This is a genomic window from Plantibacter sp. Leaf314, from assembly GCF_001423185.1.
GTDB lineage: Bacteria > Actinomycetota > Actinomycetes > Actinomycetales > Microbacteriaceae > Plantibacter.
The window spans coordinates 1,195,045-1,649,189 of sequence record NZ_LMOB01000001.1; the positions used below are offsets into that span (position 1 = coordinate 1,195,045).

General features: G+C 69.9%; 420 protein-coding genes, 4 tRNA genes and 1 pseudogene (1 of these 425 running past the window's edge). 146 read left to right on the forward strand and 279 right to left on the reverse strand.

The features are described 5' to 3' along the window. On the forward strand, nt 1-759 hold the 3' portion of the coding sequence (locus ASF68_RS05615) for an FAD-binding oxidoreductase (RefSeq protein WP_056007914.1). The gene continues 603 nt to the left of window position 1, outside the view; only the last 759 of its 1,362 coding nucleotides appear in the window; its start codon lies beyond the left edge, outside the window; its stop codon occupies nt 757-759. A 110-nt stretch (nt 760-869) separates the two neighbouring features. On the opposite strand, the gene ASF68_RS05620 is transcribed toward ASF68_RS05615, so the two are convergent. The 6 genes from ASF68_RS05620 to ASF68_RS05645 form a co-directional block, all read right to left on the reverse strand. Further along, nucleotides 870-2,024, reverse strand: coding sequence for a mannitol-1-phosphate 5-dehydrogenase (locus ASF68_RS05620; RefSeq protein ID WP_056007917.1), 1,155 nt, complete (start codon nt 2,022-2,024; stop codon nt 870-872). Then, nucleotides 2,024-2,458 carry a PTS sugar transporter subunit IIA gene (locus ASF68_RS19165; protein ID WP_056007920.1) on the reverse strand — a complete coding sequence of 145 codons (435 nt, stop codon included), beginning with the start codon at nt 2,456-2,458 and terminating at the stop codon, nt 2,024-2,026. The genes ASF68_RS05620 and ASF68_RS19165 overlap by 1 nt, the downstream gene beginning before the upstream one ends. A gap of 117 nt (nt 2,459-2,575) precedes the next feature. Next, nucleotides 2,576-4,162, reverse strand: coding sequence for a PTS mannitol transporter subunit IICB (locus tag ASF68_RS05630; RefSeq protein ID WP_056007923.1), 1,587 nt, complete (start codon nt 4,160-4,162; stop codon nt 2,576-2,578). Continuing rightward, on the reverse strand, nt 4,159-5,856 hold the full coding sequence (gene ptsP, locus ASF68_RS05635; RefSeq protein WP_082498500.1) for a phosphoenolpyruvate--protein phosphotransferase: 1,698 nt from the start codon (nt 5,854-5,856) through the stop codon (nt 4,159-4,161). The genes ASF68_RS05630 and ptsP overlap by 4 nt, the downstream gene beginning before the upstream one ends. Continuing rightward, nucleotides 5,843-6,118, reverse strand: coding sequence for an HPr family phosphocarrier protein (locus ASF68_RS05640; RefSeq protein ID WP_056007926.1), 276 nt, complete (start codon nt 6,116-6,118; stop codon nt 5,843-5,845). The genes ptsP and ASF68_RS05640 overlap by 14 nt, the downstream gene beginning before the upstream one ends. Before the next feature lie 4 nt (nt 6,119-6,122). Continuing rightward, the gene (locus ASF68_RS05645) at nt 6,123-6,446 is read right to left on the reverse strand and encodes a PTS sugar transporter subunit IIB (protein WP_056007929.1); all 324 of its coding nucleotides are present in this window, start codon (nt 6,444-6,446) and stop codon (nt 6,123-6,125) included. A gap of 188 nt (nt 6,447-6,634) precedes the next feature. On the opposite strand from ASF68_RS05645, the gene ASF68_RS05650 reads away from it, so the two are divergent. Further along, entirely contained in the window at nt 6,635-8,557 is a 1,923-nt protein-coding gene (locus tag ASF68_RS05650) for a transcription antiterminator (RefSeq protein ID WP_369796419.1), read from the forward strand. A 76-nt stretch (nt 8,558-8,633) separates the two neighbouring features. Here ASF68_RS05650 and ASF68_RS05655 read toward each other — a convergent pair whose 3' ends face one another. Beyond that, entirely contained in the window at nt 8,634-9,206 is a 573-nt protein-coding gene (locus tag ASF68_RS05655) for a helix-turn-helix domain-containing protein (protein WP_056007933.1), read from the reverse strand. Between the two features lie 66 nt (nt 9,207-9,272). On the opposite strand from ASF68_RS05655, the gene ASF68_RS18660 reads away from it, so the two are divergent. Together ASF68_RS18660 and ASF68_RS18665 are read left to right on the forward strand one after the other, a co-directional pair. Then, nucleotides 9,273-9,962: an AzlC family ABC transporter permease gene (locus tag ASF68_RS18660; RefSeq protein ID WP_056011440.1), complete on the forward strand. Its 690-nt coding sequence runs from the start codon at nt 9,273-9,275 to the stop codon at nt 9,960-9,962. Continuing rightward, the gene (locus ASF68_RS18665; RefSeq protein WP_056007936.1) at nt 9,959-10,282 is read left to right on the forward strand and encodes an AzlD domain-containing protein; all 324 of its coding nucleotides are present in this window, start codon (nt 9,959-9,961) and stop codon (nt 10,280-10,282) included. Before ASF68_RS18660 ends, ASF68_RS18665 begins: the two co-directional genes overlap by 4 nt. 102 nt (nt 10,283-10,384) lie before the next feature. On the opposite strand, the gene ASF68_RS05670 is transcribed toward ASF68_RS18665, so the two are convergent. Together ASF68_RS05670 and ASF68_RS05675 are read right to left on the reverse strand one after the other, a co-directional pair. Further along, nucleotides 10,385-11,164, reverse strand: a complete 780-nt coding sequence (locus ASF68_RS05670) for a glucosamine-6-phosphate deaminase (protein ID WP_056007939.1) — start codon at nt 11,162-11,164, stop codon at nt 10,385-10,387. Beyond that, a complete protein-coding gene (locus ASF68_RS05675) occupies nt 11,157-12,068 on the reverse strand; it encodes an ROK family protein (RefSeq protein WP_056007942.1) in 912 nt (303 codons plus the stop codon). Before ASF68_RS05675 ends, ASF68_RS05670 begins: the two co-directional genes overlap by 8 nt. Before the next feature lie 254 nt (nt 12,069-12,322). Here ASF68_RS05675 and ASF68_RS05680 point away from each other — a divergent pair, with 254 nt between their 5' ends. Further along, nucleotides 12,323-12,736 carry a hypothetical protein gene (locus ASF68_RS05680; RefSeq protein ID WP_056007945.1) on the forward strand — a complete coding sequence of 138 codons (414 nt, stop codon included), beginning with the start codon at nt 12,323-12,325 and terminating at the stop codon, nt 12,734-12,736. Between the two features lie 56 nt (nt 12,737-12,792). On the opposite strand, the gene ASF68_RS05685 is transcribed toward ASF68_RS05680, so the two are convergent. From ASF68_RS05685 to ASF68_RS05705, 5 genes are all read right to left on the reverse strand, one after another. Further along, a complete protein-coding gene (locus tag ASF68_RS05685; RefSeq protein WP_056007948.1) occupies nt 12,793-15,819 on the reverse strand; it encodes a glycoside hydrolase family 38 C-terminal domain-containing protein in 3,027 nt (1,008 codons plus the stop codon). Between the two features lie 48 nt (nt 15,820-15,867). Then, nucleotides 15,868-16,785 (reverse strand): carbohydrate ABC transporter permease, encoded by a 918-nt coding sequence (locus ASF68_RS05690; protein ID WP_082498501.1) that lies wholly within the window; start codon nt 16,783-16,785, stop codon nt 15,868-15,870. After that, nucleotides 16,782-17,735, reverse strand: coding sequence for a carbohydrate ABC transporter permease (locus ASF68_RS05695; protein ID WP_056007952.1), 954 nt, complete (start codon nt 17,733-17,735; stop codon nt 16,782-16,784). The genes ASF68_RS05690 and ASF68_RS05695 overlap by 4 nt, the downstream gene beginning before the upstream one ends. Next, nucleotides 17,732-19,069, reverse strand: coding sequence for an extracellular solute-binding protein (locus ASF68_RS05700; protein WP_056007955.1), 1,338 nt, complete (start codon nt 19,067-19,069; stop codon nt 17,732-17,734). Before ASF68_RS05700 ends, ASF68_RS05695 begins: the two co-directional genes overlap by 4 nt. Nucleotides 19,070-19,218: 149 nt before the next feature. After that, nucleotides 19,219-20,433, reverse strand: a complete 1,215-nt coding sequence (locus tag ASF68_RS05705) for an NADP-dependent isocitrate dehydrogenase (protein WP_056007958.1) — start codon at nt 20,431-20,433, stop codon at nt 19,219-19,221. Between the two features lie 286 nt (nt 20,434-20,719). Here ASF68_RS05705 and ASF68_RS05710 point away from each other — a divergent pair, with 286 nt between their 5' ends. Together ASF68_RS05710 and ASF68_RS05715 are read left to right on the forward strand one after the other, a co-directional pair. Next, complete coding sequence (locus ASF68_RS05710) at nt 20,720-21,172, forward strand: GNAT family N-acetyltransferase (protein WP_056007961.1); 453 nt, start codon at nt 20,720-20,722, stop codon at nt 21,170-21,172. 3 nt (nt 21,173-21,175) lie between these two features. Then, a complete protein-coding gene (locus ASF68_RS05715; protein ID WP_056007964.1) occupies nt 21,176-21,496 on the forward strand; it encodes an MGMT family protein in 321 nt (106 codons plus the stop codon). Nucleotides 21,497-21,514: 18 nt separating this feature from the next. Here the strand turns inward: ASF68_RS05715 and ASF68_RS05720 are convergent, their stop codons facing one another. From ASF68_RS05720 to sucC, 12 genes are all read right to left on the reverse strand, one after another. Further along, a complete protein-coding gene (locus tag ASF68_RS05720; RefSeq protein WP_056007967.1) occupies nt 21,515-23,290 on the reverse strand; it encodes a histidine kinase in 1,776 nt (591 codons plus the stop codon). Further along, on the reverse strand, nt 23,283-23,960 hold the full coding sequence (locus ASF68_RS05725) for a response regulator transcription factor (RefSeq protein WP_056007970.1): 678 nt from the start codon (nt 23,958-23,960) through the stop codon (nt 23,283-23,285). The genes ASF68_RS05720 and ASF68_RS05725 overlap by 8 nt, the downstream gene beginning before the upstream one ends. A 92-nt stretch (nt 23,961-24,052) precedes the next feature. Further along, nucleotides 24,053-25,873, reverse strand: coding sequence for an ABC transporter ATP-binding protein (locus tag ASF68_RS05730; protein ID WP_056007973.1), 1,821 nt, complete (start codon nt 25,871-25,873; stop codon nt 24,053-24,055). Continuing rightward, nucleotides 25,870-27,702: an ABC transporter ATP-binding protein gene (locus ASF68_RS05735; RefSeq protein WP_056007976.1), complete on the reverse strand. Its 1,833-nt coding sequence runs from the start codon at nt 27,700-27,702 to the stop codon at nt 25,870-25,872. The genes ASF68_RS05730 and ASF68_RS05735 overlap by 4 nt, the downstream gene beginning before the upstream one ends. A 153-nt stretch (nt 27,703-27,855) precedes the next feature. After that, nucleotides 27,856-27,984, reverse strand: coding sequence for a hypothetical protein (locus tag ASF68_RS19320; protein ID WP_255357319.1), 129 nt, complete (start codon nt 27,982-27,984; stop codon nt 27,856-27,858). Nucleotides 27,985-28,163: 179 nt separating this feature from the next. Continuing rightward, the gene (locus ASF68_RS05740; protein WP_056007979.1) at nt 28,164-28,478 is read right to left on the reverse strand and encodes a hypothetical protein; all 315 of its coding nucleotides are present in this window, start codon (nt 28,476-28,478) and stop codon (nt 28,164-28,166) included. A gap of 88 nt (nt 28,479-28,566) precedes the next feature. Continuing rightward, the gene (ddaH, locus tag ASF68_RS05745; protein ID WP_056007982.1) at nt 28,567-29,778 is read right to left on the reverse strand and encodes a dimethylargininase; all 1,212 of its coding nucleotides are present in this window, start codon (nt 29,776-29,778) and stop codon (nt 28,567-28,569) included. Between the two features lie 107 nt (nt 29,779-29,885). Beyond that, the gene (gene purH, locus ASF68_RS05750) at nt 29,886-31,493 is read right to left on the reverse strand and encodes a bifunctional phosphoribosylaminoimidazolecarboxamide formyltransferase/IMP cyclohydrolase (protein ID WP_056007985.1); all 1,608 of its coding nucleotides are present in this window, start codon (nt 31,491-31,493) and stop codon (nt 29,886-29,888) included. After that, nucleotides 31,490-32,116 carry a phosphoribosylglycinamide formyltransferase gene (purN, locus tag ASF68_RS05755; protein WP_056007988.1) on the reverse strand — a complete coding sequence of 209 codons (627 nt, stop codon included), beginning with the start codon at nt 32,114-32,116 and terminating at the stop codon, nt 31,490-31,492. Before purN ends, purH begins: the two co-directional genes overlap by 4 nt. A 9-nt stretch (nt 32,117-32,125) precedes the next feature. Beyond that, on the reverse strand, nt 32,126-33,403 hold the full coding sequence (locus tag ASF68_RS05760; RefSeq protein ID WP_056007991.1) for a DUF6350 family protein: 1,278 nt from the start codon (nt 33,401-33,403) through the stop codon (nt 32,126-32,128). Nucleotides 33,404-33,529: 126 nt separating this feature from the next. After that, the gene (sucD, locus tag ASF68_RS05765; RefSeq protein WP_056007994.1) at nt 33,530-34,420 is read right to left on the reverse strand and encodes a succinate--CoA ligase subunit alpha; all 891 of its coding nucleotides are present in this window, start codon (nt 34,418-34,420) and stop codon (nt 33,530-33,532) included. Between the two features lie 14 nt (nt 34,421-34,434). Beyond that, nucleotides 34,435-35,598 (reverse strand): ADP-forming succinate--CoA ligase subunit beta, encoded by a 1,164-nt coding sequence (gene sucC / locus ASF68_RS05770; RefSeq protein ID WP_056007997.1) that lies wholly within the window; start codon nt 35,596-35,598, stop codon nt 34,435-34,437. 160 nt (nt 35,599-35,758) lie between these two features. Between sucC and ASF68_RS05775 the strand changes: the two genes are divergently transcribed. After that, nucleotides 35,759-36,559: an oxygenase MpaB family protein gene (locus ASF68_RS05775; protein WP_056008000.1), complete on the forward strand. Its 801-nt coding sequence runs from the start codon at nt 35,759-35,761 to the stop codon at nt 36,557-36,559. Between the two features lie 95 nt (nt 36,560-36,654). Further along, nucleotides 36,655-38,232 carry a hypothetical protein gene (locus ASF68_RS05780; protein ID WP_157580217.1) on the forward strand — a complete coding sequence of 526 codons (1,578 nt, stop codon included), beginning with the start codon at nt 36,655-36,657 and terminating at the stop codon, nt 38,230-38,232. On the opposite strand, the gene ASF68_RS05785 is transcribed toward ASF68_RS05780, so the two are convergent. The 3 genes from ASF68_RS05785 to ASF68_RS05795 all read right to left on the reverse strand — a co-directional run bounded on the left by ASF68_RS05785 (nt 38,159) and on the right by ASF68_RS05795 (nt 42,800). After that, nucleotides 38,159-39,163: an SseB family protein gene (locus ASF68_RS05785; RefSeq protein WP_056008006.1), complete on the reverse strand. Its 1,005-nt coding sequence runs from the start codon at nt 39,161-39,163 to the stop codon at nt 38,159-38,161. The two genes, ASF68_RS05780 and ASF68_RS05785, sit on opposite strands and share 74 nt — an antisense overlap. Before the next feature lie 73 nt (nt 39,164-39,236). Beyond that, nucleotides 39,237-41,705 carry an ATP-dependent helicase gene (locus ASF68_RS05790; protein ID WP_056008009.1) on the reverse strand — a complete coding sequence of 823 codons (2,469 nt, stop codon included), beginning with the start codon at nt 41,703-41,705 and terminating at the stop codon, nt 39,237-39,239. A 57-nt stretch (nt 41,706-41,762) separates the two neighbouring features. Continuing rightward, on the reverse strand, nt 41,763-42,800 hold the full coding sequence (locus tag ASF68_RS05795; RefSeq protein ID WP_157580406.1) for a glycerophosphodiester phosphodiesterase family protein: 1,038 nt from the start codon (nt 42,798-42,800) through the stop codon (nt 41,763-41,765). Nucleotides 42,801-42,994: 194 nt separating this feature from the next. On the opposite strand from ASF68_RS05795, the gene ASF68_RS05800 reads away from it, so the two are divergent. Continuing rightward, complete coding sequence (locus ASF68_RS05800; RefSeq protein ID WP_056008012.1) at nt 42,995-43,852, forward strand: Bax inhibitor-1/YccA family protein; 858 nt, start codon at nt 42,995-42,997, stop codon at nt 43,850-43,852. Between the two features lie 121 nt (nt 43,853-43,973). Here ASF68_RS05800 and guaA read toward each other — a convergent pair whose 3' ends face one another. From guaA to guaB, 8 genes are all read right to left on the reverse strand, one after another. Further along, nucleotides 43,974-45,575, reverse strand: coding sequence for a glutamine-hydrolyzing GMP synthase (gene guaA, locus ASF68_RS05805; RefSeq protein WP_056008015.1), 1,602 nt, complete (start codon nt 45,573-45,575; stop codon nt 43,974-43,976). Continuing rightward, nucleotides 45,572-46,015 (reverse strand): DUF3817 domain-containing protein, encoded by a 444-nt coding sequence (locus ASF68_RS05810; protein WP_056008018.1) that lies wholly within the window; start codon nt 46,013-46,015, stop codon nt 45,572-45,574. The genes guaA and ASF68_RS05810 overlap by 4 nt, the downstream gene beginning before the upstream one ends. 38 nt (nt 46,016-46,053) lie before the next feature. Further along, nucleotides 46,054-46,830 carry an SURF1 family protein gene (locus tag ASF68_RS05815; RefSeq protein WP_082498502.1) on the reverse strand — a complete coding sequence of 259 codons (777 nt, stop codon included), beginning with the start codon at nt 46,828-46,830 and terminating at the stop codon, nt 46,054-46,056. 64 nt (nt 46,831-46,894) lie between these two features. Continuing rightward, on the reverse strand, nt 46,895-48,280 hold the full coding sequence (locus tag ASF68_RS05820; RefSeq protein ID WP_056008024.1) for a cation:proton antiporter: 1,386 nt from the start codon (nt 48,278-48,280) through the stop codon (nt 46,895-46,897). Between the two features lie 2 nt (nt 48,281-48,282). Continuing rightward, nucleotides 48,283-48,810, reverse strand: a complete 528-nt coding sequence (locus ASF68_RS05825) for a cation:proton antiporter regulatory subunit (protein ID WP_056008027.1) — start codon at nt 48,808-48,810, stop codon at nt 48,283-48,285. 109 nt (nt 48,811-48,919) lie between these two features. Next, the gene (locus ASF68_RS05830) at nt 48,920-50,653 is read right to left on the reverse strand and encodes a glycerol-3-phosphate dehydrogenase/oxidase (protein WP_056011449.1); all 1,734 of its coding nucleotides are present in this window, start codon (nt 50,651-50,653) and stop codon (nt 48,920-48,922) included. A 139-nt stretch (nt 50,654-50,792) separates the two neighbouring features. Then, complete coding sequence (locus ASF68_RS05835) at nt 50,793-51,911, reverse strand: GuaB3 family IMP dehydrogenase-related protein (RefSeq protein WP_056008030.1); 1,119 nt, start codon at nt 51,909-51,911, stop codon at nt 50,793-50,795. Nucleotides 51,912-51,996: 85 nt separating this feature from the next. After that, complete coding sequence (guaB, locus tag ASF68_RS05840; RefSeq protein WP_056008033.1) at nt 51,997-53,499, reverse strand: IMP dehydrogenase; 1,503 nt, start codon at nt 53,497-53,499, stop codon at nt 51,997-51,999. 315 nt (nt 53,500-53,814) lie between these two features. Between guaB and ASF68_RS05845 the strand changes: the two genes are divergently transcribed. From ASF68_RS05845 to ASF68_RS05860, 4 genes are read left to right on the forward strand one after another with little or no spacing between them, the layout of a single operon-like run. Further along, entirely contained in the window at nt 53,815-55,032 is a 1,218-nt protein-coding gene (locus ASF68_RS05845; protein ID WP_056011452.1) for a branched-chain amino acid ABC transporter permease, read from the forward strand. 10 nt (nt 55,033-55,042) lie between these two features. Further along, nucleotides 55,043-56,023 (forward strand): branched-chain amino acid ABC transporter permease, encoded by a 981-nt coding sequence (locus ASF68_RS05850; RefSeq protein ID WP_056008035.1) that lies wholly within the window; start codon nt 55,043-55,045, stop codon nt 56,021-56,023. Continuing rightward, nucleotides 56,013-56,984, forward strand: coding sequence for an ABC transporter ATP-binding protein (locus ASF68_RS05855; RefSeq protein ID WP_056008038.1), 972 nt, complete (start codon nt 56,013-56,015; stop codon nt 56,982-56,984). The genes ASF68_RS05850 and ASF68_RS05855 overlap by 11 nt, the downstream gene beginning before the upstream one ends. Beyond that, entirely contained in the window at nt 56,981-57,757 is a 777-nt protein-coding gene (locus ASF68_RS05860) for an ABC transporter ATP-binding protein (protein WP_056008041.1), read from the forward strand. Before ASF68_RS05855 ends, ASF68_RS05860 begins: the two co-directional genes overlap by 4 nt. Nucleotides 57,758-58,988: 1,231 nt before the next feature. Here the strand turns inward: ASF68_RS05860 and ASF68_RS05865 are convergent. From ASF68_RS05865 to groES, 3 genes are all read right to left on the reverse strand, one after another. Beyond that, nucleotides 58,989-60,269, reverse strand: a complete 1,281-nt coding sequence (locus ASF68_RS05865) for an ABC transporter substrate-binding protein (protein ID WP_056008044.1) — start codon at nt 60,267-60,269, stop codon at nt 58,989-58,991. 187 nt (nt 60,270-60,456) lie between these two features. Then, nucleotides 60,457-61,362, reverse strand: a complete 906-nt coding sequence (gene rarD / locus ASF68_RS05870) for an EamA family transporter RarD (protein WP_056011455.1) — start codon at nt 61,360-61,362, stop codon at nt 60,457-60,459. A 227-nt stretch (nt 61,363-61,589) separates the two neighbouring features. Then, nucleotides 61,590-61,886: a co-chaperone GroES gene (gene groES, locus ASF68_RS05875; protein WP_056008047.1), complete on the reverse strand. Its 297-nt coding sequence runs from the start codon at nt 61,884-61,886 to the stop codon at nt 61,590-61,592. A gap of 158 nt (nt 61,887-62,044) precedes the next feature. Here groES and ASF68_RS05880 point away from each other — a divergent pair, with 158 nt between their 5' ends. Beyond that, nucleotides 62,045-63,238 (forward strand): class I SAM-dependent methyltransferase, encoded by a 1,194-nt coding sequence (locus ASF68_RS05880; protein WP_056008049.1) that lies wholly within the window; start codon nt 62,045-62,047, stop codon nt 63,236-63,238. A 63-nt stretch (nt 63,239-63,301) separates the two neighbouring features. Here ASF68_RS05880 and ASF68_RS05885 read toward each other — a convergent pair whose 3' ends face one another. From ASF68_RS05885 to ASF68_RS06230, 71 genes are all read right to left on the reverse strand, one after another. Then, the gene (locus ASF68_RS05885; RefSeq protein WP_056008052.1) at nt 63,302-64,003 is read right to left on the reverse strand and encodes a DUF4190 domain-containing protein; all 702 of its coding nucleotides are present in this window, start codon (nt 64,001-64,003) and stop codon (nt 63,302-63,304) included. A gap of 113 nt (nt 64,004-64,116) precedes the next feature. Continuing rightward, nucleotides 64,117-65,175 (reverse strand): tRNA (adenosine(37)-N6)-threonylcarbamoyltransferase complex transferase subunit TsaD, encoded by a 1,059-nt coding sequence (gene tsaD / locus ASF68_RS05890; RefSeq protein WP_056008056.1) that lies wholly within the window; start codon nt 65,173-65,175, stop codon nt 64,117-64,119. Continuing rightward, nucleotides 65,172-65,708: a ribosomal protein S18-alanine N-acetyltransferase gene (rimI, locus tag ASF68_RS05895; protein ID WP_082498504.1), complete on the reverse strand. Its 537-nt coding sequence runs from the start codon at nt 65,706-65,708 to the stop codon at nt 65,172-65,174. The genes tsaD and rimI overlap by 4 nt, the downstream gene beginning before the upstream one ends. Next, entirely contained in the window at nt 65,705-66,334 is a 630-nt protein-coding gene (tsaB, locus tag ASF68_RS05900; RefSeq protein ID WP_056008058.1) for a tRNA (adenosine(37)-N6)-threonylcarbamoyltransferase complex dimerization subunit type 1 TsaB, read from the reverse strand. Before tsaB ends, rimI begins: the two co-directional genes overlap by 4 nt. Before the next feature lie 10 nt (nt 66,335-66,344). Next, nucleotides 66,345-66,845, reverse strand: a complete 501-nt coding sequence (gene tsaE / locus ASF68_RS05905; protein ID WP_056008061.1) for a tRNA (adenosine(37)-N6)-threonylcarbamoyltransferase complex ATPase subunit type 1 TsaE — start codon at nt 66,843-66,845, stop codon at nt 66,345-66,347. Then, on the reverse strand, nt 66,842-67,996 hold the full coding sequence (gene alr / locus ASF68_RS05910) for an alanine racemase (RefSeq protein WP_056008064.1): 1,155 nt from the start codon (nt 67,994-67,996) through the stop codon (nt 66,842-66,844). The genes tsaE and alr overlap by 4 nt, the downstream gene beginning before the upstream one ends. Beyond that, entirely contained in the window at nt 67,996-68,352 is a 357-nt protein-coding gene (locus ASF68_RS05915) for a holo-ACP synthase (RefSeq protein ID WP_056008067.1), read from the reverse strand. Before ASF68_RS05915 ends, alr begins: the two co-directional genes overlap by 1 nt. 75 nt (nt 68,353-68,427) lie before the next feature. After that, entirely contained in the window at nt 68,428-70,275 is a 1,848-nt protein-coding gene (glmS, locus tag ASF68_RS05920; RefSeq protein ID WP_056011458.1) for a glutamine--fructose-6-phosphate transaminase (isomerizing), read from the reverse strand. Between the two features lie 81 nt (nt 70,276-70,356). Next, nucleotides 70,357-71,307, reverse strand: coding sequence for a type I pantothenate kinase (coaA, locus tag ASF68_RS05925; protein ID WP_056008070.1), 951 nt, complete (start codon nt 71,305-71,307; stop codon nt 70,357-70,359). Nucleotides 71,308-71,354: 47 nt separating this feature from the next. Next, nucleotides 71,355-72,716, reverse strand: a complete 1,362-nt coding sequence (glmM, locus tag ASF68_RS05930; RefSeq protein WP_056008073.1) for a phosphoglucosamine mutase — start codon at nt 72,714-72,716, stop codon at nt 71,355-71,357. Nucleotides 72,717-72,741: 25 nt separating this feature from the next. Further along, entirely contained in the window at nt 72,742-73,227 is a 486-nt protein-coding gene (gene rpsI / locus ASF68_RS05935) for a 30S ribosomal protein S9 (RefSeq protein WP_056008076.1), read from the reverse strand. Between the two features lie 28 nt (nt 73,228-73,255). Beyond that, on the reverse strand, nt 73,256-73,702 hold the full coding sequence (gene rplM, locus ASF68_RS05940) for a 50S ribosomal protein L13 (protein ID WP_056008079.1): 447 nt from the start codon (nt 73,700-73,702) through the stop codon (nt 73,256-73,258). Nucleotides 73,703-73,876: 174 nt separating this feature from the next. After that, nucleotides 73,877-74,821 (reverse strand): tRNA pseudouridine(38-40) synthase TruA, encoded by a 945-nt coding sequence (gene truA, locus ASF68_RS05945; protein ID WP_056008082.1) that lies wholly within the window; start codon nt 74,819-74,821, stop codon nt 73,877-73,879. Beyond that, a complete protein-coding gene (locus tag ASF68_RS05950) occupies nt 74,811-75,824 on the reverse strand; it encodes a GNAT family N-acetyltransferase (RefSeq protein ID WP_056008085.1) in 1,014 nt (337 codons plus the stop codon). The genes truA and ASF68_RS05950 overlap by 11 nt, the downstream gene beginning before the upstream one ends. Before the next feature lie 94 nt (nt 75,825-75,918). After that, nucleotides 75,919-76,470, reverse strand: coding sequence for a 50S ribosomal protein L17 (gene rplQ, locus ASF68_RS05955; RefSeq protein ID WP_056008088.1), 552 nt, complete (start codon nt 76,468-76,470; stop codon nt 75,919-75,921). A 44-nt stretch (nt 76,471-76,514) separates the two neighbouring features. After that, a complete protein-coding gene (locus ASF68_RS05960) occupies nt 76,515-77,507 on the reverse strand; it encodes a DNA-directed RNA polymerase subunit alpha (protein ID WP_056008091.1) in 993 nt (330 codons plus the stop codon). A gap of 157 nt (nt 77,508-77,664) precedes the next feature. Beyond that, nucleotides 77,665-78,063, reverse strand: coding sequence for a 30S ribosomal protein S11 (gene rpsK, locus ASF68_RS05965; protein ID WP_056008094.1), 399 nt, complete (start codon nt 78,061-78,063; stop codon nt 77,665-77,667). Nucleotides 78,064-78,104: 41 nt separating this feature from the next. Further along, complete coding sequence (gene rpsM, locus ASF68_RS05970) at nt 78,105-78,479, reverse strand: 30S ribosomal protein S13 (protein ID WP_056008097.1); 375 nt, start codon at nt 78,477-78,479, stop codon at nt 78,105-78,107. Nucleotides 78,480-78,640: 161 nt separating this feature from the next. Beyond that, nucleotides 78,641-78,754 (reverse strand): 50S ribosomal protein L36, encoded by a 114-nt coding sequence (gene rpmJ / locus ASF68_RS05975; RefSeq protein WP_021759549.1) that lies wholly within the window; start codon nt 78,752-78,754, stop codon nt 78,641-78,643. A gap of 80 nt (nt 78,755-78,834) precedes the next feature. Beyond that, nucleotides 78,835-79,056, reverse strand: a complete 222-nt coding sequence (gene infA / locus ASF68_RS05980; RefSeq protein ID WP_017885304.1) for a translation initiation factor IF-1 — start codon at nt 79,054-79,056, stop codon at nt 78,835-78,837. A 152-nt stretch (nt 79,057-79,208) separates the two neighbouring features. Then, nucleotides 79,209-80,093, reverse strand: coding sequence for an aminodeoxychorismate lyase (locus tag ASF68_RS05985; protein ID WP_056008099.1), 885 nt, complete (start codon nt 80,091-80,093; stop codon nt 79,209-79,211). A 47-nt stretch (nt 80,094-80,140) separates the two neighbouring features. Beyond that, entirely contained in the window at nt 80,141-80,980 is an 840-nt protein-coding gene (gene map, locus ASF68_RS05990) for a type I methionyl aminopeptidase (RefSeq protein ID WP_255353621.1), read from the reverse strand. A 20-nt stretch (nt 80,981-81,000) separates the two neighbouring features. Then, nucleotides 81,001-81,606, reverse strand: coding sequence for an adenylate kinase (locus ASF68_RS05995; RefSeq protein WP_056008102.1), 606 nt, complete (start codon nt 81,604-81,606; stop codon nt 81,001-81,003). Further along, a complete protein-coding gene (gene secY / locus ASF68_RS06000; RefSeq protein ID WP_056008105.1) occupies nt 81,603-82,931 on the reverse strand; it encodes a preprotein translocase subunit SecY in 1,329 nt (442 codons plus the stop codon). Before secY ends, ASF68_RS05995 begins: the two co-directional genes overlap by 4 nt. Before the next feature lie 93 nt (nt 82,932-83,024). Further along, a complete protein-coding gene (gene rplO / locus ASF68_RS06005; RefSeq protein ID WP_082455896.1) occupies nt 83,025-83,621 on the reverse strand; it encodes a 50S ribosomal protein L15 in 597 nt (198 codons plus the stop codon). Continuing rightward, nucleotides 83,621-83,803, reverse strand: coding sequence for a 50S ribosomal protein L30 (gene rpmD, locus ASF68_RS06010; protein ID WP_079001710.1), 183 nt, complete (start codon nt 83,801-83,803; stop codon nt 83,621-83,623). Before rpmD ends, rplO begins: the two co-directional genes overlap by 1 nt. Continuing rightward, entirely contained in the window at nt 83,803-84,513 is a 711-nt protein-coding gene (rpsE, locus tag ASF68_RS06015; RefSeq protein WP_056008107.1) for a 30S ribosomal protein S5, read from the reverse strand. The genes rpmD and rpsE overlap by 1 nt, the downstream gene beginning before the upstream one ends. After that, nucleotides 84,510-84,869 (reverse strand): 50S ribosomal protein L18, encoded by a 360-nt coding sequence (gene rplR / locus ASF68_RS06020; RefSeq protein WP_056008110.1) that lies wholly within the window; start codon nt 84,867-84,869, stop codon nt 84,510-84,512. Before rplR ends, rpsE begins: the two co-directional genes overlap by 4 nt. A gap of 2 nt (nt 84,870-84,871) precedes the next feature. Next, the gene (gene rplF / locus ASF68_RS06025) at nt 84,872-85,408 is read right to left on the reverse strand and encodes a 50S ribosomal protein L6 (protein WP_056008113.1); all 537 of its coding nucleotides are present in this window, start codon (nt 85,406-85,408) and stop codon (nt 84,872-84,874) included. Between the two features lie 6 nt (nt 85,409-85,414). Continuing rightward, nucleotides 85,415-85,813, reverse strand: a complete 399-nt coding sequence (rpsH, locus tag ASF68_RS06030; RefSeq protein ID WP_056008118.1) for a 30S ribosomal protein S8 — start codon at nt 85,811-85,813, stop codon at nt 85,415-85,417. A 145-nt stretch (nt 85,814-85,958) separates the two neighbouring features. Next, complete coding sequence (rplE, locus tag ASF68_RS06035; RefSeq protein ID WP_056008119.1) at nt 85,959-86,543, reverse strand: 50S ribosomal protein L5; 585 nt, start codon at nt 86,541-86,543, stop codon at nt 85,959-85,961. After that, a complete protein-coding gene (rplX, locus tag ASF68_RS06040; RefSeq protein WP_056008121.1) occupies nt 86,543-86,902 on the reverse strand; it encodes a 50S ribosomal protein L24 in 360 nt (119 codons plus the stop codon). The genes rplE and rplX overlap by 1 nt, the downstream gene beginning before the upstream one ends. Nucleotides 86,903-86,905: 3 nt before the next feature. Beyond that, complete coding sequence (rplN, locus tag ASF68_RS06045; protein ID WP_056008123.1) at nt 86,906-87,274, reverse strand: 50S ribosomal protein L14; 369 nt, start codon at nt 87,272-87,274, stop codon at nt 86,906-86,908. A gap of 31 nt (nt 87,275-87,305) precedes the next feature. Then, on the reverse strand, nt 87,306-87,626 hold the full coding sequence (gene rpsQ, locus ASF68_RS06050) for a 30S ribosomal protein S17 (RefSeq protein ID WP_056008125.1): 321 nt from the start codon (nt 87,624-87,626) through the stop codon (nt 87,306-87,308). Between the two features lie 2 nt (nt 87,627-87,628). Next, entirely contained in the window at nt 87,629-87,964 is a 336-nt protein-coding gene (gene rpmC, locus ASF68_RS06055) for a 50S ribosomal protein L29 (RefSeq protein WP_056008128.1), read from the reverse strand. Continuing rightward, nucleotides 87,964-88,383 carry a 50S ribosomal protein L16 gene (rplP, locus tag ASF68_RS06060; protein ID WP_056008131.1) on the reverse strand — a complete coding sequence of 140 codons (420 nt, stop codon included), beginning with the start codon at nt 88,381-88,383 and terminating at the stop codon, nt 87,964-87,966. Before rplP ends, rpmC begins: the two co-directional genes overlap by 1 nt. 2 nt (nt 88,384-88,385) lie before the next feature. Beyond that, entirely contained in the window at nt 88,386-89,174 is a 789-nt protein-coding gene (rpsC, locus tag ASF68_RS06065) for a 30S ribosomal protein S3 (RefSeq protein WP_056008134.1), read from the reverse strand. After that, complete coding sequence (rplV, locus tag ASF68_RS06070; protein ID WP_056008137.1) at nt 89,174-89,566, reverse strand: 50S ribosomal protein L22; 393 nt, start codon at nt 89,564-89,566, stop codon at nt 89,174-89,176. The genes rpsC and rplV overlap by 1 nt, the downstream gene beginning before the upstream one ends. A gap of 26 nt (nt 89,567-89,592) precedes the next feature. Then, nucleotides 89,593-89,874, reverse strand: a complete 282-nt coding sequence (gene rpsS / locus ASF68_RS06075; protein WP_056008140.1) for a 30S ribosomal protein S19 — start codon at nt 89,872-89,874, stop codon at nt 89,593-89,595. Between the two features lie 12 nt (nt 89,875-89,886). Further along, nucleotides 89,887-90,726, reverse strand: coding sequence for a 50S ribosomal protein L2 (rplB, locus tag ASF68_RS06080; protein ID WP_056008143.1), 840 nt, complete (start codon nt 90,724-90,726; stop codon nt 89,887-89,889). Nucleotides 90,727-90,754: 28 nt separating this feature from the next. Then, nucleotides 90,755-91,054: a 50S ribosomal protein L23 gene (gene rplW / locus ASF68_RS06085; RefSeq protein ID WP_056008147.1), complete on the reverse strand. Its 300-nt coding sequence runs from the start codon at nt 91,052-91,054 to the stop codon at nt 90,755-90,757. Then, entirely contained in the window at nt 91,051-91,716 is a 666-nt protein-coding gene (gene rplD, locus ASF68_RS06090) for a 50S ribosomal protein L4 (RefSeq protein WP_056008151.1), read from the reverse strand. Before rplD ends, rplW begins: the two co-directional genes overlap by 4 nt. Before the next feature lie 4 nt (nt 91,717-91,720). Then, nucleotides 91,721-92,374 carry a 50S ribosomal protein L3 gene (rplC, locus tag ASF68_RS06095; protein ID WP_056008154.1) on the reverse strand — a complete coding sequence of 218 codons (654 nt, stop codon included), beginning with the start codon at nt 92,372-92,374 and terminating at the stop codon, nt 91,721-91,723. 24 nt (nt 92,375-92,398) lie between these two features. Further along, nucleotides 92,399-92,707 carry a 30S ribosomal protein S10 gene (gene rpsJ / locus ASF68_RS06100; protein ID WP_005050520.1) on the reverse strand — a complete coding sequence of 103 codons (309 nt, stop codon included), beginning with the start codon at nt 92,705-92,707 and terminating at the stop codon, nt 92,399-92,401. A 469-nt stretch (nt 92,708-93,176) separates the two neighbouring features. Next, nucleotides 93,177-94,946: a DUF4012 domain-containing protein gene (locus ASF68_RS06105; RefSeq protein WP_056008157.1), complete on the reverse strand. Its 1,770-nt coding sequence runs from the start codon at nt 94,944-94,946 to the stop codon at nt 93,177-93,179. 224 nt (nt 94,947-95,170) lie between these two features. Beyond that, nucleotides 95,171-96,361, reverse strand: a complete 1,191-nt coding sequence (gene tuf, locus ASF68_RS06110) for an elongation factor Tu (RefSeq protein ID WP_056008160.1) — start codon at nt 96,359-96,361, stop codon at nt 95,171-95,173. Nucleotides 96,362-96,502: 141 nt separating this feature from the next. After that, complete coding sequence (gene fusA, locus ASF68_RS06115) at nt 96,503-98,617, reverse strand: elongation factor G (protein WP_056008163.1); 2,115 nt, start codon at nt 98,615-98,617, stop codon at nt 96,503-96,505. Nucleotides 98,618-98,704: 87 nt separating this feature from the next. Beyond that, nucleotides 98,705-99,175, reverse strand: coding sequence for a 30S ribosomal protein S7 (gene rpsG, locus ASF68_RS06120; protein WP_056008166.1), 471 nt, complete (start codon nt 99,173-99,175; stop codon nt 98,705-98,707). Beyond that, nucleotides 99,175-99,549: a 30S ribosomal protein S12 gene (gene rpsL / locus ASF68_RS06125; protein ID WP_056008169.1), complete on the reverse strand. Its 375-nt coding sequence runs from the start codon at nt 99,547-99,549 to the stop codon at nt 99,175-99,177. Before rpsL ends, rpsG begins: the two co-directional genes overlap by 1 nt. 346 nt (nt 99,550-99,895) lie before the next feature. Then, entirely contained in the window at nt 99,896-101,359 is a 1,464-nt protein-coding gene (locus ASF68_RS06130; RefSeq protein ID WP_056008171.1) for a DUF4878 domain-containing protein, read from the reverse strand. A 137-nt stretch (nt 101,360-101,496) separates the two neighbouring features. Continuing rightward, nucleotides 101,497-102,138: a hypothetical protein gene (locus ASF68_RS06135; RefSeq protein ID WP_056008174.1), complete on the reverse strand. Its 642-nt coding sequence runs from the start codon at nt 102,136-102,138 to the stop codon at nt 101,497-101,499. Nucleotides 102,139-102,175: 37 nt separating this feature from the next. After that, entirely contained in the window at nt 102,176-104,617 is a 2,442-nt protein-coding gene (locus ASF68_RS06140; RefSeq protein ID WP_056008177.1) for a transglutaminase-like domain-containing protein, read from the reverse strand. After that, nucleotides 104,614-105,987 (reverse strand): DUF58 domain-containing protein, encoded by a 1,374-nt coding sequence (locus ASF68_RS06145; protein WP_056008180.1) that lies wholly within the window; start codon nt 105,985-105,987, stop codon nt 104,614-104,616. The genes ASF68_RS06140 and ASF68_RS06145 overlap by 4 nt, the downstream gene beginning before the upstream one ends. Beyond that, nucleotides 105,984-106,952 (reverse strand): MoxR family ATPase, encoded by a 969-nt coding sequence (locus ASF68_RS06150; RefSeq protein ID WP_056008184.1) that lies wholly within the window; start codon nt 106,950-106,952, stop codon nt 105,984-105,986. The genes ASF68_RS06145 and ASF68_RS06150 overlap by 4 nt, the downstream gene beginning before the upstream one ends. A gap of 46 nt (nt 106,953-106,998) precedes the next feature. Beyond that, nucleotides 106,999-112,269, reverse strand: coding sequence for an Ig-like domain-containing protein (locus ASF68_RS06155; protein ID WP_157580219.1), 5,271 nt, complete (start codon nt 112,267-112,269; stop codon nt 106,999-107,001). Nucleotides 112,270-112,346: 77 nt separating this feature from the next. Beyond that, nucleotides 112,347-113,096 (reverse strand): hypothetical protein, encoded by a 750-nt coding sequence (locus tag ASF68_RS06160; protein WP_056008192.1) that lies wholly within the window; start codon nt 113,094-113,096, stop codon nt 112,347-112,349. Between the two features lie 70 nt (nt 113,097-113,166). Beyond that, nucleotides 113,167-114,801 (reverse strand): serine/threonine-protein kinase, encoded by a 1,635-nt coding sequence (locus ASF68_RS06165; protein WP_056008195.1) that lies wholly within the window; start codon nt 114,799-114,801, stop codon nt 113,167-113,169. Nucleotide 114,802: 1 nt separating this feature from the next. Beyond that, the gene (locus ASF68_RS06170; RefSeq protein WP_157580221.1) at nt 114,803-116,158 is read right to left on the reverse strand and encodes an FHA domain-containing protein; all 1,356 of its coding nucleotides are present in this window, start codon (nt 116,156-116,158) and stop codon (nt 114,803-114,805) included. A gap of 10 nt (nt 116,159-116,168) precedes the next feature. Continuing rightward, nucleotides 116,169-116,990 carry a PP2C family serine/threonine-protein phosphatase gene (locus tag ASF68_RS06175; RefSeq protein WP_056008201.1) on the reverse strand — a complete coding sequence of 274 codons (822 nt, stop codon included), beginning with the start codon at nt 116,988-116,990 and terminating at the stop codon, nt 116,169-116,171. Continuing rightward, nucleotides 116,987-117,499 (reverse strand): hypothetical protein, encoded by a 513-nt coding sequence (locus tag ASF68_RS06180; protein WP_056008204.1) that lies wholly within the window; start codon nt 117,497-117,499, stop codon nt 116,987-116,989. Before ASF68_RS06180 ends, ASF68_RS06175 begins: the two co-directional genes overlap by 4 nt. 60 nt (nt 117,500-117,559) lie before the next feature. After that, entirely contained in the window at nt 117,560-119,209 is a 1,650-nt protein-coding gene (locus ASF68_RS06185) for a hypothetical protein (RefSeq protein ID WP_056008207.1), read from the reverse strand. After that, complete coding sequence (locus ASF68_RS06190; protein ID WP_056008210.1) at nt 119,206-120,150, reverse strand: hypothetical protein; 945 nt, start codon at nt 120,148-120,150, stop codon at nt 119,206-119,208. Before ASF68_RS06190 ends, ASF68_RS06185 begins: the two co-directional genes overlap by 4 nt. After that, nucleotides 120,150-120,701 (reverse strand): putative T7SS-secreted protein, encoded by a 552-nt coding sequence (locus ASF68_RS06195; protein ID WP_327078809.1) that lies wholly within the window; start codon nt 120,699-120,701, stop codon nt 120,150-120,152. Before ASF68_RS06195 ends, ASF68_RS06190 begins: the two co-directional genes overlap by 1 nt. Nucleotides 120,702-120,747: 46 nt before the next feature. Then, nucleotides 120,748-121,044 carry a WXG100 family type VII secretion target gene (locus ASF68_RS06200; protein ID WP_056008215.1) on the reverse strand — a complete coding sequence of 99 codons (297 nt, stop codon included), beginning with the start codon at nt 121,042-121,044 and terminating at the stop codon, nt 120,748-120,750. 121 nt (nt 121,045-121,165) lie between these two features. Then, entirely contained in the window at nt 121,166-125,686 is a 4,521-nt protein-coding gene (locus tag ASF68_RS06205) for an FtsK/SpoIIIE domain-containing protein (protein ID WP_056008217.1), read from the reverse strand. 65 nt (nt 125,687-125,751) lie between these two features. Next, complete coding sequence (locus tag ASF68_RS18670; RefSeq protein ID WP_235526815.1) at nt 125,752-126,381, reverse strand: hypothetical protein; 630 nt, start codon at nt 126,379-126,381, stop codon at nt 125,752-125,754. Further along, nucleotides 126,368-128,815 carry a hypothetical protein gene (locus ASF68_RS06210; protein WP_056008220.1) on the reverse strand — a complete coding sequence of 816 codons (2,448 nt, stop codon included), beginning with the start codon at nt 128,813-128,815 and terminating at the stop codon, nt 126,368-126,370. Before ASF68_RS06210 ends, ASF68_RS18670 begins: the two co-directional genes overlap by 14 nt. Continuing rightward, nucleotides 128,815-129,087 carry a hypothetical protein gene (locus tag ASF68_RS06215; RefSeq protein WP_157580223.1) on the reverse strand — a complete coding sequence of 91 codons (273 nt, stop codon included), beginning with the start codon at nt 129,085-129,087 and terminating at the stop codon, nt 128,815-128,817. The genes ASF68_RS06210 and ASF68_RS06215 overlap by 1 nt, the downstream gene beginning before the upstream one ends. Nucleotides 129,088-129,220: 133 nt before the next feature. After that, the gene (locus ASF68_RS06220; RefSeq protein WP_056008225.1) at nt 129,221-130,534 is read right to left on the reverse strand and encodes an FHA domain-containing protein; all 1,314 of its coding nucleotides are present in this window, start codon (nt 130,532-130,534) and stop codon (nt 129,221-129,223) included. Nucleotides 130,535-130,623: 89 nt separating this feature from the next. After that, nucleotides 130,624-131,124 carry a DUF6121 family protein gene (locus ASF68_RS06225; RefSeq protein ID WP_056008228.1) on the reverse strand — a complete coding sequence of 167 codons (501 nt, stop codon included), beginning with the start codon at nt 131,122-131,124 and terminating at the stop codon, nt 130,624-130,626. Between the two features lie 2 nt (nt 131,125-131,126). Next, nucleotides 131,127-132,137 (reverse strand): hypothetical protein, encoded by a 1,011-nt coding sequence (locus ASF68_RS06230; RefSeq protein ID WP_056008231.1) that lies wholly within the window; start codon nt 132,135-132,137, stop codon nt 131,127-131,129. Between the two features lie 262 nt (nt 132,138-132,399). Between ASF68_RS06230 and ASF68_RS06235 the strand changes: the two genes are divergently transcribed. Next, nucleotides 132,400-133,401, forward strand: coding sequence for an amidase domain-containing protein (locus ASF68_RS06235; RefSeq protein ID WP_056008234.1), 1,002 nt, complete (start codon nt 132,400-132,402; stop codon nt 133,399-133,401). Between the two features lie 27 nt (nt 133,402-133,428). On the opposite strand, the gene ASF68_RS06240 is transcribed toward ASF68_RS06235, so the two are convergent. From ASF68_RS06240 to ASF68_RS06265, 6 genes are all read right to left on the reverse strand, one after another. Continuing rightward, complete coding sequence (locus ASF68_RS06240) at nt 133,429-134,193, reverse strand: hypothetical protein (RefSeq protein ID WP_056008238.1); 765 nt, start codon at nt 134,191-134,193, stop codon at nt 133,429-133,431. A gap of 112 nt (nt 134,194-134,305) precedes the next feature. Next, complete coding sequence (locus ASF68_RS06245; protein WP_056008241.1) at nt 134,306-138,187, reverse strand: DNA-directed RNA polymerase subunit beta'; 3,882 nt, start codon at nt 138,185-138,187, stop codon at nt 134,306-134,308. A gap of 45 nt (nt 138,188-138,232) precedes the next feature. Further along, entirely contained in the window at nt 138,233-141,724 is a 3,492-nt protein-coding gene (gene rpoB / locus ASF68_RS06250) for a DNA-directed RNA polymerase subunit beta (RefSeq protein ID WP_056008244.1), read from the reverse strand. Nucleotides 141,725-141,960: 236 nt separating this feature from the next. Continuing rightward, complete coding sequence (locus ASF68_RS19170; protein ID WP_369796421.1) at nt 141,961-142,830, reverse strand: biotin-dependent carboxyltransferase family protein; 870 nt, start codon at nt 142,828-142,830, stop codon at nt 141,961-141,963. Further along, nucleotides 142,827-143,507 (reverse strand): allophanate hydrolase subunit 1, encoded by a 681-nt coding sequence (locus tag ASF68_RS19175; RefSeq protein WP_235526760.1) that lies wholly within the window; start codon nt 143,505-143,507, stop codon nt 142,827-142,829. Before ASF68_RS19175 ends, ASF68_RS19170 begins: the two co-directional genes overlap by 4 nt. Then, a complete protein-coding gene (locus tag ASF68_RS06265; protein ID WP_056008250.1) occupies nt 143,501-144,289 on the reverse strand; it encodes a 5-oxoprolinase subunit PxpA in 789 nt (262 codons plus the stop codon). The genes ASF68_RS19175 and ASF68_RS06265 overlap by 7 nt, the downstream gene beginning before the upstream one ends. A 55-nt stretch (nt 144,290-144,344) precedes the next feature. Between ASF68_RS06265 and ASF68_RS06270 the strand changes: the two genes are divergently transcribed. The 5 genes from ASF68_RS06270 (at nt 144,345) to ASF68_RS06290 (ending at nt 148,494) form a co-directional block, all read left to right on the forward strand. Continuing rightward, nucleotides 144,345-145,199 (forward strand): spermidine synthase, encoded by an 855-nt coding sequence (locus ASF68_RS06270; protein WP_056008252.1) that lies wholly within the window; start codon nt 144,345-144,347, stop codon nt 145,197-145,199. A gap of 2 nt (nt 145,200-145,201) precedes the next feature. Beyond that, on the forward strand, nt 145,202-146,425 hold the full coding sequence (locus ASF68_RS06275) for a sorbosone dehydrogenase family protein (RefSeq protein WP_056008255.1): 1,224 nt from the start codon (nt 145,202-145,204) through the stop codon (nt 146,423-146,425). A 73-nt stretch (nt 146,426-146,498) separates the two neighbouring features. Then, on the forward strand, nt 146,499-147,023 hold the full coding sequence (locus ASF68_RS06280) for a SprT-like domain-containing protein (RefSeq protein WP_056008258.1): 525 nt from the start codon (nt 146,499-146,501) through the stop codon (nt 147,021-147,023). Next, a complete protein-coding gene (locus ASF68_RS06285) occupies nt 147,020-147,586 on the forward strand; it encodes a DUF1697 domain-containing protein (protein ID WP_056008261.1) in 567 nt (188 codons plus the stop codon). Before ASF68_RS06280 ends, ASF68_RS06285 begins: the two co-directional genes overlap by 4 nt. Nucleotides 147,587-147,672: 86 nt before the next feature. Then, on the forward strand, nt 147,673-148,494 hold the full coding sequence (locus tag ASF68_RS06290) for a TspO/MBR family protein (protein ID WP_056008263.1): 822 nt from the start codon (nt 147,673-147,675) through the stop codon (nt 148,492-148,494). A 28-nt stretch (nt 148,495-148,522) separates the two neighbouring features. Here the strand turns inward: ASF68_RS06290 and ASF68_RS06295 are convergent, their stop codons facing one another. The 4 genes from ASF68_RS06295 to ASF68_RS06310 all read right to left on the reverse strand — a co-directional run bounded on the left by ASF68_RS06295 (nt 148,523) and on the right by ASF68_RS06310 (nt 150,657). Next, complete coding sequence (locus ASF68_RS06295; RefSeq protein ID WP_056008266.1) at nt 148,523-149,026, reverse strand: DinB family protein; 504 nt, start codon at nt 149,024-149,026, stop codon at nt 148,523-148,525. Further along, nucleotides 149,026-149,328 carry a DUF427 domain-containing protein gene (locus ASF68_RS06300; protein WP_056008269.1) on the reverse strand — a complete coding sequence of 101 codons (303 nt, stop codon included), beginning with the start codon at nt 149,326-149,328 and terminating at the stop codon, nt 149,026-149,028. The genes ASF68_RS06295 and ASF68_RS06300 overlap by 1 nt, the downstream gene beginning before the upstream one ends. A gap of 9 nt (nt 149,329-149,337) precedes the next feature. Continuing rightward, the gene (locus ASF68_RS06305) at nt 149,338-149,988 is read right to left on the reverse strand and encodes a 2-phosphosulfolactate phosphatase (protein ID WP_235526761.1); all 651 of its coding nucleotides are present in this window, start codon (nt 149,986-149,988) and stop codon (nt 149,338-149,340) included. Between the two features lie 195 nt (nt 149,989-150,183). Next, the gene (locus ASF68_RS06310) at nt 150,184-150,657 is read right to left on the reverse strand and encodes an EVE domain-containing protein (protein ID WP_056008271.1); all 474 of its coding nucleotides are present in this window, start codon (nt 150,655-150,657) and stop codon (nt 150,184-150,186) included. A gap of 65 nt (nt 150,658-150,722) precedes the next feature. Between ASF68_RS06310 and ASF68_RS06315 the strand changes: the two genes are divergently transcribed. Further along, the gene (locus tag ASF68_RS06315; protein WP_056008274.1) at nt 150,723-151,259 is read left to right on the forward strand and encodes a hypothetical protein; all 537 of its coding nucleotides are present in this window, start codon (nt 150,723-150,725) and stop codon (nt 151,257-151,259) included. A 67-nt stretch (nt 151,260-151,326) separates the two neighbouring features. On the opposite strand, the gene ASF68_RS06320 is transcribed toward ASF68_RS06315, so the two are convergent. From ASF68_RS06320 to ASF68_RS06390, 15 genes are all read right to left on the reverse strand, one after another. Further along, nucleotides 151,327-152,859 (reverse strand): aldehyde dehydrogenase (NADP(+)), encoded by a 1,533-nt coding sequence (locus ASF68_RS06320; protein WP_056008277.1) that lies wholly within the window; start codon nt 152,857-152,859, stop codon nt 151,327-151,329. A gap of 26 nt (nt 152,860-152,885) precedes the next feature. Then, nucleotides 152,886-153,887, reverse strand: a complete 1,002-nt coding sequence (locus ASF68_RS06325) for a proline racemase family protein (protein WP_056008279.1) — start codon at nt 153,885-153,887, stop codon at nt 152,886-152,888. Nucleotides 153,888-153,938: 51 nt separating this feature from the next. Continuing rightward, the gene (locus ASF68_RS06330; protein WP_056008281.1) at nt 153,939-154,853 is read right to left on the reverse strand and encodes a dihydrodipicolinate synthase family protein; all 915 of its coding nucleotides are present in this window, start codon (nt 154,851-154,853) and stop codon (nt 153,939-153,941) included. 41 nt (nt 154,854-154,894) lie between these two features. After that, entirely contained in the window at nt 154,895-156,400 is a 1,506-nt protein-coding gene (locus ASF68_RS06335) for an NAD(P)/FAD-dependent oxidoreductase (RefSeq protein WP_056008284.1), read from the reverse strand. Then, nucleotides 156,397-156,759 carry a (2Fe-2S)-binding protein gene (locus ASF68_RS06340; protein WP_056008287.1) on the reverse strand — a complete coding sequence of 121 codons (363 nt, stop codon included), beginning with the start codon at nt 156,757-156,759 and terminating at the stop codon, nt 156,397-156,399. The genes ASF68_RS06335 and ASF68_RS06340 overlap by 4 nt, the downstream gene beginning before the upstream one ends. Continuing rightward, nucleotides 156,759-157,955 (reverse strand): FAD-binding oxidoreductase, encoded by a 1,197-nt coding sequence (locus ASF68_RS06345; protein ID WP_056008290.1) that lies wholly within the window; start codon nt 157,953-157,955, stop codon nt 156,759-156,761. The genes ASF68_RS06340 and ASF68_RS06345 overlap by 1 nt, the downstream gene beginning before the upstream one ends. Nucleotides 157,956-158,070: 115 nt before the next feature. Further along, nucleotides 158,071-158,748, reverse strand: a complete 678-nt coding sequence (locus tag ASF68_RS06350; protein WP_056008294.1) for a GntR family transcriptional regulator — start codon at nt 158,746-158,748, stop codon at nt 158,071-158,073. A 41-nt stretch (nt 158,749-158,789) separates the two neighbouring features. After that, the gene (locus ASF68_RS06355) at nt 158,790-160,277 is read right to left on the reverse strand and encodes an aminopeptidase P family protein (protein ID WP_369796423.1); all 1,488 of its coding nucleotides are present in this window, start codon (nt 160,275-160,277) and stop codon (nt 158,790-158,792) included. Further along, nucleotides 160,274-161,587: an alpha/beta fold hydrolase gene (locus ASF68_RS06360; RefSeq protein WP_056008297.1), complete on the reverse strand. Its 1,314-nt coding sequence runs from the start codon at nt 161,585-161,587 to the stop codon at nt 160,274-160,276. Before ASF68_RS06360 ends, ASF68_RS06355 begins: the two co-directional genes overlap by 4 nt. Continuing rightward, complete coding sequence (locus tag ASF68_RS06365) at nt 161,584-162,462, reverse strand: ABC transporter ATP-binding protein (protein ID WP_056008300.1); 879 nt, start codon at nt 162,460-162,462, stop codon at nt 161,584-161,586. Before ASF68_RS06365 ends, ASF68_RS06360 begins: the two co-directional genes overlap by 4 nt. Continuing rightward, complete coding sequence (locus ASF68_RS06370; protein WP_056008302.1) at nt 162,459-163,340, reverse strand: ABC transporter ATP-binding protein; 882 nt, start codon at nt 163,338-163,340, stop codon at nt 162,459-162,461. The genes ASF68_RS06365 and ASF68_RS06370 overlap by 4 nt, the downstream gene beginning before the upstream one ends. Further along, complete coding sequence (locus ASF68_RS06375; protein ID WP_056008304.1) at nt 163,337-164,332, reverse strand: ABC transporter permease; 996 nt, start codon at nt 164,330-164,332, stop codon at nt 163,337-163,339. Before ASF68_RS06375 ends, ASF68_RS06370 begins: the two co-directional genes overlap by 4 nt. Then, on the reverse strand, nt 164,329-165,288 hold the full coding sequence (locus ASF68_RS06380) for an ABC transporter permease (protein WP_082455902.1): 960 nt from the start codon (nt 165,286-165,288) through the stop codon (nt 164,329-164,331). The genes ASF68_RS06375 and ASF68_RS06380 overlap by 4 nt, the downstream gene beginning before the upstream one ends. 21 nt (nt 165,289-165,309) lie before the next feature. Continuing rightward, complete coding sequence (locus tag ASF68_RS06385; RefSeq protein ID WP_056008308.1) at nt 165,310-167,004, reverse strand: ABC transporter substrate-binding protein; 1,695 nt, start codon at nt 167,002-167,004, stop codon at nt 165,310-165,312. Nucleotides 167,005-167,086: 82 nt separating this feature from the next. Then, on the reverse strand, nt 167,087-169,093 hold the full coding sequence (locus ASF68_RS06390; RefSeq protein ID WP_056008311.1) for a glycoside hydrolase family 127 protein: 2,007 nt from the start codon (nt 169,091-169,093) through the stop codon (nt 167,087-167,089). Nucleotides 169,094-169,591: 498 nt separating this feature from the next. Between ASF68_RS06390 and ASF68_RS06395 the strand changes: the two genes are divergently transcribed. Beyond that, the gene (locus tag ASF68_RS06395) at nt 169,592-171,184 is read left to right on the forward strand and encodes a DEAD/DEAH box helicase (RefSeq protein ID WP_056008314.1); all 1,593 of its coding nucleotides are present in this window, start codon (nt 169,592-169,594) and stop codon (nt 171,182-171,184) included. A gap of 107 nt (nt 171,185-171,291) precedes the next feature. Further along, nucleotides 171,292-171,786: a GNAT family N-acetyltransferase gene (locus ASF68_RS06400; protein WP_056011481.1), complete on the forward strand. Its 495-nt coding sequence runs from the start codon at nt 171,292-171,294 to the stop codon at nt 171,784-171,786. A gap of 75 nt (nt 171,787-171,861) precedes the next feature. Here ASF68_RS06400 and ASF68_RS06405 read toward each other — a convergent pair whose 3' ends face one another. Continuing rightward, on the reverse strand, nt 171,862-172,431 hold the full coding sequence (locus ASF68_RS06405; protein WP_056008317.1) for an NUDIX hydrolase family protein: 570 nt from the start codon (nt 172,429-172,431) through the stop codon (nt 171,862-171,864). Between the two features lie 149 nt (nt 172,432-172,580). Between ASF68_RS06405 and ASF68_RS06410 the strand changes: the two genes are divergently transcribed. Together ASF68_RS06410 and ASF68_RS06415 are read left to right on the forward strand one after the other, a co-directional pair. Then, entirely contained in the window at nt 172,581-177,419 is a 4,839-nt protein-coding gene (locus ASF68_RS06410) for an ATP-dependent helicase (RefSeq protein ID WP_056008320.1), read from the forward strand. Between the two features lie 80 nt (nt 177,420-177,499). Then, on the forward strand, nt 177,500-178,273 hold the full coding sequence (locus ASF68_RS06415) for a DNA-formamidopyrimidine glycosylase family protein (RefSeq protein WP_056008323.1): 774 nt from the start codon (nt 177,500-177,502) through the stop codon (nt 178,271-178,273). Nucleotides 178,274-178,294: 21 nt separating this feature from the next. Here ASF68_RS06415 and ASF68_RS06420 read toward each other — a convergent pair whose 3' ends face one another. Together ASF68_RS06420 and ASF68_RS06425 are read right to left on the reverse strand one after the other, a co-directional pair. Then, nucleotides 178,295-178,948: a TMEM175 family protein gene (locus tag ASF68_RS06420; protein ID WP_056008326.1), complete on the reverse strand. Its 654-nt coding sequence runs from the start codon at nt 178,946-178,948 to the stop codon at nt 178,295-178,297. 2 nt (nt 178,949-178,950) lie between these two features. After that, nucleotides 178,951-179,853 (reverse strand): hypothetical protein, encoded by a 903-nt coding sequence (locus tag ASF68_RS06425; RefSeq protein ID WP_200936393.1) that lies wholly within the window; start codon nt 179,851-179,853, stop codon nt 178,951-178,953. Between the two features lie 73 nt (nt 179,854-179,926). On the opposite strand from ASF68_RS06425, the gene ASF68_RS06430 reads away from it, so the two are divergent. Next, nucleotides 179,927-181,549 (forward strand): AMP-binding protein, encoded by a 1,623-nt coding sequence (locus ASF68_RS06430; RefSeq protein ID WP_200936394.1) that lies wholly within the window; start codon nt 179,927-179,929, stop codon nt 181,547-181,549. On the opposite strand, the gene ASF68_RS06435 is transcribed toward ASF68_RS06430, so the two are convergent. Further along, entirely contained in the window at nt 181,543-182,532 is a 990-nt protein-coding gene (locus ASF68_RS06435) for an SDR family oxidoreductase (RefSeq protein WP_056008335.1), read from the reverse strand. The genes ASF68_RS06430 and ASF68_RS06435 overlap by 7 nt on opposite strands. A gap of 199 nt (nt 182,533-182,731) precedes the next feature. Continuing rightward, entirely contained in the window at nt 182,732-182,905 is a 174-nt protein-coding gene (locus ASF68_RS18675; RefSeq protein ID WP_157580225.1) for a hypothetical protein, read from the reverse strand. A 271-nt stretch (nt 182,906-183,176) separates the two neighbouring features. On the opposite strand from ASF68_RS18675, the gene ASF68_RS06440 reads away from it, so the two are divergent. Continuing rightward, nucleotides 183,177-184,931 carry an ATP-binding protein gene (locus tag ASF68_RS06440; RefSeq protein ID WP_162239342.1) on the forward strand — a complete coding sequence of 585 codons (1,755 nt, stop codon included), beginning with the start codon at nt 183,177-183,179 and terminating at the stop codon, nt 184,929-184,931. A gap of 293 nt (nt 184,932-185,224) precedes the next feature. Here the strand turns inward: ASF68_RS06440 and ASF68_RS06445 are convergent, their stop codons facing one another. After that, the gene (locus ASF68_RS06445) at nt 185,225-186,058 is read right to left on the reverse strand and encodes an SDR family NAD(P)-dependent oxidoreductase (RefSeq protein ID WP_056008340.1); all 834 of its coding nucleotides are present in this window, start codon (nt 186,056-186,058) and stop codon (nt 185,225-185,227) included. After that, the gene (locus ASF68_RS06450) at nt 186,055-186,414 is read right to left on the reverse strand and encodes a hypothetical protein (RefSeq protein WP_056008343.1); all 360 of its coding nucleotides are present in this window, start codon (nt 186,412-186,414) and stop codon (nt 186,055-186,057) included. Before ASF68_RS06450 ends, ASF68_RS06445 begins: the two co-directional genes overlap by 4 nt. Before the next feature lie 295 nt (nt 186,415-186,709). Between ASF68_RS06450 and ASF68_RS19390 the strand changes: the two genes are divergently transcribed. The 9 genes from ASF68_RS19390 to ASF68_RS06495 all read left to right on the forward strand — a co-directional run bounded on the left by ASF68_RS19390 (nt 186,710) and on the right by ASF68_RS06495 (nt 195,990). Beyond that, the gene (locus tag ASF68_RS19390; protein ID WP_082498505.1) at nt 186,710-187,375 is read left to right on the forward strand and encodes a GtrA family protein; all 666 of its coding nucleotides are present in this window, start codon (nt 186,710-186,712) and stop codon (nt 187,373-187,375) included. After that, nucleotides 187,375-188,895, forward strand: coding sequence for a glycosyltransferase family 2 protein (locus ASF68_RS06460; protein ID WP_082498506.1), 1,521 nt, complete (start codon nt 187,375-187,377; stop codon nt 188,893-188,895). Before ASF68_RS19390 ends, ASF68_RS06460 begins: the two co-directional genes overlap by 1 nt. After that, nucleotides 188,892-190,922, forward strand: coding sequence for a glycosyltransferase family 39 protein (locus tag ASF68_RS06465; RefSeq protein ID WP_056008346.1), 2,031 nt, complete (start codon nt 188,892-188,894; stop codon nt 190,920-190,922). Before ASF68_RS06460 ends, ASF68_RS06465 begins: the two co-directional genes overlap by 4 nt. An 80-nt stretch (nt 190,923-191,002) precedes the next feature. Beyond that, on the forward strand, nt 191,003-191,851 hold the full coding sequence (locus tag ASF68_RS06470; RefSeq protein ID WP_056008349.1) for a DUF4397 domain-containing protein: 849 nt from the start codon (nt 191,003-191,005) through the stop codon (nt 191,849-191,851). Between the two features lie 2 nt (nt 191,852-191,853). Continuing rightward, complete coding sequence (locus ASF68_RS06475; RefSeq protein ID WP_056008352.1) at nt 191,854-193,029, forward strand: glycosyl hydrolase family 8; 1,176 nt, start codon at nt 191,854-191,856, stop codon at nt 193,027-193,029. Continuing rightward, complete coding sequence (locus tag ASF68_RS06480) at nt 193,026-193,697, forward strand: class F sortase (RefSeq protein WP_056008355.1); 672 nt, start codon at nt 193,026-193,028, stop codon at nt 193,695-193,697. Before ASF68_RS06475 ends, ASF68_RS06480 begins: the two co-directional genes overlap by 4 nt. A 113-nt stretch (nt 193,698-193,810) precedes the next feature. Beyond that, nucleotides 193,811-194,578 carry a polyprenol monophosphomannose synthase gene (locus tag ASF68_RS06485; RefSeq protein ID WP_056008358.1) on the forward strand — a complete coding sequence of 256 codons (768 nt, stop codon included), beginning with the start codon at nt 193,811-193,813 and terminating at the stop codon, nt 194,576-194,578. A 74-nt stretch (nt 194,579-194,652) separates the two neighbouring features. Next, a complete protein-coding gene (locus tag ASF68_RS06490; RefSeq protein ID WP_056008361.1) occupies nt 194,653-195,636 on the forward strand; it encodes an SDR family NAD(P)-dependent oxidoreductase in 984 nt (327 codons plus the stop codon). A 114-nt stretch (nt 195,637-195,750) separates the two neighbouring features. After that, on the forward strand, nt 195,751-195,990 hold the full coding sequence (locus tag ASF68_RS06495; protein ID WP_056008364.1) for a hypothetical protein: 240 nt from the start codon (nt 195,751-195,753) through the stop codon (nt 195,988-195,990). A gap of 90 nt (nt 195,991-196,080) precedes the next feature. Here the strand turns inward: ASF68_RS06495 and ASF68_RS06500 are convergent, their stop codons facing one another. Together ASF68_RS06500 and ASF68_RS06505 are read right to left on the reverse strand one after the other, a co-directional pair. Then, a complete protein-coding gene (locus tag ASF68_RS06500; RefSeq protein WP_056008368.1) occupies nt 196,081-197,817 on the reverse strand; it encodes a sodium:proton antiporter in 1,737 nt (578 codons plus the stop codon). Nucleotides 197,818-197,882: 65 nt separating this feature from the next. Then, a complete protein-coding gene (locus ASF68_RS06505) occupies nt 197,883-201,518 on the reverse strand; it encodes a DEAD/DEAH box helicase (RefSeq protein ID WP_056008371.1) in 3,636 nt (1,211 codons plus the stop codon). A gap of 109 nt (nt 201,519-201,627) precedes the next feature. Between ASF68_RS06505 and ASF68_RS06510 the strand changes: the two genes are divergently transcribed. The 4 genes from ASF68_RS06510 to ASF68_RS06525 all read left to right on the forward strand — a co-directional run bounded on the left by ASF68_RS06510 (nt 201,628) and on the right by ASF68_RS06525 (nt 204,460). Then, a complete protein-coding gene (locus ASF68_RS06510) occupies nt 201,628-203,121 on the forward strand; it encodes an SDR family NAD(P)-dependent oxidoreductase (protein WP_056008374.1) in 1,494 nt (497 codons plus the stop codon). Between the two features lie 33 nt (nt 203,122-203,154). Continuing rightward, on the forward strand, nt 203,155-203,406 hold the full coding sequence (locus tag ASF68_RS06515) for a hypothetical protein (protein ID WP_056008377.1): 252 nt from the start codon (nt 203,155-203,157) through the stop codon (nt 203,404-203,406). Nucleotides 203,407-203,415: 9 nt separating this feature from the next. After that, on the forward strand, nt 203,416-203,721 hold the full coding sequence (locus tag ASF68_RS06520; RefSeq protein WP_056008380.1) for a hypothetical protein: 306 nt from the start codon (nt 203,416-203,418) through the stop codon (nt 203,719-203,721). A gap of 76 nt (nt 203,722-203,797) precedes the next feature. Next, nucleotides 203,798-204,460: a pentapeptide repeat-containing protein gene (locus ASF68_RS06525; RefSeq protein WP_056008383.1), complete on the forward strand. Its 663-nt coding sequence runs from the start codon at nt 203,798-203,800 to the stop codon at nt 204,458-204,460. A gap of 200 nt (nt 204,461-204,660) precedes the next feature. Here the strand turns inward: ASF68_RS06525 and ASF68_RS06530 are convergent, their stop codons facing one another. The 7 genes from ASF68_RS06530 to ASF68_RS06560 form a co-directional block, all read right to left on the reverse strand. Continuing rightward, nucleotides 204,661-205,944, reverse strand: coding sequence for an FAD-binding protein (locus tag ASF68_RS06530; protein WP_056008386.1), 1,284 nt, complete (start codon nt 205,942-205,944; stop codon nt 204,661-204,663). 56 nt (nt 205,945-206,000) lie between these two features. Beyond that, nucleotides 206,001-206,354 carry a DUF6804 family protein gene (locus ASF68_RS06535; RefSeq protein WP_056008389.1) on the reverse strand — a complete coding sequence of 118 codons (354 nt, stop codon included), beginning with the start codon at nt 206,352-206,354 and terminating at the stop codon, nt 206,001-206,003. A 50-nt stretch (nt 206,355-206,404) separates the two neighbouring features. Then, complete coding sequence (locus ASF68_RS06540) at nt 206,405-206,896, reverse strand: SRPBCC family protein (protein ID WP_056008392.1); 492 nt, start codon at nt 206,894-206,896, stop codon at nt 206,405-206,407. 17 nt (nt 206,897-206,913) lie between these two features. Next, complete coding sequence (locus ASF68_RS06545; protein WP_056008396.1) at nt 206,914-207,168, reverse strand: DUF1653 domain-containing protein; 255 nt, start codon at nt 207,166-207,168, stop codon at nt 206,914-206,916. Between the two features lie 65 nt (nt 207,169-207,233). Then, nucleotides 207,234-208,199, reverse strand: coding sequence for a nuclear transport factor 2 family protein (locus tag ASF68_RS06550; RefSeq protein ID WP_056008400.1), 966 nt, complete (start codon nt 208,197-208,199; stop codon nt 207,234-207,236). A gap of 91 nt (nt 208,200-208,290) precedes the next feature. Beyond that, nucleotides 208,291-209,280: a tyrosine-protein phosphatase gene (locus tag ASF68_RS06555; RefSeq protein ID WP_235526762.1), complete on the reverse strand. Its 990-nt coding sequence runs from the start codon at nt 209,278-209,280 to the stop codon at nt 208,291-208,293. Nucleotides 209,281-209,539: 259 nt separating this feature from the next. Continuing rightward, nucleotides 209,540-209,629 (reverse strand) — tRNA-Ser (locus tag ASF68_RS06560). Nucleotides 209,630-209,738: 109 nt separating this feature from the next. Between ASF68_RS06560 and radA the strand changes: the two genes are divergently transcribed. Continuing rightward, the gene (radA, locus tag ASF68_RS06565; protein ID WP_056008403.1) at nt 209,739-211,115 is read left to right on the forward strand and encodes a DNA repair protein RadA; all 1,377 of its coding nucleotides are present in this window, start codon (nt 209,739-209,741) and stop codon (nt 211,113-211,115) included. Nucleotides 211,116-211,159: 44 nt separating this feature from the next. Here the strand turns inward: radA and ASF68_RS06570 are convergent, their stop codons facing one another. The 5 genes from ASF68_RS06570 to ASF68_RS06590 form a co-directional block, all read right to left on the reverse strand. After that, complete coding sequence (locus tag ASF68_RS06570) at nt 211,160-211,564, reverse strand: SseB family protein (RefSeq protein ID WP_056008405.1); 405 nt, start codon at nt 211,562-211,564, stop codon at nt 211,160-211,162. A gap of 57 nt (nt 211,565-211,621) precedes the next feature. Beyond that, nucleotides 211,622-212,293 carry a hypothetical protein gene (locus ASF68_RS06575; RefSeq protein ID WP_056008407.1) on the reverse strand — a complete coding sequence of 224 codons (672 nt, stop codon included), beginning with the start codon at nt 212,291-212,293 and terminating at the stop codon, nt 211,622-211,624. Nucleotides 212,294-212,402: 109 nt separating this feature from the next. Further along, the gene (locus ASF68_RS06580; protein ID WP_082498507.1) at nt 212,403-217,328 is read right to left on the reverse strand and encodes an ExeM/NucH family extracellular endonuclease; all 4,926 of its coding nucleotides are present in this window, start codon (nt 217,326-217,328) and stop codon (nt 212,403-212,405) included. Nucleotides 217,329-217,588: 260 nt separating this feature from the next. After that, the gene (locus ASF68_RS06585; RefSeq protein WP_056008410.1) at nt 217,589-218,107 is read right to left on the reverse strand and encodes an amino-acid N-acetyltransferase; all 519 of its coding nucleotides are present in this window, start codon (nt 218,105-218,107) and stop codon (nt 217,589-217,591) included. A 79-nt stretch (nt 218,108-218,186) separates the two neighbouring features. After that, nucleotides 218,187-219,563, reverse strand: coding sequence for a glucose-6-phosphate dehydrogenase (locus ASF68_RS06590; protein ID WP_056008415.1), 1,377 nt, complete (start codon nt 219,561-219,563; stop codon nt 218,187-218,189). 82 nt (nt 219,564-219,645) lie between these two features. On the opposite strand from ASF68_RS06590, the gene ASF68_RS06595 reads away from it, so the two are divergent. Next, nucleotides 219,646-220,572, forward strand: a complete 927-nt coding sequence (locus tag ASF68_RS06595) for a Ppx/GppA phosphatase family protein (protein ID WP_056011487.1) — start codon at nt 219,646-219,648, stop codon at nt 220,570-220,572. Nucleotides 220,573-220,656: 84 nt separating this feature from the next. Here ASF68_RS06595 and ASF68_RS06600 read toward each other — a convergent pair whose 3' ends face one another. From ASF68_RS06600 to lysS, 6 genes are all read right to left on the reverse strand, one after another. Next, nucleotides 220,657-223,185 carry an ATP-dependent Clp protease ATP-binding subunit gene (locus tag ASF68_RS06600; RefSeq protein WP_056011489.1) on the reverse strand — a complete coding sequence of 843 codons (2,529 nt, stop codon included), beginning with the start codon at nt 223,183-223,185 and terminating at the stop codon, nt 220,657-220,659. A gap of 173 nt (nt 223,186-223,358) precedes the next feature. Beyond that, complete coding sequence (locus ASF68_RS06605; RefSeq protein ID WP_056008417.1) at nt 223,359-224,492, reverse strand: hypothetical protein; 1,134 nt, start codon at nt 224,490-224,492, stop codon at nt 223,359-223,361. Between the two features lie 187 nt (nt 224,493-224,679). Beyond that, nucleotides 224,680-226,140 (reverse strand): cardiolipin synthase, encoded by a 1,461-nt coding sequence (gene cls / locus ASF68_RS06610; protein ID WP_056011491.1) that lies wholly within the window; start codon nt 226,138-226,140, stop codon nt 224,680-224,682. An 86-nt stretch (nt 226,141-226,226) separates the two neighbouring features. Beyond that, nucleotides 226,227-226,424, reverse strand: coding sequence for a hypothetical protein (locus tag ASF68_RS06615; protein WP_327078811.1), 198 nt, complete (start codon nt 226,422-226,424; stop codon nt 226,227-226,229). Nucleotides 226,425-226,499: 75 nt separating this feature from the next. After that, nucleotides 226,500-226,646, reverse strand: coding sequence for a hypothetical protein (locus ASF68_RS18680; RefSeq protein WP_157579829.1), 147 nt, complete (start codon nt 226,644-226,646; stop codon nt 226,500-226,502). A 42-nt stretch (nt 226,647-226,688) separates the two neighbouring features. Next, a complete protein-coding gene (gene lysS / locus ASF68_RS06620) occupies nt 226,689-228,209 on the reverse strand; it encodes a lysine--tRNA ligase (protein WP_056008419.1) in 1,521 nt (506 codons plus the stop codon). A 218-nt stretch (nt 228,210-228,427) separates the two neighbouring features. Between lysS and ASF68_RS06625 the strand changes: the two genes are divergently transcribed. Continuing rightward, a complete protein-coding gene (locus tag ASF68_RS06625; protein WP_082498508.1) occupies nt 228,428-228,919 on the forward strand; it encodes a DoxX family protein in 492 nt (163 codons plus the stop codon). Between the two features lie 84 nt (nt 228,920-229,003). Here the strand turns inward: ASF68_RS06625 and ASF68_RS06630 are convergent, their stop codons facing one another. The 11 genes from ASF68_RS06630 to tilS form a co-directional block, all read right to left on the reverse strand. Next, nucleotides 229,004-229,717: a Rossmann-like and DUF2520 domain-containing protein gene (locus ASF68_RS06630; protein WP_056008421.1), complete on the reverse strand. Its 714-nt coding sequence runs from the start codon at nt 229,715-229,717 to the stop codon at nt 229,004-229,006. After that, nucleotides 229,714-231,510, reverse strand: coding sequence for a PH domain-containing protein (locus ASF68_RS06635; protein WP_056008423.1), 1,797 nt, complete (start codon nt 231,508-231,510; stop codon nt 229,714-229,716). The genes ASF68_RS06630 and ASF68_RS06635 overlap by 4 nt, the downstream gene beginning before the upstream one ends. After that, nucleotides 231,507-232,118 carry a PH domain-containing protein gene (locus ASF68_RS06640; RefSeq protein ID WP_082455909.1) on the reverse strand — a complete coding sequence of 204 codons (612 nt, stop codon included), beginning with the start codon at nt 232,116-232,118 and terminating at the stop codon, nt 231,507-231,509. Before ASF68_RS06640 ends, ASF68_RS06635 begins: the two co-directional genes overlap by 4 nt. Then, on the reverse strand, nt 232,078-232,557 hold the full coding sequence (locus ASF68_RS06645; protein ID WP_056008427.1) for a DUF3180 domain-containing protein: 480 nt from the start codon (nt 232,555-232,557) through the stop codon (nt 232,078-232,080). The genes ASF68_RS06640 and ASF68_RS06645 overlap by 41 nt, the downstream gene beginning before the upstream one ends. Continuing rightward, nucleotides 232,554-233,051 carry a 2-amino-4-hydroxy-6-hydroxymethyldihydropteridine diphosphokinase gene (folK, locus tag ASF68_RS06650; RefSeq protein WP_235522570.1) on the reverse strand — a complete coding sequence of 166 codons (498 nt, stop codon included), beginning with the start codon at nt 233,049-233,051 and terminating at the stop codon, nt 232,554-232,556. The genes ASF68_RS06645 and folK overlap by 4 nt, the downstream gene beginning before the upstream one ends. Before the next feature lie 62 nt (nt 233,052-233,113). Continuing rightward, nucleotides 233,114-233,503 carry a dihydroneopterin aldolase gene (gene folB, locus ASF68_RS06655; protein WP_082455910.1) on the reverse strand — a complete coding sequence of 130 codons (390 nt, stop codon included), beginning with the start codon at nt 233,501-233,503 and terminating at the stop codon, nt 233,114-233,116. Further along, nucleotides 233,496-234,287: a dihydropteroate synthase gene (gene folP, locus ASF68_RS06660; protein WP_056011497.1), complete on the reverse strand. Its 792-nt coding sequence runs from the start codon at nt 234,285-234,287 to the stop codon at nt 233,496-233,498. The genes folB and folP overlap by 8 nt, the downstream gene beginning before the upstream one ends. Nucleotides 234,288-234,369: 82 nt before the next feature. Continuing rightward, on the reverse strand, nt 234,370-235,032 hold the full coding sequence (gene folE / locus ASF68_RS06665; protein WP_082498509.1) for a GTP cyclohydrolase I FolE: 663 nt from the start codon (nt 235,030-235,032) through the stop codon (nt 234,370-234,372). 5 nt (nt 235,033-235,037) lie between these two features. Continuing rightward, entirely contained in the window at nt 235,038-237,056 is a 2,019-nt protein-coding gene (gene ftsH, locus ASF68_RS06670; RefSeq protein WP_056008435.1) for an ATP-dependent zinc metalloprotease FtsH, read from the reverse strand. 152 nt (nt 237,057-237,208) lie between these two features. Continuing rightward, nucleotides 237,209-237,760: a hypoxanthine phosphoribosyltransferase gene (gene hpt, locus ASF68_RS06675; protein ID WP_056008438.1), complete on the reverse strand. Its 552-nt coding sequence runs from the start codon at nt 237,758-237,760 to the stop codon at nt 237,209-237,211. A gap of 63 nt (nt 237,761-237,823) precedes the next feature. Continuing rightward, a complete protein-coding gene (gene tilS, locus ASF68_RS06680; protein ID WP_056011503.1) occupies nt 237,824-238,831 on the reverse strand; it encodes a tRNA lysidine(34) synthetase TilS in 1,008 nt (335 codons plus the stop codon). A 130-nt stretch (nt 238,832-238,961) separates the two neighbouring features. Between tilS and ASF68_RS06685 the strand changes: the two genes are divergently transcribed. After that, complete coding sequence (locus ASF68_RS06685) at nt 238,962-239,453, forward strand: inorganic diphosphatase (RefSeq protein ID WP_056008441.1); 492 nt, start codon at nt 238,962-238,964, stop codon at nt 239,451-239,453. An 84-nt stretch (nt 239,454-239,537) separates the two neighbouring features. Here the strand turns inward: ASF68_RS06685 and ASF68_RS06690 are convergent, their stop codons facing one another. Then, complete coding sequence (locus tag ASF68_RS06690) at nt 239,538-240,833, reverse strand: M23 family metallopeptidase (RefSeq protein ID WP_082498510.1); 1,296 nt, start codon at nt 240,831-240,833, stop codon at nt 239,538-239,540. Between the two features lie 291 nt (nt 240,834-241,124). Between ASF68_RS06690 and ASF68_RS06695 the strand changes: the two genes are divergently transcribed. From ASF68_RS06695 to ASF68_RS18685, 9 genes and pseudogenes are all read left to right on the forward strand, one after another. After that, nucleotides 241,125-241,200, forward strand: a tRNA-Glu gene (locus ASF68_RS06695). Nucleotides 241,201-241,317: 117 nt separating this feature from the next. After that, nucleotides 241,318-241,391 (forward strand) — tRNA-Asp (locus tag ASF68_RS06700). A gap of 78 nt (nt 241,392-241,469) precedes the next feature. Next, nucleotides 241,470-241,542: transfer RNA gene (locus tag ASF68_RS06705), tRNA-Phe, on the forward strand. A 186-nt stretch (nt 241,543-241,728) separates the two neighbouring features. Further along, on the forward strand, nt 241,729-242,181 hold the full coding sequence (locus ASF68_RS06710) for a hypothetical protein (protein ID WP_056008444.1): 453 nt from the start codon (nt 241,729-241,731) through the stop codon (nt 242,179-242,181). 183 nt (nt 242,182-242,364) lie between these two features. Continuing rightward, the gene (locus ASF68_RS06715) at nt 242,365-243,636 is read left to right on the forward strand and encodes an HNH endonuclease signature motif containing protein (RefSeq protein ID WP_056008447.1); all 1,272 of its coding nucleotides are present in this window, start codon (nt 242,365-242,367) and stop codon (nt 243,634-243,636) included. 319 nt (nt 243,637-243,955) lie between these two features. Continuing rightward, complete coding sequence (locus ASF68_RS06720; RefSeq protein ID WP_056008450.1) at nt 243,956-244,414, forward strand: hypothetical protein; 459 nt, start codon at nt 243,956-243,958, stop codon at nt 244,412-244,414. Nucleotides 244,415-244,478: 64 nt separating this feature from the next. Then, nucleotides 244,479-245,078 carry a TetR-like C-terminal domain-containing protein gene (locus tag ASF68_RS06725; protein WP_056008453.1) on the forward strand — a complete coding sequence of 200 codons (600 nt, stop codon included), beginning with the start codon at nt 244,479-244,481 and terminating at the stop codon, nt 245,076-245,078. After that, nucleotides 245,075-245,488 (forward strand): annotated as a pseudogene (locus ASF68_RS06730) (arsenate reductase ArsC); the annotation flags it as partial. The gene ASF68_RS06725 and the pseudogene ASF68_RS06730, both read left to right, overlap by 4 nt. 274 nt (nt 245,489-245,762) lie before the next feature. Further along, nucleotides 245,763-245,903, forward strand: a complete 141-nt coding sequence (locus tag ASF68_RS18685; RefSeq protein ID WP_157580227.1) for a hypothetical protein — start codon at nt 245,763-245,765, stop codon at nt 245,901-245,903. A gap of 41 nt (nt 245,904-245,944) precedes the next feature. Here the strand turns inward: ASF68_RS18685 and ASF68_RS06735 are convergent, their stop codons facing one another. The 5 genes from ASF68_RS06735 to ASF68_RS06755 are packed head-to-tail and all read right to left on the reverse strand — an operon-like array spanning nt 245,945 to nt 249,909. Further along, on the reverse strand, nt 245,945-246,706 hold the full coding sequence (locus ASF68_RS06735) for a GH25 family lysozyme (RefSeq protein WP_056008455.1): 762 nt from the start codon (nt 246,704-246,706) through the stop codon (nt 245,945-245,947). Nucleotides 246,707-246,766: 60 nt separating this feature from the next. Then, complete coding sequence (locus ASF68_RS06740; RefSeq protein WP_056008458.1) at nt 246,767-247,849, reverse strand: sulfate/molybdate ABC transporter ATP-binding protein; 1,083 nt, start codon at nt 247,847-247,849, stop codon at nt 246,767-246,769. Next, nucleotides 247,846-248,688 (reverse strand): ABC transporter permease, encoded by an 843-nt coding sequence (locus ASF68_RS06745; protein ID WP_056011508.1) that lies wholly within the window; start codon nt 248,686-248,688, stop codon nt 247,846-247,848. The genes ASF68_RS06740 and ASF68_RS06745 overlap by 4 nt, the downstream gene beginning before the upstream one ends. A 4-nt stretch (nt 248,689-248,692) precedes the next feature. Further along, on the reverse strand, nt 248,693-249,508 hold the full coding sequence (modA, locus tag ASF68_RS06750) for a molybdate ABC transporter substrate-binding protein (protein ID WP_056008461.1): 816 nt from the start codon (nt 249,506-249,508) through the stop codon (nt 248,693-248,695). Next, a complete protein-coding gene (locus ASF68_RS06755) occupies nt 249,505-249,909 on the reverse strand; it encodes a molybdopterin-binding protein (RefSeq protein WP_056008464.1) in 405 nt (134 codons plus the stop codon). The genes modA and ASF68_RS06755 overlap by 4 nt, the downstream gene beginning before the upstream one ends. A 125-nt stretch (nt 249,910-250,034) precedes the next feature. On the opposite strand from ASF68_RS06755, the gene ASF68_RS06760 reads away from it, so the two are divergent. Further along, complete coding sequence (locus ASF68_RS06760) at nt 250,035-250,682, forward strand: SGNH/GDSL hydrolase family protein (RefSeq protein ID WP_056008467.1); 648 nt, start codon at nt 250,035-250,037, stop codon at nt 250,680-250,682. A gap of 27 nt (nt 250,683-250,709) precedes the next feature. Here the strand turns inward: ASF68_RS06760 and ASF68_RS06765 are convergent, their stop codons facing one another. Further along, the gene (locus ASF68_RS06765; RefSeq protein WP_056008469.1) at nt 250,710-252,017 is read right to left on the reverse strand and encodes a M23 family metallopeptidase; all 1,308 of its coding nucleotides are present in this window, start codon (nt 252,015-252,017) and stop codon (nt 250,710-250,712) included. Nucleotides 252,018-252,082: 65 nt separating this feature from the next. After that, nucleotides 252,083-253,336, reverse strand: coding sequence for a bifunctional phosphopantothenoylcysteine decarboxylase/phosphopantothenate--cysteine ligase CoaBC (coaBC, locus tag ASF68_RS06770; protein WP_056008472.1), 1,254 nt, complete (start codon nt 253,334-253,336; stop codon nt 252,083-252,085). A gap of 79 nt (nt 253,337-253,415) precedes the next feature. Here coaBC and ASF68_RS06775 point away from each other — a divergent pair, with 79 nt between their 5' ends. From ASF68_RS06775 to ASF68_RS06785, 3 genes are all read left to right on the forward strand, one after another. After that, nucleotides 253,416-254,165 (forward strand): NRDE family protein, encoded by a 750-nt coding sequence (locus ASF68_RS06775; protein ID WP_056008475.1) that lies wholly within the window; start codon nt 253,416-253,418, stop codon nt 254,163-254,165. A gap of 86 nt (nt 254,166-254,251) precedes the next feature. Then, on the forward strand, nt 254,252-255,157 hold the full coding sequence (locus ASF68_RS06780) for a LysR family transcriptional regulator (protein ID WP_056008478.1): 906 nt from the start codon (nt 254,252-254,254) through the stop codon (nt 255,155-255,157). A 204-nt stretch (nt 255,158-255,361) separates the two neighbouring features. After that, nucleotides 255,362-256,351 carry an MBL fold metallo-hydrolase gene (locus ASF68_RS06785; protein WP_056008481.1) on the forward strand — a complete coding sequence of 330 codons (990 nt, stop codon included), beginning with the start codon at nt 255,362-255,364 and terminating at the stop codon, nt 256,349-256,351. Between the two features lie 9 nt (nt 256,352-256,360). Here the strand turns inward: ASF68_RS06785 and ASF68_RS06790 are convergent, their stop codons facing one another. The 4 genes from ASF68_RS06790 to ASF68_RS06805 all read right to left on the reverse strand — a co-directional run bounded on the left by ASF68_RS06790 (nt 256,361) and on the right by ASF68_RS06805 (nt 258,652). Beyond that, on the reverse strand, nt 256,361-256,843 hold the full coding sequence (locus ASF68_RS06790) for a hypothetical protein (RefSeq protein ID WP_157579832.1): 483 nt from the start codon (nt 256,841-256,843) through the stop codon (nt 256,361-256,363). Between the two features lie 139 nt (nt 256,844-256,982). After that, nucleotides 256,983-257,498, reverse strand: a complete 516-nt coding sequence (locus ASF68_RS06795) for a DUF427 domain-containing protein (protein ID WP_056008488.1) — start codon at nt 257,496-257,498, stop codon at nt 256,983-256,985. Nucleotides 257,499-257,552: 54 nt separating this feature from the next. Continuing rightward, nucleotides 257,553-257,951 carry a hypothetical protein gene (locus tag ASF68_RS06800; protein WP_056008491.1) on the reverse strand — a complete coding sequence of 133 codons (399 nt, stop codon included), beginning with the start codon at nt 257,949-257,951 and terminating at the stop codon, nt 257,553-257,555. A gap of 92 nt (nt 257,952-258,043) precedes the next feature. Further along, nucleotides 258,044-258,652, reverse strand: a complete 609-nt coding sequence (locus ASF68_RS06805; RefSeq protein ID WP_056008494.1) for a helix-turn-helix transcriptional regulator — start codon at nt 258,650-258,652, stop codon at nt 258,044-258,046. 107 nt (nt 258,653-258,759) lie between these two features. On the opposite strand from ASF68_RS06805, the gene ASF68_RS06810 reads away from it, so the two are divergent. Next, the gene (locus ASF68_RS06810) at nt 258,760-259,746 is read left to right on the forward strand and encodes an NAD(P)/FAD-dependent oxidoreductase (protein WP_056008497.1); all 987 of its coding nucleotides are present in this window, start codon (nt 258,760-258,762) and stop codon (nt 259,744-259,746) included. Between the two features lie 90 nt (nt 259,747-259,836). Next, nucleotides 259,837-260,211: an iron chaperone gene (locus tag ASF68_RS06815; protein WP_056008500.1), complete on the forward strand. Its 375-nt coding sequence runs from the start codon at nt 259,837-259,839 to the stop codon at nt 260,209-260,211. A gap of 24 nt (nt 260,212-260,235) precedes the next feature. Here the strand turns inward: ASF68_RS06815 and ASF68_RS06820 are convergent, their stop codons facing one another. From ASF68_RS06820 to ASF68_RS06835, 4 genes are all read right to left on the reverse strand, one after another. Continuing rightward, on the reverse strand, nt 260,236-261,420 hold the full coding sequence (locus ASF68_RS06820) for an SLC13 family permease (protein WP_056008504.1): 1,185 nt from the start codon (nt 261,418-261,420) through the stop codon (nt 260,236-260,238). Between the two features lie 138 nt (nt 261,421-261,558). Further along, nucleotides 261,559-261,936, reverse strand: coding sequence for a DUF1801 domain-containing protein (locus ASF68_RS06825; protein WP_056008506.1), 378 nt, complete (start codon nt 261,934-261,936; stop codon nt 261,559-261,561). A 4-nt stretch (nt 261,937-261,940) separates the two neighbouring features. Next, nucleotides 261,941-263,245 carry a C40 family peptidase gene (locus ASF68_RS06830; protein WP_082498656.1) on the reverse strand — a complete coding sequence of 435 codons (1,305 nt, stop codon included), beginning with the start codon at nt 263,243-263,245 and terminating at the stop codon, nt 261,941-261,943. A gap of 293 nt (nt 263,246-263,538) precedes the next feature. Continuing rightward, entirely contained in the window at nt 263,539-264,024 is a 486-nt protein-coding gene (locus tag ASF68_RS06835; protein WP_235522573.1) for a MarR family winged helix-turn-helix transcriptional regulator, read from the reverse strand. 486 nt (nt 264,025-264,510) lie between these two features. Here ASF68_RS06835 and ASF68_RS06840 point away from each other — a divergent pair, with 486 nt between their 5' ends. The 5 genes from ASF68_RS06840 to ASF68_RS06860 all read left to right on the forward strand — a co-directional run bounded on the left by ASF68_RS06840 (nt 264,511) and on the right by ASF68_RS06860 (nt 269,992). Continuing rightward, nucleotides 264,511-266,055 carry a sugar transferase gene (locus tag ASF68_RS06840; RefSeq protein WP_082498513.1) on the forward strand — a complete coding sequence of 515 codons (1,545 nt, stop codon included), beginning with the start codon at nt 264,511-264,513 and terminating at the stop codon, nt 266,053-266,055. Between the two features lie 484 nt (nt 266,056-266,539). After that, the gene (locus ASF68_RS06845) at nt 266,540-267,808 is read left to right on the forward strand and encodes a glycosyltransferase (RefSeq protein WP_056008511.1); all 1,269 of its coding nucleotides are present in this window, start codon (nt 266,540-266,542) and stop codon (nt 267,806-267,808) included. Continuing rightward, on the forward strand, nt 267,805-268,575 hold the full coding sequence (locus tag ASF68_RS06850) for a CDP-alcohol phosphatidyltransferase family protein (protein ID WP_056008513.1): 771 nt from the start codon (nt 267,805-267,807) through the stop codon (nt 268,573-268,575). Before ASF68_RS06845 ends, ASF68_RS06850 begins: the two co-directional genes overlap by 4 nt. A gap of 123 nt (nt 268,576-268,698) precedes the next feature. After that, entirely contained in the window at nt 268,699-269,166 is a 468-nt protein-coding gene (locus ASF68_RS06855) for an adenylyltransferase/cytidyltransferase family protein (RefSeq protein WP_056008516.1), read from the forward strand. Nucleotides 269,167-269,269: 103 nt separating this feature from the next. Further along, the gene (locus ASF68_RS06860; protein ID WP_056008519.1) at nt 269,270-269,992 is read left to right on the forward strand and encodes a polysaccharide deacetylase family protein; all 723 of its coding nucleotides are present in this window, start codon (nt 269,270-269,272) and stop codon (nt 269,990-269,992) included. A 63-nt stretch (nt 269,993-270,055) separates the two neighbouring features. Here the strand turns inward: ASF68_RS06860 and pip are convergent, their stop codons facing one another. From pip to ASF68_RS19025, 5 genes are all read right to left on the reverse strand, one after another. Then, complete coding sequence (gene pip, locus ASF68_RS06865; protein WP_056008522.1) at nt 270,056-271,015, reverse strand: prolyl aminopeptidase; 960 nt, start codon at nt 271,013-271,015, stop codon at nt 270,056-270,058. Nucleotides 271,016-271,119: 104 nt separating this feature from the next. Next, the gene (locus ASF68_RS06870; protein ID WP_056008525.1) at nt 271,120-272,007 is read right to left on the reverse strand and encodes a neutral zinc metallopeptidase; all 888 of its coding nucleotides are present in this window, start codon (nt 272,005-272,007) and stop codon (nt 271,120-271,122) included. A 294-nt stretch (nt 272,008-272,301) separates the two neighbouring features. Beyond that, a complete protein-coding gene (locus tag ASF68_RS06875) occupies nt 272,302-272,751 on the reverse strand; it encodes a hypothetical protein (protein WP_157580229.1) in 450 nt (149 codons plus the stop codon). Nucleotides 272,752-273,182: 431 nt separating this feature from the next. Next, on the reverse strand, nt 273,183-273,728 hold the full coding sequence (locus tag ASF68_RS06880) for a hypothetical protein (protein ID WP_157580231.1): 546 nt from the start codon (nt 273,726-273,728) through the stop codon (nt 273,183-273,185). Between the two features lie 524 nt (nt 273,729-274,252). Beyond that, complete coding sequence (locus tag ASF68_RS19025; RefSeq protein ID WP_056008535.1) at nt 274,253-274,942, reverse strand: DUF3800 domain-containing protein; 690 nt, start codon at nt 274,940-274,942, stop codon at nt 274,253-274,255. 229 nt (nt 274,943-275,171) lie between these two features. Between ASF68_RS19025 and ASF68_RS06890 the strand changes: the two genes are divergently transcribed. Beyond that, complete coding sequence (locus ASF68_RS06890; RefSeq protein ID WP_056008538.1) at nt 275,172-276,245, forward strand: beta family protein; 1,074 nt, start codon at nt 275,172-275,174, stop codon at nt 276,243-276,245. On the opposite strand, the gene ASF68_RS19395 is transcribed toward ASF68_RS06890, so the two are convergent. Beyond that, nucleotides 276,157-276,915, reverse strand: coding sequence for a sce7726 family protein (locus ASF68_RS19395; protein ID WP_369796427.1), 759 nt, complete (start codon nt 276,913-276,915; stop codon nt 276,157-276,159). The two genes, ASF68_RS06890 and ASF68_RS19395, sit on opposite strands and share 89 nt — an antisense overlap. 78 nt (nt 276,916-276,993) lie before the next feature. Here ASF68_RS19395 and ASF68_RS06895 point away from each other — a divergent pair, with 78 nt between their 5' ends. Further along, nucleotides 276,994-277,719 (forward strand): hypothetical protein, encoded by a 726-nt coding sequence (locus ASF68_RS06895; RefSeq protein ID WP_157580235.1) that lies wholly within the window; start codon nt 276,994-276,996, stop codon nt 277,717-277,719. A gap of 16 nt (nt 277,720-277,735) precedes the next feature. Here ASF68_RS06895 and ASF68_RS06900 read toward each other — a convergent pair whose 3' ends face one another. Beyond that, on the reverse strand, nt 277,736-278,491 hold the full coding sequence (locus ASF68_RS06900) for a hypothetical protein (protein WP_157580237.1): 756 nt from the start codon (nt 278,489-278,491) through the stop codon (nt 277,736-277,738). A gap of 341 nt (nt 278,492-278,832) precedes the next feature. On the opposite strand from ASF68_RS06900, the gene ASF68_RS06905 reads away from it, so the two are divergent. Further along, complete coding sequence (locus ASF68_RS06905; protein WP_056008547.1) at nt 278,833-279,807, forward strand: DUF6492 family protein; 975 nt, start codon at nt 278,833-278,835, stop codon at nt 279,805-279,807. Between the two features lie 5 nt (nt 279,808-279,812). Here the strand turns inward: ASF68_RS06905 and ASF68_RS06910 are convergent, their stop codons facing one another. Continuing rightward, nucleotides 279,813-280,451, reverse strand: a complete 639-nt coding sequence (locus ASF68_RS06910; RefSeq protein ID WP_162239343.1) for a hypothetical protein — start codon at nt 280,449-280,451, stop codon at nt 279,813-279,815. Between the two features lie 91 nt (nt 280,452-280,542). On the opposite strand from ASF68_RS06910, the gene ASF68_RS06915 reads away from it, so the two are divergent. Genes ASF68_RS06915 through ASF68_RS06925 form a run of 3 tightly spaced genes read left to right on the forward strand, consistent with a single transcriptional unit; the run spans nt 280,543 to nt 284,573 of the window. Beyond that, nucleotides 280,543-281,934 (forward strand): polysaccharide biosynthesis tyrosine autokinase, encoded by a 1,392-nt coding sequence (locus ASF68_RS06915; RefSeq protein ID WP_056008554.1) that lies wholly within the window; start codon nt 280,543-280,545, stop codon nt 281,932-281,934. Nucleotides 281,935-281,937: 3 nt separating this feature from the next. Then, a complete protein-coding gene (locus ASF68_RS06920) occupies nt 281,938-283,269 on the forward strand; it encodes a hypothetical protein (protein ID WP_056008557.1) in 1,332 nt (443 codons plus the stop codon). After that, nucleotides 283,266-284,573 (forward strand): lipopolysaccharide biosynthesis protein, encoded by a 1,308-nt coding sequence (locus ASF68_RS06925; protein ID WP_056008560.1) that lies wholly within the window; start codon nt 283,266-283,268, stop codon nt 284,571-284,573. The genes ASF68_RS06920 and ASF68_RS06925 overlap by 4 nt, the downstream gene beginning before the upstream one ends. Here ASF68_RS06925 and ASF68_RS06930 read toward each other — a convergent pair. The 4 genes from ASF68_RS06930 to ASF68_RS06945 all read right to left on the reverse strand — a co-directional run bounded on the left by ASF68_RS06930 (nt 284,527) and on the right by ASF68_RS06945 (nt 293,160). After that, nucleotides 284,527-285,609, reverse strand: coding sequence for a glycosyltransferase (locus ASF68_RS06930; protein WP_056008563.1), 1,083 nt, complete (start codon nt 285,607-285,609; stop codon nt 284,527-284,529). The two genes, ASF68_RS06925 and ASF68_RS06930, sit on opposite strands and share 47 nt — an antisense overlap. A 5-nt stretch (nt 285,610-285,614) precedes the next feature. After that, a complete protein-coding gene (locus tag ASF68_RS06935) occupies nt 285,615-291,362 on the reverse strand; it encodes a LamG domain-containing protein (RefSeq protein WP_082498515.1) in 5,748 nt (1,915 codons plus the stop codon). A 212-nt stretch (nt 291,363-291,574) separates the two neighbouring features. Continuing rightward, a complete protein-coding gene (locus ASF68_RS06940; protein ID WP_056008566.1) occupies nt 291,575-292,183 on the reverse strand; it encodes a hypothetical protein in 609 nt (202 codons plus the stop codon). Next, nucleotides 292,180-293,160 carry a glycosyltransferase gene (locus ASF68_RS06945; RefSeq protein WP_056008569.1) on the reverse strand — a complete coding sequence of 327 codons (981 nt, stop codon included), beginning with the start codon at nt 293,158-293,160 and terminating at the stop codon, nt 292,180-292,182. The genes ASF68_RS06940 and ASF68_RS06945 overlap by 4 nt, the downstream gene beginning before the upstream one ends. Nucleotides 293,161-293,246: 86 nt before the next feature. Here ASF68_RS06945 and ASF68_RS06950 point away from each other — a divergent pair, with 86 nt between their 5' ends. The 3 genes from ASF68_RS06950 to ASF68_RS06960 all read left to right on the forward strand — a co-directional run bounded on the left by ASF68_RS06950 (nt 293,247) and on the right by ASF68_RS06960 (nt 296,437). Beyond that, nucleotides 293,247-294,347 carry a glycosyltransferase gene (locus ASF68_RS06950; protein ID WP_056008572.1) on the forward strand — a complete coding sequence of 367 codons (1,101 nt, stop codon included), beginning with the start codon at nt 293,247-293,249 and terminating at the stop codon, nt 294,345-294,347. 76 nt (nt 294,348-294,423) lie between these two features. Then, a complete protein-coding gene (locus ASF68_RS06955) occupies nt 294,424-295,470 on the forward strand; it encodes a glycosyl transferase (protein ID WP_056008575.1) in 1,047 nt (348 codons plus the stop codon). A 19-nt stretch (nt 295,471-295,489) separates the two neighbouring features. Next, complete coding sequence (locus ASF68_RS06960) at nt 295,490-296,437, forward strand: glycosyltransferase family 2 protein (protein WP_162239344.1); 948 nt, start codon at nt 295,490-295,492, stop codon at nt 296,435-296,437. Nucleotides 296,438-296,491: 54 nt separating this feature from the next. On the opposite strand, the gene glf is transcribed toward ASF68_RS06960, so the two are convergent. From glf to recQ, 3 genes are all read right to left on the reverse strand, one after another. After that, nucleotides 296,492-297,658, reverse strand: a complete 1,167-nt coding sequence (glf, locus tag ASF68_RS06965) for a UDP-galactopyranose mutase (RefSeq protein WP_056008581.1) — start codon at nt 297,656-297,658, stop codon at nt 296,492-296,494. 93 nt (nt 297,659-297,751) lie between these two features. Next, entirely contained in the window at nt 297,752-299,833 is a 2,082-nt protein-coding gene (locus ASF68_RS06970) for an acyl-CoA dehydrogenase (protein WP_056008584.1), read from the reverse strand. 161 nt (nt 299,834-299,994) lie between these two features. Further along, nucleotides 299,995-301,998, reverse strand: a complete 2,004-nt coding sequence (gene recQ, locus ASF68_RS06975; protein WP_056008587.1) for a DNA helicase RecQ — start codon at nt 301,996-301,998, stop codon at nt 299,995-299,997. A gap of 210 nt (nt 301,999-302,208) precedes the next feature. Between recQ and ASF68_RS06980 the strand changes: the two genes are divergently transcribed. The 3 genes from ASF68_RS06980 to ASF68_RS06990 all read left to right on the forward strand — a co-directional run bounded on the left by ASF68_RS06980 (nt 302,209) and on the right by ASF68_RS06990 (nt 305,907). Continuing rightward, complete coding sequence (locus ASF68_RS06980; RefSeq protein ID WP_056008590.1) at nt 302,209-302,865, forward strand: fasciclin domain-containing protein; 657 nt, start codon at nt 302,209-302,211, stop codon at nt 302,863-302,865. Between the two features lie 139 nt (nt 302,866-303,004). Further along, nucleotides 303,005-303,616 (forward strand): hypothetical protein, encoded by a 612-nt coding sequence (locus ASF68_RS06985; RefSeq protein ID WP_056008593.1) that lies wholly within the window; start codon nt 303,005-303,007, stop codon nt 303,614-303,616. A 212-nt stretch (nt 303,617-303,828) separates the two neighbouring features. Continuing rightward, nucleotides 303,829-305,907, forward strand: coding sequence for a cytochrome c oxidase assembly protein (locus ASF68_RS06990; RefSeq protein ID WP_056008596.1), 2,079 nt, complete (start codon nt 303,829-303,831; stop codon nt 305,905-305,907). 63 nt (nt 305,908-305,970) lie between these two features. Here the strand turns inward: ASF68_RS06990 and ASF68_RS06995 are convergent, their stop codons facing one another. The 5 genes from ASF68_RS06995 to ASF68_RS07015 all read right to left on the reverse strand — a co-directional run bounded on the left by ASF68_RS06995 (nt 305,971) and on the right by ASF68_RS07015 (nt 309,858). Continuing rightward, a complete protein-coding gene (locus tag ASF68_RS06995; RefSeq protein WP_056008599.1) occupies nt 305,971-306,657 on the reverse strand; it encodes a copper resistance protein CopC in 687 nt (228 codons plus the stop codon). After that, nucleotides 306,657-307,424: a YcnI family protein gene (locus tag ASF68_RS07000; protein WP_056008602.1), complete on the reverse strand. Its 768-nt coding sequence runs from the start codon at nt 307,422-307,424 to the stop codon at nt 306,657-306,659. The genes ASF68_RS06995 and ASF68_RS07000 overlap by 1 nt, the downstream gene beginning before the upstream one ends. 144 nt (nt 307,425-307,568) lie before the next feature. Further along, a complete protein-coding gene (locus ASF68_RS07005; RefSeq protein ID WP_056008605.1) occupies nt 307,569-308,183 on the reverse strand; it encodes a hypothetical protein in 615 nt (204 codons plus the stop codon). 74 nt (nt 308,184-308,257) lie between these two features. Next, nucleotides 308,258-308,692, reverse strand: a complete 435-nt coding sequence (locus ASF68_RS07010; RefSeq protein ID WP_157580241.1) for a hypothetical protein — start codon at nt 308,690-308,692, stop codon at nt 308,258-308,260. 47 nt (nt 308,693-308,739) lie between these two features. Then, a complete protein-coding gene (locus ASF68_RS07015) occupies nt 308,740-309,858 on the reverse strand; it encodes an AI-2E family transporter (protein ID WP_056008611.1) in 1,119 nt (372 codons plus the stop codon). A gap of 117 nt (nt 309,859-309,975) precedes the next feature. Here ASF68_RS07015 and ASF68_RS07020 point away from each other — a divergent pair, with 117 nt between their 5' ends. From ASF68_RS07020 to ASF68_RS07035, 4 genes are all read left to right on the forward strand, one after another. Beyond that, a complete protein-coding gene (locus tag ASF68_RS07020; protein WP_056008614.1) occupies nt 309,976-310,926 on the forward strand; it encodes a pirin family protein in 951 nt (316 codons plus the stop codon). Nucleotides 310,927-311,039: 113 nt separating this feature from the next. Then, nucleotides 311,040-311,621: an ECF transporter S component gene (locus ASF68_RS07025; RefSeq protein ID WP_056008617.1), complete on the forward strand. Its 582-nt coding sequence runs from the start codon at nt 311,040-311,042 to the stop codon at nt 311,619-311,621. A 45-nt stretch (nt 311,622-311,666) separates the two neighbouring features. Next, nucleotides 311,667-313,370: an ABC transporter ATP-binding protein gene (locus ASF68_RS07030; RefSeq protein WP_369796428.1), complete on the forward strand. Its 1,704-nt coding sequence runs from the start codon at nt 311,667-311,669 to the stop codon at nt 313,368-313,370. Next, nucleotides 313,367-314,200 carry an energy-coupling factor transporter transmembrane component T gene (locus ASF68_RS07035; protein ID WP_082498517.1) on the forward strand — a complete coding sequence of 278 codons (834 nt, stop codon included), beginning with the start codon at nt 313,367-313,369 and terminating at the stop codon, nt 314,198-314,200. The genes ASF68_RS07030 and ASF68_RS07035 overlap by 4 nt, the downstream gene beginning before the upstream one ends. 45 nt (nt 314,201-314,245) lie before the next feature. Here the strand turns inward: ASF68_RS07035 and ASF68_RS07040 are convergent, their stop codons facing one another. After that, nucleotides 314,246-314,725 carry a GNAT family N-acetyltransferase gene (locus tag ASF68_RS07040; protein WP_056008623.1) on the reverse strand — a complete coding sequence of 160 codons (480 nt, stop codon included), beginning with the start codon at nt 314,723-314,725 and terminating at the stop codon, nt 314,246-314,248. Nucleotides 314,726-314,788: 63 nt separating this feature from the next. Here ASF68_RS07040 and ASF68_RS07045 point away from each other — a divergent pair, with 63 nt between their 5' ends. Next, the gene (locus ASF68_RS07045; RefSeq protein WP_056008626.1) at nt 314,789-315,880 is read left to right on the forward strand and encodes an Rv2578c family radical SAM protein; all 1,092 of its coding nucleotides are present in this window, start codon (nt 314,789-314,791) and stop codon (nt 315,878-315,880) included. Between the two features lie 68 nt (nt 315,881-315,948). Here ASF68_RS07045 and ASF68_RS07050 read toward each other — a convergent pair whose 3' ends face one another. Continuing rightward, on the reverse strand, nt 315,949-316,368 hold the full coding sequence (locus tag ASF68_RS07050) for a GNAT family acetyltransferase (RefSeq protein WP_056008629.1): 420 nt from the start codon (nt 316,366-316,368) through the stop codon (nt 315,949-315,951). Between the two features lie 98 nt (nt 316,369-316,466). On the opposite strand from ASF68_RS07050, the gene ASF68_RS07055 reads away from it, so the two are divergent. Then, a complete protein-coding gene (locus ASF68_RS07055; RefSeq protein WP_082498518.1) occupies nt 316,467-317,984 on the forward strand; it encodes a carboxylesterase/lipase family protein in 1,518 nt (505 codons plus the stop codon). A 94-nt stretch (nt 317,985-318,078) separates the two neighbouring features. On the opposite strand, the gene ASF68_RS07060 is transcribed toward ASF68_RS07055, so the two are convergent. Continuing rightward, nucleotides 318,079-320,475 (reverse strand): DEAD/DEAH box helicase, encoded by a 2,397-nt coding sequence (locus tag ASF68_RS07060; RefSeq protein WP_056008632.1) that lies wholly within the window; start codon nt 320,473-320,475, stop codon nt 318,079-318,081. 284 nt (nt 320,476-320,759) lie between these two features. On the opposite strand from ASF68_RS07060, the gene ASF68_RS07065 reads away from it, so the two are divergent. Beyond that, nucleotides 320,760-322,550, forward strand: a complete 1,791-nt coding sequence (locus tag ASF68_RS07065) for a glycoside hydrolase family 15 protein (RefSeq protein WP_255357330.1) — start codon at nt 320,760-320,762, stop codon at nt 322,548-322,550. 15 nt (nt 322,551-322,565) lie between these two features. On the opposite strand, the gene ASF68_RS07070 is transcribed toward ASF68_RS07065, so the two are convergent. Then, on the reverse strand, nt 322,566-323,051 hold the full coding sequence (locus tag ASF68_RS07070) for an NUDIX domain-containing protein (RefSeq protein ID WP_056008642.1): 486 nt from the start codon (nt 323,049-323,051) through the stop codon (nt 322,566-322,568). A 64-nt stretch (nt 323,052-323,115) separates the two neighbouring features. On the opposite strand from ASF68_RS07070, the gene ASF68_RS07075 reads away from it, so the two are divergent. Then, entirely contained in the window at nt 323,116-323,730 is a 615-nt protein-coding gene (locus ASF68_RS07075; protein ID WP_056008645.1) for a hypothetical protein, read from the forward strand. A 30-nt stretch (nt 323,731-323,760) separates the two neighbouring features. Here the strand turns inward: ASF68_RS07075 and ASF68_RS07080 are convergent, their stop codons facing one another. Then, nucleotides 323,761-324,723, reverse strand: coding sequence for an AraC family transcriptional regulator (locus ASF68_RS07080; RefSeq protein WP_162239345.1), 963 nt, complete (start codon nt 324,721-324,723; stop codon nt 323,761-323,763). 99 nt (nt 324,724-324,822) lie between these two features. Between ASF68_RS07080 and ASF68_RS07085 the strand changes: the two genes are divergently transcribed. Next, the gene (locus ASF68_RS07085; RefSeq protein WP_056008651.1) at nt 324,823-325,305 is read left to right on the forward strand and encodes a hypothetical protein; all 483 of its coding nucleotides are present in this window, start codon (nt 324,823-324,825) and stop codon (nt 325,303-325,305) included. A gap of 42 nt (nt 325,306-325,347) precedes the next feature. Here the strand turns inward: ASF68_RS07085 and ASF68_RS07090 are convergent, their stop codons facing one another. Next, nucleotides 325,348-326,100 (reverse strand): IclR family transcriptional regulator, encoded by a 753-nt coding sequence (locus ASF68_RS07090; protein ID WP_056008654.1) that lies wholly within the window; start codon nt 326,098-326,100, stop codon nt 325,348-325,350. A 133-nt stretch (nt 326,101-326,233) separates the two neighbouring features. Between ASF68_RS07090 and hutH the strand changes: the two genes are divergently transcribed. Next, entirely contained in the window at nt 326,234-327,847 is a 1,614-nt protein-coding gene (gene hutH / locus ASF68_RS07095; RefSeq protein ID WP_235526764.1) for a histidine ammonia-lyase, read from the forward strand. A gap of 40 nt (nt 327,848-327,887) precedes the next feature. Here the strand turns inward: hutH and ASF68_RS07100 are convergent, their stop codons facing one another. Both ASF68_RS07100 and ASF68_RS07105 read right to left on the reverse strand, forming a co-directional pair. Then, entirely contained in the window at nt 327,888-331,949 is a 4,062-nt protein-coding gene (locus ASF68_RS07100) for an efflux RND transporter permease subunit (protein ID WP_157580243.1), read from the reverse strand. A 141-nt stretch (nt 331,950-332,090) separates the two neighbouring features. Beyond that, nucleotides 332,091-333,533 carry a PLP-dependent aminotransferase family protein gene (locus ASF68_RS07105; protein WP_056008657.1) on the reverse strand — a complete coding sequence of 481 codons (1,443 nt, stop codon included), beginning with the start codon at nt 333,531-333,533 and terminating at the stop codon, nt 332,091-332,093. A gap of 63 nt (nt 333,534-333,596) precedes the next feature. Here ASF68_RS07105 and ASF68_RS07110 point away from each other — a divergent pair, with 63 nt between their 5' ends. Then, complete coding sequence (locus ASF68_RS07110) at nt 333,597-334,256, forward strand: YitT family protein (RefSeq protein WP_056008660.1); 660 nt, start codon at nt 333,597-333,599, stop codon at nt 334,254-334,256. Between the two features lie 112 nt (nt 334,257-334,368). Here the strand turns inward: ASF68_RS07110 and ASF68_RS07115 are convergent, their stop codons facing one another. Then, the gene (locus ASF68_RS07115; protein ID WP_056008663.1) at nt 334,369-335,691 is read right to left on the reverse strand and encodes a cation:dicarboxylate symporter family transporter; all 1,323 of its coding nucleotides are present in this window, start codon (nt 335,689-335,691) and stop codon (nt 334,369-334,371) included. A 217-nt stretch (nt 335,692-335,908) separates the two neighbouring features. Here ASF68_RS07115 and ASF68_RS07120 point away from each other — a divergent pair, with 217 nt between their 5' ends. From ASF68_RS07120 to ASF68_RS07135, 4 genes are all read left to right on the forward strand, one after another. Beyond that, nucleotides 335,909-337,552 carry a sensor histidine kinase gene (locus tag ASF68_RS07120; RefSeq protein ID WP_235526765.1) on the forward strand — a complete coding sequence of 548 codons (1,644 nt, stop codon included), beginning with the start codon at nt 335,909-335,911 and terminating at the stop codon, nt 337,550-337,552. Continuing rightward, a complete protein-coding gene (locus ASF68_RS07125; RefSeq protein WP_056008665.1) occupies nt 337,549-338,256 on the forward strand; it encodes a response regulator in 708 nt (235 codons plus the stop codon). Before ASF68_RS07120 ends, ASF68_RS07125 begins: the two co-directional genes overlap by 4 nt. A 103-nt stretch (nt 338,257-338,359) precedes the next feature. After that, nucleotides 338,360-338,596, forward strand: a complete 237-nt coding sequence (locus ASF68_RS07130; RefSeq protein ID WP_056008668.1) for a hypothetical protein — start codon at nt 338,360-338,362, stop codon at nt 338,594-338,596. A gap of 70 nt (nt 338,597-338,666) precedes the next feature. Then, a complete protein-coding gene (locus ASF68_RS07135; RefSeq protein ID WP_056008671.1) occupies nt 338,667-339,308 on the forward strand; it encodes a hypothetical protein in 642 nt (213 codons plus the stop codon). Between the two features lie 51 nt (nt 339,309-339,359). Here ASF68_RS07135 and ASF68_RS07140 read toward each other — a convergent pair whose 3' ends face one another. Further along, nucleotides 339,360-339,569, reverse strand: coding sequence for a helix-turn-helix transcriptional regulator (locus tag ASF68_RS07140; RefSeq protein WP_056008674.1), 210 nt, complete (start codon nt 339,567-339,569; stop codon nt 339,360-339,362). Continuing rightward, on the reverse strand, nt 339,566-339,970 hold the full coding sequence (locus tag ASF68_RS07145) for a hypothetical protein (protein ID WP_056008676.1): 405 nt from the start codon (nt 339,968-339,970) through the stop codon (nt 339,566-339,568). The genes ASF68_RS07140 and ASF68_RS07145 overlap by 4 nt, the downstream gene beginning before the upstream one ends. A 229-nt stretch (nt 339,971-340,199) precedes the next feature. Here ASF68_RS07145 and ASF68_RS07150 point away from each other — a divergent pair, with 229 nt between their 5' ends. Then, nucleotides 340,200-341,051, forward strand: a complete 852-nt coding sequence (locus ASF68_RS07150; protein ID WP_056008678.1) for a DUF4097 family beta strand repeat-containing protein — start codon at nt 340,200-340,202, stop codon at nt 341,049-341,051. Next, on the forward strand, nt 341,048-341,680 hold the full coding sequence (locus ASF68_RS07155; RefSeq protein ID WP_056008680.1) for a PadR family transcriptional regulator: 633 nt from the start codon (nt 341,048-341,050) through the stop codon (nt 341,678-341,680). The genes ASF68_RS07150 and ASF68_RS07155 overlap by 4 nt, the downstream gene beginning before the upstream one ends. A gap of 63 nt (nt 341,681-341,743) precedes the next feature. Here the strand turns inward: ASF68_RS07155 and ASF68_RS07160 are convergent, their stop codons facing one another. Next, a complete protein-coding gene (locus ASF68_RS07160; RefSeq protein ID WP_056008683.1) occupies nt 341,744-342,250 on the reverse strand; it encodes a septum formation family protein in 507 nt (168 codons plus the stop codon). 261 nt (nt 342,251-342,511) lie between these two features. Here ASF68_RS07160 and ASF68_RS07165 point away from each other — a divergent pair, with 261 nt between their 5' ends. Beyond that, on the forward strand, nt 342,512-344,515 hold the full coding sequence (locus tag ASF68_RS07165) for an APC family permease (RefSeq protein ID WP_369796429.1): 2,004 nt from the start codon (nt 342,512-342,514) through the stop codon (nt 344,513-344,515). Between the two features lie 37 nt (nt 344,516-344,552). Here ASF68_RS07165 and ASF68_RS07170 read toward each other — a convergent pair whose 3' ends face one another. Then, nucleotides 344,553-345,374, reverse strand: coding sequence for an AraC family transcriptional regulator (locus ASF68_RS07170; RefSeq protein ID WP_056008689.1), 822 nt, complete (start codon nt 345,372-345,374; stop codon nt 344,553-344,555). A gap of 60 nt (nt 345,375-345,434) precedes the next feature. Between ASF68_RS07170 and ASF68_RS07175 the strand changes: the two genes are divergently transcribed. Both ASF68_RS07175 and ASF68_RS07180 read left to right on the forward strand, forming a co-directional pair. After that, on the forward strand, nt 345,435-345,953 hold the full coding sequence (locus ASF68_RS07175) for a glyoxalase/bleomycin resistance/extradiol dioxygenase family protein (protein ID WP_056008691.1): 519 nt from the start codon (nt 345,435-345,437) through the stop codon (nt 345,951-345,953). Between the two features lie 12 nt (nt 345,954-345,965). Then, the gene (locus tag ASF68_RS07180; RefSeq protein ID WP_056008693.1) at nt 345,966-346,256 is read left to right on the forward strand and encodes a hypothetical protein; all 291 of its coding nucleotides are present in this window, start codon (nt 345,966-345,968) and stop codon (nt 346,254-346,256) included. 69 nt (nt 346,257-346,325) lie between these two features. On the opposite strand, the gene crcB is transcribed toward ASF68_RS07180, so the two are convergent. From crcB to ASF68_RS07200, 4 genes are read right to left on the reverse strand one after another with little or no spacing between them, the layout of a single operon-like run. Beyond that, entirely contained in the window at nt 346,326-346,706 is a 381-nt protein-coding gene (gene crcB / locus ASF68_RS07185) for a fluoride efflux transporter CrcB (protein ID WP_056008696.1), read from the reverse strand. Further along, entirely contained in the window at nt 346,703-347,137 is a 435-nt protein-coding gene (locus ASF68_RS07190) for a CrcB family protein (protein WP_350223932.1), read from the reverse strand. The genes crcB and ASF68_RS07190 overlap by 4 nt, the downstream gene beginning before the upstream one ends. Beyond that, a complete protein-coding gene (locus tag ASF68_RS07195; RefSeq protein ID WP_056008700.1) occupies nt 347,134-347,658 on the reverse strand; it encodes a universal stress protein in 525 nt (174 codons plus the stop codon). The genes ASF68_RS07190 and ASF68_RS07195 overlap by 4 nt, the downstream gene beginning before the upstream one ends. A gap of 4 nt (nt 347,659-347,662) precedes the next feature. Continuing rightward, the gene (locus ASF68_RS07200) at nt 347,663-348,247 is read right to left on the reverse strand and encodes an HhH-GPD-type base excision DNA repair protein (protein ID WP_056011531.1); all 585 of its coding nucleotides are present in this window, start codon (nt 348,245-348,247) and stop codon (nt 347,663-347,665) included. Nucleotides 348,248-348,454: 207 nt separating this feature from the next. Between ASF68_RS07200 and ASF68_RS07205 the strand changes: the two genes are divergently transcribed. Together ASF68_RS07205 and ASF68_RS07210 are read left to right on the forward strand one after the other, a co-directional pair. Next, nucleotides 348,455-348,670, forward strand: coding sequence for a DUF3073 domain-containing protein (locus ASF68_RS07205; RefSeq protein ID WP_056008702.1), 216 nt, complete (start codon nt 348,455-348,457; stop codon nt 348,668-348,670). Between the two features lie 120 nt (nt 348,671-348,790). Further along, the gene (locus tag ASF68_RS07210) at nt 348,791-349,987 is read left to right on the forward strand and encodes a 2TM domain-containing protein (RefSeq protein ID WP_056008705.1); all 1,197 of its coding nucleotides are present in this window, start codon (nt 348,791-348,793) and stop codon (nt 349,985-349,987) included. A gap of 78 nt (nt 349,988-350,065) precedes the next feature. On the opposite strand, the gene purF is transcribed toward ASF68_RS07210, so the two are convergent. The 3 genes from purF to ASF68_RS19030 all read right to left on the reverse strand — a co-directional run bounded on the left by purF (nt 350,066) and on the right by ASF68_RS19030 (nt 353,169). Further along, nucleotides 350,066-351,523, reverse strand: a complete 1,458-nt coding sequence (gene purF, locus ASF68_RS07215) for an amidophosphoribosyltransferase (protein WP_056008709.1) — start codon at nt 351,521-351,523, stop codon at nt 350,066-350,068. 72 nt (nt 351,524-351,595) lie between these two features. After that, on the reverse strand, nt 351,596-352,714 hold the full coding sequence (gene purM / locus ASF68_RS07220; RefSeq protein WP_056008712.1) for a phosphoribosylformylglycinamidine cyclo-ligase: 1,119 nt from the start codon (nt 352,712-352,714) through the stop codon (nt 351,596-351,598). After that, nucleotides 352,711-353,169 (reverse strand): hypothetical protein, encoded by a 459-nt coding sequence (locus tag ASF68_RS19030; protein ID WP_200936395.1) that lies wholly within the window; start codon nt 353,167-353,169, stop codon nt 352,711-352,713. The genes purM and ASF68_RS19030 overlap by 4 nt, the downstream gene beginning before the upstream one ends. Before the next feature lie 83 nt (nt 353,170-353,252). On the opposite strand from ASF68_RS19030, the gene zapE reads away from it, so the two are divergent. Continuing rightward, nucleotides 353,253-354,398 (forward strand): cell division protein ZapE, encoded by a 1,146-nt coding sequence (zapE, locus tag ASF68_RS07230; RefSeq protein ID WP_056008716.1) that lies wholly within the window; start codon nt 353,253-353,255, stop codon nt 354,396-354,398. A gap of 32 nt (nt 354,399-354,430) precedes the next feature. On the opposite strand, the gene ASF68_RS07235 is transcribed toward zapE, so the two are convergent. Then, on the reverse strand, nt 354,431-355,489 hold the full coding sequence (locus ASF68_RS07235; protein ID WP_235526766.1) for a glycosyltransferase family 2 protein: 1,059 nt from the start codon (nt 355,487-355,489) through the stop codon (nt 354,431-354,433). 74 nt (nt 355,490-355,563) lie between these two features. Continuing rightward, a complete protein-coding gene (locus ASF68_RS07240; protein WP_056008719.1) occupies nt 355,564-355,929 on the reverse strand; it encodes a sterol carrier family protein in 366 nt (121 codons plus the stop codon). 38 nt (nt 355,930-355,967) lie between these two features. On the opposite strand from ASF68_RS07240, the gene purD reads away from it, so the two are divergent. The 3 genes from purD to ASF68_RS07255 all read left to right on the forward strand — a co-directional run bounded on the left by purD (nt 355,968) and on the right by ASF68_RS07255 (nt 358,755). Further along, entirely contained in the window at nt 355,968-357,233 is a 1,266-nt protein-coding gene (gene purD, locus ASF68_RS07245) for a phosphoribosylamine--glycine ligase (protein WP_056008722.1), read from the forward strand. 19 nt (nt 357,234-357,252) lie between these two features. Further along, the gene (locus tag ASF68_RS07250; RefSeq protein WP_056008724.1) at nt 357,253-358,104 is read left to right on the forward strand and encodes an alpha/beta fold hydrolase; all 852 of its coding nucleotides are present in this window, start codon (nt 357,253-357,255) and stop codon (nt 358,102-358,104) included. 150 nt (nt 358,105-358,254) lie between these two features. Beyond that, a complete protein-coding gene (locus ASF68_RS07255) occupies nt 358,255-358,755 on the forward strand; it encodes a 2'-5' RNA ligase family protein (RefSeq protein WP_056008727.1) in 501 nt (166 codons plus the stop codon). Nucleotides 358,756-358,782: 27 nt separating this feature from the next. On the opposite strand, the gene ASF68_RS07260 is transcribed toward ASF68_RS07255, so the two are convergent. After that, complete coding sequence (locus ASF68_RS07260) at nt 358,783-360,354, reverse strand: DHA2 family efflux MFS transporter permease subunit (RefSeq protein ID WP_056008729.1); 1,572 nt, start codon at nt 360,352-360,354, stop codon at nt 358,783-358,785. A gap of 149 nt (nt 360,355-360,503) precedes the next feature. Between ASF68_RS07260 and ASF68_RS07265 the strand changes: the two genes are divergently transcribed. Continuing rightward, the gene (locus ASF68_RS07265) at nt 360,504-361,448 is read left to right on the forward strand and encodes a phosphoribosylaminoimidazolesuccinocarboxamide synthase (RefSeq protein WP_056011536.1); all 945 of its coding nucleotides are present in this window, start codon (nt 360,504-360,506) and stop codon (nt 361,446-361,448) included. Nucleotides 361,449-361,495: 47 nt separating this feature from the next. On the opposite strand, the gene ASF68_RS07270 is transcribed toward ASF68_RS07265, so the two are convergent. Next, the gene (locus tag ASF68_RS07270; protein WP_056008731.1) at nt 361,496-362,200 is read right to left on the reverse strand and encodes a hypothetical protein; all 705 of its coding nucleotides are present in this window, start codon (nt 362,198-362,200) and stop codon (nt 361,496-361,498) included. A gap of 181 nt (nt 362,201-362,381) precedes the next feature. Further along, nucleotides 362,382-363,509 (reverse strand): alcohol dehydrogenase catalytic domain-containing protein, encoded by a 1,128-nt coding sequence (locus ASF68_RS07275; RefSeq protein WP_056008733.1) that lies wholly within the window; start codon nt 363,507-363,509, stop codon nt 362,382-362,384. A gap of 188 nt (nt 363,510-363,697) precedes the next feature. On the opposite strand from ASF68_RS07275, the gene ASF68_RS07280 reads away from it, so the two are divergent. Then, entirely contained in the window at nt 363,698-364,834 is a 1,137-nt protein-coding gene (locus tag ASF68_RS07280) for an alpha/beta hydrolase (protein ID WP_056008734.1), read from the forward strand. A gap of 19 nt (nt 364,835-364,853) precedes the next feature. Here ASF68_RS07280 and ASF68_RS07285 read toward each other — a convergent pair whose 3' ends face one another. Beyond that, a complete protein-coding gene (locus ASF68_RS07285) occupies nt 364,854-366,443 on the reverse strand; it encodes a PucR family transcriptional regulator (RefSeq protein ID WP_056008736.1) in 1,590 nt (529 codons plus the stop codon). Nucleotides 366,444-366,601: 158 nt separating this feature from the next. Here ASF68_RS07285 and gabT point away from each other — a divergent pair, with 158 nt between their 5' ends. From gabT to ASF68_RS07340, 11 genes are all read left to right on the forward strand, one after another. Beyond that, nucleotides 366,602-367,966, forward strand: coding sequence for a 4-aminobutyrate--2-oxoglutarate transaminase (gene gabT, locus ASF68_RS07290; RefSeq protein WP_056011539.1), 1,365 nt, complete (start codon nt 366,602-366,604; stop codon nt 367,964-367,966). A gap of 177 nt (nt 367,967-368,143) precedes the next feature. Continuing rightward, nucleotides 368,144-369,610, forward strand: coding sequence for an NAD-dependent succinate-semialdehyde dehydrogenase (locus ASF68_RS07295; protein ID WP_056008740.1), 1,467 nt, complete (start codon nt 368,144-368,146; stop codon nt 369,608-369,610). A 255-nt stretch (nt 369,611-369,865) separates the two neighbouring features. Further along, nucleotides 369,866-371,224: an NAD(P)/FAD-dependent oxidoreductase gene (locus ASF68_RS07300; protein ID WP_056008743.1), complete on the forward strand. Its 1,359-nt coding sequence runs from the start codon at nt 369,866-369,868 to the stop codon at nt 371,222-371,224. 119 nt (nt 371,225-371,343) lie between these two features. Then, complete coding sequence (locus ASF68_RS07305; RefSeq protein WP_056008746.1) at nt 371,344-372,240, forward strand: universal stress protein; 897 nt, start codon at nt 371,344-371,346, stop codon at nt 372,238-372,240. After that, nucleotides 372,237-373,814 carry an APC family permease gene (locus tag ASF68_RS07310; RefSeq protein WP_056008748.1) on the forward strand — a complete coding sequence of 526 codons (1,578 nt, stop codon included), beginning with the start codon at nt 372,237-372,239 and terminating at the stop codon, nt 373,812-373,814. Before ASF68_RS07305 ends, ASF68_RS07310 begins: the two co-directional genes overlap by 4 nt. Nucleotides 373,815-373,918: 104 nt before the next feature. Next, a complete protein-coding gene (purS, locus tag ASF68_RS07315; RefSeq protein ID WP_056008751.1) occupies nt 373,919-374,179 on the forward strand; it encodes a phosphoribosylformylglycinamidine synthase subunit PurS in 261 nt (86 codons plus the stop codon). Then, nucleotides 374,176-374,877, forward strand: a complete 702-nt coding sequence (purQ, locus tag ASF68_RS07320; protein ID WP_056008754.1) for a phosphoribosylformylglycinamidine synthase subunit PurQ — start codon at nt 374,176-374,178, stop codon at nt 374,875-374,877. The genes purS and purQ overlap by 4 nt, the downstream gene beginning before the upstream one ends. A 177-nt stretch (nt 374,878-375,054) precedes the next feature. Continuing rightward, entirely contained in the window at nt 375,055-375,762 is a 708-nt protein-coding gene (locus ASF68_RS07325; protein WP_056008757.1) for a FadR/GntR family transcriptional regulator, read from the forward strand. Between the two features lie 326 nt (nt 375,763-376,088). Continuing rightward, nucleotides 376,089-377,360, forward strand: a complete 1,272-nt coding sequence (locus ASF68_RS07330; protein ID WP_082498522.1) for an HNH endonuclease signature motif containing protein — start codon at nt 376,089-376,091, stop codon at nt 377,358-377,360. A 96-nt stretch (nt 377,361-377,456) separates the two neighbouring features. After that, nucleotides 377,457-378,344: an NAD(P)-dependent oxidoreductase gene (locus tag ASF68_RS07335; protein ID WP_056008763.1), complete on the forward strand. Its 888-nt coding sequence runs from the start codon at nt 377,457-377,459 to the stop codon at nt 378,342-378,344. Nucleotides 378,345-378,393: 49 nt separating this feature from the next. Then, entirely contained in the window at nt 378,394-379,647 is a 1,254-nt protein-coding gene (locus ASF68_RS07340; protein WP_056008766.1) for a four-carbon acid sugar kinase family protein, read from the forward strand. Here ASF68_RS07340 and ASF68_RS07345 read toward each other — a convergent pair. Next, nucleotides 379,644-380,015 carry a helix-turn-helix domain-containing protein gene (locus tag ASF68_RS07345; protein WP_056008769.1) on the reverse strand — a complete coding sequence of 124 codons (372 nt, stop codon included), beginning with the start codon at nt 380,013-380,015 and terminating at the stop codon, nt 379,644-379,646. The two genes, ASF68_RS07340 and ASF68_RS07345, sit on opposite strands and share 4 nt — an antisense overlap. A gap of 114 nt (nt 380,016-380,129) precedes the next feature. Here ASF68_RS07345 and ASF68_RS07350 point away from each other — a divergent pair, with 114 nt between their 5' ends. Next, on the forward strand, nt 380,130-380,987 hold the full coding sequence (locus ASF68_RS07350) for an SDR family oxidoreductase (protein ID WP_056008772.1): 858 nt from the start codon (nt 380,130-380,132) through the stop codon (nt 380,985-380,987). A 145-nt stretch (nt 380,988-381,132) separates the two neighbouring features. Here ASF68_RS07350 and ASF68_RS07355 read toward each other — a convergent pair whose 3' ends face one another. The 6 genes from ASF68_RS07355 to ASF68_RS07380 all read right to left on the reverse strand — a co-directional run bounded on the left by ASF68_RS07355 (nt 381,133) and on the right by ASF68_RS07380 (nt 383,785). Further along, nucleotides 381,133-381,351 (reverse strand): hypothetical protein, encoded by a 219-nt coding sequence (locus ASF68_RS07355; RefSeq protein ID WP_056008777.1) that lies wholly within the window; start codon nt 381,349-381,351, stop codon nt 381,133-381,135. A 152-nt stretch (nt 381,352-381,503) separates the two neighbouring features. Next, a complete protein-coding gene (locus tag ASF68_RS07360; RefSeq protein ID WP_056008780.1) occupies nt 381,504-382,127 on the reverse strand; it encodes a hypothetical protein in 624 nt (207 codons plus the stop codon). Then, nucleotides 382,124-382,732, reverse strand: a complete 609-nt coding sequence (locus ASF68_RS07365) for a DUF6286 domain-containing protein (RefSeq protein ID WP_056008783.1) — start codon at nt 382,730-382,732, stop codon at nt 382,124-382,126. Before ASF68_RS07365 ends, ASF68_RS07360 begins: the two co-directional genes overlap by 4 nt. Then, entirely contained in the window at nt 382,729-383,142 is a 414-nt protein-coding gene (locus ASF68_RS07370; RefSeq protein WP_056008787.1) for a hypothetical protein, read from the reverse strand. The genes ASF68_RS07365 and ASF68_RS07370 overlap by 4 nt, the downstream gene beginning before the upstream one ends. Next, nucleotides 383,139-383,330 (reverse strand): DUF2273 domain-containing protein, encoded by a 192-nt coding sequence (locus ASF68_RS07375; protein WP_056008790.1) that lies wholly within the window; start codon nt 383,328-383,330, stop codon nt 383,139-383,141. Before ASF68_RS07375 ends, ASF68_RS07370 begins: the two co-directional genes overlap by 4 nt. Then, nucleotides 383,327-383,785 carry an Asp23/Gls24 family envelope stress response protein gene (locus ASF68_RS07380; protein ID WP_056008793.1) on the reverse strand — a complete coding sequence of 153 codons (459 nt, stop codon included), beginning with the start codon at nt 383,783-383,785 and terminating at the stop codon, nt 383,327-383,329. Before ASF68_RS07380 ends, ASF68_RS07375 begins: the two co-directional genes overlap by 4 nt. A 241-nt stretch (nt 383,786-384,026) precedes the next feature. Between ASF68_RS07380 and purL the strand changes: the two genes are divergently transcribed. After that, on the forward strand, nt 384,027-386,360 hold the full coding sequence (gene purL, locus ASF68_RS07385; protein ID WP_056008796.1) for a phosphoribosylformylglycinamidine synthase subunit PurL: 2,334 nt from the start codon (nt 384,027-384,029) through the stop codon (nt 386,358-386,360). Nucleotides 386,361-386,591: 231 nt separating this feature from the next. On the opposite strand, the gene ASF68_RS07390 is transcribed toward purL, so the two are convergent. Then, the gene (locus tag ASF68_RS07390; RefSeq protein ID WP_157580245.1) at nt 386,592-387,035 is read right to left on the reverse strand and encodes a hypothetical protein; all 444 of its coding nucleotides are present in this window, start codon (nt 387,033-387,035) and stop codon (nt 386,592-386,594) included. A gap of 65 nt (nt 387,036-387,100) precedes the next feature. Beyond that, nucleotides 387,101-387,556: a hypothetical protein gene (locus tag ASF68_RS07395; RefSeq protein ID WP_056008801.1), complete on the reverse strand. Its 456-nt coding sequence runs from the start codon at nt 387,554-387,556 to the stop codon at nt 387,101-387,103. A 255-nt stretch (nt 387,557-387,811) separates the two neighbouring features. Here ASF68_RS07395 and ASF68_RS18950 point away from each other — a divergent pair, with 255 nt between their 5' ends. Together ASF68_RS18950 and pnuC are read left to right on the forward strand one after the other, a co-directional pair. Beyond that, the gene (locus ASF68_RS18950) at nt 387,812-388,498 is read left to right on the forward strand and encodes a GntR family transcriptional regulator (RefSeq protein WP_056008804.1); all 687 of its coding nucleotides are present in this window, start codon (nt 387,812-387,814) and stop codon (nt 388,496-388,498) included. Nucleotides 388,499-388,605: 107 nt separating this feature from the next. Next, the gene (gene pnuC / locus ASF68_RS07405; RefSeq protein ID WP_056008806.1) at nt 388,606-389,271 is read left to right on the forward strand and encodes a nicotinamide riboside transporter PnuC; all 666 of its coding nucleotides are present in this window, start codon (nt 388,606-388,608) and stop codon (nt 389,269-389,271) included. Here pnuC and ASF68_RS07410 read toward each other — a convergent pair. After that, on the reverse strand, nt 389,202-390,536 hold the full coding sequence (locus ASF68_RS07410; protein ID WP_056008808.1) for a cell wall metabolism sensor histidine kinase WalK: 1,335 nt from the start codon (nt 390,534-390,536) through the stop codon (nt 389,202-389,204). The two genes, pnuC and ASF68_RS07410, sit on opposite strands and share 70 nt — an antisense overlap. Continuing rightward, on the reverse strand, nt 390,536-391,198 hold the full coding sequence (locus ASF68_RS07415) for a response regulator transcription factor (protein WP_056008811.1): 663 nt from the start codon (nt 391,196-391,198) through the stop codon (nt 390,536-390,538). The genes ASF68_RS07410 and ASF68_RS07415 overlap by 1 nt, the downstream gene beginning before the upstream one ends. 194 nt (nt 391,199-391,392) lie before the next feature. On the opposite strand from ASF68_RS07415, the gene ASF68_RS07420 reads away from it, so the two are divergent. The 4 genes from ASF68_RS07420 to ASF68_RS07435 are packed head-to-tail and all read left to right on the forward strand — an operon-like array spanning nt 391,393 to nt 394,920. After that, entirely contained in the window at nt 391,393-391,926 is a 534-nt protein-coding gene (locus ASF68_RS07420) for a hypothetical protein (RefSeq protein ID WP_056008814.1), read from the forward strand. Continuing rightward, nucleotides 391,923-392,987, forward strand: a complete 1,065-nt coding sequence (locus ASF68_RS07425; protein WP_056008818.1) for a peptidoglycan-binding protein — start codon at nt 391,923-391,925, stop codon at nt 392,985-392,987. Before ASF68_RS07420 ends, ASF68_RS07425 begins: the two co-directional genes overlap by 4 nt. After that, nucleotides 392,984-393,715 carry an ABC transporter ATP-binding protein gene (locus tag ASF68_RS07430; RefSeq protein WP_056008821.1) on the forward strand — a complete coding sequence of 244 codons (732 nt, stop codon included), beginning with the start codon at nt 392,984-392,986 and terminating at the stop codon, nt 393,713-393,715. Before ASF68_RS07425 ends, ASF68_RS07430 begins: the two co-directional genes overlap by 4 nt. An 8-nt stretch (nt 393,716-393,723) precedes the next feature. Further along, on the forward strand, nt 393,724-394,920 hold the full coding sequence (locus ASF68_RS07435) for an ABC transporter permease (RefSeq protein WP_056008824.1): 1,197 nt from the start codon (nt 393,724-393,726) through the stop codon (nt 394,918-394,920). 79 nt (nt 394,921-394,999) lie between these two features. Here the strand turns inward: ASF68_RS07435 and ASF68_RS07440 are convergent, their stop codons facing one another. Then, a complete protein-coding gene (locus ASF68_RS07440; RefSeq protein ID WP_162235745.1) occupies nt 395,000-395,680 on the reverse strand; it encodes a TetR/AcrR family transcriptional regulator in 681 nt (226 codons plus the stop codon). A 159-nt stretch (nt 395,681-395,839) separates the two neighbouring features. Here ASF68_RS07440 and ASF68_RS07445 point away from each other — a divergent pair, with 159 nt between their 5' ends. The 3 genes from ASF68_RS07445 to ASF68_RS19035 are packed head-to-tail and all read left to right on the forward strand — an operon-like array spanning nt 395,840 to nt 400,947. Further along, nucleotides 395,840-398,659, forward strand: coding sequence for an MMPL family transporter (locus tag ASF68_RS07445; RefSeq protein ID WP_056008830.1), 2,820 nt, complete (start codon nt 395,840-395,842; stop codon nt 398,657-398,659). Further along, nucleotides 398,656-400,770: a YhgE/Pip domain-containing protein gene (locus ASF68_RS07450; RefSeq protein ID WP_056008832.1), complete on the forward strand. Its 2,115-nt coding sequence runs from the start codon at nt 398,656-398,658 to the stop codon at nt 400,768-400,770. The genes ASF68_RS07445 and ASF68_RS07450 overlap by 4 nt, the downstream gene beginning before the upstream one ends. 36 nt (nt 400,771-400,806) lie before the next feature. Beyond that, entirely contained in the window at nt 400,807-400,947 is a 141-nt protein-coding gene (locus ASF68_RS19035; protein ID WP_164488332.1) for a hypothetical protein, read from the forward strand. 16 nt (nt 400,948-400,963) lie between these two features. Here ASF68_RS19035 and ASF68_RS07455 read toward each other — a convergent pair whose 3' ends face one another. The 5 genes from ASF68_RS07455 to ASF68_RS07475 all read right to left on the reverse strand — a co-directional run bounded on the left by ASF68_RS07455 (nt 400,964) and on the right by ASF68_RS07475 (nt 406,493). Beyond that, entirely contained in the window at nt 400,964-401,956 is a 993-nt protein-coding gene (locus tag ASF68_RS07455; protein ID WP_056008835.1) for an NADP-dependent oxidoreductase, read from the reverse strand. A 73-nt stretch (nt 401,957-402,029) separates the two neighbouring features. Further along, nucleotides 402,030-402,866 (reverse strand): carbohydrate ABC transporter permease, encoded by an 837-nt coding sequence (locus ASF68_RS07460; protein ID WP_056008838.1) that lies wholly within the window; start codon nt 402,864-402,866, stop codon nt 402,030-402,032. Then, nucleotides 402,863-403,843 carry a carbohydrate ABC transporter permease gene (locus ASF68_RS07465; protein ID WP_056008841.1) on the reverse strand — a complete coding sequence of 327 codons (981 nt, stop codon included), beginning with the start codon at nt 403,841-403,843 and terminating at the stop codon, nt 402,863-402,865. Before ASF68_RS07465 ends, ASF68_RS07460 begins: the two co-directional genes overlap by 4 nt. Before the next feature lie 6 nt (nt 403,844-403,849). Further along, nucleotides 403,850-405,148, reverse strand: coding sequence for a sugar ABC transporter substrate-binding protein (locus ASF68_RS07470; protein ID WP_056008845.1), 1,299 nt, complete (start codon nt 405,146-405,148; stop codon nt 403,850-403,852). Between the two features lie 112 nt (nt 405,149-405,260). Continuing rightward, nucleotides 405,261-406,493, reverse strand: coding sequence for an aminotransferase class V-fold PLP-dependent enzyme (locus ASF68_RS07475; protein WP_235526768.1), 1,233 nt, complete (start codon nt 406,491-406,493; stop codon nt 405,261-405,263). A 236-nt stretch (nt 406,494-406,729) separates the two neighbouring features. Here ASF68_RS07475 and ASF68_RS07480 point away from each other — a divergent pair, with 236 nt between their 5' ends. After that, nucleotides 406,730-407,422, forward strand: coding sequence for a FadR/GntR family transcriptional regulator (locus tag ASF68_RS07480; protein ID WP_056008848.1), 693 nt, complete (start codon nt 406,730-406,732; stop codon nt 407,420-407,422). Nucleotides 407,423-407,443: 21 nt separating this feature from the next. On the opposite strand, the gene ASF68_RS07485 is transcribed toward ASF68_RS07480, so the two are convergent. The 3 genes from ASF68_RS07485 to aztA all read right to left on the reverse strand — a co-directional run bounded on the left by ASF68_RS07485 (nt 407,444) and on the right by aztA (nt 409,508). Further along, on the reverse strand, nt 407,444-408,385 hold the full coding sequence (locus ASF68_RS07485) for an SDR family NAD(P)-dependent oxidoreductase (RefSeq protein WP_056008851.1): 942 nt from the start codon (nt 408,383-408,385) through the stop codon (nt 407,444-407,446). Between the two features lie 81 nt (nt 408,386-408,466). Then, nucleotides 408,467-408,808 (reverse strand): chorismate mutase, encoded by a 342-nt coding sequence (locus tag ASF68_RS07490; protein ID WP_056008853.1) that lies wholly within the window; start codon nt 408,806-408,808, stop codon nt 408,467-408,469. Nucleotides 408,809-408,869: 61 nt separating this feature from the next. Continuing rightward, on the reverse strand, nt 408,870-409,508 hold the full coding sequence (gene aztA / locus ASF68_RS07495; protein ID WP_162239346.1) for a zinc ABC transporter ATP-binding protein AztA: 639 nt from the start codon (nt 409,506-409,508) through the stop codon (nt 408,870-408,872). A gap of 104 nt (nt 409,509-409,612) precedes the next feature. On the opposite strand from aztA, the gene aztB reads away from it, so the two are divergent. From aztB to aztD, 4 genes are read left to right on the forward strand one after another with little or no spacing between them, the layout of a single operon-like run. Beyond that, nucleotides 409,613-410,596, forward strand: coding sequence for a zinc ABC transporter permease AztB (gene aztB, locus ASF68_RS07500; RefSeq protein WP_082498523.1), 984 nt, complete (start codon nt 409,613-409,615; stop codon nt 410,594-410,596). Beyond that, nucleotides 410,491-411,813 (forward strand): hypothetical protein, encoded by a 1,323-nt coding sequence (locus tag ASF68_RS07505; RefSeq protein ID WP_056008858.1) that lies wholly within the window; start codon nt 410,491-410,493, stop codon nt 411,811-411,813. Before aztB ends, ASF68_RS07505 begins: the two co-directional genes overlap by 106 nt. 2 nt (nt 411,814-411,815) lie before the next feature. Continuing rightward, a complete protein-coding gene (gene aztC / locus ASF68_RS07510) occupies nt 411,816-412,748 on the forward strand; it encodes a zinc ABC transporter substrate-binding protein AztC (protein ID WP_056008861.1) in 933 nt (310 codons plus the stop codon). Nucleotides 412,749-412,777: 29 nt separating this feature from the next. Next, complete coding sequence (gene aztD, locus ASF68_RS07515; protein ID WP_056008864.1) at nt 412,778-414,025, forward strand: zinc metallochaperone AztD; 1,248 nt, start codon at nt 412,778-412,780, stop codon at nt 414,023-414,025. A gap of 86 nt (nt 414,026-414,111) precedes the next feature. On the opposite strand, the gene ASF68_RS07520 is transcribed toward aztD, so the two are convergent. The 11 genes from ASF68_RS07520 to ASF68_RS07570 form a co-directional block, all read right to left on the reverse strand. Next, complete coding sequence (locus tag ASF68_RS07520) at nt 414,112-415,506, reverse strand: FtsX-like permease family protein (protein ID WP_235526769.1); 1,395 nt, start codon at nt 415,504-415,506, stop codon at nt 414,112-414,114. After that, a complete protein-coding gene (locus ASF68_RS07525) occupies nt 415,503-416,339 on the reverse strand; it encodes an ABC transporter ATP-binding protein (protein ID WP_082498524.1) in 837 nt (278 codons plus the stop codon). The genes ASF68_RS07520 and ASF68_RS07525 overlap by 4 nt, the downstream gene beginning before the upstream one ends. Nucleotides 416,340-416,441: 102 nt before the next feature. Continuing rightward, nucleotides 416,442-416,744, reverse strand: coding sequence for a hypothetical protein (locus ASF68_RS07530; RefSeq protein WP_056008867.1), 303 nt, complete (start codon nt 416,742-416,744; stop codon nt 416,442-416,444). 129 nt (nt 416,745-416,873) lie between these two features. After that, nucleotides 416,874-417,974 carry an ABC transporter ATP-binding protein gene (locus ASF68_RS07535; RefSeq protein WP_056008870.1) on the reverse strand — a complete coding sequence of 367 codons (1,101 nt, stop codon included), beginning with the start codon at nt 417,972-417,974 and terminating at the stop codon, nt 416,874-416,876. Continuing rightward, the gene (locus ASF68_RS07540) at nt 417,971-418,783 is read right to left on the reverse strand and encodes an ABC transporter permease (RefSeq protein WP_056011547.1); all 813 of its coding nucleotides are present in this window, start codon (nt 418,781-418,783) and stop codon (nt 417,971-417,973) included. Before ASF68_RS07540 ends, ASF68_RS07535 begins: the two co-directional genes overlap by 4 nt. Next, nucleotides 418,780-419,748, reverse strand: a complete 969-nt coding sequence (locus ASF68_RS07545) for an ABC transporter permease subunit (protein ID WP_157579840.1) — start codon at nt 419,746-419,748, stop codon at nt 418,780-418,782. The genes ASF68_RS07540 and ASF68_RS07545 overlap by 4 nt, the downstream gene beginning before the upstream one ends. Next, nucleotides 419,748-420,857, reverse strand: coding sequence for an ABC transporter substrate-binding protein (locus tag ASF68_RS07550; protein ID WP_056008873.1), 1,110 nt, complete (start codon nt 420,855-420,857; stop codon nt 419,748-419,750). Before ASF68_RS07550 ends, ASF68_RS07545 begins: the two co-directional genes overlap by 1 nt. A gap of 201 nt (nt 420,858-421,058) precedes the next feature. Further along, the gene (locus ASF68_RS07555; protein ID WP_056008876.1) at nt 421,059-421,697 is read right to left on the reverse strand and encodes a GNAT family N-acetyltransferase; all 639 of its coding nucleotides are present in this window, start codon (nt 421,695-421,697) and stop codon (nt 421,059-421,061) included. A 49-nt stretch (nt 421,698-421,746) separates the two neighbouring features. Further along, nucleotides 421,747-422,862, reverse strand: a complete 1,116-nt coding sequence (locus tag ASF68_RS07560) for a beta-propeller fold lactonase family protein (RefSeq protein WP_056008878.1) — start codon at nt 422,860-422,862, stop codon at nt 421,747-421,749. A gap of 42 nt (nt 422,863-422,904) precedes the next feature. Further along, a complete protein-coding gene (locus ASF68_RS07565; protein ID WP_056008881.1) occupies nt 422,905-423,198 on the reverse strand; it encodes a winged helix-turn-helix transcriptional regulator in 294 nt (97 codons plus the stop codon). Between the two features lie 25 nt (nt 423,199-423,223). After that, on the reverse strand, nt 423,224-424,510 hold the full coding sequence (locus ASF68_RS07570; RefSeq protein WP_056008884.1) for an adenylosuccinate synthase: 1,287 nt from the start codon (nt 424,508-424,510) through the stop codon (nt 423,224-423,226). 252 nt (nt 424,511-424,762) lie between these two features. On the opposite strand from ASF68_RS07570, the gene ASF68_RS07575 reads away from it, so the two are divergent. Continuing rightward, nucleotides 424,763-425,515 carry an HAD-IIB family hydrolase gene (locus tag ASF68_RS07575; RefSeq protein WP_056008887.1) on the forward strand — a complete coding sequence of 251 codons (753 nt, stop codon included), beginning with the start codon at nt 424,763-424,765 and terminating at the stop codon, nt 425,513-425,515. 85 nt (nt 425,516-425,600) lie between these two features. Here the strand turns inward: ASF68_RS07575 and ASF68_RS07580 are convergent, their stop codons facing one another. Then, nucleotides 425,601-426,077: a DUF3151 domain-containing protein gene (locus ASF68_RS07580; RefSeq protein ID WP_056008893.1), complete on the reverse strand. Its 477-nt coding sequence runs from the start codon at nt 426,075-426,077 to the stop codon at nt 425,601-425,603. 125 nt (nt 426,078-426,202) lie between these two features. On the opposite strand from ASF68_RS07580, the gene ASF68_RS07585 reads away from it, so the two are divergent. The 3 genes from ASF68_RS07585 to ASF68_RS07595 all read left to right on the forward strand — a co-directional run bounded on the left by ASF68_RS07585 (nt 426,203) and on the right by ASF68_RS07595 (nt 429,456). Next, complete coding sequence (locus ASF68_RS07585; protein ID WP_056008896.1) at nt 426,203-426,862, forward strand: TetR/AcrR family transcriptional regulator; 660 nt, start codon at nt 426,203-426,205, stop codon at nt 426,860-426,862. After that, nucleotides 426,852-427,508 carry a hypothetical protein gene (locus tag ASF68_RS07590; protein ID WP_082455927.1) on the forward strand — a complete coding sequence of 219 codons (657 nt, stop codon included), beginning with the start codon at nt 426,852-426,854 and terminating at the stop codon, nt 427,506-427,508. Before ASF68_RS07585 ends, ASF68_RS07590 begins: the two co-directional genes overlap by 11 nt. A 70-nt stretch (nt 427,509-427,578) precedes the next feature. Further along, complete coding sequence (locus ASF68_RS07595; RefSeq protein WP_056011552.1) at nt 427,579-429,456, forward strand: YhgE/Pip domain-containing protein; 1,878 nt, start codon at nt 427,579-427,581, stop codon at nt 429,454-429,456. A 409-nt stretch (nt 429,457-429,865) separates the two neighbouring features. Here ASF68_RS07595 and ASF68_RS07600 read toward each other — a convergent pair whose 3' ends face one another. Together ASF68_RS07600 and ASF68_RS07605 are read right to left on the reverse strand one after the other, a co-directional pair. Beyond that, entirely contained in the window at nt 429,866-430,186 is a 321-nt protein-coding gene (locus ASF68_RS07600) for a hypothetical protein (protein ID WP_157579841.1), read from the reverse strand. Between the two features lie 254 nt (nt 430,187-430,440). Beyond that, the gene (locus tag ASF68_RS07605) at nt 430,441-431,109 is read right to left on the reverse strand and encodes a TrmH family RNA methyltransferase (protein WP_056008900.1); all 669 of its coding nucleotides are present in this window, start codon (nt 431,107-431,109) and stop codon (nt 430,441-430,443) included. Between the two features lie 108 nt (nt 431,110-431,217). Between ASF68_RS07605 and ASF68_RS07610 the strand changes: the two genes are divergently transcribed. Beyond that, nucleotides 431,218-432,012 carry an HAD-IIA family hydrolase gene (locus tag ASF68_RS07610; protein ID WP_056008903.1) on the forward strand — a complete coding sequence of 265 codons (795 nt, stop codon included), beginning with the start codon at nt 431,218-431,220 and terminating at the stop codon, nt 432,010-432,012. Between the two features lie 54 nt (nt 432,013-432,066). Further along, nucleotides 432,067-433,107 carry a zinc-dependent alcohol dehydrogenase family protein gene (locus tag ASF68_RS07615; protein ID WP_056008906.1) on the forward strand — a complete coding sequence of 347 codons (1,041 nt, stop codon included), beginning with the start codon at nt 432,067-432,069 and terminating at the stop codon, nt 433,105-433,107. 69 nt (nt 433,108-433,176) lie between these two features. On the opposite strand, the gene ASF68_RS19355 is transcribed toward ASF68_RS07615, so the two are convergent. From ASF68_RS19355 to ASF68_RS07630, 3 genes are all read right to left on the reverse strand, one after another. Next, entirely contained in the window at nt 433,177-436,548 is a 3,372-nt protein-coding gene (locus ASF68_RS19355; RefSeq protein WP_056008909.1) for a hypothetical protein, read from the reverse strand. Continuing rightward, nucleotides 436,548-437,096: an orotate phosphoribosyltransferase gene (gene pyrE / locus ASF68_RS07625; RefSeq protein WP_056008912.1), complete on the reverse strand. Its 549-nt coding sequence runs from the start codon at nt 437,094-437,096 to the stop codon at nt 436,548-436,550. Before pyrE ends, ASF68_RS19355 begins: the two co-directional genes overlap by 1 nt. Before the next feature lie 161 nt (nt 437,097-437,257). Continuing rightward, nucleotides 437,258-438,814 carry an amino acid permease gene (locus ASF68_RS07630; RefSeq protein WP_056008915.1) on the reverse strand — a complete coding sequence of 519 codons (1,557 nt, stop codon included), beginning with the start codon at nt 438,812-438,814 and terminating at the stop codon, nt 437,258-437,260. A 238-nt stretch (nt 438,815-439,052) separates the two neighbouring features. Between ASF68_RS07630 and ASF68_RS07635 the strand changes: the two genes are divergently transcribed. The 5 genes from ASF68_RS07635 (at nt 439,053) to ASF68_RS07655 (ending at nt 444,301) form a co-directional block, all read left to right on the forward strand. Continuing rightward, on the forward strand, nt 439,053-440,420 hold the full coding sequence (locus tag ASF68_RS07635) for a glutamine synthetase family protein (protein ID WP_056008918.1): 1,368 nt from the start codon (nt 439,053-439,055) through the stop codon (nt 440,418-440,420). Continuing rightward, nucleotides 440,407-441,246 carry a gamma-glutamyl-gamma-aminobutyrate hydrolase family protein gene (locus ASF68_RS07640; RefSeq protein WP_082498525.1) on the forward strand — a complete coding sequence of 280 codons (840 nt, stop codon included), beginning with the start codon at nt 440,407-440,409 and terminating at the stop codon, nt 441,244-441,246. The genes ASF68_RS07635 and ASF68_RS07640 overlap by 14 nt, the downstream gene beginning before the upstream one ends. After that, nucleotides 441,243-442,598 carry an aldehyde dehydrogenase gene (locus ASF68_RS07645; RefSeq protein ID WP_056008924.1) on the forward strand — a complete coding sequence of 452 codons (1,356 nt, stop codon included), beginning with the start codon at nt 441,243-441,245 and terminating at the stop codon, nt 442,596-442,598. The genes ASF68_RS07640 and ASF68_RS07645 overlap by 4 nt, the downstream gene beginning before the upstream one ends. Before the next feature lie 97 nt (nt 442,599-442,695). Beyond that, a complete protein-coding gene (locus ASF68_RS07650; RefSeq protein ID WP_200921041.1) occupies nt 442,696-443,484 on the forward strand; it encodes a 3-oxoacyl-ACP reductase in 789 nt (262 codons plus the stop codon). A 52-nt stretch (nt 443,485-443,536) separates the two neighbouring features. After that, on the forward strand, nt 443,537-444,301 hold the full coding sequence (locus ASF68_RS07655) for a FadR/GntR family transcriptional regulator (RefSeq protein WP_056008928.1): 765 nt from the start codon (nt 443,537-443,539) through the stop codon (nt 444,299-444,301). A gap of 105 nt (nt 444,302-444,406) precedes the next feature. On the opposite strand, the gene ASF68_RS19330 is transcribed toward ASF68_RS07655, so the two are convergent. Further along, nucleotides 444,407-444,529: a hypothetical protein gene (locus ASF68_RS19330; RefSeq protein WP_255353622.1), complete on the reverse strand. Its 123-nt coding sequence runs from the start codon at nt 444,527-444,529 to the stop codon at nt 444,407-444,409. Between the two features lie 71 nt (nt 444,530-444,600). Between ASF68_RS19330 and ASF68_RS07660 the strand changes: the two genes are divergently transcribed. After that, entirely contained in the window at nt 444,601-445,551 is a 951-nt protein-coding gene (locus ASF68_RS07660) for a LysR family transcriptional regulator (protein WP_056008931.1), read from the forward strand. A 15-nt stretch (nt 445,552-445,566) separates the two neighbouring features. On the opposite strand, the gene ASF68_RS07665 is transcribed toward ASF68_RS07660, so the two are convergent. Then, the gene (locus ASF68_RS07665; RefSeq protein ID WP_082498526.1) at nt 445,567-446,265 is read right to left on the reverse strand and encodes a DedA family protein; all 699 of its coding nucleotides are present in this window, start codon (nt 446,263-446,265) and stop codon (nt 445,567-445,569) included. Nucleotides 446,266-446,436: 171 nt separating this feature from the next. Here ASF68_RS07665 and ASF68_RS07670 point away from each other — a divergent pair, with 171 nt between their 5' ends. Continuing rightward, complete coding sequence (locus ASF68_RS07670; RefSeq protein WP_056008934.1) at nt 446,437-447,312, forward strand: exodeoxyribonuclease III; 876 nt, start codon at nt 446,437-446,439, stop codon at nt 447,310-447,312. 34 nt (nt 447,313-447,346) lie between these two features. Here the strand turns inward: ASF68_RS07670 and ASF68_RS07675 are convergent, their stop codons facing one another. The 3 genes from ASF68_RS07675 to ASF68_RS07685 form a co-directional block, all read right to left on the reverse strand. Further along, nucleotides 447,347-448,930 (reverse strand): DUF4832 domain-containing protein, encoded by a 1,584-nt coding sequence (locus ASF68_RS07675; protein ID WP_157580247.1) that lies wholly within the window; start codon nt 448,928-448,930, stop codon nt 447,347-447,349. Between the two features lie 160 nt (nt 448,931-449,090). Next, nucleotides 449,091-450,683 carry an amino acid permease gene (locus ASF68_RS07680; protein WP_056008937.1) on the reverse strand — a complete coding sequence of 531 codons (1,593 nt, stop codon included), beginning with the start codon at nt 450,681-450,683 and terminating at the stop codon, nt 449,091-449,093. A gap of 162 nt (nt 450,684-450,845) precedes the next feature. Beyond that, nucleotides 450,846-451,766, reverse strand: coding sequence for an AEC family transporter (locus ASF68_RS07685; protein ID WP_056008939.1), 921 nt, complete (start codon nt 451,764-451,766; stop codon nt 450,846-450,848). 162 nt (nt 451,767-451,928) lie between these two features. Between ASF68_RS07685 and ASF68_RS07690 the strand changes: the two genes are divergently transcribed. Beyond that, nucleotides 451,929-453,026, forward strand: coding sequence for a Glu/Leu/Phe/Val dehydrogenase family protein (locus tag ASF68_RS07690; RefSeq protein WP_235526770.1), 1,098 nt, complete (start codon nt 451,929-451,931; stop codon nt 453,024-453,026). 81 nt (nt 453,027-453,107) lie between these two features. On the opposite strand, the gene ASF68_RS07695 is transcribed toward ASF68_RS07690, so the two are convergent. Further along, nucleotides 453,108-454,121 carry an NADP-dependent oxidoreductase gene (locus ASF68_RS07695; protein ID WP_056008942.1) on the reverse strand — a complete coding sequence of 338 codons (1,014 nt, stop codon included), beginning with the start codon at nt 454,119-454,121 and terminating at the stop codon, nt 453,108-453,110. Nucleotides 454,122-454,145 lie beyond the last annotated feature (24 nt).

The window sequence follows — 454,145 nt, forward strand, 5'->3', positions numbered from 1 at the left end:
GTCCTCGGCGTCATCGTCGAGGCGACCGTCCGCATCAGGCGGATCACCCCCGGTACCGTCGCGACGATCGCCGCGTACTTCCCGGACGTCGTCACCGCTGCCGGTGCCACGGCGGCCGTCACCGCGGCGGGCATCCAGCCGTCCATCATGGAACTGCTCGACCCCGTCGCACTCGTCGCCGTCCACCGGTACCTGCAGCTCCCGACACCGAGCAGCGGCGAAGCGCACGTGGTCATCCAGACCGACGGACCGAGCGCCGAGCTCGAAGCAGCGGCCGTCCTCGAGGTGTTGCGTGCCGCCGGTGGCCGCGCCGAGATGTCGACCGACCACGCGACCGGTGAGCACCTGCTCGCGGTCCGCCGCGCCCTGCACCCCTCGCTCGAATGGTTCGGCACCCCGCTCATCGAAGACGTCTCCGTGCCCCGTAGCCAGCTGGCGGCGATGTTCGCCGAGATCGGCGACATCGAGCGGCGCTACGGGATCACCATCCCGACGGTCGCGCACGCCGGCGACGGCAACCTCCACCCGAACTTCGTCTTCGAGGGCACCGAGGTACCGGACCACATCTGGCAGGCGGCCGAGGAGCTGTTCACCGCCGCGCTCCGTCTCGGCGGGACGCTGACGGGTGAGCACGGGATCGGACTGCTCAAGAAACGCTGGCTGGGCGACGAACTCGGTGCCGACCAGCTCGGACTCCAGCACGGGATCAAGCGGCTCTTCGATCCGCAGAACCTGTTGAACCCCGGCAAGGTGTTCTGAGCGTCAGCCCTTCGACAGGCCCAGGGACCACCCTTCGACAGGCTCAGGGACCACGACAGGCCCAGGGTCCGGAGATGTCCGTTCCCTGAGCCTGTCGACGGGTTGCCCGGCTAGGAGAGCGTCGCCTGCCGAGCGGTGACCTGCGCGAGCACCGCCGGAGCCAGCGGGTGCTCGGGCGCGAGCCCCGTGACCTCCTCGACGAACGCCTCGGCAGCCAGGTCGTGCAGCTTGGCCTGCAGCTCGACGCTCTGCTCGTCGTCACTCACGTCGAACTCCAGTGCAGCTCCGATGGCGGCGACGAGGGCGTCGTGACCCATCCCGCGCTCGGCGAGCTCGGCGGCGGGTCCGATGAACCGTTCGGTCCGGCTCAGCTTGCGCAGCGGCTGGCGACCGACGCGCTCGACGGTGTCGGGCAGGTGCACGTTGGCGAACCGACGCAGGATCGTCTCGCGGTACTCGCGCTGCGCGTCGACGTCGAGGCCGTGCTTCGCCACGAGCAGGGCGGAGGTCTCCTCGAGCACCGCACCGACGGCCGCCGCGATGGACGGTTCGGCGAGCGCCTCGGCGATCGTCCCGATACCGGCGCGAGCACCGAAGTAGGCGACGGAGGCGTGACCGGTGTTCACCGTGAACAACTTGCGCTCGATGTACGGGGCGAGCTCCTCGACGAAGTGTGCGCCGGGGATCGATGGGAGGGAACCGTTGAAGGCCGGGGTCTCGATGGCCCACTCGAAGAAGGTCTCGACGGTCACGTCGATCCCCTGCCCGGCGGGCTGGCCCGGGACGATGCGGTCGACGGCCGTGTTCGCGAAGACGGCGCGGCCCGCAAGCGACTCCCAGGCGGTGTCGCCGACGGCCTGCCGCACCTCGGCGGCGAGCAGGTCGGTCGCGTTGATCGCGTTCTCGCAGGCCATGACGGCCAGCGGTGCCGCGTCGGCCGGACGGGCGGCGATGCCGCGGGCGATGACCGGCGCGACGAACCGCAGGATGGTGGGCCCGACGGCGGTGGTCACCACGTCGGCGGCGGCGATCTCGGCGACGAGCGCCTCCTCGTCGGTCGCGCTGTTGATGGCGCGGAACCCGGTGACGACCGTGTCCTTCGCGCCGTCGCCCACCTCGTGGACCGTGTAGCTGTCGGCCGCGGCGATGGCTCCGATGAGCTCCGCGTTGACGTCCGCGAAGACCACCTCGTAGCCGCCCTCGTGGAGGAGGAGGCCGACGAACCCGCGTCCGATGTTCCCGGCGCCGAAGTGGACGGCCCGCATCACTCGTTGACCTCGCTCAGGAGTGCGTAGAGCTCCTCCGCGGTCTCAGCGGCGAGCAGCTTGGCGACCTCGTCGTCCTCGGAGAAGATGATGGCGATCTTGGAGAGGATCTCCATGTGGCCGCCGTCCTTGCCGGCGATGCCGACGACGAAGCGCACCTCCTCGCCGTCCCAGTCGATGGGGGTCTCGTACCGGGTGAAGGACAGGGCGGAATCGCGGACCGCCTCCTTCGCGTCGTTGGTGCCGTGCGGGATCGCGAGGAGGTTGCCCATGTAGGTCGACACCGACTGCTCACGCGCGAGCATGGCCTCGAAGTACTCGTCGGTGACCGCTCCCGCCGCCTCGAGGGCGTCGGCCGCGCGTCGGATGGCCTCCTCCTGCGTCACCGTCCCGGTGACGATGGTGATGCGGTCCTGGGTCAGTACCTGCGACATGGCTTCCTCTGCATTCCTCGTGGAGGGCTCCGCCGATGCGGCCGGGAGCCCGGTGAAGGGTGGTGGGTGTGGCCCGGGGTGCACGCCCTTCGCGCGCACCCCGGGATCGTTCCGTTGCTAGTGTGCTCCCTCTCCGCGGAGCAACTCCACCACCTCGTCGTACTTCGGGGAGTTCATGAAGTTGTCCACCGACATGTGGACGGCGCTCGGCGTCTTCTCCTTCGCGCGGTCCGTGAGCTCCCGCTGGGTGATCACGAGGTCGACGTCGTCGGCGAGGTTCGCGATCGCCTTGTTCGTGACGGTGATCTCGTCGATGCCGGCCTTCTTGATCTTGTTGCGGAGCACCGAGGCGCCCATGGCGCTGGACCCCATACCGGCGTCGCACGCGAAGACGATGTTGCGGATCGGACCACGCTCGAGGGTGGTGACGACGCCCTCGTCGACGACGTCGGCACCGGCGGCGGCGCTCCCGGCCGAGAGGTTGCCGAGCACGCTGGACTTCTTGCCCTTCGCGGCCTCGGTGGCTGCGACGGCGGCCGAGAGGTCACCGGCGTTCTCGTTCTCCAGGTCGCGCTTGCGGCTCGCCCGGAGGATGATCGCGGAGATCGCGAACGACACGGCTGCCGCGACGATGACCGAGAGGATCACGCCGATGTAGCTGTCTGGAGCCGTCTGGATGAGCACGGCGATGATGCTGCCCGGCGAGGCCGGGGCACGCAGACCCGTGTTGAACGCGACGTTCGTCGCCACACCGGCCATGCCGCCACCGATGGCCGCGAAGACGAGCATCGGCTTCATGAGCACGTACGGGAAGTAGATCTCGTGGATGCCGCCGAAGAACTGGATGATGACCGCACCGGGGGCAGAGGCCTTCGCGAGACCGATGCCGAAGAAGCAGAACGCGAGCAGGATGCCGAGGCCGGGGCCGGGGTTCGCCTCGAGGAGGAACAGGACCGACTTGCCGGTCTCCTCGGACTGCTGGACGCCGAGCGGGGTCAGCACACCGTGGTTGATGGCGTTGTTCAGGAAGAGGATCTTGCCGGGCTCGATGAAGATGCTCGCGATCGGCAGGAGCGAGTTGGCGACGAGCCAGTCGACGACGCCCTCGAGGAAGCTGCTGAGCGCGGTGACGATCGGCGCGATGCCGTAGAACCCGCCGATGGCGAGGAGCGCGCCGAGGATACCGGCGGAGAAGTTGTTTACGAGCATCTCGAAGCCGGCCTTGATCTTGCCGTCCCAGAGGCGGTCCGCCTGCTTCATGAGCCATGCGGCGAGCGGGCCCATGATCATCGCACCGATGAACATCGGGATCGCGCTGCCGACGATGACGCCCATGGTCGCGATGGAGGCGACGACGCCACCACGCTCACCGTAGATCATCCGGCCACCGGTGTTCGCGATGAGCAGCGGGAGCAGGTAGGTGATCATCGGGCTGACGAGACCGACGTACTGCGGGAAGGTCGTGCCGTCGTCGGCCTGTGCGAGTGCCGTCGCGGCACCCTGCCACCCGATGACGTCGGCGTTGCCGAAGCCGCCGAGCACGCCGTTCGGGAGCCAGCCGGTGGCGATGAAGAACGCCGTGATGAGGCCCCAGGCGATGAAGGCCGCGATGTTCGGCATGACCATGCCGGAGAGGAAGGTGCCGAATCGCTGAACGCCGACTCGTGCACCTCCCGGCTTCTTGGGAGTAGACGTCGTTGTCATGATGATGTTGCCTCTTTCATTTCGGGAGTGGTCGCGGCGGTGGCCGCTGCCCTGGCCTCGGCGGCGCCGTCGGTGGCCAGTGCTGCTGCTGCGATGCGTCGGGCGTCGTCGAGCGTGTACTGCTGGAGGGAGTGCCGGACGTCGGCGAGCGCCGACGGCGACATGGACAGGGTGGTGGCGCCGAGTCCGACGAGGACGACGGCGAGGAGCGGGTCGGCGGCTGCTTCGCCACAGATGCCGACGGGCTTGCCGTGATGCCGGCCGGCTTCGCCGACGAGCTGCACGAGACGGAGGACCGCCGGGTGCCACGGGTCTTGAAACGCACCGACGGAGCCGAGCAGGCGGTCCGCGGCGAGGGTGTACTGCGTGAGGTCGTTCGTCCCGATCGACGCGAACCCGGCATGGGCGAGGACGCGGTCGGCGAGGAGTGCACTCGACGGCACCTCCACCATGACGCCCGGCGTCTTGAGGCCGTACTCGGCGGCGATCGCCATGAAGTACTTCGTCTCCTCGACGGTCGACACCATCGGCGCCATGACCCAGAGGTCCGCGTCGGTCGCCGCGTCGGCCTGGGCGAGTGCGGTGAGCTGCTCGCGCAGGATGTCCTCGCTCGCCCGGAGCGCGCGGAGTCCGCGGAGCCCGAGCGCCGGGTTGTCCTCGTGCGCGTCGTTCAGGAATGCCAGCGGCTTGTCGGCACCGGCGTCGAGCACCCGGACGACGACCTTCTTGCTGGGGAAGGCGCGCAGCAGCTTCTCGTAGTGCGCACGCTGCTGTTCGACGGTCGGCGCGAGCGCCTGGTCGAGGAAGAGGAACTCGGTCCGGAAGAGGCCGACGCCCTCGGCGCCGAGCTCCGCTGCGGCGTCGGCGTGTTCGGCAGACCCGAGGTTCGCGAGGAGCGGCACGGCAGTGCCGTCGGCGAGCGCGCCGGGGATGGCCGGGGCGTTGACCAGGGCGAGCCGGTCGGCGATGCGCTGCTCGGTCTCCGCCACCAACTCGGGCGTGGGGTCGACGGTGACCGCGCCGGTCGCCGCGTCGACGACGAGCGTCGTGCCGTCGGTGAGGTCTGCGGCACCGACGACGCCCACGATGGCGACGATCGACTTCTCGCGGGCGAGGATCGCCGTGTGGGAGGTCGGGCCTCCGTCGCTCGTGACGAGTCCGAGCACCAGGTCGAGGTCGAGCAGGGCGGTGTCGGCCGGCGCGAGGTCGCGGGCGACGAGGATAAACGGGTGACCGGGCGAGGGGACGCCGGGTGCCGGGACCCCCATGAGGTCCGCGATGACCCGCTGCGACACGTCGTCGAGGTCGGCGGCACGTTCGCCGAGGTACCCGCCCATCGCCGCGAGCTGGTCGCGGAACGACGCGAACGCGGCGTAGACGGCCCATTCCGCGGTCTTGCCGTTGGCCAGGCGGGTGGCGATCTCCTCAGCCAGCGTCGGGTCCTCGGCCATCATGGCCTGCGCTTCGAGCACGTCGCGTGCGGCGCCACCGGCGGCTGCACCGCGGGCTTCGAGCTCGCGGGCGACGGCGGCGAGGGAGGTGTTCGCGCGCTCGGTCTCGGTCGCGAGGTCGAGAGTGCTGGCGACGTCCGCCGGCGCCGGGAGCGGATCGGCCATCCGGGCGATCGGGCCGACGGCGACCCCCTGGCCGATGCCGATGCCCTGGAGCGCGCCCACCGGACTACTGCTCGTCATGGTCGGTCACCAGGAGCTCGGAGAGGGTGTCGAGGGTGCCCTCGGCTGCTGCGCCTTCGCCCTCGACGGACAGGGTCACGTAGTCGCCGTGTTCGACGGCGAGGGCGATGACGCCGAGGATGCTCGCCGCGTTGACGGCCTTGCCACTGCCCTTGGCGATGGTCACCGGGACCCCGGCGTCCTTCGCAGCCTGCGTGAACAGCTTCGCGGGCCTGGCGTGCAGGCCGTGCGACGAGCCGATGCGGACGGTTCGAGTTGCCATGGGGTTACCTCCTGGTTGGTGACTGGATCGAGAGGACGAGTTCGAGGGCTCTGGCGCCGCCTTCGACGCCGAAGACGTCGCCGGGGAGGACGGCCACGGCGGTGCCGAGTGGCTCGGCCACGGCGCGGAGCGCGGGCTCATGATCGGCGAGGTGGGCTCCAACGAGCAGCACGTCGACACCGTCGAGGGTGAGCGTGCCGGTGAGCACCTGGGATTCGGCGCCGGCTTCGACCGAGACGTCGAGGGACTGGTCGGCTGCGGCACGTCGGAGGCGTTGCGCCATGAACGTGCTCGACGCACCCGCGCCACAAATCACCAGGATCTTCATCGAACCTTCTCCAGAACCGCCGATTGCCTACCGAACCATCATTCCCTCGGGCGGGTCGCCGCTCCACCAGAAGCTCTTCCGGCGGGGCGGAAAGGTCCTCGAACGCGCGGAAGCGCGTCGGATGATGGTTGACTCGGTGAAGCGGTTCGCCCGGACCGCGCGAGGACCGTCCGCCGGAGAGGGGCATCGTGGCACGCGAGAAACACGACCGCATGCTCGGCTACCTCGCAGGCCGCGACGGCTGGACGACGGCGACCGAGGTCGCCGAGGTCCTCGGTGTCACCCCACGCAGCGTGCGCAGCTACGTGACGGCGGTCAACACCCGCACCGCACCGCACGACGTCGTCGAGTCGGGTCCGAACGGCTACCGGCTGAACGCGGACGGGTACGCCGTGTACCGCCGGCGAGCAGCGTCGGCCTTCGAGTCCGAGACGCCTCGGGACCGACTGTACGGTCTCGTCCGCCTCCTCATCAGCGCGCCGACCGGCATCGACGTGCACGAGACGGCGCAGCGCCTGCACGTCAGCGAGTCGACCGTCGAGGGTGATCTCGGCCGCGTCCGCGCCATGTTGGCCGACACCGCACTCACGCTCGACCGGTCGGGGTCGACCGTCACCATGGCGGGCGGCGAGACGGAACGTCGCCGACTACTCAGCCGCATGTTCCGCGACGAGACCGACCGGGGCATCGTCGAGCTCGAAGCGCTCCAGCGGGCCTTCGCGCCGAACGAGTTCAGCCCGTTCAAGGGCGAGCTCCTCGACGCCTTGACCGCCCGCGGTTACTACGTCAACGAGTACGGGATCGCGAACGTCCTCCTGCACATCGCGATCGCGATCGACCGCGTCACCAAGGACCGCCCCGCGGAGCCGACGGACCACGCGCCACGGACGCCGGAGGTCGAGGCGGTCGCGGAGGACCTGCAGCGGCTGGTCGACGCCCACTTCCACGTCGCCCTCGGGGAAGCCGACCTCGTCTACCTGAGCTACCTGCTGGTCACGCGCGTGGTCACCCCGGGGAGCGGCGCGTCCGCCGAGGTGCTCGTCGACGACTACGTCGACCAGGCCGACCTCGCGGCGGTCCGTCAGGCCGTCGACCGCGCGGGCCGCGAATACCTCGTCGACCTCTCCGACGAGGACTTCATCGTGCGGCTCACCCTGCACGTGCAGAACCTCATCCGCCGGGCGCAGGACCAGTCCTACTCGCGGAACCCGCTCACCCGGTCGATCAAGACCTCGTACCCGATGATCTACGAGCTCGCGGTCTTCATCGCGAGCCAGCTGCAGCGCCACGGCTCCATCGTCATCAACGACGACGAGATCGCGTACATCGCCATGCACGTCGGTGCCCAGCTCGAACAGACGGCTCGCAAGGAGGCCCTGCTCGGCTGCACAATCGTCTCGGCCGGCTACTACGACATGCACGAGGTGCTCCGCCGACGCGTCGAGTCGCAGCTCGGCGACGTCCTCGACGTCCGATCCGTGATCACCCGCACCGACGTCGACTGGTCGGCCATCGACAGCGACCTCGTGCTCACGACCATCGAGCCTCCTACCCCGGCCGACGGCATCGTCGTCATCCAGCCCTTCCTCACTGCGGCCGACGTGGAGCGCGTCCGCGGCGCGGTCAGCCGGGTGCGCCGCTCCTCCCGTCTCTCGGAGATCAGCGACGAACTGCTGCAGTACTTCCACCCGGACCTCTTCCTCCGCAACGCGCACGCGGCCGACGAGGAGGCGATGATCCGGCTGCTCGGCGAACGCATGATCGATCGCGGGATCATCGACGAGAGCTACCTCACGGCGGCGATCGAGCGGGAGCGCATGTCGTCGACCGCGTTCACCGACACCCTGGCGGTGCCGCACGCGATGACGATGACGGCCCACTCGACGGCCATCGCGATCGCCGTGAACGAGACACCGATGGAGTGGGGTGGAGCGCGCGTGAGCGTCGTCGCGCTCGTCGCGTTCAGCGAATCGGGTCGCGCCGCCTTCCAGACCGTCTTCGACCAGTTCGTCGAGGTGTTCTCGGAGCGGTCGAGCGTCGCCCGCATCATCCGGCGCTCCGACGACTTCGCGGGCTTCATCGACGAGCTCGTGCACGTCATCGACGCCTGAGCGCCCACGGAGCCGTCCCGGTCACCGAGCCGCCGCGGTCTCCGAGCCGCCGCGGTCACCGAGCTTGTCGAGGTGCTCAGACGTGTTCGGTCACCACGACGGCCGTCGTACCCGGCTCGAGTGCTTCGAAGCGGTGCGGCACGTCGCCGGCGTGGGAGAGGTAGTCCCCTGGCCCGAGTTCGACCTCCTCGCCGACGGGGCCGATCGACGCCCGGCCGGTGCTGATCACCCAGTGCTCGATGACCCCGGGCGAGTGCGGTTCGGACAGCCGCGGCGCCCCCGGCTCGACGACGATGCGGTAGATGTCCCGCCGGGCGTTCGGCGGGCAGGCCGACAGCACCGTCGCGACGTAGTTCGCTCCGGACGCGGCGAGCGTCGGCCCCTCCCCTGCCCGGATCACCTGGACGGGCCGTCGCACCGGCTCGACGAGGCGAGCGAACGGGACGTCGAGGGTGACGCTCAGCGACCAGAGGGTCTCGAGGCTGGGATTGCCGAGTCCCGCCTCCAGCTGGGACAGGGTCGACTTCGCGATCCCCGCGCGACGGGCGACCTCGGCGAGGGAGAGACCGGCACGCTGCCGCTCGCGGGTCAGTGCCGCTGCGACCGCGGCGTGCGGCGCTCCGTCGTCCGGTTGCTCCACCTGGGACATGCGTTCACTCCAATGGGCCGTGCGTTCGATTTGACGAACGATGGGCGGTCGTTCAACATAGTGTACGTGCGTTCGATATGGATTCTGCTCGGTCGGAGGACCACCCGCGCCATCGCGCTCGTGTGCGTCGCCGACGGACTCGTCGGCATCTCCTACGGCGCGGTCGCCGTCCACTCCGGCCTGCAGCCCTGGGTGGTGTTGGCACTCGCCCTGCTCGTGCTCGCCGGCGCCTCGGAGATCCTGTTCGTCGGCATCGTCGCGGCCGGAGGCAGCCCGCTGACGGCCGCACTGGCCGGCCTGCTCGTCAACGCGCGACACCTCCCCTTCGGCCTCGCGATCCACGAGGTCGTCGGCACGGGCTGGCGCCGGATCCTCGGGACGCACCTGCTCAACGACGAGTCCGTCGTCTTCGCCCTCGACCAGGACACGCTCGACCGCAAGCGCGCCGCCTTCTGGGCGTGCGGGCTCGGCATCCTGCTCTGCTGGCCCGCCGGGGCGGCGCTCGGGGCGTTCGCCGGTTCGGTCATCGAGGATACGGACGCGTTCGGGCTCGACGCGATGTTCCCGGCGGTCCTCCTGGCGCTCATCTTCCCCGCACTCCGCGAGCGCCGCACGAGGCGAGCCGCACTCGTCGGAGCCGTCGTCGCCGTCGCTGCGACCCCGTTCCTGCCGGCGGGCGTGCCCGTGCTCCTGTCCCTCGTCGGCTTGCTTCTCGGGTTCGGCCGCCGACGGCCGACGAAGCAGGTCGCCTCGTGAACCAGTCCCTCATCGTCCTGGCCGGGATCGTCATCCTCGCGGCGGGGACCTACGCGTTCCGTCTGGCCGGACCACTCCTCCGCACCCGCGCCGAGGTCTCGGAACGCGTCGAGACCCTCCTCGCCGATGCCGCGATCGTCCTCCTCGCCGCCGTACTGGCGACCACCGCACTCACGCAGGACCAGCAGTTCGCCGGTGTCGCGAGGCTCTCGGGCGTGCTCGTCGCCGGCGTCCTCGCGTGGCGGGAGGCGCCGTTCGTCGTGATCGTGCTGGCCGCGGCCGTCAGTACCGCGCTCCTGCGCCTGGCCGGCGTCGCCTGATCCGTCCCTGACCCACCGACCGGTCCCCGACCCACCGACCGGTCCCCGACCCACCGACCGGTCCCTGAGCCTGTCGAAGGGCGACCGCCTCGGGTATCGCGGTCAGATCCCCTGCCAGGCCGGCTTGTTCGCGTAGGCGTAGCGGTAGTAGTCCGCGTGCTGGAGCTCGGACGCCGCCGCCTCGTCGATGACGACGGTGGCGCGCGGGTGCAACTGCACGGCGGAACCGGGCAGGCTCGCCGACAGCGGCCCCTCGAGTGCGGCGGCGATGGCCGCCGCCTTCCCGGCGCCGAACGCCAGGAGCACGAGATGCCGCGCCCGCAGGATGGTGCCGAGCCCCTGGGTGATGCAGTGCATCGGGACGTCGTCGATCGAGTCGAAGAACCGCGCGTTGTCGCGACGGGTCTGCTCGGTGAGCGTCTTCACCCGGGTCAGGGAGGCGAACGACGAGCCGGGCTCGTTGAACCCGATGTGGCCGTCGGTGCCGATGCCGAGGATCTGCAGGTCGACGCCACCGGCGGCTTCGAGCGCCGCCTCGTAGTCCGCACCCGCATGCTGGATGGTCTCCGTCGCGCCGTTCGGCACGTGGATGCGCTCCGGCACGAGTCCGAGCGGTTCGACGACCTCGCGGGTGATGACGGACCGGTACGACTCGGGGTGCCCGGCCGGCAAGCCGACGTACTCGTCGAGGGCGAAGCCGCGCACCTGCGACAGGTCGAGTCCGCGCGCCCGCTCGGCGAGCGCCGCGTAGACGGGTACCGGCGTGGATCCCGTCGCCAGCCCGAGGACGGCGTCGGGCCGCCCCGAGATCAGCGCGACGACCGCCTCGGCGACGAGCTCGCCTGCGGCAGCTGCATCCTTCACGATCACGACTTCAGCCATGTGATGACGCTCCTCTTCCTACGAGTGCCGCGCCGACCGCCGCGACGGGTGACCCCGTCGGCACGAAGCGCACCCGCTGTTCCAGGTGGAGTGATTCGACGAACCGGGACCCGGCGGCGGATTCGGCCAGGGCCTCTCGGATGACGGCGAGCAGGCGCCCGCCGAGCGCGGTGAGTCCCCCACCGAGGACGATGTCGTCGGCGTCGACGGTGAGGGTCAGGATGCGGACGGCCGCCGCGGCGCCGTGGCCGAGACGCGCTCGGAGGGCGATGGCGCGCGGGTCTCCGGCGTCGGCGTGGTCGAACATCTCGAGCACGGGGAACGCTGCGCTCCCACCCCAGGCGGTGGCGACGGCGCCGCCGGCGGCCATCGTCTCGATGCAGCCGCGCTGGCCGCATCCGCAGCGATCGCCGAGGGGGTCGACCGACAGGTGCCCCACTTCGCCGGCGACGCCACTCGACCCCTGCCACAGGCGACCGTCGGTGATGATCCCGGCGGCGACGCCCGTGCCGAGGTTCAGGTAGGCCATGGTGCCCGAGCCGTCGAGCAGCTGCCAGGCTCCGAGCGCGGCCGCCTTGACGTCGTTCTCCACCGCGACCGGCACGGCGAGGTGCCGGTGGAGGATCGCGCCGAGCTCGAGCTCCTCGACGTCGAGGTTGACGGCATGGGCGACGACACCGGTGCCCGGCACCACCAGGCCGGGGATGCCGACACCGATCGAGGTGAAGCTGTCGATCGGACGGTCGACCGCGAGGGCGAGTGCATGGACGGCCTCGAGCGCCGTCTCCACCACGGCCTGAGCGCCCCGCCCGGTCGGGCGTCGGAGACGGTGCAGCAGGGCTCCGTCGTCGGTGACGACGACGGCGTCGGTCTTCGTGCCGCCGATGTCGAGTCCCACCCTCACGCGGGTCGTCCGCGGAGATCGTCGTGGCTCGTGTGCATGGCGTGATTCCTTCAGTCCCGGGTGCGAGCTGCCCCCACCGGTTTGTTTGCCAAGCTTACAAATATTCGTGGCGCAAGTCCATGCCGCAGCCCGCCGTCCGACGCGATGACGCCCGATCCCCGCCAGGTGTCGGCCTCCAGCGGTACCCTGGAGACCGGCCCGCAGCGCGCGGGCGGCCCGTTGACGGGCACCGAACACGGGGGACCCACACCACCATGAAGAAGAACGCAGCAGCATTCCTCGGCGCGATCGCCGTCGCGGGCCTGCTCCTCACCGGCTGTGCCGGTGGCGCCCAGAGCAAGGCCGACGCCTGCAAGGTGATCGAATCCGAGGTGACCGACTCCGCAGCCAAGCTCCAGTCCGGCCTCAGCTCGCTCTCCTCCGACCCCGAGGGCGCCGTGACGCAGCTCGACGACTTCGCGGACACCTTCGAAGCAGCCGCCGGCAAGGTCACGAACAAGGAGGTCAAGGACTCGGCCGACGCCTCCGTCGACGCCCTCCAGGCCTTCATCGAACAGGCGAGGACCGCCGTCAGCGACCCGGCGACCGCCGACCAGACCGCCCTGACGGACTCCCTCTCGAAGCTCCAGTCCGAGTTCACGGACCTCGGTACGACCTGCAGCCTCTGAGTCCTCACCGTCACGGAACGGGCCCCGGATCACCTGATCCGGGGCCCGTTCCGGGTTCAGTGCACGCGGGCGACCCGCATCGTGAGGATCTCGAACGGGCGCAGGCGCAGCTCCACGGACCCGTCGGGGGCGAGTCGAGGCTGTTCGCCGTGCTCACGCTCGAGGAGGTCCGTCCGTCGGACCGACCGGACCGGGAACCCGAAGGACACCCGACCGGCCGACCGACCGCCGGTGGCCTCGTAGAGTCGGACGACCAGATCGCCTGAGCGGTCCTCCGCGAGCTTGACGGCCTCGACGACGATGCCGGGGCGGTCGACGACGACGATCGGGTCCACCGCCGCACCCTGGACCGGCCGAAGCGGCAGGTTGATCCGATACCCCTCCGCCGCGGCGTCGAGGATCCCGGCGCCGACCGTGAGGGTCGACCGGAGGACGTGCTCCCCCTGGTCCGCCGTCGGGTCCGGGAACCGGGGCGCCCGCAGCAGCGACTGCCGGACGAGCGTCGTCGTGCCGCCGTCCTCGCGCGTGGTGCGGGTGACGTCGTGTCCGTAGGTGGAGTCGTTGGCCACCGCCAGGCCGTACCCGGGCTCCCCGACGTGCACCCACCGGTGCGCCGCCGTCTCGAAGCGGGCGGCATCCCAGGAGGTGTTCACGGCCGTCGGACGGTCGACGTGGCCGAACTGGATCTCGGAGCTCGCGACGTCGGCCCGGACGTCCAGCGGGAAGGCGAGTTTCAGCAGCTTCTGGCGCTCGTGCCAGTCGACGGCCGTCAGGATGTCGACGGTCGGACGCCCTGCGTCGAGCGCGATCGTCTGGGTGACCGAGGAGGACCCGAAGCTCCGACGGACGAGGACCGCGACGCGCCCAGGCGTCTCGAGCGCGACCTCGACGACGTCGGCCCGGTCCAGCACGGTCCAGTGCGTCCGATCAGCCAGGTCCACGTCCCAGGCGTCCCACTGGTTCGGAGTGTCGCGGAAGAGCTGCAGCTCCGCAGCAGCGGCACCGGGCGCGACGACCTCCCGGTCCGCCGCGAGGTCGAGGACGGAGGTGACGCGCCCGTCCGGGTCGACCGTGACGCGGACGAGGCCGTTGTCGAGGACGAAGCAACCGTCGGCCCGCCCGGACAGGACGGCTCGGCCGGCCGTGGTCGTGGCCGCGACACCGAGGGCCGGTACGCCGTCGACGACGAACGGTGACGCGTTCGCGAACCCGGCCGGTCCGCCGTCCCCCGGCGCGGCGAGCGCACGGAGTGACTCGTCGACGAGCGCGGTCAGACGTTCGGCCACGGCTTGGTAGTTCGCCTCCGCGACCTGGTGGACCCAGGCGATCGACGAACCCGGCAGGATGTCGTGGAACTGCTGGAGGAGGACGGTGTGCCACGCCTCGTCGAGGGCGTCGTAGGGGTACTCGGCACCGGTCCTGATCGCCGCCGTCGCCGCCCAGAGCTCCGCCTCGCGGAGCAGATGCTCGCTCCGGCGGTTGCCCCGTTTCGTCCTGGCCTGCGAGGTGTAGGTCCCCCGGTGGAACTCCAGGTAGAGCTCCCCCGACCACACCGGCGGCGAGGGATAGTCGGCCCGGGCTGCTGCGAAGAACGCACTCGGCGTGCCGATCTCGACCGTGGGCGAGCCCTCGAGCGACCTCGTCCTGACGGCGGCAGCGAGCATCTCGCGCGTCGGTCCACCGCCACCGTCGCCGTGACCGAACGGGAGCAGCGAGACGTTCGACTCACCCTTCTCCTGGAACTGCCGCTGCGCACGGTGGAGGTCGGTCGCCGCGAGCGCCGAGTTGTAGGTGTCCGCCGGCGGGAAGTGGGTGAAGACCCGGGTGCCGTCGATCCCCTCCCACAGGAAGGTGTGATGCGGGAAGCGGTTCGTCTCGTTCCAGGAGACCTTCTGCGTCAGGAAGTCCGTGGCGCCGGCTGCGGCGACGATCTGCGGCATCGCCGCGGAGTACCCGAAGGAGTCCGGCAGCCACACCTCCGTCAGGTCCAGCCCGAACTCCTCCAGGAAGAACCGTTTCCCGGCGACGAACTGGCGAGCCATGGCCTCCCCTCCCGGGAGGTTGGTGTCCGACTCCACCCACATGCCGCCCACGGGGACGAAGCGTCCCTCCGCGACCCGCGACCGGATGCGCTCGAAGAGCTCCGGGTAGTGGTCGCGCATCCAGGCGAACTGCTGGGCGGAGGAGCAGGCGAACACGAAGTCGGGGTCGTGGTCCATGAGGTCCAGGACGTTCGAGAAGGTGCGCGCACACTTGCGGATGGTCTCCCGCACGGGCCACAACCAGGCCGAGTCGATGTGGGCGTGACCGACGGCGACGATGCGGTGCGCGCTCGCGGAGGCGGGAGCGGCGAGCAGCGGCGCGAGCACGTCGCGGCCGAGCTGCGCGGTCCCGGCGACGTCGTCGGGATCGACCTCCTGCACGGCCCCGCCGAGACCACGCAGGAGCTCGGCCCGCCGAGGCTGCTCCGGACCGAGTTCACATCGGAGGCCGTCGAGCGTCCAGCAGTCCTGCAGCAGCTCCCAGACCGTGACGTCGAGCTGGACGACGTCGACGCGATTGAGGCGGTAGATCGGATCCGTGCCGGCGGTCGCGGGATCGCCGAGCGGGGTGGGCGCGAAGTCCCACACTCCGGCGACGTCCGGGTTCGAGGCCGCCTCCACCCAGACGTCGACGACGCCGCCCGCGCCGACCTGCACCGGGACGTGCATGTTCAGGGGTTCGAGCGCCTTCACGATCCGGCCGCTCGGGTCGTACACGAGACCCTCCGCCTGGAATCCGGGTTGAGCGATGGAGAACCCGAGGTCGATCAGGAGCTCGATGCGCGTCCCCGGCTCGTCCCACCCGGCGGGCACGGTCCCCGTGACGTGGAACCAGGTGGTCCCCCACGGTCTCCCCCAGGCGTCGCCGACGGCGAACGGCCGGTGATCCGCGGCGACGGCGGTCTCGAACGGCACGGGCTCACCCGGGACCTCCCAAGCCGTCACGTCGAGTGGCGCCGACCTCCGGAGGAGCGCCGGGGTGAGCCGCTCCCGCATGAAGCGGACGATCCGGGCTTCGGTGAGCGCGTCGTCATGGTGCATGGTGGAGCCCTTCGTTCGAGACGGTGGTACCGGGTCGGACGCGGCCGACTACTTCACGGAGCCCTCCGTGAGCCCGCCCCGCCAGAACCGCTGGAGCACGATCATCGCGATCGCGAGCGGGATGATCGACAGCAGTGCACCACCGGTGGTGAGCTCGTAGAACCCCGGGAGGCGGTCGACCTGGCTCCGCCAGTTGTTGAGTCCCAGCGTGATCGGATACAGGGAGCTGTCCGACAGCATGACGAGCGGGAGGAAGTAGTTGTTCCAGATGCCGACCAGTTGGAACAGGAAGACGGTCACGAGCGCCGGCGTCAGGATCGTCAAGCCGACCGTGTGGAAGATGCGCAACTCGCTCGCGCCGTCGATCCGAGCCGCCTCGATGAGCGAGTCGTCGATCGTCGCGTCGGCGTAGATCCGACAGAGGAACAGGCCGAACGGCGAGACGAGCGACGGGAGCAGCACCGCCCAGTACGTGTTCGCGAGCCCCAGCTGGCTGAAGAGCAGGAAGAGCGGCAGCGCCGTCGCGGTACCGGGGACGAGCACCCCGCCGAGGATGGTGCCGAACACGAGGTTCCGACCCCGGAACCGGTACTTCGCGAGGGCATAGCCACCGGCTGCTGCGAGGTAGGTCGCGACGAGCGCGCCGACACCCGCGTAGAGCACCGAGTTGCCGAACCACCGGACGAAGATGCCGCCGTCGTAGGTGAGCACCTCGTGCAGGTTCGACCAGAGGGAGAACTCCGAACCGAGGAGGAACCCGTTGCTCCCGAAGAGGTCCTCGGTGCTCTTCGTGGCCGCGACGACGACCCAGTACACCGGCACGAGGAAGTACACGGCGACCACGACGAGGACGCCCGTCACGATGACGCGCGAGGCCCGGGAGCCGCCTGGGCGTCCGTGCCGGTCCGTCAGCCGCTGCGACCGCTTCGACGCGGTCGCGGTCGTGATGCTCCTGGTCGTGCTCATGACGCCCTCCTCGAGGTCAGTCGGAGGAAGGCGAACGAGAGCGCGAACGCGACCACGGCGATCAGCACGGCCTGCGCGGCCGCCACGTTGTAGTCGTTGTAGGCGAAGGCGGTCGTATATGCGCTGAGGTTCGGCGTGTACTCGTTGTCGATCGCCGGCGAGACGGTCTGCAACACCTGCGGCTCGGCGAAGAGCTGCAGGGTGCCGATGATCGAGAACACCGTCGTGAGGATGAGCGCCGGTCGGATGAGCGGCAGCTGGATGCTCATCGCGACCCGGAACGGTCCGGCACCGTCGACCTTCGCCGCTTCGTACACCTCACCGGGGATGGCCTTCAGCTGGGCGACGATGATCATCATGTTGTAGCCGGTGTAGGTCCACGTCACGATGTTGGCGATGGACCAGAGCACGGTGCCTGCGCCGAGGAAGTCGAGTTCGATCCCCATCGCACCGGCGATGTCGATGATCGGGCTGAGCCCTGGGACGTAGAGGAACGACCACAGGATCGTCGCGATCACGCCGGGGATGCCGTATGGCAGGAAGTACACGGCCCGGAAGAACCCGGGCCACTTCGCGGAGGCGGACTCGAGCAGGAGCGCCAGCAGGGTGCACAGGGCGATCATGACCGTGACCTGCACCACGCCGAAGAGGAGCATCCGGCCGATCGAGGCGATGAAGTTGCCGTTCTCCAAGGCTTGGACGTAGTTGGAGAACCAGGCGAACTCGGTGGTGACCCCCTCCTCACCGAAGACGCCCTTCCGCGAGACGCGGAGGAAGCTGCTGCCGATCGCGACGATGATCGGCAGGATGAAGGTGAGGATGAAGAGCGCCAGGAACGGTCCGAGGAGCACCCACGGGGCCGCGACCGAGGTCCGGCGTCGGCGCTGCGCTCCCGGGCGCGACGGGTCGCCAGACGCACCACGGTCCGGGCGTTCCGTGACGGCGGTCACGACGCCGCCTCGATCCGAAGCCCCTTGTTGCGGAACGCGGTGATGACGTCGCGCTGACCCTGGACCACCGCGTCCACGAGGGTGCCGCCCGAGGCCTTGGCCCGGAACCCGTCGGCGAGGATGTTGAAGGTCTGCTGCGTCAGCGGCCACCACTGCCATTCGTCGTTCTGTTCCGTGGCCGCCGGCACGAAGACCTCCTCGTTGTAGTTCTGGCCGCCGAAGAACTCGCTCGGCTGCTGTCGGCCGGCACCGATGTAGGCGTCGTTCGGTGACCAGCCGATGCCGGAGTGCTCGATCATGGCGTCGATACCGGCTTCGCTCGTCGTCATCCACACGGCGAACTCGAGCGCCTCCCGCGGGTGGGCGCTGTTCGCCAGGACGGCGGCCGTGGACCCACCCTGGAAGGTCGAACCGTACCCACCGCTCGCCCACCGTGGCAACGGCGCGACCCGCCACTTGCCCTCGGCCCCGGAGACACCCTGCAGGAGGGCGTCTCCCCAGCTGGCGCCGGCGACCGACGCGATCGAGTCCTTCGCCGCAGCGGCGAACCAGGCCGGTGAGAACTGGCTGTAGGAGGTGGTCATGACGCCCTCGTCGATGGCCCGGTCGAAGAATCGCGCCGTCTCGAGGGTCGCGTCGTCCGTCATGTCGACGATCCATCGGTCGCCGTCGACGCGGAACCAGGACGCGCCGGCCTGGGTCGCCATGGCCGCGAACCACGAGGCGTCGTCGAGGGCGAAGCAGTCCAGGTACATGCCTGCCTCGCGCACCGCCCCCGCCACCTGGAACCAGTCGTCCCAGGTGGTCGGCGGCTTCGCGCCCACCCGGTCGAGCAGATCCGGCCGGTAGTACAGCGCCATGGGACCGGAGTCCTGGGGGATCCCGTACACCCCGTCGACGTAGGAGACCTGGTTCCAGAGGGTCTCGTTGTACCGCGACGCGACCTCGTCGGCGCCGTAGCGCCGGAGGTCGATCAGCCCGTTCACGAGCAGGAACTCGGGGAGGGTCCGCATCTCGACCTGTGCGAGATCCGGGCCACCGCCAGCTGCGAGCGCCGAGTAGAGCTTCTGATACCCGCCGTCGTTGCCGCCGGGGATCCACACGGCCTCGACCTGGACGTTCGGGTGGTCGGCGTTCCAGACGTCCGCGACCTTCTGGAGGTCCTTCAACCAGGCCCAGTACGTGAGGGTGATCCGTTCGCCCGAGCCGATCGGGGCGATCGTCCGACCCGTGTTCGGCGACACCGTGCCCGGAGTGGAACAGCCCGCCAGGAGCGCCGTCGCCCCACCCGCCGCAGCCCAGGCGAGCAGCTGTCTTCTCGTCATCGGTGACATCGATGGTCCTCACTTCGTCGTCGAGGTGGTCCATCGACGCTAACACGACCGTCCGGAACCGCGTCGAGACCCGAACGGCGGACGGGGCCCGGGAGCGTGTGCTCCCGGACCCCGTCCGTGTGGTGCTGGTGTCGGTCAGGCCGACGTCATCAGGCCAGGCGCGCCTTGAGGTTCGCCGAGATCGTCTCGAGGAACTCCTCGGTCGTCTGGTAGGCCTGCTCGGGCCCGACGAGGAGCGCGAGGTCCTTCGTCATGGCGCCGGACTCGACCGTCTTGATGACGACGTCCTCGAGGGTCGCTGCGAACTCGATGAGCTCCTGGTTGTCGTCCAGCACGCCGCGGTGCTGCAGGCCACGGGTCCACGCGAAGATCGACGCGATCGGGTTCGTGGACGTGGGCTTGCCCTGCTGGTGCTGACGGTAGTGACGCGTGACGGTGCCGTGCGCCGCCTCAGCCTCGACGATCTTGCCGTCCGGGGTGGCGAGCACGCTCGTCATGAGGCCGAGAGAACCGAAGCCCTGGGCGACGGTGTCGGACTGGACGTCGCCGTCGTAGTTCTTGCACGCCCAGACGTAGCCGCCCTCCCACTTCATGGCCGAAGCGACCATGTCGTCGATGAGGCGGTGCTCGTAGGTGATGCCCGCGGCCTCGAACTGCTCCTTGAACTCGGCGTCGAAGATCTCCTGGAAGATGTCCTTGAAGCGGCCGTCGTAGGCCTTCAGGATCGTGTTCTTCGTGGAGAGGTACACCGGGTAGTTGCGGTTGAGGCCGTAGTTGAGGCTCGCCCGTGCGAAGTCGCGGATGGAGGCGTCGAGGTTGTACTGCACCTGGGCGATGCCGTCGCCCGGCGACTGGAAGACCTCGAACTTCTGCGGCTCCGAGCCGTCGTCGGGCGTGAACTCGACCGTGAGCTTGCCCTCGCCCTTGAAGAGGAAGTCGGTCGCGCGGTACTGGTCGCCGAACGCGTGACGGCCGATGATGATCGGCTTGTTCCAGCCCGGGACGAGCCGCGGGATGTTCGAGATGATGATCGGCTCGCGGAAGATGACGCCGCCGAGGATGTTGCGGATGGTCCCGTTCGGGCTCCGCCACATCTTCTTCAGGCCGAACTCCTCGACCCGCGCCTCGTCGGGGGTGATCGTGGCGCACTTGACGCCGACGCCGTGCTTCTGGATGGCGTGCGCGGCGTCGATCGTGATCTGGTCGTCCGTCTCGTCACGCTTCTCGATGCCGAGGTCGTAGTACTCGAGGTTCACATCGAGGTAGGGGTGGATGAGCGAGTCCTTGATGAACTGCCAGATGATGCGAGTCATCTCATCGCCGTCGAGTTCGACGACGGTGCCTTCGACCTTGATCTTCGACACTGGTTGTCCTTTCTGATGCCGCCCTGAGCCGAGCGGCCTACGGAGGTGCGCACGCGGTGGAGTGCTCCGCATGGCATGGAGGAGACCGCATCCGAAAGGTGGGACGGCACGGCCAGCACCTAGCTTACAAGACGCGCCAGGTCTCTTGACATCGAGACAGTTCCGGATCGCCGACCGGCGGAGCCCTCGCCGTCGACTGAGGATCCGCCGTGGGTGTGCGCGCCCGGGGGCGTGTCGGCACCCGGGCGGACTATCCGCGGTGGGCCGGACAGGTTAGCCTGAAGTCATGGCTGAGCTGCGTCTGGAAGAACTGTCCGCATCGACGATCGTGGCGGTCAACGCGCTCACCATGAAACCCGGGCAGGAGCAGTTCGTCGCTCCCGTGTCCTACGCGGTCGCGGCCGCCGTCGTGAACCCCGCGACCTCGTGGCAGCGCGTCATCCTCGACGGCGACGAGGTCGTCGGCTTCATCTCCGCGAACTTCGACCACGAGTCCATGCAGGAGGAGTTCCGCTCCGCCCTCTGGCGCATCAACGTCGACGCCGACGACCAGGGACGCGGCGTCGGCCGGTTCGCGGTCGCCTCGCTCATCGAGGAGGCCAAGAAGCGCGACTTCGACCACGTGAACGTCATCTACGAGCCCGGCGACCTCGGCCCTGAGGCGTTCTTCCTCCGGGTGGGCTTCTCCCCCGTCGGTGAGACACAGTACGGCGAGACCATCGGCAGCATCAGCCTCTGACCCGTGGGCGGGCAGCCGGCGATCGACACCGCTGAGGCCTTCGCCGAGGCCGTGTTGGCGGTGGTCGCCGACATCCCGGAGGGCTGTGCCCTCAGCTACGGGCAGGTCGCCGCGATCATCGGATCGAGGTCGGCTCGCGGGGTCGGGCGGGTGATGGCCCAGTACGGGCACGCCGTGCCCTGGTGGCGCGTCGTCCGCTCCGGAGGCCTGCCGCCGACCGGCCACGAGGAACGCGCGCTCGAGCACTACGAGGCCGAAGGCACACCGATCGTCCGGATGAGCGGCGGGCGGTACCGGCTCGGCCGGGAGGCCCTCCTCCACTGACGCGCCTGCGGCTCGGGTTCAGACGGGCAGCTCGATCGTGACGGCCGTCCCGCCGCCGCGAGGGCTCTCGATCCGCATGGTCCCGCCGACGGCGTCGACCCGGTCGGCGAGGCCGCGCAGTCCGCTCCCGCTCGCCGGGTCCGCGCCGCCCACCCCGTCGTCCGCAACGACCACCCGCAGGCGGCCGTCCGCGTCGCCGACGGTCACCTCGCAGCCCGTGGCCTCCGAGTACTTCGTGACGTTGGCCAGACACTCCGAGACGACGTAGTACACGGTGGACTCGATGAGCTGCGTCGGGCGCTCGCGGAGCTCGACGCTCACACGGGTGACGACCGTGCAACGCCGACCGAGTTCGGCGATCGCCGGCCCGAGACCACCATCGGCGAGGAGCGCCGGATGGAGCCCGCGCGCGAGCTCGCGGAGCTCCTTGATCGCGCTCGCGAGCTGCTCGATGGTCGTCTCGAGTCCTTCGGCGAGCGCGAGCTGCCCGTCGGCTCGCGCCGCATCGCTCGCCATCCGGAGCCGGAGGGCGACCGAGAAGAGCTGCTGCTGCGAACCGTCGTGCAGGTCGCGCTCGGCACGACGGCGCGCCTCGTCCGCCGCCTGGACGATGCGCAGCCGCGAACGGTTCACCTCGCGCAGGGAGTGCCGGAGTTCTCCGGTGAGCCGCTCGTTGTCGATCATGATGCGCAACGACGCCGACACCGAGCGCAGCAGTTGCGGGTTGTCGAGGAGCGCGGCGTCGTGCTCGATGTAGACGAGCGGGGCGTCCGCGTCGCCGACGCTCGACATCGCCCGTCCCCGAGCGTCGCGACCCGTCGTCCGCTGCGACCCCGGCCACACGAGACGGGCCGAGCGGTCGCCGAGGACGGTCTTCACGGAGCTGTCCCAGCGGTCGTGGCCGGTCTCGCTCAGCCCGCCGGTCTGCACGAGGTCGACGGCCCTGGCGCGGATCGCCCGCATCCGGACGAGCCCCGTCGCATAGGCCGCCGGCACGAGCACCACCGAGAAGGCGTTGAGGTCCTCGACGGCGAGTCTGAGGTCCTGCGGCCAACCGCCCAGGCGCGCGAGGGACCATCCGACGCCGATGACGAGCCACAGGACGAAGGCCACCGGCATGATGAACGCCACCTGCCGGGCCGCGCCGCTGCTGCGCGCCCACCGCAGGAGCACCACGCCGGCGACGACCACGGCGAAGAGCCCCATGACGGCGGCATGCACCTGGCCGAGCACGGCGGCGAGCCCGCCGTTCGCCAGCACCGCGTAGGAACTGGGCTCGTGCTGCGCGTCGAGCGGGTATCGACGGGTCAGCACGAGGGTCGCGATCGCGTACGTGACGAGGTAGACCGACGCCGTGATGACGAGCCGGCGGTCGAAGCCACGCCGCAGGCGGCCGGCGGGGAAGGCCAGGGCCAGCCAGACCAGGGCGACCCCGGGGAGGACGGAGATCGACATGAGGAGCGGCCAGAGCCAGCCCGCCTCGACGCCGTACGCCCACATGTAGGCCGTCTCGGCAACGGTGTACCCGACGATCACCCACCCGGGGACCGAGGTCGGAGCCAGCCACCAGATGAGGCCGGCGGCGGTCAGCGCGGCGAGGTGACCGACGAGCCAGGGCAGCCCGTTGCTGTCCGCGATGCCCGGCTGGCCCGCACCGAACACCACCGAGCAGACGCAGAGGAGCGCCGCCACGACCAGGATGACGAGGCGGAGCGGCCATGGCAGTCGGCCACGACCGACGGGTGCCGGGATCGGCAGCGAGGTCGCCCGTCCGCGTGGGCGACCGTCAGCCATCCGTGTGTTCCAGCCAACGCACGACCGCGAGCACGCGGCGGTGGTCCGCCGGCGAGTCCTCGAGTCCGAGCTTGGCCAGAATGCGGCTGATGTGCGCCTCGACGGTTTTCAGGCTGACGACGAGCGCCTTCGCGATACCGGAGTTCGACCGCCCCTCGGCCATCAGGGTGAGGACCTCCCGCTCACGCTCGGTGAGGTGGTCGAGCCCGTCGGAACGGGTGCGTTCGGCGACGAGGAGGGAGACGACCTCCGGATCGACGACGGACTCACCGGCCGCGACCCGTTCGACGGCGTCGACGAGCGTCCCCGAGTCGGCGACGCGGTCCTTGAGGAGGTAGCCCGTGCCGCCGCCCGAACCGAGCGCGCGGACCGCGTAGGCGGGCACGGCGTAGGTGCTGAGGAGGAGGACCCCGGCACGGAACCCCGTGGCCCGGAGCTGCTCAAGGGCCACGATCCCCTCGTCGGTGTGGGTGGGCGGCATGCGGATGTCGAGGACGACGGCGTCCAGCTGCAGTCCGTCGTCGATGCGCTCGACCAGCTCGATCGCGGAACCGAAGGACCCCACGACGTCGTGACCGCCGGCCCGGAGGATCTGGACGACGCCCTCGCGGAGCAGCACGGCGTCGTCGGCGACGGCGACGCGCAGCGAACGCGGTTCATCACTGGTCATCCGCTCATTGTGGCAGGTCGGGCGGTCGAGGTGTAGTGCCCGGCGTCCGTCCGTCACCGGAGGACACCGGGCACCACACCCCCGCGCACCCGTCAGCCGAGGGAGGAGCGCCAGGCGGCGTGCATCGCGGCGAAGCGGCCGGTCCCGCCGATGAGGTCGGCCGGCGCACCGTCCTCGACGATCCGCCCGTACTCCATCACGAGCACCCGGTCGGCGATCGCGACGGTCGAGAGGCGGTGCGCGATGATGATCGCCGTCCGGTCGGCGAGCAGCGTCTGCAGCGCCTCCTGCACGAGTCGCTCGCTCGGGATGTCGAGCGACGCCGTCGCCTCGTCGAGGATGAGCACGGCCGGATCCGCGAGGAACGCCCGCGCGAAGGACAACAACTGCCGCTGCCCGGCCGACACGCGTCCGCCACGCTTGTTCACGTCGGTGTCGTAACCGTCCGGCAGGGCCTCGATGAAGGTGTCCGCGCCGACGGCCCTGGCCGCTGCCCGGATCTCCTCGAAGCTCGCGTCGGGCTTGCCGAGGGCGATGTTCTCCGCCACGGAGCCGGAGAACAGGTACGCCTCCTGCGTGACCATGACGATGGCACGGCGGAGGTCCTTCGGGTGCAGCTCGCGCAGGTCCACGCCGTCGAGGCGGACGGCACCCTCGGACGGGTCGTAGAACCGGCTCACGAGTTTCGCGAGCGTCGACTTGCCGGCACCCGTGGTCCCGACGAGGGCGATGGTCTGCCCTGCGGGGATCTCGAGGTCGAAGCTCGGCAGGATGACGCGGTCCGCCGCGTATGCGAACGTCACGTCGTCGAAGGTGATCCGGCCCTTCGAGGCCCAGAGGTCGACGGGCGCCACCGGGTCGGGCACGCTCGGACGTTCCTCGAGGACGCCGGAGATCTTCTCGAGCGCCGCCGCGGCCGACTGGTAGGAGTTGTAGAACATCGCCATCTCCTCCATCGGGTCGAAGAACCGACGGGTGTACAGCAGCGCCGCGAGCAAGGCACCGATCGCCAACTGGCCGTCGGCGACACGGAACCCGCCCACGAGCAGGACGACCGCAACGGAGAGGTTGCCGATGAACACCAGTCCGGGGTCGAACACCCCGAACAGCTGGATGACCCGGGCGTTGACCGTGCGGTAATGCTCCACGGTCGCACCGAAGGTCTGCTCGTTGCGCCGCTCCTTGCGGAACGCCTTCACCGCACGGATGCCCGTCATCGCCTCCACGAAGAAGACGATGAGCTTCGCAGACGCCACACGCGACTCACGGAACAGCTTCTGCGATCGGATCTGGAACCAGCGGGTGAGCACGGTCAACGGGATGAGCGCGCCGAGGAGCACCAATCCGCTGACCCAGTCGACGAGCACGAGTGCCACGGCCGTGAAGCCCATGTAGAGCACGCCGGACACCAGCTGGTTGATGCCCGAGTCGAGGAGCTCACGAATGGAGTCGAGGTCGCTCGTCTGCCGCGAGATGATCCGTCCGGAGGTGTAGTTCTCGTGGAAGTCGAGGCTCAACCGCTGCGTCTGCAGGAACACCCGCTTGCGGAGGTCGATGAGGATCGCCTGACTGATCCGTGCCGCGAGCACGGTGTACCAGGAGATGAGCGTCGCCCCGACGGCCCCCGTCAGCAGGTACGCCCCGACGACGAGGAACGCCGGCATCCAGTCGGCGCGCTCGAGGATCGCAGGCAGCGCCCGGTCGATGCCGAGCGCGATCAGCGCCGGACCCGCCACCTGCGCCGCCGTCGAGACGATGACGATCGTCATGGCTGCGACCACGCGCCAGCGCAGCGGCGCCATGAGGGAACCGAGCAGTCGCAGCGAACGTCGTCTGATCTGTGCGGACTCGGCACGGGTCAGGTCGTCGCGCTCCTCGCCCCGAACCCCGTGGACCGTCTGTTCCTGGCTCACAGGTTCACCTCCTGTCGGATCGTCTCGCGTTCGTCTGCTTCGAGACTCGAGATCACATAGCGGTAATGGTCGTTCTCCCGGAGGAGGTCGCTGTGGCGGCCCACGGCGGTGATGCGTCCGTCCTGGAGGAGCGCGACGCGGTCGGCGAGCATGACGGTGCTCGGGCGATGGGCGACGATGAGCGCCGTCGTCGACGCGAGGACCCGTCGCAGGGCCGCCTCCACGAGCGCCTCCGTGTCGACGTCGAGCGCCGACAGCGGGTCGTCGAGGACGAGGACCGCCGGGCGGGCGGCGACCGCGCGCGCCAGCGCCAGCCGCTGTCGCTGGCCACCGGAGAGGCTGAGCCCCTCCTCCCCCACGGTCGTCTCGACGCCGTCCGGCAGTTCGTCCACGAACCCCGCCTGCGCGATGTCGAGTGCCTCGCGGAGGACCCGCTCGGCTTCGGGCGAGTCGAGGTCCAGGTCGTCACGTCCGAGCAGCACGTTCTCCTTGACGCTCGCCGAGAAGAGCGTCGCGTCCTCGAACGCCATCGCGATGTGGCGACGCAGTTCCTCGCGGGTGAGCGCTCGGATGTCGATGCCGTCGAGCAGGATGCGCCCTCCGGTCACGTCGTACAGTCGCGTGGTCAAGGCGGTGATGGTCGACTTGCCGGAGCCGGTCAGCCCGACGAGGGCCATGGTCTCCCCCGGTTCCAGGCGCAACCGGACGCCGTCGACGACGTCACGCTCACGCGCTGGTGCGTCCTCGTACCGGAAGTGCACGTCCTCGAACACGAGCTCGCCCACGGGGTCGGCGAGGTGCTCGGGATGTTCCGGGTCGGTGATCGTGTTGACCGAGTCCAGCACGTCGAAGTACCGGTCCGTCGCCGATCGCGTGTCGAAGGTCATGGCCAGCAGGAAGCCGACCGACTCGATCGGGAACCGCAGGATCGTCGCCGTCGCGAAGAAGGCGAACAGCTGACCGACGGTGAGTTCGCCGATGGACGCCAGCCAGACCCCCGCCAACAGGCAGAGCGCGAACGCGATGTCCGGCAGCAGCACGAGCCAGAACCAGATGCCGGCGATCGCCTTCGCCTTCTCGATCTCCGTCCCACGCAGGTCCTCCGCACGGGAGGTGAAGCGCTGCAGCGCGTGCTTGCCGCGCCCGAACGCCTTCAGCACGCGGATGCCGTGCACGGACTCCTCGACCGCGGTCGCGAGGTCGCCCGCCTGGTCCTGGCTGCGCCTCGCGATCACCGAGTAGCGCCCCTCGAAGGTGAATCCGAAGATCCACACGGGGATCGCGAGAGCGATGAAGATGAGGCCGAGGAGCCAGTTCCACGTGAACAGGATGACCGCTCCGACGATGATGGTCACGCCGTTCACGATGAGCAGGACGAAGCCGAAGGAGATCCACCGGCGGATGAGACCGAGGTCGCTGACCGCACGCGAGAGCAACTGCCCGCTCTGCCAACGGTCGTGGAAGGTCACCGGCAGGTCCTGCAGCTTCGCGAAGAGCGCGTTCCGCATGCGGGCCTCGACGTGCGTGCCGGGGGTCAGGACGAACCAGCGGCGGAGGGCGATCATGACCGCTTCGAGGACACCGAGCGCGAGCACCACGATGACCGCCGGCCAGATCTGCGAGGAGTCACCGCTCGAGAGCGGACCGTCGACGAGCGCCTGCAGCACGAGCGGGATGGCGAGCGCGACGAGGCCGGCCACGAGCGCGGCGACCATGCCGAGCACGATCCGCGGCATGGCCGTCTTCGCGTAGGGGTAGATCCGCATGAGGGCACGGAAGGTGCTCTGACGCGGTTGGACAGGACGGCGGTCGTCGCCGAGCGGAGTCATTGCGGGGAATCCTTGCGAGAGAGTCGGCGACGTCGAACGCCGACGGAACAGTGGTCGTGGAACAGCCGGACGGCGAGGTCGCTCTGCGGGATCGCAGCATCCGGTGACGGGTCCGGGCGATGCCGGACGGATGATGTGGCGGACTGCCGGGTACTAGTGCGGTGCGACGGCGTCCGTCACGGCTGGCCCGGAGGCTGCTCGGGCGGCGGCGGCTCGGCGGCTCGAGGCGGAACGGGCACGGTCGACCGTCAGCGCTGGAGCGTCCTGGTTCGAGAGCGTCATGGCATCCTCCTCATCCTGTGGGGCGAGAGCCGCGGGGCGGGTGCACAGGTCGCACTCGAACGCGGGCGGCACCGATCACGAGGAACGAGGGTCGGCGCAGCAGACCAGACTATGGGAGGACGACGCCGGACTGCAAGGGATCCATGCGCTTGCACGCATGGGGTCGGTCGGTCCCGCCGTCAGGACGCCGGCTCGTCGACGATGCCGACGAAGGCCCCGATGCCGTCGATCTCGCGCCGACGCGATCCCTCTGGGACCGGCGGCAACTCGTCGGCCCCGTGCCAGGAACAGCTCACCATCGAGAACTCCGGCCACCACTTCTTCGGGCGGAGCGTCTCGCTCGTCCCGCAGATCGTGCAGCGAAGTTCCACCCACACCGGCCGCTTGCCCGTCCGGTTGGCGCGGGACTGCACGTACCACGCGGGAGGATCGGCTTCGAACGCGGCAAGCTGCTCCGCAGACCAGAACGGCGGGATCCCATGGTGCCTGGCCATCTCCAGCGGGATGTCCAGACGCTGCGCGACGGCCCTCCGGTTCAGGTCCCGTCCACCCCGCGCTCCAGCCTGCTGTTCCACGATCGGCTCAGCTGACCCGCACGGACAGGCAGGTGACGCAACCCTCGAGCTTCTCGAACTCGCTGATGTCGACCTGCACCACGGTGTAGCCGCGGTCCTCGAGCAACGCGGCCGTCTTCGGCGCGGCTGCCGAGATCAGCACCGTGTCGTCGGCGAGCTCGACGACCGCGACGCCCTCGCGCTCGGGGACGACCAGGTGTCGGCCGAAGAAGGACGGGTCGTCGACGAGGTCGGGGTGGACGAGGACGGTGCCGTCGGGCAGCGCGGTGACCGTCGACTTCAGGTGCAGTGCCTTCGTGACGGGGACGGCGACGACGTCGAAGCCGCGCGGAGCGAGGATGTTCCGGAGCTGGCGCACACCCTCGGCGTTCGTGCGGCCGCTGCGGCCGACGTACACGGTGGTGCCCACCTGCAGGACGTCGCCGCCCTCCAGGGTGCCGTCACCCTCGATGCGGTGGATGCGGAGGCCGAGTTCACGCGCGGTGGTCTCGGCGGCGACGATCTCCGGACGACGGCTCTCGGCGCCGGGACGGGTCACGATGGCGAGGTCGCCGACGACGACCACGGTGTCCTCGATGAAGACGGAATCGGCGAGCTGGTCGGCCCAGGACACCTCGGTGGTGTCCCAACCCGCGGCGTCGAGCGCGGCGACGTAGGCGTCCCACTGCTGGTCCGCGAGCTCGGTGTCGATCGTGGCGCGTTCCTGGTGCGTGACGAGCCCCTCGGCGAGGTTGGAGGCGGGCATGCGGACGAGCGCGATGCGTCGGCCTTCGTCGAGCACGGCGTCCTGCGCCCGGATGACCATCCGGTAGACGGGGTATCCGATGAATGCCGCGGACAGGGCGATGACGACGACGAAGACGAGGTTGAGGCTGATCAGCGTGGCGACGATGCTGCCGAGCACGGTGCTGTTGACGGGCTGACCCGTCGTCGCGACCTGCACGATGAGGCCGAGGAGCGCGCCGATGACGGCGAGCGCCGCTCCGCCGAGGAGGGCCAGGAGCCGGAACCGGTACAGGCCGACGACGCCGACGATGAGGAGCAGCACGAAGGTGATGATCGTGCTCTCGAAGAAGTACGGACTCGCCTGGGCGAAGATCGTCCCGGCGAACTGGTAGCCGACGAAGGTGACGAACATGACCCCCAGGAAACCGACGACGATGGTTGCGACGGCGGCGGCGGCGGATGCGATGAGTTTGCGGCTCCAGGTGGCAGTCATCCGACAACCGTAGCGGAACGACACAGCGGCGCCGGGCCACGAAGGCCCGACGCCGCTGGGAGATGACCAGGAGCTCGCTCGGATTCCGCCGAGGAGCAGCCGCCGGTCTAGTGGAAGAAGTGACGTTCCCCCGTGAAGTACATGGTCACGCCGGCTGCCTGCGCCGCGGCGATGACCTCCTCGTCACGGACGGAACCGCCCGGCTGCACGACCGCCCGCACACCGGCGTCGAGCAGGACCTGCAGACCGTCGGCGAAGGGGAAGAAGGCGTCCGACGCGGCGACGGAACCCGCTGCGCGGTCACCCGCCCGGCTCACGGCGAGGTGGCAGGAGTCGACGCGGTTGACCTGGCCCATACCCACGCCGACACTCGCGCTGCCCTTGGCGAGCAGGATGCCGTTCGACTTCACCGAACGGCACGCCTTCCAGGCGAAGATGAGGTCGAGCAGGGTGTCGTCGTCCGCCGGTTCACCCGTGACGAGCGTCCAGCCCTTGGCGGTGTCCTGGGGGTCGTCGGCGAAGCGATCGGCGTCCTGGTACAGCAGGCCGCCGGAGATCTGACGGACCTCGTGCGCTTCACGCGTGAACCCGTCGGGCAGCTGCAGCAGACGCAGGTTCTTCTTCGTCTTCAACACCTCGAGCGCGGCGTCCTCGAAACCGGGGGCGACGAGTACCTCGGTGAAGATCTCCTTCACCGTCTCGGCCATGCCGAGCGTGACGACACGGTTGGCGGCGATGACCCCGCCGAACGCCGACACCGGGTCGCACTCGTGTGCGCGACGATGGGCGGACGCGATCGGGTCGGGCGCCTTCGGGTTCGCGAACGCGATCCCGCAGGGGTTGGCGTGCTTGATGATGGCGACGGCCGGGTTGGCGAAGTCGTACGCGGCGCGGACCGCAGCGTCGGCGTCGACGTAGTTGTTGTACGACATCTCCTTGCCGTGCAGCTGCGTGGCCTGGGCGATGCCCGCGCCGCCGGGACGGACGTAGAGGGCCGCGGCCTGGTGCGAGTTCTCGCCGTAGCGCAGCACCGTCTCGCGACGACCGGTGACGGTCAGGGTGCTCGGGAAGGCCTCGCCCTCGGTCGTCCCCGTGCTCGCGAACCAGGCCGAGACCGCTGCGTCGTAGGAGGCAGTGTGCTCGAAGGCCTCAGCGGCGAGGGAGCGTCGCTGCGCCAGCGTCGTCCCGCCGGCTCCGACCGCGTCGACGATCAGTCCGTACCGTTCGGGCGAGACCACGATGGCGACGTTCGCGTGGTTCTTCGCCGACGCGCGCACCATCGCCGGTCCGCCGATGTCGATCTGCTCGACGACGTCGTCGCCGACCGCGCCGCTCGCGACGGTCTCGACGAAGGGGTACAGGTTCACGACGACGAGCTGGAACGCCTCGATGCCGAGTTCCGCCAGCTGGGCCTCGTGGGACTCGAGCCGCAGGTCGGCGAGCAGGCCGGCGTGCACCGAGGGGTGGAGCGTCTTGACGCGGCCGTCGAGCGACTCGGGGAACCCGGTCACGTCCGAGACGTCGGTCACCTCGTGCCCGGCACTCCGGATGGTGGCAGCCGTCGACCCGGTCGAGACGATCTCCACCCCGGCGGCGGCGAGCGCACCCGCGAGCTCGAGCAGACCGGTCTTGTCGCTGACGGAGACGAGCGCACGACGCACGGGGACGACGTCGCGTTCGCGGTAGAGGCTGTGGTCGTGACTGGGACCGCTCATGACTGGGGTGCTCCTTCTGCTGGCGGGCGGGACGCCGTGGAGAGCGCCTCGAGGTCGATGGTTCCGGTGGCGAGGTCGCGGACGGCCTGGACGAGCAGTCGCCGCTCGACGGGCTTGATGCGCTCGTGCAGACGGTGCTCGGTGTCGTCCGGCATGATCGGCACGCGCTCCTGCGAGATGATGGGCCCCGCGTCGACACCGTTGTCGACGACGATGATCGACGCACCCGTCTGCGTGGCGCCGGCGGCGAGCGCGTCGCGGACGCCGTGGGCGCCCGGGAACTCCGGCAGGTACGCGGGGTGGGTGTTGATGATGCGAGGTGAGAGGGCGTCGACGACGACCGGCGGGAGCAGGCGCATGAGCCCGCTGAGCACGAGGACGTCAGGACTCCAGACGCGGATCTGCTCGAGGAGCGCCGCTCCCCACTCCGCTCGGGAGTCGAACGAGGAGTACGGGACGGTGAACGAGGGGATACCGAACTCCTCGGCGTGGGCAAGGCCGTCCGCCTCGCGATCGGCACCGACGGCGACGACCCGGGCGGGGAAGTCCGCGTCGCGTGAAGCTTCGAGGAGGGCGCGGAGATTGGATCCGCCACCGGAGATCAGCACGACGAGTGACAGCACCAGAGCATCCTATCGGTCGCGGGCGTTCCGGACGCTCGGGCGGACCTGCAGCTCCGGGAGGCGGTCCTCCTCGGCCAGATGCGTCGGACCGGCGGCCATGCCGATCACCGCGGCGATCCCGACGGTCAGCGTGGTCCACAGGCCTGTGGCCCACCCGTTCGGACCGACCTCCACGAGGCGGCCCGGGCCGGCGGCGCCCGCCGAGATCGCAGCGAGGACGCCGACGACGACTCCCGCCGTGACGCCGATGCCGAGGCCGACGACGGCCAGTCGTGCGAGGCCGTCCCTCCCGTCGAGGTCGACGAGCAGGCGCCGTCGCAGCACGACCGCCGCGGCGAAGCCGATGACGACCGGGACGACGAGCACCGCGAACCCGAACGGGCTCTCCCCCGTCGGGATGGCGCCGAGCACCGGGACGGCCGGCATGCTGCCCACGAGCGTGCCGATCGGGGACACGGCCGTCCCGCTGCCGATGGCGAACCCGCCGCCGGTGATCCAGCTCATCGCCCAGATGACGAGGTTCGGGAGGTACAACAGCTCGGCGCCGGTCACGATCGCGCCACCCAGGACGCCGTACTGCGCGCTCTCGTGCAGGGAGATGATGGCGCCGTAGCCCGCGGCGATGAGGACGGCCGTCAGGACGGCGGACACCGCGAGCAGCGCGGACGCGGCGAGCGCCCCGCCTCGGAGCGAGGTGACGATCATCGGCCACGCGCCGGCCGGCAGCCGGTCGAGGGTGGCGCGGAGGCCGTCGAGGATCGGGTCGGCCGCATCCTGCTCGCGGAACCGCACCCACAGGGCGGCGACGACGACGCCGAGCGCGAACCGGACGGTCGGGGCGAGTGTGCCCTGGACGATCGACGGCCGGACGGCCGGGTGGAGGGCGGTGAGGGTCACGAGGAACGCCAGGACCGCGAACACGAGCACGGACACGACGACGGCGCCCTGCCACCAGGTGCTGCGGGCGGCGCGCGTCCCCGTGCGCACCCCGAACAGGACCGTGCCGATCGTGAAGGCGAGCGGTGCGAGCGAGACGAGGAAGGGTTCCATCCCGAGCGGTAACCCGAGCTGGGTGACGAGTTCGGTGTCGAGGGTGATGCGCATGCTCGAGCCGTTGCCGAGCGTCCAGATGTCGACCGCCCCGCGCCACAGCGCGGCCGGATCGACCTCGAGCTGGAAGTACAGCGCCCACAGGGCGAGCAGGGGGACGAGTGCGACACCGATGCCGATGGCCACGGCGAGCGTGGCATCGAGGGCGGCGAGGAGGGCGACGGTCAGACGTTTCATGCGCCTCCGACCCTACCCGGCGCGGTGCACCCCGAACGTCAGGCACACGGCGGGTGAGGCCTGGAACGCCGCGACGCGACGCCCGGATCGGGCGCCGCGTCGTGGGTGCTGGTGGTGCGTGCGTCGCTACAGCGAGGCGATGATCTCGCGCATGAGGTCGGCGGTCTCGCTCGGCGTCTTGCCGACCTTGACGCCGGCGGCCTCGAGGGCTTCCTTCTTCGCCTGCGCGGTGCCTGCGGAGCCCGAGACGATGGCGCCGGCGTGGCCCATGGTCTTGCCCTCCGGGGCGGTGAAGCCCGCGACGTAACCGACGACCGGCTTGGTGACGTTCGCCTTGATGAAGTCGGCCGCGCGCTCCTCGGCGTCGCCGCCGATCTCGCCGATCATGACGATCGCCTTGGTCTCGGGGTCGGCCTCGAACGCGGCGAGCGCGTCGATGTGCGTCGTCCCGATGATCGGGTCGCCGCCGATGCCGATCGCGGTCGAGAAGCCGATCTCGCGCAGCTCGTACATCATCTGGTACGTCAGGGTGCCCGACTTCGACACGAGGCCGATGGGTCCCTTGCCCGCGATGTTCGCCGGCGTGATGCCGACGAGCGACTCGCCCGGCGTGATGATGCCGGGGCAGTTCGGGCCGATGATGCGGGTCTTCGAGCCCTTGGACTGGGCGTAGGCCCAGAACTCGGCGGAGTCGCCGACCGGCACGCCCTCGGTGATGATGACGAGCAGCGGGATCTCGGCGTCGATGGCCTCGATGACCGCGTCCTTGGTGAACGCCGGCGGCACGAAGGCGATCGACACGTCCGCGCCGGTCTCGGCGATGGCCTCGGCGACCGTGCCGAACACGGGCAGCTCGACGCCGCCGTCGTGGGTCACGGTGGTGCCGGCCTTGCGGGCGTTGACGCCACCGACGACCTGGGTGCCGGCCTTCAGCATGAGCGCCGTGTGCTTGGTGCCCTCACCGCCAGTGATGCCCTGGACGATGACCTTGGAGTCCTTGTTGAGGAAGATTGACATGCGTGTGCGATCCCTTACTTCGAAGCCAGCTCGGCGGCCTTGTCGGCGCCTTCGTCCATGGTTGCGGCGAGCGTGATGAGCGGGTGGGCGGCTGCGCGGAGGATCTCGCGGCCTTCCTCGACCTTGTTGCCGTCGAGGCGGACCACGAGCGGCTTGGTCGCGGTGTCGCCGAGGATCTCGAGCGCCTTCACGATGCCGTTCGCGACCGCGTCGCACGCGGTGATGCCACCGAACACGTTCACGAACACGCTCCTGACCTGCGCGTCACCGAGGATGACGTCGAGGCCGGCGGCCATGACCTCGGCCGATGCTCCACCGCCGATGTCGAGGAAGTTGGCCGGCTTCACGCCGCCGTGCTGCTCGCCCGCGTAGGCGACGACGTCGAGCGTGGACATGACGAGGCCCGCACCGTTGCCGATGATGCCGACCTCACCGTCGAGCTTGACGTAGTTGAGGTCGTTCTCCTTGGCCTTGAGTTCCAGGGGGTCCTCGGCGGCGGTGTCCTCGAGGGCGGCGTGGTTCGGGTGACGGAACGCGGCGTTCTCGTCGAGCGACACCTTGCCGTCGAGGGCGACGATGCGGCCCTCTTCCGTGAGGACGAGCGGGTTGACCTCGACGAGCGTCGCGTCCTCACCCTTGTAGACGTCGTAGAGCTTCACGAAGACGTCGGAGACCTGGTCGACGAGCTCCTCGGGGAAGTTCGCGGCCTTCGCGATCGCGACCGCCGCAGCCTTGTCGACGCCCGTCAGCGGGTCGACCTCGATGCGCGCGAGCGCCTCGGGCTTCTCGACCGCGAGCTGCTCGATCTCCATGCCACCCTCGACGCTGGTGAGCGACAGGTAGGACCGGTTGGCGCGGTCGAGCAGCACGGAGAAGTAGAACTCCTGCGCGATCCGCGCACCGGCTGCGACCATGACGCGCTTGACGACGTGGCCCTTGATGTCGAGACCGAGGATGGCCTTGGCCGCCTCGTACGCCTCGTCGGGGGTCTTGGCGACCTTGACGCCGCCGGCCTTGCCGCGGCCTCCGACCTTCACCTGAGCCTTGACGACGACGACGCCGCCGAGACGCTCGGCCGCTGCCCGCACCTCGTCCGGGGTGTCGGCGATGATGCCGGCGAGGACCGGAACCTCGTACTGTTCGAACAGGTCTCGTGCCTGATACTCGTAAAGATCCACGTGTCATTCCCATCCGCGCTTCGCGCGTTCTGCTGTGATTGTCGTGGCGATTTTCGGCCGCGCGTTATCTCGGCGGCGAGAGAAAAAGGGCCAGTGACGACTCTACCCCCAGCGCTCGTCCGCAGCCGGACGTTCACCGTGAACGACTAGGGTCGGTTCCATGACCGGGATGGCGGACCTGGCCCGCGAGGGCATCCTCGTCGCCGGTGCGGGCCGCGCCATCCTGTTGCAGATCGCCGATCCGGCGGTCGGCGCCGGGGTGGCGCGTCACAGCGACTTCGACGCGCGTCCCCTCGACCGGCTGCACGCGACACTCACCTTCGTCTACGCGCTCGCGCTCGGGACCCCCGAGGAACAGCGCCTCGTCGCACGTCGCGTGAACCGGGCACATGCGCCGGTCCGGTCGTCGGAGGACGACCCGGCACCCGCCTACTCGGCCTTCGACGCCGACGCACAACTCTGGGTGGCGGCCACGCTGTACGACACCGCGGTCCAGGTGTACGAGCTCGTCTTCGGCCCGCTCGACGACGGATCACGCGAGCGGTTGCACCGTGAGTACGCGATCGTCGGGACGAGCCTGCAGCTCCCCGCCGAGCGGTGGCCGGCCACCCGCGCGGCCTTCGACGAGTACTTCCAGGCACGGCTCGCGGACCTCCACGTGACCCCCGAGGCCCGCGCCGTGTCCGTCCAGCTCTTGACCGCTCGGGCGGCACCTCCCCTGGTGCGCGCACTGCTCCCGCTCGTCCGCCTCGTCACGGCCGGGCTCCTGCCGCCCATGCTCCGAACCGCCTACGGCTTCCGCTGGACCCCGGTCCAGCAGCGCCGGTTCGACCGGAGGTTGCGGGTCGCCAGGCTCGTCTGGCCCCGCTTGCCGAGGTGGGCCAGGGCGGCTCCCTCGACCTGGTACCTCCGGACGATGCGAGCGCGTGAACAGGCCGAGCTGGCCGTCGCCTCCCGCTGACGCAGACTGCTCCACAGGACGCACCCGAACGCGTCGCCTCCACATCCGGCGCCCGGTCGACAACACCGGGTACGGCCGTTTCCCACCATGGGCACATGACAACTCCTGCCCTCCCCCTCCGAACCCGTCTGCCCCGCAGACCCCGCTCCCGATTCCTGCTGGCCGTCCCGATCCTCCTCACGATGCTGCTGACGATCGTGTTCGGCGGCGCGACCGCTGCCTCGGCTCTCGCCGCGACCGGCGCCGCCTACGGCCACCGAGCGGCCTCGGACGGCCGTTGGCTCGGATCCTGGGCGTTCGACGACGGCACGGTCGGGTTCTGCATCAACCTCGACCTCCCGATCCCCCCTGGCCACAGCTACGAATACGTCGACGGGGACTCGCTCGGCTGGTTCACGCCCGAGGACGCCGCTCGCCTCGCCTACCTGTCCCGACACTGGGGAGCGAGCCAGAACGCCGACGAGGCGGCTGCCGGCCAACTCGCCACCTGGATGATCACCGGTATGAACGGCTACACGCCGGCGCAGATCGCCTCTCGGGCCGGCGCGAGCGCCGAGTACGTGCTGGCGCTCGCGCACCGGATGCTGGCCGAGGCGGACGGCCCGGGCGGCGCGAGTCGCGGTGCGAGCGCCGAGCTGTACCTCGACCGAGGCGAGGACGGCTTCGACGTGGTGCGTTCCGAGCTGGCCGTCGATTTCGTCTCGTCCGGGACGACCACCCTGCCGCCGGGGACCCACACCGGGACGATCACGCTCGACGGCGCCACCTTCGAGGACGGCACCTCGGTCAAGACCGTCGGGAACGGTGAAGGCCACCGGATCGTGCCGAGCACCGACTCGGCCGTCGTCTCCTTCTCGGCGACCGTCGGCTACGGCGAACTGCCCTACGGCAACGGCATGACCATCGCCCGCAGCGCCGACCACGTGCAGAGCGTCCTCGTCGCTCGTCCGATCACCGTCACCGCCGAGGCGAGCGCGGACCGCGAGCGGACCACGCCCCTGCCGTTCCAGCCGGTCGTCGTCACGACCACCTCGCACGCCACCGCCGCACCCGGAACCGAGATCGTCGACCACCTGTCGGTCGGGATCGCGACGGACGCAGGGCTCTCCTCGGAGTGGGGCGTCTTCGGTCCGGAGGGTGGGCCCTACGCGCCCATCCCGGTGACCGTCCGGAGCCAGCTGCTCGGGCCGTTCGGCGAGCAGCCGGTCGAAGCACCCGAGGCGCCGCTCGGCGCTCCCCTCGTCTGCGAGGTGGAGACCGTCGTCGACGCGGGCCCCGGCGACTACACCACGCCGTCCTGCATCGTCCCCGAGGACGGCTACTACGTCTGGGTCGAACGGATCGAACCGACCGACACGGCTCCGGAGCAGGGTGGCGCCATGATCCGCCCCTGGCGGTCGGCGTTCGGTGTCGCCGCCGAGACCACGCGGGTCGTCTCACCGCCCGTCTCGGAGATCACCGAGCACCGTCTCGCCGAGACCGGCACCGACCACCGGTCGCTCATCCTCGCCGCGACGGTGGCCACGCTCGCCCTCGGCCTCGGCGGCGCGCTCGTCGCACTCCGGCGCCGTTCGACGCCGGCCCGGACCGCCGGTGACGTCAGCGGACGTCGAGGAGCGGCGCGAGCTGAGCGCGGTCGACGTCCAGCCACGGTGCAGCCGGGTTCACGATGATCCCGGTGATGCCTTCGTCGCTGCGGAGCGCTGCTGCGAGTTCCGCGGCCGTGACGGGGTACGCGTCGTCGCCTCGTCCGAGCGCCGCGATCTCGATCGGCGCGGTGAAGACCTCGAGGAGCCGGCGGTCGCCGAGCCGGGTCTCGGCGATGCCGATCGTCTTGCGGTTGCCGTCCTCGTCGACCTCCGCTCGTCCGGCGACGAAGCCGCCGTGCGCGGCGAGCGCCGCGACCAGTCGCTGGAGGGCGTCGGCGTCGCGAGGCTGGGCGAGTGCCTGCTTCGCCGGGTCGTTGTTGCGGCCGTCCCCGAACAGGCGCACGATGAGCGTCTTCGGGACGACGGCGCTCGCCTTGCCGTCGGCCGGGTTCAGGACGATCCCGGCGTACCCTTCGCCGGACGCCTGACGCAGCGCCCACACCGCGTCCACCGCGACCCCGGTCACGGGCCCGTCTGCCGTCCGCGTCTTCTCGAGCTCACGAGCAGAGGTGAAGGCGAGGAGGTACACGGCGCCCTCGGCGTCGCGGTGGACACCGAGGGGGACACGGCCCGCGGCCTTGTCCTCCTCCGAGACACCGTCGAGGCTCGTGGAGAGCAGCAGCTTGCCCTGGATGCTCTGCCGCAGCACGTGCATCATGGCGCGCTCGTCGCCACCCTCCGCCAAGGCGGTGAGCGCCTGGGCCAGGTCCACGTTCGTGTCCGGTTCGCCGGCGGGAGCCGTCGGAGCGGGGGCCGCGGCCGGAGTGGACGGCACCGACACGGGGGCCTCCGGGGTCCGAGCGGCGGAGTTGACCGTCGTCACCGAGATGGAGACGTGCGGAACAGCTTCCGGGGCCGCGGCTTCGGGAGCCGCCTCGGCCTCAGGAGCCGAGGTCTCGGCTTCCGCAGCTGCGGATCGGGCATCGGACGCGTTGCGCTTGGAGAACAGACCCATGGTGCATCAGCCTAGAGGCTCCATCCCGCCCGGGGAACCCGAACGGGAGGGAGGACGGAGGGCACCGCCGTGCTCACTCCACCTTCTCGATGGGGGCGATCTTGATCAGCAGCTTCTTCGCCCCGGCCGACTCGAACTGTACGTGGGCGATGCGCTTCGCGCCCTCCCCCGTGACCGCGTTCACGCGCCCCACGCCGAAGTCCGCGTGGGAGATCCGGTCGCCGGGGGCGAGTTCGAGGTCGCCGTTGTCGCGGACCTTCGCCGTGATGCGGTTCGCCCAGGCCGTCTCCGGCTTGCTCGACCCGCCGGAGAACCGGGTGTCGCCGGCGGACGCCCCCTCGGGCAGGGACCGGACCGACCAGCGGTCGCTCGACGGGGCGCGGCGCGCATTGAGCGCGCGCGACTGCGTTCCACCGCGGCCGTTGACGTTGCCTGGCGACTGCCGCCACTCGATGAGGTCGGCCGGGATCTCCTGGAGGTAGCGACTGGGCATCGCGACGGCGGTCTCGCCGTATTGGGCCCTGGTCATCGCGAGCGACAGGTAGAGACGCTTCCTGGCGCGGGTGATGCCGACGTAGAACAGACGACGCTCCTCCGCCGGGCCGCCGGGTTCACTCGCCGACATCCGGTGCGGGAGCAGGTCCTCCTCGATGCCGGTCAGGAAGACCGCGTCGTACTCCAACCCCTTCGCCGTGTGGAGCGTCATGAGGGAGACGCTTCCGGTCGCGTCGTCGAGGTCGTCGGCGGCGGCGACGAGCGAGACCTCGGTGAGGAAGTCCACGATGCCGCCGTCCGGGTTGTTCTTCGCGAACTCCTTGGTGACGGCGACGAGCTCGTCGACGTTCTCGGCACGTGCCTCGTCCTGCGGATCGCGGCTGTTGCGCAGGGAGTCGAGGTAGCCGCTCTTCGTCATGAGGAGGGCCAGGACGTCACCGACGGCGGTCGCCGACGCGGTGGGGCGGTCGGCCGCCGCGGCGTCGTCGAGCGCGGCCTGCGCCTCGTCGAGCAGCGCGGACAGCTGCAGGATCGCGCTCGTGACCTTCGGGCCGAGCCCGAGCGCGTCGGCGCGCCGCATCGCCTCGCGGAAGGTGACGCCGTTGTTCTCGGCGAAGCTCGCGAGCGCAGTCTCCGTCGCCGGACCGATGCCGCGCTTCGGGGTGTTGAGGATGCGCCGCAGCGCCATGATGTCGGCGGGGTTCGCGACGGAGACGAGGTACGCCAGTGCGTCCTTGATCTCCGCTCGTTCGTAGAACTTGGTGCCACCCATGATCCGGTAGGGCAGCGCCGCCCGGATGAAGATCTCCTCGAGCGCACGGGTCTGGGCGTTGGTGCGGTAGAAGACCGCGATGTCGCTGTAGGCCGTGCCGCCGTTCCGGAGCCTCTCGATCTCGTCGGCGATGAACTGCGCCTCGTCGTGCCCGGAGTAGCCGGTGAACCCGACGATCTTCTCGCCGTCGCCCACGGCCGTCCACAGCTTCTTGTCCTTGCGGTCGAAGTTGTTGGAGATGACCGCGTTCGCCGCCGAGAGGATGTTCTGGGTGGAGCGGTAGTTCTGCTCGAGGAGGACGACCTTCGCTCCCGGGAAGTCCCGCTCGAACTCGGTGATGTTCCGGATGTCCGCGCCACGGAACGCGTAGATGGACTGGTCCGAGTCGCCGACGACCGTGAGCGAGGCGCCGTCCGCCTGCGCGATGGCCAGGTGGTCCGAGCCGGCGGCGGGTGCACGGGTGAGTTCGCGGATGAGCGAGTACTGGGCGTGGTTCGTGTCCTGGTACTCGTCGACGAGGATGTGCCGGAACCGCTGCTGGTACTGCGCGGCGACGTGCGGGAACGCTCGGAACAGGAAGACGGTCTGGCTGATGAGGTCGTCGAAGTCGAAGGCGTTCGCGTCGGCGAGCGCCCGGGTGTACTTGCGGAAGATCTGCAGGAACACGAGTTCCTGCGGATCGTTCGTGTTGATCGTGCGCGAGTACGACTCGACGTCGGAGAGCTCGTTCTTCAGCTTCGAGATCTTGGCCGAGGTGTTCGACGGTGTGAACCCGTAGGCGTCGGCCTCGAGCTCCTTGATGATGCGCTTCAGCAGAGCGCGCTGGTCGCCGCTGTCGTAGATCGTGAAGTTCTTCGTGAACCCGAAGTGTTCCGCCTCCCGACGGAGGATGCGGACGCAGGCGGAGTGGAAGGTCGAGATCCACATCCCCTGGGCGGCCTGGCCGACGAGCGCCTCGACGCGCTCACGCATCTCGGCTGCGGCCTTGTTCGTGAAGGTGATGGCGAGGATCTGGCTGGGCCAGGCCTCGCGCTGCTCCAGCAGCAGGGCGATCCGTCGCGTGAGCACGCTCGTCTTGCCAGAGCCGGCGCCCGCGACGATGAGCAGCGCCTGCCCCCGGTACTCGACGGCGATCCGCTGCTGCGGATTGAGTCCGTCGAGGAGACGACTCCCGGCGGCATGCTCGTCTGAGGGCGTCCCGGGGATGGACGCTGTGGGCCAGTCGACGATCACCGGTTGGACGGCGTCGGCGTTCGAAGAAGGAGTGCTCGCCATATCGCCTGCAAGTCTAGGCGCTGCCTCCGACATCGGCCCGCCCCGGACGCCGGGGCGTCAGTGCTCCCGCCGAGCAGGGAGGGCCGAGCGGGCGGCCGCACCGAGGTCGGCGTGGTCGACGAAGACCCCGTCGACGCCCGTCGAGAGCACCAGGGCGAACTCCGCCCGCCAGTCGCCGAAGGCGGCCGGGTCCTCCCCCGAGCGGAACGGCGGCGCGAGGAAGCGGTTCTCCGGTCGGAGCGTCCAGGTGTAGACCCGGAGGCCGGCCGCGTGTGCGCGCTGCACGAGATCGGTCGGGCAGGGGCCGCCGGCCGCGTCCAGATCGATCAGCAGTGCCTTGTCGACGCTGATGGCGTCGACCTCGCCCGCGAGCGTCGCGAGCCCGGCGTCGGTCATGGCGTCGGCGTACGTGGGAGCGGCCTCCCCCAGTCGCGCCACCAGATCGCTCGGCCTGCCGGACCGTTCGAGGAGGTAGACGAACTCCGCTCGCACGTCACGCCGCTGCACGGCCGTGAGCACGGACTGCTCGAACGATTCGACGATGAGCGGTTCGGCGGCGGCGTCCGCGCCGAAGCCGGTCATGGCGAGGGCGTCGGCGAGCAACCGGTCGAGTGGCAGCCCGACGGACGCGAAATGGGTCGCGTGCTTCACCTCAGCAACGATCCCGAGCGGGCGCCCGTGCTCTCGGGCGGCGTCGCGGACGATGGCGACGAGATCGGTGAACCGGAGGATGGGCGACGTCCCGTCGTGGTCGGCACTGCCAGGACGCAGCGCGGGGATGCGCTCCCGGGCGGTCAGCGTCGACAGTTCGGCCCAGGTGAAGTCCTCCGTGAACCACCCGGTCAGCTGATCGCCGTCGATGGTCTTCGTGGTCCGCCGATCGGCGAAGTCCGGCCTCGAAGCGACGTCCGTCGTCCCCGAGATCTCGTTCTCGTGGCGCACCACGAGCACGCCGTCCTTCGACGCGACGAGGTCGGGTTCGACGGCGTCGGCGCCCAGGGCGAAGGCGAGTCGGTAGGACGCCTCGGTGTGCTCCGGGCGATACCCCGGCGCTCCACGGTGTCCGATCACGAGCGGGCTGGGCAAGGAGTCGATGCGCACGCGATCAGCCTAGGGCGAGGATCAGGCGGCCTGGCCGGGTGCCGGCTGTCAGCTGGCGGCGAACATCCGTCGGCGTCCAGACCTTTCCAGGCCCGATCCGGCTGTTTCAAAGGGAACTCGGATACTCTGGGTGCCAGCAGCGCCGCTTGGCGCGACACAGCCTCCACGACTGAGAGTAGGAATCAGCCATGGCCCTCGACAATCCCGCGTTCTCGAAGAACCCGGCATTCGCGAAGCAGGGAGGCGGGACGCTGCAGGCAGCTCAAGCAGCGAACCCCTCGCTGACCGCCGAACAGCTCCAGAAGATGTACGAACAGCCCACCGCACCGGCGGGCGTCGGCACCGCCGACCGCATGACGATCGAGAACACGCTCGTCAAGACCCTCGGCTCGTTCGCCGTCCTCGTCGTGTTCGCCGTCATCTCCTGGATGTGGACGACCTCGCTCCTTCAGGCAGGCAGCGGCTACGCCCTCCCCATGATCATCGGCATGATCGGCGGCCTCGGCCTCGGTCTCGTCAACTCCTTCAAGAAGGAGCCGGTCCCCGCGCTCATCCTCGGGTACGCGGTCTTCCAGGGACTCTTCGTCGGTGGCATCTCGCGCGTCTTCGAGGCGAACCCGGCCTGGTCCGGCGTCGTCGTCCAGGCGGTCCTCGCGACCCTCGCCGTCGTCGGCGTGACCCTCGCCCTCTTCGCGAGCGGCAAGGTCCGCGCCTCGAAGAAGCTCACGAAGGTGTTCCTCGTCGCCATCATCGGCTACGGCGTCTTCCAGCTCCTCAACCTGGTACTGATGTTCACCGGTGTCCTCAACAACCCCTTCGGGCTGTACGGCGCGACGATCTTCGGTATCCCGCTCGGGATCGTCATCGGCATCTTCGCGGTGCTGATGGGTGCGTACTCGCTCGTGCTCGACTTCGACTTCATCCAGCGCGGCGTGCAGAACCGCGCACCCGCCAAGTACGGCTGGACCGGCGCCTTCGGCATCATGGTCACGGTCATCTGGATCTACGTCGAGATCCTGCGCCTGCTCGCCATCTCGCGCAACTAGCAGCCCGGTTCCACCGAAGGCCCGTCCCATCCGTGGGGCGGGCCTTCGTCGTGCCACCGGGCCGCCAGACGACGGAAGGCCGCCCCGAGACGGGACGGCCTTCCGGAGGATCAGGGAGTGATCACTCCCACTCGATGGTCCCCGGCGGCTTCGACGTGACGTCGAGCACGACGCGGTTCACGTCCTTCACCTCGTTGGTGATGCGGTTGCTGATGCGCGCGAGGACGTCGTATGGCAGGCGCGTCCAGTCGGCGGTCATCGCGTCTTCCGAGGACACCGGGCGGAGGACGATGGGGTGGCCATAGGTGCGACCGTCGCCCTGGACGCCCACGGACCGGACGTCTGCGAGGAGGACGACGGGGCACTGCCAGATCTCCTGGTCGAGGCCGGCCGCGGTGAGTTCCTCGCGGGCGATCGCGTCGGCGTCGCGGAGGAGGTCGAGGCGCTCGGCCGTGACCTCACCGACGATGCGGATGCCGAGCCCCGGGCCGGGGAACGGCTGACGACCGACGATCGCCTCGGGCAGTCCCAGCTCGCGGCCGATCGCGCGCACCTCGTCCTTGAACAGGGTGCGGAGGGGCTCGACGAGCTCGAACTGCAGGTCTTCCGGCAAGCCGCCGACGTTGTGGTGGCTCTTGATGTTGGCCGTTCCCGACCCGCCACCGGACTCGACCACGTCCGGGTACAGCGTGCCCTGCACGAGGAAGCGGATGGGCTCCCCTTCGTCCTGGGCCTCCTTGACGAGGTCGATCTCGGCCTGTTCGAAGGAACGGATGAACTCGCGACCGATGATCTTGCGCTTCTGCTCCGGGTCGCTCACCCCGGCGAGTGCCGACAGGAACTGCTCGCGGGCGTCGACCGTGACCAGTCGGACGCCGGTCGAGGCGACGAAGTCCTCCTCGACCTGGCGACGCTCGTCCTTGCGGAGGAGTCCGTGGTCGACGAAGATGCAGACGAGCTGGTCGCCGACGGCCTCGTGCACGAGCGCAGCGGCGACCGCGGAGTCGACACCGCCGGACAGCCCGCAGATGACCTTGGCGTCGCCGACCTGCGCACGGATGCGCTCGACCTGCTCGGCGATCACGTTGCCGCTGTTCCAGTCGGCGGGGATGCCCGCCGCCCGGTGCAGGAAGTTCTCGAGCACCTGCTGCCCGTAGGCGGAGTGCTTGACCTCCGGGTGCCACTGGACCCCGTAGAGCCCGCGCTCGGCGTTGGCGAACGCCGCGACCGGGGTCGAGGCGGTCGAGGCGAGGACCTCGAAGCCCTCCGGCGCCTTCGAGACGGAGTCGCCGTGGCTCATCCACACGTTCTGCTCGGTCGGGACGCCGTGCAGCAGCGTGCCCGGGACGTCCACGACGCTCGTCGCGTCGGTGGCGCCGTACTCGCGGAGACCGGTGTGCGCGACCTCGCCACCGAGCTGCTTGGCCATGACCTGGAAGCCGTAGCAGATGCCGAAGGTGGGGACACCGAGCTCGAGGATGCCTTCGTCGAGCGACGGAGCACCCGGCTCGTAGACGCTCGACGGGCCACCGGACAGCACGATGCCGACAGGGTTCTTGGCGGCAACCTCGGCAGCGCTCACGGTGTGCGGCACGATCTCGGAGTACACGCCGGCCTCGCGGACGCGTCGGGCGATCAGCTGGGCGTACTGTGCGCCGAAGTCGACGACCAGGACTGGTCGGGCGGCGGTCTGCTCCGCGACGGCGGGGGTCGGTTCACTCACTGCATGGACTCCACGGGTTCGGCGGCCGCCGCTGTTTCGCGACCGGAGAGGTAGCCCTTCACTTCACGCGGGATGCGGCTCTCGAAGAAGAAGGACAGGAACGGGATGATGCCGCCGAGCGCGAGCCAGAGCAGACGCAGGACGTTCCACCGCATGAGGCTCCAGAGCCGGAACGCGGCGAACAGGTACACGACGTAGAACCAGCCGTGGATGATGAGGATGCCCGTGCTCAGGTTGACCGCGGTGGCGGTCCCGGACGGGACGAAGGCGAGGAAGCCGTAGGCGCCACCGAGCTCGAGCTCGAGGCCGAACGCGTACTTCATGAGCATCTCGGCGCAGAGCGACAGCAGCAGCACGCCGGTGATCGGCGCGGCCACCTGGTAGAACTTCAGCGCGCCTCGGATCGCGGGAAACGTCGACGGTTTCGGCTGGAGGGGCATGCCCTCCATCTTAGCCGCGGCCATCGGGGCTCCGGACATCACGCGGTGGGCTGCGACGCCTGTTCCTCGGCGTCCTCGAGCTCCTCGATCTCGCGCTCCCAGGCGTCCTTGGCGAGGCGGTACCAGAGGAAGACGGCGAAGCAGGCGAACACGACCCACTCGGCCGCGTAGAAGATGTTCAGCCAGTTGAGCTGGATCTCCTGGCTGGGCGCCGGCGACGAGATGGTCTCGAGGCCCGCTGCGGCGTCGTCGTCCACCAGGAACGCGGTGAACACCCGCAGGCCGTCCGCATCGGACCACCGGTTCAGCAGGGCCGCGACCGACATGTTGTCGAGGTCGGTCGGCGCCGCGTCGGACGCGGGCTCCTCCGGTCCCTCCGGCGGGTTCAACCGCCCCTCGAGTTCGACGACACCGCTCGGAGCGTCGGCATTGAGTGCGTCCGCGACCCGGTCGGCGACCTGTCGGTCCTTCGTCCAGCCGACCGCCACCGCGAGGCCCGCCGCATCCGGCCCATCGGTCGCGAGGTGCCCGGTGACCCAGTAGCCGAGCACGCCGTCGTTCACCCGGTCGCCGACGACGAGGTAGTCCCCCGGCACCCAGGTGCCCGTCACGCTGATCCGCTGTCCGGCGTCGACCTCTCGGATCCCGACCCCGGGCTCGAGGACGTCCGCGAGCGGCCGAACCGATTCGGTCTCGCTCGGGACGACCTGTCCGGATTCGATGGCACGGGCCAGCTGCCACTGGCCAAGGGCCGCGAACGCGCCGGCGACGGCCAGGCAGAGGACGAGCACGCCGATCCACCGAGGACGCAGCATGACGGAGCGGAGCGTCGGACGGGCCTGACCGTGGTCGGTCGGGACTGGTGCCGACGGGGCGGGGCTAGTAATCGGGCTCTCGCTTTCGTGCTGGTGGTTCCTGGTCGTTCATCGCCTGTTCGACGAGTCGGTCGATGGCCGCCTGATCGGTGTCGGGCGCGCTGTCGTCCGGGTCGTCGGCCGTCCCCACGACGAGGGCGATCGCCTCGTCCTCCGTGCGGTCGGGGCCGTCGGGGTGGTCGACGCGCTTCGGCTTGCGGCGACGCGGCCTGAGGATGAACGCGCCGATCTGCTCGGAGCGGCCGGCCACGATGGGACCCATCACCGCCATGATCAGCACGTAGAGCCCGGCGAAGGGCTGGATGAGGGGGTTCAACCCGGCACTCAGGGACAGGGTCGCGAGGATGAGCGCGAACTCCCCTCGGTTCTGGAGGATCACCGCCGCGTTGATGCCCGCCTGTGGTCCGAGACCGTTCAGCCAGGCGACGAACTGCCCGGCGATCACGTTGAGCACCACCGTCATCAGGACGGCGAGCAGCACCGGGACGAGGACGCTGCCGAACTTCGTCGCGTCGAGCGCGAGACCGAAGTTCAGGAAGAAGAAGGCGCCGAAGACGTCGCGGAGCGGGATCGCGATCTGCTCGATCTTGTTGCGGAATCGGGTCGCACCGAGCACCAGACCGATGAGGAAGGCGCCGATCGCGTCGGTGACCCCGAGGATCTCGCCGATGCCGCCGAAGGCCACCGCGAGGCCGAAGAACAGGATGGTGAAGAGCTCGTCGTCCTTCGTGCGGAACAACCGCGAGACGAAGCGACCGCCGAACCTGGCGATCGTGAACATCACGAGGATGAACGTGAACGCGATCGCGAGCTTGCCGATGACCGGCCACACCTCCGTCTCGCCGCTCAGGACCACGCCGACGATCGCGAGGTAGATGGCGATGAAGATGTCCTCGACGACGGTGACGCCGAGGATCATCGGTGTCTCGTCGTTCGTCAGTCGCTTGAGCTCGATGAGCAGCTTCGTGACGATGGCACTGGAGCTGGTGGCGGTGATCCCGGCGATGATGAGCGCTTCACGGGTCCCCCACCCGACGAGGAACCCGAAGACGAGGCCGGCGGCCATGTTGACGAGGATGTACGACCCGCCGGACACGATCAGCTTCCCGGCGTTGCCGAAGAACTCGTCCTGGTCGAACTCCAGACCGAGGTTGAACAGCAGCAGGACCAGGCCGAACACCGCGATCAGTTCGATCTGCGCGCTCGCGAAGTCCAAGGGGAACCAGCCCGTGTACGGACTCGCGAGGAGACCGACGAGCATGTAGACGGGGATCGACGGGAGCCCGATGAGCTTGCCGAGACGGCCGAGGATGTAGGCGATGACGAACAGGACGCCGAGGATGAGGAGATCCTGGCCGAGGTGGGGGTTGTCGGTCGCGGCGTGCAGCATCCCTACCCTCCGGGCGGGGCGTCGACGGCGACCTTCTTGACGGCGCCGGAACGGAAGTAGGCGAAGGCCTTGGCGACCTTCTCCGGGCTACCGGCCACGACGAGGGTGTCGCCCGGGAACACCCGGAAGTCGGCCGCGGGGGCCGGGTTCGCGGAATCGCCTCGGACGACGGCCACGACCGTGAGGCCGACCATGCCCTTCTCGGCGGGGTTGCCGAGCGGCTGTCCGGCGATGTGGTCCTCGTAGTCGACCGTGAACCAGTCGATGCTGAGCCCAGGGATCTGGTCGAGTGCGCTCAGCGATTCGGTGATCTGCGTGCCACCGAGCAGCTCCGCCAGAGTGTGCGCCTCGTCTTCGTTGAGCCGGAGCGACACCTTGCCGGCGTCTGCGCCGTCCTCGTGGTCGGCGAAGGTGATGAGGTCGCTGTGGCCGGAACGGTGGGCGATGACCCCGACCTTGCCGCCGTCGTCCGTGACGAAGGTGTGCAGCACACCCACTCCGGGAAGTTTGACCCGCCGAACATCCACCATGGCTGTACTCCTCAGGCTTGTTGTGGCAGTCCTCCTAGTCTATCCGCCGCGCCTGCGTCGCTCGCCCGAGGGGCCCGCAGCGGTTGCGCTGCGGGCGATCACCGGAGGGTCAGGCCCCCGGGACGATGTCCGGGGCCTCGAGCCGCACGCGGTCGGCGGCCTCGTCGTTCGGCTGTTCCTGGGACGCCCGCTCGGCGGTGACGCGCTCGAGGTAGTACGAGACCTCCTTGGCGATCCGTTCCTCGTCCCACCCGAGGACGCCTCCCATGAGCTTGGCCGCGACCGGAGCCGCCGACACACCGCGGTCCCAGGCCTCGATGGAGATCCGTGTCCGGCGAGCGAGGACGTCGTCGAGGTGGAGGGCACCCTCGTGGGACGCCGCGTAGACGACCTCGGCGCCGATGTAGTCGTCGGCTCCGGGGAGCGGCTCGGCGAGCGTCGGGTCCTCTTTGAGGAGGTCGAGCAGCTCGTCGGTGAGCACGCCGTAGCGGTTCAACAGGTGCTCGATCCGTGCGGTGTGGACGCCGAACGCGCGAGCGATCTTGCCGCGCTTGTTCCACGCGGCCTGGTAACCCTCGGCACCGAGCAGCGCGATGTTCTCCGTCGCGCTGGCCGGGATCTTCCCGTCCAGGGCGTCGACGGCGGCGTCGATCGCGTCCTTCGCCATCACCCGGTACGTGGTCCACTTGCCACCGGCGATCACGACGAGACCCGGCACCGAGTGGGCGACGAGGTGCTCGCGCGACAGCTTCGAAGTCTGCTCCGACTCCCCCGCGAGCAGGGGACGGAGCCCGGCGAAGACCCCCTCGACGTCCTCGCGGGTGAGTGGGACGGCGAGGACGGTGTTCACGCGCTCCAGCAGGTAGTCGATGTCCGCGGCCGTCGCCGCGGGGTGGGCCTTGTCGAGATGCCAGTCGGTGTCGGTCGTGCCGATGAGCCAGTGGCGGCCCCAGGGGATGACGAAGAGGACGCTCTTCTCCGTGCGCAGCAGGAGACCCATGCTCGACTGGAACCGGTCGCGGGGCACGACGAGGTGGATGCCCTTCGAAGCGCGCACCTTGAACTGGCCGCGCTCCCCCACCATCGACTGGGTGTCGTCGGTCCACACACCCGTCGCGTTCACGACCTGCTTGGCCCGGATCTCGAACCGTTCGTCGGTCTGGAGGTCGTGCGCCTTCACGCCGACGACCCGCTGGCCGACCTTGATGAACCCCTCGACACGCACCCGGCTGGCCACGTGCGCGCCGTAGGCGGAGGCCGTCCGAGCGAGGGAGGCGACGTAGCGCGCGTCGTCGACCTGGGCGTCGTAGTAGGTCAGGCCACCGACGAAGGCGTCAGACTTCAGGCTCGGGATGGAGCTCAGCACCTGGCGCTTCGACAGGTGTCGGTGGTGCGGGACGCCCGGCGGACGGCCACCCGTCCAGCTGAAGAGGTCGTACAGGAGCATGCCGGCGCCGATGTACAACCGCTCGAACACCGGCTTGTTGAGCGGGTACAGGAAGCGGACGGGCTTCACGAGGTGCGGAGCGATGCGCTGCAACAGCAGCCCACGTTCGATGAGGGCCTCGCGGACGAGCCGGAAGTCGAGCTGCTCGAGGTAGCGGATACCGCCGTGCACGAGCTTGGAGGAACGGCTGGAGGTGCCGCTCGCCCAGTCGCGGGCCTCGAGCAGGCCGGTGCTCAGACCGCGGGTGACCGCGTCGAGCGCCGCTCCCGTGCCGACGATGCCGCCGCCGACGACGAGGATGTCCAGCTCTTTGCTCTTCAGCGCTTCGATCGCGGCGTCGCGTTCCTCCATCCCCAGCTTGGTGGATCGGGACACGTTGTTGGGCGTGGTGGCCATCGTCGAACTCCGCTCGCTGGAACCGCCCTCGCGACGGTCCTGCACTGCAGGAGCTCGTCCGCGAGGCTCTGCTTCCGAGGCTAGCGCCGAGCTTCCGAGCCGACAACCGCTTGCGGGAACCCGTGGGCTCCCGCAAGCGTCAGTTGCCCTGGTACGGCGCGACGACGACCTCGACGCGCTGGAACTCCTTGAGGTCCGAGTAGCCGGTGGTGGCCATCGAGCGACGGAGCGCACCGATGAGGTTGGCGGTGCCGTCCGACTTCGGCGACGGCCCGTACAGGATCTCCTCGAGCGTGGCGACGGTTCCGACCTCGACGCGACGACCGCGCGGCAGCTGCAGGTGGTGCGCCTCGGCGCCCCAGTGCCAGCCGCCACCCGGGGCGTCGGTCGCGCGGGCGAGTGCGGTGCCGAGCATGACGGCGTCGGCACCCATAGCGACGGCCTTGACGATGTCGCCGGAGGTACCGAGACCGCCGTCGGCGATGACGTGGACGTACCGGCCACCCGACTCGTCGAGGTAGTCACGGCGAGCGCCCGCCACGTCGGCCACCGCGGTCGCCATGGGTGCGTGGATCCCGAGCGAGGCTCGCGTGGTGGAGGCCGCGCCGCCGCCGAAGCCGACGAGTACGCCGGCCGCACCGGTCCGCATGAGGTGCAGCGCCGCCGTGTAGGTGGCCGCACCGCCGACGATGACCGGGACGTCGAGTTCGTAGATGAACTTCTTGAGGTTGAGCGGCTCCTGGTTCTTGGAGACGTGCTCGGCGGACACGGTCGTGCCGCGGATCACGAAGAGGTCGACGCCCGCGGCGACGACGGTCTCGTAGAGCTCCTGCGTGCGCTGCGGCGACAAGGCCGCTGCGACGGTCACGCCGGCGGCGCGGATCTCGGCCAGGCGAGCGGTCACGAGTTCGGGCTTGATGGGCTCGGCGTAGATCTCCTGCATGCGAGCGGTCGCGCGACCGACGGGCAGCGAGCGGATCTCGGCGAGGAGCGGCTCCGGGTCCTCGTACCGGGTCCAGAGGCCCTCGAGGTCGAGGACGCCGACTCCGCCCAACTGGCCCATCATGATCGCGGTCTTCGGTGAGACGACGGAGTCCATGGGTGCCGCGAGCACGGGGATCTCGAACTGGTAGGCGTCGATGGACCACGACACCGAGACGTCCTGCGGGTCGCGGGTCCGCCGCGACGGGACGACGGCGATGTCGTCGAAGGCGAACGCGCGCCGGGCGCGCTTTGACCGGCCGATCTCAATATCCATGCTCACCAGACCAGCCTATCGGTCGCCTACGACGACGACGGTCCGGCAGGCGGGCGCCTGCCGGACCGTCGAGGTCACGCTGGGGTCACTTGCGGTAGTTCGGCGCCTCGACGACGATCTGCACGTCGTGCGGGTGCGACTCCTTGAGACCGGCGGAGGTGATGCGGACGAACTTGCCCTTCGCCTTGAGCTCACCGATGTTGCGTGCACCGACGTAGAACATCGACTGACGCAGCCCGCCGATGAGCTGGTACGCGACGGCCGAGACCGGTCCGCGGTAGGGCACCTGGCCCTCGATGCCCTCGGGGATCAGCTTGTCGTCGCTCGGGACGTCGGCCTGGAAGTAGCGGTCCTTGGAGTAGGACGTCTTCTCGCCACGCGTCTGCATGGCACCGAGCGAACCCATGCCCCGGTAGTTCTTGAACTGCTTGCCGCCCACGAACACGAGGTCGCCGGGGCTCTCGTCGGTGCCCGCGAGGAGCGAACCGAGCATGACCGTGTCGGCACCGGCGACGAGGGCCTTGGCGATGTCGCCGGAGTACTGCAGGCCGCCGTCGGCGATGACCGGGACGTTCACCTCGCGGGCTGCGAGCGACGCCTCGTAGACCGCGGTCACCTGGGGCACGCCAACACCGGCGACGACACGGGTGGTGCAGATGGAGCCCGGACCGACGCCCACCTTGATGGCGTCGGCACCCGCCTCGATGAGGGCCTGGGCGCCTGACCGCGTCGCGACGTTGCCGCCGATGACGTCGACACCGGCGAACGCCGGGTCGGCCTTGAGCTTGCGGATGATGTCGAGCACGCCGGCACTCTCTCCGTTGGCGGTGTCGACCACGATGACGTCGACGCCGGCGTCGAGCAGCTGACCGGCACGGGACCAGGCGTCACCGAAGAAGCCGATGGCCGCGCCGACGCGGAGCCGACCGGAGTCGTCCTTCGTGGCGAGCGGGTACTTCTCGCTCTTGTCGAAGTCCTTGACGGTGATGAGGCCCTTGAGCTTGCCCGCCTCGTCGATGAGCGGCAGCTTCTCGATCCGGTGCTGGGCGAGGAGCGCCATGACCGCGTTGCGGTCGGTGCCGACGGGAGCCGTGACGAGGCCCGTGCTCGTCATGACCTCGCTGACCCGCGTGGTCGCCTTCTCGAACGGCGACACGAACCGCATGTCGCGGTTGGTGATGATGCCGACGAGCACGCCCTCACCGTTGACGACGGGGAGCCCTGAGATGCGGAACTGGCCGCACAGTTCGTCGACCTCGGCGACGGTGGCGTCGGCGGTCGTCGTGATCGGGTTCGTGATCATGCCCGACTCGCTCCGCTTGACGCGGTCGACCTGCTCGGCCTGGTCGGTGATCGAGAGGTTCCGATGCAGGATCCCGATGCCGCCCTCGCGAGCCATCGCGATCGCCATGCGTGCCTCGGTGACGGTGTCCATCGCACTCGACAGCAGCGGCGTGTTCACCGTGATCCGCTTCGTCAATCGGGACGAGGTCTCCGCCTCGCTCGGGATGACGTCGGTGTGCCCGGGGAGCAGCAGCACATCGTCATACGTGAGTCCTACGAATCCGAACGGATCAGGCTGGTCCATTTATCCCTCTCATAGCCACGAACACACCGGAGCAACGCAGACCTGCCGGTATCACCATCGTAACCGAGCAGGGCGTACCCCTATTCCACGATCCCGACAAAACCATGCGCAGAAATACGCACGGGCGAAACATGTAGGCAATAATCAGGTTCTATCGTCGAACAGCGTTGTCCGACGCAGGAGAACGGTCCACGAATGTGGGCTGGCACTGGAGGTGCAGTGAAGTTCGCTGGAACAACCCGAAACCCGAGACTGGCACGGAGATTCGTGCTCCTCATCGCCTTGCTGTTCGGGGCGATCACCCTCACGTCCGTCATGAGCGCCGTCCCGGCTCATGCCGACGAAGTGGGTGAGGAGTACGACTTCTACTTCGCTGGGAACGTCAAGTACGACGACAAACCACTCGACGGCGTGAACATCACGGTCGACGGCAACGGCTACAAGGCCGACGTCGACACCGATGCCGACGGCAAGTGGAAGATCGGCGTCCCCGAGAAAGGTACGTACAAGGTCACCCTCGACGAGGAGACCCTCCCGAAGGGCGTCATCGTCGCCGAAGGCGGCGCGACCATCGAGGCCGAGTTCGGCCTCACCCAATCGAAGTCCGTGAACTTCTTCCTCGGTGAGGGCGAACGCGTCACCGTCAGCTTCTGGGATCAGCTCGCCGAACGGCTCGTCAACGGGCTGAACTTCGGACTCATGCTCGCCCTGGCGGCCATCGGAGCGTCGCTCGTGTTCGGCACCACCGGCCTCAGCAACTTCGCCCACGCGGAGATGGTGACGTTCGGCGCGATCATGGCGCTCGTCTTCGGGGTGTTCCTGCAGTGGCCCATCTGGCTGGCCATCATCATCGCCCTCGCGTTGAGCGCCGCCTTCGGCTTCGCGCTCGATGCCGGCATCTGGAGACCCTTGAGACGCAAGGGCGTCGGCATCGTGCAGGTGATGATCGTCTCGATCGGCCTGTCGCTGGCGCTCCGCTACGTCTTCCTCTACTTCGTCGGCGGCGGCACCTTCCAGCTGCCCGGCTCCGGAGAGGAGAACATCAAGCTGTTCGGCACGGTGTCGCTCAGCGTGACCGACATGATCAGCATGGCCGTGAGCGTCGTGGTCCTCCTCGGCGTGGCCTGGTGGCTCATCAAGACGAAGACCGGCAAGGCGACGCGAGCGATCTCGGACAACCCGAGCCTCGCAGCGGCGAGCGGTATCGACGTCGACCGCGTGGTCCGTATCGTCTGGATCCTCGCAGCCACCCTCGCCGGCCTCTCCGGCATCCTGTGGGCGTACTTCCGACCCGGCATCAAGTGGGACATGGGAGCGCAGCTCCTCCTCCTCATCTTCGCGGCCATCACCCTCGGCGGGCTCGGAACCGCCTTCGGCGCCATGGTCGGCGCCCTCATCATCGGCATCCTCGTCGAAGTCTCGACGCTCTGGATCCCGTCTGACATCAAGTACGTCGGCGCCCTCGTGGTGCTCATCGCGGTGCTCCTCGTGAGACCGCAGGGCATCCTCGGACGTCGCGAGAGAATCGGTTAGGGGCACGCGCATGGACTGGGGAAGCATTCTCTCGAACACGCTCGCTTGGGTCATCAGCCCGGAGACGATCGCCTACGCGCTCGCAGCACTCGGATTGGCCGTGCACTTCGGCTATGGCGGGTTGTTGAACTTCGGTATGGCCGGATTCATGGCGCTCGGCGCCTACGGCTACGCCATCTCGATCCTGAGCTTCGACCTCCCGTGGTGGGCCGGCATCATCGTCGGTTGCCTGGCATCGGTGGTCTTCGCCTTCATCCTCGGCATTCCGACGTTGCGATTGCGGGCCGATTATCTGGCCATCGTGACGATCGCCGCGGCGGAGATCGTCCGTCTGCTCTTCACCACGCAGGTCTTCGACGAGTACACCAACTCCGCTGACGGCCTCGGCAACTACCACGCCGGCTTCCGGGCCGCGAACCCGATCCCGGAGGGCATCTACGGCTTCGGCCCGTGGGAGCTCAACGCGAACCAGTGGTGGGTCCGGATCTTCGGCATCCTGCTGCTGGCCGTCGCCGCCCTCCTCGTGTTCCTCCTCATGCGCAGCCCCTGGGGCCGTGTCCTGAAGGGCATCCGCGAGGACGAGGACGCCGTGCGCGCCCTCGGCAAGAACGTGTTCGCGTACAAGATGCAGGCGCTCGTCGTCGGTGGCGTCTTCGGCGCACTCGGCGGGGTGGTGCTGGCACTGCCCTCCGCGGTCGTGCCCAGCGTGTACGTCACGAGCCTCACGTTCTTCATCTGGACGATCCTCCTGCTCGGCGGGGCCGCGACGGTCTTCGGACCGCTGCTCGGCTCGGTGATCTTCTGGGTGATCATGGCGTTCCTCTCGAACGTCCTCCCGGCGCTCGTGAAGGCCGACGTCCTGCCGTTCATGAGCTCGACGCAGGCGTCGACGCTCCGCTACGTGCTGGTGGGTGTCGCGCTCATGCTGATCGTCATCTTCAGGCCGCAAGGCATCCTCGGAAACAAGAAGGAGCTGACCTTTGTCAAGTAACAGCTCACCCACCTCGCGGCCGGTCAAGACCACCGGTCTCCACGTCGGCGAGATCGTCCCGGGCGTCAAGAAGGTCGACCCGATCCTCATCGCGGACCAGGTCACCCGGACCTTCGGCGGCCTGCAGGCGGTGAACGTGGAGCACCTGGAGGTGCCCCGCAACGCGATCACCGCCCTCATCGGTCCGAACGGTGCCGGCAAGACCACCCTGTTCAACCTGCTGACCGGCTTCGACAAACCGAACACCGGAACGTGGAACTTCGACGGCAAGAGCCTCGGCGGCGTCCCCGCGTTCAAGGTCGCCCGCATGGGGCAGGTCCGCACCTTCCAGCTGACGAAGGCGCTCGGCCTCCTCACCGTGCTCGAGAACATGAAGCTCGGAGCGACCGGTCAGACGGGTGAGGGCATCTTCTCGAGCCTCGTGAAGCCGCTCTGGCGGAAGCAGGAGGCGGACCTCGAGGTCAAGGCCATGGACTTGCTGCGACGGTTCAAGCTCGACACCAAGCGCGACGACTACGCCGCCAGCCTGTCCGGCGGCCAGCGCAAGCTCCTCGAGATGGCGCGGGCGCTCATGAGCGACCCGAAGCTCGTCATGCTCGACGAGCCGATGGCCGGCGTCAACCCGGCACTCACCCAGTCGCTGCTCGACCACATCCTGGCGCTGAAGGACGAGGGCATGACCGTGCTGTTCGTCGAGCACGACATGCAGATGGTGCGCCACATCGCCGACTGGGTGGTCGTCATGGCCGAGGGTCGCGTCGTCGCCGAAGGGCCGCCGGACACCGTCATGGAGAACCCGGCCGTCATCGACGCCTACCTCGGCAGCCACCAGGACGTCGACCTCGGTGTCGTGACCGGCCGGATCGCCGGCGAGGACAGCGCCGCAGCCGAAGAGCTGCTGGCCGAGATCGAAGATGAACGGCTCGCGGCTGGTGCCGAGCCCGAGGAGGAGCGGAAATGAGCGACGTGAAGGGCGCCCCCGTGGGCGGCACCGCGGTCAACACCGCCGAGATGGTCGTCGAGGTCAGCGATCTGACGGCCGGTTACCTGCCCGGCGTGAACATCCTCAACAGCGCAAACCTCACGGCGCGCAAGGGTGAACTCATCGGCATCATCGGGCCGAACGGCGCCGGCAAGTCGACGCTGCTCAAGGCGATCTTCGGGCAGGTGAAGGTGCGGAGCGGTCAGGTCCTCCTGAACGGTGAGGACATCACCGGGCTCCGGGCGAACAAGCTCGTCGCGCGTGGTGTGGGATTCGTCCCGCAGACGAACAACGTCTTCCCGAGCCTCACCATCGAGGACAACCTGAAGATGGGGCTGTTCCAGAAGCCGAAGCAGTACACCGAACGTCTGGAGTTCGTCACCGGGATCTTCAGTGAACTCGGCAAGCGGCTCAAGCAGCGCGCCGGTTCGCTGTCCGGCGGTGAGCGGCAGATGGTCGCGATGTCGCGGGCGCTCATGATGGACCCGCACGTGCTGCTGCTCGACGAGCCGTCCGCTGGACTGTCGCCCGTCCGCCAGGACGACGCGTTCATCCGGGTCTCCGACATCAACAAGGCCGGTGTCACGACCATCATGGTCGAGCAGAACGCGCGTCGCTGTCTCCAGATCTGCGACCGTGGCTATGTGCTCGATCAGGGCCGCGACGCGTACACCGGCACCGGCCGTGAACTGCTGTCGGACGACAAGGTCATCGGACTCTACCTGGGCACGCTCGGCCAGGACGAGGACTGATCAGGGGTTCCCCACTCGCGGCTCGACGGGGACTTCGGTACCCTCGAACGTGCTCGTCCCGGCCATCGGCTGTGTGACGACCTGAAGCCACCGGAACCCGACCGGTGATCGAACCACAACTCCTCCCTCCCCCGAGGGGCACCGTCGCACCAAGACGGCCTCCTGAGACGGGGACGGAGGAGTTGTGCATTTCGGCCTCCCCTCCCCTCCTTGTGCCAGCGCGGTGCGCTGACGCGAGCGCGGTCCTGGCGCGTGAGCGCGGGTCTCCGGAGCCCCGCGCTCGAGTCACCTCCACCGCGGCACAGCGACCCGCGCTGACGCCCGTGACCAGCAGTGACGCCAGCGCACCGCGCTGGGCACCATCCCCGGCTCGCTCCACCACGAGCTGGGCGAGTGGCCGTTTCCACACCTACCCTCTCCTCCGTGTTGAAGCGCCACGGAACGGGCACGGTGAATCGATGGAATCCTTCGATCTGAACCTGCTCATCCGCCCGAACGGCCTCCTCCTCGTCCGAGACGCACGTCGGGTCGGTGCCGAGCGTCTGGTGAGTGCTGCTCATCGCGACGGAGACCTGGTGCGTCTGCGAAAAGGCATCTACGTCCCTGAACCGACCTGGCGATCCCTGTCCCCCGATGACCGCTACCGCCTCCGGATCGACGCGGCGGCCGTCGCCCTCCGGAAGGACGCCCTGTTCAGCCACTACTCGGCTGCGCGGCTCTGGGGACTCCCGATCGTCGGCCCATGGCCTGTCGAGGTGCACACGTTGACGAGCGGCGACCGCGGAGGACGCTCAGCGCCGGGAAGACCGGCTGCGCGCGCTCGGCTACACCGTCGTCCGCGCCACTTGGGAGGACCTCGTCCATCCGAGCCGGCTCGCTGCGAAGCTCGAGCGCGCCGGGCTGCAGCGCGCGTTCCGCTGACCCGTGCCCCTGCGTTCACTGCCAGCGCGGTGCGCTGACGTGAGCGCGCAGTACCATCCGTCAGCGCGGTGCGCTGACGTGAGCGCGCCCCACTGTGCAACACCTCTGGCGAACGGGCGTGAGCGCGCCCGAGGCGCGTGAGCGCGGGTCTCCGGAGACCCGCGCTCACGCGCTGGACCCGCGCTCGCGTCAGCGCACCGCGCTGGCACCACCACCACCACCACCAGCTCGAGGTCTGGCGGGAGCTGCCGGGGGCCGGACACGACGAAGGCCCCGGATCGCTCCGGGGCCTCGTCAGTCGCTCAGGCGACTAGTTGGTGCGGGTGTACTTGTTGTCGTCACCGTACTGGTAGATACCGATGGTCGCCTCGGTCGGGTCACCGTTCTCGTCGAAGGTGATCGGACCGGAGTTTCCGTCGTAGTTGATCTTCTTGCCTTCAGCGATGGCCTTCGCACCCTCTTCGAAGGTGGACACCTTCTCGCCGTCGTCCTTACCACCGGACACGGACTGGAGCTCGCCGGCCATGTCGGCACCCTCGGTCGAGCCCGCCTGCAGCGCCGCGAGGGCGAGCAGGATGACCGCGTCGTAGGATTCGGCCGCGTAGCTGTAGTCCTTCAGCGGCTCGCCACCCTCGTCCTTCACGAACGCCTGGAGGCGGTCGGTGAAGTCACCGAGCTTGGCGGTGTCGAGACCGGGCAGCGTTCCCTTGGCGCCCGTGAGGGTGCCGGGAGCGAAGTCCGCGCTGTAGTCGGCGAGGTTGCCGTCGACGAAGTAGAGCTTGTCAGACGGGAACCCGGCGAGACCGGGGACGATCGTCTTGGTCTCCTCGAACGCGATGATCGCGATCGCGTCGGGGTTCTCCGCCTTGACCGCGCTGATCTGCGCGTCGAAGGAGGTGTCGCCCGTGTTGTACGACTGCTCGGCGACCACTTCACCGCCGGCGCTCTCGAACGCCTCCTTGGTGAACTTCGCCAGGCCGGTGCCGTACGAGTCGTTCAGGTAGATGATGCCGAGGGTGGCGTTGCCGTCCTCCGCGATCAGGTTCCCGAGGACCTCGCCCTGCAGCACGTCGGACGGCGCCGTCCGCCAGTAGAGACCGTTGTCGTCCCACGTCGTGAAGTCGGCGGAGGTGTTCGCCGGGGAGAACTGGATGACGCCTGCGCCGGTGACTTCGTCGATGAAGAGCTTCGACACACCCGACGACGCTGCACCGATGATGGCGGTGACGCCCTCGGAGAGCAGACGGGGGACCTCGGTCGCGTACGCCTTGTTGTCGGAGTCACCCGAGTCGCCGAGCGTCAGGTCGATCTTGATGCCCAGGTTGGCGTCGTTGACCTCCTTGACCGCGAGACCGACACCGGCTTCCTCGGGCGGGCCGAGGAACGCCAGGTTGCCCGTCTGGGGCAACGCGGTGCCGAGCTTCAGGGTGAGGTCGCCAGCAGGCTTGCTGCTGCCGCTGCCACTGTCGTCACTGCCACCTGAGGCGCATCCGCTCAGGACCAGCGCGCTGGCTCCGATCAGTGCGATGCCACCGAGAACGATGGCACGAGGGCGGGAGCGAGCGGCCGTGGCCTTCGAAAAGACGCTCATGGTACTCCTTGCTTGTCAGAAGAGTGGCAGCTCCAGGGGCTGCCGTTGTGTCAAGTTATCCGCTGAGAGTGCGCTGGACAATGTCGTTGACGTTACAAGCGTGTAACACGACCAAATCGTTACCTCAGAGGTACCGGTTTCGCGTCTTTCCTGCAGTGGTCGCGCGATCAGCGCCGGAATCCGCTGTTCAGACCCTCGCGGCGCGGCGTCGATCGGCGGCCGCGGACCGTCGGCTGCGCGCGGACGCCACGAGCATGTCGACCGTGAGGATGGCGAGTGCCAACCAGACGAGTCCGAAGCCCAGCCACCGCTCCGGCGGCATCGCCTCGTGGAGGACCGCCACGCCGACGACGAACTGGATGATCGGCGCGAAGTACTGGATGAACCCCATCCAGGTGAGCGGCAACCGCCGAGCCGCCGCGGCGAACAGCAGGAGCGGGACGGCGGTGATGACACCGGCACCGACCAGCAGGAGCGTGTGCCCCACTCCGGCGGTGCCGATCGTGAGCCCGCCGGAGACACCGACGGCGATGAGCTGCGCGATCGCGACAGGCGTCAGCCAAGCCGTCTCGAGCGTCAGACCCGACACCGCGTCGACCACACCACCGACCTGCTTCTTGATGTAGCCGTACAGGCCGAAGGAGAAGGCGAGGATGAGGGCGATCCACGGGACGCTGCCGTGCCCGATCGCGAGGACGAGCACCGCGATCACGCTGACGACCACTGCGGCCCACTGCGCGGGACGAAGCCGCTCGCGGAGGAAGAAGACGCCGAGGAAGACGGTGACGATCGGGTTGATGAAGTACCCGAGCGAGGCCTCGACCACCTGCCCGTTGAGGGCTCCGTAGACGTAGGTCTGCCAGTTGACGTAGATGAGCGCGCCGGCCAACCCCATCGTGAGCACGATGCGCCGCTGCCGCAGGATCCCGAGCAGGCGACGCCAGGAGCGCGTCACGAGGATGAGCACGGCGCAGAACACGAGGGAGAACACGATCCGCCAGGCGACCACCTCGAAGGCTCCGGCCGGCGCGAGCGCGATGAAGTAGAGCGGCAGTGCTCCCCAGAGGCAGTACGCGGCGACGGCCGAGATCAGGCCCGACCGGCTCCCCTGCTGTGGGACCTCGACCCCTGAACGCCCGCGCGCCGCTCCGGCGGCGAGCTCGACATCGACTTCGACTTCCGCTGGATCGCTCGGGTTCTGCACTGGTCCAGGCTAGACCCGCGGCGGGCTGGCCGACCTCGTGAAACGGACACAGCCCGAACGGCTGATGCCATTCGGGCTGTGGAGCGGCCTGAGCCGCTCGGTTCGTTCGTCGGTGTCTAGCGGACGACGACGGCGAGGACGTCGCGCGCGGACAGGACCAGGTAGTCCTCACCGGCGTACTTGACCTCGGTGCCGCCGTACTTGGAGTAGATCACCTTGTCGCCGACGGCGACGTCGAGGGGGACGCGGTTGCCGTTGTCGTCGATGCGACCGGGTCCGACCGCCACGACCTCGCCCTCCTGGGGCTTCTCCTTGGCGGTGTCGGGGATGACCAGACCGGAAGCGGTGGTCTGCTCTGCCTCGACCTGCTTGATGACGATGCGATCCTCGAGCGGCTTGATGGAGACCGACACGGTTGACCTCTTTCTTGAAACGAAGACGTTGTTAGCACTCACACTGCGAGAGTGCTGATTCCAGTCTAGGCATCTTCTGGCACTCACGCAATGCGAGTGCCAATCACCGGCTGCTAGCGTTGCCGGATGCACCCAGCTCCGCGAGAAGTCCGCTGACCATGGAACGATCGGAACTCGTGGAGCTCCTGACGGCCGAGGGGCTCAGACTCCTCGACTCGCTCCCGCCCTACCCGTCCAAGGACGAGGCCGTCCGACTCGTCGGTCGGCTCCGGAACGAGGGGCACTCCCCCGCACTCGTCGCGGCCGTGCTCACGCAGTCGCGCCTCCGGCAGAAGGCGGTCGGCAAGTTCGGCCCCTTCGCCGACCGCATGCTGTTCACGGAGGCAGGCCTCGAACAGGCCACCCGCCTGCCCGTCGCCGCTCTGCACGCCGGGCGCTTCGCCCGGGCCGGCCTGACGCGCATCGCCGATCTCGGGAGCGGCATCGGCGCCGATTCGATGGCGATGGCCTCCCTCGACCTGGAGGTGACGGCGGTCGACATCGACGAGGTCACCGCCGCCATCGCGAGCTACAACCTGGCACCGTTCCCCTCGGCGACCGTCCGGAACGAAGCGGCCGAGGACGTCGCCCTCGAGGGGTTCGACGCCGTCTGGTTCGACCCGGCCCGACGGACGGCAGGACACGCCGACACGGCGCGGCTCGCCAGCGCCGCCGACTACACCCCCTCCCTCGACACCGTCTTCGCCACGGCGGGCAGCCTCCCGGTCGGCGTCAAACTCGGGCCCGGCTTCGACCGCTCCCTCATCCCGGACGAAGCCGAGGCGCAGTGGGTATCGGTCGACGGCCAACTCGTCGAGATGACCCTCTGGTTCGGCCCGCTCGCCCGACCGGGTGTCCGGCGTGCCGCGCTCCTGCTCGCTGACGGCGTCCACCACGAGCTCACGGCGGACGGCGACGCGGACGACGCCCCGGTCCGCGACCTCGGTGAGTACGTGCACGAACCCGACGGCTCCGTCATCCGCGCCCGTCTCATCGGCGACCTCGCCGTCCGCTTGGAGGCGGGCATGCTCGGTCAGGGCATCGCGTACCTCACCTCCGACAGCGCGACGACCTCGCCGTTCGCGTCGACGTTCCGTGTGCTCGAACGGCTCCCCATGGATGAGAAGACCCTCAAGCGGACGATGCGCGAGCGCGGGATCGGCGTCCTCGAGATCAAGAAGCGCGGCGTGGACATCGACCCGGCGACGTTCCGCAAACGGCTCGCGTTGCGCGGCGACCACTCGGCCACGATCATCCTCACGAGGATCGCGGGGAAGCACAGCGCCCTGCTGGTGGAGCGCGTCGCTCACTGACGTGCCGCCCCGTGCCTCGTGGGAGCGCTCGGTCACCGAGGCGACGCGCGTCCGCCGCGCCGACTAGGTCGAGACGTATCCGATGATGACGACGACGCTGTAGGCCAGCCAGCCGATCGAACAGGCGAGGCCGACGAAGCCGGTCACGAGCCCGGTCAGCGCGCGACCGCGAGCCCCCGGTTCGCGGCGGCGTGCTCCGAACCCGAGGACGATCGCGACGATCGACAGCGGGAAGCCCCAACCGACGAAGACCGACACGACGAGCCCGACGATCCCGCTGATGAGCGACCAGGTGCTGCGGGTCGTGGACGTGGTGGCGTCCGATGCGCCCGCCGATGCGGGCGGCTGCTGGTACGCGGCATATCCACCCTGGCTCGGAGCCTGGTACACGGCCGTCGGCACGGTCTGGAGGTACGTCGACTGCTCGCCCTGCCAAGCGGACGGAGCCGACTGCTGAGCCGGTCGGCCCGATGGAGCGGCGGGTGCGCCGGCGCGCCAGTCGGTGGCCGGCGGCGCGCCGTACCCCTGCTGGTCGGTCTGAGGCCACTGCTGCTGCGGTGAGGCCTGGTGGTAGGGCGGCTGCGGCTGCGAGGGCTGTTGTGCGGGCTGCTGGTAGGGCTGCTGCTGCTGAGCCGGCGGGTACTGATACCCCTGCGCCGGCTGACCGCCGTGCTCCGGCAGACCGGACTGCTGCTGCGGCTGCTGCGGTCCCGGCCCGCCGTCCTGGTGCGCGGGCCGTCCCTCGGGGTGCTGTTGCTCGTCCATCGCCACTCCTTCGCTCCGTGACCGGGTACCGGCCCCATCCTATGCGTCGCGAGGTGGGCGGGCTCGTCGAGGACGGCCGCGGCGACAGGGCCCCGCTCAAGCCTCGAGGCCGTCTAGTGGACCTGGATCTCCGTGACCGGCAGGGTCGAGTCGGCGCCGAAGTCGAGCGAGGAGGGCTCGCGTCCGGCGGAGATGAGCTGCGACGCGAGCGCCGCGATCATCGCCCCGTTGTCGGTGCACAACTGGAGCGGCGGGATGCGGAGTTCGATGCCCGCTGCCGCCGTGCGTTCGGCGGCGACCTCGCGGAGGCGGGCGTTCGCGATCACGCCACCGCCGAGCAGGAGGCGTGGCACACCGAGCTCGGTGCACGCCTTGACCGCCTTCGAGACGAGCACGTCGACGACGGCCTCGCGGAAGCTCGCCGCGACGTCGGCGACCGGCACCGGCTCTCCGGCGTCCTGCTTGGCCTCGACCCATCTGGCGACCGCGGTCTTCAGCCCGGAGAAGGAGAAGTCGTAGCGGTGACGCTCCATGTCCTTCGGCAGGCTGAGCCCTCGGGGGAAGCGGATCGCCTTCGGGTCGCCGCCGACCGCCGCCCGGTCGATCTGGGGGCCGCCCGGGTAGGGCAGACCGAGGATGCGCGCGACCTTGTCGAACGCTTCGCCCGCCGCGTCGTCGATGGTCTCGCCGAGGAGTTCGACGTCCGAGACGAGGTCCTGGACGAGGAGGAGCGAGGTGTGTCCACCCGACACGAGCAGCGCGATGGTCGGGTATTCGATCAGGCCGTCCTCGGAATCGAGCACGTCGGCGCCGACATGTCCGACGAGATGGTTGACCGCATACAGCGGCCTGCCGAGGGAGACGGCGAGCGCCTTCGCCGCTCCGACACCGACCATCAGTGCGCCGGACAGCCCCGGACCGCTCGTCACGGCGACGGCGTCGAGATCCGCCAGCGTGACGCCGGCTTCGGCGAGCGCCGTCATGAGGGTGGGCTGGAGCGCCTCGAGGTGTGCTCGCGCAGCCACCTCGGGGACGACTCCGCCGTATCTGGCGTGCTCGTCCATGCTGGACGCGATGGTGTTGGCGAGGAGTCGGTGTCCGCGGACGATACCGATGCCGGTCTCGTCGCAACTCGTCTCGATGCCGAGGACGAGCGGTTCGTCGCGGTTCATGCGATGCTCCCGGGGTGGTGGTCGGCCTGCTCGAGCGGAGGCTGCCCGTGCGTGGGCATCGGTGGCCGCGCCTGGACGGTGAGGCGCATGACGATGGCGTCGACGTCGTCCGGTTGGTAGTAGCCGGGTCGCACCCCGAGCTCCTCGAAGCCGAGGCTCCGGTACAGCGCGATCGCGATGGGGTTGTCGGCCCTGACCTCCAGGAACACCTGCGACACGTACTGCTGTCTCGCCTGCTCGATGAGCGCCTGCATGAGCAGACGCCCGAGCCCACCGCCTCTGGCGTGGCCGGCGACGGCGATGGTCTGGATGTCGGCGTCGTCGGAGCGCGAGGGTGCGAAGAGCCCGGCGTAGCCGGCCAGTGGGGCGTCCTCGGCGTCGACCTCGGTCGCGACGAGGTAGTGGCCGTGCAGCGAGGCGAGTTCGGCGCGCATCATCTCCGTCGACCACGCGTCGTTGAGGAACACGGTGCGCTCGAGCTCCATGATCGCGTCGAGGTCCGCGACGCCGGCCCGGCGCAGGAACCAGGTCATGCCGTCACCCGCTTGGCACCGGTGGACATCGTGACGTCGGGCGAGCGCAGGTAGAGGGGCTCCTCCCCCGCGAACGCTCCGTCGGAGGCGAGGAGCAGTGCCGCAATCCGGCCCAGGGCACCGGCAGGGACGACGACCGCGTCGAAACGGACGGCCTCCGTGCTCGGCAGATCCTCCGGTTTCGCCAGGGCGGGACCCTGGGCTCGGACGGGGAGACCGTTCGCGTCGAGCCCCGCGTAGGCCGACCAGTAGCGCTCGCGCCGCCGGGCGTCGGTGACGACCAGGAGCCCGGCGTCCGGCGCGGCCCGGCCGGTGCCGTACGCGTCGAGCGCGATGCCGTCGTGGCTCACGACGGGGTGGACCGGGAGGCCGGCCCCGACACCGAAGCTGCGTGCGGCCGCGATCCCGATCCGGAGTCCGGTGAAGGGCCCGGGGCCCATGCCGGCGACGACCCCGGTGAGGTCGGCGACGGCGACCCCCGCCTCGTCGAGCGAGCCGGCGATGAGCGTGCCGATCACCTCGGCGTGGCGCATCGGGTCGTCGGACGACCGTTCGGCGAGGATCACGCCGTCCAGGGAGACGACGGCGACGCTCGAGCCCGCGGATGTATCGATCGCCAACAGCACGTCGTCCAGCCTACCCGGGGTCGGTGGCGGGGTGCCGCGAGAGGGTGAGCGTCCGCCGCTCGATCGGTTCCTCACCGGCGTCGCTCGTGGTCGGCGCATCGCCGGCACCCGTCGGCCGCTCGATCACGAGCTCGAACCATTCGGGCACGACGCCGTCGAGGAGTCCGGCGCCCCACTCGACCACGACGACGGATCGGGCGAAGTCGATGTCGAGGTCGTCGAGCTCGAGCGCCGAGCCGAGCCGGTACGCGTCCACGTGCACGAGGGGCGGACCGCCGATGAGACTCGGGTGGGTGCGCGCCAGGACGAAGGTCGGGCTGGTGACCGGACCACGCACCCCGAGCCCCTCCCCGATCCCGCGTGTGAGGGTCGTCTTGCCAGCCCCGAGCGGCCCCGTCAGCACGAGCAGCTGGCCGGCGCGCAGTCCGGCGCCGAGCCGGACGCCGTACGCGTGCATCTCCTCCGGCGTCGCCACGTCGACCGTGCCCGGGGTGAGGACCTGATCCGTCATGCCCGCTCCCTCGGCGTCCGCACCACTCGTGGCCCGATCCTGGTGACGAGTTCATAGTTGATCGTCCCGGCGGCCTCAGCCCACTCCTCGACGCGGGGCGCGCCGGTCGCCGGGTCGCCGAAGAGGACGGCGTCGTCACCCACCGCGACCGGATCGTCTCCCACGTCGACGACGAACTGGTCCATGGCGATCCGGCCGGAGACCCGGTAGCGGCGGCCGTTGATCACGACGGGGCCGGCGTTCGAGGCGCTGCGGGGCACCCCGTCGGCGTAGCCCAGCGGGACGAGGGCGAGCGTCGTCGAGGACTCCGCCCGGTAGCTGTAGTCGTAGGACACGCCGGTACCGGGCTCGACCCGGCGCACGGCGGCGACGGACGCCCGGAGCGTCATGACGGGGCGGAGACCGAAGGCGCCCGCCGAGCGCGCGGTGTCCTCGGTGGGTTCGAAGGGCGACAGCCCGTAGGCGGCGATCCCGAGACGCACGGCGTCGTACCGGAGTGACGGTTCGCCGAGGGCGGCCGCGGAGGCGGCCAGGTGGAGACTCCGTGGCGTGAGCCCGGCGGCGGTGGCGAGGGCGACACCGCGCTCGAACCGCACGGCGGCGGCGGCGTCGTCCGCACTCGAGGTGTTCGACACATGCGAGAACAGACCGTCGATCCGGACGACACCGGAGCGCTCGGCTGCCGCGGCGGCCTGGAACAGCTCCGGCCAGTCGGCCTCGGCCGCCCCGTTCCGGCTGAGGCCGGTCTCGAGCTTGAACTGGACGACGGGCACCCCGGATCCGTGTTCCTTGGCCGCGTCGATCACGCGGTCGAGCTGCGCCACCGACGACAGACCGAGCTCGATCCCGGCGTCGAGCGCTGCACCGAAATCGGCGTCCGGTCCGTGCAACCAGGCCAGGACGGGTGCGGTGACCCCTGCCGCGCGGAGCGCGACCCCCTCGCGGATGTCGGCGACGCCGAGCCGGTCGGCACCGGCCTCGACGGCCGCCCGGGCGATCGCCGCGGCTCCGTGCCCGTAGGCGTCCGCCTTGACGACGACGATGAGTTCGGAGACGCCGGTGATCTCGCGCAGACGACGGACGTTGTGCTGGAGCGCCTCGAGGTCGATGATCGCCTCGCGCGTCGGACGCGTGTCGGAACCGCTCGGCATCAGCCCTCCCGCTCGGCGACGACGAAGGCGACGGCCACCCCGGCGTCGTGGGTCATGCTGAGGTGCAGGTTGGTGATGCCGCGCTCGGCGACGACCCCTGCCGTGACCCCGGACAGCTCGAAGTCGGGCTTCCCCTCCGGACCGTTCACGATCGCCATCTCCTGCCAACGGATCCCATCGGAGGAGCCCAGCGCCTTGATGAGCGCCTCCTTCGCGGCGAAGCGGCCCGCGAGCGATCGCAACGGCAACTCCCGCTCGGCGGGCACGAAGAGTCGGGCGAGGAGGTTCGGGGTCCGGGTCACGGCCCGCTCGAACCTCGCGAGGTCCACGAGGTCCACCCCGATACCGATGATCATCCTTCTACTCTACGGCTGACGCATCATGCGGAGCGGACCGGCCGACGGGCCACCTCGGACCCCGCGGACCGACGTCTACTCGACGGTGACGGACTTCGCCAGGTTGCGGGGCTGGTCGACGTCCAGACCCTTCGCCGTCGCGAGCTCCATCGCGAAGATGTGGAGCGGGATGACCGCGAGGAGCGGCTCGAAGAGCGGACCGGCGAGCGGGATCGGGATGACCTCGTCCGCCGAGGGCAGGACCGCTGCGTCACCCTGTTCGGCGATCGCGATCACTCGGGCACCGCGCGCGCGGATCTCCTCGATGGTCGAGACGACCTTCGGGTGCAGGATCGCGGAACCCCGCGGGCTCGGCACGACCACGAAGACGGGCTGGCCCGGCTCGATGAGGGCGATCGGTCCGTGCTTGAGCTCGCCACCGGCGAACCCTTCGGCATGGATGTAGGCGAGTTCCTTGAGCTTCAACGCACCCTCGAGGGCGATCGGGTATCCGACGTGCCGGCCGAGGAAGAGCACCGCTCGGGAATCGGCCATCCAGTGCGCGAGCTGAGCGATCTTCTCGGATGCGCCGAGGATGCTGGCGATCTTGTCCGGGACGGCCTGCAGCTCCTCGACCTGCGCCGCCAGGAACTCCGGCGTCTGCGTGCCGCGGACGCGGGACAGGTGCAGGCCGAACAGGTAGAGCGCCGTGATCTGCGCGGTGAACGCCTTCGTCGACGCGACCGCGACCTCCGGCCCGGCGTGCGTGTACACGACGGCGTCGGACTCGCGGGCGATCGTCGCGCCCTGGGTGTTGCAGATCGACAGGGTCTTCGCGCCGGACTCGCTCGCGAAACGGACCGCCATGAGCGTGTCCATCGTCTCGCCCGACTGGCTCACCGAGATGACGAGGGTGCGGGCGTCGATCACCGGGTCGCGGTAGCGGAACTCGTGGCTGAGCTCCACCGTGACCGGGATGCCCGCCCACCGCTCGATCGCGTAGCTGCCGACGGTTCCGGCGTACGCGGCCGTGCCACAGGCGATGATCACGATGCGGTTGATGTCGAGGAAGAGCTCGTCGAGGCCGGCGAGTTCCGGGATGACGACCTGTCCGCCCTCGACCCGTCCGCGGATCGTGTTGGCGACGGCGTCGGGCTCCTCGCTGATCTCCTTCGCCATGAAGCTCGACCAGCCCCCCTTGTCGGCCGCGGACGCGTCCCACTGGATCTCGAACGGCTCGGTCACGACGTGGTTGCCGGAGAAGTCGGTGACCGTGACGTCGTCCGGGGTGATGACGACCATCTGGTCCTGGCCGATCGCGACCGCGCGCTGCGTGTACTGCACGAAGGCGGCCACGTCGGATCCGAGGAAGTTCTCGCCGTCGCCGAGGCCGATGACGAGCGGCGAGTTCCGGCGCGCTCCGATCACGACGCCGGGCAGCTCCTGGTGCATCGCGAGCAGGGTGAAGGCCCCGTCGAGCCGGGCGACGACGCGGCGGAAGGCCTCGGTGAGGTCGCCCGTCGACCGGTACTCACGGCCGATGAGGACCGCGGCGATCTCCGTGTCGGTGTCGCTCTCGAAGGTGAACCCGTCGGCGAGGAGTTCGGCACGCAACTCGGCGAAGTTCTCGATGATGCCGTTGTGGATGAGCGCGAGGCGCCCCTCGTCGCCGAGGTGCGGGTGCGCGTTGCGGTCGGTCGGTCCGCCGTGCGTGGCCCAGCGGGTGTGGCCGATGCCGGTCGTCCCGGGGGCGATCGGGTTCGCGGCGAGGTCCTCGGTGAGGACGGCGAGCTTCCCGGCACGCTTGCGCGTGTTCATCGAACCCGTCGCGTCGAGGACGGCGATCCCGGCGGAGTCGTACCCCCGGTACTCGAGCCGCTTCAATCCGCCCATCAGGACGTCGACCGTCTTGTCGTTCCCGACGTACCCCACGATTCCACACATGTAGAGCAGCATAATCGCGCGATTTTGCGAGGATGCTGCACCAACTCGCGCAGCTCGACGGTCAGGTGCCGGACGGGGCGCTCAGAGCTTGCGGAGCAGCACCGAGGACACGGTGTGGTCCGAGTCCTTCCGCAGGACGAGCTTCGCCCGGGAGCGGGTCGGGCGGATGTTGTCGACGAGGTTCGGCTCGTTGATCGACCGCCAGAATCCGCGCGCCTGATCGGCGGCCTCCTCATCGGAGAGCTCGGCGAAGACGTTGAAGAAGGAGTTCGGGTTGGAGAACGCGCCGCGCTTCAACGCCATGAACCGGTCGACGTACCAGGACTCGATGTCGCGTGTCCTGGCGTCGACGTAGATGCTGAAGTCGAAGAGGTCGCTGATCGCGAGGCCGCTCGCGGTCGCGGCCGGTTGCAGGACGTTCAGCCCCTCGACGATCAGGACGTCGGGACGCCGCACGACCACCTGCGCCGTCGGGATGATGTCGTAACGGAGATGCGAGTAGAACGGCGCGCGCACCTCGGCGGCCCCACTCTTCACCGCCGTGATGAACCGCAGGAGGGCCCGGCGGTCGTAGGACTCCGGGAAGCCCTTGCGATCCATGATGCCGCGTCGCTGCAGCTCCTCGTTCGGGTACAGGAACCCGTCAGTCGTCACGAGTTCGACGTGCGGGGTGTCCGGCCAGCGCGAGAGCAGCTCCCGCAGCAGTCGGGCGATCGTCGACTTGCCGACGGCCACCGAGCCCGCGACCCCGATGACGAACGGGGTGCGGAGGGCCTGATCACCGAGGAACCGACTCGTCGCCCGTCCGAGGTCCTGCGTCCCCTTCGCGTACAGGCTGAGCAGCCGGCTGAGCGGTACGTAGACCTCCTCGACCTCCCGCATGTCGAGGCGGTCGCCGAGGCCGCGGATCTGCACGACCTCGGTCTCGCTGAGCGGCGTGGACGTCTCCGGAGCGAGTCGCGCCCACTCGGCGCGGTCGATCTCCACGTAGGGCGTCGGCTGCCCGGAGGCCCCACTCGTCGTCGAAGTCATGCGATCACTCTTCCACAGCTGGACCCACCGGCCCGCCGCCGGACGACTCAGATGGCGAGTCGTTCGCGGACGACGTCGGCGAGACGATGGGCCAAGCGGTCCGCCGTCGGCTGGTCGGCCGCCTCGACCATGACCCGGACGAGCGGTTCCGTGCCCGACGGACGCAGGAGCACACGGCCCTCGTCGCCGAGCTCGGCCTCCGCGTCGCGGACCGCGGCGTCGACGACCTCGTCGCCGACGAGTCGGTTGCGGTCGACGCCCGTGACGTTGACGAGGATCTGCGGGTACACCTGCATGACCTCGGCGAGCTGGGCGAGGGTCTTGCCGGTGCGCGCCATCTCGGCCACGATGTGCAGGCCCGTGAGGATGCCGTCGCCGGTGGTCGCGTAGTCGGCCATAATGACGTGGCCCGACTGCTCACCGCCCAGCGAGTAGGCGTGCTCGTTCATCGCCTCGAGGACGTAGCGGTCGCCCACACCGGTCTGCACGACCGTGATGCCGTGCTCCCGCATGGCCACGTGCAATCCGAGGTTGCTCATGACGGTCGCGACGAGCGTGTCGTCCTTGAGCTTGCCGCGCTCCTGCATCGAGACCGCGAGGATCGCCATGATCTGGTCGCCGTCGACGATCTTGCCGTCGGCGTCGACCGCCAGGCACCGGTCCGCGTCGCCGTCGTGCGCGATGCCCAGATCGGCGCCGTGCTCGAGGACCGCCCGTGACAGGAGGTCGAGGTGCGTCGAGCCGACCCCGTCGTTGATGTTCATGCCATCAGGGTCGTTGCCGATGATCGTGACCCGCGCGCCGGCATCACGGAAGGTCTCCGGTGACACGCCGGCGGCAGCGCCGTGCGCGCAGTCCAGGACGACGTGGATGCCGTCCAGGCGGTTGGGGAGGCTGCCGAGCAGGTGGACGACGTAGCGGTCCTCGGCGTCGGCGAACCGGACGATGCGACCGACGTCGGCACCGGTCGGGCTGAGCTTGGGGCGGTCGAGGTACTCCTCGATCCGGCGCTCCACGGCGTCGGGGAGCTTGGTGCCACCACGGGCGAAGATCTTGATGCCGTTGTCGGGCGCGGGGTTGTGCGAGGCGGAGATCATCACGCCGAAGTCGGCGTCGATGTCGGCGATGAGGAACGCCGTCGCGGGCGTCGGCAGGACGCCTGCCTCGAGCACGTCGACGCCCGAGGACGCCAGGCCCGCCGCGACGGCGGCGGACAGGAACTCGCCGGAGATGCGGGGGTCGCGTGCGAGCACGGCGACCGGGCGCTTCCCGGCGGCACGGCGGGCCTCAGCACTACGGCCTTGCCCAAGCACCACTGCGGTGGCTTGGGCAAGGCCGAGAGCGAGGTCTGCCGTCAGGTCGGCGTTCGCGAGACCGCGAACACCGTCGGTACCAAACAGCTGAGGCATTGAGCTTCGCTTGTCCTGAGCGCGATTAGCGCTTCGAGAACTGCGGAGCCTTACGGGCCTTCTTGAGTCCGGCCTTCTTACGCTCCTTGACGCGAGCGTCGCGGGAGAGGAAGCCGGCCTTCTTCAGCGTGGCGCGGTTGTTCTCCTCGTCGATCTGGTTGAGCGAGCGCGCGATGCCGAGACGCAGCGCACCGGCCTGGCCCGAGGGGCCACCACCGGAGATGCGTGCGATGACGTCGTAGCCGCCGACCAGGTCGAGGACGGTGAACGGGTCGTTGATGAGCTGCTGGTGCAGCTTGTTCGGGAAGTAGTCCTCGAGCGTCCGGCCGTTGACCGTGATGGTGCCGCTGCCGGGGACGAGGCGCACGCGGGCGATGGCCTGCTTGCGACGACCGACGGCTGCGCCGGGGACGCTCAGCACGGCGCGAGGCGCGGTGACAGCTGCTTCAGGAGCCGACTCGGTGGAGTAGCTCTGCGGGGTCTCTTCGATGGAATCTGCGATGTTCGCCACTGTAAAATCCTTTTTTCTTGTCCGGTGCTTACTGGGCGACCTGGTCGAGCGTGAACGGCTTGGGCTGCTGAGCGGCGTGAGGGTGCTCGCTGCCGGTGTAGACCTTGAGCTTCTTCAGCTGGTCGCGGCCGAGGGAGTTCTTCGGCAGCATGCCGCGGATCGCCTTCTCGACGGCGCGGATCGGGTTCTTCTCGAGGAGCTCGGCGTAGGTGACGGCCGAGAGCCCGCCCGGGTAACCGGAGTGGCGGTAGGCCTTCTTCTGCAGGAGCTTGGCGCCGGTGAGGGCCACCTTGTCCGCGTTGACGATGATGACGAAGTCGCCACCGTCCATGTGCGGGGAGAAGGTCGCCTTGTGCTTGCCGCGCAGGAGCGCTGCGGCGTGGCTGGCCAGGCGGCCGAGGACCACGTCGGTGGCGTCGATGACGACCCAGTCGTGCGTGATCTCACTGGCCTTCGGGGAATACGTGCGCGTCACAATAGTGCTGCTTTCTGGTCGGAGTTGGTCGTTCGTGAATCCCGCTCCTGTTGGGAGTTCCGATCGGAACGCCCGAGGTGGAGGGCTCAACTTCGGGTACCGCACCGCAGAAGGCGCAGGCACCAACGGGAGAGTCTACGTGATCACCCCTCGTCGGTCAATTCACACCCGCGATCAATCGGCGCCGGCCGCCACGTGCTCATGACTCCGCCGCTGCCGCGTCGTCGCTGCGCGCGACTGCAGGAGCCCGGGCTCCGGATACCCGACCTCGACGAGGGTGAGTCCCCGCGCCGGCATGACCCGGAAGTCGATCTCCCGGTGGCCGCCGTCCCGGAGCCGGACGACCTCCTCCAGCGAGAGGCGCCCCTCCCCCACGGCGACGCAGGCACCGACGAGCGAGCGGACCATGCTGTGGCAGAACGCGTCCGCGGTGAGCCGGGCGACGAGCACTCCCGCGTCGTCGCGTTCCCAGCTGAAGGCCTGCAGGGTCCGGATGGTCGTGGCCCGAGGTCGCGGTTTGCAGTACGCCTGGAAGTCGTGGAGTCCGACGAGGGACGCCGCCGCCTGCTGGAGCAGCTCGAGGTCGAGTGAGGAGGTCGTCCAGCTCGTGGTGCGGCGGACGATCGGGTCCTTGCGCACGCCGGCGTCGGCGAGCCGGTACCGGTAGTGACGCCAGACGGCGGAGAACCGCGCGTCGAAGCCCTCCGGAGCCGGCTCGGCCACGTGGATGACCACGTCGCGATCCATCCCGAGGACGCCGTTCAGTCGCCGGGCCAGCAGGGTGCTCGCGCTCTCGAAGCGCGGTGAGCCGTCAGGGAACTCCGCGTGGCGGCCCTGCAGGCGGGTGATCTTGGCCAACTGGCGCTCGGTCAGGTCGAGGTGCGCCACCTGACCCGACGCGTGGACGCCGGCGTCGGTGCGGCCGGCGACCACGAACCGCGGCACTGGTGGAACGGTCTTCCCGAGCACCCGGTAGAGCGCCTCCTCGAGGACTCCTTCGACCGTCCGGAGGCCGGGTTGCTTCGCCCACCCGGCGAAGTCCGTCCCGTCGTAGGCGATCGCGAGTTTGAACCGCTGCGCCGGAAGGACACCCTCCGCCTCGGATGCGTCACCGCTCACGGACGTACGCCAGATCACGCGTCGTCGCGACGAACCCCTGCCGTTCGTAGAGCCCGAGCGCTCCCGTCGGGCTGGCCGTGTCGACCTCGAGCGTCGCCCGCTCCAGACCGGCGGCCTGGATCCGTCGGAGTGCCGCGGCGAGGAGGGCCGGAGCCAGGCGCCGCCCGCGCCAGTCGCGGACGGTACCCACCAGGGCGATGTAGGCGCTCGTGAAGCCCTGAGCAGACCAGCTGTCCTCGTCGACCTCCGCCAGGGTGAACCCGACGACCCGTCCGTCGTCGGCTACCGCCACCACCGAGAGGTCGTCTCGGAAGTGTGCGCCGCCCACGAACTGCGCCCACATCGCCGGAACTGTCTCGAGGCTCCCCCAGTGGTCGCGGAAGGAGTCGTTCCGTGCGTCGCGCGTGCGATCGGCGAACTCGGGCCGGTACTCCTCGAGCGTCACGCCGGCTGGGACGTCGATCTCGTCGACCGACCGGGAGAGGTCGCGCTCCATGATGGTGAAGTAGCGTGCCACGCCGAACCCGAACCGCTCCAACAATCGCGCCGCCGCGGTGTTGCGTTCGTCGACGTAGGCCCGCGAGGAGGCCGGAGCGCCCGTCTCCACCGAGGCCAGCTGCTGCTCGGACCGCTCGAGGGACCAGGCGAGCAGGACACGACCGATCCCACGCTCGCGCCACGCGGGGTGCACGCCGCCGAACACGTAGGAGTACACGGAGACGTCCCTCGACGGCGACAGGATCACCATCGCGTAGGCGACGAGCGTCCCGTCCTCGGCGAACGCGAGCAGACTGTCGGTCGCCATGTCGATCCACTCGTGATCGAACTCGTCGGCGATCTCGTCACGGCTCGTCACCCGGTGGGGGTTGTCGAAGGGGTCCATGGCGCGGCACAGCGCGACGATGTCGTCGATGTCCGCGCGCTCCGCCGGACGCCACTGCGTGATCTCGGGGTGCTGTGGACGTGCCGGGCGGCCGTCCGGAACGGCAGGAGTGGTACTCATGCCTCCAGCCTAGGACACCGTCGAAACGTGCCCGGGAACGACGGAACCCCGCCCTCCGTGCGGAGAGCGGGGTTCCGTTCGTGTGGTGCCGAACCTACTTGGCGTCCTTCGCGGGAGCCTCGTCGGTGGTCTCGCCGGCGTGGACCGACTCGCCGTCGGTCTCCGTTGCCTCGACTGCCTCAGCAGCCTCGACCTCGGCGGCAGCGGGCGTCTCCTCGGCAGGAGCCTCGTCGACCGGCGCTGCGGCGTGCTTCGCCGACTGCTTGGCCGGCTTCGCCTTCGGCGTGACGGGCTCGAGGACGAGCTCGATCACGGCCATCGGAGCGTTGTCGCCCTTGCGGTAGCCGGTCTTGATGATGCGCGTGTAGCCGCCCTGACGGTCGGCGACGAGCGGAGCGATCTCCGTGAAGAGCTCGTGGACGACGCTCTTGTCGGTGATGGTCGCGAGCACCCGACGGCGGGCGTGCAGGTCGCCACGCTTCGCGAAGGTGATCAGGCGCTCAGCGAGGGGACGAAGACGCTTCGCCTTGGTCTCGGTGGTCTGGATGCGCTTGTGGGTGAACAGCGCAGCAGCGAGGTTGGCGAGCAGCAGACGCTCGTGAGCGGGGCCGCCTCCGAGGCGGGGTCCCTTGGTGGGAGTAGGCATTCTTGTCTCTCTTCAGGTTGGAAAGTCGTCAGGTGGATCGCGAGCTAGGAGACGGTCTCGTCGTCGTAGCCGCTGTAGAAGTGGGCGCCGTCGAACCCGGGGACCGAGTCCTTCAGCGAGAGGCCCATTTCGGTGAGCTTGTCGCGAACCTCATCCACCGACTTCTGACCGAAGTTGCGGATGTTCATGAGCTGCGTCTCCGACAGCGCAACGAGCTCGCTGACGTTGTTGATGCCCTCACGCTTGAGGCAGTTGTACGAGCGCACGGAGAGGTCGAGGTCCTCGATCGGGATCGAGAGCTCGCCGGGCAGCACGGCGTCGACCGGCGCGGGGCCGATCTCGATGCCCTCTGCGGCGGTGTTGAGCTCGCGGGCCAGACCGAACAGCTCGGTCAGCGTGCGACCGGCCGACGCGATGGCGTCGCGCGGCGTGATCGCCGGCTTCGACTCGACGTCGACGACCAGGCGGTCGAAGTCGGTGCGCTCACCGGCACGAGTCGCCTCGACGCGGTAGGTCACCTTGAGGACGGGCGAGTAGATCGAGTCGACGGGGATCTGACCGGCTTCGCTGAACTCGTTGCGGTTCTGCGTCGCCGAGACGTAGCCACGGCCACGCTCGATCGTGAGCTCGAGCTCGAACTTCGCCTTGTCGTTGAGCGTCGCGATGACCAGGTCCGGGTTGTGGACCTCGACACCGGCCGGAGCCGAGATGTCGGCCGCGGTGACCTGGCCTGCGCCGGTCTTGCGGAGGTACGCCGTGATCGGCTCGTCGTGCTCGCTGGAGACGACGAGACCCTTGATGTTCAGGATGATCTCGGTGACGTCTTCCTTGACACCGGGGATGGTGCTGAACTCGTGCAGCACACCGTCGATGCGGATGCTCGTGACTGCGGCGCCCGGGATGGACGACAGCAGGGTGCGACGGAGCGAGTTCCCGAGGGTGTACCCGAAGCCTGGCTCGAGCGGCTCGATGATGAACCGGCTGCGGAACTCCGAGATGGATTCTTCGGTGAGCGTAGGGCGCTGTGCGATGAGCACTATGGATTCCTTTCGGCTAAGTGTCCGCTATATGACACTTGCGTTGGCGAGGTATTGAATTGTGTTCGCTGGCCCTGGTCACCAGGACCATGCCGTGATCCGTCCGCGGCGATCAGATGATCGCCACGGACGGATCACGGCCGGTGAACCGAAGGAATTAGACGCGGCGACGCTTCGGGGGGCGGCAACCGTTGTGTGCCTGAGGCGTGACGTCGTTGATCGAACCGACCTCGAGGCCTGCGGCCTGGAGCGAACGGATCGCGGTCTCGCGGCCGGAGCCCGGTCCCTTGACGAAGACGTCGACCTTCTTCATGCCGTGCTCCTGCGCCTGACGCGCAGCCGACTCGGCGGCGAGCTGTGCGGCGAACGGGGTCGACTTGCGCGAACCCTTGAAGCCGACGCCACCGGACGAAGCCCAGCTGATGACCGCGCCCGAGGGGTCGGTGATCGAGACGATCGTGTTGTTGAACGTCGACTTGATGTGGGCCTGGCCCACGGCGATGTTCTTCTTTTCCTTCTTACGCGGCTTCCGAACGGCCGACTTTGGTGCTGCCATGAATATCTCCTGAGTCCTATGACGAGGCGACTAGGCGGGGCCTAGCGGGCCTTCTTCTTGCCGGCGACGGTGCGCTTCGGGCCCTTGCGGGTGCGCGCATTGGTCTTGGTGCGCTGGCCGTGGACCGGAAGGCCACGACGGTGACGGATGCCCTGGTAGGACCCGATCTCCACCTTGCGGCGGATGTCGGCGGCGACCTCACGGCGGAGGTCACCCTCGACCTTGAAGGTGCCCTCGATGTAATCGCGCAGGGCGATCAGCTGGTCATCGGTGAGATCCTTCACGCGGATGTCTCCGCTGATGCCGGTGTCGGCGAGGGTCTTGAGTGACCGCGTGCGGCCAACACCGTAGATGTACGTCAGTGCAACTTCCACGCGCTTGTCGCGTGGGATGTCTACGCCGGCGAGACGTGCCATGGTGGCTTCTCCTAGGAGTTGTGGAGGTGTGGAGCAATTCCGGTGCTCGGGCCTCCGACCCGAGGTGTCCCCCGCCGCGCTTGCGCGTTGCAGGATATGGAACTGCCGTTAGAGGGGTGCTGCTGTGGTGCTCAGGGCTGCGTACTGCAGGTCCTCTGAGATCAACCCTGGCGCTGCTTGTGGCGCGGGTTCTCGCAGATGACCATGACGCGGCCGTTGCGACGGATGACCTTGCACTTGTCGCAGATCTTCTTGACGCTGGGCTTGACCTTCATAGTTCTCTCTTTTCGCTGTCGTCGTGCCGGGCCCGACACCGGTTGGTGGCGGCGCGTCCGGCCGTTACTTACAGCGCGACCTACTTGTAGCGGTAGACGATCCGACCACGGGTCAGGTCGTAGGGGGTCAGTTCCACGATCACGCGGTCCTCTGGGAGGATGCGGATGTAGTGCTGACGCATTTTGCCCGAAATGTGGGCAAGTACCTTGTGTCCGTTGGTCAGCTCAACGCGGAACATCGCGTTGGGCAGAGCCTCGACCACTTGGCCCTCGATCTCGATGACGCCGTCTTTTTTGGCCATAGCCTCACTGTCGCTCAGGTTGAGTCGCACTGGTCGTGCGGATGGATTGCGGTGCGGATGTCGGCTCGCCGAAGGCATGCAGAAAGCACCAAAGATCGATTCTATGCTATGTTTCGGCGTTTCACCAACTCAACGTCGAGAGGCGCCCGTCGTCACTCGGTCCGCGCGAGGAGGGCGGCGTTCAGCTCCGCCGTGAGTCCTCGGTCGATGCCGACCGGCCGGCCGTCGACGGCTGCGACGGGGGCGGCCAGCCGCACGCTCGACAGCAACCACACCGCATCGGCCTGCATCACATCGTCCGGGGTCAGCATGCGGTGTTCACACGGGTGTCCCTCGGCTTCGAGGTGCTCCCAGAGCGCCAGTTGCGTGGTGCCGGGAAGGATCCCGCTCGACGCGGGCGGCGTGACGAAGGTGCCCCCGATCCGGGCGACCACGGTCGAGGTCGGCCCCTCGAGCACGAACCCGTCGCTGCTCACGAAGAGCACGTCGTCCGCGCCACGACGGTGCGCCTCCCGGAGGGCGGCCATGTTGACCGCGTACGAGAGCGTCTTCGCGCCCGCGAGCAGCCAGGGCGACCGCTCCTGGACGTCACTCGACAGGCCACGATCCAGGAGCACGACCTCGATCCCGTCCGCTCGTTCCGGGAATCCGCTCGCCGGTGTCGCCGAGACCCAGGCCGTCGGACGCTCACCGCTCCCCCGGGTGAGGACGAGACGCACCGCGCTCTGCTCGGCGTCCGGGAGCGCTGCGACCGCGCGATCGACGGCCGTCCGCCACTGCGCGTGGTTCGGCGCAGGCAGGTCGAGGATGGCCGCCGATTCGGTCAGGCGGGCGAGGTGCGCGTCGACCGACTGCGCGTGGCGCCCGACCACACCGATCGTCTCGAAGATCCCGTCGCCGCGTGCCGGCCCCAGGTCGAAGACGCTCAGGACACCGGAGCCGTCACCGCCGGAGGTGATCGACGCTTCGAGCGTCGCCTCGTCGGCCATGGCGTCTGCTGGCAGGACGTCGAGCAGGAACACGATCGGAGCACTCATGACGAGCAACTCTACCGGTGGCGCAGCCGACGCCGGCAGCGCGGTGATCAGGCGGGGCGGACCGGTGTGACACCGAACGCGGCCAGGGCCGCAGCGCCGCCATCTGACGCCGTCAGCACCCAGATGCCGTCGCGGTGCACGGCCACGCTGTGCTCCCAGTGCGCTGCAGCCGCACCGTCGAGCGTGGCGACCGTCCATTCGTCGTCGCGGACGAAGGTGTCGGGGCTCCCCGCCACCACCATCGGCTCGATGGCCACCACGAGCCCGGGCTTCACCTCGGGGCCGCGCTGGCGGACGCGGTAGTTGAAGACCGGCGGCGCCTCGTGCATCGTGCGACCGATGCCGTGACCGACGTAGTCGGTGAGGATGCCGTACGGACGGCCCTCAGGGGAATGGTCCTCGACGTACTCCTCGATCGCCGCACCGACCTGATTGAGGTGACGCGCCGTCGCGAGTTCGGCGATGCCGGCCCACAGCGACCCTTCGGTCACGGCCGACAACCGCTCGCGCTCGGCGACGAGTTCCGGACGGCTCGGGTCCGGCAGGACGATGGTCATCGCCGAATCGCCGTTCCAGCCGTCGATCTCCGCCCCGCTGTCGACCGAGACGATGTCACCGGGAGCGAGGACCCGGCCGCCGGGGATCCCGTGCACGACGTCATCGTTCACCGAGGTGCAGACCGTGTGCCGATATCCCGGGACGAGCTTGAAGTTGGAGTGGCCACCGGCAGCGATGATCGCCGCCTCCGCCACCGCGTCGAGCTGCAGGGTCGTGACTCCGGGAGCGATCCGTTCGCGGACGGCGTCGAGCGACGCCGCCGTGGCGAGCCCGGGCGCGATCATCGCGCGCATCTGCTCGGGGGTCTTGTAGATCGACTTCCGGAACACCGTACTGGAGGCGTTCTGCGTCAGACGGCGGGCACGATGATGCCGCGAGCTGCCAACGCGGCATCGATGCGGGCGGTCACCTCGGACACCTCACCGAGTCCGTCCACGGCGACGACGAGTCCGCGCGCGGTGAAGACCTCGATCAGCGGAGCGGTCTCCTTCGCGTACAGCTCGAGCCGGTGACGGATGACGTCTTCGGTGTCGTCGGGGCGACCTTCCGCTTCAGCACGCTTCAGCAACCGGACGACGACCTCCTCCGTCTCGGCCTGCAACTGCACGACCGCGTCGAGACTCGTGCCGTTCTCCGCGAGGAGCGCGTCGAGCGCGACGACCTGGTCGGTCGTGCGCGGGTACCCGTCGAGCAGGAACCCGTCGAGGGCGTCCGGCTGGTGCAGGCGGTCGCGCACGATCTCGTTGGTCAACGAGTCCGGGACGTAGCCGCCCCCGCGGACGAGCTCCTGGACCTGCTTGCCGAGCGGCGTGCCGCCCTTGATGTTCGCGCGGAAGATGTCTCCGGTCGAGATCGCCGGGATGCCGAAGCGCTCCGACAGGAAGGCTGCCTGCGTGCCCTTGCCGGACCCGGGAGGACCGACGATGAGCAGACGGGGCTTTCCGGACGCGCTCAACGCAGGAGTCCTTCGTAGTGGCGCTGCTGGAGCTGCGAGTCGATCTGCTTCACCGTCTCGAGGCCGACGCCGACGATGATGAGGATCGATGCGCCGCCGAAGGGGAAGTTCGCATTCGCGCCGACGAGCGCCAGAGCGATGAGTGGCAGGAGCGCGATCAACCCCAGATAGATCGAGCCGGGAAGCGTGACCCGTGTCAGCACGTAGTCGAGGTACTCGGCCGTCGGGCGACCCGCGCGGATGCCCGGGATGAAGCCGCCGTACTTCTTCATGTTGTCGGCGACCTCTTCGGGGTTGAAGGTGATCGCGACGTAGAAGTAGGTGAACCCGACGATGAGCAGGAAGTACATGAGCATGTACAGCGGGTGGTCACCCTTGGTGAGGTACTGCTGGATCCAGAGGACCCACGGCGCCGGCGTACCGGTCGTCGGCTGGTTGAACTGCGCGATGAGGGCCGGCAGGTACAGGATCGACGACGCGAAGATAACGGGCACCACACCGGCCATGTTGACCTTGATGGGGATGTAGGTGTTGTTGCCGCCGTAGGTGCGGCGTCCGACCATGCGCTTGGCGTACTGCACCGGGATGCGGCGCTGCGACTGTTCGACGAACACGACGAGCCCGACGATGACCAGCCCGACGGCGAGGACGAGGAGGAAGACCTCCGGTCCCTTCGCGGTCCAGATGGCGGCGAGCGAACCGGGGAAGGTCGCGGCGATGGACGTGAAGATGAGGAGGGACATGCCGTTGCCGACACCACGCTCGGTGACGAGCTCGGCCATCCACATGACGAGGCCGGTGCCCGCGGTCATGGTGACGACCATGAGGAGCATGCCGTACCAGGTGCCGCCCTGGGCGGTGATGAGGTCGGCGCAGACGCCGCCCTGGTTCCCAAAGAGCGCACCGCTCTTCGCGACCGTGATCAGCGTCGTCGACTGGAGGATGCCGAGGAAGATCGTCAGGTAGCGGGTGTACTGCGTCAGCTTGCCCTGGCCGGACTGGCCTTCCTTGTGCAGCGTCTCGAAGTGCGGGATGACCACGCGGAGCAGCTGGACGATGATCGACGCGGTGATGTAGGGCATGATGCCCAGCGCGAAGATGGAGAGTTGGAGGAGAGCGCCACCGCTGAAGAGGTTGACGAGCTCGTAGAGGCCCGAAGCTCCTGCTGCCTGCTGGTTCGCGAGGCACTGCTGCACGTTCGGGAAGTTCACGAACGGAGCTGGGATGAAGGACCCGAGCCGGTAGATGGCGATGATTCCGAGTGTGAACCCGATCTTCCGACGAAGATCCGGGGTCCGGAAGATCCGGCCGATGGCGGTGAACAAAAGGGGCCTCCTGTGGGATGGTGCGGGGTCGGCCCGGGTGACCGGCATGATGCCGGCCACCCGAGTGAGCTCCTGTGCGGAGCCGGCCGAGGGCTACTTGACGCTGCCCCCGGCTGCCACGATCTTCTGCTCAGCTGAGCCGGAGACCTTGTCGACCGCGACATTCAGCTTAACCGAGATGTCACCGTTTCCGAGAACCTTGACCTTCTCGTTCTTCCGGACGGCACCCTTGGCGACGAGGTCGACCGTGGTGACGTCGCCACCCTTGGGGTACAGCTCGGCGAGCTTCTCCAGGTTCACGACCTGGTACTCGACACGGAAGGGGTTCTTGAAGCCACGGAGCTTCGGGGTGCGCATGTGCAGCGGCATCTGCCCACCCTCGAAGCCGACCTTGACGTTGTAGCGGGCCTTCGTACCCTTGGTACCGCGACCAGCGGTCTTACCCTTGGACGCCTCACCGCGACCGACGCGCATCCGGGCCTTCTTGGCACCGGCGGCGGGACGGAGGTGGTGGACCTTCAGGACCTGCTCGCGCTTCTCGGCGGGCTCGTCCGTCGCGGGCTTCTTGGCAGCAGCAGCCTTGGGGGCCGCCTTCGCCTTCGGCTCGGACTTCGCAGCGGCCGTCTTCGGAGCTGCCTTCGCAGCGGCCTTGGGGGCCTTCTCCTCAGTGGTTTCGTTCTTCTCAGCCATTAGTCGATCTCCTCAACCTGTACGAGGTGAGCAACAGTGTTCACGTAGCCGCGGTTCTGTGCGTTGTCCGGACGGACGACGACAGCACCGATGCGACGGAGACCCAGGCTGCGAAGCGTGTCGCGCTGGTTCTGCTTCTCACTAATTCTGCCCTTGATCTGGGTGATCCTCAGCTGGGCCATCAGGCACCTACCTTCGCAGCAGCGGCCGCCTGAACGGCCTCTGCCTCTGCGCGGAGCAGACGGGCCGGAGCGACCTGGTCGAACTCGAGACCACGACGAGCTGCAACGGCACGAGGTTCCTCGAGCTGCTTCAGCGCCGTGACGGTCGCGTGGACGATGTTGATCGTGTTGGACGAACCGAGCGACTTGCTCAGGACGTCGTGGATACCGGCGCACTCGAGGACGGCGCGGACCGGACCACCGGCGATGACACCGGTACCGGCGGCGGCGGGGCGCAGGAGCACCACACCGGCTGCCGCCTCACCCTGGGTGGGGTGCGGGATGGTCGAACCGACGCGCGGGACGCGGAAGAAGTTCTTCTTCGCCTCCTCGACGCCCTTCGCGATCGCGAGGGGCACTTCGCGGGCCTTACCGTAGCCGACGCCGACCATGCCGTTGCCGTCACCGACGACCACGAGGGCGGTGAAGCTGAAGCGGCGACCACCCTTCACGACCTTCGAGACACGGTTGATGGTCACGACGCGCTCCAGGAACTGGCTCTTGTCGCTGTCGCGGCTTCCGCGGTCGCGGTTCGGGTTGCGCTCACGGCCTCCGCGACGCGCCTCGCGGGGCTCGCGGTCACCGGTCGGTGCCGTCGACGCCGCGGTCTCGACCGGGGCCTCGGCCACGGTTGCGACAGGCTCTTGCAGCTGCTTGTTGTCTTCGCTCACAGGTTCAATCCGCCCTCTCGAGCACCATCGGCAATTGCTGCCACGCGACCTGCGTAGCGGTTGCCTCCACGGTCAAATACGACATCTTCGATGCCGGCTGCCTTCGCACGCTCGGCGATGAGTTCGCCGACCTTGCGCGACTTGGCGGTCTTGTCGCCGTCGAACGTCCGGAGGGTGTCCTCCATGGTCGAGGCGGAGACGAGGGTGTGACCCTTCGTGTCATCGACAACCTGCACGAACACGTGACGGGCTGAACGGTTGACGACGAGGCGCGGACGGACCGCGGTGCCCTCGACCTTCTTGCGCAGACGCGCGTGGCGACGGCCACGTGCGGCAGTCTTCGTTGGACGAGCCATGGTTACTTACCAGCCTTTCCGGCCTTGCGACGCACGATCTCGCCGGCGTAGCGCACGCCCTTGCCCTTGTACGGCTCGGGCTTGCGGATCTTACGGATGTTGGCGGCGACCTCGCCGACGGCCTGCTTGTCGATACCGGCGACCGTGAGCTTGTTGTTGCCCTCGACGGTCAGCGTGATGCCGACCGGCGGCTCGACGGTGACGGGGTGCGAGAAGCCGAGCGCGAACTCGACGGCGCTGCCCTTCTGTGCGACGCGGTAACCGGTACCGACGACCTCGAGGCCCTTGGAGTAGCCCTGGGTGACGCCGATGATCTGGTTCGCGATGAGCGTGCGGGTCAGGCCGTGGAGCGAACGCGAGTTGCGCTCGTCGTCAGGACGCGTGACCAGCAGCTGTGCGTCTTCGAGCTTGACCTCGATGGGGCTGGCGACGACGAGCGAGAGCTCACCCTTCGGGCCCTTGACGGTGACGTTCTGGCCGGCGACGTCGATGGTGACGCCTGCCGGGATGTCGATGGGGAGTCTTCCAATACGAGACATGACTGGCTACCACACGTAGGCGAGGATTTCCCCACCCACGCCCTTCTTCTCGGCCTGGCGGTCCGTGAGGAGTCCGCTGGAGGTGGACAGGATGACGACGCCGAGGCCGCCGAGGACCTTGGGGATCTCGTTCGACTTCGCGTAGACGCGGAGGCCGGGCTTCGAGACGCGCTTGATGCCGGCGATGGAGCGCTCGCGGTTCGGGCCGAACTTGAGGCTCAGCGAGAGCGTCTGTCCGACGGCCGCGTCAGCGACCTCCCAGCCGGAGATGTAGCCCTCGGACTTGAGGATCTCGGCGATGTTCACCTTGAGCTTGGAGTGCGGCATCGACACGGTGTCGTGGTGCGCCGAGTTCGCATTGCGCAGTCTGGTCAGCATGTCTGCGACCGGATCTGTCATGGTCATATCGAGTGTTTCCTTTGTTCACCAGGTTTCGACATCCTGTGCAAGGGTGCCGACCTGTGGTGGTTGAACCGTTCTGGGCAGGAGTGCCCCGAACGGGCGGAAGCCCGGTCCTCGACATACACCGAGGACCGGGCAGAAGCTCAGCCTACTTGGACTCAGCTGCCTTGAACGGGAAGCCGAGCGCCTTGAGCAGCGCGCGACCCTCGTCGTCGTTCTTGGCCGTGGTCACGACGGTGATGTCGAAGCCGCGGACGCGATCGATCTTGTCCTGGTCGATCTCGTGGAACATGGACTGCTCCTGGAGACCGAAGGTGTAGTTGCCGTTGCCGTCGAACTGCTTGTCCGAGAGGCCGCGGAAGTCGCGGATACGCGGAAGAGCGAGGCTCAGCAGGCGGTCCAGGAACTCCCAGGCGCGGTCGCCACGAAGCGTGACGTGAGCGCCGATGGGCTGACCCTCGCGCAGCTTGAACTGCGCGATGGACTTGCGAGCCTTGGTGACCTGCGGCTTCTGGCCGGTGATCTTGGTGAGGTCCGAAACAGCGCCGTCGATGACCTTGCTGTCGCGGGCTGCCTCGCCCACACCGGTGTTGACGACGACCTTCACGAGACCGGGCACCTGGTGCACGTTCGTGAAGCCGAAGTCCTTCTGCAGCTGCGGAAGGATCTCAGCGCGGTACTTCTGCTTGAGACGGGGCTGGATTTTGCCAGTCGCCACTTCTGTGTCGGTCATTAGAGGTCCTTACCTGACTTCTTGGCGTAACGAACGCGGACCGTCTTGGTGACGCCGTCCTTCGTGACTTCCTCGTTGCGGTGGCCGACCTTGGTCGGGCCCTTGGTCTCCGGGTCGACGAGCGCGACGTTGGAGATGTGGATCGAAGCCTCGACGGTCTCGATGCCGCCGGTCTTCGTCCCACGCTGGGTCTGGCCGACACGGGAGTGCTTCGTGACGTAGTTGACGCCCTCCACGATCACCCGGTTCTTGTCCGCCAGGACCTCGATGACGCGACCCTGCTTGCCGCGGTAACCACCGCGGTCCTGCTTCGGGCCGGAGACGACCTGAACCAGGTCGCCCTTCTTGATCTTTGCCATGACTTAGATAACCTCCGGCGCCAACGAGACGATCTTCATGAACTTCTTGTCACGAAGCTCGCGACCGACCGGTCCGAAGATGCGGGTACCACGGGGGTCCCCGTCAGCCTTCAGGATGACAGCGGCGTTCTCGTCGAACTTGATGTAGGAACCGTCGGGACGACGGGTCTGCTTGCGGGTGCGGACGATGACCGCCTTGACGACGTCGCCCTTCTTGACGTTGCCACCGGGGATCGCGTCCTTGACGGTCGCGACGATGGTGTCACCGAGACCCGCGTAGCGGCGGCCGGAGCCACCGAGCACACGAATGGTCAGGAGCTCCTTGGCACCGGTGTTGTCGGCGACCTTGACTCGTGATTCTTGCTGAAGCATTGTTCGCTTTCCTCTCAGTAAGCCGCGAGGCCTACTTGGCCTTCTCGAGAATCTCGACCAGGCGCCAGCGCTTGGTGGCGCTGGTCGGGCGGGTCTCGCTGATCAGGACGAGGTCGCCGATGCCGGCGGAGTTCGCCTCGTCGTGAGCCTTGACCTTGGAGGTGCGGCGGATGACCTTGCCGTAGAGCGGGTGCTTCACGCGGTCCTCGACCTCGACGACGATGGTCTTCTCCATCTTGTCGCTGGTCACCAGACCACGACGGGTCTTGCGGTAGCCACGAGCAGCGGCGTCCTTGACGTCGTGCTCGGCCGACTCGTGACCCTCGGGGGCCTTGTCAGTAGCGGTAGCCATGTCTAGGCCTCCTTCGTGGTCTCGGCGTCGGCTGCAGCGGTGTCCTCGGACTTCGGTGCGGCCTTGGCCTTCTTGGTCTTCTTCTCGGCCTTGGCCTCGACGACCTCGACGGTCGGCGTGGCCCGGATGCCGAGCTCGCGCTCACGGATGACCGTGTAGATGCGAGCGATGTCGCGCTTCACGGCGCGCAGGCGGCCGTGGTTCTCGAGCTGCCCCGTGGCCGACTGGAAGCGCAGGTTGAACAGCTCTTCCTTGGCCTTGCGGAGCTCCTCGACGAGGCGCTGGTCTTCAAAGGTGTCGAGCTCGACGGGGGTGAGCTCCTTGGATCCGATCGCCATTATGCGTCGCCCTCCTCGCGCTTGATGATGCGTGCCTTGAGGGGCAGCTTGTGGATTGCACGGGTGAGCGCCTCGCGGGCCAGGGTCTCATCGACTCCGGCGACCTCGAACAGCACACGACCCGGCTTGACGTTCGCGACCCACCACTCGGGCGAACCCTTACCGGAACCCATGCGGGTTTCGGCGGGCTTCTTGGTCAGCGGACGGTCGGGGTAGATGTTGATCCACACCTTGCCGCCGCGCTTGATGTGACGCGTCATGGCGATACGAGCGGACTCGATCTGACGGTTGGTCACGTAAGCGGGCGTCAGGGCCTGGATGCCGTACTCACCGAACGACACCTTGGTGCCACCGGTGGCCTGGCCGGAACGGCCGGGGTGGTGCTGCTTCCGGTGCTTGACTTTGCGTGGGATCAACATGGTTATGCCTCAACTCCTGCGGCGGCGGGCGCCTCGACAGCTGCCTTGGGGGCGCTGCTCGGACCGGCGTTGCGACGGGGGCGGTCGCCACCGTCACGGCGCTCGGGACGCGTCGACTTCTGGTTGGCCTGCTCGCGAGCAAGCTCCTTGTTGGTGATGTCGCCCTTGTAGATCCAGACCTTCACGCCGATGCGGCCGAACGTGGTCTTCGCCTCGTAGAAGCCGTAGTCGATGTTCGCGCGGAGCGTGTGCAGCGGCACACGGCCTTCGCGGTAGAACTCGGAACGGCTCATCTCAGCGCCGCCGAGACGGCCGGACACCTGGATACGGACACCCTTGACGGTGGACGTGCGCTGGGCGCCCTGCAGGCCCTTACGCATCGCGCGGCGGAAGGCCACACGTGCGGAGAGCTGCTCGGCGATGCCCTGTGCGACGAGCTGAGCGTCGGCCTCGGGGTTCTTGACCTCGAGGATGTTCAGCTGGATCTGCTTCTTCGTGAGCTTCTCGAGGTCGGCACGGATGCGCTCGGCCTCGGCGCCACGACGACCGATCACGATGCCCGGACGGGCGGTGTGAATGTCGACGCGGACGCGGTCACGGGTTCGCTCGATCTCGATGCGGCTGACTCCAGCGCGGTCGAGCGAGGTCGCCAGCAGACGGCGGATCTTGACGTCTTCCGCGACGAAGTCGCTGTAACGCTGACCCTTCTTCGTGCTGTCGGAGAACCAACGCGACACGTGGTCGGTCGTGATTCCCAGACGGAAGCCGTATGGATTGACTTTCTGACCCATTACTTGCTCACCTTCTTGGCCTTGGCAGCGCCGGCAGTCTCATCAGGCGTCGAGAGCTCGACGGTGATGTGGCTGGTGCGCTTGAGGATGCGGAACGCGCGGCCCTGTGCGCGGGGACGGAAACGCTTGAGGGTTGCGCCCTCATCGACGTACGCCTTCGCGATGTACAGGTCCTGCTCGTCCAGGAACACGTTGTCCTTGTCGGCCGTGACGCGAGCGTTCGCGATGGCCGAGGCAACGAGCTTGTAGATGGGCTCGCTGGCACTCTGCGGTGCGAACTTCAGGATGGCCAAGGCCTCCTGAGCCTGCTTGCCACGGATGAGCGCGACGACACGACGGGCCTTCTGGGGGGTGACGCGGATGTGTCGCACGCGGGCGATCGACTCCACCATTTCTCTTCCTCCTTCACGTCACCGCGTTAGCGGCGACGGCCCTTCTTGTCGTCCTTCACGTGTCCACGGAAGGTGCGGGTGGGCGCGAACTCGCCGAGCTTGTGCCCGACCATCGTCTCGGTGACGAACACCGGGATGTGCTTGCGACCGTCGTGGACGGCGATGGTGTGACCCAGCATGGCCGGGATGATCATCGATCGACGCGACCAGGTCTTGATCACGTTCTTGTTGCTGGCCTCGTTCGCCGTGACGACCTTGCGGAGCAGGTGGTCGTCGACGAAGGGGCCCTTCTTGAGACTGCGTGGCATCTTCTCTTACTCCTACTTACGCTTCTTGCCGGCGGTACGACGACGAACGATGAGCTTGTCGCTTTCCTTGTTGGGGTGGCGCGTGCGGCCTTCTTTCTGGCCCCACGGGCTGACCGGGTGACGTCCACCGGAGGTCTTGCCCTCACCACCACCGTGCGGGTGGTCGATCGGGTTCATCGCGACACCACGGACGGTCGGGCGGACGCCCAGCCAGCGCTTACGGCCGGCCTTACCCCAGTTGATGTTCGACTGCTCGGCGTTGCCGACCTCACCGATGGTGGCGCGGCAGCGCAGGTCGACGTTGCGGATCTCGCCGGACGGCAGACGGAGCTGCGCGTACGGGCCGTCCTTCGCGACGAGACGCACCGATGCACCCGCGGAGCGGGCCATCTTCGCGCCGCCACCGGGACGGAGCTCGATCGCGTGGATGACGGTACCGGTCGGGATGTTCTTCAAGGGCAGGTTGTTACCCGGCTTGATGTCCGCGCCGGCGCCCGACTCGACGATGTCGCCCTGGCTCAGCTTGTTCGGAGCGAGGATGTAGCGCTTGGTGCCGTCCACGAAGTGGAGCAGCGCGATACGAGCCGTGCGGTTGGGGTCGTACTCGATGTGAGCGACCTTGGCGTTGACGCCGTCCTTGTCGTTGCGACGGAAGTCGATCAGACGGTACTGGCGCTTGTGGCCACCACCGATGTGACGCGTCGTGATGCGACCCTGGTTGTTGCGACCACCGGTCTTCGACAACGGACGAAGCAGCGACTTCTCCGGCGTCGTACGGGTGATCTCCGCGAAGTCCGCGACAGACGAACCGCGACGACCAGGAGTCGTGGGCTTGTACTTACGAATAGCCATTTCTTATTCCTCTTCGTTCCCGGCCGTCTTAGCCAACAGCCGTGAAGATGTCGATGGAACCCGACTTGAGCGACACGATGGCGCGCTTGGTGTCCTTGCGCTTTCCGGTGCCGAACTTGGTGCGACGGGTCTTGCCCTGACGGGTGAGGGTGTTGATCGAAGCGACCTCGACACCGAAGATCTTCTCGATGGCGAGCTTGATCTCGGTCTTGTTCGAGCGCGGGTCGACGAGGAAGGTGTACTTGCCCTCGTCGATCAGGCTGTAGCTCTTCTCGGAGACGACCGGCGCGAAGATGACGTCGCGGGGGTCCTTGTTGATCGCGGTCATGCCGAGACCTCCTCGGTTGCGGCCTTGGCGCCGGTCTTGCTGGCGACGAATGCCTCGAAGGCGGCCTTGGTGAAGACGATGTCGTCGGAGACGAGCACGTCGTATGCGTTCAGCTGGTCGTACGACAGCACGTGCACGTTCTGCAGGTTGCGGACGCTGCGGTGGCTGAGCTCGTCGTTGCGCTGGAGGACGATCAGGACGTGCTTCGAGGAAGCGACGTTCGTCAGGTACTCGGAGACGACCTTCGTCGACGGCTTCTCGCCGAACGAGAGCGAGTCGACGACGTGGAGGCGGCTGCCACGAGCGCGGTCGGAGATGGCACCGAGCAGAGCTGCGGCGATCATCTTCTTGGGGGTGCGCTGCGAGTAGCTGCGGGGCACTGGACCGTGGACGATGCCACCGCCGGTCATCTGAGGTGCGCGGATGGAGCCCTGACGAGCGTTACCCGTGCCCTTCTGCTTGAACGGCTTGCGGCCTGCACCGGACACTTCGCCGCGGCGCTTGGTCTTGTGCGTGCCCTGGCGTGCGGCAGCGAGCTGCGCGACGACCACCTGGTGGATGAGCGGGATGTTGGTCTGAACGTCGAACACCTCGGCAGGAAGGTCGACGGTGCCGGCCTTCTTGAGCTTGGTGTCGAGCACGTCGAGAGTAGCGATAGCCATGGAACTACGCTCCCTTCACTGCGGTGCGGACGAATACGATGCGGCCACGAGCGCCGGGAACGGCACCCTTGACGAGCAGCAGGCCCTTCTCGGCGTCGATCGCGTGAACCCGGAGGTTCAGCACGGTGACGCGCTCGCCACCCATACGACCGGCCATGCGCATGCCCTTGAAGACACGGCTGGGGGTCGAGGAGGCGCCGATGGAACCCGGCTTGCGGTGGTTGCGGTGAGCACCGTGAGATGCGCCCGTTCCCTTGAAGTTGTGACGCTTCATGACACCGGCGAAACCCTTACCCTTCGAAGTGCCGACGACGTCGACCTTCTGGCCGGCCTCGAAGACACCGTCGACGGTGAGCTCCTGGCCGAGCGAGTACTCGGATGCGTCAGCGGTGCGGACCTCGGTGAGGTGACGACGCGGCGTCACGCCGGCCTTGTCGAAGTGACCCGCGTCAGGCTTGCTGACCTTGCGGGGATCGATCTGGCCGTACGCGATCTGCACGGCGTCGTAGCCGTCGACCTCGGGGGTGCGGACCTGGGTGACCACGTTGGGCGTGATCTCGATGACGGTGACGGGAACGAGCTTGTTGTTCTCGTCCCATACCTGGGTCATGCCGAGCTTGGTGCCGAGCAGACCCTTGCTGGTCTTGGTGTTAGACATGTCTTCCTTCCGTCTCTACCGAGCTCAGAGCTTGATCTCGATGTTGACGTCCGCCGGCAGGTCGAGACGCATGAGCGAGTCGACGGCCTTCGGGGTCGGGTCGATGATGTCGATCAGACGCTTGTGGGTGCGCATTTCGAAGTGCTCCCGGCTGTCCTTGTACTTGTGCGGCGAACGGATCACGCAGACCACGTTCTTCTCCGTCGGAAGCGGCACGGGGCCGACGACGGTTGCGCCTGCACGGGTGACCGTGTCGACGATCTTGCGCGCCGAAGTATCGATGACCTCATGGTCATACGACTTCAGTCGGATGCGGATCTTCTGTCCCGCCATGTGTGACTCACTCTCTGTCTCGCGTCGTGCGGATCTCTCCGTATTGGACGCATATCGTGCGCTTTGCAACGTTCGGTTGCTCCGCGCCATTGGCACTACTGGTGTCGCACCACTGTTCTGCTGTCAACGACCACTCGCGTCTTGCGACCCTCGTGGTCATCCACCGGCTTCCACTCCGACTCGTGGTCGGGGCTGGGCGCAGCGCTGCTACGACCTGGATTGCGATGAAGTGATTGGTGTTCTGCTACCCGCGGCCTAGGCTCGATCCCTGTCGCGTTGCCGCGTCTGGGAGCTCCTATGCACTACCTGGCAGTGATCCGCCGGAGCGCGCACAGGCACGCTCGTCCGAAATACTGAACTGGACTAGTTTGCCACGGATCCACCATGCGTGCAACCCGGGCGTGTCGCGATCTCAGGATGGTCAGGATCCGCCCAGTCTCGGGGGTTCCAGCAGTCTCCGGGCCGCTCCTCAGCAGGGGTCCACGGCCTTCTCGACCTCGACCGGATGCACCCCCGGGGTGCCGTCGAAGACCACCTCGTCCACGGCTGAACCCTCGATCGACGCCTCCACCTCGACCGTGACCGTCGCGCCGGGCGGGATGCTCACGATCGCGTACGCGACCGGCCGTCCGTCGTCGCTCCCCGACACGTACGGGACGTCCACACCACCGACTCGGACCGCGCGGATCGCGGAGTCGTCGGGGGCGTAGGCCATGATGCGGAGGCGGATCGTGCCTCGCTCGAGCCCCTCCCGTTCGTAGAAGCCCGCGATGTAGTCGAACTCCTCCGACCCGAGTGACGCCTCGGTGTCGATCGTGTTGGTGAACGCGGACGAGACCGTCACCGGACGCGTGCCATCGGCAGCACAGGAGCCTGCGGCGACCCGCACCCGCTGCTGCAGGTAGTACTCGAGCTTGGAACCGACGGCGTCGGCGAGGTAGAGACCGAAGGAGGCAGCTCGATCCGAGCGCTCCGGGCCCGCTCCCCCGACCCCCGCGAGCACCAGCGCCCGCTCCTCGACCCGGTCAGGGCTCCAAGCGAGCAGACGATGTTCGTCCACCGCCTGCGCCCAGGCCTCGACCGCCTGCGGGACGTCGACCGCACCACCCTGCAGCTGGGCGACGAGCGCCTGCACGGTGGAGGTGAAGGTCGCGTCCTGGGCGCGGTTCGCCTCATCCGTCAGGCCGGGGTGCTCCCGGTAGACGCCGTTCAGGAGCCGCGCGACCAGGGTGTCGCTCGTGATCGCCGAGCCGTCGTCGAGGGCGACCGGGCCGGTCGCCCTGAGGAGGTAGGAGAGGGCAGCGGGGTCGACCGCGAGGATGAGGTCGGGTTCGACCCCCTGGCTCTCCTGCCACAGCTGGGACGCGACCTGCGCGCCATAGGGGAAGTCCGGGCGAGCGGTCACCTCGTGGATGGAGGTGCCGGCGAGCGCATAGCCGTCGCTTCGGTAGAGCTCGTCGGTGTCTGCCGGGAGCGGCAGGACCGGATCGGCATGGGCCACGAAGTCCGCGGCCGAGAGCGTCCGGGTCACGTCGAGCACCCCGTCCTCGATGTGGACGAGGACCGAAGCGCCGGCGATCCCGCCGAGTGCACGGCTCTCCGCCGAGTTCTGGAAGAGCACCGCCACATCACGCGGACCGTCCTCCCCCAGCAGCCCGGGCAGCGCGCGGAGCACCGGCGCCAGGCTGGCGCTGAGCGACGAGGCATCCTGCAGTGGTCCGTCGACGCCGCCGAGCGCCGCGGACACCTGTGGGAGCAGCGCCGAGCGGTCGAGGCGGTCGAGCCGCGCTACCTGCTCCTCCAGTCGCTCGAGCGCCCGGGCGGAGGTCCGGGCGATCTCACCCAGCCGCACGGTGTCGAGCCGACCGTCGACCGCGAGGCCGTCGAGCGGCAGGGCGAGGACCGGTTCCAGCACGTCGTCGACGACCACGTGCGCCGCCTCGACGGCTGTTCGGACGGCTTCGAAGTTGGCCCCGGCGACGGGGACCCGCTCGGCGATCCACCAGTCGACGCCCCGGGTGACTTCGAGGGCACGTTCCACCGCGCGCCCCGCGCGATCCAAGGCCTCAGTGTCGACACCCTCCGCACCGCCTCCGCCGACGCCGGCCCGCACCGCTTCGAGTTCCGGCAGCGCGGCGACGAGTTCGTCACGGACGCCCAGGGCGTGCGTCGCTGCGGAGACCGTCGCGACTCCAGCGCCCAGGAGGACCGACACCCCGAGCAGACAGGGGATCAGCACGCGGGGTCGGAAGCGGCGGCGTGGAGTGGAGGACGAGCGGGACACGTGGACCTCGGGTGGGTGATGTTGCCCGGGTTGGCAGACGTCTCATATATTACACGCCACCGCTGAACATCTGCTGCGAGCATCAGGGAACGACGAAGGGCCCGGAGCATACGCTCCGGGCCCTTCGTGGAACCGACTCGACCGCGGACGGCCGATCAGGTACTTGCGTCAGCTGATGCTTACGCGAGGACCTTCGTGACGGTGCCGGCGCCGACCGTGCGGCCACCCTCGCGGATGGCGTAGCCGAGGCCGACCTCCATGGCGATGGGCTGGATCAGCTCAACGGTCATGTCGGTGGTGTCGCCAGGCATGACCATCTCGGTGCCCTCGGGCAGCGTGATGACGCCGGTGACGTCGGTGGTGCGGAAGTAGAACTGCGGACGGTAGTTCGCGTAGAACGGGTTGTGACGCCCACCCTCATCCTTGGACAGGATGTACGCGGTGCCCTCGAAGTTCGTGTGCGGCGTGACCGAACCCGGCTTGACGACGACCTGGCCGCGCTCGACGTCTTCACGCTTCGTGCCACGGAGCAGGAGACCACAGTTCTCGCCGGCCCATGCCTCGTCGAGCTGCTTGTGGAACATCTCGATACCCGTGACGATCGTCTTCTGCGTCGGGCGGATGCCGACGATCTCGACCTCGGAGTTGATCGCGAGCGTGCCACGCTCGGCGCGGCCCGTGACGACGGTTCCACGACCGGTGATCGTGAAGACGTCCTCGATCGGCATGAGGAAGGGCTTGTCCTTGTCGCGCACGGGGTCCGGGACGTTCTCGTCCACGGCGTCCATGAGGTCGAGGATGCTCTGGACCCACTTCTCGTCGCCCTCGAGCGCCTTGAGGCCCGAAACGCGGACGACCGGAGCGTCCTCAGCGAAGCCCTGCGAGGCGAGGAGCTCGGAGACCTCGAGCTCGACGAGCTCCAGGATCTCCTCGTCGTCGACCATGTCGGACTTGTTCAGCGCGACGAGCAGGTAGGGGACGCCGACCTGCTTGGCGAGCAGCACGTGCTCACGCGTCTGTGCCATCGGGCCGTCAGTGGCGGCGACGACCAGGATCGCGCCGTCCATCTGCGCAGCACCGGTGATCATGTTCTTGATGTAGTCGGCGTGACCCGGGGCGTCGACGTGCGCGTAGTGGCGCTTCGGCGTCTCGTACTCGACGTGCGAGATGTTGATCGTGATACCACGCTGACGCTCTTCCGGCGCGGAGTCGATCGACGCGAAGTCGCGCTGCACGTTGGTCGCGGACGGGAACTTGTCCGCCAGGACCTTCGAGATCGCCGCGGTGAGCGTGGTCTTGCCGTGGTCGACGTGACCGATCGTTCCGATGTTGACGTGCGGCTTGGTCCGCTCGAACTTGGCCTTTGCCACTGTGAGTCCTCCTCAGGACGTTGTGCGGGGCGGCGGGCACCATTCGATGCCCGACGCACTGCAGGGATGTGTATTCATGTTACGCGATCCGGCTGGGTGTTCGCACACCCGGCCGGACCGCGGTGAAGAGAGAGTGAGTGACTACTCGCCCTTGTTCTTCTGGATGATCTCGTCGGCGACAGCCTTCGGGACCTCCGCGTAGCTCTCGAAGGTCATCGAGTACACGGCACGACCAGAGGTCTTCGACCGGAGGTCGCCGATGTAGCCGAACATCTCGGAGAGCGGGACGTTGGCACGGATCACCTTGACGCCGGTGGCGTCGTCCATGGACTGGATCTGTCCACGACGGGAGTTCAGGTCACCGATGACGTCGCCCATGTACTCCTCAGGAGTACGGACCTCGACCGCCATGAGCGGTTCGAGGAGGACGGGGTTGGCACGCGAGTAGGCCTCCTTGAGACCCATCGAGCCGGCGATCTTGAACGCCATCTCCGAGGAGTCGACGTCGTGCGCCGCACCATCGGTGACGATCGCCTTGACACCCACGACCGGGTAGCCGGCGAGGCCACCGACCTGCAGGGCGTCCTGGAAGCCGGCGTCGATCGACGGGATGTACTCGCGCGGGATGCGACCACCGGTCACGGCGTTCACGAACTCGTAGGTCGTCTCCGGAGTGACGTCCATCGGCTCCAGATCGAACTGGATCTTCGCGAACTGACCCGAACCACCGGTCTGCTTCTTGTGCGTGTAGCCGTACTTCTCGACCTTGCGCTTGATGGTCTCGCGGTACGCGACCTGGGGCTTGCCCACGTTGGCCTCGACGTTGAACTCGCGCTTCATGCGGTCGACCAGGATGTCGAGGTGGAGCTCGCCCATGCCCTTGATGACGGTCTGGCCGGTCTCGGTGTTCTGCTCGGTGCGGAACGTCGGGTCCTCTTCGGCCAGCTTTTGGATCGCGGTGCCCAGCTTCTCCTGGTCGGCCTTGGTCTTCGGCTCGATCGCGACCTCGATGACGGGCTCCGGGAAGCTCATCGACTCGAGGACGACCTGGTTCTGCGGGTCGGACAGGGTGTCACCGGTGGTGGTGTCCTTCAGGCCGATGACCGCGTAGATGTGACCGGCGGTGACGAAGTCGACCGGGTTCTCTTTGTTGGCGTGCATCTGGAAGATCTTCCCGATGCGCTCCTTCTTGCCCTTGGTGGAGTTGATGATCTGCGCACCCGAGTCGAGACGACCCGAGTAGACGCGGACGTACGTCAGGCGACCGAAGAACGGGTGCACGGCCACCTTGAACGCGAGCGCGGTGAAGGGCTCGGTCGAGTCGGGGTGACGCTCCACGACCTTCTCCTCGTCGCGAGCGTCGTGCGCCTCGATGGCGGGGACGTCGAGCGGGGAGGGCAGGTAGTCGATGACCGCGTCGAGCATCGGCTGGACGCCGCGGTTCTTGAACGCCGAGCCACAGAGGACCGGGTACATGGTGCTGGTGATGGTGAGGTGACGGATCGCGGCCTTGATCTCCGCGACGGTCAGCTCTTCGCCACCGAAGTACTTCTCCATGAGTGCGTCGTCGGTCTCGGCGACGGCCTCGAGGAGCGCGGTGCGGTACTCGGCCGCCTTCTCCTTGAGGTCTTCCGGGATCTCCTCGATGGCGTACTTGGCGCCCATCTCGACGTCACCCTTGGCGTCTCCACGCCAGGTGAGTGCGCGCATCTCGACCAGGTCGACGACGCCCTCGAAGTTGGACTCTGCACCGATCGGCAGCTGGATGACCAGCGGCTTGGCGCCGAGGCGGCTGATGATGGTGTCTACCGTGAAGTAGAAGTCGGCGCCCAGCTTGTCCATCTTGTTGACGAAGCAGATGCGCGGGACGTCGTACTTGTCGGCCTGACGCCAGACGGTCTCGGACTGGGGCTCGACGCCCTCCTTGCCGTCGAACACGGCGACGGCGCCGTCGAGGACGCGGAGCGAACGCTCGACCTCGACCGTGAAGTCGACGTGGCCGGGGGTGTCGATGATGTTGATCTGGTTCTTGTTCCAGAAGCACGTCGTCGCGGCGGACGTGATCGTGATGCCGCGCTCCTGCTCCTGCGCCATCCAGTCCATCGTCGACGCACCGTCGTGGGTCTCGCCGATCTTGTGGTTGACGCCCGTGTAGAACAGGATGCGCTCGGTGGTGGTGGTCTTGCCGGCATCGATGTGGGCCATGATGCCGATGTTGCGGACCTTGTTCAGGTCGGTGAGCACGTCTTGTGCCACGGGGTCCTCCGGGGATAGGTAGGGGTGAGCTGATTCACTCGGTGATGCGAGGGCGGACGGATCGTCCGCCCTCGCATCGGGCGGCGACTACCAGCGGTAGTGCGCGAACGCCTTGTTCGACTCGGCCATCTTGTGCGTGTCTTCACGACGCTTGACGGCTGCACCGAGACCGTTCGATGCGTCGAGGATCTCGTTCTGGAGACGCTCGGTCATCGTCTTCTCGCGGCGGCCCTTCGCGTAGCTCACGAGCCAGCGGAGAGCGAGGGTGTTGGCGCGGTGAGGCTTGACCTCGACCGGCACCTGGTAGGTGGAACCACCGACGCGGCGCGAACGCACCTCGAGGGTCGGACGGACGTTGTCGAGCGCCTTCTTGAGCGTGACGACGGCATCCTGCTGGTTCTTGGCGGTGACGCCTTCGAGTGCGTCGTAGACGATGCGCTCAGCGAGGCCCTTCTTGCCGTCCAGCAGGATCTTGTTGACGAGCTGGCTGACGATGGGGGCGCCGTAAACGGGATCGGCGACGACGGGGCGCTTCGGAGCTGGACCCTTGCGAGGCATTACTTCTTCTCCATCTTCGCGCCGTAGCGGCTGCGAGCCTGCTTGCGGTTCTTGACGGCCTGCGTGTCCAGGGCGCCACGGACGATCTTGTAACGGACACCCGGGAGGTCCTTCACACGACCGCCACGGACCAGGACCAGCGAGTGCTCCTGGAGGTTGTGGCCCTCACCGGGGATGTACGCGGTGACCTCGGTACCGTTGCGCAGCTTCACGCGGGCGACCTTGCGCATCGCCGAGTTCGGCTTCTTCGGGGTGGTGGTGTACACGCGGGTGCACACACCCGCCTGCTGCGGGTTGCTCTTCAGGGCGGGCGCCTTGGTCTTGACGACCTTGGGGCTGCGGCCCTTCCGAACCAACTGCTGAATGGTTGGCACTACTAGCTCCTTGATGATGACTGCACGGTGACAGTGGTACTGCAGCATTCGTGGGCCGGTCTCCCGGATCACGAGGTCGTATGGACCCACCGGCGCCGCGCGAATGCGCGTCGCTTGGATGGTGGGTATGCCGTGGGGGCGATCGACTGCCGGGACCAGCCCGGCCGGGATCCACCCGATGGTGCGAGACGGGCGTCCGCTCCGCGAGTCACCCTCCGAGGAAGGCGGACAGCACGAGAGCGCACGACAGTGCGCACACCCAACCAAGACTAGCCCGAGCCGGAGCTGCGGTCAAACGACGACGACCCCTGGAAGCCGTGCTCCCAGGGGTCGTCCAGCTGTCGGTCTACGGCAGGGGGACGAACGTCGCGCCCTCGTCCGTGAACCCCTCGACCGTGCCGCCGACGTTGAAGTCGACGGGGCCGCCGCCGCCGGGGCCGGTCTGGCCGGTGGCCGGGTCGGTGAGGGTGCACGTCATCGACATGCGCCCGACGGTCTCCGATTCGACGCTCCACCCGGTGCCGTTGAACTCGCCGACCGTGAAGGTCGGGCGGGTGTCGAACGTCCAGGTCACGCCGGAGGGGGTGTAGCCGGTGGCGTTGCGGATCTCGTAGGGGCAACCGGTCGGCGCGATCTCGGTCGACGCTCCGCAGCCGTCGATGTAGGTGTTGACGGCTTCCTCGATCGCCGTCGTCCCGGCGTCGGTGAGCGCGACCGAGAGGGTGGCCGGCTCAGCCGTCTGTCCGTAGCCGAGCGCCGTCGCGGTCGTGGCCTCAGCCGAGTACCAGTCGCTCTCACTGAGGGCGACGTCGTAGGTGCCCGGGAGCGCCCGCAGCTGGTAGGAGCCTTCGGCGATCGGCTCGACGTCCGTCAGGTCCACCCCGCCGACGGTCGCGACGGCGTCATCCGGTGCGACCACGTCGACCTGGACGGTACTGAGCTCGGGCGCCTCGAGCTTCCACTTGTCGAAGAGCACGGCGTCCTTCCCGACCTTCGTGAGCGTGAACTCCTGGTCGACGCTCTCGCCGCCCTGGGTGAGTCGTGCCTGCACCGTCGCGGTGTCGCCGCTCGTGGTCGTCTTGCCGATCGTGTACCCCGAGACCTTCCCCGAGGCCTCCTTGTACGCCTCGTCGGTCAGGAGCACGTCGGCGTCGGACACCTCGGTGCCGGAGAGCTTCAGCGCCTCCTCGGCGTCGCCCGCCTTCAGCGCGTCGAGGTAAGCCTTGACCGTGACCTCGGGCGCATGGAGCGAGTTGCCGATGCTCACGCCGACGATGCCGCCGACGATGATGAGCAGGAGCGCGCTGCCACCGGCGATGATGCCGGTCAGGCCCTTCTTCGACAGTTTCTTCTTGGGCGGCTGACCGGCACCGCCGTCGTACGAACCGCCGCCCTGGCCGTACGGTGCCTGGCCGTACCCGCCCGGTGCCTGTGCGTACTGTTCAGTGGGCTGCTGGCCGTACTGGCCCGTGTCCTGCTGGCCGTACTGACCCGTCTGCCCATACTGGCCCGTCTGGCCGTACTGACCGGACTGCTGGCTGTACTGACCCGACTGCTGTCCGTACTGACCGGTCTGCTGGCCGTACTGGCCCTGCTGCTGACCGTACTGGCCGGACTGCTGGTCGCCGGACCCCGACGGCTGCGTCGGCGACTGCCCGTAGGGCGACTGCTGGCCGGACTGCCCCGTCGGGTGCTGGCCCGAGGCGGAGGACTGCGGGCCGTTGCCCTGCCAGCCCTGCTGCGGGTCGGGCTGAGCGGGCGGCTGCTGCCACTGGGGCTGCTGCGGGTTCTGATCTCCTGGACCGGTCATGGTGTTGCGCCCCCAATGAGCATGGATCGTGCTGCTGACAAGTGCTCGAAAGTATAGTGACGCCTGTTGGACAGCACGATGGGGAGATCTCCCCTCCTGGGTCCGGGAAGACCCCGACGCCTCCCAGGCGGAGGCGACTACCAGGGGGACGTCGGCGAATCGAGTTCGAGCGCGAGATCGTCGAGGAGCGCCGCCACCTGCGGTTCCACGTACCGTTCGATCGCGTCGTGGATGGCCCGGCGGTGTCCGATGAGGAGTTCGCACACCCGGCGACCGGTCTCGTTCGCGCACTGGTCGGCCAGGGCGATCTCGGTGCGCAACGCCTCCTTCGCGTCGTCCGACAGCGGCGGCGGGGGCGGCACGGCTCGCGCCTGGGACGCACCGAGCTCGGTCAGGGTGAAGAGGTACGGCTGGCCGGGATCCGGATCGGGGTCGAGCTGGAGTCCGTCGAACTCGGGGTCGAGCCCCTCCCCCGGCCGGTAGGCCCGCTGCGCCTCACGGAGGTCGGCCGCCCGCAGTTCAGCGCGCAGGATCGGCAGGTTCCGGTCCGTGTACTCCGCGACCGCGTGGTCGACGATCGTCTTCATGCGGGTCGCCAGGCCGTGTTGCACCTGATGCGGGACGTCGTCCACGAGGCCCGCGGCGCGGAGCACCGGTGAACCGATGCACCGTCGGCAGATCCTGGTGCGCCCGCGGTGCGCGGCGGGATGCCAGCGCGGCAACCACCGCAGCCAGGCGTCGACGGCCTGGCTCACCGTGGTCTCGAGCGAGCGCTCCATACTCACCGAGGGTAGCGCCTCGACGGCGGATCGGACCTCAGCGACGACCGTCGGCGCGCTGCCCGCCCGCGGACCGTCCCCGGAGGGACGACGGCGGCTGCAGACGACTCACGATGCTGCGCTTCGCGCGGTACCGGAACCGACTCCGCTGGCGGGCGAACCAGCCGAGCGCCCCTTGGGCACGCGACGACTCCGCCTCGGACCGACGCCACAGTTCCTCGGCGGTCGCGTCGTCGACGTCCCGGCCGGAGAACACCGCGTCGTCGGTCGTCCCGGCGAGGGACGTCAGCGTCGTGGCTCCGTCCGGTTCCTGCGTGCCGAGGGCGGTCGCCGTGCTCGACCGGGTGGCCGCCGCCGGCACGCTGTACCCGAGTTCGGCGTAGCGGTCGACGAGTTCGTCCCACGCGCCGGCTGCCCGGCGGTCGCCGCTCCCGGCGCGCCGTCGCTTCGTGCGGCGACGCTTCGCGCCGGCGATGGCCAGGAGCGGGATGACGTACAGCGACACCGGCACACCCACGACGAGGGCGACCCACCACACCCATTCCGGAATGACGAATCCGTCGTCCTTGTCGTCGTCGTCGCCGTCGTCGATCGACGCCTCGGTCAGGAGGCTGTCGTCGAGGTTGTCGCTGCGCGGCGGCTGGCGCACCTGCGGCTGCGGCTCGGTCTTGGGCTTCGGGTCCTGGTCCTGCGGGATCTCCGTCTCGTCCGGCGTCGGCGAGAAGGCGACCCAGCCGTAACCCTCGAACGGCACCTCGACCCACGCGGTGACGTCGTCACCCACGACCTGCACCGAACCCTGACCCTCGGTCACCTCGGGCGCGAAGCCCATGACGACCCGTGCGGGGTACCCGAGCGAGCGGGCCATGAGCGCGAACGCCGAGGCGTACTGCTCCTCGTCGCCCACCATCGGCGTGCGGGTGAAGAGCTCGGACATGCGGTCGGCGCCGTGGCCGGCCCGCGACGGCGAGCTGTCGGAGGCGAGGCCATGGCTGAGGAACCCCGTGGTGCGGAGCGTCTGCTCGATCCTCCGCAACTGTCCCATGGGCGTCGTCTCGGTCCCGACGAACTCGGAGGCCTTCGCGACGACGATGTCGGGGATGTTGGTGACCGGGGGCAGGTCCACCGGGGCGGTCGGCGTCGTCGCGAGGAACGTGTCGCTCGGCACCGCCTGCGTCGTGGTCCGCTCCTCGTAGTCGTCGCCCTCCCCGAGGCCCGAGGTGATGACGGCGGCCCCGCTTTCGGCGTTGTAGCGGACGTCCTCGGATCGCTCCGACGCTTTGCCGTCGAGGGTGAACGCACTGGGGTAGCCGACGCTCGGCACCCAGATGTCGTCGTACCCGGTGACGTCGATGGACACGCGTCGGTCGCCGCCCTTCGTGATGAGCTGCGGCCCGGGGAGCTGATCACCGACGAGCTCGAAGGCACCGGACCCGTCGGTGGCCGTCGAGGGCCCGGACACGGTCCAGAGGCGCCCGTCATAGCTGTCCATTGCCGCGAGCCGGATGCGGTCCCCCGGCTCGAGCCCGGTGGCTGTGAACAACTTCGTCTCGGCGAGGTCCTTCGTGTATTCGCGGAAGCCGGCGAGCGGACTCGGGTACTCCAGGGGGTCGAACGGCGGCGTGACGACCTCGCGCAGGACGAAGCGCGAGTCCGCGGGCGGCGAGGCCACGACGGCCGCACCCCCGCCGACGACCACGGCGACGGCCGCGAGGACCACGGTGCCGACGATCTTCTTGCGACGGAGGACCGCGGTGGTCGACGCGGCGGCGTTCTCCCCACGTCCGGCTCCCGGTCGCCAGCCCAGCCAGAGGAGGGCGATCAGCGCGAAGGCGATCCCCCGGACGGCGGCGAGGAACGGCGTCTGGGTCCCGAGGAGCACGCCGACCGCGTACAGGACGGTCGGGCCGACCAGGACGACGGCGCAGCGGACCGCGATCTGCGGGCGACGCGGCAGCCAGCGCACGGCGAGCACGGCGGACACGACGCCGACGAGGAGCCCCGCCACGTACGGCAGGGTCATGATGTAGGCGGGCGCGCTCAGTGGTGTCTGGAGGGTGACGAAGTCCTTCCACCCGAAGACCGCACCGATGCTGATCCCACCGAGCGTCCGCAGGTTCGGCAGGACCGCGAACGTCGCCGCCGACGGCATCGCGAGGGCGCTGCCGAAGAGGTAGAAGAGGAGGACGGTCGAGAGCCCCGTCAGGATGGCGTTCAACCGCAGCGCGTGTGACGCGACCCCCACCGCGAGTCCGAGCACCAGCCCGCCGAGGCCGGCGAGGAGGAACCCGGTGCCGCTGAGTGCGGCACCGAAGCCGAGCAGACCGATGGCCGCGAGGACGAACACCACCACGAGGTCGATCCAGGATCGACCGGGCAGCGGCCAGGGCGCGACGAACGTCGGGACGATGCCCTGCACGTCGACATCGGCGGCCGCGGACGGTGGACGCACGGTCGTGCGCTCGTCGACGCCGCTCACAGGGCCCTCGACATGACCTTGGCGAGATCGCCGAGGGCGCCCACCGTCATCACGTTCATGCCGGCCACGTCCTTGATGCTCGCTCGCGCGCCCCGTTCGACACGGATGCCGAAGACGTTGACGTCGGGGCCGAACAGTCGCTGGATACCCCGGTACTCCTGGGCCTCGAGCCGCGAACCGGCCACGATGATGACGACGCTCGGAGCGGGCAGCCGTTTCGTGGTCTCCCGGGCGAAGGTCCGCGGCGTCTCGAACGTCCCCTCGGCCAGTTGCAGGCGGCAGCTGTCGTCGAGGAAAGAGGTCACCGTGTGGGTCCGCAGGGCGAGCCGGTCGGTCACGACGCTGATCGGCACCTGGTCGAGGATCACCTGGGTCGCGATGGACGCGGTGAGGGACACCGCCAACTCGAACTCGTCCTCGTCGTCGGCGTAGTAGCGGGAGTCGGTCGTCATCACGATGGTGAGCTGCGACCGTCTCGTCTCCTCGAACTGCCGCACCATGAGCTGGCCCGTCTTCGCGGAGGACTTCCAGTGGATGTAGCGCCGGTCGTCGCCGGCGACGTAGCCGCGGAGCGCGTGGAAGGAAATGTCGTTGTTCGTGATCGTCTTGGTGACGAGGCCCTCGAGGTCACGGATGAGTCCGGCGGCGGTCGGGTGCAGCCGCGTGGTCTCCGGGTGCACGAAGAGCTCGACCGGTTCCGTCCAGCGGACCTCTCGGCGGAGGAGCCCGAGCTGGTCACCGCGGACGGAGACGGCGGGGCCGGCCGGGATCACGGCACGCCGGTTCGTGGGGACGGCGAAGAGCTCCTCGTGCTCGCCGTCCTTCGGGATCGCCGGGATCGCGAACTCGGCGAGCCCGTAGCCGACTGGGACCTCGAGGCGGGTCGGTGTCGTCGCGCGGCCGCCGGGGTTGGCGATGAGGACCTGCCCGATGGCGCGTTCGCCGACGGTGACCCGGCTGGGGTTCAGGTGGATGGAGATGCGGAACGTCGACCGGCCGAACAGGTAGGCGACGGAGGCGAGGATCGCGGCGAGGGGCACGAACCCGAGGAACACGAGCTCCGCCCACCCGAGGATGAAGCCGGCGACGGTCGCGACGACCCCGATGCCGAGGACCACCCAGCCGAGACCGCTGACGACGTCGAGCACGGGTTTCGCGGCGTCCCAGGCGACCTTCGCCCACGGGCCGACGACGGCGCCCACCCCGTCGACGATGCGACGGATCGGGTTCGGCCCGGCCGCGGGCGCGGCGTCCCCCGACTGCCCGGCACCGTCCAGTGAGCCCTCGACCGGCGCGCCGACCGCCGCCGCCCGGACCGCGTCGGGTCCGTCCGGCGCGGGGGTGGCGCGCTGCTCGAGGGTCTCGCTCATGCTGCGCGGTAGGCCGGCGGAGCGATGCTGACGAGGACCCGGGAGACGATGTCCTGGGCCGTCACGCCGGCGAAGTCGGACTCGGGGTCGACGATGATGCGGTGTGCGAGGACGGCCTGGGCGAGGTCGTTGACGTCGTCCGGGGTCACGTAGGTGCGGCCCTGGGAGATCGCCCAGGTCTTCACCGCACGCACGAGCGCCAACGCGCCGCGCATGCTGACGCCGAGCGCGACGTCCTGGTCGTCACGCGTGGCGGCGACGACGTCGGCGACGTACTCGAGGATGCTGCCGTCGACGTGCACCTCCGTCGCGAGCTGCGCCATGGTGATGACCGCGCTGGAGGCGATGATCGGCTGGACCTTCGTCGCCCGGGCCCGGTTGGACGCGTCGAGGAGGAGGTTCACCGAGGTCTGGCGGTCGGGGTAGCCGAGCGTCGTCTTGATGAGGAAGCGGTCGAGCTGCGCCTCGGGGAGCTTGTAGGTACCGGCCTGCTCGATCGGGTTCTGCGTCGCGATCACCATGAAGGGCTTGCCGGCGTCATAGCTCGTCCCGTCGATCGTGACGATGCCCTCCTCCATGACCTCGAGGAGCGCCGACTGCGTCTTCGGCGAGGCGCGGTTGATCTCGTCGGCGAGCACGATCGAGGCGAAGATCGGTCCCTTGTGGAACTCGAAGATCCCCTTGCCCTGGTCGTAGATCGTCACCCCGGTGACGTCGGAGGGCAGGAGGTCCGGCGTGAACTGGATGCGGGAGCTCGTGCCGTCGAGGGTGTTCGCGAGCGCCTTCGCGAGCACCGTCTTGCCCGTGCCCGGGTAGTCCTCGAGGAGCACGTGGCCCTCGGAGAGCATCGCCGTGACGACCAGCTTGATGACGTGCTCCTTGCCGAGGATGGCCTGCTCGACGTTGCCGACGAGCTTGCCGAACGCGTCGGCGAACCAGGTGGCTTGTTCCTGCGTGACAGTCATAGGGGTGGGCTGCTTTCGGGTGTCAGGGGTGGTGGCGACGAGTCGGTCACCAGTCGGTGCCGTTGGTCTTTGCCAGGTCGTAGTACTTGCCGTCCGAGAGGCGGGTGAACCGGACGAACAGCGAGAAGTCCGTCTTGCCGTAGTGACGGGTGAACTGGGCGCTCCCGCTTGCTCCGGCGTCGACACTGGCGAGGGTGCTCACCACAGAGCCGTTCTCGTAGAGATCGAGTCGATAGGAGCCCGCCGGGAGGTCACTCCAATTGATGACCACGGGGTAACAGCCCACGCGTCCGTCGCTGACGCAGCGGATGGGACCTGGACCCTTGCTGATGTTGCCCTGAGGGTCTGGCGGTGGCGGGTCCTTGACCGTGACCTCAGCCGGGCCGCCCTCGGGACCGGTCCCACCAGGACCGGTTGCGGAGACGTAGAGCTGATACGTGCCCGCGGCAACGCCGTCCTGCGATGCACTCGTGCCCCCGGTAGACCCCTGGTACACGACGCTGGACCCCTTGACGAGACGCCAGGCGTAGGAGTCGATCTTGCCACCGGTGTCGGCCGGTGCGGACCAGCGCATGGACAGCTTGGCGGGAGCGTCGCCGGACGAGCTGAGCGACACGTTCTGCGGCGCGCTCGGGACGCCGTAAGCGGTTGCGGAGATCTCATTCGAGCCCGCGCTCGGACCGACGGCGTTCTCCGCGTAGGCGGTGAACGTGTAGTTCTGGCCGTTCGTCACGTCGAAGGTGCAATCGTTGCCGGGGGCGCACTGCTTCTCGCCGCCGCCGCTCCATTTGACCGCGTGGTACTCGATCGGTGAACCGTTGCTCGCCGGCGAACCGCCGACGACGACCGTGATCTTGCCGCTCTTCGCACTCTTCAGACTGAGCGAAGGAGGATCGGGCACGTCCTTCACGACCACGGTGATGCGTCCCTGGACCCGTCGGTTCGGGTCGTTCGTCGCATCCTGGATCGTGTAGATCACGCTCACCGTGCCGCTCTTGGACGAACCGGGGGTGACCGTCACCGTGCCGCCGGATATGGTGGCCGTCGCCCCGCCGGCCGGGGCGCTCTCCACGGTGGCGTCGAGCACCTTGAGCGGGGTGTCGGGGAACGGGTTGTAGTCGTTCGCGATCACGTTGACCGGCTCGGCCTTGTTCTTGCGGCCCTCCTCGACGCGGTCGTCGATGGCCCGCGGCAGCGGTCGCGTCGACGACACGACCTGCACCTGCACCGAACCGGGGATCGAGTACTCCTTGTACGTCACCGTGAAGTTCAGCGTCGCGGAGGTCCCCGGTTGCGTGCCCTGCGGCGCCGAGACGGACAGTTGCGAGCCGGACAGGGTGGCCTGGATGCCCGCCGACGTCCCGGTGAGGCCCTGATAGGACAGCGCAGCGAGGATCTTGGGGTTGGGGTGGTCGCTCGAGGCACGCAGGTCGACGACGATCGCCGGCTCGCCGGCCTCGACGGGGATCGTCACCGGGGTGAACGTCGGGGGCACGTCCTCGAGGTCGGGATCGCCGACGGTGATCGGCAGGGTGAGCAGCTTGCTCTCGCGGCCGTCGGTCGCCTCGAAGCTCACCGACGCCGGACCGCGGTAGTCCTTGGCCGGGGTGAACGTGATCGTCGCGTCGTCGACGTAGCTCGAGGTGCCGTTGCCGCGGAAGTTCACGACGCTGCCTTCGGAGGCGATCGTCACCGGTTTGCCGGACGGCGCCTCGGCGATGTCCGACAGCTTCCAGGTGCGCGTCTCGTTGACCTTCACGATCTGCTCCGGCAGCGGGCTCTTCATCCGCGGTGGCTCACCGTCGGTGGCCGCCGGCACGATGATGAACGCGGCACCGCTCAGCTGGGTCACCGGATCCGTCAGCCGGTAGGCGATCGCCTGCCGACGGTCGGTGAGCGTGACGCGGATCGTGTCGCCGTCGCGGACCTCGCCGGAGGCGGCGTTCGCGCCCTCGAGGCTCGGCTGCAGGTCGCCGACGACACCGCCGGGGTTCTGCGCACCGTCGAGCACGTCGACGTCGATCGTCGACTTGCCCACGATGTCGGAATCTTCGAGCACGTGGTCGTCGGCCTCGGGGTACTGCGGCTTCGCGTCCTTCGTCACCTTGACCTGGATGTAGGCGCTGTCGATCCCGCCCTTGCCGTTGGTGATCTGGTAGCGGACGGTGAAGAACGCCTCCTCCTCCGGCACCTCGATGACGACGCGGCTCTTGCTGACCTCGGCGGTCAGGCCGTCGTCGACCGACAGCAGCTTCGGCTCGAGTTTGAGCTTGTACCCGTTCGGGTCGGAGTCGTTCCCGAGCACCGGGACCGAGGCGACCTTGCCCGGCAACACCTCGACGTAGTCGTCGACGGCGTTCGGCTGCCCGTCGACCTCCGGCCGGCCGATCACGCCGATCTTGATCGTGCCGACGGCGACCGCACCGTAGGTGTCCTTCACGCGGTACTGGAAGGTGTCCGTGCCGGAGGAGTCGGGTGCCGCCTCGTAGACGAACCAGGTGCTCCCCTGCTCGATGACCCGGCCGAGGAGCGGCGCGGACGCGATGTCGTCGACGACGACGGAGTCGCCGTTCGGGTCGAGGCCGTCGAGCGGGACGTCGACACGGACCGTCGCGCCGGCGAACACGCGCGAGGTGAGCAACTGCGGGACGGGCGGCTGGTTGTTCTTCTTGTCCTCACCGACCACGTTGAACGTGACCGTGGCGGTGTCGGCCTCGCCGAACGTGTCGTAGACGCGGTAGGTGGTCGTGTAGGTGCCGGGCTCGCTCGGGGCCTGGAAGCGGACCTCGTCGTCGTCGACGAACGCGAGTCCTGCGGTCGGCGGGTCGACGAGGGTGCGGTCGACGAGCATGACGGCGGCGTCCGGGTGGTAGTCGTTCTCGAGGACCGCGACATTGGCGATGTCGCCGGCGCGGACGACGATCGCGTCGTCGGTGGCGACCGGCGCCTGATGTTTCGGCAACGGCGGCACGGGCACGACGGTCACGGCCGCCGTCGCCGTGGACGTACCGTCGGAGACCACGTAGGTGAATTGGAGCTGCCGCTCGATCGGCGCCGAGGACGAGACCCGGATGACCGCGCTGTCGAGGACTTCGACGGACAGCGAACCCGACTCGTCAGGCACGGAGACGGACTGCACGGCGAGGACCTGCCCACCCGGTGACTCGTCATTGGCGAGGACCGGGATCGTGATCGTCTCGTTCGGGCGGAGGTAGCCCTCGTCCTTCACCGCGACGGGTGGCCGCACATCGGTCGGCTTCTCAAGGACGTCCACGCGGATGAGCCCGATGCTCGACGCGATACCCGCGCCGAGCGTGTACTTGAGGTAGTAGGTGCCCGGCTCGTTCGAGGAGACGGTGACCGACTGCTTCTCGAGGCTCGGCGATGAGACGAGCCCGCCCTGCAGGGCGTCGACACCGATGAGGCCGAGCGGTGCGCCGCTCGGCGACTGGTCGTTCGCGAGCGGCAGGACCTGGGCGGACTCACCGACGAACGTCGACACGAAGTCCGGGGTACCGATCGGGCTCAAGGCACCGGCCGGCTGCACGTCGACCTTGAGCGTGCCCTCCGCCGAGGTCACGCCGTCGGACACCACGAACTTGACGTCGCGCGGGCCCATCTCGGGCGAGGCATGGGTGAACGTGACGAAGCCGTCCGGCGTGAACCGCACGAGGTCGCTGGATGCGGGCGACGCCGACTGGAGGAAGATGTCGTCGCCGTCGGGGTCGCGCCAGTCGGCGAGCACGTTGTAGGTGACCGTCTGCCCGGCCTCGACCGAGACCGCCGCCTCTCGATGGGACGTCGGCGGCTCGTTGACCTCCGGCGGCTTGATGGCGAGGCTCACGACGGCATCCGCCACACCACCAGGACGGCCGTCGTTCACGGAGTAGCGGAACGACGTCGTTCCGGCCACGAAGCCCTCGGCCGGGGTGAACTGGAGCGCCCGGCCGCCGTCGATGAATTCGAGCTTGCCCGTCTCCGCGGAGACGTCGCTCGTGTTCTGGATCGTGAGGACGTCGCCGTCCGCGTCGGAGTCGTTGTCGAGGAGCGGCAGGACCGTCGCGCGGCCCGGACGGACCCCGAACGCGTCGTCGCGGGCGATGGGCGGGCGGTTCTCCTCGGTGCGCTCGGCGAGGGTGTCCTCGAAGGACTGCTCGGACGCCTTCTCGTCGCCGTCCTCGCCGTCCTCCTCCTGCGGAGGCGTCACCTCGTCCCAGTTGTCGACGAGCCGCATGTTCGCCTGCACGAGCCAGGAGTTGCCGGTCTGGACGTTGTTGAGCGCGATCACCGAGCGGTTGACGCGGAAGACGAGCTGCTGCCCGATGGTCTCCGGGTTGATGTCCTCGATGACCGGCTTCTTGTCGGCACACTCGGCGGCGTAGCGGCTGGACGAGGCCCAAGCGCCGTGCATGCAGCCGTCGAGGTTGACCGGCGCCGTGACCTCGTCCGCACTCGTCGCCGCGGTGAGGACGTCCGCGTCGAGCACCTCCGGGTCGCCGCCACCGAGCGGGATGCGGACCAGGGAGTCACCGGTCGCGACGACGGCGCTGTCGTCCGTCGCCGAGGGCTCCTGGATCTTGAGCGGATCACCCGGAAGCTCGACGACCGAGCCGTCCTGCTTCACGAGGTCGCCGGATTTCAGGTCGAGGATGACCGCCTGCTCACCGGCGGCGCTCAGCTGGTAGTCCTTGAGCTTCGGGAGCTTCGACTCGGTCTTCGTGCCGTCCGGCAGGATCCGGTAGAGGCGTCCCTTGGCGGGCGCCACCGCGAGGATGGTGCCCGTCGAGGTGACGACCGCCTGTCCCGCCTTGCCGATGGAGACGATCGGCTTCGTCTCGGTGGGGTCGAAGCGGAGCTCGCCGGCGGCGTCGACCGACCAGAGCTTGCCCGTCTCCCCCGCGACGACCGACAGGCGGTCGCCGCCGTAGTGCACCGTCGCGCCGGTGGGCAGCGAGACCCGCTGGATGAGGCTCGTGAACGCCGGATCGATGCGCTCGAGCGAGGAGAGCGCCTTGTCCTGGAGGAAGACATCGTCGCCGTTCTGCAGGATGTCGGCGTTGTTCGACGCCGTCGAGACCGCGCCGTCGAGTTCGGAGATCTGGTCGTTGAGACGGCCGGCCAGGAGCGATTCGCCGTTCGTGACCCAGACGTCGCGGGACTCGAGGTCCACCTCCGTCACCGGGAAGCCCTGGTGGATGAGGGCCGCGGTCACGGGGACGGCGACGAGGACCGACAGGGCCGTGATCGAGGCCGCGGTCTTGCGCTTGCGCAGCCAGCCGCTCCAGTTGCTCACGATCCCCCAGATGTGTTCGGTCAACGCGCGGTCGAGCGACCGCACTGCAAACGCGGAGTCACTCTAACAAACAAGTGAGGCGTGGAAAACGGTTGCGAGGGTCAACCCCGGGCCGGTTGTCCCTCGTCGACCGCCGCCTGCTCGGCGTGGTCGAGGAGCGGCAGGTCGCTGGCGTCCACGAGGCGGGTCGACACGGCGTACTCGACGAGCCGAGCGCGGCGTCCGGTCGCGAGTTTGCCGGGCCCGCCGCGCAGCCCCTGGACGCCGAACTTGTCCAGTTTGTCGCAGACGTTGTCGAGCTTGCGGTTGAACGTCGTCTGGCTCCAGCCGAGCCGGGCCGCCGCCGCCGCCGAGGCCGGGATCTCCCCACGCCCAGGTGACGCCTGCCGGAGGACGTCCTCGGCGAGCGCCACGATCAGCAGGCGCTGGCTGCTCGTGAGATGGATCGGTCCGACCGTCGTCGTGCCCGCCGTGGTCGTCGAGAGCTGCGACGGGCTGAAGTACTCGAGGTCCGAGGTGATCGTGAAGTCGTAGGTCGTCGTCCCGGCACTGAACAGCACCTGGAGTTCGGGGAAGACGATCGGGAGACGCGCACCGGGGGCGAGCCAGGCCTGCACGTTCCCGGTGGTGTCGGTCACCGTCGCGGAGAGGGTGTTGCCGATGTTCGTGAGCCACCAGAGCCCGGCGTCGAAGGTGATGCTGAGGAAGGTGCGGTGCAGGAACGGGTTCTCGTCGACGACGAGGTCGCCCTCCCGTCCGATGAGGAACGGCTGCCGTGCGTCGACCTCGTACTGCTCGCCGCAGAACTCGACGCGTACCGCGGTCTTCCTCGTCGCCTCGTCCGTGGTCATCGTCTGCTCCCCTTGCTGTCCATGGTCGTCGTGTCCGTTCCCGCCGCGCTCGTCCGGCACCGTGTCGAGGTCACTGCTGTGAGCACATCTCGAGTGGGTCCGGTGAGGTGACGCCCGCTCGGACGATCACCACCTCGATGCAGAGCTGCGCGCCAGGGGCGCTCGGCTTGAGATCGACCGCGTAGGTCGAGGTCGGGACCTTCGGCGAGTCCTTGCCGCCGCTCGTCACCTGGTAGATGTACGTGTCGCCGTCCTTCGGGTCCGGATTGTCCCAGATGAACGTGACGACGCTGCCGTCCTCGCTGATGTTCACCCCAAACGCCTTCGGCGAGGGGACGTCGCTCAGCTGGATCGGCGCGCCGGTCGCCGCCGCCGTCGGTTTCGGGTCGGTGACGGCGCCCTGCCAGACGATGCCGGCGGCGATTCCACCGACGGCGAGCACCGCGACGCCACCGACCACGAGCCACCGCGTCAGGCGGCGGCGCTTGGCGAGCCGTACGGCGTCGTCCGTCGGGTCCGTCGTCGGTTCGGTCGTGGCCGGCTCGAGGCGGTCGCGACGGATCGTCTCGGACGGTGCCGAGGCGGATGCGCCGATGACGATGGGTGCCGAGGGCTGGATCGGTTGGACGAGCGGACCGGCCGACCGCACCACCGTCTCGTCGCCGAGCGCGGGCTGCACACCCGGCCGGGGCTGAGCCTCCACCGACGGCACCTGTCGGACCCGGGTCTCGTCGGAGGCGCTGCCGCTCGGGTCCTGCCGCGGGGCCTGCGACGGCGGTTGCACGAGGTTCGGGATGTCGATGGGCGTCGGCGCGTAGGCGAGTTCCATCTCGACCCGCTGCAACGCGCGGGCGAAGTCGACGGCGCTGTCGAAGCGGTTGGCGCGGTCCTTCGCGAGGCCCTTCTGCAGCGTCGCGACGAGTGAGGCGGGTGCGTCGTCACGCCCGAGCGGGGTGACGGTCCCTCGCTCGATGCGGCTGATAAGGTCGGCCGCGCCGTTCGACTGGCCCGGGATCTCGAAGGGCGTCCGTCCGGCAAGCAGGGTGTAGACCGTGGCGGCCAGGGAGAAGACGTCCGACCGGACGTCGGGTCGTGGCTCGTCCTCGAACATCTCGGGTGGCGACCACGGGATCGACAGACCGACCGTCTGCGTTCCGGAGGCCCCCGTCGAACCCACGTCCCCCGGGCGGCCCTCCACGGCCGACGGCACTTCGAGCTCGACGGCCTGGGAGATGCCGAAGTCGGTGAGTGCCGGCCAGCCGTAGGCGTTCGTGAGCACGTTGGCCGGCTTGATGTCGCGGTGCAGGATGCCGGCCGCGTGCGCGGTGGCGACCGCACTGGCGAGGCGGACACCCGTGCGCAGCGCGTCGGCGACGGGGAACCGGCGCAGCTTCGCCTGTTCGGCGAGGCTCGGCCCGGCGCAGTACTCCATGGCGAGGTACGGCCGACCGTCGGGTGCGACGTCCGCCGTGTAGATCGTGACGATGTACGGATGCGCCGACAGCTGCGCCATGAGGTTCGCCTCGGCGACGAACGCCTCACGCGTCTGCTCACTGAGGTGCTCGGCGAGGAGGACCTTGACGGCCACCTGACGCCTCGGCAGCTGCTGCTCGTACAGGAAGACGTCGGAGAACCCGCCCGCTCCGAGCTGTCGTTCGAACCGCAGTCCGGGGATGGCCGGCGGTTGTGAGGGGGAACGACGCACGTCAGCCCTCTCGGACGCGGAGTGCGACGCCGCCGCCGAGGTCGATGACGGTTCCGACGATCACAGGGGTCGACTCCCCCGGACGGAGGGACTGCGGCGCCTGGCCGGGGAGGACGACCTGGGTGCCGTTCCGCGAGTGCAGATCCGTGACGACGACCGTGCCGCCTTCGACCGCCACGCGGACGTGGCTCCGCGAGATGTCGTCGCCGGCGAGGGTGACGAGCGTGGGGACGACCGATGCGGGGACCTGGGAGACGCTCGGTGCCCGACCGAGGACGACCGGTGACGCGAGCGACTGCCGGGTGCCGCCGGGGAGCTCGAGGTAGGTGAGCGGTGTGGCCGCGGGGGTGGTGGACCGCGCGGGCGGGGTCTCCGCCGCGCGACGCGCACGGAGGGCCGCGAGGTCCTCCGCGAGGATGGTGTGGCCGTCGTGGTCGCCGAGCTCCGTCGCCTCCGCGACCGGGGCCTCGGGCGCAGCCGTCGCCGCAGCCTGCTGCTCGGCGGCCAGCTGGGTCGCCGCGCGTTCGGCGTCGCCGGCCTCGTCGACGGCTGCCGCGCCGACCGGACGGAGCACGGTCTGGCCGAACAGGAAGTCGTAGCCCTCATCGACGGGTTCCTCCGGGGGTGCCTGGGGCGCGTCCGGGTCGTCCTCGTCGTGGAAGAACTGGGTGTCGGAGACGGACGGGACGACGTGGAGCGGCTGTGCCGGCTCGACGGGCGATTCAGGGGCAGACTCGTCGTCGCCCGCCTCATCCTCAGGGGCGGCCGACGGCGACGCCACCGACGCGGCGGGCTCCGCCGGGGATGGGACGTGCGGGGCGGCGAGCTGCTCCGCCGCGGTCGGCGCGCTGGTCGACGACTCGGTCGACCGGGGCTCGTCTGCAGCCGGAGCGGGGACGGCGGCGGTCGCATCCTCGTCGAGCGTCGCCGTGATGGAGGTGGTCCAGACGGCGCCGGACCCGAGCGGCAGCCGTACACCGGAAGGGTTCGGCTGGTCGCTGCGGAGCGTCACGCTGACCGCGTCGGCGTGGTGCTCCTCGACCCAGGTGGTCGCCCGGGCGCCCAGGACCGTCTCGGTCCCGGCATCGCTCGTCACGACGGCTGCGGCGAGCCCGCGCACGATGACCGTCGCGCCCGACTCGTCCCACACGGCCGCCGCGAACGCGGGCGTGTTCGAGAGACCGCCGGCGGCGAGGCGGTCGACGATCAACGCGAGCGAGGCGTCGCCGGGGAGGTCTGCGGCGAAGGCCGCAGCCGCGGCGTCGTCGCCCTGGGCGTCGACCAGCACGAGCCTGCCGGGCGCCGCCACAGCGAGCCAACGGCGGACCTCGGCCGGTTCCATTTCGTACGAGTACACGGCCACTCCTCTAGCCTCGCGGCATCGTCTCTTCAAGATACCCGAGACCACCCGCGTCATCGTAGCCGGGCCCGCTGGACATGAGCGAGGTCGACACGACATCGACGACCAGCGCGGTCACGTTGTCGCGTCCGCCGGCAGCGAGCGCGAGCTCCACGAGGCGGTCTGCGGCACCCTCGAAGCCCTGCGAGAGGACCTCGGCGATGCCCTCGTCGGTGAGCTCGCCGGTGAGCCCGTCGGAGCAGAGCAGGAACCGTTGCCGTCCGGCGACCGGGAGCAACCAGACGTCCGGGTCGATGCCGGCCTCGACGCCGATCGCCTTCGTCACGATGTTGCGGTCGGGATGTTCACGCGCCTCCGCCTCGGTCAGGGAACCGGCGTCGATGAGCTCCTGGACGGCGGAGTGGTCGACGGTGATCCGCCGGAGCACGCCGTCCGTCCACGTGTAGACCCGGGAGTCCCCCACGTTGAAGACCATCCAGTGCAGATCGGTCTGCGGGGACAGCGCGACGAGGGCGAGACCCGCGACCGTCGTGCCGATGACCCCGTTCGGTGTCGGGATGCTCCGGATGACGGCGTTGGCCGCGACGATCGTCGTCACCACCGCCTCGGTCGTCGTGGGGGTGCCGACCGGGATGCCCCGTTCGAGCGCGGCGGCCACCTCCCGGCTGGCGACCTCGCCGCGTTCGTGCCCGCCCATGCCGTCGGCGACGACGAAGGCCGGAGCGCCCGCGTAGAAGGCGTCCTCGTTGAGCCGTCGGACGAGGCCGGTGTCGGTGCGGCCCTCGCTCCGCAGGACGTGGGTGGATCGGGGCGTCTCGATCGTCGTCATCCCGTGCCTCCCAACGCAGCGGGGAGGGTCGGCACCTCGCCTGGCCAGGATCCGTACCGGGCGTCGAGGTCGGAGCTGGACAGCTCCACGGAATCACCGCCGGCGTACTGCTCGGACGCGATGTCCAGCGTCGCGAGGATCGCGATCGTCGACTCGACGGTCTGCCCGGGGGCGTCAAACGCGAACCGCACGAACCGACCGCGGTCGAGCTCGTCCTGCGAGGCGAGCTGCGCGAGGGAGTAGTCCACCAGGGCGCCGGGGTCGCCGGTGAACGCGTCGGTGGCCGAGAGCGTCGCGGTGACGTAGGCCGTCGTGCCGTCCCAGGCGCGGGCGGCACGGAAGTCGGCGCCGGGGACCTCCGCGACCGCTTCCTCGACGGCCGCCAGGGGCCGCTCAGGGCTGCGGGTCGGGTTCCGCTGCGCCGTCGGTGCTCCGGTCCCGCAAGCGGTGAGGAGCCCCAACAGCACGACCGACACGGCCCCGGATCGGACGATGGTACTGATGCGCATGGAGGGCCTCACGGTCGGAACGGGCTGCGGAGGGGCGACCCGGTGGCAGGCCGCATTCGATCATCTCCGCGTAGGACTGTAGTCGGTCACCTGTTGATCACCGCTGAAGAAGCCACTCGCCGAGTCCAGGTACGACTCGACGCTCGGGTCTCCCGACGACGTCGTCTGATCCGCCATGATCTCGTACCGCTGTGCATTGTGGGCACCCGCGATCCCTGGATCCTGCTGTTCCGGATTCACGCCGCCGAGTCTCGGTGCATCACCCTGCACGGTCGTCCAGTTCGCCGAATCCGGGTTCCCCTGCCCGTCGAGACGCGCGACGGGGTCCTCGTTGAACTCCATCGAGAGGACCTGCACGTCGTCGGGGATGTCGAACCGGGCGATCGGTGAACCCGCGGTGACGACGTGGGTGACGTTGTACCCGAGATCAGGATCCGAGGCCAACAGCCCGGCCGTGATCCCGCCGAGACTGAAGCCCTCGAGCATCACCGGGTCCGTCGGCGAGATGCCGGCCGCAGCCATCGCGTCCTTCACCGCCTGACTGAGCGCGGTCTGTCCGCCCTGCATGGCCGCGATGTCCGAGGTGAGGTCGTTCGAGATCGCTCCGCCGTGCGGGTCCCAGACCTGCGTGCTCGGGATCTGCACGATCCAGCTCGGCGGCGGTCCGGCCGACTGGATCACGCGGATGTTGCTGAGCTCTTCCTCACCCTGGTCGATGTCGGCCGAGCCCTGCATGAGGTCACCGAGGTCGGTGACCGTCCGGTCCCGAGGCACGGCAAGCGGCTGCGTCGGGTTGTCCGGGTCCATGGCGAGGCCGCCCTGGCCGTCCTCGAAGAGTCCGAACCGGCCGCCACCACCGGCGATGGCCGCGATCGCCTGTTCATACGTGAGCGGCGGCCAGCCCTGGCCGGTGAGGACCGACATGAGCCCGTTGAAGCCGGGGACCAGGCCGGGGAGGAACGTGAGGCCGGCCAGGAGACCCGGGGCACCGTCGGTGAGGATGTCCGCGATCCAGGCGTTCTCGCCCAACCACTCGTTGGCGGCCTGAGCCGCGACCGGGGCGAGGTCCTGCAGCCTCGACAGCGCGTCGGCGTAGGTCGCCGCCGTCCGGTCGACGACCTCCTGCGGCGAGTAGGCGGAGACCGAGTTGGTCGCGAACGCTGCGGCGACTCCGGCGGGCGACAGCAACAACCAGGGGTTGTCGCCGATCTGATCCAGCGTCTGCTGGGCGCCCTCCACCAGCGAGTCGACCCCCTCGACGACGACGTTCACACCGGCGACGGTGAGCATCCACGCCCCACCGACCACCACCACGCCCGCCGCGATGACGAGGCCCACCGGCACCGCCAGGACGCCGATCACGAAGGCGACACCGTTGTGCAGCGCGACCGTCGCCGCGGCGATCATCTGGTCGGCCGTCTCGTACGCGACCACGGCGCCCTCGAGGAAGACGGCAGAGACGCCGGTCTCGGTCGCGACGAGCAGCAGGGAACCGGAGGCCAGCACGATGGCGCCCTCCGCCGCCGCCCCGGTCATCGGGGACAGCAGCATCGACTCGAGCAGATCGCCGTCGACGGCCTTCGCGGCGGCCGTCCCGGAGCGGCCGATGAGCTCGTTCGAGAGCGTGGCGAGTTGCTGGGCCTGCAGACGCATGTCGTCGAGCTTCGCGCCGACGCCGCCTGTGCCTCCGGAGACCGTGATGTCGCTCATGCCCGTGCTCCCTGGATCTGGGCCGCGATGGTGAGCACCTCGGCGACGATGTCCGCGCGCCGAACCGCCCGGAGCGAGACCCGGCTCGCCTCGGCGACGGCGGTCGGATCCGTGCGCGACGGATCGATGTCCGGGGTGTCGACCGTCACGGCCACCCACCCGTCGGAGCTCCGGAGCCAGGTGTCCGTCCACCGGCGTGCTGGACTTCCGAGCCGGGACAGCGCGTCGAGCCGGAACCCACCGTCGATGCGCTTGGCGAGTCCACCGAGGAGGGACGCGGCCTGCGGACTGTGGAGCTGCTCGACGACCGCGCCGACGACATCGGGTCGGTCCTGGCGGAGGGCGAGCACGAGCGCCTCGGCATCGGCGAGCGGGAGGACGACGACGTCCGTCGAGCGGCCTCGGGAGTCGGGGACGTCGTGCAGCGCGGAGAGTGGTCGGAGGAGTTGCTGTGCCAACCCGGCCGTGTCGAAGGCGCGGATCTCGATCGCGTCCTCATCGCGTGCGGCCGTGCCGTGCTCCGCGAGCGAGGCATCCGAGTGATCGACCCGCTGCGTCCGCAACAACGCCAGGGCATGCGCGCCGATCACGGAGACGGACTGGATCGCCGTCCGGTCCAAGGTCCAGCACGACGAGTCGACGGCCGCCGTCGCGAACTGGGGCATCGACAGGAAGGCGGCGAAATCGGGATCGACGTCGGCCGTGAGGTCGTCTGGAACGCCGCCGTCGCCGTGGGCGAGGAGTCGTCGCTCTCGGAGTCGGGCGACGGCTCGCAGCTCGCGCTCGCGGATCTCGTCTGGTGACACCTCGGAGCCCCACTCGGTGTGGAAGGCGTGGGGCAGCACGAGGTGCGGGGTCCGGTGCTCGAGCACGTGCAGCTCGTCGGCGGACAGGAGGAACGCGGCGGCGGCGGGAGCCGGCCGGGTGCGCGTGGTGGTCATCAGGGGGTCCATCCTCGGCTGCGGTAGAGGTCGGCGAGATCGAGCCAGCCGCGATCGCCGGGGCTGGGGAGCGACGGGGTGGAGGCGACGATGTCCTTCGCCTGGTGGACGAGGAAGTCCGGGACCTCCTGGCCGAAGAACTCGAACACCTTCGCGGCCCCGTCCTTCACGGTCTCGACGGCGCCGGAGACGAGGTTCACCGCGTCGTTCCAGCGGTCGCCCACCCAGCGGGCGGCGTCCTCGATCATCTGCTTCACGTGGTCGACCGCGGTCGCGTGCTCGTCGAGCTTCGTCGCGGCGTCGTCGAGTTGCGTCGCGGAGGTCTCGAGCGACACCGCCCGGGTGCCGAGCTGCTCGACGAAGGTGTCCGCGGCTGTCGAGGTCCACGAGAGCTCGGCTGCGGATCGCAGCTCGCCCGCCCTGCCTCGGACCTCGGTCGCGAGGGCCCGGAGCTCGGTCGCCCGGAGTCTGATCTGCTGGGTGTCGCCGTACACGGCTCGCTCCTCGTCGGTTCGTCGGTTCAAGGCTCGACAACGACCGCGCGCCCTCACCGACGAGGTGTCGGGAGGGCGCGCAGAGCGAAGCCGACGGTGGTGACTACTGGCCGGCGCCGGCGGCGAGCGCCGCGTCGGTCTGCTCGAGCGTGGTCACAGCGTTGTTGAGGTAGCCCGACAGCTTGTCGAGGTGCTGGATGGTGACCGTCGCGCTCTGCGTGAAGGCCGTGTAGGTCTCGTTGAAGGTGCCGGACGCGGTGTCGGTCTGGAACCCGGAGGACACGAGGTTGTTGATGAGGGTCTGCAGGCGGTTGAGCGTCGTCTCGACCTCGCCCTTGCCCGTCGTCAGGTTGACGGCGGCCTGCTTGATCTCGCTGTAGTTGACGTTGATGTTGGCCATGTCTCTTGCTCCTTCGTTGTGGTCACCGGCACCGTCGGTGCCTTCATCATGTAACCACAACGCCTGTCGGGAACACATGGGGAGCACTCCCCATGCCCTCCCCGCCGGTGTCTGTCGGCCCTCAAACGAGCGGGAACTCGGGGGCGATCGGCACCTGCACGCGTGACAGCGCACCACGGTTCGCGTACATCCCGCGCCCGGGCGGGAAGTCCTTGCGGGCGAGCCGCGGGAACGTGGTCCGGAGGACGAGGTCGCCCTCCATCTGCTCCGGTTGCAGGAGGATGCCGCGCCTGGCGCTCTTGATCTCGCCCATGAGTGGCCAGGACGACGACCAGCCGGACACCTCGTTCTCGGCGATCACCAGGTGGTCGCTGCGCTTGATGGCCTTGATCAGCTCGACGAGCGGCGGGTCGGCGATGCCGTTGAGGTAGTCGGAGATCGTCTCGATGACGACGACGGTGCGCGTGGTGACCGTCTCCGCCGCGATCGCCGCCGACAACGCCTTCGCCTGTTCGACGATCGTCTCCGGGGTGACGGCCGACTCGTCGAACCGCAGTTCGCGGAGCAGGTCCGAGCGCTTGGAACCGAAGTAGACGAATCGGGTCGCCGGGTCGAAGCGGCGCATGGCACCGACGAGCGCCGCGACGGCGTTCGTGCGGCCACTCCCGGGCGGGCCACCGACGAGGAAGGCACCGGAGGGGTCGAAGCCGAGCGGCGCGAGGTCGGCGTCGCCGATGCCGAGCGTCGGGCGGTCGCCGACGCGGTCGGGGAGCTCGCGTGCTTCGATCTCCTTCGGGAGCGCGCCGATCGGTGGCGCCGTGACCGTGGCGCCGGCCCTCGACATCGCCTCGGCGAGCTTGACGGTCGCGAGCGACTGCTCCGACAGCACCGGCGAGCCGCCCAGGATGGCCACCTGGACCTCGAGACCGTCGACGATCGCGCGTCCGGCGGGCGACTCCGGCCCGAGGACGTCCTTCGGCACGCCGAGGAGCTGGTACCCCGTCTCGTCCGCCAGCCGCAGCACCACGCGGCGTTGCACACCCGCGCTGATGTTCGTCGGCACGGACCCCGGCCGGTCGGCGGAGAACGCGATGTTCACGCCGAGCTGGCGACCGTCGGTGATGAGCTGCTGGAACAGCGTGTACCAGGAGGACAGCCCGAGAGTCGTCTCGTACTCCTGCCGGAAGGACTGGAACCCGTCGACGAGCAGCAGGATCCGGCGCTCGTCGTTCCGGCCGGAGACCCGGCGGTAGTCGGTGATGGAGGACGCGTTCGCCTCCGCGTACCGGACGCTGCGGTCGTCGATGATCTCCTTGATGTGCCGGAGCAACCGGATGACCCGCTCCTGGTCGTCACCGGGGATGATCGAACCGACATGGGGCAGCGCCTCCAGCATGCGCAGGCTCCCCGCGCCGAAGTCGAGGCCGTACACCTCGACGGGCCCACCGCGCGGCGTGATGCCGGCTGCCGTCGCGAGGGTGCGCAGGACCGTGCTCTTGCCGGAACCACCGGTGCCGAAGACGGCGATGTGGCCGTCGACGTCCGGGCGGAAGTACACGGGTCGCTGCTCCTGCGAGTCGGGCAGGTCGGCGACGCCGATGAGCAGTTCGGCGTCGGACCGCTGCCGGAGCTTGCTGAGGTCGTAGACGGGGGCCAGCTCGTCGAGCCATGGTCGCCGCGGCGCGGGGATCGACGCGCGGTCGGCGGCGGCGATGATGCTGGCGACGAGGCGCTGCTGGTCGGTCGGGCCGAGGTCGCGTTCCTCCTCGGCGTCCGCGGCTCGCGGCTCCTCCCAGCGGGTGTCGCCACCGAACCGCAGTTCGCGGACCTCGATGTCGGAGCGTTCGGGTTCGTCGCTCGTCCACCCGCCGGCGTACCCGGACTGGAAGATGCTCAGGCGCCCTGGCCCGGTCTTCGCGATGCCGCGGCCGGGCACGCCGGGGTCGAAGTGCGCCGCGTCCTTGACGCCGACGACGTCCTGGCTGTCCGACTCGTCGGCCATGCGGAGGGCGACCCGGAGGTTGGTGTTGGCGCGCAGGTTGTCCTTGATGACACCGGCCGGGCGTTGCGTGGCCATGATGAGGTGGATGCCGAGGGACCGACCGCGCTGGGCGATGTCGACGACGCCGTCGACGAACTCCGGGACCTCGCCGACGAGCGCCGCGAACTCGTCGATGACGAGGACGAGAGCGGGCGGCGAGTCCGGGTCGCCGCGCTTCTCGAGCTCCAACAGGTCTTTGGCCTTCTTCCGGTTGAGCAAGTGCTCGCGGAAGTGCAGCTCGGCGCGGAGGCTCGTCAGGGCACGGCGGACGAGGTGGGGGCTGAGGTCGGTGACGAGGCCGACGCAGTGCGGGAGGGTCACGCAGTCGGCGAAGGCCGAACCGCCCTTGTAGTCGACGAAGAGGAACGAGACGCGGTCGGGGCTGTACTCCGCCGCCATCCCGAGGACCCAGGCCTGCAGGAACTCGCTCTTCCCGGCACCCGTCGTCCCACCGACGAGCGCGTGCGGGCCTTGCGAGCGGAGGTCGAGGTGCATGGCATCGACACCGCCGGAGCCCACGGTCGCGCGGAGTTGGCCGGCCCGGCGGGGCTTCGGCGGAAGCCCGGGGGTGCGGTCGTGGATCGAGGAGTTCTGCCGCCAGCGGTCGACCACGGCGTCGCTCGACGTCGTCAGCTCCGAACCGAGCAGCGTCACCATCGAGACCGAACGCGGGAGGTCGCTCGAGTCCTCGACGAGGGCGCCCGCGTCGATCACCGAGGCCATGCGCCGGGCGTAGTCGAGCGCCGTCACGGGGTCGATGAACTCCGGACGGGCGTCGTCGACCGAGTACCCGAGTCGGACCATGCCGACGGTCGCGGGTGCGTCGACGCCTGCTCCGGCTTCGGGGACCCGCAGGAAGGTGCGGCAGGCGGCCGGCAGGGAGACGACCTCGTCGGCGATCCAGATGGGGAAGACGCCGGCGTCCGCGGCGATCTCCGCCAGCTGGACGAGCCGCGCGCGGTCGACGCCGACGTCGTCGGAGATGAGGAGCACGATCGCGGGGATCGGCGACTTCGTGCCGGTGTCGTTCGAGCTCTTCGTGCCGATGTCGGCACCGCGTTCCTGCGCCGCCTGCTTCTCGGAGATGGCACCACGGCGCGCGTCCCCCGCCCTGGCCGCCTGGAGCCGGGTCTGGACGAGTTCCTCGATGGCCGCCAGCAGTTGGTTACCGCTCGACACACTGTCGGCGAGGTGTCCGACGTCGAGCGGGCTGTTCGACGAGGAGGCGTGCGGCAGCCACTTCACCCACGACAGGGCGTTGGACCAGGCGGGCGACACGATGGCGGCGACGACGACCTCGGCCGGCGAGTGGAGCGCCGTCAGCTGCACGAGGATGCCGTTCACGGCGCCGCCGGCGGTCTGCGGCGACCCGGCGATACCGAGTGCGCCGGCGTCGTAGAGGTTGTCGATGATGGGGACGTCGGCGACCGTGGCGTACTCGTCCTTGAGCTTCTCGAGTCGCTCCTGGAACTCCGGCAGGAAGCTGTCGCGCGCCTTCGCCGACACCTCGTTCCGCGACGGCATGGTGCCGACGCCGAGCCGGAGGTTCAGGAAGGACCAGTGCTCCGGGCGGCGGGTCCACAGCAGCGGGCCGCGGGTGAGGGCGTGCTTCAGCGCCTCCGAGGTCGACGGCGCCTCGCGCATGCGGACGTCGTGCTCGATCTCCCGCTCCGCCGCGAGCTGCTTGCCGAGCGATTCGAGCCGCTCGTCGAAGATCTTGATCTGCTGCTTGAGCTTGCGCTTGTTCCGACCTCGGCCGGTGAAGTAGTTGCCGATGAGCATGAGCGGCGTCATGGCGATGAAGATGAGCGACAACGGGTTCTTCGTGAAGAAGTACATCGCACCACCGAGCAGCATCGGCGTGAGCATGCCGAGGAGCGGGAACGGCTGGTTCTCGCGCTCGGTCGGCGGCTCGGGGGCGGGGAACGTCTCCCCCGCGTACCGCTGCTCGACCCGAGGGGAGCGGTTGAAGTAGACGGGCCCGGCCTTCGGGACGACACCGGCGCGACCGACGGTCCCGGCGAAGCCGATCTCGACCTCGGTGTCGCCGATGAGCACGCGTTCCGGCTCGACCACCTTGAGCCGCGGGACGATGCCACCGTCGACGACGATGCCGTTCGCCGCGCCGAGGTCGACGAGTTCGATCTCGCCGCCGACTTCGAGGCGGGCATGCCGCTTGGACACGAGCGGGTCGTCGAGGACCACATCGCAGCTCGCCTCGCGTCCGATGGTCCAGCTTCCGGCCGGCAACGTGAACTCACGGCCGGCGTCGTCGCCCGACAGGACGCGGACGACGGCGACGGCGGGCGCCTGGCCCGTGCGCGCCGCGGAGTAGTAGACCCCGGCGTCGGCGAGTTCGATGACGGCACCGGAGCCCACCCAGGCCTCACCGATGGGTGCCTCGGGCGGGAGCGGGAGCGTCTCGGTCGACCCCGGCAGACGGGCGTGCAAGGTGAAGTCGGCGTTGGCGGAGTCGGGCCCCTGCGGATCGACGCGCGCGATCGTCGATGCGACCTCGGCGATGCTCGCCGCCGCATCGGTGGTCACGACGATGTCGGCGGACGAACCCGACGGCCTGGTCAACGTCAGCTTGATGCGCATGCAGGGTCCCCTTGGAGGTGCGGGCCGTTGGACACGGCCTCGATCAGCCTAGCGACGGGTGTCGGCTACTCGTCGTCCGCGACCGGTGCGGGTCTCACGATGTCGGCAGGGTCGGAGACCTGAGACGGTTCGGGGGCTGGTGAGAACAGGGCTATCGGCAGCTCCGCCTGGGAACAGTCCAGCCCTGGAACGCTTGCGTTCTCGACCATCAGCGTGCGATCCCCGCTGCGTTGGAGTCGGAATTCCACTCCGTGAGCTCGGAGTCGGGATGGTACTGCGCCGTCGGACGATGCCCAGTCATCAGCGAGGCACCCGCGAACGACTGCCGATGCGTCATCGTCGGCGACAACGACTTCGGACGGAGCGAACGGCGTCGGGCCGGGCGACACGACGCTTTCGTTCCCCGCGCGCACGCTCTCCCGAGCACTGGTGAAGAGTCGGGTACGGAGTTCTTCCCCGGTGGTGTTCGTCAGGACATCGAGCGAGAAGTCGTTGCGGTTCTGCGCGATCGCCTGCGCGCTGAGGGATGCTCGGGCTCCGACGACCCAAGTGTCCGATTCCAATGGCCCGGTCGGAGCTGATCCGGACCAGGTCGGGCTGGGCAGGGGTTGCTGTTTCGTCGGCGCGCATCCTGCGAGCACGATGACCGACATCAGCGCCAAGACCACGAGCGTCGTGCGCTCAACCTTCGGCATGGCCACGGAAGAGCGAGTATCTGGCATCAGCGTCACCGGCAACGCGGTTGAGGTCCAGCGAGCCATTGGGATTACCGGTGAACGCCTTATCGAAGTCGTCTCGGTGCTCCTCGACCCACGCATACTGTGCCACCGGGTCGCTGGCCGGCGGAGGCTCGACTCCGGGCACGGCTCCGAACTCGAACAGCGTCCTGGCGATCTGGATCTGCGTGCTCTGTGATCTCGTCAGGGCTCCGTCCGAGATCGCGGCTTCCACATCGTCATGGCTCCCGGCCCAGATGTCACTCACCGCCCCGGTCGCCGCGTCCGTCAACTGACCACGCACGTACCCAGCGCCCTCCGAGAGAAGCTTCTCGGCGAGCTCGTCGCCCACCGAGCCGATCAACTTGTCGAGCCCTGGAATCGGCAGCATGCCAACGCCCGTCTCGACGAGACCGATGGCGGAGTCCACGGCCTCGTCACGACGCGTGGCTGCAGCGAGATCCACGCCATCAGTGCTCCCCGCCAACACGTCCTGCACGAAGGCCAGCCTCGTCGCCGCATCCGCAGGTGCGTAAGCCCCAAGCTCAGTCGCGCCGATCAAGACATCCCTGTAGTCGTCGAGGACGATCGTCAGCGCTTCCGCGCCGCCGCTCGAGCTGCCGGCGATACCGAGGATCTGTGCCAATGCAGCTGGTGAGACGTTCGCGTAGGGAAGCTTCGCTACCGGATCACCGTTCGCGTCCACGGCGATACCGTACGCATTGATGTTCGCAATCGGGCCACCGGTAGAGGGACGCTCCCCGGAGGGGGAGACGATCGGGTCCTCGATCAGGCCGGGTATTTGCGGAGCAAGGGCCGCAGCGAGTTTCACTCCGCCGAGGTCGCTGACGTTCTCGATCTGGAAGTGGGGATTGCCTGGCCTGAACTCGTCCGGATCGGGGGGATACTGGCTGTCCTTCGGTTCGCCGACGAGCTGGTAGATGACATCGTGGCTCAGCTTTGCGGCCTGCTTCCAGGCATCTTCAGAATATGTCCCAGCATCCGTCGGACCGCCGGGAATCGACTCAGCACCCGCCCAGAGCGCGAGCACTCCCTCGAATCCGTCCAGTCCGGAATCCCGGCGACCGAACCAGTAGTCGATCCGGTTCGCTCCGAGCTTGTCGCTGTCGTAGGCTGCGCTCAGGTTCGGGTCGCTCGCGTACTGAGGACTGTCGAAGTAGGGATCGGTCTCGGTGCTCGTCAGCCAGTCCATGGCCGCCTCGGGGTACTCGCCGAGGGTGCTGAAGACGCGGGAGGTCCAATCGCCGAGGCGGTTGACGTCGTAACCCGCTTGCTCAGCTTCCGCGAGCGAGAGGAAGCCGTTCGGGCCCATGATGCCCTGGCCGGGACCGTACATCCCCGCGCTGGAGCCCGGGTTGCCGCGCTCCATCTCGTCAGCGATGTCCGCCAGTCCGACCGTGGTGGTGACGCCGATCGGGTTGCCCTGTTCATCGCCGAACAGGAAGGCCAGGCTGGTCCAGCTGTCCGTGCCGTGAACGGATGCGGAGCCGTCGTACAGTTCCTGGGCGAACTTGTCGCCGGTCTCCTCGTTCCAACGCTGTGAACCGACGGAGAGCCCGCCGCGGACCGACTGTGCGAGCAGCAGTGCCGCGCCGGGCGCCAACCATCCATCAGCACCGGCCTTGTCGATCGCGTTGATCAGCGAGATGACGTCCTCGCCACCCATGGCGAGATTCATCTTCGACATGACGACCGGGTCGTTGCCGTACAACGCGTAGAGCGACTGCAGTTTGGCAGCGTCCTCGGCGTCGTAGATCCCGTTCTTGGCGAGCTCGGAACCCAGTTCGGCCATGCCCTTGGCGATCGCGTCCGGGGTGAGGCCGGCGGCGGAGGTGATGCCGATGGCCGCGAGGGCCGCCTGCTGGGCGTCCCAGTTGTCGCCACCAGGCGTGGACAGTGCGGTGACAAGCTGGGCGTCGGCTTCCTCACGCTCTGTGGAGAGCGCTTCCAGGAGGCTTTCGGCCTTCGCCTTATCGTTCAGGGCCGTCTGGTGCTGCTCGTCGCGCAGCGCCTGCTGTGCCGGATCCGGCCCGCCGATGGCATCCATGTACTGCACCGTGGCCAGGAGGGTCGCCTGGACGATCGTCTCCTTGTAGCTCGTCGCACGCGTCCTGATGTCTTCGACGGTCGTGGTGTACGTGGCGATCGCCGCGCGGACCGCCGCCATCTCCGGAACCACCGCATTGATCTTGCCGATGGGCGTCGACAGGGAGTTGACCCAGGCGGTCGCGGCCTCTCCGCTCCAGATCGAATCGGTGATGCCACCCTGCGCCGTCACAGCGGTGTCGCGCGCCTCGGTCAGACTCGTCTCCGTCGTCTGGAGCGTCGTCGCAGTCGTCGCCAGAGACCCGGAGTCGATCTGACCGGGGGTGTCTGCTGTCCAGTTCGCCATCAGCCTTGCCCACCCAGTTGCGTATCGGTCGAATCCCACGTGCTGACGATGTCGCTCGCCGACTTCCCGGCCTCGACCATCGCCGAGCCGGCGAGGGAGACGTGCACCGACACCCACATCGCGAAGCTCTCCGCTGCGGCGGTCACGGCGCTGCTGCAGCTACCGGAGAAGTCGAGTGGGATGTTCTGCGGCAGGCCGGAGCCGCTCGGTGTCAGTGGCGCGGCGACGGAGAGGATCTCCGCCCCGTGTACGACGAGTGGTTGCTCGCTCATCATTCCCCTTCATGGAACCGGCGCAGCGGACCTGCACCGCCCGCCGGTTGCTCGTCCGGCGGGTACGTCGTTCAGCGTATCCGAGAGCGTCCGGCGCGACGATGGGGAGCACTCCCCATGCGCCGGAACGGCTTCACCCGGCGATCACCCGGATGGGGAACTCGCCGATCCCGATCGTCGAACCCGCCTCGACGACGTAGGCCTCACCCGGCTGGCAGACCGTGACGGCACCGGACGCGTCCGTGATGGTCGTGCCGTTCGTCGAGTGCAGGTCGGTCACCCGGAGCGACCGACGCCCGGGCACGACGGCCGTGTGCGTCTTGGAGACGGACATCCGCGGGTCGACGAGTGCCCGCAGTTCGGCGTCGGGCTGCTCAGGACGCGCCGACGGGTTGCGACCGAGGAGCACCGGCCCACGGAGCCGGATGCGTTCGCCGTCGGGCAGTTCGAGGGCGAAGTCGCCGCCCCGCGTCGACGAGGAGACGACCGTCGCGCCGAGATCGGCCTGGGGCGTCGCGACGGGGCCGTCGGGCGGCGGCGTGGGGTTCGACGTCGACGCAGGCCTGTCGGACCCGGGCGGTGCCGACGCGATCAGTCCGGGCGGGACGGTGATCTGGAGTTCCGGTGCCACCGAGGACGTCGAGGAGGCGTCCTGCGACGACTGCGGGATGGCCGCCGGCGGCTGGCGGAACTGCGGCGCACCGAGCGGTGGGGCGGCGACGACGGGGACGGCATTCGGCTCATGTTCCGGTCCCCGGTCCGACGGGGTGACGGCGGAAGCATACGGCTCCGGGGGCGCCGCCTGGGCATCGGGCGCCGGCACGTCAGGAGCCGGTGGCGCATCGACCGGCTGCGCGAGGAAGCTCGGCGCCTCTCCCGGAGGAGCGACGAAGGAATCGGTGCCGTCCGCGAGCTCGCCACCGGAGGAGACCGGCCACGCGGAGGCGACGGGCGCCGCACCGGTCGGGGTGGCGGAGGGCGCGGCGTCGGGCAGGGAAGACCCGCCGGTCGACGACTCCGCGGCGATCGGGGCGAGCTCGGTCCTCGCGCCGTGCACGCGCACCGTCGCCGACGCGCCCGGATCCGACTCGGCCACGAGCGCGGCCAGCGCGTGCAGGAACGCGAGGAACGGCTGCTCGCCGAGCAGCGTGCGCTGCCGTCGTTTCTTCTGGACGCCGTGCTGCAGGATGAAGGTCGCCGCTGCGGTCCCCCGGGCGGACGGGGCCGTCGTGATGGCGAAGGCGAGCAGCGGCGCCGGGTCGTCCACGGAGACCACGCGCAAGCGGATGTCGGCGTTCGTCCCACCGTCGATCGCGACGTAGTGCCTGGTCGTCTGCGCATCCGCGCCGGAGTCGGCGACCGCAGCCTGGACGAGCGCGACGAGCTCGTCGGCGGTGCCCGCCAGGTCGAGTTCCAGACCGGTGTCGGTCGGGTCGGGTGATCGCATCGGTGGTTCCTCCCCAGGCGCCGTCGGCCGACGGCAGCAACGCAACGATTATCGCGCAAGCGGCGCGTCGGCGCGTGAGCCCGCCGGGATCAGATGCCGCCGCGCTCCCACGGCCACCGCGGTGTCGGCCGGCCGCCGGTCGACGAGGTCGCCACCGCGGCTGCGGCGAGCACGATGACGAGCGCCAACACCCCGACGGTCACCGAGAACGGTCCCGTCAGCGTCGTGACCGCGAACGCGGCCGCATCGGCTCCGTCCCGACTCGCCACCGCATCGAAGATCCCGCCACTGACCCCGTAGGCGAGCCACGCGAGCAGCCCGGCCAGGACGGCCGATCCCACCGAGACGCGCACCGGCGTCCGGCGCGTCTCACGGATGATCGCCCAGAGCACCACGAGTGCGGCCACGACGACCATCAACGGGCCGGTCAGCGGCCCCGCGTCCGGGTCGGTCACCACATCGAGATCCGCCAGCAGACTGATGAAGCCGAACGCACAGACCACGAGCGCGACATAGGTGATCGCCGCGAACGGAGCGACCCACCAGGGCCCTGGCGCCCCGTGCTCCCGCTCGCGGTCGCGGTCGGTCATGCTCAGCGGGCGGTCGTCGGTCCGGCCTCGAGGACACGCTCGTACTCGGCGCGGGCCTCGAGGTTGGCCTCACGGACCTTGCGTCCGCGGGCGGCGATCCATCCACCGAACCAGACGGGGATCTCGCGGGCGACGACGAACGCGAGGACCGGTCCGAAGGTGAACGCGACGCCGGTGACTTCGGCGAGCACCTCGTCGACACTCAGCGTCCACGCGCGCTCCTGGATGAGGAACCCGCCGACCCATGCGAGGAAGACGACCAGCCCGATGATGAAGCCGCCGAGCACCCAGTGCACCCAGCCGGATCGGTTGACGATCGTGGCCGTGACCACCCAGGAGAGGAAGAACCCGGCGGTCGCCAGGAGGAAGGGCCAGCTGGTCGAGATCGTGATGAGGTTCTCGACGAAGGTGCCGTCGCCCTCGAGGACGAGCTCGAGGCCAGCGACGGCGGCTGCGTACAGACCGGCGAAGATGATGGTGCCGAGCAGACCGATGAGGATGCCGAAGCCGCGGTTGCCGCGGACCTCCGGCTCGGATGGCGCCTGGACGTAGAGCGGGAAGGCCTGCTGCTGCTCGGTCTCCGTCGCGGCGGCGGTGTCGCTCGCTCCGGAGCGCGCGACCGGTTCGTAGGCTGCCGCCGGGTAGGGGTGCGCGCCGATGTCGGCCTGCTGGGACGTCGCCGCAGTGGTCGACGTGGACGTGGTGTCGTCGTCGTCATCGACGTTCGAGTACGCGCGCTGCGGGGTGTGCGGGCGGTACGGGCGCGTCTCGCGGACACCGGCGTCGGCGTCACTGCGAGCTGCCGCGCGCCGGTCCTCGACGACCGGGTCGGCGCCGACGCCGTCCGCCGTCGTGATGGTGTCCTGCTGGACGGTGTCCTCGGAGAGGATGTCCCGCTCGACCACGGGGTCACCGCTCGCGGTGGTCGGACGGGCGGTACCAGACGCGGTCTGGGCAGCCGCCGGAGTGGTCGGGTCGGTCGACGATCCGGGCTCGGGGTTCTGGGTGCTCATCGCGTACTCCTTCGGCGGAAGCCTGTTCAGGAGCGCCCGCACGGCGCTCCGTCCGCCACGGTAGCAACACCGGGCCGCGATGCCCGGCAAGCTCGCCGAGCACGCGGCACTCCCGTCCGACGCGATTCAGGTCTGATTCATATCCGACGGAAACGGTCCCCTCAGCTCCGCGCGATTGAGTGGGACTCACAACAGACACTTGTCGGATCAACGCCGATCCCGCGACGCCGCTCCCCCACGGCGCATCCCCCGGAAAGGCACCATGCCAGAGCAGCTCCCCCATGCCCAGCGCGACGACACACGTGCCCACTCGCCGCTCCGTCGCCTCTCGGCCCGATACCGCGGCCTGCCCCTCCGCGGACGCCGCGTCGTCGCCGGTGCTGCCGCCGGTGCCGCCCTCCTCCTCGCCACCGCGGTCATCGCGCCGCTCGCGGCGAACGGCTCCGGCTCGCCTCGTTCAGGCGCCGCCGCGCAGCCGAACGGTGATGCGGCGCTGTCGGTCCCCGCGTCGACCGTGAACGCCACGGCGGTCACGGCGATCTCGGAGACGGCCGGCCCCGTGGCCGGCGGCAGCACCGTCACCGTCAGCGGAACCGACGTGGACGGCGTCACGCGCGTCGTCTTCGGAGCGCAGGACGCCGAGATCCTGTCGGCGACGAGCACCGAGGTGACGGTCGCTGTGCCACCTGCCTCGGACTTCTCCCCCGCCGACGTGGGGATCGCCGTGTACGCGGACGAGCTCCGGATCGATGGAGACACCCTGAGCTACCGCTACGACATCATGAGCCCGGTCGACACGCAGATGGCCTACGTCTTCGCACACTGGGACGACTACAACCTCGCCGAGTACGGCTCACTTCCCGACACCGACTGCGCGAACTTCGCCAGCCAGAGTCTCATCGAGCGCGGGTGGACCATGGACGAGGACTGGTGGGCCGAGGGGACGGGCGAGGACTTCGACTTCTCGAAGGCCTGGGTCAGTTCCACGTTCTTCATGAACTACCTGGAGGGGCGCCCGGACCTCGCCACCGCGCTCGACGACACCCAGCGCGACCAGGTCAAGGTCGGCGACATCGTGCAGTTCGACTGGGACAACAGTGGCGACCGGGACCACACGGGCATCGTGTCCCGCGTCGAGATCACGGACGCCGGAACCCAGGTGTACTACGCCGGGCACACCGACGACACCGACTACCGCACCGTCGACGAGGCCATCACCGTCCTGCACCCCGGCGCGGACGTGTACTACTGGAGCATCGCCTAGCCGGAATCCGGAAGCCGGGCCACGGTCTCAGGCGGGGAAGAGCGTGGAGACGATCGTCTGCGTCCAGCCGGTGATGGACGTGTTCGACCAGCGGGTCGCGATCCACGTGCCGTCGCGGAGGAAGTGGCGCTCCCCGTAGGTGCCGGCGTCCTCGGTCGTCTCGGTGAAGCACATCGTGCCACCGGTCTCCTCGGAGCAGGTGAAGCCGGCCTCGTTCATCCGCGCGATCGCAGCGGTCTGCGTGGCGGCGTCGACCACGAGCACGTTCGTCTCGATCCCGAGGTCGCCACCACCGCTCGACTTGCCGAGGATGCAGTTGAGGCGGTCGGTGTTCGCCGAGATGACGGCCACGAGCGCGTTGTCGTTCGACCCGATGAACTCCGTCGCGAGATCCGGCTGTGCCCACGCCGGGTTGAGCTCGAGGATCCCGCCCTCGGTCACCGAGTCGATGTAGCCGGCGGGGAAGAGCTGCGTGCAGTCGGTCGGTCGCACGGGCGCGGCGGGCACGGCGTCCGTCGCGGTCGGCGCCGGAGTCGGCTCCGCGGTGGCCGTCACGGTCGGCGTGCCGGTGGCGTCCGTCGCGGGCGTACCGCCCTGACCGACGACGAGGAGGCCGATGACGACGACGAGCGCGATCACGAGCACGGCGGCCAGCACGCTCAGCCAGATGACGAGGGGGTTCCGCTTCCGCTTCGGCGCCGGTGCGCCGTACCGGATGTCCGGCTGCGCCGCTGCCGAGTCCGGTTCCAGGGGCTGGAACGAACCGGTGGGCTGCTCGGGCTGATCGCTCATCCCCTCAGCATGTCGGCCCCGGCCCGCCCGCACAACTCGGGTGTCCCCCACAACGGCGGAAGGCCCGCCCTGCATGATGCAGGGCGGGCCTTCCGGTTGAGTCGTTCAACCCCTAGTTGTAGTTCCCGGGGGTGAAGTCGTCGGAGCTGAAGCTGTCGAAGTCGACGAAGCTCAGGTCGGACTCGTTGAACGCGCCGTCCTCACCGAAGATGCGGTTCGGGTAACGCTCCGCCTTCGCCTCTTCGGTGGCCTCGACCGTCACGTTGCGGTAGCGCGCCAGGCCGGTACCGGCCGGGATGAGCTTACCGATGATGACGTTCTCCTTGAGGCCGACCAGCGGGTCGCTCTTGCCTTCCATGGCGGCCTGCGTGAGGACACGCGTGGTCTCCTGGAAGGAAGCGGCCGACAGCCACGACTCGGTCGCGAGGGAGGCCTTGGTGATACCCATGACCTCCTGGCGAGCCGACGCGGTGCGACGACCCTCCGACACGGCCGAGCGGTTGAGCTCGGCGTAGCGCAGGCGGTCGACGAGCTCGCCGGGCAGCAGGTCGGTGTCGCCGTGGTCGACGACGGTCACCTTCCGCAGCATCTGGCGCACGATGACCTCGATGTGCTTGTCGTGGATCGGGACACCCTGCGAGCGGTACACGCCCTGGACGCCACCGACGAGGTGCTTCTGGACCTCGCGGACGCCCTGCACACGCAGGACCTCCTTGGGGTCGACCGCACCGACGTGGATCTTCTGACCGAGCTCGACGTGCTGTCCGTCCTCGACGAGGAGGACCGCACGCTTCAGCACCGGGTAGACGACCGGCTCGTCGCCGTTGTCGGGCGTCAGGATGACCTTGCGCGACTTGTCGTTCTCGTCGATCGTGATGCGACCGGCGGCCTCGGCGATCGGGGTCGCACCCTTGGGGGTGCGCGCCTCGAACAGCTCCTGCACGCGGGGCAGACCCTGCGTGATGTCGTCTGCCGACGCGGAACCACCGGTGTGGAAGGTACGCATCGTCAGCTGGGTACCGGGCTCACCGATCGACTGGGCCGCGATGATGCCGACGGCCTCGCCGATGTCGACGAGCTTGCCCGTGGCGAGCGAGCGGCCGTAGCAGGCTGCACACACACCGACGGTCGACTCGCAGGTCAGGACCGAGCGCACCTTGATGTTCTCGACACCGGCCGACACGAGCTTGTCGATGAGCACGTCACCGACGTCCTCGCCGGCCTCGGCGACGACCTCACCCTTCGGGTTGACCGCAGCGGCGGCCAGCGAACGGGCGAACACGGAGTTCTCCACGTTCGGGTCGCGCACGAGCTCACCCGAGCTGTCGGCGTTCGCGATCGCGAGCTCGAGACCCTTGGTCGTGCCGCAGTCGTCTTCGCGGATGATGACATCCTGCGAGACGTCGACGAGACGACGCGTGAGGTATCCCGAGTCGGCGGTACGGAGCGCCGTGTCAGCCAGACCCTTACGGGCACCGTGGGTCGCGATGAAGTACTCCGCGACCGACAGTCCCTCACGGTAGGAGGAGATGATCGGGCGAGGGATGATCTCACCCTTCGGGTTGTTCACCAGGCCTCGCATACCCGCGATGTTGCGGATCTGCAGCCAGTTACCACGAGCACCCGACGACACCATGCGGTTGATGGTGTTGTCCGCCGGGAAGTTCGCGCGCATGGCCTCGGCGACCTTCTCGGTGGCCTCCGTCCAGATCTTGATGAGCTCCTGACGACGCTCGGCATCCGTGGTCAGACCCTTGTCGAACTGGCTCTGGACCTTGGCGGCCTGCTTCTCGTAGCCCTGGACGATCTCCCGCTTGTTCGGCGGGGTCAGGACGTCGCTGAGCGCAACGGTCACACCGGAACGCGTCGCCCAGTGGAAACCGGCGTCCTTGATGTTGTCGAGCGTGGCCGCGACGACCGTCTTCGGGTACCGCTCCGCGAGGTCGTTGACGATCGAGGACAGCTTGCCCTTGTCCGCCACGTCCTCGACGTAGGGGTAGTCCGCCGGCAGCGCCTCGTTGAAGAGTGCGCGACCGAGCGTGGTCTCGACGAGTGCGACGCCGGAACCCTCGTAGCCCTCGGGCCCCGTGCCTTCGGCGAACGTCACGTCGGTCAGACGGATGCGCACCTTGGCGTTGAGGTCGAGCGAGCCCTGGTCCTTCGCGAGGATCGCCTCGGCGACCGACGAGAAGGCACGACCCTCACCCTCGACACCCTCCTTGAGGGTGGTGAGGTGGTGGAGGCCGATGATCATGTCCTGCGTGGGCAGGGTGACCGGGCGGCCGTCGGACGGCTTCAGGATGTTGTTCGACGCGAGCATCAGGATGCGCGCCTCGGCCTGGGCCTCGACGGACAGCGGGAGGTGGACAGCCATCTGGTCGCCGTCGAAGTCCGCGTTGAACGCGGCGCACACGAGCGGGTGCAGCTGGATGGCCTTGCCCTCGACGAGCTGAGGCTCGAACGCCTGGATGCCGAGACGGTGCAGCGTGGGCGCACGGTTCAGCAGCACGGGGCGCTCGCGGATGATCTCCTCCAGCACGTCCCAGACCTCGGGACGGCTGCGCTCGACCATGCGCTTCGCGGCCTTGATGTTCTGAGCGTGGCTCAGGTCGATCAGGCGCTTGATGACGAACGGCTTGAAGAGCTCCAGCGCCATCTGCTTAGGCAGACCACACTGGTGCAGCTTCAGCTGCGGGCCGACGATGATGACCGAACGGCCGGAGTAGTCGACGCGCTTGCCGAGGAGGTTCTGGCGGAAACGACCCTGCTTCCCCTTCAGCATGTCGCTGAGGGACTTCAGGGCGCGGTTGCCGGTACCGGTGACGGGGCGACCACGGCGACCGTTGTCGAACAGGGCGTCGACGGCCTCCTGCAGCATCCGCTTCTCGTTGTTGACGATGATCTCGGGAGCCCCGAGGTCGAGCAGACGACGCAGACGGTTGTTGCGGTTGATCACACGACGGTAGAGGTCGTTGAGGTCGGAGGTCGCGAAGCGGCCACCGTCGAGCTGCACCATCGGACGGAGCTCCGGCGGGATCACGGGGACCACGTCGAGCACCATCGCGGCCGGCGAGTTGCCGGTGATGAGGAACGAGTTGACCACGCGCAGACGCTTGATGGCGCGGATCTTCTTCTGACCCTTGCCCTCCGCGATCTGGTGGTGGAGCAGCTCGGACTCGGCGGCGAGGTCGAAGGACAGCAGGCGCTTCTTGACCGCCTCGGCACCCATGTAGGCCTCGAAGTACAGGCCGAAGCGGTCCTGCAGCTCGTGGAACACGGAGTCCTCGGGCTTGAGGTCGCCGACCTTGAGGTTGCGGAAGTCCTCCCAGACGCGCTCGAGGTGAGCGATCTGCTCGTCGTAGGACTTGCGGGTCTGGCTCATCTCCTTCTCGGCGGCGTCCTTGGTGCGACGCTTCTGCTCGCTCTTGGCGCCTTCCTCCTCGAGGGCGACGAGGTCGTCCTCGAGCTTCTTCAGGCGGTCTGCGATGCGCGAGTCGCGCTGGTCGCCGAGCGTCTTGATCTCGAGGCGGAGCTCGTTCTCAAGGCCGGGCATGTCCTGGTGACGTGCGTCCTCGTCCACATCGATGACCATGTAGGCCGCGAAGTAGATGACCTTCTCGAGGTCCTTGGGCGCCATGTCCAGCAGGTAGCCGAGGCGCGAAGGGACACCCTTGAAGTACCAGATGTGCGTGACCGGGGCGGCGAGTTCGATGTGGCCCATGCGCTCACGGCGCACCGACGACTTCGTGACCTCGACACCGCAGCGCTCGCACACGATGCCCTTGAAGCGGACCCGCTTGTACTTGCCGCAGGCGCACTCCCAGTCGCGGGAAGGACCGAAGATCTGCTCACCGAACAGACCGTCCTTCTCGGGCTTGAGGGTGCGGTAGTTGATGGTCTCGGGCTTCTTGACCTCTCCGTGCGACCAGGCACGGATGTCGTCTGCGGTGGCCAGACCAATGCGAAGCTCGTCAAAAGTTGTGACGTCGAGCAATGTATCTCCTATGAAAGGTTTCGTCAGTCTCTACAGTGGTCAGGCTTAGATCTCGTCGATGGACGACGACTCGAACCTGGAGGAAATGTTGATCCCGAGCTCCTCGGCGGCGCGGAAGGCGTCGTCGTCGGTGTCGCGCAGGCTCACCGCGGTGCCGTCGGCCGAGAGGACCTCGACGTTCAAGCACAGCGACTGCATTTCCTTGATGAGCACCTTGAAGCTCTCGGGGATACCCGGCTCCTGGATGTTCTCGCCCTTGACGATGGCCTCGTACACCTTGACGCGGCCGAGGATGTCGTCGGACTTGATGGTCAGGAGCTCCTGGAGCGCGTACGCGGCTCCATAGGCCTCGAGGGCCCAGACCTCCATCTCACCGAAGCGCTGTCCACCGAACTGAGCCTTACCACCGAGCGGCTGCTGCGTGATCATCGAGTACGGACCCGTCGAACGCGCGTGGATCTTGTCGTCCACGAGGTGGTGCAGCTTGAGGATGTACATGTAGCCGACCGAGACCGGCGCCGGGAACGGCTCGCCGGAGCGGCCGTCGAACAGACGGGCCTTTCCGGAGGAACCGATCAGGCGGTCACCGTCGCGGGTGACGTTGGTCGAATCGAGCAGACCGGCGATCTCCTCCTCGGAAGCGCCGTCGAACACCGGGGTCGCGACCTTGGTGTTCGGCTCCGCCGAGTGGGCGGCCGCGGGCAGCTTCTTCGCCCAGGACGGCTTGCCCTCGACGTTCCAGCCCTGCTTCGCGATCCAACCCAGGTGGATCTCGAGGACCTGGCCGAAGTTCATTCGACCGGGGATGCCGAGCGGGTTGAGGATGACGTCGACCGGCGTGCCGTCCTCGAGGAACGGCATGTCCTCGACGGGCAGGATCTTCGCGATGACACCCTTGTTGCCGTGACGGCCGGCGAGCTTGTCGCCCTCGGTGATCTTGCGCTTCTGGGCGATGTAGACGACCACACGCTGGTTGACGCCCGAGCCGAGCTCGTCGTCGCCGTCCTGTGCGTCGAACACCTTGACCGCGATGATCGTTCCGGCTTCACCGTGGGGCACCTTCAGCGAGGTGTCGCGGACTTCGCGGCTCTTCTCGTTGAAGATGGCGCGGAGCAGGCGCTCCTCGGCGGAGAGCTCGGTCTCACCCTTCGGCGTGACCTTGCCGACGAGGATGTCGCCGGGGCGGACCTCGGCACCGATGCGGATGATGCCGCGCTCGTCGAGGTCCTTGAGCAGCTCCGGGCTGACGTTCGGGAGATCACGGGTGATCTCCTCCTTGCCGAGCTTGGTGTCGCGCGCGTCGACCTCGTACTCCTCGATGTGGATCGAGGAGAGGATGTCGTCCTTCACCAGGTTCTGGCTGAGGATGATCGCGTCCTCGAAGTTGTGACCCTCCCACGTCATGAAGGCGACGAGGAGGTTCTTGCCGAGCGCGAGCTCGCCGTTCTCCGTGGCGGGGCCGTCGGCGATGACCTCGCCGGCCTCGATGCGTGCACCCTCGGAGACGATGACGCGGTTGTTGTAGCTCGTGCCCTGGTTGGAGCGGTCGAACTTGCGCAGGTAGTAGGTCTGCGTGCCACCCTCGTCGAGCTGGATCGTGACGGACTCTGCCGACACCTCCTGCACGACGCCGGCCTTGTCGGCCGTGACGACGTCGCCGGCGTCGATGGCCGCATAGCCCTCCATACCGGTACCGACGAGCGGCGAGTCCGACATGAGGAGCGGGACGGCCTGACGCTGCATGTTCGCACCCATGAGTGCGCGGTTCGCGTCGTCGTGCTCGAGGAACGGGATGAGCGACGTCGCGACCGACACCATCTGGCGCGGGGAGACGTCCATGTAGCCGATCTCCTCGGACGGGATGAGGTCGACCTCGCCGCCCTTCTTCCGGGCGAGGACGCGGTCCTCCTGGAAGTGGCCGTCGCTCTTCAGGGGAGCGTTGGCCTGCGCGACGATGAAGTTGTCCTCTTCCATCGCGGTCAGGTAGTCGATGTCCTCGGTGACCCGGCCGTCGACGACGCGACGGTACGGGGTCTCGATGAACCCGAACGAGTTGATCCGCGCGAACGATGCGAGCGAACCGATCAGGCCGATGTTCGGGCCTTCCGGGGTCTCGATCGGGCACATGCGTCCGTAGTGCGACGGGTGGACGTCTCGCACCTCGACGCCTGCACGCTCACGCGACAGACCACCGGGGCCGAGCGCCGAGAGACGACGCTTGTGGGTCAGACCAGCGAGCGGGTTGTTCTGGTCCATGAACTGCGACAGCTGCGAGGTTCCGAAGAACTCCTTGATCGCGGCGACGACGGGGCGCACGTTGATCAGGGTCTGCGGCGTGATCGCCTCGATGTCCTGCGTGGTCATGCGCTCGCGGACGACGCGCTCCATGCGGGACAGGCCGGTGCGGACCTGGTTCTGGATGAGCTCGCCGACGGCGCGGATGCGACGGTTGCCGAAGTTGTCGATGTCGTCCGTGTCGAGACGGAGGTCGACCGGCTTGCCGTTGCGGACACCCGGGAGGGTGGCCGTTCCGCGGTGGAGGGCGACGAGGTACTTGATCGTGGCGACGATGTCGTCGTTCGTCAGGACGGAGTCGCTGAGCGGCTTGTCGAGTCCGAGCTTGTTGTTGATCTTGTACCGGCCGACCTTCGCGAGGTCGTAGCGCTTCGAGTTGAAGTAGAAGTTGTCGAGGAGCGCACGCGCGGCCTCGGCAGCGACCTGCTCGCCCGGACGGAGCTTGCGGTAGATGTCGCGGAGCGCGTCCTCCTTGGTGAGGATCGTGTCCTTCTCGAGGGTGAGCTCGATGGACTCGTAGCCCTTGAACTCCTCGAGGATCTCCTCGCTCGTCATGCCGAGTGCCTTGAGGAACACGGTGACGGACTGCTTGCGCTTGCGGTCGATGCGGACGCCGACCTGATCGCGCTTGTCGATCTCGAACTCGAGCCAGGCACCGCGGCTCGGGATGACGCGAGCGGAGAAGATGTCCTTGTCGGAGGTCTTCTCCTGAGCCGACTCGAAGTAGACGCCCGGGCTGCGGACGAGCTGCGAGACGACGACACGCTCGGTGCCGTTGATGATGAAGGTACCGCGCTCCGTCATGAGCGGGAAGTCGCCCATGAAGACCGTCTGCGTCTTGATCTCACCGGTGAGGTGGTTCATGAACTCGGCCTCGACGTAGAGCGGGGCCGCGTAGGTCTTGCCGCGCTCCTTGCACTCGTCGATGGAGTACTTCTCGGGCTCGAGGTACGGGTTGGCGAAGGAGAGCTGCATCGTCTCGCCGAGGTCCTCGATGGGAGAGATCTCCTCGAAGATCTCGTCGAGGCCGCTCTTCGTCGGCAGGTCCTGCCGGCCGGCCTGGGTGGCTTCAGCGACGCGTGCCTTCCACACGTCGTTGCCGACCAGCCAGTCGAAGCTTTCGGTCTGCAGAGCCAGGAGGTCTGGAACCGTCAGCGTGTCGGTGATCTTCGCGAACGAGAGGCGGGATGCTCCGCGGCCGTTCTTGGGTGAGTTGGTGGTTGCGTTGCGCGCAGCAGCCAAGGGGATAACCTCCGGAGGCCTGTTGGGGGCCGAGTTACTGGTCGTCAGTGGAGTTACTCACCAGAAAGGAACATGTGGCGGGTTGAACCCGCACACCAGCCGACCGCAATATGAAGGCATAGAGATTCTGGGAGCGCAAAGAACAACTATATGCCGGAATCTGCGGCGTGTCTACTGTTTCCTTGACGAGTTTTCGACTTTCCGGTATAACCGCCGGACCGACCCCGCTGTCGCCCTCAGGTCCGACTGAACCGCACCCGCTGGCCGGGCCGCAGCTGCGCCAGGAGGTCGCGGTCCGCCGGCCGCACGACCGCGATGACGGGGTATCCGCCGGTGACTGGGTGATCGGCGAGGAGGATGGTCGGCAGACCACTCGGCGGCACCTGCACGGCACCCGCGACCATGCCCTCGCTCGGCAGCTCGCGGCCCGGGTCCCTTCGTTGGAGCGGCGTCCCGTCGAGGCGCATCCCGATCCGATCGGCGTCGGCCGTCACGGTCCAGGGTTGCTCGACGAACCGCCGCAGCGCCTCGTCGTCGAACCAGTCCGCGCGTGGTCCCGGCGTGACCCGCACGAGCCGCTCCCCGGCGTCCGGTCGCGTCCAGGGGGCGATGTCGAGCACCGGGATGCGGCGGCGCGGTGTCGGCAGGACGGTGAGTCGATCGCCGGTGGCGACCGGCTCGGGGCCGAGGCCGGCCAGGGTGTCCGTCGATCGCGAGCCGAGGAGCTGCGGGCCGTCGAAGCCGCCCCGGACGGCGAGGAGGGAGCGCAGGCCGTGCGTCGCCGCGCCGAGCTCGAGCCTGGAGCCGGCCGGCACCAGGACGGCCCGGTGCCCGTCGACCGGGCGGCCGTCGACCGTGATCGGGCCCCAGGCGCCGGTCACCGCGACCCACAGGTCGACGTCCGGGACGGCGGCGAACGGGCCCAGCACGATCTCCAGCGCCGCACGGCCCTCCGGGTTGCCCACGAGGCGGTTGGCGAGGCGCAGCGCTCCGCGATCGAGCGCGCCGGACGCACCGACCCCGAGCGAGGCCGCACCGGGGCGCCCCAGATCCTGGAGTGTGGCGGACGGCCCGGCGGTCTCCACGAGCAGCGTCCCGCCCATCATGCGGTGACCCGCACGAAGCGCACCCGGTCCCCGGGGACGAGCCGGGCCGGTGGGTCCGCCGCGGTGTCCCACAGCACGGTGTCGGTGCGCCCGATGATGCGCCATCCACCGGGCGAGGACCGGGGGTAGACCCCGCCGAACGCCCCGGCCAGTGCCACCGCACCGGCGGGGACGGCCGTGCGCGGCACGCTCAGCCGCGGGACCTCGAGTGGCCACGCGGCTCCGCCGACGAGGTAGGCGAAACCGGGCGCGAACCCGCTGAACGCCACGGTCCAGACGCAACCGGTGTGCCGCGCGACGAGCCCGTCGGCGTCCATCCCCAGAAGGGCCGCGGTCTCCAGGAGGTCGGCGCCGTCGTAGCGGACCGGGATGACGACCTCCGGCCGATCCGATGCCCCTGCGGCGGATGCGATCGCGTCTCCCCCGTCCGGCCGCAGCACCCGTTCCGCCGTCGTGTGCAACCAGGCGCCGACCGCGGCGAGCGCCGGGCCCCGCGCGTCCGTCACCGCGAGCACGGTCCGGGCGGCGGGCACGAGGTCGACGAGACCGTCAGGACGTGCGGCGGCGAGCGCCCGGTGGACGAGGAGGACGTCGTCGAGCGATCCGAGTTCGAGGAGGACCGCCTCCTCCCCCATCGCGCGGAGGACGGGACCGCCTGAGGTGTCCGCGGTCACCACGGTGCGACCAGCTCGACGCCGTCCGCCACGAGGGCCGCCCTGACCGCCGCCGCCATCGACACGGCTCCGGGGGTGTCACCGTGCACGCAGAGTGAGGCGGCTTCGAGTTCCCGTTCGACGCCGTCGACCGTGGTGATCCGACGGTCGAGGACGAGGGTGACGGCGCGGCGGGCGGCCTCCGTCTCGTCGGTCAGCAGGGCTCCCGGCTGATCACGTGGGACGAGCGAGCCGTCCGAGCGGTAGCCTCGGTCGACGAAGGCCTCCGCGACGAACCGGAGCCCGGCGGCTCGGACCTCCCCCTCGATGACGGAGCCCGGCATGCCGAGGACGGGGAGCGACCGCCCGAGCTCCTCGGAGGCCGCGAGCACCGCCCGCACGACCGCCACCGCCTGGACCCGATCGTGCGCGATCCGGTTGTAGAGGGCGCCGTGCGGTTTCACGTACGCGAGCCGGGGTCCGTCGCCGTCGACCTCGCGGACCTCGTCGACCGCCCGGCCCAAGGCCCGCAGCTGCTCGAGGACCTCGGCTTCGAGCACCTCGGGCAGGACGTCCCGGTCGCGTCGGCCGAAGCCCGCCTCGTCCCGGTAGGAGGGATGGGCGCCGAGGGACACCGCGCTGGCCGTCGCGCGACGGACGGCGTCGCGCATGGACGTGTCGTCGCCGGCGTGGAAGCCGCAGGCGATGTTCGCGCTCGTGATCAGGGCGAACATCGCGTCGTCGTCGGCCGTCGACGCACCGCGCCAGACCTCCCCGAGATCGCTGTTGAGGTCCACCTGGGCCACGGCCGCACCCTTCCCGCTCCGCCTCGTGCTGTCGCGGGAAGTCTAGGCTGGGGGCATGGACGAGGCACAGGTACGACTCGGCGTCAGCGGTTACCTGGCCAGGATCGAGGCCGACCGCTTCGTGCCCGGCACCTACCAGCTGGTGGTCGACGGCACCCCGCAGTCCCACGTCAACCTCGACCAGCCCGAGGAGCTCTTCTTCGAGTACGTCCAGCGCATCGGCCACATCATCGACGAGATCGCCGACCCCGGTCAGCCGATCACGGCCGTCCACCTGGGCGCCGGCGCGCTCACGCTCCCCCGTTACGTGGAGGCTACTCGGCCGGGATCGCGCCAGCAGGTCGTCGAACTCGAGCGGGAACTCATCGACCTCGTGCGTGAGCACCTGCCCTGGTCGAAGCGGGCGCAGATCCGGGTCCGCTACGGCGACGCTCGAGAGATCGTCGCGAAGCTGCCCCCGGGCCTCCGCGGCACGGTCGACCTCGTGGTCGTGGACATCTTCAGCGGCGCGAACACGCCGGCACACGTGACGAGCACGGAGTTCTACGCCTCGGCGGTCGAGCTGCTCTCGCCGACCGGCGTGATCGTCGTGAACGTCGCCGACGGTCGTGGCCTCGCCTTCGCCCGTGGGCAGGCCGCCACCCTGTCGGCGTCGGTGGCGCACGTGGCCGCACTGGCGGAGACGCAGATCCTCAAGGGACGGCGGTTCGGCAACGTCGTCCTCGTCGGCTCGAACACCGCCCTCCCACTCGACTTCCTGCCGCGACTCCTCGCCGCCGGGCCCCACCCGGCGAAGGCGGTCGCGGGCGCTGAGCTGCGTGCCTTCATCGCGGGTGCGCAGGTCGTGACGGACGGGACCGCCGTCCCCTCCCCGAAACCCGCCCAGGGCATCTTCCAGACGAAGGGCTGACCATGGCCAGCACGCAGACGCCGACACGACGGGGCCTGCGTGCGCCCGCCGCGCTCACCACCCTGTTCGCCGCCGCGCTGGCACTCGTCGCCTGCACGGAGGCCGAGCCCCGCTCGCCGGGCACGGCGGCGCTCTCCCCTTCCCCCGTGCCGAGCGAGTCGGCGTCGGCGCCCGCGGATCCCGTCGGGCCCGTCGCACCGACCGGTGCCGCCACCACCGTCGTCGGCGGCCTGGAAGCGCCCTGGTCGATGGTGAGGCTCCCCTCGGGAAGCACGCTCGTGAGTCAGCGCGACGCCGGCGACATCCTCGAACTCGTCAGCGGCGGAGACGTCCGTCAGCTCGGTGTCGTCCCGGGCGTCGCCGCCGGCGGGGAGGGTGGGCTGCTGGGCCTCGCCGTGCTCACCCCGGAGCCGTCGACCGAGGACAGCACGTGGGTCTACGCCTACCTCACGACGGCCTCCGACAACCGCATCGTCCGGATGCCGCTCACGGGCGAGGCCGGCTCGTATGCCCTCGGCGCGGTCGACGAGGTGCTCGTGGGCATCCCGCGTGCCGGCAACCACAACGGCGGGCGCATCGCGTTCGGCCCGGACGGCATGCTCTACGCGACGGCCGGTGACGCCGGAGACCGGAACCTCGCGCAGGACGGCGACAGCCTCGGTGGCAAGATCCTCCGGCTCACCCCGGAGGGCGCGGTACCGGCTGACAACCCCTTCCCCGGCTCACCCGTCTACTCCTTCGGCCACCGCAACCCGCAGGGCCTCGCCTGGGATCGTGACGGCGGACTCTGGGCGAGTGAGTTCGGACAGAACACCTGGGACGAGCTCAACCGGATCACACCAGGCGGCAACTACGGTTGGCCGATCGCCGAAGGGATCGCCGGAGCGGACGGCATGATCGACCCGGTCGCGCAGTGGGCCACCGAGGACGCCAGCCCGAGCGGCCTGGCGATCGTCGACGACACGATCTTCATGGCGTCCCTCCGCGGTGAGCGTCTGTACGGGATCACCGACGGCGTGCACGTGCCGGCCGGGAGCACGACCCTCGTCGGCGTCGTGGACGCCGTCCCCTACCTCGTCGGCGAGTTCGGGAGGATCCGCGACGTCGTCGCCGGCCCGCCCGGGACGATCTGGATCCTCACCAACAACACGGACGGCCGCGGTTCACCGGGCGCCGACGACGACCGGATCGTCGAGCTCCCCCTCGAGCCGCTCGCACCGCGATGACCTGATCTCGCCACGCGGCGGGAAGGCCCGGTTCCTGCCCGGTGGTGTCGGTCGCCGGGGGTACCATCCAGGCATGGCAGAACTGAGTCGGGTCACGGCGTGGGCACAGGCCCTCATCGTGCTGCACCTCGACCCGGCGGTGTGGACGTTCGGATTCGACAACGCGAAGCGCCGAGCCGGTCTCTGCAACTTCACGACGAAGCGGATCACCGTCTCCCGGTACCTCGCCGCCCGCTACGACGACGACGAGATCCACCAGATCCTGCTGCACGAGGTCGCCCACGCGCTCGCCGGGGCGCGGGCCGGGCACGGGCCCAAGTGGCGCAAGGTCGCCGAGGAACTCGGCTACGAAGGCTCACGACTCCACGAGGGCCAGACCGCGGACGAGCTCGCGCCCTGGGTGGGCACCTGTCCGTCCGGACACGTCCTGTACCGGCACCGGCGCCCGAGCCGTGCCACCTCCTGTGGCAAGTGCTCGCGCTCGTACGACGAACGGTTCCTCCTCAGCTGGGTGCACCGCGAGGTCACCCCGGCGATGCGCCGTCGTGCGGCCGCGTTCGACGGTTCGACCCCGAACGACCCGGCCGTCGGCTCGTGACCGGCGACCCGGTCCCCGCCGACCGCTGGATCGCACTCCTGCGCGGGGTGAACGTCGGCGGTGTCACGATCCGCTCGGTGGAGCTCGCCGAGGTGTTCCGCTCGCTCGGATGCACGGAGGTGCGCACCGTCCTCGCGAGCGGCAACGTGGTCTTCACCGATCCCGGGCTCGCGCCCGCCGCGGCGACGACCGACACGCGGGGCGCACTCAAGCTCCGCATCGAGCAGGCCCTGGCCGACGCCTTCGGCTACGAGGCCTGGATCGTCCTCAGCCATCAGCGTGCGCTCGCGGACGTCGTCGGCGCCTATCCCTGGGCGGAGACCGAGCAGGTCCAGCCGTACGTCATGTTCTCCTCGGAGCAGGCCTCGCTCGACGCCCTGCTGGCGTTCGCCGAGACGGCCGGAGATCAGCCCGACCGGGTCTCCTCCGGCGACGGCGTCCTCTACTGGGAGGTCCCGAAGGGCTCGAGCACCGACACCGCGTTCGCGAAGGAGTCGTCGAAGGCCCGGTTCAAGCCGCACGTCACCACGCGCAACCTGCGGACGCTGCGCAAGCTCCTCTGAGCCTCCGCCGCAAGCCCCAACGAGCTGCCTCCTGGTGGCGTACGCTGAATTGATCAGCTAGCTGCACAATTCTGGAGGCACGCGTCATGACCGGTACCGAACGACCCACCACCGCGGACCGCATCCGGCAGAGCGCCGTGGCCGTCAGCGCGGTCCTCGCGATCATCGGCTCGTACCTCGGGTCGGGCGCCGCCGGTGGCACGCAGATCCAGAACGCCGCGAACGGAGCCCTGAGCGCCTCGTCGACCCCGATCGCCCCCGACGGGCCGGCGTTCTCCATCTGGGGTGTCATCTACCTCGGGCTCGTCGCCTACGCGGTCTGGCAGTTCCTGCCCTCGCAGACGAGCCGCGAGCGCCACCGTCGTCTCGGCTCCTGGGTCGTCGCGAGCCTGCTGCTGAACGCGGCGTGGATCCTCGTCGTCCAGGCGGGGTTCCTGGTCCTCAGCGTGTTCGTGATCGTCGCGCTCCTCGGCGTCCTGGCGCGCATCTTCGTGATCGTGCTCCGCACCCGGCCGAGCGGCGTGGCCGACGCGATCATCACCGACGGCACGATGGGCCTCTATCTCGGTTGGGTGTGCGTCGCGACGGCGGCCAACCTCACCGCGGCGCTCGTCGGATCAGGGATCGGCAGCGCCGACGGGCCCGCCGCCGGCGTCTGGGCGATCGTCGTCCTCGCGGTCGCCGGCGCGGTCGGGGTCGTGCTCGCGGTCGTCGGTCGCGGACGCCTCGCCCCGATGCTGTCGCTCTGCTGGGGCCTCGCGTGGGTGGCCGTCGGCCGCTTCACCGGTGAACTCCTGTCGACCGAGGCGGGGGTCGCGGCGTCGATCGCCGCGGTCGTGGTCGCCGTCGTCACCGTGGCCGTCCGGGTCACCCGCGGACGCGACCGCGCAGCACTCGTCGACGCCTGACCAGCTGCAACTCGGTGGCCGCGGCCGGCTACTCGCCGGTGCGGCCGTCGAGCAGTTCGCGGAGGACGTCGAGGTGGCCGAGGTGCCTGGCGGTCTCCTCGATCATGTGGAGCTCGATCCACCGCAGGGTGAACCGTTGGTCGTTGCCGCGACAGAGGTCGTCGAGGCCGTACCGGGACGCCACCTCGCGGGACTCCGCACACGCCGCCTCGTAGTCCGCGATGATCTCGGCAAGGCTGTTCTCGGCCGTCACCCGCCACTCGCCGTCGGGGTCGTCGTCGGTCCACCGCGCAGGCACGCCGGACTGGCCGTCCATGTCCTCGCGGAACCAGCTGCGCTCGACATCGGCGAGGTGTCGGATGACGCCCGAGACCGTCGTGATGCTCGGCAGCAGTCGTTTGGCCGCGAGCTCGTCGGTCAGTCCGAGCGCCTTCCAGACGATGCTGGCGCGCTGCAGATCGAGGAAGCCCTCGATCGTCTCGCGCTCCGCGCCGCGCTCAGGCGGTTGCGGGCGGTCGCCCCAGTCGGCCATCAGTCGACGACCGTGACCTCGTTCCCGAAGGCGACGTAGCCGGAGAAGTCCTTGCCGACGCGGTCGAACGCGGTCGGGTATGGGGTCGGGTACGACCAGGCGACATCGGGCTTGACCTCGCCACCGTCGGTGACGCCCCAGTACTGGGCGTCGCCCTTCCACGGGCAGTGGTACTGGGTGTCGGTCTCGACGAAGCGCTCCCGGTTGAGGCTCGACGGCGGGAAGTACCAGTTGCCCTCGATCTTGATGAGCTCCGATTCGGGGGCTTCGGCGAGGACGGTGGTTCCGAGGAGTGCGCGCATGGCCAGAGACTACGCCCGGAACACGGCTCCGTCCAGGACCGGGACGACGCTTGACACGTCGACCTCGCGCGCGGCCTGCACGTGCTGCGGGTGGCCGGACTGGGCGAGCTGCTGGGCCGTCGCCGACGCCGACAGGAGGTGACCGACGCCGTTGCGCAGGCCCTCGAAGGCGGCGGCGGCGGCAGCGGCCTCCGGCGAGGTGAAGTCGATGCCGCGGAGCCCGAGCGCCTCGATCACGGCGCCGGCACCGAAGAGGTCCTCGACGGCGAACCGCGTCTCGGCCGTGTCGTCGAGTTCACCGACCGCGATGACGACGATGCTCGTGCGCCGACCGAGTTCGGCCTGCTTCGCGATGATCCAGTCCGCGACGGCCGAGCGGTTGCGGAGGCACGCCGCGACGACCGTCGCACCGGTGTCTGCGAGGAGCGCGGCGATCTGCGCCGTCTCACCGCGGTCGTCGAGCTCGGAGGCCGCGACCGTCTCGCCGGCGCTCAACCGCTGCTCGAGGGAGGTCGTGGCGTGCAGCACGTCCACGACGACTGCGACGTCCGCCGTCTCGACCCGGCCTGCTCCCGCGACGCCCCAGTCGAACCGGACCTGGTACTTGGTCTGGGCGAAGGGCGGGTGGACGGGCGGCGGTGTGGCGGCTGCGATACTCACCCGTTCATCGTATCCAGCCGCCCCGATCCACCCCACGAGTGTTGCGTCCGAAGACCGCTGCGGGCGGGCCGCCAGCGCGGTGCGCTGACGCGAGCGCGGGCCACCGGACGTGAGCGCGGGTCTCCAGAGGGGTGCGCTCACGCGTGCGACCCGCGGTGACGTCAGCGCACCGCGCTGGCGCCAGGAGAGAAAGGGTCAGCGGGAGGCGGTGGGGAACCGACGGTCGTCGGGGTGGGGCGGGCGCATCTCGGTGCGGATGAGTTCGAAGTCGTGGCGGCTGAGCTCGATGAGGCCACGCCGGAGCTGGATGCCCCAGTCACGGGTGAAGCTCGTGAAGTCGAGGAGCGCGAGCATCGGCCGGATGGGCGTCTCGACGGCGTCCGGGTACCAGTCGACGCTCCGACGCCACGGACGCCAGTCCGCACCGTCGGGTCGCGGCACCGCCGCCTGATACACGGTGTCGTCGGCGATCCGCCCGATCGCCGTGAACGCCTTCAACGGCTGACCGTCCGGCGTGCTGACGCGCGGCGAGTAGTACACGATCCCGTCGGACTCGCGCATCTGCTCGAGACCACCGCGCTGCCCGTGGTTGATCTGCAGGAAGCCGTGCCGGACACCGAGGACGACGTGATCCCGCTGGATCACGCCCAGCCAGTACCGGATCGCCATAGGCACAGTCTTCCCTACCCGCGCCTCCCCTGCCGCCGCCGGGCCGCGCGTGCGACACTGAGGGCATGCGCGTGATGCTGAAACTCGTCCTGGACTGTGATGTCGACGTCGCCTGGCGGGCGCTCCGCTCCCCGGCCGTCCTCCGGGAGCTGTACAGCCCGATGATGGGGCTCGAGGCGCTGGACGCCGCCGGCTTCCCGACCGTCTGGGAACCGGGAGCGCACCGTGTCCGGGTCAAGGCCGCCGGCGCCGTCCCGCTCGGCGACCAGATCATCGACCTGGAGTTCCTCGAACGCCGCGACGGCACCCGCATCCTCCACGACCAGGGCGACCCGATCACCGGGCCCCTGAGCAAGCTCGCCGGCTGGGACCACCAGATGGCCGTCTCGCGCGACAAGCACGACCCGACGAAGACGCTGTACCGCGACCGCCTCGTCATCACCGGCGCCATCGCCCCGCTCTACTGGTACCCGCTCTGGGCCACCTGGCAGTGGCGCGGTGCCCGCATCAAGGCGCTCGCACCCACCTGGGCGTACGACCCGCCGCTCCCCGGCGACGTGGAGGACGACGAGGTCGGCGCCACGGTCGAGGGGGCCGTCTAGCCCCACGGCACGGCCCGGCGATCGGGCCGTCAGCGCGCCGACGACCCGACCGACCACGCCACCGGGGCTACGCCGTCGCGGCCTCGCCCCACTGCTTCGATGCGCCGGCGGGAGCCACCGCCGCGGGGATCCCGACGGCGTCGCTGCGCAACACCGCCGGCAGGAAGCGGTCCGGCATGTTCTGGAAGGCGACCGGCCGCAGGAAACGGGTGATCGCCGCAGTCCCGACCGAGGTGCTGGAGTCGTTCGTCGTGGCCGGCCACGGTCCGCCGTGCTGCATGGCCGGCGTGACGGCCACACCGGTCGGCCATCCACCGAAGAGCACCCGACCGGCGTGGGCCGAGAGCTGTCCCACGAGCTCCACGAGGTCGTCGCTCGTCTCCTCCGCGCCGGCGTGCAGCGTCGCGGTGAGGTTGCCCTCGCAGAACTCCGCCACGAGCGGCGCGAGCGGGGCGCCGGCCGGGACCTCGACGAGGATCGACAGCGGCCCGAACGCCTCGTCGAGCAGCCGGTCCCGGCCGTCCCGCAAGGCGTCGACGGACACGGCCACGATCGTCGGGGTGGCCCAGCCGTCACCGTCGGCATCGATCCGCAGCGAGCCCTCCGCGATGACGCGGACACCGGGGGTGCTGAGGATCGTGTCGCGGCGCTCGCCGTATCCGGCGGTGATGCGGTCGTTCAGGAGACGGTGCTCCGGCACGGCCTCGGCCGTGGTCCGGATCGTGTCGTCGAGGCCCGCGGCCTCCGGCAGGTAGACGAACCCGGGCTTCGTGCAGAGCTGTCCAGCCGAGCCCGCGACGCTCCCGACGAACCCCGTCGCGATCGCCTCGCCCGACTCCTCCACCGCCTGCCCGGTGACGAAGACCGGGTTGACGCTGCCGAGCTCGCCGAAGAACGGGATCGGGACCGGCCGTGCGGCGGCGATGTCGGCGAGGATGCGCCCGGCGCGGAGGGACCCGGTGAAGGAGCCCGCGCGCACCCGCTCGTCGCGCAAGGCGGTCACGCCGGCGTCCTGGCCGACGATGGTCTGGAAGACGCCGTCCGGTGCGCCGCTCGCCCGCAGGGCGTCCTCGACGACGGCGGCGGTCGCGAGCGAGAGCCCGGGGTGCCCGTCGTGGACCTTGAGGACGACCGGACAGCCGGCCGCGAGGATCGCCGCGGTGTCGCCGCCGGCCACTGAGAAGGCGAACGGGAAGTTGCTCGCGGCGAAGTTCAGCACCGGACCGAGCGGGACGAGCACGCGCCGCAGCTCGGGACGCGCGCCGAGGGCGAAGTCGGGGTCGGCCTCGTCGATCCGGACGTCGAGGTACGAACCGTCGACGACGGTGTCGGCGAAGAGGCGCAGCTGCACAGCCGTGCGCAGGAGTTCTCCGCGCAGGCGCGCCTCGGCGAGACCCGTCTCCCGCATCCCGACGGGGATGAGGTCGTCGGCGTGCGCGAGCAAGGCGTCCGCGACCGCGACGAGCGCCCGGGCTCGGGTGGCCGGCGGCGTCGCGGCCCACGCCGGTGCGGCGGTCGCAGCGCCGGCCAGCACGGTCTCGAGCTGCTCGGCGGTCGTCTCGGTGGCGGGGGTGGGGGKGGGGGKGGGGGTGGTCGACATGTGATCCTCCGGGATCGTGGAGCGGGTCAGAACTGGAAGCCGGTCGGGAACGGATCGGCGGGGTCGAGCAGGTACGAGCCCATGCCCGTGACCCAGGCCCGACCCGAGATGGTGGGGATCACCGCCGGTCGGCCCGCGACCGTCGTCTCGGCGATGAGGCGGCCGGTGAACCGGCTGCCGATGAAGGACTCGTTGACGAAGTCCTGGTGGAGCGGCAACTCGCCGCGAGCCCAGAGTTCGGCCATGCGTGCCGAGGTGCCGGTTCCGCACGGGGAGCGGTCGAACCACCCGGGGAAGATCGCCATCGCGTGCCGGGACAGCACGGCGTCGGAGCCCGGCGCGATGAACTCGACGTGGTGGCAGTGGTCGAGCCCCTCGATCTCCGGGTGCACTGGCGGTGCCTGCTCGTTGATCGCGGCCATGATCCGCAGGCCGGCGTCGAGGATGTCCTGCTGCCGGTCGCGGTCGAACGGCAGACCGACGGCGTCGAGGTCGACCATGGCGTAGAAGTTGCCCCCGAAGGCGAGGCTGTAGGGCACGGTGCCGAGCCCCGGCACCTCGATGACTGCGTCCAGGCGCTCGACGTAACTCGGCACGTTCTCGAGGGTGACCCGGTCGGCGTGACCGTCGCTCACGTCGACCCGGGCGATCACGAGCCCGGCGGGGGTGTCGAGCCGGATCGTCGTCACCGGCTCGACCACCTCCACCATGCCGGTCTCGACGAGGACCGTGGCGACCCCGATCGTGCCGTGCCCGCACATCGGCAGGCACCCGGACACCTCGATGTACACGACTCCCCAGTCGCAGTCGGCGCGCGTCGAGGGCTGCAGGATCGCGCCGCTCATCGCCGCATGACCGCGCGGCTCGTTCATGAGGAACAGCCGGAGGTCGTCCAGGTGCTCCATGAAGTGCAGCCGCTTGTCGTTCATCGTCGCGCCGGGGATCACGCCGACCCCGCCGGTGACGACGCGGGTCGGCATGCCCTCGGTGTGCGAGTCGACCGCGCTGATCATGCGGGAGGACTTCATCGGGTGCTCCTCGGTGCTCGGGTGTCCAGGTGCTCGGCGTTCGGCGCTCGGTTAGCGGGCGGCGAGGTAGTCGAGCGCGCGGCGCGTCTGCGTCGTCACCTGCTCCGTCTGCAGCGCGCTGAGCGGGCCGCGCGGCGGCCGCGTCGGTCCACCGTAGCTCTCGCCGGCGATGTCGATCGACAGCTTGATGGCCTGCACGAACTCGGTCTTCGAGTCCCAGCCGAAGACGGGCACCAGCTCCCGGTACAGGGTGCGGGCCTCGTCCACCCGGCCGGAGGTGACGAGCGTGTACAGCTCGACCGCTTCGCGCGGGAACGCGTTCGGGTAGCCGGCGAACCAGCCGACGGCACCGGCGACGAGGGATTCGAAGAGGAGGTCGTCGGCTCCGGCGATGACGTCGAGGTCGGTCTTGTCCTGGATCTCCAGCACCCGACGGATGTCCGCCGAGAACTCCTTCACCGCGACGACGTGCTCGAGCTTCGCGAGCTCGACGAGGAGGTCGGGCGTGAGGTCGACCTTGGTGTCGATGGGGTTGTTGTAGGCCATGATCGGCAGGCCGACCTCGTTCACGCGGCTGTAGTGCTCGATGACCTCGTCGTCGTTGGCCCGGTAGATGGTGGGCGGCAGGAGCAGGACACCGTCGGCGCCGTCCTCCTTGGCGTACTCGGCCCACTGCTGCGCCTGGTGCCAGCCCACGCCGTGCACGCCGGCGACGACGAGTCCGCGGTCACCGACGGTGTCGACGGCGACCTGGATCACCTTGCGACGCTCCGCGTCCGTGAGCGAGGAGTACTCGCCGAGGGAACCGTTCGGGCCGACGCCGCGGCAGCCGTTCTCGATGAGCCAGTTGCAGTGCTCGGCGAAGCGGTCGTAGTCGACGGCCAGGCCGGCGGGAGCTGACGCGTCCTCCTTGAACGCGAGGGTGGTCGCGACGATGACGCCGCCGAGGTCGAACTGCTGGGCCATGGGTGGTTCCTTTCCGAGGGTGTGACGCGGCGACCGGTCGGTCAGCCGAGGGGTTCGGTCGACGGGGTCGACGTCGGTTCATGCGGGGCGGGTTCCGGCCCGTGCGCGGCGAGTTCGCCGATGCGGATCGGGGAGGCGATGGGCCGGCGGTCGCTCGAGACGCCGTCGATGAGCCCGTCGCCGCCGGACTCCCGGGCGACGCGGTGCAGCAGCTCCTCGACCGTCCGGCCGCACATCCGGCCCTGGCAGATCCCGAGGCCCGCGCGGGTGCTGAGTTTCAACGAGCGCAGACCGGTCGCGCAGGTGGCGGTCGCCGTGCCGCGGAGGGCACCGTGGTCGACCTCCTCGCAGCGGCAGATGGTGGTGTCGTCCTCGAGCCAGTCGCTCCACCCCTCGCGGATGCCGTGCGCCCGTTCGAGTCGATCGGTGAAGGCCAGGAAGGTGTCGCGACGGCTCACAGCGGAGCGGATGCCGGAGGCTCCCGGCAGACCGCCGGCGGCCGCGTGTCCCGCGATCGCCCCTTCCGCGAGCGCTGCGTCGACCCCGCCGATGCCGGTGATCTCCCCGGCGGCGAAGACGGTCGGGACACTCGTCCGCTGCTCGGCGTCGACCTCGACGAACCGGGTCGGGGTGAGCGCGCATCCGGCGGCGATCGCGAGTTCGAGTCGTGGGGTGAAGCCGTGGCTCACGCAGACGGCGTCGGCCTCCACGGTGCGCTCGGTGCCGGGGATCGGCGACCAGTCGGCGTCGACGGCCGCGATGGTGACCCGTTCGACCCGCTCGGTGCCGTGCGCGGCGACGACGGCGTGACCGACGCGGTACGGGATCCGGTGCCTGAGGTGGCCACCGACGTAGCCGATGAGCTCGCCGACCTTCCCGGTGACGCCGAGCAGCTGCCACGGCTTCGGGAGCCAGCCGGCCGCGAGTCCCCCGACGGTCGTGGCCTCGTAGACGCCGAGGACGCGCGATCCGGTCGCGGTGAGCGAGGCGGCGACCGGCAGGAGGAACGGTCCGGCACCCGCGACGACGACCCGCTGCCCGACGGCCACGCGCTCGCCCTTCGCGAGGGCCTGGGCGGCACCGGCCGAGAACACGCCGGGGAGGTCCCATCCCGGGAACGGGAGGGTGCGGTCGTGCGCGCCGGTCGCGAGGACGAGCGCGTCCGGCCGGAGGGTGAGCGGCGTGCGGTCCGCGCCGTCGGGCGGGCCGACGAGGACGTGGAGGCGCAGCCCGGTCGCCGTGGTGTCGTCGGCGGGGGCGTCGCGGTCGACGTCGATCGCCCACACCTGGGCCTCGGTCACGACCGTGCAGCCGGCGTCGGCGTCGAGCGCGGCGCGTATGGCGAGGAAGCGCTCGAAGCCGTGGTGCAGGGACGCCTCGGCGGCGGACGGACGACTCGCCGGCAGGTGCCGCCAGTACTGACCGCCGAGTTCGTCGGAGGCGTCGAGCAGCGTCACCGACGCGCCGAGCGCCCGGGCGGCGAGGGCGGCCTGCAGCCCGGCCGGGCCGGCGCCGACCACGACGACGTCGCGCCGACGGGCGCTCACGATCGACCCTCGAGCGGCTCGGGCTCGGGTGCAGGTTCGGACACCGGCCGTGGCAGGGCGTCGTGCTGGGTCTCGATGCGGTCGCCGTCGCTCGCCCGACGCTGGCACGCCCGTACGTCCCGCTGACCGTTCACCGTGACGATGCAGTCGAAGCACACGCCGATGCCGCAGAAGACGCCACGAGGCTTCCCGGAACCGCTCGTACGACGCCAGGCGAGGACGCCGGAACCGAGCAGGACGCCGGCGATCGTCTGGCCGCGGAGCCCGTCGACGGGGGTGCCGTCGAGCTCGATGCGCACCGCGTCCTCCGTACCCGGCACGATGCGGTCGCTCGTGGCCGGCAGTCGTCTCGAGACCATCAGGCGACCTCCGCCGCTCGGTCGACGCCGAGGTGGGCGACGAGCCCCTGGCGGTCGAGTTGGAAGGGAGTGTCGTCGAGGGCGGCGGCTCCGCCGAGCAGCCGCGCGGCGATGAGTTCCGCTGTCGCGAGGGCGAGGCCGATGCCGGCGCCCTCGTGGCCGGTGGCGTGCCAGAGGCCGTCCACGCGGTGGTCCGGGCCGATGACCGGGAGGTGGTCGGGCATGTACGGGCGGAACCCGCCGTAGCTGCGCATCACCGAGGCGTCGCGGAGGAACGGGAAGAGGCGCAACGACTTGCCGGCGACCTCACGGAGCACGTCGACGTCGAGCCGGGCGTCGAAGCCGATCTGCTGGCGGCTCGACCCGATCAGGACGGTCCCTGCGGCCGTCGACTCGACGACGCTCGAGGTCTGGAGCGACGCGTCGCTCGACTGGGTGGCGCCGAAGTAGTCGCCGTCGTAGACCTTGTGGTGGACGCGGTGCGGCATACGGGTCGTGACGAGGACCATGCCGCGGCGGGGGCGGACCGGGACGGGTGCACCGAGGACCGCGCCGAGCTCCGCCGACCAGGGGCCGGCACAGACGAGGACCACGTCGGCCGACACGTCGCCGGCCGAGGTCCGGACGCCCGTGAGCCGACCGGTCGCGCTGCGCAGGCCGCCCGTCACCGTGACCCCGGTCCGGACGATCGCGCCCGCCAGCCGCGCCGACGCCAGCAGGGCCTCGGTCGCGATGACCGGCTGGACCTGGGCGTCCTCCGGGTAGTGGACGGCCGCGGTCGACGCCCGGGTGATCGACGGTTCGGCAGCGAGGAGGTCCGCCTCAGTGAGCGGCCTGGCGTCGACCCCGGCGGTGCGCTGCGCGGCGGCGAAGTCGAGGAGTGGTTGCGCGCCGGCCTCGGTGGTGGCGACGACGATCCCGCCCTTGCGCTCGAACTCGACGCTCGGGAAGGTCGGTCCCAGTTCGTCCGTGAGCTCGGCGGTGACGACGGGCCAGAGTCGCGACGCGTACCGGGCGAGGTCGAGTTCGGGGCCCGGTCCCTTGTCGGAGACGAGGAGGTTCCCCTCGCCGGCACCGCTGGTCCCACCCGCCGCGGCCGACCGGTCCAGCACGACCACCTCGGCGCCGCGTCGGGCGAGGATCCGCGCGCAGGCCGCACCGACGATGCCGGCGCCGACGACGACGATGCGGGTCATGGGCGGTCCTTTCGGTCGATACGGGGAAGGCCTGCTCAGTAATGTGTCACACATTCATCGGCTGGGCAAGCGTGCTCTGCGGCGGATCCGGTCCGGACCACGCGGGGTCGTCGCGTTACTCGGCGTCGGACTCCGGCTTGCCGGCCCACCAGCCCGTGGTGTGGCCGATGTGGCGGTGCATGAGGTCGCGGGCTGCCGCACCGTCGCCGCGTTCGAGGGCGTCGAGGAGCTCGTGGTGTTCGGCCGCCGAGCGGTCGAGCTGCTGGGAGTCGAGCATGGCCGCCAGCCCCACCAGTCGGGTGCGCCCGCGGAGGTCCTCGACGAGTTCGACCAGCAGCGGGTTGCCGAGCATGGCCGTGAGCGCGAGGTGGAAGGCCTGGTCGGCCTCGAGGTAGCGGGTCAGGTCGCCGTCGCGTGCACCGGCCACGATGTCGTCGGCCTGACGACGCAGCTCGGGCAGGGACGACGGCTCGAACGTCCCGGCGAGCCGCTCCATCGCCGGTGGCTCCAGCAGCTGCCGGATCTCGGCGGTGTTGCGGAGGGCCGCCTCGCTGACGACCGTGACCCGGAAGCCCTTGTTCCGCACGGCCTCGACGAAGTCGCGCTTCTCGAGGTCGAGCATGGCCTCGCGGACGGGCGTCGCCGAGACGTTGAACTGCACCGCGAGGGTCGGCACCGAGAGCATCGTCCCCGGTGCGAGCTCCCCCGAGATGATCGCCGCCGACACCGCGCGCTCCACCTGTGCTCGCAGGCTCAACCGCTGCTCGGCCGGCCGGATCGCCGTCATGCTCATCGCGACTCCCATCCTTCGTCTCCCACCGTCGTCGCCTCAGATTAGTGGGCGCGCATCCACGCTTCGATGCCCGACGCGTCGATGGGCAGGGCGTCCGACAGCACCTCGGCGCCGGTCGCGGTCAGGAGGAGGTCGTCCTCCAGCCGGACCCCGATACCGCGGAGCTCCGGCGGCACCGTCTCGTCGAAGGCGTGGAAGTACAGGCCCGGTTCGACCGTGAGCACCATGCCCGGAGCCATCGACCCGCCCTGATAGGCCTCGTAGGAGGACATCGCGCAGTCGTGCACGTCGAGCCCGAGGTGGTGTCCGATGCCGCACACGAGGTACCGGCGATGCTGCTGGCCGGTCGCACTCAGCGCCTCGTCGACGGACACCGGGAGCAGCCCCCAGTCGTGGAGGCCCTGCGCGATGACCTCCATCGCCGCGTGGTGGAAGTCGGTGAAGTCACGCCCTGGCCGCACCGCCGCCATACCGGCTCGATGGGACGCCTCGACGAGGTCGTGCACGCTGCGCTGTTCCGGGCTGAACGTCCCGGACACCGGGAAGGTGCGGGTCACGTCGGCCGTGTAGAAGGCCCGCGTCTCCACGCCCATGTCGAGCAGGATCGCGTCCTCCCCCCGGACGGGTCCGTCGCAGCGCACCCAGTGCAGGGTCGGTGCGTGGGCGCCGCTGCCGACGATGGTGGAGTACCCGGGTCCGTTCCCGGTCGTCCGGGCGTGCCGGTCGAAGGTGCCCTGCAGCCACCGTTCCCCGCCGCCCGCCACCGCGGTGGGCAGCTCACGGATCACCGCGGAGAACCCGCCGACCGTCGCGTCCACGGCCCGGCGCAGCTCGGCGATCTCCCACTCGTCCTTGATCATCCGGAGCTCGGACAGGACGCGACCGAGTTCCGGCGAGAGGGTCAGCGGAGTGAGCGCCTCGTGCCGCGACGTCAGACTCCCCGCGAGGAGCGGCCGCTCGGCACCGCGGAGGGCGTCCGGGAGGGCCGACAGCAGCTCGACCCGCAGGTCGAGGACGGCCGACCAGTCGGACGGCCCCGGGGCGGACCCGACCCACAGCTCACCGTGGTTGGCGTCGGCGAAGAAGCCCGTCTCGCCCGGGTGCGCCGGAGCGGGGATGTAGAGCGTCGCATCGTGCCCGGAACCGCTCGGTCGCAGGACCACGACGGCGTCCTCCGCGGAGCACCCCGTTGCCCAGAAGAAGTCGCTGTTCGGCCGGAAGTCGTAGTTCGAGTCGTTGGCGCGGACGGGGGCCCTGCCGGACGCGATCACGAGGGTCCGACCGGGGAAGGCGGCGCTCAACCGCTCCCGATGCGCTGCCGCCGCCGCGGCGATCCCCGGCTCCACCGGGGGCGTGCGGTCGGGCGTGCCCCACCCGGTGCTGAGGAACTCGCGGAACGCGGGCACCTCGGTCAGTCGGGGCAGCCGCGGGTCCGGGGTCGCCGGCTTCGGCATCGAGGCGGCCGGCGCCTCAGCGGTCGCCGGGGCGATACCCGCCACCTGCGCGGTCGTGTCGTCGGGGTCGATCATGCGTGCTCCTCGTCATCGCGACGTCCGCCGCGTTCGTCCACCATCGCGAACAGGCGCCGCACCACGGCGGCGTCCTGGATCCCGTCGTGCTCGTACTCGTTCGTCACCCAGGCTGTGGCGCCTCCCACGGCGTCGACCGTCTCCAACTGGAGCTGGGCGTCGACGTACATGTCGTCGTAGTACACGGCCGCGGCGACGGGCACCGTGCTCGCACGCAGGGTGTCGGGGTCGTACAGCGGATCCCAGTCGGACTTGGTGGCCAGGAGCTCGACGGCGTCCCGGAACGGCCGGAGCGCACGGATCTCCTCGAACATCCACGGGTAGACCATCTCGCCCGTGAAGCGGAGCGGTCTGGCCGTCTCGGCGAAGGCGGGGCGGGCATCGCGTTCGACCTGCGCGGCCCATCCGGTGGCACCGAAGCCCGCCGAGCCGTAGATGCTCTCCTGCAGGGCGATGAACAGGGGGTTGTCGACGTACGAGGTCCTCCCCCACACCTGGGCGAGGAAGGTGTCGCTCAGACGGTCACCGGCGTCGAACGCCTCGTCGAGCAACCAGTGCAGTCGCTCGTACCCCGGCTTCATGCCGAAGTCGATCCCGAGGTTCTGGAAGCGGCGGACCGTCAGCCGGTCCCCGTCGGGCAGGAGGACCTCCTCCTCGGCGAGTCGGTCGGCGATCCGGGAGACGGTGTCGACGTCCTGCGGGTAGCGCTCGGCGAACGCCAGGTTCTTCCGCTCCGTGCGCGGGTAGGTGCGTCGATACACCTCGGCGGCGGAGGGCTGGACGCTCGCGAGACCGCCGGTGACGTAGCAGGCCGCCAAGGCCTCGGGGGCACGGGACAGATAGGTGAGGGTCAGGAATCCGCCGTAGCTCTGCCCGAGTGTCGACCACCGACGGCCGCCGAAGACGGTGCGACGCAAGTACTCGGCGTCGTCGACGATCGAGTCCGCCCGGAAGCGCTCGAGGTACGCGGCCTGCTCGGTCGCGTCGCCGATCGCCGCGATGGACCGACCGTCGATCCTGGTGCTCCGGCCGGTACCGCGCTGGTCGAGCAGGAGGACGCGATGGGAGCGGAGCGCCTCCGCGATCCAGCCGTCGCGCGACACCGGACGCGGGCCCTTGCCGCCTGGACCGCCCTGGAGGAACACCAGGACGGGCAGCTCCTCGCCGCGCCGGACGGGGTCGACGAGCTCCCGCGCGAACAGCGAGATGGTGCGCCCGTCGTCCGGGTGTCGCCAGTCGAGCGGGACGTCCACGGTGTGGTCGGTGACCGCGATCCCCGGAAGCAGGTACGTGGTGGTGCGGTGGGTCATGCGTCGGTCCTTCCGGCGGCGCCTGTGGACGTCCGCTCCTGTTCGAGCATGGTGGCACGGGCGGCCTCCCAGCTCGGGTCGATCGTGGGCACGGCGGCGAGCAGGGTCTTCGTGTACTCGTCCTGCGGGTCGTCGAAGATCGCTTCGCGACTCCCCTGCTCGACCACCCGGCCCCGGTGCATCACGGCGACGTCGTGGGCGATCTGCCGCACCACGGCGAGGTCGTGGGCGATGAAGAGGTAGCTGAGTCCGCGTTCGGCCTGCAGGTCGCGGAGCAGGTCGATGATGCGCGCCTGCACCGAGACGTCGAGCGCCGAGACCGCCTCGTCGCAGATGACGAGCTTCGGGGAGACGGCGAGCGCGCGGGCGATCCCGATGCGCTGGGCCTGCCCGCCGGAGAACTGCCGGGGGTAGCGCTGGAGGTGGTCGGGGTTGAGGCCGACCCGGTCGAGGAGGTCCCGCACGAGGGCGCGTTTGCCCTGCTTCGGGGTGATGCCCTGGTAGTCGAGTGGCGCCGAGACGATCCGTTCGACCGTGTGCCGCGGGTTCAGCGAGGAGAACGGGTCCTGGAAGACGACCTGCACCTTGGTGCGGAACGCGGCGAGCGCCGGCCCCTTGGCCGTGGTGACGTCCTCACCGTCGAAGGTGATGGTGCCGGCGGTCGGCTCGATGAGTTTGGCGATCATGCGGGCGGTCGTGGACTTGCCGCTGCCCGATTCGCCGACGATGCCGAGCGTCTCGCCGGAGCGCACCGAGAACGCGACGTCGTCCACGGCACGGAACCGGGTCGTCCGTGCGCGGATCGCTCCGTCGCCCTTCGTCGTGAAGTCCTTCGTGAGCCCCTCGGCGCGGAGGAGCACCCCGGTGTCGTTCATGCTCGTGCCTCTCCGGTGGTGGTGGTCCTCGCGGGCCGTTCGGTGAACGCGTCGTCGATCCGCGGGAGGGCGTCGAGGAGGGCGCGGGTGTACGGCTCCCTGGGGTGCGAGAAGATCTCCTCCGCACTGCCCGTCTCGACGGGGTCGCCGCCACGCATGACGAGCACGTCGTCGGCGACCTGGCTGACCACCGCGAGGTCGTGGGTGATGAAGATCATCCCGGCGCCGGTCTCACGTTGCAGCTCCGAGAGCAGCTCGAGGATCTGGGCCTGGACCGTGACGTCGAGCGCGGTCGTCGGCTCGTCGGCGATGAGGAGGTCGGGTTCCAGACACAGCGCCATCGCGATCATGATGCGTTGCCGCATGCCGCCGGAGAACTGGTGCGGGTAGTGGTCGACGCGTCTGGCGGCGTCGGCGATGCGCACCCGTTCGAGCGCGTCGATCGTGACGGCTCTGGCGGCCTTCCGCGATCCCCCGCGGTGCGCGCGGTACGCCTCCTCGATCTGCAGCCCGACCGTGTAGTACGGATTGAGCGAGGAGAGCGGGTCCTGGAAGACCATCGCGATCCGGTCGCCGCGCACGCGACGCATCTCGCGGTCGCTCCGCCCGACGAGCTCGTGGCCGCTCAGCCGGACGCTGCCGGTCGTCCGGCCACCGCTCGGGAGCAGGCCCATGATGGCGAGCGACGTCATCGACTTGCCGGAGCCGGACTCGCCCACGATGCCGAGCGTCTGCCCGTGTTGGACGGAGAACGACGCCTTCCGCACCACGTCGACGTCGCCGGCCGTGGTGGGGAAGGTGACCGTGAGGTCGTCGACCTCGAGGAGCGACGCCCCGGGGACGGGCAGGGAGATGGTCCTGGTGACGGTGGGGCTCATGCGCTCTTCACTCTCACTCTCGGGTCGAGGACCGTGTACACGACGTCGACCACCACGTTGCCGATGACGACGAAGAACGCCGCCAGCAGGGTGACGCCCATGATCACGGGCTGGTCGTTCTTGGCGATCGAGTCGGCGGCCAACTTGCCGACGCCGTTCAGGCCGAAGACCGTCTCCGTGATGAGCGCACCGCCGAGGAGTCCGGCGAAGTCCATGCCGAACAGGGTGACGACGGGGGTGAGCGCCGGTCGCAGGGCGTGGCGGCGCAGGATGAGCGGCGCTGGCAGGCCCTTCGCGCGGGCGGTCCGCATGAAGTTCTCGCCGAGCGTGTCGATGACGTTGGCGCGGACGAGCCTCGCGTACATCGACGCGTAGCCCAGGGCGAGCACGATCCACGGCATCAGGTAGTTCTGGAACCAGCGCACGGGGTCCTCGGCGAACGGGACCGCCTGCGGGAACGGCAGGATCTGCAGTTGCACCACGAGGACGTACTGCAGCAGGAGCGCGAGGAAGTAGTTCGGCAGGCTGATGCCGGCGAGGGCAACCATCATCGCCCCGCGGTCCCAGCCGGTGCCCTGCTTGACCGCGCTGAGCAGGCCGCCGCTGACGCCGACGAGCAGCCACAGCACCGCGGCGCCGACGGCGACGGTCACGGTCACGGGGAAGCGTGCGACGATCATGTCCATGACCGACTCGTTGGTCTGGAAGCTGAAGCCGAGGCACGGTGCCGCGCAGGAGACCGCAGAGGCCCCTTCGCCGTAGCTCCGGCCCATGACGAGCCCGCGGAGGAACTCGAGGTACTGCTGCCAGAACGGCTGGTCCAGCCCGAGCTGCGCACGGATCTGGTCGATCCGGTCGGGCGTGCAGGTCTTGCCGCAGATCTGCACCGCCGGGTCCGGCGAGAGCAGGAAGAAGATCATGTAGGTGAAGAGGCTGATGAGGAGGAGGATGCCGATCGCCGAGGCGATGCGACGCAGCAGGTAGAGGGTCATGAGGCGGCGTCTCCCGAGTCGAGGGCCTTGCGCAGGTGGTCGCCGAGCACGGTGAACGACAGCACGGTGAGGAACAGGAAGGTGCCGGGGATGAGGAAGTACATCGGGTCGACCGCGTACCAGCCGACCGCGCTGGCGATCATCTGGCCCCAGCTCGGCGTGGGCGGCGTGACGCCGACGCCGAGGAACGACAGGCCGGCCTCCGTGCCGATGAAGCCCGGCACGGCGAGCGTGGCCAGGACGATGATGGTGCCGCGGAGGTTCGGCAGGATCTCGCGGAACACGATGCGGATGCCCCCGGCGCCCGAGGCGCGCGCCGACTCGACGAACTCGCTCGTCCGCAAGGACATCGCCTGACCGCGCACGACGCGGGCGGTGTACGGCCAACCGAAGATGCTCAGCACCACGACGAGGAGGACCGGCCGGTTGCCCGCCGGCAGTGCCGACAGGAGCGCGATCATGAAGATGAGCGACGGGAACGCCATGAGGAAGTCCATGACGCGGGAGACGACCTGGTCGACCCACCCGCCGTAGAAGCCGGCGAGCATGCCGAGCACGACGCCGAGCACGGTCGTGACGATCGTCGCCGAGACGGCGATCGACAGCGACACCTGCGCACCGAAGGCGATGCGCGCGAAGATGTCGCGTCCGTTCCCGGGTTCGACCCCGAACCAGTGCTCGCCGGAGATCCCGCCGAGCGCACCGATCGGCACGCCGCCGAGGTCGGAGTCCACCGCCGACTTGTCGAAGGTGTACGGACCCCAGCCGCTGATCGCGGTGATCAGCGGGGCGAGGATCGCGAGCAGCACGACGAGCACGATGAAGGTGACGCTGAGCAGCACCGGGGGGCTCTTGCGGAGGGTGGCGATCACCCGCCGCGCGGGGGTGGGCGCACCGGCCGGCGCACCCACCTCCTCGGCGACGGTGGTCAGCTCACTGGGAACGGACGACGACATCTGCGGCTACCGGCCTTCCGACTACTCGCCGGCCGAGGACAGGCCGACGGACACGTAGTCGATACCGCCGGAGTAGCCGGCGTGGGAGTACGCACCGGCGACGTTGGCGCCGACGACCATGACGGTCTTCTCGAAGAGCAGCGGCACGGTCGGGACGAGCTGCTGGATCTGCTCGTCGAGCGCACCCCACGCGGCGTTCGCCTCATCGGTGTCGGTCATCGCGCGGATCTCGGCGATGCGCTGGTTGACGGCCGGGTCGTTCAGCTGGGCGATGTTGGAGTTGCCCTTCGGGAAGATCTGCGAACCGTCGAAGAGCGGCGGCAGGAAGGTCGAGCCGGAGGCCCAGTCCGGGCACCAACCGGTGATGGCGGCGTCGTTCTGCTGCGACGTCGTTCCGATGACCTCGTAGTAGGTCGAGGTGTCGATGAGGTTGAAGTTCACCGTGATGCCCGCCTTCGCGAGCGCCTGCTGCACCGCCTCGGCCTGCGCCTGCATCTTGGGCTGGCTGCGGATGTCGAGGGTGAAGGAGAAGCCGTCGGGGAGGCCCGCCTCGGCGAGGAGTTCCTTGGCCTTCTCCGGGTCGCCGGCGTTGTCCTTGCTCGGGTAGAGGTCGAAGTCGGTCTGACCGGCGACGGTCGGCGGCAGCATGGTGGTCGCGATGTCCGCGAGCTGCGAACCGCCCGAGGCGTCCTTCACCGACTCGCGGTCGATGGCGTAGGCGATGGCCTGGCGGACGAGCGGGTTGTCCATGTTGGGCTTCGTGGTGTTCAGGCCCATGTACGTGGTGCAGCCCTGGAGGCCGGAGATGGTGCGCGCCTTCAGCGCGGGCGTCTGGATCCGGGAGATGGAGGCCGCCTGCACGGATCCGGCGATGGCGTTGGCGTCGTCACCCTGGCCGGCGATCATGCGCTCGTCGATGGTCGAGGCGTCGAGGCCGAAGGTGAAGTCGAAGCCGTCCGGGTAGGCCTTGCGGACGTCGTCCGTCTTCGCGTCCCACTCGTCGTTGCGGACGAGCTTCAGCTGCGAACCGCGCTCGTAGCTCTCGACCTTGTACGGGCCGGAGGAGATCGGCATCTTGTCGAGGCTCGTCGTCGTCACCCGCTCGGTGTCGGCCGGGAACGGGACGAAGCTGTTCTGTCCGACGACGCTCGCGAAGTCGGCGAAGGGCTCCTTGAGGCTGAAGACGATGGTCTTGTCGTCCGGCGTCTGGATGGACGGCAGGTCACCGGTGATGTACGGACCCTCGTACGTGTCCGCGCCGGCGATGGTGAGGCGGGCGTAGGGCGACCCGACGGCGATGGCCGGGTCGAAGGAGCGCTCGACGCCGAACTTGACGTCTGCGCTCGTGATGGGGGTGCCGTCCTCGAACTTGAGGTCGTCCTTCAGCGTGAAGGTCCACTGGAGGCCGTCGTCGCTCACGGTGCCGAGGTCGGTCGCGAGGTCGGGGACCATCTCGGTGCCTTTGGCCCCTTCGCCCGTGGACTGCGTCGTCAACGTGCGGTAGATGAGGCGGTAGAAGTTGTTCACGCCACCGTCGAAGCCCTGGACCGGGTCGAGGTGGGAGAAGTCCGCGTTCAGGAGGACGTCGACGGTGCCTCCCTTGACCGGGGTGCTGGAGGGGCCCTCACCCGCCGAGCCCGAGCCCGCGGAGGTACACCCCGCGAGGAGGAGGACGGCCGCCGCCGCGAGGGCGGGGATGGAGAATCGTTGCTTCATGACGCTCTGCTTTCGTGTGGATCGGGCGGATGCCCGCGGATGGAGAGGGTGGAGCGGTGCGAGGGGAACGGGTCGAGGAAGGTCAGCGAGTGCGGAACCACACGCGCATGGCGCCGGGTCCGCGGTTGCCCCAGAGGGCGTAGGGGATGAGGGTCGCGGTGGTCTCGCGCATCGGCTCGGCGGGCGGTGGTGTCGCTCCAGCGGGCGTCGAGCCGCCGCCGGTCAGCGCCGGGTAGAGCACGGCCGGTGCCGGGGCGTCCGCCATGGCCGGGAGGAGGAGCGCGACGGCGTCGATGCGCTCGGTCTCGAGGATGCGGCGGTGCTCGACGACGGCGCGATCGGCGTCCGCCGGTAAGAGGCGGAGCAGGTCGAGGTCGGTCGTGCCGTCCTCCTGCTCGGCGCAGTAGACGACCGGTCCGCGCGCGAACGCCAGTGATCCGCGGAGGGCGTCGACCGAGGGGTGCGCGCCGTGCGCCCGGACCGGCATCGGGAGGTCGAGTTCGACCCGCTCCCCCGCCGTCCATCGGCGGGTGAGGCGGATCCAGCCGTCGACCGGTCGGGCGTCCACGGACTCACCGGCGACACGGACGGTGGCGTCCGTCGCCCAGCCGGGCACCCGCAGGGCGAGCTCGACCTCGGCGGTGTCGGCGGCGTCGACCGTGACGACGACCGAGCCGTCCCACGGGTACGCGGTGTCGACCGTGCAGCTGAAGCGCTCGGTCTCGATGGTCGCCGCGGTGTACTGGGCGAGCTCGATCCCCACCGGGGTGACCACGGCGAGGTGGTCCTGGAGCTCGGCGGTCCAGCGCACGATGTTCGGCGGGCAGCACGGGCAGCCGAACCAGCTGCGACGGAGCAGTCCGCCGTCGGGCTCCGCCCCGGAACGCTGGAGGTGGTCGGGTCGACGCTGGAGCGGGTTGTCGTAGAAGAAGGCCGTACCGTCGGCCGAGAGTCCGGCGGCGTAGGCGTTGTAGAGGACGGTCTCGAAGGTGTCGAGCACGGCTGCCGAACCCGTCGCGAGGTACATCCGCCAGGACCACTGCATGACCGCGATGGCGGCGCAGGTCTCGCTGTACGAGCGCTCGGAGGGGAGCTCGTACCGGTCGCCGATCGCCTCGTCGGAGTGGCGACTCCCGAGCCCGCCGGTGAAGTAGAGCTTCGTCTCGACCATGTCGTCCCAGAGACGCTGCAGGGCTGCGAGGAGGCCGTCGTCGCCCTGTTCGAGCGCGACGTCCGCGGCGCCGGCGGCCAGGTAGGCCATCCGGACGGCGTGGCCGGTCACGGAGTCCAGCTCGCGGAGCGGCGCCGAGTCCTGGAAGTACTCCGCCGGGAAGACCCGGAGTTCGACGGTGCCGTGGCCGCGACGGTCCACGAAGGCGGACGCCAACTCGAGGTAGGACCGCTCGCCCGTCTCACGGAACAGCTCGACGAGCGCCATCTCCACCTCGGGGTGCCCGCACACCTGTGGGTCGCCGTCCGGTCCGAACCGTCGGACGGCGAGATCGGCGAACGCCCGCGCGACGTCCAGCAGACGCCCGTCGCCGAGCCTCCGCTGTGCGGCCACGGCTGCCTGGATGAGGTGGCCGAGGTTGTAGAGCTCGTGCCCCCAGGCCAGGTCCTCCCAGGGCTCCTTGTCGATCTCGGGCGCCTGGAAGTAGGAGTTCAGGTAGCCGTCCTCTCGTTGGGCGGCCTGGATGACGGCGACGGCCTCCTCGTAGAAGTCGCGGACCGTTCGGGTGACCTCGTCATCGCCGTCGTCCTCGGCGAGCAGGTAGGCGAGCCCCTCGAGGGTCTTGAACACGTCGGTGTCGAGGAACGGGTAGCGGCCCCGGAAGGCACCCGTCGCGTCCTCGGGATCGGCGACCCTGGCGAGGTTGTCGAGGTTGCCGGCGAGTCGGAGCTGCTCGATCGCGTGCGGCGCGGTCGCCCGGCGGTTCCGCCGCTGCCACGCGCCGAGTTCACCCTCGCCCAACCGGACCCGTCCGGCGGCCACGGGAACACGGTGTCCGGCGACGGGGTGGACGGCACCTGCCTCGCGATCCGCGCGCACGGCGGCGCTCGCTGTTCGGGCGTCTTCATCGAAGCTCATGGGCGACAGGCCTTTCTGTACCGTGTGACACAGTACACCGATACCGGTTTGTGGTGGGTGACACATTACTCACTCGCTCCGGCGGACTGTCAAGCGCCGACGACCGATCCCAGGAGACGGAAACACCGCCGTAACGCAGGCCACTCAGCGAGTGCGGAGCCTCATGCGCTAGGGTTGAACCACTTGCGTTCGATCGCACCATCCGGTGCGGGGTTCGCTTGCGTCGTAGAACGCTCCCTCTCTCCCCTACATGGCATCCCAGCGGTGCATGCCAGGGTCGATGACACTTCATACGGCGAACGGATGCGCGACCCTGCGCCTTCGCCACCTCCCACCAGCGACGACGCCGACGGAAGCACGCCGTATCACCCATGCGAGAACTCGCGTGAGCGATGCAGCCCGTGAGGAATCACGACGGCCGTGCCCGCCACTGCAGCACTTGTGCGCCCGGCAGCCGTCATCGAAGCTCGTGGCCGTGCCTGAAAGAGACACACACCCATGACCGAAGCAGCCCCCATCACCTTCGACGCCCTCGGCGTCCCGGCACCACTCGTCGCCTCCCTCGCGAAGGACGGCAAGACGAGCGCGTTCCCCATCCAGATCGACACGCTCCCCGACACCCTCGGCGGCCGCGACGTCCTCGGCCGCGGCAAGACCGGCTCCGGCAAGACCCTCGCGTTCAGCATCCCGATGGTCGCCCGGCTCGGCGGCGCACTCGCCGGCGGCAAGCGCCGCCCGGGTCGCCCGCTCGGCCTGGTCCTCGCGCCGACGCGTGAGCTCGCCACCCAGATCGCGGCGGTCATGCAGCCGCTCGCCGACGCCTACTCCCTGAAGACCACCACGATCTTCGGCGGCGTCTCGCAGAAGCGTCAGGAAGAGGCCCTCCGCGCCGGCGTCGACATCGTCATCGCCTGCCCCGGTCGCCTCGAGGACCTCATGAAGCAGGGCTTCGTGAACCTCGACGCCGTGGAGATCACCGTCCTCGACGAGGCCGACCACATGGCCGACCTCGGCTTCCTGCCGGTCGTCACGCGCATCCTCGACAAGACGCCTCGCGGCGGACAGCGCCTGCTGTTCTCGGCGACGCTCGACAACGGCGTGGACAAGCTCGTCCGCAAGTTCCTCCAGAACGAGGTGCTCCACTCGGTGGACGAGGCGAACTCGCCCGTCGCCGCGATGACGCACCACGTCTTCACGACCCCCTCGGTGGAGTCGAAGAAGGACCTCATCCAGGCCCTCGCCTCCGGCAGCGGCCGTCGCATCCTCTTCATGCGCACGAAGCACCACGCGAAGAAGCTCGCGAAGCAGCTCACCGACTCCGGCATCCCCGCCGTCGACCTGCACGGCAACCTCTCGCAGGTGGCTCGCGACCGCAACCTCGCCGCCTTCAGCGCCGGGACCGCCAAGGTCCTCGTCGCCACCGACGTCGCCGCCCGTGGGGTGCACGTCGACGACGTCGAGCTCGTCATCCACGTCGACCCGCCGACCGAGCACAAGGCGTACCTGCACCGCTCGGGCCGTACGGCTCGTGCGGGCAGCGCCGGTGACGTCGTCACCCTCGCGATCCCCGGCCAGATGGACGACCTCAAGAAGCTCCTCCGTAAGGCCGAGATCAACGTCACCCCGCAGGCGGTCACCGCGACCTCGCCGGCGGTCCTCGAGCTCATCGGCGACGTCGCCGCCTACGTGAAGCCCGCGCCGCGCGCGGCCGTGCAGCCGCAGGGTGGTGGCGGCGGTGGTCGCTCGCAGGGTGCCAACGCGCAGCGCAAGCGCGCCGCGCGCGACGGCAACGGCCTCGGCAACGGTCACCGCGACCGCGATGGTGCCCGTGCCGGCGCGAGCCGCGACGGCGTTCCTCGCGAGGGCGGTCAGGGCGGCGGCGGTCGTCGTGGCGGTCGTCCCGCCGGCGGTCAGGGTGGCCAGGGCGGTCAGCGCTCCGGCGCCGGCCGTTCCGGTGGCGCCCGCGCCGGTGCCGGTGCAGCCACCGGTGGCAGCCGGACCCACTACAGCACCGGCTACGCCGCGAACTCGGGCGCTCCGGCGGAGTCCTCGCGTCCGCGCACGAACCGCCGCGCGTCCAGCAGCAACTAGCACCGACCCGCTCGATCGAAGCGCCGTCCCCCTCCGGGTGGGCGGCGCTTCGCCGTTCCCGCGGCCCCGATTTCGTCGGACGGGTGCTGTCGGGATACGGTTCCACCATGAACGCCACCGCAGTCGTCCGCCCGATCCGAGACGTCGACGCCGAGTCCCTGGGCCGTGTGCACGCCACGACCTGGCACGAGACCTACGACCACCTGATCAGCTCCGCCACCCTCGCGAACCTCTCTCCTCGCCGTATGGCCGAGCTGTGGACCCACTGGGCCGCGCAGGGCCCCGAGTACACGCACTTCGCCGCGCTCGTCGACGGCGAGATCGTCGGCTTCTCGGGCTCCGGCCCCGGCCGCGACGAGGACCTGCCGCGCGAGCGTGAGCTGTACTTCATCTACCTGCTGGACGCCTGGCACGGCACGGGCATCGGGCAGCAGCTCTTCGATGCCGCGATCCCCGACGGCCAGCCCGCCTACCTCTGGGTCGCCGCGGACAACCCGCGCGCGCACCGCTTCTACGAGCGCAACGGGTTCCACGCCGACGGCGCGGCGCGGACCGAGCCGTTCCTCGGCGAGACCATCGACGAGGTCCGCCTCACCCGCTGACCCCGCCCGGTCCCTGGCCCCTGAGCCAGCCCCGGTCCCTGAGCCGCTCTCCCGGTCCCTGAGCCTGTCGAAGGGTTAGCGCAGGCGGCCGACGGAGGCGAGGGCCGCGCGCAGCAGGGCGCCGCGACCACCCTCCATCTCGGCGGCGATCGCATCGGAGGACGCCGCCTCGGGCGTCATCCAGGTGAGTTCGAGCGCGTCCTGACGCGGCTCGCACGTCCCCGTCACCGGGACGACGTACGCGAGCGCGACGGCGTGCTGCCGGTCGTCGGAGTACGGCGAGAGCCCGGGGAGCGGGAAGTACTCGGCCACCTGGAACGGCACGGGCGACGCCGGGAGCAGCGGGAACGCCATCGGACCGAGGTCCTTCTCGAGGTGGCGGAAGAGCGCGTCGCGGATGGTCTCGCCGTACATAACACGACCGGAGACGAGCGTCCGCGTCATCTCGCCGAGGGCGGTCGCCCGCAGCAGCACGCCGACCTCCGTCACGACGCCGAAGCCGTCGACCCGGACGGGTACGGCCTCCACATAGAGCAGCGGGAGGCGGCGTCGGATCTCCTCGAGTTCGACGTCCGACAGCCAGCCCGGATTGGAATTGCCGGGGAGATCGGGTTCCGGGTTGGGATCTGGGGTGCGAACGCTCATAGCTCCTTCATACCGCATGGAGCCGAACGGCGATCCAGGCGGGCGGCGGTTCGACACGGCGTCCCCGGTGGACGCCGCGATCATAGGGGCCCCGCCCACCGGACGCGATGCCGGTCGCGGTGTCGGTGGTGTGCTGGATGATGGAACCCATGATCGAGGTGCTCGAGCGCTTCTCCCCCGCCACGCGCGACTGGTTCGAGGGGGCGTTCGTCGCGCCCACGCCGGCTCAGGCCGGCGCGTGGGAAGCGATCTCGCGCGGGGCGAACGCGCTCGTCGTCGCACCGACCGGTTCGGGCAAGACCCTGTCGGCCTTCCTGTGGTCGATCGACCGCCTGCTGTCCGAGGCGATCGCCGAGCACGGGGCGAAGCGGCGGACGGGCGTGCCGCTCAGTGGGCTCGAAGCCGACGAGGCGGAGGCGGCCGCCGCCCAGCGCGACCGCTCGCGCGGCACCCGCGTGCTTTACATCTCCCCACTGAAGGCGCTCGGGGTCGACGTCGAGCGCAACCTCCGGACCCCGCTCGTGGGCATCGCCCAGGCGGCACGACGCCTCGGCACCGAACCGCCGACGATCAGCGTCGGCGTCCGCTCCGGCGACACCCCGTCGGCAGACCGCCGGGCCATGGCCAAAGAGCCACCCGACATCCTCATCACCACACCCGAGTCGTTGTTCCTCATGCTGACGAGCGCGGCCCGGGAGACCCTGCGCACGGTCGACACCGTCATCATCGACGAGATCCACGCGGTCGCCTCGACGAAGCGCGGCGCGCACCTCGCGGTCTCGCTGGAGCGGCTCGACGCCATGCTCGACAAGCCCGTCCAGCGCATCGGGCTCTCGGCCACCGTGCGCCCGGCCGAGGAGGTCGCACGGTTCCTCGGCGGCCGGGCACCCGTGGAGATCGTCTCGCCGCCGGCGGCGAAGACCTTCGACCTCCGGGTCGTGGTCCCCGTCGACGACATGACCGATCCCGACGCCGGCATGCGGACACCGGGCGAGGCCGACGACGACGGCAGTGGCGGCGGCTTCACGGGCTACACCCCGAACAGCGACGGCGGTGGCGAGGACCGCGTCGGCAGCATCTGGCCGCACGTCGAGGAGGCCATCGTCGACCGCGTGCTCGCCCACCGCTCCACGATCGTCTTCGCCAACTCACGACGGCTCGCCGAGCGCCTCACCGCCCGACTCAACGAGATCAACGAGGCCCGGCTCAGCGAGAGCGCCCTCGTGACGCCGGGCGCCGGGCGCCCACCCGCCCAGCTCATGGCACAGAGCGGACAGACCCGCGGCTCGGCGAGCGTCGCGGCCGCAGCGGCCCGCCCCACCGCAGAGGAGAGCGACGACGACATCCCGCTGCTCGCCCGAGCCCACCACGGCTCCGTCTCGAAGGAGCAGCGCGCCGGCATCGAGGAGGACCTCAAGTCAGGTCGGCTGCGCTGCGTCGTCGCGACGTCGAGTCTCGAACTCGGCATCGACATGGGCGAGGTCGACCTCGTCATCCAGGTGGAGTCGCCGCCGAGCGTCGCCAGCGGCCTGCAGCGCGTCGGACGAGCCGGCCACCAGGTGGGCGAGGTCTCGCGCGGCGTCCTGTTCCCGAAGCACCGGGCCGACCTCATCAGCACCACGGTCGCGACCGAGCGGATGGAGGCCGGACTCATCGAGGCGATCGAGGTCCCCTCGAACCCGCTCGACATCCTCGCGCAGCAGACGGTCGCCGCGGTCGCACTCGACGAGCTCGGGGTGGAGGACTGGTTCGAGACCGTCAAGCGCAGCGCGCCGTTCGCCTCCCTGCCCCGTTCGGCCTTCGAGGCGACGCTCGACCTCCTGGCCGGCCGCTATCCTTCCGACGCCTTCGCCGAGCTGCGCCCGCGGATCGTCTGGGATCGTGACGCCGGGGTCCTGACGGGTCGACCGGGGGCCCAGCGTCTCGCGGTCACGAGCGGTGGCACCATCCCCGACCGCGGACTCTTCGGCGTGTTCATGGTCGGCGAGTCCGGCGCCGGGGCCCGCGTCGGGGAACTCGACGAGGAGATGGTCTACGAGTCCCGCGTCGGCGACGTCTTCGCCCTCGGTGCGACGAGCTGGCGCATCCAGGAGATCACCCACGACCGCGTGCTCGTGACCCCGGCGTTCGGCCAGCCGGGGCGGCTGCCGTTCTGGAAGGGAGACGGTATCGGACGCCCGGCAGAGCTCGGTCGCGCCATCGGCGCCTTCGTCCGCGAGCTCGACACCACGGGAACCGGGTCGACCCCGCGCCTGGAGGCGGCCGGACTCGACGAACGGGCCATCAGCAACCTCGTCGCCTACGTCCGTGAACAACGCGAGGCGACGGGCGTCGTCCCGAACGACACCACGCTCGTCGTCGAGCGCTCGCGAGACGAACTCGGCGACTGGCGGGTCATCCTCCACTCCCCCTACGGACTCCGCGTGCACGCACCGTGGGCGCTCGCGGTCGGCGCACGTGTGCAGGAGCGGCTCGGCGTCGACGGCTCCGCGGTGGCGAGCGACGACGGCATCATCGTGCGGCTTCCCGACACCGAGAGCGAGCCGCCGGGAGCCGAACTCTTCGTCTTCGAGCCGGAGGAGCTCGACGCCCTCGTGACGCAGGAGGTCGGCGGGTCCGCCTTGTTCGCCTCCCGGTTCCGCGAGTGCGCCGCGCGTGCCCTCCTGCTTCCGAACTACTCGCCGCAGAAGCGCTCGCCCCTCTGGCAGCAACGCCAACGGTCGGCCCAACTCCTCGAGGTCGCGAAGCAGTACCCGACGTTCCCGATCATCCTCGAGACGCTGCGCGAGTGCCTGCAGGACGTCTACGACCTCCCGGCCCTCGACCAGCTCGCGCGCGAGCTGCAGTCACGCGCGATCCGCATCGTCGAGACCACGACCGATCAGCCGTCGCCCTACGCCCGGTCCCTACTCTTCGGCTACGTCGGCGCGTTCATGTACGAGGGCGACAGCCCGCTCGCCGAGCGGCGAGCTGCGGCACTCGCGGTCGACAGCACCATGCTCGGCGAGTTGCTCGGTCGGGTGGAGCTCCGCGAACTCCTCGACCCCGGCGTCATCGAGCAGACCGCGCTCGAACTGCAACGTCTCGACCCCGAGCGACGACTCAAGGGGGTTGAGGGGGTCGCCGACGCGCTGCGGATGCTCGGTCCGCTCACCGTGGATGAGATCGCCGCCCGCACGACCTTCGACGGGGTCGCCGTGTCCGCCGACGGCGAGGCGAACCGGGGTGACGACCCGGACGCCTGGGTCCCCGACCCTGAGCGCTCCGCCGCAGCCGTCGCCGAGCTCGAACGCACGAAGCGCGTCATCCGCGTCCCGATCGCCGGGGAGGAACGCTTCGCCGCCATCGAGGACGCGGGCCGTCTCCGCGACGCCCTCGGGACGCCCCTGCCGATCGGCGTACCGGTGGCGTTCACCGAGCCGGTCACGGATCCGCTCGGCGACCTCCTCGCCCGGTACGCCCGCACCCATGGCCCGTTCACGACCGGGCAGGCCGCCAGGCGGTTCGGGCTCGGCACGGCCGTGGTCCAGCACACCCTCGCGCGCCTCGCCGACGCCGGACGCGTGGTCAAGGGCGAGTTCCTCCCCGCCGGCCGGCAGCAGTCGGGCGACGACGCCGACCGCAGCCCGACCGACGCCACCGAGTGGTGCGACGCCGGCGTCCTCCGCAAGCTGCGCATCCGCTCGCTCGCCGCGCTCCGCCACGAGGTCGAGCCTGTCGAGCAGCAGGCCTTCGCCCGGTTCCTGCCCGTGTGGCAGCACCTCGGCGGCACGCTCCGCGGGGTCGACGGCGTCGCGACGGTCATCGATCAGCTCGCCGGGGCACCCGTCCCGGCCTCGGCCTGGGAGTCGCTCATCCTGCCCTCGCGGGTCGCCGACTACAGCCCGGCCATGCTCGACGAACTCACCGCGACGGGCGAGGTCGTGTGGTCGGGCAGCGGCTCCATCCCCGGCAACGACGGCTGGGTCGCCCTCCACCTCGCGGACACGGCGCCGCTCACGCTGCCGCTGACCCCCACCCCGCACACGCCGGACGCCCTGCAGACGGAGTTGCTCGCGACGCTGGGCGGTGGCGGCGCGTATTTCTTCCGCCAGCTCGCGGAATCGGTCGGGTCGACGGACGACAAACTCCTCGTCGACGCCCTCTGGGAGCTCGTGTGGGCAGGGCTGGTGACCAACGACACCTTCTCCCCGCTCCGCACGCTCGTCGGTTCCGGAGGCGGCACCTCGGCCCATCGGGTACAACGGCAGACCCCGCGCGCGAAGCTGTACCGCGGACGCAACCTGCAGCGCCCCTCGATGTCCACGCGCGCGAGCCAGACCCTCGGCGGCCGATGGTCGATCCTGCCGCTCGCCGAGCAGGACGCCACCATCCGTGCCGTCGCGACCGGCGAGACCCTGCTGGAGCGCTACGGCGTCGTCACCCGGGGTTCGGTGGTGGCCGAAGGCGTCGTCGGCGGCTTCGCCCTCGCCTACCGGGTGCTGAAGCAGTTCGAGGAGAACGGCCGCTGCCGACGCGGGTACTTCGTGGAGCGACTCGGGGGCGCACAGTTCGCCTCCTCGGGCACGGTCGACCGGCTGCGGAGTTTCATCCGTACCGACGACGACCCACCGCTCGCCGCCGTGACGCTCGCCGCGACCGACCCTGCGAACCCCTATGGTGCCGCACTCGGTTGGCCCAGCCAGGAGGTCACCGGGGTGAAGCACCGGCCGGGGCGGAAGGCCGGCGCGCTCATCGTCCTCGTCGACGGTGCGCCCGTCTACTACCTCGAGCGGGGTGGCAAGACCGCACTGGTGTTCACGGAGGACGAGGACCAGCTCCGCGCGGGTGCACGGTCCCTCGCCTCGACGGTGACGGCGGGCCGCATCGAGAAGCTCGGGATCGAACAGGTGAACGGCACCTTCGTCCTCGGCACCCCGACGGGCCACGCCCTGCGGGAGGCCGGGTTCGTCGAGACACCGCGCGGATTGCGGCTCCGGCGTGGTTGAGCCAAGACGGCTGGGTGGTGCCACGGGTTGCGCCGGACACCGTGCCGGTGGCACCGTAGCCGGAACGGACGGAGCGGTTCATGCCAGAGGGTGACACGGTCTTCCAGGCCGCGCATCGGTTGCGACAGGCGCTGGCCGGCGAGGTCGTCTCCGGCTTCGACCTGCGCGTCCCCGCCTTCGCGACCGTCGACCTCCGCGGCGAGGTCGTCCACGACGTCATCCCGCGCGGCAAGCACCTCCTGCACCACATCGGCGACCACACCCTCCACACCCACCTGAAGATGGAGGGGCTGTGGCACGTCTACCAGCCGGGTGAGCACTGGCGGCGACCGGCGTGGAAGGCGCGCGCGATCGTGTCGACCGAGCACTGGGTGACCGTCGGGTTCGAACTCGGCCTCGTCGAGGTCTTCCCGTCACGCGAGGACGAGGAGCGGTTCGGCTGGCTGGGCCCCGACCTCCTCGGTCCCGATTGGGAGGAGGCTCGCGCCATCCGGAACCTCGAGGCCGACGGCCGCGAGATTCACGTCGCGCTCCTCGATCAGCGCAACCTGGCCGGGCTCGGCAACGAGTACGTCAACGAGCTGTGCTTCATCCGCGGGGTGTTGCCCACGAGGCCGAGCGCCGAGGTCGACCTCCCGGGCGCGGTCCGGCTCGGCTACCGCCTCATCAACGCGAACCGCGACCGCCGCAACCGGGTCACGACGGGCGATACGAGGCCGGGCAGGAAGACGTGGGTGTACGGACGCGACGGCCAGCGCTGTCTGCGCTGCGGGACCCGGATCCAGCGCGGCAAGCTCGGTGCCGACCCGACCGCGCTCCGCGACACCTACTGGTGTCCCCACTGCCAGACCTGACCCGGTCACCCGGTGGCCTGCTCAGTCGCCCCGGTGCTTCCGGCCCCCGACCCAGCCGAGCGGGATCGACAGCAGCAGCAGGAACAGCGCCTGCGTGCCGAGCCCCGGTACCGTCGCGGCGAGGATGAACGCGAGCAGCATGAGCCCGGTCGGCGCCCAGACGAGCGCCCAGGGGCGGGGCGGCATCGCAGCGGCCTCCTCACTGAGCAGCCCGTCCCGCTGGATCACCAGCTGCTGCAGTCGCACCGCGACCATCGACACGAGCATCGTCGCGATGTACAGCATGGGGGCGCCGCGGTCGTCCCCCGATGAGTCGAAGAGGAGCACTGTCGGCAGCGGCAGGAAGACGATGCCGGCGAGCCAGACGAAGTTGAGCGACACGAGCCGCCTTGAGTAGCCGACGGTGCGCTCGAAGATCCGGTGGTGGTCGCGCCAGAAGTTCGCGATGACCACGAAGCTCAGCGCGGCCGCGGCCAGCCCCGTCCAGTTCTCGGCGAGGAACGCGGCCACGGGGCCGCCTCCGTACTCCTGCGCCAGATCGACGAGCGGGAGGATGATGAGCGTGATGGCGATCGCGACGACGGCGTCACTGAAGTTGACGACGCGATCGAGGCCGCGTTCCGTCGTCGGACCGTGGCGACGGTCCCTCGGTGCGCGGTCTCCGTCGTCGGCCATGGTCAGCTCACGTCCGCGTCGTCCGTCGCGGTCCCCTGCACCATCTCGACCCACCGGGCGAGGAAGGCCGCGCCGGCCTCGTCGTGGATGAGCGTCGGGTGGGTCAGGATCGGGTACGGCTTCTCGGGGACGCCGTCGGCGGGCCGCACATCGACGTGTTCGACCGTGTAGCCGTGCTCGAAGAGCCAGTCGGCCATCGCGTAGTCGCTGCGGGAGTCCCCGACCGTCCGCCAGGCGAGCGGGAGCGCGCCGCCGTCGGCCTCGAGGAGCTCGAGCGCGCGCTGAGCCCCGAGGTCCTTGCCGAGGCGCACCGACTCGATGTCGGTGGAGATGATGGTCGGGTCGATCCGGTACTGGACGAGGCCGGCGTCGTCGGGGTAGCGCCCGGGGGCGTGGTCGACCCCGAACCCGCGACGGGCGAGCTCGGCCCGGGCGTCGTCGTCGAAGTGCTTCCGCACGACCGCGTAGTCCGCCGCCGGCACCTCCACGTGCTGTTCGACGGAGACCATCGCGCGCTTCGTGTGGTCGAAGAAGACCGTCTCCGCGTACCGTTCGTCGACGAGGCGCTCGATGGCGGCCCCGTACCCTTCGGGCATCGCCACCTCCTCGTCGAGCCGCAGCTCGTCGACGCCTGCCGCGGAGAACCCGAACCAGACGGCGCCCTTCTCGCAGATGCCGTAGAGCCGCACGTCGTCGTCGAGCCCGGCGGCGAGGAGCGGCGGGACGACGACCGCCCGGAGGAACGCGTCGCTGCGGCCGGTGTTGAAGGCGATCGGGATGCCGGCGTTCGCGAGGGTCGCGAGGTCCTGAGCGATGCTCGGGAGGTTGATCGTCCGGGTGATGGGACTGGCGATGGGGCCGTCGACGTCGAGGAGGAGACCGAGGATGGGGCGGGGCGCGTTCACGGGTCTCAGCCTAACGAGCACCTGGCGTGAGTAGACTCACTCCACCATCACCGGTGTTCGAAGGAGATCACTCGTGTTCACCAGCCCGCATCCCGACGTCGAGATCCCCGATCTGAGCGTCTACGACACCCTGTTCGGCGGCATCGCCTCGAGCGACCTCGATCGCATCGCCCTCCGGGACGGTACGAGCGGCGCCGAGACGAGTTACCGGCAGCTCATCTCGCAGATCAACGCGCTGGCCGGCGCCCTCGCGGCGGCCGGGATCGGCATCGGGGACGTCGTCGCCCTGCACGCCCCGAACGTCCCCGCCTTCGCGACCGTGTTCCACGGGATCCTCCGTGCCGGAGCGACGGCGACGACGGTGAACGGCCTGTACAACGCGGAGGAGATCGAGGCGCAGCTCCTCGACGCCGGCGCGACGATGGTGTTCACCGTCTCCGCCCTCCTGCCCCAGGCGTGGGCTGCGGCGAGCGCCTGCGACATCCCCTCCGACCGCGTCGTCGTCCTCGACGGCGCAGAGGGTCACGCCTCGCTCACCGATCTCCTCGTCCGACGCCTCCCCGCACCGGACGTCTCGTTCGACCCGGCGACGCACGTGGCGGTGCTGCCCTACTCGTCCGGCACGACCGGGCGGCCGAAGGGGGTGATGCTGTCGCACCGGAACCTCGTGGCCAACGTGCAGCAGTCGATCCCGCAGCTGGGCATGCGGCCCGACGACCGGATCCTCGCGGTCCTCCCGTTCTTCCACATCTACGGCATGACGGTGCTGTTGAACCTCGCACTCGCGTGCCGGGCCTCCCTCGTCACCATGCCGCGGTTCGACCTCGCGGAGTTCCTCCGGATCATCCAGGACTTCCGGTGCAGCTACGTGTTCATCGCGCCGCCGATCGCGGTCGCGCTCGCGAAGCACCCGCTCGTCGACGAGTTCGACCTGTCGAGCGTCCACACGATCTTCTCCGGTGCCGCGCCGTTGGACGCGACGCTCGGACGGGCAGTCGAGGAGCGCCTCGACTGCCGGCTGCGGCAGGGGTACGGCATGACCGAGCTCAGCCCGGTGAGTCATGCGATCGCGTTCCAGGCGGAGGGCGCCTCCCTCGACAGCGTCGGGACGAGCCTGCCGAACATGCGGTGTCGGATCGTCGACCCGGAGACCGGTGTGGAGGTCGAGTACCCCGCAGCCGGTTCGGACGAGGAGAGCGCACCCGGTGAGCTGCTGTGCGCCGGGCCGAACGTCATGCTCGGGTACCTCGGCAACGAGGAGGCCACACGCGCGACGCTCGAGGACGACGGCTTCCTCCACACCGGCGACATCGCGACCGTCCGCGGCGACGGCACCGTGCGGATCATCGAGCGGTTGAAGGAGCTCATCAAGTACCACGGCTACCAGGTGGCGCCGGCGGAGCTCGAGGCGTTGTTGCTCGGCCATCCGGCGATCGCCGACGCCGCCGTCATCGGGGTCTCCGACGAGGACGGCCAGGAGGTGCCGAAGGCGTTCATCGTCCTCCAGGCGGGGCAGGACGTGACCTCGGAGGCACTCATGGCGTGGGTCGCGGAGCGCGTCGCGCCGCACAAGAAGATCCGCCGGGTCGAGGTCGTCGAGGTCATCCCGAAGTCCACCTCGGGCAAGATCCTCCGCAAGGACCTGCGGGCGGCGGAGGCCCTTCGACAGGCTCAGGGACCGGTGGCGGCTCAGTGACCGACGGCGGCGACCATCCGGTCGAAGGCGGCGTCGAGTTCCGGGTCGGCCGGCTGCCACTGCGGGTTCGCGTCGTGGAACGCGACCATCTCGGCCGCGCCGTCCCAGAACGGGATCGACGGACGGAACTCGGGCACGAGGCTCCGGATCCGGGTGTTGTCGAAGATCATCGGGAACGCCTTGTCGCCGAGGAGCGTCGGGCCGAGTGCCGGGTGGATCTCGTCGATGAGGTCGGACGGAACGTGCACGATCTGCGCCTCCACCCCGGCCGCGTCGGCGATCCATCGGGTGATGTCGTTCCAGCTCGGCGCGTGGTCGCCGGTGATGTGGAAGGCCTCACCGAGCACGTCGCGGCGGCCGAGGAGCCCGACGAACCCGACGGCGAAGTCCTCCGTGTGCGTGATGGTCCAGAGGGTCGTCCCGTCGCCGTGCACGACGACGGGCTTGCCGGCGCGCATGCGGTCGAGGTCCGTGCGGCGGCCCATCGTGGGGATGAGCGTGCGGTCGTAGGTGTGCGAGGGGCGCACGATCGTGGCCGGGAACCCCTGCCCGCGGTAGGCGTGGACGAGGACGTCCTCGCAGGAGATCTTGTCGCGCGCGTACTGGGAGAACGGGTTGCGGAGCGGGGTCGACTCGACCACGGGAAGGCGCTGTGGCGGCTTCTGGTACGCCGAGGCGGAGCTGATGAACACGTACTGACCGATGCGTCCGGCGAACCGGTCGATGTCGGCCTGCACCTGCTCCGGCGTGAAGGCCGTGAACTGCGCGACGACGTCGAACTCGCGGGCGCCGAGGACCTCGGTGACGGCGTCCGTGTCGCGGATGTCCGCTCGGAGGAGTTCGACCTCCTCGGGGAGCGGGCGGACGTGGGACAGACCGCGGTTCAGGACCGTCACGTGGTGGCCGAGCGACACGGCTCTGGCGACGGACGCCGAGGAGATGATGCCGCTGCCGCCGATGAACAGGATGCGCTTCGTCGTCATGGCGTCCATCCTCGCGCACGAGGGCCGAACTCGCCCAGTCTTGCCACGATCCGATCGTGAGGACCTTCGTGGGCACTTCGACAAGCTCAGTGACCGGGCCTGTCCGGTCCCTGAGCCTGTCGACGGGCGCAGAAGGGTCACCCCTGTCCGGTCCCTGAGCCTGTCGAAGGGCGGGGACGGCCTCAGTAAGCGGACAGGGTCAGCGCTCGCGCTTGACGAACGCCATGGCGCCGACGACGAGGGCGAGCAGCACCCCGGAAACCAGTCCCCACACGACCGGAGCCTCAGGTCCGAGGACCAGGAACATCAGCAGCGCGGCGACCGCGAGGACCCCGGCGACGACGAGCGCCATCGTCCATTCGTTCCGTCGCATCCCACCAGCCTAGGCTCCCGCCGCCACGGTCCGGTGACGCGGGAACCGTTGAGACGTGTCGGGAACGGCCTTGGCTCAGGGGCGCGGCTCGTCTTGCGCCCTTGTTGTTGTGCGGGGATGGCTTCGCTGCTCGTGTCGCGCGGCGGGTACCCAATTTCCATGGGATCAGGCAGGCGCATCGATACCCTGGGCGAATGAGGTTGATCCGGCGTGAATGGGGTACAAGGTGAGACTGGTCTTCGGGCGCGCTAGTGGGACCATCCGTGAAGCTGTGACGCTGGACGAACTCCCTAGGTTTACGGTGATCTCTGGGCCGAATGGATCCGGCAAGTCGAATCTGCTCAACGCGATCTTGGACGGGTCCCTCTCGGTGGATGGGCTACCTGTCGTCAACGTCGGGCAGCCGCAGCAAGGCGTTCGAATGTTCCGCCTCGCGGAGCTTGTTCCCCTTGCCGATGGCGCGCAGTCCCCCGCCGCTTACCGCGAGCGTTACGTGCAAGCGTTCCAGCAGTTCGACAACTACCGGCGGGACATTCGGCAGTCCTACAGCCGTATTCCTGAATCCGAGTGGGCAGAAACACTCCAACACGCAACCGTTCAGAACCGATGGGTCTCCGAAGCAGCACTTCAGATCCTCCTCGAGCGCTCGGGCCACTCCATCTTGGAACTGGAGCTCGACGACTTCCGCGAGCATCACCCTCTAATCGATGGCGTTCGCGACCCGTTTGCTATCAGCGCTACCGAAATCTTCCTCTCCTACCACGACCGGTACAACCGAAATCGATTCGAGCAGTGGCGCGTTGAGCAAGGCGACCAGGGTCTTTCGCCGCTGACACAGGATCAGTTCGTCGCGAACTACGGGCCAGCTCCGTGGGACCTCCTGGACGAGACCCTGGCCTTCATCGGCCTTGGGTACAAGTTCGTGCCTCCTCAGGGGGTCGAAGATTCTCTGAGCTACGTGGCTCGCCTAGAACATCTCGACACCGGCGATGTTGTGCTAACGGACCAACTCTCAAGTGGCGAGAAGACGCTGCTGACGGTCGCGCTCACTCTCTTTACCGGCGAGCGTCTCGACCGATCAATCGAGATGCCACAGGTGCTGCTGCTCGACGAAGCGGACGCGAGCCTCCATCCGATGATGATCCGAAGCTTACTCACCGTAATAGTGGAACTATTTTGCGATCGATACGGCGTAGACGTGGTTCTCACGACGCACTCGCCGACCACTGTGGCACTCGCACCCGAGTCGGCTCTTTTTGTCATGAGGAGGAACGACTCTCCTCGCTTGATCAAAGCGACCCGTGATGAAGCGCTCGCCAGTCTGATCGTCGGCCTACCGACTCTCAGCGTCAGTACTGACAATCGCCGACAAGTATTCGTTGAGAGCGAAGACGACGAGAGCTGCTATCAGGCACTTTATGACCTGCTCAGAAAAAAACTAGGATCACCGATCTCGCTGCACTTCATCGCGTCCGGGCGCGGTGGTCAAGGCAATTCAGACGCCGTTCTTCGGCTTGTAGCCCAGCTCCGCGCGTCAGGTAATGACAGGGTGAGCGGGCTTGTGGATCGGGACGTCCGAGGCGGGGCGCCTGAAGGCATTCACTACTGTGAGCGCAGGTACGCGATCGAGAACCTAATTCTCGACCCACTCGGAGTCGGCTTGCATCTAATGCGTCGCGGGATGCTGAGCGGTGCAGACGTCGGCGATGACTCGCTTCGCCACTTCCAGGTTGGCGGAGCGAGCGCACAAACAATCGTTGACATAGTGACGCAGCGAGTCCTTGGATCTTCCGGGCCGCGTGAGCCGGTCGACTATGTCGGTGGGTTCAGCTGTCAAGTTTCGACTGCTTGGCTGAATCGTCAAGGTCATGCTCTCGAAGCCGCGATCGTCGCGGCATTTCCCGGTCTCAACCAAGAAGGGCGTGGTCTGAAGCGTCGACTCATCGAATCGGCATACGGAGACGTACCGACGTGCATACCGAGCGACGTCGTCAGCCTCCTTGAGGAGGTCCTTGTTGATGCGTAGCCGACTCGGGCTGACAGGGCAGCTTGCTGGGTCTGACTTCTAAAGAGCACCAGGTATCGCCGATGAGGTTCAGGCTCTTAGGAGCGCGGTACCTCACCTGCGGGAGGGGGATGAGAGTTCACACGGAGAGCGAGGTTCTCACCGATATATTCGTCCCACCGTGCGGAGCACGGCTGCGGCATTTCAGACAAGCCAAGGGAAAGTGTCATTGTTAGCCGTCCGAATCGGGCCCGTCGGCTTGACATCTAGTGTCGTCTCATGGCGTTCCTGAACAGACGGACCGCCGGGACAGCTCAGTGGTGGTCGGCGAGCATCTCCTCGGTCCGTTCCCAGAGTCGCCGCGCGAGGACGACGTCGGACGCGAGCTTGTTGGCCCGCGCAGGCTTCCGCTTCACGAAGTAGCCGCCCGACGTCCAGTCGATGCCCGGCTGGCTCTCGGCCAACCAGAAGAGGGTGTCGGCTCCCTCCTCGGGGGTGTTCAGGAGGTGACGGCCGAGCGGCGTCGCGTACAGGAGTCGCATCGCGCCGTCCGGCGAGCTGGAGAAGTTCGTGGAGATGACGCCCGGGTGGAACGCGGCCGCGGACAGCCCTCGCGGGCCATAGCGGCGGTCGAGCTCCTTGGTGAAGAGGATCTGCGCGAGCTTCGCGTTGCCGTACGCGCGCGTCGGCGAGTAGGACCGCTCGGCGTCGAGGTCGTCGAGGTCCAGCTTCCCGAAGAGGCGGTTGGCGACGCTCGAGGTGTTGATGACGGTCGCGTCCGACTCGATGAGGCGGTCGAGCAGCAGGTGGGTCAGGAGGGCCGGAGCCAGGTAGTTGATCTGGAACGTCTGCTCGTGCCCGTCCGTCGTGACCCGACGGTCGGCACCGAAGATGCCGCCGGCGTTGTTGGCGAGGACGTCGATGCGCGGATAGCGCTCGAGGAGCTGCTCGGCGAGCAGGCGGACCTGGGCCAGCTCGGCGAAGTCGCAGACGAACGACGCCGCCCCGACCCGTTCGGCGACGGCGCCGGTCTTCTCCGGCGACCGACCGACCACGACGACGTGCTCGCCCGCCTCGGTCAGGGCCTTCGCTGCTGCAGCACCGATCCCATCGCTCGCCCCGGTGAGGACGATCACCCGGTCGCTCACGCGGAGGACTTCCGGGGCCGAGGCTCGGTCACGGGCGCCGGTCTCGTCGGCATCGCCTCGGGGACCTCACGACCGATGGCCAGGTCGCCCGTCTTGTTCGCCTCCTGCATCATCGACTCGAGCCAGCTGCGGTTGAGTTCCGGACGCTGCTCCTGGTCGAACTCGAACTGCAGCGAGATCGACGGGTGCACCCAGATCGTCACGCGTCCACCACCGGTCTCGAGCGAACGGGGCCAGGAGATCGTGAACGACTCGTTGCGACGCAGTTTCATCACGGCGATCGACTTGACGTGCGCGAGCATCCGGTCGTCGAGTTCGAGCTCCCGCGACGAGCTCCCGTAGATCAGCTTTCCCAACAGATGTCTCCCTCTGAGCCGGTCATCCGCGCGCACCCGGATCCGGGCCACACGACGCCCGAGCACGACGGGCGTTGTCCCCATCGTAGGCGAACGGGTGATCGCCGTCGTGCCGGTTGACGGGCTGGCGTCAGCCCAGTTCAGGGGACCGGGGTGTTGCCCCCCGAGGCCTCGCGAGTACGTCAACTTCCCCGGAAAATCAAGGAATTTCGGTCCTGTTTCGTGGACCTGGCAAAGCCCTGGGCGTCGGCGTCCACGACCAAACCACGGTTCGCGACGAGCCCGAACGGCGTGCATGACCGTGAAGCCCGAATCTTCCGTCGTGCACCCGAGCAAGTCGTCCGTCCCCGAACGATCCGTCGCTCCCGGGGCTCGTCCCCGCCGTGCACGCCAGCCGTTGCGTCTGCCCAAGCTCGTCTCCCAGCTGGTCACCTTCGGCCTCGTCGGCGGCACCGCGTTCGTCGTGGACGTCGGCGTGTACAACCTGCTCCGGTTCACCGTGCTCGACGACAAGCCGATCGGCGCGAAGGTGATCTCCGTCGCAGTCGCCACGATCGTCGCGTGGCTCGGCAACCGGGCGTTGACGTTCCGGACCGAGCACCGCCGCGGGGTGTGGAAGGAGGGGGCGTTGTTCGCCCTCATGAACGTCCTCGGCCTCGGGATCGCCGCGGGATGCCTGTTCGTCTCGCACTACGTCCTCGGCTACACGACCGCCCTCGCCGACAACATCGCCGGGAACGGTGTCGGGCTCGTCCTCGGGATGGTGTTCCGGTTCCTCGCCTACCGGTACGTCGTCTTCCGGCCCGCCCGGTCGGCGAGCAGCCGCAGGCACCACGCTGCAACCCCGACGACGCCCGAGCACCCGACGGCCGCGGCGACACCAGCCCCGGCCGTCCGAGCCACGACCGCTCGCCGATCCGCACCGACCCATGCCCTGCCGACCTCTGGAGGCCTGTCCTGATGGCACCCGTCCTCGCCCCGCTCCTCGGAGCGCTCGCACATGCGTCCGCCCGCCCGTTCACTAGTGCGGACGAACCCGCTCCCCTGCTCACCCCGCAGCCCACGGCACCAGCGGAACCGCTGCCGAACCGCGGCACCCTCGTGGACCCGACGGCGGTCGGCGATCCCGGCTCCTGGAGCGTCGGCGAATGGCTCGGCTATGGCACCCTGCTGCTGTTCGCCGCAGCGCTGACGATCATCGCGGTCACCACGCTCTACTGGATGCTCCACGCCTGGCGGTCGACCGGCCACCTCAAGAACACGGGCTTCGCAGCGGTCCCGCTGCCCGCGAAGCACTCGTTCACCCTGCTCGTCCCCGGCCGGCACGAGGAGGAGGTCATGGGCCAGACGCTCGACCGCCTCGCCGAACAGGACCACCCCGACTTCGAGATCATCGCGATCGTCGGCCATGACGACCCGGGGACCGAGCGCGTCGTCCGCGAGGCCGCCGCCCGGCACCCCGAGCTCATCAAGGTCGTCGTCGACGACAGCGTGCCGAAGAACAAGCCGAAGGCCCTCAACCGGGCCCTGCAGATCGCCCGTGGCGACGTCGTGGGCGTGTTCGACGCCGAGGACGAGGTGCATCCCCGCCTGCTCACCCTCGTCGACTCCCGCTTCACCGAAAGCGGCGCCGACGTCGTGCAGGGCGGCGTGCAGCTCATGAACTTCCAGTCCAGCTGGTGGTCGCTCCGGAACGTGCTCGAGTACTACTTCTGGTTCCGGTCCCGCCTGCACTTCCACGCGAACTCGCGCTTCATCCCGCTCGGCGGGAACACCGTGTTCGTGAAGAAGACGTGGCTCGACTGGTCGGAGGGGTGGGACGACGGCTGCCTCGCCGAGGACTGCGAGCTCGGCGTCCGGCTCTCGAGCGCCGGCGCGACGGTCGTCGTCGCCTACAGCCCGGAGGTCGTCACCCGTGAGGAGACCCCCGGCACCCTGAAGTCCCTGTACAAGCAGCGCACGCGCTGGAACCAGGGCTTCCTGCAGGTGCTGAAGAAAGGCGAGTGGCGGAAACTGCCGACCTTCCGTCAGCGGATGTTCGCCCGGTACCTGCTGTCGATGCCGTTCCTCCAGGCGGCGACCGGACTCCTCATCCCCGTCTCGGTCCTGCTCGTGCTCTTCGCGAAGGTGCCCGCCCCGATCGCCCTGCTGACGTTCATCCCGCTCGCGCCGACGATCGTCACCCTCGCGGTGGAGGCCTCGGGGCTCGGCGAGTTCGGTCGCCTCTACGGCCAGAAGGTCCGCCTCCGCGACTACGCCCGGCTGATCCTCGGCACCTTCCCGTACCAGATCTTCCTCGGCGCAGCAGCCGTCCGCTCCGTCTTCCGCGAGTGGAAGGGCGACCACTCCTGGGAGAAGACGGAGCACACCGGCGCCCACCGCAGCGACGAGGTCGCCGAGGCGACCGAGGCCGCACCCGTCGCCGTCGACCTGCCCGACCGCGCACCCGAGCTCGTCCTCCAGAACGGAGCAACCCGATGACCGGCATCCTCGAACGACCGGCCGCCCCGGGCCGTCCGCAACTCCACCTGGAGAGCGACCGCCTCGGCTGGCTCGCCTCCGGGCCACCGACCCAGCGAGGCCCTGGCGTCGTGCGCCGCTGGCTGTCGCGCCACGGCCGTACCCTGGCCTTCCTCCTGCCCGTGCTCGCCATCGCCGCCGTCGTGCAGGCGATGAACCTGGGTGGATCCCCGCAGCGCATCGACGACGAGGGCACCTACACGGCCCAGGCGTGGAGCGTGCTGAAGCTCGGTGAGCTCGCGCACTACACCTATTGGTACGACCACCCGCCGCTCGGCTGGCTGCAGATCGCGGCGTACACCGGGCTGACCGGCGCCTTCGACCGCTACGACATCGCCGTGATCGCGGCGCGTGAAGCCATGCTGGTCGCGACGCTGATCGCCGTCGTGCTCGTCTGGGTCCTCGCCCGACGCCTGCACCTCAGCCGGGCCATGGCCGCCGTCGCCGCGCTGGTGTTCGCGATCTCGCCGCTCGCCGTGCAGTTCCACCGCACCGTCTACCTCGACAACGTCGCGGTGCCGTGGTTGCTCGGTGCTTTCGTCCTCGCCACCAGCCGCAAGCACCAGCTCGTCGGCTTCGCCGGGTCCGCCGCCGCGTTCGGCATCGCCGTGCTCAGTAAGGAGACCTTCCTGCTCGCCCTGCCCTTCCTCGCCTGGACCATGTGGCGCGCGGCCCGCAAGGAGACCCGGCGGTACACGCTGCCGGTGGCTGCGACCATCGTCGTCGTCATCGGTTTCACCTACGTGCTCTTCGCCGCCATCAAGGGCGAACTCTTCCCGGGCCCCGACCGGGTGAGCCTCCTCGGCGGGGTCTTCTTCCAGCTCGGATCGCGCGTCGCGAGCGGCTCGCTGTTCGACCCCGCGAGCCTGTCGGCCAAGACGCTCAGCATGTGGTGGCAGTTGGACGCGGCGCTCCTCGTCGCCGGAGCGGTCGCCGCCGTCGCCGGACTGTTCGTCAAACGGCTGCGGGTCATCGCGGCCATGACCGTCTTCCTCGGGCTGTTCATGCTGCGTCCGGGAGGATACCTGCCCGTGCCGTACGTCATCATGCTGCTGCCGTTCATGACGATCCTCATCATGGGCGTGACCGGGGTGGCCGTCCGTCGACTCCGTCGGCGCTCCGCGCTCGAGACAGGTGCACCCCGCGGTCGCCGCATCGGTGGACGCGCTGCGGGCGCCGTCTGGATCGCCGCCGTGCTCGCGGCAGCCGTCGTCGCCGTCCCGAACACCGCGACCCAGCTCCGCGGATTCCTCCTCGCCGACCTCGACAAGCCCGTCCGGCAGGCCCAGCAGTGGGTGCAGACGAACGTGCCCCAGGAGTCCCGGGTGATCGTCGACGACGCCATGTGGGTCGACCTCGTCGAGAGCGGCTTCGACCGCGACAACGTCATCTGGTACTACAAGATGGACACCGACTCCGCCGTACAGGCCAAGTCGCCGAACGGCTGGCGCGACGCCGACTACATCGTCACCACCGACTCGATGCGGACGTTCCCGACGACGTTCCCCGAGGTGAAGGGTGCGATCGACAACTCCGAACTCGTCGCGACGTTCGGCTCCGGAACGCAGGCCGTCGAAGTCCGTCGCATCGACGCCGACGGGCTCGACGCCGCAGCGGAGCGGGGTGCCGGACGCACGGCGGCTCGGGCGGCGCTCGGTGCGCAGCTCCTGCAGAACCCGTCGCTCAGCGTCTCGGCGGAGGCCAGGCAGACCCTCGGCGACGGTCAGCTCGACTCCCGCGCCCTGCTCGCCCTCGGACAGGTGCTCGCCACCACCCCGGTCCGGCTCGAGAGCACCCCGGTGCTCGACGGCGAGACCGGAGACGTGCGCCGGACCATGGTGCTCCGCACCGGTGACGAGGCGGGCGACAGCCGCCTGGCCGACTCGATCCGGTCGATCCAGGGCGAGTACGCCGCCGACCGGGTCGAGCAGACGGCGGAGGGCGTCCGCGTCACCTACTCCGTCGTCGAACCCGACCTCGTCCGCTGACCACCCACCCGAGTTCCGGCTCCGGCCGGACACCCGAACCGACCGAACCCCAGAACCACCCGAAGAACAGGAGTTCCACCATGCGAACCACCACCACGAGGCGAATCGCCCTCAGCGGCCTCGCCGCCGTCGCGACGGCAGCACTCATCGGCTTCGGCACCACCGCCGCGAACGCCGCCACGACCGACGCGTCCGGCGGCGGCTGGATCCGCGTCGGCCACCTCTCCGCCGACACGAAGTCCGTCGACGTGAAGCTCTCGGCCCTCTCCGGCGGTGCGGCCGTCTTCGAACTCGACGACGTCGCCTACGGACAGGTCTCGCCGTACACCGACCTCGCCGCCGGCACCTACGTGGTGTCGATGGTCCCCGCCGGCTCCCCCGACAGCACGAAGCCGGTCATCAGCACCAACGTGACCATCACGGCCGGGGAGGCGGCGACCGTCGCCGCCTACGGTCCCAACAAGGACCTGCAGACGAAGGTGTTCGAGGACGACCTCACCGGTCCGACCGAGGGCGCGGCGCGCATCCGGCTCATCCAGGCGTCGACCGACGTGAAGAGCGTCGACGTCAGCACCTCGACCGGCATGCCCATCGCGAAGGGCGCCACCACTGGAACGGCGACCGACTACGCCAGCGTCCCCGCCGGCCCGTGGGACCTCAAGCTGACCGGCGGCAAGCAGGCCGCAGAAGCCTCGGTGAACCTCGCACCCGGCACCGTGAGCACGCTCTTCGTGCTCGACAACGCTGCAGGTGGCGTCACCCTGATGCCCGTGCTCGACAGCTCCGCCGCCGGGAACGCGCCCGAAGGGCCGGTCGAGACCGGTGGCGGCGGGCTCGCGAAGGACTCGTCGGCGCTGCAGAGCGTGTTCGACGACCTCGACGCGAAGCTCGTGCGGCTCGTGCAGGAGATCGGGACGGCGGCGAGCTGAGCATGAGCGCCAAGAAGACGATCGGCATCGCGGTGACGGCGGTCGCCGCGGTCGCCGCCACCGCCGTGATCGCCTCGCTGGCCACCGGCTTCCCGGCGGACCTCCCAGGGCCACCGGCGGCGTCACCCGGCACCGTCGAGGCCGGCAGCGGTCCGCAGCCGACCGCGACGGACCGCTCCGCCACCCAGGCCGCGGAGGCGTTCCTCTCGGACTGGGTGGACGACGGCCGGGTCGTGCGCCGCGACCAGGGTGACGACACCGTGAGCGAGGGCCAGGCCTACGGCCTGCTCATCGCCGCGGGTGTCGGCGACGAGCAGGCGTTCACCGGGATCTGGGACTGGACCGAGGCGAACCTGCAGCGACCGGACGGGCTGCTGGCCTGGCGCTGGAGCGACGGCAAGGTCGTCGACGAGGAACCCGCCAGCGACGGTGACCTCGATGCCGCCCGGGCCCTCGTCATCGCCGGGAAGCGCTTCGACGAGCCGCGCTTCACCGATGCGGGCGTCAAGCTCGCCGGGGTGATCGCGGACCGCATGACCGTCGAGACCGCCGCGGGTCGCATCCTGCTGCCCGGCACCTGGGCGGCAGCGACCGAACCCTACGCGTACAACCCGTCGTACGCCTCCCCCGTCGCCTTCTCGGTGTTGGGCGCGGCGACGGGCGATCCCCGTTGGGCCGAGCTGCAGGCCGGTTCCGCTGCGGTCACGTCCGCCCTGCTCGACGAGAGCCCGCTCCCACCGGACTGGGCGCAGGTGCACGCCGACGGCTCGGTCGACGCGATGCCCGGTGCCGCCGGGACGGGACAGAGCGTCCGCTACGGCTACGACGCGGCCCGACTCCCGATCCGCTACGCCGAGTCGTGCGTCCCTGCCGATCAGGCGACGGCCGCTCGACTCGTCTCGACGCTCGCACGCTCGAAGGAGCTGCGCGCGGAGACCGACCTCGGTGGTTCGCCGCTCACCTCCGACCAGCACCCGCTCGCCCTGGAGGCCAGAGCCGCCGCGCGCGCCGCGGTGGGCAACCTGCCGGAGGCGGCGGACGACCTGCGAGCGGCCGACGAGCTCGCGCAGGAGGTGCCGAGCTACTTCGGTGCCGCCTGGGCTGCCCTCGCGCCCATGATGCTCACGACCGACGACCTCGACGGCTGCCCGCCACTCACGAACGGAGCCAGCTCATGACCCGGGCACCACGCGCGAGGATCAGCGCCCTCGCCGTCGCCGGAGCGCTCGTCACGGCGCTCGCCCTCTCGGCGTGCGGCGCCACGCACTCCGGGCAGACGCCGTCGTCGCCGAACGCCGCCGACGGGCCCCTCACCTCCTCGGAGGCGACCGACCGCGGGGCCGCCGGGGCCAAACAGGACCCGGCGACCCAGGCGCCGACCGCCGACGTCAGCGCCTTGAGCGTCAGCCGCGTGCAGATCCCGTCGATCGGCGTCGACGCGGCGGTCGAACCGCTCGACCGCGATGCGTCCGGTGTGCTCCTGCCACCCGTCGAGTGGGAGGACGCCGGGTGGTACCGCGCCGGTGTCCTCCCCGGCCAGGTGGGGCCCGCGGTGATCGCCGGGCATCTCGACACGACCCTCCGCGAGGCGGTCTTCGTCCACCTCAAGCAGCTCGTCGCGGGCGACCAGGTGACGGTGACGATGTCCGACGGCTCGACCGCCACCTACGCCGTCGACCGCGCCATGGACGTCGAGAAGAAGACCTTCCCGACCGAGGAGGTCTACGGACCGACGCCTGATGCGCAACTCCGGCTCATCACCTGCAACGGACCCTTCGACGACGCGGCGAACACCTACGCCAACAACTACGTCGTCTTCGCCTCGCTCGTGGGCAAGACCCCGTAGGCCCTCACCGGTCCCGATTCCCTCCTCCGGTCCCCGATCCCCTCCCCGGTCCCCGAGCCTGTCGAGGGGCCGCTCCGCTCCGAACCACTCCAACCGACCCGAAAGGAACCGACGTGAACCGCTCCCTCGTCGTCATCCCCACCTACAACGAACTCGACAACCTGCAGCCGATCGTCAACCGGACACTGGCCGTCCCGGGGGTCGACATCCTCGTCGTCGACGACTCGTCGCCGGACGGCACCGGCTTCCTCGCCGACCAGCTCGCCGCGCAGCACCAGCAGGTGCACGTGTTCCACCGAGCCGTGAAGGACGGGCTGGGTGGCGCGTACCTCGCCGGGTTCGCCTGGGCGCTCGCCCGCGGGTACGAGGTCATCGTCGAGATGGACGCGGACGGTTCCCATCACCCCGAGGACCTCCCGAGACTCATCGCGCTGCTCGACGAGCACGACCTCGCCCTCGGCTCGCGCTGGGTCCCTGGTGGCGTCGTCGAGAACTGGCCCGCCCACCGGCTCGCGCTGAGCCGCGGCGGCAACCTCTACACGCGTCTGGCCCTCGGCATCGGTGTCGCCGATGCGACGGGCGGGTTCCGCGCGTTCCGGAGCGAGGCGCTGCGGCGCATCGACCTCGCCGACGTGGCGTCCCAGGGCTACTGCTTCCAGGTCGAACTCCTCTGGCGGGCGTTGCAGCGCGGCCTCCGGGTCGTGGAGACACCCATCGTCTTCACCGAGCGCGTGTCCGGTGAGTCGAAGATGAGCGGCGGCATCGTGTCGGAGTCGTTGAAGAAGGTCACGATGTGGGGCGTGCGCCGCCGCCTGCAGGAACTCCGCGCGCTGCTGCACGGACACCCGTTGCCCTCCGTGCGCGTCCTGTCCACCCGCTGAGTAGGGCCGGTACCTGCACATGTTCCCAGGTCCACCCGGTTCCCCCGTCGTCGCCTGCGTCGTAGCGTGAGGGCATGACCACTCCCACGCGCACCCCGCAGCATCCCATCGACTCCGGCTTCGGCCACTCGAGCACCGCGGCGGAGGTGCTCGAGGGCATCGACCTCTCCGGCAAGCTCGCCATCGTCACCGGCGGCTACTCCGGCATCGGTCGCGAGGCCGTCCGCGCCCTGGTCGACGCCGGTGCCCACGTGATCGTCCCCGCACGACGCCCGGACACCGCCCGTGAGGAACTCGCCGGCATCGACGGTGTGGAGGTCGACGAACTCGACCTCGCCGACCTCGCCAGTGTCGAGGCCTTCGCGGAGCGCTTCCTCGCGAGCGGTCGTGGCATCGACCTGATCATCACCAACGCCGGCGTCATGGCCGCTCCCGAGACGCGCGTCGGCCCCGGCTGGGAACTCCAGTTCGCGACGAACCACCTCGGCCACTTCGCCCTCGTCAACCGCCTCTGGCCCGCCATCGTGAAGGGCGGCTCCTCGCGGGTCGTCGCGCTGTCCTCGAGTGGCCACAAGCGCTCGGGCATCCGCTGGGACGACGTCCAGTTCGAGCACGGTTACGACAAGTGGGAGGCGTACGGGCAGGCGAAGACCGCCAACGCGCTCTTCGCGGTCCAGCTCGACGCGTTCGGCGCCGAGGAGGGCGTCCGCGCGTTCTCGGTCCACCCGGGCGGCATCCTGACGCCGCTGCAGCGTCACCTGCCGCGCGAGGAGATGATGGCGCTCGGCTGGGTCGACGCCGACGGCAAGCTCCTCGTCTCCGGGTTCAAGTCTCCGGAGCAGGGTGCCGCGACCGAGGTGTGGGCGGCGACCTCACCGTCTCTCGTCGGCCTCGGCGGCGTGTTCTGCGAGGACTGCGACATCGCCGGCTCGGCCGACGCCGCCGTATCCCCGGCCTCGGGTGTCGCCGACCACGCGACCGACCCGGAGGAGGCGGCCCGACTCTGGGCGCTCTCGGCCGAGCTCACCGGCGTGGACGCCTTCGCCACCCGCGCCTGAGCGGGCGGCACCACCCCTTGCACCCGTCCGCCCACGGACCTACCGTGAGAGCGGATCAGCGCGACGATGCGCGAGACAGAGTCCGTCCCAGGCGGATCTCGGAAGGAGCACCCCATGAGTGACCAGAACGCCGACATCAACAACCCGGGTCCGCACGACGAGGCCGTCGACGACGCGGCAGCCGAGCGCGTGGCCTCGACGACGAACCCCGGCCCGGACGTCCGTGCGGACGACCCCGCGGCGAGCGGCGAGGCCGACATCACGAACCCCGGTTCGGAGACCGAACGCGACGCCGCCGCCGAGCGCGAGGCGGAGCGTGTGGCGGACGTCACCAACCCCGGCCCGAGTTCCTGACCGCGACGACCCGTTCTCAGGAGTTCGCCGGCGCGTCCATCCGTCTGCCGGGCGGCGCGCCGGAGGACTCCTGAGAACGGTCGAGCTGCCCTAGTGGTCGGCGCGCGGCGGGCGCAGCCGGGTCTCCTCGATGTCGAGCATGGTCTGTGCCTCCGCGAGGATCCGCGACGGGTACGCCCCGCGCGCCCGGGCGTCGAGCAGCCGCTCGCGTTCGGCCTGCACGACGGCGAGCCGCAACTGCCGGTAGAGCCGGTGCGGGGTCTCGGCGTGCGTCTCGCTCGGTGAGACCGACTCCCGCGAGCGCTCCCAGGCCGCCTCGGCCCTGAGGAAGGTCGACTGCCGGACCCGTTCGAGCAGGTCGGGGTCGATCTCCTCCTCGATGCCCACCGCAGACGCCGGATCCTCCAGCACGCTGATGCCCGCGTAGCTGATCTCGTCGAGCAGGGTCGCGAGCTGTCGGCGATCCTCCGACTCGTCGATCCCCTGCACCCGCAGCAGTCGGATGAGCCAGGGCAGCGTGCCGCCTTGGACGACGAGCGTCACCACGGCGACCGTGAACGCGATGAGGACGAGCTGCTCGCGGTACGGCGTGTTCTCCGGGAGCGACTGTGCGGCGGCGAGGGTCACCACACCACGCATCCCCGACCAGCTGAGGATGACCCCACCGCGCCAGTCGATCTGTTCCTGCCGCAGCTGCTCGAGGTCGGCACGCTGCCGCTCGTAGGCCCGCTCGCGGCGACGTCGGCGATGCCATCGACGGTTCTGTCTCGGGAACCGCTCCGAGTACCCCATCGACAGCCACCGTTGCAGCGTCTGGCGTTCCGCCCAACGTTCCCGTGCGCGGAGTCCGAGGACGAGCGGGCCGACCCAGAGGAACCGCAGCGCGATGAGCGCGGCCGTCGCCACCAGGCCGATCCCGATGGACTCCTCGACCGACAGGATCTCGGCGTCGACGGCACCGATGAGCGTGCGGATCTCGAGTCCGATGAGCAGGAAGACCGCGTTCTCCAGGAGGAACTGGATGGTCCGCCAGTTGATGCGGTCGCTGATCCGCGCCTGCGCCGAGAACGCGGCCGAACTCGCATGCCCGGTGTAGAGGCCGGCGACGACCACCGCGAGCACCCCGGAACCGCCGAGCGCCTCCGTCGGCATGAACGCCACGAACGGGACGGCGATCGAGATCGCGGTGTCGAGGACCGAGTCGTTGAGCTTCGACCGCAGCCAGACGGTCGCATACCCCGCGATGAACCCGACGATGATCGCGAGCACGACGGCGTAGAGGAAGTCGCCGACGGTCGCCCACGGCGTGAGCAGGCCACCGGCCGCCGCCGCGCTGGCCGAGCGCAACAGCACGAGCGCGGTCGCGTCGTTCACGAGGCCCTCCCCCTCGAGGACCGTCAGCAGCCGGGGCGGGAGCCCGAGTCGGCGCCCGATGGACGTCGCCGCCACGGCGTCGGGCGGACTGATGATCGCACCGAGGGCGATGGCGGCAGCGAGGTTGAGGTCGGGCAGCAGGCTGAAGAGCAGGAACCCGGCGCCGAACGCGGTGACGATCACGAGGACCACGGACAGGCTCGTGATCGTCGCGAGGTTGCGGCGGAAGTCCATGATCGGCACGCTGATCGCCGCGGCGTAGAGGATCGGCGGGAGGACGACATCGAGCACGAGCTCCGGCTCGACCTCGATCTCCGGCACACCGGGGAGGTAGGAGAGGCCGACGCCGACGATCACGAGGATGATGGGCGCCGCGACCCCGAGCTTGCGGGAGAAGGCCGCGACGGCCACGATCACGGCGATGCCGACGACTGCATACACCCCGAGTTCCATACCGGCCAGGCTATCGCCCGAGGCGCCCGCGGCACTCCTGGCAGCCGTCGGTCGGCTGCCGGGGATCACTCCAGGAGGCCTCTGATGTCCTCTGCGGTGAGCGCCTGGCTGAACACCGCATCGTCGTCGAGGACGGCGGCGAACAACTCCGACTTCTTCGCCTGGAGCGCCATGACCTTCTCCTCGATCGTGTCGGCGGCGACCAGCCGGTAGACCATGACGTTCTGCTGCTGGCCGATACGGTGCGTGCGGTCGATGGCCTGCGCCTCGGCCGCCGGGTTCCACCAGGGGTCGAGGAGGAAGACGTAGTCCGCCTCGGTCAGGTTCAGACCGAAGCCACCCGCCTTCAGACTGATCAGGAAGACCGGCGCATCCCCCTTACGGAACCGGTCGATGACCTCGCCGCGGCGCCGCGTGGACCCGTCGAGGTACTCGTAGGCGATGCCCTGCTCCTCGAGCCGACGGGCGGCGTTGCCGAGGAACGACGTGAATTGACTGAAGATGAGCGCGCGGTGCCCCTCGGCGACGACGTCGTCGAGCTGCTCGAGGAGGGCGTCGAGCTTGCTCGACGGGATGCCCGCGTGCTCTTCGGCGTCGATGAGGCTCGCATCGAGGCTCAGCATGCGCAACAGGGTGAGCGACCGGAACACGATGAAGCGGTTGCGGTCGAGGTCGTCGACGAGGCCGAGGAGTTTCTGTCGTTCCCGTTGCAGCACGAGATCGTAGAGCTTCCGGTGCGCCGGTGCGAGTTCGATGCGGAGCACCTGTTCCTGCTTCGGCGGGAGTTCCGGCGCCACCAGCTCCTTCGTCCGGCGCATGAGCAGCGGACGGATGCGTCGTCGGAGCGTCTGGAGACGGCTCGAGTCGAGCCCCTTGCCGATCGGCTTGACGTAGTGCTCCGTGAACCGTGAAGCGGAGGCGAAGAGCCCCGGCGCGACGATCGACAACAGCGACCACAGCTCCATGAGGGTGTTCTCGATCGGCGTGCCCGTGATGGCGAGCTTGAACGGCGCACGGAGCTCGACCGCGCAGTCGTGCAGCTTGGCGCGATGGTTCTTGACGAACTGGGCCTCGTCGAGGATGAGCCCCGACCAGTCGCTCGCCTGGTACGCCGAGGCGTCGAGCCGGAACAGCGCGTAGCTGGTGACCACGACGTCGGCCCCGGCGGCGAGTTCCGCGATGGATGCACTGCCCTTCGCCTGCGTCGCGGTGATGCTGCGGACGACGAGCCCAGGGACGAATCGGGCGGCTTCGGCGACCCAGTTGGACACGACCGAGGTGGGCGCGACCACGAGGAACGGCGGCGTGGGAGCACCGGTCGTCTCGCGGGCATGGGCGATGAGGGCGAGGGTCTGCAGCGTCTTGCCGAGGCCCATGTCGTCGGCGAGGATGCCGCCGAGGCCGTGCTCCCAGAGGAACGCGAGCCAGCGGAACCCGTCGAGTTGGTAGGGGCGGAGCTCCGCCTGCAGCCCGGCCGGCAGCGGGGTGTCCGGAACGGCGTCGATGGCGTTCAGTCCGGCGGCGGCCTCACGCCAGGAGACGGCCTGCTCGGTCTCGTCGGCGAGGTCCTCGAAGTCCGCCCAGAGGCTCGCCTGGTAGCGGCTGATGCTCGGTTTCGTCTCCCATTCGGTGAGCGCCGCAGCCTCCGTGAGCAGCTCGCGTAGGCGGTCGAACGCGGGGTGTTCGAGCGAGAGGTAGGTGTGGTCGACCATGAGCAGCTTCGTGCGGCCCTTCGACAGCGCTTTGAAGAGGGGCTCGAAGGGGATGCTGTAGTCGCCGATGTGGATGACGATCCCGAGGTCGAACCAGTCGCGCTGCTCGGTCTCCACGGTGGTGACCGAGATGTGCGGCGTCCCGGTGAGCTCCGTGTACTCGGGCCGTTCACCGATGATCTCGACGAGGACGTCGTCGAGCGACTCGAGTACCGGGATGGCCCGTTCGGTGACGAGCGCCGCGTCGAACTCCTTCAGCTGCTGCGCTCGGGGCGGCCAGATGCTCGGCGTGATGAGCTCGTCGAGCGCTCCCGCGGTGATCGCCCGTCGCTCCGGCTCAGCAGCTGCGGCGAGGGCGGCACCGACGCGTTCGAGGATCAGCCGTTCGGCCCGCTCGTCGCGGAGGACGTCCCCGCCGTTCCCGGAACCGGACGAACCGGAACCGGACGACGCGGAACCGGCGTCGGCGACCGTCGTCGGGAGCGACCGGCCCGCGGCGAGCGCCGTGGACGTCCCACCGATCGGGATGCGTTGTGCCGGCGCGTACTGCCACGCCCAGGCGAGCCGGAGGGACTGCTTCGGCTCGAAGGAGGCGGTGAGCACGAGCACGGGCGGCACGATCTCCGGGAGCACGACCGCGCCGTCGGTCGAGCTGAGCGCGATCGTCCGGCGGAGTCGGGGCACGTAGTGCTCCAGGAACTCCGGGACCTCGGCCGCTGGCACGAGGACGGGCTCCCCCGGGCCGAGCAACCCACGCGCTTCGTCGGACGACGGTTCCGCGAGTGGCGCGAGGACGATCGCCTGCCGCGGCTCCAGGGCGTAGTGGTACAGGCCGTGGTCGCCGATGGCGCCGCTCGTCGAGGCGTCGACGTCCGTGCCGTCGATCGTCACGACCGGGCGGAGGACGACTCCACCCTCGGCGTGTGCGGCGTCCAGCCGGATGGCGGCGGTGGCTCCGAGGGCGACCGTGCCCTTGCGTGTGCCGACGAGTTCGATGCCGAGCTGTGCCGCCTCCTCGAGCAGGTGCCAGAGGACCGGGCTGCCGAAGTCGTCGATGACGAGCCAGTCCGCGTCGCCCGCTCCGGCGAACGCCCCGGCCGGCGGACGGGTGGCGCGCAGGAGCGCCTGGAACTGGGTGAACCACTGCTGGTGCTCCGGGTCGAGCGCCAGGCGGTGGCCCTGGTGTGTGAACGACGTCCAGGAGATCGTCGACTTGACGAAGCCGCCCCCGGCCTTGCGGACGACCGGTCGGACGGCGATGCGGCGCGGGTGCCGTGGGTCGGGCGGGCCGTCGGCGGTGCGGGACGTCGGCCCGCGCCAGCGTTCGGCCGTGCGCGGGATGCCCTCCCGGACCTCGAACTGCAGGCCCATCGCGGTGGGCGCGACGGCCCGACCGCCGTCGCCCGTAAGGGAGTCGAGGCGGTTGCGCCAGGTGGGCGGTTCCGGTGGCGTCGGTGGACTCGGCGCCCATCGCGCCGGGCGCTGGCCGGCCGCGGGACGCCATGCCTCGGGCAGGGCCTCGAGCTCGTCGTCCGCGTACATCGGTCGATGCTCGGCCGGCTCGTCGAGTTCGGGGTCGTTGATCGGCGCGGTCCACCGCCGGTCGGAACGCCAGGACGCCTCCCGCTCCGCAGGTGGCCGTTGTGGGGCCACCCACCGGTCGGAGCGGCCTTCCGCACGGAGGTGCGCCGCGTTGCTCTGGAGCAGGGTGGCGACGATGTGCTTGCAGTCACCGCGCAGGGGGCACGAACAGGCGCTGCCTTCGATGCGCGCGATCCCGCCCGAGTCGTCTCCGAGGTCGACGATGCACGCGTAGGGGATGTCGGTCGACCCTTCGACGATCCCGTGGACCCGGCGCTTGTCCGCGTTCCAGTCCACCGACGTCACGCGGCCGTCCCTCGCGTATCCGCGCCCGCGATCGAACGCCACCCGTCCGACGAGTCTGACGAGGTCGGCCACGTCGACGAGTGGTGCGGGATCGGGGGTCACCGCCCCATGGTCTCACGCACGCCGGACACCGCCCTCCGTCGCCTGGACCTGGTGACGGAGGCACTCGCCCGAGGACCGGTGAGGCGCGCTCGGCTCGTAGAATGAAGCAATGACCTCCCTCCCCCACGACGAGCCGACGAGCCCCACGACCGGCGACGACGCGGGCATCGATCCCACCGATCTCGAGGTCACCCTCCGCGTCCTCCAGCACATGGCGACGATGGACGAGGAGCACCCCGACTACCTCCAGGTCCGTCGTGCCACCGCCAAGATGTTCAAGGCCGTCAAGAAGGAACGCCGTCTCGACCGCCGCGCCCGGATCGCGGACGCCGACCGCGCGGTGATCGCCGCGACCGCGACCGGCGCGCCAGACCGCATCGACGACGAGACGCGGGGCATCCCGCTCGCGACCACGACCACCGCCCCGACGGCCGGCGAGCTCCTCGTGCCGCGCAACTGCTACATCTGCAAGCAGCCCTACACGACGGTCGACGCGTTCTACCACCAGCTCTGCCCGCAGTGCGCCGCCATGAGCCACGCGAAGCGCGACGCCCGCACCGACCTCACCGGGAAGCGCGCGCTCCTCACCGGTGGTCGCGCCAAGATCGGCATGTACATCGCGCTGCGGCTCCTCCGCGATGGTGCCCACACGACGATCACGACCCGCTTCCCGCGCGACGCCGTCCGCCGCTTCAGCGCCCTCCCCGACAGCGGCGACTGGCTGCACCGCCTGCGCGTCGTCGGCATCGACCTCCGCGACCCGGCCCAGGTCATCGCGCTCGCGGACTCCGTCGCCGAGCAGGGGCCACTCGACATCCTCATCAACAACGCCGCCCAGACGGTGCGCCGCACGAAGGGCGCCTACCAGCCGCTCGTCGACGCGGAGCTCGCGCCGCTGCCCGACGGCCCGCTGCCCGAGCTCGTCACCTTCGGCCACACGAACGACGCGCACCCCTTGTCGCTCGCGGCGTCCGTCTCCGCGCACCCGATCCTCGCTGCCGCCGCGGCGAAGGCGGACGCCCTCACCGAGGCCGCCATGACCGCCGGCTCGTCGTCGCTCGAGCGGCTCGCCGCCGGGACCGCGATCGACGCGGGCGGACTCGTGCCCGACGTCGACCACAGCAACAGCTGGGTGCAGAACGTCGACCAGGTGGAGCCGATCGAGATGCTCGAGGTCCAGCTCGCGAACGCCACCGCCCCGTTCATCCTCATCAGTCGTCTCCGTGCCTCGATGGCGGCCTCGGACTTCGACCACACCTACGTGGTGAACGTCTCCGCGATGGAGGGTGTCTTCGGTCGCGGCTACAAAGGCCCAGGCCACCCGCACACGAACATGGCGAAGGCGGCGCTCAACATGCTCACCCGCACGAGCGCACGTGAGATGTTCGAGACCGACGGGATCCTCATGACGAGCGTCGACACCGGGTGGATCACCGACGAGCGACCGCACCCCACCAAGGTCCGGCTGGCCGAGGAGGGCTTCCACGCCCCGCTCGACCTCGTCGACGGCGCGGCCCGCGTCTACGACCCGATCGTCCGCGGCGAGGCCGGCGAGCACCTCTTCGGCGTCTTCCTCAAGGACTACCGCCCCAGCTCCTGGTGAGTTCCAGGTGAGCGTCTGGTCGGAGGCCACGCGATGATCGGTCCGGCCGCCGTCCGGTTCCTCCGCGACGCACCGCTCGGCACCCGCGTCGTCGTCCGCTACCGGCTGCCCGAGGGCTCGGAGGCGGGGGCGACCGACGCACTCGGTGAACTCGTCGAGCGGACGACCGCCGGCAGCACGATCGAGACCAGACGTGGACCGGTCACCGTCTCGGACGCCGAGGTCGTCGCGGCGAAGGCCGTCCCTCCGGCACCGGCGCCTCGCGGACGTCGCCGCTCGCCCTAGGCTGAGCGGATGAGCACCGAGGCTTCCGAGGACAGTGTGCCGGCGCAGGACCGGATCGAGGTCACGCTCCGTCGCCCCTGGTACGGCGCGCTGCAGCGTCCGACCGTGGTGTTCGACGGCCGCGGGCAACCGGCGCAGTGGGGCACGGGCAGCTGGCGGATCACCGGTGCCGAGGTGTCGTTCGAGGTCTTCCTCTTCAACCGGCAGTGGCGGTACGGAGCCGCCGGCACCACCCTGACCGCGGGGATCGACACCTCGCTCGTCTACCACGCTCCCCTGCTCCCGTTCCTGCCGGGTCGGTTCACAAGGAGCTGAGGGATCACCCCGAGGGGCGTCGGTGGCCGCACCTAGGCTGGTCCGCGACCCTCAGGCATCAGCATCGGAGCACGACATGGCGAAACGCACCGGAACGACCGCACCACGACTCGATCCGGTCCGGCTCATCGGGCTGACGGATGGTGAGGAACGCGACCTCGAGGCGCACGACGCCGTCGAGGGGCTGCGATTCGCCGACCTCGACCTGTCGCACCGCGACCTCTCGGGCATCACGATCTCGGAGTCGTCGCTCTCGGGGATCACCGCCGATCAGACGGACTTCCGTGCGGCGTCGTTCCTCGACACCCGACTCGAGCGCTGGGACGCGCCCATCCTGTTGGCTCCGAGGAGTCGGCTGCGCGACGTGGAGCTCGACGGCTCGCGGGTCGGGTCGGCGGACTGCTACGACGCGAACTGGCAGTCCGTGCGCGTCAGCGGGTGCAAGCTCGGCTTCGTCAACCTGCGCGGCGCGGTGCTGCAGGACGTCCTCTTCGAGGGCTGCACCATCGACGAGCTCGACCTCGCGGATGCGACGGCCACCCGGGTCCGGTTCGTCGACTGCACGCTGAACAGCCTCGACGTCACCCGGGCCAAGCTCGCCGACGTCGACCTCCGCACCCTCGAGCTGCGGCGGATCGCCGGGGTCGAGCATCTCCGGGGCGCGACGATGACCCCGTTCCAGGTCGGCGAGCTCGCCGCGATGTTCGCCGAGCAGTTCGGCATCCGAGTCGAGGACTGACCTCCCGGGTTGCGCCAGCGCGGTGCGCTGACGTCACCGCGGGTCTGTCGCGTGAGCGCGGGTCTCCGGAGACCCGCGCTCACGCGCGTGCCTCGCGCCCGCGCCGGTTCCCCCGCGCTCGCGTCAGCGCATCGCGCTGGCGCCCGATGACCCGCGCTCACGCCGCCGCACCGCGCTGACACCCGGCCCATCAGCACCGGTTACCGGGGCAGGCGGACCCCGATGCGCTCCAGGTGCGCGTTCGTGAAGGTGCCGGCGGGATCCAACCGCTCGAACAGGTCCCGGGCGTCGGCGAGCCGCGGCACGACCTCGGCGATGCGCTCGGCGGTCAGGAGGTTGAGCTTGCCCCAATGCGGTCGGGCGCCGAACGGCGCGAGTGCCTCCTCGATCGCGGGCAGCACAGCCCGCACCTCCTCGGGCAGGTTGCGCCAGGTGAAGTGCACGGCGAGCATCTCGCGATGGTAGGCACCACTCAGCCAGAGCTTGTCGGGTGCCGCGGTGCGCAGTTCGGTCACGAGGAGCAGCGGGGCGATGCGGTCGCCGATGGCACGCAGCGCCGTGATCGCCGCGGGACCGTCGGCGCGGTCGATGAAGTACTCGGTCTGGATCTCGTCGCCGTTGCTCGGTGTCGACTCGAGTCGGAAGTGCGGCAGCCGCTCCCACCAGTCGCCGGGCACCCCGCCTTGCAGCGTGAGGTTGTCGGGGTCCGTCTCGACGAGGTTGCCGGCGGTCAGAGCGTCCCGCTGCACGCCGAGCCATGACTCCGGGACCACGGGCAGCTCGTCGTCACCGGCGACCAGGCGGGTCTTCCACCAGATCTGCTCGATGGTGTCGCCGAGCCAGTTCGTGAAGATGCTCACGCTGTACGCGCCGCCGGTGACGCCCTCGAAGTCGGCGAGGACCGCGTCCCACGGCACGTCGCGATAGACGTCCTGGCGCACCCGGTAGGCCGGCTGCACGTCGACGGTGACGCGGACGACGACACCGTACGCCCCGAGACCGATGACGAGGCCATCGAAGCCTGGGTCTCCGCGACGGACGTGGACGAGTTCGCCCGTGGCGTCGACGTACTCGAGGCCGCTCACGGCTGAGGAGAGGATGCCGTTGTCGTTGCCGGATCCGTGGGTGCCGGTCGCGATCGCGCCGCCGATGGAGATGTGCGGGAGCGACCCCATGTTGTGGAAGGCGAGGCCGTGTTCGGCGAGCCAGGCGGCGGCGATGCCGTAGCGGGTCCCGGCCCCGATCGTGACGGAACCGGCCGCTTCGTCGAACACCGGGTCGGCGGGGATGTCGAGCACGGTGATGAGCGTGCCGTCGGAGTCGGCCAGGTCGGTGAAGGAGTGGCGGGTGCCGAGGGCGCGGACGCGCGTGCCGTCTCGGGCCGCGTCCGCCACCAGGGTGCGGACCTCGTCGATCGACGTGGCGTTCACGATCCGCGGCGCTGCGAAGGTGTGTGTGCCGGCCCAGTTGCGTTCAAGCGTCATGAGCGCAAGCTTGCCAGAGCGAGGACGACCCGCAGCCGTTCCCGAAACATTTCCGCTCAGGTGGCGGGTGGGGTGGCGTGCTTGTTCTCGAGGAGAATGCCGACGGCGACGAGGACGACACCGCCGAGGAACTGGGCGATGACCCAGGGGATGCCGCTGAACGGGAACGGGATGACGGGGTTCCAGACGATCGCCACGAGCAGCGTCGGGATCATCCAGAGCGGCTGCTTCGCCTGCCAGGCGAACACGGCCATGATGAGCGCGAGGATGCTCACGACGAACCGGACGATCGTGAACGCGTCGAGTTCGAGCAGCGCGAGTCCGAGCATGAGCGCGACCGCCCCCAGGATGCCCGGGATGAGCGCCGGACGGAGGGCGAAGGGTGCAGGTGCGGGGGTCGGACTCGGCATCCCCCGAGTTTACGTGGAGCAGCGGGGTGTCGACCGTCGGTTCGAGCCGCTCACGCCTCCTCGACGAGTGCGGCGAGTTGCTCGGTGACGATCCCCCACCCGGCATGGAATCCGAGCTCCAGGTGCTGGTCGCGCTGCGCGATGCCGCTGTGGAGCGCGGTCGCCCGGTACCGGGTGCCGTCGGGGTGGTCCTCCATCTCGATCACGGTCGTGATGAACGGGTCCTCAGCAGGCCGCCATCCGGCGACGAGCGCCGTCGTCCACACGAGGCGCTGCTCGGGGACGACCTCGAGGACACAGCCGGTGATCTGCGGGACGAACGCCTCCCCGTCCTCGCTGAACTCCGTGCGGAACGACCCGCCGGGCCACAGCTCGAGGTCGAGGACCCGGCAGACGGACGGCGCGGGCACCCACCAACGGCCGAGCGTCGCCGCGTCGGTCCACGCCGCCCAGACGGCTGACCGTGGCGCACGGATGACCCGCTCCACCAGGAGGTCTCGAGCGTCGGCGGGTTCGGGTTGCGGATCGGAAGTCTCGTGCATGCGGTGATCCTCCTCGCTCAGTCGCTGACGCGGGCGAAGCGCGGGCCGTCGTAGCCGTCGCGTGAGACGGGTTCGACGAACATCGCGAGCGGTCGCACCCACGACGTGGGCAGGGTCGTCGTCGTCCGATAGAAGACGTGCGGCTCCTCCGTCTCGCTGTGACGCCCGACGCCGATCACCTCGTACAGCGCACCCTTGAAGTGCCGGTACATTCCGGGTTCGACGCCGAAGTCCGCGCCGTCGTCGGGACTGCTGGTCGTGTCGTCGTTCATGCCGCGATTCTAGCCAGCGGGCGTCGTGGAGGCCGATCGTCCGTCCATGACGCCCGCGGCCAGACTCAGCCGGCGGTCGGCACCACGTCCCAGTGCTCGCGGATGAGCTTGTCGTCGACGCGGAAGAGGTCCGCCGCGAGGACTGGGTCGCCCGACTTCGCTCCGACGCTCTGCGAGAAGGTCCAGACGATGTCGCCGTCGCTGAGCGAGATGACCGACTCCTGCGGCGGGAACGTGGAGGACCCGGAGAAGAACGACTTGAGCGCCGCCGTGCCGTTCGGGGCGACCGGGTTGTGTTGCAGGTACGCGGGGTCGAACGCCTTGTCGAGGATGGAGACGTCCTGGTCGCGGAAGAGCGTGTTGTACGCGTCCACCGCGAAGGTCCGGTTCTGCTCCTCCTGCTCCTCGGTCGGCGCGGCCGCGGGCTTCGCCGGTTTGTAGAGGTCGCTGAACATGGTGTTGGTGTTGCCGCTCGCCGGGGTGCCCGTGGCGATGGGCTGATCGAAGGACCAGCGTTCGACCACGGCGCCGTCGCGCAGACGGAACAGGTCGACCGCTGCTTCACCGGTCCGCTCGTCGGCCGGATCGGAGGCGACCTGGTAGTGCACGGCGACAAGGTCCCCGTCTGCTGCCGTGTGCTTGACGACCGCCTGTGCCCCGGGGACGCGGCCCCGGTCGGCGGTGAACTCGCTGAGCAGCCCGCCCGGCCCGGCCTTCTGCCCCGAACCGTGCGCGACGGCGTCGGCGGCGATGAGCTTGTCGGCGGTCGCCTGCGCCTGCGAGGACGTGGGATCGGGGAACGCGTCCGTGTACAGCTTGAGGACGGCGGCGAGGTTCTTCTGCTCGGTCTTGGAATCCGCGCGGTCGCCCATCGCACCGCCGTCGTCGCGGCCGTTCGTTGCCGACGAAGCGGACGACGACGGGTCGGCGGTGGCCGCCGAGGTGGCCTGGCAGCCGGCGAGCATCGAGACGCCGGCGAGGACGACGGCGGTGCGGACGAGCGGGACGAGGACGGCACGTGATCTGGTCATGACTTCACTGTGCGACGCGGTGCTGTGCCTCAGATGAGGCGTCCCTGGGCGTAGCTGAGAATCCATGTCTTTCAGTTCGTTCTCGGTGCGGCTACTTGCCGGGGGCCCGGCGCGACCGGTTGAGGACGGAGGCGATTCCCCCGAGCAGCACCACTCCAAGAGCTCCCACACCGGCGATGACCCAGACGGGCGTGTGCGAGCGTGCCTTCGCCGTCGTGCCCGGTGCGGACTGGTCGGCGGAGACGAGGTACCGGCTCTGCAGCGCGGCGCGTTCCCGGTCGGTCACGCCGATGGTCTTGGTCAGGTACGCGTCCATGCCCGAGTACTTCGTGGCGATGTCGTGCTCGAAGGTCCCCTGCAGCAGGTCCGGCGTGGCCCAGGTGACCCCGAGCTGGGTGTTGGACAGCAGATAGTCGTGCAAAATGTCGGACTCGGAGACACCGAGGACGTGGTCGAGCAGGTCGACCACCGTGCCCGTGCGGTCCATCCCGTGCGAGCAGTGAACCAGGACGGTACCTCCGGTGTGGTCTGCGAGCAGTTGGAGCACCTGTCCGTACGCGCTGATCATCTGACCGGGCGACGATGCGGAGTGCCCTTTGTCGACGAGGTCGTGGTACATCGCCGTGTCGTCGCTGTAGTCACCGTCTGCGCCGAAGAGCGAGACGGCGACGTAGCGGGCACCGGGAACCGGGACGTCGGGCTTCGCTGCGATCTGCGTCGGCGTGCGGAGGTCGATGACGAGGTCCACGTGGTGCGTGTCGGCGAGCGTCTTCGCCCCGGCTGCGGTGATCGCGTCGAGGGACTCGGAGCGGATGAGTCGGGTCGCGTCGACGGTCTTGCCGTCCCGACCGCGGACGGCGTTCAGCTCGCGGCCGTTGACGAGTCCTGGCACATCGGTGATCGGATGGTCGTGCGCCGTCAGCGCGGGCTGATCCGGCGACGGGGGGCTGGTGCTCGACGTCGCACTCATCGCGGAGGCGGCTTGGGCGCCGGTTGCCGTGAGTCCGACGGCGGCAGCGGTGCAGAGGACGACTGCGGCCAGTCGAAGGGTCTTGCGCGGGTGAGGGGTTGGAGCGGTCACGGTGGTCCTCGTTCGGCTGGGTTCGGTGTCGGCTGCGACTCGGCCGCCGACGGGATGCCCTGAACGCTAAGCACGGGAGGTGCCGCGACAACAGACACGAGGTGGCCGTCAGGTGACGTGTGACTGGGAACCTGCCCGTCGGCGATGTGGGGCTCCAGGGTTCTCTCAGCTCACCCGGACGGCCGGCCAATCGTGCGTCCGGCCGGACACGAAGAAGCCCCCTCCGTCCCGGTGTTGCTCGGGTGGAGGGGGCTTCTGCTGGCGGTACCGGTGGGATTTGAACCCACGGTGCTCTTTCAAGCACACAACTTTTCGAGAGTTGCACCTTCGGCCGCTCGGACACGGTACCGGGGTCGAGTGTAATAGAAGACGAGCGCCGACGCGAATTGAGCGATGCCACTCATCCACAGGCGGCGCGGAGGGCCGGTGGTGTCGGTGGCCACGCCTAGGCTGGCCGCATGGCCAAGGCACACTCCCCTGCATTCCGCTGCACCGAATGCGGCTGGACCACCGCCAAGTGGGCCGGCCGGTGCGGCGAATGTCAGCAGTGGGGAACGGTCGTCGAGGCGACGGCCCCCACCGGTGTCCTCGGCAAGTTGACCCCGATCCGCGCGACCGACGAGCGCGCCGCCCGCCCCATCACCGAGGCCCGCTCCGACGAAGCACCCCGGTGGTCGAGCGGCATCGCCGAGTTCGACCGCGTCCTCGGCGGCGGGATCGTGCCTGGCGCAGCCATCCTGCTCTCCGGCGAGCCGGGTGTCGGCAAGTCGACCCTGCTCCTCGAGGTCGCGTCCCGGGCCGCGAAAACCGGCGCCCGTGTGCTCTACGTGAGCGCCGAGGAGTCGGTCAGCCAGGTCCGCCTCCGCGCCGAACGCACCGGCGCCCTCCACGACGACCTCTACCTCGCCTCCGAGACCGACCTCGCCACCATCCTCGGCCACATCGACCAGGTCGACCCGAAACTCCTCATCGTCGACTCCGTGCAGACCGTCTCCTCCTCGCAGTCCGACGGCCTCGCCGGCCAACCCGGTCAGGTTCGCGAGGTCTCCGCCGTCCTCACCCGCATCGCCAAGGAGCGCGACCTCCCGATCCTCCTCGTCGGCCACGTCACCAAGGACGGCTCGATCGCAGGGCCCAGGCTCCTCGAACACCTCGTCGACGTCGTCTGCCAGTTCGAGGGCGACCGCCACACCGCACTCCGCTTCCTCCGCGCACAGAAGAACCGCTTCGGCGCGACCGACGAGGTCGGCTGCTTCGAGATGGCCGGCGACGGCATCGCCGAGGTCCCCGACCCGAGCGCCCTCTTCCTCAGCCAGAACGAGCCCGTGGCCGGCACCTGCGTCACCATCGTCATGGAAGGCCGCCGCGCTCTCCCCGTCGAGGTCCAGGCACTCATCAACAAGACGCAGGCACCGAACCCCCGCCGAGTCACCAACGGCGTCGACCCGTCCCGCGTGGCGATGATCCTCGCCGTCCTCCACGGGCGCTACTCCTACGACCTCAGCGACCACGACGTCTACATCTCCACGGTCGGCGGCGTGAAGATCACCGAACCGGCGGCCGACCTCGCGATCGCCCTCGCCCTCGTCTCCGTCATCCGCGACCTCGCCCTCCCCCGCGACCTCGCCGCCTACGGCGAGATCAGCCTCAGCGGCGAAGTGCGCCCCGTGAGCGTCGCGAAGCAGCGCGGTGCCGAGGGCAACCGCCTCGGCTACAAACTGCTGCTCAACTCCGACGTCAGCAACGACCTCAAGTCCGTGCTGGGCATCGCGAAGACCGCAGCTGAGGCAGCCCGGCCCGCCCGACGCGAACGCGAGCTCGACGCGGCCTTCTGAGCCGACCGCCCGCGGTCAGGGCCGAGCTCTTCGGCCGCCCACGCCTACTCCGTCGGCGCCTCGAGCTCGAGGACGCGGAGCAACTCTTCCGGCGACGCCTGCAGCGAGTGCGGACCGGCGACGTCGAAGAGCACCGTCTCGATGTCGTCACCGTAGGTGCGGAGGAAACTCGCGAGCCAGACGCCGTCGTGCAGGCCCACGTAGGGCGGCAAGGCGGCCGGCTTGTTCTTGGCGTCAGAGAAGAGAAGCAGCGCGAGCCTCGCGGTCTCCGGCTGCCGGAACATCCAGACCTCGCCGGTCTCCGTCGGCTTGTCGGGATTGCCCGGCTTCATGAGCGGGACGACGAACCGCCCGTTCCGCAACGCGAGCGCCACCGCCACCATGTCGCCGGCGGCGAGGGCCGCGGCCAAGGGCTCGGAACGGAACTCGGGTCGCTTCTGCTTCGCCATGCCTCCATTGTCGCAGGCCGGTGCCGGGCGACAGGGTGGCCCCGCGAGTCCCTCGGCTCAGTTCAGGAGGAACTGCGCGCTGTCGGCGGAGGCGAACCCGCCGATGGAGGTGTTGAGGTGGTACGACGCACCGGCCGCGGGCACCGGGTCGCGCGGCGTATCGCAAGTGTCGGGGGCGGACCGCGTGCGGTCCCAGGTGATCGGCGGGTTCGACGAGACCGTCTTCCCCGGCTCCAGAAGCACCTGCTGGTCGCTCGGCGCCGTCTGGCAGTCGGTGGAGGTCCAGTACGGTTCCTCGCCACTCGAGACGGTGAACACCTGCTGGCTCGTGCCGGCGTTCATCGTGCACACGGCCGAGCCGGTGTTCGTCACGCTCAGCGACAGCTGGGGCAGCTCGCCCGCCGCGAAGCTCGTGCCGTTGACGACCGCCTCGACCCGGATCTGATCCGCGGTGCACGCAGCCGCCGAACCGGGGTCAGTGGTCGCGGCCTCGTCGATCGGCGCGGTCGTGGACGTCTCGGGCGCAGCGCTCGCGACCGGCGGCGCGGACGCCGACGGGGTCGGTGACGACGACGAGGCAGCCGGCTCGGCACCGGAACCCGACGCCAGCCGGACGATCAGGACGACGACCAGGATGACGACGGCGAGCAGGGCGCCGAACACGATCAGCCTGCGTCGCCAGTAGACGGCGGGCCGCTCCGGTCCGCGGGGATTCGTGAGGCTCGACATGCTCACAGATTAAGTGCAGTCGCACGGAAACGCCCGATGCCCCGCCGTCGGTGCGGACCGTGGTCCGACCGATGACGGGGCATCGGGATGGTGCGGGGTGTCGCGAGCGCTAGAGCTGCTGCGCCGAGCGACGACGGGCGATCACGAGCGCGAGACCACCGACGAGGAGCAGTGCGGCGAGCGCCGCGTTCCCCCACGGCTCGGCACCGGTGTTGCTCAGGCTGCCGTCCTGGCTGCCGCCGGCCGTGCCGGAACCGCTGCCGGTCCCGCCGCCCGCACCGGGCTGGGCGCCCGGGTCGGTGCCGGGGTCGACCGCCGCTGCCTGCACGACGATGTCCTGCCAACCGATGACGTTGCCGTCGGCGTCCTGGACGACCAGGCGGTGCGAGCCGACCGGGGCGTCCTCAGGCACGGTGACCTGCACGTTGCCGTCCGCGTCGACCTGCACGAGGCCGTCGCTGACGAGGATCGGGTCGGAGTGCAGCCAGACGCTCACCCAAGTGCCGGCGTACTCCTTGCCGACGTGGATCGTGGCGAGCTTGCCGATGATGAAGTCGGTGATCGCCTTGATCAGGTCCTTCAGCGCCTGGATGAGGGCCGAGTCCGGGGCGGGCGTCGGCGGCGTGACCACCGGCGGCGTCGCGACCGTGAGCGGCACCGTCAGCGTGGTGCCCGACTCGAGTGCCGTGAGGCGGACCGTCGCCGCGCCGTCGGCCGTGCCGGCCGGCAGCGTGAACGACACCGTTGCGGCACCGGCAGTGACCGGGACCGTTCCGACGGCTGCACCGTTGACCTCGATGGCGAGCGAGGTGTTCACCGGGCTGCCCGTGGACGTCAGGTCGAGCTTCGCGACGTCGAACGTGACCTTCCCGCCGGCGGCGATCGCCGCGGTCGGTACGTTCGTGACCTGCACGCTCTGGCGGGCGAAGTCCGGAGCGACCGGGCTGTTCGCCGAGAGGTACGAGACCCACGCGTCGCGGTCGACGAGACCCGAGTCGCGCGTGTCGGTGCCGTTCGCGAACTCACGGAAGTTGTCGCCACCCTGCAGCAGGAAGCTGAAGGAGCCGATCCGGTAGCTCTTCGCGGGGTCGATCGGCGCACCGTTCACCGTGATGCTCGTGATGCGCTCGCCCTGGCCCTTCGTCGGGTCGAACGTGTACTGCACGTTCGACGACAGCCCGAGCTGCAGGTACGGACGAGACGGCACGTTCCCGGCCGCATCGAGCTGCCACTGCTGCTCGAGCACCGTCTTGAACTGGGCACCCGTGAGCGAGGTCGTCCACAGGTTGTTCAGGAACGGCAGCACCGCGTTCGCCTCGGCGTACGTGATGTCACCGGCGAGGATCTCCTCACGCATGCCACCCGGGTTGACGATGCCGATGTCGGCCCCGCCGCGGTCCGCGCTCGAGAGCGAGGCCCGGAGGGAGTCGGCGACGAGCGCACCGAGCGTGGACTCCGCACCGCGGTCGTCCTTCACCCCGTTGTTGAACGCGCGGGTGATGTCGGCCTTGGCCTCACCGATCTTCCGGTTGCCGATCTCCGCAGCGACCGCGAGGGCCTTGTCGGTGATCGTCTTGACCGTGGCGACCGCCGGGTACTGCTTGACGAGGTCGGCTTCGGCCACGGTGGTGCGCGCGACGTTCTTCGCCGTGTAGGCGGTGACGTCACCGCTCTCGCGGTCCACCGTCAGCGTGATCTGGCCGATGAACTCGCCGTAGCTGCCGGTCTGCAGCACGGGACGGGTCTTGCCGGTGACACCGGGGATCGGAGCGTCCCACGCGTACTGCTTGTGCGTGTGGCCGGTGAAGATCGCGTCGACCTCGGCACTCGTCGCGGTGACGATGTCGGTGAAGGCACTCTGCTCGGCGAGCTCCTGCTCGAGGGTCGCGCCGTCCGGCGTGCCGGCTCCAGCACCCTCGTGGTACTCGGCGACGATGACGTCGGCCTCACCGTTGGACTCGTCGCCGTCGCTGAGCTGGGCGGCGACGCGGTTCACGGCCTCGACCGGGTCCCCGAAGTCGAGGTCGGCGATGCCCGCGGGCGACACGAGCGTCGGCGTCTCCTCGGTGATGGCGCCGACGACGGCAACCTTCACCCCGTCGATGTCGAGGATCGTGTACTCCTGAAGTGCGGGCTGCTTCGTGCCCTTCTCGTAGACGTTGGCCCCGAGGTACGGCCAGGCCGCGTTCTTCCCGTCGGCCATGACGCGGTCGACGAGGTCGCCGTAGCCCTGGTCGAACTCGTGGTTGCCGACCGCGGAGGCCGCCAGACCGAGTGCGTTGAGCACGTCGATCGTCGGCTGGTCCTCCTGCGACGACGAGGCGAAGAGCGAGGCTCCGATGTTGTCGCCGGCGGAGATGAACGCCGTCTGGTCGGGCGCGAACATCGACTTCAGCTGCTCGATCGTGCCGGCGAACTTCGTCGTGTTGGCGTCGATCCGACCGTGGAAGTCGTTGATGTTCAACAGGTTGACGGTCGCGGACTCGCTCCCGTCGGCGCTGATGCCGACGATCACGGGGTCGTGGTCACTCGAACGGAACATGTCCGGCACGTTGAAGTCGGTCACGTTCGCGTTGTACCGCGAGTACTCGAGGGCGATCGACTCGACCGAGTTGATGTTCCACACGTCGGCGCCGGTGACGCTCTGGTCGGCCTCCGGCGACGCGAAGATGTGGTCGAGCGAGCCGACCGCACCGTCGTAGGCGTAGGTGTACTCGCCGGTCTTCGCCTCCTGGCTGATGTAGCCGGCGTCGCGGAGCACGTCCAGCGGGTCCTCGGCGTCGTAGGAGTTGAAGTCACCGACGAGGAAGACCTTCTTCGTGCCGACGTCCTTCGAGACCGTGTCGGCGAAGGTCACGAGGGCCTTGGCCTGACGCGTGCGGTCGCCGGTGAAGGCGCCCTGACCGGTGTTGGCGTTGTCGCCCGTCGCGGCCTTCGAGGTGCTCTTCGACTTGAAGTGGTTCGCGATCACGAGGAACGTCGCCGCGTCGTCCGCACCCTTCGGCTTGAACGCCTGGGCGTCGGGCTCGCGGGCGTTGTCGAAGGCGGGCTCGTCGAGGAGGATGCGCGACTCCCCGACCGTCTCGACGGTGGCGGACTTGTAGATGAACGCCGTGCGGATGACGTCCTCGTCCGCGGGAACCTTCGCGGGCGAGGGGACGAACGTCCAGGTGCCCTCGCCGGCGGCGGCGTTGAGCGCAGCCGTCAGCGTCTTGAGGGCGTCGTCGCGGTCGAGACCGATCGACGCGGAGTTCTGGATCTCCTCGAGGGAGACGACGTCGGCGTCCAGCGCGTTGATCGCCGAGACGATCTTCGCCTGCTGGCGCGCGAGGCTCTCCGCCGTGGCCGCCCCGCGCACGCCGCAACCGGCGGCGTCGGAGTCGTCGACGGTCGTCTTGCCGCCCTCACGATCGGTGAAGAAGGTGCAGCCGGTGCGCGAGTCGCCGGTGGTGGCGAAGTAGTTCAGCACGTTGAAGGTCGCGAGCGAGACGTCGCCGCCGACCCCGCGAGGCGAGGTGGTGCGCGTGTTCTCGAACGTCGCCGGCTGCGCCTCGGCCGCGTTGGCGCCCGTCAGGTGCTGCGTGGGCTGGAACTTCCAGTTGCTGTTGCGGAAGTCGAAGATGACCGGTGCGGTGAACGCGACGGCTGCACCGACACGGACCGGTGCGGTGGTCGAGACGTACGGGAGCGGGATGCCGGTGTTCTCCGCCTTCGAGAAGTCGACGGTGGAGGCGTCGTCGAGGACGACCTTCTCCGCCGGGACCCGGGCCGCAGCGGCGAGCGCCTCAGCGGACCCGGGCTTGCCGAGCACGGTCGGGGTGACGAACGGGCTGTCCGACGCGGCCAGGCCGACCTCGCCGTAGCGGTTTGTGGCGTAGGTGTCGGTGACGGTGTAGTCGCCCGCGGGAGCCACCAGCATGCCTTCGAGACGCTCGCGCTCCTCGTCGGTGGCCGGGAACGCGACCGTCGCTGCGGTCGGTGCCGTGACCCCGGTGGCGTCGAGCGTGGTGACCGCCGCGGCGTCCGTGACCTTCAGCTGCGTGAGGCCGTAGTACTCGTCGACCACGCCGGTGACCTGCACGTACTGACCGACCGCGACGGAGCCGACGGTTGCCGGCGAGTAGACGAAGATCCCGTCGGACGCGAGGTGGGTCGCGGGGTCGATGGCGCCGCCGGTCCCCTCGGTCTGGAGGTAGTAGCCGTTGAAGCCGCCCGTGGGGAAGCTGGCGGTGACGAAGCCCTTCGTGGTCACCGTCTGGCCGACCATGGTGCTCGCGGCCGCGGTGCCCTGGATCTCGGCGATCGTCGCCACGCCGGGCTCGACCGGGGTGGTCGGGTCGGTGGGCTCGGGGCTCGGCTCCGGGTCGGGGGTCGGCTCGGGGTCGACCGGGGTGTCGCCCGCGCTGTTCTGCGGGGTGACGGTGTCGCTGAGTCCGAAGTCCGCGGCGTTGCTGTCGGTGTCGGCGAAGTCGGTGCGCACGATCGACTGCGGTACGGCGTTGCCCGAGGGCGACGGCGACGCGGCCGTCTCGAAGGTGTTCGAGGTGCCGTAGCCGAGGAGGTCGACGATGGTCGGGTCGGCGACGACGGAACCGGTCGGCAACGTCACGGCGGCCGTCGATGCGACGAGCGCGAGCGTGCCGTTCTGCCCCTGCGGGCTCAGGGAGCTCGTCACGTCCGGGGTCGGCAGCGCGACACCGTTGGCACCGTTCGACGATCCGGAGACGAGGTAGTACCCGCCGGCTGCGATGGAGCCGGTGAGCGGGACCACGGTGGAGGAGGCGCCGACACCGTCGAGCTTCCGGTACTGGATGGACCAGCCGCTGACGTCGACGGGCGTCGCGCCCGGGTTGTACAGCTCGACGAACTTGTTCAGATAGGGCGCGTTTGCGCTCCCACCCGAGAGGTAGGCCTCGTTGATGACGACGCCGAGGCCGTCCGTCGAGGCGAGTGCGGGTGTCGCCACGAGCGGTGCGGCGACGAGCCCGGCAAGGGCGGCGAAGGCGGACAGCCTCCACGGGTGTTTGAACGACATGTGGCTCCGAATCGAGGGCCGTCCTCGCTCGGGGCGCGCGACAACGCACCCCCCATTCGAGGCACAGACGATGGGTAGTGCCTCACAAGCTAACCGACATGCGTGACGGAAGACCACCGGAAATGTGAACGGCACGTAAACCCGGGCGTGCTCATCTGAGCAGACCGACTTCGCCCCGAGGCACTCGAACGCCTGATCAGCCGCTGATTGTGAACGGTCTCATAGCCCCACCCGCGGAGGACCAACCTTCAAGCGGTGGTTCAGAGCAGCTTGAGCATCCGGGTGTTACCGAGCGTATTCGGTTTCACCCGTGCGAGGTCGAGGAACTCGGCCACACCCTCGTCGGAGGAGCGCACGAGCTGCGCGTAGACCTCCGGCGGGACGATCTCCTCGCCGATCTCCTGGTACCCGTGCCGCGTGAAGAAGCCGGTCTCGAAGGTCAGGCAGAACAGGCGACGCAGGCCCAGCTCGATCGCGTCGTGCTCGAGGCGTTCGACGAGCGCGTGGCCGACGCCGGTTCCGAGGTGGTCGGCCGAGACGGCGAGCGTGCGGACCTCGCCGAGGTCCTCCCAGATGACGTGCAGCGCACCGCATCCGATGAGCTCGCCGTCGTCGGTCTCGGCGACGCGGAACTCCTGGACCGCCTCGTAGAAGACGACGTCGTCCTTGCCGAGGAGGATGCGCTGCTGCACGAGCGGCTCGACGAGCTGCTGGATGCGGCGGACGTCGCCGGTGCGGGCGCGACGGACGGTGTATCCCTGCGGAGCCTGCTCGACCATCTCGCCTCCCAGCGTCAGAACCTCCGAGCAAGTCTACTGACGCCCGCGCGGTGTTCCCGACCGAGCGAAGGCCTCCGGGTCAGTGCCAGGACGCGGGACCAGCGCTTCCCGCCGGGTAGGTGTCGATCGACACCTCGTCCTTGCGCCACGCCTTGAGGACCGGCGCGACGATCCGCCAGCACTGCTCGGCGACGTCACCGCGCACCGACAGCGTCGGGTCGCCCTCGAGGATGCTCGACAGGACCTCGCCGTACGCGCTCAGCTGCCCGGCCTGGAGTTCCGCGTGGAGGGCGACGGGGTCCAGCTCGAACGGGTCGTCCTCGCCGTTGATCATCAGGTCGAGGTCGAGCGACGCCGGCTTCAGGCCGATGCGGAGCCGCGCCGGCGTCTTCGTCCCATGGAGGCCGGCGGGCAGGTGCGGCACCGGCTTGAAGGTGAACACGATCTCCTGCCGCGTGCCCGACAACGCCTTCCCCGAGCGCAGCACGAACGGCACGCCGGCCCACCGCCAGTTGTCGATCGCGAGCGTCATCTCGGCGAGCGTCTCCGTGTGGTTCGAGGGGTCGACCCCCTGCTCGTCGATGTAGGCGGGCAGCTTGCGGTCGCCGATCGTGCCGGCGCCGTAACGCGCCCGCCGACTCTCCGTCCCGTCGGTCCTCCACGGTCGTGTCGCGCGAAGCACCTGCGCCATCCCGCCGCGCAGGTCCTCGGCGTGCACGCTCGCCGGGGGCTCCATGGCGGCGAACGCGAGCACGAGCAGCAGGTGGCTCTGGATCATGTCGATCAGCGCTCCGGCCCGGTCGTAGTAGCCGGCACGACCCTCGAGTGCCAACTGCTCGTCGAAGACGATGTCGACGCGTTCGATGTTGTCGGCCGACAGCAGCGGCTCGAAGATGCGGTTCGCGAAGCGGAGACCGAGGAGGTTGAGGACCGTGGACTTGCCGAGGAAGTGGTCGACACGGAACACCTGCTCCTCGGGCACGAGGTGCTGGAGGAGCCGGTTGAGCGAGCGTGCGGAGGCGTAGTCGGTCCCGAACGGCTTCTCCAGGGCGAGCATGATGCCCTTCGGGAGCTCCAGCTTCCGCAGCGCCTTGCAGGCGAGCAGGGTGACGGCCGGCGGCAGCGCGAAGTACAGCGCGACGTTCGGGCCGGCGGCCTCGAGGACCCGCTCGAGCGACGCGGGGTCGGAGACGTCGGCCTGCAGGTAGGTGGTCTCGGAGACGATCGCATCGGCCAGCTTCGAGGGGGCGTCGGCGAAGGAGCTCGCGACCCGCTTGCGCCACGCCTCGTCGGTCGACTCCGAGCGATCCACGCCGATCAAGCGCACGGCCTCGCCGCGCGGCGAGGCGAGGAGCGAGGCGAGCCCCGGGAGGAGGAGTCGTGCCGTGAGGTCTCCCCCGGCGCCGAGGATGACGAGCGTGCGAGGGGCTGCGGCTTCGGAGCTGGCGGCGTTCATGCCGCGATCCTACGGGGTGTGGTCGATCGTCTGCGCGACCTTGCGCGCCGCCTGCGATCCCCCGGCCCGGTACGGTGAGGGCATGCGACTCGGAGTCCTCGACGTGGGATCGAACACCGTCCACCTGCTCATCGTGGACGCCCACCCCGGCGCTCGCCCCATCCCCCAGTCGTCGCACAAGTCGGTGCTGCGACTCATGCGATACCTCCTGCCCGACGGCTCCATCAGCGATGAGGGCGTCGCCGTCATCCTCGATTCGATCGGCGCGGCCGCGGCGATCGCCCGCGAGAGCGGCCTCGACGAGCTGCTCTCGATGGCGACGTCCGCCATCCGCGAGGCCACCAACGGGCCCGAAGTCCTCGCGCTGGTCGAGGAGCGGACCGGCATCGCACTCCAGGTGCTGTCCGGTGACGACGAGGCGAAACTCACCTTCCTCGCCGTCCGCCGCTGGTACGGCTGGTCCGCCGGCGAGATGCTGCTGCTCGACATCGGCGGCGGTTCCCTCGAGATCGCCGCCGGCGGCGACGAGGTCCCCGACGTCGCCATCTCCCTCCCGCTGGGTGCCGGGCGTTCCACCGTCGGGTTCCTCCACGACGACCCGCCGACCGCAGCCCAGCAGGAGGCACTCCGGCTGCACGCCCGCCAGGTGCTCGCCGACGCCCTGCCGGCCTTCGCCGCCGAACCGGACGCGCATCACGTCGTCGGGTCGTCGAAGACCATCCGCTCGCTGGCGCGGCTCGCCGGCTCGGTCGCCGACGGCATCGGCGGTACCGAACGGTCGCTGCTGCGCCGCAGCCAGCTCGACGACTGGATCCCGCGGCTCGCGAGGATCCCGGCCGAGGCGCGCCCCGCACTCCCCGGCATCACCGCCGACCGCACCTTCCAGATCGTCGCGGGCGGGATCGTCCTCTCCGAGGCGATGGCCGCGTTCCGCGTGCGCGAGCTCGACGTCTCCCCCTGGGCACTCCGCGAGGGCATCATCCTCCGCTACCTCGACCGCCTCGGCTGACGGCGAGGCTGCGGCGGGGACACCGCCGGTCGCACGACGAAGGCCCCCACTCCGCGGAGTGGGGGCCTTCGGTGGTGCTGGTGACTACTCGCCCGTGATCGCGAGGTCCGGCGTGGCCGAACCCGTTCCGAGCGAAGCCTGCGAGTTCACGCCGGCACCGACGGACTCGCCGCGAGCCGAGGTCGTGAACGCGAACGCCCCGTCCACGAAGTCGACGTGCACGTGGTCGCCGGCGTTCAGCTGGCCGTGGAGGATCTGCTCGCTGAGCTGGTCCTCGACCTCGCGCTGCATGGCACGGCGCAGCGGACGCGCACCGAGAGTGGGGTCGAACCCGACCTCGATGAGTCGCTCCTTCGCCGGGAGCGTGAGCTCGATCGTCATATCGCGGTCGAGCAGACGCTCCGACAGGCGCTTCGTGAACAGGTCCACGATCTGCAGGAGCTCCGGCTTCGACAGCTGCGGGAACACGATGATGTCGTCGACACGGTTGAGGAACTCGGGCTTGAAGTGCTTCTTCAGTTCCTCGTTCACCTTGCCGCGCATGATGTCGTACCCGGTCGAGGCGTTGCCCTCGATCTGGAAGCCGACGGGCCCACCGGCGATGTCGCGAGCACCGAGGTTGGTGGTCATGATGATGACGGTGTTCTTGAAGTCGACGACACGACCCTGACCATCGGTCAACCGGCCCTCTTCCAGGATCTGGAGGAGCGAGTTGAAGATGTCGGGGTGCGCCTTCTCGATCTCGTCGAAGAGCACGACGCTGAACGGCTTGCGGCGCACCTTCTCGGTGAGCTGGCCACCCTCTTCGAAGCCGACGAACCCGGGAGGAGCACCGAACAGTCGCGAGACCGTGTGCTTCTCGCCGTACTCCGACATGTCGAGCGAGATGAGCGCGCCTTCGTCGTCGAACAGGAACTCGGCGAGCGCCTTGGCCAGCTCGGTCTTACCGACACCCGTGGGGCCGGCGAAGATGAACGAACCGGACGGACGCTTCGGGTCCTTCAGACCGGCACGGGTGCGTCGGATGGTCTTCGAGAGGGCCGAGATGGCCTCCTCCTGACCGATGACGCGCTGGTGCAGGGCCTTCTCCATGAAGACGAGCCGCGAGGACTCCTCCTCCGTGAGCTTGAAGACGGGGATACCGGTCGCCTGGGCGAGCACCTCGGCGATCAGACCCTCGTCGACCTCGGCGGTGGTCTTGACGTCGCCCGAGCGCCACTGCTTCTCGAGGCGCAGACGCTCGCCGAGGAGGTTCTTCTCCTCGTCGCGGAGCGAAGCGGCCTTCTCGAAGTCCTGCTCCTCGATGGCCGTCTCCTTGGCCTCGCGGACGCCGGCGATCTTGTCGTCGAACTCGCGCAGCTCCGGAGGGCTCGAGAGGATCGACAGACGCAGGCGTGCGCCGGCCTCGTCGATCAGGTCGATGGCCTTGTCGGGCAGGAAGCGGTCGGAGATGTAGCGGTCGGCCAGGTTGGCGGCCGAGACGAGTGCACCGTCGGTGATGGACACCTTGTGGTGGGCCTCGTAGCGGTCGCGCAGCCCCTTGAGGATGTTGATCGTGTGGGGCAGCGACGGCTCCATGACCTGGATGGGCTGGAAGCGGCGCTCGAGTGCGGCGTCCTTCTCGAAGTGCTTGCGGTACTCGTCGAGCGTGGTGGCACCGATGGTCTGGAGCTCACCGCGTGCGAGCAGCGGCTTGAGGATGGAGGCTGCGTCGATCGCGCCTTCAGCGGCACCGGCACCCACGAGGGTGTGGATCTCGTCGATGAAGACGATGATGTCGCCGCGGGTGCGGATCTCCTTGGTGACCTTCTTCAGTCGCTCCTCGAAGTCACCGCGGTAGCGGCTGCCGGCGATGAGCGAGCCGAGGTCGAGCGAGTACAGCTGCTTGTCCTTCAGCGTCTCCGGGACGTCGCCCTTGACGATCGCCTGGGCGAGGCCCTCGACGACCGCGGTCTTACCGACACCGGGCTCACCGATCAGGACCGGGTTGTTCTTGGAACGACGGGAGAGGATCTGCATGACCCGCTCCATCTCCTTGTCGCGACCGATGACCGGGTCGAGCTTGTTGTCGCGCGCGGCCTGGGTGAGGTTGCGACCGAACTGGTCGAGGATCTGGGATCCGCCCTGGGCCTGCTGCTCGCTCTGGTTGCCGCCGACGGGCGCGGCTTCCTTGCCCTGGTAGCCGGAGAGCAGCTGGATGACCTGCTGGCGCACCCGGTTGAGGTCGGCGCCCAGCTTGACGAGGACCTGGGCGGCGACGCCCTCACCCTCGCGGATGAGGCCGAGCAGGATGTGCTCCGTGCCGATGTAGTTGTGGCCGAGCTGCAGCGCTTCGCGCAGGCTCAGCTCCAGCACCTTCTTGGCGCGCGGCGTGAACGGGATGTGTCCCGTCGGCTGCTGCTGGCCGGTGCCGATGATGTCGGTGACCTGCTCGCGCACGGCATCCAGGGAGATCCCGAGGGACTCGAGCGCCTTGGCGGCCACTCCTTCGCCCTCGTGGATGAGGCCGAGCAGGATGTGCTCGGTCCCGATGTAGTTGTGGTTGAGCATCTTGGCCTCTTCCTGGGCCAGGACGACGACACGACGCGCACGGTCGGTGAATCTCTCGAACATGATCACTCTCCTCCGGCACCGGGCAGGGTGGTGATGCCGTTAGTAGGAGCGTAACGACCACCGCAGCTCTCATCGCCCCTGTTCGCCGTGGGCGTGATGCCGGGGGTCCGGGAACGCCGCAGCGCACGTGCACCTGGCACGTGCGCTGCGGGTGTGGACGGATCGCGGGTGGATCAGACGGGGAACCGGACGGTCGCGGCGAGCGCCCCACCGCCGGGGACGTCCTCGGCTCGGACGGCGAGGATCCTGGCGTCGGACAGGAGCGCCCGTCGGAGGATCTCGTCGATCACGCCGTAGTTCGACGCGTCGGCCTCCTCGTCGAGGGTGACGACACCGGTGGCCTCGTCGACCGTGCCGGGCAGGTTCGTGTCGATGTCGACGAACAGGGTGTCGACGGCGTTCGCGGTCGCGGCGCGTGCCACGTCGCCGAGGTCGGTCACCGCGCGTCCGTTCGACGCCCGGGTGCCGAACTCCTCGCAGAGCGCGTGCAGCTCCGCGGCGTACAGCTCGTCGAGGATCGGTCGGGCCGCGGCGGCGAGCTGTTCGTCGGAGCGTTCCTGCTGGTTGCCCTCGATCTCGGGCTTCACCAGCTGCTTGGACGTGCTCACCGAGCGGAAGATGCCCGTCATCGGTTCGGCACCCGCGAGGATGAGCGGTTCCTTCGAGTTCGCGAGGATCGGCGCGAGCGCCTTGTCGATGATCTGCGCGTACTCCTGCATCCGGATCTTCTGGCCCTCCGAGCCCTGGATGCGTCCGAGCTGCTCGCGACCGTTCGAGCCCCGCCCACGGATGGAGTCGACGTGAGCCGCCGCCGCGACGTCCTCGGGGATGTCCAGCTCGATGCTCGTCGCCGGCAGGTCGCGCGCGACCGCGACGAGGCGGACCCCGCTCTGCGCCAGGGCCAGCACGTAGGCGGACTGCGGGAAGGTGAGCGCCCGCATGAGCGGTTTGATGTAGAAGCGGTCCGACACCTCGGTGCACGAGCGCAGGACGTTGGGCACACGGAAGTACCGGGTCGTCGTCGGGCTGACGAAGATGGCCAGGCTCGAGGACAGGTACCGGAGGAAGTCCGGGTCCTCGAGGAGGCGGTCGATCTCGTCGGTGAACCGCCCGACCGCGGCACGGTCCGCTCCCGCCGCAGCCAACTGCTCCACCGCCTGTTTGACCTGGTTCTTCAGGTCGAGCCGGATGTGGCTCGTGTCCGCGGGGTTGGTGCTCGTCTCGAGGTAGATCGACACGCTCGACGCTTCTCGGGCGTTCGCGAGCTCGACGATGTCGGAGCGGGTCGGAATATCGGTGTGGTGCACTGATGCCTCCTTCGATCGCGTCAGGCGAAGGGTCGACCGGGAGCAGGCGACGCCGTCGTGGGCCTGACTTGCCCCCAGTATAGGGACGCGGTCGCCGCGCGGCCCTGGCGGATTCGCCGGGGATTCGGAGGCGGAGCGGGCGCCGTCGGGCTCGCTCAGCGCACCCGTCGCCGGGCCGTGCCGACCGCTACTGGAGCGCCGAGGTGAGTCGGGCGAGGTTGTCGAGGACGGTCGAGCGCAGCGGCTGCTTCAGCCATTCCGCGAGCGTCAGCTCCTTGCTGATCTCGCGGTACCCGTCCTCCACGGCACGCATCTCACGGACGAACTCCCGCCCACGGACCATGAGCGACACCTCCAGGTTGAGACCGAAGGACCGCATGTCCATGTTGCTCGAGCCGATGACCGCCACGTCGTCGTCGATCGTGAAGTGCTTGGCGTGCAGGATGTACGGCGCCGGGTACTGGAAGATCCGCACCCCAGCCCGCAGAAGCGCCTCGTAGTACGACCGCTGTGCGTGCCACACCACCGCCTGGTCGCCGATCTCGGACACGAACAGATCGACCGGGACCCCGCGCTGCACGGCGGTCGTGACGGCGGCGAGCAACGACTCGTCGGGGACGAAGTACGGACTCGTGATGACGATGCGCCGTTGCGCCGCGTAGATGAGCGCGAGGAAGAGCTTGAGGTTGTTGTCGCCGTCGAACCCGGGGCCGCTCGGCACCACCTGGAGTTCGAGGTCGCCGGCCGGGCGGGCGTCGAGCAACCCGACCTCCTGCGACAGCACGTCGCCCGTCTCGCTGTACCAGTCACTCAGGAAGATCGTGTTGATGCCGGCGACCCCCGGGCCCTCCACCCGGGTCATGAGCTCCTGCCACTGGAGCCCGCGTTTGATGTTGCCCGGCTTGTTGTAGCTCCGGTCGATCATGTTCTGCGACCCCATGTACGCGACGGCGCCGTCGACGATCACCATCTTGCGGTGGTTCCGGAGGTCGGGACGTTGGAACTTCCCCTTGAAGGGCTGGAGCGGCAGCATGAGCGCCCACTGCGCCCCCATCGCCGTGAGGCGCTGCAGGGTGTGCTTGTAGTCGGGGGTCCGCCAGCTCGCGAAGTGGTCGAGCAGCACCCGGACGGTGACGCCGCGATCGATGGCCCGCTCCAGCGCGTCGAAGAACGGTTTCGTCGTCCGGTCGCAGGTGAGGATGTAGAACTCGACGTGCACGAAGTGCTCGGCGCGGTCGACGTCGCCGGCCATCGCGTGGATGGAGGCCTCGTAGTCGCCGATCAGGCTCGCGGCGTTCCCGCCCTGGAGTGGCATCGAGCCGAGGTTGCGGTTGAGTGTCACGACCGATCGGAACCACGCCGGCGCGTTCGAGGTCAGGTTCGCCTTGACGAGGTCGCGGGTCGTCTGACGGATGTACACGTTGATGTCGTACTGCTTCCGCCGACGCACCCGCGGCAGCTTCGGATTGCCGATGAGCAGGAAGACGATGACGCCGAGGTACGGGATGAGGAAGATGGCCAGCAACCAGGCCATCCCGGCGGTGGGGCGCCGGTTGCGCGGGACGACGATGACCGCGATGACCCGGATGATGAAGTCCAGGACGAGGGCGGTGATGCCCAGCCAGTTCCAGGAGAACTCGATCGTCATGTCGCCCATCCGCTCAGGTGCCGAGGCTCCAGCCTACTGACCGCCCCGGACTGCGGGCATGCGACACCGCGGCCTGGGACGGACGCTCAGACCTCGCGGGGAGCCGTGGAGTCGACGGGCGGCAGACCGAGCTTGGCCCGCTGTTCGGCCTCGACCTGCGCGTACGCCTTGCGCTCGTTGCGGTCGGAGCGCAGGATGGCACGCATCACGACCCAGAAGATGACGCCGACGACCACGGTGGGCAGCAGCGACCAGAGCGCATTCAGCCAGTAGTCCTCGATCACCCGTCAATCGTACCGCCCTTCGACAGGCGCAGGGACCGCAAGGACGGGTCGCTCAGGAACCGCCCTTCGACAGGGTCAGGAACCACCCGCGAGGGCGCCCCAGAGGCCGCTCACCACGAGGTAGAGGCCGATACCGCTCACCACGATCCAGATCGTGATCCGTGCAGTCGTCGGTCCTTGCTTCTTGGGGTCCTGGTGGTCGCCCGGGTCCATCATGCTCATCGTCGCGCCTGACTGTTCGTGGTCGTGCTGCCGGGTGGGCCGCTACTTGACCAGGGGGAAGAGGATCGTCTCGCGGATGCCGAGACCGGTGAGCGCCATGAGGAGCCGGTCGATGCCCATGCCCATGCCGCCCGACGGCGGCATGCCGAACTCGAGGGCCCGCAGGAACTCCTCGTCGAGACGCATCGCCTCGACGTCGCCCTGCGCGGCGAGCTTCGCCTGTTCGATGAACCGCTCGCGCTGCACCACCGGGTCGACGAGCTCGGAGTAGCCGGTCGCCAGTTCGAAGCCGCGGACGTAGAGATCCCACTTCTCGACCGCGCCCTCGACGGAACGGTGCGCCCGGACGAGGGGGCTCGTGTCGACCGGGAAGTCCATCACGAAGGTCGGGCGCTCGAGCCCGCCCTTCACGAAGTGCTCCCACAGCTCCTCGACGTACTTGCCGTGGATGGGGTGGGGCACCTCGACCCCCTCGCGCTCCGCGAGGGCCTTGAGCTCCTCGATCGGGGTCTGCGGGGTGATCTCCACACCGGCTGCGGCGGAGAGGCTCTCGAACATCGAGATGCGGTCCCAGTCGCCGCCGAGGTCGAACTCGGTGCCGTCGGCCCAGGTGACGACGTGGCTGCCGCTCGTGGCCAGTGCGGCGTTCTGGATGAGGGTCTGGGTGAGGTCGGCCATGGTGCCGTAGTCGCCGTAGGCCTCATACGCCTCGAGCATCGCGAACTCCGGGCTGTGCGTGGAGTCGGCACCCTCGTTGCGGAAGTTGCGGTTGATCTCGTAGACGTGGTCGATCCCGCCGACGACGGCGCGCTTCAGGTAGAGCTCCGGCGCGATGCGCAGGTAGAGCTCGGTGTCGAACGCGTTCGAGTGCGTGACGAACGGCCGTGCCGACGCGCCGCCGTGCATGACCTGCAGCATGGGCGTCTCGACCTCGACGAAGTCGCGCTCCGTGAACGTCTGGCGGAGGCTCGCGACGGTCTTCGCCCGGTCGAGCACGTTCTTGCGCGCCTGGTCGCGGGCGATGAGGTCGAGGTACCGGCTGCGGACCCGGGTCTCCTCGTTCAGCTCGTTGTGGAGGTTCGGCAGCGGGAGGATCGCCTTCGCGGCGATGGTCCACTCGGCCACCATGATCGACAGCTCCCCACGGCGACTGGAGATGACCTCGCCGGAGACGAAGACGTGGTCGCCGAGGTCGACGAGCTCCTTCCACGCGGCGAGCTGCTCGTCGCCGACGCTGGCGAGACTCACCATCGCCTGGATGCGGCTGCCGTCGCCCGACTGCAGGCTCGCGAAGCAGAGCTTGCCGGTGTTGCGCAGGTGCACGACCCGCCCGGCGACGCCCACGGTCACGCCGGTCGCCTCGTCGGGCTGCAGCTCGCCGTAGCGGGCGCGCACGGCCGGGATGGTGTCCGTGATGGGCAGGGTGACCGGGTAGGCGCCACCGGCACCGGAGGTCGCCTCGTCGATGAGGCGCTGGCGCTTCGCGAGGCGGACGGCCTTCTGCTCGGAGAGCTCTGCCTGCTCTGCTGCGTCGTCGATCGGCTCTGGCGTCGTGTCAGTCATGCGGTGCGATTCTCCTCGTGCGGTCACTGGAGTTTACCGGGGACCACGCTCGGGCTGCGCGCACGGACGGTTTCCTATGAACCGGCTATCGACGGCCTGACAAGGGTCTCGAAGAACCGTTCCGAGCACCCTGTCGTGGCCTCGGCCCGTGCTTGGCTCGAAGGCCAGGAGTCCCGATCGGGGGCACCGACGCCGGAAACGAACTCGAAAGGCTCGTCATGACGACGCTCTCCGACCACCAGCACACCGACCGCCGCGACGCCACCGTCGTCCCACCGGTTCCGGCCTCGGCCGCCGCCGACCGGCGCTCCGTCGGCCTCGACGCCGGGCTCGTCCTCCTCCGCGTGGTCCTCGGGGTGGTCTTCATCGCGCACGGGCTGCAGAAGTTCCTCGTCGACACGATCCCGGGCGTCGCCGCCGGCTTCGGCGGGATGGGCATCCCGCTCCCCGACGTGACCGCGGTCGTCGTCGCCGGACTCGAGGTCGTCGGTGGACTCCTGCTCATCGTCGGGCTCGGCACCCGCGTCATCGGGGCGCTGCTCGCCGTGACGATGGCGGTGGCCCTGGTCCTCGTGCACCTGCCGGCCGGCTTCTCCGCCGCCGAAGGTGGCTTCGAGTACGTCATGGTGCTCGGCGTCGCCGCCCTCGCCCTCGCCCTCACGGGCCCGGGTCGGTTCGCGATCGACGCGCTCATCCGCCGTCGCCACTGACCCCGGTACCACGACGTCGCCCACTCCGTCTGGCGCGACCACGGCCGCTCGCTCGCCCGTTCGGACGAGTGGGCGGCCGTTCGGCTAGAGCAGCTCGTCGACGTCGGGCGTCGTGGCGCCGCGCAAGGCCTCGTCCACCGAGGACCGGACGAGCGAGGACAGGAACCCGCCGGCGTTCTCGATCCCGATCTCCTGGAGGAGTCCGGTCGCCTGCTGCACGACGGCCCGCGAGAAGCTGGCAGCCGTCTCGACCGCCTCGGCGTACGCCTCCCGATCGGCCTCGGCGATGATCACCGGTTCCGCGCCCATCTCCACGACCAGTGCCTGGCCGATCGGCTGGACGGGTGCCGGAGCGGTGACGGCGAAGGACGTCTCGTGCAAGCGGGCGAGGTCGAGGCTGGTCCCCGTGAACACCATCGCCGGGTGCAACGCCAACGGGATGGCGCCCGCGCGAGCGGCCGGAGCGAGGACCGCGGTGCCGAAGCGAGCCGAGGTGTGCGCCACGAGCTGGCCCGGCTGCCACGCACCCACCGCCGCGAGCCCCTCGACCAGCGACGCGAGTTGCTCGTCCGGCACGGCGATCACGACGAGTTCGCTCCGCTCGACGACCTCGGTCGGATCGAGCACGGGGACGTCCGGCAACAGGGCGTTCGCGCGGTCGAGACTCTCCTCGGACACCGCGGTGATGCCGACGATCGCGTGTCCGGCACCGCCGAGGGCCGCCCCGATGACCGGGCCGACCCGACCGCTTCCGATGATCCCGACGCCGAGGCGGGCATTCCGACGGTCGGCGCTCACCGCATCGTCCGATCGTCGTCGGCCGGCACCGGCGTTGCCGGGGATTCGAGTGGTCCCTCGGCCTCAGCCACGGCCTCCGTGCCCGGCTGCGCCGTCGGTTCTGCGAGGTACGGGGCCGTCACCGGCTCGTCACCGGGCTGGTGTTCGGGGTCGAAGCTCGCCCAGCGGTGACTCCGGTCGGTCGCCTGCGCGACCACGATCGCCTCGGAGGCCGCCTCGAACATGCGTACCGCCTCGTCCCGCGCCATGGCCGGGAGCTTCGCGATGACCGGACCGGGCACCGTGTGCGCGGTCGCGGAGGCCAGGTCGAGTGCCCGCAGGAGCGGCCCCTGGTTGATCCGGATGCTCTGCAGCCGGGCGAGCGGCAGGATGTGCAGCTTCCGCCAGACCACCCCCTGGCGGAAGAGCAGCATCCCGTCGCGCAGCGCATAGCCCGTGCGCCGCCACGAGAACCAGTTGATCCACATCGAGCGACGGGGCGACCCGACGAACCCGACCCCGTCACGCGTCGAGAGGGCGGACTGCAGTGGAGCCCAGGCGCTGCCGTCGATGCGGCCCGCGAGCATGAGCTCCACGACCTGGGCGGCGTCGACGAGCGATCCGACCGGCAACACCGTGTTGTTGCTCGCCCCGCGGGCAGCCTGCTCGAGGGAGAGACCGGCCTTGTTGATCCGGACCCTCCACCAGCCGAAGGGACGCCAGATGATCGGCTGCGACACCTCGATGGCGTGGATGCGACCCGGAGGGATGGTGTCGTTGGTCGTCGAGAACAGACCGAACCCGACGCGCACGCCCGAGGGGGTCGCGGCGATGCTGTAGCGGAGCGACTTCGTCACGCTCGACCAGATGAAGGCACCGAGGCTCAGCACCATCGGCACGAGCCAGAACCAGGCCCACTCGAGACCGTTCACGAGCAGGACCACCCCGACCACGACCGAGATCAGGACGATGACGGTGAACGGACTGAGCACGGTCGAGCCGACGAGACGCCCGAGGGTCAGCCGCACGACCGAATCCGGCACCGCCTCCTGAGGGTCCAGTTCCGGTGAGATGAAGTCGTCCACCCGCTCGGTGACGAACCGTGAGACGCCGCCGCCGTCCGGCGTCGCGGCGTCCGGCAGACTCGGGTCGACCGGAGCGGCGGCGGGCCGCTGCTGGCGCTCGGCGAGCTTCACGCCGCTCGCGAGGGTGAGCACGTCGCGGCGGAGGCCGTCGGCGTCCGCCGTGTAGAGGTACTCGAGCTTGACGTTCGCGTCCTGCCCGGCGACGCTCACGTTGATGCGGGAGGCGCCGATGAGTCGGGCCAGCAGCGGCTTCTCGATGGAGACGCCCTGGATGCGGTCGAGCTTGGCCTTGCGGTTCGTGCGGAAGAGGATGCCGCTGCGGACCTCGACGGCCTCGTCGGTGACGCGGAAGGTGTGCATGCGCCACGAGAGCCAGAACACGGCGATGACCACGATGAGCCCGCCGGCGATCGCGAGGAGCACCCAGCCGACGAACCCGTGGTTCAGGATGTAGTCGATCGGGTCGGTCGGCTGCTCCATGCCCGGCGCCGGGATGAAGAACTCGATGAGCCGCTCGCGCAGGTTGGCGATGACGATGCCGAGGATGGCGACGAACGCGATGCCGCCGCGGAGCAGGGGCGTCGCCGGGTGCAGGCGGTGCCACTGACCGTCGACCAGGCTCTGCCCGGCGACGCGCGGAATGATCGCCTCGGCCGTCGGTTTGACGCGTGGCCCGGCAGCGGGCGCCTCGAACCGGGGCGGCGGTCCCTGCGGCTGCTGCTCGCTCACAGGCCGGTCCGTCGGCTCTCCGCCACGGCGACCAGGTGGTCGCGCAGTCCCTCCGCCTCGGCCTCGGGCAGCCCGTTGATCACCACGCCGGTGGAGGCGGATGCGGTCACGAACTTGAGGTCGGCCAGGCCGAACGCGCGCGAGAGGGGCCCGCGGTTGATGTCGACGAGCTGCATGCGACCGTACGGGACGGCGACGAAGCGTTGCCACATGATCCCCCGGCGGAACAGGAGGTCGTCAGCGCGGAGCTGGTAGCCGATGGCCCGGATCCGACGCGGGATGAAGGCCGCGGTGATCAGCGAGATGACCGCTAAGGCGGCGAACGGCCACCAGATCCACGTCCAGTCCCAGACGAGCGCGACGAACACGACCGCCGCGGTGACGACGAGGAGGCCGGCGCCCTCGGAGATGAACTCGATGGCGATGAGTTTGCGGCTCACCCGTCGCCACTCGACGTCGGGCAGGTCCAGCCGGTGCCCGCCGGGAGCGGACGACTCGGCGTGTGTGGCCTCCGTGGCCGACGTCTCGTCGAGCGGTGTGTCGATCAAGGGCCGCTCGACGAGCGGTTCAGGTGTGGGACGGGGCTCCCCCGGGTGCGGCGTCGTCATCATCATCCTTCGGAACGGTGCAGAACCACTCGGCCACCAGAGCGGCGACGACGAGCGCGACGGATCCCACGATGGACGCGATCACCAGCCACAGCGAGCCTAGCGCGGGCAGGATCGGGCGGGTCAGGAGGAAGAGCATGATCCCGACGGTGGCACCGGCGACCAGGGCCCCCGCGTGGCTCGACGCCTTCGCGAGGGCGGCCACCCGCATCGCCCGGAACGGGTCGATCCGTCGGGTCGCGTGCCCGGTCGTGCTGCGCCGGATCGGCCAGGACAGGGCGATGAGGATGATGGCGACCGCGACGAGGGAGACCGTGAGGGTGACGGGCGGGATGATCGAGGCACGCCCGGCGGACACCGACGCCACCTCGACGAGGAACCCGAAGACCACGCCGACCCCGGCGAGCACGATGAGCGGCGTCGCGGTGGTCCGCCTCACGGCTGCGCTCCGTCGTCGGGGACCACGGATCCGTCCTTGGCGGCGGCGAGGGTGTCGAGGCGACCCACACCGGGCAACGTCGCGTCGGGGTCGAGCAGCAGCCACGGCACGACGACGAAGCCGCGCTCGGCGGCACGCGGGTGCGGGACCGTCAGGCGGTCGTCGTCGATCGTCTCGTCGTCGTAGGCGAGGAGGTCGAGGTCGAGTGTCCGGTCGCCCCAGCGCTCCTCGCGGACCCGGCCGTGGGCCAGTTCGATCCGCTGGAGTTCGTCGAGGAGTTCGAGCGGCCGGAGCCGGGTCCGGACGATGGCGACCCCGTTGAGGTAGGCGGGTGCCGACTCGTCCACGCCCGCCGGCTTGACGGCGGCACTCGAGACGAGCGGCGAGGGTCGGACCTCGAGCACGCCGTCGACGGCGGCGAGGTCTTCGCACGCCTGAGCGATCGTCGCGCGGCGATCCCCGAGGTTCGCCCCGAGCGCGATGACAGCCTGCACCGCGCGTGGCTTCGGTGGCCCCGGGCGTCGCGCCGGGTCGTGGATCGGGGTGCGCGACACCATCAGCCGGCCTGTCCGGTCTCGGCGCGATCCGCGGCGGTGCGCTCGATCGTCACCGCGACGTCCGCGAACGGCACCGTGATCGGGGCGCTCGGCTTGTGGAGGGTGACCCGCACCGCCTCCGCTCGCGGGTTCGACAGCACGACGGCGGCGATGCGCTCCGCGACCGTCTCGATGAGGTCGACCGGGTCGCGCTCGACCGCGGCGACGACGGCTTCCGCCAGCTCGCCGTAGTGCATGGTCGCGCCGAGTTCGTCGCCGCCTGCCGCAGGGCGGAGGTCGAGGGTGACCGTCACGTCGATGACGAACTCCTGCCCCGCTTCGCGCTCGAAGTCGAAGACGCCGTGGTGGGCGAAGGCCCGCAGGCCTGTGAGGGTGATCGAATCAGTCATCGGCTCCACCTTGCCATGCATCGAGGGTGTCGAGGGCGAGTCTCGTGGCGGCGACGTCGTGGACGCGGACGCCCCAGGCGCCGGCTTGGACCGCCAGCACGCTGACCACGGCACTCGGAAGATCGCGATCGGTCATCGGGGCGTCGTCCCGCAGGAGTGCGCCGAGGAACCGCTTGCGCGAGGCGCCGACGAGCACCGGATAGCCGAGCTCGAGCAGCAGGTCGAGGCGCGCGAGGATGCGCCAGTTGTGCTCGGTGTGCTTCGAGAAGCCGAGCCCCGGATCGACGACGATCCGCTGTGGATCGACGCCCTGACCGAGCAGGGTCGACACGCGGTCGTCGAGTTCGCGCGCGACGTCGACCGCCGCGTCCGTGTAGGAGGCACGGCTCGCCATGTCCACCGAGTGGCCGCGCCAGTGGCTGATGACGCAGTCGAGGCCGGACGCGGCCATGAACGCCGGCATCCGGTCGTCCGCGAGCCCGCCGGACACGTCGTTGATGATCGACGCACCGGCGTCGGCTGCAGCTCGGGCGGTCTCGGCGCTCATGGTGTCGATGCTCACCCGCACCCCGGCCGCCGCCAGGGCCGACACGACGGGTGCGACCCGGTGTTGTTCCTCGCGGGTGTCGACCCGAGCGGCGCCCGGCCGGGTGGACTCACCGCCCACGTCGATCACGGTGGCCCCCGCAGCGACGAGCTCGAGGCCGTGCGCGACGGCGTCGTCGACGTCGAAGTAGCGGCCGCCGTCACTGAAGGAGTCGGGCGTGACGTTGACGACGCCCATGATCTCGGGCTGCGTCGTCGGTGCCGCGGTCGTGCGCCGGCCGTCTGCGGGGACGGCGTGCCCGTCGTCGCTCGTCACCGGATCACCGGGCCTGTTCGGCGGTGGTGCCGATCAGCTGCATGAGTTCGGCCCGCGCGGCAGGATCTGCGAGGGCGCCGCGGCTGGCGATCGTGACGGTGGTGCTCGTCAGCTGACGCGAGCCACGCATGGACACGCAGCCGTGCGCCGCCTCGAGCACGACGAGGACGCCGCGCGGGGCGAGTCGCTCCTCGAGGACGTCGGCGATCTGCTCGCTCAGGCGCTCCTGCACCTGCGGGCGGGACGCGATCGTGTCGACGACCTTCGGCAGGGCGCCGAGCCCGATGACGCGTTCGTCGGGGAGGTAGGCGATGTGCGCCGTGCCGAGGAACGGCAGCAGGTGGTGCTCGCACACGGAACGGAAGGCGATGTCGCGGACGAGCACGGCGTCGCTCGTCGCACCCTCCTCGATGGGGATCGTGCGAGCCAGGTGCTCACCGGCGTCCTGGCCGATGCCGCTGAAGAACTCCGCGTACGCGTCGGCGACGCGCGTCGGGGTGTCGGCCAGGCCGTCGCGGGCCGGATCCTCCCCGATCGCGTCGAGGATCTCCAGGACGGCCGCGGCGATCCGGGCACGGTCCACGGACGGCCGCGAGGCCGAGCCTGGATCAGACTCGGCCTGCGCGGCTCCGACCGCGGCGTTCGCGGGGTGCTCGCCGGGCGTCATGCGGGCTAGGCGGTCGCCGGTCGCGGCTTCGTGGCGCGCGTGCGCTTCGGCTTCACGGGCGCCTCCGGCTCCGGCTCGGAGCTCACGCCGCCGTCTGCCGCACCCGAGTCGATGGGGGCGGTGAACGTCGTCGAGCCGACGGCGGAACCGGACCCGACCGGGCGCTTCTTGCTGGACAGCCAGACCGGACGCGGCGGGAGCTTCTTGACGTCCTTGAAGATCTCGGCCAGCTGCAGGTGGTCGAGGGTCTCCTTCTCCATCAGCTCGGCGGCCAGGCGGTCGAGCACGGCGCGGTTGGTCGTGATGACCTGCCAGGCCTCGTCGTGTGCGGCCTCGATGAGTTCGCGGACCTGGGCGTCGACGCGCTGCGCGATCTCCTCGGAGTAGTCGCGCTGGTGGCCCATGTCGCGACCGAGGAACATCTCACCGGAGGACTGGCCGAGCTTGACGGCGCCGACGTCGGTCGTCATGCCGTACTCGGTGACCATCTTGCGGGCGATGCCGGTGGCCTTCTCGATGTCGTTCGAGGCGCCAGTGGTCGGGTCGTGGAAGACGAGCTCCTCGGCGACGCGGCCGCCCATCGCGTAGGCGAGCTGGTCGAGCAGCTCGTTGCGCGTGACGGAGTACTTGTCCTCGAGCGGGAGCACCATCGTGTAGCCGAGGGCGCGGCCGCGGGGCAGGATCGTGACCTTCGTGACGGGGTCGGTGTTGTTCATCGCCGCTGCCGCGAGCGCGTGACCACCCTCGTGGTACGCGGTGATGAGCTTCTCCTGCTCGCGCATGACGCGGGTGCGTCGCTGCGGACCGGCGATGACGCGGTCGATGGCCTCGTCGAGGGCACGGTTGTCGATGAGCTGTGCGTTCGAGCGCGCGGTCAGCAGCGCCGCCTCGTTGAGGACGTTGGCGAGGTCGGCACCGGTGAAGCCGGGCGACTTGCGGGCGACGACCTCGAGGTCGACGCTCGCGGCCAGGGGCTTGCCCTTACCGTGCACCTCGAGGATCCGCTTGCGGCCGGCGAGGTCCGGGGCGTCGACGCCGATCTGGCGGTCGAAGCGACCGGGACGCAGGAGCGCGGGGTCGAGGATGTCGGGACGGTTCGTCGCGGCGATGAGGATCACGTTGGTCTTGACGTCGAAGCCGTCCATCTCCACCAGGAGCTGGTTGAGGGTCTGCTCGCGCTCGTCATGACCGCCGCCCATGCCGGCACCACGGTGACGACCGACGGCGTCGATCTCGTCGACGAAGATGATCGCCGGCGAGTTCTCCTTGGCCTGCTGGAAGAGGTCGCGGACGCGGCTCGCGCCGACACCCACGAACATCTCGACGAAGTCGGAACCGGAGATGGAGTAGAAGGGGACGCCTGCCTCGCCGGCGACGGCGCGGGCGAGCAGGGTCTTACCGGTTCCGGGAGGGCCGTAGAGCAGCACACCCTTCGGGATGCGGGCGCCGACGGCCTGGAACTTCGCGGGCTCCTTGAGGAAGTCCTTGATCTCCTCGAGCTCCTCGATGGCCTCGTCGGCACCGGCGACGTCGTCGAAGGTGACCTTCGGCGACTCCTTGGAGACGAGCTTCGCCTTCGACTTGCCGAACTGCATGACCTTGTTGCCGCCGCCCTGCATGCCGGACAGCATCAGCCAGAAGAACACACCGATCAGGAGCAGCGGCAGCAGGAGACCGAGCATCGACAGCAGCCAGCTCGGCTGCGGGACCTTGTCGTTGTACCCGCCGGAGGGGTCTGCGGCGTCGACGGCCTCGACCACGTCGGCGGCACGAGCGCCGACGTAGTAGAACTGCACCTGCTTGCCGAACTCGTCGTCCGCCTTCGTCAGCGTGAGGTCGACGCGCTGGTCGCCGTCCGTGATGACGGCCTCCTTGACCTGCCCCTTCTCGAGGAAGGCCAGGCCTTCCTGCGTGGAGACCTCACGGAAGCCGTTCATGCTCATCAGGCTGATGCCGATCCAGAAGACCAGAGCAGCGATGATGAGGTACGGGATGGGACCCTTGAAGAGGCGCTTGACGTTCATAGTTGAGAGGCCGGGACTGGCCCGTTCCCTTTCTGCAGGAGGGGTCGACGGGCGGAGCCGCGTCGGAAATCAGGCTACCCCCTCGCTGCTGGATGCCTCCCCCATGTTTGCCATGGGCTTAACGAGTGATCCAGGCGAGGTTCGTCGCTCGCTCAGGCGTAGACGTGAGGGGCGAGCACGCCGACGTCGCGGAGGTTGCGGTACTTCTCGTCGAAGTCGAGACCGTACCCGACGACGAAGTCGTTCGGGATGTCGAAGCCGACGTACTTGCACTCGACGTGGACCTTCGCGGCCTCCGGCTTGCGCAGGAGCGCGCAGACCTCGATGGAGGCGGCGCCGCGCGAGGCGAAGTTCTCGAGCAGCCAGGAGAGGGTGAGGCCGGAGTCGATGATGTCCTCGACGATCAGGACGTGACGGTTCGTGAGGTCTGCGTCGAGGTCCTTGCGGATCTGCACGACACCGCTCGACTTCGTGCCGGCCCCGTAGGAGCTGACGGCCATCCAGTCCATGGACAGCGGGATGCGGAGTTCGCGCGCCAGGTCGGCCATGACCATGACCGCGCCCTTCAGGACGCCGACGAGCAGGACGTCCTTCCCGGCGTAGTCGACCTCGATCCGGCGGGCGAGTTCGGCGAGCTTGTCGCGGATCTCCTGCTCGGTGACGAGGATGGTCGTGAGGTCGTCCGAAATGTCGCTCTGCTCCATGCGTCGAGTGTATGCGAGATGACCCGGACGCCGGTGCGCCCCTCCTCCTCGCGGGGCCTGCCGTCAGCGCGCGGAGAACACGATGCGGCCGTCGCGGCGCATGGCCCGGCAGCCGGGTAGATCGATCGGTCCCTGCCCGGCCCAGTCGGTCACGAGCCGCGCGACCTCGATCGTCTGCGTCCGGGAGAGGGCGACCCCGAACTCGCTCTGCACGATGTACCGGATGACGCGCTGCCGGAGCGCGGCGGGGTTCGCGGCGAGCGCCGCCGCGCTGACGGAGATCCCGGCCTCGGCGTGCTCGACGATCTCCTCGATGGTCTCCTCGATCATCTCTTCGAAGGCCTCGGCGTCCTCCCGCATGGCGTCCGCGGTGCGGGCGAGCGCCTCCTTGATGCCCGGCCCGAGTTCGCTCTCGAGCACGGGGAGCACCCGCTCGCGCACTCGGACGCGCGTGTACGCGGCGTCGGTGTTGTGCGGGTCGTCCCAGGGGGTGAGGCCCATCGCGGCACACGCCTCGCGGGTCTGCACCCGGCGGACGCCGAGGAGCGGGCGGACGAGGGCGCCGCTGACGGGCGACATCCCCTGCAGGCTGCCGGCGCCGGATCCGCGGGCGAGCCCGAGGAGCACCGTCTCGGCCTGGTCGTCGAGCGTGTGTGCGAGCAATACGGCCGACGCCCCGGCCTCGACGCGTGCGCCCTCGAGCGCCGCGTACCGGGCATCGCGCGCAGCCGCCTCCGGACCGCCGTCGGCACCGACCTCGACCCGCCGGACGAGCACGGGGTCGAGGCCCATCGCCCTCGCCTGGTCAGCCGCGCGGGCGGCGACGGCTGCGGAATCCGTCTGCAGGCCGTGGTCGACGATGACGGCACCGGCCTGCAACCCGAGCTTCGACGCTTCGAAGGCGGTCGCCGCGGCGAGAGCGAGCGAGTCCGCCCCACCACTCAGGGCGACGAGGAGGTCCGTCTCGCCCTCCGCCCTGGAGCCGGCCGCCGACCACCGGCCGATCGCGTCGCGGACCGCCTTCCGCAGCAGGGCGACGGACGGGTGGAGCGGAGGTCGGACGGCGTTCACGCGCACCACGCTATTGCACGACGGCGGGCGTGCCCCCGGCACCGGTGGCTCCTGGGCGCATCGGTTAGGGTTGGTCCTCGTCGGCGACCGTGCCGATTCCAGGACATCCAACCTCGCAAGGAGCAGGCTTATGGCCGAGTACGACGCCGTCATCGAGATCCCGCGGGGCAGCCGCAACAAGTACGAGATCGACCACGAGACCGGTCGGGTCTTCCTCGACCGCGTGCTGTTCACGAGCTTCGTCTACCCCACCGACTACGGCTTCTTCGAGAACACCCTCGGCGAGGACGGCGACCCGGTCGACGTGCTGGTCCTCCTCGACTTCCCGACGTTCCCGGGCGTCGGCATCAAGGTCCGTCCCGTGGGCGTGCTGCACATGACCGACGACGGCGGCGGCGACGACAAGGTCATCGCCGTGCAGTACAAGGACCCGCGCTGGGCGCACATCCAGGACCTCAACGACATCCCGCAGGCGACGCGCGACGAGATCGAGCACTTCTTCGTCCACTACAAGGACACCGAGCCCGGCAAGTGGGCTCGCATCGACGGCTGGGGCGACGCCGCCGCCGCCGAGAAGATCATCCTCGCGGGCTTCGAGAAGCTCAAGGCGGAGGGTCACTGACCCCCTGAGGCCCAGCCTCACCCCGCACGACGAAGCGGCCGACACCCTCGGGTGTCGGCCGCTTCGTCGTGCGGGGTGCCGCGATCAGCCGAGCGGTGCGCCGCGGTCGGCCATGAACGGCTGGGCGTCGATCGCGTTGCCGTTGATGCGGACCTCGAAGTGCAGGTGGCAGCCGGTGGAGGCGCCGGTCGTGCCGACGTAGGCGATGACCTGCCCCGCGGAGACCTGGTAGCCGACACCGACCTGGATGCCGCCGTCCACGATGTGCGCGTAGCCGGTCGAAACACCCGATCCGTGGTCGATGAGGATGAAGTTGCCGTAGGTGCCATACCACCCGGCATAGGTCACCGTGCCGGAGGTCGCCGCGTAGATCGGGATCCCGCACCCGCCCGCGATGTCCGTACCCCGGTGGAAACTGCCCGAGCTGCCACCGCCGGTGGAGATCGGGTCGCGATAGCCGTAGGTGCCGGAGATGCTGCCGGACGCCGGGATGGCCCAGCCCTGGCTGCTGAGCTGACCGCCATCGGCGCTCTGCCCTCGGGCCGCAGCCTCGGCTGCGGCCTTCGCCTTCGCCGCGGCCACGCCGGCCTCGTAGTCCTGGACCGTCTTGGCCGTGGTGTCCTGCAACGCCGTCAACTGCGCGTTGAGCGTGACGATCAGCTCCTGGTTCTGCTCCAGCTTCGCCGCCGCCGCGGACGCCGCCTCCTGCGCGGCCTGCATGGCGGCCTGCGCGGCCTGCCGCAGCGACTCGCGTTCGTCGCGGGCGACGCCTGCCTGCTCACCGAGCGCCGCTGCGGTGTTCCGCGCGGCGACGGCCTGCTCGTAGACACCGTTGCTGTGCTCGGCGACCTGGTTCATGTTGCCGAGCTTCGACAGGAGGTCGGTCGCGCCCTTGCTCTCCCCGTCGAGGAAGAGGCTCAGGCTGAGGTCGGCACCACCGGAGCGGTACAGCTGGGAGGCGACCCGACCGGCCTGCTTGGTGGCCGTGTCGGCTTCGGTGGTCTTCGCGTCGGCCTGGGCCTGGATCGCGGTCGCACGGGCGTCGGCCTCGAAGAACGCCTCTTCGGCCGCCTGGAACTCGGTCCCGCGCTTCTGGGCCTCGTCCTGGGCCACTTGCAGTTCGTCCTGCAACTGGACGATGAAGTTCTTGATGTTCGTGACCTCGGCGGCCTTCGCGGCCTCGTTGCCCTTCGCCGCCTGGACGTCGTCCCATGAGGGGTAGTCGGCTGCCGAAGCCGGTCCCGCGATGCCGAAGGATCCGACGATCGCGAGGGACATCACGACCGCGGCGGCGAGGCGTCCGCGCCAACGGGCGGAGGACACCGTCCCGGCGGTCGTCGTCCGGCCTCGGCGCGAGGCACCGGGAAGTCTCTTGCTCATGAAGTACGGCCCATCTCGGTTCGCTGCAGTCACATCGGTCACATCTGTACCACTGTCCACGGTACCCCCGGAGGGGTGGGGACAGCCCTCGGACACCCCGCGCGGCGCGGCCGGGCGGGCATGGTGCCACGCCCGAGGCTAACCCCGGCGATGTGCGGCTCAGCGACCATTCGGCGCCTGTCGCGAGATCCGCCGTCGAGCGGGACACGGCGGCGGGGGAACCCGATTTTGGATTCCGGGGTTTCATCCGTATGCTTGTCGCTCGGTAGTCATGAAGCTTCAGGGCTTCGCGGCCCTATCGTTTAGCGGCCTAGGACACCGCCCTTTCACGGCGGCAGCACGGGTTCGAATCCCGTTGGGGTCACCACCGACTACTGGAAAAACAGCCGCTCAGATTCAGGTATAGTGAGTCTGCGCGACTGCGAGAAGCACCGAGCAACACCAGCATCACCGCAGTTTGTATCATCACCAATTCAACATGTATGGCCCTGTAGCGCAGTTGGTTAGCGTGCCGCCCTGTCACGGCGGAGGTCGCGGGTTCAAGTCCCGTCAGGGTCGCAAAAGGTCGGAAGCCCTCTCGCAAGGGAGGGCTTCTGCTTTTGAGACATCGTCGCCGTTCGTGCAGCTGATGTACTCGGCTCTGTAGCTCAGTTGGTAGAGCGCACGACTGAAAATCGTGAGGTCACGGGATCGACGCCCGTCGGAGCCACGGAACCCCCACCTAGCTTCTACATGGTGGGGGTTCTTTTTTTGCCCGGCCTGCCACCCAGCCCGCCGAGGCCCGACACGATTTGCCACGCCCGTCCACGGTGACCAGACTCGCAGCGTGGAGTCGAGACCGTCACGCCGAGCAACCAGCCGCACGCGGCGAGCGACCGTCCGCCGAGCACACTGGGTGGCCGCCTCCGTCCTCGGCGTGTTGCTGAGCGCCTCGCTCGTCTCCTGCTCCGATACGCAGTACGGACTGCCTGCCGACGAAGCCGTCGGCACGTGGCGCAGCGGAGACACCCTGCTCGAGCTGGCCGACGACGGAACCTTCGACGCCACCGCCTGGCCCTCGGAGGTGCAGTGCAGCTTCGACGAAGACCCACGCGACAACGACGTGATCGACTTCTCCGGGACATGGGTCGTGGACAACGAGGGAACCAACCGGGACCTCGTTCTGCGGCCCGACGACGGCGCCTGCGAGACGTCATCGATCACCTCCAGCGTGCGGAGCGACGACGATCTCGCTCGCCTGTGCATCCACACCCGTGGGTCCCTGTCCGGCCCGGCCGAGAACTTCTTCACCCTCTATCAGGGTGATCCGCCGGAGATCGAGGATCCGGATCGCTGCCTGAACTACTGACCCGCGCAAGCTCAGCGGACCGCTAACCCTTCCGGTCCCTGAGCTTGTCGAAGGGTACGCAAGGCGCCCCTCCCCGGCGACGCTCCGCCGGTCCCTGAGCTTGTCGATGGGCTCTCGGAGAAGCGTCCACCACCGGTGCCACTCAGCATCTGGAATGTCAGTGGTCCATGGTGCACTTGATCCATGACCGAGAGCACCACTTCCGCAGTTCGAGCTGGCGACGACTACGTCGCGCAGCTCGCGGAGTTCTCGGACGAGTACGCGGACATCTGCCGGCAGCAGGCCGTGCTGGCCGCTCGGGCGGCCCGCCTCCTGGCCCGATCGGCGGCGTATGCCGATGCCTTGGCAGACTCGGTCGTCCCGGCCGTGTACCCTCCCGCGGAACGACAGGCCCTCTCGCGCCGGTCGACCTGTGCGGCACTCGCGATGGCGACACGGACACCCGAGCAGACCGTGCAGCGGGCGACGAACGACGCGGAACGCCTCGTCAACGAGGCGCCCGCAGTGCTCGCTTCGCTCGAGGCCGGCCGCATCTCGGCGCGGCACGCGCAGACCATCACCGACCAGCTCAGCGACGTGCCGACCGCCGGGCGGGCCGCATTCCTGGCGGCAGTGTTGCCGGTCGCAGAGGAAACCACCAACGCGAACCTGCGGAAGCGTGCCCGTGCCCTCCGAGAGCGCCTCCACCCGGAGTCCATCACTGCACGTGCGGTCCGCTCGGAGGCAGACCGTCGCGTCGAGTTCGAGCCCGCCGCCGACGGCATGGCGTGGGTGCACCTGTTCACCACGGCACCGATCGCGCAGGGCGTCATCGAGCGCGTCGAGGCCGCGGCCTCGGAGTCCCGCGCAGCCGGTGACACCCGCACCTGCATGCAGCTCCAGGCGGACGCCCTCGCCGCACTCGCCCTCACCGGAGTGACCCCGGAAGACGTGATGGCGAGCCCGGTGCTCCCGCATCCGATCGAGGTCCAGGAGCACATCACGCCGACCGTGCAGATCACGGTGCCGGCGCTCAGCCTGGCCGGTGTCTCCGACGCCCCGGCCACGCTTGATGGGTACGGTCCGATCGACCCGGAGACCGCGGCCCGCCTCGCGGTGAATGCGCCCAGCCTGACCCGGATCCTCGTCCAGCCGGAAACCGGCGCAGTGCTCTCCGTCGGGCGGAATCAGTATCGAGTCCCGGCCGACCTGCAACGCGCGGTGCGCCTCCGGGACGGCACCTGTCGGGCACCCGGCTGCGGGAGACGCGCCAGAGCGTGTGACCTCGACCATTCGGTCGCGTGGGACGACGGCGGCACGACGGATGTCGGCAATCTCGCCTGCCTCTGTCGACACCACCACCGCATGAAGCACCTCCCCGGATGGAACCTCGAACACGGCCCAGGCGGGGTCCTCGAGTGGACGACACCCGACGGGAAGCACCACCGAACCGAACCTGATCCCGCGCCGTTCTGACCACCTCCGGTCCCCGAGCGTGTCGGAGGGTTCCTCGTGGGCACTTCGACAAGCTCAGTGATCGGAGGAGATTCACGGGGCGCGCTTCGGTCCCTGAGCTTGTCGAAGGGTTTCTCGTGCGCCCTTCGACAAGCTCAGTGACCGGGGACGCACTCAGCGACCGGGTGCGGTTCACCGAACACACTCCGGTCCCTGAGCCTGTCGAAGGGCAGTCAAGGTGCACTCGCTCGGTGCGCGCGAAGGACCGCGGCCGGCTCCCGCCATGCACCTCCATTCGCAAGCCCCAGACATCCAGCTTCGATCGAGACAGACTGGTGGCATGAGTTCTGCAGACGACCGCACCACCGACGGACCCGACGACGCCCACCAGATCCCGGACGGCGTCGACGACGCGACTGTGGAAGCGGTCGGCAAGGTGACCGAGGCCCTCGAGGTGGTGGAGCAGGCACGCGGCATGCTCTACGGCTTCCACCGCCTCACCGGCAAGGCGGACCTCGCGTTGGGCGAAGCTGCGGACGCGCTCCGCGACGCCGGGCACGCCGAGCTCGCCGATCGCATCGATCGTGAGCTCGTCGGGCGGAACGTCATCGACGGACGCTGGACGTTCCAGATCGTCGAGGACTACGACGGCAACTACTGGGAGCCGTTCCGCACGCTCGAAGCACACGTGCGCGACGAACTCGCCGGCGGGCGCCGCCACCTCGCGGAAGCCGCCATGAAGGAGGACCGCCGCACCCACGGCGCTCCACACCACGAGGCGACGCCACCCACCGTCTGACGCCAGCCCGGAGGCGCCGGCGGCCGTCCCAGGACAGCCCCGGCAAGCGGTTAGGCTCGATCCGATGACCGACACACCTGTCTCCCGGACGAAGTTCTCCCGCCAGCTGGTGATCGTCGGAGCCGCCGAGTTCGCCGACGCCTACGGAGCCGACGCGCTCACGCTCGCCGCCCTGGCCCGACACCTGGACACCTCGGCGCCCGCGCTCCTCAAGCACGTGCGGAGCACCGAGGACCTCCGAGCCGCCGTCGCGTCCCTCGCACTGGCCCACCTCGCCAGCAGCATCGACATCGCGACGAGTGGCCTCGGCGGGACGCCGGCGCTCACCGCGCTGGCCGAGACCTACCGTCGCTTCGCCCTCGCCTACCCCGGCCGGTACACGCTCGCCTTCGCGACGACCGACGTCCGGACCCCCACCGGCGATCCCGCCGATCGGGAACTCGTCCTCCTCGTCGAACGGACCCTCGCCGGACGCGGGCTCGACAGCGTCGCGATGACCGACGCCGGCAGGATCGTCCGCGCGGCCCTCCACGGCTTCGTGTCCCTCGAGCTCGTCGACGGCTTCACCCGGGGTGCCGAGCCCGGCGCGAGCTACGCTGTCCTCGTCGACCTCCTCGACCGTTCGTCCGCGCTCGGATCACGCCACCTCCAGGAGACGCCATGACCATCGACCCGACCACCCCGACGACTCCGACCGTCCTCTTCGTCTGCGTGCACAACGCCGGACGCTCCCAGATGGCGGCCGGCTTCCTGGGCGCGCTCGCCGGCGACCGGGTCGAGGTGCTCTCGGCGGGCAGCGAACCCAAGGACCGCATCAACCAGGTCGCCGTCGAAGCGATGGCGGAACACGGTATCGACATCACGGCCGCCGTCCCACGCATCCTCACCACGGAAGCGGTGCGGGCGTCGGACGCGGTGATCACGATGGGCTGCGGTGACGCCTGCCCGATCTTCCCCGGCAAACGCTACGAGGACTGGGAACTCGAGGATCCGGCGGGGCAGGGCATCGACGCCGTCCGGCGCATCCGCGACGACATCGAGGAACGCATCGCGGCCCTGTTCGTCGAACTGGTCCCCACCGAGACGTCCGAGTTCCCGACCTCGATCGGGTCGGTCGCCGGCAGGGCGCTGTCCGCTCACGGGTTCACCCGGTTCGAGCAACTCACCAGGGTCTCCCCCGCGGCGCTCGCCCACATCCACGGCGTGGGTCCTGCGGCCATCGACGTCCTGACCGCAGCACTCGACGCCCGCTCGCTCGCCTTCGCCTCCTGAGCGCGCTGGTCGGCAGGCGCCCGGCGCCGGCCCGCAACCCCATTGCTCAGCGCGACACCCGTCGTATCGTGTTCGTATGAGCAAGCACGCAGCGAAGGACGACCGCATCCCCGAGGACACCGAGACCACCGAGGACTCCATCGAGCAGGAGGTCGACGGTGAGGACACGTTCCTCCCCGTCGCCGAGCCGACCTCAGGCCCCGCCCCCGCACCGTAACCCGAGGCACCGTCACCGGAGCCGCCGGGGGAACCTGCGGCTCAGGGGCGGACGAGCGCTCGGAGGTCTTCCAGGGACCCGTCGAAGACGTTCATGTCGATGAACTCCTCTTTGCCGACGTAACCGGCCAGGCGTTCCCGGCTGGTGTACTGCCAGAGGTCCCACGCCCTCCCGTCCGACAGGACCGGTGGCGTGACGACCGAGCGGATCCAGAGCGGGTTCCGCTCGTATGCACCCGCGAGGAACGCGTCGGAGTACCGCATGGTCGCGTAGATGATCGGCGGTTGCCCGTAGTGCTCCTCGAGTGCCGCGAGGAGTGGGTCGAGGACGGCCGCGACCCGCTCAGCACTCGGAGGCGTCCGGCAGTAGTCGGCGTAGCACTCGAGATCGATGGTGATCGGCAGCGCCCCTGCGGTGACGGGGACGGTGTCGAAGATGTTCTGCGCCTGCGTCTCGGCCGGGCTGTCGAAGCTCAGGAAGTGGTACGCCCCGACGAGCAGGCCGGTCTTCTCGGCCGCCCGCTGCGCGCCCGCCCAGTTCGCGGCGAACCGTTCGTCCTGATCGCCCGATCCCTCGGTCGCCTTCATGATCGCGAAGTCGATGCGCTGAGCCGCGAGGACATCCCAGTCGATCTCGCCCTGGTACGAGGAGACGTCGACCCCTCGCACCGCGTACGAGGCGGCCAGGATGGCGTTCGGCCGCACGAGCCCCATGGCGATGAGTGCCACGCAGACCACGCCGATCGCGAGCGTGCCGGCCGCCCCGACGACGAGCGGCCACCAGCGTCTCCAGAATCGGTTCATCGACTCACTGTGTCACGTCTCGGCCGGTCACCTCGCCGTCGTGCCCCGGCGCATGATGGCTCACCGCGGATACAGGACGGCGGCCTGCGGGTCGACGACGAGGTCCACGGGATCACCGGTGGACCACCCGGCCGAGGCGAGCGTCGGCACCGTGACGTCGGCCGCGAGGAGTTCCGTGCGGATCCGGACGACGTCACCGCGCGGTTCGAGGTCGGTGATCACCGCACGGACGGCGCCGCCACCGGGAGCCTCGTCGGCGTCGAACACCTCCACCCGCGACGGGCGGAACGCGCAGGCGACGGCGGCCCCGAGCGGCATGGGCTCCCCCTCGACGACCGGGCCGACCGCGACCTCCGTCCCGTCGACCAGCCGGAGCCCGCTCCGCGTCCGCACGCCCGTCACGAGGTTCAGGCCGGCGAGGTCGGCGGTGAACGCACTCCGCGGCCGCTCCAACACCTCCGACGTCGGCCCCTGCTCGACGATGTGCCCGGCGTCGAGCACGACGACCCGATCGGCGAGGGTGTACGCGTCCAGCACCTCGTGGGTCACGAGGAGGGTCGTGCGTCCGCGCAACTGTTCGCGGAGCATGCGACGCAGCTGCGGGGCGACCGAGGCGTCGAGCGCGGCCATCGGTTCGTCGAGGAGGAGCAGGGCGGGATCCGGCGCGAGCGCCCGGGCGAGCGCCACCCGTTGCGCCTGACCGCCGGACAGCTCGGCGGGCCGGCGGTCCTCGAGGTGGGACGCCTCCACCGAGGCCAACCGCCTCCTGGCGATGTCGCGCGCCTCGTCGCGCGACATCCCGGCGACGAGCGGCCCGTAGGCGACGTTGTCGAGCACGGACCGGTGCGGGAAGAGGAGCGCCTCCTGCGCGAGCAGTGAGACACCTCGCCGGTGGGGCGGGAGCCAGCGCTCTCGCCCGGCCTCACCCACCCGGAACAGTTCACGACCGCCGAGCGTCGCCAGCCCCGTGTCCGGCCGCAGGAGACCCGCGAGGAGGGCGAGCAACGTGGACTTGCCGGCTCCGTTCGGTCCGAGCACGGCGACGGTCTCACCGGGGGCGAGCTCGACGGCGACGTCCCAATCGCGGGCGCGCACGGTCGCCCGCAGGCTGAGCGGCGAACCGCCACGCTCCGCCGGGATCATCGATCGGCTCCGACGACGGGTCGCGGAGACGGTCGCCGCCCACGGGCCGGACGTCGCGTCACCGCTCCACGGGCACCGGCGACCCCGACGACGAGGACGGCCACCACGACGAGGACGAGCGACAGGGCGACCGCGGCGTCCGGATCGGTCTCGCGCTGCAGGTAGATCTCGAGCGGGAGCGTGCGGGTCACGCCCTGCAGACTCCCCGCGAAGGTGAGCGTGGCGCCGAATTCGCCGAGCGCACGCGCGAACGAGAGGATGGCGCCCGAGACGATGGCGGGCGCGAGGAGCGGCAGCGTGACCGTCCGGAAGACCGTGGTCGGCCGCGCACCGAGCGTCGCCGCGACCGCCTCGTAGCGGGCGCCGCTCGTGCGGATCGCACCCTCGAGACTCAGCACGAGGAACGGGAGCGCGACGAAGGTCTGGGCGAGGACCACGGCGGTCGTCGAGAACGCGATGCTGAGCCCCGCGTCGGCGAGCGCCGGGCCGAGCAGACCGAGCCGACCGAAGGTGTAGAGCAGGGCGATGCCGCCGACGACCGGGGGAAGCACGAGCGGGAGGAGGACGAGCGACCGCAGGAGCCGCTGGCCCGGGAACCGCGTGCGGGCGAGGACGAGCGCGAGCGGCACGCCGAACAGGACGCAGAGTGCCGTCGCGATGAGCGAGGTCCGCAGACTCAGGCCGAGCGCCGCGACCGAGGACTCCGAGGTCACGAGGGCGCCGAAGTCCGCCCAGTCGACCCGCAGCACGATCGCGACGAGCGGGAGCAGCACGAACGCCGCTCCGACCGCCGCGATGACGACAACCCAGCGGGGCACCCCCAAGCCCTGGTTCCTCATGCGGTCACGGCGCGCCGAAGCCGGCGTCGGCGAGCACACGCTGCCCGTCGGCGCTCACGACGAAGGCGGCGAAGGCTGCGGCGAGCGCGGGGTTCGCGCTGCCGGCGAGCGGCGCGATCGGATAGGTGTTGACGGCCTTCGAGGACTCGTCGAAGGCGATGCCGCGCACCGCGTCGCCGGCCGCGATGACGTCGGTCACGTAGACCAACCCGGCGTCGGCCTCCCCCGAGGTCACCTTGCCGAGGACGTCGGTGACCGACGACTCCTCACTGACCGGGCTCAGCGCGACACCCGTGGCCTCCTCGACGGCTACGGTGGCCGCGCCGCACGGCACCTGCGGCGCGCACACGACCGTCTTGACGCCGGGGCGGGCGAGGTCGGCGAAGGTCTGCACGTCGGCGGGGTTCGTCGGCGGGACGGCGATCTGCAGGACGTTGGTGGCGAAGTCGACCGGGTCGCCCTCGACGAGGTCGGCGTCGACCAGCTTCGACATGTTCTTCTCGTCCGCCGAGGCGAACACGTCGCCGGGGGCACCGTTCGTGAGTTGCGTGACGAGGTCGGACGATCCGGCGAAGGTGAGCTCGACGCTCGTGCCGGGGTGCGCCTGCTCGAAGTCCGCCGCGAGCGTCGTGAAGGTCGTCTTGAGGGACGCCGCGGCGTACACCGTGATGGAGCCGCTGAGCTCGTCCGCCGTAGCTGAGCCGCTCGGTGTCGGCGCCGTCGCTGGCGCAGCGCAGGCGGATGCGGTGAGCAGGATCCCGATGCCGAGGGCCACGGCGCTGAGCAGTCGGGTGGAGCGACGGGGTGCGGTGCGGTTCATGCCTGCGCCTTCGGGGTCTCGATGAGGACCGTCGTGGCTTTCACGACGGCGATGGCTGTGGAGCCGAGTTCGAGGCCGAGTTCGCGCACGGCCTCACTGCTCATGAGCGACACGACGCGGTGCGGTCCGCACTGCAGTTCCACCTGCGCCATGACCGTGTCCATCGTGATGTCCGTGACGATGCCGACGAAGCGGTTCCGTGCGGAGCGTCCGATCTCCGAGGGGTCGACGGGGAGGACGGCGTTCTGTCGGGCCAGCCGCGCGAGCGACAGCCCGTCGACGACCGCACGGCCGGCGTCGTCCTTCGCGCTCACGAGCGCGCCCTGGTCGATCCAGCGGCGGACGGTGTCGTCGCTGACCCCGAGGAACAGGGCGGCGTCCCGGATACGGATCTGCGGCATGGAGTCAGGCTAGTGCACGCATGCGCGCCTGATCGCCCTAGTCTCGTCCGCATCCGCGTTCCCGGCCGCCCGTCGAGTACCGACACGGAGACCCTCCGCGACGACGACCGCTCCGAAGCACCCGCATGAGATCACGACTGCTCGCCGCCGCCGCGGTGCTCGCCCTGGCCGCCGGGCTCACCGGATGCGCCCAGTCCGACGACGACGGCCCGGTTGTCGCCTTCTACGGAGACTCCTACACGCTCGGCACCGGCGCGAGCGACCCGGCGAACCGGTGGTCGACGGTGATCAGCGAAGAACGAGGATGGCGCGAGTTCAACCCGAGCGTGAACGGCCTCGGCTTCATCAACCACCGTGATCGCTTCGGTGACGACAGCGGCGATCTGCCCTCGCTCATCATCGCCGAACGCCCCGAGATCGTCTTCGTGACGATGGGGCTCAACGACGCCTTCAGCTTCGACCGGTCGGCCGATCGGATCCACGAGCAGATCGGCTCCGACCTGCACCGCTTGCGCGACGCACTCCCGGACGCGCGCTTCATCGTCGTCGAGCCCTTCTGGTACACGGACGAGCGCCCGGCGGCGGTCGAGACGATCATCGACTGGGTGGCCGAGGCCGCCGACGAGATCGACGCGGACACCGTTCCCGGAGCGTCGCACTGGATCGAGGGGCACCCGGAGTGGATGGCCGCAGACGGACTCCACCCGAACGACGACGGCTACGCCGAGATGGCGCGCCGCATGGACGCGGAACTCGAACGCCTCGGCCTCTGAGGCGTCGCCCCCGAGCGGAACCGCCGCTCAGCCCAGGCGGATTCCGCGGTCCGCCATGAACGGCACCGCGTCGACGCGGGAGCCGCCGATCCTGACCTCGAAGTGGACGTGGCAGCCGCTGGAGGCACCCGTCGATCCGACCAGGGAGATGTTCTGCCCCGCGGACACCGACTGGCCTTCGCCGACGAGGATGCTGCTGTTGTGCGCGTAGCCGGTCATGACCCCGCCGCCGTGGTCGATGAGGACCCAGTTGCCGTAGGTCCCGAGCCACCCCGCGTAGACCACCTGGCCGGCGCTGGCGGCGTAGACCGCGCGACCGCACCCGGCTCCGATGTCGGTCCCGGAGTGGAACGCGTTGACGCCCGGCACGGGTCGCCCCGGTCGTGGTCCGTAGTTGTCGGTGATCCTGCCGGAGATCGGCAGCGCCCAGCCCTGACCGCCGACCGCACCTGAACTGGCACCGCCACCGCCGCCACCACCGCCGCCGCCACCGGCGTTCGCTGCGGCGTTCGCGGCGGCTTCGGCCGCAACCCTCGCCGCTTCGGCTGCCGCGGCGGCCGCAGCTGCAGCAGCCGCTGCCGCCGCGCGCACTTCCTCGCCCTTGCGGTAGTCGGCTTCCGTGGCCGCGCGGTTCTCCTTGAGGACGATGAGCTGGGCCTCGAGCGTGGCGAGGTACTCCTGCTGATCGGCCACGGCGGTCTCGGCGTCCGCTCGGGCCGCGACCGCGTCACCGAGGGCGGTCTCGGCCGCCGCCGCGAGGTCGCCGAGCGCGGCTTCGGCGATGGTGGCCTGCTCGGTGAGGAGGGAGGCCGTGTTCGCGTCCGTCTTCGCGCGGTCGTAGGTGCCGTCCGTCGACTCACTGAGCTTGGAGATCGTGCTCAGTCGGCCGAGGAGCGCCTCGGGTTCGTCGCCGTCCAGGAACGCCGCGGTCGAGAGGTCCACGTTCCCGGACCGCAGCCACGCGGCGACGAGCGCACCCGCCTGCCGCTTGGAGGTCTCGGCGACGGTCGTCGCGGCGACGGCCTGCTCGCGGAGCGACACGGCACGGTAGCTGGCCTCGTCGACGGCGAGCTGCGCCGCCTCGTACTCGTCCGCGCGCAGCACCGCTTCCGCCTCGGCGAGCACCGCGGCGTTCTTGAGCTCCTGGACCAGGCCTTCGATCTGGACGATGGTCGACTGCTTCGACGTCTCGCTCGACCGTGCCGCCTCGACGTCCTCCCAGCTGGGGTACTCCGCAGCAGCGGCCGGTTGTGCGAGTCCCAGTGAGAGGACGATGACTCCGGCCAGGGTCGCGGCGATGGATGCGCGACGGCGCGCGGGACGGAGGCGTGGCATGGTGCCCATCGTGCCAGTGGCGAGCCCCGTTCGGGGGGAGGCTCGCCCATGGGGGTGCGGCGGGCTCAGCGGCGGGCGAGCACGAGGTCGAGCAGGCGGTCGGCGACGGCGCGCTTCGAGCCGGACGCCTCACCGACGAGCTCGCCCTCCCGGTCGATCACGAGGACCTCATTGTCGGGTGTGCCGAAGCCGTCCGTCCAACCGACGCGGTTGAGGACGAGGAGGTCGGCTCCCTTTCGGGCGATCTTCGACCGGCCGAGGGCGAGGAGCTCGTCGCGGTCGGATGCGGTCTCGGCTGCGAAGCCGACGATGAGGCGGCCCGACACGGCTGCCTCGGCGAGCCCCGCCAGGACGTCGGGGTTGCGCACGAGTCGCAGGATCAGTTCGTCGCCGGTGTCGTCCTTCTTGATCTTGCGCTCGGCGATCTCGGCGGCCCGGTAGTCGGCGACGGCCGCCGCCATCACCACGACGCTCGCCTCCTTCGCCGCTTCGTCCATCGCGGTGGCGAGTTCCGCCGCGGTCCCGACGGGGACGACCCTGAGTCCCACGACACCGGCAGCCTCGGCCGCGACGTCCGCGTCGAGGTGCGCCGCGACGAGCACGACCTCGGCGCCGCGGGCGACGGCCGCCTGCGCGACGGCCAATCCCTGCCGGCCGCTCGAGCGGTTGCCGAGGAAGCGCACCGGGTCGAGCGGTTCGCGCGTGCCACCCGCGGAGACGACGACGCGATCGCCGCGCAGGTCGCCGGCCGAGTCGCGGCCCTGCAGGAGCGCGAGTCCCGCCGCAACGATGTCCTCCGGCTCGCTCATCCGCCCCGGTCCCTCGTCGCCGCCGGTGAGTGCGCCGGTCTCCGGTCCGATGCAGGCGACGCCGCGCGAGCGCAGGAGGGCGACGTTCGCCGTCGTGGCCGGGTGCTGCCACATCTCGGTGTGCATCGCCGGGGCGAGAAGCACGGGTGCACGACTGGCGAGGATGGTGGTGCCGAGGAGGTCGTCGGACAACCCGGCCGCGAGCTTCGCCAGGGTGTTGGCCGTCGTGGGAGCGACGACGAGGAGGTCCGCCCGCTGCCCGAGGGCGACGTGCCTGACCTCGGCGACGCCGTCGTACAGCGAGGTGGTGACCGGGTTCCGGCTGATCGCCTCGAGGGTGGGCAGCCCGACGAACCGCAGGGCGCTCTCGGTCGGGACCACGTGGACGTCGTGCCCGGCACGCACGAAGCCGCGCACCACGCCGACCGCCTTGTAGGCCGCGATCCCACCCGTGATGCCGACGACGACGGTGCGACGGTGCGCCCCGAGTGCTGCGTCCTGCGTGGTCATCTCGTCTCCTCGCCACCGGCGCTCCGGCGCGCGGTCCTCGTCTAGTCTGTCCTAGTCCGGCCGGCCGAGGAGGAACCCCGTGTGCACCGTCATCATCGACTTCGAGCCGGGGCGCCCGTGGCCGATCGCCGTGCTCGGGCTCCGCGACGAGCAGCCGGGACGCGCCTGGGATCCACCCGGCTCCTGGTGGCCGGCGCTCGGTGACGGGGTCCGCGGCATCCACGACCGGGAGGCGGGTGGTGCCTGGTTGGCGACGAACCTCGACGCCGACGGCGGGCCGCGGGCGGCGGTCGTGCTGAACCGACGCGAGGACCTCCCGATGCCGGCGAGCGGGTGGGTCTCGCGCGGGGTACTCCCCCTGCAGGCCGTGACGACGGGGGTCGACGGCTCCGACGGCCGGATGGCCCGCTCGTGGAACCTCGTCGAGCTCCGCCCCGACCGCGTCGAGGTGACGAGCTGGGACGGCACGTCGCTCCGCTCGGTCGAGGTGCCACCCGGTCTGCACGTCGTGACCCACGAGGGACCCGACCACCTCGACGTCCCCCGGGTGCGCCGGTGGCGGCCCGACTTCGTCGAGGCCCCGGCGCCGACCGGCCCGCTCGACGGCGCCACGGCCGCATCCTGGGAGCCCTGGTTGCAGACGCTGCGATCAACGACGCGCCTGCCGGCCGACGCGGACGAGGCCGTCGTGCGGATCGACGACCACGACGGCCTGCGACTCGCCTCGCTCTCCGTCACCGCCCTGTCCCTCGGCCCGCAGGGAGCGGTGCTGCGGAACGCCAGGCTCACCGAACCGGGCCGACTCCCCGACACCTTCGTCTGGGAGTGACGCGGGGTCCTCGGACGAGCCACGGGCCCCCGATCGGACTGGCGGCCGTGTGGAGGGCGCCCAGGCCCGCTCGATACTGTTGCACCATGGCCCTGAACCCCGTACGACTGCGACTGCTCGAGGCCTTCGACCGCCTCGGCACGATCCGTGCAGTCGGCCGCGAGCTCGACCTGAGCCCCTCGACGGTCTCCCAGCAGCTCTCCGTCCTCGAGTCGGAGACCGGCGCCGCCCTGTTGGAACGACGCGGCCGGACCCTCGCGCTGACACCGACCGGAGCACTGCTCGTGGAACGCGCCAGGGCGCTCCTCGCGCAGATGGACGCCATCGAGGTGGAACTGGCCGAGGTCGAGTCCGAGCCGTCCGGCCGCTTCCGCATCGCCGGCTTCGCGAGCGTCATCGCCCCGGTCCTCATCCCGGCCGCGCGCGCGCTCGCCCAGCAGTACCCGCGACTCGAGGTCGAACTCATCGAAGTCGAACCGCACGAGAGCACCACGGCCGTCCAACGCGGCACCTGCGACGTCGTCATCACGGTCGACCAGGAGGACGGCTTCCTCCTCGACCCCTCGGTGCACAGCGTGCCGCTCACCACGGACCCGCTCCTGCTCATCGCACCGCTCGACCACCCGCTCGCCGGGCGCGACATGGTGTCGTTCGGCGAGCTGCAGGCGGAGTCGTGGGCCCTCGACGCCCCGGGCACCTACCTCGGCGAACTCGTCCCGCTGTTGTGCCGACGCTCGGGCTTCGAACCCCGGGTGGTCGGACGGTTCACGAGCTACGAAGTCGTCATCGACCACGTCGCGGCAGGGCTGTCCGTCGCCGTCCTCCCCGACATCGCGATCGGCTCGCGCACCGACGTCGTCCGCAAGCCGATCTCGGGGATGAGCGAGCGGAAGATCATCGCGACGGCGCGGAAGGGCTCACTGCAGCGTTCCGCCGTCGCCGCAGCGCTCGCAGCCATCCAGCGCGCGACGGACGAGGCCGTCGCGCGCTGAGCTCGACAGGCGAGCGGTCAGCCGTGGTAGCCCGACTTGGCCATCGCGACGAGCGCGCCGACCATGCCGATGCCGCCGAGGACGGTGATGAGGGCGATCACGCCGATGAGGATGTCGTTCACGGTCATGCACCCATCGTACTGAACCTCGCGGGAGCCACGACTAGGGTTGGTCCGTCCCCCGAACAGCACCCGGAGCACCCCCATGATCACCTCGTCGAGCGAATCGCAGGCCGCCGCCTTCCGTGAGGGACGGACGCCACCGACGGAACAGCTCGACGCGGACACGGTCGTCATCGCCGTTCCGACCACCGATCCCGGCAACCCCTTCACCCTCTGCTCGGTGCTCTTCGGCACGGACGGCCGCGCGATCGTCGTCGACCCGGGAACCGACACCCCGGAGGGTCGGGAGCATCTCCTCCGTGAGCTCCGCGACGTCGGCGTCACCACCCTCACCGGCATCGTGGTGACCCACCTCCACCCCGACCACCTCGGCCTCGCCGGGGTCCTGCGGGAGGAACTGGCCGCGCCCGTGCTCATGCACCGGCTCGAAGACGAGGCGGCCGGTTCGACGCCGCCCGGCCCGGCCGAGCTGGCCGCGGCCCTGGACGCCTGGGGCGTCCCGGCCGACGACACGACCGTGCGCCCCTGGAGTGAAGGCGCCGCCGCCCCGGCAGGCCACCTCGGCGACACCCGTGCCGATCGGACGCTCGAGGACGGCGAGCTGCTGGCCCTCCCCGGTCGCACGGTCCGCGTCATCCACACGCCCGGGCACACCACGGGGCATCTCACGCTGCGCGACGAGGACCGCGGCTACCTGTTCACCGGCGACCACGTCCTCCCCACGATCTTCTCGGGCCTCGGGCTCGGTGCACGGACCGCCGAGAACCCCGTGACGGCCTATCTGTCCTCGCTCGACCGCGTCCGTGGGCACGACGGCGACCAGGTGATCCCGGGACACGGCTTCCGCTTCACCGGCCTCGCCGAGCGGTGCGACGAATTGGCGGCCCATCACCTGCGTCGTGCGGACGAGGTGCGGTCGGTCCTGGCCGACGACCCCGATGCGGACGTCTGGACCATCGCCTCGCGCATCGGCTGGTCCGCCGGGTGGGACGCGCTGACGGGACTCCTGCGGGTGTCCGCGCTGACCCAGACCGACTGGCATCGGGCCCGCCTCCTGCAGCTCGCCGGCTGACGGCCACCCTCACCCGCCGGCGACACCTCGACGAGCCAGGGCACGCTCGAAGGCGTACAGGCCCCCGCCCGCTGCGCCGCCCGCAGCGAGGACGGCGAACGCGACGACCCCGATCGTCGACCCGAGTCCGATGGGCGCCGCGATGAGGCCGCCGACGACCGAGACGAGCACGGCCGACCCCCCGCCGGCGATCCAGGCTCGACGGAGCGGAGCGCGTTCGCCCCAGTGGTCCAGCACGCCCAACGCGAGGAGCGCACCCACCGCCCCGACGGCGGCCAGCATGCCGCCGACGAGCCCACCGACGAGGACGGCGATGCCGCCGAGGTCGGCCGGGTGCGCGGAGACGGTCCCGACCGCCCCGAACAGTTGCGCGCCGGCGGCGATGACCGCGCCGACGACCGCACCACCACTCACGGCGAGTCCGAACAGTGGGACGACGCGCAGGAGGGACCACCCCGGGTCGACCGCTTCACCGAATGCGTCCATGGCCACGACCGCCTCCTGCACCCGAGCCTCGTCGTCGAGGCGTCCTGGCGCTCAGCGTGGCACGGGGTCGGCCCGCCACCCAGCCATTGCACGGCGGGTGGGACGGGTGTAGGAGCAGACGAGGCTGGCGTCCGAGGAGGAGGTGCTACCAGCCCATGGTGCCGGGGGCGCCCTTGAACGGCCCGATGATCCCCGGCGTGATCCACCCACCGTAGAAGTCGCCATCCTGGGCGTGCACCCGGACGCCGTCGACCTCGCAGGCCTCCATGCGCCCCGGGTAGACGGCGATCATGCCGAACAGGGGCGCGTAGCCCGAGCGCGGGTCCGGGTAGGTCCAGGCGGCCGCGGGCGCGACCTCGTCGCCCACCCGGACGTCGAGGTAATGGGCCTCACCCTTGAACTCGCACATGGTCGTGCCGTCGACCGGCACGAGGACGCCCGGCGTGAAATCGGCGGCCGGCACGTAGTACACGGGCGGGTGACTCGTCTCGAGGACGCGGACCGCCGACGTCGACTCCGCGATGACGGTGCCGCCGAACCGGATGACGACACGTTCGTCGCGGGGCTCGACCCGGGGCGGGCGCGGGTACTCCCAGACGGATTCCTCACCGGGTCCGGGCTGGACGGGGACGGGTCGGCGGGAGCGAGAGGAGTCGGGCATCGTCCCACTCTGCCCGGTCCACCTGAGCGCCGACCGCGAATCCGACGGCGCCGCTCAGCCCTGCGGTGCAGGTCGGCGCAGCACCGACCACAACAGCCACCCACCCGCCACGGCGTACGACACCAGCAGGAGCACCACGGCCGTCCCACCGAGGTCGAGGACGACCGGGATCACCGGCGAGCCGCCGAGCCCGGCGTCGGTCGTGCTCCAGTTCGCTGTCAGCAGGGCCAGCACGATGAGCACGACCCCGGTGGCGAGGAGCGGGCCGGCGGTCGCCCACACCTTCTGGCGCGTGGTCCAGGCGCGTGCCCGCCAGAGCATGACCATGCCGGCCACCCAGCCGACGAACGGGACGACGAGCCCGCCGAGCATGACGACGAGCGCGGTCGCGACGGCGAACCCTCGGCGTTCGAGCAGCTGCTCGGCGAACGGACGGTCGTCGGATGCGCTCATCGGTCCCCCTGCTCGTCGGGCGGCCCCTGTGGACCGTCGGCCTCAGCCTGCCATGTCCGGACGCTCCGTGCGCCGGACGCCGGCCGGACGCGTCATCGGGCCTCGGTCGACCTCGCCCGGACGTGCATGCGTTCGCCCTGCTTGCCGAACAGGCTGAGGAACTCGACCGCTCCGGCCTCCGCCCGCCCGAACCAGTGCGGCACTCGGGTGTCGAACTCGACGACCTCGCCCGCGGTGAGGACGAGGTCCTGATCGCCGAGCAACAGGCGGAGCCGGCCGTTCAAGACGTAGAGCCACTCGTAGCCCTCGTGCACCTGCTGCGTTCCGGGGGTCTGCGGACCAGGTCCGCCGTGGATGATGCTCTTGAACGCGTGCAAGCCTCCCGGCCGGCGGGTGAGCGGCACGATCGTCTGGCCGTGGCGCTGGACGGGTTTCAGATGCACGCGGGGGTCACCGGTCTGCGGGGCGCCGACGAGGTCGTCCAGCGGGACCTGGTGCGCCTTCGCGAGCGGCAGGAGCAGTTCGAGGTTCGGTCGGCGCTGTCCGGACTCGAGCCGGGACAGGGTGGAGACCGAGATGCCGGTCTCGGCGGAGAGCGCCGCGAGGGTGGTGCCGCGGTGCTGCCGGATCGCGCGGAGACGCGGCCCGACCGCGTCCAGCACCCCGTCGATCGACCGCTGCTCCTCGTGTCCATGCGCCATGGCTCGATTCTCCGGGGCCGTTGCCGTTCCAGCAAGGTTTCTTGCCACTTCGGCACACTGCGACGCACGCTGGACCCCGCACCGCCCCTCGACCGAACGGAACGATCATGACCACGCCCGCCCACATCCCGTCCGCCGCCGCACCGGCCCCGACCGAGCTCGTCGACGCGATCATCGTCGGCGGCGGTGCGGCCGGACTCAGCGCCGCCCTCATGCTGGGCCGCTCGCGTCGCTCCGTCATCGTCGTGGACGGTGGCCAGCCCCGGAACGCCCCGGCCGACGGCGTCCACGGCTTCCTGTCGCGTGACGGCATCCCCCCTCGGGAGCTCGTCCGTCTCGGGCGCGCGGAGGTCGCCGCCTACGGGGTCCTGATCGTCGACGCCCAGATCAGCACGGCGGTCCGCGACGACGAGGGGTTCATGCTGACGAGGACGGACGGGTCGACCCTCCGCGGTCGCCGACTGCTCATCGCCACCGGCACGGCCGACGAACTCCCGGACATCCCCGGACTCCGCGAACGCTACGGGCGCGACGCCCTCCACTGCCCGTACTGCCACGGCTGGGAGGTGCAGGACCGGGTGATCGGCATCCTCGGGACGGACGCCCAGGCAGCGGCGCACCAGGCCCAGCTGTTCCGACAGCTGAGCGAACGGGTCGTCGTGCTGCGCAACACCGCCGAGGCGTTCGGTGCCGAGCAACGGGCCGCGTTCACCGCCCGTGGCATCGAGGTCGTCGACGGCCTCGTGGAGCGGCTCGAGGTCGAGGACGACCGACTCGTGGGCGTCCGCCTCGCCGACGGCCGGACCGTCCGCGTCGACGCGCTCGCGGTGGCACCGGTCGCCCGGGTGCACGCGGCGGCCTTCGCCGAGCTCGGTGTGCAGACGCAACCGCACCCGGCGGGTGCGCACTACGGCGATGCGATCGGGGTCGACGCGATGGGCGGCACCTCGGTCCCCGGCGTGTGGGCGGCCGGGGACGTCACCAGCCTGCGGCCGCAGGTCGTGCAGGCGGCGGCCGCCGGGGCGATGGCCGGCGCGGCCATGAACGCCGACCTCGTGCAGGACGACGTGCGTCGCGCCCTCGCGGAGCGGTAGAACCACCACTGTCGCACCGGCGGCGGACATGGGACGATGACGGCACGGGACGAGTGGTCCCGTGCCGTCCGAAGCCTGGGGAGGACGCACATGCCTGGTACACCGAGCACCATCGACGACTACCTGGCCGCGCTGCCGACCGACCCCGCCGACGCCATCGAGGAGATCCGTCTCCGCGTGCACCGGATCGTCCCTGGGATCACCGAGGCGATCCGCTACGGCATGCCGACCTTCATGCTCGACGACCGCTACCTGCTCTACCTCGGCGCGTGGAAGCACCACATCGCGCTCTACTCGATCCCGCCGTTCGACGAACCCCTCCAGTCGGCCGTCGCCGACTACCGCGCGGCGAAGGACACGCTCCAGTTCCCGTTCAGCCGGCCGATCCCCTTCGAGCTCATCGATCAGATCGTCACCGAGCTGCTGGCCCGCCGCCGCGCCGCCGACGCCCGCCACGAGCACTGAGGACCCGGCCTCGGTCGGGCGCGTTCAGCCCTGCGCCACCCACAGCCCGACCGTCGCGAGCGCGACCGTCAGCGGCGCCACCACGAACCCGAGCGCGATGAAGCGCCCCCACCCGAACTCGACGTCGGCCGCCTGGAGTCGGCTGTGCCAGAGCAGGGTCGCGAGGGCCGCCCACGGCGTGATGAGCGCCCCGGCGTTGACGCCGATGAGGAGGGCGGCGAACCGCACCGGGTCGCCGGCCACCGGCTCGAGCGCGAGGTAGGCCGGCAGGTTGTCGACGAGGTTCGCGCTGGCCATGCCGACCCCGGCCAGCTGCAGGAGCGCGGGGAGCGAGTCCCCCGTCCCGGCGATCGATGCGAGCAGACGGGCCAGCCCCATCGCGTGCGCCGCCTCGACGACGAGGAAGAGCCCGGAGGCGAGGAGGAGGAGCTGCCAGGGGACGAGCGCCGGGCGGAGCGCCCGTGGGCGACGGACGAGGAACACGACCACCAGCACCACCGCCGCTCCGAGCGCCGACATCCACACCGGGATCCCGGACACCAGCAGCGGCAGCAGCACGAGCACGACGAGCCCGGAGACCCACAGCAGCACGCGATCGTCGTCGCTCGGCTCCACGTCCACCGTGTACCGCCCGGCGAGCTGTCGCCGGTAGACGATCGCGAGGACGACGCACGGGACGACGACCGCGATGATCGCCGGCACGAGCAGGAGCGCGGCGAAGCCTCCCGGCCCCAGCGGGCCGCCACCCGATGCCGCCGAGGCCTCGTCGATCGCGTGCTCGGCGAGGAGGTTCGTGAGGTTCGAGACCGGCAGCAGCAGCGACGCCGTGCACGCCAGCCACACGGTGGTGAGGGCGAAGGGCACCGGCGAGAGTCCCGCGTGCCGGGCGAGCGTGATCACGACCGGCGTCAACAGGACGGCCGTGGTGTCGAGCGAGAGGAACACGGTGCTGAGCGTCGCCAGCGCGACGACGAGCACCCACAGCAGCCAGGTGCTCCCCCTGCCCCACCGCACGAGCCGCGAGGCGACGAGGGTGAACAGTCCGGCGTCCGCGGCGAGTTCGGCCACGACGGTGATCGCCACGACGAACAGGAGGATCGGCCACACGCGATCCGCGATGCCGAGCGCCTCGCTCCCCGGGAGGATGCCGGTGAGGATCGCGATCGCCCCGATGACGAGCAGGACGACGCCGAGCACGGCACTGCGCACGGGCGCCTCCTTCAGGACGGGTGGGTCGGCGCGCTGTCGCTCGCTCGGCAGTCGATCATACGTCGGCGGATCCGGCGCACACAGAGGGCCGCGACACACCGCGCTCCGAGCCGGTCGGTGGTCACCGTCCGGCACCGCTCAGGCGCGCACCCATCGACCGATCAGCTCGAGGAGCGCGGCCTCGGCGTCGGCCGCGGCCTCGACACTCGCGAAGGTCACGACACCGCGATCGGGAGCCGCCCAGACGACGAGGCCGGACGGGTCCTCGAACCGGAACCCGTCGGCGTCGGCCCGACGCTGCACGCCCCGGTGCAGCACGATGCGGATCCGGTTCGCCGGGTGCAGCGCGAAGGTCACGCGGTCCTCGCCCGCGTAGACGAAGCTCGGTGCCTTCCACTTCAGGTGCTCCGAGAAGCCCTCGTCGGAGGCCATGATGGCCTCACGCAGACGGACGACCACCGGCTTCAGCTGGTGCGAGAGGGAGTCGAGATAGGCGTCGACCTCGGCGGAGGTCATGGGATCAACCCGTCGGGCGACCGACGTACGCCGCGACGTCGCCGGAGCCCCAGATCGAGCCGACGCGCGTGCCGGCCCGCTCGTTGGCCGCCTCGACGATCTGCCCGTTCCCGAGGTAGATCGCGACGTGGTAGTAGTCGGAGCCGCCCCACCAGAAGATGAGGTCGCCGCGCTGCTTCTGGCTGTAGGGCACGAGGCGTCCCTGCGACTGCATCGTGTAGTACTGGTTCGTCGCCGAGTGGGTGCCGATGCCACTGCCGTACGCGGCGCGGGTGAGGCCCGAGCAGTCCCAGACGTCGGGGCCGGAGCCGCCGAGCTGGTAGCCCTTGCCGACCTGCGCGAGCGCGAAGGCGATCGCCGACTCGACGCCGGCGGAGTTCGGCGGCGCGACGGGGCTGCCGCCTCCACCACCGCTGGAGGCACCGCCACCGCCACCGCCGCCACTGCTCGAGCCGCCGCCGCCCGACGAACCGCCGTTCGACGCCGGGGGCGTGTTCGCCGCTGCGGCTGCCGCAGCTGCTGCGGCCTCCGCAGCCTGGCGAGCGGACTCGCCCGCGGCGTAACCGCGCTCGGTCTCGGCCGTGGTGTTCTTCAAGGAGGCGAGCTGCGCGTACAGCTGATTGGCCTGCTGCTCCTGCACGGCGACCGCGGCCGACGCGGCAGCCGAAGCGCTCTCCGCCTCGTCGTACTTCGTCTGCGCCTCGCCCTCGAGTCGCTTGCGCTCGGTCTTCGCGACCTCCGCTTGGTCGGTCAGCCCGGACGCCGCATTCCGGTCGGTGACCGCCTCGGCGTAGCTCGCGGCGTTGCGCTCGCCGAGCTTGTCCATGACGGACAGTCGCGAGAGGAGGTCGTCGGACTCGCCGGCGCCGAGGACGAGGTCGAGTGAGACGTCGCCGCCGCCCCCACGGGAGAGCTGCGCGATGAGTGCACCGGCGCGCTGCTTCGACACCTTCGCGGCGGCCGCAGCGGCGTCGGCCTGCGCCTGCAGGGCGGACTCGCGAGCGGTCGCCTCGGTCACCGCGTCCTGCGCCTGCCGGTAGGACTCCGCGGCGATCTGCGCCGTGCGGAACGCGGCGTCCGACTGCTCCTGGAGGGAGGTGATGAGCGCGGTGATGTTCGTGATCTCGGCGGCCTTCGCGGACTCGCTCGACTTCGCCGCCTCGACGTCCGCCCAGCTCGGGTAGTCGTCCGCGTGGGCCGGCAGCGCGCCGACGGTGAGCGACGCGGTGACGACGCCGACGGAGAGGGCCATCGCCAGCCAGGGACGGCGACGGCCGTACGGTGCTCCGGGCGTGCGTGCGGGGGTCATCATTCTCCAGTCCGACGACACGATCGCTCCGACATCGGCGGGTCGCGGTCGACATCGTGTCACAACAGTCACAATAGAAACTTTGATCACACTAGCCACTCTCGTCCCGCAGCACCAGCTCGAATACCCCCGGACTGGGGGCGCGGGTGTACGGGCGGCCCGCCCGGGCTCGGTGGGATCGCGTCACGAAAGTTCCTCGGGGGCACTTCGACAAGCTCAGTGACCAGAGAAGGAAGCTCAGTGACCGGGGGAAGGAAGCTCAGTGACCGGGGAAGGCCGGCCGGGCGAACCGATCAGGCGGGTTCGACGTCCTCGGGCGACCACCGGGAGGACTCGCCGGAGCGGATGATGGCCAGCAGCTGCGAGCGCAGCGCGGACTCGTCGGGGAGCTCGGGGAAGACGTCGGCTTCGAGTCGGTGCGCGGCCAGCCACGCCTCGTCGCCCGCCGCGGTCCGGCTCACCACATGCCGTCGGCGGTCGTCGGCGGCCGCGATGCGCTCGATGAGCCCGGCGCGCTCCAGTCGGTCGAGCGTGCGCGACATCGTCTGGTTCTGCACGCGGGCCCGTCGGGCGAGGTCCTTCTGGCTCGCCGGACCACTGTCCAGCAGGTGCAGCACGATGAGGCCGGCGTGGGTGACGCCGATGCCGTCCAGAGCCTGCTGCCAGGTGTGCTCGATGAGTCGCGAGGCGGTCGACAACAGGCGCCCGGTCGGCCAATCCGCCATCGGATCACGAGCGGCGTCGGCGACCACGCCATCGGTCGCGCGCGCTCCATCCATGGCACCAATGTAGCGCCCGAGCCTCGGAGGGGACTTCCACCGCTCCCTGCAACGACCCGGCACACGGCTGCTGTCCCCCAATCCACCGCGTCGGCGTCGAGCGACGAAGTCCGTCGCCGAGCGACCGATCCACGACGGAATCGCGCGTGGCACCCGTGCCTCACCCCCAGAATTGGGGGCCGTCGACCCCCTGGAGTGGGGGATCCGCCGATGACCCCCGCTTCCTACAGTTGAGGGATATCCAAGGGGGACGGTCATCCCGATCGGCATCGTCGATCGGTCGTGGGGACACGAACGACGTCGCGTTCTCCGCGGGCGGCCCGAACCGCCCGTGCGCACCGCGCACCCGAACCACACCCGAACCCACAAGCGGATAGCAGCCCCCATGACGACGTACCCGAACCGCCGTCGGTCCTTCCGACAGACCCGCCCGCGCACCCGAACCGCGGTCTCCGTCCTGCAGCGTGCACCGCGAGGGCACGACGCATGAGCGCCGAACTCTCCGAGAGCGCGTTCCCGATGACCGGCCCGATCGCGACACCGGTCACGCTGGGCCGACGCCGTGCGTCCGCGATCCGCGCCGAGTCCTCACCCGCCGCCGTCACCTCGCTCACCCAGCGGGAGTGGTCGAAGCGCTACCGCCGCTGGCTCGTCCTCACCGACAGCGCCATCGCCCTCTTCGCCGTCTCCGCGGCCTTCGTCGTGCGGTTCGGCGACGAGCCCGTCGGCCCGGAGGCCCAGCAGCTCTACGTCCTGCTGTCCGGCCTCATCGTGGTCGTCTGGCTCGCCTTCCTCGGGTTCACGAGGACCCGCGACAGCCGCATCATCGGTTCCGGCGTCATCGAGTACAAGCGCGTCGTCAACGCCAGTGCGTTCGCGTTCGGCATCCTCGCGATCGCGTTCCTCATCGCGAAGGTCGACATCGCGCGCGGCTACTTCGTCCTCGCCCTGCCGGCCGGAACCCTCGCCCTCCTCGCCTCCCGATGGATGTGGCGCCGGTGGCTGCTCAGCCGTCGCCGCGTCGGGGAGTACACGGCACGGACGGTCGTCGTCGGCCGCCGTGACGACGTCGACTACGTCCTCCAGCAGGTCGCCAAGCAGCACAGCATGAGCTACACCGTCGTCGGCGCGGCCATCACCGACGAGGAGACCGCCGAGCCGTTCTCGAGCCGAGGCCGGTCCGTCCCCGTCATCGCCCACGTCGACGGCGTCGCCCAGGCCGCAGCGAACCTCACCGCCGACGCCGTCATCATCGCCGGGCCCGTCGACGGCGGCAGCGACTACATCCGCCGACTCGGCTGGGACCTCGAGGGGACGGCGACCGAGCTCGTCCTCGCCGCGCGCCTCACCGACGTCGCGGGGCCGCGCATCCACTTCCGTCCCGTCGAGGAGCTGCCGCTCATCCACGTGGAGATCCCGCAGTTCGAGGGCGGCCACCACATCATGAAGCGCGCCCTCGACGTCGGCCTCACGAGCCTCGGCCTGCTGCTCATCTCCCCCGTGCTGGCCCTCCTCGCGCTCGCGATCAAGCTCGACAGCCCGGGCCCGGTCCTCTTCCGTCAGGAGCGCGTGGGGCGCAACGGTGAGCGGTTCACGATGTTCAAGTTCCGGTCGATGATCACCGACGCCGAAGCCGCGCTGCCCGCCCTGATGGCGCAGAGCGAGGGCAACGGTGTGCTGTTCAAGATGAAGAACGACCCGCGGGTGACGCGGGTGGGTCGCATCCTGCGCAAGTACTCGCTCGACGAGTTCCCACAGCTCTGGAACATCCTCACGGGTGACATGAGCCTCGTGGGCCCGCGCCCGCCGCTCGCGAGCGAGGTGGCCGAGTACGAGAAGGACGTCCACCGTCGCCTCCACATCAAGCCGGGGCTCACCGGCATGTGGCAGGTCTCCGGACGCTCCGACCTGAGCTGGGACGAGAGCGTCCGACTGGACCTCTACTACGTCGAGAACTGGTCGATCACCGGCGACCTCATGATCATGTGGCAGACCGTCAAGGTGGTCCTGAAACCGGTCGGCGCGTACTGATGCGAGGACTTCTGTCGGTGATGCCCCCAAAGCGAGGGGTGTCCCGCAAAAAGAGGACAAAACTCCTATCGGAGGGGACAACACTTCGCTACAGTCGTCACCACTACCGCGAACCGGTGAGCCGCTCGGCACCCGAAACACCCGAACCCGTCGAGACGATTCACCAGGTCAATGACGCCGCTCGCGCGCACGAACCCGATCGTGCTTCGAGATCCGTGACGCTTACCCGAGCGACGCGAGCTTCGACGCCGTCCGCCCCCGAAGGCGGACGAATCCGGTTCAGGTGCGCGAGCCGCGACATCGTCGTCGTGCACCGGTACCCGACCGAGCACCCGATACCCGAACACCGGCGTCCGAGACGCCGGACAGCAGCAGCGGCGCACACCCGAACCCCGTGGGCCGGCAGCGACATCATGAGAGACCCGAACTCAGCCATGAACACCACCCTGCAGTCCGCCGCGCGATCCGCCGCGGCGACCACCCGATGAGGGCCCCGAAGCGCAGGAGCGTCGCCCACGGTCGCCAGGCCGACGGCACGCTCCGGATCGCGATGGTGGGCACCCGTGGTGTCCCCGCCGCCTACGGCGGGTTCGAGACGGCCGTCGAGGAGATCGGCAGCCGACTCGCCGCCCGTGGCCACGACGTCACCGTCTTCTGCCGTCGCACCGCAGCCGACCAGCCGGACGAACACCTGGGGATGCGCCTCGTGCACCTGCCCGCCGTCCGCAAGAAGGTCCTGGAGACGCTCAGCCACACCGCCCTGTCGGTGCTGAACATGGCTGTCACGAGGCGCCACGACGTCGCCTTCGTCTTCAACGCCGCGAACGCCCCCTTCGTCCCGGTCATCCGCGCCAAGGGCGTCCCGACCGCCGTGCACGTGGACGGGCTCGAATGGAAGCGCGCGAAGTGGAGCGGTTCCGGCAAGCGCTACTACCGCTGGGCCGAGGAGCGGTCCGTCCGCACGGCCGACGCGCTCATCGCCGACGCCGCGGGGATCGCCGACTACTACGAGCAGCAGTTCGGCGTCCCGACCGAACTCCTCACCTACGGCGCGAAGATCCTCGAGCAGCCCCGCACCGACCTGCTCGGTTCAGGAGCCGGCGTCGAGGCCGGCGCCTTCCACCTCGTGGTCGCCCGGTTCGAACCGGAGAACCACGTCGACCTGATCGTCGAGGGCTACCTCGCGAGCAGCGCCCGCCACCCCCTCGTCGTCGTGGGCTCGGCACCGTACGGAGCCGAGCACAGCGAGCGCATCGCCACGCTCGCGGCGAGCGACCCGCGCGTGCACCTGCTCGGTGGCGTGTGGGACCAGGAACTCCTCGACCAGCTCTACGCCGGTGCCCTCACCTACGTCCACGGCCACTCCGTCGGCGGGACGAACCCGTCGCTGCTGCGCGCCATGGGGGCCGGCACGGCCGTGATCGGTTTCGACTCCGTGTTCAACCAGGAGGTCGTCGGCGGCTCCGGCACCTTCTTCGCGACGACCGACGAGGTCGCGCGATGCATCGAACGTGCCGAACAGGACGAGGCCGCCACCGCGGCCGTCGGAGCAGCCCTCCAGGCGCGAGCCGCCGAGGTCTACCGCTGGGACGACATCGCCGACGGCTACGAAGCACTCGCCATGCGGCTCGCCGACGGCGCGACGATCCACGGCACCGGACGCTTCGCCCGCCTCCCCATCGACTGGAACCCGAAACCGGTCGTACACACCACACCGACACGCATCACCGAGACCACCGGAGGCTTGGCATGACCCGAATCACTGCCGACACCCGTTCGATCCCCGAGTCCTACGCCGACATCGTCGCCCGCCTCGCCGGCGCCCAGAAGAAGCGTGCGGCGGGAGCTCCCGCCTACTCGATCTACGTGAACCGCAAGGCCGGCCGCTACCTCGCCGCCGGTGCCTACAAGGTGGGGCTCACCCCGAACCTCGTCACGGCCATCAGCGCCGTGTTCACCTTCTCCGGCATCGCGATGCTGTTGCTCCTCCCCCTGGAGTGGTGGTCCGGTGTCGCCGTGTGGCTCGCGCTCGCGATCGGCTACGCCTTCGACTCCGCGGACGGCCAGGTCGCCAGGCTGCGCGGCGGCGGCTCGGCCAGCGGGGAGTGGCTCGACCACGTCGTCGACGCCACGAAGATCTCCACCCTGCACCTCGCCGTGCTCATCACCGCCTACCGCGGCTTCGACCTGCCGAGCCCCGAGCTCCTGCTCATCCCGATCGGCTACTGCATCGTCGGCGCCGTGTCGTTCTTCGCGATGATCCTCAACGACCAGCTCAAGCAGGCCTACGGGTACCCGACCTCGACCGCCGAGGGCAAGAGCACGCCCCTGCGCTCGCTCCTCGTCATCCCAACCGACTACGGCTTCCTCTGCATGATCTTCCTGCTGCTGGGTGCGCCGTACCTCTTCTTCGCCGCCTACACCCTCATGTTCGTCGCGAACGCCGGGCACCTGCTCCTCGCGTCGATCAAGTGGTTCCGCGACATGACGCGACTGGACGCCGCCCGCGTCGACGCGTGACAAGCCCCCGAACAGGCGGCACCCGAAGGTGGACTCTCGCTGGAGACCACCCGTCCCTAGGCTCACAACAGGCTCATCGTGGCGCCGCACATCGCCGTCCGATCGAGGAGAGGAACACCCGACATGCATGAACGAGGCACTGGACGTGTCGGCTACGCCGCCGGAGCATTCGACCTGTTCCACGTCGGTCACCTGAACATCCTCCGGCACGCGAAGAGCGCCTGCGACTACCTCATCGCCGGGGTCGTCTCGGACGAGCTGCTCCGCACCCGCAAGCGCATCGAGCCCATCGTGCCGCTGACGGAGCGACTCGAGATCGTCCGCCACATCGGCTTCGTCGACGAGGCGGTCGAGGAGACCTGGGACGACAAGCTGCAGGCGTGGGACGCGCTGCGCTTCGACATCTTCTTCAAGGGCGACGACTGGCGCGGCACCGCCGAGGGCCTCCGGCTCGAAGCGGAATTCGCGAAGGTGGGTGTCGAGGTCGTCTACTTCCCGTACACGATGAGCACCTCGAGCACCGCACTCCGACGCGCACTCGCCCAACTCGACGAGCAGCGCGAGCTCGACGCGACGCTCGTCCAGGCCTGATTCCTCCGGCACGACCGCCGGTTCCCGCCCCGCAGCTCCACGCTCCCCATCCGCAGCGCATCGAGGTACTGTTGGACGGATCGACACACGGGGCGGTGGACACATGACGAAGGCTCGGCAGGCACTGCTGGCACGCCTCACCGGCTCGCTGCCCGTCCACGGTTCGATCGTCGGTGTCGCCACCGAGGAGCGCACGGTCGTCATGACCTACGGCGACGGCCCGAGCCCCGACGGCACACCTGGCGTGCTCGACGCCCTCGCCGCGGCCGGCGCCACCGCGACCTTCTTCGTCCTCGTCGGACGGGCCAGGAAGCACCCCGAACTGCTCCACCGCATCGTGGCCGAGGGCCATGAACTCGCCCTCCACGGTGACGACCACGTCCGCCTCACCGACTTCCCCGAGGAGGTCGCCTACCGGCGGACCCTCGCCGCGAAGCAGGAGCTGGAGCAGCTGAGCGGGCAGCGCATCGAGTGGTTCCGTCCACCGTACGGCGCGCAGAGCATCGAGACCTGGCAGGCGGTCAAGCGGGCCGGCCTCCAGACGGTGCTGTGGACCGCGACCGCGTGGGACGTCAAGGACGTCGGCGAACACGAGCGCGTCGCCCACGCCGTCCGGCACTGCCACCAGGGGTCGATCCTGCTCGCGCACGACGGCTTCGCCGGCCCTGCCGACGGCGTCGACGACGGCCCGGAGCCAGACGTCGACCGCGGTGCGCTCGCCGAGGAGCTCCTCAGCGGATTCGCCCGCGAGGGGCTCGTGGGACGCTCGCTCGGTGAGGCTCTCCGCGGCGGCAAGGCCGTGCGCCGCGCCCGCTTCACGGAGTAGCGGCACCCGGTCCCTGAGCCTCCCCGGTCCCTGAGCTTGTCGAAGGGCGTCGCCGGGTGCCGCTCAGTCCTTCGCGAAGCGGTCGGTCGCGTCGATGAGCGCCGAGAGGATGCCCGGCTCGTCGAACGCGTGCCCGGCGTCGGGGACGATCGTGAACTCGGCCTCGGGCCAGGCGCGGTGCAGGTCCCAAGCGGTGAAGACCGGGGTGCACATGTCGTAGCGGCCCTGGACGATCACGCCGGGGACGCCGGCGAGCTTGTCGGCGTCGCGGATGAGCTGGCCCGGTTCGAACCAGCCGCGGTTGGTGAAGAAGTGGTTCTCGATGCGCGCGAACGCGACGGCGAACCGCGGGTCCGTGAAGCGGGCGACGGTCTCGGCCTGCGGGAGCAGCGTGATCGTCGAGGACTCCCAGCGCGACCAGGCGACCGCCGCCGGACCGTGCACGGCCGGGTCCTCGTCGAACAGGCGCCGGTGGTAGGCCTCGATGAGCCGACGGCGCTCCTCCACGGGGATCGGTTCGAGGTAGCCCTCCCACAGGTCGGGGAAGACGGCTGCCGCACCGCCCTCGTAGAACCAGTCGAGTTCCTCGTCGCGCAGGGTGAAGATGCCACGGAGGACGAGCTCGGTCACGCGCTTCGTGTGCTTCTGGGCGTACGCGAGCGCGAGGGTGGAGCCCCAGGACCCGCCGAACACCATCCAGCGCTTGATCTTCAGCGCCTTCCGCAGCGTCTCGAGGTCGGCGACGAGGTGCCAGGTGGTGTTGGTGGACAGGTCGGCGGCGGGATCGCTCGCGTGCGGCGTACTGCGGCCGCAGCCGCGCTGGTCGACGAGGACGATCCGGTACCGCTTCGGGTCGAAGAGGCGACGGTGGACGGGACTCGTGCCGCCGCCGGGGCCGCCGTGGAGGAACACGACGGGTTTGCCGTCGGGGTTGCCGGAGGTCTCCCAGTACAGCGACTGTCCGTCGCCGACGTCGAGCATGCCGGTCTCGTATGGCTCGATCTCGGGATACGGCTCGCCCATGGTCCTGTCCTTCCTCGGTGCGCGCTCGACGCGTCACACTGGTCGTTCTAGCATGGCGTGGATCGTCCGGCTGGCGGTGCCACCACACCGTTCCCCCAGGTGTGTCAGAGCTGGTCGGCCGACACCGAGAACGTGTCGCAGGCGGCCGGACCGCCGTTGTACCCGGTCATGAACCAGCGCTGGCGCTGCTCGGCCGAACCGTGCGTCCACGCTTCCGGGTTCACCTGGCCGGTCGCCGCCTCCTGGATGCGGTCGTCGCCCACCGCGGCCGCGGCGCTCAGCGCGTCGTCGATCTCCTGCTGCGTCACGGGCTTCAGGAAGGCGACCCCCTTGGCGTCCTCGGTGTCGGACGCCGCCGCCACCCAAGCACCGGCGAAGCAGTCGGCCTGGACCTCGATGCGCACGGAGTCGGACGCCGGCCCGGTGCCGCTGCGGTCGGCGCGATCCATGACGCCGGTGAGCGCCTGGATGTGGTGACCCCACTCGTGGGCGACGACGTACATCTCCGCGAGTGGGCCACCCGAGGCGCCGAAGCGGTCGCGCAGCTCGCTGTAGAAGCTCGTGTCGATGTAGATGGTCTGGTCCGGCGGGCAGTAGAACGGGCCGGTGGCACTCGAGGCCGCACCGCATCCGGTGTTCGTCTGCTGGTCGAAGATGATGAAGTCCGCCGGTGAGGTGTAGTCGACGCCGAGTGCCGGGAGTTCCTCGGACCAGTAGTCGTCGAGAGATGAGTAGGCGCCGCCCATCCGGCAGTCGACGTTCGCGTTCGCGTCGGCGCCGGTCTGGCACTCCTCGGATAGGAGGGTCTCCTCCTGTGATCCGCCGCCGACTCCCCCGCCGCCGAGGATGCCCGAGACGTCGACGCCGAGGAACTGGGAGATGAGCGCGATGACGATGACCCCCACTGCGCCGCCACCGACGGCGATACCGGTGGTCTTGCCCCGTCGCTTGACCTTGTTCCCGCTGATGTCGGCGTTGTCGTTGAACGTCATAGGCTTTGTCGGCTGCTGCAGGAGCGGCCCATCTCCCTTGTCTTACCGGGGTTGTTGGCGTGGTTCAGTGTAGGGCGCGATAGGTCCTGATCGGGGCTCTTGCGAACTGGCTGCGGAGTGACTAGGGATCGTGCCTTCAGATGTCCTCCACTTCACCCAGTGATACATCGATTTGAAAGTACCTCGAGCTGAGCCCCAGCTGTAGCCGGCGTGTGGGCCTGGGGAGTTCAAGAGTTCGTGTTCCAACTGAACTGCAACGTTTAGTGACCGCAGCTCCCGAACCTTGTTGATCGCTCACTGAGTGAGACGGCCGAGGCGGACGACTTCTCGCCGGAGCTCTACCAGGTCATCTCTGTCAGTCGACGTTTCCAGTCCAACCCGCCGCGGTACCTGGTCGAACACAGGGGTCTGGTGTTCCTCTGCATAGCGGGCGGCCACCTCGCCCGGTATCGAGATCAGTTCAGAGTTACGCGTTCGTCGAACGTCGTAGCCTGCGACGGACTTACGCTGGTCGTCCCGTTCCTTGGCCTCGATGTTCTCGGAGATCTGTGTCGCCTGCCGAGGTGCCAGTTCCTCGACGATCACTCGGGCGATACTCCACGATAGCCACGTCTCACCGTCCTCAACGATCGTCAACTCATCGCCCAGCAGTCGCTCCGTCGGCCACGAGAGAACAGCCAGCAGAGCGTCCAGATCGTAGACAACAAGCGCCCCGTTGTAGCCGGTCCAGGAGAGGGTAGCCACGTCACTACCGAGCACCGATGGGACGATGATCTCAGCAGCTCACTCCTCTACTTGAGTTAGCCGGGGCGAATCCTTCAGAGCGCCCCACCGTCGATCGCGCTTGTCATAGGCGGGCAGCTCATCCCAGAGCACTTCCAACCGCGAGGGCGAAACTGACTCAGTCTTCCCTTCATACCTGTCCTCAACGAACTCGACCCGGAAGCGAGGAGGACGCGTTACACCGACAACCTTGACCTGCACCTCGGTCCACCGTGAAGTTCTGTCGCGCCGAAATGCCCAGCGTTGGCCTACATCCATGGCCACGATCGTAGACCGCCATGGATTGGGATCCATGGCCAACATCGCTTCGGTGACCTTGTTCGTTACGACACGAAAATGGTCGTGTTGTGGAACACGAGGTTAATCTGCGGCGCCTCGGGTTGATGGAGGGCTCACAATCTGTGCAGGCCGGTGTCAGTGGGCGGATCGACTGACAGCCGGTCACTCCACACCACGTTCTGAATCCTCTCTCCGAAGTTGATCCCCGCGTAGAAAAGCTGCTGGCCCTCCTCCGCAGTTTCGATAATCCCTTCGGCGCTCAGACGAGTGACGACCTCCGGTCCTTTCAACGTGAAAGCCACAGCGCCGCCTGGTGAGTTCTCGATGCTGCTGTGCAGCAGGGCGTTACGGGTCTTCATGAAACCGCTGGCCCTGCTTTGCCAATTCGCCCAGTCAGTAGCGAGTTTCGGATCGACCTCGCTGAACGACTCGCTTTTCAGCGTTCGCGTGATCGCGTCGCAGCTGCTAGCGAACTGCATGGTCCGGGTGAACGCCTTCTTCGTGTCCTCGTCGGTCTTGTCGAGACAGCCACGAAGCGCAAGCACCACGATGTGCTCAACCCTTCCGGATGCGACGACCAGCTTGCCTAGCGCATCGATGATGGCCTTCGACATATGAAACTGCGGATCCGCATCCTCCGCTTCGAAGAATGAACTCATGACGAGAAGCCTACTGAGACGACGGCGGGACGAAGGTCAACGGCTGGCTAGGCTCGCCCCATGTCATTTGAGTTCTGGTACATCTCGCTCCCGGCTGGGAAGCGCCTGCCGCGAGAGTCGGAGGAGGACGCCGTGAACCGTGAACTGTCCGGACTTGTTGGGCGCGGGTGGGAGCCGGTTGATGCGACTCGTCCTGCCCCGATTGGTTCGGTCGGGTTCTTGCTGCGGAAGGCGAAGTGATGAACGATCGCTCACCGCCCGGGGTTCCGCGGAAGAAGGCGAGTCGGCCAGCCAAGGTCATCGCGTGGGTGGCTGTTGTTTTCCTGGTGGCGCTGGTTGTATGGATCGCGGTGAACACGGCGGGATTGGTGTGATTCGACCCCGCCGAGTCGGCGCTGAGCGGAGCAACACGATCATCGTGCGAGGATCGACGCCTATGCCAAACCGTGTCATAATGGTGCTACGACGAACCGGTATCCGGGGCGTTGTCTGCCTGAGGCCCCGCTTTGCGGGGCCTTCAGTGCTTAAGGGTCCCAGCGCCGAACCTTATGCTGAAGCGGGCGGAGGATCTCCCACATGTCCTCAACTGCGCGCCTCGTCTGCGGTCGAGTTTCCTGATGAGCGTCCAAGCGACGGTAGAGGTCGGCGCACTGCACGCCTGGAGACTGAGCCGACACTCCAAACACGATCGGCATCTGGATCTGAAGCAGCTTGCGTGACAAGTAGCCGCCCGTGCCTGTCGACTGGTACCGGGCCGCTTGGGCAATATGCACGGCCTGGCCCTGGATCTCATCGGCGATAACGGTGACGACATCGCCAACGCTCTCCGCGTACTCATCGATGGCCTCAAGCGCGTGCGCAAGTGTGATCCGGTGTGGAGGATAGGGGTAGCGGTAGCGCTGATTGAGGCGGTTCACATCGACGCCGCGGATTACCATCTTGACCGGTAGCGCTGCAATTCGTCGAAGAACATCACGGTATATCGCCAACTTGGCTCGCGTGTTCTTCCCGAGCGCTTCCCAGCCGTCCTGAGCGCTCATGATCTTATGAGCGTGGTATTCGATCTTCGGATCCATGACGCCGAAACCCTGAGCGTATGTCCTGCCGTCAGCCAGCGCCGCCCCAAGCGCTCGCAGGTTGCTTTCTTCGACGATTATCGCGCCGACGTAGTACCGGTCGGCGGTGTAAGACTCGTCAAGGAAGGCGTAGAGCACGGTCAATCATCTCAGTTGGTCCACCGATTGCTTCGCCAATGCACGTTGCTTCGACGGGAATTCAAAACGTGACGGCCGGGATGGGCCACCGAACGGGATCGACGGCGACGGGGTATAGCGTCGCCGGTACTGAGGTAGAGCCTAGGGGCGTCCCTCTATCTGGAATCAGTCAGTGACCTTACTTTGAGAGAGGGCGCGGGGAGCGTTCATCATCTGACGGAGGAGTCACATGTCCCATTACCGCCCGATACTTCTGGTGCGCGCGGGTGAGCTCGCAGCTTTGAAACGGCTCACTGCGACCACCCAGAACTCCATGACGCCGGCGTTCCTCGTGCCGCCCCGCCCCTGGGATTTTGATAAAGAGGCGTATTCCAAGAGCCTCGCGGACCATTTAAAGGGCCTTCCGCAGAAGCTTGCCGACGCCCGAGGAAAGCGGCGAGCCTATGTTGATCTCACGCTCCTGGACACCGAGGAGGATGTGCACGGAACCTTCCCCTTGACGTGGATGGTCGACGAGGCCGCCAAGCTGGGTCTCGAACTCATACCCATGACGTCGCCCGGACGGTCGACCGCTCACTACGCTGCGGTGTCCGCGGCGCACGGTAAGTACGGCCTCGGAGTAGCGATTCGACTTGCACCAGCAGAGTGGTTGACCATCGATCCGTCTGCCATCAACACTCTCGGCGCGACCCTCGGAATTCCTCAGTCGGAGGTCGACGTTTTCTCAGACTTCGAAAGCGAATCGACTGCAATCACCTCTCAGTCTGCCTACAACGAGCTGCTGGCGCTGTCCCGGTTCGCCGCTTTCCGCTCGATCACAACGGGAGGAGCAGGCTTCCCTATCGTCACCGGGACTCCTCGTGGAATCAGCGAGCTCCCTCGCTCTGAGTGGCAAGTTTTCAGCTCGGTCCATGCGAAAGCTCGCGCGGCCGGGACCGTGAAGCCGGACTTCTTTGACTACGGCATCCTCAACCCGCAGAGCATCGATCTCGGCGTCGACCCGCGGTTCATGAGCATCAGCGCTGCTCTCCGCTACACGATTGAGGACGATTGGCTGCTCGCCAAGGGGGAGCTGTTCAAGGGACAGGGCGGGAGCGGAAAGGGTGGAGCGGCACTCCCCCCTGCGCTTCGCGTGCTTGCGGCTCACCCCGCCTACCGAACCCCGATCTCGTCCCAGGCCGACGACTGGATCGACCAAGTCATCGCTGGAACCACTACACCGGGAGCGCCGAAAGCTTGGCGCGAGTGGGGGACGGTGCGCCACCTGGAAGTGGTAGAGCATCAGCTCTCCATCCTTCCCTAGCCTTCAGGCTCTCGCGAACAAGATCCCGAAGCTCTCGGATTGGGACCGCCTCAGCGAGGCGGTCCCAAATGGCTGACTTCGGCTTGCTCCGCACTCCGTGGTCCAAATCCCGATCCGCTAGGGCCGATAGCGCTTCGTCCCGCCATAGGAGGGTGCACAGAAGCCGGGGGTCGACAGACGGGTTCTGAGTGGCTGCTCGATGCGCCCTCAGCGTTGTCGCACCATCAGTATCGACGGCCTCAATCACCCCCCACCAAGATGGAAGAAGCGGAATGGCGTGCGCCGCGTGATTCTGCGCCACGACGAGCGTCGCAAAGTCCAAGACCTTCGAGTAGACCTCAACCTGATTCGGGAGACGACGCAGGGTGTCCCTCGCGCTCTTGATCTCGTACCCAGAGAAGCTCCCGTTCAGAACTGCCGCGTCGATACGGACACGCCCTGCGATGGCCAGTTCATCTAGGAACCTCGTCGCCGCCAATTCATGACGATGTTCCTCCCTCAGCCGCGCGTGAAGCGCGAACCGCACATCGGCGTCAAGCATGTGGTCATCCTTCCATAGCGCGGAGGCGGCGTGAGCCCGCCTGCGGGGTGTCGTACGTATCGTGAGCAAGGCAGTTATGTCCGTTGGAACCTGAGAGAGGTCGCTGCTGTATCGCTGGATATATCTCATGGTTCGAATCTGTAGACGTGCCAGGGCGACAGCGTCTGTGGCCACCCGTCCCGGAGCGAGGTAGATAGGATCCGATGCATGACTGATGCGCCAACGATTCCCCCGACGAGCGGGCCCACCGTGGTGGACCCCAGTGCGGTGGACCCGATGAATGCATGGGTCGACGTCATCGGACAGGCGTTCCCTCCCATGATCGGCGCCGTCATCGGTGGTGGGATCGCTGCGATGATCGCGTGGCGCGTGTTTGTCAGCGAGCGAAGAGCATCGACGAAGGATCGGGAAACTGAGCGGCAGGCGGCATCAGTCGATCGTGCCGAGCAACGCGACCTCGACGCGCTAGACCGGCAGGCTGAGCGCGAGCATGCCCGAGAGATGCGGGCGGAAGAGCTCGCATCCGTTCGCAACGATCGCTATGACGAGCGTGTGCACGCTGCAACGGAGCCACTGCTGGAGGCCTTAAGCGGAATGCTGCTCGTGAAGGCCAACGCTCAGGACACTCCTGGCAAGCTGATCAGTCTGCACTCGCGGGTGACCATTCTGCATGGCCTGCTCCGCGGCGACGACAAGCCGATCGCTGCCTGGTTGGGCAACGAAATAATTCACGGTACTTCTTTGATCCAGGCCTCGATTGCAGCCAGCAAGAGCAGCTCGGAAGCCGAGGATGATACCGACATGGAAAGCCGTAAGTGGGTTGCTCTTCTAACGGCCAACGTGACTTTGTGGTTGCGCGATCGCCCTGCGGTGCCGCAGAAGATCCTGGACCGGGTCGCAGCGCTGGAAGCCGGAGCGGACGCCGCGCGTTGATCTCAGAGGGGCCAAGTCAGCCGCGGTCTGTGGTGGATGGTGGGTCTTGCTCGGGCGTTTCCGGTTGTGCCGATTCGACAGCCTGCTCAGCTTCGGCGCGCTCAGCCTCGACGAGTTCTCGGCCGGCTTCTTCGGCGCGCTCGATCTCCATGTCGATGTAGTCGTCGTAGGCGGCAGCGATACGAACGAGGGTGTCAAGGTGAGTGTCGTTGACGGTGGAGCGCTCGGCGTGGCGGATGTATGCGCCGAGCTCTGTGATTGCTGCGGAAGTGACGTTCAGGGTGAGTCGGCGGAGGGACATCGTTGAACGGCCATGCCAGCCCTCCGAGGTGATGTCGCCTGCTTGGTCAAGGATGCGGACTATCCGGCCGATCTCAGATCGGGTGCGGTCGTCGACGATGTATTCGCTGGCGACGTCGATCTTCAGCGAGCGCTCCTTGGTCCAGATCTTCGACCATGCCTCGGGGTAGGAATCCTTGCCGAAAATGGCACCGACAGATCCTTCATGCTGCTGAATCTCGCGATGGACGGAGGTGAAGTCCTCAACGAGTTTGCGGGCATCGGCCATTGAGTCGTCAATGACCTTGGCGTCGCGTTCGTTTCCCCACTGTTTGGTCTGAGCGTCGAGCTGCTGGCGGAACTGCGCCTTTTGGGCTCCCGATGCGAAGAAGGCTGTCGCGCCGGCACCTAGTGCGGCTGCGCCAAGGGTTCGTGCCCAGTCCCAGAAGACGGGGTCACCGAGGAACCAGAGGATGAACCAGGTTTCGCTCATGGCTTCATCCTGCCAGTGGAGGTCGCGCATATTGCGGCAGCCGCGATCCATTGGAGTGCATTCGGCGGGCGCCGGAGCGAGTAGCTGATTCTGCGGACCTGGGCATCTCAGTCTCGGTCGGACAGTTGTCGGCCGGGGCGCAAAGGACACCCGACGGGGTGACGCCCCCCGCTTGTTGTCCCCCCTGATCTGGGGCTACAAGGCGCTTGTCCGGCCCCATACGCTGAACATGTTCAACAGCCGCTGTCCCGCCCACCCGACCCGAATCCGGTGGGCGCGACAGGGCGGAACCACCACCCGACGCCGATCTGACGGCCTGATCTCCGGAACGAGCGGACGCAGTGAACACCAAGCCCTCACCGGACGCCGTCACCCTCGTGACGGTCGTCTTCGAGCCGGAGTTCGACCTGCTGCGCCTCCAGGCCCGATCCCTCGCACGCTACGTCGACCAGGCGCTCGTCGCCCGGATCCTCGTCATCGACAACTCGTCCACCGGCCTCCGCACCGGGGCGCGTCGTCGCCTGACCGCGGCCTACGGCCCCCTCGCCTCGAAGCTCGAGATCGTCCGCCCGGACGACCTCCTCACGGAGCCGACGGCGACGAGCGGCTGGCGGGCGCAGCAGGCCCTGAAGCTCCTCATCGCAGACCGCGTCGAGACCGACTGGTACCTCGTCCTCGACGCCAAGACCGTGTTCATCCGCCCCACGACCACCGGCGACCTCTTCGCCTCGGACGGCCGGCCCAACGGCGGCGTGCACTCCTACGCGCAGCACCCGCTGCAGCCGCAGCTACGCACCGTCCTCGCCTACAGCGGACTCGACGCCGAGACCCTCGTCGCCGGCTTCACCTCGACCGCCACTCCCTTCCTCCTGTCGACCTCGGCCGTCAGGACCCTCGTCGCCGATCTCGGCTCACGCCACCCGCAGGGCTTCTCCGCCGAGTTCGAACGCGCCGGACTCACGGAGTTCTTCATGTACACCGCAGCTCGGCTCACCGATGGCGAGACCCTGCACGACATCACCTCCGGCGAACCGCTCGAGAGCCCGACCGTCTGGCCGCGGCACCGCTCCGGCGCACAGGTCCGCGCGGTCCTCGACGACGCGATGGCGTCCTCCACGACCACGGTCGCCGTCCACCGCACCGCCCTCGCCCGCATGGACCGCGACGGCGTCCTCGCCGTCGCCCGGTTCTGGGTCGCCCGTGGACTCTTCCCGAGCACGGCCGCGGCGCTACGGTTCATCGCGGTCTACCGCGCCCGGTACTACCCGGCGATGGTCCTCCGCCGGCTCCGCGCCCGCCGAGGACGGGCATCGTGACCGCGTCAGCGCGGCGTGAGCGCCGTGAGCACCCCGATGTCGCGCACCAGGACGGCCGTGAGCTCGTCGACGGCCTGCAGCACGTCACCGTGCCGGGCTCCCCGATCGGTGTGCGCGTCGAGGACGTCGAGACCGTCGGTCACCCGACGCGTCGACCGGCTGAACTTCGGCCCGTCGCCGAGCAGGCCACGGCGGCCGTTCAACACGGCGGCGACCGCGGCGACCGGGTCCGCGTTGGCGGCGAGGACGTCGAGTTCCGCGACGGAGGGCTCGAGCGAGAGCAGTCCGACCGCTTCGACGAGGGTGAACGTCTTCGCGCGGGCGGACGGCGCGATGGCGCCGACGGAACCGCGCGCGGCCGTGGTCATCGTCAGGATCAGGCCCGCGTCATCGATGCGCTGCGCATCCAGTTGCGCCGCGACGTGCTTCGCGGCGAACGCGGCTCCGTCCGCGGGCATGAGCCGGCGGTACACCTCGGCGCAGATCTTCGCCCCGGACACCGTCTCGGTGCCGGCACTGTCCACGCGCAGACCTTCGACGCCGAACGCGGCCGGGAGTTCGTGCTGCAGACGGAACTCGGCCAGCGGCGACCGGCACACGTTCGCACGGCAGACGGCGAGAACGCCGGTTGAGACAATCGACAATCCAGCCTCCTGAGAACCGCACCGAGTATACCAATGCGGCGGTCGGAGCCCATCGACACGACCATTCATCCTTGACCACGGGGGACCCGAAATGACCTTGCACGAGTACGTCCAGACCCTTCGCAAGTACTGGGTCCTCATCGCCGTCCTGGTGGTCGTCGGATGCGCGACGGGCTACGTCGTCGCGAAGACCCAGGTGCCGATGTTCCGATCGACGAGCAGCGTGCTGCTCTCGGCCGAGCGCGGCGAGAGCACCTCGGAGCTCGCCCAGGGCTCGAACTACGTGCAGAGCCTCGTCCAGACGTACGCACTGCTCGCCGAGTCGAACCTCGTCCTGCAGCCCGTCGTCGACGAGCTCGACCTCGACACCACCGTCGCGCGGCTCAGCAAGTCCGTCTCGGCGGACTCGCCGCTCAACACCGCGATCATCGAGATCTCCGTCGTCGACTCCGACCCGAGCCGCGCCAAGCAGATCAACGACTCCGTCGTCGCGTCCCTGTCGAGCGCGGTCGCGGACGTCTCCCCCCAGGACGACCAGGACCAGCCGACGGTACGCCTCACGAGCATCAACTCCGCGACGCTCCCCAACGCGCAGTTCTCGCCGAGCTCGACCCTGTACGCCGCCGTCGGCGGGGCCATCGCCCTGCTCCTCGGGATCGTGTTCGCGTTCGTCCGACGCGCGCTGTCCACCCGCATCACCGACGGAGCGGACGTCGCACACGACACCGCGGCGCCCATCCTCGGCGAGATCTCCGAAGCGCGCCGAGGAGCACCGGTCCTGGTGTCGCTGCGCACGAACCCGCAGGGGCTCGTCGCGGAGTCGTTCCGCACCTTGTCCGCCAACCTCCGGTTCGCGAGCATCGACCGCCCCATCCGGTCCGTCGTCGTGACCTCGGCGCAGCCCGACGAGGGCAAGAGCTCGGTCGCGATCGGCCTCGCCCAGCAGCACGCCGAGTCCGGCCAGCGGGTGCTGCTCATCGACGCCGACCTCCGCCACCCCACCGTCGCGACGTACACGCAGCTCGACGGCACTGTCGGTCTGACCTCCGTCCTCCTCGGTCAGCACGACCTGCAGGACGCCGTGCAGTCGTGGGGCTCCGACACCCTCGACGTCCTCACCGCCGGCACGACGCCCCCGAACCCGAGCCAGCTGCTCAGCTCGTCGAGCATGCGCCTGCTGCTCGAGCAGGCGTCCTCCGACTACGACCTCGTCGTCATCGACTCGGCGCCCATCATCACCGTGACCGACTCGCTGTGGCTCGGCAACATGGCCGACGGCATGCTCATCGTCGTGCGCGAACGGTTCACCCGCCACCGCCACCTCGCGAAGGCCGTGTCCGCGGTCGAGGGCGCGCGGGCCGAGCTCGTCGGCATCGTGCTCAACCGCGTCAAGCGCGGGGACCGCAACAGCAAGTACTACACCTCGGAGGTCGAGTCGGTCTCGAACATCCGTCACGCCGTCGCCGAGCGCCTCGGTCGCTGAGCCGTGACGACCATCCCAGCGGCGCTGCGCGGCGGACCCGGGCCGGGGCTCACGCCCCGCCGGGCCGACCCCGACCGTGGCCGCCGGGCGCTCGAGTTCGCGGTCGCCGCCGCCCTGTGCGTCGCGATCGGCATGCGATACCCGCGCTACGACGACATCCTCTTCGCCGCTGCCGCCAGCGCGATCATCGCCCCGCTCTGGCTGAGCACCCTCCGCCGGTACCAGGGCGCCGCGACCATGCTGCTCCTCGGGCTCCTGGCGATCGTGTCCGGTCTGCTCATCACCGGGTTCGCCGCCGGCGACCACGCGGTCTCGAGCTACCTCGCCACCATGAACTCCGCGCGCATCGCCGGGATCCTCTTGTCCGTCGGCGCGCTGCTCTGGGCGCGGAGCATCATCGGGACGCCTCGCATGGCCTCGCTGTACGGGCTGGGGATGGTGTTCGGCCTGCCGTTCGGCGCGTCGTTCGAGACCAACCCGTGGAAGTTCGGGCTGTCCGTCCCGATCGCGATCCTCCTCCTCGGCCTGTCCTGGTGGGCCGGGCGCCGGTGGCTGGACATCGTGCTCCTGATCGCCCTCAGCCTCATCAGCGCCGCCAACGACTCACGGTCGGCGGCGGCGATGTTCCTCATGGCGGCGGCCATCGTCACCATGCAGCGCATCCCGGTCGCGCGTGGCCGCGCCCACGCCTGGTGGGCGCTCGGCCGGATGGCGATCGTCGGCTACCTCGTGTTCCTCCTCGCGCAGGCCGCGATCCTCGAGGGCTACCTCGGGACGAGTACGGAACAGCGCTCGGAGGCCCAGATCGAGGCGTCCGGCTCGCTCATCCTCGGAGGTCGACCGGAGCTCGGCGCGACGGTGTCGCTCCTCTTCCACCAACCGGGCGGCTACGGCTCCGGCAGTTCACCGTCGATGACGGACGTGCTGGTCGCGAAGTCGGGCATGAGCTCCCTCGGCTACGACCCGAACAACGGGTACGTCGAGCGGTACATGTTCTCCCCGGGCTTCGAGGTGCACTCGATCATCGGCGACGTCTGGATCCTGTTCGGCGTCGTCGGCCTGGTGTGGCTCATCATCACCGTCGGCTTCGCCCTGTTCGGCGTCTCCTCCCGGCTGACCGACCGCCGCATCAGCGGCCTCGAGCTGTACCTCGGCATCCGCACCGTGTGGGACCTCTTCTTCAGTCCGTTGCCGAGCTCCCTGGTGACGATGACCCTCTTCTTCGCCGTCGTCCTGGTGAACCGCGCCAGGGCGACGCCTCCTGCATCCCGCCCGACCGGTGACCGGCCTGCCGGCCCACCGCTCCCCCACACCCCGCTTGGATCCCCGTCGTGAACACCGTCAAATCGGTCGGCGCAAAAGCCGTCACCATGCTCATCGCGCTCATCTGCGGCCTCACGACGACCCGGCTCATCATCGCCGACGCCGGAGTGCACGAATACGCGCTCTACACCCTCGTCGTCGCCCTCCCAGGGCTGGTGTCGTTCGCGGACCTCGGCTCAGGGGCCGTGCTCGTGAACCGCATCGCCACGACCGACCACCCGCGCGACGACCCGACCCTCACGGCGCAGGTGACGACCGTCGGACGGATCATGCTCACCTTCGCCGCGGTGCTGATGGCGGTGAACACCGTCTTCCTCCTCGCCGGTGTGTGGCCGGCGTTCCTCGGTGACGCCGGCGACATCCCCGGCTCCTCGCTCGCGGCGTTCCTGGCGATCACCGTCTTCTGCTGCAGCATCCCGCTGGGCATCTGGACGCGCATCCTCCTCGGCCTGCAGCGGAACCACATCATCATCATGATCCAGGGCGTGCAGTCCCCCCTGACGCTCCTCCTCATCTGGCTCGCGCTCACGGTCGGCCCCGAGACCCTGCATCCGTACCTGGCGCTCGGGTCGCTCCTGGCGGCCGGCGGCGTCGCCCTCACCGGCTTCCTCCTCGCGCGTCGGTTCACGAGCCCGCTCATCGGCACCGCCGCCCGGCGTATCCCCTTCGTCAAGCGGCACCCGGGCGTCCGCGTCATGGACATGGGCTGGCCCATGCTCGCCCAGCTCCTCGCCACGCCCCTCTCGATGCAGTCCCAGCGCTTCGTGCTCGCGCAGTTCGTGTCCGCCGCCGCGCTCGCGCAGTACGCGATGGCCGGCCAGTTCTTCTTCGCCCTGCAGGGACTCGTCAGCGCCGCCGGCCTGACCCTCTGGCCGCGCTACGCGAAGGCACGGGCGAGCGGCAACCCGACGACCGGACCGTTCCTCCTGGCCGCGTGCTTCGCGGGCGGCGTGCTCCTCTTCACGGGTGCCATGGTCATCGCCGGCCCGTGGGTGTTCGGCTTCATCTCCGGCGGCAAGGTGGAGGTCCCGGTCGAGATCGTGCTCGCCTTCGGCGTGATGGTCGCCGCCCAGGCGGCGCTCTACCCGCTCGGCATGTTCATGATGGACACCGCCGGCGTCCGGTTCCAGGTCGCACCGACCCTGCTCATGGCCGCCGTGTCGGTGGCCCTTGCCTTCGCGCTGACCCCGACCCTCGGCGCCGTCGGCCCGATGCTCGGCAACGCGCTGGCCGTGACGCTCGGGCAGATCCTGCCCTACGCGCTGCGGATCAGGCGCCTCGGACGCGCGACGGAAGCTCCGCCAGAGCCTCGGTGACCCGGCGCCAGTAGGCGGCGGTCGTGTACTGACGCTCCTGGAACGCGGCGGCGAGGCGCTCGGACCGACGTCGGCGCTCCTCCGGGTCGTCGAGCAGCGAGGAGATCGCCGTGGCGAGGGCCTCGGGGTCCGCTGCGGGGACGAAGAGCACCTCGTCGTCGGAGAAGTAGGCGTCCAATCCACCGGCCCGTGTGGCGACGGCGGCACCGCCGGCGGCCGCGAGCTCGAGCAGCGTGGTGATGCCGCTCGCGTGCAGGTTGGGCGTGACGCTCACGACGGTGACCTCGGCCGAGCGGTAGAGCGACACGAGCTCCGCGACGGTCGTGGTCGCGCGCGTCTCGACGGCGTCGTGGTCCGCGAGGATCTTCTTGTTGGACGCGATCCGCAGCGACGGGGCACCGAGGAGCCGGTGCGCCTGCTCGAGCGTGCGCCAGTCCCTGGCGCGATCGTTGCCGACGGACAGGAGCCGGGGTGCCGGCTCGACGTCGTCCGTCGGCGAGGTGGCCGCGAAGACCGAGGAGACGCCGAAGGGGACGTAGCGGTGGCGACCGGACGAGACGAGGGCCCGCCCCGCCTCCGCGTTCGGTTCGGCGTTCGCGACGAAGAGGTCGACCCTGGCGAGGGCGAACCGCATGATGCGCTGCAGCCACTTGGGGTGCTTCGACCATTCCGCGAACAGCCAGATGGTCTGCCCGACGAGCACCGGTCGCCTGATCCCGAGGAGCCGGAACACCAGGCCGACACCGAGGTACTCGACCTCGCTGTGGCAGTACACGTACTCGGACCGCCGCAGGTCGCGGAGGTGCGAGAGCGCTTGGCCGACGTCGAACACCAGGAGGCGCTTCGACAGTCTCGAGAGCCGAGCCGCGAACCCGTTCGGGTCGCCACCGCCCAGGACGCTGAAGTGCCAGCCGCCCGGGACGTGGTTGGCCCCGTACGGCGCCCGGTCCGGTGCCGCTCCGGCCTCGTACCGGGACGCGTAGTCCTCGGTACGAAGCTCGGAGGCGACGAGGATGCTCAGGTGTGGAAGGGTCACCCTGTCTATTCTCCCGTGACCTTGAACGAGTCGACGGAGAGCGTGGTCGTGCCGTTGGTGTTGGCGCCCGTGACGTAGGTGATGACACCGACGGCTCCCGGAGCCTGCATCGCCGTGGTGGCGTCGGTCGCGCTCAGCTGCCACGCGGCCGGTTCCGTCTCCGCGTCACGCCACACCTTGGCCTGCACCGTGGTCGGTCCAGCACCGGTGACGGAGAGCGTCACGTGGAGCTTCTGACCGGCGACGTATGCGCCGCCCGGGAGCACGTAGCTGTCGGCCAGCGGCGTCTCGTCCCGGAGGATGTAGACGCGGATGAGGCCGGCGGCGTCGAGGCGGACGCGGGTGGAGTAGACCGAGTTGCCGATCTTCCGTCCGGCGATCGTCACCGTGTGCGCGCCGCCCGCAGGGGCCTTGTCGACGGAGAACGTCGTCTCGACGAGGGCGTCGCGGATCGACACCCCGGCCAGGACCGCGCTGCGCGTCTCGGTGGCGTTCGCGGTGATCTTGCCGACGCCGTTCGCGACGCTGTAGCTCGTCGCCGGTCCGGTGGTGCTCCACGCGCCACCCTCCTCGGCGGCTCCCCAGCCGTTCGCGGCCTGGCGGTTGTCGAAGTCGTCGAGGGCGACGGGCTCCTCCGCTGCCGGCGGGTCGACCGGCGGCTCCACGGGCGGGTCGACCGGCGGGTCGACGGGCGGCAGGACCGGCGGCACCGGTGCCGAGACCGTCGCGGTCTGCTGACTCGTGTGGGTCCCGCCACGGTTGTCCGTGACGGTGAGGGTCACCGGGTAGGCACCGGCTGCGGCGTAGGCGTGCGTCGCCGTGGCGCCGGTCGCCGTGGCGCCGTCCCCGAAGGTCCAGGCGTAGGACGCGATGGAGCCGTCGCTGTCGGAACTCGTCGAGCCGTTGAAGGTCACCGACAGGTCGGTGGCCGCCATCGTGAACGCGGAGACCGGGTTCACGTTCGCCGGCGGTGCCGGGGGCGTGACCGGGGTGGCCGCGGCCGAGGTGACGGAGGTGAACTGCTCGATGCGGAGCTTCGCCGTCGCCGACGCCGAGGAGTTCGACAGGTAGGAGATGAGTCCGATCTGACCGGTCGCCTGCATCGTGGCATCCGTGTCCGTGCCGCTCAGCTGCCAGGCGGAGGGCTCGGTCGTGCCCGTCTTCCAGACCTTCGCACCGAGGGTGGTCGGGCTCGTGCCGGACGCCTTGACGGAGATCGTCAGACGGTCACCCGGCGCGTACACGATGTCGAGCAGCTTCGAGTCGACGATCTGGGTCTCGTTCTTCAAGAGGTAGAGACGGACCTGACCGTTGGCTTCCCAGCGCACCCGGGCGGTGTACGCGTTGGCTCCGACCTGTCGGCCGATCACCGCCACGTAGTACCCGGGACCGGTGCGGTCGACGGAGAACGAGACGGTCGTGACCGCGTCGTCGAACTTCGCACCGAGGCGGGCGGCACGGGTGTCGAGCTTCGCGAGGTTCACGATGCCCGAGCCGTCGCCGACGCTGTAGGTGGTCGCCGCTCCCTGGAGCGACCAGGCACCGCCGACCGGAGCCGAGCCCCAGCCGCTCGCGCTGGTGCGCTCGAAGTCGTCCTGGGCGAGCACGGTCGCCGTCGGGGCCGCTGCGACGGTCACCGACCGGGTCGCCGTCGCCGTCCCGCCGCGGTTGTCGGTCACGGTCAGGACGACCGAGTAGGTCCCAGCCGCCGCGTAGCTGTGCTGGGCCGTCGCGCCGGTTCCGGTGGTCCCGTCACCGAACGCCCAGGCGTAGGAGGCGATCGAACCGTCGGTGTCGGTCGACGCGGATCCGTCGAAGGAGGCGACGAGCAGGTTCGCCGAGGAGGTGAACGACGCCGTCGGTGCCACGTTGGGCGCCGGGGCGACGGTGACGGTCTGCGAGGTGATCGCGGTACCGGCACGGTCGTCGGTCACCGTGAGCGTGATCGTGTACGTGCCGGCGGCCGCGTAGCTGTGGCTCGCGGTCTTGCCGGTCGCCGTCGTGGTGTCTCCGAAGTCCCAGGCGTAGCCCGTGATGGACCCGTCGGTGTCGGTGGAGGTCGCGGCGTCGACCGACACGGTCAGCAGGTTCTTCGACTGCGTGAAGGCCGCGGTCGGCAGCTGGTTCGGCGGCAGGGCCGTCGCGACCTGCTGCGTGGACGTGGCCGACGCGCCCCGGTTGTCGGTGACCGTGAGTGTCACCGTGAAGGAACCGGCGGTCGCGTAGGTGTGGGACGCGGTCGCGCCGACCCCGCTCGTGCCGTCGCCGAAGTTCCAGGCGTAGGAGGCGATGGTGCCGTCCGGGTCGGCCGAGGAGGAGGCGTCGACGGAGAGCGCCAGGTTCGCGACCGAAGCGGAGAAGATCGCGGTGGGCGCCACGTTGGGCGCGACGACCGTCACCTGTTCGGTGCGCGTCGTGGACGCGCCGAGGTCGTCGGTCACCGTGAGCTTCACGGCATAGCTGCCGGCGGCGCCGTACGTGTGCGTCGCGGTCACCCCGCTGCCCGTCGTGCCGTCGCCGAAGTCCCAGGCGTAGGAGGCGATCGTCCCGTCGGAGTCCGTCGAGCCGGCGGCGTCGAAGGTCGCGCCGAGGTCGCTCGGCGTCGCGGTGAACGCCGCGGTCGGCAGGGCGTTGACCCGGCCGATCTTCCCGAGCGAGTAGTGGTCGCTGATCTGCGCGGCCGTCAACGTCTTGCCGTACACGGCGAACTCGTCGAGCGAACCGCGGAACCAGTTGTCACCGCCCCACGTGCTGTCACCACCGATGCGCCAGTAGCCGGTGTAGTCCTGCGCGTTCGTCTCCGTGCCGGAGGCGACGAGCGAACCGTCGACGTACAGCTGCATGCCGGTGCTCGACTGCTCGGCGACCACGTGGTGCCAGGTGTTGTCGTTGTAGGAGGACGGCGACGACACGATGACCGTGTTGCCGGTGTAGACACCGAAGTTCAGTCGTCCGTCCGGCGTCATGTAGACGTGGCGGTCGTAGTTGTTCGACGTGCCGTCGGTCGAGCGGTTGCCGAAGCCGATGAGCTTGCCGCCGCTCGTCGTGTCCGTCTTGAACCAGGTCTCGACCGCGTAGTTGCGCGGGTTCGAGAAGGTCTTGTCGCTGCCGACGCCGGAGTTGCCGTTCGGTGAGAACGTCGCCGCGGTGTTGGTGACGCCGGAGAGCGCGCCCGGCGTCTGCTTCGAGACGTCACCCCAGTAGGTGCCGGTGTTCCCGAGGGGTCCCGAGTCGGCGGCCTTCGGACCGGTCGACTCGTTCAGCCGCCAGTAGAGGTCGGGGTCGAGAGCGAAGACCGCTTGACCGTAGGTGTCCGCCGGGGCGGCCGGCACCGTGGAGGTACGGCCCGAGGCGACCCAGTGCGCGTCGATCGTCGCCCGGTTGAGCACCGTCGGGTAGACCGCGACGTCGGAGATGCTGCCGTCGAGGTAGGAGGAACCGACACCCGGCCATCCGCCGATGTTGTCGCCGCCGACCCGCCAGTAGCCGGAGTAGTCCTGTCCGGTCGTGGTGTCGGCACGGCTCGCGACCTTCTTGCCGTCGAGCGAGAGGGTCATGCCGTCGGCGCCCATGGAGGCGACCACGTGGTGCCACTGGCCGTCGTTGAAGCCGGCCGCCGACTGCACGGTCCGCACCGATCCCGGGTACACGCCGAAGACGACGCTTCCGGAGGTGTCGAGGTAGACCTGGCGGTCGTAGCTCCCGGAGTTGCCGGTCTTGGCGTTGCCGTAGCCGACGATCTTGCCGCCCTGCGTGCTGCTGGACTGGAACCACGCCTCGACACTGAAGGTGTTCGGGGCCGGCTGCGCGATGCTCGAAACGCCGAAGGAGGAGGAGGTGCCCCCGAAGGACGTCGCCGTGTTGGCCTGGGCGAGGTTCGGACCGGAGACGGCACGCGCCGAGGGCGACGCCAGCGTCAGGTCGTTCCCGGACGCCCAGTCGTAGGCGCTCGTCCCGGAGGATTCACCGAGCGGCCAGTAGTTCGACGGGGCCGCGTCGAGCACGGCACCGTTGTAGGAGCTGAAGGAGTTGCCGCCGGTGGCGGTCGCCGGAACCCAGGTGCTCGTCTGCGTGGAGTTGCCCCATGGGTCGATCGCCTTGACGCGGTAGTTGTAGGTCTGGCCGGCCGTCACGTTCGTGTCGGTGAAGAGCATCGCCGGCTGGGTCCAGAAGTTCGAGGTCTCGGTCGTCGTGTAGATCGGGACCGAGGTGCCCTTGTCCTGACGGAAGATCTGGTAGGTCAGCGTCGCGTCGTCGGGGTCGTAGTTGGCGGGCCAGCTGAGGCGGACCTGCCCGGCGCGGAAGGACAGTGCGGTGAGCTTCCAGTTGTCGCCCCACACCTCAGGCGCACGCTTGTTGGGGGCCTTGTCACGCGTCGCGAAGCGGACGAGTCCCTGCTGCTTCGCGCCGGAGACGCCGAGGAACTCACCGGCGTAGAGGACGTAGTCACCAGCGCCGACGACGCTCCAACCGGCCTGGTACAGCTTCGTCTTGGTGCCGGTCTGCCACGTCGGGTACCACTGCAGGAGCGACGGCGAGGGGTTGCCGGTGAAGTTGCGGTAGCCGTGGACGTCCGGCGTGATCGTGCCGGTGGCGTTGGGGCTGAAGGCGAGCGAGTGGTGGAACACCCACGGGTCGGGCTGTGGGAAGCCGCCGATGTTGCCGCAGTAGTGCGCGTGGCTGGCGGTGTAGACGATGTCCTTGACGACGTCGACCGAGTACGTGTCGCCGTGGCAGTCGGCCATCCACTGCATCGTGCCGTCCGACCAGGAGGCCTTGAAGGTGCCCTCGAAGTCGTCGAGCGTGGAGTCACCGTAGAAGTCGTAGCCGGTGCCGTAGACGGAGGTGCCGTCGGACGCGAGCGAGTAGATCGCCGAGTTCTCGCCACCGTTGTGGATGACGCTGTTCACGCCGAACGGCATGGTCGCTCCGGTGACGGCGTCGACCGCGGAGAGGCCCCGGCCGGGGCTCGTGGAGCCGTTGGTCGAGGTGAACGAGCCACCGATGACGAGCTTGCCGCCGTCGGGCGAGACGACGAGGGCGCGGACGCCCCAGCCACCCTGGAGGTCGACGGTGAAGGGCAGCAGGGCGCCGGTGGAGGCGCTGACCGCGGCCACCTTCGTGCGGGTGGCGCCGCCGACGCTCGTGAACTCACCACCGATGTAGACGGTGGAGTTGGTCGCCTTGACGGACATGACCTTGCCGTTGACGACCGGGGCGAAGCTGGAGATCAGGGCGCCGGTCGCGGTGTCGAACGCGGCGACGCGGTTCCGGGTCACGCCGTTGATCGTCGTGAACGTGCCGCCGACGTAGAGCCGGGAGCCGTCGGGCGACACGGCGAGGCTGTTCACCACGCCGTTGGCGCTCGGGTTCCAGGAGGTCATGACGCCGGTCGAGATCGTGTAGGCCATGAGGTTCTTGCGGTCGACGGTGTTGACCCCCGCTGCCGCGCCTGCCGGGCGGGCCTTCGCGAAGTCGCCGCCGACGAAGACCGTGTTGCCGGCGACGGCCTGGCCCCAGGCGACCCCGTCCATCTGCGCGGTCGGCAGGGCGTCCGCGGCGACGGTGGTCGGCAGCGGGGTGGCAGCGGCGGCCGCGGGTTCGGCCGCGACGGCGGCCGTCGGCATCGAGACCAGGGTGCCGCCGACGACGGCGGCGGTCGCGAGCGCGGTCAGGACGACGCGACCGAGTCGTCGGAGAGCGGGGGCGACAGCGTCATCGGACGCACCGCGGGCTGCAGGCAGGCTGGACAATGTGGTTCCTCGTAATCCGTAACAAAGCACGATTCGTTAGCGGAAACACGACAACCCGAACTGCGTGTACCCAGGGTGGATACTATGGCTCAGCTCACGGCCCGGCCAAGGGCCTGAGCACCCCCAAAGGTGGTGCCACACGGGCGGGGGTCACCACCCGTGGGCGCTGACACCCGTCGTTGTGACCCGTGCGTGCTCGCGGACTCGGCGGCTCAGAAGCCCGTCGAGGCGTCGCCCTGGAACACGAACGCGGGCTGTCCCGCCGCGTAGTCGACGGTGATCGTCACGTCTCCCCGAGCGTCCTCCGGGATGGTGAAGAGGAAGACCGCGTCCTGCGATGCACCGGGCCCGACGGTGCCGCTGAACGGCTTGCCGCCCGGCTTGACGAGCGTGCCCGCGGGCTCGCGGTCGGCACCGGAGTATCCGTTGACCACGGTGAGGGCGGTGTCGAGCGGTGTCGTGGACCCGTTGGTCAGGCGGACGGTGACCCGGATCGCCGGACCGCCGACATCGCCGGCTCCGACGGCCTCGCCGTCGACGGACTCGATCGAGACGATCGTCGCGGAGAGCCCGCTGGGGGCCGAGACGGGCTCGTCGAGCGGTGCCGGTGGGAACTCGGGCAGCACCTCGGCTGCCCCGCCGTCCGTCGGGCTCGCGCTCGGCGTCGAGGCGGCGCTCGGGGTCAGCGTCGTGGTGGGGCTGTCGCCGGAGCCGGGCGCGGCTGCCGGGCGGACGACGAGGAGCACGATGACGACGACCACGATGACCGCGACGGCCACGATGCCTCCGATGATCCATCCACGGCGGACGACGGGGCTCATGCGGTCTCCTCTTCGGGCAGGGCGACCGGCGTTCCGGTGCTGACCCCACCATAGGGCCCGGCGGCCGCGCGCTTCACGAGGGCGCGACCGTCGCGGTGCCCGCGCCAGGCCGAGCCGAGCGGGGCGACCGGGTGCAGGAACTGGCGACGCCCGCCCCGCAGCAGGATCTGCCACGACGCCCGCGGCGAGCCGCGCAGCCAGCGCCGACGCAGCTCGTCGTCCAGATGGACGGCGGCGAACCGCAGGCGGTTGACGACGTTGTAGTAGTAGTACGTCGGCGACTTCGCGCGGCTGCCACCGGTGCCGTCGTCATGGGTGCCGCCCTCGTCGTGGAGCGCGACAGCCTCCGGCAGGAAGACGATCGAACCGCCGCCGTCGAGCACACGCTTGCTGAGGTCGACGTCCTCCCAGTACAGGAAGTAGTCCTCGTCGAACCCGCCGACGGTCCGCCAGAGCGTCGCGCTCAGCACGAGGCACGCGCCGCTCAGCCACGGCATCCACGGCCCCGGGTCGTCGGACGGCGCGGTGCTGGCGAGGGAACGCATCGCCCCGGAGTGCATCGACAGGAGGTGACCGCTCGACCACGGTCGGCCGTCAGGACGGCGCACGGTCGGGCCGACGAGCGTGAGCGGGTCCTGGCGGGCACGGTCGACGAGCAGCGCGGTCGCCTCCGCGCCGATGCTCGCGTCGGGGTTGAGGAGCATGAGGGTCGTCGTCGTCTCGTCTTCGAGCGCGGCGGCGACACCGGCGTTGACCCCACCACCGAAGCCGAGGTTGCTCGCCGGGTAGACCGCCGTCCAACCGCGCTCGGCGACGAGCCGCTCGACCGCCTGGCGTTCCGCGGCCGAGGTGGGGTTGTGGACGACGACGATGAGCGCAGCGGGCAGTTCGTGCTCCACGGCGACCAGGTGCTCGGCGAGCAGGGCGGACGAACCGTAGTCGACGACCACGATCGCCAGGCCGTCACCGCGATACATCGGGTCCACCGCACACCTCCGCGCCGGCGACTCGGGACGTCTGCCGACTGGCGGTAGTATATGGCGACCGACGGGAAGGCGATGCTGTGAGAGTCCTCTTCGACGGCTACTGGTGGGTGCACGGCCCCGGGGCGAACCGGACGGTGCAGCGGGAGTTCATCCTCGCCTGGAGCGAGGTCTTCCCGGCCGACGAACTCGTCGTCGCCCTGCGTCGCAAGCACGCCGACGACCGCGTCGACGACCTGCCGGAGGGCGTCGAGACGGTCGAGACGCGGCTCTGGCCCCAGGCGGTGTCGAACGCCGTCGAACTCCCCCGCCTCGCGCGACGCGTCGGTGCGGACGCAGTCCTCGCCCACAACTACGCACCGGCCGGCGGTCGCAACCTGACCTTCATCCACGACGTGATGTTCCAGGAGCACCCGGAGTGGTTCAGCCGGGCGGAACGCGCCTACTTCTCGCTCATGCCCGTGCTCGCGAGGCGCGCCTCGCTGCTCGCGACCTCGACGAGCACCGAGGCCGCTCGGATCCGTCGTCTCAACCCGCGCCTCCCCCAGGCGACGGCGGTCGGCCTCGCCGTGGGCAACGACCTCGAATCGCTCGAGCAGCAGGCCCCCGCGGGTGCTGCCGATCTCGCGGCCTTCGCGGTCACCGTCGGACGCCTGAACATCCGCAAGAACCTGGCCGCCTCCATCGAGGCCGCCGCGTCCGCCGAGGTCATCACCCCCGAGCAGCCGCTGCTCATCGTGGGCGGCTCCCTGCACTCCGGGGTCGAGACCGCCCTCACGCCCGCTGCGAGCGCAGCGGTCGAGCGCGGTGAAGCCCGCTTCCTCGGGCACGTGACCGATGCGGAACTCGCCTGGTTGTACGCGCACGCAGCGCTCGTCACCAACCTCTCCCTCGACGAGGGCTTCGGTCTCCCGCCGATCGAAGCCGCGCGGTTCGGCGCACCGCTGCTCGTGAGCGACATCCCGGTCTTCCGCGAGACGGTGGGCTCCGTCGCGCACCTCGTCGATCCGCTGGCGACACCGCAGGCACTCGGCTCGGCGATCGACGCCGCCTGGGGTCGTCCTGGAACGACCGAGGCGTACGAGACGCTCCGCGAACGGTACGACTGGGCGGAGGTCGTGGCCGGGCTCCGCGCCGCGCTCGTGCCCGCGTCGCACACCGACCGAGGTGCGGCCCGCTAGGCTTACCCAGCAGCGCACTGGCCGACCCGAATCCGGCCGTGAGCGCGCACCCGACCGCCCCTTCTCCCGGCAGGAGATGCCGTTGTCCCGTCGACTCCGCGTCATGCAGGCGTACCAGCGCCTGCGTCCGACGACCAATCCGTACATCGTGCAGCTCGACCGCGCCCTCGGGTCCACGGCCGGGATGGAGCACCTGCGGTTCACCTGGCGGCGAGCGCTGCTCGGACGCTACGACGTGCTGCACCTGCACTGGCCGGAGACCCGCCTCGGTGGGTCGAACCGGGTCAAGGCGATCGGGAACCAGGTGCGCTTCGCCCTCCTGCTGGCGCGACTCCGCCTGTCACGGATCGCGGTGGTGCGGACCGTCCACAACGTCGAACTGCCGCAGGACATCACCCGGGTGCAGCGGGCGCTCCTCGTCGGCCTCGAGCGGGCGACGACCCTCCGCATCGTCATCAACGAGACGACCACGCTCCCGGCCGACCAGCCCGTCGAGACCATCCTCCACGGCCACTACCGGGATTGGTTCGCCGAGTTCCCCGCCTCGGAAGCGACGCCGGGGCGGTTCGGGTACGCGGGCTTGATCCGCCGGTACAAGGGCGTCGAACACCTCGTCACGACCTTCCGCGAACTCGCGGAACGCGGCCGTGGGGTGAGCCTGACCGTGGGCGGGCGCCCCTCGACGACCGAGCTGGCCGAGACGATCACCGGGCTCGCGGCCGACGATGACCGCATCCGACTCGAGCTGCACTTCCTGAGCGACGCCGAACTCGTGACGATCATGACGAGCGCCGAGCTGGTCGTGCTGCCGTACCGGTTCATGCACAACTCGGGCGGCACCCTCGCCGCCCTCTCCCTCGACCGGCCGGTGCTCATCCCGGCGAACGAGACCAACGCCGCCCTCGCCGCCGAGGTGGGGCCGGGTTGGATCCACACCTACGAGGGCGAGCTGACCGCCGACGACCTCGACCGGACGCTGACCCTGGTGCAGGCAGGCGATCGCTCCGCACAGCCGGACCTTTCCGCCCGTGACTGGGCCGATGCCGGGACGCGTCACCTCGCCGCGTTCGGCCGCGCCGCGGCGCTGCGCCGGGCGACGGGACGGAACCGTCGTGGTCGCTGAGCATCCTTCGGCGCGACGGGTGACCGTCGCCGTCCCGACCTTCCACCGGAACGCCGAGCTCCGCCGGCTGCTCACTCCGCTGCTGCCGCAGCTCGCCGAGACGGCTGCCGGCGGGGAGTGGGACGCCGAGGTGCTCGTGATCGACAACGACCCGGCCGGCGGTGGACGCGTGGTCGCCGATGAGCTGTCCCCGTCCGCGGACGGCCGGCTGCGCTACGTCCTGGAAGGCACCCCCGGCCTCGCCGCGGTGCGGAACCGTGCCCTCGACGAAGCGGACGGACGACTGCTCGTCTTCCTCGACGACGACGAGGAGCCGGCACCGGACTGGTTGGCGACGATGCTCGCGATGTGGGCGCATCACGGATCGGCGGCGGTGTTCGGCCGCGTCGTCTCCGTCTTCGAGGTGGAGCGCGACGCCTGGCTCGTGGCCGGACGGGCGTTCATCCGCCCCGCGCACCGCACCGGGGACCGCCTCCCCGCCGTCGCGACCAACAACCTCCTGCTCGACCTCGACGTCGTCCGACGGCTCGGCCTGCGCTTCGACACCCGACTCGCCTTCAGCGGCGGCGAGGACTCGCTCTTCACCACCCAGCTCACCCGCGGCGGCGGCACGATCCTCTGGTGCGACGAGGCCGTCGTCTACGAACACGTGCCGCAGGACCGACTCAACCGCCGCTGGATCCTCACCCGCGCCTACCGCAACGGCACCGTCGAGGAGACCGTCGCGCGGCTCGCAGGATCAGGGCCCGCCCACGCGATCCGGGTGCGTCTGCAGTACCTCCTGGGCGGGGTCGTCCGTGTCGTCGGCGGCAGCGGACGGGTCCTGCTCGGACGCGTCACGGGCAAGCTCACCCACGTCGCGCGTGGCGAGCGGGCGGTGGCCCGGGGTGCCGGCATGATCGCGGGCGCGGCCGGCTTCGTCTACCAGGAGTACGCGAAGCGCACCGCGGCCCGGCGCGCCGCCTGACCCGCTCCGACCGACCGGACCACGCCGGTCGTCGGACGGGTTCGGCCGCGCGGACTACTCCGCGAGCTCCCGCAGTCGCGGCGCGAGCTGGTTGTCGAACATCGTGAGCGCCGAGGCGATCGCCATGTGCATGTCGAGGTACTTGTAGGTGCCCAGCCGGCCGCCGAAGAACACGTCGGGTTCGAACGCCTGCGCCTCGCGGTATCGGGCCAACTGCTCCCGGTCGGTCGGGGTGTTGACCGGGTAGTACGGCTCGTCGTCGGCCGTGGCCATGCGCGAGAACTCCCGCACGATGACCGTCTTGTCATCCGGGTAGCCGTCGCGCTCGGGGTGGAAGTGCCGGAACTCGAGGATGCGGGTGAACTCGTCCTCGGCGTCGGCGTAGTTCATCACCGAGGTGCCCTGATAGTCGCCCACCGGGTGGACCTCCTGCTCGAAGTCGAGCGTGCGCCAGCCGAGCCGCCCGTGGAGGTAGTCGAAGTAGCGGTCGATCGGCCCGGTGTAGACGACGGGCACGCCCTCCGGCGTGTTCCCGCGGTGGATCGGCTGGCTCTCGTCGAAGAAGTCGGTCTCGAGACGCACCTCGATGTTCGGGTGGTCCACCATCTTCGTCAACCACGCGGTGTAGCCGTCCGTCGGCAGGCCCTCGTAGGTGTCGTTGAAGTACCGGTTGTCGTAGCTGTACCGGACGGGCAGGCGCGAGATGATGTCCGCCGGCAGCTCACGCGGATCGGTCTGCCACTGCTTCTGCGTGTACCCGGCGATGAACGCCTCGTAGAGGGGGCGGCCGATGAGCGAGACGCCGCGCTCCTCGAGGTTCGTCGCCTCGGTGCCGGAGGCGGCATCGGCCTGGCTGCGGATGAGTTCCCGCGCCTCGGTGGGCGAGTACGCCGCCTGGAAGAACTGGTTGATCGTGCCGAGGTTGATCGGCATCGGGAAGACGACACCCTGGTGCTTCGTGTACACGCGGTGCACGTAGGGCGTGAACGTCGTGAACCGGTTCACGTACTCCCACACCCGCTCGTTCGAGGTGTGGAACAGGTGCGCGCCGTAGCGGTGCACCTCGATGCCGGTCTCGGGCTCCGTCTCGCTGTAGGCGTTGCCACCGATGTGCGAGCGGCGATCGATGATGAGGACCTGCAGCCCGAGCTCGTTCGCAGCGCGTTCCGCGATCGTCAAGCCGAACAGTCCGGCCCCAACCACGATCAGATCAGCCGTCATGCCACTGCCCTCCACTCGGCACACCGTCGGGTCGATGAGCACTCCGCACAGCGTATCGGAAGCCCCTATCCCCGCTTCGGGGGATACCGCTGATCAGCGCTGCTTCTTGGAGAGCGTCTTCTCATCGACCGGAGCATCACCCGAGGCTCGACGCGCGGCGAAGTAGTCGGCGGCCTCCTGCTGGCGCTGCGCCTCCTGGCCGGTCGCGATGGGCGCCCGCACATGCTCGGGAGCGAACCCGAAGGCCTCGACCAGGTCGAGGGCGTGCGGACGGAGCCGCGCGATGAGGCGGTCGACGTAGGCGCTGACGGCCTGACCACGCTGCGGCGAGAGCCGACCGTGGATGAGGTACCAGGCCAGGTGCTTCTCGATGAGCGAGAGCCCGAAGAGGTCGTGCACCCAGGTCATGACCTGCTTCGTGCCCGGGTCCTCGATCTGCTCGACACCCTCGGTGAACGCCTCCCACTGCAGCAGTTCACCGTGCGCCCGTGCCGCCTCGATGAGCTCGTTCTGGTGCGCGTTGAAGAGGTCGGACGCGGCCTGCTTCGACAGCTTGTTGGCACCGCGCAGCTTGGTCGCGACCTCGGCGATCATCGACTCGACCCGCTCCGTGAGCAGCTCACGCTGCACGTTCGTGTCGCGGAGCTGGCTCACCGAACGCGCGGTGGACCCGAAGTCCTTCACCGTCTGCGCGAGGCTCCGCAGCCCACTGTTGTGCACGGCGCGGTCGGTCGCCTGCTCGACCACGTACCGCGCGAGCGCCCCGGCGTCGACCTTCGCGAACTTCCGGCTGTAGTCGGTGAGGAGACGCTTGGCGACGAGCTGCAGGAGCACGTTGTTGTCGCCCTCGAACGTGGCGTAGACGTCAAGGTCCGCACGCAGACCCGTGAGGCGGTTCTCGGCGAGGAAGCCGTTCCCGCCGCACGCTTCCCGAGCCTCCTGCAGGGTGTCGAGCGCGTGCCAGGTCGACAGGGGCTTGAGCGCGGCCGCGAGCGTCTCGAGGTCCTGGCGGTCCTCGTCGGAGTCCGCCTTGCCACTGAAGACCTCGTCGAACTTCATGAGCAGCCGGTCGTGGGCGAAGATCTGCGCGTACGTCGTCGCGAGGCGAGGCAGGAGCCGGCGCTGGTGGCGCTGGTAGTCGAGGATGACCTCTTCCTGCGTGTCGCTGCCCGCGTTGAACTGGCGGCGCTCGCTGCCGTAGGTGATCGCGATCTGCAGCGCGAGGGCGGAGGCGGACGTCGCGGCGCCGTCGAGCGACACCCGACCCTGGACGAGCGTTCCGAGCATGGTGAAGAACCGACGCCCGGGGCTCGCGATCGGCGAGGAGTACGTGCCGTCCTCGGCGACGTCCCCGTAGCGGTTGAGCAGGTTGGTTCGCGGGACACGAACCCCGGTGAAGTGCAGTCGACCGTTGTCGATGCCGTTCAGGCCACCCTTCAGCCCGTCGTCCTCGCCGCCGATCCCGGGCAGGAAGTCACCCTCGTCGTCGCGGATGGGGACGTAGAAGCAGTGGACGCCGTGGTTCACGCCGTTCGTGATGAGCTGGGCGAACAGCGTCGCCGCCTTCCCGTGGACGGCCGCGTTGCCGAGGTAGTCCTTCCAGGCCGCCCGGAACGGGGTGTCGATGACGAACTCCTGCGTCTCGGGGTCGTACGTCGCCGTCGTGGCGATCGACGCCACGTCGGAGCCGTGGCCGGACTCGGTCATCGCGAAGGCGCCGGGGACGTCGAGGTTCATCGCCCCTGGCAGGAACGCGTCGTGGTGCCGCTCGGTGCCGAGGTGCAGGATCGCGGCGCCGAAGAGTCCCCACTGCACGCCGGACTTGATCTGGAGCGACGGGTCGGCGAGCACGAGCTCCTCGAACCCGGCGATGTTCCCGCCGTGGTCGTCGGCACCGCCGAGGCGCGTCGGGAAGGCCTTGAGCACCTGACCGTTCTCGACGAGCAGCTTCAGCTGGTGGAACACGCGGTCGCGGTGGTCGTCCATCGACTGCCCCTCGATGCGTTGCATCTCGGGGCGGGCGGCGAGCGCGCGGGAGGCGAGACGTGCCTCCGGCCAGGACCCGAGGAGCTGGCGGGCGAGCGCCGGGACGTCGAGCCGCGCATCCGACGGCGCCACCTCGACCGTCGCTGCCGTCGTACCGCTGACGCTCGTCCGGATCGCTGTGTCGACCATCCCTGTGCCCTGCCTTTCACCCATGAAAACCTCCCACAATGGTAGGACTGTCATAACGAAGCCTGAAAGCACCTGTGGGATGTGGACAAGGGGCCGCCCGATCGTGGCGGACCGTGTTGGTCATGCCCCACAGCTGTCGCAGGAAGCTCCCAGGCCGTGGCTCAGCTGTTCGCGGACACGACCTCGACGAGCGCCGCTCCATAGGCGTCGAGCTTCTTCGCACCGATGCCGCTGATGCCGTCGAGCTCGCCGAGCGAGGTGGGTTTGGCCGTCGCGACCGCCCGCAGCGTGGCGTCACCGAAGACGATGTACGCCGGGACGCCCTGCTCCTTCGCGACGCCCGCGCGCCACGTCCGGAGCGCCTGGAAGAGCTCGGCGGCGGCCGGTTCCAGCTCCGCATTCGCACCCGACGAGCGGGAGGACGACCGCGACGAGGACCGGGCAGCGCGTTCCGGCTCGCGCCGCATGGCGACCGGCCGGCTCCCGGCGAGCACTTCCGCGCTCCCCTCGGTGAGGCCGAGCGTGCCGTACTCGCCGACGGTGGCCAGGAGGTCGCGTGCGAGGAGTTGGCGGACGACCCCACGCCACTCCTGGTCGCTGAGGTCTTCGCCGATGCCGAAGGTCGCGAGCTCGTCGTGCCGCTGCTGGGCGACCCGGTCGGTCCGCTTGCCCCGGAGGATGTCGATGATCTGGCCGGCACCGAACGACTGATTCCGTTCGCGCTTCAGGCGCACGATCGTGGAGAGGAGCTTCTGCGCCGGGACGGTGCCGTCCCAGGTGACCGGCGGTTCGAGGCAGGTGTCGCAATTGCCACACGGGGTCGACGGCTGGCCGAAGTACCGCAGCAGGTTGACCCGGCGGCAGTCGACCGTCTCGCAGAGCGCGAGCATGGCGTCGAGGTGCGCGCTCAGGTTGCGCTGGTGGGCGAGGTCGCCCGGCGACTCCGCGATCATGCGGCGCTGCTGCACGACGTCCTGGAGGCCGTACGCGAGCCAGGCGATGGACGGCTCGCCGTCGCGGCCCGCGCGCCCTGTCTCCTGGTAGTACCCCTCGACGCTCTTCGGGAGGTCGACGTGGGCGACGAACCGGACGTCCGGCTTGTCGATGCCCATGCCGAACGCGATGGTCGCGACGACCACGACCCCGTCCTCGCGGAGGAAGCGGGACTGCGCGGCCGCGCGGACCGAGGCGTCGAGGCCGGCGTGGTACGCGACGGCGTCCACCCCGTTGTCGCGCAGGAGCTGGGCCGTCTGCTCGACCGTCTTGCGGCTCAGGCAGTACACGATCCCGGCGGTGCCGGCCGGCTGCTCCTTCACGAACGCGACGAGCTGCTTGCGGACCTCGTTCTTGCCCACGATGCGGTACTGGATGTTCGGGCGGTCGAAGCTCGAGACGAAGTGCTTCGCCTCGCCCAGGTGGAGGCGCTGGGTGATCTCCTGGTGCGTCGCGTCGGTGGCGGTCGCAGTGAGGGCGATCCGCGGGACGTCGGGCCAGCGTTCGGCCAGCTCGCCGAGCATGAGGTAGTCGGGGCGGAAGTCGTGCCCCCACTGCGACACACAGTGCGCTTCGTCGATGGCGAGGAGCGCGATGGTGCCCTGCCCGAGGAAGCGGCGGGTGGCCTCGGAGCTCAGCCGCTCGGGCGCGACGTAGAGGAGGTCGAGCTCGCCGGAGAGATAGGCCTGCTCGACCCGGGAACGCTCCGCGGGATCCTGCGTGGAGTTGAGGAAGGCGGCACGGACGCCGACCGCGAGGAGCGCGTCGACCTGGTCCTGCATGAGCGCGATGAGCGGTGACACGACGATGCCCGTGCCCGGCCGGAGCAGTGCGGGGATCTGGTAGCAGAGGCTCTTGCCGCCACCCGTCGGCATGAGGACCACCGCGTCGCCACCGCCGGCCACCTGCTCGATGATCTGCTGCTGCTCCCCGCGGAACGCGTCGTACCCGAAGACGGTGTGCAGGGCCTCCTGCGCTGTGGCGAACTTCTGGCCTGCGGCGCGCGTGACGGCCGGGGTCGCCGTGCGCGGGGCAGCCGGAGCGGCCGTGGACGGCGCCGCGCCCCAGCTGACCCCGCCGCCGAGGTAGGCGTCGTCGGGCGGCGGTGCGTCGAAGTCGTCGGGAGCGTCCGCGTCGTCCGGGATCCAGTCGGGTTCGGTGCTCCAGCTCATCCGTCGATCGTAGCCGCCACAGCCGACATCGCCGCGCGAGCCTCCACAGCGTTCCGGACGGAAAGTTCGTCCCTCTTAATGCCGGAGGGTCGTCGAGGCCGGATCCGAACTTTTTCCAAACCACCCCTGTGGGGGCTCCGAAGTGTCATCGAGGGCCGGTTCTGAGAGGCACTCGAACAGCCGGTCCAAACCTCATCAAAGGAGAATCACATGCGTACCATCAAGCGGAACCACATGGCAGTGCTCGCACTCGCCGCCGTCGCAACCTTCGGCCTCGCAGCCTGTTCCAGCGGCTCCAGCTCGGACAGCGGCTCCTCCATGGAGCCCAGCTCCGCACCCACCGAGTCCATGGCTGCCGACCCGGCAGCGGACCTCGTCGGCTCGGGCTGCGCCGCCTACGCTGACGCCGTCCCGGACGGTGCAGGATCCGTCGCCGGCATGTCGGCCGACCCGGTCGCCGTCGCCGCATCGAACAACCCACTGCTGACCACGCTCACCGCTGCGGTCTCCGGCCAGCTGAACCCCGACGTCAACCTCGTCGACACGCTGAACGGCTCCGAGTTCACCGTCTTCGCTCCGGTCGACGACGCCTTCAAGAAGATCGACGCCGCCACGATCGACAGCCTCAAGACGCCTGAGGGCGCTGCGACGCTGACGTCGATCCTCACCTACCACGTCATCCCCGGCCAGATCGCGCCGTCGGACATCGATGGTGACCAGACCACCGTCGAGGGTGGAACCGTCAAGGTCGAGGGCTCGGGTGACAACATCACCGTCAACGGTGCCAAGGTCATCTGCGGTGGCGTCAAGACCGCCAACGCGACCGTGTACCTCATCGACTCGGTCCTGATGCCGCCGGCCAAGTAGCCGACCGCGGGTTCACCCGCACGCATCACCAGCGACACCCGCAGCCCCGTCATCCGCACCGGATGGCGGGGCTGCTTCGTCGTGTCCGGGGCCGATCGTCTGCGACGCCGAGCGGACGCGCGTCTGTGAGAATGGACCCATGCCGTCAGACCGCTCCGACCGCGTCCTGCGCGGGTCGAGCGCGGCGGTGTTCGCGACCTTCGTCGCCCTGCTGTCGCACGTCGCCGGCGGGGGCCAGGTCCCGGGTGCGCTCGGTGTCGTCGCCCCACTCGTCCTCTCCACGGCGGCCTGCGTCCTCCTCGCCGGTCGGCGCCTGACCCTCCTGCGGACCACGCTCTCGGTCGTCGTCAGCCAGGTCCTGTTCCACACCCTGTTCGTACTCGGCACCGCACCGCGAACGGCTCAGCACCCGGGAGCCATGGCGCACGGCACGCACGGGTCCGCCGCAACGGTCGACCTCGTCACCGGCGCGACCGCGAGCCACCACACCGATGTGGGCATGTGGTCCGCCCACCTCGCCGCCGGTCTCGTGACCATCGCCGCCTTCCAGCGCGCGGGCTCGCTCCTCGCGGCCCTCGCGGGCGTGCGGGAGTTCGTCCTCGTCCGCCTCATCCGCAGAGCGCTGACGGACACGCCGCCGACGCGCCCGACGCGCGTCGAGACGGCGATCGAACCCCGCCTGGCGCACCCGCTCGGCTTCCACCCCGAGACGACCGCCCTGCGCGGTCCGCCGCTCGCGACCATCCGCTGAGCACGCGGCCGGCCGGACCCCATCGGTCCCCGTCGACCGCCCCACACCGCGGGTCGTCCCACCGCGCTCCGACATCCGGAGCGCCGCACGACCCGTCTCCCCATTCCCGTCGCTCGACCACGGTCCCCGCCGACCCGTCGAGCGGCCAGTGCTGCAGCGGCGACGCGTCCCGAGGGACGAGCGCGCCGACCCGCAGGAAAGGAGCCACCACCGTGGCCGAACCCCGCACCTCCTCCCCACCGGACGACGACCTCGCGGTCGCGCCGAACCGCTCCCCCGGACTGGCTCCGATCCGGGCACCGGAGGCGATCATGCTCGCATCCGTGCCGGTCGCCGTCGCCGTCACCCTGCTCGCGCTCGTCGGCACCGGGGCGTTCTCGACCGGGACCCTGCTCTCCGACCCCGGTGTCGTGGTCACGAGGGGGCTCCCGATCGCGCGCGTGGTCCACGATGCGGCGGCGGCGGTGACGATCGGGCTGCTGACCGCCGCGACGTTCCTCCTGCCGGGGCAACGCATCGTGCCCGGCATCGTCTCGTTCTCGCAGGCCAAGGCCGTCCGCTGGGCCGCCTGGTCGTCGGCCGTCTGGTTGGCCGCCGGTATCGCGGTCCTCGTGTTCACCGCGGCGAACTCCATCGGCGTCCCCGTGTCGTCGCCCACCTTCGCCAACACCTTCCTCTTCTACGCGACGCAACTCGAACTCGGTCAGACGCTCCTCGGCTCGCTCGGGTGCGTCCTCCTCGTCGGCTGCATCGTGGTGCTCGCGCGCCGTCTCGCCTGGGTCGCCGCGGCGAACGCCATCGCGGTCTTCGCACTCCTGCCGCTCTCACTGTCCGGACACGCAGCCGGCTCCGACGAACACGGCAACGCGGTGAACTCGCTCGCCGTCCACCTCATCGGCGTCACCGCCTGGGCGGGCGGCCTCGTCGCGGTGATCCTGTTGCGCCGGGCCGTCGGAAACGAGATCGGGGTCGTGGTCGCGCGCTACTCGGTGCTGGCCGGTTGGGCGTTCGGGGCGGTGGCCTTCTCCGGTGTCGTGAACGCCTCACTGCGGCTGGCGGGACCGTCCGACCTGCTGACCCCCTACGGGCTGCTCATCGTTGCCAAGACGGTCGCGCTCGTGCTCCTCGGTTGCGCAGGCGTCTGGCACCGACGTCGCCTCATCCCCCGGCTGCTGCGTCCAGGTGGTGACCCGAGGGCCTTCATCCGCCTCGCGGTCGGCGAGGTCGTCGTCATGGCCGTGACGATGGGCGTCTCCGTCGCGCTGTCCCGCAGCCAACCGCCGGTGTCGCAGGAGCCCGTCGCCGACGACGTCCGACGACGCCTCCTCGGGTTCGAGTACCCACCGCCCGTGACGCCACTCCGGATGTTCACCGAGTGGCACGTGGACTGGATGTGGGCCGGGATCGCGGCCGTCGGCGCCGGCTGGTACCTGTGGGCGTTCCTGCGGCTCAGACGGCGCGGTGACGCGTGGCCGGTGACCCGGCTGGTCGCCTGGCTGCTCGGCTGCGTCGCACTGCTGTACGCCACGAGTGGTGGCCTCGCCGCCTACGGCCAGATCCACTTCAGCACCCACATGCTGCAGCACATGGCGCTCATGATGATCGTGCCGCCGCTCCTCGTGCTCGGCGGCCCGGTCCTCCTCGCCCTCCGGACCCTGCCGGCCCGGACGGACGGTGGGCGGGGGCTCCGCGAGTGGATCCTCGCCGTCGTGCACTCCCGCTACCTGAGCCTCCTGTCGAAGCCCGCCGTCGCGGGCGTCCTGTTCGCCGGCAGTCTCGTGGTGTTCTACTACACCGGCTGGTTCGAGTGGGCGATGATCGCGCACCAGGGTCACGTCCTCATGACCGTGCACTTCCTCGCCACCGGGTACCTGTTCTTCTGGGTGCTGATCGGCGTCGACCCCGGTCCGAACCGGCCCGCGTTCCCGTTCCGGCTCATCCTGCTGCTCGCGACCCTGGCGTTCCACGCCTTCTTCGGCCTGGCGATCATGTCGAGCTCGACCGTGCTCGCCGCCGACTGGTGGACGGCCCTCGGGTACACCGACACCGCCGCGCTCCTCGCCGACCAGGGCGTCGGCGGTGGCATCGCCTGGAGCGTCGGGGAGGTGCCGGCGGTGCTCGTCGCGCTCATCGTCGTCTCGCAGTGGGTCCAGAGTGACGAGCGCGCCGCGAAACGGTACGACCGCCGGGCGGAGCGCGACGGTGACGCCGAGCTCGGTGACTACAACGCCCGCCTGGCGCGCATCAACCGGCAGGACGAGCGGTCGGGCGAGGACCGCGAGCACTCCTGAGCCGGACGACGACGGCCCCGCCGGCAGTGGATGCCGGCGGGGCCGTCGTCGTCCGGAGGACGATCAGGAGGTGGGAGGACCGTCCGAGCCGGAACCGCCCGACACCGAGGTAGGGGCGTCCGGCTCCGGCTTGCGACGGGTCACGAGGAGCACGCCGATGCCGGCCACGAGGACGACACCGATCGCGCCGACCACCCACCAGACGTCGCCGCTCAGACCACCGGTGGCCGGTGTGGCGGTGTCGCCATCACCTGCGCCACCCGCAGCCGACGACGGCCCGACGGACGAGGCACCGCTCGTCGCGCACGCCGGCTCCGAGCTGCCGGCGGCGAGCTCCTGACCCTCGGCCGGTGCCCACTGGAAGGTGTAGCTCCCCGACAACGGATGCCCGTCCGTCGACACGAGTTGCCACACGACCGTGTACTCCCCGGCCTCGCCGAGCTGCACCGGCATGACGAGCGCCGGCCCGTTGACCGCGGCACACGCCGTGCCGTACTGGAGCTGCTCGTCGCCGGGCCCCGTCACCTGGATCTGATTGGACTGACCCGCCTCGCCGAGGTCGAGCAAATTGTCGTTCGTCGTGATGACGACCTGCTCCGGCTGCTCGGTGACCGTCGATCCCTCGGCGGGGCTCGTCGAGACGATGCTGTTGTGCGCTGCAGCCGGACCAGCCATGGCGAACACCGCCGCCGCCGCGAGGAACGCGGTGGCGACGGAGCCGACGAGGCGGCGGCGACGGGCCGTCGTCATCAGGCCTGGCGCTTCGCGTCGGACGCCGCGCGACGCGCGGACGCGGCGATCACGATGCCGGCGGCGCCGACGACGAGCCCGGCGATGCCGAGCACGCGTCCCAGCACATCGGTGGTGCCGGCGTCGGAGGCCGCAGCGGCCTCGGTGTGGTCACCGTCGCCGTCGTCGTCCATGGCTGCCCCACCGTGGTCGTCGCCGGCCTCGGCGGCCGTGACGACGACGACCGGTGCGGGCGACTCGAGGTCGTCCTCGGTCTGGCCGTCCTTCGCGACGTCGGTCCAGTCGGTCTGGCCGACCTCACACGTCTGCGTCACCGGGAACACGAGGGTCTTCCCCTCCGCGTCGGCCGGCAGCTGGACCTGGAAGGAGACGGTGTCGCGGTAGCCGTCGGCGAGCGGCGTCTTGGCCGTGTAGACGACGGTGCCGACGCGTTCGGCGAGCTGCTCGCCGTGGCTGTCGGTGATGGGCTTCGCGAGCGGGGCCATCTGCTTGTCGATGGTCCAGTTCGGGTTGACCGTCGGCGTCACGGCGTTGATCTCCTCGGGGATCTCGAAGGAGAGGCTCGTGGTGGGCGAACCGTCGCAGCCGTGACCGACGGCGAAGCTCAGCACCGTGTAGGAACCGGCGGCGGTCGAGGTGGGCGTGACGCTCACGTGGGCGCTGGCGGCGAGCGGCGCTCCCACGGCGAGGAGTGCTCCGGCGCCGATGGCGATCGCACCGAGGGCGGCGGGCTTGCGGAAGGTGGGGCGGGGGGTCGTTGCGTTCATGATGTCCTGTCGACTGCTCCGCGGCGTCGAGCCTGCGGAGACGGATGGGGCGACGCCTGGGCGGGCGCGCCGGTGGGTACTGCGATGCGGATGGCCGACCACGCCGCGCACAGCACCCGTCCGTGTCGGACGGTGGCGCGGCGGTCAGGCGGTGGCGAACGCCGGAGGACCGCGGTGACGGAGGTGGAGCAGGACGACGCCGAGGTTGCGCGGGCGCTCGTTGACGCGGACCCACTGCACCCGCCGAGGCGCCGGGACGAGGTGGACCGGGGCGGCGCGACGTGCGAGCACCCGGACCGTGAGCGCCGAGAGCGCGGCGCGGGTCGCGCGTTCGGCGAAGAGGATGGCCGTGATCGTGGCGACGGCGGCGACGAGGTGGGCCACCCACATGGCGGTGGCGCCGTGGCTGTGCATGGTGATGCCTCCGCCGGTCGCCAGCTCGACGACCTGGTGCCGGTGCCACGAGCCGGCACCGGATCCGCCGCCCGAGGCCACCGTCGCGCTGACGGTGCTCGGGACGAGGGTGAAGAGCGCGTGGTAGCCGAGCTGGCTCACGAGCACGGAGGCGACGATCCCCGGAACGGTGATGCGTCGGCCGGCGAGCAGCACGCAGACGAGGACGGCGAACGTGCCGCCGACGAGGAGCACGAACGCGGACGGTGCCGCGGCCCCGCCGATCGTGTGCGAGAGCGCGGCGGCGAAGGTGGCGAAGGCCGCTGCGGCGGTGCCGCGGGCGACTCGAGCCCACCGTTCCGTCATGCCAGGCCTCCGGGAGAACGAGCGGACCAGGTGTCGACGCTCGGACTCCCAGACTACCCGAGCGATGGTCGCGCTCAGGCCGCGTCGGCCACGAACAGCAGGACGATCGACGCGACGGAGCAGGCCACGCCGATGCCGAAGCTCACCCAGAACAGCAGCCGGAGCGCCTTCGCGTGGTCGGCGCTCCGCGTGAACCGTGCACGGGACGGCTCGCGCCGGGCGTAGAAGACGTTCGGTTCCTCCGGGTCGCGGAGCGCGTCGAACTCCGCGTCGGAGACGGGACGGGAATACAGCTCCGCGGCCTCCGTCATCCAGCGGACCTCCCGGCCGGCCGTTCCCTCGGGGCGCTCAGGATCGACCGGTCCGTCGACGATGACGCCGTGCGTCTCGACCCAGCTGCCGTCCGCCGCCCTGGCGATGAGCATGGCGAGGAGCACGACGACGGCGCATCCGAAGCCGATCCAGGTGAAGACCTCGAACACGAGGCCGAGGAGGTCGTGGGTGTCCACGCTCACATGCTATCCGGCGACTCCGGGTGCGCCGGCGACCGCTCGACTCAGACCGACTCCGGGCGCTTCTGCCGCATCGGTTCCGCCGGCTGGTCCGGACCGTTCCAGACGCCGACGATGCCCCAGGCGACCGCGGCGATCGGGACCGCGAGGACCGCTCCGACGATGCCGCCGAGGATGGTGCCGGCCGTCAACGCGAGCAGGACGACGAGGGCGTGCAGCTTGAGCGAACGCGCCATGACGACGGGCTGCAGGAAGTTGCCCTCGAGCTGGTTCACGAGGACGACCACACCGACGACGATGAGCGCGGCGACCGGACCGTTGGCCACGAGCGCGACGAGCGCCGCGAGGATGCCGGCGGCGGTCGCGCCGACGATCGGGATGAAGGCGGTGAGGAACACGATGACGCTGAGCGGCAGCGCGAGCGGGACGCCGATGATCGCGAGGCCGATGCCGATGCCGAGCGCATCGACGGCCGCGATCGTCGCGGTACCGCGCACATAGCCGCCGAGCGTGTCGACCGTCTTGCCGCCGACGCGCTTGGCACGGTCGTACGCGGCCCCGGTGAAGGGGCGGAGCAGGAACTCCCAGAGCCGCGGCCCGTCCTTGAGGAAGAAGAACAGCACGACGATCATGAGGACGAGCCCGGTGAGGAAGCTCGCCGTCGCCGAGACCCCGGCGAGCGCCCCGCTGCCGAACTGGCTCGAGGTGAGGAAGTCGACCGCGGTCTGCTTGGCGTCCTCGATCTGCTTCTCGTCGATGTCGAACGGCAGGGTGCCGAGCCAGTCCTGCAGCTGCCCGAAGCCCTTCGAGGCGGAGTCGACGAGGTCGTCCCACTGGCTGCGGACGGCCCAGACGATGAGCCAGCCGATGCCGCCGAGGACGACGAGGATCGAGACGAGGGCGATCCAGGTGGCGAGGATCGACGGGAGGCCCTTCGACCGCATCCACCGCATGAGCGGGTAGATCGCGGACGCGAGGATGAGGGCGATGACGACGGGGATCATCACGAGGGAGAGCTGGGTCAGCGCGAAGACGATCAGCGCGGCGACGGCGACGATGGCGAGCGTCTGGACACTCCGGGTCGCGAACGTGCCGATGCGGTCGTGCCAGAGCCCTCGTGCGAGCGGCTCGGGCGTACCGTCGTGCTTGTCGAACAGGCCCATGGGATCCCCAATCTCGGGAGCGACGGGACCGGAGCGGCCCCGTCGCCCAGTCAAGCACGTCGGCGAGGACCGCGGCAGACCGAGCGGAGTAGCGTTGGCCGTGATAAGGAGGCGCTCATGACGAGACTCGACGCCGATCCGGTACCCAGCGTCTGCCACGCGCCCGACAGCTCGGGCACGCGGCTGCTCGAGGCACGTGAGGTCCCCCTCGGCGGCGTCCGAGGCCTGAGCGTCCACCGCACCCTCCCCCAGCGCGAGCTGCCGATGATCGGCGCCTGGTGCTTCCTCGACCGCTTCGACGAGGACCGCGCGCGGATGCGGGTCCTGCCGCACCCGCACACCGGCCTGCAGACCGTGACCTGGCCGCTGGCCGGCGACATCCGGCACCGGGACAGCGTCGGCAGCGACGTGGTCGTCCGCCCGGGTGAGTTGAACCTCATGACGAGCGGTCTCGGGGTCTCCCACTCCGAGTTCTCCGTCGGCGAGGAGGAGGACGAGATGCACGGCCTCCAGCTCTGGGTCGCCCTCCCCGAGCATGCCTCCTCGGTCCCGGCGGCGTTCGAGCAGCACCGGGACCTGCCCGTCCACACCGCAACCGGTCTCCGCGCGACGGTCCTCATCGGCACGCTCGGTGGCGCGACGTCCACCGCGACCGTGCACTCGCCGCTCCTCGGCGCCGACGTCGTCCTCGACCCCGGTGCAGCGGTGACCCTGCCGGTCGACCCCGCCTTCGAGCACGGTGTCCTCGTGATCGACGGTGCGCTCGAGGTGGACGGCATCGACCTCACCTCCGGTCCGCTGCTCTACCTCGAGCCGGGTCGCGACCACCTCAGCCTCAACAGTGGCAGCGGTGCCCGATTCGTCCTCCTCGGCGGGACACCGTTCCCCGAGGAACTCGTCATGTGGTGGAACTTCGTCGGTCGGAGCCACGAGGACATCGAGACCGCGCGGGCGGACTGGGAGGCCGGTTCGCCGAGGTTCGGCTCGGTGGCCGGTCACGGGGTCGAGCGCATCCCGGCCCCGCCGCTGCCGAACGTCCGGCTGACCCCGCGTCGGCGGTCGATCTGATCCCTCCCGGACGGTGCTCACCATCCCGATCCGGACCACATCCGTCGGCCGTCCGCCCGGCCAAGGGAGGATAGGCTGTCCTCAGGAGATCGGCTGCTCGTGAAGGTGGGCTCATGCAACGTCTGAGTACGCGACTGCTGCTGACCTGCGCCGCGATCGGCGTCGGGGGCGGCCTCGTCTTCGTCGTCTCCGGGTACGTCGGGGGCACGATCTCCGCCACCGCGCCGGTGCTCTACGGCCTCATCATCGGTGTCTACTTCCTGCCGGGCGTCGTTGCACAGGCACTGCTGCGCCGAGGCGGCGTGGCGCTCATGACCGGCCTCACCGCCGGCCTCGTCTCCGCGGCGTTCAGCCCGCAGTGGTTCTTCCGCTACTTCGGCACCGGCCTCGCCATCGGCCTCCTCCAGGAGATCCCCTTCGCCGTGTCCCGGTACCGCGTGTGGCGTTCGTGGGTCTTCTATCTCGCCGCCGGGATCGCCGGGATCGTGTTCGCCGCCTCGGTGCTCGTCGTCCTGGGCATCGACCACTTCACCCCGGTCGCACAGGCCGTCTACATCGCCCTGTTCGTGCTCAGCCCGATCGCGTTCACCGCGGCCGGACGCGGCGTGGCCGCAGCGCTCGCCAGGGCAGGGGTCGGGCGGTCCATCGCCAAGCCGGTGCAGCGCGGCCGCGGATCCGTCGACACGCGGGCCTGAGTGGACGTCGCTCCACCGGCGCAGCCCGCCACCCTGGTCCGACGGGTGCGCATCCGTCATGACGACCGGGAGCTGTGGACCCCGGACGACGTCTCGTTCGGGATCGCGCCGGGCGAGGTGGTGCTCCTCCTCGGACCGAGCGGGTCCGGGAAGTCGACGCTCGCCCTCGCCCTCAACGGCCTCATCCCCCACGCGCTCCCGGCCGAACTCGAGGGCACCGTGGTCACCGCCGGCCTCGACACCGTGGATGCGACCGTCGCCCAGCTGAGCGAGCACGTCTCGATGGTCTTCCAGGATCCGGACGCGCAGATCGTCACCGGTTCGGTGCTCGACGAGGTGTGCTTCGGACCGGAGAACCTCCTGCTCCCCGTCGAGGACGTCCTGGCCAGAGCCGAGCGCGCGCTGCGGCAGGTCGGGCTCTGGGAACGGCGGACCGAGAACCCCGACCGCCTCTCGGGCGGCGGCCGGCAGCGCCTCGCCATCGCCTGCGCCCTGGCCATGGGTGGCGAGCTGCTCGTCCTCGACGAACCGACGGCCAACCTCGATCCGGCGGGCATCGAGGAGGTCTACGCCGCCCTCCGGTCCCTCGTCTCCGCGCTGGACGGTTCCCGGGGTGACCACGCGATCCTGCTCGTCGAGCACAACCTCGACGCCGCCATCGACCTCGTCGACCGCGTCGTCGTCCTCGACCGCGACGGCCGTCTCCGGTTCGACGGGCCGACCCGCGAGGTCCTCGTCGGCCATGTCACGGAGCTCCTCGAGATGGGCGTCTGGCTGCCGGTCGCCACCCTCGCCGCGCTGCGCCTGCAGGAGGCGGGTGTCCTCCTGCCGAGCCTCCCCCTGACACCCGACGAGCTGACCGACGCCCTCGACGCGATCGAGCTCCCGGCACCCCCGACCGCCGTCGCGGCACACATCGGCGCCGACCGGCCCGTCGCCGTGCGTGTCGACCGCCTCAGCGTCGAGCGCGGGAGGGGGCGACACCGGACGCGGATCCTGCACGAGGTGAGCCTCGAGGTCGACACCGGCGACTTCCTCGCCGTCATCGGCACGAACGGCGCCGGCAAGACGACCCTGCTCCAAGCGATCGCGGGCGTCGTCCAACCCCCTCGAGGCCGCATCGACGTCGGCGGGGTCGACCCCGGCCGGAGCGACGTGCGCACGGTCGCCGCGCAGATCGGGTTCGTCTTCCAGAACCCCGAGCACCAGTTCATCACCCACACCGTCCACGACGAGCTCGCGCACGGCCTGCGGATCCGGGGCGTCGACGAGCCGGAGGTCGAGCGTCGCGTCACCGAGCTGCTGCGCCGCTTCGGGCTCGAGTCGGCGCGTGAGGTGCACCCGTTCCTCCTGTCGGGCGGTCAGAAGCGGCGGTTGTCCGTCGGGAGCGCGCTCATCGCCGGAGCCCCGGTGCTCGCGCTCGACGAGCCGACGTTCGGGCAGGACCGCGCGCGGGCGAACGAACTCCTCGACCTCCTCGCCGAGCTCAACACCCAGGGCACGACGGTCATCGTCGTGACCCACGACCTCCAGCTCGTCGCGGACCACGCCACCCACGTCGCGGTGATGGCCGACGGGCGGCTCCTGGCCCATGGCCCGACCGGCGCCGTCCTCGCCGACGACGACCTCATCCAGCGGGCCGGCCTGCGTCCGCCGCCGCTCGCGAGAGCCATGCGCGCGTTGGAACACCACCCCGAGTGGCGGCATCTCTCGCGGCTCGCCGATCTGCCGGGGACGGACCTCCCGTGAGCACGACGTCGATCGACCCGTACGCGACGAACGAGACGCACCCGGCGAACCGGTTCCTGTACCGCTTGAACCCGCTCGCGAAGCTCGGTGCACCCCTTCCGGTGATGGCGGTGCTCGCGTTCACGAGGGACCTCCTGACACCGACGCTCTGCATCGCCCTCGCCGTCGTGATCATCCTCATCGGTGCTCGACTGACGAGACCGGTCGCGCTCCTCCTGTTCGTCGGGCTCCCGGTCGTCGTCGGGATCATGTCGTTCAGCTTCGGCCTGTGGACCGACCCGGGCAAGGTCGACCAGTCCGTCCTCCTGTTCCAGATCGGCGACTACCGCTTCTTCCTCGGGGCGCTGCTCGTCGGACTCGCGACGGCACTGCGGCTGGCGAGCCTGCTCGTGCTGGCCCTGATCGGCGGGCTCACCTCCACCGGACCGGACGTGGTCCGCGCGATGATCCAGCAACTGCACGTGCCGTACCGGATCGGGTACACGGCGCTCGCGGCCTACCGGTTCGTGCCGCGGTTCGGCCATGAACTCGAGGTCATCCGTTCGGCGCACCGGGTTCGCGGGATGGCCGAGGGGCGCGGTCCGATCGCCGCCGTCCGCCGCACCGGCGGGTACGTCGTACCGCTGCTCGCCGGGGCGATCCGGCACGCGGAGCGGGTCGCCCTCGCCATGGACTCGCGCGCCTTCGGGGCCCATCGGACGCGGACGGAACGGTACCGTGTCCCGTTCCGCACGCGCGACTGGATCTTCATGATCCTCTTCTGGCTCGTGAGCGCCACCATCGTCTGGTGGAGTCTCACCGCCGGCCCTGGCCCGGTCACGCGCGGGTGAACCACTGAGCACCCTGGCGGGGCCATCCCGTCGACGGCCCGGCACTCAGGGGCGGAGCTCACCGGCGAAGCAGACCGTCGAGCCGGAGCGCCGCACCTCGGCGAGGCCCGCCTTCAGGAGGACGCGCTGCGAGGCGGTGTTCGCGACGTCGGTGTCGGCGATCGCCCGTGACGCGCCGTGCGCTCTCGCGGCGGCGAGGGCCGCGACGACGACCTCCGTCGCCAGCCCGACGCCACGGGCCGCCGGGATGAGGCCGTAGCCGAATTCGACCGCACCGGTGCTGTCAGGCGGGCCGAAGAAGCCGAACCCTCCGACGGCCAGTCCCGCGGCGTCGCGGACGAGGTAGAGCGTGAACACCGGATCGTGATCGGTCGATGCGGCGTGACCTCGGAGTGGACCCAGTTCGTCGGCGAGCGGATACTCCGGATGCCAGGCGTCGCCCTCCCGCTCGTCACGTTCGACGATCCGTCGGGCAAGCGCCGGGGAGATGGGTTCGAGTGTCGTCCGTGCCGTGTGGATGGTCATCGATGTCAGTCTCTCATCGTCTCGGGCGATGTCGGATGATCGAACGTATGTTCTAATGGATGCATGCGGTGGAGCGGACAGGAACTCGGAGTCGAAGCGACGTCGGCGCTGCCCGGCCTCGCCAAGTTGAACAACCTCGTGCGCAGCGTCCAGACGCCGGAGTTCGCCGGGATCACCTTCCACGAGGTGCTCGCGAAATCAGCCCTCAACCGGGTTCCCGGACAGTCGGTGATGCCGTTCGGGTGGACGATCAACCCCTACCGAGGATGCTCGCATGCCTGCGTGTACTGCTTCGCCCGGCCGAGCCATGGCTATCTGGATCTCGATGCGGGGAAGGACTTCGACTCGCAGCTCATCGTGAAGGTGAACGTCGCCGAGGTGCTCCAGAAGGAGCTCGCGAAGGCGAGTTGGGGGCGACACCCGGTGGCGCTCGGGACGAACACCGACCCGTATCAGCGAGCCGAGGGGAAGTACCGGCTCATGCCGGGGATCATCAACGCCCTGGCCGACTCGGGGACGCCGTTCTCCATCCTCACGAAGGGCACGCTGCTCCGGCGCGACCTGCCGCTGCTCGCCGAGGTCGCCCAGCGCGTGCCCGTCGACCTCGCCATGTCGATCGCCATCTTCGACGACGAGCTGCAGCAGTCGATCGAACCCGGCACCCCGACGGCGGCGGCCCGACTCGCGACCGTCCGCGCAGCGAGCGATCTCGGGTTCGACGTCGGGGTGTTCATGATGCCGATCCTCCCGTACCTCACGGACACCGTCGAGCACCTCGACCTCGCCCTGTCGCGCATCCGTGAGGCCGGCGCGAGCACGGTCCTCTTCTCGACGCTGTACCTGAAGGCCGGCGTCAAGCCGTGGTTCATGCAGTGGCTGTCGAAGGAGCACCCGGAGCTCGTCGACCGGTACACCTCGATGTACGCCGACGGCGTCTACGCCCCGAAGGAGTACCGGAAGTGGCTCGCGGCCCGCATCCGGCCGATGATCCGCGACCACGGGCTCGAGCGAGGAACCGAGGACCCGGCCACCGGGGGTGTCCGCTCGTCGGCGCTCGGCATGCTGCGCGACGGGTACGGGGAGCGGGCCGAACTGCGCAAGCGCGCACCGGAGTTCGTCACCACCGGCCTCCAGGTCCAACCGACCCTGTTCTGAGCCGTTCATTCGCCCATGTTCGGGCGAGCGAACGCCCATTCGCCCGAACATGGGCGAACGAACCGACGTCAGACGTCGGGGATGAGTCGCTTGCTGAGGAGGGCGACCTCGTCGGTGCCGTACCCGAGCGCCTCATAGAACCCGATCACCCGGTCGTTGCCCGTGCGGACCATGAGGTTGATCTTCGGGCACCCGAGCTCGATGAGCAGACGCTCGGCCTCCTCCATGAGGACGCGTCCGAGGCCGCCGCCCTGCTGCTCCGGCGAGACCGCGAGGTAGTGCACCCACCCGCGGTGGCCGTCGTACCCGACCATCGCCGTCCCGATCACGGCGCCGGCCTCCTCAGCGACGAGGAACAGCTCGGGCTGCGTCGTCAGCTTGCGCTCGATGTCCGCCGCGGGGTCGTTCCAGGGTCGGGTGAGGCCGACCTCGTGCCAGAGGGCGATGACGGCGTCGGTGTCGGATCGGGTGAACGGACGGATCTGCATCGATCCAGTCTCGCGCACCGCCTCTCGCCCGATGCACAGGCACGCCTGCGAGCGCCGTCGATACAGTTGGTCACCCGAGCATCGACGAACGGACCCGAATGAGCATCGAGCCTGCGCTGGAACCGACCGGCGACGAGACCCTGCCGACGAACGGATCGACACCCGTCACCGTGCACACGGGGAGCGGCCCCGTCACCGGACGCACCAAGGCCGGAATCTCCCGGTTCCTCGGCATCCCGTACGCGGCTGCGCCGTTCGGCGACGACCGGTTCCGACTCCCCCAGCCCGTCGAACCGTGGGACGAGCCACGCGACGCGACCCGCCCGGGAGCCACCGCGCCACAGGCCCCGTACTCCGGCGCGGTCGGCGAACTCTTCGCCACCGTCTCGGTGCCCGGCAACGAGATCCTGAACGTCAACGTGTGGGCACCGGCCGGGGCTGCGGACGGGGCGCTCCCGGTGATGGTGTGGATCCACGGCGGCTCGTTCGTCCACGGCTCGAACGCGCTCGACTCGTACGACGGCACCGCGTTCGCCCGTGACGGGGTCGTCTTCGTGTCCGTCAACTACCGTCTCGGTTCGGAGGGGTTCTCGGTGCTCGACGACGTCCCGCTGAACCTCGGCATCGCGGACCAGCTGGCCGCCCTGACGTGGGTGCAGGACGAGATCGCCCGCTTCGGCGGCGACCCCGACCAGGTGACGGTGTTCGGCGAGTCGGCGGGCGGCGCATCGGTCGCGACGCTCCTCGCCCACCCGGACGCCGCCGCGGTCATGCGACGGGCGATCATCCAGAGCGGTCCGCTCGAGGCGCAGACGCGTGAGCGCGCCGGCCGCATCACCAAGCTCATGGCGAAGGACCTGGGGGTACCGGCCACCCGCGCCGGCTTCCGGCGCATTCCGCCGGAGGGGCTCGTGGCCGCGCAGGAACGGGTCATGGCTGGCGGCAACCCGCTGAACGGCGGCGCGGGGTTCGCTCTCGCGACGGACACCGCGCTCGTCCCGAGCAGCCCGATCGACGCTCTGCTCGCCGGGCAGGCGGCGGGGATCCCCGTCCTGATCGGCAGCACCACCGAGGAGTACCGGTTGTGGCTCGTGCCGGCCGGGCTCCTCCCCACGATCAAGCGCGTCCACCTGCTGGCGGCGCGCTTGAAGCTCGGCATCTCCGCGGCGACGGTCCGCACGTTCCGCCGGAACCGCCCGAAGGCGTCCACCGGCGAGATCCTCGGTGCGATCGCGACCGACGTCCTGCTGCGCGTCCCGCTGAACCGGGTGGCCGACGCCCGAGCCGCTGCCGGGGCGGACACCTGGGTGTACGAGTTCGCCTGGCGGAGCCCCGTCGGCGAAGACGGCAACGGGGCGCTCGGAGCCGCGCACGCGATGGACATCGGCTTCGTGTTCGACCGGATCGACTCCGCGGAGTCGATCCGGATGGCCGGTCGCGACGCACCGCAGTCCCTCGCGACCGCGATGCACGACGCCTGGGTCGCCTTCGCGACGACCGGCGACCCCGGCTGGCAGCGGTGGGACTCCACCCGCCCGGTCCGGACCTTCGACGGGGTCGACGACGCCGTCGTCCTCGCACCGCGGGACGACGAGCGCGCGGCCCTCACGCGGTAGCGGTCCCCTGGCGGCGGTCAGAACCGCAGACCCACCGGACACGCAGAACGCCCGCCGAGCGTGAGCTCGACGGGCGTTCTGTTGCCGTGGAGGACTACGCGGTGGCGATGTCCTCGACGAGCTGGTCGCCGGGGGCTGCATCGTCGAACGCGGCCTCGATCTCGGCACGGTCGAGCATCTCCGTCATCCGTCGGCGACGGGCCTTCGGGATGATCGTCACGACACGACCGATCTTGCCGGCACGACCGGTGCGACCGGCGCGGTGCAGGTACGTCTTGTACTCGTCCGGGGCGTCGGCCTGGACGACGAGCGTGATGTCGTCGACGTGGATGCCGCGGGCGGCGACGTCGGTCGCCACGAGCACGTTGACCCGACCGGAGGTGAGCTTCTCCAGGTTGCGCGTGCGGCGCGCCTGGTTGAGGTCACCGTGGAGCGAGACGGCGGGGATGCCCGCCATACCCAGCTGCTCCGCGAGCCGCTCGGCGTACGCACGGGTGCGAGCGAACACGAGGGTCTTCTCGGTGCGGTTCACGAGCTCCTCGATGAGGCGGTCCTTGCCCTTGTGCTCCACCACGAGGACACGGTGGTCGATGGTCGAGGACGCCTGGTCCTCGCCTGCGACCTCGTGCACGGACGGGTTCGGGAGGAACTCGTTGACGAGGGCTGCGACGCCCTTGTCGAGGGTGGCGGAGAAGAGCAGCTTCTGGCCGTCGGGCGAGGTGCGACGCAGGATGCGCTGCACCGGCTCGAGGAACCCGAGGTCGCACATGTGGTCGGCCTCGTCGAGGACGGTCACGGTGACCTGCGAGAGGTCGAGGCGACCCTGCTCGATGAGGTCCTCGATGCGGCCGGGCGTGCCGACGATGATGTCGACGCCACGCTGCAGCGCACCGACCTGGCGGCCCTGCGGGACACCACCGTAGATCTGCGTGGTGAACAGGCCGACGGCGCGCGCGATGGGCTGCACGGTGCGGTCGATCTGGAGCGCGAGCTCACGGGTCGGGGCGAGGATCAGTGCACGGGGCTTGCGACCCGGCTTGCGGTTCTTGCCGCCGCCGTTCTCCATGAGCTTCTCGACGAGCGGAGCACCGAACGCGATGGTCTTGCCGGAGCCGGTGCGGCCACGGCCGAGCACGTCGCGACCCGCGATGACGTCCGGGATGGTCGCCGCCTGGATCGGGAACGGGCTGGCGGCGCCGAGCTCGGCGAGCGCACGGACGATGTTGCCACCGAGGCCGAGGCTCTCGAAGGTCACACCCTCGACGTCGGCGGCCTGGATGGCGTCGGCCTCGAGGCGCTCGAGCACCACGTCGTCCTGGGGCGTGTACGAGCCGGCATCGCGCTTCGGGTAGTAGTCGCTGCCGCGGCTCGCGTCGGAGGTGCCGCGATCGTCGAAGCTGCGCTTCGGGCGGTCGTCGAACGAACGCTTGGGGCGGTCGTCGGACGAACGGGCCGGACGCTCTTCGAAGCTGCGCTTCGGACGGTCGTCGTACGAACGTGCGGGACGCTCCTCGAAGCTGCGCTTCGGACGGTCGTCGAAGGAACGTGCGGGGCGGTCCGTGCGGCTCGCCTGACGGGGGTCTCCCTGGCGTGCGGGGCGGTCGCCGTAGGACGGACGCTCCGTGCGCTCGCCACGGTTGTACGACGGACGCTCGTTGCGGTCGCCGGAGGACGGACGCTCGGTCCGCTCACCACGGTTGTACGACGGACGCTCGTTCCGGTCGCCATACGACGGACGCTCGGTCCGCTCACCACGGTTGTACGACGGACGCTCGTTCCGGTCACCGTACGACGGGCGCTCGGTGCGCTCGCCACGGTTGTAGGACGGGCGCTCGTTCCGGTCGCCGCCACGGTTGTACGCCGGGCGCTCGTTTCGGTCACCGTACGACGGACGCTCCGTGCGCTCACCACGGTTGTACGCGGGACGCTCGTTCCGATCACCGTACGACGGACGCTCGGTCCGCTCACCGCGGTTGTAGGACGGGCGCTCGTTCCGGTCGCCGCCACGGTTGTACGCCGGGCGCTCATTGCGGTCACCGTAGGACGGACGCTCGGTCCGCTCGCCACGGTTGTAAGCAGGACGCTCGTTGCGATCGCCGTACGACGGACGCTCGGTCCGCTCGCCACGGTTGTAAGCAGGACGCTCGTTCCGGTCGCCGCCACGGTTGTACGCAGGACGCTCGTTGCGGTCGCCACCACGGTTGTAGGCCGGACGCTCGTTGCGGTCGCCGCCGCGGGGTGCACGGTCGCCGCGCTCCTCCGACTCGAAGCGGGCGGCGCGCTCGGCGCGCTCGGCGCGCTCGTCGGCGTTCCAGCGGGACTTCTGCGGTGCTCCGCCGGCGTCGGGACGGTAGCCGCGGTGGCCTTCGCTCTTGCTGCCGGACTTCGCGCCGGGGCGCGAGCCGAAGGGCCGCTTGTTCTCGCCGTACTTGGACTTGGGATCGAAGTTCTTGGCCGGGCGTTTGCCGGCGGGGGTGTTGTTCTTGGGCATGGAGAAATTGCTTTCCGGGTTATTACTCGTTCGCATGAACGACCTGCATGACTCACACAGCGCCATCCGAGACCTCGGCTGCGCTGCGGCATGCTCATACCCGGGCGATCAATGGCCGGGACCGTTCACATCGTGTGTGTGTTCGCGGAGTGCTCTCCGACGAAACCGGCCCACCAGACTGACATAACCCTCCGCGGTACAAACGCGGTGTCTAGAGCCGACTTCGCTACATTACCTGATCGACCCTGAGAAGTCACGGGGCATCGCTCCCAAGCGCTCCCGGCCTGGCGTGGCAGCATGGGGACATGCCCAGCCCCATCGAGGACTACGCCCTCATCGGTGATTGCCACACCGCAGCACTCGTCTCGACGGAGGGCAGCATCGACTGGCTCTGCCTCCCCCGCTTCGACTCCGCGTCCATGTTCGGAGCCCTGCTCGGCACCGAGGACCACGGCCGGTGGAGTGTCCGCCCGGCCGACGCGGACGCCCGGGCGAGCCGTCGATACCTCGACGACACCTTCGTCCTCGAGACCACCTGGACGACGGGCGACGGCGAGATCCGCGTCACGGACGTCATGCCGCACGGGGATCGCAGGGCCGACGTCATCCGCCGGATCGAGGGCGTCCGCGGCACCGTCACCGTCGATGTCGACGTCCGCATCCGCTTCGGGTACGCCGACGCGGTGCCGTGGGTGCGCCAGCTGTCCGACCGATCCGGCATCGTCGCCGTGGCGGGTCCCGACGCCGTCGTCCTCCGCGGGGTGCGCCTGACCGCCTCCGACCACACCCACTCGGCGTCCATCGAGGTGTCCGCCGGCGAAACCGTCGACCTGACGCTCACCTGGTACCCCTCACACCGGGAGGTGCCGGAGCCCGTCGACGTCGGCCGACGGATCGACCACACGGCCGATTGGTGGCGGGACTGGGCCACCCGGTGCGACCCGGCCGCGGAGTACGAGGAGGCGGTGGTCCGCTCACTGCTGGTGCTGCGGGCCCTCACGCACGAGGACACCGGCGGCATCGTCGCCGCCGCGACCACGAGCCTGCCGGAGTCGTTCGGCGGCGTGCGCAACTGGGACTACCGCTACGTCTGGCTGCGCGACGCCTCGCTGACCCTCGAAGCCCTCATGCAGCACGGGTTCACCGAGGAGGCGCACGACTGGCGGGGGTGGCTGCTGCGCGCGATCGCCGGCGACCCGAACGACCTGCAGATCATGTACGGCCTCGCGGGCGAACGCCATCTCGTCGAGGAGGAGCTCGACAGCCTGCCCGGGTACCTCGGCGCCGCGCCCGTGCGCGTCGGCAACGGCGCCTACACGCAGTACCAGGGCGACGTGTTCGGTTCGGTCATGATCGCCCTCGACGAGGCACGCTCGGTGGGGCTCGCCGAGGACGACTTCTCCTGGAGCCTGCAGCGCGCGCTCCTCGGCGTGCTGGAGGAGCACTGGAACCGCCCGGACCGCGGGATCTGGGAGGTCCGCGGCGAGGAGCAGCACTTCACCCACTCCCGGGCGATGATCTGGGCGGCGCTCGACCGCGGCGTCCGGGCGGTCCGGGAACACGGCCTCGACGGTCCCGTCGAGCGCTGGGAGGCCCTCCGCGAGACCCTGCGGGAGACCATCGAACGCGAGAACGTCGACCACGCCCGCGGATGCTACGTGCAGCACGCCGGGACGACGGAGGTCGACGCGTCGCTCCTCGTCCTCGCGCAGATCGGCTACGTCGCGCCGGACGACCCACGCATGCTCACGACGGTCGCGGCCATCGAGGAGGACCTCCTGCAGGACGGCCTGCTCCTCCGCTACCGGACCACCAGCGGCGTCGACGGGCTCCCGGGCGAGGAGCACCCGTTCCTGGCGTGCTCGTTCTGGCTCGTCCAGCAGTACGCGTCGTCCGGACGGCTCGACGACGCGCGGACGCTGATGGACCGCCTGCTGTCGTTCCGCAACGACCTGGGCCTCCTGTCCGAGGAGTACGACGTGCAGGAGGGTCGGCAGGTCGGCAACACCCCGCAGGCGCTGTCGCACCTCGGGCTCGTCCGCGCAGCCGACGCGATCGCCGCCGCCGCACGCTGAACGACCGACGGCGGCTCAGCGGACGAAGTGGGCCTCGGGGGTGTCGGAGGCCGCGAGGGCGATCCGGGTGCGGAAGTTCTGCGAGACCTCGGCCGGCAGCGCATCGAGCGGGAACCACCGCGCCTCGGAGTTCTCGCCGTCCGCCGGGTAGGGCTCACCCGACTCGTACCGGCAGCGGAACACGAGGTCGATGTACTGGGTGATGTCGCCGTTCTCGTAGACGTTCTGCGGGAGCACCTGCACCTGCGACAACCGCTCGGCGACGGCGACCACCGCGGCCTCCTCGAGCACCTCGCGTTCGGCGGCGACCGCCGGTTCCTCCCCCGGGTCGATGATCCCGGTGACGGGCGTCCAGGCCCCGTTGTCGGCCCGTCGGACGAGCAGCACCTCTGCCTCAGGCGTCCCGAGGCCGCGGAGGACGACCGCGGTCACCCCCGTCAACCAGAGCGGCGCGTGACCGATCCGCTCGCGGAGGGCCAGTACGAAGTCAGGAGTCGCCATGCCTCGACTCTACGGCGCGGGGCCGGGACACGAGATCGAAACACGAGTGCGGTCTACTGGAGGGATGGAACACGATCCCATCACCGTCTCGATCGAGCGACGCGTCAACCCGGCGTCGATCTCCGAGGCCACCATCTGGGTGCAGGCGGGCATCAACCTCGCCAACCGCTACCCCGGCTTCCTCGGCTCCGGCTGGGTGCGCGCGGGCGCCGAGAGCGACGTCTGGTACATGCTCTACCGCTTCGCCGACGAACAGACCCTCACCGACTGGGAGGAGTCGAAGGAGCGCGCCTGGTGGTTGTCGAGCGGGCGGGAGTTCATGGAGCAGTCGCGGGTGGAGCGACGCAGCGGGATCGAGGGGTGGTTCGACGCGCCGGAGGGCATCCTGCGCGTCGACGAAGCCGAACGCTCGAACGATCCCGACCCCGTGCCGCCCGCGCCCCCGCGGTGGAAGCAGGCGGTGAGCATCTGGTTGGGGTTCTTCCCCCTGAACCTCGTCTTCACGCTCCTGGTGACGAGCCTGGTGCCCGGGTGGGAACCGCTCGGCGTCTTCCTGCACGTCCTCATCTCGACGCTCATCCTGACGCCGATCATGACCTACTGGCTCCTGCCGCTCGTCACGAGGATGCTCCGGCCGTGGCTGACGGCTCCGCGTCGCGCCCGGCGTTCGGCGAGCTGACCGCCGGCGTCACGGACGGACCGGCGTCGCTCAGGAGCCGCCTGTCGTCGCCTGCTCCCGCACCTGGGTCGGGCTGAACCCGGTGTGCGCCACGACGGCCCGGCGGAGGTGCGCTTGCGAGTGGTATCCGCAGCGGGCTGCGACCTCCGCGATCGACAGCGCCCGGTGGTCGGGGTCGGAGAGGAGCGCCAGGGCGAGCTGGAGTCGGCGTTCGGCGATCTCGCCGGCCGCGCTCGTACCAGAGCCCTCGAACACGCGCTGCAGGGAGCGGGTCGACATGTTGAAACGGCGGGCGAGCGTCTCCGGGCGCAGCTCGCGTTCCGCGAACGAGACGGCGATGTGCTCCATGATCCGCAACCGGATCGGGACGCGTCCGGCGTCCGCGTCCGCCTGGAAGAGGTCGTTCTCGGCGTACAGGGTGGCGAGCATCGTGTCGATCACGCGACACAGGCGCACCTGCGCGGCACCACCGATCGGTTCGAAGCTCGAGACGACCTCCTCGAGGAAGGCCGCGCTCGCGCGCAGCAGCGGCGACGGGGCGAGCGCCCCGAACGGCGTCGGCGTGATGCCCAGGCGACGCAGCGCGCGCAGGGGGACGAAGACGTACAGGTAGGTGGCCTGCTCATCGACGGTCGTGCGGTAGACCTCTTCCGACACGGCGAGCGCGCCACCACCGGGATGCAGGTCGAGTTCTTGCCGTCCGTGGATCAGACTCACCGAACCGTCGGTGAGGAGGATGATCATCGCGACCGGCTCCTCCGCTCCGGCGGCGTCGACGACGTCGAAGGTGCCGGGGCCGACGAGGTTCCGATGGACGACATAGTCGCCGAGCGCCACGGCGTCGATGGTCATGGAAAAGCGGTCCGGGTCGACGTCGACGAAGCGCATGGCACCGGACGCCTCCTGCATGCCCGGCGCCCCCGAGAGCCGGGTGGTCGTGACGCGTCCGCGCGCAGGACATCGCGCCGGCTGGCGGTCATCGTGCTCGGGCATCATCGGACCCTTCGGACAGGACAACCACCCTCGCAGAGCGAACCCTCCGAATCGAGGGGTTGCGGGTTCCGTCGGACCGTGGTCGGCGATACTGGACGGATGATCTCCGCTGAACTCGCCAGAGCGCTCCGCACCGCCGGTCTCCGCTGGACGCCCGAACCCGGCGACCGCTTCACCATCGACGGTGGCGAGCTCGCCGGTGACGTCTTCACCGTGAGCGAGATGACCGTCGAGGTGCACGAGCACCCGGGTGGGCGCAGCTTCGGTTTCAACGGCACGACCGAGTGGGCGCTCGACTCGGTCGACCAGGAGGAGACGCTCTGGCTGCCCTCGGAGCACCAGTTGCGTGCCCTGCTGCGCGGCTCGTTCCGTTCGCTCGAACGGGCGGTGACCGTGCCGAACCCCGCAGATGAGGAGCAGACGCTCGACGAGGAACTCGACGTCCTGCTGTCCCTCGGCGACACCGAGGCGTACACGGTCGTCGTCGAGCTCGGCGGCGAAGTGCGCCGGTTCAGTGCGGCGACCGCTCCCGACGCCTACGCGACCGCGTTGCTCGAACTCATCCTGCGCTCCGTCGACTGAGCCACGACCCGGCAGCCTGCTCCCGGGCGCTCATCCGGGCGCTCAGCGTCCGCGGATGCGACGGGAGAGCTCGGTTGCCGCAGGCCCGATCTCCTTCGCCAACCACGCCGGATCCGGCCCGTCGTCGGCGTCGTAGGTGACCGCGATCGCCGCAGCCGGCCACCCCGTGTGGTCACGGACGACGACGCCCACACTCGCGAGGCCCACCGTCACGCCGCCCTCCTCCCGCGCGTAGCCGTCCTCGGCCGTCCGGGCGAGGAGCTGACGCAGCTCCCGGTACCGTTTGGGCCCGTGGCCGGTGCGGTCGACGAATGCCGCCTCGTCGGGGAACAACGCACGCAGCTGGCCGGTCGGGAGCGCGGCGAGGATCGCGCACCCGCTCGCGGTCAGGTGGGCGGGCAACCGGACCCCCACGCCGGTGACGAGGTGCGGCCGCCGAGGAGCCCGTTCCTCGACGATGTACAGCACGTCACGACCGTGCAGCACCGCGAGGTGGGCGCTCTCGCCCAGGCGGTCGACCAGCTCCGCCAACAGCGGTCGGCCGAGCATGCTGAGCGGCTCCTGCCGGGCGTACCCACCGGAGAGTTCGAAGGCCGCGACCCCGAGTCCGTAGCGGCGCGCCTCCGGCAGGTGGACGACGAAGCCGTGCTGCTGCAGCACGCCGAGGAGGTGGTAGACCGTCGATCGAGGGAGGCCGAGTGCCGTCGCGATCGCTGCGGCGGGGACCGGACCACGGGCGGCCGCGAGGTGGCTGAGCACGCGGAGGGTGGCGTCCGCTGCCGGTACCTGGCTCATCGCCCGCTCCTTCCGCTCCCGTCCGCGCGACCGGGTGCGGCTCCTTGCCGTCCTGCGCGGAACGTCTGGCATCCCAGACACGGACGACTCTACGCGCCCCGCCCCACCAGGCCCACGGGTGTTGCATCGGAGGATGGAGATGCACCCAGGCACGACGGAGACGCCCGCTGGTTCGACGACACCGGGCGCGGCTCGACCGGAGGGGCAGGACCGGCCCGTCCTCCTCGGCGCAGGGCCGTTGTCGATCGACGACGTCGTCGCGATCGCGCGACACGGCGCCGTGATCGACCTCGACGAGGCGGCGCTCGAGGGCGTCGCGGCATCCCGTCGGATCGTCGAGGCTTTGGCGTCCGATCCGGAGCCCCACTACGGGATCTCCACCGGCTTCGGCGCGCTCGCGACCACGTTCATCGACCCCGACCGGCGGGCGCAGTTGCAGGCCAGCCTCGTCCGCTCGCATGCGGCGGGCAGCGGCGAACCCGTCGAAGTGGAGGTCGTGCGCTCGCTGATGACGCTGCGGCTCTCGACGCTCATGACGGGTCGGACGGGCGTCCGTGTCGACACCGTCCGCGCGTACGCGGCGATGCTGAACGCCGGCATCACCCCGGTGGTGCGCGAGTACGGGTCGCTCGGATGCTCCGGTGACCTCGCGCCCCTCGCGCACGCCGCCCTCGCGCTGATGGGCGAGGGTGACGTCGTCGACGCCACGGGGGCGCGCCGTCCGGCCGGGGAGGCCTTGGCCGCCGCGGGGCTCACGCCGGTGCGGCTCGCCGAGAAGGAGGGGCTGGCGCTCATCAACGGCACCGACGGCATGCTCGGCATGCTGGCCTTGGCGGTGCACGACCTGCGGATGCTGTTGCAGACCGCCGACGTGGCCGCGGCGATGAGCGTCGAGGGCCTGCTCGGCACGGATGCGGTGTTCGCCGCCGACCTCCAGGCGCTGCGCCCGCAGGCGGGGCAGGCCGACAGTGCCGCGAACCTGCGCCGGATGCTCGACGGCTCCCCGATCGTGGCCAGCCACCGTGGCCCGGAGTGCACCCGGGTGCAGGACGCGTACTCGCTGCGCTGTGCCCCGCAGGTGCACGGTGCCGCGCGCGACACGGTCGCTCATGCGGAGCTGGTCACCGGGCGGGAGCTCGCGAGCGCGGTCGACAACCCGGTGCTGACGGTGGACGGGCGGGTCGAGTCGAACGGGAACTTCCATGGCGCTCCGGTCGCCTACGTGCTGGACTTCCTGGCGATCGTCGTGGCCGACGTCGCCTCCATGTCGGAGCGTCGCACGGACCGTTTCCTCGACCGTTCGCGCAGCAACGGCCTGCCGCCGTTCCTGGCGCACGAGGTCGGGGTGGACTCCGGTCTGATGATCGCGCAGTACACCGCGGCGGGCATCGTGAGCGAGCTGAAGCGCCTGGCGCATCCCGCGTCCGTGGACTCGATCCCGTCGTCCGCCATGCAGGAGGACCACGTGTCGATGGGGTGGGCTGCGGCGCGGAAGCTGCGGCGGGCGATCGACGGCTTGGGCCGGGTCCTCGCGATCGAGGTCATGACCGCCGCGCGGGGGCTCGAGTTGCGGGCGCCGCTCCGTCCTGGCACCGGCACCGGCGCTGTGGTCCGGCGGGTCCGGGCGGACGTCGCGGGTTCAGGACCCGACCGCTTCCTCTCACCGGAGATCGAAGCCGTCGTCGCCCTGGTGCAGGCCGGCGCCGTCGTCGAGGCGGCGACGGGGGCGGTGGGCGCCCTGCGCTGAGCCGGGAGGGCTCAGCGCAGGGGGCTCACGCCGACCGGCTTCACGGCCACTGGGCGCGACGGCGCTTGGGCCGCTGCGGCCCGTCGGACGTGGGCGCGTCTGCGGACGGTGCGTCGGGAGACGGCGCATCCGTGGCCGACGGCTCAGACGTCGGCTCATCTGCGGGTGGGGCATCCGTGGACGGCGTCTCAGCCGCCTGCTCGTCGGAAGACGGGGTGTCTGTGGAGGCCGCCTCGGAGGACGGCTCGTCCGCGGCCGGAACTTCCGCGGACGGCGCCTCAGACGCCTGCTCCTCGGCGATCGGTGCAACCTCAGTCGTCGGCTGCTCCGCAGTGGTCGGCTCCGGATCCGTCAGCGGCTGCGTGTCCGTCGACGGCTCGACGTCAGCGGCCTGATCCACCTGGGTGGTCGACTCCGCGTCCGCGATGGGCGCGGCGTCCGTCGGTGCTCCGTCGGCGACGTGTTCTCCGTGGTGGGCAGCCTCCGCCGCAGCCGTCTCGGCAGTGGCGTCCGGCAGGGTGATCGCTTCGGTCCGTGGGAGTTCGTCGCCGACCGCGACGTGTGCTCCATGCACCTCGTGGGCCGCGGGAGCCGTCGGCTCGCCCGCGTCCGCGGTTGCGCCCTCGTCGATCGATCCGGCGTCCGTGCCCGGCTCGGTCGTTTCGACCGGCTCGGTCGCCCCGGTCGTGTCGGTCGGCCCCGCCACCTCGGTCGTCGCAACCGTGTCGGTCGGCTCCGTCACCTCGGTCGGTTCCGTCGCATCGATCGGACCGGGCGTGACCGTCGAGGCGGTCGACTCGCTCGCTCCGGTCTCAGTCGTGGCCGGACGCTCTGCTGCGCCGACGCCGCCGACACCAGCGCCGACGAGCGCGGGCTCCTCGACCGGCGCCGTCGCCCGCGGGCCTTCGATCGCGGCCACGGAACGCGCCCGGGGCTTCTCGGCCGCTGCACGGCGGAGTTCACGACGCTCGCGGAAGCCCTCGACGAGGTTGTAGAGCGACGGCAACACGACGAGGGTCAGCACCGTCGAGGAGACGAGACCACCGATGACGACGATCGCGAGCGGCTGGGAGATGAATCCGCCGTGTCCGGTGAGCCCCATGGCCATCGGCGTGAGGGCGAAGATCGTCGCGAGTGCCGTCATGAGGATCGGACGCAGTCTGCGGGCGGCACCGTGCTCGACCGCCTCGGCGACGGTCATGCCCCGGCGACGGTACTGGTTGACGAGGTCCACCAGCACGATCGCGTTGGTCACGACGATGCCGATGAGCATCAGCACGCCGATGATCGACGGGACGCCCAGCGGGATGCCGGTGATGATCTGGAGTCCGATCGCGCCCGTCGCGGCGAAGGGGACCGACACGAGCAGTTCGAGCGGCTGACGCAGCGAGCGGAACGTCGCCACCATGACGACGTACACGATCAGGATGGCGGCCAGGAGCGCCAGGCCGAGCTGGCCGAACGCGTCGCTCTGCGAGGCCGTGACACCGCCGAGGGTCGCCGAGGTGCCGGCGGGCAGCTTGACGTCGTCGATGGCGTTCTGGACTTCGGCGCTCGCCGTGCCCAGGTTGTCGCTCGCCGGCGTCGCGCTGATGGTCGCCGAACGCAGCCCCTTCACGGTCGAGATGCTCGACGGGCCGTCGACCTGGGAGACCGTGGCGAGGGCGTCGAGGCGGCGTGGGCCGGTGGCCGTGGGCACCTGCGTGGCGGCGAGGGCGTCGACGGTCGTCGGCGGGTCCTGCGCGTCGAGGTAGATGGTGAGGGTGGTGTCGTCGATGACGATGGAACCCACGGTCGTCGGCTGCATGAGCTGGGAGATGTAGGCGCCGAGGGCGACCTCGCTGTACCCGGCGGCGGCAGCGGCGTCGCGGTCGACCGCCACCTGGACGAAGGGTCGCGACTCACTCAGGTTGCTCGTGACCTGGTCGACGCCGTCGAGCCCGGTGACCGCGTCCTGGATCGCGTCGGCGGCCTCGGCCAGGTCGCTCTGCCGGGCGGAGGTGATGTCGATCTCGATGTCGCTCGAGCCACCGAAGCCCGCCGAGGCCGTCACCTCGATCTCACCGACGTCGTCGAGACCGGCGAGGTCCTTGCGGACCGTCTTCTGCAGCGCCGTCTGGTCGGCGTCCTCGGACGTCGTGATGGAGTAGGTGATGGCACCGCCGCCACCGCCCGAGAACGCGTCGCGCACCGAGCTGCCGCTCGACCCGATCGACAGCTGGACGGTGTCGATGCCGTCGATGTCGCGCAGCTTGGTCTCGACCTGCTCGGCCGCGGCGTCCTGGGCGTCGAGACTCGTACCCACCGGCAGGGTCTGGGTGACGGTCAGCGTGTTCTGGCCCGAGTCTCCCAGGAAGTTCGTCTTCATGAAGGGGATGAGAGCGGAGGTGCCGATGAGGACCACCGCCGAGAGCACCAGTGTGGTGACCGAGTGCTTGAGCGTCCAGTGGATGATCGGCAGGTAGCCCTTCTGGAGCCGCGAGGGCTTCTCCAGGTCGTCCTCGTCCTGCACGCTGACGCGGCGCTCGCGTCGGCTCCGGACGGACCCGGTCGATGCCGCCGGCGCCTCCTCCACAGCCGCGGCCGAGGCCGCCCGCTTGGCCTTCGGGGCGCGGAGGAACCAGTACGCGAGCACCGGCACGATGGTCAGCGCGACGAGCAACGAGGCGAGGAGGGCGATCGTCACGGTGAGGGCGAAGGGTCGGAACAGCTCGCCGGTCACGTCGCCGACGAACGCGATCGGGAGGAACACGGCGACGGTGGTGACGGTCGAGGCGGTGATCGCTCCGGCCACCTCCTGGACGGCGCTCAGGATCGATGCGACGCGCTGCGGCCCGGTCCGGTTGTCTCCGAAGGAGAGGTGCCGCTTGATGTTCTCGATCACGACGATGGAGTCGTCGACCACGCGTCCGATCGCGATCGTCAGTGCGCCGAGGGTCAGGATGTTGAGGGAGTACTCGGCGACCTGGAGCCCGATGAAGGTGATGAGCACCGAGGTCGGGATGGAGATCGCGGTCACGATCGTGGCGCGGACGTCGAGGAGGAAGACGAGGATGATCAGCACGGCGAAGACGAGACCGAGGAGGCCTTCCGTCGTCAGCGCTTCGATCGACTGCTCGATGTAGGGGGCCTGGTCGAACACGACGGTGAGTTTCGCGTCGGTGCCGATGGTCCGTTCGAGTTCGGGCAGGATGTCGCGAACGCCCTGCGAGACCTCGACCGTGTTCGCGGCGGGAAGCTTCGTGACGGCGATCGTCAGCGCCGACTCGCCGTCGACGCGCGAGATCGAGGTGATCGGGTCGTCCGTCAGCGCGACGGTCGCGACGTCGCCGATGGTCAGGACGGAACCGTCGGCGGCGAAGGCGCCCGTGATGGGCAGCGCGGCGATGTCGTCGACGGAGGTGAGCTTCGTGCCCGTCTGCACGGAGAAGGTCTTGTCGTCCTCCGTGATGTCGCCGGCGGGCTGGAGGGAGCCGTTCTGCTGCAGCGTGGTGCCGATGACCCGGCTCGTCTGCCCGGCGAGGGCCAGCTTCGCGTCGTCGGGGGTGATCGTCACCCGCTTGCCCACCTCGCCGACGATCGCGGCGTCGCGCACACCCTCGACGTCCTTGAGGTCGGGGACGACCGAGCTCGACAGCACCTCGGCCAGACCGTCCTGGTCGGCCGCGCCTGAGACGGCGATCTGGATCACCGGGAGGTCGTCGAGACTGCCGCTGACCACCTGCGGGTCGACCGTGTCGGGCAGGGTCGACTTGATGCGGTTGATCGCCTGGGTGATCTTCTGTTCGGCGGTGGCGAGATCCGTGCCGTAGGTGAAGGTCGCGGAGATGAGGCTCGTGTTCGTGCTCGAGGTCGCCGAGGTGGACTCGATGCCGGGCACGCCCTGGATCGCCGTCTCGATCGGCGTCGAGACGTCGTCGTTGACGACCTCGGGCGCCGCACCCGGGTAGCTCGTGATGATCGCGAGCTGCGGGAACTGGACCGAGGGGATCAGTTCCTGCTTGAGACCACCCACCGCGAGGACGCCGAACACGGCGGCCACGATGGTGACGAGCGCGATCAACGCGCGGTTCTTCATGCTGAGGACGGAGAGCAGATGCACGGAGCCGCTTTCGGTTGATGCGAGAGGTGCCGACTCTGCAAGTATGTCACCGCAGAACGCTCCGACCGCGGTCTCCCGCAGACGGTGGACACCGCGTGCATTCGCGTGTCCTGTGGAGCGATGTCGCCCCTCGAGGACGGGTCAGACCACGTCCTCGAGGTAGTCCAGCGCGGGGACGTGACCGAACATGGCCGAGTTCCACGTCTCGGTCAACAGCTCGACCGCCTGCTCGGTCTGCGCCCACGGATAACTGATCGGAATGCGCAGATAGCGCTCGAACGCACCGTCGATGCCGAACCGTGGTCCGGCGACGATCACGAGCCCGTGACCGCGAGCCGCGAGCGAGAGCTGGGAGGACGCCGCCTCACCGAGGTTCACCCAGGTGGCGATGCCGCCGTCGACGCGCGGCACCGTCCAGTCCGGCAGCCGTTCGGCCAGCAGGTCGACGAGACGGTCGCGGGTCTCGCCGAGGGCCTGGCCCCGACGCGCGACGATGCCGTCCATCGCCGGCAGCAACTGCTGGACGGTCAGCTGGTCGAGGATCGGCGTGCCGAGGTCGCCCAGGGACCGCGCCGAGACGAGCTTCCTGATCGTGCCCCGCTCGGCGCGGATCCACCCGATGCGGAGGCCGCCCCAGATCGTCTTGCCGACGGACCCGATCGTGACGATCGACGCCGGCGCACCCGGGAGCGCCGCGAACGGGGTGCCGTCGAGGCCCTCGTCCGTCGGCCGGTCGATGTCGAGTTCGGCCGTGGTCTCGTCGATGACGAGGACCGTCCCGTGGCGCTGGGCGGCCGCAGCGACGCGTCGGCGGGTCTCGAGCGGCATCGAGGCGCCGGTCGGGTTGTGGAAGTCGGGCATGAGGTAGGCCATGGCCGGACTGGTGCGCTCGAACCACTGCTCGAGCTCCCGGACGTCCCACCCGGTCTCCGACGAGACCGTGGCCGCGCCGAGCCGGGCTCCTGCCGCCCGGAGTGCCTCGTAGGCGTGCGGGTAGCTCGGCATCTCGACGAGCACGCGGTCGCCACGGCTGAGCAGGGTGCGGGCGATGAGGGCGATGGCGTGCTGCGCGCCGACGGTCACCATGATCTCGTCGGGGTCGGTGGGCAGACCGCGAGCCGTGTAGCGGTCGGCGATCGCCTGCCGGAGTTCGGGCATGCCGACGAGGTCGTAGTCGAAGTCGTGCATGTACCGCGGGAGCTCGGCGGCGGCCGTCTGGACCGCGTCGATGATCTCCGGGCACGGCGGCACGGCGGCCTTGCTGAAGTCGAGGAACCCGCCCTGCGGCACCGGGGCCAGCGAGACCGGGGCTGACGGCAGGAGGGTGACGCTCCCCGAGCCGCGGATGCTGCGGAGATACCCCGCCTCGCGCAGTTCCCGATAGGCGGCGGTGACCGTGGTGCGACTCAAGCCGAGGCGCTCGGCCAACTCGCGCTCGGCGGGAAGCCGGGTGCCGACGGGGATGCGGCCGTCGAGGACGAGGAGGCGGATGCGATCCGCGAGACCGCGGTACGCCGGTGCGGCGTTCTTCCACTGTCCGAGCAGGGCGGCGAGCGAGCGAGCACTCAGGGTGATGGAGGCCATTGAACCACGATAGCCAGATTGGCCTCTAGCGCCAAAGCCAATCGTGGAATTGGATTGTCCACCATGACCCGTCGTGTGCTCCAACTCCTCATCGGCCTCTTCCTGTACGGCATCGCCATCGCCATGATCGTGCGCGGAGCCGTCGGCGTCGCCCCCTGGGACGTCCTCACCCAGGGCCTCAACCTGCGCACCGGCCTGACGTTCGGCCTCATCACCATCATCGTCGGCGGGGTCGTGCTCCTCGCCTGGATCCCGCTGAAGCAGCGCCCCGGTGTCGGCACCGTCCTCAACGTCCTGCTCGTCGGTCCCTCGGCGGACATCGGCCTCGCCGTCATCCCCGCCGACCTCGACCTCTGGGCGCGCATCCTCCTGTTCGCCGGCGGACTCCTGCTGCTCGGCGTCGCCTCCGGGCTCTACATCGGTGGCAACTTCGGCCCCGGTCCGCGCGACGGCCTCATGACCGGCATCCACCGGGTCACCGGCTGGCCCATCTGGGTCGGACGCACGGGCGTTGAGGTGGTGGTCCTCGGCATCGGCTGGCTCCTCGGCGGCAACGTCGGCATCGGAACCGTGCTGTTCGCCGTCCTCATCGGCCCGATCTGCGGCTACACGATCCCGCTGTTCCGGATCGCCCCGAGCACCGCGCGTCCGGCCGCCGGTGAGGCGGCGCTCGAGGGCGACACCCCGCCGTCGAAGCCGATCGTCGACTCCCCGGCGAACTAGCCCTTCGACAGGCTCAGGGACCAAAGGCGGACTCAGGGTCCGGGACAGGCTCAGGGACGCGGACAGGCTCAGGGTCCGGAGGTCCGGTCCCTGAGCCTGTCGACGGGTTCGATCAGTGCTTCGCCACCGCCACCGCACCCGTGTGGTCGTCGACACTCATCGTCGCCTCGTCGAACCGCGACCGGCCGGCGAGGACCTCGACGACCTGCGCACGGTCGACCTCCTTCACCCAGGTGCCGATGATGATCGTGGCGACCGCGTTGCCGGTGAAGTTCGTGAGGGCGCGAGCCTCCGACATGAAGCGGTCGATCCCGACGATGAGGCCGACGCCGTCCACGAGGTCGGGACGGTTCGCCTGGAGGCCGCCGGCGAGGGTCGCGAGCCCGGCACCGGTGACGCCGGCCGCACCCTTCGACGCGATGATCATGAACGCGAGCAGCGAGATCTGCTCGCCGAGGTTCATCGGCACCCCCATCACGTCGGCGATGAAGATCGACGCCATCGTCAGGTAGATCGCCGTGCCGTCGAGGTTGAAGGAGTAGCCGGTCGGCACGGTGATGCCGACGACGGGCTTCGAGACGCCGAGGTGCTCCATCTTCGCGATGAGCCGTGGCAGGGCGGCCTCAGAAGAGGAGGTGCCGACGATGAGCAGGTACTCACGGCCGAGGTACTTCATGAGCGCGAAGATGTTGAACCCGGTGGCGAGCCGCAGGACACCACCGAGGACGACGACGATGAACACCGCACACGTGATGTAGAACGCGATCATGAGCGTCGCGAGCCCGACGAGTGCACTGGCGCCGGCGGACCCGGTCACGGCGGCGATCGCGCCGAAGGCCCCGATGGGCGCGATCCACATGATCATCGCGAGCACGCGGAACACGAGCGCCTGGATCAGCTTGATCCCGCGGAGGATCGGCTCACCCGTCGTGCCCATCTTCTGCAGGCCGAACCCGACGAGCAGGGCGACGAACAGCACCTGGAGGATGTTGCCGCCCGTCAGCGACGACACGAGTGTGGTGGGGATGATGCCGAGGATGAACTCGGTGGTGCTCTTCGCCTCCCCCTCCACCTGGTAACTCGTCTCAGCGAGGTTCAGGCCCGCACCCGGCTGGATGAGGTTGCCGACGACGAGGCCGATCGCGAGGGCGAAGGTCGACATGACGATGAAGTACAGCATCGCGAGACCGCCGACCTTGCCGACCGTAGCGGCCTTGGCGATGGAGCCGACGCCGATCACGATCGTGCAGAAGATGACCGGGGCGATCATCATCTTGATGAGGGCGACGAACGCGTCGCCGACGGGCTTCAACCCCTTCGCGAACTCCGGTGCGGTGAGGCCGACCACGATGCCGGCGAGCACCGCGAGGATCACCGCGAGGTAGAGGTAGTGGGTCTTGTCCAGCCGTTTGAGGGAGGAGAGCGTCATTGCCATTCCGGATCCGTTTCGTCGGTGTCGCGTCTCTGCGGCAGCGGGTGGTCGAGTTGCCCCACTCTGCGGCCGGTGGGCCGTCGCACCCCGGTTGTGGTCGTAGTGACCGCTTGTGGTCGTACTGGTCGCCGATGACGACCGCAGGCACGCCGACACCCCGCGATACTGGGAGGGTCGACGCGACGGAGCAGACGGAGGTGACACGATGGCCGGTCGGTCCATGAGCATCGCCTCACGACTCTTCCTCGTGCAGCTGGTCGCGGTCGTCGCCATGACCCTCGTCGCCGGCGTCCTGCTCTGGTTCCAGGCCCGCACCGAGACGGAGGAGCGCGCCGTCGCGAAGTGCCTCGACGTCGCGAACGGCATCGCCGACAACCCGTTCGTCGTCGCCCAGGTCACGACCCGGCGCCCCCAGGACACCCTGCAGCCCTACGCCGAGGCGCTCATGCGCGACACCGGGGTCGACTTCGTCACGATCATGGCTCCCGACCGCACGCGCTACACCCATCGGGAGCGCGAGCAGATCGGCAAGCCGTTCATCGGCACCATCGCCCCGGCGCTCGAGGGGCGCACCTTCACCGAGACGTACACGGGCACCCTCGGCCCCTCGGTGCGTGCGGTCGCACCCATCCGGGACGGTGACGGCACCGTCGTGGCGCTCGTCGCCGCCGGCGTCACCGTGAGCAACGTGTCCGAGACCTTCGAGACCCGGGTGCCGTGGCTGCTCGGCACGGCCCTGCTCGTGCTCGTCGTGGGCGGCATCGCCTCCTGGACCCTCCGCCGGTACCTGTCGCGGGTCACCGGTTCCCGTGGGCCGGAGGACCTGGCGCGCATGTTCGACTACTACGAGTCCGTGCTCCACTCCGTTCGCGAGGGACTCGTCCTCGTCGACCGGCAACGGCGCCTGGTGCTCGTCAACGACCAGGCCGCCGAGCTCCTCGGGCTCCCGCTCGGCGACCGTTCGCCCGGTGCGGTCCCGGTGGACGAGTTGCCGATCGACGCCGGCCTGCGCGAGCTCCTCGGCAGCGGACGACAGGCGGTCGACGAGATCCATCTCACGCAGGACCACGTGCTCGTGGTGAACCAGGAGTCGGCCGTCGGCCCGGACGACGCCGGCGGCCCGCACCCGAGGGGCTGGGTGATGACGCTGCGCGACCACACCGAGATCGAGCATCTGAGCGGCGAGCTGGCCTCGATGCGCACCATGAGCGACGCCCTGCGCTCGCAGACGCACGAGTTCGCGAACCGCCTGCACACGATCGTCTCGCTCATCGAACTGGATCGCCGCGACGAGGCGCTCGAACTCGCCGCCCAGGGTCTCGGGGCCAGCCAGCGCCTGACGGACCGGGTCCTCGCCGCCGAGCAGGAACCCGTGATCTCCGCCCTGCTGCTCGGGAAGACGGCGCAGGCCGCCGAGCAGGGGGTCGAGCTGCACCTGGAGAGCGACCCGGCACTCGGACGGGTCCGCGTGGATCCCGCGGTCGTCGTCACGATCCTCGGGAACCTCATCGACAACGCGATCGACGCGGCGTCCGGCGAGCGCCCCTGGGTGGAGGTCTACCTCGGGCAGGGGCTGGCCGATCCGTCCGGCGCGGAGCAGACGTCGGGCACGGACGCGACGGAGCTGGTGATCCAGGTGACCGACAGCGGCCCCGGGCTCGATCCCGAGGCGCTCGACCTGGCTTTCGTGCGCGGTTGGTCGACGAAGGAGCCCGGCCGGTACGGTCGCGGGTTCGGGCTGGCGCTCGTCCGTCAGGCCGTGACCCGCCTCGGTGGCACCATCGAGGTCGTGCGCGAACCGGCCTCGGCGTTCGTCGTGACGCTGCCGGCGGCCGTCGGCGTCCGGGACGAGGCGACGGCATGAGCGAGCCGATCCGCGTCCTGGTGGTCGAGGACGAACCGATCGCGCAGCAGGCGCATGCCGCCTACCTGCGTCGGGTGGACGGTTTCGCCCTCGCCGGTGTCGCCGGGGATGCGGCCACCGCGATGCACCTGCTGCGGGCCGCGGACGCCCACCGTTCGCCTGACGACCGCATCGACCTCGTCCTCCTCGACCTCAACCTGCCCGACGCGCACGGTCTCGAACTGTGCCGGCGCATCCGGACCGCGGGGATCGACGTCGACGTCATCGCCATCACGGCGGCGCGCGACCTGCGGATCGTGCGGGCGGCGGTGTCGGCCGGGGTCGTCCAGTACCTCATCAAACCCTTCGCCTTCCCGGCGTTCGCCGACAAGCTCGAGGCGTACCGGACCTTCCGTCGCACGATGACCGCCGAGGGTGCCGTCGCGAGTCAGCACGAGGTCGACCTCACCCTCGCCACGCTGCGAGCGCCGTCGTCGCGGCCGCAACTGGCGAAGGGACTGTCGGAGGACACCCTCCGGCTGGTGTCCGAGCTGCTGCGACAGGCGAACGATCCGTTGTCCGCCAGCGAGGCCGCCACCGCCGGTTCGCTCTCGCGGGTGACGGCGCGACGCTACCTCGAGTACCTCGCTGAGACCGGTGCGGTGGAACGCTCACCGCGGTACGGCACCCCGGGGCGACCGGAGCTCGAGTACCGCTGGCGCTGACGCGGCGCGGCTCCTGCCTCCGCCGCTCGGTGGAGTCGATCTCGTCCGACCGCTCCACCAGCCGACGGATGTCGGATGAGGGCGCGCTGCTTAGGCTCGGACCATGATCTCGAAGACGACCTCCTCACCCCGGTCCGCTCGACCCGCCCGCATCGACCCCATTGTCATGAGCGCGATGACCGGCGCCGGCGTGGGCCTCGGGTTCGCCATCGCCCTCGCCGTCGCCGCGATGCTCGACGTCCCCTTCGGGGTCCCGCTCGCGGTCGCCCTGCCCGGAGCGATGCTGCTCGCCGTCGGAGCAGCGATCCTCATCACCCGTCGGCGCAACCGGCTCGCCTGATCCCGGGCGCATCGCACAAGTGTCGGTTAGCGTGGTGGGGCATCGACCTGCCGACGACAGGAGACACGCCATGACCCAGCGCAGTACCCGGGGACGCACGATGCGTTCCGCCATCACGATCGTCATCCTCGCCGCCCTGTGCACCGGCTGCGGCATCGGACGCCCGGCGGTGGCCCCGAACGACGTCGACGACGCTCGACTCATGCGACTCGCGTCAGATCCGCTGCTCACCGACGGCGACGTGCAGGAGGCGCATGCACCCGACACCTCGGCGAACGTCACGGTGCAGCGCGGCAGCGTGACGGGCTCCGACGAGTGGGAGGCACCACTCGCCGAGGACGGGACGGTGGTGCCGGGGGCGACCCTGGAGGAGGCCCGTTCGCTGCTCGCGACCGTTCGGGACGCCGGGTGGACACCCGTCGCCGTCTCCTGCTCCTTCGATCGCTCCGGTGAGCTCGGGGCGGCGCGCGTGTTCGCCGTGAAGGAGCTCGGTGACTTCACCGCGGCGTTCGAGTCGCACGTGTCCCTCCGACTGACCGACCGTGTGGCCTACGCGCCCTTCCACGACGAGGATGCGGATCCGTGGCGGCCGACCGCCCCCGTCGCGTCTGGCGACAGCTGCCTCGACACCGCGCCGGCTCCCGGCGAGGACGCCCCACCTCCGGAGAACGTCCCGCTCCCCGACGAGCTGAACATCTCGCGCTGGTACTGAACGGCGGCGATCATGACCCGACTCGTCCGACGATGACCGCTGAGGTGCGGCTCATCGCCGGGGAGGTTCGCCATCCGGTTCGAAGAGGTCCTCGATGTGGATCCCGAACAGCGCCGCGAGGCGGAATGCGAGGGGCAGGCTGGGGTCGAATCGCCCTTTCTCGATCGAGATGACGGTCAGACGCGTGACGCCGACCAGTTCAGCCAGGTGGGCCTGCGACCAACCGGCGTCCTGACGACGTTCCCTGAGCGAGTTCTTCACGCCCGGACTGCACGCGTGCGGGCGATCGCGTACCGCGTGGCCGTCGAGGCGAAGGCGACGAGCAGGACGCCGAGCAGCACGAGCTGTGTCGGCAGTTCCGACCGCACGATCGAGATCGCCGCGAGCCCGAGCCCGACCGCCAGGACCACGTCGGTCGCCGTACCGGCGAGCGCCGTGTTCATCCAGGTCGCCTCCGCAGTCTCGGACGTGTGCGGCGAGGGCTGGCTCTTGGGGGCCACGGCGATGATCCAGCCCAGCATCACGCCGAACGGGAGGGCGGCGAGGGCGAAGACGATCCCCGAGAGACCGGCGGCGATCGGCGAGAGCGCCCAGGCCACCACCCCGGCGAGGGTCGAGACCGCCGCTCCGATCAGGACGGCGACGAACCAGCGAATCATCATGTTTCCTCCATGTATAGCGAACTATGCGTATAGCAAACTGTACATCACGAGTCGCGAACCCGAGACCACACACGGGAGACCGCAGACGCCGCGGTCGCGACCGCAGCCGATCCCAGGGTCGACTCAGGGTGATCCCGGAGGTTCCCGGGGTTGCCACGCGACGGAACGCGATATATCGTGAGTTTCAGCTCAACGCGATATATCGCGTTCAATCGGAAGGAAGCGCACCATGGCACAGGAGAAGTGGATCATCGCCCCCGGCGAGAGCCGCATCATCGACCTCGAGCTCGTGAGGCGGCTGAAGGTCGGCCTCATCGGCGGCCAGGTCGACATCATCGGGCACGACGAGCCCGGTGCGCGCATCGAGGTCGGCGCCGTCACCGGCAAGGACCTCAAGATCACCATCGACGGCGACGTCGCGGAGATCGACCACCCGCAGCTGCGCTGGGACAACTTCCTCGAGGTCTTCTCGAACTTCGGCGCAAACCGCGCCACCGCCCAGGTGAGCGTGCTCGTCCCACGGGACATCGCGCTCACACTCGGCGTCGTGAGCGCCGGCGCGCTCGTCTCCGGACTCACCGCCGACGTGAAGCTCAACACCGTCTCGGGCGACCTCGTGGCCGACCGCATGACCGGCCGCCTCGACCTCAACTCCGTCAGCGGCGAGGTCACCGTCCAGCACCACACCGGCCGCATCAACGCCCACACCGTGTCCGGCGACGTCACCGTCTCCGGCGACATCACGAGGGCGTCCGTCGACGGGGTGTCCTCCGACCTCCTCCTCGACGTCCACGGCGCCGCGGAGCAGCTCGACCTGAACACCGTGAGCGGCGCGATCACGGTCCGACTCGACGACGACCTCGCCGCGCGCTACACGGCGAACTCCGTCGGCGGGCGCCTCGCCATCGACGGCGTCGTCCTCAAGGGGCTGCGCGGCGGCGGCTACAGCTCGCACACCGGCGCCCTGTCCGGTCAGTTCGCCGAGGTGCGCCTCAACACCGTCGGCGGTGCGGTCACGGTCCTCCGACGCGCGACTGCAGAGCCCGCCACGGCGACCGCCGGGAGCGAGGCCGGAGCATGAGCCCCGTCTTCGCGCACGGCAGTCTGCGCCTGTACCTGCTGAGCCTCCTGGAGGAGTCGCCCAAGCACGGGTATGAACTCATCCAGGCGCTGACGGATCGGAGCGGCGGGACGTACAGCCCGAGCGCCGGCACCATCTACCCCCGCCTCGCGAAGCTCGAGGAGGAGGGCTTGGTCACCAAGACGAGCGACGGCCGGAAGAGCGTCTACGAGATCACCGAGGCCGGCCGAGCGGAACTCGCGGCACGCGCCGGCGAACTCGACGGCATCGAGGACCAGCTCACCGACTCCGTGCGCCGGATCGCCGACGAGGTCCGGAGCGGGGTGACGGCTGCCATGAAGAGCCTGCGCGCCGATCTCGCCTCCGCGGCGCGTGAGGCGAAGCAGTCGTCGAAGCCCGGGCCGAGCTGGACGACCGCCTCCGAGGAGAGCGCGGACCAGAAGGTGCAGGGCCGCCTGGCGCTGCACGAGACGGACGTGTCGATCAACGAGTTCCGACAGGCGGTCCGTGCTGAGCTCCGCGAACACGTCGCACGCGGTGGTGTCCTCGACGAGGCGACCGTCTCCGCCCTGCGCGCCGACCTCGTCGCCGTCCGCGACCGCCTGCAGGAGCGACTCCGCAGCTCCTGACGATCGACGGACGACGAAGCGCCCGCCTCCACATCGGGAGGCGGGCGCTTCGTCGTCCTCGCGTCAGCGCGCGGCGCCGGCGAGCGAGCCCGTGGTCGCGGCGGTGTCGAAGATCACGCAGGTGACGAGCCGGTCGCCCATCTCCTCCCAGCTGCCCTTCGTCGGGGTGTAGTAGTTGAACTCGAGCGTGGAGTCCTCGTAGGCGATCCCGGTGAACGGCTGGAACTGCGCGGAGCAGCCGTCGTCGGCCTGCTGCGTGACCGCCTCGTCACCCGGCCATTCGTCGCCGGTCAGGGTGACCTCGCCGTACACCTCGTACTGGTGGGGCTCGGAGCACGGCACGGTGGGCACCTCGGAGACCTCCTCCGAGGACGACTCGTCGTTCAAGCAGTCGCCGACGGAGAGCGTGAAGACGTCGGTGGTGCCCCCACCGACGATCTCGCCGGACTGCGCGTCACGGGTCTCGGCCGGCTTCGGGAGGATGCCCTCCACGACACTGCAACCGGAGAGCGTCAGGGCCGCGGCGAGGGCGGCGAGGGCGAGCGGGAGGAGACGACGGCGAGCGGTCACGATGAGTGTCCTTGCGGTGGGTGGTCGATCACGAGCGGCTGTCCCGGCTCACAGCCAGGCAACAGCCGTCGATCAGGATATTGCTCGGCCGTTCTGGTCCGCCACTCCCCCGCTCGATGAACACTGCGTCACGGTCGGGTGACGATGCCTGTCCATCCAGCCCATCTCCGCTTGACTCCCCTTGGCGAAGGAGTAATATCGCCGCTCGTGACAACTGAGGGTCGAGAGCCCGGGACAGAACCACGATCAGCAAAACGCTGGTTGATCGGGGACCCGCTGCCGACCGACAACCTGGAGGGCCAGCTCCTCCCCAAGCGCCTCGCGCTGCCGATCTTCGCGAGCGACGCGCTGTCGAGTGTCGCTTACGCTCCGCAGGAACTCCTCATGATCCTGACCCTCGGCGGGCTCGCCTTCCTGAGCTTCGCGCCCTGGGTCGCCGCGTGTGTCGTGATCCTGCTGGTCGTGGTCGTCGCGAGCTACCGGCAGCTCATCAAGGCGTACCCCTCGGGCGGTGGCGACTACGAGGTCGCGCACCGCAACCTCGGCGAGAAGGCCGGCCTCGTCGTCGCCTCGGCGTTGCTCGTCGACTACGTCCTGACGGTCGCCGTGTCGGTCGCCTCCGGCGTCGACAACATCATCTCCGCGATCCCCGGGCTGAACCCGTGGCGCGTGGAGCTCGCGGTCGGCTTCGTGCTCGTGCTCATGGCCGTGAACCTCCGAGGCGTCCGCGAGTCGAGCAAGGCCTTCGCGATCCCCACCTACTTCTTCATCGCGAGCGTGCTCGTCATGATCGTCGCCGGCCTCGCGCGCACCTTCCTCGGCGACGCCCCGGTGGCGTCGAGCGCCGAGTTCACGGTGCAGGGCGAGAGCCTCACGCAGGCCGCGTTCATCCTGCTCCTCCTCCGCGCGTTCTCCTCCGGCTGTTCGGCACTGACGGGGGTCGAGGCGGTCTCGAACGGTGTCCCCGCGTTCCGTCGCCCGCAGATCAAGAACGCGCAGAAGACCCTCGTCCTCATGGGCGGAACGGCCATCGTGCTGTTCGTCGGACTCACCGCCCTCGCGCTCATCTCCCGCGTGCACTACGCCGAGAACGCCTGCCACCTCGAAGGGTTCGCGAACTGCGCCACCACGCCGCAGCCGAGTCTCATGGCGCAGGTCGCGACCGCGGTGTTCGGCGCGAACAGCATCCCGTTCTTCCTCATCCAGGCGGCGACGGCGTGCGTCCTCCTCCTCGCCGCCAACACCGCGTTCAACGGGTTCCCGCTCCTCGGCTCCGTCCTCGCGCGCGACTCCTACGCCCCCAAGTCGCTCAACACCCGCGGCGACCGCCTCGTGTTCTCGAACGGCATGATCATCCTCGGTCTCGCCGCCTGCGCGATCCTCGTGGTCTACCAGGCCAACCTCACGCAGCTCATCCAGCTGTACATCATCGGGGTCTTCGTCTCGTTCACGCTCGGGCAGACCGGCATGGTGAAGCACTGGCTGCGCATGCTCCGGGAGGGCTGCGACAACCGGGGCTCCGTCTACCGAGGCCTCGCGATCAACGCGTTCGGCGCACTCCTCACCGCGAGCGTCCTCATCGTCGTCACGATCACGAAGTTCACCCACGGCGCATGGCTCGTGTTCGTGCTCATGCCGATCCTCTTCGTGCTCATGCTGGGCGTCAACCGCTACTACCGCGACGTCGAGAAGGAGGTCGAGGTCGACCCGACCACCACCTTCGGAGCGACGGGCGACCACGCGATCGTCCTCGTCGGCAAGATGCAGAAGCCGATCCTCAAGGCGCTCGACTACGCGATCGCGGCCAAGCACGACAGCCTCGAGGCCGTGCACATCTCGGTCGACCCCGAGTCCACGAAACTGCTCGAGCAGCAGTGGATCGAGCAGAACATCCACGTCCCGCTCGTCATCCTCGAGTCGCCGTACCGCGAGTTCGCGATGCCGCTCGCGAAGTACATCAAGGCCCACCGCGCGGAGCACGGCTCCGAGGTCGTGACGGTCTACATGCCGCAGTACATCGTCGGCCACTGGTGGGAGAGCCTCCTCCACAACCGGCGGGCTTCACGGATCCGCAACCAGATCATGCTCGTGCACGGCGTCACCGTGGCGCTCGTGCCGTGGTTGCTCGACTCCTCGGAGCTCATCTACGGCCGCCGGTCCCGTCCGCTGCCCGGGCAGGAGCGACGCGGCGAGATCGTGCGCGTGAAGAAACCGATCGAGCGGAAGCCGCACATCGACCGCAACACGGGCCGCACGAGGACCTGAGCCGAGCGCCCGGCGCCGGGCGTCACCGGTCAGCGTGTCATCGGTCCGGGCGACTGTCGGGATCACGACGGTAGCCCGTCGGCGTCAGCCCGAGCACCCGTCGGAAGTCCGAGGTCAGGTGCGCGTGGTCGGCGTAGCCGAGGTCCGCGGCGACCTGGGCGATCGTGACGTCGGCGTCGTCTCGGAGCCGCTGCGCCGCCTCCTGCAACCGATAGCGCCGGATGATCGTCAGGGGCGGCAGCCCGACGGACCGCTGCGCGAGCCGCTGGACGGCACGGACGCCCACGCCGAGGCGTGCTGCGAGCTGCTCGACCCTGACGATGTCGCGGTCACCCGCAACGACCTCCTCCAGCCGGTTGGCGAGCAGTCCGTCGGCGTCGACCGTCGGGAACCGGTCGGCGCACCAGGCCTGGCAGGCGCGAACCGCCCCGCTGCGGGCGGCGTCGCGGTCCGGATCGGCCATCGCCGCCACCACGTCGCCGTGGAGCGACGGCGCTGCGAACGGCACCTCGACGTCGCGGAGCGCCCCGGGATCGTCGATCAGGGTCATGAGCGCCGCCGGCCGCAGCAGCATGCCGACCGCCCAGCCGCTCCCCGTGAGATCGCGGTGGGACGCGCTCGTCGTCGGGCCGGCGAGCGTCACCGCATCCGGCCCGACGACGAGGTTCGATGCGGGGAACGGCAGCAGCTCCTGGCGGGAGGTGCGCCCCGGCGCGAGTCGCCACTCCGGGATCCAGAACCACCGGACGAGGCCGGAGAGCTCGGCCGGCGCCTCCACCCGGTGGAAGGTCGGCAACCGGGCCGGGTAGAGCACGCCGCGGGGATCGATGGACGCCCCGGTGCCGTCGATACCGGACATCTGGCCCTCTCGTCGCGAATCTCCAAGCCATACGGCCCTGCTGGTCCGTACCGTCGCAGCATGAGCGAATCCACTGCATCGAAGACCGGTGTCACCGGCGACCACACCACCGCCGGGGTGCCTAACGGTTCCACGAGCCTGACCCCGTTCCTCGTGGTGGCTCGCGCCGCCGAGGCGATCGAATTCTACCGAGCGGTCCTCGGGGCGCGACTGGTGGACGCCACCGAGATGGGCGGCGTCGTCGTGCACGCCGAACTCGACCTCGGCGACGGACGCCTCCAACTCGGGGAACCGAACCCGGAGTACGGCTTGATCCCTGCGCCCGGCGGCGAGTCCGACTGCTACTCCCTGGGCTTCTTCTGCGCCGACGTGGATGCGGTGGTCGCGAGGGCCACGGCCGCGGGTGCGACGATCCGGGAGCCGGCCACGGACTTCGTCTCCGGCGACCGCTTCGCGTCGATCCGCGACCCGTTCGGCGTCCGCTGGTCGATCATGTCCCGCATCGAGGACCTGTCCGAGGAGGAGAGCGCTCGACGCGTGGCCGACTGGGCGGCACAGGCCGCGTCCGGTCGGAGCTGACAGACTGAGGGCATGTTCACCTGGGGTCTCTCGCTGCTCTTCCTCGCGGCCGTGTCCGGCACCCTCTCGATGGCGCGACTGATCGCGGCGAACCCCGACTCCCCGCTGCCGATGTGGCAGGGGCGGCCGCAGCGGCTCCCCCAGTTCACGATCATCCTGCGCGGACTCTCCGGCGGCCTCGGGGTGTTCGGCGTCTTCCTCCTGTGGTCGGAGATCGGGTTCTGGAGCGTCCTGCTGCTCGTCGTCGCCCTCGGCATCCCCATCGCGCTCAACATCCGGCACAACCGCCGGTTCGAGGCATAGCCGCCGTGTTCGATCGCCCATCTTCGGGCGAACGAACGCTCATTCGCCCAGAATTGGGCGAATGAGCGGCTAGGCGAGGAGCGAACCGAGCCCGTAGCCGACCAGGGCCGCGACGACCGACGCGACGAGCATGCCCAACGCGTTCGTCAATCCGGCCCGGGAACGTCCGTCGTGGAGCAGCCGGACGGTCTCGATGCTCGCTGTGCTGAACGTCGTGTACCCACCGAGCAGCCCACCCCCGAGGACGAGCCGCCACGCTTCGTCGACGACCCCGCCGAGGGCCAGCGCCGTCACGAGGCCGAGCAGGAGCGACCCGCTGACGTTGATGACGGTCGTGCCCCAGGGGTACGCGCCACCCACACGGGAGCGGATGAGGCCGTCGACGACGAAGCGGGCAGCGGCGCCGACACCGCCGGCCGCCGCGATCGCGAGGAACAGCCAGGGGGTCATGAGCGGCCACCGCCGATCCGTCGGGCGAGGACGATGCCGCTCCAGCTCGCGAGGACGCCCAGCACGACGCTCCCCACCGCGTACAGCACCCCCACGAGCGCGCTCCCCTCGAGGAGGAGGACACTGCTGTCGGCCGCGAGCGCGCTGTACGTCGTGAAACCGCCGAGGACGCCGGTGCCGAGGAAGAGGCGGAGATCGCGTCGACGGCCGTCGTCGGGCCCGCGTCGGAGGAGCGACTCGAGGAGGAGGCCGAGCAGGAAGGCGCCGACGACGTTGATGCCGAGGATGGCCACGGGGACACCGCCGATGGGCGGGATCGCGAGCGAGATCGCCTCGCGGGCGCCCGTCCCGATCGCGCCACCGAGCGCGACCATCGCGATCGTGGCGGGTTGGAGGTGCGGAGCCCGTGTCCCCGTCGGAGCGGCCGTCACCGCAGGTCGCCGGCGGGGGCGTCCCACAGCGGTTCGTCGGTGGCGCTCGGCGCGAGTGGGACCACGACCACCGGACGCGCCTGCCGATGGGCCAGCGTCGCGGCGACGGAACCGTTGAAGAACTCGAGGATGCCTTTCCGCAGGCCACGCTCCCGGGTTCCGACGATGATGGCCCGCGCGGACACCGAATCGGCGAGCCTGCCGAGGGCTCGCGCCGGATCGCCGGCGAGCTGGTTCAGCTCCCACGCGACGCCGGTGTGGTCGAGGAGACGATGCGCGGTCGCCTCGAGGCCGGGATCGGCCGGCTCCGGGTCGAAGTCGTGCAGATCGGCGTCGAACGGCAACGACGTGACGGTGCCGTCGACGTTCTCGACCACGACGAACCGGCTCGCGTCGACGTGGGCGAGGACGAGCCGGCAGGCGAAGGCCTGCGCGAACGACGCCGCCTCGATGAGCACGGTATCGGGCTGCCCCGGCGTGACACCGACCACGATCGCGGTACCCCGCTGCGCTTCGCTCATGTCGTCACTCCCCCTTCGCGCGCTTCGCGGCGGCCTTGGCCGCCTGCTTCGCCGCCCGCACCTGCGCGAGCGACTCCGGGTCAACGATGTCGGCGACGGACCGGAGACTGCCGTCCTCGCCGTAGGGTTCCGACGCCTCGCGCCAGCCGTCGGCGCTCAGTCCGTAGCGCTTGCCGAGGAGCGCGAGGAAGATCTTCGCCTTCTGCTCACCGAACCCCGGCAGGGCGAGCAGGCGCTTCAGGATCTCCGGGCCGTCGGGCGCGTCGCGCGTCCAGATCGCCTCCGCGTCGCCGTCCCAGTCGTCGACGATCGCGGCGCAGAGCCCCTGCACCCGGCCGGCCATGGAACCCGGGAACCGGTGCACGGCGGGACTCGTCTTGAAGAGGGAGGAGAACGCCTCGGGTTCTTCCCGCGCGATGGTGGCCGCATCGAAGGAGCCGAGACGATCGCGGATCTTCAGCGGGCCGGCGAAGGCTGTCTCCATGGGGACCTGCTGGTCGAGGAGCATGCCGATGAGGAGGGCGAGCGGGTCCGAGGACAGCAGCCGGTCGGCGTCCTGGTCTCCCGTGATGTGCAGGGTTCCGGTCATGCCATCATCGTCCCACCAGTCGTCGCGCAGGCCCACCCCCGGTGCGGCACGCCGTGCAGCCCGCCCGCCGAGCGGGTCCTCCCGCACGAGCGCTCCGGCCACGGGCAGCATGGTAAGCTGAACGCTAGTCTTTATCGTTCCCTGGTAGGCGAAAGCCCCGGACGCCCCGCAAGCGCGGCCGGTCAGAAAATCATGAGGGGGTCTCGCATGGGTCGTGGCCGTCAAAAGGCAAAGCACACGAAGATCGCTCGTGAGCTCAAGTCGTTCAGCCCGGACGTGAACTACAACGCGCTCGAGCGCGAGCTCACGGGACACTCCGCCGACGGCCCGAACACGGGCGTCGACGAGAGCTACGACGACGAGATCGCGAAGTGGGCTGAGTACGCCGACAAGTACGCCGACGGTGAGGCGAAGGGCGCGTAGTCGCGTCCTTCCCATTCGTCGAACGGTGTCCACCATCGGAGCCGTCACCCGCAGCTGAGGGGTTTCTCCGACGACCGTGGGCAAATGGAGTTCTGACGAGGCGGAGACTAGCCTGGACGGATGAACACCGACGAGCTCCGCAGTGCCGCCAAGAAGCGCCTGAAGGCGCAACACGATTTCAAGCAGTTCCTCGCCGTCTGGGGTGCGGTCTCCGTCCTCCTCGTCGTCATCTGGCTCCTCACGGGCGCCTGGGGATACTTCTGGCCGATCTGGCCGATCTTCGTGATGGGCATCGCGGTCCTGTTCGTCGGTCTCGACGCCTACGGGCCGTCGAAGCACATCACCGAGGACGCGATCGACGCCGAGGTCGCCCGTCTGGTCGAGAGGCAGCAGCGGCGTGCCGCGGCACGTGCGGCCGCCGCCCAGCCCACGTACGAGCAGGGTCAGCCGTACGCCGGTGGTCAGACCACCGCCTACGACCCCTCCGTCTACCAGAACGGGCAGACCGGCCAGGCGCCCGTCTACGACCCGACGCAGTACCAGCGCCAGACGGGGTCCTACGACACCGCGCAGTACCAGACCGGCCCGACGGCCGGATACGGCGCCCAGCCGTCGCCCGACTCGGCGAACCAGGCCTACACCGGCACCCAGCAGTACGGCACGCAGGAGCAGCCGTCGGCTGAGACCACTGCCGTCCCGGCTCCGCCCCGGACCACTGAGCCGACGCCGACCGAGCAGTTCGCCGCCGTCTTCTCCGGCACCGGCCTGCCGACGGCCACGGACCACGCGCCGAGCGAACCGGCCGAGTCCATCGTCCTCGAGTCCACGGCCACCGGCGACACCGAGACGGTGACGGCGGCCGCCGACGAGACGCAGGCACGACTGGACGGCGAGACGCCGGTCGAGCACGTGTCCACCGAGGGCACCGCAACCGATGGCGCCACCGACCGGGCGACGACGTCCGCCGCAGCGGCACCCGCCGCGACGGTCAGTGCACCGCGGAAGACGACGACGCGCTCGACGACACCGCGGAAGCCCGCCGCCAAGGCGGCGACGGCCGCCGGCACCACGGTCCGGAAGACGAGCTCGACCCGCGCCTCCACCGGCGCCGCCGCACCGAAGGCGACCGGGGCGAAGGCTCCGGCCACGAAGGCCGCCGGTGCGACGGGGACGAAGCGGGCCACGTCCGCCTCCGCCACGGACGGCACGCCGAAGGCCGCGACGGCCAAGGCTCCGGCCAAGCCGCGCACGACGAAGCCGAAGGTCACGCCGACCGAGGCTCCGACGACGGCCACCGAGCCGGGCACGGCCGAGTAGCACCCGCGACACGACGACGGCGCGCGATCCCCTCGGGGATCGCGCGCCGTCGTCGTTCAGGTGCGGGGGTGCAGCTGCTCAGGAGAGCTGCGAGCGCTCGACCCACTCGAGGTACTCCTCGGAGACGGTGCCCGTGACGTACTCACCGGTGAAGCAGCTCATCTCGAGGTCGCTGATGCCGGACCCCTCGAGGATGGCGGCCTTCATGTCGGCGACCTCCTGGTAGATGAGGTTGTCGGCGCCCAGCTCGCGGGCGATGTCGGGGATCTTCTTCCCGTGCGCGACGAGTTCCTGCCGCGACGGCATGTTGATGCCGTACACGTGCGGGTACCGGACGGGTGGGGCAGCAGAGGTGAACGTCACCTTGTTGGCGCCGGCGAGCCGGGCCATGTCGACGATCTCCTTCGAGGTGGTCCCGCGCACGATCGAGTCGTCCACGATGAGGATGTTCTTGCCCTTGAACTCCGACCCCATGGCGTTGAGCTTCTGGCGCACGCTCTTCTTGCGCTGGGCCTGGCCCGGCATGATGAAGGTGCGGCCCACGTAGCGGTTCTTGTAGAAGCCCTCGCGGTACTCGATGCCGAGCTTCTGCGCCACCTGCATGGCCGCGGGCCGTGAGGAGTCGGGGATCGGCATGACGACGTCGATGTCGCCCATCGGTGTGTACTCGGCGATCGTGTCGGCGAGCCGGTTGCCGAGCCGCAGCCGTGCCTCGTAGACCGAGATGCCGTTCATGACCGAGTCGGGTCGCGCGAGGTAGACGTACTCGAAGGAACACGGGACGAGCCGGGGGTTCTTGGCGCACTGACGGGAGTAGAGCTCGCCGGAGGCGGTGATGAAGACGGCCTCACCCGGGGCGATCTCGCGCACGGTCTCGTAGCCACCGGCCTCGAGGACGAGCGACTCCGAGGCGACGACCCAGTCGTTCCCGACCAGACCCGTCTGGCGCTTCCCGAGGATGAGCGGGCGGATGCCGAACGGGTCGCGGAAGGCGAGCAGCCCGTGGCCGGCGATGAGGGCGATCGTCGCGTAGGAGCCCTCGACGCGCTCGTGGACGTTCTCCACGGCGTTGAACACCTGGTCGGGGTCGAGGTCGAGGCCGCTGATCTGCCCCTGCAGCTCCGTCGCGAGCACGTTGAGGAGGAGTTCGGTGTCGCTCGTGGAGTTCACGTGACGGCGGTCGACGTGGAACAGGTCCTTGCTGAGCTCACGCGTGTTCGTGAGGTTGCCGTTGTGGATGAGCGTGATGCCGTAGGGCGCGTTCACGTAGAACGGCTGCGCCTCGCTCTCGTTGGCGGCGTCGCCCTTCGTCGCGTAGCGCACGTGCCCTAGCCCCATGTTGCCGAGCAGCGAGCGCATGTCGCGGGTGCGGAAGGCCTCCCGTACCTGACCCTTCGCCTTCACCATGTGGAAGGTGCTGCCGTCGGCGGTGGCGATGCCGGTGGAGTCCTGACCGCGGTGCTGCAGGAGCAGGAGGCTGTCGTAGACCTGCTGATTGGCAGGCTCGGTTGAGACGATGCCGACGATGCCGCACATGCGTGGGGACTCCTTGTGGTTCGTGCTGGGCGAGTGACGGAACGGAGGGAAGCGGGACGTGCGGCGGTGGCGTCAGTCGCGGTAGGCGCCGACGAGGCGGACGGCGCCGCCGTCGACCCCCTTCGCGCCCTGCTCGAAGCCGGTGAGGTCGTGGGTGGCGGCGTCTGCACCGAGGTGCACGGTGCCGACCTGCCAGGTCGCGATGCCGTCGGCCTCGAGCGCCGCGGTGATGTCGGCCGCCAGCGCGGGCGACACGACGGCGAAGAACCCGACACCGAGGTTCCAGGTGCCTTCGCTGGACTCCAGCGTGGAGCCTGCGAGGTCGCTCAAGGTGCGGAACACGGGAGCGGGGCTCCAGGTGGAGCGGTCGACCTCGGCCCAGGAGCCCTTCGGGAGGACGCGTGCGAGGTTCGCGGCGATGCCGCCGCCCGTGACGTGGCTGAGCGAGTGCACGCCGCCGGCGAACGCGGGGGCGTCGAGCAGGCGCAGGAGCGGGAGGGTGTAGAGGCGCGTCGGTTCCAGGAGGGCCTCACCGAAGGTGGTGCCGAGCTCGTCGCTGTGGTCGCTGTAGCCGACGCCCGCCTGGGCGAGGATGTGGCGGACGAGGGAGAAGCCGTTCGAGTGCAGACCGGAGGACGCGAGGGCGAGGATGACGTCGCCGTCCTCCACCCGGTGCTCCCCGAGGATCGCATCCGCTTCGACGGCTCCGGTGCAGGCTCCGGCGACGTCGTAGTCGTCGACCCCGAGGAGCCCGGGGTGCTCGGCCGTCTCGCCACCGATGAGTGCGGTACCGGTGTCGGAACAGGCGCGGGCGATGCCCGACACGATCGAGGCGATGCGCTCGGGGTGCACCTTGCCGCAGGCGATGTAGTCGGTCATGAAGAGCGGCTTCGCGCCCACCACGACGATGTCGTCGACGACCATGCCGACGAGGTCCTGACCGATGGTGTCGTGCTTGTCGATCGCCTGCGCGATCGCGACCTTCGTGCCGACGCCGTCGGTGGAGGTCGCGAGCAGCGGGCGACGGAAGGAGGTGAGCGCCGAGGCGTCGAAGAGGCCGGCGAAGCCACCGAACCCACCGAACACCTCGGGGCCGTGCGTCTTGGCGACGGCAGCCTTCATGAGGTCGACGGCGCGGTCACCGGCTGCGGTGTCGACACCGGCTTCCCGATAGGTGGTGGATGAGGTCATGACCGTCCTGAACCTTCTGCGGTGGGTGGATTCGGGGGGCCGGACTCACCTGGCTCGGCACTCGCGGGACCGGTCGGCTCCGCGTCTGCCGCGGGGGTTCCGGCTGGATGCACGTCAACTCTATCCGCTCGGACGATCCGGGTCCGTCGTGCCATCGAGCGGTCGATGAGGAGGCCGATCCCGAGGGCGGCGGCACCGAAGACCACGATGCACACGAGCAGCAGGAAGCCGAAGACCTGGGTGAGCGAGTAGTCGGGGCTCGTCGGGAACGCGAAGGTGAGGACGAGGGCCGCGATGATGCCCACGAAGGCCCCGATGACGAGGAACCGCCAGTAGCGGGGCGAGCGGCGGACGGCGACGGACCCCGAGGAGTACACGGTCGCGACCTCGGTGTCGGTGGCGGATTCGGAGGGGAGCTGAGCTTCCGGCGCTGGCTGCCCGGTGGCATCTGTCATGACTCCATTCTCCCCCACGATCCCGGCCACCGTGAACCGATGGTGAACGCAGGCCGACATCCGTCGGCGACTACGATCGAGCGGTGGACACGATCGAGACGACTGGGAGGATCCCGTCCGACGACGCGTCCGAGCAGGACGTGCTCGCGGCCGTCGTCGCCGCCGCGCGCGACGCCGGCTTCACCCTGGAGCCCGAACAGCTCGAGGTGGTGCGCCGGCTGGCGGCCTTGCCGATCGGCGGGGACGAGCCTGCACACCTGTATCTCTGGGGTGCCGCCGGTCGCGGCAAGACCTGGCTGCTCGACGCGTTCTTCGCCGCCCTCCCGACGCCGCGGAGAGGACGGGTCCACTTCCACTCCTTCTTCCGCGGGCTGCACGCCTCGATCCATCGGCTCCGCACCGAGGCCGCCGACGCCGCCCGGGCGACGGGTGAGCCCGGCGCCGGCTCCCGCGCGGCGGCCGGAGCGGTCGTGAACGCGGTCGAGCAGGCCGTCGACGAACTGCTCGACGACGTCGACGTCGTGCTCTTCGACGAGTTCCACGTGCACGATCCGGGTGACGGCATGCTCATGATCCGGCTGCTCGAGGCGCTCTTCGCCCGGCAGGTGACCCTGTTGACGAGTTCGAACTTCCGGCCGCAGGACCTCCTGCCCGATCCGGTGTACCACCACCTCTTCGAGCCGGGCATCGCGATGATCGAGGCGAACATGACCGTGGTCGAGCTCGGCGGTTCGGCGGATCACCGCCGTACCTCCCCGATCCGCAGACGCGACGGCTTCGCCCGGGGCAGCTGGTCCGTCGCCGGCGAGGCCGCGGACGCCCACCTCGCCACCCTCGGCCTCCACCGTCCCCGTCCCGACGAGGCGACGACGCTGGCGATCAGCGGGCACACCTTTCGCGCGGCCGCCGCGGGCGACGGCACCGTCTGGTTCACCGCGGCGGAGCTCCTCGAGCGTCCGACGTCCGTCGGCGACTACCTCGCCTGGACGGCGGATTACGACCGGTGGGTGCTCGACGCGCTGCCGGCGTCCCACGAGCTCACCCGTGAGGCTCGCGCCCGGTTCGTCCACCTCGTCGACGCGCTCTGCGACCTCGGCGTCGAACTGCACGTCGTCGCGGCGACCGACCGGGAGACCTTCATCACTGCTCCCGGCCTCGGCCGGGGCGGCTTCGCCCGCGACGCGGTCCGGACGCGCAGCCGGCTCGCCCTCCTGCGCGAGATCGGCTGACGGAGACTCAGCCGCGGCCTACATGCGATGGGTTACTTGCGGCTGTGTTCCAACGAGCCGGCACGCATGGCGGCCTCGTCGTTCAGGTCGACGCGGGAGGCGACGTAGTAGCTGCTCCACTTCGCCGCGTGGTACGCGGGGTTCATGACGAACCAGTACGCACGGCGCTTCCAACCGTACTGCCGGTCTCGGACGATCCGCTTCGCGTCGCGCAGGGCGCCGAACACCGTGTAGGCCACCTGACGGAACCGGCTCACGCGTGTGACGGGCTTGCCGATGCGGCGGAGCGCCGTCGTCTCATCGAAGATGCGCTTGCGGTACTCGTCGAGCGTGAGGTCGTTGGAGTGGATCACCCAGCCGCGCGGTGCGTACGCCTTCCGTAGGCCCGCCGCGATGATGTCGGCACCGAACGCCATGTCCTCGGAGTAGGGCAGGTCGCGGTAGGGGATGTCACCGAGCAGGAGCTCTCGCCGCGTGGCCGAGTTGACGTCGGAGTAGAACGCGAGGGCGTCGAGCAGGCCGCCGTTCCCGTCGGCGAAGCCGTCGTTCGCGAAGACCGTCGTCCCGAAGTCCGGTCCGAAGTTGCGGAAGACGTCGGTGATCTCGTACTTCAGCAGCGGGAAGCAGTTCGGGCGGGCGACCTGCTTGCCCATGACCGCGACGACGTCCATGCCGTCGGGATCGAGCGGCGCGGTGAGCTCGTGCAGCCACCGTGCATCGCCGGGGATCGCGTCGTGCGTCAGGTAGGCGACGACCTTGCCACGGGCGAGCCGGGCTGCGAGCTGGCGGGTCCTGCCGTGACCGAACTCGCTGTTCGGGATGACGTGCAGGCGGACGTCCGGATGCGCGGCGACGATGTCGAGGGTGCGGTCGGTCGACCCGGAGTCGATCACCAGGGTCTCGAAGGTGCCGTCGTACTCCTGCCCCTCGATCGCGGTGAGGATCTGCTCGAGGTACATCTCACCGTTGTACGTGGGGATGACGATCGTGGCGTCGAGCGTCGTCTCCTCGACGGCGTCGAGGGGATCGTGGGCGCCGGCGGGCTCGGCGTCGTCGGGACGGCTCGTCGCTGGGTCGATGTTGGAGGTCACCGCACCAATGTACCCGGACGCCGCTGCAGCCGGCCCGGGTGGGAGCCGCGTCGGTCGGCGGTCGGCGGCAGGGCTCAGCGCGGCAGGAGCAGGGGCACGAGACCGGAGAGGTCCGCCCGTTGCCCCGAAGCGTGGACCGTCCCTCCGGCCATCGCCGCGGCCCAGTCGATGCGGCCCGAGGCGAGGGCGAGCCAGGTGGACGCGTCCATCTCCACGACGTTCGGCGGTGTTCCCCGGGTGTGCCGCGGGCCCTCGATGCACTGCACCGCTCCGAACGGCGGCACCCGTACCTCGACGGTGTTGCCCGGCGCCCGTTCGACGAGGAGCTCCAGCAGGTACCGCACCGCGGTCGCCATGTCGGTGCGCGCCACCGGTCCGTCACCGAGCGCCTGCTCGAGGGCGGCGCGACCGACGGCGTCGGTGATCCTGGGTCTGACCATGCATCCGAGGCTAGGGCATTGCGCCTTAAGCTAGACGGGTGAAGATCCTCGTCCTCGGTTCCGGTGCCCGCGAGCACGCCATCATCAAGGCTCTCCTCTCCGAAGAGGCCGGGCACCACATCATCGCCGCCCCCGGCAACGCGGGCATCGCGGGGGATGTGACCGTGGTCGGCATCGACCAGGAGAACCCGTCGATCGTCCGCGACTTCGCCCGCGACGAAGCGGTCGACCTCGTCGTCATCGGTCCGGAGGCGCCGCTCGTCGCCGGCGTGGCCGACAAGCTGCGCGCCGCCGGCATCCCGGTCTTCGGCCCCAACCGCTCCGCCGCCGCCCTCGAGGGCTCGAAGTCCTTCGCCAAGCGCATCATGGACGAAGCCGGTGTGCCCACGGGCCGCGCCGTCCGTGCCGAGGACCTCGACGCGGCGATCGCCGCCCTCGACGAGTTCGGCGCCCCCTACGTCGTCAAGGCCGACGGCCTCGCCGCGGGCAAGGGCGTCCTCGTCACCCACGACCGCGAAGCGGCCATCCAGCACGCGACCAACTGGCTCGGCTACGGCGGCATCCTCGTGGAGGAGTTCCTCGACGGCCAGGAGGTCTCCCTCTTCTTCATCACCGACGGCGAGACGGTACTCCCCCTGTCCCCGGCGCAGGACTACAAGCGCCTGCTCGACGGCGACGCCGGGCCGAACACCGGCGGCATGGGCGCGTACTCGCCGCTGCCCTGGCTCGACAACCGCTTTGGCAGCGAGACCGCCTTCGTCGACGAGGTCCTCGAGACCGTCGCGATGCCGGTCGTCCGGCAGCTGGCCTCGGAGGGCAACCCGTTCCAGGGGCTGCTCTACGCCGGCCTCATCCTCACCGAGCGCGGCATCCGCGTAATCGAGTTCAACGCCCGGTTCGGCGACCCCGAGACGCAGGTCGTGCTGCCGCGCCTCGTGACGCCGCTGTCGGCACTCCTCCTCGGTTCGGCCACCGGCACCCTCGGCGAGCAGCCGCGCCCGGCCTTCGCCGAGGCCAGCGCCGTCACCGTGGTGCTCGCGAGCCAGAACTACCCGGAGACGCCGGTCACCGGGCGCGGGATCACCGGTCTCGACGCCGCGGTCGCGGTGGAGGGCGTCCACCTGGTGCACGCCGCGACGGCGGACGTCGACGGCGGGCTCGTCGCCACGGGCGGTCGTGTGCTCAACGTGGTGGCGCTCGGGTCGACCTTCGCCGAGGCGCGGGGCCGGGCGTACGAGGCGCTGTCGCGCATCGAGCTCGAGGGCGGGCAGTACCGCACCGACATCGCCGCACGCGTCTCCTGACGCCACGACGACCGACACCATGCCGAGCCTCACGAGTCACGACGGCACACGCCTGCACGTCGACGTCATCGGCGACGAGTCGCTCCCGCCGTTGGTCGTGCTCGCCGGCGGCCCGGCCCGCCACCCGGTCTACCTCGGCGACCTCGGCGGTCTGAGCACTCGCCGGCGGTTGATCGTCCTCCACCAGCGTGGGGTCGGCGAGTCGGACGCCGGCCCGGCCGGGACGACGGCGAGGTGGCCGGAACTCGCTGAGGACGTGGAGGCGGTCCGTCTGTGGTTGGGCCTCGACCGTTTCGAGCTGCTCGCCCACTCCGCCGGCACGCGGGTCGCGATCAGTTACGCCGCCCGGTACCCGCAGCACCTCGACCGCCTCTGCCTCGTCACCCCTCCGGCCACCTGGCTGGTGGACGCTGATGACGACAGCGCCGAGATCATCGCCCGGCACGCCGCCGCGGACTGGTACCCGGGCTTCCTCGACGCGCTCCCGGCGCTCCTCGCCGCGCCGGACTCGGCGACCGGCAACCGGCTCTTCCCCGCGGTCGCCCCCATCGCCTGGGGCGACTGGGACGAGACGGCGCAGGAGCACGAGCGACTGGGCGCCTGGCACCCGGCGGCGCAGGACGCGTTCGTCCACACGCCGACGCCCGACGAGGTCGAGGACCTCCGCGACGCGCTCCGCCACCTCGCGGCACCCGTCCTCGTCGTCGCCGGATCCGAGGACGGCCTCACCGGACTCGCACCGGTCCTCGACCTCGCGAAGCGCTTCCCGCTCGGGCAGGCGATCGTGCTCGACGGCTGCGGCCACTACCCCTGGGTCGAGCAGCCGCGGTCCTTCGCCGCCGCCGTGACCCCGTTCTTCCCCGCTGACTGAGGCCCGACCGCAAGCCCTGCCACCGAGAACCCGTCCGGTGTTGACTGGTGCGGTGCAGACGTTCCTCCCGTACCCCGACTTCCACGCCAGCGCCGAGGTCCTCGACGACCCGGCGACGCTGGACGACGTCTGGCCGGTGGCGACGGACTGATGGTGCACAGCGTCGATCTGACCTTCGACGACGAGCTCGACGCTGCCGTCCGAGCGCGCTGGCGTGCCCTGTCGGACCTCGGCCTGCCGAGCCTGTCGACGCATCAGGGCGCCAGCAACCGCCCGCACATCACCCTGCTCGCCGGGGAGACACTGGACCTGCATGGGCGGCCGGTCTTCGAGCCGTTCTCCGTCCGGCTCGGGGCGCCGCTGACCTTCCCGCGCCGATCGGGCGCGGTGCTCGCGCTCGGCGTCGTGCCGACCCTGGAACTCCTCGCGCTGCACCGTCGGGTCGCCGCCGTGGTCGAGGGTGGGTTCGACCACACGCGACCGGGAGCCTGGACGCCGCACGTCACGCTCTCCCGACGCATCGTCGCGGAGCAGACCGGAGCCGCGCTCGAGGCACTGGCCTCGCTCGGGCCGCTTCCGGACGGTGAGGTCCTCGGCCTCCGGTTCTGGAACGGCGACACCAGGACGGTCACGGAGCTCCTCGCCCCCTGACCCGCCCGGCGCCGCCGCAGCGTCCGGCTACTCCGTCTCGACCCGCGCGGCCTCGGCAGCCGCAGCGGCCTGGCCGTGCTGGGTCTCGGGCGTCGACCACGCCGCAGCCTTCGGCTTCTGGAAGAACAGGACGATGATCGCGCCGAGGAGGGCGAACCCTGCCGGGAGGAGCAGCGACTGCGACATCGCCGCGGTGAAGCCCGCGTGCAGGGCCTCGGGGAGCTCCCCGCCGGTCACCTCGCTCACGCCGCCGGTCGCCCCACCGGGAGCCGCCGGGAGTTCCGCCGCGAGTCGACCCTGGATGAGGGCGGCGATGGCTGCGCTGCCGAGGACGGCACCGATCTGACGGGTGGTGTTGAAGACACCCGAGCCGGCGCCCGCCTGGTGCTGTGGCAGACCACGGGTGGTGAGGTTCGAGACCGGACCCCACATGAACCCGTTCGCCAGGCCGAGGACGGCGCTCGGGAGCAGCAGCATGAGGATCGGCTGCTCCGGTGTCAGCAGGATCGAGTACCACCCGAGCGACAGCGCGAGCAGCAGGAGCCCGGCGAGCGCGAACCACTTCGGGTTCACGCGGTCGATGGCCCGACCGACGACCGGCGCCAGCCCGGCGGACAGCACGGCCATCGGGACGAGCATGAGCGCCGACTGCGTCGGGGTCAGCCCGCGCACCGTCTGGTAGAAGAACACGAGCGGCAGCGACAGGCTCGTCACCGTGAAGCCGATCGTCGAGATCGCCAGGTTGCCGACCGAGAAGTTGCGGTCGCGGAAGAGCGCCAGCGGGAGCAGCGGCTCGCCCTTCATGACGGCCTGCCAGACGACGAAGAGGGCCAGCACGACGACCCCCGCGATGATGAGGCTCCACACGGTGATCGGGCCGGCGATCGTCCCCCACTCGTAGCTCTGGCCCTCCTGGATACCGAACACGAGCAGGAACATGCCGAGCCCGCTGAGCACGACGCCGAGGATGTCGAAGCGGTGCGGGTGGGTGGCGAGGGCGGGCACGTTGCGCCAGACCATGATGAACCCGACGATGCCGACGGGCACGTTGATGAAGAAGATCCACTCCCAACCGAAGCCGTCGACGAGCACCCCGCCGAGGATCGGGCCGACGAGGGTCGCGACACCGGCGGTCGCACCCCAGAGACCCATGGCCGCGCCGCGGCGGTCGGGCGGGAAGATGCGCGTGATGACGGCCATGGTCTGCGGCGTCATGAGCGCGGCGCCGAGCCCCTGCACGACGCGCGCGACGATCAGCGTCTCGATGGTGCCGGAGAACCCGCACCAGAGTGACGCGAGCGTGAAGACGACGAGGCCGACGAGGTAGAGGTTCTTCGGCCCGAAGCGGTCGCCGAGGCGGCCGGTGATGAGCAACGGCACCGCGTAGGCGAGCAGGTACGCGCTCGTCACCCAGATGACGTTGTTGATGTCGGTGTCGAGGCCGCGCATGATCGCCGGGTTCGCGACCGACACGATGGTGGTGTCGATCAGGATCATGAAGAAGCCGATGACCAGGGACCAGAGGGCCGGCCACGGCCGCACCGCTCCCGGGGCCGGACCGCTGACACCCTGCGGTGGCGTGGACGAGGAGGTGGACATGGTGTCGCTTTCTGCGGGGAGGAGGAGGTCGCACGGCCTGCTCGTGGAGTGGGGCGCGGGCACCCGGCACATGCCAGGCGAGGGCGCGGGTGGAATATACGCCCATGCACCCACCCTCGCAAGCCCGCCGTCGGTCCCGCATGCCGCCGATGCAGGATACTGGTGGGGTGAGCGCATCCTCGGACACCAACGACTGGAACCACGTCTACTCGGGCAAGGTCCGAGATCTGTACGAACCGGCCGAGGGCCCCGAGGACGTCCTGCTCGTCGTGGCGAGCGACCGCGTGAGCGCCTTCGACCACGTCCTCGAACCGGGCATCCCCGGCAAGGGCGAGCTCCTCACCAGCCTGAGCCTCTGGTGGTTCGACCAGCTGCGGGACGTCCCGAACCACCTCGTCCCCGACCACCGACTCGACGCCTCGGGTGTCGCCGTCGCGACGATCCCCGACGCGTTCGCCGGCCGGGCGATGCTCGTCCGGAAGCTCGACATGTTCCCCGTCGAGTGCGTCGTGCGCGGCTACCTGACGGGCTCCGGTTGGAAGGAGTACGTCGCCAGCCGCACCGTCTGCGGCATCCCCCTGCCGGACGGACTGCGCGACGGCGACCAGCTGCCGGAGCCGCTCTTCACGCCCGCGTACAAGGCACCGCTCGGCGAGCACGACGAGAACATCTCGTTCAGTCGCATGGTCGAGCTCATCGGCGAGGACGACGCGGTCGCCCTGAAGGATCTGTCCCTCGAGATCTACCGGACGGCGTCGATGACCGCCGAGCGCCACGGGGTGATCCTCGCCGACACGAAGTTCGAGTTCGGCCGGAACCCGGAGACCGGCGTCATCACCCTCGGGGACGAGGTGCTCACCTCCGACTCCAGCCGGTACTGGGATCGCGACGTCTACCTCGCCGGCGACGACCCCACCGAGCGCATGGCCAGCTTCGACAAGCAGATCGTGCGCAACTGGCTCGCCCACAACTGGGACCAGCACGACGAGGCGACCCCCACGCCGCCGACGCTGCCGTCCGAGATCGTCACGCAGACCGCGGCACGGTACCGCGAACTCCTCGAACGCCTCACGGGCCTCCCGCACGCTCGCTGACCACGGCGAGGGTCTCGCCGACGGCAGCTCAGCTCAGCGCAGGCCGCTCAGAGCATGCGTCGACGGGCTCGGAGTCGCGCACCGTCGGCCGCGATGGCCTGTGCGTCGGGCAGCGGCCCCTCCGGCACGATGACGCCCATGAGCTGGGCCGTCTTCTCGAGCGCGTCGCGCGCGTCGTCGGCAGCGAGCTGCGCCTCGACGAGGTCGCACTCGTCGTCGGCTCCCACCTCGCGTCGAGCCGCGCTGCGCTCCATCAGCTCGCGCTGCAACCGTTCGGCGGTGGCGTACATGCGGGTGAGCGTCCAGAGTGACGTCCAGGAGACGTCGTCGCTCAGGCCGATCAGGTGGTCGTTGAGCGGGTCGACCCAGCGCGATGGCTGGTGACCGCCGTCCAGCCGACGATGGTGGTTCCGCCGCTCGGCCCAGACGAGCAGGAGGACGGCGACGAGGATCACGCCGAGCAGTGCGCCGACGACGTCGAGTCCCGGGGCCCATTCCGGGTCGAAGCCGGGGAGTGAGACGGACCGGGTCTCGTCGTGGACGAGCATCCACTCCACGAGCACACCCACGGCCGCACCGACGATGAAGCCGACCAGAAGGAGGAACGTGCCGAGGAGGATGGTGATCCGACGTCGGAGCTGGTGGACGCGCTCCTGACCCGCGGTGAGCTCGCCTCGTTCCGCGAATGGATCCACGATCATGAGGCGGCCACCCACCCGGACCACACCGGGGTGGCGAGTCGTGACCGTCATGGCCCGAGGATACCCCACAAGGTGGGTGATCCGGGGCGTTTCGGGGCTCGGGATCGGCGGGAATCCGCGGAAAAGCCAGTGTGCTGGCCCCCGGAATGGGGGGCGCCCGAAGGGGTCACGTCGTGCGACGGCGATGGCCGGGCGGCGCACCGAGTCATGCGCGGCTCCGAGCGCTGGTGACTCAGGGCCGTACCCCGACCCGGGGGAACGCACCGGACGCGGCGGCGATGAGCGCCTCATCGACGTCGTCCAACGCGAACTCGGCACCGACCAGCTCGGCGAAGGGGTAGCGGCGCCACGCCCCGGTCAGGAAGTCGACGGCTCGCTGCAGGTCGCGCGGCCGGGAGTCGTGCACGCCGCGCACGGTCAGGAGACCGCGCACGATGCGTTCGGCGTCGATGCCGAGCGGCGCGCCGGGTGACTCGCTGCCCACGAGCACCGCGGTTCCGCCGATCGACAGCGCGCCGATCGCGGCGTCGACGCCGCTCGCCTCACCGGACACCTCGAGGGCGACCGGGAAGCCCTCGACACCCGCCGCGAGACGCGCGAGGTCGAGGTGCTCGGCCTCGCCGGCGGCCGGGTCCACGGTCGCGACCGCCCCGAAGCGCCCGGCGAGCGAGCGACGGGCCGGATCGGGGTCACTCACCACGACGCGCGCGCCGGCGTCCGTCGCGATGGCCGTGACCGTGAGCCCGAGCATCCCCGCGCCGGTGACGAGGACCGCGGTTCCGGTCAGGTCGCGCCCGGCGGCGTCGAGTGCGGCGATCGCGGTGGCCGTTGCACAGGAGGCGGGTGCGAAGACGGCGGCGGGCGGCGTCTCCCCGACGATGACGATGGCCGTGCCCTCGAGGAGCTCGACGTGGGTCGCGAACCCACCGCTCAACTCCCACCCGCGATGCACGCGGTCGTGTCCGTACGTGGCGCGTCGGCGGCAGGTCTGCTGGAGGTCGGCGGAGCACCGGTCGCAGACGCCGCAGCTCACGACGACCGACCACACGACGCGCATGCCGGCCACGAGGAGCGTGCCGTCCATCGCCGTCACCGGGCCGCCGACCGCGACGACACGACCGACCTGTTCGTGCCCGAGGACGAGGGGCGTCGCCGCTTCACGGTGCCCCAGGACGGTGTGGACGTCGGAGCCGCACACCGTCGCGAGCTCCACCTCCACGAGCACGTCTCCCGACCCGAGGGTGACACCCGGGACCGCCATCGCCTGGTGACGCGTGCCGGGCCCCTGCCAGACCATGGCGACGGGCGACGGCCGGACGAAGACGTCCTTGCCGACGTGAGCGGTGAGCGTCGTGTGCATGGTTCCCCCGTTGCCGTCTCCGCCACGCTATGAGTGGCACCCGAACAGGGCCGGGACGCCCGGTGAACAGCAGGTGAACCAGCGGCGACGGATGCGACCGACCGCCTCAGCGCCACGGCTCGAACGCCTCGGGCCACCAGCCCTAGACTGCTGTGACCCACTGTCCCGATGAGAGCAGGCGAGCTGACATGCCCCTCGATCCGATCTTCGTGGAACGGGCGCGGACGCACCGTGCCTACCTCATCTCGAGTGCGCTCGAGCAGGCGAAGGCGTTCTTCCTCCGGCCGAAGACGACGACCGTGAAGCGGCCGCAGCCGACCCCGGACACGACGCCGGAACCTGGTCGACCGAAGCAGCCACCGAAGACGACGGCGGCCACCACCACGGCGGCCCCTCGCCGGAAGAAGACCCGCAAGCAGCATCGCAAGGCGGCCCTCAACTGGGACAAGAAGGAACTCGCGACGGTCGGTGTGCCCGGCCCGGCCTTGCGCATCGAGGAGCACACCGTCCCCGTCACCGGGTTCCCCGACGTCCGTGTGCGGCTCTACTACCCGCCGGGCTCCGACGCCGGTACGCCGGTGCCCGCCGTCCTGTCCTGCTTCGGTGGTGCGTTCCGGATCGGCGGCATCGACTACCCGACGACCGACGCGGGCTTCCGGCGGCGGGCGGCGGACGCGGGCGTCGTGATCGCGGCCGTCGACTACGCACTCGCGCCGGAACACCGGTACCCGACGCAACTCGAGCAGGCCCATGCGGCGCTCGAGTGGCTCTTCACCGAGGCGAGGACGCTCGGGGTCGACGCCGAACGCATCGCCGTGGCCGGGGTGTCGGCCGGCGGCAGCATCGCAGCGGCGCTCACCCTGCTGAATCGCGAACGCGGCCGGCGCCCGGTCCGTCTCCAACTGCTCGAGGTGCCCGTCACCGACCTCACCGGAGGCCACATCGACCTCCGACCCGTCCGTGAGATGGGCATTCCGCGCTTCTTCGCGATCAAGGAGCTGCGGTCCGTGGCGAAGACGTACCTCCTCGACCGCCGTCAGGCGAAGGAGCCCCACGCGTCGCCGCTGCTCGCCCGTTCGCACGCCGACCTCCCGCGCGCGGTGATCCTCACGGCCGAATACGACCCGCTGCGCGGCGACGGTGCGGCGTACCTCGCCGCCCTCCGGGCCGACGGCGTCGACGCGAGCGGGGTGCTCTACCTCGGCGCGACGCACGACACGCCCATCTTCGGCGGGGTGCTGCCGACCGCGCGCCGCTGGCACGACGACGTCGTCACCGCGCTCCGCTCGCTCCACGACGAGCCCCCGGTGGCCTCGGGCGAGTAGCCGACCGGACGCACGCTGGTCAGTCCCGCGCGCTGCCCGAGCCTGAGCCCGAGCCCGAGCCCGCATCCTCGAGACTCACGAGCGCGAGCCAGACCTCCGTCCGCGCCGCGAAGGTGTCGAGTGGGCGCTCCAGCAGCCGCTCCACCCTGGTGATCCGGTTCCGCAGCGTGTGCCGATGGATCCCGAGGCGTTTCGCGGCCGGATCCCACTGGCCGTTGGCCTCGAGCCACTGCCGGAGACTCTCGACGAGTGCTGAGCCCTCCTCGCGGTCGGCGAGCAGCACGGGCCCCAGGAGGTCCTCCGCGACCGGACGTGACCGTGCGGCGTCGAGGAGGCCGGTCATCCCACCGACCGCGAGCGCCCCGAACCGCTCGATCGACCGTCCCTCGGCCGCCGCCTGCGCGTGGGCCGACACCGCCTGGCCGACACCGAGGGCGAGGTCCGCGAGTCCGACCGCACGGGACAGCCCGAGATGACGGCCTGGCGTGCCGCCGAACAGCCCCTCAAGCACGGCGTCCAAGCCGGGCGTGTCGGAAGCGATCAGGGACAGTCGGCCGTCGTGTTCCGCCACGAACAGGTCCCCGACGGCGAGCGCCGCGGCACGCTCGAGCTCGCTGAGCAACGCCTCCCGGCCGTCGTCGGCGGCGGTGGCCACGCCGACGCGGACGGCGCCCGACGGGAGGGGCGTCGCGAGTTCCTCGGCGACGGTTCCGGCGGCATCGGACTCACCGGCGAGCAGCAACCGCCAGACGCCGAGCCGTAACGCTCGACCGGCCCGTCCGAGCGCCCCGCCCTGTTCCAGGGTGAGGCCCGTGATCGCGACGACGGAGGTCACGACGCCCTGGGCAGCGGCGTCGAGCGGGCCGTCGGCGCCGCCGATCGCGAGCACCCCACGGAGGTCGCCGCGGCGGCCGAGCGTCTGCAGCGAGACCGTCCCGCTCGGGCTCGTGAACGTCGCCCCGGATCGCTGGCCGCGTCGGAGGAGCCCCTGCGCCTCCTCCGCGACCCGCTCGACGAGGCGGTCTCGGCCGCGGAGCCGCCCTCCGTCGGCAGCGGCGTCGGCGATGGTCGCGGCATGGGCGTCGAGCAGCACGACCCAGGCGCCGAGCGCGCGGGCGAGCTCGGTCACGACCGCGTGCGAGGCGTCCGGGCGGAGCGCCGCGAAGGCGATGGACCGCTGGGCGGCGAGGGCCCAGGCGTCCCGTTCCCGGTCGGCTTCGGCGATGAGGTCGGCGGCGTAGCGGATGACCGCGATGAAGGGTGTGCGGTAGGGCACCTCGAACAGCGGGACGCCGTGCTCGGCACAGGCCTGGGCGAGTTCCGACGGCGGGCCGGCGGTGATGACCTCGGTGCCGAACCCGAGGGCGGCGACGCCCGCCGCGGCGAGGCGTGCCACGTACGCCTCCACCTGCGTGGCGGACACGGCCGTGCCGAACTGGGTGCCGGTCGTCAGGACGATCTGGTCCGCGATCAGGAACGGGGTCGGGTCCGGGAGGTCGGAGCTCGACACCCACGCCACCGGACGCTCGAGCGATCCGGCCGTCCCGGCGACGACGAGTCGGAGACCGAGGGCGTGACGATCGAGGAGGTGCTGCAACGACGGGGCCATGGCGTGAGTCTACGTCGCTGTGCCAATCCGTCCAATGGTGATGCTCAACATCGACGAACTGTCGAGTGTCCCGGGGATCGGCGCTGCCTAGCATGGCTGCATCACGAGCGGTCGACGTCGAGCAGCGGCGGCCGACCGCCAGATCGAACGGAGCATCGATGACGAGCATGAGCAGCGCCCCCACGACCGACGTCCTCGGCGGACCTGCACTCCCACAGGAACGTCGTCTCGTCACCGCCATCCCCGGACCGATCTCCGAAGAGCTCATGGCCAGGAAGCACGCCGCGGTGGCGTCCGGGGTCGGCACCACGATGCCCGTCTTCGCAGCGGGCGCCGGCGGCGGAGTCCTCGTCGACGTCGACGGCAACTCGCTCATCGACCTCGGGTCCGGGATCGCCGTGACGGGTGTCGGCAACAGCAACCCACGCGTGGTCGAAGCGGTGACCCGTCAGCTGCAGGAGTTCACCCACACCTGCTTCACGATCACCCCGTACGACTCCTACGTCGAGGTCGCCGAAGCCCTGAACCGACTGACCCCCGGCGACCACGCGAAGCGCACGGCGCTGTTCAACTCCGGCGCGGAAGCCGTCGAGAACGCCGTGAAGATCGCGCGGAGCCACACGAAGAAGCAGGCGGTCGTCGCGTTCGACCACGCCTACCACGGCCGCACGAACCTCACGATGGCCCTCACCGCGAAGTCCATGCCGTACAAGAGCGGCTTCGGGCCGTTCGCCTCCGAGGTGTACCGCGCGCCACTCTCCTACCCGTTCCGTGACGGCGGGCTGTCCGGTGCCGAGGCGGCGCAGCGGGCGATCACGCAGATCGAGAAGCAGATCGGCGCGGACAACCTGGCCGCGATCATCATCGAACCCATCCAGGGCGAGGGTGGCTTCATCGTCCCGGCGGACGGCTTCCTCCCCGCCCTGCTCGACTGGGCCCGCGCGAACGACGTCGTCTTCATCGCCGACGAGGTGCAGACCGGGTTCGCCCGCACCGGCGCCATGTTCGCGTCCGAGCACTTCGGTGTCGTGCCGGACCTCATCATCACCGCCAAGGGCATCGCGGGCGGGCTGCCGCTCTCGGCCGTGACCGGACGTGCGGACATCATGGACGCCCCGCACGCCGGCGGTCTCGGCGGGACCTACGGGGGGAACCCGCTCGCCTGCGTCGCCGCGCTCGCCGCCATCGAAGCGTACGAGGAGGACGACCTCGCCGCTGCGGCCCGAGCGATCGAGACGCGCATCGTGGACCGGTTCACCGCCGCGCAAGCGACCGACCCGCGCATCGGCGACATCCGCGGACGCGGTGCCATGATGGCCGTCGAGTTCGTCGACCCGGCCACCGGCGAACCGGATGCGACGCTCACCGCGCGCGTCGCGAAAGCCTCGCACCAGGCCGGCGTGATCGTGCTCACCTGCGGCACCTACGGCAACGTGGTCCGGTTCCTCCCGCCGCTCACCATCCCACTCGAGCTGCTCGACGAGGGACTCGACGTCGTGCTCGAGGCACTCGCCACGAGCTGACGCCGCACCCTTCGACGAGCGGTCCCTGAGCCGGTCGAAGGGCGGAACGGCACGAGCCCGCTCCCCAGCACCCCGGCGACTCCACGACATCGCAACCCCGCTCACCGAGCTTGTCGAGGGGCACGCACGCTGAAACACTGTCACCGACGCCATCGACCCCAGCAAGGAGCTCCACCCATGACCGATGCACGCGAAACCGAACTGCTCAGCAAGGTCCCGAGCGGCCTCTTCATCGGCGGCGTCTGGCGCGACGCGTCCGACGGGGGCACCCTCACCGTCAGCGACCCGTCCACGGGCGACGTCATCAAGACCATCGCCGACGCCTCGGTCGCCGACGGCACCGCCGCGCTCGACGCCGCCGTCGCCGCGCAGGACGACTGGGCGGCGACCGCACCCCGTACGCGTTCGAACATCCTCAGGAAGGCGTTCGACCTCCTCCAGGAACGCCGGGACGAGTTCGCGCTGCTCATGACGCTCGAGATGGGCAAACCGCTCGCCGAGGCGAACGGCGAGGTCACCTACGGCGGCGAGTTCCTCCGCTGGTTCTCGGAGGAGGCCGTCCGCATCTCGGGCCGCTACGGCTCCAACCCCGAGGGCACCGGCATGATGACCGTCTCGCAGCACCCCGTGGGGCCCTGCTTCCTCATCACACCGTGGAACTTCCCCCTCGCGATGGCGACCCGCAAGATCGCACCGGCGCTCGCCGCCGGGTGCACCGTCGTCGTGAAGCCGGCGGAGCTCACCCCGCTGACGACCCTTCACTTCGTGAAGCTCCTCGAGGACGCCGGTCTCCCGGCGGGGGTCGTGAACGTCATCACCACGGCCAGCTCCTCGGCCGTGTCCGCACCGATCATCGCCGACCCGCGCCTCCGGAAGCTCAGCTTCACCGGCTCGACGCCGGTGGGCCAGAAGCTCATCGAGCAGTCGGCGAAGAACGTCCTCCGCACCTCCATGGAACTCGGCGGCAACGCCCCGTTCGTGGTGTTCGAGGACGCCGACCTGGACAAGGCCGTGGACGGCGCGATGGCGGCGAAGTTCCGGAACATCGGACAGGCGTGCACCGCGGCGAACCGCTTCATCGTCCACCGCGACGTCGCCGATGAGTTCGCCAAGCGGGTCACCGAACGGGTGCGCGCGTTCCGTATCGGCCGCGGCACCGAGGACGGCGTGACGATCGGCCCGCTCATCGACGACCGCGCCGTCACGAAGGCGAAGACGCTCGTCGCCGACGCCGTCGGACGTGGCGCCCAGGTGCTCACCGGTGGCGAGGCCGTCAAGGGCGCCGGGACGTTCTTCCAGCCGACCGTCGTCACGGGTGTCGTCCCGGGGTCCGACATCCTCCGCGAGGAGATCTTCGGCCCGGTCCTCGCGATCGTCCCGTTCGACGACGAGGACGACGCCGTCCGCCTCGCGAACGACACCGAGTACGGCCTCGTCTCCTACGTCTTCACCACCGACCTTGCGCGCGGACAGCGCATGATCGGCAGGCTGGAGACCGGCATGATGGGCCTGAACGTCGGCGTCATCTCCAACGCGGCGGCGCCGTTCGGCGGGGTCAAGCAGTCCGGCATCGGCCGAGAGGGCGGGCTCGAAGGCATCCACGAGTACCTGTACCCGAAGTACACCATGACGCCCATCGACTGACGGTCGCCACCACCGGACCGACGGACGACGACCGAAAGCGTCGCCGTCCGTCGGATCGACCGTCGAGATCGACACCGACGGTTCCATCCGACAGCGCGAACCGCCATACTCGACTATCGACGTGGATCCCGACCGGGTCACCCACCCGAGCGTCCCGGTCCCCGAGCACCACCCCGGTCCACCCGCACCACCCGATCCCCGAGCACCACCCCGGTCCCTGAGCTTGTCGCAGGGCCACGAACAGGAAGACACCTCATGAGTGCTATCGAACGCGACGTCGTCATCATCGGCGCCGGGGCCTCCGGGCTCACCGCCGCCACCAAGCTCCGCGCAGCCGGCCTGTCCGTCGCCGTCCTCGAGGCTCGCGACCGCGTGGGTGGCCGCCTGTGGACGAACCACATCGACGGCGCGATGCTCGAGCTCGGCGGGCAGTGGGTCTCCCCCGACCAGACGGCGCTCCTCGCCACGCTCGACGAGCTGGGACTCGACACCTACTCTCGCTACCGCGAGGGCGACAGCGTCTACGTCAACGCCGACGGCGTGCGCACCCGCTTCACGGGCGACATCTTCCCCGTGGCCGAGTCGACGGCCGCCGAGATGGAGCGACTGATCACCCTCCTCGACGAGCTCGTGGAACAGGTCGGGGTCACCGAGCCGTGGGCGCACGAGAAGGCGACCGAGTACGACCGCATCTCCTGGAGCGCCTGGTTGGCGGAGCAGACGGACGACGTCGAGGCGCGCGACAACATCGCCCTGTTCATCGCGGCCGCGATGCTCACGAAGCCCTCGCACTCCTTCTCGCTGCTGCAGGCACTGCTCATGGCGGCGTCGGCGGGTAGCTTCACCCACCTCGTCGAGGCGGACTTCATCCTCGACAAGCGGGTCGTCGGCGGCCTGCAGCAGGTCCCGATCAAGCTCGCCGAGGCCCTCGGCGACGACGTCCACCTGTCCTCCCCCGTCCGACGACTCGAGTGGTCCGACGCCGGCGTCTCCGCCGAGGCCGACAAGGTGACGGTGAACGCCCGCTACGCCATCATCGCGGTCCCGCCGAACCTGTACTCGCGGATCGACTTCCAGCCGCCGCTGCCGCGACTCAGCCACCAGATGCACCAGCACATGTCGCTCGGTCTCGTCATCAAGGTGCACGCGGTGTACGAGACGCCGTTCTGGCGCGAGGACGGGCTCTCCGCGACCGCGTTCAGCCCGTACGAGCTCGTGCACGAGGCGTACGACAACACCAACCACGAGGACCCGCGCGGCACCCTCGTCGGGTTCGTCTCGGACGAACGCGCCGACGAGGTCTTCAAGCTGAGCGCCGAGGAGCGCCGGGAGCGCATCCTCACCTCGCTCTCCCACTACTACGGCGAGCAGGCACTGTCGCCCGTCGTGTACTACGAGAGCGACTGGGGCAGCGAGGAGTGGACCCGCGGCGCATACGCGGCCAGCTTCGACCTGGGCGGCCTGTCGCGATACGGCGCCATGCAGTCGACGCCCGTCGGACCGATCTTCTGGTCGACGAGCGACCTCGCGGCCGAGGGCTACCAGCACGTCGACGGCGCGATCCGCAAGGGCGCCGACACCGCCGCAGCGATCATCGCCCGGCACCAGGGGTAGCGTCTCCCGGTCCCTGACCTTGTCGAGGGGCCACCCCCGTCGATACCCTGCACCAACGAAACACCCGCACACCGCCGTGCAGTCCGGCACCTTCGCACCCGATCGAAAGCGAACACCAGATGAGATACATCGTCGGCTACACAGACACTCCGGCCGGTCGCGATGCGCTCGCGCTCGGCATCAGGATCGCGAGGACGACGGGCGCCCGTCTCGACATCGTCCTCGTGCTCGCCAACGAGGAGCGGCCGACGATCACGCCGGCCGACCCCGGTTATGAGCGGTTCCTGCGCGAGACCGCCGAACGCTGGCTCGCGGAGGCCTTGGCCGCCGTCCCGTCCGACGTCATGGCGAAGACCCACCTGGTCTACGACGAGTCGTTCGCGGAGGGGCTGCTGGAGGCCTCCCGCATCCTCGAGGGCGGTCTCATCATCATCGGCGCGGCCCGCGGCGGGCTCCTCGGGCGCTTCACTCTCGGCAGTGTCGCGAACACCCTCCTCCACTCGGCGGTCGTGCCGGTCGCCCTCGCACCGGTCGGGAGCCGCGACCTCCTCGAGGCGCAGCCCACGGGCGGCACGGTGAGCCGCATCACCTGCGCCATCGGCACCAGGGCCGGCGCACACCAACTGCTCGACGCCGCGATCGTCGTCGCGAAGAACGCGGTCATCCCGCTCCGCCTCGTGTCACTCGTCGCCCTCGACCAGCCGGAGGGCGCCGAGCACCCCGAGGCGACCACCCGGGCCGAGGCCCATGCGGCCGAGGTGCTCGCGTACGCGACCGAGCACCTGCCGTCCGACGTCGACGTCACCACGGAGATCGCCTCGGGCACCCGCATCGAGGACGCCGTCGCCGGTCTCGACTGGAAGCCGGCGGAGATCGTCCTCGTCGGCTCCAGCCGGCTCGCCACCCCGAAGCACCTCTTCCTCGGCTCCACCGCAGCGAAGATGCTGCGCGAGCTCCCCGTACCCATGGTGGTCGTGCCCCGCGACTCCGTGCTGACCCTCGGAGACCCGACATGACTCCTCCCGAATCCACCCCGGCGCGCGACGTCGCCCACCCCGAGACGACGGCGACCGGCGCCCTCTCCAAGAAGGGACTCGGCGCCGGGACCGTCGGCCTCGTCGGTGCGATCGTCATCGGCATCTCGTGCATCGCGCCCGCGTACACCCTCACCGGGGCACTCGGCCCGACGGTCGCCGAGGTCGGCACCCATGTGCCCGCGATCTTCCTCGTCGGCTTCATCCCGATGCTGCTCGTCGCCTTCGGCTATCGCGAACTCAACAGCCGCATGCCGGACTCCGGCACCTCGTTCACGTGGGCGACCCGCGCCTTCGGCCCCTGGGTCGGGTGGATGGCCGGGTGGGGCCTCATCGCGGCGACGATCGTCGTGCTCTCCAACCTCGCCGGCATCGCCGTCGACTTCTTCTACCTGATGCTGTCGCAGATCTTCCAGAACCCCGACATCGCCGGCCTGACGTCGAACCCGTTCATCAACGTCATCACGTGTCTCGCATTCATGCTCGGGGCGACGCTCATCTCCTACCGCGACATGCAGACGACGCAGAAACTCCAGTACGTGCTCGTCGGCTTCCAGCTCCTCGTCATGGTGCTGTTCGGCATCATCGCGTTCGCGCACGTCGCGGGCGGCGACGCGTTCGACGCCCTGCCGATCTCACTCGACTGGTTCAACCCCTTCGCGGTCGGCTCGTTCAGCGCGTTCGCCGCCGGCCTGTCGCTCTCGATCTTCATCTTCTGGGGTTGGGACGTCACCTTGACGATGAGTGAGGAGACGAAGGGGTCGAGCTCGACGCCCGGCAAGGCGGCCACCGCCACCGTCGTCATCATCGTCGTCCTGTACCTGTTCCTGTCGGTCGCCCTCATCAACTACGCGGGTGTCGGCGACGGCGAGTTCGGACTCGGCAACGAGGACATCCAGGGCAACGTGTTCTTCTCGCTCGCCGGTCCCATCCTCGGCCCGTTGGCGGTCCTCGTGTCGATCGCCGTACTGTCGTCCTCGGCGGCCTCCCTGCAGTCGACCTTCGTCTCGCCGGCGCGCACCCTGCTCGCCATGGGCCACTACGGCGCCCTGTCGCCGAAGTTCTCCAAGGTGCACCCGAAGTTCTTCACGCCCGGCTACGCCACGATCGTCTCGAGTGTCGTCGCGTCGGTGTTCTACGCGGTCATGCGCTTCATCTCCGAGGACGTGCTCTGGGACACGATCACCACGCTCGGCATGATGATCTGCTTCTACTACGGACTCACCGCGTTCGCGTGCGTCTGGTACTTCCGGAAGCAGTGGTTCTCGAGCGTGCGGAACTGCTTCTTCCAGTTCGTCGCCCCACTCCTCGGCGGACTCATCCTGGGGGTGCTGTTCTTCACGACGATCATCGAGAGCGCCGACCCGTCCTACGGTTCGGGGTCGAACATCGGTGGTGTCGGCCTCGTGTTCATCCTCGGCATGATCATCATCGTGGCGGGCATCGTCATCATGCTCATCCAGGCGAAGCTCCGGCCCGACTTCTTCCGCAACAAGACCCTCGCACGCGGCATCGCGGGTGACGCGAACGAGGCGGACGCCGCACTGCCCGAGTGACCGATCGAGCCCGACACCCGTCCGACGCATCGCATCGGACGGGTGTCGTTCGCTCGACGCTAGACTGTTCGCATCCCCGCCGCGTCGCAACGAAAGAGACCTCCGTGCCGACCATCGTCGTAGAAGTCATGCCGAAAGCCGAACTGCTGGACCCCCAGGGCAAGGCCGTCGCCGGCGCCCTCGCGCGTCTCGGCAAGAGCGAGTTCACCGATGTCCGCATCGGGAAGCGCTTCGAGCTGACGGTCGAGGGCCCCGTCACCGACGCGACGCGCGCGACCGTGCAGCAGATCGCCGACGACATCCTGTCGAACGCCGTGATCGAGGACGTCGTGGCGATCCACTACCCCGAGGGCTCCGAGGCATGACCACCCGCGTCGGCGTCATCACCTTCCCGGGCTCGCTCGACGATCGCGACGCCCAGCGCGCCGTCCGCATGGCCGACGCGGAGCCCGTCGCGCTCTGGCACGGCGACCACGACCTCAAGGGTGTCGACGCGGTGATCCTCCCCGGCGGGTTCAGCTACGGCGACTACCTGCGGGCCGGCGCGATCGCCGCCGTGTCGCCGATCATGACGGAACTCAAGGAGGCGGCCGCGAAGGGCATGCCCATCCTCGGGATCTGCAACGGCTTCCAGATGCTCGTCGAGGCGCACCTGCTGCCCGGTGGCCTCATCCGGAACGCCCACCAGCAGTTCATCCGTCGCGACCAGCTGCTCACGGTCGAGAACGCCGACACCGCTTGGACCCACCAGTTCTCGAAGGGTCAGGAGATCACGATCCCCCTGAAGAATGCGGACGGTGGCTACATCGCCGACGCCGAGACGCTCAAGCGCGTCGAGGGCGAAGGGCTCGTCGCGTTCCGCTACGCGGGCGTCAACCCGAACGGCTCGCTCGACGACATCGCCGGCCTCACGAACCCGGCCGGCAACGTGGTGGGGCTCATGCCGCACCCCGAGCACGCCATCGAGCCGGGCTTCGGGCCCGACACCCCGCTCGCCATGCGTTCCGGCGTTGACGGCCTCGCCTTCTTCACCAGCGCGGTGCAAGCCCTCCAGGCCGTCTAGCCAGCACGCGTCGTCTCCACGCCCGTCCCGATCCGTCGGGGCGGGTGTGTTTGCGTCGACGAAGCGACTTCCGGTCCCTGAGCCCACCCCGGTCCCTGAGCCTGCCCCGGTCCCTGAGCCTGTCGAAGGGCACCACCAGCTACCATCGTCACTGGTCGGACCAATCGAGGGGGCAGCATGTCGGAGCCGCTCGAGGCGCTCGTGGGGAGGCTCGTGGAGCTGGCCACGCCGGAACCCGGCACCACCGCGCGGCGACTGCCACCGGAACGTGAGCTCGGCGAAGCACTGCAGATGAGTCGCGGAGCGCTCCGCGAACACCTGGCCGTGCTCGAACGGCTCGGTTTCCTGCATCGCACCCAGGGCAGAGGCACCTACATCGATGCCCCGGGCGACGACTTCGTCCGCAGTTGGTTCACGATCTCCCGACAGCTCGGGTACCTCACGGATGCCCAGTTCGCGCGGTCGCGGATGCTGCTGGAGGAGACCGTCGCGGAGGCCGCCGCAGGCTTGGTGGGCGACGAGCAGGTCGAGCTCTTGCGCGCAGACGTCGACCGCATGATCGCCGCGACGCTCGCTGGGGACCACGACGCGGCGCTCGAGGCGGATGTCACCTTCCACAGTCGCCTGAACGCGATCGTCGACGACCCGATCCTTCGGCTCATGCACGAGGGCTTCAGCCATGTGCTGCGCGACACGATCCGGCAGCGTCGGCTCCGGGCGATCGAGGTGGAGGAGCCGGATGACCGCGGCGTGCGGCGGACGGACAGCGTGCATCACGCCGTTGTCGACGCCTTGGCGGCTCGTGAGCCCGACGCCGCGAGACGTGCGATGCGTCAGCACTTCGAGGACTGGTTGCAGCTCGGCGCCGACGACCGCCCGCGCTGACCGGCTCGCGACCCCGGACCGGGACCCGTTCCGCTCACCGAGCTTGTCGAGGTGCCCACGGCGGACCTCCATCAAGCGCACCCTTCCCTCTCCGAGCCGGTCGGTGAGGCGCGAGTCTCGGTCCCTGAGCCTGTCGAAGGGCTCCGTGAGGGCACTTCGACAAGCTCAGTGACCGGGAAGCTGTGCGCCGGCGATGCCAGTCCCAGAGACTCGCGCACCGCCTTCGGCGTTCGGTCCCTGAGCTTGTCGAAGGGCCCACGGAGAAGCGTCCACCACCGGGGTTGCTCAGCATCTGGAATGTCAGTGGTCCATGGTGGACTGGAGTCATGACCGAGAGCACCACTTCCGCAGTTCGAGCTGGCGACGAGTACGCCATGCAGCTCGCGGAGTTCTCGGACGAGTACGCGGACATCTGCCGGCAGCAGGCCGTGCTTGCCGCTCGGGCGGCGCGACTCCTGGCTCGCTCGGCGGCCTACGCCGACGCCCTCGCCGACTCGGTCGTCCCGGCCGTGTACCCACCCGCGGAACGGCAGGCCCTCTCCCGCCGATCCACCTGCGCGGCGCTCGCCATGGCTACGCGAACGCCCGAGCAGACGGTTCAGCGGGCGACGAACGAAGCGGAACGGCTCGTGAACGAGGCACCCGCAGTGCTCGCTTCGCTCGAGGCCGGTCGCATCTCCGCCCCGCATGCCCAGACCATCGTCGACCAGCTCAGCGACGTGCCGACCGCGGGTCGGGCGGCGTTCCTGGCGGCAGTGTTGCCAGTTGCAGAACGGTCCACCAACGCGAACCTTCGGAAGCGCGCCCGCGTCCTGCGCGAGCGCCTCCACCCCGAGTCGATCACCGCCCGAGCCCAGCGGTCCGAGGCAGACCGCCGCGTCGAGTTCGAGCGCGCCGCCGACGGCATGGCGTGGGTGCACCTCTTCACCACGGCACCCATTGCGCAGGGCATCATCGAGCGGGTCGAGGCGGCGGCTGCCGAATCACGTAAGGCCGGCGACGCCCGCACGTGCGCGCAACTCCAGGCGGACGCCCTCGCAGCCCTCGCGCTGATCGGAGTGACCCCGGAAGATGTGATGTCGAGCCCGGTGCTCCCGCACCCGATCGAGGTCCAGGAGCACATCAAGCCGACCGTGCAGATCACCGTCCCGGCCTTGAGCCTGGCCGGTGTCTCCGACGCACCGGCGACGCTCGACGGATACGGGCCGATCGATCCCGAGACCGCAGCTCGCATCGCGGTCAACGCACCCTCCTTCACCCGAATCCTCGTGCAGCCGGAAACCGGAGCCGTCCTCTCCGTCGGCCGCGGCCAGTACCGGGTGCCCGCGGATCTCCAGCGCGCTGTGCGCCTCCGAGACGGCACGTGTCGGGCCCCCGGGTGCGGGAGGCGAGCTCGGGCCTGCGATCTCGATCACTCGGTGGCGTGGGAAGACGGCGGCACGACGGATGTCGGGAATCTCGCGTGCCTGTGCCGACATCACCACCGCATGAAGCACCTCCCCGGATGGGACCTCGACCACGGGCCGGGTGGCGTGCTGGACTGGACGACACCCGACGGCAAACGCCATCGAACCGAGCCGGACCCCGCGCCGTTCTGACTACCTCAGGTCCCCGGGCCTGTCGAAGAGCTCCGATGCTTGCCTCCACGGAACGTCGTCGGTACGATTGGTCCAACCAATCTTCTGGAGGACTCCATGGCATCGACGCCACAGCCCGCATCCACCATCACCTTCGTCGGCATCGGTGCGATCGGGTTGCCGATGGCCAGCCAGCTTGCGGCGGCAGGTCACCAGGTCACGGGCGTCGACCCCTTCCCCGCCGCACGGGAACGCGCGTCCGCCGCCGGCGTCGCCGCGGTCGGGTCGATCACCGAAGCACCCCGCGCAGACACCGTCGTCGTCATGGTCGCGACACCCGATCAGCTCGCCGCACTCGTCGACCTCGCCCTCGCCGACACGGACCCGGCCGGCCAGACCTGGATCATCATGAGCACCGTCGGACCCGCCTCCGTCATCGAGCAGGCAGCCCGCCTCGAAGCCGCGGGCGCGGCAGTCGTCGACGCCCCGGTGACCGGCGGCGTGGCACGCGCCAGCACCGGCGAACTCACCATGTTCGTGTCCGGCTCCCCCACCGCGACCGCCGCCACCGCCGGGCCGCTCGCCGCCCTCGGGACCGCCAGGATCGTCGGCGAGGCGATCGGCGACGGACAGGCGATCAAGGTCGTCAACCAGCACCTCTGTGCCGTGCACATCGCCGCTGCCGCGGAAGCCCTCGCACTCGCGACCTCGCTCGGTCTCGACCCCGCGGCCGTCCTCCCCCTCGTCGAGTCCGGCGCGGCCGCATCCTGGATGCTGTCGGACCGCGGACCGCGGATGCTGCAGGACACCGACGCACCGGTGATGAGCCGCGTCGACATCTTCGTGAAGGACACCGGCCTCGTCGCCAGTGCGGCGAGCGCTGCCGGAGCCTCGACCCCCGTCCTCGACGCAGCGCGCGAGCGGTTCCTCGCCGCGGCGGCAGCCGGGCTCGGCGCGCGCGACGACTCGCGGGTCATCGAGACCTACCAGGGAGCCGACGCATGAGTGCGCTCAGGACCGATACCGCACATCGGTCCGATCAGGAGGTCACCGCATGAAGACCCTCATCCTCGACGACGACCCCACGGGCACGCAGTCGGCGTCCGGCGTCGACGTCCTACTGGAGTGGGACGCCGACCTCCTGGAGACCGCGCTCGGGTCTGCCGACGCCGTCTACCTGCTCACCAACACCCGTGCCGTCCCGGAGGACGGGGCCGTGGCGCTCCTGGAACGCACCCGTGACCAGGCGGCGGAGGCCGGGCGTCGTCTGGGAGAACGTATCCATGTCGTGCTCCGCGGCGACTCGACCCTGCGCGGGCATGTGTTCCCCGAGACCGCCGTCTTCACCGGAGACCGCAGCGTCATCGTGTTCGTCCCGGCCTTCCCGGAGGGTGGGCGCACGACGATCGACGGCACCCACTACGTCCGGATCGGTGACGAGACACTGCCCGCCCACGAGACGGAGTACGCCCAGGACCCCGTGTTCCCGTTCCGCTCGGGACATCTGCCGGATTACGTGCGCGAACAGTCCGGGCGGGAGGCCACCCACTTCGATCTGGCGGGTCTCCGCGACGGCGCCGCCGCGTTCCGAGCAGCCCTCCGTGATGCCGTTCCCGGAACGGTGCTCCTTCCGGACGCGGAGACCGGAGACGACGTCCGGATCATCGCGCAGGCCATCACGGCAGCCTGGGCCGACGGAGCCGACGTGGTCGTCCGGTCCGCGTCTCCCCTCGCCGCGGCCATCGCGGGCGTCGAGAGCGACGGCCTGCTCCCCTCGCCGCTCGTGACAGAGCCGGTCGCCGCGCTCCTCGTCTGCGGCTCCCACACCATCGGTGCGACGCGGCAGCTCGCACCCGTCGAGGCGGCGTTCGGCCCCGCCGAGATCGTCCCCACGAGCGACGCCCTCCAGGATGCGGTCGCCACCGGACGGGCGGTGGCGGAGGTCGCTCGACCGAGACTCGCCGCGACGGGGTTCGCCGCCATCTCGTCGGAGCGGGAACGGGACGCCTCGCACAACACGCTCGACCACGGCGAGCGGGTGATGATCGCGTTGACGTCGGCGACCGCTGCGCTCCGACGATCGGTGGAGGTCGTCGTGTCGAAGGGCGGCATCACCTCAGCCGAGGTCGCCCGAGTCGGACTCGGTGCACGGCGCGCACGGGTGCTCGGCCAGGTGTTGCCGGGCGTCAGCGTCTGGAGCGTGGTCACCCCGGAGGACGAGGAGAAGCTCTACGTCGTCGTCCCGGGCAACGTCGGCGATCCGTCGACCCTCGTCGACGTCCTTGCGGCGCTCGGGCGGACCGCCTAGCGACCGAGGATCTCCGACGCGTTCCCGTCGATCCACGCCATGAGCGGCATCAGGTGCTCGTTGAGGTCCCGGCCCCGATCGCTCAGGCTGTATTCGACCCGGGGCGGGATCTCGGGGTGGGCGACCCGGACGACGAGTCCGTCCTCCTCGAGGGTCCGCAGGGTCTGCGCGAGCATCTTCTCGCTGATGCCCTGGACCACTCGCCGCAGCTCACCCCAGCGGTGGGTGCCGTCGGACAGGGCGAGCAGGACGAGCACGCCCCACTTGCTCGTGACGTGGTCGAGCACCGTGCGTGACGGGCATGCCGCGGGCAGGATGCCGTCGGTGAATCCCGGGCGTCTTCCCAGCTGGACGGTTCCGCTTGTCATGGCTCATTCCTTACGTCGAGGACAGTAGCTTACCTGAAAGTGGGTACTGCAGATCGGGAAGTAATGTGGTGGCGAGCGGGTTCCTCCTCAGCGAACCCCAACGAAAGGACCATCATGTCTCTCGTCGTCACCGGAGCCACCGGCCACCTCGGCCACCTCGTCGTCGAGCACCTGCTCGCCCGTGGAACCGATCCCGCCTCCATCGTCGCCACCGGCCGCCGCACCGAGGCCCTCGCCGACCTCGCCGCACAGGGTGTGCGCACCGCGACGGTCGACTTCGCCGACCCGAGCACGCTCGACGCCGCCCTCGAGGCCGGCGACACCGTCCTGCTCGTCTCCAGCAGCGAGGTCGGTCAGCGCGTCGCCCAGCACGCCAACGTCATCGACGCCGCGAAGCGCGCCGGCGTCGCCCGCATCGTGTACACGAGCGCCTCGAAGGCCGACACCTCGCCCCTCATCCTCGCGCCGGAGCACAAGGCGACCGAGGAACTCCTCCGCGCCTCCGGCGTCCCGTTCACCATCCTGCGCAACGGTTGGTACACGGAGAACTACGGCCAGGCCGTCGACCAGGCCAAGGCGACCGGGTCCTTCGTCGGGAGCGTCGGCGACGGACGCGTGTCGAGCGCGTCCCGCACCGACTACGCGGAGGCGGCAGCCGTCGTCCTCACCGCCGACGGCCACGAGGGCGCCGTCTACGAACTCTCCGGAGACGTCGCCTGGACTCAGCCCGAATTGGCCCAGGCGATCAGCGAGCTCATCGGTCGCGAGGTCACCTACCAGGACCTCTCCCCCGAGGACCACTCGAAGGCGCTCCTGGCCGCCGGTCTCGACGAGGGCACGGTCGGCTTCGTCGTCGCGCTCGACGGCAACACCCGCGACGGCCTGCTCGGCGACACCTCCGGCGACCTCAGCCGCCTGATCGGTCGGCCGACGACGCCGCTCGTCGAGGGGCTCCGCCCGCTCGTCGGCTGATCGACGCCGTTCCACGACAGAACGCCGTCCACCCACCTGAACTCAGGCGGGTGGACGGCGTTCTCGTTGCGGCAGGCCGACTCGGCGACCGGCCCAGGGGCCGGTGCAGCTCAGCTCAGCTCAGCTCAGCTCAGCTCAGCTCAGCTCAGTGCAGCTTCTTCTGGACTTCCTTCTGCGCCTTCGCCGTGGCCTTCTTCGCCTTCTTCACGGCCTGCTTGCGGGCCTTCTCGACGCGCGGATCGTTCCAGAACTCTTCGGCGGCGTGCTTGATCTCGCGGTACCGCGTGCGCCCGGCCTTCGCGCCGAGCGTGTAGGCGCCGAAGGCGACGAGGCCGACGATGATGAGGAGGATCTTCTTACCCATGGTGTTGCTCCCTCTCCCACGGATGCGCCGTGGGGCGTTGATGTGTCCCGATGGTTCATTCCGCGACACTGGCATTCTGCGACGCGGGGCTGCGGATCAGCCGATTCGGACTGGGGCTTGCAATTGCACCGGCGCGTCCTGCGCAGTGACGATCACTGCAGGACGCGTTTCGGTTTGGCGGCTCGGAAGCCACCACCGACCTCGACGAGGACGGGGAGCTCGACGCCGAGCAGGCGGTCGAGGGACTCGACGGCCGAGCTGACGGTCTCCACTGCCGTGCGGGGCGAGACGCCGCGCCGGCAGGTCACGGCGACCTTGAGCGCCTGCGCCCGGTTCACGTCCCAAGCGGAGACCCGGACGGCCGAGAACGCCTCCGTGTCGTCGAGCGCATCACCGAGGGCGTTGGCCGCGACGTCCGTCTGGAGCACGATGTCGCCGTGGTCGACCGAGGCGCGATGCACGATCCCGGAACGGCCACGCCCCTGTCGCAGGACGAACGAGATGAGCAGGGCGGCGACGATCACGAGCAGCACGATCCCGGCGATCGGGACGAGGATCGGGGCCGCCTGACCGGCGTCCGTGCCCGGCACCGCGGCGAACGGGTTCCAGGCGAACCAGCCGTCGATCGTGTCGAGCACGGAGCCACGGTTGTCGCGCCACCAGTCGGCGACGACGGGCACGGTGACGACGGCGAGCGCCGCCGCCCCGAGGACGACGAAGAGGAGTCCGACGATGAGGATGAGCAGACGGTTGAGTCCGCGGTTGGTGGAGTTCACTGTCCGACCTTCCCGTTCGACGAGATGGAGGTGGTGGCCCGGAGCGACGGCTGCAGGCCGAACGCGTCGAGGTCTGCTGCGACGGCGCGGTCGACCTCCGAGCGGTCGACGGGCATGCCGCTGGCAGGGGTGATGCGGATCGCCGCGCTGCGTCGCCCGACCGCCACCGAGGTGCCGTCCGGGTGCGTGGCGGCCGTCGTCGAGGCGCGTTGTGCGAGGGCGGAGGCGATGACCTCGTCGTCCACGACCGCGAGGACGCGGCCGGTCGACAACAGGTGACGGTGCCGACGCCCGGGTCCGATGGCGATCCCGAGGAGGATCACGCCGAGGACGAGCACGAGTGCCCCCGCGACGCCGAGGATGACGGGCTGCGTGGTCGGCAGACTCGCCGCAGCGCCCGGGATCTCGCCAGGAGCGACGAGGAGCGGGCGGACGCCGATGAGGGCGAGCAGCGTCTCGACGGCGATCCAGAGCGCGACGAGCACGAGGAGGACGGCGAGGAGGATCGCGGCGGTGGAACGCGGCGAGTGCAGCTCGCGGCGAGCCAGGCGACGGAGCACCTTGGTTGGACCGGCGGCCGGGGTCGTGGCTGCGGTGGCGGTCATGAGACCCGTCCTTCCTGGTCGATCTCGAGTCCGCTCACGCGGATGGAGACGCGCGAGACGCTCGAGCCGGACAACTGCTCGACGCGCGCGGCGATGGCTGCGGTGGCGGCCGAGACCCGCTCGACGATGGAGCCCCCGGAACGCTGGAGCGCCTCCGGGGCGGCCGAGACGCGCGCCAACGGGATCGCGCGCATCGGCGAGGTGACGATGAGCGCGAGCGCGCCCCGGTCGTCGGCGAGGTCGACCTTCACGCGTCCCGCCGGGACCCCGAGCGATTCGGCCGCGATGTTGACGGCGACGTGCTCGAGGGCCTTCGCGGTGATCCGCGTCCGGCCCGGCCCGCCGTGCGGGTGCACGACGGGCGCTTCGGCGACCGGGGTGACCCCGCGGTCGAGGACGGCGGTGGTCATGACGAGACGCGCTTCCCGCGGACGGCGTCGACGATCGCGTTCAGGTCGGTCTGGCCGGTGACGATGCGGGCCACGAGAGCACCGATCCCCATCGCGACAGCGACGAACACGAACGCCCAGAACCCGAAGGCCACCCAGCTGAGGGCGAGGACGGCGCCGATCAGGATGCCGGTGTTGGTCGCGGTCACTGGACTCGCGCCTCAGCGTCCTGGTCCTCGTCCTCGGACGGGATGAAGACGTCGCTGACGGTCACGTTGACCTCGGTGACCTCCATGCCGACGAACTGCTCGATCGCGCGGATGATCGAGGCGCGGACCTCGCCGGCGACGGCCTGCAGGTCGACCGGGTAGTCGGCGACGATCACGACGTCGACGGCGACCTGGGTCTCGCCTACCTCGACGCGGATGCCCTGCGACAGGTCGGAGGAGCCGATGGCGTCGCGGATGGCACCGAAGGCGCGGGCTGCGCCGCCACCGAGGGCGTGCACGCCGCGGACCTCGCGGGCGGCGATGCCGGCGATCTTCGCGACCACACCGTTGTCGATCACCGTCTTGCCGTAGGTGTTCGCCTGGGTCGCCGCGTTGTTCTCACCGACGACACCCTTCGTGACGGTGGGCTTCGGGGAGGAGGTGGTGTTCGACATGGTGTTGCCCTTCCTGGTTCGTCTCGAGCGAGCGGTTGATCGCTTCGTTGGTGATAGGACGCAGCCATCACGCCGTTCGTCACGGTCGATCTCGAAGCTCGTGAACCGACCCCGAATCCAGCACCACGCCGTGACGAATCGGCCTCGACCTCCGACGCCCATCCGAGGATCTGTTCGTCACCGCGCGCCGCTAAGATTGGTGGGTCCGGCATCCCCCCTCTTCCTTTGGAGTCCTGCCCTCGTGACGACCACCACCCCCACCACTTCCGCCGTCGCCGACACCGTCGAGAACGCGATCGCGACCCCGGATCGCGAGCAGCCCTACGGCGCGCTCGGTCTGAAGGCCGACGAGTACGCGAAGATCCGCGAGATCCTCGGCCGGCGTCCCACGAGCGGCGAACTCGCGATGTACTCCGTCATGTGGAGCGAGCACTGCTCGTACAAGTCCAGCAAGATCTACCTGCGCCAGTTCGGGCAGAAGGTCACGGACGAGATGAAGAAGAACCTCATGGTCGGCATGGGCGAGAACGCGGGCGTCATCGACGTCGGTGAGGGCTGGGCCGTCACCTTCAAGGTGGAGAGCCACAACCACCCCTCCTACATCGAGCCCTTCCAGGGTGCGGCGACGGGCGTCGGCGGCATCGTGCGCGACATCATCTCGATGGGTGCACGTCCGGTCGCGATCATGGACCAGCTCCGCTTCGGCGACATCGACCACCCCGACACGGCGCGCGTCGTGCACGGGGTCACCGCCGGTATCTCCTCCTACGGCAACTGCCTCGGCCTGCCGAACATCGGCGGCGAGACCTACTTCGACAAGGTGTACCAGGGCAACCCGCTCGTCAACGCCCTGTCGGTCGGCGTCCTCCGTCACGAGGACCTCCGCCTCGCCAACGCCTCGGGCGTCGGCAACAAGATCGTCCTGTTCGGTGCCCGCACCGGTGGCGACGGCATCGGTGGCGCCTCCATCCTCGCGTCGGACTCCTTCGACGCCAACGGCCCGACGAAGCGACCGGCCGTCCAGGTCGGCGACCCGTTCGCCGAGAAGGTGCTCATCGAGTGCTGTCTCGAGCTGTACCGCGACAGCCTCGTCGAGGGCATCCAGGACCTCGGCGCCGCCGGGATCTCCTGCGCCACGAGTGAGCTCGCGGCCAACGGCGACGGCGGCATGTTCGTCGAGCTCTCGCACGTCCTCCTCCGCGACCCCTCGCTCACGCCCGAGGAGATCCTCATGTCGGAGTCGCAGGAGCGCATGATGGCCGTCGTCGAGCCGGGCAAGCTCGACGCCTTCCTGGCCGTCACCGACAAGTGGGACGTCGAGACCTCCGTGCTCGGCGAGGTCACCGACACCGGCCGCCTCGTCATCAACTGGCACGGCGAGGAGATCGTGAACGTCGACCCCTCGACCGTCGCGGTCGACGGCCCGGTCTACGAGCGCCCGGTCGCGTATCCCACCTGGATCGACGCTCTGCAGGCCGACTCCGCGTCGGCGCTCCCCCGCACCGACGCACCGGCCGAGCTCGAGCAGCAGTTCCGTGCCCTCCTCGGTTCCGCGAACCTCGCCGACAAGAGCTGGATCACCAACCAGTACGACTACTACGTGATGGGCAACACGGCGCTCTCCTTCCCCGACGACGGAGGCATGATCCGTGTCGACGAGGAGTCCGGTCTCGGCTTCGCGATCGCGACCGACGCCAACGGCCGCTACTGCCAGCTCGACCCCCGCCAGGGCGCGCAGCTCGCCCTCGCGGAGGCGTACCGCAACGTCGCCGTCACCGGCGCGGTGCCCGCAGCCGTCACCGACTGCCTGAACTTCGGCTCACCGGAGAACCCCGAGGTCATGTGGCAGTTCTCCGAGGCTGTCGCCGGCCTGTCGGACGCCTGCCTCGAACTCGGCGTGCCCGTCACCGGTGGCAACGTGTCGTTCTACAACCAGACGGGCGACGTCCCGATCTTCCCGACGCCCGTCGTCGGCGTGCTCGGCGTGATCGACGACGTCGCGCGCCGCATCCCGAGCGGCTGGCAGGACGAGGGCGACAACCTCTACCTCCTCGGCACCACGGCACTCGAACTCGACGGTTCCGCCTGGGCCGGCACGATCCACGACCACCTCGGCGGACACCCGCCCAAGGTGGACCTCGCGGGCGAGAAGACGCTGGCCGAGCTGCTGCACGCCGCGGCGAAGGAGGGCCTCGTGTCCTCCGCCCACGACCTCTCCGACGGTGGCCTTGCTCAGGCGCTCGCCGAGAGCGTCATGCGCTTCGGTGTCGGCGCGCGCGTCTTCCTGGGCGAGGTGCTCAGCCGCGACGGCGTCGACCTCACCACGGCGCTCTTCTCTGAGTCCACGGGCCGGGTGCTCGTCTCCGTTCCGCGCGAAGACGACGTGAAGTTCCAGGGGCTGTGCGAGGGCCGCGGGTACCCCGTGCTCCGCATCGGCGTGACCGACGCCTCCGCCGTCGGCGAGGCGACCGAGCCCGCCCTCGAGATCCAGGACGTCCTGACCATGACCGTCTCCGAGCTGCGCCAGGTGTCGAAGAGCGTCCTCCCGCAGCGCTTCGGCCCGGTCATCGGCTGATCGCCATCGGCTGATCCGAATCCGTGACACAGCCCCCGCGCCCGAAGGCGCGGGGGCTGTTCCGTCGGGTGGGCGGATACCCGAAACCCACCCACCCGACTCACCCACGGGCGCTCAGGCCGGGAACCCGAATGTCCGGGCCGGCGTCTCCATGGATGTGGTCGCAAGCGACCTCTTCAGCATATCAGATGTTGGAATGCGTCCGGGTCATGCGTCATGCATCGAAGGGCATCATGCAGGAGAAGCAGCCATGCCGAAGAGACGCTCGACGGCCAACTCCGCCGCGATCGCGTCACCCTCGGCGACGGCATCGCGAAGGATCGGGAAGTCGACGCCCAACTCGGCCCAGTCCAGCCATTCAGTCTCGGCGGTCACCGACAGGTGCGGCGACAGGAGCGCGAGGGCGTCGCGGGCGGTCGTGACGAGGATGCGGTTCGGGCAGCAGGCAACGAGATGGTCCATGAGCCGCCAGGAGTGTTCGGCGTAGGCCACGGGGTCGGCCCGCCCGATCAGTCGTACGATCACATCCATCTCCGCCACCAACGCGGCGCGTTCGACATCGCCGAGCGAGGGGACGGTGACCCGGGTCACGCCACCGATGAGCGCACCGAGGGTCTGGAACAGGTGGATCCGTCGAGGACGCACCCCATCCCCCTCCGCAGCTGCGACCGACATGAGTCCCGCCTTCCCGCGATGCTGGGGGTGCATGCGTGCGCGCCAGGATAGCAAGAGCCCGGCCCTCAAGCGGTGAGGAGCGATGCCGACGGCAGGGGCCGGAACCGGTCGAAGTACCCGGCGCGGACGAACCGGATGAGATTCCCCGCCGGGTCGACGAGGCCGAAACCCGGGTAGCGCTCTCCGTGTCGACCGCCATGGTCCTCCGGGAGGAGCGCCGGTGCACCGACCTCGAACACCTCACCGCAGTGAGTCAACATGCGTCGGGCGAACTCCAGGTACAGCGCCTTCGGGCTCACCGCCGCGAGGATGCAGACCGAGTCCCGCTCCCCACCCGTCGACACCGGTGCGCTCCCACGTCGCTCGATGTACAGGAGCTCGCCGCCACCCACCGAGACGTGGAGGCGGCGTTCGGTCGCGGCGTCCAACCGACTGATCCGCGCCCCGAGCATCGCGTAGAAGCCCGCCACCTCAGGGACCGAGGGGCATTCGAGCACGCTGATGGCGAGACCGCTTGACATGGTGGCTCCAATGATCGGGTGCTCGGAACACCTCCTGGCGGCCGGGAGGCGCCGGAGTGCAGCCGGGCGGGAACGGGTGATGAGGCTGATGGAAGCCGCCCATCGGGCGAGCGGCACAACTAGAATATCAAATACTTGTCAAGATGTCGATGTTTTCACGCATGATCCACAACACATGAGGCGTGAAACTGTCCAACACACCTCGGATATCGGTATCCTGAACAGGTCACATCCCAGCTCGACGATCGGAGACCCATGCCCGTGCCCAAGACCGTCGAGTCGAGCCCTCGGAAGCTCCTCCGCGACATCGTGTTCGACCAGCTGCTGACCGCCATCGAGGACGGCACGCTCGAGCCCGGGGAACGCCTGAACGACGAGGAACTCGAGAAGTGGCTGGGGGTGTCGCGCACCCCGATCCGCGAGGCCATCAGCAAGCTCGCCGACATCGGCCTCGTCGAGACCGCTCCGCAGCGGTACACCCGCGTCGCCAAGCCGACGTTGGAGCAGTACGCGGAAGCGCTGCGACTCCTGAACGGGTTCCACGAGCTCAGCGCGCGCTGGAGCATCCCCCACTTCACGGACGAGGACGTCGAGACGTTCCGTGCGCTCGGCGACGCCGTCCTCGCCGACATCGAGGCCCGCGACAAGCACGTGCTCCGCTCCTCCTCCGACTTCGCCGACTTCATGGTCGAGCGCTCCGGCAACTCGCTGCTGCAGCAGGTCGCCCGCCAGATGAACACGCGGGTGACCTACACCGCGCTGCCCACGATCGAATTCTTCCAGTGGGACATCTTCGCCGCGTACGTCGCAGGCCTCGTGGCGGCCGCCGAGGCGCGGAGTGCCGAGGACGCCGAGCGGGTCATGCGCACCCAGGCGAAGGCCACCGACGCCTTCCTCGAGCAGGTCGTCGCGGCCGGCGGCGGAGTCCCCTCCGCGAGCTAGCCGCTCCACGCCGTCCCGGAGCCGCCTCCCGACCGGGAGGCGGCTCCGCTCGTTGTACGGTGGACCGTCGGCCGCGTGGCCGCGGATCGTCGGAACGGAGCACAGCAGTGGGATTCCTCCTCTGGCTCTTCGACGCGACCTTCACGATCGGCGACCAGGTGGTCCTCTGGCGCGAGGTCGTCGGCAACCTGTTCGGACTGGCGAGCGCCCTCGGCGGCATGCGTCGCCGAGCCTGGGCCTGGCCCGTCGGGATCATCGGGAACGCCCTGCTGCTGACCGTCTTCCTCGGTGCCGTCTTCCACACACCGAACCCGACGAACCTCCTCGGCCAAGCCGGCCGGCAGCTCATGTTCATCGTCGTCTCGGTCTACGGGTGGGTGCAGTGGCGGCGCAACGAGCACGTCGAGACGGCGACCGGTCCCGTGTCGGTCATCAGGCCCCGATGGGCCGGTGCGCGCGCCCGCCTCGTGCTCGTCGCCCTGCTGGTGGGTGGGACGCTCCTGTTGACGCCGCTCTTCCGCGCGCTCGGCTCCTACGAACCGGTCTGGGCCGACGCCTGGATCTTCATGGGCTCCCTGCTCGCCACCTGGGGCATGGCGAAACGGTGGGTCGAGTTCTGGCTCATCTGGGTGGCGGTGGACATCGTCGGGGTGCCGCTCCTGTTCGGGGCCGGGTACTGGGTCTCGGCGTCGATGTACCTCTTCTACGGCGCGTTCACACTCGCCGGCTTCTTCGTGTGGGCGCGCGGCGAACGAGCCGAACCGGTGAGGTGAGCCGACGCCTCGGTCGCCGCGTCTCCTCGGCCCACCGGGAACGTGACGGTGACGACGAGGCCACCCGAGGGGCGGGCGGCGAGGCGCATTTCCGCACCGTGGACCTCGACGATGCTCTCCACGATGGCGAGTCCGAGTCCCCGTGACCGCTCGGCGTCGCCCGCGACACGGCCACCGACGCGGTAGAACGGCTCCGTGAGCCGCGCGACGGCCTCGGCCGGGAGGTGCTCGCCGGAGTTCTCGACCCGGAGCACCACGGCATCCTCCGGTGTGCCCGCGCGGGCCAGCGACACGTGCACGAACCCGCCGTCGACATTGTGCCGGACGGCGTTCTGGACGAGGTTCCCGCACAGGTGCTGCAGCATCCCCGCGTCGCCCAGGACGGAGCACTCCTCGAGATCGGTGGTGCACCGGAGACCACGGGCCGCTGCGGCCGTGGACACCGCGGCGACGGCGTCGGCGACGATCTCGTCGAGCTCGACCTCCGCGACGCCGAGCTCGGTGCGTCCGAGGTCGGCGAGGTCGAGGACGGCCTCCACGGTCCGGATGCTGCGCGTGTTCGTGTCGCGCAGGCGGGTGATGAGTTCGCGGACGGTCGCCTCGTCGAGGTGCTCGTCCTGTGCGGCGACGTCGAGCATCGCCTGCGTCGTCGCGAGCGGCGTCCGCAACTCGTGCGAGGCGTTCGCGGCGAACCGCTGGTGGGCGTGGAACGCGCGCTCGAGTCGTTCGAGCATGTGGTCGACGGTGTCGGAGAGGTCGGTGATCTCGTCGCGTGGTCCCGCGAGCGCGACCCGGTGGTCGAGCGAGCCGGCGGCCGCGCGCTGCGCCGCCCGGTTGATCTCCTGCAGCGGCCGGAGGAGTCGACCCGACATGAGCCACCCGACCCACGCGCTCGCACCGGCGAGGACGACGAGGACGATGAGGGACCACACCAGCAGGGTGTTCAGGATGTCACCCTGGTCGGACACGATGAGCGCAGCGCCGCCGTCGGCCGAGGTCAGGCCTTCCACCGGTCGGTAGGTCGCGGCGTCACCAGGGCCGTCGGTCGGTGTAGCCGCCTCCAGGCGTGTCGCGTCGACGGTGCCCGTCGTCGTGCGAATCGAGGTGATCGCGTAGGTCGGGACGTACCGCATGAAGGTGTAGATGAGGACGAGCATGACGGACCCGGCGATCGTGAACAGCGCCGCGTAGGTGAGCGTCAGGCGGAGGCGGACGGTCAGGCGGTTGGGGCGGGCGGCCCGGCCCGCGGCGGCGGTGCGCGGCATCAGTCGCCCTCGATCCGGTACCCGACACCGGGGACCGTCGTGATCACCCACGGTCGGCCGAGGCGACGGCGGAGGTTCGAGATCGTCACGCGGATGGTGTTCGTGAAGGGGTCGACGTTCTCGTCCCACGCCTTCTCGAGGAGCGTCTCCGCGCTCACCACACCACCGTCGGCGAGCAGCAGTTGCTCCAGGACGGCGAACTCCTTGCGCGAGAGCTTGACGTAGGCGCCGTCGCGGAAGACCTCCCGTCGGAACGGGTCGAGTCGGACGCCGGCGCGCTCCAGGACCGGAGGACGGGACTCGGTGGTGCGGCGGGCCAGGGCTCGGAGGCGGGCGATGAGCTCGGGGAACTCGAACGGCTTCGCGAGGTAGTCGTCGGCTCCGAGCCCCAGCCCGGAGACGGTGTCGTCGAGTCGGCGGGCGGCCGTGAGCATCATGACGCGGACCTCGGGGTGCTCGGCGACGACGATGCGGCAGACGTCGTCGCCATGGGTGCCCGGCAGATCGCGATCGAGGAGGATGACGTCGTAGTCGTTGATCGTGAGCGCCTCCAGCGCGGCGTCGCCGTCGAGCGCGACGTCGGCGGCGATCGCGGCCTGCCGGAGACCCGCACGGATCGCTTCGGCCAGGTAGGCCTCGTCCTCGGCGATCAGCACGCGCATGGGGTTCCTTTCGATGGGCGGGTGGGTGGGTGACCCGGCGAGCGTACGGACACCGATCGGGCGTACCCCGAATGTCGGTTAGTCATCGTGCGCTGCACGATGTTCCGAGAACGTCAACGGTTTCCTTGACGCCCGGGCAACGCGTCACCGAGTGGACTGGTCGTCACCAGTCAGCACGCAACGAAGGAGCGACCATGCCCGTGCACACCACCACCACCCGTCCCGTCCGTCGGCCGTTCAGCACGCTCGCCGCGCTGATCGCCATCCCGTTCCTCGTCGGATCGCTCGCCGCATGCGCGTCAGGCTCACCCGAATCCGAGTCCCCGTCCCAGACCCCGTCGACCGTCCAGAGCTTCGAGGACTGGCAGCTCGCCTTCGCCTCCTGCATGCGCGACGAGGGGGTGGACCTCCCCGACCCCGGCAAGGACGGCTCCGGCGCAGCCATCAGCCTCGGCGACGCTGACCCGGAAGCCTTCACGGCCGCGTCCAAGACGTGCACCGACAAGCTCGGAACCCCGCCCGCACCGTCAGGCGGCGACGTCCCCGTCTCGGACCGGTTCGACGAGCAGCTCCAGATGGCCGAGTGCTTCCGCGAGCACGGCATCGAAGTCCCCGACCCGGTCAAGGGCGAGGCGATGAACATCCCGAGTGACATCCCTGAGGACGTGCTCGACGCCTGCGGCCTCGACCTGAGCAACGGCAGCTCGACCGGCTCGACCGGCCGATGAGCATCCGTCCTCAGATCGTCGCAGCCCTCTGCGTCGGCGCCGTCCTGATCTCGGGCGGCGCCGTCGCGAGCATCGCGGCTCTGTCCTCGGCCGGACCGACCGGCCAGGAGGAGCCGTCGAACACCGTCCGCACGGGTACCGCACCGATCACGGCAGGCGACCTCGCCGGTACGACCCAGGCGACCGGCACCCTCGACTACGCCGACCAACGGACCATCGGCGGCGGGGCCGGCATCGTCACCGCGGTCCCCGCCCCCGGCAGCACGGTGTCGCTCGGCGGCACCCTCTACGCCGTCGACAACGTCCCGATCACGCTCCTGCACGGACCGCTCCCCGCCTGGCGTGCGTTCGGGTCGGGCATGAGCGACGGACCGGACGTCCGGCAACTCGAGATGAGCCTCGCGGCGCTCGGGTACTTCGACCGTGAACCGGACGACGAGTTCGCCGCGTCCACCGCGCGTGCCATCGAGCGGTGGCAGGAGGCCCTCGGCGTCGAGGAGACGGGACGACTGGAGCTCGGCTCCGTCGTCTTCATGCCGGGCGACGTCAGGATCGCGTCGGTGGACGCCGCGGTCGGTACCGCCGCCTCGGACAAGGTCGTCACCGTGTCGTCGCTGACCAAGCGCATCGACGTCCCGCTCAAGCTGGCGGATCAGCGTCTCGGCGTCGTCGGGACGAAGGTCGACGTGAACCTCCCCGGCGGCCAGCGCACGACCGGCACGGTGAGCGATGTCGGCGTCCCGACCGAATCGGACGCGGACGGTCAGAAGAAGGTCACGATCCCCGTCGGTGTCACCCTGGACGACCCTGCGGCGGCCGCGGAGCTCCAACGCGCGACCGTCACGGTCGGCTTCCCCACGGAACGACGCGAGAACGTCCTCTCCGTGCCGGTCGAAGCGCTCATCGCCATCGACGACACGACCTTCGGCGTCGAGGTCGTCGACGGGAAGGGGAAGCACCGGCAGGTCCCCGTCACGACGGGGCTGTTCGCCGACGGGCGGGTCGAGGTCTCGGGAGACGGTGTCCGCGAGGGTCTCGACGTCGTGGTGCCGGTGTCATGACGGACCCCAGGACGGTATCGCCCGCCGCCCCGGCACGGGCGGCCAGACCACCGATCATCCACCTCGAGGGAGTCACCCGCGAATACGGAGAGCCACCCACCCTCGCGCTCGCCGGCGTCGACCTGGTGGTCGAGGAGGGTGAGTTCGTCGCGATCGTCGGACCGAGCGGCTCCGGGAAGTCGACGATGCTCAACCTCATCGGGACGCTCGACCGTCCCACCAGCGGCACCGCGCGGATCGCCGGCTCGGACGTCGGGCGCCTCTCGGACGCGAAGCTCTCGGCGCTCCGCGCGTACCGCATCGGCTTCGTGTTCCAGCAGTTCCATCTCGCCGACGGCTCGACCACGGTCGACAACGTCGCCGACGGCCTCATCTACGCCGGCGTCCCCCGGGCCGAGCGCCGTCGACGAGCGGTCGTCGCCCTCGAACGCGTCGGCCTCGGCCACCGACTCGGTCATCGTCCCACGCAGCTCTCCGGCGGTGAGCGGCAGCGGGTCGCGATCGCACGCGCCGTGGTCGGCGACCCGCCGCTGCTCCTCGCCGACGAACCCACCGGCAACCTGGACTCCGTGTCCGGGGCGAGCATCGTCGACCTCCTGCACGAACTCCACGGGGCGGGGACCACCGTCGTGGTCATCACGCACGACGCCGAACTCGCAGCGCGACTGCCCCGGCAGGTGGCGATCCGTGACGGCCACATCGTCAGCGACTCGGGGCGCGCCGCATGAGCGGGCCCATGAATCTCGACCACGACCGTCGGTCACGGCTCCTCGGTCGCGACATCCTCCGGCTCGGGACGACGGGTCTCCGGGCACGGCCGACACGTGCGGTCCTGTCCGCGCTGGGGATCGCGATCGGTATCGCGGCGATGATCGCGGTCGTCGGGATCTCCTCGTCCAGTCAGGCGAAACTGCAGGCGCAGCTCTCCGCCCTCGGGACGAACCTGCTGACCGTTCAACCCGGCAAGGACCTCTTCGGCGAGGCGGCGACCCTGCCCGCGAACACCGTCGGCAAGGTGGGGCTGATCGACGGCGTCGAACGCGCCGGCTCGGCAGCGGCGCTCGACGGTGTGCTCGTCTACCGCAGCAGCCTCATCGACCGAGCGTCGAGCGGCGGCCTCTGGGCGGCCGCGGTGTCGGAGGGCCTGCTCGACGTCGTCGGCGGGAAGCTCGCCTCCGGCGACTGGCTGAACCGGGCGACGGGGAGCTACCCCGCCGTCGTCCTGGGGTCCAAGGCCGCAGAACGACTCGGCATCACGACGGTCGGTTCGATGATCCAGCTCGGCGACCAGTACGTCACGGTGGTGGGCATCCTGGAGCCGCTCGACCTCGCACCGGAACTCGACACCGCGGCGATGATCGGCGAGACCGTCGCCGCCGAACGCTTCGGGTACGACGGCGAACCGACCACGGTGTACGAACGGTCCACCGATGAGCGCGTCGAGGCCGTCCGCGACCTCCTCCCCCGCACGGTGAACCCCGCGGCGCCCGAGGAGGTCGAGGTCTCCAGACCGTCGGACGCCCTCGCCGCCAAACAGGCCGCCGATCAGGCCTTCACCGGCCTCCTCCTGGGGCTCGGCTCGGTCGCCCTCCTCGTCGGCGGGATCGGGGTCGCGAACACGATGGTGATCTCCGTGCTCGAACGTCGACGGGAGATCGGCCTGCGTCGAGCGCTCGGTGCCACCCGCGGCCACATCCGATCGCAGTTCCTGACCGAGGCCCTCCTGCTCTCCGCCCTCGGCGGGGTCGCGGGCGCAGGCCTCGGAACGGCGGTGACGAGTGTCGTCGCCGCGATGAACGACTGGCCGACGGCCGTACCGCCGGAGGTACTGCTCGCGGGGGTCGGCGCCACGCTGGTGATCGGCGCGATCGCCGGCCTCTACCCGGCGATCCGCGCAGCCAGGACCCCACCGACCTCGGCCCTCAGCGGCTGAGCCGGGCCGGAACCCGACACCACCGTCCCGGGCCCGCTCACGGAGACACCGGAGCGGGCCCGGACGAGCGGAACCGCCTTCAGTCGTCGACGGCCTCGGTGAGGGCCCGGACGATGGCCGGGAGCGTCCGCATGGCGAGTTCGCGCGGCGAGCCCTCGTCGCCGTCCGGGTCCATGAGGACCGCCGTCTGGATCGCCGACTCGTAGAGGGCGACGACGATGTTCGCGATGTCGGGCGTCGGGATCGTGAACCTGACGCGCGCCAGCCCGGCCGCCTGGTCGAGCCACGCGGCGAGCTGCCGGCCCGCGCTCTCCTGATGCTGGAGGTACCGGGCGGCGACGCCGGAGTCGCGCATCGCGAGCATCCGGAACTCCGACTGCACGAGGCACCAGCGGCGGTCGTCCGGCTGGAGTTCGAGGAACGCGCGGATCAGGGCTTCGAGTGATCCCTCGGTGTACCGGCCCGCTGCGTCGAGGAGCGACGGACTGACGGTCTGCAATCCGGCCTCCAGCCGGTCGAGGCGGAGCTGGTTCTCCCGCGACTCGAGCGCGAAGAACAGCTCCTCCTTCGATTCGAAGTTGGAGTAGAAGGCACCTCGGGTGAACCCGGCGCGCTCACTGATCTGCTCGACCGAAGCCGCATGCACCCCGAGTTCGGCGAACACCTCGTAGGCGGCGTCGACGAGCCGCTCGCGGGTCCGTTGCCGGCGAGCCGATTCGACCGGCGCCTCGTCGTTCGGGGACTCGACTCCTTCGCGCACGTGCATCCTGACACCTTACTGACAGCAGTTCCGGCCCCTTGCCGATACACGAGTGTATCGAATACAGTCATGTATCGGATACACCGCTGTATCGAATCTGTCCGAACCCGTCGGCCGGTCCGACTGCTCGCAGCGCACCGGCCTCGCTAGGAGCGACGCGTGTCCTCACTGCTGTACACCCTCGGCCGCTGGGCCTTCCGCGCCCGGAAGCTGGTGCTGATCCTCTGGATCACCGTGCTCGCGCTCGCGGGCGCCGGAGCGCTCCTCCTCAACCAGGGCACCGACAACGCCTTCTCCATCCCCGGCACCCAGTCGCAGGAGGCGCTCGACTCGCTCGAGCACACCTTCCCGCAGGTCAGCGGCGCGTCCGCTCAGATCGTCGTCGTCGCCCCCGCCGGCGACACCGTCGAGGACACCGCTGTCCGGTCCGCCATCGACGACGCCGTCACCTCGCTCGGCCGCATCGATCAGGTCGAGCAGGCGGTGTCGCCGTTCGACGAGAACATCACCGGTGCCGTCTCCGACGACCAGCGGGCCGCCCTCATCTCGATCCAGTTCGACAGCGCCCAGTCCGACATCACCGCGAAGACCGTCGCCGACCTCGAGCGCGCCGAGGCGGACCTCGCCGACGGCCTGCCGACGGGTGCGCAGTCGTCGCTCGGCGGGCAGTTGTTCAGCAACAGCCTGCCCACGCTGAGCATCATCGAGCTCATCGGCGTCGTCGTCGCCCTCGTCGTGCTCGTCCTCACCTTCGGTTCCTTCCTCGCGGCAGGCATGCCCCTCATCACCGCACTGCTCGGGGTCGGCATCTCGATGGCGCTCATCTTCGTGGCGACGGTCTTCGGACCGATCTCCTCCACCACGCCGATGCTCGCGCTCATGCTCGGCCTCGCCGTCGGGATCGACTACGCCCTCTTCATCATCTCGAGGCACCAGGACGGTCTGCGCACCGGTCTCGATCCGGAGGAGTCGACCGCCCGCGCCACCGCCACGGCCGGGTCCGCCGTCATCTTCGCGGGCCTCACCGTCATCATCGCGCTGCTCGGCCTGGCGGTCGCGAACATCCCCTTCCTCACCACGATGGGCGTGGCAGCGGCGGTCGGTGTCGCGATCGCGGTCGTCATCTCGCTCACCCTCATCCCCGCCATGCTGGGCTTCGCCGGCGAACGGCTCCGGCCGAAGGTGAAGCGCGCCAAGCGCGCGAAGCGGCAGGCGACGGCCGGAGACCCGGTCCCTGAGCACCACGACCCGGCCCCTGAGCAGCAGCACCCGGTCCCCGAGCCTGTCGAAGGGCGCCCCAACCGCTTCTTCCTCGGCTGGGTCCGCGGCGTCACCCGCCTGCCCATCGTCACGATCGTCGCCGTCGTGGCCGTGCTCGGCGCCCTCGCCATCCCCGCCCTGTCCCTCCGGCTCGCGCTCCCCGACGCGGGCTCACTCCCCGAGAGCGACAGCGCCCGCATCACCTACGACCTCGTCTCCGAGCACTTCGGCGAAGGCTTCAACGGCCCCCTCGTCGTCACCGGGAGCATCGTCGGCAGCACCGACCCGCTCGGGCTCATGGCCGACCTCAAGCAGGAGATCGAAGGACTCGACGGCGTCGCAGCCGTCCCACTCGCCACCCCGAACGCGACGGCCGACACGGGCATCATCCAGGTGATCCCGAGCGGCAGCCCCGATTCGCAGGCCACCAAGGACCTCGTCGCCGAGATCCGCGGCCTGCACCAATACTTCCTCGACGAGTACGACGTCGACCTCAAGGTCACCGGGTTCACGGCCATCGGCATCGACATCTCCGACCGACTCGGCGGCGCGCTCCTCCCCTTCGGCCTCATCGTGGTCGGCCTCTCGCTCGTGCTGCTGACGATGGTGTTCCGGTCCATCTGGGTGCCGGTCAAGGCCACCCTCGGCTACCTCCTGTCCGTCGCCGCCTCCTTCGGGGTCGTCGCGCTCGTGTTCGAGCACGGCGTGTTCGCCGAGGCGCTGCACGTCGCACGCACGGGGCCGGTCATCAGCTTCATGCCGATCATCCTCATGGGCGTGCTGTTCGGACTCGCGATGGACTACGAGGTCTTCCTGGTCTCCCGCATGCGCGAGGACTTCGTCCACTCGAAGCTCGCCCGCCGATCGGTGGAGACCGGCTTCCTCGGCTCGGCGAAGGTGGTCACCGCGGCCGCCGTCATCATGTTCGCCGTGTTCGCCGCCTTCGTGCCGGAGGGCGACACGAACATCAAACCCATCGCGCTCGGGCTCGCCGTCGGGGTGTTCGTCGACGCGTTCATCGTCCGGATGACCCTCGTCCCCGCGGTGCTCGCCCTCCTCGGCGACCGCGCCTGGTACCTGCCGATATGGCTCGACCGGGTCCTCCCCTCGTTCGACGTCGAGGGCGAAGGCCTGCAGCGGGAACTGGAGCTGCGGGCCTGGCACGGCGGGGCCGACGTGGCGATCGCCGCCGACGGGCTCACCCTCGAGGGACCTGGCGGTCCGCTGTACCGCGACGTCGAGACGACAGTGGCGGTCGGCGACGTGCTCGCCGTCCGAGGATCCCGACCGGTGTCCGTCACCGCGCTCCTGCTCACGCTCTCCGGTCGTCTCGAACCGGACCGCGGACGGCTCAAGGTCGCCGGACTGGTCCTGCCCGTCCGGGCCGGCGCCGTCCGGTCCCGCGTCGCCTACGTGCGGCTCGACCACGGCGAACCGGTCGCCACCCTCAGCTCAGCGCTCGCCGAGCGTCCGGCGGTCGTCGTCCTCGACGGTGTCGACACGGTGCCGGACCAGGACACGAGACGTGCCCTGTACGAGCGGCTCCTGGTCGCGAAGCAGGCAGCAGCACGGGCGGCCCGGCCGCTCACGGTCGTCATCGGCACCGACGACGTCGCGTCGCTGTCGGACGTCCTGCCCAGCGGCGCGACCGAGGTCCTCGACCTCGATCCCGCCACCTCCTCCCCCACCGCCAGTGCTGAATCGAAGGTCGACGCATGAGCACCATCCTGAACCGTCTCGAACGGGCCCGCTCCGGCAAGGGCGTCACGGTCGTCTCCATCATCGGCCTCATCCTCGTGCCCCTCGTGATCGCCGGCGGCCTCGTGTGGGCCCTGTGGAACCCGGCGGAGCGCCTCGGCCAGGTCACGGCGGCGATCGTCAACGAGGACGAGCCGGTCACCGTCGACGGACAGACGGTGCCACTCGGTCGACAGCTGTCGGCCGGGCTCGTCGACGGCGACCAGGAGACCAACTACACCTGGGTCATCACCGACGCCTCGGACGCGAAGGCCGGGCTCGCCGACGGGTCCTACACCGCCGTGGTGACGATCCCGGAGAACTTCTCGAAGGCCGCGACCTCCTTCTCGGGCGACGCGGCCGACGCCGAGCGGGCGCGCCTCGACGTCACGACGAGCGACCGCAGCAAGCTCGTCGACGACGCCATCTCGCAGACCATCACGCAGACCGCCGCCTCGCTCCTCGGGCGCCAGCTCACGACCACCTACCTCGAGAACGTCTATGTGGGGTTCAACACCCTCCACGACCAGCTCGGGACGGCCGCCGACGGCGCTGAACAGCTCTCCGTCGGCGGGCTGTCCCTGGCGCAGGGTGCGCAGCAACTCGCGAACGGCACCACGCAGCTCGCCACCGGTGCGGCACAACTGTCGACGGGTGCGACGCAGCTGAGCGACGGGGTGGGGGCGCTGGCCGACGGCGCGACGCAGTTGTCGTCCGGTGCGACCCAGCTGAGCGGCGGCGCGGGTCAGCTCGCCAGCGGCGCCGCGACACTGAACGCCGGGGCGCAGGGTGACGGGACGACCGAGAACCCGGGCCTGGTCGCTGGAGCGGCGGGGCTCGCGAGTGGTGCCGGAGAGGTGTCGTCCGGTCTGGCCGGGCTGTCGGCCGGCGCCGAGGGCACCAAGCAGCTCACGGCCTCCGTCGCTGCACAGCTGGCCAAGCTCACCGCCGACTGCGCCGCGTCCGGAGCGTCCGCGATCTACTGCGCTGACGTCGCGGCGGCGAGCGGCCTCGCCACCACGGTCGCGACCGGCGGGCCGATCGGCGCACCCACGGACTACCCGGGTACCGCATCACTGGCCGACAGCACCGCCGAGGCGGCCGGCGGTGCGGCCGGTCTGGCGGCCGGGGCGACGCAGTTCTCCTCGAAGATGCCCGACCTCGTCGCCGGCATCGCCCAGCTCAACACGGCGGCGGCGCAGATCGCCGCCGGTGCGGCCGGACTCGCCGACGGCGCGTCCCAGGCGGCCAGCGGGACGGCACAGCTGCAGACGGGTGCGTCCGCGCTCGCCGACGGCGCCGGCCAGACGGCCACGGGCACCACCCAGCTCGCCGACGCGTCGAGCCAGCTCGCGTCGGGCGCCGGGACCCTGTCCGGTGGGATCACCTCCCTCTCGTCAGGCCTGCAGAGCGCCGTCGACAGCCTGCCGACGTACACGAGCGACGACCGGAAGAACCTCGCCGACGTCGTCGCCGACCCGGTGTCCGCCGGGGACTCCGCGACCGTGTCGTTCGGGACGAACAGCGCGCCCTTCTACGCCGTCCTCGCCCTCTGGCTCGGGGCACTCGCGAGCTTCCTCGTGCTCCGGCCGGTGCCGACGCGGGCGTTCGGCTCCACCCGCTCCTCGCTGCGACTCGCGCTCGGCGCCTTCGTCCCCGCGGGTGCGATCGGGATGCTGCAGGGCCTCCTCGTCGCCGTGATCACCGCGCCGCTGCTCGACCTCGACCCGGCGGGATGGTCCGCGTACGCCGGGATCGCGGTGCTGGCCGGGCTCGCGTTCGCTGCGGCGAACCAGTCGCTCAACGCCCTGTTCGGTGGTGCGGGTCGGTTCATCTCGATGATCGTCGCGATCGTCGGTCTGGCGACGGGCATCATCGCGACCGTCCCCCAGGTGCTCGACCAGCTCCTCGCCTTCCTGCCGATCGCCCCAGCGCTCGGCGGACTGCAGGCGATCGCCATCGGGGACACGGGAGCCGCGGCCGGTGTGGTGGGCCTCGTCCTCTGGCTCCTCGGGTCGCTCGCCGCGACGACCTTCGCGGTCGCCCGGGCGAGGACCACCTCGGTCAAGGCGCTCGTCCCGGCCACCGCCTGATGCTGGGGTGAACCCCCTCGCCGATAGGCTGGGACGATGAGTGATGGCGAAGACCGGGAACTGGCCGAGTGGGGCGAGCAGCGCAAGCGCCGTCAGCGGCTGATCGCCTGGGTGCTCGTCGTCGCGCTCGTCCTCGGTGGAGGCGGCGCGACCGTCCTCGGCTTCATCTTCAACTAACCGAGAGCGACGGAGGCTACGGCCTCGCGTCGTGCAGGTCTCGCTGCTTCACGATGCGGTCGGGGTTCGCCGGTCGCATGCCGACGATGATCTTGCCGCGGGCGTGCAGACGCTCGAGATCCTCGAAGGCGTCGATGATGAGGTCGAACGGGTAGAACGCCGAGACGACGACCTTCAAGGCATGGTCGGCCGCGTACTCCGCGAGTCGCTCGAGTTGCTTCGTGGCGTGTGCGGCGAACTCCTCGTCGGGCTCGAGAGCGGCGAGCTCGATCGCCTTCCGATCCTCGCTCGACCGGTACTTCTCCGACGGGACACCGAGCTCGGCGGCGAGCTGCTGCCCGTCCTGGCCGAAGTTGTCGATGAACGCCGTCACGCCGTTGGGAGCGAGGGTCCGGATCCGATCGGCCATCCCGTCGCCGTAGACGACCGGCTTGACGCCCTGTTCGCGGAGGAAGTCGTGGTTCCGTTCACCGCAGGTGCCGATCACGCGCACGCCCGCGAAGGTCGCCAACTGCGCCTCGATGTTCCCGACGCCGCCGGCCGCAGCGGAGATCACGAGCGTGTCGCCGCGCTTCAGGTGCAGACCGTCGAGGGTCTCGAGCGCGGTGAGCCCGGCGAGGTACAGACCGCCGGCCTCCTCCCAGCTCACTCGCTTCGGCTTGCGGACGAGGGACGACGCCGGGACGACGACCTGGGTGGCGTGTGCCCCACGGACGGCGTGGCCGATCACCTCGTCACCGCGTCTCCAGCCGGTGACGCCGGTGCCGACCTCGCGGATCAGCCCGGCGAAGTCGCTCCCCTGCCCGGTGGGCAGCTCGATCGGGACCGTGTCCGCGAGGTTCCCCTCGCGGACGAAGGCCTCGATGTGGTTGATGCCGCTCGCCAGGACGTCGACGACGACCTCGCCCCACCGCGGGTGCGGCATCTCGGACTCGACGAACTCGAGGACGTCGGGGCCGCCATAGCGGGCGTAACGGAGGGACTTCGTCGTCTGCTTCGAACCGAACATGGTTCATCTTCCACCTGGAGGTCGCTAGAGAGACGAACTACCAGCTCGCGTCCAGGTTCGATTCGCTGCGGCGTCAGCCCTTCACCGCCCCCGAGGTCAGCCCCTGCACGATGTACCGGCTGGCGAAGGCGAACAGCACCATCGTCGGGATGATCGTGAGCACGGCGGCCGCCGACATGGAGCCCCAGTCGATGTTGTAGCTCGTGATGAAGCCGTTGAGCGCCGTCGGGATCGTCTTGTTGGCATCGCTGTTGATGAGCGTCACCGAGAGGAACAGCTCGTTCCAACAGTTCACAAAATTAAAAATGAACGCCGCGACGATGCCGGGCTTCAGCACCGGGACGAGCACCCGGAACAGGGCACCGAACCGCGAGCAGCCGTCGATCATGGCCGCCTCCTCGAGCGCATCCGGGATGTTCTCGAAGAATCCGCGGAGCATCACCGTGCAGAACGGGATGCACACCGCGATGTAGATGAGGATGAGCCCGAATCGGTTGTCGACGAGCTTCAACTGCGTCATCAACAAGTACAGGGGCCCCAGCGCGATGAACGACGGGATCATCTGGGTGGCGAGGAACGCGAGGAGAATCGCTCCCTTGCTCCGGAACTCGAACCGGGCCAGCACGTAGGCCGACAGCATCGAGATGAAGGTCGCCACGACGGCCGCGACCGTCGCGACGATGAGGCTGTTCAGCACGTAGGTGCCGAACTGCGCCTTGCTGAACAGGCCCAGGTAGTTCTCGATCGAGAACACCTCCGGCCAGTACGTCAGCGGGTAGGAGAAGATCGCCCCCGGCTTCTTGAATGAGGTCACGACGATCCAGTAGAGCGGGAACACCGTGATCACGAGCCAGAGCCCGAGGAAGAGGAACTTGACGACCTTCGCGGTCCGGGTCTCCTGGTCGATCATGCCTTCACCTTCTTTTCGCGCATGGACAGCAGGTAGAACGCCGTGAAGACGAGCAGGATCGCGACGACGATGAGTCCGATCGCGGACGCCCGGCCGTAGTCACCGCGCTGGGTGGTCGCGATCATCCACGTCGTGAGGATGTGCGTCTGGTTCGCCGGACCGCCACCCGTCATGCCGTAGATGATGTCGGGGAAGTTGAAGATCCAGATGACCCGCAGCAGCACCGTGAGGGCGAGCGTCGTGCGAATGTACGGGATGGTGATCTGGAAGAGCATGCGCGCCTTGCCTGCACCGTCGAGCGCGGCGGCTTCGAAGAGGTCCTCCGGCACCGACTGCAGGGCGGCGAGGATCATGATCGCGAAGAAGGTGACGCCGTACCAGACGTTCGCCACGATGACGGCGAACATCGCGGTGTTCGGGTCGGCCAGCCACGGGATCGGGGTGTCGATGAGCCCGACCTTCTGGAGGAGGTCGTTGATGACGCCGAACTCGCTGTTGAACATCCAGCGGAAGAGGATGCCGATGAGGAATCCGGAGATCGCCCACGGGAAGAAGATCATCGCCTGGTAGAGCCCACGGAAGCGGAACTTCCGGCGCAACCAAAGGGCGATGCCGAAGCCGATGACGAACTGCGGGACGATCGAGGCGACCACCCAGAGGACGGTGTTCGCGACGACCTTGCCGAACGCTGGGTCGGCGAACACGGCCAGGAAGTTCGCGAAACCGACCCACGAGGTGTCGGTGAGGTTGGCGAGGTTCCAGTTGCGGAACGCCATCTGGGACCCCGCGATCATCGGGTAGTAGATGAAGATCGCGACGAAGATGAACGCCGGAGCGAGGAACGCGAGGAGGCCGAAGCCGCGGCGCACCGTGAAGGTGCGCCGCCGACGCCCGCCGGCGGTCCGCGAAGGACCGGCCGGGGGTGTCGGGGCCGCATGCTGCTGCTTGCGACCCGCTTCGTCAGTGGTGGTCGTCATGGACGGTTACTCGCTCTTCCACTTCTCGGTCCAGTACTCGTCCCAGCCCGCGAGGAGCTTCTCCGGCGTCAGCTGGCCGATGAGGACCTGCTGGATCTCGGAGTCGGACTTCTGGATCCACTCGGTCCACCAGGAGGAGCCGCGCGGCTGCGTGACGCTCAGGTAGGTGTCCGGGTTCTCGTTCATCGTGACGTAGCTGGCCCAGGGGCCGGTCTTGTAGAAGTCGCTCTCGGCGGCGCTCTTCACGATCGGGACGAGGCTGTTCTCCTGGGCGAACGTCGTCGCCTGCTTGTCCTCGGACAGGAACTCGATGAGCTTCGCCGCTTCAGCCTTGTGCTCGCTCGACGCCGCCGTGCCCCAACCCGCGGTCGCCATGGGCTGGGCGGCCTTGCCGGTCGGTCCGGTCAGCAGCGGAGCCGTGCTCCACTGCTCGGCCGTGATCGCCTCGGACTGTTCGACGGTCGCGATGACCTCGGGGTCCTGCAGCAGGAACGCGGTCGAGCCGTTCGAGAAGCCCTCGACCATCTCGGGGTAGCCCCACGCGACGGACGACGGCGGCGAAGCCTCCTTGAAGAGGTCGAAGTAGGTGTTGACCGCGTCGAGCGCCTCCGGTGCGGAGAAGATCGTGTCGCCGTTCGTCAGCTTGAACGCGTTCTCGGTGTCGAGGTCGTCGGCGACGTAGGCCTCGATCGCGGCGACGACGTTGCTGTTGGCGTTGGTGCCGCCGCGGAAGGCGTAGCCGAACTGGTTCTTCGACGGGTCCTGGATCGCCGATGCCTGCTCGAGGAGGTCCTCCCAGCTCGCGGGCGGGCCGTCGAACCCGGCCTCCTTCACGAGGTCGGTGCGGTAGAAGAGGCTGAGGCCGTAGAAGCCGTAGGGCACGTACCAGACCTTGCCGTCCTCACCCTTCGCGTACTTCGTCGCGTTGTCGGTGAGGTCGTCCCAGCCCTTCCAGTCCTTCAGCTCGCTGTCCATGTCGGCGAGCCAGCCGTTGGTGGAGAAGGGACCGACGGTGATGTCGCGGACCTCGAGCACGTCGACCCCGGAGCCGGACTGCAGCATCTGGGTGATCTTCTGGTCGGCCTGGTCGGTCGGCGGGGAGATGAGCTCGACCTTGATCTTCGGGTTCTCGGCCTCGAAGTCCGCGATGAGCGTCTTCAGGACCTCGGTCCGGGCGGGGTTGGTCAGACTCTCGACCATCTGCAGGGTGACGGTGCCGTCGCTCGCTCCGCCGGCGCAGGCCGACAGGGCGAGGCCGGCGACGACGGACAGGCCGATGGCGGCCGATGCACGTGACTTCCTCATGCTCGCTTCTCCTTTGAGTGGTGCTGGTGGGGGTGCTGTGTGGGGGTGCTGGTGTGACGATGTGGGGTGCTGGTGTGCTGGTGTGCTGGTGTGACAGGCGTGCTCTCGACGCTCAGCTCGTGGCCGCGCGCTCCTGCTCTGCCCATCGCGCGAGGACCGGGACGGCGTGCTCGGCGAAGTCCTCGAAGTCCTCCGGGGTGTTGTAGACGTGCGTCGAGAGGCGGACGTAGCCGATCCCGTCGAGGCTCGTGAACGCCCCTTCGACACCGAGTTCGGCCGAGACGCGGTCGCGGAGGCCGTCGGCGGTGGCGTGCGTCGTCGCGAGACCCGTCGGCAGCTTCACGAGCCGCAGGGCGTTGACCGGCATCCCGACGTCGACCCGACTGTCCTCGCCGGTGATGGCGGAGACCGCGTCGGCCACGACGTCGACGGCGTAGTCCGCGAGCTCCGTCATGTAGGTGCGCGCCTCGTCCCAGCCCCAGCTGTCCTCGATGAACCCGAGCGAGGTGCCGGCCGCGAGGTAGCTCGTGACGTCGACGGTGCCCTGGGTGTCGAAGCGCTCAGGGAACGGGTACGGCGAGCCCCACGAGTCGATGAGCGGGTACAGCTCCTGCGCGAGCGGGCTGCGGGCGACGAGGACGGCGGCCCCTCGGGGCGCACACCCGAACTTGTGGAGGTTGCCGACCCAGAAGTCGCAGTGGAGGTCGCGCATCGGATCGGCGTACAGGCCGGGGACGTGGGCGGCGTCGACGAGGGTGGGGATCCCGGCAGCGCGGGCGGTGTCCGCGATCTGCTGGACCGGCAGGAGGCGGGCCGTCGGCGAGGTGATCTGGTCCATCACCACGAGGGCCGTGCGGTCGCTGAACTCGGCGACCACGGCGTCGTGGGCGGCCTGGGCGTCGGCGTCGAGCGGGATGCGCGCGGTCCGGACGGTGCCGCCCCACCGGCGTGCGAGCCGCTCGGCTCCCATCGTGACGGCGCCGTAGCCGTGGTCGGTGACGACGATCTCCAGGCCGCGCTGCACCGGGAGGCTGGAGAAGACGACGCTGGCGCCGGCGCTCGCGTTCGGGACCATCGCGAGCTGGTCGACCGATGCGCCGAGGAAGTCGGCGATGCCGACGCGCGCGGCGGCGACCTTCGCGGGGAGTGCGGGGAACCAGGTGAGCGGCGCGGCCTCCATCTCGCGGCGGAGCGCCTGCTGGTGGTCCTGGGCGACGATCGGGACTGCACCGAAGGAACCGTGGTTGATGTGGCGCTTGGTCGGATCCAGCGTCCACGCGGCCGTGGCAGGTCGGCCGTCGCCGAGCATGAGCGGCGCTGGCCGTGCGATGGTGCGAGTGTCCACAGTGACGTTCCTCCGAGTCGATTATGCAGTGGATTGTCCGATAACCATAGAGGTCACGTTTGATGACTTGGGTTTCTATCGTGTTACAACTGGTCGAAAGCACGTCTGCGAGGAATAGTCATCCGATGACTTGTGTCGGAGGCGTACAGTCATCGGATGTCTCGACGCCCCACGTGCTCGCCGGCGCACCGTGGCACGGCCGCTACGATGGCGTGACGACCCTTGGGAGGACCGGCATGTCAGCAGTCGACACGGCGTTCCACGGGCTCCGGCACATGATCGCGTCCGGGCGCCTCGTCGCCGGTCAGCGCTTCCCCGCCGAGAGCGAGCTGTGCGACGAACTCGGTGTGTCCCGCGGCTCCTTGCGGGAGGCCGTCCGCATGCTCGCGGCGCTCGGCATCATCGAGTCACGCCACGGCTCGGGCACCTACGTGTCGATGCTGCGTCCTGAGGAGATCATCGGCAGCCTGTCACTCACCGTCGACCTCCTCCCCCTCGACGGGCTGCTGCAGATGTACGAGCTCCGACGGGTCCTCGAGACCCATGCGGCCTCGCAGGCGGCCGCCCGCGCCGGCGAGCAGGTCCACGCCGAGCTGGCATCGCTCGTCGCGGCGATGGAGGAGACGACGGACCCCGCCGAGTCGAGCGAACTCGACCACCGGTTCCACGAACTGATCGCTCGGACCGCCGGCAACGCGACGCTGACGGCGCTCCTGCAGGTGTTCCGCTCCCGCTCGCGGGCCTACGACGTCTTCAGCCTGCCGGACGGCGACGAACTGCGGCGGGTGAGCAACCGAGGCCATCGCTCGATGACGGAGGCCATCATCGCCCGCGACCCGGTGGGTGCGGCCGGCGCGGCCTCCGCGCACGTCGCGCAGACCGAGGAATGGCTGCGCGTGCTGCAGCCTCCGGCCACCCCCGCCGACTGAACGGCCCGACTCGGACGCTGGTCAGCGCGTCGGGAGGATGGGCGTGCCGATGAGCCGCTCGAGCTCGGTCCAGAGTGCCGAGGCGACGTCCCGGTCGGTCGTGATCGCCGCAGGGGTCTGGCGCACGGCGTCGCCCTTCGTCAGCCACCGGGGGCCGTAGAACCAACCGCCGTCGGCCGACTCGTCGGTGACCGCCCGGAGCGTCGGCTCGGCCCCGCGTTGCTTGCTCTGCGCGTAGACGGACTGCAGCGTGTCGGAGCAGCGACGTCCGCGCGTCGGCTCGTTCACACCGGGGACACGACGGTCGAGTCCGTTGACCGAGTAGCCGGGGTGCGCGACGAGCGCCCGGACGGTGCTGTGCGACACGGCGAGCCGGCGGTCGAGCTCGAAGCCGAGCGACGAGAGGGCGATCTTCGACTGGGCGTACGCCTGCCAGCCGCTGTATCCCTCACGCAGCTGCAGGTCGTCGCCGTGGAATCGGACGAGCAGGGTGGACAGACTGCCGAGGAGCACGACGCGCGGCGCGGTGTCGTGCTCGTCCGCCGTGCGCTGCAACACGGGCAGCGCTTCGGCGAGCAGGGCGGCATGCCCGACGACGTTCGTCGCGAAGACCAACTCGATGCCGTCGGCCGTCTCCTGGCGGTCCTTCGGCATGTGCACCATGCCGGCGTTCGCGACGAGGGCGTCGAGCCGGTCGAGCTCCGACAGCCGGCCGGCGGTCGCGCGCACCGAGTCGAGCGAGGAGGTGTCGAACGGGAGGTGGCTGAGTCGGGCGCCGGGCACCTTCACCCGGATGGCGCGCATGGCCGCTTCGGTCTTCGATGCATTCCGTGAGGCGAGGATCACCTCCGCGCCAGCCTGTGCGAGTCCGAGACTCGTCCAGAAGCCGAGGCCGGCGTTCGCTCCGGTGACGAGGACGACGCGTCCGGTCTGATCGGGCAGGGAGTCGGCGTTCCAGGTCATGGACCCATCCTGGCGCAGGACGCTGGACGCCGTCCGAAGGGGGTCACCCCTTGCGCGGCGGGATGCGAGGGGTGCCTGGGATCAGTGCTGGTTGGCGAGGCGCTCGTGGTGGTGGATGACCTCGGCGACGACGAAGTTGAACCACTTCTCGGCGAAGGCCGGATCGAGGTGCGACTCCTCGGCGAGCGCCCGCAGCCGGGTGATCTGGCGTTGCTCCCGCGCCGGGTCGCTCGCGGGCATGTCGTGTTCGGCCTTCAGCCGGCCGACCTCCTGCGTGCACTTGAAGCGCTCGGCGAGGAGGTGGACGAGGGCCGCGTCGATGTTGTCGATGCTGCTCCGGAGTCGGCCGAGCCGTTCGGTGGCCGCTGGATCCGTCGCAGCTGCGCCGGCGGTGGGTTCGGGGTGCTGGTCGGCCTGGCTCATGCCGAAACTCTAGCAACGCGCCGGGCCCGCGCAGCAGGCGACCAGGCGATACGCAGCCGGTTCACCGCAACGCCGGGACGAGGCGGCCGGACTCGAGGTGCAACCGCGCGTCGGCGTCCGTGACCGCGAGCGGATCATGGGTCACCTCGACGACCGTCGCGCCCCGCTCCGCCTCCGCACGGAGGACCGCTCGGATCGCCCGCCCTGCGGCCAGGTCGAGGCCGACGGTCGGTTCGTCGAGCAGGAGGACGTCGGCTTCGCGGGCGAGCGCCTGCGCGACGAGGACCCGTTGACGCTGGCCGCCCGAGAGCTCCCCGAAGGAACGCGGCGCGAGGGGGAGGACGTCGAGGCGGTCGAGACTCGTGTCCACGAGGCGGCGATCACGGGCGTCGAGCCGCGCCCAGCGGTGACGGAGCGCCGGCCACCGCCCCATCGACGCGACGTCGCGCGCGGTCACCGGGAAGTGTTCCGGCACGGCGCTCCGTTGCGGGACGTAGGCGAGGGACCGCCCGGCCAGGCCGTCGACCTCGCCGGTGATCGGTTGATGGAGCCCGGCGAGGACCGCGAGCAGTGTCGACTTCCCGGCTCCGTTCGCACCGGTGACCACGGTGATCGCGCCCGAGCGGAGCTCGGCGGAGATCCTGTGGAGGACCCGCTGGCCGTCGTACTCGGCCGTCACCTGGCGGAGTCGGATGGTCACGACCCTCGGGCGGCCGGGCGCTGCCGGAACAGGACGGTTCGACGGGGTTCGCATGGCTTCACCCTATCAATACTGAGAATCATTTTCATGTAGAGTGCTCGACCATGACCTGGATCACCGAGCCGTTCACCGCGGCCTTCCTTCTCCGCGCCCTCGTCGGCGGCGTGCTGGTGGCGGGGATCTGTGGGGTCGTCGGCACCTGGGTCGTGCTCCGAGGGCTCGCCTTCCTCGGCGAGGCGATGGCCCACGGCATGCTCCCCGGCGTCGCCACCGCAGCGCTGCTCGGCCTCCCGCCGGTCGCCGGGGCAGCCGTGAGCGCCGTGGTCATGAGCGCCGGTATCAGCCTCGTCTCCCGACGCGGCAGGCTCTCCCACGACACCTCCATCGGACTGCTCTTCGTCGGCATGCTGGCACTCGGGGTCATCATCGTCTCGTCGAGCCGATCGTTCGCGACCGACCTCACGGCGATCCTCTTCGGCGACATCCTCGCGATCCGGGACGCCGACCTGCTCGGCCTCGCCGTCGCCCTCCTCGTCACGGTGCTCGTCGCGATCGCGTTCCACCGACCGTTCGTCGCCCTCGCGTTCGACCGCCGGGTCGCCGCGACGATGGGCCTCCGTCCGCGTCTCGCCCACGCAGCGCTCGTCGGCCTGGTGACCCTCGCCGTCGTCGCCTCCTACAGCGCCGTCGGCACACTGCTCGTCGTCGCGCTCCTCCTCGGCCCCGCGGTCGCCGCCGCCCACTGGGCACGATCCATCCCGCTCACCATGCTGCTCGCGACCGTCTTCGGCGCGCTGGCCGTCCTCCTCGGCCTGCTCGTCTCCTGGCACGGCGACACCGCCGCCGGGGCCTCGATCGCCGCCTGCTCGATCCTGCTCGCAGCCGCCTCGTGGGCCGTGCGGTCGCTCGTCGCACGCATCCGGCGGCCGGGCAGCCCCCACCTCGAACCATCGACCGATCCGACCCACCTGGAAAGCGCACCGTGCACCGACTCCCCCGACCGATCATCCGAACCGGCACTCCCCGGACCGACCGCCGCGGCCCCGGCCCCGCGCGGACCGCGCTCGCTCTCGGAGCGCTCGCGCTGACCCTCACCGCCTGTGCCCCGCCCGGCGGGGCGTCGCCGACCCCCACCGCCACCGGCGAGGCGCGTGGCCACGGCTACGTCGAGGGTGCGAGCGAACTCCCCGAGCCGCAACTGCACCTCGCGACGGCCGACCAGGCCGGCACCGTGGAACTGACCGACCTCCTCAGCGAGGAGCGCACGACGATCGCCGAGCTCGGCCCGCTCGCAGCGCTCACGGGCGACGGGCGGTTCGTGGCCGCGCACTCCGAGCCCGCGGGGACCGTCACGATCATCGACACCGGTGTGTGGACGGTCGACCACGAGGACCACCAGCACTACTACCGGGCCGAGCCGCGCGTGGTCGGCGAGGTCGAGGGTGACGGACCTGCGGACGTCATCGCCGGCTCGACGACGACCGCCGTGCGGTTCGCGGGCTCGGGCGAGACCGTCCTCCTCGACACCGCCGCGCTCGGCACGGGCGACATCGCCGAGTCCGGGCGGATCGAGAGCTCCCCCGGCGCCCCCGGGCTGGCCGTCCCGATCGGCGAGACCGTCATCGCCACCGACGGCAGCGGGAGGCTGCGCGTCCACGGCACTGACGGTGAACTCCTCGACCCCGCGTCGACATCCGTGGCCGCGGCCGACGTCGTGCTCGCCGGCTGCACCGAACCGGCCGGCAGCATCGCGACCAACGTCGGCGTCGTCATCGGCTGCGCCGAGGGCGCGCTCCTCGCCGTCGTCGACCGCAGTTCGAGTGACCCCGACCCGGTCCCCGCCTTCGAGGCGATCCCGTACCCGCAGGCCGTCTCCGCCGACGAGCGCGCGACGTCCTTCCATGCACGTCCCGGTCGCCCGACCGTCGCCGCCGTCGCCGGCACCTCCGGCGCCTGGCTCCTCGACACCCGCGAACGCCGTTGGGCACTGCTGCCGACCCCCACACCCCTACGACTGGTCACCGCCGTGGACGACCGCGACCAGCACGTCGTCGGCCTGACGACGACCGGCGACCTCCTCATCGTCGACGGTGCCACCGGTGCCGTGTCCGGGTCTGCGACCGCGCTGGCGGGCGCGCCCGACCTCGCCGCCGGGGTCCAGCTGGAGGTCGACCAGAACCGCGCCTACCTCAACCTCCCGAGCTCCCGCACCGTGGTCGAGATCGACTACGGCGATGCCGCGCGGATCGCCCGCACGTTCACCTTCGACACGCCACCGGCGTTCTTCGCCGAGACGGGACGCTGACCATGCGTGTGACCATCCCCCGCCAGACCACCGTCCTCCGCACCGCAGCCGTGCTCGTGTCGGGCCTCGTGCTCGGCGCCGGTCTCACGAGCTGTGCGGCGAGCGCCGACGACCGCCCGCTGGTGGTGGCGACGACCAACATCCTCGGTGACGTCGTCGGCGAACTCCTCGGCGAGCAGGCCGAGGTCATGACCCTCATGCCGCCGGACGCCGATCCGCACTCCTTCGAGATCTCGGCCAAGGAGGCGGCTCGGATCACCGGTGCGCAACTGATCGTCTCGAACGGGCTGGGGCTCGAGGAGGGGCTCACCCAGCACCTCGAGACCGCGGCCGACGAGGGGGTGCCGCTCGTCGAGGCGGGGTCACTCGTCGACGTCCTCGAGACGGCGTCCGGCGCGGCCGATCCGCACTTCTGGACCGACCCGGTGCAGATGGTCGCGGTCGTCGAAGGGGTCACCGAGGCCGTGATCGACGAGGTGCCCGGTGTCGACGCCGCCGAGGTGCGGTCGAACGCCGAGGCGTACACCGCGGAGCTCGAAGCGCTCGACGCGGAGATGGCCGAGGCCTTCGCCGCCATCCCGGTCGAGCAGCGGAAGCTCGTCACCAACCACCACGTGTTCGGTTACTTGGCCGCGCGGTACGACTTCGCGGTCGTCGGAGCCGTCATCCCGAGTGGCACGACGCTCGCGGCACCGAGCGCGTCCGACCTCGACGAGCTCGCCACCGCGATCGAGACGGCGGGGGTCCACACGATCTTCGCGGACTCCTCGCAACCCGACCGGCTCGTCCAGGTGCTCGCCGACGAGGCGGACGTCGACGTCGCCGTCGTCCCGCTCTTCACCGAGTCGTTGACCGCCGGATCGGGCGAAGCCCCCACCTACCTCACCATGATGCGCGCGAACACCGAGCGCATCGCCACCGGACTCTCGCCGTGAGCGGGCGTCCACGAACCCAGAAGGAAACCATGCAGCAGCACCACCGCAGTCCCCTGGCCTCGCGCACGAAGCGCGGCCGGGCCACGTTCCTCGCCGTCGGCACCGCCGCGGCCCTCCTCCTCACCAGTTGCTCGACCGCGAGCGGTTCCGCACCGGACCCGAGCGTCTCCGCGTCCGACGGCCCGCAGAGCCGGATCGCCCTCACCTACGACGGTGGCCTCCTCGTCGTCGACGCCGCCACCCTCGACGTCGTGGGCGACCTGCCGCTCGCCGGCTTCAACCGGGTGAACGCCGCCGGCGACGGCCGCCACGTGCTCGTCACGACGACGAAGGGCTTCCAGGTCCTCGACACCGGGACGTGGACGGACGAGGACGGCACCTCGAAGCAGGCCGAGCCGGTCCTGACGGACCTCGTGTTCCCCGCCGACACCGCCGGCCACGTCGTGCGTCACGCCGGGAAGACCATCCTCTTCGCCGACGGCTCCGGTGACACGACGATCTTCGACAGCGCGGACCTCCTCGACGCCACCGACGAGCTGCCCGAGACCGAGACCGTCCCCTCGGAGGCCGCGCACCACGGCGTCGCCATCGAGCTCGAGGACGGCACCCTGCTGTCGACGATCGGTACCCCGGACGCCCGCACCGGTGTCCGGGTGCTCGACGAGTCGCGCACCGAGATCGCCCGCAACGAGCAGTGCCCCTCGGTCCACGGCGAAGGCACCGTCAAGGACGAGACCGTCGTCTTCGGGTGCAGCGACGGCGTCCTCGTCTACGACGACGGCGTCTTCACGAAGATCCAGGCTCCGGACACCTACGGCCGGACCGGGAACCAGTACGTCAGCGAGACCTCGTCCATCGCGGTCGGCGACTACAACAGCGACCCCGACGCCGAGGGCTACGACCTCCGTCAGCTCGCGTTCACCGACACGGTCGCCAAGACGACGAAGATCGTCGACCTGCCCGAGGGCGTCGGCTACACCTGGCGCGACGTGGCCCGTGGGCCGAACGACGACGTCGTCGTCCTCGGCAACGACGGATCGCTGCACGTCCTCGACGAGCAGACCGGCGAGGTCACCGACACCATCGCCGTCATCGACGCGTGGGAGCCGCCGGCCGAGTGGCAGGACGCCCACCCGGCACTGGTCGTCCACGACGGTGTCGCCTACGTGACCGACCCGGCGACGAAGACGCTCCACGCCGTCGACCTCGCCTCGGGTGACATCACGACGGGTGAACTGCCCGGTGTCCCGAACGAGATCGCGGTCGTCACCGGCTGAGGCCCGCAAGCCGAGAGCGCCCGTTCCGTCATGTGCTGGGATCCAGCCGACGGGACGGGCGCTCTGCGTTGGAACACCGGGGATGGTCAGACGCGTTCCGGGGTCCCGAGCACCCGGGTGACGACCGGTCGGGTCGCGTGGAGCGCCGCCCAGACGAGGCCGATGCCGCCGACGAAGCATCCGACGATCACGAGGACCGACAGCGGGGCGAGGATGATGCTGATGCCCGCCATCGGCAGCACGAGGAGGACACCGAGTCCGGCCGAGCCGAGGGCGACGACCCGCAGCGGCAGCATGACGGCGCGGGTCCGAGCCCGCTCCATGACCTGCCGCGGCACTCCGAGGCGGTCGAGGCTGACGTACAGGTCTCGTCGGTCGAGCACCGCGGAGGCCTGGTTCACCCCGATGGAGCAGGCGACCATGAGGAACGACGCGACGAGCGTGATGACGACGCCGGTGCGGATGTCGTCGATGAGGATGGCGCTCTCGCGATCGAGGTCGGCACCTCCGGCGGCGTCCATGAGGGCGACGCCCGTGCCGGCGACGACGGCGACGAAGCTCGTCATCGCGACGCCGCTCACCTGCCGCCAGGCGGCCTTCGGCGACTCGAGGATGCTCCGGGCCGCGAGCAGCCGCTCCGGGGACGAGGCGCGCTTCGCCGATCCCCGCCCGATCATCCCGACGACCCAGGGGCCGATCAACCCGAGCACGCCGACGCCGGCGCCGAACCCCACGCCCAGGACGGCGACGATGGCGGCGACCTCCTGCAACCCGGTCACGACGGAGAGCAGGGCGTAGGCGACGAGGACCACGGCGGCACCGATGACGACGCGCACCCAGTGCACGGTCGGCGCCTGCTGCTTCGTCCGGACCCCGAGCGGGCTCACGTTCACGGCACGCAGACCGATGGCCGCGCTGGCCGCCGCGAGGAGCGTGACACCGAGGACGACGGCCGCTGCGACCGGGACACCGACCCAGACGCCCTCGACGCCGATCGGCGAACCGCCGAACGGGATGAGGCCGACGAGCGGCAGCATGCCGAGGTACAGCACGATGCCGGCGAAGGAGCCGAGCAGGGCGACCGCGGCCGATTCGAGCACGGTCATCGCGGAGACGGTGCCGGGCGTCGCGCCGAGCAGCCGGAGGGTGGCGAGTCGGTCGTCGCGACGGCGCGCGGACAGGCGCGCGGCCGCTCCGCCGAGGGAGCCGAGCGGGACGAGCAGCAGCGCCAGGGCCAGCACGCTGAGCACCTGGTAGAGCAGGGCCGTCTCGCCGGTCCACCGCCAGAACATCATCGCGCCGCCGAGCACGGTGAGCACGAGCGCCGTGGTGACCGCGAACGCGACCGCCGGGAGCACGATCGTCGCCGGGCTCTGGGCTCCCGGCCGGGCGAGCATCCAGGTGAGGCGGACGACGGGGCTCCGACCCGAGCCGGCGGGGACCGGTGTCCGCGGCGGAGCGGTGTCGACGACGGCGCTCATGAGCGCGCGCCGTTCGGGACGACGCCGGTCTGCGGCTGCGGCTGCGGCGGGTACGGCTGGCCCTGCGGCTGCGGCGGGTACGGCTGGCCCTGCTGCGCCATCGGGTACGGCGGCTGCGGCGCGGGCGGCGCACTCAGCGGCCCCGCGTCCTGGCGTTGTCCGACGATGCGACCGTCGGCGAGACGGATCGTGCGCGAGCAGCGGGCAGCCACCGTCTCGTCATGCGTCACCAGGACGAGCGTCCGGCCCTGACCGGTGGTGGCGTGCAGGAGCGCACCCATCACGTCGGCCGAGGTGCGGGAGTCGAGCGCGCCCGTCGGCTCGTCGGCGAACACGATGGGAGCGCCCGTCACCTGGGCACGCGCGATCGCGACGCGCTGCGCCTGCCCGCCGCTCAATTCGCCGATCCGGCGGCCTTCGAGACCGGCGAGGCCGAGGGCGGCGAGCCAGGCCGCCGCGCTCGACTCGGCCGCGGCGCGCGGGGTGCCGCCCAGCATGAGGGCGATGGCGACGTTCTCGACGGCCGTCAGCTCGGGGATGAGCAGGCCCTGCTGGAAGACGAACCCGAACGACTCGCGCCGCAACTGCGAGCGTCGCTTCTCGTCGAGCTGGTCGACGCGGACGACACCCGTCGGGGTGCTGAAGGCGATCGAACCGGTGTCCGGGGTGACGATCCCGGCGAGCGCGTGCATGAGGGTGGTCTTGCCGGAGCCGGAGGCGCCCATGATGGCGACCGACTCGCCCGGGAGGATGTCCAGGTCGACGCCGGCGAGGGCGAAGGTGGCCCCGTACTGTTTCGTGAGTCCGCGGGCGGAGAGGATCGAAGTGTTCATGATCCCATCGTGCGCGGGAGGCCCGGTGCGGCGCGTCGGCCGGGCGATGCACGCTGCCCGGTGCCGGTCATCCGCGAGGTGGACCCGGGGTCGGCCGCGAGGTCAGACGCCGCGGCGGCGGTACTGCGCGAAGAGGGCCGCGTCGGCCGCCCAACCGGCGCCGAGGAAGCGGAGACCCGAGCCTGTGTCGGTGGCGTCACCCGAGGACGCTGGTGACGGCGTCGCCGAGAGGTCGACACCCGCAGCACCGGCGGCGACGTGCGCCGAGGCGCGGACGCGCTCGGCGACCTCCACGGGTGCAGGATCCTCCTCGACCACACCCTGCACCGGGACCGGCAGCGGGACCGCCCGCAGTGGAGCGGTGACCCGGGTGTGGACGGCGTGCGACTGGGTGATGGAGGACATGCTCCCATCGTGCCGAGCGGCCATCCCCGACACATCCCGCAGTCGGGTGATCCTCGTCGGCGCGGACTCATCCTCCGGTACCACACGAGTGTCGGAGCGCGCGCCCCGCCCCGGCGGAGCGGGGCGGGATCAGACCGACTGCACCGGCACAGGCCGACCGACGAAGCGGATCCCGACGCGCTCCCCCGCCTCGAGCCGTTCGGTCGCGCCGTGCTGCACCGCGACGAGCGTCCCGTCGGGCAGCTCGACGGTCGTGCGACGCACCGGGCCGAGGAAGCTCGAGGTGAGCACCACCGCGTCGGACGAGCGAGCGGGCTGCTCACCCTCGTCCGTGAACACGACGTCCTCCGGCCGGACGAGCGCGACGACGTCCCCGCTGCCCGTCGGTTCGCCGAGGACCGGGAGCACCTGACCGAGCACCAGCACGCCACCGTCGACGAGCGTCCCGGGGATGCGGTTGCTCAGCCCGATGAACTCGGCCACGAACGGCGAGGACGGTCGGGAGTACAACTCCTCCGGTGTGCCGATCTGCTCGATGACCCCGGCCCGCATGACGGCCACCCGGTCGGCGACGGCGAGCGCCTCCTCCTGGTCGTGCGTCACGAACAGCGTCGTGATCTGCAGCTCCGACTGGATGCGACGGATCTCGTCGCGCAACTGGACGCGCACCTTCGCGTCGAGGGCGCTGAGCGGCTCGTCGAGGAGCAGGACGCGCGGCCTCGTCACGAGCGCCCGTGCGAGGGCGACGCGCTGCTGCTGCCCACCCGACAGCTGGTGGGCGTAGCGGCCACCGAGGTGCGCGAGGCCGACGAGCTCCAGGCTCTCGGCCGCTCGGGCCTGCCGCTCCGCGGTCGGCACCCGGCGCATGCGCAGGCCGAACTCCACGTTCTCCAACACGGTCAGGTGCGGGAAGAGCGAGTACGACTGGAACACCATCCCGAGGTCGCGCTTGTTCGTGGGCACCGACACGACGTCGACCCCGTCGATCAGCACGCTGCCCGAAGTGATGTCCTCGAGCCCCGCGAGGCTGCGCAGCGCGGTCGTCTTGCCGCAGCCGGAGGGGCCGAGGAGGGCGACGAACTCGCCCGGCGCGAGGTCGAGACTCACGCCGTCGAGGGCACGGGCACCCGAACCGTAGTCCTTCACGACGCGGTCGAACCGCACCGCGGCACCCGTCGGGCGGGCGGCTCCCGGTGCGGCAGTGGATGCCGACTGCTCGATCGAGGTCATGGTGTCTCCCTGATGCGGCGGATCGATCCGACGCGGCCGATGATGAACAGCAGGACGAAGGCGAACGCGAGCGCGAGCAGCGCGAAGGCCACCGCCACGAACGGGTCGCTCTTCGACACCTGCACGAGCGAGGTCTGCAGGGTGTTGCGCCCGAGGAGCGAGGCGATCGTGTACTCGCCGAGGACGACGGCCACCGAGATGACCGCGGCGGTGAGCACGCCTCGCCGCAGGTTCGGGAGGAGCACGCGGAACAGGACGGTCCCCCATCCGGCGCCGAGCGTGCGGGCGGCCTCGGCGAGGGTGCCGACGTCGACCGACTGCAGGTTCGCGGCGATCGCCCGGTAGGCGTACGGCAGCACCGTGATCCCGTACGCGAACGCGAGCGTCCACGGGGCGCTGCCGAGGAGCTTGGCCACCACCGAGTACACCGGCGCGAGTCCGACGACGAGCACGATCGCCGGCACGGTGATCGGGATGATGCAGACGAACTCCAGCACCCGCTGCAGCTTCGGGAACCGGAGCTTCACGAGGATCATCGTCGGCAGGAGCAGGACGACGACGATGAGCACCGTGACCGCCGCGAGGATGACGGAGTTGCCGATGCCCTGGAACAGCACGCGGTACTTCCGCGCGTTCTCCGGGTCGACGATCGCCGCCCAGTGGCCGAGGTCGTGGCCGCCGTCGATCCCGGCGCGGAACGTGAACTCGAGCATCGACAGGATCGGCACGGCGAACACGAGCGCGACGACGACGAGGATGATCCGGCTCGTGAGCTTCGACGGCGTGGCCGAGTCGCGGACGGCGCTCATCGCTGCCACCGTTCCGTCCGGGCCTGGAGTGCGGAGTACGCCGTCATCATGACGACCATCACCACGATCATCCCGATCGCGAGCGAGCCGGCGAGGTTCTCCCGCCCGAGGACGGTCTCGCTGATGAGGGCTCCGCGGATCTGCAGCGGCACGATCTGGGCGCCCTGACTGATGAGCGCGGCGGCGGTCGCGTAGCTCGAGAACGCGTTCGCGAAGAGGAGCAGAAGCGATCCGAGGAAGGAGGGGGCGAGGATCGGCATCGCGATGCGGGTCCAGTACGTGAAGCGCGTGCCGCCGAGCGTGGCGTTCGCCTCCGACCAGGTGCGCTTCAAGCCCTCCATCGCCGGCATGAAGGTGATGACCATGAGCGGCACCTGGAAGTACAGGTAGGGCAGCAGGAGACCGGGCACCTGGTAGAGCCAGACGCCGTCCGCGAAGAGGTCGATCCCGAGCCGGTCCTTGAGGAACACGGTGACGAGCCCCTGGATCCCGATCGTCGCGATGAAGGCGAAGGCGAGCATGACGCCGCCGAACTGTGCGAGGACGCTCGAGGCCGCGTCGACGAAGGTGCGGATGAGCCCATCGGGTCGCACCGCGAGCAGGGCGTAGCAGACGAGGGCTCCGATGACGGCCCCGGCGACCGCGGTGACGGCCGAGACCCAGAACGAGCTCGCGAAGGCGCCGAGCACCGCCGGCTCACCGAGGGCGGCGAGGTTGTCGAGGGTGAACGCGCCGTCACCGTCGAAGAAGCCGGTGGCGAGGGCGGTGACCGTGGGGATCGCCAGGAAGAGCAGGGTGTACAGCGCGAAGGGCGTCAGCCCGAGGAGTGCCCAGCGCGGACGGCGACGGGGGCGCGCCGCGGCGGGTTCGGCCGAGGCGTCCGAGGTGGTGGTCGGCGGGAGCGAGACGGCGGGGTCGGCTTCCGCCGACCCCGCCCCACTCCGCCGCGTGGCGGAGGCACTCATCAGGAGATCGCTGCCGCCCACTTCTCGGCGAGCAGCGAGGTGGCCTGCTCGGTCTGCTCCGGCGTGAACTGCACGAGGTCGGCGGGCATCTCACCCACGGCGTCGAGGGCCTTCTGGTCGACGGTGTCCGCCTCGACCATCGCGGCGAGGGTCGACGGGTACGCGCCGGCGGCGAGGTACAGGTTCTGCGCCTCGGGGCTGAAGATGAACTCCTGCCAGAGACGGGCCGCCGCGGGGTGCGGAGCGTCGACGTTGACGGCCTGGTTGTAGTAGCTGCCGACCGCCGAACCGGGGAGGACGGTGGTCTTCCAGTTGCGCTGACCCTCGTTCTCGGTCGCCGCGGCCAGGTTGTTGTAGCTCCAGTCGATGACGACCGGGGTCTCACCGGACGCGATCGTCGCGGGCGTCGGGTCGAGCGGCAGGAAGTTGCCGGCCTGGTTGAGCTTCTGGAAGAAGTCGACACCGGGCTGGATGTCGTCGGCTGACCCACCGGACTGCAGCGCCGCGAGGTAGACGCCGGCTGCGGCGGCACCCGCCTGGGTCGGGTCGCCGTTCAGCGCGACCTTGCCGGCGAAGTCGGAGCCGAGGAGGTCGTCGAGCGACTTCGGGGCCGGGACGGCGTCCGCGTCGTACCCGATGGAGACGAGGCCGGTGTAGTCGTACACCCAGAGGCCCGTCTTCTCCTTCGAGCCCTCGGGGATGTCGTCCCAGTTGGCGACCTGGTAGGGCGCGAACTGGTCGAGGTTGTCGAGGGCGACGGCGGATCCGAGGTCGAAGACGTCGGGAGCGGTGTCCTGGCCCTGCTGGTTCTTGGCGGCCGTGATCTCCTCGGCGCTCGACACGTCCGGGTCGGCCGAGTTCACCGTGATGTCGTACTTGTCCTCGAACGCGCTGATGATCTTGCCGTAGTTCGCCCAGGTGTCGGGGAGCGCGATGACGTTGAGCTCACCCTCCGCCTTGGCGGCCTCGACGAGCGCGTCCATGCCACCGAAGTCCTCGGCGGAGGTCGCCTTCGTGGCGTCGACGTCGGAGGCGGCTCCGGTGTCCGCTCCGGCGGAGCATGCGGTGAGCGTCGTCGCGGCGAGCGCGACGATGGCGAGGGCGGTCATACGCCTGGTGTTCACGGTTCCTCCAGTGACGTCGGCGGCCGCCCGTGCTGTCGGGCCGTCGGATACCGCGTCCGTCGTCTGGAGGACAAGCTAGGGTCGCCACGTAGCGCGATCGGGACCGCGCGGTGTCTCGCGGGTGAACAGTGCCCTTCGACAGGCTCAGGGACCGGGGGTGGACTCAGGGACCGCCCTTCGACAGGCTCAGGGACCGGGGCGGAGCGCGACGGGGCCGGGGCTGCGCGCGAGGCGCTCCTCGAGACCGGCGCGCACCTCCGGCCACTCCTCCGCGATCACCGAGAACAGCGCGGTCGTCCGCCAGGTGCCGTCCGCCCGCTGCTTGTCGCGTCGGATGAGGCCCTCGAACGTGGCCCCGAGCCGCAGGATCGCGGTGCGCGACCGCTCGTTGCGCTCGTCGGCCTGGATCTTCACCCGGCCGAAGCCCGCGTCGAAGGCGAGGCCGAGGAGCAGCAGCTTCGTCTCGGCGTTCACGGCCGTGCCCCAGACGCGCGGGTCGTACGCCGTCCAACCGAGGTGGGCGGCCTCCCCCGGCTCGTCGAAGTCGCCGAGCGTCGAGGTGCCGACGAGGAGCCCGTCGTGCTCGCCGCCCACGAGCCGGATGACGTAGGTGTTGCGCACGCCGGTCGTGAAGTATCGGTCGGCGAAGACGTCGAACTCGGCCTGCGTCGTCGGCAAACCGTCCGGTCCGCCGCCGTACCCGCCGGCGAACACCTCGGGGTGCGCGATCGCCACGAACAGCTCGGGATAGTGCGAGCGGTCGAGCGGTTCGAGTCGGATGGTCCGGCCGTCGATCGGTCGGGGTTCGGGGCGTCGTGCGGTCACCGTTCCACCGTATCCGCTGGCGAGCGTCGCGCGAGGACCGGTCTCGCGATCAGGCGAGGATGAGGCAGGTGGGCGACCCGGCGTCGAGGGTCCCGAGCAGCGTCGTCGGGACGCCCGTGCGTTCGTCCAGTCGGAAGCTCGCGACGCTGTTCGACAGCTGGTTCGCGACGTGCAGGAAGCGGCCCGACTCCCGGTGGTGGCGCGGCATCGTCCCGCCGCACTCGACGTCGGCCACGGCCTCGACCCGCGAGCCGTCGCCCGTCACGCGCAGGGTGGCGAGGCGATCGCTCCCCCGGACCCCGACGTGCAGCTGCTCGCGCGATGCGGCGAGGCTGATCTCGGCACCCGTGTCGCCCTCCGACACCCCCTCCGCGGGCGCGACCGTGGCCGCGAGGAGGTGCCAGTGGCCGTCCGTCCCGTCCACCCCGAGGGTGAAGACCTCGACCGAGTACTCGGTGATGACGTGGAGGTGACCGCTCGGGTGGACGACGAGGTGCCGCGGACCCGTGCCGCGCGGGAACACGACGGTGTGGTCGAGGACCAGTCGACTCCCCCGCAGCTGCCAGATCCGGACCGTGTCGTGGCCGAGGTCGGTGGTCGCGATCCGGCCGTCGGGCAGGAGGGCGGAAGCGTGCGCGCGGGACGGCCGGGACGGCAGCGCCTCGCCGACGGCGGCCTCCAACGCGAGGAGCGTCAGGGCGTCCTCACCGGCGTCCGCGGCTTCGGCGGCGAGTGCGGTGGGCGAGGCCCAGGGGTCGACGGACGACTCTCCGAGCCGCGGGTCCCCTCCGAACGCCGCGTTCTCGGCGAGGGGCACGGACACCACCCGACCGTCGCCGTAACAGCTCGCGACGAGCAGGTCGGCGCCCGGGACGGTCGCGACGTGACAGACGCCGTCGCCCGCCTCGAGGGGCTTGCCGAACGGCGAGAGGCCGAATTCGCCGGAGCGCTTGAACGCCTCCACCGCGCCGGTCGACTCGCTGGCCGCGTAAACGATCGGGAGCGTCGGGTGCAGCGTCAGGAACGACGGCGACTGCGCCTCCGAGGACTGCACCTGCCGGAGGGTCCCCGCCTCGTCCTGCCGCAGCAGGCTGATCCCGGCACCGGTGCCGTCGGCCTCAGCGGTGTAGGAACCGAGGAGGAGGTAGGGGGTGTCGTCGCTCATCCCCACAGTCTCCCACCTGCACCGACGCCCACCGGTGTCGGATCAGCTGGAGCGGCGGGCTCGGACCCCGGCCGCGTACTCCTTCGGACTCATGCCGATCGCTTCCCTGACGATCCGGATGAGCGTCGCACGCGTGATGCCGAGGGCGTTCGCGAGGGTGACGAGCGAGAGGTCGGGGTCGTCGTCGAGGGTCGCCAGGGCACGCCGGACCCGTGGGTCGAGCGTGCCGGTGTCACGCGGGGGACGTACCGCCGGCCGTGCCCGGACCTCGCCGGTCGAGAGTTCCTCGACCGGCGGGAGCCCTGGCAGGGACGGCTGACCGGATTCGTTCACCACGGCAGATGCGACGCTCGTCCTCGGCTCAGTCGACGAGGTCGTGACGCACGACGATCGCGTCGCGGCCGGGGCCGACGCCGATCGCGGAGATGCGCGAACCACTCATCGACTCGAGCGCCAGCACGTAGTCCTGCGCGTTCTTCGGCAGGTCCTCGAAGCGGCGGACACCGGTGATGTCCTCCTGCCAGCCGGGGAACTCCTCGTAGATCGGGACCGCGTGGTGGAAGTCGCTCTGCGAGACCGGTACCTCTTCGACCCGCACACCGTCGACCTCGTAGGCGACGCAGACCGGGATGGTGGCGAGGTCGTCGAGGATGTCGAGCTTCGTCAGGACGAAGTCGGTGACCCCGTTGATGCGTGCCGCGTACCGGGCGATCGGGGCGTCGTACCAGCCGACGCGACGCGGGCGTCCCGTCGTCGTGCCGAACTCGAAGCCCTTCGAGCGCAGGTAGTCGCCGGACTCGTCGAACAGCTCGGTCGGGAACGGACCGGCACCGACGCGCGTGGTGTACGCCTTCACGATGCCGATGACGCGGTCGAGGCGGTTCGGTGCGACACCGGAACCGGTGGCCGCGCCGCCCGAGGTGGCGTTGGACGAGGTGACGAAGGGGTAGGTGCCGTGGTCGACGTCGAGCATCGTGGCCTGGCCGCCCTCGAAGAGGACGATCTTGCCCTCGTCGAGCGCCTCGTTCAGCACGAGCGCGGTGTCGGCGACCATGGGGCGCAGGCGCTCGGCGTACGCGAGCAGGTCGGCGACGATCTCGTCGACCGTGATCGCCCGGCGGTTGAAGACCTTCACGAGGAGGTGGTTCTTCTGGTCGAGCGCGCCCTCGACCTTCTGGCGCAGGATGTTCTCGTCGAAGAGGTCCTGGATCCGGATGCCGACCCGGTTGATCTTGTCGGCGTAGGCCGGGCCGATGCCGCGGCCGGTGGTGCCGATCTGACGCTTGCCGAGGAAGCGCTCCGTCACCTTGTCGATGGTGCGGTGGTACTGGGTGATGACGTGCGCATTGGCGCTCACCAGGAGGCGCGAGACGTCGATCCCCCGGGCCTGGAGGGCCTCGAGCTCGTGGAACAGCACCTCGATGTCGATGACGACACCGTTGGAGATGACGGGCACGACGCCGTTCGTCAGGATGCCGGACGGCAGGAGGTGCAGGGCGTACTTCTCGTCGCCGATGACGACCGTGTGCCCCGCGTTGTTGCCGCCGTTGAACTTCACGACGTAGTCGATGCGGTCACCGAGCAGGTCGGTGGCCTTCCCCTTGCCTTCGTCGCCCCACTGGGCGCCGACGATCACGATTGCTGGCATCTGGATGCCGCCCCTTCCGGATTCTCGTGTGCCCGGCGGACCCCCGGAGGAACCCAGCCCTGACAGGCCGGACGCCCACCCTCTGCGGGCGGGCGTCTCGTGCACGCACTCCTTCATCGTACCGGAGCCGGGTCTCGGGCATCGAGTTCCGGCCGGCGCTCGATACCATGATGGGATGCTCAGGCCCCGGCCGGCCGTTTCGCACGCCGATCGCCCTCGACGACCGACCTCCCGACCGACCGAACGGAATCCATGACCTCCCTGCCGCGCCTCGTCGCCTTCGATCTCGACGACACCCTCGCCCCGTCGAAGTCCGCGCTCGACCCTCGCATGGCCGAGCTGTTCGTCGCCCTCCTCGAGCGCACCTCCGTGTGCATCATCTCCGGTGGCCAGATCGTGCAGTTCCAGAACCAGGTGCTCGACCGCATCGGCGCCGCCTCGCCGGAGGCCCTCGGTCGCCTCCACCTCATGCCCACCTGCGGCACCCGTTACGACCGCTTCGACGGCACCGCGTGGACGACGGTCTACCGCCACGATCTGAGCGACGACCAGAAGGCCCGCGCGATGGGCGCCCTCGAGACCGAGGCGAAGCGACTCGGCCTCTGGGCCGAGGAGACCTGGGGCCCGATCCTCGAGGACCGCGGTTCGCAGATCACCTTCTCCGCACTCGGCCAGGCCGCACCGGTCGCCGAGAAGACGGCCTGGGACCCGGACGGCGCCAAGAAGGAGTCGCTGCGTTCCGCGGTGCAGGCGCTGCTGCCCGACCTGGAGGTGCGCTCCGGCGGATCCACCTCGGTCGACATCACGATGGCGGGGGTCGACAAGGCCTTCGGCATGACGCGGCTCGCTGAGCACACCGGCATCCCGCTCGGGGAGATGGTGTTCGTGGGAGACCGCCTCGACGAGGGCGGCAACGACTACCCCGTGCTCGCCCTCGGGGTGCCGTCGGTCGCCGTCCACGGATGGCAGGACACCGCGGCGTACCTGGAGTCGCTCGGCCTGTAGGGCGTCGGTCCCCGAGCCGCGCCCCGGTCCCCGAGCCGCGCCCCGGTCCCCGAGCCGCGCTCCGGTCCCTGAGCCTGTCGAAGGGCTAGTCGGAACCGAGGATGACGATCGCCGAGGTGGGCGGAGCCGCTGCGGCGACGAGGTACTCGATCTCCTCGGACGCCGTCGGGTCGGCCTCGCGCAGGAAGGTGTCGAGTCGCTCGACCTCTTCCGTCTCGCCGATCGCCTTCGCGGAACGGCGCAGGGCGTAGAGCGACCGCAGCACGCCGCGGTTCGGGGCGTGCGACCACGGGATCGGTCCCTGGCCGCGCCAGCCGGCGCCGCGCAAGGAGTCGAGGCCCCGGTGGTATCCGACGCGCGCTGCCGCGTAGCCGGGGATCGGGGACTGCGGGTCGTGGACCGCGTCTGCGAGCAGGGCCCAGCCGAGCGATGAGCGCGGGTGGGCTGCGAGGAGCTCGGCCAGCGCTTCGATCGAACCGACGGCCGCGTGGAACTCGGCGTCGGTGGCGCTGTCGTCCGGCAGCAGTGTCGGAGGGGTTGCCATCAGATTCTCACCGGTCATCGTTCAACCATAGCTCCGTTGCCGGAGCCCGGCGTGGGAGGAAGCTGGCAGCCGTCGCTGAGAGCTCGCCGCATGCATCCCCGGCTATATTGCACACCGCTGTGCAAGATAGTACGATCGCTGTCATGACCACCACCGAAGTGCCGTCGAGCCCACCCCGGGCCCCGCGCCGCGACGCCACCGAGAACCGCGTCGCCCTGCTCGAGGCCGCCCGCCTCGCCCTCCGCAGCGATCCGGACGCGAGCCTCGAGACGATCGCAGCGGCCGCCGGTCTCACCCGCCGCTCGGTCTACGGCCACTTCGCCACCCGCGACGAGCTCGTGAACGCCGTCGTCGTTGCGGGCGCCGAACGCGTGGCCTCGTCGATCACGGCCGTCCGCGGCGACGACCCGCTCACGACGATCGCGCTCATCGGCGACGTCCTCTGGGCGCAAGTGGACCACGTGCGCATCATGGCGCCGCTCGCCGTGCGCGGCCCGCTGCGCGCCGTCACGGCAGCGGCCCTCGAACCGGTCCGCACCCTGCTCCTCCGCACCGTCCAGGCCGGGATCGCCGACGGCTCCATCCGTCCGGACATCGACGCCGACATCCTGGCCCGACTCGTCGAGAGCACCGCGATCGGCGTCCTGGAGGAGGCGAGCCGCTCCGAACTCTCGACCGACGCCGGTCGCCGGCTCGTCATGCTCGCCACCCTCGGCGCGGTCGGCCTCTCCTGGCAGGACGCCGGCGCCGTCGCCGACCGCGCAGCCACCCACACCCACGAGGAGACCACCCATGCGCGTTGAACTCGACGGCGTCTCGAAGGGCAAGGGCGGCATCGTCCTCGAACCGACCTCGCTCTCCTTCCGGACCGGTGAAGCGACCTTCGCCCGCGCCGAGACCGAGCAGCGCCCGACCGTCCTCGGTCTCATCGCCTCCGGGCGCATGAAGCCCGACACCGGCACCGTGCTCGTCGACGGCACGACCGACCGCAAGACGATGCGTCGAACAATCGCCCTCATCGACGCGCCCGACGTCTCCGAACCCGCCAGCGGCGTCGCGGTCGCCGGGGTCGTCGCCGAGGAACTCATGTTCGCCGGTCGTGCGAGCCACCCCTTCGCCGTCGCGAGACTCCTCGACTCCCTCGGCCTCGCCTCGCTCGCGAAGCAGCCGATCTCAACCGTCGCGCCGACCGAGCGCGTGCGGCTGCTCACCGAACTCGCCGTCCTCCGCGAGGACGTCACCGCGATCGTCCTCGTCTCCCCCGACCGGCACGGCGGCGATCCGCTCGGCTGGTGGACGATCGCCCGCCGACTCGCCTCCCGGGGCTACGGCGTGCTCGTCATCGCCGGAGACGCCTCCGCCACCGCCATCAACGCCATGTCGGACGCCCCCGTCTCCGAGAACGCCACGGACGAACTCGTCCCCCTCTTCCAGCAGGACTGGTCATGACGCACCGCGTGCGCCGACCCGACCCCGCCTTCCCCTCCGCCAGCACCACCCGTCCCCAGAAGGACCTCCTGTGAAGATCTTCGCGATGATCCGCGCCGAACTCTCCCGCCTGTGGGCCACCCCCATGTCGCGCCTCGCCCTCGTCGCCCTCATGTGCGTGCCCCTGCTCTACGGCGGCCTGTACCTGTGGGCCAACCAGGACCCGTACGCGAAGCTCGACCAGGTCCCCGTGGCGCTCGTCGTCGAGGACTCCGGTGCACCGGCGACCGACGACACCACGGGTGACGCGACCGGTGAGACGGAGAACTACGGCGACGACATCGCCGAGCAGCTCATCGAGGACGGTTCCTTCGCCTGGCACGAGGTCAGCGCGGCCGACGCCGCTCGGGGTGTGAACGACGGGACGTTCGACTTCAGCGTCACGATCCCCGCGGACTTCTCGACCTCGCTCACCTCCGCGTCCGGCGACGCCCCGCGGCAGGCGACGGTCCAGCTCACGACGAACGACGCGAACAGCTACCTGGCGACGACGATCGGCGAGCAGGCGGTCAAGCAGATCAAGGCGACGATCGTCCAGACCGTCAACCGCCAGGCCGCGGGCCGGTTCCTCATCGCCCTCGACACCATCAAGACGAAGCTCGTCGACGCCAGCTCCGGTGCCGCGCAGCTGGCCGACGGAGCCCAGCAGGCCTTCGACGGTGCCGGGACCGCCCAGGCCGGCGCCGCGACCCTCGCGTCGGGCACGGCGCAGATCGCCGCCGGTACGGCCAGCCTGCCTGCCCAGACGGACCAGCTGGCGGCGGGGGCCGAACAGGTCGCCGCCGGCACCTCGACGCTCGCCGGCAAGGGCGACGAGGTCGGCGCGGCCGCCCAACAGCTCGTGAACTCGATCCCCACGGCACGCGCGCAGATCGCGCAGACCCTGACGGAGAACGGCTTCACGCCCGAGCAGATCGCCCAGGTCCTGGCCCTCCTCGACCCGGTCGCGGCCGACGCCACCACGGCGAACGAGCGGGTCCAGACCGTGGTGTCGCAGGTCGACCAGTTGAACAGCGGTGCCCAGCAGGTCGCGGGCGGCGCCAGGACCCTCAGCAACGCCATGCCAGCACTCGCCACCGGGACGCAACAGGCCGCGGACGGCGCAGCATCACTGCAGACCGGCCTCACCACGCTGCAGACGGGCCTCGGCACCCTGCGCGACGGCATCGTCACCCTCCGCGACGGACTGCAGTCGGGTGCCGACGCGATCCCGGCGACCACGCCGGACTCCCGCACGCTGCAGGCCAAGACGATCGCCGACCCGGTGAAACTGACGAACGCCTCGGTGACGAGTGCGGGCACCTACGGCGCCGGCCTCGCGCCGTTCTTCGTGAGCCTCGCCGCCTGGATCGGCATCTACGCCCTCTTCCTCATCGTCAAGCCGGTGTCACGCCGCGCGATCACCGCCCTCCACAGCCCGATCAAGGTGACGGTCGCCGGCTGGCTGACGCCCGGCCTGCTCGGCACGATCCAGATGGTCGCCCTGTTCGGCATCCTCGCGGGCGCCCTCCACTTCGAGGTCCACAACCCGCTCGGCACCTACGGGATGATGGCGCTCGCCTCGCTGACGTTCGCGGCGATCATCCTCACCCTGAACGTGTGGTTCGGCAGCGTCGGCCAGTTCCTCGGGCTCGTCCTCATGGTGGCCCAACTCGTCACCGCCGGCGGCACGTTCCCCTGGCAGACGTTGCCGGCCCCGCTCGCCGCGCTGCACCATGTGCTCCCGATGTCGTACGCCGTCGACGGGATGCGGCAGCTGATGTACGGGGGCCGGATGGACGCGGCACTGCAGGACGCCGGGGTGCTGCTCGCGTGGCTGGCGATCGCGCTGAGTCTCTCCGCGATCGGGGTCACGCGGATGACGCACGCCCGCACCCTGCGCGATCTCCGCCCCAGCCTCATCGGCTGACGACCAGGCGGAGCGCGCGGAATCCGCGCCGGAGCGTCACCCTCGGGTGGGGACGACGCTCCGGCGCGCGTGGTTCGCCGCTTCCGTGCGACGCCCATTCGGGTCGGGCATCGATCGCTGACGGCGGGAAGAGCGCGACCTCGATCGGGTTCGGGTGCGCCCGCCGTCGTCTCGCTCCCTTGAGTGATCGACGGAGCGGTCGATCATGACGCGGAATGCTGCAGATTCCTCGGAACGGGTCACGAGCGGGTGGAATCCCGTCGGCCTCGCCCGAAAACACCGGAGGCCGCCGGGAGTGGGGGGACTCCCGGCGGCCACCGGTGCGACGGAACGGTGCGGTTCCGTCTGGGCGCACACGATCGCGGCGGTTCGGGCCGCCGCGATCGGGTGCAGGTTCGACGCGTGCTGATCAGAAGGGGATCAGCGACGCCTCCTCGCGCTGTTCCGCCAGCATCCGACGACGGGTCGCGAACGCGGCTCCCGCACCCCAGATGAGGAGCGAGGCGAACAACGCACCAGCAGGGGCGATGAGTTCGCTCGGGCCGGTCTGCGTCGCGCTGACCGACATCGACGTCTCGTCGGCACGGGTGTCCGCCTGTGCCGGCGCAGCGACGCCGACGAGGAGGGCGACCGCGAGGGCGGCGGGGACGGCGAGCGCGGTGACGCCGCGGACCAGGGACGGACGGGATCCTCGTTCGGGCGAGACTCCCAGGGCGGAGCTGTGCTTCATCTTCAGTTCATCCTTCGGGTGACCGCCGATGCGCACCACACGGATTCGGGTCCGTGCGGTGGCCCTCAGTGGCTTCGGGTGCCGGGAGGGATTCGGGTTCAGCGGTGGAGCATCGCTCCGGTACAAAGTATGCCGGTCCGTGTCGGCACTTTGGGGGACCAAGACCGCAATTGAGGGAATCTTGAGGTGTTCCTGAGGAAGCGATAGGGGCATCCCTCGGAACCACCCGCGGACGGGGGACAACCCGGTCGACGTCAGTCGAAGGACACGTGCTGCATGACCCACGCGTGCATCGCGACGGCCGCCGCAGCGGAGGCGTTGATCGATCTCGTCGAGCCGAACTGCGTGATCTCGAGCACCGCATCGGCCGCCGCGATCGCCTCCGACGACAGGCCGGGACCCTCCTGTCCGAACAGCAGGATGCAGCGCTCGGGAAGGCGGGTGGTCTCGATCGGGACCGAGCCGGGGACGTTGTCGATCGCGATGATCGGCAGTCCCGCGTCGCGTGCCCAGGCGACGAGGCCCGCGACGTCGGCGTGGTACTCGACGTGCTGGTAGCGGTCGGTGACCATCGCCCCGCGCTTGTTCCAGCGACGACGACCGACGATGTGGACGGTGTCGGCGGCGAACGCGTTGGCGGTGCGCACGATCGACCCGATGTTCATGTCGTGCTGCCAGTTCTCGATGGCGACGTGGAACGGGTGCCGGTGCTCGTCGATGTCGGCGACGATGGCCTCCATCGTCCAGTAGCGGTACCGGTCGACGACGTTCCGTGTATCGCCGTCGCGGAGGAGCTCCTCGTCGTACCAGGGCTCCGCAGGCCAGTCCCCCTGCCACGGGCCGACGCCACCCTGGCTCGCGGATGCCGCGGGATCGACCGGGTGGGCGGCCGGATCTTCCTGGCTGGGCGGGGTCTCTGGCACCAGCCAACCCTACCCGCGCCGTGCCACACTGGAGATCCGGGCCCGACGCCGCGCCACCCCATGAGGCGCGCCGCTCCACCGGCCCGCTCGAACCACCTGGAGGAACGCATGTCACGTCGCGACGAGGTCGAGTGCTGGCTCACCGACATGGACGGGGTGCTCGTCCACGAGAACCACGCCCTCCCGGGCGCAGCCGCGCTCCTGCAGCAGTGGCAGGACCAGCGGACGCCCTTCCTGGTGCTCACCAACAACTCGATCTTCACCCCACGCGACCTGAGTGCCCGCCTGCGCGCCTCCGGCCTGGACGTGCCGGAGGAGTTCATCTGGACCTCCGCCCTCGCCACGGCGGCGTTCCTCGCCGAGCAGGAGCCGGGTGGCTCGGCGTTCGTCATCGGCGAGGCCGGGATCACCACCGCCATCCACGAGGCCGGCTTCACGATGACGGAGACGAACCCCGACTACGTCGTCGTCGGTGAGACCCGCAACTACTCGTTCGAGGCCATCACGAAGGCGATCCGCCTGATCGCCGGCGGCGCCCGGTTCATCGTCACGAACCCGGACGCCACCGGACCGAGCAAGGACGGCCCGCTGCCGGCGACCGGCGCGATCGCGGCGCTCATCACGAAGGCGACCGGCATGGAGCCGTACGTGGTCGGCAAGCCCAACCCGATGATGTTCCGTTCCGCCCTCAACAAGATCGGCGCGCACTCGGAGAACACGGGCATGATCGGCGACCGCATGGACACCGACATCGTCGCGGGCATCGAGGCGGGTCTCCACACGATCCTCGTCCTCACGGGCATCAGCGACGAGGCCGAGATCAATCGCTACCCGTTCCGGCCGAACGAGATCCTCAGCGGCGTCATCGACCTCGTGACCGACCCCGTCGAGGTCGAGATCTAGTCCGGCCCCTCCCGCAGCCACACCGACCCGCTCCCCCAGCTTCGAGGATCGCCCATGCGCGCCGTCGTCTACGACCAGTTCAGCACCGAGCCGACCGTCCGGGAGGTCCCGGATCCGCAACCCTCCGACGCCGGCGTGGTCGTGCGGGTGGAGACGACCGGCCTGTGCCGGAGCGACGCGCACGGCTGGCTCGGCCACGACGACGGGATCGCCCTCCCGCAGGTGCCCGGTCATGAGCTCGTCGGACGCGTCCACGCCGTCGGCCCGCTGGTCGAACGGTTCCAGGTGGGCGACCGCGTCACCGTCCCGTTCGTGTGCGCCTGCGGGCGCTGTGCCGAATGCCTCGCCGGGAACGGACAGGTCTGCCCGAACCAGACGCAGCCCGGCTTCACGCACTGGGGGTCGTACGCCGAACTGGTCGCCCTGCACGATGCGGACGTCAACCTCATCCCGGTACCGGAGTCACTCGACGCGGGCGCCGCGGCCCTCCTCGGCTGCCGGTTCGCGACGGCGTTCCGCGGGCTCGTGCACCGGGCGGCGCTGCGCAGCGGTGAGCGCCTGCTCGTCGTCGGCTGCGGTGGCGTCGGGCTGAGTGCCGCGATGATCGGGGTGGCCCTGGGTGCCGAGGTCGTCGCCGTCGACATCGACGCCGCAGCCCTCGCACGCGCCAGGTCGATCGGCGTCACGCACACGATCGACTCCAGCGGGCTCGACGAGGCCGCCGTGCTCGCGCGCATCGCCGAGGTCAGCCCGGGCGGCGTCCAGGTCTCGGTCGAGGCCCTCGGTCGGGAGTCGACGATGCGGCTGAGTCTCCTGGCGCTCGCACCCCTGGGACGCCAGGTGCAGATCGGGCTGTTCTCCTCCGAGCCGACGCTCCCGATGCCGCGGATCATCGCCCAGGAGCTCTCCCTGCACGGCAGCCACGGCATGCCGGCATCCGACTACCGCGAGCTGCTCGACCTCGTCGCGAGCGGCGCGCTGCGCCCGCAGGACCTCATCGAGCACCGCATCGGCCTGGACGAGGCACCGTCGGCGCTCGTCGCCCTCGCGGCGGGCGACCGGTCGACGGGCGTCACGGTCATCGACGTCGCCTGAGCAGGGTGGCGGCCACGGCCGCGCTCACCCTGCCCGTCCGGCGCCGGTGCTGCGCTCGGCGGGCGAGGGTCAGGCGGAACCCTCTTCGGACGGACCCGAGAAGAGGGACGATGCCGTCGGCTGCGGGGTGACTCCCGCCGCACCGGACGCACCCGCGGCGTTCGCCGCACCGACGAGGGTCCCGAAGTAGAACGCGAGGAGCAGGAGGACCGCCGCACCGAGCCCGACGACCGCCCAGAGGAGCGCCTTCGGGATGCTCTGGTCGAGCGGTTCGCCCCGGTACTCGGGAAGGTCGCGATCCGGGACCGACGTCGGCGTGGCGGGCTGCTCCGTCGGAGATGGTGCGGTCGTGGGCTGCGGCGGCAGGGAGGCACCGACGATCCCCGCGGCCGCGGCCGGGGTCACGAAGCCGTTCGAGCCGTCGAGCTCGGGGAAGGCGACCGTCTCACCGGGCAGCGCGGCAGGAGACGTCTGCACGGGGTGCGTGGCCGGACCCTGCGACGGGACGGCGGCGTGCGCGCCCATGGCCTGACCGTATGCGGGTGCCGGACCGGCTCCGTGCTCGCCTGCGGTGACCTCGTCCGAGCCGTCGTCGTCGTTGCGCTCGACCGGATCCGTCACGTCCTCGACGCCCGGCACCGTGGCCTCGGCGGGTGCTGGTTCCGGATCGGTGACGGCGTCCGTCTGCAGCGACCATCCGCCCTCGGCGGCGAAGGCGTCGGCGAGGGAGTCGGACGATGCCGCTTCCGCCTCGGGGGCACTCGGCTGCTCAGCGGGTGTCGTCGGTTCGGCCGGGGCAGAACCGTCCGTCGGTTCGGCATGGGACGGCGCACCGTCCGAGACCGGGACCTCAACCGTCTCGGTGTCGGGACCGACGTCGAACAGCGACTCGAGCCGCAGCTCCTCGCTGACGGGCTCCGGCTCGGTGGTGGCCGAGCTGTCGGCGTCGGTGACTTCGGCGTCAGGCGCATCGACGTCGGTGACTTCGGCGTCGGTGTCAGCGACGAAGGACGGCAGCGGCGTGGCGGCTGCCGCGGAGAGCGGGACCGCGTCGAACTGGACGATCTCCTCGTCGAACTCGTCGTCGAGTTCCTCCGGGTCGACCGCGAATCCGGCCGACTCGGCCGGCGGGGCGGTGTCGGTCGATGACGCGGGCACGTCGATCGACGCATCCGCACCCTCGGTGTCGTCGGATGTCCGCTCATCGAGGTCGGCCGCGGGGCTCGTGCCCGCGGATCCGAGCACGCCGAGCGCTCCGAGTCCACCGGCAGCAGCTGCGGCGTCGAGGCTGGCGTCGAGTCCGCCGAGCGACAGCGTCGGGAACAGGTCGACCGTGTCGTTCGCCGCGGGGATCACGGCAGGGGCGTCCGAGTCGGCGTCGTCGATCGTGTCGTCACGCCAACTCGCATACTCGTCACCCGGGCCGTCGACGAGCGGGCGACCGAGGGTCTCCGCGGCGAGCCCGGGAGCGAACGGCTGCACGTCTCCGGCGATGAACGCCGCATCGGGGACCTCGCCCTCAAGGGCGAGTTCCGACGGCGACGCTGCGCTGACCGCGGGTGCATCGGTGCCCTCCCACTGGACGGCGGGCACCGGGATCGGCTGCGTCGTGGGAGCGGCGTGCACGAGGGGGTCGAGTGCGTCGTTCGGAGCGAGGTCCCAGACGAAGGGCGCGCTCCCGAAGGGGCTGACCGTCGGCTCGGGCTGCACGCCGTCGAGGGAGATGAGTTCGGTGATGGAGCGCTCGGCCTGGGGCGTCGGCGGGCCGAAGGCGGGCGGGACCTCGGAGGTCTCCGTCGCGGTGTCGTCCGTCGCCGGGGCGTCCGCAGGGGCGTGGTCCACCAGGGCGTCGGTGTCGGCGGATCGGTCCGTGGCCGCGGGCTCGGGGTCGATCGGGGACGGCTGGCCTGCGGCCGCGCCGCCGAGGGCGGTGAACCCGGGGCCACCGAGGCTGTCGAACGGCCGTGTCTCGTCGAGCGGTTCGGCTGAGGCGTCCGGCACCGTCTCGGGCCACGGCACCTCGGCCGGTGAGCTCGGGGCGTCCGGCGTCGGCGCGGCGACGACCGTGTCCCAGCGGAACGGGGCGGCCGGCGTGACGGGTGCGGAGCTCGCGGTGGCGTCCGGTGCCGGTCCGGTGACCGTCTCGGGCTCGAGCGGGGTGGGCTGCGCAGCGAGGGAGTCATCGACGGTGTCGACCGGTCCAGAAGCGGCGTCCGCGCTGACGGCGTCCGTGCTGACGGAGTCCGCGCTGATGGCGTCCGTGTGCGGCTCGGTCTCGATCGACCAGGGCTCCGCCGGGAGCGGGTCGGCGGCGGCGGGAGCAGCGTCCGTGAAGATCGGGGCGGCGGCGTCGGACGACTGCGCAGCGGGCGCCGTCTGGCTCGCGCCGAACGTCTCGCCGAACGGCTCCGTGAGCCAGGCGAGCGGATCGGTCCGTGGGGCGGAGGTCGTGGCGTCGTCGGCGGTGGAGGCCTGGTCGGGGGCGGCGTCGGTGGAGCGGTCGCGGACCTCGACGGTCTCGCCACCGAGGACGTCGTCGCCGAAGGTCTCGGAGAGGCTCCAGGAGCCCTCCGGGAGGTCGTCGTCCGAGCCGGCGGCCGCAGGGGCCGAGGTCGGCTCGACCGGCTGCGCGCCGAACGTCGCGGCGGGAGGCAGCGGCGCATCGACGGGCTGCGGCGCTACCGGTTCGGCGTTCGGTGCCGTGTCGAAGCCGCTCGGGCGTGCCGGGGTGTCGGTCGACGGGGTCGCGTGCTCGGCGTCGACGGCCGCCCAGGCCTCGGGATCGTCCGCGGCCAGGGCCCGGGCCGTCGGCAGGGCCATCGTCGAGACGTCTTCCGCTGCCGGTTGCGCGTCGTCGTCGCTCGCGCCGAGACTCCAGGGTTCGTCGTCGACGGGCGGGAGGACGACCGGGTTGGTCGGTGCGGGACGGAAGGTACCGGCAGGGGCGTGCTGGAGTACGGAATCGGTGTCGACCGTGAGCTCGTTGCGAGCCGGCGGGGTCGGAGCCGCGGGGGCCGGGGTCGGCGGGACGACGGGCAGCTCGAGGGCGTTCGGGTGCCGGAGCGCACCCGTCGACTCGGATGCAGGAGTGGACTCGGCGACCGGAGACGCGTCGGACACGGGCGTCCACGCGGGAGCGGGAGCCTGGTTCGACTCGGGTGCCGGCGTCCACGCGGGAGCGGGAGCGGGAGCCTGGTTCGACTCGGGCGCGGGCGTCCACGAGGGAGCGGGGGCCGACTCGGCCGGTGCGGGCGTCTCAGCCGGTACGGCGGTCGGGTCGGCGACGACGGGGGGCGCGGACGGTCGGTCGTCCTCGTCGTCCGGTTGGGTCTCGATCGCCTCCGTGTCGTCGGCGTCGAGCTGCGACAGGAGCCAGTCGGTTCCGTCCGCCGAATCGTCCGGCAGGCCGGAGCCGCCGCGATCGGTCCCGTCGCCGGACATCAGGCGAGTCCCAGGTCTTCCAGGCCGATGGCGGCCAGGTACTGGTAGCCGGCGGCCTCGATGATCTCGCGGGCGCCGGTGGCGCGGTCGACGACGACGGCCACCGCGACGACCTCGGCACCGATCTTCTCGAGCGCCTCGGCGGCCTTGAGCGGCGAGCCGCCGGTGGTCGAGGTGTCCTCGAGGACGATCACGCGCTTGCCCTGGAGGTCCGGGCCCTCGACCTGCTTGCCGCGGCCGTGGTCCTTGGGCTCCTTACGGACGACGAACGCGTCGTACGTCAGGCCGCGTGCAGCGCCCTGGTGCAGGATCGCGGCGGCGACGGGGTCGGCTCCCATGGTGAGTCCGCCGACCGCGAAGACGTCGGGGACGTCGGCGATGAGGTCGATCATGACCTGACCGATGAGCGGCGCGACGCGGTGGTCGAGGCTCACCTTGCGGAGGTCGACGTAGTACGTCGCTTTCTTGCCGCTCGTCAGGGTGAAGTCACCGTGGAACACGGCTTCCGCCGAGATGTGGTCAATGAGCTGAGCTCGTGCGTCCGTCACGCCGACGAGTCTACAAGCTGTGACCCCCCTCGCCGCAGTCGCCCGGATGGGGGCACTCGATGTCCTCGACGCAGGAGAGCCCCGGCGTATCGGGCTCGACTCGCCGGGGCTCGGTGCGGCCACCCCGCCACCGTCCTGCGATGGTGAGGCGGAGCCGGGGGTCAACGCGTCGGGCCGGACCCCGGCTGCTCAGGTGCATCGGGTGCGAGGAGTCCGGCTTCGGTCGCGCCACCGTAGCCCTCGGTCTCCGGGTCGCCGTGCAGACCACCAGAGACCGCGTACTCCTCCTCCGGCGACATGACGAGGCGGTGGCGCCCCCAGACCGCGAAGGCGACCAGCATCACGACGTAGACCACGACGATGGCGATGATCGCCGGCAGGAACGTCGGGTTGAGGAGGAAGCCGACGAAGATGAGCGCGGCGATGACGGCCGCGATGACCGCGCCGGGCACGCCCCACGGGCTGAGGTAGGGGCGCTTCGCGTTCGGGAACTTCCTCCGGAGCAGCAGGAACGCGATCATCTGCATGAGGTACGCCAACACGGCGCCCCAGACGGCGATGTTGAGCACGATCGCCCCGGCGACGCCGCCCGACCCGCCGGCCGCTTCCACGATGAGGAGCGCCACGAACCCGATGAGGGCACCGGCCACGAGCGCGACCCACGGCGTCTGGCGCTTCCCCGTCAGGGAGAGGAAGCGCGGGTAGTACCCGGCGCGGGACAGCGAGTACATGTTGCGCCCGTAGGCGAACATGATCCCCTGCAGCGACGCGAGCAGACCGATCAGCGCGAACAGCGCGAGCACGGCGGCGGCACCGTCACCGACGATGGCCCGGAAGCCGTCGAGCAACGGTTCGCCCGCGGTCCCCGTCGCCTCGGCACCGATCACGCCGGTGTTCAGGAACAGGACGAGGAGACCCGTGACGATGAGCGTGCCCCGAGCCCAGAAGCCCGCCTTCGGGATGTCGCGCGCCGGGTTGTGGGACTCCTCCGCGGCGAGCGGCAGCTCCTCGATGCCGAGGAAGAACCACATGGCGAACGGCAGGGCGAAGAGGATCGGGAGCACGCCGTGCGGCAGGAACTCCGTCTGCCCGGGGTCGGGGGCGATGTCGAACAGGTTCGCCCATGCGAACTGTCCGGAGAAGACCGCCATCGCCGAGAAGACGAGGAGGATGCCGATGGAGATGATCGAGACGACGATCGCGAAGCGGAAGGAGATGCTCGCGCCGGCGGAGTTCAACGCGATGAAGGCGATGTAGAGGATCGCCCACCAGACCGGTGACGGCATCGAGAAGCCGAGGAGTTCGCTCGTGATGGCGTCGGCGTAGGAGGCGGAGAAGTACACGATGACCGCGGTCGTCGCGACGTACTCGATCGTCTCGGCGAGTCCGGTGACGAAGCCGCCGAGCGGACCCATCGCCGCTCTCGCGAAGGAGTACGCGCCGCCCGTGTGGGGCATGGCCGCCGCCATCTCCCCGATGGAGAAGATCATGCCGTAGTACATCGCCACGAGGATGATGAAGGCGATGAGCATGCCGCCGAACCCGGCGAAGTCGATGCCGAAGTTCCAGCCGGAGAAGTCGCCGGAGATGACCGCCGCGACGGCGAGGCCCCAGAGCCCCCACACGCCGGCGGATCGTTTCAAGCTGCGTTTCTCGAAGTAGCCCTCACCGGCCGCGGTGTAGGTCACCCCGGAGATCTTGCGCGTTTCGTTGGCCATCGACAGGTCCTGTTCGCTCGGGTTGCGCGCTCGTCGGGCCCGCACAACGTCCTCAGATCGGTTGGCCCGACTATAGGACCTGCAATGGTCGCGTGTACATACCTTTGTGACAGATTCAGTCCGCAGAACTCCTTCGCGTCCCGGGGATGCTGTGATGTAATGGTCGAGTTCGCGACCTTTCAGTTCTCCGCCGCTGCAGAACCACCGACGGCGGGTCCCCGACCCACGAGGAGCTCCCATGCACCCACGTTCAGGAAACCTGACGCTCGAGGAGCTCACGACCGCGGTCGCGGCGAAGGAGATCGACACCGTCATCCTCGCCTTCACCGACATGCAGGGGCGGCTCGTCGGCAAGCGCGTCTCGGCACGGCTCTTCGTCGAGGACGTCGCCGAACACGGCGCCGAGTGCTGCAACTACCTCCTCGCCGTCGACGTGGAGATGAACACCGTCGACGGCTACGCGATGTCGAGCTGGGAGCGCGGCTACGGCGACATGGCGATGATCCCCGACTTCTCGACCCTCCGTCACGTGCCCTGGCTTCCGGGCACGGCCCTCGTCACCGCCGATCTGCAGTGGCTCGACGACGCCCCCGTGGTCGCCTCCCCCAGGCAGATCCTCATCGCCCAGCTCGAACGGCTCGCCGAACGCGGACTCGTCCCCTTCGTCGGCACGGAGCTCGAGTTCCTCGTGTTCGACGACACCTTCCGCGAGGCCTGGGCGAAGGACTACACGAAGCTGACCCCGGCGACCGACTACAACATCGACTACGCGATCCTCGCCTCCACCCGCATGGAGCCCCTGCTCCGCGACATCCGCAACGCGATGGACGGCGCGGGGATGTACTGCGAGGGCGTCAAGGGCGAGTGCAACCTCGGCCAGCAGGAGATCGCGTTCCGGTACGACCACGCCCTGGTCACCTGCGACAACCACTCCATCTACAAGAACGGCGCGAAGGAGATCGCGGACGCGCACGGCAAGAGCCTCACGTTCATGGCGAAGTTCGACGAGCGCGAGGGCAACAGCTGCCACATCCACATCAGTCTCCGCGGCGAGGACGGCTCGGCGGTCTTCGCGGACCCCGACGCCCCCGACGGCATGTCGAAGCTGTTCCGGCACTTCCTCGCCGGGCAGATCGCCGCCATGCGCGAACTGACGATGTTCTTCGCGCCCAACATCAACTCCTACAAGCGCTACGTCGACGGCAGCTTCGCCCCCACCGCGGTGGCCTGGGGCCACGACAACCGCACGTGCTCGTTGCGCGTCGTCGGCCGAGGCCTCGGGATGCGCGTCGAGAACCGGGTGCCGGGCGGTGACGTCAACCAGTACCTCGCGGTCGCCGCGCTCATCGCGGCCGGACTGCACGGGATCGAGAACGAACTGGAACTCGAGGAGGCGACGACCGGCAACGCCTACACGGGCGGCGCCCCACGCGTGCCGACGTCGTTGCGGGAGGCGGCGGAGCTGTTCTCCCAGTCGACGATCGCCCGCGAGGCCTTTGGCGACGAGGTCGTCGACCACTACCTCAACTTCGCGAAGGTGGAGCTCGCCGCCTTCGACGCGGCGGTGACGGACTGGGAACGGGTGCGCGGCTTTGAGCGCCTCTGACCAGGACGGCCCCGAGGTGACCGCGGCGGCTTCGGAGGCGCCGGTCTCCAGCGCTCCGCTCATCGGCGTCACCACCTATCTGGAGCAGGCGCAGACCGGCGTGTGGGACGTGCCCGCCTCCTTCCTGCCCAAGGTCTACCTCGACGCGGTGACCGACGCCGGCGGGATCGTCGTCCTCCTCCCGCCGCAACCCGTGAACCGCGCGGTCGCGGCCTCCGTGCTCTCCCGCCTCGACGGGCTGATCGTCTCCGGCGGCGCCGACGTCGACCCCGGCCTGTACGGGCAGGCCGCCCATCCGCGTACCGGTCGGCCCCGCACGGATCGGGATGCCTGGGAGGAGGCCCTGCTCACCGCGGCGATCGACGCCGAGCTGCCGTTCCTCGGCATCTGTCGCGGTGCGCAGCTTCTCAACGTCGCCCTCGGGGGAACGCTCATCCAGCACCTGCCCGACGTCGTCGGCGACGACTCGTTCCAGCCCGGCGAGGGCGTCTTCGGACCGAAGACCGTGGCGATCGACGCCGACTCGCGACTCGCCGCCCTGCTCCGCCAGGACGACGACGAGCTCGACGTGCACGTCTACCACCACCAGTCGATCGACCGCGTGGCCGACGGACTCGTCGTGACCGCCAGCACCGAGGAGGGCGTCATCGAGGCCGTCGAGCTGCCGGACGTGCCGTTCGGCCTCGCGGTGCAGTGGCACCCCGAGGAGGAGACCGCCGACCGACGCCTCTTCGCCGGCCTCGTCGACGCCGCCCGACGACACCGCGACGGCACCGACCGCACCCCCAGCACCACCGGCACCACCGACAGGAGCACCGCCCAGTGAGTCACACGATCCTGAACCCCGCGAACGAGCACGTCGTCACGACCGTCGAGCACCTCGACGTCGCCGAGACCGACGCCGCCATCACCCGCGCGGCCGTCGCCCAGCGCGCGTGGGCCGCGCTCGCACCGGTCGACCGGGCGCAGGCCCTCCGCCGGTTCGCCGACGCGGTCGACGCCGACCGCGAGCACCTCGCGAGCCTGGAGGTCGTCAACTCCGGGCACCCGATCACGCAGGCACGGTGGGAAGCCGGTCACGTGCGCGACGTGCTCGAGTACTATTCCGGATCCCCCGAGCGGCTCTTCGGCCAGCAGATCCCCGTCGCGGGCGGGATCGACCTGACCTTCCACGAACCGCTTGGTGTCGTCGGCATCATCACCCCGTGGAACTTCCCCATGACGATCGCCGCCTGGGGCTTCGCACCCGCACTGGCGGCGGGCAATGCCGTCGTCCTGAAGCCGGCGGAGTGGACGCCTCTCACGAGCATCCGCCTCGGCGAGCTCGCGCTCGAATCCGGGCTCCCCGAGGGCCTGTTCCAGGTGCTCCCCGGCCGCGGATCGGTCGTCGGCGAACGGTTCGTCACGAACGAGACCGTGCGGAAGGTGGTGTTCACCGGCTCGACGGCCGTCGGCAAACGGATCATGGCGGGCGCCTCCGAGCAGGTGAAGCGGGTCACCCTCGAGCTCGGCGGCAAGAGCGCCAACATCGTGTTCGCCGACGCCGACCTCGAACGCGCGGCCGCGACCGCCCCGTACGGGGTGTTCGAGAACGCCGGCCAGGACTGCTGCGCCCGCAGCCGCATCCTCGTCCAACGCAGCGTCTACGAACGCTTCATGGAACTGCTCGAACCGGCCGTGCAGGGCGTCGTCGTCGGGGACCCGAACGACCCCGCGACGGAGATGGGCCCGCTCGTCTCGGCGCCGCACCTCGCGTCCGTCCGTTCCTACGTGCCCGACGACGCACCCGTCGCGTTCACGGGAAGCGCTCCGGACGGACCCGGGTACTGGTTCGCGCCGACCGTGCTCACGCCCGAGCGAGGAGATCGAACGGTCCGGGAGGAGATCTTCGGGCCGGTCGTCACGGTGCTCCCCTTCGAGGACGAGGCCGACGCGCTCACCCTCGCCAACGACACGGAGTACGGGCTGTCGGGATCGATCTGGACGCGCGACGTCGGACGCGCCCTCCGCGCGGCCCGCGCCGTCGAAGCGGGGAACCTGTCCGTCAACTCGCATTCCTCCGTGCGCTACTCCACCCCGTTCGGCGGGTTCAAGCAGTCCGGCCTCGGGCGCGAGCTCGGACCGGACGCGCCGCTCGCCTTCACCGAGACGAAGAACGTCTTCATCGCCACCGACTGACCCGCACCACCCCGTCCCCCGAGCACCACCCGCTCCCTGAGCACCAACCCCCGGTCCCTGAGCCTGTCGAAGGGCGGGCAGACAGAAAGAGCACCACATGACCATCACCCCCATCGACCTCACGCAGCGGCTCGCCGGGAAGGTCGCCGTCATCACGGGCGGCGCGAGCGGCATCGGCCTCGCCACCGCCAAGCGCTTCGCCGCGGAGGGCGCGGTCGTCGTCATCGGCGACCTCGACCCCACCAGCGGACAGGCGGCCGCCGAGCTCGTCGGCGGGCTCTTCGTCCAGGTCGACGTGACCGACCAGGCGCAGGTCGACCACCTCTTCGACACCGCCGCCGACACCTACGGCTCCGTCGACATCGCCTTCAACAACGCGGGCATCTCGCCGCCGGACGACGACTCCATCGAGACGACCGAGCTGCCGGCCTGGGAACGGGTGCAGGACGTCAACCTGAAGTCGGTCTACCTGTGCTCGCGCGCGGCGATCCGCCACATGGTGCGGCAGGGCAAGGGCTCGATCATCAACACGGCCTCGTTCGTCGCCGTGCTGGGCTCGGCGACCTCGCAGATCTCGTACACCGCCTCGAAGGGTGGCGTCCTCGCGATGAGCCGCGAGCTCGGCGTCCAGTTCGCCAGGCAGGGCATCCGGGTGAACGCGCTCTGCCCCGGCCCCGTGAACACCGCGCTGCTGCAGGAGCTCTTCGCGAAGGACCCGGTCCGCGCGCAACGGCGACTGGTCCACATCCCGATCGGCCGGTTCGCGGAGCCCGAGGAGCTCGCCGCCTCCGTCGCCTTCCTCGCCAGCGACGACTCGTCCTTCATCACCGGCTCGACCTTCCTCGTCGACGGCGGCATCTCCTCGGCCTACGTCACCCCGGAATGAGCTGACGACGTGCCCGGGCGGGGCGGCGACTCGCGGGAAATAGACTGATCCGATGAGCGAGACGCGCAAGGGGGACGACGGCACCGAGGTGCTGAGCGCGGAACTCCTCCTGCGCCCGGGCCGGGCCGGCAACGCGTTCGAGGAGACCGTGCAGCGGCTCCTACAGTCGATCCGCCTCGGGCTCATCGAACCCGGTGGGCGCCTGCCCGCCGAACGCGACCTCGCCGCCATGCAGGGGGTCAGTCGTGACACCGTCCGGGACGCGATCGCCGCGCTCACCGAGGCGGGCTACCTCACCTCGCGCCGTGGACGCTACGGCGGCACCTTCGTCATGGACGAGCTGCCCGACGACGACCCCGTCGGCGGGCGCGGAACCGACGAGGGTGCACGCGTCGCAGTCTCGGCCGCCCGGATCGAGGACACCCTCGTCCTCCGCAGCATCCTCGAGGTCGGGGCTGCCCGCGAGGCTGCGCAGTGCAAGCTCTCGGGCGTCGACCGCGAACGCCTCTGGCAGGCGCTCGGCGAGTGCCGCGACGCCGCCCCGGCCGACTACCGCCGCCACGACTCCCGACTGCACCTGCTCATCGCCGAGCTCGTCGGTGCGCCGAGCCTGCTGCCGCTCGTGGCCGAGTCACGCATGCGCGTCAACGAACTGCTGAACGGGATCCCGCTGCTGGCCGTGAACATCGCCCACTCCGACGAGCAGCACGAGCGCATCGTCAAGGCGATCCTGCGCGGACATCCCGACGAGGCCGCTCAGGCCATGGCCGAGCACGTCGCCGGGTCCGAAGCACTGCTCCGCGGCTTCCTCGCCTGACCGGAGGACGGACCTTGCCTGACCGGCGGGCGGACATGGAACGACCTCCCGGCGACGGATCGCGAGGAGGTCGGATGCGCCGGACGTGCCGGCGGGTGCGAGGTCTCAGATGGACTTCGGGTAGGTGCGGGCCGGGATGGCACGGTAGCCGTCGCGCTTGACGACGACGACGGAACCGACGGCTGCACTGGCAGCGAGGAGGGCGATGATGCCGAGGTAGATGGTCATGCTTCTATGAAACGCCCGATTCTGATGAAGGACAAGCTCACAATACTGCCGATACTCGGTAGCCTCGCTACATGGACGTGCGCCGACTCGATCTCCTCCGCGAACTCGCCGACCGCGGCACCGTGCACGCGGTCGCCGCGGCGACCCACCGGACGCCGTCGGCGGTCTCCCAGCAGCTCAAGGTGCTCGAGCGCGAGGCCAGCCTCCCTCTCACCGAGCGCCGCGGCCGCGGCCTCGTCCTGACCGATGCCGGCCGGGCGCTCGCCGCGAGTGCCACGGATGTCGCCGTCGCGATCGAGCGCGCGACGAGCGTGTGGGACGAATACCGCAACCACCCGACCGGCACGGTCACGCTCGCGACGTTCCCGACCTTCGGGCAGATGGTGGTCCCGGCGGCACTCCGCGCGCTCGAAGCCGTTCCCGGCCTGCGGGTCGAGGTGAGCGACCGCGACCCGGACCTGGAGGACTTCCCCGACCTCGCCGCCGACTTCGACATCGTCATCGCGCAGGCGATCAGCGGTGAGCGCACCTGGGTGCGTCGCGGCCTCCGGATCACGCAGCTGCTCGCCGAGCCCCTGGACGTCGTCCTGCCGGTCGGGCACCGGCTCAGCGGCCAGACGGTGCTGACGCCGGCGGACCTCGCGGACGAGTCCTGGATCGGCGTCCCGGTCGGCTACCCGCTCGACCGCCTGCTCCGCAGCATCGAGGCGGAGTCGGGTGCGGAGCTGCGCGTCGTGCAGCGGGTGAGCGACAACCGCATCGCGGAGGCGATGGTGGCGGCTGGACTCGGCATCGGGCTCCTCCCGCGGTTCACGGCGAGTGGTCCGGAGCGGGGCATCGTCCTCCGGCCGCTCGCCGGGCTCGACGCGACCCGGCGGATCGTCGCGCTGTCCCGCCCCGACCGCGCCGAGCGGCTCGCCGTGCGGACGGTCCTCGAGGCGATCCGCACCGAGGCGCGCTCGGTGGCCGCCTCGCACACCGCACCGAAGCCCGAGGAGCTCACCACCCCGCGCTGGGTGTGACCGTCCGGGCCGTGCTCAGTCGTCGGACGACGTCGCGGCGCTCCGCTCCCGGCGGTAGCGCTGCACGCCCTTCCAGATCGTGAAGCCGAGGGCGATGACGACACCGGCGATCACGACCTTCTGCAGGATGCCCGCGTACTCCTCGACGATGTGCCACTGCTCTCCGAGGAAGAACCCGGCGAGCACGAAGATGGTGTTCCAGATGCCACTGCCGGCCAGGGTCAGGAGGGCGAAGCGCAGGACCGGCATCCGTTCGACGCCCGCGGGGATGGAGATGAGGCTCCGGAAGATCGGCAGCATGCGCCCGAAGAACACCGCCTTCGAGCCGTGCTTCTGGAACCAGGCCTCCACCCGGTCGACGTCCTCGACGTGGACGAGGGGGACGCGCGCGACGAGGCGACGCATGCGGTCCCGCCCGAGGACGGCGCCGATCGCGTAGAGGGCGAGCGCTCCGACCACCGAGCCCGCGGTCGTCCAGACGAGGACTTCGACGAGACCGAGTTTGCCCTGGCTGGCGGCGAATCCGGCGAGCGGCAGGATGATCTCGCTCGGCAGCGGGGGGAACAGGTTCTCGAGCGCGATCGCGAGCGCGGCGCCCGGACCGCCGAGGGTCTCCATGAGTCCGACCGCCCATTCGGCGACGCCTCCGAGGGCGCTGTCGCCTCCGGTCGAGGCGGTGGACAGGCTGATCGTGGCGGCGGTGGACGTCGTCATCCCACCGACGCTACGCGACACCTGGTCGCCATCCCTGGGAACCTCCGCTCAATCGCCCACCTGTCGGTTCCACCGGACCGGCCCGTTCTCAGGACCTCGCCGGCGTGGCGGACCCTGCCACGGGCGACACGCCCAGGGTCTCCTGAGAAAGGAAACCGATAGCGTTGGGGCATGCGCATCGCCACCTGGAACGTCAACTCGATCCGTACCCGCGTCGGCCGCGTGGTCGACTGGCTCGTCCGCGAGGACGTCGACGTCCTCGCGATGCAAGAGCTCAAGTGCAAGCCCGAGCAGTTCCCGATGGAGGCCTTCACCAAGGCCGGCTACCAGGTGGAGCTGCACGGACTCAGCCAGTGGAACGGCGTCGGCATCGCCAGCCGCCTCCCGATGGAGGACGTGCAGATCGGGTTCCCCGACATGCCCGGCTTCGGCAAGCCACCGGCGAGCCTCGCCCTCGACGGCCCTGGCTTCGACGCCGACGGACTCCCACTCGAAGCGCGCGCGATCGGGGCCACCGTCGACGGCGTCCGTCTCTGGAGTCTGTACGTCCCGAACGGGCGCGCAGTCGGCGATCCCCACTACGACTACAAGCTGCGCTGGCTCGCCGCCCTCGAGGCCGACACCCGCACCTGGCTCGCCGAGAACCCCGAGCTGCCCCTGGCCCTCATGGGCGACTGGAACGTCGCACCGCTCGACTCCGACGTCGGCGACCCGAGCTTCGGGCCCGGCTCCACACACATCACCGCACCCGAACGGGCCGCCCTCGCCGCCTTCGTCGACGCCGGCCTGCAGGACACCGTTCGGCCGTTCGTCCCCGAGGGGTACACCTTCTGGGACTACAAGCAGCTCCGGTTCCCGCGGAACGAGGGTCTCCGGATCGACTTCATCTACGGCTCGCAGGCCTTCGCAGACCACGTCGTCGAAGCGTCGATCCACCGCAACGAGCGCAAGGGCGACAGCCCGAGCGACCACGTGCCCGTCGTCGTCGACCTCGACTTCTCGCTCACCGACGAGGAGAACGACGACGCACCGATGATCTTCGGCTGAGCCACCCTCGGCTGAGCGACCGCGACCCGACGGGTCAGTCGACCATGACCCGGCGACGCCGGGTGAGGACGAGCGCCAACGCCCCGAGGCCGACCACGCCGGCGCCGATCACCGCCGGCAGCGCCGCGGCGACACCGGTGTCGGGCAACCGGGGCGCGGCACCCGCGGCCGGCTCGGCCATGACGACGCCGTCCGCGACCGTGACCTGACGCTGCAGGCTGTTCAGCCCCGTCGCCGGATCCCAGGTGCCGACGTTCGCCGTCTGCACCGCGTACCGGGAGTCGGCCGCGATCGTCTCGTGCGTGGCCGGGAGGGCGAGGGCGGTGTCGTACCGGCCGGCCGGCACGTCGGCGAGCGACGCCTGCAGCGTCACCGGCTCGCCGGCGGCCCAGGTGCGGGCATCAGAACCGAAGGGCACCTGCACGGCGCGCTCGGCGTTCGACAGGACGAGGTACGCGGGACGGCTGTTGTAGGGCGCGGCCCAACCGTCGTTGCGGATCGTGAGCGACAGGGTGCCCTCGGCGACCGAACTCCCCGTCATGACGAACCGGTACCCGAGACGCTTCGCGGTCGTGTCGAGGTTCTCCTGGCCCCACGACTGCAGGACGTCCTGCAGGTAGTCCCAGTTGAGGTAGCTGAAGTTGTACCGCTCCATCTCCGCCGAGGCGGTCTCCCACTCGGAGCGCGGCGGGTTCACGTTGCAGGTCTCGCCGCCGACGGGCACCCAGTCGCTCTCCTGGGCGAGGTAGTCCTGGTCGAGGGTCAGCGGGTCGGAGAGGTAGGTGCCCCAGTCGTCGGGCGCGGCGAGGAAGCAGTCGTTGTGGTGACCGATGCGCGCGATGGCGCTGCCGTCGAACGCCTGCGCCTCGGTGATCGCCCCCTCGGTGCCGCTCGGGACCCCCAGGATGTTCTGTTTCATGCTCATCGTCCGCACCTGGATGGACCGGTCGGCCGGAACCGCCTCGAGCAGTGCGTCGACGACGGCACGCCGCTTCGCCCAGTCCTCGGCCGTGAGCACGCCCGGGTTCGCCGGATCGGCCGCGAAGTGGTCGGTGTAGTAGCCCTCACCCCAGAGCCCGACGAAGCCGGCCTGGACGACGGAGATGACGTCGGCGTTGTCCTGGAAGATCGGCGTCAGCTGCTCGATGTGCCCGAGCACGATGTCGAGCGGTGCGTCACCGTAGGGCGGCGTGTAGGGCCAGTCCCCGCCGGCCAGGTAGGCGAAGCGCGGGATGATCGAGATGCCCGCCTCGCGGGCGGCGTCGAAGTCCGCCTGGACGAGCGCGAGCCAGGCCGGGTCGAGCGTCGGCTCGGCGACGAACCGCTCCAGGTAGAACACGCGGACGAGCTCGGTGATGCCCTCCTCGCGGTAGGCGGCGAGCGTCGGGACGTCGAGCGGCGTGTAGCCCGGGCCGCCGGCCGTCCCCTCCGGGTAGTAGTGGGTGTTGTTCGTGTGGTCGAAGCCGCGCTCCGGGTTCGCGATGATCGCGTCACTCGGCTCGTAGACGACGGTGTCGGCGGGTGTCGGGGCGGGCGCCTGCGCCGCTGCACTCAGCGGGGTGGCCACGGCGAGCCCGCAGGCGGCGAGGACGGCGAGGAGACGGAGACGACGGTTCACAGGAACTCCAACGGGATCCGGTGGTGCACGGAAGAGGTTGCCCACATCCTGCAGAACCGGATCCCGTCGTGCAAGGGAATGCTCGGAACCGGCTCCAAGTGATCACTATCGCTTAGCGCTTCACCGCGGATCGCCGACCGACCCTCGCTCGTGCATGCCCCTAGGAGCGTGGTGCGCCACCGCGCTTCCGCTTGTTGGCGTCGATCGCAGGCCGCTCGGCGACCACGGGCCAGGTGCCCGTGTGCCCCTCCCGGGCCTTCGCCGCCGCCAGGATCCTCGGCTTCGCGGCGAACCACCCGACGATGAGCATCGGGATGAGGATGATGAGGGAGGCGAGCACCCACCGCCCGGTCTCCGAGAAGCCCATCGTGACGAGGACGAACGCCAGGAAGGCCAGCGTCAGGTAGGACGTGAACGGCGCGCCGAACAAGCGGAACGACGGCCGCTCGACCTTGCCCTGCTTCGCCCACCGCTGCAACTGGATCTGGCAGAGGATGATCGTCGCCCAGCCGCCGATGATGCCGATGGCCGAGATCTCGAGCACGATCTCGAACGCCTTCGACGGGTACAGGGCGTTCAGGAGGACGCCGAGCAGCGTGAGCGCCGCCGTCAGCAGGATGCCGCCGAACGGTACGCCGTTCTTGCTCATCTTCCCGGTGAACGCGGGCGCGGAGCCGTTGACGGCCATCGAGCGGAGGATACGACCGGTGGAGTAGAGGCCGGCGTTGAGGCTCGACAGGGCCGCCGTGAGGACGACGAAGTTCATGACCGAGGCCGAGATCGCGCCGGCCTGCTCGGAACCGATGTGCGAGAAGAAGGTGACGAACGGGCTCTCACCGGCCTGGTAGGCGGTGTACGGCAGGAGGAGCGACAGCAGCAGGACGGATCCGACGTAGAAGATCGCGATGCGGAAGATGACCGTGTTGACGGCCTTCGGCATGATCTTCTTCGGCTCGGCCGTCTCGCCCGCGGCGGTCCCGACGAGCTCGATCGCGGCGTACGCGAACACCACCCCGGAGATCGCGATCATCGGCGCGAACGCCCCGACGGGGAAGAGCCCGCCGTTGTCGCCGATCACCGAGAAGCCGACGGCACCGATGTCGGTGCGACCGCCGAAGACGATGAAGCAGACGCCCACGATGAGGAAGACGACGAGCGCCGACACCTTGATGAGCGCGAACCAGAACTCCATCTCACCGAACAGCTTCACGGAGACGAGGTTGAGCGCGAGCACGATGACGAGGGCTCCGAGCGCGAACACCCACTGCGGGAAGTCCTCGAGCTCCTTCCACCCGAAGAGCTTGCCGAAGGTCTTGATGTAGAGCGCGGCGGCGGTGACGTCGACGATCGAGGTCATGGCCCAGTTGAGGAAGTACAACCAGCCGGCGCCGAACGCCATCTTCTCGCCGTAGAACTCCCGGGCGTAGGAGATGAACGAGCCGGACGACGGGCGGTGCAGGACGAGCTCACCGAGCGCGCGCAGGATGAGGAACGCGAAGAAGCCGCAGAGTGCGTAGACGAGGATGAGCGCGGGGCCCGAGCTGTTCAGCCGACCACCGGCTCCGAGGAAGAGTCCCGTACCGATCGCACCACCGATGGCGATCATCTGGATCTGGCGCGGCTTGAGCGTCTTGTGGTACCCCTGCTCCTCGCTCGAGAAGTCCTGGACAGCGAGCATCTCGTCGCCGATCGTCTCGCGGGATTCGGCCCGATCGCCTGCGCGTTCGTGCCTGGGTGTCGTGCCGTCGGTCATGTCGTTCTCCTCGAATCACGGGCCGTTCGGGCTGCCGCCCATCGAGACGTCGGCTGGTATATCTCGAAGGCGCCCGCCCCACGTTAGTCGGGAACGTTCGCTTTTTTCGGCCACAGGTGTCCGTTCTTCTGAGGACATCGGATGGCGCGCGGCGCCGCTCGATCAGGCGAGGAGGGCCGCCACGACGACGAGGACCGGGACCGAGAGGATGGTCGTCAACAGCACCGTGTCGCGGGCGAGTGCGACCCCCTGCTCGTACCGACTGGCGAAGTTGTAGACGTTCTGAGCGGCCGGCAACGCGGCGAGCACGACCGAGGCGAACAGCGGCGTGCCGCTCAGCCCGAAGCCGAAGTGGGCGATGAGGTACGCGAACCCGGGCATCACGACGGCCTTGATCGCCGTCGCCACGAAGATCTCCCGGCGCCCACTGCCCGCCTGGAGCGGACGCATGCCGTGCAAGGACATGCCGAAGGCCATGAGGATGAGCGGGACGGCGGCACCACCGACGAGCTCGAACGGCGCCAGGACCGGCTCGGGGAGCCGCACCCCGAACAGGTTGAGCACCACCCCGATGATCGACGCGATGATCATCGGATTGCGGAAGGGTTGCGTGACGATGCCGCGGAAGGACACCGAACCGCGCTGTCTGACGTCGAGGATCGTGAGGGCGATCGGCGCGAAGACGAGGAGTTGCAGCAGGATGACCGGCGCGACGTACCCGGCCTCGCCGAGGACGTAGACCGCGACCGGGATGCCGATGTTGTTGGCGTTCACGTAGCCCGAACCGAGCGCGCCGATGGTCGCGACCGAGAGGTCCTTCCGGAGCCACACCGCGTTGAGCAGGAGGAAGAGGCCTGCGGCCACAAGCGCACTGGCGAGCGCGACCCAGATGAAGCTGCTGAACACCTCGCGCAGATCGGCCGAGACGAGGACGGTGAACAGCAGCGCGGGGTTGGTGACGAAGAACGCGACCCGGTTGAGGACGTGCCCGGTGGTCGGGCCTCCGACGCCGAAACGTCCCGCGAGGTAGCCGACGAGGATGACGGTGCCGATGATCGCGAACCCCGTCAACACTCCACCCATGCCTCCCAGCCTAGGCGCAGGGTGGTATCCCGCTCGGTGAGGCGACGGTTGTGGGCGGGCCTCCGGCCGTGGAGAATCTGGACAGGAGCCGCGACACCACCACGGCCCCACCGAACGCTCCCACCAGGAGCCCGCACCAATCACCCACGAGGAGATCCGACGATGACGTCATTCGACCCTGCCGCGTCCGGCGACGCGATGCACAGCACCACCCTCCCCCATGAACGGCTGTCGATCACGCACGGTCCGCGTTCCGGCCTCACGATCAGCGTCGCCCTCCACTCCACCGCGCTCGGTCCGGCACTCGGCGGCGCGCGGCTCTGGCGGTATCCGAGCTGGGTCGACGCCGTGGACGACTCGCTCCGACTCGCGGCCGGGATGACGATGAAGAACGCGGCGGCCGGTCTCGCCCACGGCGGCGGCAAGTCGGTGATCCACCTCCCACCGGGCCGCACCCTGGACGCCGAGGAACGACGCGACGCGATGCTCGACCTCGGCGACGCGGTCGAAGCCCTCGACGGGCGGTACCGGACCGCGGAGGACGTCGGCACGACGGCGGAGGACATGGCGGTCGTCTCGGAGCGGACCGCCCACGTGAGCGGCCTGCCGGCGGATCGGGGCGGCGTCGGAGAACCGAGCGAGGCGACCGCGGCCGGGGTGCACGCGGCCATCACCGCGACGCTCGAGACGGTCCTCGGCACGCCGCTCGTGGCCGGGCACCGGGCGACGATCTCCGGCCTCGGCCAGGTCGGCGGTCGGCTGGCACGTCGGCTCGCGGTGGAGGGTGCGCGGCTCATCGTCACCGACGTCGACCCGCGCAAACGCGCGCTCGCGGAGGAGATCGGCGCCAGCTGGATCGAACCGGGCGACGAGCACCTCGTCGAGACCGATCTGTTCGTCCCCTGCGGCGTGGGCGGTGCCCTCAATGCGCGGGTCATCGGTCAGCTGCGCTGCCGCGCCGTCGTCGGTGCGGCCAACAACCAGCTCGCCACGAGGGCCGACGCGCTCGCCCTGGAGGAGCGCGGGATCCTCTGGGCTCCGGACTTCGTCGCCAACGCCGGCGGGGTGATCTACCTCGCGATGGCGTCGGAGCCGGGCGCCGACACGGCGGCGATCGAGCAGCGGGTGTCGGCGATCGGCCGGACGGTGCAGGCGGTCTACCGCGATGCCGCCGCCACGGGCGTCACCACGCTCGTCGCCGCCGAACGGCTGGCGATGTCGCGGATCGACGCGGCCACCGGGGCCCTCGCGGCGGTGTGACCACGGACCGCGGCCCGCTCACCCGATGAGGGGTGAGCGGGCCGCGGATCGCCCAGCGAGGGGCGGTGGCACCGGGGTGCGTCAGAGCTTGACGACCATCTTCCCCGTGTTCGCGCCGCGCATGAGCGCCAGGAACGCGTCGAGCGTGTGGTCGAGGCCCTCGTAGACGGTCTCGTCGAAGACGACCTCGCCGCGCTGCAGCCATCCGGCCATCTCGGCGGAGAACGCCGGGAAGTGCTGCGTGTAGTTGCCGACCGTGAAGCCGGTGAGGGTGAGGCCGCGGGTGACGATGTTCGCCAGGTTGCGGGGGCCCTCGGGACGGTCGGTCTCGTTGATCTGCGAGATGACCCCGCAGAGCGCGGCGCGTCCGCCGTCGCTGAAGGCGTCGATCGCCGCTTCGAGGTGCTCGCCACCCACGTTGTCGAAGTAGACGTCGATGCCCTCGGGTGCGGCGGCGGCCAGCTGCTCCGTGACCGGACCGTCCTTGTAGTTGAAGGCCGCGTCGTAGCCGTACTTCTCGGTGAGCAGCGCGACCTTCTCGGCCGTGCCCGCGGAACCGATCACGCGCTTCGCGCCCTTCAGACGGGCGATCTGACCGACCATGGTGCCGACGGCGCCGGCCGCACCGGAGACGAACACGGTGTCACCCTCGCGGAACTTCGCCACCTCGAGGAGGCCGACGTAGGCGGTGAGGGCGGTCATCCCGAGGACACCGAGGTAGGCGGACAGCGGGACGCCCGGCAGCTCGGGGACGACACGGAAGCCACTCGCGTCCTCCTGGACGAGGTCGCGCCACCCGAACTGGTGCAGGACGACGTCACCCGCGGAGAACCCCTCGGCGGCGGACTCGACGACGCGGCCGATGGCTCCGCCCGTCATGGTCTCGCCGAGCTGGTACGGCGCGACGTAGGAGCGGGCGTCGTTCATCCGGCCACGCATGTAGGGGTCGACGGACAGGAACAGGTTCTGGACCCGCAGCTGGCCCGGCGCGAGCTCGGGGAACTCGACGGAGACGGTGCGGAAGTCGGACTCGGTCGGCCAGCCCTCCGGTCGTGAGACGAGCTGGATCTGGGTGCTGAGCGCGGAGGTGTTCACGTGGTGCCTTTCCTTGGTGCGGTG

What these genes read in the sequence shown, in the direction of transcription:
- ASF68_RS05620 (WP_056007917.1), bottom strand. Translation starts at nt 2,024, where the DNA reads ATGCGGGCCGTCCACTTCGGCGCCGGGAACATCGGACGCGGGTTCGTC.
- ASF68_RS19165 (WP_056007920.1), bottom strand. Translation starts at nt 2,458, where the DNA reads ATGTCGCAGGTACTGACCCAGGACCGCATCACCATCGTCACCGGGACG.
- ASF68_RS05630 (WP_056007923.1), bottom strand. Translation starts at nt 4,162, where the DNA reads ATGACAACGACGTCTACTCCCAAGAAGCCGGGAGGTGCACGAGTCGGC.
- ptsP (WP_082498500.1), bottom strand. Translation starts at nt 5,856, where the DNA reads ATGACGAGCAGTAGTCCGGTGGGCGCGCTCCAGGGCATCGGCATCGGC.
- ASF68_RS05640 (WP_056007926.1), bottom strand. Translation starts at nt 6,118, where the DNA reads ATGGCAACTCGAACCGTCCGCATCGGCTCGTCGCACGGCCTGCACGCC.
- ASF68_RS05645 (WP_056007929.1), bottom strand. Translation starts at nt 6,446, where the DNA reads ATGAAGATCCTGGTGATTTGTGGCGCGGGTGCGTCGAGCACGTTCATG.
- ASF68_RS05655 (WP_056007933.1), bottom strand. Translation starts at nt 9,206, where the DNA reads ATGTCCCAGGTGGAGCAACCGGACGACGGAGCGCCGCACGCCGCGGTC.
- ASF68_RS05670 (WP_056007939.1), bottom strand. Translation starts at nt 11,164, where the DNA reads ATGGCTGAAGTCGTGATCGTGAAGGATGCAGCTGCCGCAGGCGAGCTC.
- ASF68_RS05680 (WP_056007945.1), top strand. Translation starts at nt 12,323, where the DNA reads ATGAAGAAGAACGCAGCAGCATTCCTCGGCGCGATCGCCGTCGCGGGC.
- ASF68_RS05685 (WP_056007948.1), bottom strand. Translation starts at nt 15,819, where the DNA reads ATGCACCATGACGACGCGCTCACCGAAGCCCGGATCGTCCGCTTCATG.
- ASF68_RS05690 (WP_082498501.1), bottom strand. Translation starts at nt 16,785, where the DNA reads ATGAGCACGACCAGGAGCATCACGACCGCGACCGCGTCGAAGCGGTCG.
- ASF68_RS05700 (WP_056007955.1), bottom strand. Translation starts at nt 19,069, where the DNA reads ATGTCACCGATGACGAGAAGACAGCTGCTCGCCTGGGCTGCGGCGGGT.
- ASF68_RS05710 (WP_056007961.1), top strand. Translation starts at nt 20,720, where the DNA reads ATGGCTGAGCTGCGTCTGGAAGAACTGTCCGCATCGACGATCGTGGCG.
- ASF68_RS05720 (WP_056007967.1), bottom strand. Translation starts at nt 23,290, where the DNA reads ATGGCTGACGGTCGCCCACGCGGACGGGCGACCTCGCTGCCGATCCCG.
- ASF68_RS05725 (WP_056007970.1), bottom strand. Translation starts at nt 23,960, where the DNA reads ATGACCAGTGATGAACCGCGTTCGCTGCGCGTCGCCGTCGCCGACGAC.
- ASF68_RS05735 (WP_056007976.1), bottom strand. Translation starts at nt 27,702, where the DNA reads ATGACTCCGCTCGGCGACGACCGCCGTCCTGTCCAACCGCGTCAGAGC.
- ASF68_RS19320 (WP_255357319.1), bottom strand. Translation starts at nt 27,984, where the DNA reads ATGACGCTCTCGAACCAGGACGCTCCAGCGCTGACGGTCGACCGTGCC.
- ASF68_RS05740 (WP_056007979.1), bottom strand. Translation starts at nt 28,478, where the DNA reads ATGGCCAGGCACCATGGGATCCCGCCGTTCTGGTCTGCGGAGCAGCTT.
- ddaH (WP_056007982.1), bottom strand. Translation starts at nt 29,778, where the DNA reads ATGACTGCCACCTGGAGCCGCAAACTCATCGCATCCGCCGCCGCCGCC.
- purH (WP_056007985.1), bottom strand. Translation starts at nt 31,493, where the DNA reads ATGAGCGGTCCCAGTCACGACCACAGCCTCTACCGCGAACGCGACGTC.
- ASF68_RS05760 (WP_056007991.1), bottom strand. Translation starts at nt 33,403, where the DNA reads ATGAAACGTCTGACCGTCGCCCTCCTCGCCGCCCTCGATGCCACGCTC.
- sucD (WP_056007994.1), bottom strand. Translation starts at nt 34,420, where the DNA reads ATGTCAATCTTCCTCAACAAGGACTCCAAGGTCATCGTCCAGGGCATC.
- ASF68_RS05775 (WP_056008000.1), top strand. Translation starts at nt 35,759, where the DNA reads ATGACCGGGATGGCGGACCTGGCCCGCGAGGGCATCCTCGTCGCCGGT.
- ASF68_RS05780 (WP_157580217.1), top strand. Translation starts at nt 36,655, where the DNA reads ATGACAACTCCTGCCCTCCCCCTCCGAACCCGTCTGCCCCGCAGACCC.
- ASF68_RS05785 (WP_056008006.1), bottom strand. Translation starts at nt 39,163, where the DNA reads ATGGGTCTGTTCTCCAAGCGCAACGCGTCCGATGCCCGATCCGCAGCT.
- ASF68_RS05790 (WP_056008009.1), bottom strand. Translation starts at nt 41,705, where the DNA reads ATGGCGAGCACTCCTTCTTCGAACGCCGACGCCGTCCAACCGGTGATC.
- ASF68_RS05800 (WP_056008012.1), top strand. Translation starts at nt 42,995, where the DNA reads ATGGCCCTCGACAATCCCGCGTTCTCGAAGAACCCGGCATTCGCGAAG.
- ASF68_RS05810 (WP_056008018.1), bottom strand. Translation starts at nt 46,015, where the DNA reads ATGCCCCTCCAGCCGAAACCGTCGACGTTTCCCGCGATCCGAGGCGCG.
- ASF68_RS05815 (WP_082498502.1), bottom strand. Translation starts at nt 46,830, where the DNA reads ATGCTGCGTCCTCGGTGGATCGGCGTGCTCGTCCTCTGCCTGGCCGTC.
- ASF68_RS05820 (WP_056008024.1), bottom strand. Translation starts at nt 48,280, where the DNA reads ATGCTGCACGCCGCGACCGACAACCCCCACCTCGGCCAGGATCTCCTC.
- ASF68_RS05825 (WP_056008027.1), bottom strand. Translation starts at nt 48,810, where the DNA reads ATGGTGGATGTTCGGCGGGTCAAACTTCCCGGAGTGGGTGTGCTGCAC.
- ASF68_RS05830 (WP_056011449.1), bottom strand. Translation starts at nt 50,653, where the DNA reads ATGGCCACCACGCCCAACAACGTGTCCCGATCCACCAAGCTGGGGATG.
- ASF68_RS05835 (WP_056008030.1), bottom strand. Translation starts at nt 51,911, where the DNA reads ATGGATATTGAGATCGGCCGGTCAAAGCGCGCCCGGCGCGCGTTCGCC.
- guaB (WP_056008033.1), bottom strand. Translation starts at nt 53,499, where the DNA reads ATGGACCAGCCTGATCCGTTCGGATTCGTAGGACTCACGTATGACGAT.
- ASF68_RS05845 (WP_056011452.1), top strand. Translation starts at nt 53,815, where the DNA reads ATGAGCGCCGTCCCGGCTCATGCCGACGAAGTGGGTGAGGAGTACGAC.
- ASF68_RS05850 (WP_056008035.1), top strand. Translation starts at nt 55,043, where the DNA reads ATGGACTGGGGAAGCATTCTCTCGAACACGCTCGCTTGGGTCATCAGC.
- ASF68_RS05860 (WP_056008041.1), top strand. Translation starts at nt 56,981, where the DNA reads ATGAGCGACGTGAAGGGCGCCCCCGTGGGCGGCACCGCGGTCAACACC.
- ASF68_RS05865 (WP_056008044.1), bottom strand. Translation starts at nt 60,269, where the DNA reads ATGAGCGTCTTTTCGAAGGCCACGGCCGCTCGCTCCCGCCCTCGTGCC.
- ASF68_RS05880 (WP_056008049.1), top strand. Translation starts at nt 62,045, where the DNA reads ATGGAACGATCGGAACTCGTGGAGCTCCTGACGGCCGAGGGGCTCAGA.
- ASF68_RS05885 (WP_056008052.1), bottom strand. Translation starts at nt 64,003, where the DNA reads ATGGACGAGCAACAGCACCCCGAGGGACGGCCCGCGCACCAGGACGGC.
- tsaD (WP_056008056.1), bottom strand. Translation starts at nt 65,175, where the DNA reads ATGAACCGCGACGAACCGCTCGTCCTCGGCATCGAGACGAGTTGCGAC.
- rimI (WP_082498504.1), bottom strand. Translation starts at nt 65,708, where the DNA reads ATGACCTGGTTCCTGCGCCGGGCCGGCGTCGCGGACCTCGACGCGATC.
- tsaE (WP_056008061.1), bottom strand. Translation starts at nt 66,845, where the DNA reads ATGACGGATCAGGTCCTCACCCCGGGCACGGTCGACGTGGCGACGCCG.
- alr (WP_056008064.1), bottom strand. Translation starts at nt 67,996, where the DNA reads ATGCCGAGCGGTTCCGACACGCGTCCGACGCGCGAGGCGATCATCGAC.
- ASF68_RS05915 (WP_056008067.1), bottom strand. Translation starts at nt 68,352, where the DNA reads ATGATCATCGGTATCGGGGTGGACCTCGTGGACCTCGCGAGGTTCGAG.
- glmS (WP_056011458.1), bottom strand. Translation starts at nt 70,275, where the DNA reads ATGTGTGGAATCGTGGGGTACGTCGGGAACGACAAGACGGTCGACGTC.
- coaA (WP_056008070.1), bottom strand. Translation starts at nt 71,307, where the DNA reads ATGACTTCGACGACGAGTGGGGCCTCCGGGCAGCCGACGCCCTACGTG.
- glmM (WP_056008073.1), bottom strand. Translation starts at nt 72,716, where the DNA reads ATGCCTCAGCTGTTTGGTACCGACGGTGTTCGCGGTCTCGCGAACGCC.
- ASF68_RS05950 (WP_056008085.1), bottom strand. Translation starts at nt 75,824, where the DNA reads ATGAGTACCACTCCTGCCGTTCCGGACGGCCGCCCGGCACGTCCACAG.
- rplQ (WP_056008088.1), bottom strand. Translation starts at nt 76,470, where the DNA reads ATGCCTACTCCCACCAAGGGACCCCGCCTCGGAGGCGGCCCCGCTCAC.
- rpsK (WP_056008094.1), bottom strand. Translation starts at nt 78,063, where the DNA reads ATGGCAGCACCAAAGTCGGCCGTTCGGAAGCCGCGTAAGAAGGAAAAG.
- rpsM (WP_056008097.1), bottom strand. Translation starts at nt 78,479, where the DNA reads ATGGCACGTCTCGCCGGCGTAGACATCCCACGCGACAAGCGCGTGGAA.
- rpmJ (WP_021759549.1), bottom strand. Translation starts at nt 78,754, where the DNA reads ATGAAGGTCAAGCCCAGCGTCAAGAAGATCTGCGACAAGTGCAAGGTC.
- infA (WP_017885304.1), bottom strand. Translation starts at nt 79,056, where the DNA reads ATGGCCAAAAAAGACGGCGTCATCGAGATCGAGGGCCAAGTGGTCGAG.
- ASF68_RS05985 (WP_056008099.1), bottom strand. Translation starts at nt 80,093, where the DNA reads ATGAGTGCTCCGATCGTGTTCCTGCTCGACGTCCTGCCAGCAGACGCC.
- rplO (WP_082455896.1), bottom strand. Translation starts at nt 83,621, where the DNA reads ATGGCTGAGAAGAACGAAACCACTGAGGAGAAGGCCCCCAAGGCCGCT.
- rpmD (WP_079001710.1), bottom strand. Translation starts at nt 83,803, where the DNA reads ATGGCCCAGCTGAGGATCACCCAGATCAAGGGCAGAATTAGTGAGAAG.
- rplR (WP_056008110.1), bottom strand. Translation starts at nt 84,869, where the DNA reads ATGGCTCGTCCAACGAAGACTGCCGCACGTGGCCGTCGCCACGCGCGT.
- rplF (WP_056008113.1), bottom strand. Translation starts at nt 85,408, where the DNA reads ATGTCTCGTATTGGAAGACTCCCCATCGACATCCCGGCAGGCGTCACC.
- rpsH (WP_056008118.1), bottom strand. Translation starts at nt 85,813, where the DNA reads ATGACCATGACAGATCCGGTCGCAGACATGCTGACCAGACTGCGCAAT.
- rplE (WP_056008119.1), bottom strand. Translation starts at nt 86,543, where the DNA reads ATGACCGACACAGAAGTGGCGACTGGCAAAATCCAGCCCCGTCTCAAG.
- rplX (WP_056008121.1), bottom strand. Translation starts at nt 86,902, where the DNA reads ATGGCAAAGATCAAGAAGGGCGACCTGGTTCAGGTCGTCTCCGGCCCG.
- rplN (WP_056008123.1), bottom strand. Translation starts at nt 87,274, where the DNA reads ATGCTTCAGCAAGAATCACGAGTCAAGGTCGCCGACAACACCGGTGCC.
- rpsQ (WP_056008125.1), bottom strand. Translation starts at nt 87,626, where the DNA reads ATGGCTACCGCTACTGACAAGGCCCCCGAGGGTCACGAGTCGGCCGAG.
- rpmC (WP_056008128.1), bottom strand. Translation starts at nt 87,964, where the DNA reads ATGGCGATCGGATCCAAGGAGCTCACCCCCGTCGAGCTCGACACCTTT.
- rplP (WP_056008131.1), bottom strand. Translation starts at nt 88,383, where the DNA reads ATGTTGATCCCACGCAAAGTCAAGCACCGGAAGCAGCACCACCCCGGC.
- rpsC (WP_056008134.1), bottom strand. Translation starts at nt 89,174, where the DNA reads ATGGGTCAGAAAGTCAATCCATACGGCTTCCGTCTGGGAATCACGACC.
- rplV (WP_056008137.1), bottom strand. Translation starts at nt 89,566, where the DNA reads ATGGTGGAGTCGATCGCCCGCGTGCGACACATCCGCGTCACCCCCCAG.
- rpsS (WP_056008140.1), bottom strand. Translation starts at nt 89,874, where the DNA reads ATGCCACGCAGTCTCAAGAAGGGCCCCTTCGTCGACGACCACCTGCTC.
- rplB (WP_056008143.1), bottom strand. Translation starts at nt 90,726, where the DNA reads ATGGCTATTCGTAAGTACAAGCCCACGACTCCTGGTCGTCGCGGTTCG.
- rplW (WP_056008147.1), bottom strand. Translation starts at nt 91,054, where the DNA reads ATGACCGCGATCAACAAGGACCCCCGCGACGTCATCTTCGCGCCGGTC.
- rplD (WP_056008151.1), bottom strand. Translation starts at nt 91,716, where the DNA reads ATGGCTATCGCTACTCTCGACGTGCTCGACACCAAGCTCAAGAAGGCC.
- rplC (WP_056008154.1), bottom strand. Translation starts at nt 92,374, where the DNA reads ATGTCTAACACCAAGACCAGCAAGGGTCTGCTCGGCACCAAGCTCGGC.
- rpsJ (WP_005050520.1), bottom strand. Translation starts at nt 92,707, where the DNA reads ATGGCGGGACAGAAGATCCGCATCCGACTGAAGTCGTATGACCATGAG.
- rpsG (WP_056008166.1), bottom strand. Translation starts at nt 99,175, where the DNA reads ATGCCTCGCAAGGGTCCAGCTCCGAAGCGCCCCGTCGTCGCCGATCCC.
- ASF68_RS06130 (WP_056008171.1), bottom strand. Translation starts at nt 101,359, where the DNA reads ATGACCGGTCCAGGAGATCAGAACCCGCAGCAGCCCCAGTGGCAGCAG.
- ASF68_RS06135 (WP_056008174.1), bottom strand. Translation starts at nt 102,138, where the DNA reads ATGGAGCGCTCGCTCGAGACCACGGTGAGCCAGGCCGTCGACGCCTGG.
- ASF68_RS06145 (WP_056008180.1), bottom strand. Translation starts at nt 105,987, where the DNA reads ATGAGCGAGACCCTCGAGCAGCGCGCCACCCCCGCGCCGGACGGACCC.
- ASF68_RS06150 (WP_056008184.1), bottom strand. Translation starts at nt 106,952, where the DNA reads ATGACTGTCACGCAGGAACAAGCCACCTGGTTCGCCGACGCGTTCGGC.
- ASF68_RS06160 (WP_056008192.1), bottom strand. Translation starts at nt 113,096, where the DNA reads ATGACCACGGACGAGGCGACGAGGAAGACCGCGGTACGCGTCGAGTTC.
- ASF68_RS06175 (WP_056008201.1), bottom strand. Translation starts at nt 116,990, where the DNA reads ATGACGACGATCGAGACGCCCCGATCCACCCACGTCCTGCGGAGCGAG.
- ASF68_RS06180 (WP_056008204.1), bottom strand. Translation starts at nt 117,499, where the DNA reads ATGCGCATCAGTACCATCGTCCGATCCGGGGCCGTGTCGGTCGTGCTG.
- ASF68_RS06185 (WP_056008207.1), bottom strand. Translation starts at nt 119,209, where the DNA reads ATGAGCGACATCACGGTCTCCGGAGGCACAGGCGGCGTCGGCGCGAAG.
- ASF68_RS06190 (WP_056008210.1), bottom strand. Translation starts at nt 120,150, where the DNA reads ATGACCACCACGCGCACCCGGCCGGCTCCCGCCGCCGCCGCGTTCCTC.
- ASF68_RS06200 (WP_056008215.1), bottom strand. Translation starts at nt 121,044, where the DNA reads ATGGCCAACATCAACGTCAACTACAGCGAGATCAAGCAGGCCGCCGTC.
- ASF68_RS06205 (WP_056008217.1), bottom strand. Translation starts at nt 125,686, where the DNA reads ATGCGCATCAAGCTGACGTTGACCAGGCCGTCGGGTTCGTCCGCCGAC.
- ASF68_RS18670 (WP_235526815.1), bottom strand. Translation starts at nt 126,381, where the DNA reads ATGCCGAAGGTTGAGCGCACGACGCTCGTGGTCTTGGCGCTGATGTCG.
- ASF68_RS06210 (WP_056008220.1), bottom strand. Translation starts at nt 128,815, where the DNA reads ATGGCGAACTGGACAGCAGACACCCCCGGTCAGATCGACTCCGGGTCT.
- ASF68_RS06215 (WP_157580223.1), bottom strand. Translation starts at nt 129,087, where the DNA reads ATGAGCGAGCAACCACTCGTCGTACACGGGGCGGAGATCCTCTCCGTC.
- ASF68_RS06220 (WP_056008225.1), bottom strand. Translation starts at nt 130,534, where the DNA reads ATGCGATCACCCGACCCGACCGACACCGGTCTGGAACTCGACCTGGCG.
- ASF68_RS06225 (WP_056008228.1), bottom strand. Translation starts at nt 131,124, where the DNA reads ATGACCGACCGCGACCGCGAGCGGGAGCACGGGGCGCCAGGGCCCTGG.
- ASF68_RS06230 (WP_056008231.1), bottom strand. Translation starts at nt 132,137, where the DNA reads ATGAGCACCCAGAACCCCGAGCCCGGATCGTCGACCGACCCGACCACT.
- ASF68_RS06235 (WP_056008234.1), top strand. Translation starts at nt 132,400, where the DNA reads ATGCCAGAGCAGCTCCCCCATGCCCAGCGCGACGACACACGTGCCCAC.
- ASF68_RS06240 (WP_056008238.1), bottom strand. Translation starts at nt 134,193, where the DNA reads ATGAGCGATCAGCCCGAGCAGCCCACCGGTTCGTTCCAGCCCCTGGAA.
- ASF68_RS19170 (WP_369796421.1), bottom strand. Translation starts at nt 142,830, where the DNA reads ATGATGGGCGGGACGCTGCTCGTGGAGACCGCCGGGCCGTCCGCCACA.
- ASF68_RS06270 (WP_056008252.1), top strand. Translation starts at nt 144,345, where the DNA reads ATGGACGAGGCACAGGTACGACTCGGCGTCAGCGGTTACCTGGCCAGG.
- ASF68_RS06275 (WP_056008255.1), top strand. Translation starts at nt 145,202, where the DNA reads ATGGCCAGCACGCAGACGCCGACACGACGGGGCCTGCGTGCGCCCGCC.
- ASF68_RS06280 (WP_056008258.1), top strand. Translation starts at nt 146,499, where the DNA reads ATGGCAGAACTGAGTCGGGTCACGGCGTGGGCACAGGCCCTCATCGTG.
- ASF68_RS06290 (WP_056008263.1), top strand. Translation starts at nt 147,673, where the DNA reads ATGACCGGTACCGAACGACCCACCACCGCGGACCGCATCCGGCAGAGC.
- ASF68_RS06295 (WP_056008266.1), bottom strand. Translation starts at nt 149,026, where the DNA reads ATGGCCGACTGGGGCGACCGCCCGCAACCGCCTGAGCGCGGCGCGGAG.
- ASF68_RS06300 (WP_056008269.1), bottom strand. Translation starts at nt 149,328, where the DNA reads ATGCGCGCACTCCTCGGAACCACCGTCCTCGCCGAAGCCCCCGAATCG.
- ASF68_RS06310 (WP_056008271.1), bottom strand. Translation starts at nt 150,657, where the DNA reads ATGGCGATCCGGTACTGGCTGGGCGTGATCCAGCGGGATCACGTCGTC.
- ASF68_RS06315 (WP_056008274.1), top strand. Translation starts at nt 150,723, where the DNA reads ATGCGCGTGATGCTGAAACTCGTCCTGGACTGTGATGTCGACGTCGCC.
- ASF68_RS06325 (WP_056008279.1), bottom strand. Translation starts at nt 153,887, where the DNA reads ATGAAGTCCTCCCGCATGATCAGCGCGGTCGACTCGCACACCGAGGGC.
- ASF68_RS06330 (WP_056008281.1), bottom strand. Translation starts at nt 154,853, where the DNA reads ATGGCCCAGCAGTTCGACCTCGGCGGCGTCATCGTCGCGACCACCCTC.
- ASF68_RS06340 (WP_056008287.1), bottom strand. Translation starts at nt 156,759, where the DNA reads ATGGTCTCGAGACGACTGCCGGCCACGAGCGACCGCATCGTGCCGGGT.
- ASF68_RS06345 (WP_056008290.1), bottom strand. Translation starts at nt 157,955, where the DNA reads ATGACCCGCATCGTCGTCGTCGGCGCCGGCATCGTCGGTGCGGCCTGC.
- ASF68_RS06350 (WP_056008294.1), bottom strand. Translation starts at nt 158,748, where the DNA reads ATGAGCATGACGGCGATCCGGCCGGCCGAGCAGCGGTTGAGCCTGCGA.
- ASF68_RS06355 (WP_369796423.1), bottom strand. Translation starts at nt 160,277, where the DNA reads ATGATCGACCCCGACGACACGACCGCGCAGGTGGCGGGTATCGCCCCG.
- ASF68_RS06360 (WP_056008297.1), bottom strand. Translation starts at nt 161,587, where the DNA reads ATGACCCACCGCACCACCACGTACCTGCTTCCGGGGATCGCGGTCACC.
- ASF68_RS06365 (WP_056008300.1), bottom strand. Translation starts at nt 162,462, where the DNA reads ATGAACGACACCGGGGTGCTCCTCCGCGCCGAGGGGCTCACGAAGGAC.
- ASF68_RS06370 (WP_056008302.1), bottom strand. Translation starts at nt 163,340, where the DNA reads ATGAGCCCCACCGTCACCAGGACCATCTCCCTGCCCGTCCCCGGGGCG.
- ASF68_RS06375 (WP_056008304.1), bottom strand. Translation starts at nt 164,332, where the DNA reads ATGACCCTCTACCTGCTGCGTCGCATCGCCTCGGCGATCGGCATCCTC.
- ASF68_RS06380 (WP_082455902.1), bottom strand. Translation starts at nt 165,288, where the DNA reads ATGTCGTCGTCCGTTCCCAGTGAGCTGACCACCGTCGCCGAGGAGGTG.
- ASF68_RS06385 (WP_056008308.1), bottom strand. Translation starts at nt 167,004, where the DNA reads ATGAAGCAACGATTCTCCATCCCCGCCCTCGCGGCGGCGGCCGTCCTC.
- ASF68_RS06390 (WP_056008311.1), bottom strand. Translation starts at nt 169,093, where the DNA reads ATGAGCTTCGATGAAGACGCCCGAACAGCGAGCGCCGCCGTGCGCGCG.
- ASF68_RS06395 (WP_056008314.1), top strand. Translation starts at nt 169,592, where the DNA reads ATGACCGAAGCAGCCCCCATCACCTTCGACGCCCTCGGCGTCCCGGCA.
- ASF68_RS06400 (WP_056011481.1), top strand. Translation starts at nt 171,292, where the DNA reads ATGAACGCCACCGCAGTCGTCCGCCCGATCCGAGACGTCGACGCCGAG.
- ASF68_RS06405 (WP_056008317.1), bottom strand. Translation starts at nt 172,431, where the DNA reads ATGAGCGTTCGCACCCCAGATCCCAACCCGGAACCCGATCTCCCCGGC.
- ASF68_RS06410 (WP_056008320.1), top strand. Translation starts at nt 172,581, where the DNA reads ATGATCGAGGTGCTCGAGCGCTTCTCCCCCGCCACGCGCGACTGGTTC.
- ASF68_RS06415 (WP_056008323.1), top strand. Translation starts at nt 177,500, where the DNA reads ATGCCAGAGGGTGACACGGTCTTCCAGGCCGCGCATCGGTTGCGACAG.
- ASF68_RS06420 (WP_056008326.1), bottom strand. Translation starts at nt 178,948, where the DNA reads ATGGCCGACGACGGAGACCGCGCACCGAGGGACCGTCGCCACGGTCCG.
- ASF68_RS06435 (WP_056008335.1), bottom strand. Translation starts at nt 182,532, where the DNA reads ATGACGACGAAGCGCATCCTGTTCATCGGCGGCAGCGGCATCATCTCC.
- ASF68_RS18675 (WP_157580225.1), bottom strand. Translation starts at nt 182,905, where the DNA reads ATGCGACGGAACGAATGGACGATGGCGCTCGTCGTCGCCGGGGTCCTC.
- ASF68_RS19390 (WP_082498505.1), top strand. Translation starts at nt 186,710, where the DNA reads ATGACCGTGAAGCCCGAATCTTCCGTCGTGCACCCGAGCAAGTCGTCC.
- ASF68_RS06460 (WP_082498506.1), top strand. Translation starts at nt 187,375, where the DNA reads ATGGCACCCGTCCTCGCCCCGCTCCTCGGAGCGCTCGCACATGCGTCC.
- ASF68_RS06465 (WP_056008346.1), top strand. Translation starts at nt 188,892, where the DNA reads ATGACCGGCATCCTCGAACGACCGGCCGCCCCGGGCCGTCCGCAACTC.
- ASF68_RS06470 (WP_056008349.1), top strand. Translation starts at nt 191,003, where the DNA reads ATGCGAACCACCACCACGAGGCGAATCGCCCTCAGCGGCCTCGCCGCC.
- ASF68_RS06475 (WP_056008352.1), top strand. Translation starts at nt 191,854, where the DNA reads ATGAGCGCCAAGAAGACGATCGGCATCGCGGTGACGGCGGTCGCCGCG.
- ASF68_RS06480 (WP_056008355.1), top strand. Translation starts at nt 193,026, where the DNA reads ATGACCCGGGCACCACGCGCGAGGATCAGCGCCCTCGCCGTCGCCGGA.
- ASF68_RS06490 (WP_056008361.1), top strand. Translation starts at nt 194,653, where the DNA reads ATGACCACTCCCACGCGCACCCCGCAGCATCCCATCGACTCCGGCTTC.
- ASF68_RS06495 (WP_056008364.1), top strand. Translation starts at nt 195,751, where the DNA reads ATGAGTGACCAGAACGCCGACATCAACAACCCGGGTCCGCACGACGAG.
- ASF68_RS06500 (WP_056008368.1), bottom strand. Translation starts at nt 197,817, where the DNA reads ATGGAACTCGGGGTGTATGCAGTCGTCGGCATCGCCGTGATCGTGGCC.
- ASF68_RS06510 (WP_056008374.1), top strand. Translation starts at nt 201,628, where the DNA reads ATGACCTCCCTCCCCCACGACGAGCCGACGAGCCCCACGACCGGCGAC.
- ASF68_RS06515 (WP_056008377.1), top strand. Translation starts at nt 203,155, where the DNA reads ATGATCGGTCCGGCCGCCGTCCGGTTCCTCCGCGACGCACCGCTCGGC.
- ASF68_RS06520 (WP_056008380.1), top strand. Translation starts at nt 203,416, where the DNA reads ATGAGCACCGAGGCTTCCGAGGACAGTGTGCCGGCGCAGGACCGGATC.
- ASF68_RS06525 (WP_056008383.1), top strand. Translation starts at nt 203,798, where the DNA reads ATGGCGAAACGCACCGGAACGACCGCACCACGACTCGATCCGGTCCGG.
- ASF68_RS06530 (WP_056008386.1), bottom strand. Translation starts at nt 205,944, where the DNA reads ATGACGCTTGAACGCAACTGGGCCGGCACACACACCTTCGCAGCGCCG.
- ASF68_RS06535 (WP_056008389.1), bottom strand. Translation starts at nt 206,354, where the DNA reads ATGCCGAGTCCGACCCCCGCACCTGCACCCTTCGCCCTCCGTCCGGCG.
- ASF68_RS06540 (WP_056008392.1), bottom strand. Translation starts at nt 206,896, where the DNA reads ATGCACGAGACTTCCGATCCGCAACCCGAACCCGCCGACGCTCGAGAC.
- ASF68_RS06545 (WP_056008396.1), bottom strand. Translation starts at nt 207,168, where the DNA reads ATGAACGACGACACGACCAGCAGTCCCGACGACGGCGCGGACTTCGGC.
- ASF68_RS06550 (WP_056008400.1), bottom strand. Translation starts at nt 208,199, where the DNA reads ATGACCAGATCACGTGCCGTCCTCGTCCCGCTCGTCCGCACCGCCGTC.
- radA (WP_056008403.1), top strand. Translation starts at nt 209,739, where the DNA reads ATGGCCAAGGCACACTCCCCTGCATTCCGCTGCACCGAATGCGGCTGG.
- ASF68_RS06570 (WP_056008405.1), bottom strand. Translation starts at nt 211,564, where the DNA reads ATGGCGAAGCAGAAGCGACCCGAGTTCCGTTCCGAGCCCTTGGCCGCG.
- ASF68_RS06575 (WP_056008407.1), bottom strand. Translation starts at nt 212,293, where the DNA reads ATGTCGAGCCTCACGAATCCCCGCGGACCGGAGCGGCCCGCCGTCTAC.
- ASF68_RS06580 (WP_082498507.1), bottom strand. Translation starts at nt 217,328, where the DNA reads ATGTCGTTCAAACACCCGTGGAGGCTGTCCGCCTTCGCCGCCCTTGCC.
- ASF68_RS06585 (WP_056008410.1), bottom strand. Translation starts at nt 218,107, where the DNA reads ATGGTCGAGCAGGCTCCGCAGGGATACACCGTCCGTCGCGCCCGCACC.
- ASF68_RS06590 (WP_056008415.1), bottom strand. Translation starts at nt 219,563, where the DNA reads ATGAACGCCGCCAGCTCCGAAGCCGCAGCCCCTCGCACGCTCGTCATC.
- ASF68_RS06595 (WP_056011487.1), top strand. Translation starts at nt 219,646, where the DNA reads ATGCGACTCGGAGTCCTCGACGTGGGATCGAACACCGTCCACCTGCTC.
- ASF68_RS06600 (WP_056011489.1), bottom strand. Translation starts at nt 223,185, where the DNA reads ATGTTCGAGAGATTCACCGACCGTGCGCGTCGTGTCGTCGTCCTGGCC.
- cls (WP_056011491.1), bottom strand. Translation starts at nt 226,140, where the DNA reads ATGACGATCGAGTTCTCCTGGAACTGGCTGGGCATCACCGCCCTCGTC.
- ASF68_RS18680 (WP_157579829.1), bottom strand. Translation starts at nt 226,646, where the DNA reads ATGAGCATGATGGACCCGGGCGACCACCAGGACCCCAAGAAGCAAGGA.
- lysS (WP_056008419.1), bottom strand. Translation starts at nt 228,209, where the DNA reads ATGACTGACACGACGCCAGAGCCGATCGACGACGCAGCAGAGCAGGCA.
- ASF68_RS06625 (WP_082498508.1), top strand. Translation starts at nt 228,428, where the DNA reads ATGACGACGCTCTCCGACCACCAGCACACCGACCGCCGCGACGCCACC.
- ASF68_RS06640 (WP_082455909.1), bottom strand. Translation starts at nt 232,118, where the DNA reads ATGACGACGCCGCACCCGGGGGAGCCCCGTCCCACACCTGAACCGCTC.
- folB (WP_082455910.1), bottom strand. Translation starts at nt 233,503, where the DNA reads ATGACTGATTCGATCACCCTCACAGGCCTGCGGGCCTTCGCCCACCAC.
- folP (WP_056011497.1), bottom strand. Translation starts at nt 234,287, where the DNA reads ATGGGCGTCGTCAACGTCACGCCCGACTCCTTCAGTGACGGCGGCCGC.
- folE (WP_082498509.1), bottom strand. Translation starts at nt 235,032, where the DNA reads ATGACGCCCGGCGAGCACCCCGCGAACGCCGCGGTCGGAGCCGCGCAG.
- ftsH (WP_056008435.1), bottom strand. Translation starts at nt 237,056, where the DNA reads ATGAACGTCAAGCGCCTCTTCAAGGGTCCCATCCCGTACCTCATCATC.
- hpt (WP_056008438.1), bottom strand. Translation starts at nt 237,760, where the DNA reads ATGGAGCAGAGCGACATTTCGGACGACCTCACGACCATCCTCGTCACC.
- ASF68_RS06685 (WP_056008441.1), top strand. Translation starts at nt 238,962, where the DNA reads ATGGCCGAGTACGACGCCGTCATCGAGATCCCGCGGGGCAGCCGCAAC.
- ASF68_RS06690 (WP_082498510.1), bottom strand. Translation starts at nt 240,833, where the DNA reads ATGAGCAAGAGACTTCCCGGTGCCTCGCGCCGAGGCCGGACGACGACC.
- ASF68_RS06715 (WP_056008447.1), top strand. Translation starts at nt 242,365, where the DNA reads ATGACCGAGAGCACCACTTCCGCAGTTCGAGCTGGCGACGACTACGTC.
- ASF68_RS06720 (WP_056008450.1), top strand. Translation starts at nt 243,956, where the DNA reads ATGAGTTCTGCAGACGACCGCACCACCGACGGACCCGACGACGCCCAC.
- ASF68_RS06725 (WP_056008453.1), top strand. Translation starts at nt 244,479, where the DNA reads ATGACCGACACACCTGTCTCCCGGACGAAGTTCTCCCGCCAGCTGGTG.
- ASF68_RS18685 (WP_157580227.1), top strand. Translation starts at nt 245,763, where the DNA reads ATGAGCAAGCACGCAGCGAAGGACGACCGCATCCCCGAGGACACCGAG.
- ASF68_RS06735 (WP_056008455.1), bottom strand. Translation starts at nt 246,706, where the DNA reads ATGAACCGATTCTGGAGACGCTGGTGGCCGCTCGTCGTCGGGGCGGCC.
- ASF68_RS06740 (WP_056008458.1), bottom strand. Translation starts at nt 247,849, where the DNA reads ATGATCCCGGCGGAGCGTGGCGGTTCGCCGCTCAGCCTGCGGGCGACC.
- ASF68_RS06745 (WP_056011508.1), bottom strand. Translation starts at nt 248,688, where the DNA reads ATGAGGAACCAGGGCTTGGGGGTGCCCCGCTGGGTTGTCGTCATCGCG.
- modA (WP_056008461.1), bottom strand. Translation starts at nt 249,508, where the DNA reads ATGAACCGCACCGCACCCCGTCGCTCCACCCGACTGCTCAGCGCCGTG.
- ASF68_RS06755 (WP_056008464.1), bottom strand. Translation starts at nt 249,909, where the DNA reads ATGCCGCAGATCCGTATCCGGGACGCCGCCCTGTTCCTCGGGGTCAGC.
- ASF68_RS06760 (WP_056008467.1), top strand. Translation starts at nt 250,035, where the DNA reads ATGAGATCACGACTGCTCGCCGCCGCCGCGGTGCTCGCCCTGGCCGCC.
- ASF68_RS06765 (WP_056008469.1), bottom strand. Translation starts at nt 252,017, where the DNA reads ATGCCACGCCTCCGTCCCGCGCGCCGTCGCGCATCCATCGCCGCGACC.
- coaBC (WP_056008472.1), bottom strand. Translation starts at nt 253,336, where the DNA reads ATGACCACGCAGGACGCAGCACTCGGGGCGCACCGTCGCACCGTCGTC.
- ASF68_RS06780 (WP_056008478.1), top strand. Translation starts at nt 254,252, where the DNA reads ATGGCCCTGAACCCCGTACGACTGCGACTGCTCGAGGCCTTCGACCGC.
- ASF68_RS06785 (WP_056008481.1), top strand. Translation starts at nt 255,362, where the DNA reads ATGATCACCTCGTCGAGCGAATCGCAGGCCGCCGCCTTCCGTGAGGGA.
- ASF68_RS06795 (WP_056008488.1), bottom strand. Translation starts at nt 257,498, where the DNA reads ATGCCCGACTCCTCTCGCTCCCGCCGACCCGTCCCCGTCCAGCCCGGA.
- ASF68_RS06800 (WP_056008491.1), bottom strand. Translation starts at nt 257,951, where the DNA reads ATGAGCGCATCCGACGACCGTCCGTTCGCCGAGCAGCTGCTCGAACGC.
- ASF68_RS06805 (WP_056008494.1), bottom strand. Translation starts at nt 258,652, where the DNA reads ATGGCGCATGGACACGAGGAGCAGCGGTCGATCGACGGGGTGCTGGAC.
- ASF68_RS06810 (WP_056008497.1), top strand. Translation starts at nt 258,760, where the DNA reads ATGACCACGCCCGCCCACATCCCGTCCGCCGCCGCACCGGCCCCGACC.
- ASF68_RS06815 (WP_056008500.1), top strand. Translation starts at nt 259,837, where the DNA reads ATGCCTGGTACACCGAGCACCATCGACGACTACCTGGCCGCGCTGCCG.
- ASF68_RS06825 (WP_056008506.1), bottom strand. Translation starts at nt 261,936, where the DNA reads ATGACCTCCGCCGAGGTCGACGCCTATCTCGACTCCCTCTCGCACCAG.
- ASF68_RS06830 (WP_082498656.1), bottom strand. Translation starts at nt 263,245, where the DNA reads ATGACCCCCGCACGCACGCCCGGAGCACCGTACGGCCGTCGCCGTCCC.
- ASF68_RS06835 (WP_235522573.1), bottom strand. Translation starts at nt 264,024, where the DNA reads ATGGATGGAGCGCGCGCGACCGATGGCGTGGTCGCCGACGCCGCTCGT.
- ASF68_RS06840 (WP_082498513.1), top strand. Translation starts at nt 264,511, where the DNA reads ATGAGCGCCGAACTCTCCGAGAGCGCGTTCCCGATGACCGGCCCGATC.
- ASF68_RS06845 (WP_056008511.1), top strand. Translation starts at nt 266,540, where the DNA reads ATGAGGGCCCCGAAGCGCAGGAGCGTCGCCCACGGTCGCCAGGCCGAC.
- ASF68_RS06850 (WP_056008513.1), top strand. Translation starts at nt 267,805, where the DNA reads ATGACCCGAATCACTGCCGACACCCGTTCGATCCCCGAGTCCTACGCC.
- ASF68_RS06855 (WP_056008516.1), top strand. Translation starts at nt 268,699, where the DNA reads ATGCATGAACGAGGCACTGGACGTGTCGGCTACGCCGCCGGAGCATTC.
- ASF68_RS06860 (WP_056008519.1), top strand. Translation starts at nt 269,270, where the DNA reads ATGACGAAGGCTCGGCAGGCACTGCTGGCACGCCTCACCGGCTCGCTG.
- pip (WP_056008522.1), bottom strand. Translation starts at nt 271,015, where the DNA reads ATGGGCGAGCCGTATCCCGAGATCGAGCCATACGAGACCGGCATGCTC.
- ASF68_RS06870 (WP_056008525.1), bottom strand. Translation starts at nt 272,007, where the DNA reads ATGACGTTCAACGACAACGCCGACATCAGCGGGAACAAGGTCAAGCGA.
- ASF68_RS06880 (WP_157580231.1), bottom strand. Translation starts at nt 273,728, where the DNA reads ATGAGTTCATTCTTCGAAGCGGAGGATGCGGATCCGCAGTTTCATATG.
- ASF68_RS06890 (WP_056008538.1), top strand. Translation starts at nt 275,172, where the DNA reads ATGTCCCATTACCGCCCGATACTTCTGGTGCGCGCGGGTGAGCTCGCA.
- ASF68_RS19395 (WP_369796427.1), bottom strand. Translation starts at nt 276,915, where the DNA reads ATGAGATATATCCAGCGATACAGCAGCGACCTCTCTCAGGTTCCAACG.
- ASF68_RS06895 (WP_157580235.1), top strand. Translation starts at nt 276,994, where the DNA reads ATGACTGATGCGCCAACGATTCCCCCGACGAGCGGGCCCACCGTGGTG.
- ASF68_RS06900 (WP_157580237.1), bottom strand. Translation starts at nt 278,491, where the DNA reads ATGAGCGAAACCTGGTTCATCCTCTGGTTCCTCGGTGACCCCGTCTTC.
- ASF68_RS06915 (WP_056008554.1), top strand. Translation starts at nt 280,543, where the DNA reads ATGACCTTGCACGAGTACGTCCAGACCCTTCGCAAGTACTGGGTCCTC.
- ASF68_RS06940 (WP_056008566.1), bottom strand. Translation starts at nt 292,183, where the DNA reads ATGAGCCCCGTCGTCCGCCGTGGATGGATCATCGGAGGCATCGTGGCC.
- ASF68_RS06945 (WP_056008569.1), bottom strand. Translation starts at nt 293,160, where the DNA reads ATGTATCGCGGTGACGGCCTGGCGATCGTGGTCGTCGACTACGGTTCG.
- ASF68_RS06955 (WP_056008575.1), top strand. Translation starts at nt 294,424, where the DNA reads ATGCCGTTGTCCCGTCGACTCCGCGTCATGCAGGCGTACCAGCGCCTG.
- glf (WP_056008581.1), bottom strand. Translation starts at nt 297,658, where the DNA reads ATGACGGCTGATCTGATCGTGGTTGGGGCCGGACTGTTCGGCTTGACG.
- ASF68_RS06970 (WP_056008584.1), bottom strand. Translation starts at nt 299,833, where the DNA reads ATGGTCGACACAGCGATCCGGACGAGCGTCAGCGGTACGACGGCAGCG.
- recQ (WP_056008587.1), bottom strand. Translation starts at nt 301,998, where the DNA reads ATGAGCTGGAGCACCGAACCCGACTGGATCCCGGACGACGCGGACGCT.
- ASF68_RS06980 (WP_056008590.1), top strand. Translation starts at nt 302,209, where the DNA reads ATGCGTACCATCAAGCGGAACCACATGGCAGTGCTCGCACTCGCCGCC.
- ASF68_RS06985 (WP_056008593.1), top strand. Translation starts at nt 303,005, where the DNA reads ATGCCGTCAGACCGCTCCGACCGCGTCCTGCGCGGGTCGAGCGCGGCG.
- ASF68_RS06995 (WP_056008599.1), bottom strand. Translation starts at nt 306,657, where the DNA reads ATGACGACGGCCCGTCGCCGCCGCCTCGTCGGCTCCGTCGCCACCGCG.
- ASF68_RS07000 (WP_056008602.1), bottom strand. Translation starts at nt 307,424, where the DNA reads ATGAACGCAACGACCCCCCGCCCCACCTTCCGCAAGCCCGCCGCCCTC.
- ASF68_RS07005 (WP_056008605.1), bottom strand. Translation starts at nt 308,183, where the DNA reads ATGACGGAACGGTGGGCTCGAGTCGCCCGCGGCACCGCCGCAGCGGCC.
- ASF68_RS07015 (WP_056008611.1), bottom strand. Translation starts at nt 309,858, where the DNA reads ATGGGCCTGTTCGACAAGCACGACGGTACGCCCGAGCCGCTCGCACGA.
- ASF68_RS07020 (WP_056008614.1), top strand. Translation starts at nt 309,976, where the DNA reads ATGACGAGACTCGACGCCGATCCGGTACCCAGCGTCTGCCACGCGCCC.
- ASF68_RS07025 (WP_056008617.1), top strand. Translation starts at nt 311,040, where the DNA reads ATGCAACGTCTGAGTACGCGACTGCTGCTGACCTGCGCCGCGATCGGC.
- ASF68_RS07040 (WP_056008623.1), bottom strand. Translation starts at nt 314,725, where the DNA reads ATGACCATCCACACGGCACGGACGACACTCGAACCCATCTCCCCGGCG.
- ASF68_RS07045 (WP_056008626.1), top strand. Translation starts at nt 314,789, where the DNA reads ATGCGGTGGAGCGGACAGGAACTCGGAGTCGAAGCGACGTCGGCGCTG.
- ASF68_RS07050 (WP_056008629.1), bottom strand. Translation starts at nt 316,368, where the DNA reads ATGCAGATCCGTCCGTTCACCCGATCCGACACCGACGCCGTCATCGCC.
- ASF68_RS07055 (WP_082498518.1), top strand. Translation starts at nt 316,467, where the DNA reads ATGAGCATCGAGCCTGCGCTGGAACCGACCGGCGACGAGACCCTGCCG.
- ASF68_RS07060 (WP_056008632.1), bottom strand. Translation starts at nt 320,475, where the DNA reads ATGCCCAAGAACAACACCCCCGCCGGCAAACGCCCGGCCAAGAACTTC.
- ASF68_RS07070 (WP_056008642.1), bottom strand. Translation starts at nt 323,051, where the DNA reads ATGGCGACTCCTGACTTCGTACTGGCCCTCCGCGAGCGGATCGGTCAC.
- ASF68_RS07075 (WP_056008645.1), top strand. Translation starts at nt 323,116, where the DNA reads ATGGAACACGATCCCATCACCGTCTCGATCGAGCGACGCGTCAACCCG.
- ASF68_RS07080 (WP_162239345.1), bottom strand. Translation starts at nt 324,723, where the DNA reads ATGCCCGAGCACGATGACCGCCAGCCGGCGCGATGTCCTGCGCGCGGA.
- ASF68_RS07085 (WP_056008651.1), top strand. Translation starts at nt 324,823, where the DNA reads ATGATCTCCGCTGAACTCGCCAGAGCGCTCCGCACCGCCGGTCTCCGC.
- ASF68_RS07090 (WP_056008654.1), bottom strand. Translation starts at nt 326,100, where the DNA reads ATGAGCCAGGTACCGGCAGCGGACGCCACCCTCCGCGTGCTCAGCCAC.
- hutH (WP_235526764.1), top strand. Translation starts at nt 326,234, where the DNA reads ATGGAGATGCACCCAGGCACGACGGAGACGCCCGCTGGTTCGACGACA.
- ASF68_RS07105 (WP_056008657.1), bottom strand. Translation starts at nt 333,533, where the DNA reads ATGGCCTCCATCACCCTGAGTGCTCGCTCGCTCGCCGCCCTGCTCGGA.
- ASF68_RS07110 (WP_056008660.1), top strand. Translation starts at nt 333,597, where the DNA reads ATGACCCGTCGTGTGCTCCAACTCCTCATCGGCCTCTTCCTGTACGGC.
- ASF68_RS07115 (WP_056008663.1), bottom strand. Translation starts at nt 335,691, where the DNA reads ATGGCAATGACGCTCTCCTCCCTCAAACGGCTGGACAAGACCCACTAC.
- ASF68_RS07120 (WP_235526765.1), top strand. Translation starts at nt 335,909, where the DNA reads ATGAGCATCGCCTCACGACTCTTCCTCGTGCAGCTGGTCGCGGTCGTC.
- ASF68_RS07125 (WP_056008665.1), top strand. Translation starts at nt 337,549, where the DNA reads ATGAGCGAGCCGATCCGCGTCCTGGTGGTCGAGGACGAACCGATCGCG.
- ASF68_RS07130 (WP_056008668.1), top strand. Translation starts at nt 338,360, where the DNA reads ATGATCTCGAAGACGACCTCCTCACCCCGGTCCGCTCGACCCGCCCGC.
- ASF68_RS07135 (WP_056008671.1), top strand. Translation starts at nt 338,667, where the DNA reads ATGACCCAGCGCAGTACCCGGGGACGCACGATGCGTTCCGCCATCACG.
- ASF68_RS07145 (WP_056008676.1), bottom strand. Translation starts at nt 339,970, where the DNA reads ATGATGATTCGCTGGTTCGTCGCCGTCCTGATCGGAGCGGCGGTCTCG.
- ASF68_RS07150 (WP_056008678.1), top strand. Translation starts at nt 340,200, where the DNA reads ATGGCACAGGAGAAGTGGATCATCGCCCCCGGCGAGAGCCGCATCATC.
- ASF68_RS07155 (WP_056008680.1), top strand. Translation starts at nt 341,048, where the DNA reads ATGAGCCCCGTCTTCGCGCACGGCAGTCTGCGCCTGTACCTGCTGAGC.
- ASF68_RS07170 (WP_056008689.1), bottom strand. Translation starts at nt 345,374, where the DNA reads ATGTCCGGTATCGACGGCACCGGGGCGTCCATCGATCCCCGCGGCGTG.
- ASF68_RS07175 (WP_056008691.1), top strand. Translation starts at nt 345,435, where the DNA reads ATGAGCGAATCCACTGCATCGAAGACCGGTGTCACCGGCGACCACACC.
- ASF68_RS07180 (WP_056008693.1), top strand. Translation starts at nt 345,966, where the DNA reads ATGTTCACCTGGGGTCTCTCGCTGCTCTTCCTCGCGGCCGTGTCCGGC.
- crcB (WP_056008696.1), bottom strand. Translation starts at nt 346,706, where the DNA reads ATGACCCCCTGGCTGTTCCTCGCGATCGCGGCGGCCGGCGGTGTCGGC.
- ASF68_RS07195 (WP_056008700.1), bottom strand. Translation starts at nt 347,658, where the DNA reads ATGAGCGAAGCGCAGCGGGGTACCGCGATCGTGGTCGGTGTCACGCCG.
- ASF68_RS07200 (WP_056011531.1), bottom strand. Translation starts at nt 348,247, where the DNA reads ATGACCGGAACCCTGCACATCACGGGAGACCAGGACGCCGACCGGCTG.
- ASF68_RS07205 (WP_056008702.1), top strand. Translation starts at nt 348,455, where the DNA reads ATGGGTCGTGGCCGTCAAAAGGCAAAGCACACGAAGATCGCTCGTGAG.
- ASF68_RS07210 (WP_056008705.1), top strand. Translation starts at nt 348,791, where the DNA reads ATGAACACCGACGAGCTCCGCAGTGCCGCCAAGAAGCGCCTGAAGGCG.
- purF (WP_056008709.1), bottom strand. Translation starts at nt 351,523, where the DNA reads ATGTGCGGCATCGTCGGCATCGTCTCAACCGAGCCTGCCAATCAGCAG.
- purM (WP_056008712.1), bottom strand. Translation starts at nt 352,714, where the DNA reads ATGACCTCATCCACCACCTATCGGGAAGCCGGTGTCGACACCGCAGCC.
- ASF68_RS19030 (WP_200936395.1), bottom strand. Translation starts at nt 353,169, where the DNA reads ATGACAGATGCCACCGGGCAGCCAGCGCCGGAAGCTCAGCTCCCCTCC.
- ASF68_RS07240 (WP_056008719.1), bottom strand. Translation starts at nt 355,929, where the DNA reads ATGGTCAGACCCAGGATCACCGACGCCGTCGGTCGCGCCGCCCTCGAG.
- ASF68_RS07250 (WP_056008724.1), top strand. Translation starts at nt 357,253, where the DNA reads ATGCCGAGCCTCACGAGTCACGACGGCACACGCCTGCACGTCGACGTC.
- ASF68_RS07255 (WP_056008727.1), top strand. Translation starts at nt 358,255, where the DNA reads ATGGTGCACAGCGTCGATCTGACCTTCGACGACGAGCTCGACGCTGCC.
- ASF68_RS07260 (WP_056008729.1), bottom strand. Translation starts at nt 360,354, where the DNA reads ATGTCCACCTCCTCGTCCACGCCACCGCAGGGTGTCAGCGGTCCGGCC.
- ASF68_RS07265 (WP_056011536.1), top strand. Translation starts at nt 360,504, where the DNA reads ATGCAGGATACTGGTGGGGTGAGCGCATCCTCGGACACCAACGACTGG.
- ASF68_RS07270 (WP_056008731.1), bottom strand. Translation starts at nt 362,200, where the DNA reads ATGACGGTCACGACTCGCCACCCCGGTGTGGTCCGGGTGGGTGGCCGC.
- ASF68_RS07275 (WP_056008733.1), bottom strand. Translation starts at nt 363,509, where the DNA reads ATGCACACGACGCTCACCGCTCACGTCGGCAAGGACGTCTTCGTCCGG.
- ASF68_RS07280 (WP_056008734.1), top strand. Translation starts at nt 363,698, where the DNA reads ATGCCCCTCGATCCGATCTTCGTGGAACGGGCGCGGACGCACCGTGCC.
- ASF68_RS07285 (WP_056008736.1), bottom strand. Translation starts at nt 366,443, where the DNA reads ATGGCCCCGTCGTTGCAGCACCTCCTCGATCGTCACGCCCTCGGTCTC.
- gabT (WP_056011539.1), top strand. Translation starts at nt 366,602, where the DNA reads ATGACGAGCATGAGCAGCGCCCCCACGACCGACGTCCTCGGCGGACCT.
- ASF68_RS07295 (WP_056008740.1), top strand. Translation starts at nt 368,144, where the DNA reads ATGACCGATGCACGCGAAACCGAACTGCTCAGCAAGGTCCCGAGCGGC.
- ASF68_RS07300 (WP_056008743.1), top strand. Translation starts at nt 369,866, where the DNA reads ATGAGTGCTATCGAACGCGACGTCGTCATCATCGGCGCCGGGGCCTCC.
- ASF68_RS07305 (WP_056008746.1), top strand. Translation starts at nt 371,344, where the DNA reads ATGAGATACATCGTCGGCTACACAGACACTCCGGCCGGTCGCGATGCG.
- ASF68_RS07310 (WP_056008748.1), top strand. Translation starts at nt 372,237, where the DNA reads ATGACTCCTCCCGAATCCACCCCGGCGCGCGACGTCGCCCACCCCGAG.
- purQ (WP_056008754.1), top strand. Translation starts at nt 374,176, where the DNA reads ATGACCACCCGCGTCGGCGTCATCACCTTCCCGGGCTCGCTCGACGAT.
- ASF68_RS07325 (WP_056008757.1), top strand. Translation starts at nt 375,055, where the DNA reads ATGTCGGAGCCGCTCGAGGCGCTCGTGGGGAGGCTCGTGGAGCTGGCC.
- ASF68_RS07330 (WP_082498522.1), top strand. Translation starts at nt 376,089, where the DNA reads ATGACCGAGAGCACCACTTCCGCAGTTCGAGCTGGCGACGAGTACGCC.
- ASF68_RS07335 (WP_056008763.1), top strand. Translation starts at nt 377,457, where the DNA reads ATGGCATCGACGCCACAGCCCGCATCCACCATCACCTTCGTCGGCATC.
- ASF68_RS07340 (WP_056008766.1), top strand. Translation starts at nt 378,394, where the DNA reads ATGAAGACCCTCATCCTCGACGACGACCCCACGGGCACGCAGTCGGCG.
- ASF68_RS07345 (WP_056008769.1), bottom strand. Translation starts at nt 380,015, where the DNA reads ATGACAAGCGGAACCGTCCAGCTGGGAAGACGCCCGGGATTCACCGAC.
- ASF68_RS07350 (WP_056008772.1), top strand. Translation starts at nt 380,130, where the DNA reads ATGTCTCTCGTCGTCACCGGAGCCACCGGCCACCTCGGCCACCTCGTC.
- ASF68_RS07355 (WP_056008777.1), bottom strand. Translation starts at nt 381,351, where the DNA reads ATGGGTAAGAAGATCCTCCTCATCATCGTCGGCCTCGTCGCCTTCGGC.
- ASF68_RS07365 (WP_056008783.1), bottom strand. Translation starts at nt 382,732, where the DNA reads ATGACCGCCACCGCAGCCACGACCCCGGCCGCCGGTCCAACCAAGGTG.
- ASF68_RS07370 (WP_056008787.1), bottom strand. Translation starts at nt 383,142, where the DNA reads ATGACCACCGCCGTCCTCGACCGCGGGGTCACCCCGGTCGCCGAAGCG.
- ASF68_RS07380 (WP_056008793.1), bottom strand. Translation starts at nt 383,785, where the DNA reads ATGTCGAACACCACCTCCTCCCCGAAGCCCACCGTCACGAAGGGTGTC.
- ASF68_RS07390 (WP_157580245.1), bottom strand. Translation starts at nt 387,035, where the DNA reads ATGTCGGTCGCAGCTGCGGAGGGGGATGGGGTGCGTCCTCGACGGATC.
- ASF68_RS07395 (WP_056008801.1), bottom strand. Translation starts at nt 387,556, where the DNA reads ATGTCAAGCGGTCTCGCCATCAGCGTGCTCGAATGCCCCTCGGTCCCT.
- ASF68_RS18950 (WP_056008804.1), top strand. Translation starts at nt 387,812, where the DNA reads ATGCCCGTGCCCAAGACCGTCGAGTCGAGCCCTCGGAAGCTCCTCCGC.
- ASF68_RS07410 (WP_056008808.1), bottom strand. Translation starts at nt 390,536, where the DNA reads ATGCCGCGCACCGCCGCCGCGGGCCGGGCCGCCCGCCCCAACCGCCTG.
- ASF68_RS07415 (WP_056008811.1), bottom strand. Translation starts at nt 391,198, where the DNA reads ATGCGCGTGCTGATCGCCGAGGACGAGGCCTACCTGGCCGAAGCGATC.
- ASF68_RS07420 (WP_056008814.1), top strand. Translation starts at nt 391,393, where the DNA reads ATGCCCGTGCACACCACCACCACCCGTCCCGTCCGTCGGCCGTTCAGC.
- ASF68_RS07425 (WP_056008818.1), top strand. Translation starts at nt 391,923, where the DNA reads ATGAGCATCCGTCCTCAGATCGTCGCAGCCCTCTGCGTCGGCGCCGTC.
- ASF68_RS07430 (WP_056008821.1), top strand. Translation starts at nt 392,984, where the DNA reads ATGACGGACCCCAGGACGGTATCGCCCGCCGCCCCGGCACGGGCGGCC.
- ASF68_RS07435 (WP_056008824.1), top strand. Translation starts at nt 393,724, where the DNA reads ATGAATCTCGACCACGACCGTCGGTCACGGCTCCTCGGTCGCGACATC.
- ASF68_RS07450 (WP_056008832.1), top strand. Translation starts at nt 398,656, where the DNA reads ATGAGCACCATCCTGAACCGTCTCGAACGGGCCCGCTCCGGCAAGGGC.
- ASF68_RS19035 (WP_164488332.1), top strand. Translation starts at nt 400,807, where the DNA reads ATGAGTGATGGCGAAGACCGGGAACTGGCCGAGTGGGGCGAGCAGCGC.
- ASF68_RS07455 (WP_056008835.1), bottom strand. Translation starts at nt 401,956, where the DNA reads ATGTTCGGTTCGAAGCAGACGACGAAGTCCCTCCGTTACGCCCGCTAT.
- ASF68_RS07460 (WP_056008838.1), bottom strand. Translation starts at nt 402,866, where the DNA reads ATGATCGACCAGGAGACCCGGACCGCGAAGGTCGTCAAGTTCCTCTTC.
- ASF68_RS07465 (WP_056008841.1), bottom strand. Translation starts at nt 403,843, where the DNA reads ATGACGACCACCACTGACGAAGCGGGTCGCAAGCAGCAGCATGCGGCC.
- ASF68_RS07470 (WP_056008845.1), bottom strand. Translation starts at nt 405,148, where the DNA reads ATGAGGAAGTCACGTGCATCGGCCGCCATCGGCCTGTCCGTCGTCGCC.
- ASF68_RS07480 (WP_056008848.1), top strand. Translation starts at nt 406,730, where the DNA reads ATGTCAGCAGTCGACACGGCGTTCCACGGGCTCCGGCACATGATCGCG.
- ASF68_RS07485 (WP_056008851.1), bottom strand. Translation starts at nt 408,385, where the DNA reads ATGACCTGGAACGCCGACTCCCTGCCCGATCAGACCGGACGCGTCGTC.
- ASF68_RS07490 (WP_056008853.1), bottom strand. Translation starts at nt 408,808, where the DNA reads ATGAGCCAGGCCGACCAGCACCCCGAACCCACCGCCGGCGCAGCTGCG.
- aztB (WP_082498523.1), top strand. Translation starts at nt 409,613, where the DNA reads ATGACCTGGATCACCGAGCCGTTCACCGCGGCCTTCCTTCTCCGCGCC.
- aztC (WP_056008861.1), top strand. Translation starts at nt 411,816, where the DNA reads ATGCGTGTGACCATCCCCCGCCAGACCACCGTCCTCCGCACCGCAGCC.
- aztD (WP_056008864.1), top strand. Translation starts at nt 412,778, where the DNA reads ATGCAGCAGCACCACCGCAGTCCCCTGGCCTCGCGCACGAAGCGCGGC.
- ASF68_RS07520 (WP_235526769.1), bottom strand. Translation starts at nt 415,506, where the DNA reads ATGAGCGCCGTCGTCGACACCGCTCCGCCGCGGACACCGGTCCCCGCC.
- ASF68_RS07525 (WP_082498524.1), bottom strand. Translation starts at nt 416,339, where the DNA reads ATGAACACTTCGATCCTCTCCGCCCGCGGACTCACGAAACAGTACGGG.
- ASF68_RS07530 (WP_056008867.1), bottom strand. Translation starts at nt 416,744, where the DNA reads ATGTCCTCCATCACCCAGTCGCACGCCGTCCACACCCGGGTCACCGCT.
- ASF68_RS07535 (WP_056008870.1), bottom strand. Translation starts at nt 417,974, where the DNA reads ATGACCTCGATCGAGCAGTCGGCATCCACTGCCGCACCGGGAGCCGCC.
- ASF68_RS07540 (WP_056011547.1), bottom strand. Translation starts at nt 418,783, where the DNA reads ATGAGCGCCGTCCGCGACTCGGCCACGCCGTCGAAGCTCACGAGCCGG.
- ASF68_RS07545 (WP_157579840.1), bottom strand. Translation starts at nt 419,748, where the DNA reads ATGAGTGCCTCCGCCACGCGGCGGAGTGGGGCGGGGTCGGCGGAAGCC.
- ASF68_RS07550 (WP_056008873.1), bottom strand. Translation starts at nt 420,857, where the DNA reads ATGACCGCCCTCGCCATCGTCGCGCTCGCCGCGACGACGCTCACCGCA.
- ASF68_RS07560 (WP_056008878.1), bottom strand. Translation starts at nt 422,862, where the DNA reads ATGAGCGACGACACCCCCTACCTCCTCCTCGGTTCCTACACCGCTGAG.
- ASF68_RS07570 (WP_056008884.1), bottom strand. Translation starts at nt 424,510, where the DNA reads ATGCCAGCAATCGTGATCGTCGGCGCCCAGTGGGGCGACGAAGGCAAG.
- ASF68_RS07575 (WP_056008887.1), top strand. Translation starts at nt 424,763, where the DNA reads ATGACCTCCCTGCCGCGCCTCGTCGCCTTCGATCTCGACGACACCCTC.
- ASF68_RS07580 (WP_056008893.1), bottom strand. Translation starts at nt 426,077, where the DNA reads ATGACCGGTGAGAATCTGATGGCAACCCCTCCGACACTGCTGCCGGAC.
- ASF68_RS07585 (WP_056008896.1), top strand. Translation starts at nt 426,203, where the DNA reads ATGACCACCACCGAAGTGCCGTCGAGCCCACCCCGGGCCCCGCGCCGC.
- ASF68_RS07590 (WP_082455927.1), top strand. Translation starts at nt 426,852, where the DNA reads ATGCGCGTTGAACTCGACGGCGTCTCGAAGGGCAAGGGCGGCATCGTC.
- ASF68_RS07600 (WP_157579841.1), bottom strand. Translation starts at nt 430,186, where the DNA reads ATGAAGCACAGCTCCGCCCTGGGAGTCTCGCCCGAACGAGGATCCCGT.
- ASF68_RS07610 (WP_056008903.1), top strand. Translation starts at nt 431,218, where the DNA reads ATGTCACGTCGCGACGAGGTCGAGTGCTGGCTCACCGACATGGACGGG.
- ASF68_RS07615 (WP_056008906.1), top strand. Translation starts at nt 432,067, where the DNA reads ATGCGCGCCGTCGTCTACGACCAGTTCAGCACCGAGCCGACCGTCCGG.
- ASF68_RS19355 (WP_056008909.1), bottom strand. Translation starts at nt 436,548, where the DNA reads ATGTCCGGCGACGGGACCGATCGCGGCGGCTCCGGCCTGCCGGACGAT.
- ASF68_RS07630 (WP_056008915.1), bottom strand. Translation starts at nt 438,814, where the DNA reads ATGGCCAACGAAACGCGCAAGATCTCCGGGGTGACCTACACCGCGGCC.
- ASF68_RS07635 (WP_056008918.1), top strand. Translation starts at nt 439,053, where the DNA reads ATGCACCCACGTTCAGGAAACCTGACGCTCGAGGAGCTCACGACCGCG.
- ASF68_RS07650 (WP_200921041.1), top strand. Translation starts at nt 442,696, where the DNA reads ATGACCATCACCCCCATCGACCTCACGCAGCGGCTCGCCGGGAAGGTC.
- ASF68_RS07655 (WP_056008928.1), top strand. Translation starts at nt 443,537, where the DNA reads ATGAGCGAGACGCGCAAGGGGGACGACGGCACCGAGGTGCTGAGCGCG.
- ASF68_RS19330 (WP_255353622.1), bottom strand. Translation starts at nt 444,529, where the DNA reads ATGACCATCTACCTCGGCATCATCGCCCTCCTCGCTGCCAGTGCAGCC.
- ASF68_RS07660 (WP_056008931.1), top strand. Translation starts at nt 444,601, where the DNA reads ATGGACGTGCGCCGACTCGATCTCCTCCGCGAACTCGCCGACCGCGGC.
- ASF68_RS07665 (WP_082498526.1), bottom strand. Translation starts at nt 446,265, where the DNA reads ATGACGACGTCCACCGCCGCCACGATCAGCCTGTCCACCGCCTCGACC.
- ASF68_RS07670 (WP_056008934.1), top strand. Translation starts at nt 446,437, where the DNA reads ATGCGCATCGCCACCTGGAACGTCAACTCGATCCGTACCCGCGTCGGC.
- ASF68_RS07680 (WP_056008937.1), bottom strand. Translation starts at nt 450,683, where the DNA reads ATGACCGACGGCACGACACCCAGGCACGAACGCGCAGGCGATCGGGCC.
- ASF68_RS07685 (WP_056008939.1), bottom strand. Translation starts at nt 451,766, where the DNA reads ATGGGTGGAGTGTTGACGGGGTTCGCGATCATCGGCACCGTCATCCTC.
- ASF68_RS07690 (WP_235526770.1), top strand. Translation starts at nt 451,929, where the DNA reads ATGACGTCATTCGACCCTGCCGCGTCCGGCGACGCGATGCACAGCACC.